Annotated in this window: 426 protein-coding genes, 5 tRNA genes, 6 rRNA genes, 2 pseudogenes and 2 riboswitches (2 of these 441 only partly in view); of the genes and pseudogenes, 285 read left to right on the top strand and 154 right to left on the bottom strand. The window is 73.0% G+C overall.

All coding sequences use genetic code 11. The annotated features are described in order from the left end of the window. Window positions 1-662 carry the 3' portion of a 3-hydroxyacyl-CoA dehydrogenase family protein gene (locus tag FB476_RS13440; RefSeq protein WP_141819601.1) on the top strand. It extends 211 nt beyond the left edge of the window, so 662 of the gene's 873 nt are visible here — the last part of the coding sequence; its start codon lies beyond the left edge, outside the window; the stop codon is at window positions 660-662. A gap of 100 nt (window positions 663-762) precedes the next feature. Continuing rightward, a complete protein-coding gene (locus FB476_RS13435) occupies window positions 763-1494 on the top strand; it encodes a FadR/GntR family transcriptional regulator (protein ID WP_141819599.1) in 732 nt (243 codons plus the stop codon). 75 nt (window positions 1495-1569) lie between these two features. On the opposite strand, the gene FB476_RS13430 is transcribed toward FB476_RS13435, so the two are convergent. After that, window positions 1570-3198, bottom strand: a complete 1629-nt coding sequence (locus tag FB476_RS13430; RefSeq protein ID WP_170233620.1) for a thiamine pyrophosphate-binding protein — start codon at window positions 3196-3198, stop codon at window positions 1570-1572. Between the two features lie 61 nt (window positions 3199-3259). On the opposite strand from FB476_RS13430, the gene FB476_RS13425 reads away from it, so the two are divergent. Together FB476_RS13425 and FB476_RS13420 are read left to right on the top strand one after the other, a co-directional pair. Further along, complete coding sequence (locus FB476_RS13425; RefSeq protein ID WP_170233619.1) at window positions 3260-4564, top strand: alpha-hydroxy acid oxidase; 1305 nt, start codon at window positions 3260-3262, stop codon at window positions 4562-4564. A 4-nt stretch (window positions 4565-4568) separates the two neighbouring features. Continuing rightward, the gene (locus FB476_RS13420) at window positions 4569-5267 is read left to right on the top strand and encodes a class II aldolase/adducin family protein (RefSeq protein WP_141819593.1); all 699 of its coding nucleotides are present in this window, start codon (window positions 4569-4571) and stop codon (window positions 5265-5267) included. An 80-nt stretch (window positions 5268-5347) separates the two neighbouring features. Here the strand turns inward: FB476_RS13420 and dctP are convergent, their stop codons facing one another. Beyond that, a complete protein-coding gene (dctP, locus tag FB476_RS13415; RefSeq protein WP_170233618.1) occupies window positions 5348-6460 on the bottom strand; it encodes a TRAP transporter substrate-binding protein DctP in 1113 nt (370 codons plus the stop codon). 127 nt (window positions 6461-6587) lie between these two features. On the opposite strand from dctP, the gene FB476_RS13410 reads away from it, so the two are divergent. The 4 genes from FB476_RS13410 to FB476_RS13395 are packed head-to-tail and all read left to right on the top strand — an operon-like array spanning window position 6588 to window position 10121. Beyond that, window positions 6588-7478, top strand: a complete 891-nt coding sequence (locus FB476_RS13410) for an alpha/beta fold hydrolase (RefSeq protein WP_141819589.1) — start codon at window positions 6588-6590, stop codon at window positions 7476-7478. Then, window positions 7475-8146, top strand: a complete 672-nt coding sequence (locus FB476_RS13405) for an EthD domain-containing protein (RefSeq protein ID WP_141819587.1) — start codon at window positions 7475-7477, stop codon at window positions 8144-8146. The genes FB476_RS13410 and FB476_RS13405 overlap by 4 nt, the downstream gene beginning before the upstream one ends. Continuing rightward, window positions 8143-8673 carry a TRAP transporter small permease gene (locus FB476_RS13400; protein ID WP_141819585.1) on the top strand — a complete coding sequence of 177 codons (531 nt, stop codon included), beginning with the start codon at window positions 8143-8145 and terminating at the stop codon, window positions 8671-8673. The genes FB476_RS13405 and FB476_RS13400 overlap by 4 nt, the downstream gene beginning before the upstream one ends. After that, a complete protein-coding gene (locus FB476_RS13395) occupies window positions 8670-10121 on the top strand; it encodes a TRAP transporter large permease (RefSeq protein ID WP_141819583.1) in 1452 nt (483 codons plus the stop codon). The genes FB476_RS13400 and FB476_RS13395 overlap by 4 nt, the downstream gene beginning before the upstream one ends. Before the next feature lie 75 nt (window positions 10122-10196). Here FB476_RS13395 and FB476_RS13390 read toward each other — a convergent pair whose 3' ends face one another. Continuing rightward, on the bottom strand, window positions 10197-11171 hold the full coding sequence (locus FB476_RS13390; RefSeq protein ID WP_141819581.1) for a PDR/VanB family oxidoreductase: 975 nt from the start codon (window positions 11169-11171) through the stop codon (window positions 10197-10199). 149 nt (window positions 11172-11320) lie between these two features. Here FB476_RS13390 and FB476_RS13385 point away from each other — a divergent pair, with 149 nt between their 5' ends. From FB476_RS13385 to FB476_RS13325, 13 genes are all read left to right on the top strand, one after another. Further along, entirely contained in the window at window positions 11321-12529 is a 1209-nt protein-coding gene (locus FB476_RS13385) for a TRAP transporter substrate-binding protein (protein WP_141819578.1), read from the top strand. 26 nt (window positions 12530-12555) lie between these two features. Next, a complete protein-coding gene (locus FB476_RS13380; protein ID WP_141819576.1) occupies window positions 12556-13932 on the top strand; it encodes an MFS transporter in 1377 nt (458 codons plus the stop codon). A gap of 24 nt (window positions 13933-13956) precedes the next feature. After that, on the top strand, window positions 13957-14397 hold the full coding sequence (locus FB476_RS13375; protein ID WP_141819574.1) for a pyridoxamine 5'-phosphate oxidase family protein: 441 nt from the start codon (window positions 13957-13959) through the stop codon (window positions 14395-14397). A gap of 121 nt (window positions 14398-14518) precedes the next feature. Next, a complete protein-coding gene (locus tag FB476_RS13370; RefSeq protein ID WP_141819572.1) occupies window positions 14519-15655 on the top strand; it encodes an amidohydrolase family protein in 1137 nt (378 codons plus the stop codon). A 10-nt stretch (window positions 15656-15665) separates the two neighbouring features. Next, complete coding sequence (locus tag FB476_RS13365; protein ID WP_141819570.1) at window positions 15666-16055, top strand: Rieske (2Fe-2S) protein; 390 nt, start codon at window positions 15666-15668, stop codon at window positions 16053-16055. A 16-nt stretch (window positions 16056-16071) separates the two neighbouring features. Beyond that, complete coding sequence (locus FB476_RS13360) at window positions 16072-16464, top strand: hypothetical protein (RefSeq protein ID WP_141819568.1); 393 nt, start codon at window positions 16072-16074, stop codon at window positions 16462-16464. Window positions 16465-16557: 93 nt separating this feature from the next. Further along, window positions 16558-18240, top strand: coding sequence for an FAD-dependent oxidoreductase (locus FB476_RS13355; RefSeq protein WP_141819565.1), 1683 nt, complete (start codon window positions 16558-16560; stop codon window positions 18238-18240). 5 nt (window positions 18241-18245) lie between these two features. Then, a complete protein-coding gene (locus tag FB476_RS13350; protein ID WP_141819563.1) occupies window positions 18246-18998 on the top strand; it encodes an SDR family NAD(P)-dependent oxidoreductase in 753 nt (250 codons plus the stop codon). A 76-nt stretch (window positions 18999-19074) separates the two neighbouring features. Then, complete coding sequence (locus FB476_RS13345; RefSeq protein ID WP_141819561.1) at window positions 19075-20238, top strand: acyl-CoA dehydrogenase family protein; 1164 nt, start codon at window positions 19075-19077, stop codon at window positions 20236-20238. A gap of 47 nt (window positions 20239-20285) precedes the next feature. Then, window positions 20286-21179 (top strand): hypothetical protein, encoded by an 894-nt coding sequence (locus FB476_RS13340; RefSeq protein ID WP_141819559.1) that lies wholly within the window; start codon window positions 20286-20288, stop codon window positions 21177-21179. Then, window positions 21176-21952, top strand: coding sequence for an enoyl-CoA hydratase-related protein (locus FB476_RS13335; RefSeq protein WP_141819557.1), 777 nt, complete (start codon window positions 21176-21178; stop codon window positions 21950-21952). The genes FB476_RS13340 and FB476_RS13335 overlap by 4 nt, the downstream gene beginning before the upstream one ends. A gap of 63 nt (window positions 21953-22015) precedes the next feature. Then, a complete protein-coding gene (locus FB476_RS13330) occupies window positions 22016-22789 on the top strand; it encodes an META domain-containing protein (RefSeq protein WP_141819555.1) in 774 nt (257 codons plus the stop codon). Window positions 22790-22833: 44 nt separating this feature from the next. Continuing rightward, entirely contained in the window at window positions 22834-23259 is a 426-nt protein-coding gene (locus FB476_RS13325; protein WP_141819553.1) for a hypothetical protein, read from the top strand. Between the two features lie 41 nt (window positions 23260-23300). On the opposite strand, the gene FB476_RS13320 is transcribed toward FB476_RS13325, so the two are convergent. From FB476_RS13320 to FB476_RS13280, 9 genes are all read right to left on the bottom strand, one after another. Beyond that, window positions 23301-24065, bottom strand: coding sequence for an SDR family NAD(P)-dependent oxidoreductase (locus FB476_RS13320; RefSeq protein WP_141819551.1), 765 nt, complete (start codon window positions 24063-24065; stop codon window positions 23301-23303). Between the two features lie 82 nt (window positions 24066-24147). Further along, complete coding sequence (locus FB476_RS13315; protein WP_141819549.1) at window positions 24148-25296, bottom strand: acyl-CoA dehydrogenase family protein; 1149 nt, start codon at window positions 25294-25296, stop codon at window positions 24148-24150. Between the two features lie 46 nt (window positions 25297-25342). Further along, on the bottom strand, window positions 25343-26419 hold the full coding sequence (locus tag FB476_RS13310; protein ID WP_141819547.1) for an ABC transporter ATP-binding protein: 1077 nt from the start codon (window positions 26417-26419) through the stop codon (window positions 25343-25345). Beyond that, window positions 26416-27261 carry an ABC transporter permease gene (locus FB476_RS13305; RefSeq protein ID WP_141819545.1) on the bottom strand — a complete coding sequence of 282 codons (846 nt, stop codon included), beginning with the start codon at window positions 27259-27261 and terminating at the stop codon, window positions 26416-26418. The genes FB476_RS13310 and FB476_RS13305 overlap by 4 nt, the downstream gene beginning before the upstream one ends. Beyond that, window positions 27258-28040, bottom strand: coding sequence for a molybdate ABC transporter substrate-binding protein (gene modA / locus FB476_RS13300; RefSeq protein WP_238329705.1), 783 nt, complete (start codon window positions 28038-28040; stop codon window positions 27258-27260). Before modA ends, FB476_RS13305 begins: the two co-directional genes overlap by 4 nt. After that, on the bottom strand, window positions 28037-28429 hold the full coding sequence (locus FB476_RS13295) for a TOBE domain-containing protein (RefSeq protein WP_141819543.1): 393 nt from the start codon (window positions 28427-28429) through the stop codon (window positions 28037-28039). Before FB476_RS13295 ends, modA begins: the two co-directional genes overlap by 4 nt. Window positions 28430-28511: 82 nt before the next feature. Beyond that, window positions 28512-29189 carry an HpcH/HpaI aldolase family protein gene (locus tag FB476_RS13290; RefSeq protein WP_141819541.1) on the bottom strand — a complete coding sequence of 226 codons (678 nt, stop codon included), beginning with the start codon at window positions 29187-29189 and terminating at the stop codon, window positions 28512-28514. Then, complete coding sequence (locus FB476_RS13285) at window positions 29186-29992, bottom strand: SGNH/GDSL hydrolase family protein (protein WP_272949403.1); 807 nt, start codon at window positions 29990-29992, stop codon at window positions 29186-29188. Before FB476_RS13285 ends, FB476_RS13290 begins: the two co-directional genes overlap by 4 nt. A gap of 41 nt (window positions 29993-30033) precedes the next feature. Further along, window positions 30034-30708: a uracil-DNA glycosylase gene (locus FB476_RS13280; RefSeq protein WP_141819537.1), complete on the bottom strand. Its 675-nt coding sequence runs from the start codon at window positions 30706-30708 to the stop codon at window positions 30034-30036. Window positions 30709-30824: 116 nt separating this feature from the next. On the opposite strand from FB476_RS13280, the gene FB476_RS13275 reads away from it, so the two are divergent. Together FB476_RS13275 and FB476_RS13270 are read left to right on the top strand one after the other, a co-directional pair. Beyond that, window positions 30825-31112 (top strand): DUF3263 domain-containing protein, encoded by a 288-nt coding sequence (locus tag FB476_RS13275; RefSeq protein WP_141819535.1) that lies wholly within the window; start codon window positions 30825-30827, stop codon window positions 31110-31112. Between the two features lie 176 nt (window positions 31113-31288). Beyond that, window positions 31289-32956, top strand: coding sequence for a formate--tetrahydrofolate ligase (locus FB476_RS13270; protein WP_141819533.1), 1668 nt, complete (start codon window positions 31289-31291; stop codon window positions 32954-32956). Between the two features lie 34 nt (window positions 32957-32990). Here FB476_RS13270 and FB476_RS13265 read toward each other — a convergent pair whose 3' ends face one another. Both FB476_RS13265 and FB476_RS13260 read right to left on the bottom strand, forming a co-directional pair. After that, on the bottom strand, window positions 32991-34661 hold the full coding sequence (locus tag FB476_RS13265) for a sodium:solute symporter family transporter (RefSeq protein ID WP_238329704.1): 1671 nt from the start codon (window positions 34659-34661) through the stop codon (window positions 32991-32993). Further along, window positions 34658-35104: a universal stress protein gene (locus tag FB476_RS13260; protein WP_141819531.1), complete on the bottom strand. Its 447-nt coding sequence runs from the start codon at window positions 35102-35104 to the stop codon at window positions 34658-34660. Before FB476_RS13260 ends, FB476_RS13265 begins: the two co-directional genes overlap by 4 nt. A gap of 131 nt (window positions 35105-35235) precedes the next feature. Here FB476_RS13260 and FB476_RS13255 point away from each other — a divergent pair, with 131 nt between their 5' ends. Together FB476_RS13255 and groL (FB476_RS13250) are read left to right on the top strand one after the other, a co-directional pair. Next, window positions 35236-36072: an MBL fold metallo-hydrolase gene (locus FB476_RS13255; protein ID WP_141819529.1), complete on the top strand. Its 837-nt coding sequence runs from the start codon at window positions 35236-35238 to the stop codon at window positions 36070-36072. Window positions 36073-36273: 201 nt separating this feature from the next. Next, on the top strand, window positions 36274-37896 hold the full coding sequence (groL, locus tag FB476_RS13250) for a chaperonin GroEL (protein ID WP_141819527.1): 1623 nt from the start codon (window positions 36274-36276) through the stop codon (window positions 37894-37896). A 96-nt stretch (window positions 37897-37992) separates the two neighbouring features. Here the strand turns inward: groL (FB476_RS13250) and FB476_RS13245 are convergent, their stop codons facing one another. Further along, a complete protein-coding gene (locus FB476_RS13245) occupies window positions 37993-38289 on the bottom strand; it encodes a WXG100 family type VII secretion target (RefSeq protein WP_141819525.1) in 297 nt (98 codons plus the stop codon). A 139-nt stretch (window positions 38290-38428) separates the two neighbouring features. Here FB476_RS13245 and FB476_RS13240 point away from each other — a divergent pair, with 139 nt between their 5' ends. Then, complete coding sequence (locus tag FB476_RS13240; RefSeq protein ID WP_141819523.1) at window positions 38429-38767, top strand: YnfA family protein; 339 nt, start codon at window positions 38429-38431, stop codon at window positions 38765-38767. After that, window positions 38764-39537, top strand: a complete 774-nt coding sequence (locus FB476_RS13235; RefSeq protein WP_141819521.1) for a DUF4031 domain-containing protein — start codon at window positions 38764-38766, stop codon at window positions 39535-39537. Before FB476_RS13240 ends, FB476_RS13235 begins: the two co-directional genes overlap by 4 nt. Window positions 39538-39542: 5 nt before the next feature. On the opposite strand, the gene FB476_RS13230 is transcribed toward FB476_RS13235, so the two are convergent. The 3 genes from FB476_RS13230 to mgrA are packed head-to-tail and all read right to left on the bottom strand — an operon-like array spanning window position 39543 to window position 41832. Continuing rightward, window positions 39543-40139, bottom strand: coding sequence for a DNA alkylation repair protein (locus tag FB476_RS13230; protein ID WP_238329703.1), 597 nt, complete (start codon window positions 40137-40139; stop codon window positions 39543-39545). After that, window positions 40136-40804 (bottom strand): HD domain-containing protein, encoded by a 669-nt coding sequence (locus tag FB476_RS13225; protein ID WP_141819519.1) that lies wholly within the window; start codon window positions 40802-40804, stop codon window positions 40136-40138. Before FB476_RS13225 ends, FB476_RS13230 begins: the two co-directional genes overlap by 4 nt. Continuing rightward, complete coding sequence (gene mgrA / locus FB476_RS13220) at window positions 40801-41832, bottom strand: L-glyceraldehyde 3-phosphate reductase (protein ID WP_141819517.1); 1032 nt, start codon at window positions 41830-41832, stop codon at window positions 40801-40803. The genes FB476_RS13225 and mgrA overlap by 4 nt, the downstream gene beginning before the upstream one ends. Before the next feature lie 90 nt (window positions 41833-41922). Here mgrA and FB476_RS13215 point away from each other — a divergent pair, with 90 nt between their 5' ends. After that, window positions 41923-43611 (top strand): NAD(P)/FAD-dependent oxidoreductase, encoded by a 1689-nt coding sequence (locus FB476_RS13215; protein WP_141819515.1) that lies wholly within the window; start codon window positions 41923-41925, stop codon window positions 43609-43611. A gap of 88 nt (window positions 43612-43699) precedes the next feature. Here the strand turns inward: FB476_RS13215 and FB476_RS16710 are convergent, their stop codons facing one another. The 5 genes from FB476_RS16710 to FB476_RS13190 form a co-directional block, all read right to left on the bottom strand. Continuing rightward, window positions 43700-44338, bottom strand: coding sequence for a hypothetical protein (locus FB476_RS16710; RefSeq protein WP_202876979.1), 639 nt, complete (start codon window positions 44336-44338; stop codon window positions 43700-43702). Between the two features lie 66 nt (window positions 44339-44404). Then, entirely contained in the window at window positions 44405-46450 is a 2046-nt protein-coding gene (locus tag FB476_RS13205) for a HelD family protein (RefSeq protein ID WP_238329702.1), read from the bottom strand. Window positions 46451-46549: 99 nt separating this feature from the next. Continuing rightward, window positions 46550-47725 (bottom strand): glycosyltransferase family 4 protein, encoded by a 1176-nt coding sequence (locus FB476_RS13200; protein WP_141819513.1) that lies wholly within the window; start codon window positions 47723-47725, stop codon window positions 46550-46552. Between the two features lie 18 nt (window positions 47726-47743). Further along, window positions 47744-48961 (bottom strand): NAD-dependent epimerase/dehydratase family protein, encoded by a 1218-nt coding sequence (locus tag FB476_RS13195; RefSeq protein WP_141819511.1) that lies wholly within the window; start codon window positions 48959-48961, stop codon window positions 47744-47746. Window positions 48962-49101: 140 nt separating this feature from the next. Beyond that, window positions 49102-50313, bottom strand: coding sequence for a S1C family serine protease (locus FB476_RS13190; RefSeq protein WP_238329701.1), 1212 nt, complete (start codon window positions 50311-50313; stop codon window positions 49102-49104). A gap of 104 nt (window positions 50314-50417) precedes the next feature. Here FB476_RS13190 and FB476_RS13185 point away from each other — a divergent pair. Then, window positions 50418-50810: pseudogene (locus FB476_RS13185) on the top strand (amino acid ABC transporter ATP-binding protein); the annotation flags it as partial. A 15-nt stretch (window positions 50811-50825) separates the two neighbouring features. Here FB476_RS13185 and FB476_RS13180 read toward each other — a convergent pair. Together FB476_RS13180 and FB476_RS13175 are read right to left on the bottom strand one after the other, a co-directional pair. Beyond that, on the bottom strand, window positions 50826-52379 hold the full coding sequence (locus FB476_RS13180) for a sensor histidine kinase (RefSeq protein ID WP_238329700.1): 1554 nt from the start codon (window positions 52377-52379) through the stop codon (window positions 50826-50828). 34 nt (window positions 52380-52413) lie between these two features. Next, window positions 52414-53127, bottom strand: coding sequence for a response regulator transcription factor (locus FB476_RS13175; protein WP_141819509.1), 714 nt, complete (start codon window positions 53125-53127; stop codon window positions 52414-52416). Between the two features lie 121 nt (window positions 53128-53248). Continuing rightward, window positions 53249-53375: riboswitch (FMN riboswitch) on the top strand. A gap of 124 nt (window positions 53376-53499) precedes the next feature. Here FB476_RS13175 and ribD point away from each other — a divergent pair. From ribD to ribH, 4 genes are read left to right on the top strand one after another with little or no spacing between them, the layout of a single operon-like run. Continuing rightward, window positions 53500-54567 (top strand): bifunctional diaminohydroxyphosphoribosylaminopyrimidine deaminase/5-amino-6-(5-phosphoribosylamino)uracil reductase RibD, encoded by a 1068-nt coding sequence (gene ribD, locus FB476_RS13170; protein ID WP_141819507.1) that lies wholly within the window; start codon window positions 53500-53502, stop codon window positions 54565-54567. A 4-nt stretch (window positions 54568-54571) separates the two neighbouring features. Then, window positions 54572-55207 carry a riboflavin synthase gene (locus FB476_RS13165; RefSeq protein WP_141819505.1) on the top strand — a complete coding sequence of 212 codons (636 nt, stop codon included), beginning with the start codon at window positions 54572-54574 and terminating at the stop codon, window positions 55205-55207. Further along, entirely contained in the window at window positions 55207-56436 is a 1230-nt protein-coding gene (gene ribB, locus FB476_RS13160) for a 3,4-dihydroxy-2-butanone-4-phosphate synthase (protein WP_141819502.1), read from the top strand. The genes FB476_RS13165 and ribB overlap by 1 nt, the downstream gene beginning before the upstream one ends. Then, entirely contained in the window at window positions 56433-56909 is a 477-nt protein-coding gene (ribH, locus tag FB476_RS13155) for a 6,7-dimethyl-8-ribityllumazine synthase (RefSeq protein WP_141819500.1), read from the top strand. The genes ribB and ribH overlap by 4 nt, the downstream gene beginning before the upstream one ends. A gap of 3 nt (window positions 56910-56912) precedes the next feature. On the opposite strand, the gene FB476_RS13150 is transcribed toward ribH, so the two are convergent. The 3 genes from FB476_RS13150 to FB476_RS13140 all read right to left on the bottom strand — a co-directional run bounded on the left by FB476_RS13150 (window position 56913) and on the right by FB476_RS13140 (window position 59950). Beyond that, window positions 56913-57458, bottom strand: a complete 546-nt coding sequence (locus FB476_RS13150; protein WP_141819498.1) for a DUF2500 domain-containing protein — start codon at window positions 57456-57458, stop codon at window positions 56913-56915. A gap of 113 nt (window positions 57459-57571) precedes the next feature. Then, on the bottom strand, window positions 57572-58267 hold the full coding sequence (locus FB476_RS13145; RefSeq protein WP_141819496.1) for an HAD family hydrolase: 696 nt from the start codon (window positions 58265-58267) through the stop codon (window positions 57572-57574). Between the two features lie 15 nt (window positions 58268-58282). Beyond that, entirely contained in the window at window positions 58283-59950 is a 1668-nt protein-coding gene (locus FB476_RS13140; RefSeq protein WP_141819494.1) for a DNA repair helicase XPB, read from the bottom strand. Between the two features lie 94 nt (window positions 59951-60044). Here FB476_RS13140 and FB476_RS13135 point away from each other — a divergent pair, with 94 nt between their 5' ends. From FB476_RS13135 to FB476_RS13125, 3 genes are read left to right on the top strand one after another with little or no spacing between them, the layout of a single operon-like run. Continuing rightward, window positions 60045-60368: a toprim domain-containing protein gene (locus FB476_RS13135; protein ID WP_141819492.1), complete on the top strand. Its 324-nt coding sequence runs from the start codon at window positions 60045-60047 to the stop codon at window positions 60366-60368. Beyond that, on the top strand, window positions 60308-60625 hold the full coding sequence (locus FB476_RS13130) for a hypothetical protein (RefSeq protein ID WP_141819490.1): 318 nt from the start codon (window positions 60308-60310) through the stop codon (window positions 60623-60625). The genes FB476_RS13135 and FB476_RS13130 overlap by 61 nt, the downstream gene beginning before the upstream one ends. 36 nt (window positions 60626-60661) lie before the next feature. Beyond that, window positions 60662-61603 (top strand): hydroxymethylglutaryl-CoA lyase, encoded by a 942-nt coding sequence (locus FB476_RS13125; protein WP_141819488.1) that lies wholly within the window; start codon window positions 60662-60664, stop codon window positions 61601-61603. A gap of 30 nt (window positions 61604-61633) precedes the next feature. On the opposite strand, the gene FB476_RS13120 is transcribed toward FB476_RS13125, so the two are convergent. Continuing rightward, complete coding sequence (locus tag FB476_RS13120) at window positions 61634-63376, bottom strand: hypothetical protein (RefSeq protein WP_141819486.1); 1743 nt, start codon at window positions 63374-63376, stop codon at window positions 61634-61636. A gap of 105 nt (window positions 63377-63481) precedes the next feature. On the opposite strand from FB476_RS13120, the gene FB476_RS13115 reads away from it, so the two are divergent. Then, on the top strand, window positions 63482-64417 hold the full coding sequence (locus FB476_RS13115) for a lysylphosphatidylglycerol synthase domain-containing protein (protein WP_170233617.1): 936 nt from the start codon (window positions 63482-63484) through the stop codon (window positions 64415-64417). Between the two features lie 97 nt (window positions 64418-64514). Then, window positions 64515-66491, top strand: a complete 1977-nt coding sequence (locus FB476_RS13110) for a M13 family metallopeptidase (RefSeq protein WP_141819482.1) — start codon at window positions 64515-64517, stop codon at window positions 66489-66491. 45 nt (window positions 66492-66536) lie between these two features. Here the strand turns inward: FB476_RS13110 and FB476_RS13105 are convergent, their stop codons facing one another. Together FB476_RS13105 and FB476_RS13100 are read right to left on the bottom strand one after the other, a co-directional pair. Beyond that, window positions 66537-68810, bottom strand: a complete 2274-nt coding sequence (locus FB476_RS13105) for a helicase-associated domain-containing protein (RefSeq protein WP_141819480.1) — start codon at window positions 68808-68810, stop codon at window positions 66537-66539. Beyond that, the gene (locus FB476_RS13100; RefSeq protein ID WP_141819467.1) at window positions 68807-70306 is read right to left on the bottom strand and encodes a gluconokinase; all 1500 of its coding nucleotides are present in this window, start codon (window positions 70304-70306) and stop codon (window positions 68807-68809) included. The genes FB476_RS13105 and FB476_RS13100 overlap by 4 nt, the downstream gene beginning before the upstream one ends. Before the next feature lie 127 nt (window positions 70307-70433). Here FB476_RS13100 and menD point away from each other — a divergent pair, with 127 nt between their 5' ends. Together menD and FB476_RS13090 are read left to right on the top strand one after the other, a co-directional pair. Then, on the top strand, window positions 70434-72155 hold the full coding sequence (menD, locus tag FB476_RS13095; RefSeq protein ID WP_141819465.1) for a 2-succinyl-5-enolpyruvyl-6-hydroxy-3-cyclohexene-1-carboxylic-acid synthase: 1722 nt from the start codon (window positions 70434-70436) through the stop codon (window positions 72153-72155). Window positions 72156-72244: 89 nt separating this feature from the next. Beyond that, window positions 72245-72652, top strand: a complete 408-nt coding sequence (locus FB476_RS13090; protein ID WP_141819463.1) for a RidA family protein — start codon at window positions 72245-72247, stop codon at window positions 72650-72652. On the opposite strand, the gene FB476_RS13085 is transcribed toward FB476_RS13090, so the two are convergent. Further along, complete coding sequence (locus FB476_RS13085; protein ID WP_170233616.1) at window positions 72649-73950, bottom strand: GNAT family N-acetyltransferase; 1302 nt, start codon at window positions 73948-73950, stop codon at window positions 72649-72651. The two genes, FB476_RS13090 and FB476_RS13085, sit on opposite strands and share 4 nt — an antisense overlap. 95 nt (window positions 73951-74045) lie before the next feature. Between FB476_RS13085 and FB476_RS13080 the strand changes: the two genes are divergently transcribed. Continuing rightward, window positions 74046-75236, top strand: a complete 1191-nt coding sequence (locus tag FB476_RS13080) for an MFS transporter (protein ID WP_141819459.1) — start codon at window positions 74046-74048, stop codon at window positions 75234-75236. On the opposite strand, the gene FB476_RS13075 is transcribed toward FB476_RS13080, so the two are convergent. Then, the gene (locus FB476_RS13075) at window positions 75212-75721 is read right to left on the bottom strand and encodes a GNAT family N-acetyltransferase (RefSeq protein ID WP_141819457.1); all 510 of its coding nucleotides are present in this window, start codon (window positions 75719-75721) and stop codon (window positions 75212-75214) included. The genes FB476_RS13080 and FB476_RS13075 overlap by 25 nt on opposite strands. 37 nt (window positions 75722-75758) lie before the next feature. Continuing rightward, window positions 75759-77081, bottom strand: a complete 1323-nt coding sequence (locus tag FB476_RS13070) for an isochorismate synthase (RefSeq protein WP_141819455.1) — start codon at window positions 77079-77081, stop codon at window positions 75759-75761. Between the two features lie 38 nt (window positions 77082-77119). Between FB476_RS13070 and FB476_RS13065 the strand changes: the two genes are divergently transcribed. The 23 genes from FB476_RS13065 (at window position 77120) to FB476_RS12955 (ending at window position 102257) form a co-directional block, all read left to right on the top strand. Then, window positions 77120-77839, top strand: a complete 720-nt coding sequence (locus FB476_RS13065) for a demethylmenaquinone methyltransferase (protein WP_141819453.1) — start codon at window positions 77120-77122, stop codon at window positions 77837-77839. 27 nt (window positions 77840-77866) lie between these two features. Beyond that, window positions 77867-79717: a DUF294 nucleotidyltransferase-like domain-containing protein gene (locus FB476_RS13060; RefSeq protein WP_141819452.1), complete on the top strand. Its 1851-nt coding sequence runs from the start codon at window positions 77867-77869 to the stop codon at window positions 79715-79717. A gap of 7 nt (window positions 79718-79724) precedes the next feature. Further along, complete coding sequence (locus FB476_RS13055; RefSeq protein ID WP_141820303.1) at window positions 79725-80393, top strand: exonuclease domain-containing protein; 669 nt, start codon at window positions 79725-79727, stop codon at window positions 80391-80393. A gap of 270 nt (window positions 80394-80663) precedes the next feature. Continuing rightward, window positions 80664-81956, top strand: coding sequence for a geranylgeranyl reductase family protein (locus FB476_RS13050; RefSeq protein WP_141819450.1), 1293 nt, complete (start codon window positions 80664-80666; stop codon window positions 81954-81956). Window positions 81957-82047: 91 nt separating this feature from the next. Beyond that, window positions 82048-82410, top strand: coding sequence for an NADH-quinone oxidoreductase subunit A (locus FB476_RS13045; RefSeq protein ID WP_141819448.1), 363 nt, complete (start codon window positions 82048-82050; stop codon window positions 82408-82410). Window positions 82411-82483: 73 nt separating this feature from the next. Next, window positions 82484-83038 carry a NuoB/complex I 20 kDa subunit family protein gene (locus tag FB476_RS13040; RefSeq protein WP_141819446.1) on the top strand — a complete coding sequence of 185 codons (555 nt, stop codon included), beginning with the start codon at window positions 82484-82486 and terminating at the stop codon, window positions 83036-83038. A gap of 31 nt (window positions 83039-83069) precedes the next feature. Then, entirely contained in the window at window positions 83070-83891 is an 822-nt protein-coding gene (locus FB476_RS13035; protein ID WP_141819443.1) for an NADH-quinone oxidoreductase subunit C, read from the top strand. After that, window positions 83888-85270, top strand: a complete 1383-nt coding sequence (locus FB476_RS13030) for an NADH-quinone oxidoreductase subunit D (protein ID WP_238329699.1) — start codon at window positions 83888-83890, stop codon at window positions 85268-85270. Before FB476_RS13035 ends, FB476_RS13030 begins: the two co-directional genes overlap by 4 nt. A 47-nt stretch (window positions 85271-85317) precedes the next feature. Continuing rightward, complete coding sequence (nuoE, locus tag FB476_RS13025; protein WP_141820301.1) at window positions 85318-86163, top strand: NADH-quinone oxidoreductase subunit NuoE; 846 nt, start codon at window positions 85318-85320, stop codon at window positions 86161-86163. Then, window positions 86160-87473 carry an NADH-quinone oxidoreductase subunit NuoF gene (gene nuoF / locus FB476_RS13020; protein WP_141819441.1) on the top strand — a complete coding sequence of 438 codons (1314 nt, stop codon included), beginning with the start codon at window positions 86160-86162 and terminating at the stop codon, window positions 87471-87473. Before nuoE ends, nuoF begins: the two co-directional genes overlap by 4 nt. Further along, window positions 87470-90010, top strand: a complete 2541-nt coding sequence (locus FB476_RS13015) for an NADH-quinone oxidoreductase subunit G (protein WP_141819439.1) — start codon at window positions 87470-87472, stop codon at window positions 90008-90010. The genes nuoF and FB476_RS13015 overlap by 4 nt, the downstream gene beginning before the upstream one ends. Beyond that, complete coding sequence (gene nuoH, locus FB476_RS13010) at window positions 90007-91425, top strand: NADH-quinone oxidoreductase subunit NuoH (protein WP_141819437.1); 1419 nt, start codon at window positions 90007-90009, stop codon at window positions 91423-91425. The genes FB476_RS13015 and nuoH (FB476_RS13010) overlap by 4 nt, the downstream gene beginning before the upstream one ends. Next, window positions 91418-92104 (top strand): NADH-quinone oxidoreductase subunit NuoI, encoded by a 687-nt coding sequence (gene nuoI, locus FB476_RS13005; protein ID WP_141819435.1) that lies wholly within the window; start codon window positions 91418-91420, stop codon window positions 92102-92104. The genes nuoH (FB476_RS13010) and nuoI overlap by 8 nt, the downstream gene beginning before the upstream one ends. Continuing rightward, window positions 92101-92946, top strand: coding sequence for an NADH-quinone oxidoreductase subunit J (locus tag FB476_RS13000; protein ID WP_141819433.1), 846 nt, complete (start codon window positions 92101-92103; stop codon window positions 92944-92946). The genes nuoI and FB476_RS13000 overlap by 4 nt, the downstream gene beginning before the upstream one ends. Further along, the gene (gene nuoK, locus FB476_RS12995; RefSeq protein WP_141819431.1) at window positions 92946-93245 is read left to right on the top strand and encodes an NADH-quinone oxidoreductase subunit NuoK; all 300 of its coding nucleotides are present in this window, start codon (window positions 92946-92948) and stop codon (window positions 93243-93245) included. Before FB476_RS13000 ends, nuoK (FB476_RS12995) begins: the two co-directional genes overlap by 1 nt. Window positions 93246-93363: 118 nt before the next feature. Beyond that, the gene (nuoL, locus tag FB476_RS12990) at window positions 93364-95223 is read left to right on the top strand and encodes an NADH-quinone oxidoreductase subunit L (RefSeq protein WP_141820295.1); all 1860 of its coding nucleotides are present in this window, start codon (window positions 93364-93366) and stop codon (window positions 95221-95223) included. After that, window positions 95223-96755: an NADH-quinone oxidoreductase subunit M gene (locus tag FB476_RS12985; RefSeq protein ID WP_141819430.1), complete on the top strand. Its 1533-nt coding sequence runs from the start codon at window positions 95223-95225 to the stop codon at window positions 96753-96755. Before nuoL ends, FB476_RS12985 begins: the two co-directional genes overlap by 1 nt. Then, window positions 96755-98299 (top strand): NADH-quinone oxidoreductase subunit NuoN, encoded by a 1545-nt coding sequence (gene nuoN, locus FB476_RS12980; protein ID WP_141819428.1) that lies wholly within the window; start codon window positions 96755-96757, stop codon window positions 98297-98299. Before FB476_RS12985 ends, nuoN begins: the two co-directional genes overlap by 1 nt. Beyond that, window positions 98296-99342, top strand: coding sequence for a polyprenyl synthetase family protein (locus tag FB476_RS12975; protein ID WP_420359363.1), 1047 nt, complete (start codon window positions 98296-98298; stop codon window positions 99340-99342). The genes nuoN and FB476_RS12975 overlap by 4 nt, the downstream gene beginning before the upstream one ends. Before the next feature lie 14 nt (window positions 99343-99356). Beyond that, on the top strand, window positions 99357-100010 hold the full coding sequence (locus tag FB476_RS12970; RefSeq protein WP_141819426.1) for a response regulator: 654 nt from the start codon (window positions 99357-99359) through the stop codon (window positions 100008-100010). Between the two features lie 11 nt (window positions 100011-100021). Beyond that, on the top strand, window positions 100022-100639 hold the full coding sequence (locus FB476_RS12965; RefSeq protein ID WP_141819425.1) for a phosphatase PAP2 family protein: 618 nt from the start codon (window positions 100022-100024) through the stop codon (window positions 100637-100639). A 77-nt stretch (window positions 100640-100716) separates the two neighbouring features. Then, window positions 100717-101601, top strand: a complete 885-nt coding sequence (locus tag FB476_RS12960; protein WP_141819423.1) for a 2-oxo acid dehydrogenase subunit E2 — start codon at window positions 100717-100719, stop codon at window positions 101599-101601. A 107-nt stretch (window positions 101602-101708) separates the two neighbouring features. Continuing rightward, the gene (locus tag FB476_RS12955; RefSeq protein ID WP_141819421.1) at window positions 101709-102257 is read left to right on the top strand and encodes a hypothetical protein; all 549 of its coding nucleotides are present in this window, start codon (window positions 101709-101711) and stop codon (window positions 102255-102257) included. A 19-nt stretch (window positions 102258-102276) separates the two neighbouring features. Here FB476_RS12955 and FB476_RS12950 read toward each other — a convergent pair whose 3' ends face one another. Then, window positions 102277-103791 carry a sensor histidine kinase gene (locus tag FB476_RS12950; RefSeq protein ID WP_141819419.1) on the bottom strand — a complete coding sequence of 505 codons (1515 nt, stop codon included), beginning with the start codon at window positions 103789-103791 and terminating at the stop codon, window positions 102277-102279. A gap of 150 nt (window positions 103792-103941) precedes the next feature. Here FB476_RS12950 and FB476_RS12945 point away from each other — a divergent pair, with 150 nt between their 5' ends. Beyond that, window positions 103942-104943, top strand: coding sequence for a hypothetical protein (locus tag FB476_RS12945; RefSeq protein ID WP_141819417.1), 1002 nt, complete (start codon window positions 103942-103944; stop codon window positions 104941-104943). Here the strand turns inward: FB476_RS12945 and FB476_RS12940 are convergent. From FB476_RS12940 to FB476_RS12930, 3 genes are all read right to left on the bottom strand, one after another. Next, complete coding sequence (locus FB476_RS12940) at window positions 104910-107732, bottom strand: MMPL family transporter (RefSeq protein WP_141819415.1); 2823 nt, start codon at window positions 107730-107732, stop codon at window positions 104910-104912. The genes FB476_RS12945 and FB476_RS12940 overlap by 34 nt on opposite strands. An 81-nt stretch (window positions 107733-107813) precedes the next feature. Continuing rightward, entirely contained in the window at window positions 107814-108446 is a 633-nt protein-coding gene (locus FB476_RS12935) for a TetR/AcrR family transcriptional regulator (RefSeq protein ID WP_141819413.1), read from the bottom strand. A 97-nt stretch (window positions 108447-108543) separates the two neighbouring features. After that, a complete protein-coding gene (locus FB476_RS12930) occupies window positions 108544-109017 on the bottom strand; it encodes an MFS transporter (protein WP_170233615.1) in 474 nt (157 codons plus the stop codon). A gap of 49 nt (window positions 109018-109066) precedes the next feature. Here FB476_RS12930 and FB476_RS12925 point away from each other — a divergent pair, with 49 nt between their 5' ends. Beyond that, entirely contained in the window at window positions 109067-109642 is a 576-nt protein-coding gene (locus FB476_RS12925) for a hypothetical protein (protein ID WP_141819409.1), read from the top strand. Window positions 109643-109691: 49 nt separating this feature from the next. Here the strand turns inward: FB476_RS12925 and rarD are convergent, their stop codons facing one another. Genes rarD through FB476_RS12905 form a run of 4 tightly spaced genes read right to left on the bottom strand, consistent with a single transcriptional unit; the run spans window position 109692 to window position 114402 of the window. Further along, the gene (gene rarD / locus FB476_RS12920) at window positions 109692-110735 is read right to left on the bottom strand and encodes an EamA family transporter RarD (RefSeq protein ID WP_141819407.1); all 1044 of its coding nucleotides are present in this window, start codon (window positions 110733-110735) and stop codon (window positions 109692-109694) included. Further along, complete coding sequence (locus FB476_RS12915; RefSeq protein ID WP_238329698.1) at window positions 110732-111922, bottom strand: thiamine pyrophosphate-dependent enzyme; 1191 nt, start codon at window positions 111920-111922, stop codon at window positions 110732-110734. The genes rarD and FB476_RS12915 overlap by 4 nt, the downstream gene beginning before the upstream one ends. Further along, window positions 111919-113817 carry a 2-oxoacid:acceptor oxidoreductase subunit alpha gene (locus FB476_RS12910; protein WP_141819405.1) on the bottom strand — a complete coding sequence of 633 codons (1899 nt, stop codon included), beginning with the start codon at window positions 113815-113817 and terminating at the stop codon, window positions 111919-111921. The genes FB476_RS12915 and FB476_RS12910 overlap by 4 nt, the downstream gene beginning before the upstream one ends. A gap of 57 nt (window positions 113818-113874) precedes the next feature. Then, entirely contained in the window at window positions 113875-114402 is a 528-nt protein-coding gene (locus FB476_RS12905) for a low molecular weight protein-tyrosine-phosphatase (protein ID WP_141819403.1), read from the bottom strand. A gap of 48 nt (window positions 114403-114450) precedes the next feature. On the opposite strand from FB476_RS12905, the gene FB476_RS12900 reads away from it, so the two are divergent. Beyond that, window positions 114451-115227 carry a fructosamine kinase family protein gene (locus FB476_RS12900; protein WP_141819401.1) on the top strand — a complete coding sequence of 259 codons (777 nt, stop codon included), beginning with the start codon at window positions 114451-114453 and terminating at the stop codon, window positions 115225-115227. Continuing rightward, window positions 115224-116138: an amidohydrolase family protein gene (locus tag FB476_RS12895; RefSeq protein ID WP_141819399.1), complete on the top strand. Its 915-nt coding sequence runs from the start codon at window positions 115224-115226 to the stop codon at window positions 116136-116138. Before FB476_RS12900 ends, FB476_RS12895 begins: the two co-directional genes overlap by 4 nt. A 14-nt stretch (window positions 116139-116152) precedes the next feature. Here the strand turns inward: FB476_RS12895 and FB476_RS12890 are convergent, their stop codons facing one another. The 6 genes from FB476_RS12890 to FB476_RS12865 all read right to left on the bottom strand — a co-directional run bounded on the left by FB476_RS12890 (window position 116153) and on the right by FB476_RS12865 (window position 121841). Next, window positions 116153-117022 (bottom strand): alpha/beta fold hydrolase, encoded by an 870-nt coding sequence (locus FB476_RS12890; protein WP_141819397.1) that lies wholly within the window; start codon window positions 117020-117022, stop codon window positions 116153-116155. 37 nt (window positions 117023-117059) lie between these two features. After that, window positions 117060-118262 carry a cytochrome P450 gene (locus FB476_RS12885; RefSeq protein ID WP_141819395.1) on the bottom strand — a complete coding sequence of 401 codons (1203 nt, stop codon included), beginning with the start codon at window positions 118260-118262 and terminating at the stop codon, window positions 117060-117062. Between the two features lie 150 nt (window positions 118263-118412). Next, window positions 118413-119240 (bottom strand): MetQ/NlpA family ABC transporter substrate-binding protein, encoded by an 828-nt coding sequence (locus FB476_RS12880; RefSeq protein ID WP_141819393.1) that lies wholly within the window; start codon window positions 119238-119240, stop codon window positions 118413-118415. Window positions 119241-119299: 59 nt separating this feature from the next. After that, a complete protein-coding gene (locus FB476_RS12875; protein WP_141819391.1) occupies window positions 119300-120124 on the bottom strand; it encodes a MetQ/NlpA family ABC transporter substrate-binding protein in 825 nt (274 codons plus the stop codon). 62 nt (window positions 120125-120186) lie between these two features. Continuing rightward, window positions 120187-120846 (bottom strand): methionine ABC transporter permease, encoded by a 660-nt coding sequence (locus FB476_RS12870; RefSeq protein ID WP_141820291.1) that lies wholly within the window; start codon window positions 120844-120846, stop codon window positions 120187-120189. Further along, the gene (locus FB476_RS12865) at window positions 120846-121841 is read right to left on the bottom strand and encodes a methionine ABC transporter ATP-binding protein (protein ID WP_141819389.1); all 996 of its coding nucleotides are present in this window, start codon (window positions 121839-121841) and stop codon (window positions 120846-120848) included. Before FB476_RS12865 ends, FB476_RS12870 begins: the two co-directional genes overlap by 1 nt. A gap of 520 nt (window positions 121842-122361) precedes the next feature. Here FB476_RS12865 and FB476_RS12860 point away from each other — a divergent pair. Genes FB476_RS12860 through FB476_RS12845 form a run of 4 tightly spaced genes read left to right on the top strand, consistent with a single transcriptional unit; the run spans window position 122362 to window position 126039 of the window. Beyond that, window positions 122362-123759 carry an FAD-binding oxidoreductase gene (locus tag FB476_RS12860; RefSeq protein ID WP_141819387.1) on the top strand — a complete coding sequence of 466 codons (1398 nt, stop codon included), beginning with the start codon at window positions 122362-122364 and terminating at the stop codon, window positions 123757-123759. Beyond that, on the top strand, window positions 123756-125030 hold the full coding sequence (locus tag FB476_RS12855; RefSeq protein WP_141819385.1) for a class I SAM-dependent methyltransferase: 1275 nt from the start codon (window positions 123756-123758) through the stop codon (window positions 125028-125030). Before FB476_RS12860 ends, FB476_RS12855 begins: the two co-directional genes overlap by 4 nt. A gap of 51 nt (window positions 125031-125081) precedes the next feature. Then, the gene (locus tag FB476_RS12850) at window positions 125082-125438 is read left to right on the top strand and encodes an NADH-quinone oxidoreductase subunit A (RefSeq protein ID WP_141819383.1); all 357 of its coding nucleotides are present in this window, start codon (window positions 125082-125084) and stop codon (window positions 125436-125438) included. 1 nt (window position 125439) lies between these two features. Beyond that, window positions 125440-126039, top strand: a complete 600-nt coding sequence (locus FB476_RS12845; protein ID WP_141819381.1) for an NADH-quinone oxidoreductase subunit B — start codon at window positions 125440-125442, stop codon at window positions 126037-126039. Here FB476_RS12845 and FB476_RS12840 read toward each other — a convergent pair. Beyond that, complete coding sequence (locus tag FB476_RS12840; RefSeq protein ID WP_141819379.1) at window positions 125987-127030, bottom strand: LacI family DNA-binding transcriptional regulator; 1044 nt, start codon at window positions 127028-127030, stop codon at window positions 125987-125989. The two genes, FB476_RS12845 and FB476_RS12840, sit on opposite strands and share 53 nt — an antisense overlap. A gap of 139 nt (window positions 127031-127169) precedes the next feature. On the opposite strand from FB476_RS12840, the gene FB476_RS12835 reads away from it, so the two are divergent. From FB476_RS12835 to htpX, 20 genes are all read left to right on the top strand, one after another. Then, window positions 127170-128138 (top strand): substrate-binding domain-containing protein, encoded by a 969-nt coding sequence (locus FB476_RS12835; protein WP_141819377.1) that lies wholly within the window; start codon window positions 127170-127172, stop codon window positions 128136-128138. Window positions 128139-128169: 31 nt separating this feature from the next. Continuing rightward, window positions 128170-128904 carry an ATP-binding cassette domain-containing protein gene (locus tag FB476_RS12830; RefSeq protein WP_202876976.1) on the top strand — a complete coding sequence of 245 codons (735 nt, stop codon included), beginning with the start codon at window positions 128170-128172 and terminating at the stop codon, window positions 128902-128904. Between the two features lie 7 nt (window positions 128905-128911). After that, complete coding sequence (locus tag FB476_RS12825; protein ID WP_141819375.1) at window positions 128912-129898, top strand: ABC transporter permease; 987 nt, start codon at window positions 128912-128914, stop codon at window positions 129896-129898. Further along, window positions 129895-130944, top strand: a complete 1050-nt coding sequence (locus tag FB476_RS12820) for a phosphotriesterase family protein (protein WP_202876975.1) — start codon at window positions 129895-129897, stop codon at window positions 130942-130944. Before FB476_RS12825 ends, FB476_RS12820 begins: the two co-directional genes overlap by 4 nt. 16 nt (window positions 130945-130960) lie before the next feature. Then, window positions 130961-131713 (top strand): glutamine amidotransferase, encoded by a 753-nt coding sequence (locus FB476_RS12815; RefSeq protein WP_141819373.1) that lies wholly within the window; start codon window positions 130961-130963, stop codon window positions 131711-131713. Next, window positions 131710-132654, top strand: a complete 945-nt coding sequence (locus FB476_RS12810) for a nucleoside hydrolase (RefSeq protein WP_141819371.1) — start codon at window positions 131710-131712, stop codon at window positions 132652-132654. The genes FB476_RS12815 and FB476_RS12810 overlap by 4 nt, the downstream gene beginning before the upstream one ends. After that, window positions 132651-133553 (top strand): ribokinase, encoded by a 903-nt coding sequence (locus FB476_RS12805; RefSeq protein ID WP_141819368.1) that lies wholly within the window; start codon window positions 132651-132653, stop codon window positions 133551-133553. The genes FB476_RS12810 and FB476_RS12805 overlap by 4 nt, the downstream gene beginning before the upstream one ends. 36 nt (window positions 133554-133589) lie before the next feature. Beyond that, window positions 133590-134135 carry an NADH-quinone oxidoreductase subunit C gene (locus FB476_RS12800; RefSeq protein WP_141819366.1) on the top strand — a complete coding sequence of 182 codons (546 nt, stop codon included), beginning with the start codon at window positions 133590-133592 and terminating at the stop codon, window positions 134133-134135. Continuing rightward, window positions 134132-134332, top strand: coding sequence for a VOC family protein (locus FB476_RS12795; RefSeq protein ID WP_141819364.1), 201 nt, complete (start codon window positions 134132-134134; stop codon window positions 134330-134332). The genes FB476_RS12800 and FB476_RS12795 overlap by 4 nt, the downstream gene beginning before the upstream one ends. 125 nt (window positions 134333-134457) lie before the next feature. Beyond that, complete coding sequence (locus FB476_RS12790; protein ID WP_141819362.1) at window positions 134458-134988, top strand: YlcI/YnfO family protein; 531 nt, start codon at window positions 134458-134460, stop codon at window positions 134986-134988. Between the two features lie 15 nt (window positions 134989-135003). Beyond that, a complete protein-coding gene (locus FB476_RS12785) occupies window positions 135004-135849 on the top strand; it encodes a DUF4097 family beta strand repeat-containing protein (RefSeq protein WP_141819360.1) in 846 nt (281 codons plus the stop codon). Window positions 135850-135908: 59 nt separating this feature from the next. Then, window positions 135909-136079: a hypothetical protein gene (locus tag FB476_RS16510; protein ID WP_170233614.1), complete on the top strand. Its 171-nt coding sequence runs from the start codon at window positions 135909-135911 to the stop codon at window positions 136077-136079. A 126-nt stretch (window positions 136080-136205) separates the two neighbouring features. After that, the gene (gene nuoH / locus FB476_RS12780; RefSeq protein WP_141819358.1) at window positions 136206-137180 is read left to right on the top strand and encodes an NADH-quinone oxidoreductase subunit NuoH; all 975 of its coding nucleotides are present in this window, start codon (window positions 136206-136208) and stop codon (window positions 137178-137180) included. Beyond that, window positions 137177-137728 carry a 4Fe-4S binding protein gene (locus FB476_RS12775; RefSeq protein ID WP_141819356.1) on the top strand — a complete coding sequence of 184 codons (552 nt, stop codon included), beginning with the start codon at window positions 137177-137179 and terminating at the stop codon, window positions 137726-137728. The genes nuoH (FB476_RS12780) and FB476_RS12775 overlap by 4 nt, the downstream gene beginning before the upstream one ends. Further along, window positions 137725-138279, top strand: coding sequence for an NADH-quinone oxidoreductase subunit J family protein (locus tag FB476_RS12770; RefSeq protein ID WP_141819354.1), 555 nt, complete (start codon window positions 137725-137727; stop codon window positions 138277-138279). Before FB476_RS12775 ends, FB476_RS12770 begins: the two co-directional genes overlap by 4 nt. After that, complete coding sequence (gene nuoK / locus FB476_RS12765; protein WP_141819352.1) at window positions 138276-138614, top strand: NADH-quinone oxidoreductase subunit NuoK; 339 nt, start codon at window positions 138276-138278, stop codon at window positions 138612-138614. The genes FB476_RS12770 and nuoK (FB476_RS12765) overlap by 4 nt, the downstream gene beginning before the upstream one ends. Then, window positions 138611-140647, top strand: coding sequence for an NADH-quinone oxidoreductase subunit 5 family protein (locus FB476_RS12760; protein ID WP_238329697.1), 2037 nt, complete (start codon window positions 138611-138613; stop codon window positions 140645-140647). Before nuoK (FB476_RS12765) ends, FB476_RS12760 begins: the two co-directional genes overlap by 4 nt. Then, on the top strand, window positions 140644-142251 hold the full coding sequence (locus FB476_RS12755; protein ID WP_238329696.1) for a complex I subunit 4 family protein: 1608 nt from the start codon (window positions 140644-140646) through the stop codon (window positions 142249-142251). Before FB476_RS12760 ends, FB476_RS12755 begins: the two co-directional genes overlap by 4 nt. Then, window positions 142248-143810, top strand: a complete 1563-nt coding sequence (locus FB476_RS12750; protein WP_141819350.1) for an NADH-quinone oxidoreductase subunit N — start codon at window positions 142248-142250, stop codon at window positions 143808-143810. Before FB476_RS12755 ends, FB476_RS12750 begins: the two co-directional genes overlap by 4 nt. 49 nt (window positions 143811-143859) lie before the next feature. Beyond that, window positions 143860-144735 (top strand): zinc metalloprotease HtpX, encoded by an 876-nt coding sequence (gene htpX / locus FB476_RS12745; protein ID WP_141819348.1) that lies wholly within the window; start codon window positions 143860-143862, stop codon window positions 144733-144735. A gap of 40 nt (window positions 144736-144775) precedes the next feature. Here the strand turns inward: htpX and folP are convergent, their stop codons facing one another. The 4 genes from folP to FB476_RS12725 form a co-directional block, all read right to left on the bottom strand. After that, the gene (folP, locus tag FB476_RS12740) at window positions 144776-145717 is read right to left on the bottom strand and encodes a dihydropteroate synthase (RefSeq protein WP_141819346.1); all 942 of its coding nucleotides are present in this window, start codon (window positions 145715-145717) and stop codon (window positions 144776-144778) included. A gap of 209 nt (window positions 145718-145926) precedes the next feature. After that, a complete protein-coding gene (locus tag FB476_RS12735) occupies window positions 145927-147366 on the bottom strand; it encodes a hypothetical protein (RefSeq protein WP_141819344.1) in 1440 nt (479 codons plus the stop codon). 59 nt (window positions 147367-147425) lie between these two features. Next, window positions 147426-147974 (bottom strand): RNA polymerase sigma factor, encoded by a 549-nt coding sequence (locus tag FB476_RS12730; RefSeq protein ID WP_141819343.1) that lies wholly within the window; start codon window positions 147972-147974, stop codon window positions 147426-147428. 176 nt (window positions 147975-148150) lie between these two features. Continuing rightward, window positions 148151-148236, bottom strand: a tRNA-Tyr gene (locus tag FB476_RS12725). 81 nt (window positions 148237-148317) lie between these two features. Here FB476_RS12725 and FB476_RS12720 point away from each other — a divergent pair. The 3 genes from FB476_RS12720 to rocD all read left to right on the top strand — a co-directional run bounded on the left by FB476_RS12720 (window position 148318) and on the right by rocD (window position 151511). Then, entirely contained in the window at window positions 148318-148815 is a 498-nt protein-coding gene (locus FB476_RS12720) for a YajQ family cyclic di-GMP-binding protein (protein ID WP_141819341.1), read from the top strand. 34 nt (window positions 148816-148849) lie between these two features. Next, window positions 148850-150187 (top strand): MFS transporter, encoded by a 1338-nt coding sequence (locus FB476_RS12715; RefSeq protein WP_141819339.1) that lies wholly within the window; start codon window positions 148850-148852, stop codon window positions 150185-150187. A gap of 100 nt (window positions 150188-150287) precedes the next feature. After that, entirely contained in the window at window positions 150288-151511 is a 1224-nt protein-coding gene (gene rocD / locus FB476_RS12710) for an ornithine--oxo-acid transaminase (RefSeq protein WP_141819337.1), read from the top strand. A 96-nt stretch (window positions 151512-151607) separates the two neighbouring features. Here the strand turns inward: rocD and FB476_RS12705 are convergent, their stop codons facing one another. Beyond that, window positions 151608-152561 (bottom strand): helix-turn-helix transcriptional regulator, encoded by a 954-nt coding sequence (locus tag FB476_RS12705; protein WP_141819335.1) that lies wholly within the window; start codon window positions 152559-152561, stop codon window positions 151608-151610. A gap of 62 nt (window positions 152562-152623) precedes the next feature. Here FB476_RS12705 and FB476_RS12700 point away from each other — a divergent pair, with 62 nt between their 5' ends. Continuing rightward, complete coding sequence (locus FB476_RS12700) at window positions 152624-153379, top strand: alpha/beta fold hydrolase (protein ID WP_141819333.1); 756 nt, start codon at window positions 152624-152626, stop codon at window positions 153377-153379. Between the two features lie 4 nt (window positions 153380-153383). On the opposite strand, the gene FB476_RS12695 is transcribed toward FB476_RS12700, so the two are convergent. Both FB476_RS12695 and FB476_RS12690 read right to left on the bottom strand, forming a co-directional pair. Beyond that, window positions 153384-155405, bottom strand: a complete 2022-nt coding sequence (locus FB476_RS12695; RefSeq protein ID WP_141819331.1) for an acyl-CoA dehydrogenase family protein — start codon at window positions 155403-155405, stop codon at window positions 153384-153386. Beyond that, window positions 155402-156097 carry a TetR/AcrR family transcriptional regulator gene (locus FB476_RS12690; RefSeq protein ID WP_141819329.1) on the bottom strand — a complete coding sequence of 232 codons (696 nt, stop codon included), beginning with the start codon at window positions 156095-156097 and terminating at the stop codon, window positions 155402-155404. Before FB476_RS12690 ends, FB476_RS12695 begins: the two co-directional genes overlap by 4 nt. Window positions 156098-156198: 101 nt before the next feature. Between FB476_RS12690 and FB476_RS12685 the strand changes: the two genes are divergently transcribed. The 9 genes from FB476_RS12685 to FB476_RS12645 all read left to right on the top strand — a co-directional run bounded on the left by FB476_RS12685 (window position 156199) and on the right by FB476_RS12645 (window position 162382). Continuing rightward, a complete protein-coding gene (locus FB476_RS12685; protein ID WP_141819327.1) occupies window positions 156199-157491 on the top strand; it encodes an acetyl-CoA C-acetyltransferase in 1293 nt (430 codons plus the stop codon). 1 nt (window position 157492) lies between these two features. Beyond that, entirely contained in the window at window positions 157493-158914 is a 1422-nt protein-coding gene (locus FB476_RS12680; protein WP_141819325.1) for a 3-oxoacyl-ACP reductase, read from the top strand. Between the two features lies 1 nt (window position 158915). Continuing rightward, window positions 158916-159842, top strand: coding sequence for a MaoC family dehydratase (locus FB476_RS12675; RefSeq protein WP_141819323.1), 927 nt, complete (start codon window positions 158916-158918; stop codon window positions 159840-159842). A 110-nt stretch (window positions 159843-159952) separates the two neighbouring features. Then, window positions 159953-160025: transfer RNA gene (locus FB476_RS12670), tRNA-Thr, on the top strand. A 32-nt stretch (window positions 160026-160057) separates the two neighbouring features. After that, window positions 160058-160134: transfer RNA gene (locus FB476_RS12665), tRNA-Met, on the top strand. A gap of 46 nt (window positions 160135-160180) precedes the next feature. After that, window positions 160181-160351: a 50S ribosomal protein L33 gene (gene rpmG, locus FB476_RS12660; RefSeq protein ID WP_022919863.1), complete on the top strand. Its 171-nt coding sequence runs from the start codon at window positions 160181-160183 to the stop codon at window positions 160349-160351. A 77-nt stretch (window positions 160352-160428) separates the two neighbouring features. Then, window positions 160429-160875, top strand: a complete 447-nt coding sequence (locus FB476_RS12655; RefSeq protein ID WP_141819321.1) for an FAS1-like dehydratase domain-containing protein — start codon at window positions 160429-160431, stop codon at window positions 160873-160875. Further along, window positions 160875-161282 (top strand): MaoC/PaaZ C-terminal domain-containing protein, encoded by a 408-nt coding sequence (locus tag FB476_RS12650; protein WP_141819319.1) that lies wholly within the window; start codon window positions 160875-160877, stop codon window positions 161280-161282. Before FB476_RS12655 ends, FB476_RS12650 begins: the two co-directional genes overlap by 1 nt. Further along, window positions 161279-162382 carry a UDP-N-acetylmuramate dehydrogenase gene (locus FB476_RS12645; RefSeq protein ID WP_141819317.1) on the top strand — a complete coding sequence of 368 codons (1104 nt, stop codon included), beginning with the start codon at window positions 161279-161281 and terminating at the stop codon, window positions 162380-162382. Before FB476_RS12650 ends, FB476_RS12645 begins: the two co-directional genes overlap by 4 nt. Before the next feature lie 33 nt (window positions 162383-162415). On the opposite strand, the gene FB476_RS12640 is transcribed toward FB476_RS12645, so the two are convergent. Both FB476_RS12640 and FB476_RS12635 read right to left on the bottom strand, forming a co-directional pair. Beyond that, complete coding sequence (locus FB476_RS12640; protein ID WP_141819315.1) at window positions 162416-162883, bottom strand: hypothetical protein; 468 nt, start codon at window positions 162881-162883, stop codon at window positions 162416-162418. 267 nt (window positions 162884-163150) lie between these two features. Further along, window positions 163151-164245, bottom strand: a complete 1095-nt coding sequence (locus FB476_RS12635) for an adenosine deaminase (RefSeq protein WP_141819313.1) — start codon at window positions 164243-164245, stop codon at window positions 163151-163153. 8 nt (window positions 164246-164253) lie between these two features. Between FB476_RS12635 and FB476_RS12630 the strand changes: the two genes are divergently transcribed. The 5 genes from FB476_RS12630 (at window position 164254) to argG (ending at window position 169362) form a co-directional block, all read left to right on the top strand. Then, window positions 164254-165309 carry an ABC transporter ATP-binding protein gene (locus tag FB476_RS12630; protein ID WP_420359362.1) on the top strand — a complete coding sequence of 352 codons (1056 nt, stop codon included), beginning with the start codon at window positions 164254-164256 and terminating at the stop codon, window positions 165307-165309. Continuing rightward, a complete protein-coding gene (locus FB476_RS12625) occupies window positions 165306-166193 on the top strand; it encodes a hypothetical protein (protein ID WP_141819309.1) in 888 nt (295 codons plus the stop codon). The genes FB476_RS12630 and FB476_RS12625 overlap by 4 nt, the downstream gene beginning before the upstream one ends. After that, window positions 166190-167113 carry an ABC transporter ATP-binding protein gene (locus tag FB476_RS12620; RefSeq protein WP_141819307.1) on the top strand — a complete coding sequence of 308 codons (924 nt, stop codon included), beginning with the start codon at window positions 166190-166192 and terminating at the stop codon, window positions 167111-167113. Before FB476_RS12625 ends, FB476_RS12620 begins: the two co-directional genes overlap by 4 nt. Continuing rightward, on the top strand, window positions 167110-167820 hold the full coding sequence (locus FB476_RS12615) for an ABC transporter permease (protein ID WP_141819305.1): 711 nt from the start codon (window positions 167110-167112) through the stop codon (window positions 167818-167820). The genes FB476_RS12620 and FB476_RS12615 overlap by 4 nt, the downstream gene beginning before the upstream one ends. An 87-nt stretch (window positions 167821-167907) precedes the next feature. After that, window positions 167908-169362, top strand: a complete 1455-nt coding sequence (argG, locus tag FB476_RS12610) for an argininosuccinate synthase (protein WP_141819303.1) — start codon at window positions 167908-167910, stop codon at window positions 169360-169362. A gap of 73 nt (window positions 169363-169435) precedes the next feature. On the opposite strand, the gene FB476_RS12605 is transcribed toward argG, so the two are convergent. Then, window positions 169436-170659 carry a pyridoxal phosphate-dependent aminotransferase gene (locus FB476_RS12605; RefSeq protein WP_141820281.1) on the bottom strand — a complete coding sequence of 408 codons (1224 nt, stop codon included), beginning with the start codon at window positions 170657-170659 and terminating at the stop codon, window positions 169436-169438. A gap of 100 nt (window positions 170660-170759) precedes the next feature. On the opposite strand from FB476_RS12605, the gene FB476_RS12600 reads away from it, so the two are divergent. The 56 genes from FB476_RS12600 to FB476_RS12325 all read left to right on the top strand — a co-directional run bounded on the left by FB476_RS12600 (window position 170760) and on the right by FB476_RS12325 (window position 224664). Then, window positions 170760-170832 (top strand) — tRNA-Trp (locus FB476_RS12600). Window positions 170833-170898: 66 nt separating this feature from the next. After that, window positions 170899-171144: a preprotein translocase subunit SecE gene (gene secE / locus FB476_RS12595; RefSeq protein ID WP_141819301.1), complete on the top strand. Its 246-nt coding sequence runs from the start codon at window positions 170899-170901 to the stop codon at window positions 171142-171144. A gap of 60 nt (window positions 171145-171204) precedes the next feature. After that, complete coding sequence (gene nusG, locus FB476_RS12590) at window positions 171205-171993, top strand: transcription termination/antitermination protein NusG (protein ID WP_141819299.1); 789 nt, start codon at window positions 171205-171207, stop codon at window positions 171991-171993. A gap of 117 nt (window positions 171994-172110) precedes the next feature. Further along, a complete protein-coding gene (gene rplK / locus FB476_RS12585; RefSeq protein WP_141819297.1) occupies window positions 172111-172539 on the top strand; it encodes a 50S ribosomal protein L11 in 429 nt (142 codons plus the stop codon). A gap of 151 nt (window positions 172540-172690) precedes the next feature. Continuing rightward, the gene (rplA, locus tag FB476_RS12580) at window positions 172691-173404 is read left to right on the top strand and encodes a 50S ribosomal protein L1 (protein ID WP_141819295.1); all 714 of its coding nucleotides are present in this window, start codon (window positions 172691-172693) and stop codon (window positions 173402-173404) included. 266 nt (window positions 173405-173670) lie between these two features. Then, complete coding sequence (locus FB476_RS12575) at window positions 173671-174678, top strand: type IV toxin-antitoxin system AbiEi family antitoxin domain-containing protein (RefSeq protein ID WP_141819293.1); 1008 nt, start codon at window positions 173671-173673, stop codon at window positions 174676-174678. 459 nt (window positions 174679-175137) lie between these two features. Further along, window positions 175138-175755: a 50S ribosomal protein L10 gene (gene rplJ, locus FB476_RS12570; RefSeq protein WP_141819291.1), complete on the top strand. Its 618-nt coding sequence runs from the start codon at window positions 175138-175140 to the stop codon at window positions 175753-175755. A gap of 84 nt (window positions 175756-175839) precedes the next feature. Next, on the top strand, window positions 175840-176235 hold the full coding sequence (rplL, locus tag FB476_RS12565; protein WP_141819289.1) for a 50S ribosomal protein L7/L12: 396 nt from the start codon (window positions 175840-175842) through the stop codon (window positions 176233-176235). Window positions 176236-176870: 635 nt separating this feature from the next. Then, complete coding sequence (rpoB, locus tag FB476_RS12560; RefSeq protein WP_141819287.1) at window positions 176871-180344, top strand: DNA-directed RNA polymerase subunit beta; 3474 nt, start codon at window positions 176871-176873, stop codon at window positions 180342-180344. A gap of 124 nt (window positions 180345-180468) precedes the next feature. Further along, window positions 180469-184395, top strand: coding sequence for a DNA-directed RNA polymerase subunit beta' (locus FB476_RS12555; protein ID WP_141819285.1), 3927 nt, complete (start codon window positions 180469-180471; stop codon window positions 184393-184395). A 463-nt stretch (window positions 184396-184858) separates the two neighbouring features. Further along, on the top strand, window positions 184859-185233 hold the full coding sequence (gene rpsL, locus FB476_RS12550) for a 30S ribosomal protein S12 (protein WP_010148679.1): 375 nt from the start codon (window positions 184859-184861) through the stop codon (window positions 185231-185233). Further along, window positions 185233-185703, top strand: coding sequence for a 30S ribosomal protein S7 (gene rpsG, locus FB476_RS12545; protein ID WP_141819283.1), 471 nt, complete (start codon window positions 185233-185235; stop codon window positions 185701-185703). Before rpsL ends, rpsG begins: the two co-directional genes overlap by 1 nt. 115 nt (window positions 185704-185818) lie before the next feature. Then, complete coding sequence (gene fusA / locus FB476_RS12540; protein WP_141819281.1) at window positions 185819-187921, top strand: elongation factor G; 2103 nt, start codon at window positions 185819-185821, stop codon at window positions 187919-187921. Between the two features lie 125 nt (window positions 187922-188046). Further along, window positions 188047-189240 (top strand): elongation factor Tu, encoded by a 1194-nt coding sequence (tuf, locus tag FB476_RS12535; RefSeq protein ID WP_141819279.1) that lies wholly within the window; start codon window positions 188047-188049, stop codon window positions 189238-189240. A gap of 231 nt (window positions 189241-189471) precedes the next feature. Further along, window positions 189472-190026 (top strand): YceI family protein, encoded by a 555-nt coding sequence (locus FB476_RS12530; RefSeq protein ID WP_141819277.1) that lies wholly within the window; start codon window positions 189472-189474, stop codon window positions 190024-190026. A gap of 381 nt (window positions 190027-190407) precedes the next feature. Continuing rightward, on the top strand, window positions 190408-190716 hold the full coding sequence (gene rpsJ / locus FB476_RS12525; RefSeq protein ID WP_006946210.1) for a 30S ribosomal protein S10: 309 nt from the start codon (window positions 190408-190410) through the stop codon (window positions 190714-190716). 16 nt (window positions 190717-190732) lie between these two features. Beyond that, a complete protein-coding gene (rplC, locus tag FB476_RS12520) occupies window positions 190733-191389 on the top strand; it encodes a 50S ribosomal protein L3 (protein WP_141819275.1) in 657 nt (218 codons plus the stop codon). A 5-nt stretch (window positions 191390-191394) separates the two neighbouring features. Next, the gene (rplD, locus tag FB476_RS12515) at window positions 191395-192054 is read left to right on the top strand and encodes a 50S ribosomal protein L4 (protein ID WP_141819273.1); all 660 of its coding nucleotides are present in this window, start codon (window positions 191395-191397) and stop codon (window positions 192052-192054) included. After that, window positions 192051-192350 (top strand): 50S ribosomal protein L23, encoded by a 300-nt coding sequence (gene rplW / locus FB476_RS12510; protein WP_141819271.1) that lies wholly within the window; start codon window positions 192051-192053, stop codon window positions 192348-192350. The genes rplD and rplW overlap by 4 nt, the downstream gene beginning before the upstream one ends. A 44-nt stretch (window positions 192351-192394) precedes the next feature. Further along, window positions 192395-193231 carry a 50S ribosomal protein L2 gene (gene rplB, locus FB476_RS12505; RefSeq protein WP_141819268.1) on the top strand — a complete coding sequence of 279 codons (837 nt, stop codon included), beginning with the start codon at window positions 192395-192397 and terminating at the stop codon, window positions 193229-193231. A 24-nt stretch (window positions 193232-193255) separates the two neighbouring features. After that, window positions 193256-193537: a 30S ribosomal protein S19 gene (gene rpsS / locus FB476_RS12500; RefSeq protein WP_141819266.1), complete on the top strand. Its 282-nt coding sequence runs from the start codon at window positions 193256-193258 to the stop codon at window positions 193535-193537. A 26-nt stretch (window positions 193538-193563) separates the two neighbouring features. Beyond that, window positions 193564-193932 carry a 50S ribosomal protein L22 gene (gene rplV / locus FB476_RS12495; RefSeq protein ID WP_141820278.1) on the top strand — a complete coding sequence of 123 codons (369 nt, stop codon included), beginning with the start codon at window positions 193564-193566 and terminating at the stop codon, window positions 193930-193932. Then, window positions 193932-194783: a 30S ribosomal protein S3 gene (gene rpsC, locus FB476_RS12490; protein ID WP_141819264.1), complete on the top strand. Its 852-nt coding sequence runs from the start codon at window positions 193932-193934 to the stop codon at window positions 194781-194783. The genes rplV and rpsC overlap by 1 nt, the downstream gene beginning before the upstream one ends. Continuing rightward, on the top strand, window positions 194783-195202 hold the full coding sequence (rplP, locus tag FB476_RS12485) for a 50S ribosomal protein L16 (protein WP_141819262.1): 420 nt from the start codon (window positions 194783-194785) through the stop codon (window positions 195200-195202). Before rpsC ends, rplP begins: the two co-directional genes overlap by 1 nt. Then, on the top strand, window positions 195202-195453 hold the full coding sequence (gene rpmC, locus FB476_RS12480) for a 50S ribosomal protein L29 (protein WP_141819260.1): 252 nt from the start codon (window positions 195202-195204) through the stop codon (window positions 195451-195453). The genes rplP and rpmC overlap by 1 nt, the downstream gene beginning before the upstream one ends. Next, window positions 195453-195776 (top strand): 30S ribosomal protein S17, encoded by a 324-nt coding sequence (gene rpsQ / locus FB476_RS12475; RefSeq protein WP_141819258.1) that lies wholly within the window; start codon window positions 195453-195455, stop codon window positions 195774-195776. Before rpmC ends, rpsQ begins: the two co-directional genes overlap by 1 nt. 118 nt (window positions 195777-195894) lie before the next feature. After that, on the top strand, window positions 195895-196263 hold the full coding sequence (gene rplN, locus FB476_RS12470) for a 50S ribosomal protein L14 (RefSeq protein WP_022919827.1): 369 nt from the start codon (window positions 195895-195897) through the stop codon (window positions 196261-196263). Window positions 196264-196265: 2 nt separating this feature from the next. After that, entirely contained in the window at window positions 196266-196610 is a 345-nt protein-coding gene (gene rplX / locus FB476_RS12465) for a 50S ribosomal protein L24 (protein WP_238329695.1), read from the top strand. Window positions 196611-196615: 5 nt separating this feature from the next. Further along, window positions 196616-197203: a 50S ribosomal protein L5 gene (rplE, locus tag FB476_RS12460; protein ID WP_141819256.1), complete on the top strand. Its 588-nt coding sequence runs from the start codon at window positions 196616-196618 to the stop codon at window positions 197201-197203. A gap of 3 nt (window positions 197204-197206) precedes the next feature. Further along, window positions 197207-197392 (top strand): type Z 30S ribosomal protein S14, encoded by a 186-nt coding sequence (locus FB476_RS12455; protein WP_141819254.1) that lies wholly within the window; start codon window positions 197207-197209, stop codon window positions 197390-197392. Window positions 197393-197507: 115 nt separating this feature from the next. Next, window positions 197508-197906, top strand: coding sequence for a 30S ribosomal protein S8 (gene rpsH, locus FB476_RS12450; RefSeq protein WP_141819252.1), 399 nt, complete (start codon window positions 197508-197510; stop codon window positions 197904-197906). A 22-nt stretch (window positions 197907-197928) separates the two neighbouring features. Next, complete coding sequence (gene rplF / locus FB476_RS12445; protein ID WP_141819250.1) at window positions 197929-198468, top strand: 50S ribosomal protein L6; 540 nt, start codon at window positions 197929-197931, stop codon at window positions 198466-198468. A gap of 3 nt (window positions 198469-198471) precedes the next feature. After that, the gene (rplR, locus tag FB476_RS12440) at window positions 198472-198846 is read left to right on the top strand and encodes a 50S ribosomal protein L18 (RefSeq protein WP_141819248.1); all 375 of its coding nucleotides are present in this window, start codon (window positions 198472-198474) and stop codon (window positions 198844-198846) included. A gap of 31 nt (window positions 198847-198877) precedes the next feature. Then, the gene (gene rpsE / locus FB476_RS12435; RefSeq protein WP_141819245.1) at window positions 198878-199525 is read left to right on the top strand and encodes a 30S ribosomal protein S5; all 648 of its coding nucleotides are present in this window, start codon (window positions 198878-198880) and stop codon (window positions 199523-199525) included. Next, window positions 199525-199707, top strand: a complete 183-nt coding sequence (rpmD, locus tag FB476_RS12430; protein ID WP_141819243.1) for a 50S ribosomal protein L30 — start codon at window positions 199525-199527, stop codon at window positions 199705-199707. The genes rpsE and rpmD overlap by 1 nt, the downstream gene beginning before the upstream one ends. Continuing rightward, window positions 199707-200159 carry a 50S ribosomal protein L15 gene (rplO, locus tag FB476_RS12425; protein ID WP_141819241.1) on the top strand — a complete coding sequence of 151 codons (453 nt, stop codon included), beginning with the start codon at window positions 199707-199709 and terminating at the stop codon, window positions 200157-200159. Before rpmD ends, rplO begins: the two co-directional genes overlap by 1 nt. A 177-nt stretch (window positions 200160-200336) precedes the next feature. Then, window positions 200337-201662 carry a preprotein translocase subunit SecY gene (gene secY, locus FB476_RS12420; RefSeq protein WP_141819239.1) on the top strand — a complete coding sequence of 442 codons (1326 nt, stop codon included), beginning with the start codon at window positions 200337-200339 and terminating at the stop codon, window positions 201660-201662. Then, the gene (locus tag FB476_RS12415; protein ID WP_141819237.1) at window positions 201662-202237 is read left to right on the top strand and encodes an adenylate kinase; all 576 of its coding nucleotides are present in this window, start codon (window positions 201662-201664) and stop codon (window positions 202235-202237) included. The genes secY and FB476_RS12415 overlap by 1 nt, the downstream gene beginning before the upstream one ends. Window positions 202238-202259: 22 nt before the next feature. Then, on the top strand, window positions 202260-203129 hold the full coding sequence (gene map / locus FB476_RS12410) for a type I methionyl aminopeptidase (RefSeq protein WP_141819235.1): 870 nt from the start codon (window positions 202260-202262) through the stop codon (window positions 203127-203129). Window positions 203130-203321: 192 nt separating this feature from the next. Then, window positions 203322-203543, top strand: a complete 222-nt coding sequence (gene infA / locus FB476_RS12405; RefSeq protein WP_022925313.1) for a translation initiation factor IF-1 — start codon at window positions 203322-203324, stop codon at window positions 203541-203543. A 73-nt stretch (window positions 203544-203616) separates the two neighbouring features. Beyond that, window positions 203617-203730 carry a 50S ribosomal protein L36 gene (rpmJ, locus tag FB476_RS12400; protein WP_006592630.1) on the top strand — a complete coding sequence of 38 codons (114 nt, stop codon included), beginning with the start codon at window positions 203617-203619 and terminating at the stop codon, window positions 203728-203730. Window positions 203731-203944: 214 nt separating this feature from the next. Further along, on the top strand, window positions 203945-204322 hold the full coding sequence (gene rpsM / locus FB476_RS12395; RefSeq protein ID WP_141819233.1) for a 30S ribosomal protein S13: 378 nt from the start codon (window positions 203945-203947) through the stop codon (window positions 204320-204322). 129 nt (window positions 204323-204451) lie between these two features. Continuing rightward, the gene (gene rpsK, locus FB476_RS12390) at window positions 204452-204859 is read left to right on the top strand and encodes a 30S ribosomal protein S11 (protein ID WP_141819231.1); all 408 of its coding nucleotides are present in this window, start codon (window positions 204452-204454) and stop codon (window positions 204857-204859) included. A 27-nt stretch (window positions 204860-204886) separates the two neighbouring features. Further along, the gene (rpsD, locus tag FB476_RS12385; RefSeq protein ID WP_141819229.1) at window positions 204887-205495 is read left to right on the top strand and encodes a 30S ribosomal protein S4; all 609 of its coding nucleotides are present in this window, start codon (window positions 204887-204889) and stop codon (window positions 205493-205495) included. A gap of 197 nt (window positions 205496-205692) precedes the next feature. Beyond that, complete coding sequence (locus tag FB476_RS12380) at window positions 205693-206715, top strand: DNA-directed RNA polymerase subunit alpha (RefSeq protein ID WP_141819227.1); 1023 nt, start codon at window positions 205693-205695, stop codon at window positions 206713-206715. A gap of 27 nt (window positions 206716-206742) precedes the next feature. Further along, window positions 206743-207399, top strand: coding sequence for a 50S ribosomal protein L17 (rplQ, locus tag FB476_RS12375; RefSeq protein ID WP_141819225.1), 657 nt, complete (start codon window positions 206743-206745; stop codon window positions 207397-207399). A gap of 146 nt (window positions 207400-207545) precedes the next feature. Beyond that, on the top strand, window positions 207546-208382 hold the full coding sequence (gene truA / locus FB476_RS12370; protein ID WP_420359361.1) for a tRNA pseudouridine(38-40) synthase TruA: 837 nt from the start codon (window positions 207546-207548) through the stop codon (window positions 208380-208382). Window positions 208383-208438: 56 nt separating this feature from the next. After that, the gene (locus FB476_RS12365) at window positions 208439-209428 is read left to right on the top strand and encodes a zinc-binding dehydrogenase (RefSeq protein WP_141819221.1); all 990 of its coding nucleotides are present in this window, start codon (window positions 208439-208441) and stop codon (window positions 209426-209428) included. Window positions 209429-209820: 392 nt separating this feature from the next. Further along, window positions 209821-211340 (top strand): 16S ribosomal RNA (locus tag FB476_RS12360). 414 nt (window positions 211341-211754) lie between these two features. Further along, window positions 211755-214876: ribosomal RNA gene (locus tag FB476_RS12355) — 23S ribosomal RNA — on the top strand. A gap of 96 nt (window positions 214877-214972) precedes the next feature. Continuing rightward, window positions 214973-215089, top strand: a 5S ribosomal RNA gene (gene rrf / locus FB476_RS12350). A gap of 721 nt (window positions 215090-215810) precedes the next feature. Further along, window positions 215811-217330, top strand: a 16S ribosomal RNA gene (locus tag FB476_RS12345). Between the two features lie 414 nt (window positions 217331-217744). After that, window positions 217745-220866, top strand: a 23S ribosomal RNA gene (locus FB476_RS12340). A 96-nt stretch (window positions 220867-220962) separates the two neighbouring features. Continuing rightward, window positions 220963-221079: ribosomal RNA gene (rrf, locus tag FB476_RS12335) — 5S ribosomal RNA — on the top strand. Together the 16S, 23S and 5S rRNA genes form the textbook arrangement of a ribosomal RNA operon. 103 nt (window positions 221080-221182) lie before the next feature. Further along, window positions 221183-222286 carry an NADH:flavin oxidoreductase/NADH oxidase gene (locus FB476_RS12330; protein ID WP_141819219.1) on the top strand — a complete coding sequence of 368 codons (1104 nt, stop codon included), beginning with the start codon at window positions 221183-221185 and terminating at the stop codon, window positions 222284-222286. Window positions 222287-222348: 62 nt separating this feature from the next. Continuing rightward, a complete protein-coding gene (locus FB476_RS12325; protein WP_141819217.1) occupies window positions 222349-224664 on the top strand; it encodes a 6-phosphofructokinase in 2316 nt (771 codons plus the stop codon). A 7-nt stretch (window positions 224665-224671) separates the two neighbouring features. On the opposite strand, the gene FB476_RS12320 is transcribed toward FB476_RS12325, so the two are convergent. Further along, entirely contained in the window at window positions 224672-225271 is a 600-nt protein-coding gene (locus FB476_RS12320) for a winged helix-turn-helix domain-containing protein (protein WP_141819215.1), read from the bottom strand. A 177-nt stretch (window positions 225272-225448) separates the two neighbouring features. On the opposite strand from FB476_RS12320, the gene rplM reads away from it, so the two are divergent. Beyond that, the gene (gene rplM / locus FB476_RS12315) at window positions 225449-225892 is read left to right on the top strand and encodes a 50S ribosomal protein L13 (protein WP_141819213.1); all 444 of its coding nucleotides are present in this window, start codon (window positions 225449-225451) and stop codon (window positions 225890-225892) included. Window positions 225893-225906: 14 nt separating this feature from the next. Then, on the top strand, window positions 225907-226404 hold the full coding sequence (gene rpsI, locus FB476_RS12310; protein ID WP_141819211.1) for a 30S ribosomal protein S9: 498 nt from the start codon (window positions 225907-225909) through the stop codon (window positions 226402-226404). An 87-nt stretch (window positions 226405-226491) separates the two neighbouring features. On the opposite strand, the gene FB476_RS12305 is transcribed toward rpsI, so the two are convergent. Beyond that, window positions 226492-228213, bottom strand: a complete 1722-nt coding sequence (locus FB476_RS12305; protein ID WP_141819209.1) for a S8 family serine peptidase — start codon at window positions 228211-228213, stop codon at window positions 226492-226494. Between the two features lie 240 nt (window positions 228214-228453). Between FB476_RS12305 and glmM the strand changes: the two genes are divergently transcribed. After that, window positions 228454-229806, top strand: coding sequence for a phosphoglucosamine mutase (glmM, locus tag FB476_RS12300; RefSeq protein ID WP_141819207.1), 1353 nt, complete (start codon window positions 228454-228456; stop codon window positions 229804-229806). 26 nt (window positions 229807-229832) lie between these two features. Here the strand turns inward: glmM and FB476_RS12295 are convergent, their stop codons facing one another. From FB476_RS12295 to glpX, 4 genes are read right to left on the bottom strand one after another with little or no spacing between them, the layout of a single operon-like run. Next, complete coding sequence (locus FB476_RS12295; protein ID WP_141819205.1) at window positions 229833-230888, bottom strand: MauE/DoxX family redox-associated membrane protein; 1056 nt, start codon at window positions 230886-230888, stop codon at window positions 229833-229835. Between the two features lie 30 nt (window positions 230889-230918). Continuing rightward, window positions 230919-231434, bottom strand: coding sequence for a beta-class carbonic anhydrase (locus FB476_RS12290; protein ID WP_141819203.1), 516 nt, complete (start codon window positions 231432-231434; stop codon window positions 230919-230921). Window positions 231435-231443: 9 nt separating this feature from the next. Beyond that, window positions 231444-232397 (bottom strand): carbohydrate kinase family protein, encoded by a 954-nt coding sequence (locus tag FB476_RS12285; protein WP_141819202.1) that lies wholly within the window; start codon window positions 232395-232397, stop codon window positions 231444-231446. Window positions 232398-232414: 17 nt separating this feature from the next. After that, window positions 232415-233449: a class II fructose-bisphosphatase gene (gene glpX, locus FB476_RS12280; protein ID WP_141819200.1), complete on the bottom strand. Its 1035-nt coding sequence runs from the start codon at window positions 233447-233449 to the stop codon at window positions 232415-232417. Between the two features lie 88 nt (window positions 233450-233537). Here glpX and FB476_RS12275 point away from each other — a divergent pair, with 88 nt between their 5' ends. Continuing rightward, window positions 233538-234176 carry a DUF4245 domain-containing protein gene (locus FB476_RS12275; RefSeq protein ID WP_170233613.1) on the top strand — a complete coding sequence of 213 codons (639 nt, stop codon included), beginning with the start codon at window positions 233538-233540 and terminating at the stop codon, window positions 234174-234176. 75 nt (window positions 234177-234251) lie between these two features. On the opposite strand, the gene FB476_RS12270 is transcribed toward FB476_RS12275, so the two are convergent. Next, window positions 234252-234512 carry an exodeoxyribonuclease VII small subunit gene (locus FB476_RS12270; protein ID WP_141819196.1) on the bottom strand — a complete coding sequence of 87 codons (261 nt, stop codon included), beginning with the start codon at window positions 234510-234512 and terminating at the stop codon, window positions 234252-234254. A 91-nt stretch (window positions 234513-234603) separates the two neighbouring features. Between FB476_RS12270 and FB476_RS12265 the strand changes: the two genes are divergently transcribed. Next, complete coding sequence (locus FB476_RS12265; RefSeq protein WP_141819193.1) at window positions 234604-234900, top strand: hypothetical protein; 297 nt, start codon at window positions 234604-234606, stop codon at window positions 234898-234900. Here the strand turns inward: FB476_RS12265 and xseA are convergent. Further along, the gene (xseA, locus tag FB476_RS12260; protein WP_141819192.1) at window positions 234897-236159 is read right to left on the bottom strand and encodes an exodeoxyribonuclease VII large subunit; all 1263 of its coding nucleotides are present in this window, start codon (window positions 236157-236159) and stop codon (window positions 234897-234899) included. The two genes, FB476_RS12265 and xseA, sit on opposite strands and share 4 nt — an antisense overlap. 19 nt (window positions 236160-236178) lie before the next feature. Here xseA and FB476_RS12255 point away from each other — a divergent pair, with 19 nt between their 5' ends. Both FB476_RS12255 and FB476_RS12250 read left to right on the top strand, forming a co-directional pair. Then, on the top strand, window positions 236179-236931 hold the full coding sequence (locus FB476_RS12255; protein ID WP_170233611.1) for an alpha/beta fold hydrolase: 753 nt from the start codon (window positions 236179-236181) through the stop codon (window positions 236929-236931). Between the two features lie 38 nt (window positions 236932-236969). Further along, the gene (locus FB476_RS12250) at window positions 236970-238007 is read left to right on the top strand and encodes a 4-hydroxy-3-methylbut-2-enyl diphosphate reductase (RefSeq protein WP_141820274.1); all 1038 of its coding nucleotides are present in this window, start codon (window positions 236970-236972) and stop codon (window positions 238005-238007) included. 51 nt (window positions 238008-238058) lie between these two features. Here FB476_RS12250 and FB476_RS12245 read toward each other — a convergent pair whose 3' ends face one another. Further along, a complete protein-coding gene (locus FB476_RS12245; protein WP_238329694.1) occupies window positions 238059-239285 on the bottom strand; it encodes a DNA recombination protein RmuC in 1227 nt (408 codons plus the stop codon). A 123-nt stretch (window positions 239286-239408) separates the two neighbouring features. Between FB476_RS12245 and ychF the strand changes: the two genes are divergently transcribed. From ychF to FB476_RS12230, 3 genes are read left to right on the top strand one after another with little or no spacing between them, the layout of a single operon-like run. Next, window positions 239409-240494 (top strand): redox-regulated ATPase YchF, encoded by a 1086-nt coding sequence (gene ychF, locus FB476_RS12240; RefSeq protein WP_141819188.1) that lies wholly within the window; start codon window positions 239409-239411, stop codon window positions 240492-240494. A 47-nt stretch (window positions 240495-240541) separates the two neighbouring features. Next, window positions 240542-241120, top strand: a complete 579-nt coding sequence (locus tag FB476_RS12235; protein ID WP_141819186.1) for a TetR/AcrR family transcriptional regulator — start codon at window positions 240542-240544, stop codon at window positions 241118-241120. A 30-nt stretch (window positions 241121-241150) separates the two neighbouring features. After that, entirely contained in the window at window positions 241151-241654 is a 504-nt protein-coding gene (locus tag FB476_RS12230; protein ID WP_141819184.1) for a YqeB family protein, read from the top strand. 99 nt (window positions 241655-241753) lie between these two features. Here the strand turns inward: FB476_RS12230 and FB476_RS12225 are convergent, their stop codons facing one another. The 3 genes from FB476_RS12225 to FB476_RS12215 form a co-directional block, all read right to left on the bottom strand. Further along, window positions 241754-242317 (bottom strand): hypothetical protein, encoded by a 564-nt coding sequence (locus FB476_RS12225; RefSeq protein ID WP_141819182.1) that lies wholly within the window; start codon window positions 242315-242317, stop codon window positions 241754-241756. Between the two features lie 91 nt (window positions 242318-242408). Next, window positions 242409-243635 carry an MFS transporter gene (locus tag FB476_RS12220; RefSeq protein WP_141819180.1) on the bottom strand — a complete coding sequence of 409 codons (1227 nt, stop codon included), beginning with the start codon at window positions 243633-243635 and terminating at the stop codon, window positions 242409-242411. Between the two features lie 168 nt (window positions 243636-243803). Continuing rightward, window positions 243804-246023, bottom strand: a complete 2220-nt coding sequence (locus FB476_RS12215) for an NADP-dependent isocitrate dehydrogenase (RefSeq protein WP_141819178.1) — start codon at window positions 246021-246023, stop codon at window positions 243804-243806. A 164-nt stretch (window positions 246024-246187) separates the two neighbouring features. Between FB476_RS12215 and FB476_RS12210 the strand changes: the two genes are divergently transcribed. Further along, window positions 246188-247084, top strand: coding sequence for a universal stress protein (locus FB476_RS12210; RefSeq protein ID WP_141819176.1), 897 nt, complete (start codon window positions 246188-246190; stop codon window positions 247082-247084). On the opposite strand, the gene FB476_RS12205 is transcribed toward FB476_RS12210, so the two are convergent. From FB476_RS12205 to FB476_RS12160, 10 genes are all read right to left on the bottom strand, one after another. After that, window positions 247065-247799, bottom strand: a complete 735-nt coding sequence (locus FB476_RS12205; protein WP_141819174.1) for a type 1 glutamine amidotransferase — start codon at window positions 247797-247799, stop codon at window positions 247065-247067. The two genes, FB476_RS12210 and FB476_RS12205, sit on opposite strands and share 20 nt — an antisense overlap. Before the next feature lie 63 nt (window positions 247800-247862). Beyond that, the gene (locus FB476_RS12200) at window positions 247863-249062 is read right to left on the bottom strand and encodes an ABC transporter ATP-binding protein (RefSeq protein WP_141819172.1); all 1200 of its coding nucleotides are present in this window, start codon (window positions 249060-249062) and stop codon (window positions 247863-247865) included. Then, entirely contained in the window at window positions 249059-250132 is a 1074-nt protein-coding gene (locus FB476_RS12195; RefSeq protein WP_141819170.1) for an ABC transporter ATP-binding protein, read from the bottom strand. Before FB476_RS12195 ends, FB476_RS12200 begins: the two co-directional genes overlap by 4 nt. A 10-nt stretch (window positions 250133-250142) precedes the next feature. Further along, window positions 250143-251075: an ABC transporter permease gene (locus FB476_RS12190; protein WP_141820270.1), complete on the bottom strand. Its 933-nt coding sequence runs from the start codon at window positions 251073-251075 to the stop codon at window positions 250143-250145. A gap of 86 nt (window positions 251076-251161) precedes the next feature. Further along, window positions 251162-252172: an ABC transporter permease gene (locus tag FB476_RS12185; protein ID WP_141819168.1), complete on the bottom strand. Its 1011-nt coding sequence runs from the start codon at window positions 252170-252172 to the stop codon at window positions 251162-251164. A 111-nt stretch (window positions 252173-252283) separates the two neighbouring features. Continuing rightward, window positions 252284-254011 (bottom strand): ABC transporter substrate-binding protein, encoded by a 1728-nt coding sequence (locus tag FB476_RS12180; protein WP_141819165.1) that lies wholly within the window; start codon window positions 254009-254011, stop codon window positions 252284-252286. Between the two features lie 139 nt (window positions 254012-254150). Further along, entirely contained in the window at window positions 254151-256223 is a 2073-nt protein-coding gene (locus tag FB476_RS12175) for a Xaa-Pro dipeptidyl-peptidase (protein ID WP_202876974.1), read from the bottom strand. A gap of 103 nt (window positions 256224-256326) precedes the next feature. After that, window positions 256327-258645 (bottom strand): M6 family metalloprotease domain-containing protein, encoded by a 2319-nt coding sequence (locus FB476_RS12170; protein WP_141819163.1) that lies wholly within the window; start codon window positions 258643-258645, stop codon window positions 256327-256329. 266 nt (window positions 258646-258911) lie between these two features. Further along, window positions 258912-260108, bottom strand: coding sequence for a PucR family transcriptional regulator (locus FB476_RS12165; RefSeq protein WP_141819161.1), 1197 nt, complete (start codon window positions 260106-260108; stop codon window positions 258912-258914). Further along, the gene (locus FB476_RS12160) at window positions 260105-260863 is read right to left on the bottom strand and encodes a hypothetical protein (RefSeq protein ID WP_141819159.1); all 759 of its coding nucleotides are present in this window, start codon (window positions 260861-260863) and stop codon (window positions 260105-260107) included. Before FB476_RS12160 ends, FB476_RS12165 begins: the two co-directional genes overlap by 4 nt. A gap of 83 nt (window positions 260864-260946) precedes the next feature. Between FB476_RS12160 and FB476_RS12155 the strand changes: the two genes are divergently transcribed. The 7 genes from FB476_RS12155 to FB476_RS12125 are packed head-to-tail and all read left to right on the top strand — an operon-like array spanning window position 260947 to window position 268278. Further along, the gene (locus tag FB476_RS12155; protein ID WP_141819157.1) at window positions 260947-261384 is read left to right on the top strand and encodes a (deoxy)nucleoside triphosphate pyrophosphohydrolase; all 438 of its coding nucleotides are present in this window, start codon (window positions 260947-260949) and stop codon (window positions 261382-261384) included. 38 nt (window positions 261385-261422) lie between these two features. Next, window positions 261423-263357, top strand: coding sequence for a translational GTPase TypA (typA, locus tag FB476_RS12150; protein ID WP_141819155.1), 1935 nt, complete (start codon window positions 261423-261425; stop codon window positions 263355-263357). Further along, window positions 263354-264217 carry an N-acetyl-1-D-myo-inositol-2-amino-2-deoxy-alpha-D-glucopyranoside deacetylase gene (gene mshB / locus FB476_RS12145; RefSeq protein WP_141819153.1) on the top strand — a complete coding sequence of 288 codons (864 nt, stop codon included), beginning with the start codon at window positions 263354-263356 and terminating at the stop codon, window positions 264215-264217. Before typA ends, mshB begins: the two co-directional genes overlap by 4 nt. 50 nt (window positions 264218-264267) lie before the next feature. Next, window positions 264268-264723, top strand: a complete 456-nt coding sequence (locus tag FB476_RS12140) for a flavin reductase family protein (RefSeq protein ID WP_141819151.1) — start codon at window positions 264268-264270, stop codon at window positions 264721-264723. Window positions 264724-264774: 51 nt separating this feature from the next. Then, the gene (locus tag FB476_RS12135) at window positions 264775-266553 is read left to right on the top strand and encodes a VanW family protein (protein ID WP_141819149.1); all 1779 of its coding nucleotides are present in this window, start codon (window positions 264775-264777) and stop codon (window positions 266551-266553) included. 59 nt (window positions 266554-266612) lie between these two features. Continuing rightward, complete coding sequence (gene fdxA, locus FB476_RS12130; RefSeq protein WP_141819147.1) at window positions 266613-266939, top strand: ferredoxin; 327 nt, start codon at window positions 266613-266615, stop codon at window positions 266937-266939. 43 nt (window positions 266940-266982) lie between these two features. Next, entirely contained in the window at window positions 266983-268278 is a 1296-nt protein-coding gene (locus tag FB476_RS12125) for a citrate synthase (protein WP_141819145.1), read from the top strand. Between the two features lie 109 nt (window positions 268279-268387). Here the strand turns inward: FB476_RS12125 and FB476_RS12120 are convergent, their stop codons facing one another. Next, window positions 268388-269224 (bottom strand): hypothetical protein, encoded by an 837-nt coding sequence (locus FB476_RS12120; RefSeq protein ID WP_141819143.1) that lies wholly within the window; start codon window positions 269222-269224, stop codon window positions 268388-268390. Between the two features lie 60 nt (window positions 269225-269284). Here FB476_RS12120 and FB476_RS12115 point away from each other — a divergent pair, with 60 nt between their 5' ends. The 4 genes from FB476_RS12115 to FB476_RS12100 are packed head-to-tail and all read left to right on the top strand — an operon-like array spanning window position 269285 to window position 272239. Continuing rightward, on the top strand, window positions 269285-270046 hold the full coding sequence (locus FB476_RS12115) for an LOG family protein (protein WP_141819141.1): 762 nt from the start codon (window positions 269285-269287) through the stop codon (window positions 270044-270046). Between the two features lie 17 nt (window positions 270047-270063). Then, window positions 270064-270369, top strand: a complete 306-nt coding sequence (locus FB476_RS12110) for a DivIVA domain-containing protein (protein ID WP_238329693.1) — start codon at window positions 270064-270066, stop codon at window positions 270367-270369. Beyond that, on the top strand, window positions 270366-271010 hold the full coding sequence (locus FB476_RS12105; RefSeq protein WP_141819139.1) for a DNA-3-methyladenine glycosylase I: 645 nt from the start codon (window positions 270366-270368) through the stop codon (window positions 271008-271010). Before FB476_RS12110 ends, FB476_RS12105 begins: the two co-directional genes overlap by 4 nt. Further along, the gene (locus FB476_RS12100) at window positions 271007-272239 is read left to right on the top strand and encodes a hypothetical protein (RefSeq protein WP_141819137.1); all 1233 of its coding nucleotides are present in this window, start codon (window positions 271007-271009) and stop codon (window positions 272237-272239) included. Before FB476_RS12105 ends, FB476_RS12100 begins: the two co-directional genes overlap by 4 nt. A 24-nt stretch (window positions 272240-272263) precedes the next feature. Here FB476_RS12100 and FB476_RS12095 read toward each other — a convergent pair whose 3' ends face one another. After that, complete coding sequence (locus FB476_RS12095) at window positions 272264-273061, bottom strand: enoyl-CoA hydratase/isomerase family protein (protein ID WP_141819135.1); 798 nt, start codon at window positions 273059-273061, stop codon at window positions 272264-272266. Window positions 273062-273070: 9 nt separating this feature from the next. Then, on the bottom strand, window positions 273071-273895 hold the full coding sequence (locus FB476_RS12090) for a PaaX family transcriptional regulator (protein ID WP_141819133.1): 825 nt from the start codon (window positions 273893-273895) through the stop codon (window positions 273071-273073). Window positions 273896-274052: 157 nt separating this feature from the next. On the opposite strand from FB476_RS12090, the gene FB476_RS12085 reads away from it, so the two are divergent. Next, the gene (locus FB476_RS12085; protein WP_141819131.1) at window positions 274053-274220 is read left to right on the top strand and encodes a DUF3117 domain-containing protein; all 168 of its coding nucleotides are present in this window, start codon (window positions 274053-274055) and stop codon (window positions 274218-274220) included. A gap of 130 nt (window positions 274221-274350) precedes the next feature. On the opposite strand, the gene FB476_RS12080 is transcribed toward FB476_RS12085, so the two are convergent. Then, on the bottom strand, window positions 274351-274983 hold the full coding sequence (locus FB476_RS12080; RefSeq protein WP_141819129.1) for an O-methyltransferase: 633 nt from the start codon (window positions 274981-274983) through the stop codon (window positions 274351-274353). Window positions 274984-275081: 98 nt separating this feature from the next. Between FB476_RS12080 and sigE the strand changes: the two genes are divergently transcribed. The 3 genes from sigE (at window position 275082) to FB476_RS12065 (ending at window position 277640) form a co-directional block, all read left to right on the top strand. Then, window positions 275082-275708: an RNA polymerase sigma factor SigE gene (gene sigE, locus FB476_RS12075; protein WP_141819127.1), complete on the top strand. Its 627-nt coding sequence runs from the start codon at window positions 275082-275084 to the stop codon at window positions 275706-275708. A 51-nt stretch (window positions 275709-275759) separates the two neighbouring features. After that, window positions 275760-277166 carry a S1C family serine protease gene (locus FB476_RS12070; protein ID WP_141819125.1) on the top strand — a complete coding sequence of 469 codons (1407 nt, stop codon included), beginning with the start codon at window positions 275760-275762 and terminating at the stop codon, window positions 277164-277166. Window positions 277167-277241: 75 nt separating this feature from the next. Continuing rightward, window positions 277242-277640 (top strand): twin-arginine translocase TatA/TatE family subunit, encoded by a 399-nt coding sequence (locus FB476_RS12065; protein WP_141819123.1) that lies wholly within the window; start codon window positions 277242-277244, stop codon window positions 277638-277640. Window positions 277641-277644: 4 nt separating this feature from the next. Here the strand turns inward: FB476_RS12065 and FB476_RS12060 are convergent, their stop codons facing one another. The 3 genes from FB476_RS12060 to FB476_RS12050 are packed head-to-tail and all read right to left on the bottom strand — an operon-like array spanning window position 277645 to window position 280705. Next, entirely contained in the window at window positions 277645-278787 is a 1143-nt protein-coding gene (locus FB476_RS12060) for an Mrp/NBP35 family ATP-binding protein (protein WP_141819121.1), read from the bottom strand. A 57-nt stretch (window positions 278788-278844) separates the two neighbouring features. Next, a complete protein-coding gene (locus FB476_RS12055; RefSeq protein WP_141819119.1) occupies window positions 278845-279420 on the bottom strand; it encodes a DUF1003 domain-containing protein in 576 nt (191 codons plus the stop codon). Further along, complete coding sequence (locus FB476_RS12050) at window positions 279413-280705, bottom strand: magnesium transporter MgtE N-terminal domain-containing protein (protein ID WP_141819117.1); 1293 nt, start codon at window positions 280703-280705, stop codon at window positions 279413-279415. Before FB476_RS12050 ends, FB476_RS12055 begins: the two co-directional genes overlap by 8 nt. 399 nt (window positions 280706-281104) lie before the next feature. Between FB476_RS12050 and FB476_RS12045 the strand changes: the two genes are divergently transcribed. Continuing rightward, window positions 281105-281608 carry a YflT domain-containing protein gene (locus FB476_RS12045; protein WP_141819115.1) on the top strand — a complete coding sequence of 168 codons (504 nt, stop codon included), beginning with the start codon at window positions 281105-281107 and terminating at the stop codon, window positions 281606-281608. A 74-nt stretch (window positions 281609-281682) separates the two neighbouring features. Here FB476_RS12045 and FB476_RS12040 read toward each other — a convergent pair whose 3' ends face one another. Continuing rightward, window positions 281683-283212, bottom strand: coding sequence for an aminopeptidase P family protein (locus tag FB476_RS12040; RefSeq protein WP_141819113.1), 1530 nt, complete (start codon window positions 283210-283212; stop codon window positions 281683-281685). A gap of 71 nt (window positions 283213-283283) precedes the next feature. On the opposite strand from FB476_RS12040, the gene FB476_RS12035 reads away from it, so the two are divergent. After that, complete coding sequence (locus tag FB476_RS12035) at window positions 283284-284804, top strand: threonine/serine exporter family protein (protein ID WP_238329692.1); 1521 nt, start codon at window positions 283284-283286, stop codon at window positions 284802-284804. A gap of 46 nt (window positions 284805-284850) precedes the next feature. On the opposite strand, the gene FB476_RS12030 is transcribed toward FB476_RS12035, so the two are convergent. Further along, on the bottom strand, window positions 284851-285531 hold the full coding sequence (locus FB476_RS12030; protein ID WP_141819111.1) for a DUF1795 domain-containing protein: 681 nt from the start codon (window positions 285529-285531) through the stop codon (window positions 284851-284853). Between the two features lie 89 nt (window positions 285532-285620). Between FB476_RS12030 and FB476_RS12025 the strand changes: the two genes are divergently transcribed. Beyond that, the gene (locus FB476_RS12025; RefSeq protein ID WP_141819109.1) at window positions 285621-286496 is read left to right on the top strand and encodes a PHP domain-containing protein; all 876 of its coding nucleotides are present in this window, start codon (window positions 285621-285623) and stop codon (window positions 286494-286496) included. A 23-nt stretch (window positions 286497-286519) separates the two neighbouring features. On the opposite strand, the gene FB476_RS12020 is transcribed toward FB476_RS12025, so the two are convergent. The 4 genes from FB476_RS12020 to FB476_RS12005 form a co-directional block, all read right to left on the bottom strand. Next, window positions 286520-288001 carry a DEAD/DEAH box helicase gene (locus FB476_RS12020; RefSeq protein WP_141819107.1) on the bottom strand — a complete coding sequence of 494 codons (1482 nt, stop codon included), beginning with the start codon at window positions 287999-288001 and terminating at the stop codon, window positions 286520-286522. Window positions 288002-288262: 261 nt separating this feature from the next. Beyond that, window positions 288263-288610 carry a GlsB/YeaQ/YmgE family stress response membrane protein gene (locus FB476_RS12015; RefSeq protein ID WP_238329691.1) on the bottom strand — a complete coding sequence of 116 codons (348 nt, stop codon included), beginning with the start codon at window positions 288608-288610 and terminating at the stop codon, window positions 288263-288265. A 102-nt stretch (window positions 288611-288712) separates the two neighbouring features. Next, complete coding sequence (locus FB476_RS12010) at window positions 288713-288943, bottom strand: DUF3107 domain-containing protein (protein ID WP_141819105.1); 231 nt, start codon at window positions 288941-288943, stop codon at window positions 288713-288715. 46 nt (window positions 288944-288989) lie between these two features. After that, the gene (locus FB476_RS12005; protein ID WP_202876973.1) at window positions 288990-289628 is read right to left on the bottom strand and encodes a TetR/AcrR family transcriptional regulator; all 639 of its coding nucleotides are present in this window, start codon (window positions 289626-289628) and stop codon (window positions 288990-288992) included. A 165-nt stretch (window positions 289629-289793) separates the two neighbouring features. On the opposite strand from FB476_RS12005, the gene FB476_RS12000 reads away from it, so the two are divergent. Further along, window positions 289794-293006: an ATP-dependent helicase gene (locus tag FB476_RS12000; protein ID WP_141819101.1), complete on the top strand. Its 3213-nt coding sequence runs from the start codon at window positions 289794-289796 to the stop codon at window positions 293004-293006. After that, entirely contained in the window at window positions 293003-296329 is a 3327-nt protein-coding gene (locus FB476_RS11995; RefSeq protein ID WP_141819099.1) for an ATP-dependent helicase, read from the top strand. The genes FB476_RS12000 and FB476_RS11995 overlap by 4 nt, the downstream gene beginning before the upstream one ends. A gap of 32 nt (window positions 296330-296361) precedes the next feature. Here FB476_RS11995 and FB476_RS11990 read toward each other — a convergent pair whose 3' ends face one another. Next, the gene (locus FB476_RS11990; protein WP_238329781.1) at window positions 296362-297906 is read right to left on the bottom strand and encodes a phosphotransferase; all 1545 of its coding nucleotides are present in this window, start codon (window positions 297904-297906) and stop codon (window positions 296362-296364) included. An 89-nt stretch (window positions 297907-297995) separates the two neighbouring features. Between FB476_RS11990 and nudC the strand changes: the two genes are divergently transcribed. From nudC to FB476_RS11970, 5 genes are all read left to right on the top strand, one after another. Then, complete coding sequence (gene nudC, locus FB476_RS16705) at window positions 297996-298946, top strand: NAD(+) diphosphatase (RefSeq protein WP_202876972.1); 951 nt, start codon at window positions 297996-297998, stop codon at window positions 298944-298946. After that, on the top strand, window positions 298943-301075 hold the full coding sequence (locus FB476_RS11985) for an ATP-dependent DNA helicase UvrD2 (protein WP_272949398.1): 2133 nt from the start codon (window positions 298943-298945) through the stop codon (window positions 301073-301075). The genes nudC and FB476_RS11985 overlap by 4 nt, the downstream gene beginning before the upstream one ends. Window positions 301076-301229: 154 nt before the next feature. Continuing rightward, window positions 301230-301439 carry a hypothetical protein gene (locus FB476_RS11980; RefSeq protein ID WP_141819094.1) on the top strand — a complete coding sequence of 70 codons (210 nt, stop codon included), beginning with the start codon at window positions 301230-301232 and terminating at the stop codon, window positions 301437-301439. A gap of 194 nt (window positions 301440-301633) precedes the next feature. Continuing rightward, on the top strand, window positions 301634-301969 hold the full coding sequence (locus tag FB476_RS11975) for a WhiB family transcriptional regulator (RefSeq protein WP_238329690.1): 336 nt from the start codon (window positions 301634-301636) through the stop codon (window positions 301967-301969). Window positions 301970-302055: 86 nt separating this feature from the next. Further along, complete coding sequence (locus FB476_RS11970) at window positions 302056-302247, top strand: hypothetical protein (protein WP_141819092.1); 192 nt, start codon at window positions 302056-302058, stop codon at window positions 302245-302247. A gap of 27 nt (window positions 302248-302274) precedes the next feature. On the opposite strand, the gene FB476_RS16505 is transcribed toward FB476_RS11970, so the two are convergent. Beyond that, window positions 302275-303015 carry a hypothetical protein gene (locus FB476_RS16505; protein WP_170233609.1) on the bottom strand — a complete coding sequence of 247 codons (741 nt, stop codon included), beginning with the start codon at window positions 303013-303015 and terminating at the stop codon, window positions 302275-302277. A 69-nt stretch (window positions 303016-303084) separates the two neighbouring features. Next, on the bottom strand, window positions 303085-304497 hold the full coding sequence (locus FB476_RS11955; protein ID WP_238329689.1) for a zinc-dependent metalloprotease: 1413 nt from the start codon (window positions 304495-304497) through the stop codon (window positions 303085-303087). Window positions 304498-304618: 121 nt separating this feature from the next. Here FB476_RS11955 and FB476_RS11950 point away from each other — a divergent pair, with 121 nt between their 5' ends. The 3 genes from FB476_RS11950 to FB476_RS11940 all read left to right on the top strand — a co-directional run bounded on the left by FB476_RS11950 (window position 304619) and on the right by FB476_RS11940 (window position 307377). Further along, complete coding sequence (locus tag FB476_RS11950) at window positions 304619-305725, top strand: NAD-dependent epimerase/dehydratase family protein (protein ID WP_141819086.1); 1107 nt, start codon at window positions 304619-304621, stop codon at window positions 305723-305725. 69 nt (window positions 305726-305794) lie between these two features. After that, the gene (locus tag FB476_RS11945; protein WP_238329688.1) at window positions 305795-306220 is read left to right on the top strand and encodes a molybdenum cofactor biosynthesis protein MoaE; all 426 of its coding nucleotides are present in this window, start codon (window positions 305795-305797) and stop codon (window positions 306218-306220) included. Then, the gene (locus FB476_RS11940) at window positions 306217-307377 is read left to right on the top strand and encodes a YlbL family protein (protein WP_141819082.1); all 1161 of its coding nucleotides are present in this window, start codon (window positions 306217-306219) and stop codon (window positions 307375-307377) included. Before FB476_RS11945 ends, FB476_RS11940 begins: the two co-directional genes overlap by 4 nt. A 3-nt stretch (window positions 307378-307380) precedes the next feature. Here the strand turns inward: FB476_RS11940 and FB476_RS11935 are convergent, their stop codons facing one another. Then, window positions 307381-307914, bottom strand: a complete 534-nt coding sequence (locus tag FB476_RS11935) for a PPA1309 family protein (RefSeq protein WP_141819081.1) — start codon at window positions 307912-307914, stop codon at window positions 307381-307383. 74 nt (window positions 307915-307988) lie between these two features. Between FB476_RS11935 and FB476_RS11930 the strand changes: the two genes are divergently transcribed. The 4 genes from FB476_RS11930 to FB476_RS11915 all read left to right on the top strand — a co-directional run bounded on the left by FB476_RS11930 (window position 307989) and on the right by FB476_RS11915 (window position 314075). Further along, window positions 307989-311093: a UPF0182 family membrane protein gene (locus tag FB476_RS11930; RefSeq protein ID WP_238329687.1), complete on the top strand. Its 3105-nt coding sequence runs from the start codon at window positions 307989-307991 to the stop codon at window positions 311091-311093. 71 nt (window positions 311094-311164) lie between these two features. Further along, window positions 311165-311241: transfer RNA gene (locus FB476_RS11925), tRNA-Met, on the top strand. 141 nt (window positions 311242-311382) lie between these two features. After that, window positions 311383-312729: a M16 family metallopeptidase gene (locus tag FB476_RS11920; protein ID WP_141819079.1), complete on the top strand. Its 1347-nt coding sequence runs from the start codon at window positions 311383-311385 to the stop codon at window positions 312727-312729. After that, window positions 312726-314075 (top strand): M16 family metallopeptidase, encoded by a 1350-nt coding sequence (locus FB476_RS11915; protein ID WP_141819077.1) that lies wholly within the window; start codon window positions 312726-312728, stop codon window positions 314073-314075. Before FB476_RS11920 ends, FB476_RS11915 begins: the two co-directional genes overlap by 4 nt. Window positions 314076-314082: 7 nt before the next feature. On the opposite strand, the gene FB476_RS11910 is transcribed toward FB476_RS11915, so the two are convergent. From FB476_RS11910 to FB476_RS11885, 6 genes are read right to left on the bottom strand one after another with little or no spacing between them, the layout of a single operon-like run. Further along, entirely contained in the window at window positions 314083-314901 is an 819-nt protein-coding gene (locus tag FB476_RS11910) for an inositol monophosphatase family protein (RefSeq protein ID WP_141819075.1), read from the bottom strand. A 60-nt stretch (window positions 314902-314961) separates the two neighbouring features. Continuing rightward, entirely contained in the window at window positions 314962-315993 is a 1032-nt protein-coding gene (gene rsgA, locus FB476_RS11905) for a ribosome small subunit-dependent GTPase A (RefSeq protein ID WP_141819073.1), read from the bottom strand. Then, on the bottom strand, window positions 315990-317303 hold the full coding sequence (gene aroA, locus FB476_RS11900) for a 3-phosphoshikimate 1-carboxyvinyltransferase (protein WP_141819071.1): 1314 nt from the start codon (window positions 317301-317303) through the stop codon (window positions 315990-315992). The genes rsgA and aroA overlap by 4 nt, the downstream gene beginning before the upstream one ends. 28 nt (window positions 317304-317331) lie before the next feature. After that, complete coding sequence (locus FB476_RS11895) at window positions 317332-318021, bottom strand: alpha/beta hydrolase family protein (protein WP_141819069.1); 690 nt, start codon at window positions 318019-318021, stop codon at window positions 317332-317334. Next, complete coding sequence (locus tag FB476_RS11890; protein ID WP_141819067.1) at window positions 318018-318854, bottom strand: SOS response-associated peptidase; 837 nt, start codon at window positions 318852-318854, stop codon at window positions 318018-318020. Before FB476_RS11890 ends, FB476_RS11895 begins: the two co-directional genes overlap by 4 nt. A gap of 10 nt (window positions 318855-318864) precedes the next feature. Then, entirely contained in the window at window positions 318865-320106 is a 1242-nt protein-coding gene (locus tag FB476_RS11885) for a pyridoxal phosphate-dependent aminotransferase (protein ID WP_141819065.1), read from the bottom strand. Between the two features lie 79 nt (window positions 320107-320185). On the opposite strand from FB476_RS11885, the gene FB476_RS11880 reads away from it, so the two are divergent. From FB476_RS11880 to rsrA, 3 genes are all read left to right on the top strand, one after another. Then, on the top strand, window positions 320186-321058 hold the full coding sequence (locus FB476_RS11880; protein WP_141819063.1) for an SGNH/GDSL hydrolase family protein: 873 nt from the start codon (window positions 320186-320188) through the stop codon (window positions 321056-321058). 133 nt (window positions 321059-321191) lie between these two features. Beyond that, window positions 321192-321848 (top strand): sigma-70 family RNA polymerase sigma factor, encoded by a 657-nt coding sequence (locus FB476_RS11875; RefSeq protein ID WP_238329686.1) that lies wholly within the window; start codon window positions 321192-321194, stop codon window positions 321846-321848. After that, window positions 321845-322141, top strand: a complete 297-nt coding sequence (gene rsrA / locus FB476_RS11870) for a mycothiol system anti-sigma-R factor (RefSeq protein WP_141819061.1) — start codon at window positions 321845-321847, stop codon at window positions 322139-322141. The genes FB476_RS11875 and rsrA overlap by 4 nt, the downstream gene beginning before the upstream one ends. Window positions 322142-322212: 71 nt before the next feature. Here rsrA and FB476_RS17240 read toward each other — a convergent pair whose 3' ends face one another. After that, window positions 322213-322287: a 50S ribosomal protein bL37 gene (locus FB476_RS17240; RefSeq protein WP_369299113.1), complete on the bottom strand. Its 75-nt coding sequence runs from the start codon at window positions 322285-322287 to the stop codon at window positions 322213-322215. A gap of 464 nt (window positions 322288-322751) precedes the next feature. Between FB476_RS17240 and FB476_RS17140 the strand changes: the two genes are divergently transcribed. Genes FB476_RS17140 through tsaD form a run of 5 tightly spaced genes read left to right on the top strand, consistent with a single transcriptional unit; the run spans window position 322752 to window position 327617 of the window. Further along, entirely contained in the window at window positions 322752-324122 is a 1371-nt protein-coding gene (locus FB476_RS17140; RefSeq protein ID WP_141819024.1) for an HD-GYP domain-containing protein, read from the top strand. Then, window positions 324119-325384, top strand: coding sequence for an HD-GYP domain-containing protein (locus tag FB476_RS11855; RefSeq protein WP_141819022.1), 1266 nt, complete (start codon window positions 324119-324121; stop codon window positions 325382-325384). The genes FB476_RS17140 and FB476_RS11855 overlap by 4 nt, the downstream gene beginning before the upstream one ends. Before the next feature lie 9 nt (window positions 325385-325393). Beyond that, entirely contained in the window at window positions 325394-326107 is a 714-nt protein-coding gene (gene tsaB, locus FB476_RS11850) for a tRNA (adenosine(37)-N6)-threonylcarbamoyltransferase complex dimerization subunit type 1 TsaB (protein WP_141819019.1), read from the top strand. Then, the gene (rimI, locus tag FB476_RS11845) at window positions 326104-326571 is read left to right on the top strand and encodes a ribosomal protein S18-alanine N-acetyltransferase (RefSeq protein ID WP_238329685.1); all 468 of its coding nucleotides are present in this window, start codon (window positions 326104-326106) and stop codon (window positions 326569-326571) included. The genes tsaB and rimI overlap by 4 nt, the downstream gene beginning before the upstream one ends. Continuing rightward, complete coding sequence (gene tsaD, locus FB476_RS11840; RefSeq protein ID WP_141819017.1) at window positions 326568-327617, top strand: tRNA (adenosine(37)-N6)-threonylcarbamoyltransferase complex transferase subunit TsaD; 1050 nt, start codon at window positions 326568-326570, stop codon at window positions 327615-327617. The genes rimI and tsaD overlap by 4 nt, the downstream gene beginning before the upstream one ends. Here tsaD and FB476_RS11835 read toward each other — a convergent pair. Beyond that, on the bottom strand, window positions 327614-328888 hold the full coding sequence (locus FB476_RS11835; protein WP_141819015.1) for a class I SAM-dependent methyltransferase: 1275 nt from the start codon (window positions 328886-328888) through the stop codon (window positions 327614-327616). The two genes, tsaD and FB476_RS11835, sit on opposite strands and share 4 nt — an antisense overlap. 68 nt (window positions 328889-328956) lie before the next feature. Between FB476_RS11835 and FB476_RS11830 the strand changes: the two genes are divergently transcribed. The 3 genes from FB476_RS11830 to groL (FB476_RS11820) all read left to right on the top strand — a co-directional run bounded on the left by FB476_RS11830 (window position 328957) and on the right by groL (FB476_RS11820) (window position 332427). Further along, window positions 328957-330228 carry a phospholipase D-like domain-containing protein gene (locus tag FB476_RS11830; RefSeq protein WP_238329684.1) on the top strand — a complete coding sequence of 424 codons (1272 nt, stop codon included), beginning with the start codon at window positions 328957-328959 and terminating at the stop codon, window positions 330226-330228. Window positions 330229-330418: 190 nt separating this feature from the next. After that, window positions 330419-330715 (top strand): co-chaperone GroES, encoded by a 297-nt coding sequence (groES, locus tag FB476_RS11825; RefSeq protein ID WP_022920324.1) that lies wholly within the window; start codon window positions 330419-330421, stop codon window positions 330713-330715. A 107-nt stretch (window positions 330716-330822) separates the two neighbouring features. After that, the gene (gene groL / locus FB476_RS11820; RefSeq protein ID WP_141819013.1) at window positions 330823-332427 is read left to right on the top strand and encodes a chaperonin GroEL; all 1605 of its coding nucleotides are present in this window, start codon (window positions 330823-330825) and stop codon (window positions 332425-332427) included. A gap of 93 nt (window positions 332428-332520) precedes the next feature. On the opposite strand, the pseudogene FB476_RS11815 reads toward groL (FB476_RS11820), so the two are convergent. Continuing rightward, window positions 332521-332816 (bottom strand): annotated as a pseudogene (locus tag FB476_RS11815) (WhiB family transcriptional regulator). Between the two features lie 230 nt (window positions 332817-333046). Between FB476_RS11815 and FB476_RS11810 the strand changes: the two are divergent. The 10 genes from FB476_RS11810 (at window position 333047) to FB476_RS11765 (ending at window position 343983) form a co-directional block, all read left to right on the top strand. Then, window positions 333047-333727, top strand: coding sequence for a sigma-70 family RNA polymerase sigma factor (locus FB476_RS11810; RefSeq protein ID WP_238329683.1), 681 nt, complete (start codon window positions 333047-333049; stop codon window positions 333725-333727). Continuing rightward, window positions 333727-334797: an anti-sigma-D factor RsdA gene (locus FB476_RS11805; RefSeq protein ID WP_238329776.1), complete on the top strand. Its 1071-nt coding sequence runs from the start codon at window positions 333727-333729 to the stop codon at window positions 334795-334797. The genes FB476_RS11810 and FB476_RS11805 overlap by 1 nt, the downstream gene beginning before the upstream one ends. A gap of 43 nt (window positions 334798-334840) precedes the next feature. Beyond that, a complete protein-coding gene (gene guaB / locus FB476_RS11800) occupies window positions 334841-336364 on the top strand; it encodes an IMP dehydrogenase (protein WP_141819009.1) in 1524 nt (507 codons plus the stop codon). A gap of 58 nt (window positions 336365-336422) precedes the next feature. Next, window positions 336423-337544 (top strand): GuaB3 family IMP dehydrogenase-related protein, encoded by a 1122-nt coding sequence (locus FB476_RS11795; protein ID WP_141819007.1) that lies wholly within the window; start codon window positions 336423-336425, stop codon window positions 337542-337544. Further along, a complete protein-coding gene (locus FB476_RS11790) occupies window positions 337531-338982 on the top strand; it encodes a YncE family protein (protein WP_141819005.1) in 1452 nt (483 codons plus the stop codon). Before FB476_RS11795 ends, FB476_RS11790 begins: the two co-directional genes overlap by 14 nt. A gap of 72 nt (window positions 338983-339054) precedes the next feature. After that, on the top strand, window positions 339055-339909 hold the full coding sequence (locus FB476_RS11785) for an SURF1 family protein (RefSeq protein ID WP_141819003.1): 855 nt from the start codon (window positions 339055-339057) through the stop codon (window positions 339907-339909). 60 nt (window positions 339910-339969) lie between these two features. Continuing rightward, on the top strand, window positions 339970-340302 hold the full coding sequence (locus tag FB476_RS11780) for a DUF3817 domain-containing protein (protein WP_141819001.1): 333 nt from the start codon (window positions 339970-339972) through the stop codon (window positions 340300-340302). Then, window positions 340299-341894, top strand: coding sequence for a glutamine-hydrolyzing GMP synthase (guaA, locus tag FB476_RS11775; protein WP_141818999.1), 1596 nt, complete (start codon window positions 340299-340301; stop codon window positions 341892-341894). The genes FB476_RS11780 and guaA overlap by 4 nt, the downstream gene beginning before the upstream one ends. Window positions 341895-341899: 5 nt before the next feature. Beyond that, window positions 341900-343210: a DUF1727 domain-containing protein gene (locus FB476_RS11770; protein ID WP_141818997.1), complete on the top strand. Its 1311-nt coding sequence runs from the start codon at window positions 341900-341902 to the stop codon at window positions 343208-343210. Then, window positions 343207-343983: a type 1 glutamine amidotransferase gene (locus FB476_RS11765; protein ID WP_141818995.1), complete on the top strand. Its 777-nt coding sequence runs from the start codon at window positions 343207-343209 to the stop codon at window positions 343981-343983. Before FB476_RS11770 ends, FB476_RS11765 begins: the two co-directional genes overlap by 4 nt. Window positions 343984-344009: 26 nt before the next feature. On the opposite strand, the gene FB476_RS11760 is transcribed toward FB476_RS11765, so the two are convergent. The 4 genes from FB476_RS11760 to FB476_RS11745 are packed head-to-tail and all read right to left on the bottom strand — an operon-like array spanning window position 344010 to window position 347042. Further along, window positions 344010-345104: a GNAT family N-acetyltransferase gene (locus FB476_RS11760; protein ID WP_141818993.1), complete on the bottom strand. Its 1095-nt coding sequence runs from the start codon at window positions 345102-345104 to the stop codon at window positions 344010-344012. Window positions 345105-345160: 56 nt separating this feature from the next. Further along, window positions 345161-346213, bottom strand: a complete 1053-nt coding sequence (locus FB476_RS11755; protein WP_170233607.1) for a lysylphosphatidylglycerol synthase transmembrane domain-containing protein — start codon at window positions 346211-346213, stop codon at window positions 345161-345163. Continuing rightward, entirely contained in the window at window positions 346210-346647 is a 438-nt protein-coding gene (locus tag FB476_RS11750; protein WP_141818989.1) for a hypothetical protein, read from the bottom strand. Before FB476_RS11750 ends, FB476_RS11755 begins: the two co-directional genes overlap by 4 nt. Continuing rightward, window positions 346644-347042 carry a hypothetical protein gene (locus tag FB476_RS11745; RefSeq protein WP_141818987.1) on the bottom strand — a complete coding sequence of 133 codons (399 nt, stop codon included), beginning with the start codon at window positions 347040-347042 and terminating at the stop codon, window positions 346644-346646. Before FB476_RS11745 ends, FB476_RS11750 begins: the two co-directional genes overlap by 4 nt. A 107-nt stretch (window positions 347043-347149) precedes the next feature. Here FB476_RS11745 and pcrA point away from each other — a divergent pair, with 107 nt between their 5' ends. The 9 genes from pcrA to FB476_RS11700 all read left to right on the top strand — a co-directional run bounded on the left by pcrA (window position 347150) and on the right by FB476_RS11700 (window position 357311). Further along, complete coding sequence (pcrA, locus tag FB476_RS11740) at window positions 347150-349660, top strand: DNA helicase PcrA (RefSeq protein WP_141818986.1); 2511 nt, start codon at window positions 347150-347152, stop codon at window positions 349658-349660. A gap of 65 nt (window positions 349661-349725) precedes the next feature. Further along, the gene (locus FB476_RS11735; protein ID WP_141818984.1) at window positions 349726-350133 is read left to right on the top strand and encodes a coenzyme B12-dependent isobutyryl CoA mutase small subunit; all 408 of its coding nucleotides are present in this window, start codon (window positions 349726-349728) and stop codon (window positions 350131-350133) included. Between the two features lie 96 nt (window positions 350134-350229). Then, window positions 350230-351411, top strand: a complete 1182-nt coding sequence (gene sucC, locus FB476_RS11730; RefSeq protein ID WP_141818982.1) for an ADP-forming succinate--CoA ligase subunit beta — start codon at window positions 350230-350232, stop codon at window positions 351409-351411. A gap of 38 nt (window positions 351412-351449) precedes the next feature. Then, window positions 351450-352340, top strand: a complete 891-nt coding sequence (gene sucD / locus FB476_RS11725) for a succinate--CoA ligase subunit alpha (RefSeq protein WP_141818980.1) — start codon at window positions 351450-351452, stop codon at window positions 352338-352340. A 208-nt stretch (window positions 352341-352548) separates the two neighbouring features. After that, entirely contained in the window at window positions 352549-353757 is a 1209-nt protein-coding gene (locus FB476_RS16500; protein ID WP_170233606.1) for a cell division protein PerM, read from the top strand. A gap of 37 nt (window positions 353758-353794) precedes the next feature. Continuing rightward, on the top strand, window positions 353795-354397 hold the full coding sequence (gene purN / locus FB476_RS11715) for a phosphoribosylglycinamide formyltransferase (protein WP_141818978.1): 603 nt from the start codon (window positions 353795-353797) through the stop codon (window positions 354395-354397). Between the two features lies 1 nt (window position 354398). Then, window positions 354399-354476: riboswitch (ZMP/ZTP riboswitch) on the top strand. Between the two features lie 28 nt (window positions 354477-354504). After that, window positions 354505-356088 (top strand): bifunctional phosphoribosylaminoimidazolecarboxamide formyltransferase/IMP cyclohydrolase, encoded by a 1584-nt coding sequence (gene purH, locus FB476_RS11710; protein ID WP_141818976.1) that lies wholly within the window; start codon window positions 354505-354507, stop codon window positions 356086-356088. A gap of 21 nt (window positions 356089-356109) precedes the next feature. Then, window positions 356110-356973, top strand: coding sequence for a bifunctional methylenetetrahydrofolate dehydrogenase/methenyltetrahydrofolate cyclohydrolase (locus FB476_RS11705; protein ID WP_141818974.1), 864 nt, complete (start codon window positions 356110-356112; stop codon window positions 356971-356973). Continuing rightward, on the top strand, window positions 356970-357311 hold the full coding sequence (locus FB476_RS11700) for a DUF3017 domain-containing protein (protein WP_170233605.1): 342 nt from the start codon (window positions 356970-356972) through the stop codon (window positions 357309-357311). The genes FB476_RS11705 and FB476_RS11700 overlap by 4 nt, the downstream gene beginning before the upstream one ends. A gap of 119 nt (window positions 357312-357430) precedes the next feature. On the opposite strand, the gene FB476_RS11695 is transcribed toward FB476_RS11700, so the two are convergent. Further along, the gene (locus FB476_RS11695; protein ID WP_141818970.1) at window positions 357431-358420 is read right to left on the bottom strand and encodes a malate dehydrogenase; all 990 of its coding nucleotides are present in this window, start codon (window positions 358418-358420) and stop codon (window positions 357431-357433) included. A gap of 235 nt (window positions 358421-358655) precedes the next feature. On the opposite strand from FB476_RS11695, the gene FB476_RS11690 reads away from it, so the two are divergent. Together FB476_RS11690 and FB476_RS11685 are read left to right on the top strand one after the other, a co-directional pair. Continuing rightward, window positions 358656-359048, top strand: a complete 393-nt coding sequence (locus FB476_RS11690) for a LysM peptidoglycan-binding domain-containing protein (protein WP_202876971.1) — start codon at window positions 358656-358658, stop codon at window positions 359046-359048. Between the two features lie 47 nt (window positions 359049-359095). After that, the gene (locus FB476_RS11685; protein WP_202876970.1) at window positions 359096-359650 is read left to right on the top strand and encodes a 2'-5' RNA ligase family protein; all 555 of its coding nucleotides are present in this window, start codon (window positions 359096-359098) and stop codon (window positions 359648-359650) included. Window positions 359651-359660: 10 nt separating this feature from the next. Here the strand turns inward: FB476_RS11685 and FB476_RS11680 are convergent, their stop codons facing one another. Together FB476_RS11680 and FB476_RS11675 are read right to left on the bottom strand one after the other, a co-directional pair. Beyond that, window positions 359661-360815 carry a glycosyltransferase family 4 protein gene (locus FB476_RS11680; RefSeq protein WP_141820245.1) on the bottom strand — a complete coding sequence of 385 codons (1155 nt, stop codon included), beginning with the start codon at window positions 360813-360815 and terminating at the stop codon, window positions 359661-359663. A gap of 149 nt (window positions 360816-360964) precedes the next feature. Further along, window positions 360965-362077 carry a mannose-1-phosphate guanylyltransferase gene (locus FB476_RS11675; protein WP_141818966.1) on the bottom strand — a complete coding sequence of 371 codons (1113 nt, stop codon included), beginning with the start codon at window positions 362075-362077 and terminating at the stop codon, window positions 360965-360967. A 24-nt stretch (window positions 362078-362101) separates the two neighbouring features. Here FB476_RS11675 and FB476_RS11670 point away from each other — a divergent pair, with 24 nt between their 5' ends. The 8 genes from FB476_RS11670 (at window position 362102) to FB476_RS16695 (ending at window position 372523) form a co-directional block, all read left to right on the top strand. Beyond that, window positions 362102-363256 carry a quinone-dependent dihydroorotate dehydrogenase gene (locus FB476_RS11670; protein ID WP_141818964.1) on the top strand — a complete coding sequence of 385 codons (1155 nt, stop codon included), beginning with the start codon at window positions 362102-362104 and terminating at the stop codon, window positions 363254-363256. A 9-nt stretch (window positions 363257-363265) separates the two neighbouring features. Beyond that, window positions 363266-364849 (top strand): acyl-CoA mutase large subunit family protein, encoded by a 1584-nt coding sequence (locus FB476_RS11665; protein ID WP_141818962.1) that lies wholly within the window; start codon window positions 363266-363268, stop codon window positions 364847-364849. 230 nt (window positions 364850-365079) lie between these two features. After that, window positions 365080-366342 (top strand): amidohydrolase, encoded by a 1263-nt coding sequence (locus tag FB476_RS11660; protein ID WP_420359360.1) that lies wholly within the window; start codon window positions 365080-365082, stop codon window positions 366340-366342. A 191-nt stretch (window positions 366343-366533) separates the two neighbouring features. Beyond that, window positions 366534-367685 (top strand): BMP family lipoprotein, encoded by a 1152-nt coding sequence (locus tag FB476_RS11655; protein WP_141818960.1) that lies wholly within the window; start codon window positions 366534-366536, stop codon window positions 367683-367685. Between the two features lie 149 nt (window positions 367686-367834). Continuing rightward, the gene (locus tag FB476_RS11650; protein ID WP_141818958.1) at window positions 367835-369421 is read left to right on the top strand and encodes an ABC transporter ATP-binding protein; all 1587 of its coding nucleotides are present in this window, start codon (window positions 367835-367837) and stop codon (window positions 369419-369421) included. 20 nt (window positions 369422-369441) lie between these two features. After that, entirely contained in the window at window positions 369442-370767 is a 1326-nt protein-coding gene (locus FB476_RS11645) for an ABC transporter permease (protein ID WP_141820241.1), read from the top strand. Beyond that, on the top strand, window positions 370764-372074 hold the full coding sequence (locus FB476_RS16700) for an ABC transporter permease (RefSeq protein ID WP_141818956.1): 1311 nt from the start codon (window positions 370764-370766) through the stop codon (window positions 372072-372074). Before FB476_RS11645 ends, FB476_RS16700 begins: the two co-directional genes overlap by 4 nt. An 8-nt stretch (window positions 372075-372082) precedes the next feature. Beyond that, entirely contained in the window at window positions 372083-372523 is a 441-nt protein-coding gene (locus FB476_RS16695) for a cytidine deaminase (protein ID WP_337678355.1), read from the top strand. A gap of 283 nt (window positions 372524-372806) precedes the next feature. Here the strand turns inward: FB476_RS16695 and FB476_RS11630 are convergent, their stop codons facing one another. Next, window positions 372807-373505 (bottom strand): hypothetical protein, encoded by a 699-nt coding sequence (locus FB476_RS11630; protein WP_141818952.1) that lies wholly within the window; start codon window positions 373503-373505, stop codon window positions 372807-372809. Between the two features lie 176 nt (window positions 373506-373681). Between FB476_RS11630 and FB476_RS11625 the strand changes: the two genes are divergently transcribed. Beyond that, a complete protein-coding gene (locus FB476_RS11625; RefSeq protein WP_141818950.1) occupies window positions 373682-374971 on the top strand; it encodes a thymidine phosphorylase in 1290 nt (429 codons plus the stop codon). Window positions 374972-375065: 94 nt separating this feature from the next. Here the strand turns inward: FB476_RS11625 and deoC are convergent, their stop codons facing one another. Next, window positions 375066-375830, bottom strand: a complete 765-nt coding sequence (gene deoC / locus FB476_RS11620) for a deoxyribose-phosphate aldolase (RefSeq protein ID WP_141818949.1) — start codon at window positions 375828-375830, stop codon at window positions 375066-375068. A gap of 95 nt (window positions 375831-375925) precedes the next feature. Between deoC and FB476_RS11615 the strand changes: the two genes are divergently transcribed. Together FB476_RS11615 and FB476_RS11610 are read left to right on the top strand one after the other, a co-directional pair. After that, window positions 375926-376279, top strand: coding sequence for a cupin domain-containing protein (locus FB476_RS11615; protein ID WP_141818947.1), 354 nt, complete (start codon window positions 375926-375928; stop codon window positions 376277-376279). Then, on the top strand, window positions 376266-377435 hold the full coding sequence (locus tag FB476_RS11610; RefSeq protein WP_420359359.1) for an adenosine deaminase: 1170 nt from the start codon (window positions 376266-376268) through the stop codon (window positions 377433-377435). The genes FB476_RS11615 and FB476_RS11610 overlap by 14 nt, the downstream gene beginning before the upstream one ends. On the opposite strand, the gene FB476_RS11605 is transcribed toward FB476_RS11610, so the two are convergent. After that, window positions 377432-378235: an RDD family protein gene (locus FB476_RS11605; RefSeq protein ID WP_141818945.1), complete on the bottom strand. Its 804-nt coding sequence runs from the start codon at window positions 378233-378235 to the stop codon at window positions 377432-377434. The genes FB476_RS11610 and FB476_RS11605 overlap by 4 nt on opposite strands. Before the next feature lie 51 nt (window positions 378236-378286). Between FB476_RS11605 and FB476_RS11600 the strand changes: the two genes are divergently transcribed. Next, window positions 378287-379282: a stage II sporulation protein M gene (locus FB476_RS11600; protein ID WP_141818943.1), complete on the top strand. Its 996-nt coding sequence runs from the start codon at window positions 378287-378289 to the stop codon at window positions 379280-379282. A 54-nt stretch (window positions 379283-379336) separates the two neighbouring features. Here FB476_RS11600 and FB476_RS11595 read toward each other — a convergent pair whose 3' ends face one another. The 7 genes from FB476_RS11595 to FB476_RS11565 all read right to left on the bottom strand — a co-directional run bounded on the left by FB476_RS11595 (window position 379337) and on the right by FB476_RS11565 (window position 386406). After that, window positions 379337-380287: a cation diffusion facilitator family transporter gene (locus FB476_RS11595; RefSeq protein ID WP_238329681.1), complete on the bottom strand. Its 951-nt coding sequence runs from the start codon at window positions 380285-380287 to the stop codon at window positions 379337-379339. A gap of 31 nt (window positions 380288-380318) precedes the next feature. Continuing rightward, window positions 380319-381632 carry a DUF58 domain-containing protein gene (locus FB476_RS11590; RefSeq protein WP_141818941.1) on the bottom strand — a complete coding sequence of 438 codons (1314 nt, stop codon included), beginning with the start codon at window positions 381630-381632 and terminating at the stop codon, window positions 380319-380321. Window positions 381633-381634: 2 nt separating this feature from the next. Next, complete coding sequence (locus tag FB476_RS11585; RefSeq protein ID WP_141818939.1) at window positions 381635-382720, bottom strand: AAA family ATPase; 1086 nt, start codon at window positions 382718-382720, stop codon at window positions 381635-381637. After that, a complete protein-coding gene (locus FB476_RS11580) occupies window positions 382717-383946 on the bottom strand; it encodes a DUF4350 domain-containing protein (protein ID WP_141818937.1) in 1230 nt (409 codons plus the stop codon). Before FB476_RS11580 ends, FB476_RS11585 begins: the two co-directional genes overlap by 4 nt. Next, entirely contained in the window at window positions 383943-384566 is a 624-nt protein-coding gene (locus FB476_RS11575) for a DUF4129 domain-containing protein (RefSeq protein WP_170233604.1), read from the bottom strand. Before FB476_RS11575 ends, FB476_RS11580 begins: the two co-directional genes overlap by 4 nt. A 23-nt stretch (window positions 384567-384589) precedes the next feature. After that, the gene (locus tag FB476_RS11570) at window positions 384590-385516 is read right to left on the bottom strand and encodes a DUF7847 domain-containing protein (RefSeq protein WP_141818933.1); all 927 of its coding nucleotides are present in this window, start codon (window positions 385514-385516) and stop codon (window positions 384590-384592) included. 227 nt (window positions 385517-385743) lie between these two features. Then, on the bottom strand, window positions 385744-386406 hold the full coding sequence (locus FB476_RS11565; protein ID WP_141818931.1) for a uridine kinase family protein: 663 nt from the start codon (window positions 386404-386406) through the stop codon (window positions 385744-385746). 44 nt (window positions 386407-386450) lie between these two features. Here FB476_RS11565 and FB476_RS11560 point away from each other — a divergent pair, with 44 nt between their 5' ends. Continuing rightward, window positions 386451-387062 (top strand): hypothetical protein, encoded by a 612-nt coding sequence (locus FB476_RS11560; RefSeq protein ID WP_141818929.1) that lies wholly within the window; start codon window positions 386451-386453, stop codon window positions 387060-387062. A gap of 39 nt (window positions 387063-387101) precedes the next feature. On the opposite strand, the gene FB476_RS11555 is transcribed toward FB476_RS11560, so the two are convergent. Further along, entirely contained in the window at window positions 387102-388790 is a 1689-nt protein-coding gene (locus FB476_RS11555) for a phospho-sugar mutase (RefSeq protein ID WP_141818927.1), read from the bottom strand. A 13-nt stretch (window positions 388791-388803) separates the two neighbouring features. Continuing rightward, the gene (locus FB476_RS11550; RefSeq protein WP_141818925.1) at window positions 388804-389676 is read right to left on the bottom strand and encodes a purine-nucleoside phosphorylase; all 873 of its coding nucleotides are present in this window, start codon (window positions 389674-389676) and stop codon (window positions 388804-388806) included. Between the two features lie 53 nt (window positions 389677-389729). Between FB476_RS11550 and FB476_RS11545 the strand changes: the two genes are divergently transcribed. Both FB476_RS11545 and FB476_RS11540 read left to right on the top strand, forming a co-directional pair. Then, window positions 389730-391196, top strand: coding sequence for an NAD(P)H-quinone dehydrogenase (locus FB476_RS11545; RefSeq protein ID WP_141818923.1), 1467 nt, complete (start codon window positions 389730-389732; stop codon window positions 391194-391196). 54 nt (window positions 391197-391250) lie between these two features. Continuing rightward, window positions 391251-391892, top strand: coding sequence for a dihydrofolate reductase family protein (locus tag FB476_RS11540; RefSeq protein WP_141818921.1), 642 nt, complete (start codon window positions 391251-391253; stop codon window positions 391890-391892). Between the two features lie 15 nt (window positions 391893-391907). Here the strand turns inward: FB476_RS11540 and FB476_RS11535 are convergent, their stop codons facing one another. From FB476_RS11535 to FB476_RS11525, 3 genes are read right to left on the bottom strand one after another with little or no spacing between them, the layout of a single operon-like run. Beyond that, window positions 391908-393956 (bottom strand): ElyC/SanA/YdcF family protein, encoded by a 2049-nt coding sequence (locus FB476_RS11535; protein ID WP_141818919.1) that lies wholly within the window; start codon window positions 393954-393956, stop codon window positions 391908-391910. A 55-nt stretch (window positions 393957-394011) separates the two neighbouring features. Further along, window positions 394012-395787, bottom strand: coding sequence for an acetyl/propionyl/methylcrotonyl-CoA carboxylase subunit alpha (locus FB476_RS11530; protein WP_141818917.1), 1776 nt, complete (start codon window positions 395785-395787; stop codon window positions 394012-394014). Window positions 395788-395839: 52 nt separating this feature from the next. After that, window positions 395840-396229, bottom strand: a complete 390-nt coding sequence (locus FB476_RS11525) for a MerR family transcriptional regulator (RefSeq protein WP_337678354.1) — start codon at window positions 396227-396229, stop codon at window positions 395840-395842. A gap of 118 nt (window positions 396230-396347) precedes the next feature. On the opposite strand from FB476_RS11525, the gene FB476_RS11520 reads away from it, so the two are divergent. Together FB476_RS11520 and FB476_RS11515 are read left to right on the top strand one after the other, a co-directional pair. Then, complete coding sequence (locus FB476_RS11520; RefSeq protein ID WP_141818915.1) at window positions 396348-397529, top strand: acyl-CoA dehydrogenase family protein; 1182 nt, start codon at window positions 396348-396350, stop codon at window positions 397527-397529. A gap of 23 nt (window positions 397530-397552) precedes the next feature. Beyond that, window positions 397553-399121 carry an acyl-CoA carboxylase subunit beta gene (locus FB476_RS11515; protein ID WP_238329680.1) on the top strand — a complete coding sequence of 523 codons (1569 nt, stop codon included), beginning with the start codon at window positions 397553-397555 and terminating at the stop codon, window positions 399119-399121. Between the two features lie 61 nt (window positions 399122-399182). On the opposite strand, the gene FB476_RS11510 is transcribed toward FB476_RS11515, so the two are convergent. Genes FB476_RS11510 through FB476_RS11490 form a run of 5 tightly spaced genes read right to left on the bottom strand, consistent with a single transcriptional unit; the run spans window position 399183 to window position 404686 of the window. Further along, window positions 399183-400466: a threonine/serine exporter family protein gene (locus FB476_RS11510; protein WP_141818913.1), complete on the bottom strand. Its 1284-nt coding sequence runs from the start codon at window positions 400464-400466 to the stop codon at window positions 399183-399185. A 22-nt stretch (window positions 400467-400488) separates the two neighbouring features. Further along, window positions 400489-402429, bottom strand: a complete 1941-nt coding sequence (locus tag FB476_RS11505; protein ID WP_141818911.1) for a S9 family peptidase — start codon at window positions 402427-402429, stop codon at window positions 400489-400491. 33 nt (window positions 402430-402462) lie between these two features. Continuing rightward, the gene (locus FB476_RS11500; protein ID WP_141818909.1) at window positions 402463-402909 is read right to left on the bottom strand and encodes a hypothetical protein; all 447 of its coding nucleotides are present in this window, start codon (window positions 402907-402909) and stop codon (window positions 402463-402465) included. After that, complete coding sequence (locus FB476_RS11495) at window positions 402906-403868, bottom strand: dihydrofolate reductase (protein WP_141818907.1); 963 nt, start codon at window positions 403866-403868, stop codon at window positions 402906-402908. Before FB476_RS11495 ends, FB476_RS11500 begins: the two co-directional genes overlap by 4 nt. Next, the gene (locus FB476_RS11490) at window positions 403865-404686 is read right to left on the bottom strand and encodes a thymidylate synthase (RefSeq protein WP_141818905.1); all 822 of its coding nucleotides are present in this window, start codon (window positions 404684-404686) and stop codon (window positions 403865-403867) included. The genes FB476_RS11495 and FB476_RS11490 overlap by 4 nt, the downstream gene beginning before the upstream one ends. A 259-nt stretch (window positions 404687-404945) precedes the next feature. Here FB476_RS11490 and FB476_RS11485 point away from each other — a divergent pair, with 259 nt between their 5' ends. Next, window positions 404946-406631, top strand: coding sequence for a ribonuclease J (locus FB476_RS11485; RefSeq protein ID WP_141818903.1), 1686 nt, complete (start codon window positions 404946-404948; stop codon window positions 406629-406631). A gap of 4 nt (window positions 406632-406635) precedes the next feature. On the opposite strand, the gene FB476_RS11480 is transcribed toward FB476_RS11485, so the two are convergent. Then, window positions 406636-407046 carry a 2TM domain-containing protein gene (locus FB476_RS11480; protein WP_141818901.1) on the bottom strand — a complete coding sequence of 137 codons (411 nt, stop codon included), beginning with the start codon at window positions 407044-407046 and terminating at the stop codon, window positions 406636-406638. Between the two features lie 314 nt (window positions 407047-407360). Between FB476_RS11480 and FB476_RS11475 the strand changes: the two genes are divergently transcribed. Next, the gene (locus FB476_RS11475) at window positions 407361-409958 is read left to right on the top strand and encodes an FtsK/SpoIIIE family DNA translocase (protein ID WP_141820231.1); all 2598 of its coding nucleotides are present in this window, start codon (window positions 407361-407363) and stop codon (window positions 409956-409958) included. A gap of 13 nt (window positions 409959-409971) precedes the next feature. Here FB476_RS11475 and FB476_RS11470 read toward each other — a convergent pair whose 3' ends face one another. From FB476_RS11470 to FB476_RS11460, 3 genes are read right to left on the bottom strand one after another with little or no spacing between them, the layout of a single operon-like run. After that, window positions 409972-410232 (bottom strand): hypothetical protein, encoded by a 261-nt coding sequence (locus FB476_RS11470; RefSeq protein WP_141818899.1) that lies wholly within the window; start codon window positions 410230-410232, stop codon window positions 409972-409974. 31 nt (window positions 410233-410263) lie between these two features. After that, window positions 410264-411460, bottom strand: a complete 1197-nt coding sequence (locus tag FB476_RS11465) for an SGNH/GDSL hydrolase family protein (RefSeq protein ID WP_141818897.1) — start codon at window positions 411458-411460, stop codon at window positions 410264-410266. A 4-nt stretch (window positions 411461-411464) separates the two neighbouring features. Next, window positions 411465-412226: a hypothetical protein gene (locus tag FB476_RS11460; protein ID WP_141818895.1), complete on the bottom strand. Its 762-nt coding sequence runs from the start codon at window positions 412224-412226 to the stop codon at window positions 411465-411467. Window positions 412227-412345: 119 nt separating this feature from the next. Here FB476_RS11460 and rimO point away from each other — a divergent pair, with 119 nt between their 5' ends. From rimO to FB476_RS11440, 4 genes are read left to right on the top strand one after another with little or no spacing between them, the layout of a single operon-like run. After that, window positions 412346-413839, top strand: a complete 1494-nt coding sequence (gene rimO / locus FB476_RS11455) for a 30S ribosomal protein S12 methylthiotransferase RimO (protein ID WP_141818893.1) — start codon at window positions 412346-412348, stop codon at window positions 413837-413839. Continuing rightward, entirely contained in the window at window positions 413836-414453 is a 618-nt protein-coding gene (gene pgsA / locus FB476_RS11450) for a CDP-diacylglycerol--glycerol-3-phosphate 3-phosphatidyltransferase (protein ID WP_202876968.1), read from the top strand. The genes rimO and pgsA overlap by 4 nt, the downstream gene beginning before the upstream one ends. After that, window positions 414450-415034 (top strand): CinA family protein, encoded by a 585-nt coding sequence (locus tag FB476_RS11445; protein ID WP_337678353.1) that lies wholly within the window; start codon window positions 414450-414452, stop codon window positions 415032-415034. Before pgsA ends, FB476_RS11445 begins: the two co-directional genes overlap by 4 nt. A 39-nt stretch (window positions 415035-415073) precedes the next feature. Next, window positions 415074-415418: a helix-turn-helix domain-containing protein gene (locus FB476_RS11440; protein WP_141818891.1), complete on the top strand. Its 345-nt coding sequence runs from the start codon at window positions 415074-415076 to the stop codon at window positions 415416-415418. Between the two features lie 42 nt (window positions 415419-415460). Here the strand turns inward: FB476_RS11440 and FB476_RS11435 are convergent, their stop codons facing one another. From FB476_RS11435 to aqpZ, 4 genes are read right to left on the bottom strand one after another with little or no spacing between them, the layout of a single operon-like run. Further along, window positions 415461-416318: an Fpg/Nei family DNA glycosylase gene (locus FB476_RS11435; protein WP_141818889.1), complete on the bottom strand. Its 858-nt coding sequence runs from the start codon at window positions 416316-416318 to the stop codon at window positions 415461-415463. After that, complete coding sequence (locus FB476_RS11430; protein WP_141818887.1) at window positions 416311-416901, bottom strand: peroxidase-related enzyme; 591 nt, start codon at window positions 416899-416901, stop codon at window positions 416311-416313. The genes FB476_RS11435 and FB476_RS11430 overlap by 8 nt, the downstream gene beginning before the upstream one ends. Before the next feature lie 4 nt (window positions 416902-416905). Continuing rightward, window positions 416906-417850, bottom strand: a complete 945-nt coding sequence (locus FB476_RS11425; protein ID WP_238329679.1) for a DMT family transporter — start codon at window positions 417848-417850, stop codon at window positions 416906-416908. Between the two features lie 22 nt (window positions 417851-417872). After that, entirely contained in the window at window positions 417873-418619 is a 747-nt protein-coding gene (aqpZ, locus tag FB476_RS11420; RefSeq protein WP_141818885.1) for an aquaporin Z, read from the bottom strand. Window positions 418620-418693: 74 nt separating this feature from the next. On the opposite strand from aqpZ, the gene arr reads away from it, so the two are divergent. After that, window positions 418694-419113, top strand: coding sequence for an NAD(+)--rifampin ADP-ribosyltransferase (gene arr / locus FB476_RS11415; protein WP_141818883.1), 420 nt, complete (start codon window positions 418694-418696; stop codon window positions 419111-419113). A 25-nt stretch (window positions 419114-419138) separates the two neighbouring features. Here the strand turns inward: arr and FB476_RS11410 are convergent, their stop codons facing one another. Together FB476_RS11410 and FB476_RS11405 are read right to left on the bottom strand one after the other, a co-directional pair. Beyond that, window positions 419139-424160 carry an Lhr family ATP-dependent helicase gene (locus tag FB476_RS11410; protein ID WP_141818881.1) on the bottom strand — a complete coding sequence of 1674 codons (5022 nt, stop codon included), beginning with the start codon at window positions 424158-424160 and terminating at the stop codon, window positions 419139-419141. Between the two features lie 51 nt (window positions 424161-424211). Beyond that, window positions 424212-424412, bottom strand: a complete 201-nt coding sequence (locus tag FB476_RS11405; RefSeq protein ID WP_141818879.1) for a hypothetical protein — start codon at window positions 424410-424412, stop codon at window positions 424212-424214. 129 nt (window positions 424413-424541) lie between these two features. Between FB476_RS11405 and FB476_RS11400 the strand changes: the two genes are divergently transcribed. Together FB476_RS11400 and FB476_RS11395 are read left to right on the top strand one after the other, a co-directional pair. Continuing rightward, the gene (locus FB476_RS11400) at window positions 424542-426503 is read left to right on the top strand and encodes an ABC transporter transmembrane domain-containing protein (RefSeq protein ID WP_141818877.1); all 1962 of its coding nucleotides are present in this window, start codon (window positions 424542-424544) and stop codon (window positions 426501-426503) included. A 230-nt stretch (window positions 426504-426733) separates the two neighbouring features. After that, window positions 426734-428440, top strand: coding sequence for an ABC transporter ATP-binding protein (locus FB476_RS11395; RefSeq protein ID WP_238329772.1), 1707 nt, complete (start codon window positions 426734-426736; stop codon window positions 428438-428440). 32 nt (window positions 428441-428472) lie between these two features. Here FB476_RS11395 and FB476_RS11390 read toward each other — a convergent pair whose 3' ends face one another. Next, window positions 428473-430323 carry a carboxyl transferase domain-containing protein gene (locus FB476_RS11390; RefSeq protein ID WP_141818873.1) on the bottom strand — a complete coding sequence of 617 codons (1851 nt, stop codon included), beginning with the start codon at window positions 430321-430323 and terminating at the stop codon, window positions 428473-428475. Window positions 430324-430390: 67 nt separating this feature from the next. Between FB476_RS11390 and FB476_RS11385 the strand changes: the two genes are divergently transcribed. Together FB476_RS11385 and FB476_RS11380 are read left to right on the top strand one after the other, a co-directional pair. Beyond that, window positions 430391-431317 carry an AEC family transporter gene (locus tag FB476_RS11385; RefSeq protein ID WP_141818871.1) on the top strand — a complete coding sequence of 309 codons (927 nt, stop codon included), beginning with the start codon at window positions 430391-430393 and terminating at the stop codon, window positions 431315-431317. A gap of 9 nt (window positions 431318-431326) precedes the next feature. Beyond that, entirely contained in the window at window positions 431327-431554 is a 228-nt protein-coding gene (locus FB476_RS11380) for a DUF3046 domain-containing protein (RefSeq protein ID WP_141818869.1), read from the top strand. Window positions 431555-431617: 63 nt separating this feature from the next. Here FB476_RS11380 and FB476_RS11375 read toward each other — a convergent pair whose 3' ends face one another. Together FB476_RS11375 and FB476_RS11370 are read right to left on the bottom strand one after the other, a co-directional pair. Then, window positions 431618-432715 carry an aspartate-semialdehyde dehydrogenase gene (locus FB476_RS11375; protein ID WP_141818867.1) on the bottom strand — a complete coding sequence of 366 codons (1098 nt, stop codon included), beginning with the start codon at window positions 432713-432715 and terminating at the stop codon, window positions 431618-431620. A gap of 5 nt (window positions 432716-432720) precedes the next feature. Continuing rightward, a complete protein-coding gene (locus FB476_RS11370; protein WP_141818865.1) occupies window positions 432721-433992 on the bottom strand; it encodes an aspartate kinase in 1272 nt (423 codons plus the stop codon). A 363-nt stretch (window positions 433993-434355) separates the two neighbouring features. Between FB476_RS11370 and recA the strand changes: the two genes are divergently transcribed. Both recA and FB476_RS11360 read left to right on the top strand, forming a co-directional pair. Further along, on the top strand, window positions 434356-435468 hold the full coding sequence (recA, locus tag FB476_RS11365; protein ID WP_141818863.1) for a recombinase RecA: 1113 nt from the start codon (window positions 434356-434358) through the stop codon (window positions 435466-435468). Next, the gene (locus FB476_RS11360) at window positions 435468-436163 is read left to right on the top strand and encodes a regulatory protein RecX (RefSeq protein ID WP_141818861.1); all 696 of its coding nucleotides are present in this window, start codon (window positions 435468-435470) and stop codon (window positions 436161-436163) included. The genes recA and FB476_RS11360 overlap by 1 nt, the downstream gene beginning before the upstream one ends. Before the next feature lie 9 nt (window positions 436164-436172). On the opposite strand, the gene FB476_RS11355 is transcribed toward FB476_RS11360, so the two are convergent. Then, entirely contained in the window at window positions 436173-436700 is a 528-nt protein-coding gene (locus tag FB476_RS11355; protein ID WP_141818859.1) for a DUF5709 domain-containing protein, read from the bottom strand. Between the two features lie 118 nt (window positions 436701-436818). Here FB476_RS11355 and miaB point away from each other — a divergent pair, with 118 nt between their 5' ends. Then, complete coding sequence (gene miaB, locus FB476_RS11350) at window positions 436819-438351, top strand: tRNA (N6-isopentenyl adenosine(37)-C2)-methylthiotransferase MiaB (RefSeq protein WP_141818857.1); 1533 nt, start codon at window positions 436819-436821, stop codon at window positions 438349-438351. 13 nt (window positions 438352-438364) lie between these two features. Beyond that, window positions 438365-439690, top strand: coding sequence for an MFS transporter (locus FB476_RS11345; protein ID WP_202876966.1), 1326 nt, complete (start codon window positions 438365-438367; stop codon window positions 439688-439690). Window positions 439691-439754: 64 nt separating this feature from the next. Here FB476_RS11345 and FB476_RS11340 read toward each other — a convergent pair whose 3' ends face one another. The 3 genes from FB476_RS11340 to FB476_RS11330 are packed head-to-tail and all read right to left on the bottom strand — an operon-like array spanning window position 439755 to window position 441624. Next, window positions 439755-440033, bottom strand: a complete 279-nt coding sequence (locus FB476_RS11340) for a hypothetical protein (protein ID WP_141818853.1) — start codon at window positions 440031-440033, stop codon at window positions 439755-439757. Further along, a complete protein-coding gene (locus tag FB476_RS11335) occupies window positions 440030-441031 on the bottom strand; it encodes a DNA polymerase III subunit beta family protein (protein WP_141818851.1) in 1002 nt (333 codons plus the stop codon). Before FB476_RS11335 ends, FB476_RS11340 begins: the two co-directional genes overlap by 4 nt. A 44-nt stretch (window positions 441032-441075) precedes the next feature. After that, complete coding sequence (locus FB476_RS11330) at window positions 441076-441624, bottom strand: PGPGW domain-containing protein (RefSeq protein WP_141818849.1); 549 nt, start codon at window positions 441622-441624, stop codon at window positions 441076-441078. A 118-nt stretch (window positions 441625-441742) separates the two neighbouring features. Between FB476_RS11330 and FB476_RS11325 the strand changes: the two genes are divergently transcribed. Next, window positions 441743-442516 carry a GNAT family N-acetyltransferase gene (locus FB476_RS11325; protein ID WP_141818848.1) on the top strand — a complete coding sequence of 258 codons (774 nt, stop codon included), beginning with the start codon at window positions 441743-441745 and terminating at the stop codon, window positions 442514-442516. After that, the gene (locus FB476_RS11320) at window positions 442513-442950 is read left to right on the top strand and encodes a hypothetical protein (protein WP_141818846.1); all 438 of its coding nucleotides are present in this window, start codon (window positions 442513-442515) and stop codon (window positions 442948-442950) included. Before FB476_RS11325 ends, FB476_RS11320 begins: the two co-directional genes overlap by 4 nt. Here the strand turns inward: FB476_RS11320 and FB476_RS11315 are convergent. After that, complete coding sequence (locus FB476_RS11315) at window positions 442901-446704, bottom strand: FtsK/SpoIIIE domain-containing protein (RefSeq protein ID WP_170233602.1); 3804 nt, start codon at window positions 446702-446704, stop codon at window positions 442901-442903. The two genes, FB476_RS11320 and FB476_RS11315, sit on opposite strands and share 50 nt — an antisense overlap. 192 nt (window positions 446705-446896) lie before the next feature. Here FB476_RS11315 and FB476_RS11310 point away from each other — a divergent pair, with 192 nt between their 5' ends. The 8 genes from FB476_RS11310 to FB476_RS11275 all read left to right on the top strand — a co-directional run bounded on the left by FB476_RS11310 (window position 446897) and on the right by FB476_RS11275 (window position 452273). Next, window positions 446897-448126: a TadA family conjugal transfer-associated ATPase gene (locus FB476_RS11310; protein ID WP_141818842.1), complete on the top strand. Its 1230-nt coding sequence runs from the start codon at window positions 446897-446899 to the stop codon at window positions 448124-448126. Beyond that, on the top strand, window positions 448126-448989 hold the full coding sequence (locus FB476_RS11305) for a type II secretion system F family protein (RefSeq protein WP_141818840.1): 864 nt from the start codon (window positions 448126-448128) through the stop codon (window positions 448987-448989). Before FB476_RS11310 ends, FB476_RS11305 begins: the two co-directional genes overlap by 1 nt. Beyond that, entirely contained in the window at window positions 448986-449918 is a 933-nt protein-coding gene (locus tag FB476_RS11300) for a type II secretion system F family protein (RefSeq protein WP_141818838.1), read from the top strand. The genes FB476_RS11305 and FB476_RS11300 overlap by 4 nt, the downstream gene beginning before the upstream one ends. A 90-nt stretch (window positions 449919-450008) precedes the next feature. Beyond that, on the top strand, window positions 450009-450230 hold the full coding sequence (locus FB476_RS11295) for a hypothetical protein (RefSeq protein WP_141818836.1): 222 nt from the start codon (window positions 450009-450011) through the stop codon (window positions 450228-450230). Continuing rightward, window positions 450227-450622 carry a TadE/TadG family type IV pilus assembly protein gene (locus FB476_RS11290; RefSeq protein ID WP_238329678.1) on the top strand — a complete coding sequence of 132 codons (396 nt, stop codon included), beginning with the start codon at window positions 450227-450229 and terminating at the stop codon, window positions 450620-450622. The genes FB476_RS11295 and FB476_RS11290 overlap by 4 nt, the downstream gene beginning before the upstream one ends. A gap of 35 nt (window positions 450623-450657) precedes the next feature. Next, window positions 450658-451062 carry a pilus assembly protein gene (locus FB476_RS11285; protein ID WP_238329677.1) on the top strand — a complete coding sequence of 135 codons (405 nt, stop codon included), beginning with the start codon at window positions 450658-450660 and terminating at the stop codon, window positions 451060-451062. Next, complete coding sequence (locus FB476_RS11280; protein WP_141818832.1) at window positions 451059-451559, top strand: hypothetical protein; 501 nt, start codon at window positions 451059-451061, stop codon at window positions 451557-451559. The genes FB476_RS11285 and FB476_RS11280 overlap by 4 nt, the downstream gene beginning before the upstream one ends. A gap of 45 nt (window positions 451560-451604) precedes the next feature. Next, entirely contained in the window at window positions 451605-452273 is a 669-nt protein-coding gene (locus FB476_RS11275; RefSeq protein WP_141818831.1) for an HAD-IA family hydrolase, read from the top strand. A 79-nt stretch (window positions 452274-452352) separates the two neighbouring features. Here the strand turns inward: FB476_RS11275 and FB476_RS11270 are convergent, their stop codons facing one another. Further along, the gene (locus FB476_RS11270; protein WP_141818830.1) at window positions 452353-453030 is read right to left on the bottom strand and encodes an arsenate-mycothiol transferase ArsC; all 678 of its coding nucleotides are present in this window, start codon (window positions 453028-453030) and stop codon (window positions 452353-452355) included. A gap of 199 nt (window positions 453031-453229) precedes the next feature. Here FB476_RS11270 and FB476_RS11265 point away from each other — a divergent pair, with 199 nt between their 5' ends. Beyond that, a complete protein-coding gene (locus FB476_RS11265; RefSeq protein WP_141818829.1) occupies window positions 453230-454726 on the top strand; it encodes a beta/alpha barrel domain-containing protein in 1497 nt (498 codons plus the stop codon). A 7-nt stretch (window positions 454727-454733) separates the two neighbouring features. On the opposite strand, the gene FB476_RS11260 is transcribed toward FB476_RS11265, so the two are convergent. Further along, a complete protein-coding gene (locus FB476_RS11260) occupies window positions 454734-455276 on the bottom strand; it encodes a DinB family protein (RefSeq protein WP_141818828.1) in 543 nt (180 codons plus the stop codon). Window positions 455277-455338: 62 nt separating this feature from the next. Here FB476_RS11260 and prfB point away from each other — a divergent pair, with 62 nt between their 5' ends. Further along, on the top strand, window positions 455339-455698 hold the 5' end (the start) of the coding sequence (gene prfB, locus FB476_RS11255; RefSeq protein ID WP_141818827.1) for a peptide chain release factor 2. 753 nt of this gene lie beyond the right edge of the window; only the first 360 of its 1113 coding nucleotides appear in the window; the start codon lies at window positions 455339-455341; its stop codon lies beyond the right edge, outside the window.

Genomic DNA, 455698 nt, shown 5'->3' with positions numbered 1-455698 from the left:
TCCTCGGCCGGATCACTCCCGCGACCCGGATCCCCGAGGCGGTCGAGGGGGTGGACGTCGTCGTCGAGGCCGTCCTGGAGCGCCTCGAGGTCAAGCACCAGGTGATGACGGAGGTCGCCGCGCACGCGCCGGCCGAGGCCATCCTGGGCACCAACACCTCGCAGCTGTCGATCACGGCGATCGGGTCGGTCCTGGGGGAGGGGGCCTCCCGCGTGGTCGGCATGCACTTCTTCAACCCTGCGGTCCTCATGCGGCTGGTGGAGCTGGTCAAGGGCCTGGAGACCTCGGAAGACACCCTGCGCCGGGCGGAGGACTTCGCCCGCTCGCTGGGCAAGGAGACCGTCGTCTGCCTCAAGGACAGCCCCGGCTTCCTGACCTCCCGCATCTCGGCGATCCTGCGGATGGAGGCCCTGCACATGCTCGAGGAGGGGCTGGCCAGCCCCGAGGACATCGACAAGGCCGTCCGGCTCGCGTTCAACCACCCCATGGGTCCGCTGGAGCTCGGGGACTTCAACGGCCTCGACACCTACCTCGACGCCCTGACGGGTCTGCACGCCGCGCACGGCGAGCGCTTCCGCCCGCCGGTGGTCCTGCGCAACATGGTCGCCGCGGGCCGGCTGGGCCGGAAGAGCGGCCGCGGCTTCTACGACCACGGGGGCTGAGCGGGTGGCATCATGGCGTCCCTCATCAGGGGGGACGATCCACCCGCTAACGGTGTGAATCATTGATAGGTTCGGTCTGCGTGACAGAGAGGTGACAGGGATGCCTACGACGGTCCGGCCGCAGAAGACGGCGTTGATCGTGGCCAAACGGGTGGTGGAGGAGATCCACCGGGGCGGATTTTCGGCCGGCGACCGGCTGCCCCCCGAACGGGTGATGCTCGAGGACTACGGGGTGGGCCGGGGCACGCTGCGGGAGGCGCTGCGCTTCCTCGAGCTGCAGGGGATCCTGACGCTCAAGCCGGGGCCGGGGGGCGGCCCGGTGATCGAGCAGCCCGACGCGACCCACCTGGCCAACGGGCTGATGCTGCTGCTGCAGTTCAGCGACGCGCGGTTCTCGATGATCGTCGAGGCCCGGCACGACCTGGAGCCGATCATGGCCCGGCACGCGGCGAGCCGCATGGACGAGGACGCGATGACGCGCCTGACGTCCTCGGTGGACCAGATGCGGGACAACCTCACCGACCGTGAGATCTTCCTGGCCACCAACCGCGAGTTCCACGAGGTCATCGCGTGGGGGTCGGGCAACGCGATGTACGGCTTCCTCATCGACGCCCTGATCGACATCGTCGACGGCACCCACATGGGCGTCGACTACCCCGAGCGCCGGCGCCAGGCCATCCTCGCCGCCCACGAGCGCATCCTGGGGGCCCTCCACGACCACGACGGCGACAGCTCGCACGCGGCGATGAGCGAGCACATGGGGGAGTTCGTCAAGTACATGGAGCGCCACTACGCCGACGTCCTGGACCGGACGGTCACCTGGGGCCGCTGAGCCCCCTCCCACCGACGACGGCCCGGCGTCCGCTCCTCGAGGAGCGGACGCCGGGCCGTTCGACGTCCTCGGGCCTCAGTGCGTCCCGCGCTGGAAGGCCTCCTCGAGCCACGCGGCCCGGACGGTGTCCGTGACGCGGAAGTCCAGGAGGACCGGCCCCGTGACGCCGCCGGAGAGCAGGTCGCGTGCCTGCTCGAGCCCGGCGTGGTCGGTGACGGCCATGGCGCGCAGGCCCAGGGCCTCGGCCACCGGGGCGAGCGGGGCAGTCCCGGGGAAGCGACTGGTCTCCTCGGGTATGCCGGACATCCGCAGGAAGTGCAGCTCGGCACCGTAGGCGCCGTCGTTGAAGACGGCGACCACGATTGGCAGGCCGCTGCGGGCCACGGTGTCGAGCTCCCCCAGGCTCATGAGCAGCCCGCCGTCGCCGACCGCGGCCAGCACCGGACGCGTCGGGTCGGCGACCGCCGCCCCGACCGCGGCGGCCAGCCCCAGGCCGATCGAGCCGAAGTCCAGCGTGAAGACGTAGCGACGGGGGTCGGTGACGGGGATGTCCATGGACGGGAAGCCCATGAAGTGCCCACCGTCCACGGCGACCACGCAGTCGTCGGGGAGGGCGTCGGCGAGGCTGCGGGCGACCAGCCGAGGGTCGAGCCCACGCTCGTCGCTCGCGTCGGCCGGAGGACGGGTGCCGAGGGCGATCCGCTCCCTCACCTCGCCGGTGCGCCACCGCCGGCCGGGGCTCACCCGGGCCGTGAGCTGGCGGGCGACGAGGCCGGCGTCGCCGACGACCGGCACGTCGAACCGGGTGTACCGGCCGTGAGCCGCAGACGTCTCGTCCACCTGGACGATGACCGCGTCGCGCCCGAACAGCGAGCTCCCGCGCGTGGTGAAGTGGTTGAGCGAGGCGCCGAGGGCCAGCACGCAGTCGGCCTCGTGCATGAGGTCGCGCATCTCCTCGTGCGCGAAGCCGCCGGCCACGCCGACGGCGTACGGGTGCCCGGCGAACCAGCCCTTGACCGGCAGCGAGGTGGCCAGGAGTGCTCCGACGTGGTCGGCCAGGCGGACGACGTCCTCCCGGTCGGCGCTCTCCAGGGCGCCGCGGCCGGCCACGACCAGCGGGCGGCGAGAGGCCTCGAGCGCCTCCACCGCGGCCGTCAGGTCACCCGGGACGACGCGCGGGCGGGTGGAGGGCGGCAGGGGGCGAAGGTTGTCGCCGGCCTCGAGCTCCTGCACGTCCGTCGGCAGGCTGAGCACCACAGGTCGCCGGGTGTCCAGCGCCGTGCGCCACGCGGCGGCCACGTCGGCGTGCGCGGTGGCCGGGTGGAACGGGGCCCGGGTGAGGCCGGCCGCCGCGATGAGCGGTGCCTGGTCGATGTCCTGGGGGAGCCCGCGGACGGACAGCGGGGTGTCGCCGACGAACGCCACGAGCGGCGTGCGCCCACGGTGCGCCGTCACCAGCGCGGTGATGGCGTTGGTCAGCCCGGGGCCCTGGGTGACGGTGCAGACCCCGACGCCCCCAGTCCGGCGGGCCCAGCCGTCCGCCATCGCGACGGCGGCGGCCTCGTGCCGGGCGGAATGCACCCGGACCGCGTGGTCGTGGACAAGGGTCGGGATCAGCTTGAGGTTGCCGTCGCCCATGAGGCCGAAGACATCGGTGACTCCGAGGTGGGCCAGCTGACGGGCTAGCGCGGCGTACACTTTCATGTGTACTGTTATAACAGTTTTCCTCAATGGTGTGGGTGCTCGAGGCCGAGGAGTTGGAGCAGTGCACGACCTGGTGAAGGTGGCCGTCGCGCAGGCACGCGACGCGCTGGCCGCACCGCTGCGCCCGAGCGGGCGCCGGGAGCGGTTGGCCGCCCTCGGCTCCGTGGAGGAGGTGCGGCAGGCGGCCCGCCGTGCCCTGCCCCGGGTCATCTTCGACTTCGTCGACGGCGGTGCCTGCGACGAGGTGACCCTCGCACGCAACGTCCGGGCCTTCGACGAGCTCAGTCTCGTCCCCCGCTTCCTCGTCGACGTCAGCCGGGTGGACACCTCGACCACCGTGCTCGGTCGGCCGGTCGACGTCCCGGTCCTGGGTGCGCCCACGGGCCTGTGCGGGCTGGTGCACCCCGACGCCGAGGAAGGTCTGGCCGCGGCGCTGGCCTCGCACGGGTCCGTCTACGTGCTCGCGGCCATGTCGTCCTCGACGATCGAGGAGGTCCGCGCTGCCGCGCCGACGGCCCGGCTGTGGTTCCAGACCTACCTCTGGCGGGACAGGGGCGTCGTCGACGGACTCCTGGAGCGTGCCGCGGCCAGCGGCTACGAGGCGCTCGTGGTCACCGTGGACGTGCCCCGGTCCTCCGACCGGCGGCGGGACCGGAAGCACCGGTTCACCGTGCCGCCGAGGCTGACGCCGCGCTCGGTCGTCGACGGGCTCACCCACCCCAGGTGGACCGCCGGACTCCTCGGCGGGGCTCGGGTGGTGGGCGGCAACGTCGCCGACCACGGTGGCGACGCGGTGAGCGTGGCGTCCTACGTCGACGCGCAGTTCGACGCCTCCGCCTCCTGGGAGGACCTGCAGGACCTGCGTGCGCGCTGGGACGGGCCGCTGGTCGTCAAGGGCCTGCTGCACGCCGAGGACGCCCGACGGGCGGTGGCGCTGGGCGCGGACGCGGTTGTGGTCTCCAACCACGGAGGTCGGCAGCTGGACCAGGCGCCCGCCAGCCTGTCCGCGCTCCCCGCGGTGGTCGAGGCGGTAGGGGGCCGGGCGGAGGTCTACCTCGACGGCGGTGTCCGCCGCGGGTCCGACCTCCTCAAGGCGCGGGCGCTGGGGGCGCGGGCCTGCCTGGTGGGGCGGCCCATCGTCTTCGGCCTGGGGGCCGGCGGTCGCGCCGGCGCCGACCGGGCCGTGCAGGTGCTGGCGCAGGAGCTGGAGGCGGCCATGGTGCTCGCCGGGGTGCGCTCCTTCGACGGCGTCGGCCGAGATCTTCTCGGGACGTTCCCGCCCGTGGTGGGGCAGGACGTCTCCGAGGTTGCCGCCGCCCGGGCAGACGGGCGACGCGTTCTGGAAAGCACACACAACGAGAGGTAAGTCGATGGCGTACGAAGAGGAGCGGGAGCTCGCGCTCACCGCGTGCCGCGCGATGGCGGCCCAGGGCCTGGGCACCGGCATCGGTGGCCACGTCAGCATCCGGATCCCCGGGAAGGAGCTCTACTGGACCAACCGGCTGAGCAAGACCTTCGAGGAGATGCAGCTCGACGACATCGTGCTGCTCGACTTCGAGGGCCGCTCCGCCGACCCCGAGGTCATCGTCAGCCCCGGGATCGACTTCCACCACGGCATCTACAAGCTGCGGCCGGACGTCAACGCGATCGTGCACACGCACGGCTTCTGGATCACCGCCCAGGCTGCGCTCGGCCGCGAGCCCCGGGTGCTGCACAACATGGCGACCTACTTCAAGGGTCGCACCGCGATCGCCCCGGACGACGAGATCGCCTCGATCGCGCCCTCGCTCAAGGACGGCGACGTGGCCATCATCATCCCCTGGCACGGGTCGATCACCCTCGGCAAGGACATCGCCGAGGCCGCCGCCCTGCACCACACCCTCGACTACGTCGCGCGCCTCGACGTCACGGCGCCGGCCGACGCGCCGGAGATGCCAGAGGAGCACGCGGAGGCGGTCCGGGTCCTGCTGGCCAAGGCCGACTACCTCAACCTCACCTGGGGCCTGCTCCAGCGCAAGGCCGCCCGCGCGTTCGACGGGACCTTCACGACCCCGCTCGTGGCCCCCTGATCACCCGCTCCTCACGGGACGACGAGAGAAGGGCCCCGGCCGTCCGGCCGGGGCCCTTCTCTCGTGCCTGGGGTGCGGCGTCAGCCCGCGTCGGCGCAGCGCGCCACGCCCGTCTGGTAGGTCGGGTGGTCCTTCTCCGCGGACTCGAGGGCGGTGCGGTAGGTCTGGTAGAAGGCCTCGGCGTCCACGCCGGCCTTGCTCACCTGGTCGCGCCACTCCGCGTCGACCTTCTCCTTGCCCGCCTCCCGGATCTTGTCCGACTCCGACTGCGGCAGCACGAAGACCGTGTCGCCGTCGGCCTGCACCTGCTCGCAGGAGGTCTCGTCCCAGCGCTGCTCGACCTCGGCGATCTTGGCGGGCACCTCCGCACTGAGCTCGGCGATGACCTCCCGCTGCTCGTCGGTCAGCGACTCCCAGGTCTCCTTGCTCATCGACAGCGCGTTGACCGTCGAGACGCCGATGCCCAGGTCGGTGAAGTAGTCGGCCACCTCCGGGTACTTCAGCGGGCCGGCGAAGCTGAACGGGATGCCGTAGATGCCGTCGATGAGGCCACGGTCCATGGAGCCGTAGATCTCGGCGAGCTCGATGTTGATGAGGTCGGCGCCGACGGAGGACAGCACCTTGCTGCCCCGGTCGTTGGCGCGGAGCCGCATCCCCTTGAGGTCGTCGACCGTCTCGATGGGCTCGTTGGTGGCCAGTGCGCTCGACGAGCCGATGGACCAGGCCAGGGGCACCAGGCCCTGGCCGCCCCACTCCTGGGCGAGTGCCGACGACTCGTCGCGGCCGAGCTCGCCGAGAGCCTGGGAGACGGCGGCGGCGTTGGAGCTCTCGAAGGGGAGCTCGCCCACGCTGCTGACCGGGAACCGGCCGGCGTAGACCGTCGGGAGGACCTGGCCCACGTCGGCGCGACCGTCGGTCAGGCCCTCGACCGTCTCGGTGGCGCCCAGCAGCGTGGCGTCCCAGTAGCGCTCGAAGGTCAGGGCGCCGTCTGTGCGGGTCTCGACCTCGTCGAGCCACCACGTCCACACCTCGCCGATCGGCGTGGCCTCGCCGGCCATGTAGGAGAAGAGGAGCGTGCGCTCCTCGGACTCGGCCTCGGCGGTCGTGCCGCCACCGCTGTCGCCGCACGCCGCAAGGGTGAGTGCTGCGACGGCGACGAGGGCCCCGGTGGCCGTCCTCGATGTCGTCTTCATACCGTTTCCTTTGGCCCGGGGCGCGTCGCTGCGCCCTTGCAGTGGATGTCTCGATTGCTCCTTGTGGGGGCAACCCGTGAAGACTATAGTCACCATTATCAGATTAAGTCTACGTCGGAGAGATGCCATGTTCGAGGGCTTCGCCCGCCACACCGTCGACGTCGGGCCGGTCCGGATCAATGCCGTGTCCGGGGGGAGCGGTCCGGCGATCCTGCTGCTCCACGGCTATCCGCAGACCCTCGAGCAGTGGGCCTACGTCGCGCCGCTGCTGACGGACGAGTTCACCGTCGTGTGCGCGGACCTCAGAGGCTACGGCCGGTCGTCCAAGCCCGAGGGGGAGGGGGAGGTCTACTCCTTCCGCGCCATGGCCGCCGACCAGCTGGCCGTCATGGACGAGCTGGGGCACGAGACCTTCGTCGTCGCCGGCCATGACCGGGGCGGACGGGTCGCCCACCGGATGGCCCTCGACGCGCCCGAGCGCGTCAGTGCCCTGGTCCCCTGCGACGTCGTCCCCACCTGGGCGATGTACCACGGCGTGGACCGCGAGCGGGCGGCCAGGTACTGGCAGTGGTACTTCCTGCCGCTGCCGCCGCCCTTCCCCGAGCGCCTCATCGGAGGCGACCCCGACTACTACTTCGAGAACTGCCTGGTGACCAACGGCGGCACCGGGCTCGAGGAGGGCTTCCGCCCCGAGCAGCTCGAGGCCTACCGGTCCGCCTGGCGCGATCCCGAGATGATCCGCGCCAGCTGCGCCGACTACCGCGCCGGCGCGACCGTGGACCTCGAGCACGACGCCGCCGACCTCGACGTCCTCCTCGAGGTGCCGACCTTCCCGGTCTGGGGGGCGGAGGGTCTCCTCAAGGACCTCTTCGACATCGAGGCCGAGTGGCGCCGCCGCTGCGCCCACGTCGTGGGGCGCACGGTCCCCGGCGGGCACTTCTTCCCGGACCAGCAGCCGGAGGCGACCGCCGAGGTCATCCGGTCCGCGGCGCACGACGCGGCGGCGGTGCGCGCATGATCGTCCGGCTCGGCATGGCGCCGCGCATCGACGCGTTCACCTGCGAGGAGTTCCAGGCGCACTGGCGCAGCAGCCACGCCGACGTCGTCTCCCTCCTGCCGGGGTTGCGGCGCTACCAGCAGTTCCACGCGGTCCTCGAGGGCGGTGCCCCGCTCCTCGACCACCCGGGCTTCGACGCCTGCTCCGCGCTGCGCTTCGACTCCCTCGAGGACATGGACGCGGCCTTCGCCGCCCCGCACTTCCTCGAGGCCGTCCGGGCCGACGAGGCCGAATTCGTCGACAAGTCCCGCTTCCGCGGCGTCGTCGGCAGCTGGCGGCCGGACCGGGACGCCGACCTCGGCGAGGGCGGAGAGATCCAGGTCCTCACCCTGCTGCGGGCGGAGCCCGGCACCGCCCCCACCGAGCTGGCCTCGCGGCTGGCCGATGCCGAGGAGGGCGACGCGGGCGGGGCGATCGTCGCCGACCGCGACGCCCACGAGGGGCGCTTCCCCGTGACGGCGGACGTCGTCCGCGTCACCGGCCACCAGGACGTCGGGTCGGCGCTGGCCGCAGCAGCCAGGGCCCGAGCGGCGGCGGGCGCCGCGACCGTCCTGGGCCAGCACGTCGCCCGCATCGTCGACGTCCCGCCCCGGGCCGTCGATCCCCGTCTCGAAGGGACTGGAGCATGATTCGGATCATCGAGCGGTTCACCGGTGCGGTGGCGGCACTGGGGGCGGTGGCCATCACGGCCATCATGCTGCTGACCGTCGCCGACGTGGCCCGCCGCACCCTCACGGGGCAGTCGATCACGGGTGTCGTCGAGGTCGCGCCCCTCCTGCTGCTCTCCGCCACCTGTCTGGGGCTCGGGTATGCCGAGCAGACGGGCGTGCACGTCCGCACCTCCATGGTCACCAGCCGGCTGCCGCGCACCCTGGCCCGGATCGTGCGGGCCGCGGGCTCCGCGGTCTGCCTGGTCGTGCTGGGCTGGGTCGCGTGGGAGGCCCTGGACCGCGCCATCAACGCGGTCCGCAACGCCGACGTCACCCCCGGCTTCGTCGCCATCCCGACCTGGCCGGCCCAGGTCCTGGTCCCGCTGGGCTTCACCGTGTTCGCCATCCACGTCGCGATCCACCTCGTGAGGGATCTCCGGGCCATCCGGTCCGGTGCCCCCGACGAGATCGAGCTCGACGAGAGCCTGGAGGTCACCGCGCTATGAGCGTCACCCTGATCATCCTCATCGCCCTCGGGGTCTTCATCCTGCTGCTGGCGGCCGAGGCGCCCGTCGCGATCGCCCTTCTCGCAGCCAGCATCACCGGTCTCCTGCTCAACGCCGGCGTCCCGCGGACCGCCGCCACCCTGGGCCACGCGGCCTACCAGGCGACGAGCAGCTACTCCCTCGTCGTCATACCGATGTTCATCCTCATGGGTGTCTTCGTCGCCAGGTCCGGCATCCTGACCAACCTCTTCGACTTCGCCGCCCGCATCACCCGGCGGCTGCCCGGTGGCATCGGCGTCGCGACCGTCCTCTCGGCGGCCGGCTTCTCGGCGGTCACCGGCTCCAGCGCCGCGACCGTCGTGACGCTCGGGCGCCTGTGCGTCAACGAGATGCGGCGCCACGGCTATCCCACCGCCTTCGCCGCGAGCATCGTCGCGGCGTCCGGGACGCTGGGCGTGCTCATCCCGCCCAGCATCGTGCTCGTCATCTACGGCATCCTCACCAACGAGTCGGTCGGCCAGCTCCTCATCGCCGCCGTGATCCCGGGCATCCTCACCGCGGTCGCCTACATCGTCACCGTCATGATCCTGGCCCGACGCCAGCTCGCGAAAGAGGCGGACAGGGTCGCGGCGGCACCGGCCCACCGCGAGCTCGTCCCCGCGGGGGCGGTCGCGGCCGAGACCGCCGCCGAGGCCGAGGTCCCGGGTGACGCAGCGGCGTCCCCGGCCGGGACCGGCACGACGGCCGAGCCCGGGGCGGCGACCCCCCGTGGCCGGTTCATCACCGGCCGGGAGGCCGAGGCGGTGCTCTACATCGGGATCATCGCGGGCGCGGTGCTGGGTGGCATCTACGGCGGCTTCTTCACCGAGACCGAGGCGGGGGCGGTCGGGGCGCTGCTGGCGCTCGTCGTCCTCTTCATCCGCAGCCGCCAGGTGGAGGGCGGGCTCCTGCGGGCCCTCGGGGACGCCCTTCGCGAGACCGCGGCCAACACCGCGATGCTCGTCGCCCTGCTCATCGCGGGGTCGGTCTTCACCCTCTTCCTGGTGACCACCCGCGTGCCGCAGAACCTCACCGCCTACATCGTCGAGCTCGACATGAACCGATACCTGGTGCTCGCGATCATCCTGCTCGTGCTGCTCATCCTGGGTGCTCTCATCGACGGCATGTCCATCCTGCTGCTCACCATGCCGCTGACCTACCCGATCATGATGGAGCTGGGCTTCGACGGGCTCTGGTACGGCGTCATCGCGGTGAAGATGGTCGAGATCGGGCTGCTGACGCCGCCCTTCGGGCTCAACGTCTTCATGATCTCGGGCGTCGTGCGCGCGGCGAAGGTCGAGTCCGTCTTCCGCGGGGTCCTGCCCTTCATCGCCGCGGAGATGGTCATCGTCCTGCTGATGATCCTCTTCCCCGGGATCGTCACCTGGCTGCCGTCCATGGCTGACTGAGGCACGACGACCGTCGCAGGTGCCCGTCCGCCGTTCCGGCGACGGGCACCTGCCGTTCCCGGCTCCGGCGACGCGTCAGAGGTCGAGGACCAGGCGCTCGCTGCAGGAACGTCCGACGCAGATCATCATGACCTCGTTGGACGCCTGCTCCGACGGGGTGAGCACCTCGTCGCGGTGCAGCGGGACGCCCGCCAGCACCCGGGTCTCGCAGGTGCCGCACCAGCCCTCCTCGCACGAGGAGATCACGTCGACCCCGGCCGACCGCACGGCCTCCAGGATCGAGCGGTCGGGGCCGACCTCGACCGAGCCGCCCGACGCGGCGAGCTCGACCACGAAGGAGGTGGGCGTCACCGCGTCGTCGGCCGGGGCGCCGCCCGGCTCGGGCATCGGTGCGGTGGGACCGGTGAACCGCTCGACCCGCAGCTCGCGCGCCGGCGAGGCGGCGACAGCCCCAGCGGCGGCGTCGAGAAGAGGTGCGGGGCCGCAGCAGTAGACCACGGTGCCCGGGCCGGCCTCGGCGAGGATCGCCCCGAGGTCGAGCAGGCCGTCGGTGTCCTGCGGGTACAGCCGCACCACGTCGCCACCGAGGTCCAGCAGCTCGTCGGCGTAGGCCATGCTGGCGCGGGACCGGCCGCCGTAGTGGAGCCGCCAGCGGGCGCCGGTGCGCGCCAGCCGGTCGGCCATCGCCCGGATGGGCGTGACCCCGATCCCGCCGGCGATGAGCAGGTAGTCCTCGGCGTCCTCGACCAGCGGGAAGTGGTTCCTCGGGCCCAGCACCTGGAGCTCGACGCCCGGAGCGGCGAGGTCGTGCAGGGCGCGGGACCCGCCCCGTCCGGTCTCCTCCCGCAGGACCGCGATCGTGTACGTGTTGTCCGCGGGATCCCCGCACAGGGAGTACTGGCGGACGCCGGCGGGCGTCTGCACGTCCAGGTGCGCCCCCGGCTCCCAGTCCGGGAGGGCCTGACCGTCCGGGCGTACGAGCCGCAGCTCGAGCACCCCGTCCGCCACCTCACGGGTGGCGACGACGCGCACCGCATACCAGTCGTTCATGGTCGGTCAGCCTCTCGGGTCCTGGGGCAGGTCTGGGTCGGGGGTCGTGGAGGAGTTGCTTGACACCACGTCCACTCTCGGCACTATCATATTCATCATTATCATGCCCTGCGCAGAGAGGCGCAGGCACCACGAAGGAGAGACAGACCATGGCCTCATTCGCACGGAGCTGGCGCCGATCGCGCCTGGCGGCCATCGCCGGCATCGTGTCCCTGTCCGTCTCGCTCGCGGCGTGCGGCAGCACGGACAGCGACGCGGAGGCCGGCGAGACCGGTTCGACCGACGGTGACAACGGGTCGACCGCGGACAACGGCAGCGACAACGGCGGGAACGGCGGCGGGGACGCGGCGGAGGAGCCCCGCACCCTGACCTTCGGCTACCACACCGGCGAGAAGACGCCCATCGGGCAGGTCTGGGCCTGGTGGATGGCGGAGATCGAGGAGCGCACCAACGGCTCCATCACCTTCGACGCCTACTGGGACGGCACCCTCGTGAAGGGGCCGGAGATCGTCGAGGCGCTCACCGACGGTCGTGTCGACGTCGCGCAGGTCATGCCGACGCTCTACACGACCACCTTCCCGGTCACCAGCGTGCACGAGCTGCCCTTCCAGAGCTCCAACTCGCCGGCGGTCTCCCAGGCCATGGCCGAGATGGCCAGCGACGAGAGCGGCCCGATCTTCGGCGAGTTCGAGGCCAAGGGCATCCGCCCGCTGGCCTGGGCCATCGGTGGCTCGTCCGCCCTCGGCACGGTCAAGCCGGTCGCCACCGTCGACGACCTCAAGGGCCTGCGGATCCGCGGCAACGACCGCAGCTCCCAGGTCATGGGCGCGGCCGGCGCCAACATCATCAACATGGAGCTCGCCGAGGTCTACGGCTCGCTCGACCGCGGCCTCATCGACGGCGTCTACGGCGTGCCCTTCGGCTTCGTCGGGCCGCTCAAGTACCCCGAGGTCGTCAACAGCTTCACCGACACCGGCATGGGCGTCGCGAGCGCCAACGCGCTGTCGATCGGCGAGGACCTGTGGGACGAGCTCAGCGACGAGCAGCGCCGCGTGATCATGGAGGTCAGCGCCGAGGTCCCGGCGAAGGTCGGCGAGTTCGACGCGCAGTTCGACGCGCTGTCCTGCGAGACGGTCAAGGAGTCCGGCTCCGAGCTGCACGTCTTCTCCGAGGCCGAGGTCGAGAAGCTCCGGGCTGCCGGCGCCGACAAGATCTACGAGGACTGGAAGAAGGCCGCGACCGACGCCGGTGCCGATGCCGAGGCGGTCATCGAGGCCTACACCGAGGCGCTCCGGGTGGCCGAGCCCGAGTACCCGGACTACAAGACCGGCGTGGCGTCCTGCCTCGCCAGCCAGTGACCCCTCCCGCACCCGGGAACTGACGCGTGGTCACCGTGCCCTCCCGGCACGGTGACCACGCGTCGCCGCGTCGGCTCGCCGCGATGGCCCTGTCGGTCCTGGTGCCATCCTCGTCCCAGACCGTGCTCATCCCGGCGCTCCCCGTCCTCGTGGACGAGCGGGGCTACTCCGCCGGCACGTCCGGATGGCTGCTCAGCGCCTTCCTCGTCGGGGCGTCGCTGGCCTCGCCCCTGGTCGGGCGCCTCGGCGACCTCCGGGGTCGGCGGTTGCTCGCCGTGCTCGTCAGCGCGGCCTACGTCCTCGGCTCGGGGATCTGCCTCGCCGCCGGGGACCACGGCGGCGCGATGAGCCTGGGGCGGGCCCTGCAGGGCTTCTCGGCCGGCGTCTTCGTCCTCCACATCGCCGGGCTGCAGCAGATCGTGCCGGACCGGGCGGCCAGGGCGGTGCAGATCGGCCTGCTCTCGGGCGTGGTGGCCACGGGCCCCGCGATCGGCTTCGTCGTGGGCGGAGTGCTCACCGCCCACGTGGGGGTGGACGCGATCTTCGTCCTGGGCATCGGGGTCGGGCTGCTCTCCACGCTGTCCCTGTGGCTCTGGCTCCCGGACAGCGGGGGAGAGGGGCGGGGGGCCCTCGACGTGCCGGGGGCGGTGGCCGTGGCCCTCGTGCTCGCCGGGCTGCTCGCCTTCCTGACCGAGCTCGGCGTCTCCGGACCGCTGGCCCGCTCCACCCTGGCCGCCCTCGGTCTCACGGTGCTCGCCGCGGTCGCCCTCGTCCGGGCGCTCCGCCGTGCCACCACCCCGCTGCTGGACCTCGCCGTCCTGCGCAACAGGGTCGGCGTCATCGGCAACCTCGCCAGCATCTGGAGCGCCGCCGCGATGTACGGGCTGTTCGTGGCGGTGCCGCAGCTGGTCCAGGACCGTTCGGAGGTCGGCCTCGGGCTCGGTCCCGTCGCCGCCGGCCTCGTCCTCGTGCCCGGTGCGCTGGGCATGGTGCTGGCGGGGCCGGTGGCCGGCCGGCTCGGCGCCCTGCACGGCTACGGTCCCGTCATCGTGGTCGGCAACCTGCTGTGCACGGCCGGGATGCTCGGGCTGGTGGTGGCGCCCTGGAGCCTGACGGCGGTGCTGCTGCTGGCGACCGTCGCCGGCGTCGGTGTCGGGGTGGCCTTCCCCGCCCTCCCCAGCGTCGTCATGGCTGCGGTGCCCCCCGCGGACGTGGGCACGGCGGCCGGGCTGAACTCGCTGGCCCGGGGGCTCGGGTCCGCGGTCGGCGCCCAGGTGGTGCTGATCGTCTCGGTGGCCTGGCCCGGCGGGCCGGCCGCCGGGCACCTGGCGGCCTTCGCCACCGCGACCTCCTGCGCCGCGGTGGCGGCCGTCCTGGGGCTGGTGGTCAGCCGTGTCCGGTAGAGCGCGAGCGCGAGGAGGAGAGCCGTGAGCAGGGTGGGCATGACGGAGGAGGAGCTCGACGCCTTCCTCGCCGGGGCGAGGACGCTGCGCCTGGCCACCGTCACCGAGCAGGGGTGGCCGGTCGCGACCCCGGTCTGGTTCGTCTGGCACGAGGGGGCGTTCTGGATCTGGAACCTCCGTCGGGCGCGGCGCACCGGGCGGCTCCTCGGCGGGGGCAAGGTCTCGGTCACGGTGGACGACGGGACCGCCTATGCGGAGCTGCGCGGGGTGCTCGCGCTGGTGCGCGCCGAGGCGTGGGCCTTCGAGGACGTGCCGCAGGCCGTGCTCACCGCCTTCGGGCGGCGCTACCTGCCCGGCGGTGCTCCGGTGGCGGACCGCGTCGACCACCAGTGGGTCCGCCTCCTGCCGGTGCGGGTCCGCTCCTGGGACTTCCGCAAGCTGCCGACCGGGGTGTCCGGGGGGTGACCCTTGACGAACTCTCTTTGCGCCCTATGATGATCATCATTAGGACGGCGGCGTCCATGTCGGGGCGCTCGCAGTCCTGCGGCACCGACGCCAGCGTCCCGCGGCAACGAAAGGCACGATCATGACTGCGACCCAGACAGAGCGCCAGACGGGCGCCGGCTCCATCACGGGGATCATCGACAGCGACGTCCACCCCAACTTCAAGGACGGTCTGCGCGACCTGCGTCCCTACATGACGGAGGCCTGGCAGCGGAAGCTCGGGATCGGCGGCGACGCCACCTGGGCGAGCCGGTTCGCGGCGGCCTCCTACGTGCTGCCACTGGACTACCTCTACATCAACTCCGCGGGCGCCTACCGCGAGGACGCCATCCACAACGGCGAGGCGCCGGCGACGGACCCCGTCTTCTCGGCCAAGCAGCTCTTCGACGGGCACGGGATCGACGTGGGCATCCTCATCGCGGGCCAGCTGTTCGGCATCGGCGCCTTCCCCGACGCCGACGTCGCCGCGACCGTCGCCTCGGCCTACAACGACTGGATGTGCGAGCAGTGGCTCGCCGTCGACCCGCGCTACCGCGGTGCCCTGGCGGTCGCCCCCCAGGACCCGGCCCAGGCCGTCAAGGAGATCGAACGGGTCCAGGGTCGTCCCGGCATCACCTCGATCTTCCTGCCGCTGCACGACATCCTGCACGGCAACCGGCACTACTACCCGATCTACGAGGCGGCGCAGAAGTACGGCCTGCCCATCATGGTCCACCCCAGCGGCACCGAGAACGTCTTCGCGCAGGCGCCGCGCATGGCCGGCACCCCGACGTACTACATCGAGTGGCACACGGCCCTGGCGCAGATCCATCAGTCCAACCTGCTCAGCCTGGTCTGCCACGGCGTCTTCGAGAAGTTCCCCGACCTGATGTACGTCATCTGCGAGGGCGGTTTCGCCTGGGCCGCGGAGATCATGTGGAAGCTGGACCGTGACTACAAGGGCCTGGGCGACGAGGTGCCGTGGCTCAAGCGCAAGCCGAGCGACTACATCCGGCGCAACGTGCGCTTCACGACGCAGCCGATGATCGAGCCGCACAAGCGCGAGCACCTCAACACCGTGCTCGAGATGGTCTACGCCGACGAGACGCTGCTCTTCAGCAGCGACTACCCGCACTGGGACTTCGACGACCCCAAGCTCGCGCTGGCCGGCATCGACCGCGACCTGCTGCAGAAGATCTGCCACGACAACCCGATGGCCGTCTACGGCCACCGGCTCTGAAAGGGGCCCCATGACGACGCAGCCCGCCCAGCGCCAGGCCACCCGTCACGTGCTCGCCGCCGCCGCGGACGTGCCCCCGGGCACGAACACCGAGGTGGTCGTCGAGGGTCGCTCCTTCGCCCTGATCAACGACCAGGGACGTCTGCACCTGCTCCGCAACGTCTGCCCGCACCACGGTGCCCCCCTGTGCCATGGCCGGGTCCAGGGCCACATGCTGCCCTCCGAGCCGCACACCTACGAGTGGAGCGGTGACGACGAGGACCACCGGGTCGTCGTGTGCCCGTGGCACGGCTACAAGTTCACGCTCAAGGACGGCCGCAGCCTGACCGAGCCCGACCGGATGCGGGTGCGCTCCTACGAGGTCGTCCGCGAGGGTGACGAGATCGTCACCTACCTCTGACGAAGGAGCGGCGCACGTGCACGTCCTGGGAGCCGGGTCCCCGCCCTCGCCGGGCCCCGCGGCGGGGACCGGGCTCCTCGAGGCGTGGGACATCGCCACCGTCGTCGTCGAGTTCGACGTCGTCGGGCACGAGCAGGCCGCCGAGGTGGCGCAGCTGCTCTTCGCCGTCGACGACGTCCTGACCGTCCGGGTCGGGGGCCCGGGCGACCGGTCCGTCTACCGGGTCGACGTCCCGCGCGGCGACCCGGGGGCGCGCGAGCGCGGTGCCGAGCCGGCGCTCCGGGCGGCGCGGGCCCTGGACATCGGGCTGCGCCTGGTCCGGATCGGCATCACCGCCGACGGGCTGGGCGACCCGGAGGGCGAGCCACCCCCCGCCGAGGCCCTGCCCTGGGCCCGACGCCTCCCCTGACCACCTGCGCCGGGGCCGGCGCTCCACCACCACCGCAACCCGTCGCGGGGGACCGATCCCCGGCGGCCCAGCACGTCATACCCGAGGAGAGCGATGACCAGCAGCGAGCCGGGCCCCGAGGTCGTCGACCTCGTCGTGGTCGGGGCGGGCATGGGCGGCCTCGCCACGGCGGTGACGGCCGCCGACGCCGGCCTGACCACCGTGCTGCTCGAGGCGGGCGAGAAGGTCGGGGGTGCCGCCGCGTACTCCGGCGTCCAGGTGTGGGTCGGCGCCAACCACGTCGGCCGCGAGCGCGGGATCGAGGACTCGCTCGAGGACGCGCTCGCCTACGTCCGCTGGGCCGCGCGCCAGGACCTGGCCAGCCTGGACGAGGACCGCACCCGGGAGTGGCTGTCCGGGGCCGCGGAGGCGGCGGAGTACTTCGAGCGGACCGGCGTGATCACCTGGGACCTGGTGCCCGACTACCCCGACTACTACTACCCGGACGCCCCTGGCGCGGCGGTCACCGGGCGCTACCTGACCTCCTCGCCCTACGACGGCCGCCTGCTCGGCGACGACCTGGACCTGCTCCTGGTCTCGCCGCACTTCCCCGTGGGCATCACCTACGGCGAGATGTTCGCGTGGGGCGGGATGTCGAGCCGGACCGAGTGGGACCTCGACCTCGTCGCGCGGAGACGTGCGCAGCACGTGCTGACCTTCGGCACCGGCATCGTCGCCCCGTTCTTCCGGGCCGTCCTCGAGCGGGGCGTGCCCGTCCTCCTCCAGCACCGGGTCGCCTCGGTCGCCCGGCAGGGCGACCTGCTCGCGGTGACGGCGACGACGCCCGCCGGCACCTGGACCGTGCTGGCGAGGGACGTCGTCGTGGCCACCGGTGCGCACGACTGGTCCGAGGAGCTCATGGTCGAGCTGACCGGGATCACCCCGGAGAACGGCGGCACCGTGGTGCCCCCCTCCGTCCGCGGCGACGCGCGCGACCTCCTCGCCGGGCTCGGCGCCACGATCGCCACGCTGCCCGCCTGGGCTGCACCGGTCCTGCCCGGCTACCGGCTCTCCGAACCGTCCTTCCCGGGCGACACCGGCTACCGCGCCTGCTTCGAGCACTGCCTGCCGCACACCGTCATCGTGGACGCCGAGGGGCGCCGGTTCGCCGACGACTCCTTCCACCCGGCGATCGTGCGCGGTGTGCTCGCCACCGACCCGCCCCGGTTCCCCGTCTTCCTGGTGTGGGACTCCCAGCACCACGCGAAGTACGGCCTTGGCGCCACCCCGCCCGGCGGCGACTATCCCGAGGGGCTGGTCTGCCGCGCCGACTCGCTCGAGGAACTCGGCCAGCTCCTCGGGATCGACGGCGGGACCCTGCGCGGCACCGTCGAGGGCTACAACGCCGGCGCCGCGGAGGGGGAGGACCCCGAGCTCGGCCGCGGGTCGAACCTCTCCGTCCGCCGCTTCCGCGGGGACGGCAACCAGCGCCCCAACCCGTGCGTGGGGCCCCTCGACCGCCCGCCCTTCTTCGGTATGCGGCTGCGGCTGCTGTCCACCGGCATCGCCGCCTCCGGTGTGGTGGCGGGCCGCGCCGGCCGGCTCCTCGACCGCGACGGTGCGGAGGTGCCCGGCGTGCACGTCGTCGGCGAGGCCTCAGCCCGGGCGGCCGCCGGCGTCGGCTACAACTCGGGATACTCCCTGAGCCGCGCGATGGCCTACGGCTATCTCGCCGTCCGCGACATCTGTTCCCGCCGGACCGAGTCCGGCATCCTGACGACCATGACCCCGAGGTGAGCGCCATGTCACTCTTCGACCTGCACGGACGGACCGCCGTCGTCACCGGAGGCAGCCGGGGCCTGGGGAGGTCCATGGTCCGGGCGCTCGCCGAGGCGGGTGCCGACGTCGTCGTCGCCAGTCGCGACGCGGCGGCCTGCGAGGCGGTGGCGGCCGAGGTCGCCGAGGCCACCGGGGTCCGGGCGCTCGGCCTGGGGCTGCACGTCGGGAGCTGGGACGACCTCGAGCCGTTCGTGGACCGGGTGGAGGCCGAGCTCGGGCCGATCGACGTGCTCGTCAACAACGCCGGCATGTCCCCGGTCTACGACAGACCGACGGACATCACCGAGGCGCTCTTCGACAAGGTCGTCGACGTCAACCTCAAGGGGCCTTTCCGCCTCTCGGCCGTCGTCGCCCAGCGGCTGGTCGACCGGGGTGCCGCGGGGTCCATCATCAACGTCACGAGCATGGGGGCCGTGCGCCCGCGGCCGCACATCCTCCCCTACGCCGCCGCCAAGGCGGGGCTGAACGCCCTGACGGTGGGGATGGCCCACGCCTACGGCCCCACCGTCCGCGTCAACGCGATCATGGCCGGCACCTTCCTCACCGACGTCAGCAAGGCCTGGGACCCCGAGGTCTTCGCCCGCCGGGCCGCGACCTTCGCGCTGCGCCGGGGCGGTGAGCCCGACGAGATCGTGGGCACCGCCCTCTACCTCGCCTCGGACGCCTCGAGCTACACGACCGGCGCCGTCATCGCGGTCGACGGCGGCCAGCCCTGACAGGCCGCGAAGAGTTGACACCCCCGATCCTACTATTCATAATCATCATTATGAACGTCGACACCGAGGAGCGTCCATGACCCTCACGCTGGAGGACCGCACCGCTTTCCTGTCCATGGTCGCCGAGTTCATGGAGCGCGAGGTCGCCCCCCACGTCGCGGAGTACGACCAGGCGGAGCGGATGCCGCGAGAGATCCTAGACAAGATGGCGGACCTCGGGTTCTTCGGCGGGGTGCTCCCGGCCGAGCTGGGCGGGCTGGAGCTCGACTACGTGACCTTCGCCGACCTGATCGAGGAGGTGTCCAAGACCTGCCACATCCTCGGCACCTTCGTCTCGATGCCCTCCGGCCTCGTCGGGTCGGCCATCGAGGCCTACGGGACGCCCGAGCAGAAGCAGACCTGGCTCAAGCCGCTGGCCGAGGGCCGGATGTTCGGCGGTGCCGGCGTCACGGAGCCCCGGTCCGGCAGCGACGTCGCCGGCATGACGACGACCTACCGGCGAGACGGCGACTCCTTCGTGATCAACGGCGCCAAGGCCTGGATCTCCAACCTCGACGTCGCCGACTTCATCGTCACCTTCGCCTCCTTCGACCGCACGCTGCGCCACCGGGGCATCTCGGCCTTCGTCATCCCCCGCGACACCCCGGGCATGACCTTCGCGCCCTACAAGAACAAGCTCGGGTTCCGACCCATCACGACCGGTGACATCTTCCTCGAGGACGTCCGCGTCGGCCCCGAGGCGCTGCTGGGGGCCGAGGGCGACGGCTTCCTGGCCGCCATGACCGCCGTCGAGCGGGGCCGGCTGGGGGTGGCCGCGCGGTCGGTCGGCGTCGCGCAGGCCTGCCTCGACGACACCGTGGCCTACGCCAAGGACCGGGAGGTCTTCGGGCGCAACATCGCCGAGTTCCAGATCGTGCAGTCCAAGATCACCGACATGGCCGTCGGGGTCGAGACCGCGCGGCTGCTCGTGCGCGAGACGGCCCGGGCGATGGACGAGGGGCGCCGTGCCCGCAAGCTGACGAGCATGGCCAAGATGTACGCCAGCGACGTCGCCCAGCGCAGCGCCACGGACGCGATGCAGATCCTCGGCGCCGCGGGGGTCTCCCCGGAGCACCGCATCGGCAGGTTCTACCGTGACGCCAAGGTGCTGCAGATCGTCGAGGGCAGCAACGACATCCACCGCGCCCTCATCGGCGAGATGACGCTCGGCCTGCGGTCCAACGGCGAGAAGACCCGCTGACCGCGCCCCGAGCGAGCACGGCATACCCGAGACAGACCGGAGGAGCGATGACGCCCGAGACCGAGCACGACCTCGACCGCACCCTGCTGCACCGGGAGCGGGAGTCGCACCAGGAGATCGCCGAGGAGAAGGACGGGCGCCGCATCGTCCTGCTGGACTCGGCGCGCTGGGTCAACGCCGAGAACACCGACCGCGACGTCGTGGTCGCGGCGTCCTACGTGGGCGTGCTGCCCGCGCGGATGATGGCCGTGCACCGCCCACGCGGGGTGATCGGGCACGACGCGTGCGTCGGCGCGGACGCGGCCGGCATCGCCGGGCTGTGGTACCTCGAGGCGCTGGGGATCCCGGCCGCCACCGCCGACGGGATGTCGGCCGAGCTGGGCAACGGCCCCGACCTCTACGCCGAGGGGGTCGTCTCCTACCTCAACTACCCGGCCGAGCGCGTGGGCGTGTCAGTCGGCATGCCGGTCGCGGAGGCGGCCCGCCTCATGCGGGACGTCGACCCGACCGGCACCGAGGTGGGCAACAAGATCCGCCGCGAGGTGGTCGAGGAGCACCCCTCGGGCCGGCGGGTCGTGGTGACCGACTCCATCGTCTGGGCCTATCCCGAGGACGAGCAGCGCAGCGTGCTGGTGACGGCGGGGCACACCGGCCGCTCGGGCGCCAAGTTCCTGATCGAGGCCAACCCGTGGGGCTTCATCTGCCACGACGGCGGGCGCGCCAAGAACGACTCCGGCACGACCGGGCTGCGCACCGCGCAGGAGCACGGGCTGCCCGGCGCCTGCATCGACGGCCGCACCGCGCCCATCGGCGACGCCTTCCGCGGGTATGCCGTGGGCCGCATCAGCGTGTGCAACGACCTGGCGCGTGCGCTGGGGGTCGAGGAGGGGCTGACGGTCCGCGAGGCCGCCACCAGGCTGCTGCAGGACCGGCCGGCGTGAGCGACGTCGGAGTCATCCACGTCGTGCCGCGCGACGGCTGGGTCGTCCTGCGCATCGACCACCCGGCGGCCCGCAACGCGCTGACCGACGACCTGCTGCAGGCCCTCGCCGACCACGCCGAGGCCGCCGACCGCGATCCGGAGGTGCGGGCGATCGTACTGGCCGGGTCCGAGCGGGTCTTCGCCTCCGGCGCCGACCTGCGGTCCCTGGCTCGCCGCACGGCGATGGCCGCCATGGACGGCGACCGCACCCGCAACTGGTCCCGGCTGCGCGGGCTGAGCACCCCGACGGTGGCCGCCGTCTCGGGCTACTGCCTCGGGGGCGGCGCGGAGCTGGCGATGATGTGCGACGTCGTCGTGGCCTCGCCCTCGCTCAAGCTCGGCCTGCCCGAGACCGCGCTGGGGCTGCTGCCCGGCGCCGGAGGCACCCAGATGCTGCCGCGTGCCGTGGGCAAGGCGGTCGCCATGGACATGGTGCTGACGGGGCGTGTCCTCTCGGCCGACGAGGCGCTCGCGATGGGCGTGGTGTCCCGGGTCTCCGAGGAGGGGGCCTGGCTGGAGCTCGCGGAGGAGGTGGCCGCCACGATCGCGTCGCGCTCCTCCGTCGCCCAGCGGCTCGCCAAGCAGGCCGTCCGGACCGCCTTCGAGACCGGGCTGGGTGCCGGCGTCGAGGCCGAGCGGGCGCTCTTCACGGCCGCCTTCTCCTCCGACGACGCGACCGAGGGGGTGGCAGCCTTCCTGGACAAGCGCCCTCCCACGTGGACGCACCGGTGAGGGACCTGGCCCGTCCCAGGACCCTCCAACCACTCGGGCCCGGCTGGCCCTAGCATTCGCCCCATGAGGCTCGCCCTGCTCGTCGCGCTCCCGCTGCTGCTCCTGACCGCCTGCGGCACCGTCACCTCCTCCGGGAGCGGCGAGGGCGAGACGCCCGACGTCGACGGCCGGACCTTCCTCGGCACCGGCGTGACCGGCGACCGCGCGTTCGTCGACGGCTCCCAGCTGCGCCTGTCCTTCGAGGAGGGCCGGGTCCGTGCGCAGGCCGGCTGCAACTCGATGTTCGGCGGCTACTCCTTCGAGGGTGACACCCTCGTCGCCGAGCAGCTGGCGATGACCGAGATGGGCTGCCCGCAGGAGCTCATGGACCAGGACACCTGGATCGCCGAGCTGCTGTCGTCGCGCCCCACCCTCGCCCTGGACGGCGACGAGCTGACCGTGACCTCGGGCGACACCGTGGTCACGCTGCTCGACCGGGTCGTGGCCGACCCCGACCGCCCGCTCGAGGGCACGGAGTGGAAGGTCACCTCGCTGCTCTCCGGCGACGCGGTCTCCTCCGTCCCCGCCGGCGTGGAGGCGAGCATGACCTTCGGCGAGGACGGCAGTCTCACCGTCTCCCCGGGCTGCAACCGCGGCAGCGGCACCTACGAGAAGGGCGAGGGCACCGTGACCGTCAGCGCCGTCGCGCTGACCCGGATGTTCTGCGACGGCCCGCGCGGCGAGCTCGAGACGGCCGTGCTGGAGATCCTCAACGCCGGCGAGCTGACCGTCGAGATCGAGGCCTCGCAGCTGACGCTGCGCGCCGGTGACAAGGGCCTCGTCCTCTCCGGCGGCTGAGTCCGGCAGCCACCGCCGGTGGTCGGCGTCCTACCCTGGCCGCTATGACCGGTTCGCCCGTTCCGCACCAGCAGCAGGAGTGGCTCATGCAGCCCGCGTGGCTGCCCCGGCTGCGCGCCGGCATCGGCCTGGCCATGCTGCTCGTCGCCGTCGTCGTGCTCGCCCTGAGCTGGCCCTGGCGGACCTGGGCGCTGCTCGTCATCCCCGCCTGGATGCTGCTCGGCGTCTTCCTCGTGTGGGCCAGCCGCTTCGAGCGCACCGGCACCCGCCTCGAGCCCGACGCCCTGACCGTCGTCCTGGGCCGGCGGCCCCGACGGCTGGGCCGTGCCGACATCCTCGACGTGCGGGCCGACCCGCCGGAGCAGCCGTGGCGGTTGACGGCCGTGCTCCGCGACGGTGAGGTGATCCCGCTGCTCGGCGTGCCGCCGACCGAGCTGGAGCGGCTGCGCCGCTGGCACGTCGGGGTCTGAGCGGGGCGCCCCTCGGCGGGACGCCCCTGGCGGGACTGCGCTCAGCGGGCGGGCATCCGCAGCGCGCCGTCGAGGCGGATGACCTCGCCGTTGAGCAGCGGGTTGTCGACGATGTGCGCCACGAGGCTCGCGTACTCCTCCGGGCGGCCCAGCCGCGGCGGGTGCGGCACGAGCGCCTCGAGGGAGGCGCGCACCTCGTCACCGAGGCCGACCATCATCGGGGTCTCGAAGACGCCCGGTGCGATCGTCATGACCCGGATGGCCTTGTCGGCGAGGTCGCGCGCCGCGGTCAGCGTCAGCCCGGCCACGCCGGCCTTGGAGGCGGAGTAGGCGGCCTGCCCGACCTGTCCGTCGAAGGCGGCGACGCTGGCGGTCATCACGACGACACCGCGGTCACCGTCCTGCGGCTCGTTCTGGGCCATCTGCTCGGCGGCCAGGCGCAGCACGTTGAAGGTGCCGACCAGGTTGATCTCGACCACGGTGCGGAAGGCGTCGAGGGGGAGCACGCCGCGCCGAGACAGGATGCGGCCCGGTGTGGCGACACCGGCGCAGCTGATGACGACGCGCAGCTCGCCGAGGCTCGCGGCGTGCGCGACCGCGGCCGCGACCTGCTCCTCGTCGCGGACGTCGGCGGGGGCGAAGGAGACCCGCTCGCCCAGTTCCGCGGCGAGCTCCTCGCCGCGGCCGTTCGGCAGGTCGACGAGCACCACGCGGGCCCCGGCGGCGAGCAGGGTGCGGGCGGTCTCCTCGCCCAGGCCCGAGGCGCCCCCGGTGACGAGCGCGACGGTGGAGTCGGTGATCTTCATGCGTTCCTCCGGTATGACGTGCGGCTGGGTCGGGCGGCTGCCCGCCGGCGGGTGCCCGGCGGCGACGCCGGGCGAGGCGTGCCTAGCGGTGGGCGGCCAGCACCTGGCGCGAGATGACCAGGCGCTGGATCTGGTTGGTGCCCTCGAAGATCTGGGTCACCTTGGCCTCGCGCATGTAGCGCTCGGCCGGGAAGTCGGTGGTGTAGCCGTAGCCGCCCAGCACCTGCACCGCGTCGGTGGTGACCCGCATCGCGGCGTCGGTGGCGACGAGCTTGGCGATCGAGGCCTCCTGCGTGTGCGGCAGGCCGGCGTCCTTGAGGCGGGCGGCGTGCAGGTAGGTGGCGCGGGCCGAGCCGACGGCCGCGGCCATGTCGGCGAGCAGGAACGCCAGGCCCTGGTTGTCGGCGATCGGGCGGCCGAACTGCTCGCGCTCCGTGGCGTAGGCCGAGGCCACCTCGAGGGCGCGCTGCGCCAGGCCGGTCGCGGCGGCGGCGATGCCCAGGCGGCCGGAGTCGAGGGCGGCGAGCGCGAGCGGCATACCCTGCCCCTCGTCGCCGACGCGGTGCTCCGCGCCGAGGCGCACCCCGTCGAAGATCACCTCGCCGACGGTGTCGCAGTGCAGGCCCATCTTGCGCTCGGGCTCGGCGAAGCCCAGCCCGAGGGAGTCCGCGGGGACGTGGAAGCAGGACAGGCCGCGGCCGCCGTCGTCGGAGGTGCGCGCGAAGAGCGTGTAGAAGTCGGCGTGCCCGGCGTGGCTGATCCACGCCTTGGTGCCGGTGATGACGTAGTCGTCGCCGTCGCGCACCGCGCGGGTGCGGATCGCGGCGACGTCGGAGCCGGCCTGCGGCTCGGAGAGGCAGTAGGCGCCGAGCTGGTCGCCCGAGAGCATCCCGGTCAGCCAGCGCTCCTGCTGCTCGGGCGTGCCGCGCGTGGCGAGCGGGAAGCAGGTGAGGGAGTGCACCGAGACCCCGACGGCCACGGACATCCAGGCGCGGGCGATCTCCTCGACGACCTGGAGGTAGACCTCGTAGGGCTGACCGCCGCCGCCGTGCTCCTCGGGGTAGGGCAGGGAGAGCAGCCCGGCCCGGCCGAGCGTGGCGAAGACCTCGCGCGGGAAGCGGGCCTGCGCCTCGGCCTCGTCGACCTGGGGGAGGAGCTGCTCGTCGGCGATCTCGCGCACGAGGGCGAGCAGGTCGGAGGCCTCCTCCGTGGGGAGCACGCGTTGCACCATGCGGCGACGATATCCCCGGACGTCGCGTCACCTCCTAACCGGCGGCTCAGTCGGGATAGGCCTCCACCTCGGTCGCCTTGACGCCCGCCCACAGCCGGGCCCCGGCGACCACCCCGAGCTGCGCCACCGCCGGCAGCGTCACCTCCGCGACCAGGTCGTTCCCGGGTATGCCGTGCAGCACCACGCGGGCGCGCTGCCCCGTGACGGTGACCGCCCCGACCTCGACCTGCCAGAGGTTGCGGGCGGAGGCGGTGGGCCGGTCGGTGTAGAGGGTGACGGCGGCCGGGTTGACGGTCGCGAGCACGTCGGCGCCGTCCGGCACGCCGGCCGGTGCGTCGGCGAGCACGAGCTCGGCGCCGCCGGCCAGCCGCAGCGTCGGGGCTCCGCCGAGCGCGAGCGTGCCCCGCAGCAGGTTGAGGCCGACCACGCCGGCGACGTAGGGGGAGCGCGGGCGGGCGACGATCTCGGCCGGCGTGCCCGACTGAACCAGCCGTCCCGCGTCGACGAAGAGCAGCTCGTCGGCCAGGGTGAGCGCGTCGAGCGGGTCGTGGCTGACGAGCACGGTGGTGCCGGGGTAGTCGCGGAGCCGGTGGGCCAGCTCGGCCCGGGTGGCGGTGCGGGTCTGCGGGTCCAGGGCCGAGAGCGGCTCGTCGAGGAGCAGCAGGGCGGGGTCGGTGGCCAGCGCCCGCGCCAGGGCGGCCCGCTGGGCCTGGCCCGAGGAGACCTGGGAGGGGCGGCGGTCCACCAGGTCCTCGAGGCCGACCCGGGTCAGCTCCTCGGCCGCGCGTTCGCGGGCGACGGCACGCCGGGCGCCCCGGGCCCGCGGGCCGTAGGCGACGTTGTCGAGCAGGCTGAGGTGCGGGAAGAGCATCGGCTCGGCGAGCACCAGCCCGACGCTGCGCTGCTCGGGCGGCAGGGCGGTCCGCTCGGCGGCCCAGGTCCCGCCCGCCACGCGGACGTGCCCCCGGTCCAGAGGCAGCAGGCCCGCCAGGGCCTTGAGCGCGGTGGTCTTGCCCGAGCCGTTGGGGCCGAGGATCCCCGTCACCCCGGCGGGGCGCCGCAGCTCGAGGTCGAGGTCGAAGGAGCCGAGAGCCACGACGAGGTGGGCGTCCAGCACGGTCATCGCAGCCACCTCGTGCGCAGCAGGCCGAGCACGAGCACGCTCACGAGGAGCATGACGAGCGCGAGGGCGATGGCGGCGTCGGGGTCCTGCTCGAGGGCGGAGTAGACGCCGAGCGGCGCCGTCTGCGTGCGCCCGGGGAAGCTGCCGGCGAAGGTGATCGTCGCGCCGAACTCGCCCAGCGCCCGGGCCCACGCGAGCGCCGATCCGGCGGCGATCCCGGGCAGGACCAAGGGGAGGGCGACGGTGCGGAAGACCCGCACGGGCCCGGCGCCGAGCGTGGCGGCGACCTCGTCGTAGCGCCGGTCCAGCGCCCGCATCGAGCCCTCGACCGAGATGACGTAGAAGGGCATCGCCACGAAGACCTCGGCGAGCACGACCGCGGTCGTGGTGAACGGGATCGTCACGCCCAGCGCCTCCTCGAGCCAGCCGCCGATCACGCCGCGCCGCCCCCAGGTGAGCAGGAGGGCCACGCCGCCGACCACGGGCGGCAGCACGAGCGGCACGGTGACCAGCGCGCGCGCCCAGGCGGTGAGCGGGTGGTCGGAGCGGGCCAGCAACCAGGCGAGCGGGGTGCCGAGCAGCCAGACGACGACCATCGTGACGGAGGTGGTCACCGCCGAGAGCCGCAGCGCCTGCCCCACGACGGGGGCCGCGAGGTGCTCCGGGAGGGAGGGCCAGTCGGCGCGCAGCAGCAGCGCCAGGAGCGGGAGCACCAGGAGCGCGACGCCGACGCCGGCGGGGACGAGGAGGGGGAGCCGGGTGCGGACGGCGCCACGCGGTCGGGGACCGCGGGACGCGGCGCCCGACCGTGCTGCGCGGGTCTCGCGCTGCGGCGCGGTCACGGCAGCCCGAACCCCGCGTCGGCCAGGTGCGCCCGACCGCGCTCCGACAGGAGCTCCTCGACGAAGGCGTCCGCGAGCGGGTGGTCGGACACCCTCAGCACCGGGTATGCCGTGCGCACCTCGGCCCCGGCGGGCAGCGGCACCACGCTGACCGCGTCGGACGCGGAGGCGGCGTCCGTGGCGTAGACGACCCCGGCGTCGGCCTCCCCGAGGACCACCTTGGTCAGGGTGGCGCGGACGTCCTGCTCGTGGGAGGCGACGGCTGGCTCGATCCCCAGCTGCTCGAGGAGCGTCGCCGTGGCCCGGCCGCACGGCACCTGGGCCGCGCACACGACCAGCCGCACGCCGTCGCGCTCCAGGTCGTCGGGGGAGCCGATGCCCGCCGGGTTGTCGGCCGGGACCACGATGCGGAGCGTGTTGGTGGCGAAGAGCACAGGGTCGCCGTGCTCGGGCCGCGGGTCGAGCGGGTCGAGCGCGGCCTCGTCGGCCAGCGCGACGACGTCGGCGGGCGCCCCCTCGTCGACCTGCTGCACGACGGTCGAGCTGGCGGCGAAGGAGAGCTCGACCCGCAGCCCCGGGTGGTCGGCCTCGAGGTCGTCGGCGACGGCCGGCAGGACGTCCGCCAGCGAGGCGGCGGCGAGCACGGTGAGGGTCTCGGCGTCGTCGGGGGAGCCGCACCCGGCGAGGGCGAGGGGGATGGCCGCCACGATGGCGGCCGCTCGCACCACGGCAGCGGTCCCGCCCCCGGCGGTCGCGCCGCTCCGGGAGCCGCCTCTCACGCGGGCGCCTCCAGCGTGACGTGGGTGGCCTTGACGGAGGCGACGACGACCGAGCCCGGCTCGAGGCCGAGCTCGTGCACCGCCTCGGTGGAGAGGAGCGAGACGAGCCGGAACGGGCCCGCCTGGACGTCGACCTGGGACATCACGGTGTCGCTGAGGACCCGGGTGACGATGCCGCGCAGCTGGTTGCGGGCCGAGCTGGAGCCGGTGCCGCCCGGTCCCGGGGTCGCGTGCTCCTGGGCCAGTGCGGCGACGTCCCGGCCCTCGACGACCGTCCGCCCCGCGGCGTCCTTCGTCGCGGGGAGGCGGCCGGCCTCGATGGCCCGGCGCACGGTGTCGGGGGAGACCCCGAGCAGCTCGGCGGCGTCACGGACACGCATCTGCGTCATGGAAGCGAGCATAGGGCCGCATCTGCGGCATTTCCAGGGCCCGCGCGCCAGAACGGGGCCCTCAGGGCCGACCGGCCCGGACTCAGGCGAGGAGCGCGGCCGCCCCGAGCCGGAGCGCGGCGACGTCGGAGTCGACGGCCACCAGGTCCAGCGGCGGCAGCAGGGGGTCGAGCTCCCGCGACCCGCTGAAGGTGCCGGCGAGCACGCCCGCCCCGGCCGCCACCCGGGCCACCCGTCGGATCCCCTCGACGACCTCGTCGTCGACCACCGAGGGTCGACCCAGCGACAGCGACAGGTCGTAGGGACCGACGAAGACGCCGTCCACGCCGGGGCAGCCGGCGATGTCCTCGGCCGCGGCCAGCCCCTCGGCGGTCTCGACCATCGCCAGCAGCAGGGGCCGGGCGGGTCCACCGACCAGGGCGGAGCGCGACATACCCGTGCTGCGCCGGCCCTCGGGCGGGATCCGGGCCGCCGCGACGAGGGCGGCCGCCTCCTGCCCCGAGCCGACCCCGGGCACGATCACGCCCGCGACCCCGGTGTCGAGCACCCGCGCCAGGTGCGCGGTGTCCTGCGACGCCGCCCTGGCGAGCACCGGGACCGGGCTGACGCGGAGGATGCCGGCGAGGTCCCGGACCTCGAGGCAGCCGTGCTGCAGGTCGACGCCGAGCCAGCCGGCGCCCTCGAGCGGCAGCGCCTCGAGCTGGTCGGCGCCCAGGACGGTCAGCCACAGCCCGCGCGGCGACCGGAAGGGGGCGCTCATCGGTCGACCGGGCCGAGGTCGGGGCGCTTGGCGACGCGCCCGTCGCCGGAGGATCGGCCCTGCAGGCGCCGCTGCACCCACGGGCCGGCGTGCTCGCGCACCCACTGCGCGTTGCCGCGCACGCTCTCGACGATCCCCGGGGCCGGCTGCGGGGGCAGCGGCAGGTGCCAGTCGGCGTCGTCCGGGTCGTGGCCGAGCGCCGCGTAGGCGGCGAGCGCCACCCTCCGGTGCCCCTCGGTCGTCATGTGGATCCGGTCGTCGGCCCACATCCGCCAGTCCTGGAGGAAGTCGCAGGCCCACTGGTTGAGCACGAAGCAGCCGTGCCGCTGGGCGATGGACCAGACGTGCGAGACGTAGACGCCGGCGCGTCCCCGGGTGCGGCCGATGATCGGCGCCCCGACCGGGTCCGTGGGCGTCGCCAGAAGCACGTCGGCCCCGGTCGCGCGGATCCGGGCGACCGCGGCGTCGAGGGTCGCGGCGAGGGCGTCGACGTCGGCGCGCGGGCGCAGGATGTCGTTGCCCCCGCCGACGATGCTCACGAGGTCGGGCTGCAGCGCCAGCGCGGCGTCGACCTGCGGACCGGCGACGTCGGCGAGCTTGCGCCCCCGCACCGCGAGGTTGGCGTAGGAGAACTCCTCGGCGTGGGGCGCCAGCAGCCCGGCCAGTCGGTCGGCCCACCCGACGAAGCCGTCGGGCCGCTCCGGATCGCGGTCGCTCATGCCCTCGGTGAAGGAGTCCCCGATCGCCACGTAGCGCGTCCATGTGCGCGGCTGCGGGCGGACGCTGCCCGCCGCGCCGTGCACCAGCGCGCCGCGCACGTCGTCCGGGCGGGGGTCCTGCTGCGTCACGTCAACCTCCAGTCGATCGGGTCCGCGCCCTGGCGGACCAGCAGCTCGTTGGCGCGGCTGAACGGCCGCGAGCCGAAGAAGCCGTTGCGCGCCGACAACGGCGAGGGGTGGGCGCTCTCGACCCGCGGCACGTCACCGAGCCGTGGTGCCAGGTTGCGGGCGTCTCGGCCCCAGAGGATCGCGACGAGCGGCCCGCCGCGGCGCACCAGCGCCTCGATCGCGAGCTCGGTCACCTGCTCCCAGCCCTTGCCCCGGTGGCTGGCGGGGGCACCCGGCCGCACGGTGAGCACGCGGTTGAGGAGCAGGACGCCGCGCTCGGTCCACGGCGTCAGGTCGCCGTGGGGCGGCGGCGGGCAGCCGAGGTCGGCCTCGAGCTCGGCGAAGATGTTCTGCAGGCTCCGTGGGACCGGGCGCACGTCGGGCGCCACCGAGAAGCTCAGGCCCACCGCGTGCCCGGGCGTCGGATAGGGGTCCTGCCCGACGATCAGCACCCGCACCTCGTCGAGGGGTCGCTCGAAGGCGCGCAGCACGTGCTCGCCCGCCGGGAGGTAGCCCCGCCCCGACGCCAGCTCCTCGCGCAGGAACTCGCCGAGCCGGGCGACGGTCTCCTCGGCCGGCGCGAGGGCGTCGGCCCAGGTCGGGTGGACCAGGGTGCGGAGCGGGGCGGGCACGGCACGAGGGTATGTCGTGCACGACGCGGCGACTCGCTCGACCGGAAATGACACGCCTGTAGTTCCCGTGCCGTAGACTTCCGGTCAGGTTGCAGGGACGAGCGAGAGGACGATCGATGGGTGCGGCGCCGCGGGTGCATGTCGACGAGTCGACCTCCCTGTCAGAGCGCGACCGTCAGATCCTCGACTTCGAGCACCAGTGGTGGAAGTACGCCGGGTCCAAGGAGCAGGCCGTCAAGGACCTCTTCGACCTGAGCCCGACCCGCTACTACCAGATCCTCAACCAGCTCATCGACAGCGAGGACGCGCTCGCCTACGACCCGATGCTCATCAAGCGTCTTCGCCGTCAGCGCGCCCGTCGCCAGCGCACGCGCTCCGCGCGGCGCCTCGGCATCGAGGTCTGACCTCCCAGGTTCCACCGACGCCCGGCGACCTCACGGCGCCGGGCGTTGCTGCGTCCGGGGTGCACGGCATACCCGGGGCGTGGTGGTCGTCCGTCGCCGGGCGCCGCGATGGGTAACGTTGCCCTGCGTGGGCCGGCGTCGGTCCCACGAGGCGCGCTCAAGGAGGCCGGTGCACGGTGAAGACGGATGTCGAGATCGCCCAGGAGGCCACGCTCCGCCCGATCGGCGAGATCGCCGAGGGCCTGGGGCTGACCACCGAGGACTACGAGCCCTACGGGCACACCAAGGCGAAGATCTCCCTGGACGTGCTGGACCGGCTGCGCGACCGCCCCGACGGCAAGCTCATCCTCTGCACCGCGATCAACCCCACGGCCGCGGGCGAGGGCAAGACCACCACCAACGTCGGCCTGTCCATGGCGCTCAACCGCATCGGCCACCGCGCGATGACGACCCTGCGCGAGCCCTCCCTCGGCCCGTCCTTCGGGATGAAGGGCGGCGCGGCCGGTGGCGGCTACGCCCAGGTGGTGCCGATGGACGACATCAACCTGCACTTCACCGGCGACTTCCACGCCATCACCTCGGCGCACAACCTGCTCGCCGCCCTGCTCGACAACAGCCTCCACCAGGGCAACCCGCTCGGCATCAACCCCAAGCGCATCACCTGGCCGCGCGTGATGGACATGAACGACCGTGCGCTGCGCAACATCGTCATCGGCCTGGGCAAGGTCGGCGACGGGGTGGTGCGCGAGTCCGGCTTCGAGATCACCGTGGCCAGCGAGATCATGGCCGCTCTGTGCCTGGCGACCAGCCTGGACGATCTCAAGGAGCGTTTCGGCCGGATGATCGTGGGCTACACCTACGACAAGCGTCCGGTGACCGCCGCCGACCTGCAGGCTCCCGGCGCGATGGCCCTCCTGATGAAGGACGCCATCCGGCCCAACCTGGTCCAGACCCTGGAGAACACGCCGGCGATCATCCACGGCGGGCCGTTCGCCAACATCGCCCACGGCAACAACTCGATCCTGGCCACGCAGACCGCGCTCAAGCTCGCCGACTACGTCGTGACCGAGGCCGGCTTCGGGGCCGACCTGGGCGCCGAGAAGTTCTTCGACATCGTCTGCCCGGCCGGCGGCATCGCACCTGACGCCGTCGTCGTGGTGGCCACCGTCCGCGCCCTCAAGCTCAACGGCGGCAAGGACAAGAAGGAGCTGGCGGGGGAGGACCTGGAGGCGCTCGGCACGGGCCTGGTCAACCTCGAGCAGCACCTGGAGAACGTCGCGAAGTTCGGCGTGCCCGCCGTCGTCGCCCTCAACCGCTTCCCCGACGACACCGACGCCGAGCTCGACCTGGTGCGCCGCCGGTGCGCCGAGCTGGGGGTCGAGGTCGCGCTCTCGGAGGTCTTCGCCCACGGCGGCGCCGGTGGCGAGGAGCTGGCCCGCACGGTCGTCGAGCTGTGCGACCGGGAGAGCACCTTCACCCCGCTCTACTCCGCCGAGGACGACCTGCTGACCAAGATCGAGACGATCGCCACCGAGATCTACCGCGCCGACGGCGTCGACCTCGCGCCGGCCGCCCGCACCCAGCTGGCCGACCTCGAGGCCAACGGGCACGGCTCGCTGCCGGTCTGCATGGCCAAGACGCAGTACTCCTTCTCCGACGACCCCACGCTGCTCGGCGCGCCCCGCGGCTTCCGCATCACCGTGCGCGAGCTCGTGGTCAACGCCGGGGCCGGCTTCGTGGTCGCGCTCACCGGCGACATCCTGCGCATGCCCGGGCTGCCCAAGGTGCCCGCCGCCGTCGGCATGGACATCGCCGGCGACGGGACGATCAGCGGGCTGTCCTGACGGACGTCGGGCCTGACCGGCCGGACCCGGCCGGTCAGGCGAAGAGCACGACGATGACGGCCGTGACGGCGAGCAACCCGATCGACAGGTAGCGGTAGTTGGCCCAGACCGGCGTGCTCTTGAGCTCCTTGCTCTCGGCGGTCCAGTAGGAGTTCTTCCAGGTGAACTCGTCGGTCTTCTCCTCGTCCGGGGACGGACCCACCAGGCTGACGACGACGATGAGGAGCACCGAGAGCGCCAGGCTGATGCCCGAGGCGTAGAGGAACTGGATCGTCGGCTCCTCGGGCAGCACCTGGGTGACGACGAAGCCCACCACGCCCAGCGGCTGCATGACCACCAGGGTGGTGAAGGCCGCGGTGGCGCTGATCCGCTTCCACGCGATGCCGGCGAGGAAGACCACGACCACCGGCGGGACCAGGAAGGACAGCACCGACTGCAGGTACTCGTAGAGCGTGTCGAACTGCCCGATGAAGGGGGCCCACACGATCGCCACGACGAGGGCGACGACGGTGGCGACCCGGCCGGTGAAGACGAGCTTGCGCTGGGAGGTGTCGGGTCGGAACGTCTTGACGAAGTCCATCGTCACGATCGTCGAGGCCGAGTTGAGGATCGAGTCCACCGTCGAGGTGATCGCGGCGATGACCGCGGCGAGGATCAGGCCGCGCAGCCCCACGGGCAGCAGGTCGAAGACCAGCGTGGGGAAGACGGTGTCCGACTCCTCGAGCTCGGGGTAGAGGCTCAGCGCCATGACGCCCGGCAGGATGAAGAGGAAGAGGAAGGTCAGCTTGATGAGGCCGGCGAAGAGCGAGCCCCACCGGCCGTGGTCGAGCGAGCGGGCGCCCAGCGTGCGCTGCACCACCAGCTGGTTGGTGGTCCAGTAGTAGAGGCCGATGACGAGGACGCCGGTGATCAGGCCGGGCCAGGGGAGGTCGGGGTGGTCCGGGGGCAGGATGAGGCTCATCTTCTCGTCGCCGGCCACCTTCGTCATGGCGTCCCACGACTCGATCGCGTTGAAGGTCGCGACGAGGACGATCACGCCGCCGATCAGGGTCACCGTGGCCTGGATCGAGTCTGAGATCATGACCGCCCCGAGGCCGCCGATCACCGTGTAGATCGCGGCGAGGAGGGCGAGCGCGGCCACCGAGACGATCATCGGGATGCCGGGGTAGAGCACCTTGACGATGACCGCGCCGGCGAAGAGCGCCGCGGCCATGTCGATGAACATGTTGGCGAAGAGGTTGAAGCCCGCGAACGCCATCCGGGAGCGGCGGTCGTAGCGCTTCTCGAGGTACTCCGGGAGCGTGAAGACCTTCGAGCGCAGGTAGAAGGGCAGGATGAAGAAGACGAAGATCACGAGGATGACGGCCGACATCCACTCGTAGGCGAAGATCGAGATGCCCTGCTCGTAGGCGCCGCCGGCCAGCCCGACGAAGGTCGCGCCGGACATGTTGGTCGCCACCAGCGAGAGCGCCACGAACGGCCAGATGAAGTTGCGACCGCCCAGGAAGTAGTCCTCGGACTCGTCGCTCTCGTGCCCGCCCGCCTTGGCCTTCTTCTTCATCCGGCTGCTGGCCACGAGCGGGATGATCCGGCTCAGCAGCAGGTAGGCGATGATCACCGTGAGGTCGAGGGCGGTGACGGTGAAGTTCGGCATCCCGCCCTCGCCGCCCGCCTGCGCCGGCAGCACGAGCGCCGCCGCGGTCACCGACCCGCCTCCTCGTCGGCGCGGACCACGAGGACGGCGCAGGGCGCGTGCCGCACGACGCTCTCGGCGTCGCTGCCGAGCAGGACCCGGGAGAAGGCGTTATGGCCGCGGTTGCCGAGGACGACGAGGTCGGCGTCCAGCTGGTCGCGCAGCCGCAGGATCTCGTCGGTGGCCCGCCCCGACCTCAGGTGGGGCGTCACCGGCATCCCCTCGGCCTCGAAGGAGGCGACGACGGAGTCGAGCACCGGTCGGGCCTCGTCCTCGACGCGCTCGCGCAGCGCGGGACTCAGGGGCACGGGGTGCGTCCAGGGGGAGATGAGCGCGACGTGGACGACGTGGACCTCGGCCCCCGTCGCGCGCGCCAGCTCGAGGGTGCGGTGGTGCGCCAGCCGGGCGGTCGGTGACCCGTCGCTGGCGAGCAGGATGCGGTGCGGGAACGGCATACGACGTCCTTCGACGGTGGAGGAGGTGCCTGGCAACGTAACGACGCCCCCCGGGCCGTTCCACCCGAACCGGCACGTCGCGGCCCCGCGGGTGGCCCGGCGGCCCGGCCGGGGCCCGTAGACTGGCCGGCATGGCGGAGGTGACCTGGCGCAGCGTCGCGCCCGGAGTGTTCGTGCGACGCCACGAGGAGCTCAAGCTCAACTGCGGCCTCGTCGTGGGGCAGGAGCGGGCGCTGGTCATCGACACCCGCAGCTATCACGAGCACGGCCTGGAGCTGCTCGCCGCGGTGCGCGAGATCACCGACCTCGAGATCGTGGTCGTCAACACCCACGCCCACTACGACCACTGCTTCGGCAACTCCGCCTTCCGCGACTCGCAGATCTACGCGCACGTCGGCCTGGTCGACGACCTGCTGCGGACGGGGGAGCACCAGCGCGAGCAGGTGGTCGAGCACCTCCGCGCCACCGACCGGGAGGAGATGGCCCGGATGATGGAGGAGACCGAGCTCGTCCCGCCCTTCTACCTCGTCGAGGAGGACACCGTCCTGGACCTCGGCGGACGCACCGTCGAGCTCCTCTGGTCGGGCCGGGGGCACACCGACCACGACCTGGCCGTGGCCGTGCCCGACGCGCACGTCGTCTTCGCCGGCGACCTCGTCGAGGAGGGCGCGGACCCGGCGATGGAGGACTCCTACCCCCTGGAGTGGGCCGCCACCTTGCGCACGCTGCTGGCCAGGCCCGCCGCCGAGCTGTGCGACCTCTGGGTCCCCGGGCACGGCAGGGTCGTCGACCGCGCCTTCGTCGAGGCCCAGTGCGCCCAGCTGACCCAGATGGCCGAGCGCTTCACCGAGGTGCTCGACGGGGGGCTCGCGGGGGTCGACGCTCTCGTCAGCGCCTGCCGTGGGCTGGGCCTGGAGGACCAGACGCTGCGCGACGCCAGCCTGCGGGCGCTCGAGCTCCGGCCCTGAGCCCGACGCGCGGCCGCGCCATTTGCACTCGGAGGGGTCGAGTGCTAATCATGGACCTAGCACTCTCGCCACGAGAGTGATAACACCTGACCGGCCCTGTCGAGGGCCGTGCGACGGGGCGACCTGAGCCTCCGAGCGCGGCTCGTCCGTCGCGGGCGACAGCCCGGTCGACCGCCCATCACGTGTGGAGGAAAAACCACGATGGCCAAGACCATTGCTTTCGACGAGGAGGCCCGCCGCGGCCTCGAGCGGGGTATGAACACCCTCGCCGACGCGGTCAAGGTGACCCTCGGCCCCAAGGGCCGCAACGTCGTGCTCGAGAAGAAGTGGGGCGCCCCCACCATCACCAACGATGGTGTGAGCATCGCCAAGGAGATCGAGCTCGAGGACCCCTACGAGAAGATCGGCGCCGAGCTGGTCAAGGAGGTCGCCAAGAAGACCGACGACGTCGCCGGTGACGGCACCACCACCGCGACCGTCATCGCCCAGGCGATGGTGCGCGAGGGTCTGCGCAACGTCGCGGCCGGCGCCAACCCGATGGCCCTCAAGCGCGGCATCGAGGTCGCCGTGAAGGCCGTCAACGACGAGCTGCTGAGCATGGCCAAGGAGGTCGAGACCAAGGAGCAGATCGCGCAGTCCGCGTCCATCTCCGCGGCCGACACCGAGATCGGCGAGATGATCGCCGAGGCCATGGACAAGGTCGGCAACGAGGGTGTCATCACCGTCGAGGAGTCCAACACCTTCGGCCTGGAGCTCGAGCTCACCGAGGGCATGCGCTTCGACAAGGGCTACATCAGCCCCTACTTCGTCACCGACACCGAGCGCATGGAGGCCGTGCTCGAGGACCCCTACGTCCTCGTCGTCAACTCCAAGATCTCCTCGGTCAAGGACCTGCTGCCGCTGCTCGAGAAGGTCATGCAGTCCGGCAAGCCGCTGGCGATCATCGCCGAGGACGTCGAGGGCGAGGCCCTGGCGACCCTGGTCGTGAACAAGATCCGCGGCAACTTCAAGTCCGTGGCCGTCAAGGCGCCGGGCTTCGGCGACCGCCGCAAGGCCATGCTCGGTGACATCGCCATCCTCACCGGTGGCCAGGTCATCTCCGAGGAGGTCGGCCTCAAGCTCGAGACCGCCGAGCTCGACCTGCTGGGCACCGCCCGCAAGGTCGTCGTCACCAAGGACGAGACCACCATCGTCGAGGGCGGCGGCGACGCCGACCAGATCGCCGGTCGCGTGGCCCAGATCCGTGCCGAGATCGACAACAGCGACTCCGACTACGACCGCGAGAAGCTGCAGGAGCGCCTGGCCAAGCTGGCCGGTGGCGTGGCGGTCATCAAGGCCGGCGCGGCGACCGAGGTCGAGCTCAAGGAGCGCAAGCACCGCATCGAGGACGCCGTCCGCAACGCCAAGGCCGCGGTCGAGGAGGGCATCGTCGCCGGTGGTGGCGTCGCGCTCATCCAGGCGTCCACCGCCTTCGAGAAGCTCTCGCTCTCCGGCGACGAGGCGACCGGCGCCAACATCGTCAAGGTGGCCATCGAGGCCCCGCTCAAGCAGATCGCGGTCAACGCCGGTCTCGAGGGCGGCGTCGTGGCGGAGAAGGTGCGCAACCTGACCCCGGGCCACGGCCTCAACGCGGCCACCGGCGAGTACGGCGACATGCTGGGCTTCGGCGTCGCCGACCCGGTGAAGGTGACCCGTTCCGCGCTGCAGAACGCCGCCTCCATCGCGGCCCTGTTCCTGACCACCGAGGCGGTCATCGCCGACAAGCCGGAGAAGACCCCGGCGATGCCGGCCGGTGACGGCGCCATGGGTGGCATGGACTTCTGATCCATCCGGATCCGAGCTCGCCCGCCACGCGCGGGTGGTCCACGGCACGACGGGGCGGTCCCTCCAGCTGGAGGGGCCGCCCCGTCGGCGTTCCCGTCAGCCGGCGGTGAACCGCATCCGGTTGGCCTGCTCCACCTGCTCGTAGTCCTGGCCGGACATCCGCAGCGTCGAGGAGATCTGCTGCAGCGACGCCGTCACCCGCTCCTCGGTCGCGCGCCAGTCCTGCACGACGGCCTGGAAGCGCGCCGACGCCGATCCCTGCCAGCAGTCCTGGAGGGCCACGAGCGAGGCCATCATCGCCCGCACCTCCGAGTCGATCGTGCCGGCGATGCGCTCGACGTCGCCCGACGCCGCGGCCAGGCGTGCGGTGTCGACCGCGAAGTGGTTGCTCATGGACCGTTCCTCCCGTGTGCGGTGGCGGGCGGCGGCACGGCGCCACCGCCCGTGCCCCGACGCTAGGCGGCCGGTCCCGGGCCGCGCAGGAGTTGTCCACAGGCCGCCCGCAGCCGGCGCACCGCATACGCTCGTGCCCATGACCGGCCGCTCGATCCTGCTCTTCGCCCTGGCCGCCGTGCTCGAGATCGGCGGCGCCTGGCTCGTCTGGCAGGGCATCAAGGAGCACCGCGGGTGGATCCTCGTCGGCCTCGGGGTGATCTGCCTCGGCCTCTACGGCGTGGTCGCGGCCTTCCAGCCCGACGCGCACTTCGGCCGCGTGCTGGCGGCCTACGGCGGCGTCTTCATCGTCGGGTCGCTGCTCTGGGGCATGGTCGTCGACGGCTTCCGGCCCGACCGCTGGGACGTGGCGGGCGCGCTCGTGTGCCTGGTCGGCGTCGCGCTCATCATGTACGCCCCCCGCTCGGTCGGCGCATGACGATCTGGGTCGACACCCCGATCTGGCCGGCGCACGGCCGGCTGTGGTGCCACGTCATCAGCGACGTCTCGCTGGAGGAGCTGCACGCCTTCGCCCGACGCGCGGGCATCCCGCCGCGGTCCTTCGAGGGCGACCACTACGACGTCCCCGAGGAACGCCGGGACGCGGTCCTCGCCGCGGGCGCCCGGCCCACCACCGGGGCGGACCTCGTCCGCCGGCTGGAGGGCTCGGGTCTGCGCTTCCGCAAGCGCCGCGGCGAGCATCCCCTCGCCCGGCACCGGGACGGGCTCGCCTGGCTCGGCCTGCCGCACCTGCTGGAGGTGGTTGCCTCGCCGCACGAGCCGCCGCCCGCAGCGTCCGCGGCCGTCGTGCTCGTGGCGGCCCGGGACACCGGGGAGATGGTGCTGGTCCGCAGCGCCTCGCGCGAGGGCTGGGCCCCGCCCGGCGGAAAGCGGGAACCGCACGAGACGGTGCGGCAGGCCGCGGTGCGCGAGCTCCAGGAGGAGACCGGGCTGCGGGTGGGGACGCACGGGCTGGCCCCCGTGGGCTACGAGCGGATCACGGTCGCGGCCGGACACGCCCGGGGCAGCTGGGCCGAGGGCGTCAACGTGCTCGCGGTGATGGCCGCCGAGCTGACGGGGCGGGCGGACGTCCGGCCGCTGCTGGACGACGTCGTCGAGGCGCGCTGGGCGGGGCGTCGGCTGGCCGAGCGGCTCTGCGGCGACGAGCCGTGGTGGCCGCTGGTCGACTGGTGGTGGGCGCGCCGCTGAGCGGCTCAGCCGCCCAGGTGCTTGAGGGCCTCGCGCCGGCTCAGCCCGCTGAGCCGGTCGCCCAGCTCGTCGACGAGCGCGAGCACCCACTCCGGGTCGGTGCGGGCGTGCTGCCGCAGCGCCCACCCGACCGCCTTCCGGACGAAGAACTCCGACCCGAAGCGGGAGCCCTCCAGGTTGGCGAGCACGCACCGCCGCAGCAGCGCGGTGTCGGTGTCCTCCTTGTGGCCGAGCTGGCTCAGGATCGCGGTGCGCCGCAGCCACAGGTCGTCGTCGACCGCCCAGGCGTCCATCACGGGGGTGACGGCCTCGCGGTGCCCCGCCAGCACGCCCCCGACGAGGTGGCTGGCGATCCGGTCGACGTGGTCCCACCAGGCGCCCGTGACGACCAGGTGGCGGTAGAGCCCGAGGACCTCGGGGTCCTGCCACTCCCGGGCGCACCGGTGCTCGGCGAGGGTGGTCGCGGCATAGCGCTCCTCGCGGTGGGTGGCGCCGTCCCAGAGCTCGCGCACCGTCGCCTCCCAGGTGGCGCGCTCCGGGTCGCCCGCGGCGGCCAGCGCCTCGCGGACCTGCGCGACGAGGACGGCGTCCGGAGCGCTCACGGCCGCCCCAGGTCGGCGAGCTCGGCGGCGAGGTTGCGACGGGCGCGCTCCGTCCAGGCGGCGTGCGCGTGGTCGGTCCGGTAGATGCGCTCGCGCCCGGCGAAGCCGGCGAGCACCTGCGCCCGGCCGACGCGGAAGGCGTCGTCGGGCACGTGGGCGTACTCGCGGCGCACCTGGGCGCGGTAGGCGGCATACCTCTCCTGGGGGGCGGAGAGGATCCACAGGTCGGCGTCGTGCACCGCCTCCAGCATCGGGGTATGCCGTGCGCCCGCCTCGACCCGGTGCGCCTCCGTCAGGAGCACGCCGGCCTCCACGGCGTCGACGAGCGCGTCGTCGACGCCGAGGGAGTGCAGGTGGTCGCGGGCCATGGTCGCGCTGCGGTGCTCGTTGCTGCCCGGGGCGGCCCGGGGGTCGTAGTGCAGGTCGTGGAACCACGCGACCGCCCGGGCCAGCAGCGCCTCACCCACGCCCAGCGCGCCCGCCGCCTCGAGCTCGTCGAGCGCGGCCAGCATCTCGGCGAGGTGCTCGACCGTGTGGTAGCCGCGGTGCGGTTCGCCCCAGCCGCGCAGCAGCAGCGAGCCCTCCCGCAGCCAGCGGTCGCGGCCGGCGCGCGGGGCGAGCAGCTCCGCGTCGGCCAGCCAGCGGTCGAGGAGCGCCTCGGTCATCCGAGCCGGGCGTCCTGCCAGAGGTCGACGCCGGCGTCGCGGGCGTGCTGGTCGACGAGCGCGAGCTCGTCGGCGGTGAACGAGACGCGGTCGAGCGCGCCGACGTTCTGCTCCAGCTGCTCGGGGCGGCTGGCGCCCACGAGCACGGAGGTCATCCGCTCGTCGCGCAGCGCCCAGGCGAGCGCGAGCTGGGCCAGCGTCTGCCCGCGGCTCGCGGCGATCTCGTTCAGCGCCCGCAGGTGGGTGAGCGTCTCCTCCGACAGCATCGTGGTCGACAGGCTCTTGCCCTGGGTGGCGCGCGAGCCCTCGGGGACGCCGTGGAGGTACTTGTCGGTCAGCAGGCCCTGGGCGAGCGGCGTGAAGGCGATGCAGCCGGCGCCCACCTCGTCGAGGGTGTCGAGCAGCTGGTCGTGCTCGATCCACCGGTTGAGCATCGAGTAGGACGGCTGGTGGATGAGCAGGGGGGTGCCCAGGTCGGCGAGGATCGCGGCGGCCCGTCGGGCGTCCTCGGCCGAGTAGGAGGAGATCCCGACGTAGAGCGCCTTGCCGGAGCGGACGATGGCGTCGAGGGCGCCCATCGTCTCCTCGAGCGGCGTCTCCGGGTCCGGACGGTGGTGGTAGAAGATGTCGACGTAGTCGAGGCCCATGCGGCGCAGCGACTGGTCGAGGCTGGCGACGAGATACTTGCGGGAGCCGCCGATCTGCCCGTAGGGGCCCGGCCACATGTCCCAGCCGGCCTTGCTGGAGATGACCAGCTCGTCGCGCAGCCCGGCGAAGGAGCGGCGCAGGTGACGGCCGAAGTTCTCCTCGGCCGAGCCGTAGGGCGGGCCGTAGTTGTTGGCCAGGTCGAAGTGCGTGATCCCGAGGTCGAAGGCACGGCGCAGCACCGCCTCCTGGCGCTCGAAGCTGACGTCGTCGCCGAAGTTGTGCCACAGGCCCAGGCTGATGGCCGGCAGCTTGAGGCCGGAACGACCGACCCTCCGGTAGTGCATGGACTCGTAGCGCTCGGGGCTGGGCGTGTACGTCATACCTGCCAGTCTGGCCCACCGCCGAAGCCTGCGGGCATCCGGGCGGTCGGGGTATGGCGCGCACGGGCCGCGCGCCCCTACGCTGCGAGCATGGCCGTGGACGAATGGGGCGTCCGCCCGCTGCTGCTCGCCGTCGAGACCGACGCGCGCCGCCTCGGTCGGACCGAGACCGAGCTCGCGCGCAGCTTCGCGGGCAGCTACCGGGTGCGTGGCGAGGCGTCGGTGGCCGACGCCCGTCGTCAGCTCGAAGGGGCCGCCGACCGCGGCGAGCGCGTGGCGCTGCTGCTGGTCGACGACCGGATCCCCGCGCAGGAGCGCGACGACCTGCTCGCGCTGGCCCGGACGGCCCATCCGGAGGCGCGTCGCGGCCTGCTGGTCGACTGGGGCGCCTGGGCCGACCCCGACGTCGCGCGGACCATCCTGCGCGGGACCGCGGTGGGCGACCTGCATTCCTACGTGCTGCGCCCGTGGTCGGAGGGGGACGAGCTCTTCCACCGCACGATCGCCGAGATCGTCCAGGACTGGTCCCGGGCGGACCCGCGCAACAAGCGCGAGGTCGTCGTCGTCGCGGACCCGCACTCCGGGCGCGCCTTCGAGGTGAGCAACCTGCTGCAGCGCAACCGGATCCCCTACGCCTTCCGCGACCGCAGCTCGCCGCAGGGGCAGGACGTCCTGGAGGCGGCCCAGCCGGACGGTGACTTCGAGGTCGTGGTGTGGATGCCCGCGATCGGCGCCCCCGTGCTGGTCGACCCCACCGACAAGGACGTGCTCAGCGCCTGGGGCATCCCGACCGAGCTCGACGGCGAGCGCGCCTTCGACCTGCTCGTCATCGGCGCCGGCCCGTCCGGGCTGGCGGCTGCGGTCTACGGCGCCTCCGAGGGTCTGTCCACGCTCGTCGTCGAGCGAGAGGCGATCGGCGGGCAGGCCGGCACCAGCGCGCTCATCCGCAACTACCTGGGCTTCTCCCGCGGCCTGAGCGGCTCGGAGCTGGCGCAGCGCGGCTACCAGCAGGCGTGGGTCTTCGGTGCGCAGTTCGTGCTCACCCGGGAGGTCGAGTCGCTGGAGAACGTCGAGGACCACTTCCGGGCCACGATCTCCGGCCAGGGCACCGTCACCGCCCGCGCCGTCGTGCTGGCCTGCGGGGTCGCCTACCGCCGGCTCGGGGTGCCCAGCGTCGAGGCCTTCACCGGCAAGGGGGTCTACTACGGCGCCAGCGTCTCGGCCGCCCACGCGCTCGCCGGGCTGTCGGCGGCGGTCACCGGTGGCGGCAACTCCGCCGGCCAGGCCGTGCTCCAGCTGGCGCGCTACTGCCGCGAGGTCCACCTGGTGGTCCGGGGAGCGTCGCTGGGGGAGACCATGTCGGCCTACCTCGTCGACGCGATCGCCGGCGAGCCCGTGATCATGGTCCACCTCGCCAGCGACGTCACCGGGGCCCGGGGCGACGGTCGGCTGGAGAGCCTGACGCTGACCTCGCGCGAGGACGGCAGCACCACCGACCTCGACGTCGACGGCCTCTTCGTCATGATCGGGGCCGAGCCGCACACCGACTGGCTGCCCGAGGACGTGCGCCGCGACGAGCGCGGCTTCGTGCTCACCGGCACCGACGTGGCGCAGGACCCGGCCGGTCCCGCCCTGCACCCGCACGAGACCTCGGTGCCGGGCCTCTTCGCGGTGGGCGACGTGCGGGCCGGCTCGGTCAAGCGGGTCGCCTCCGCCGTGGGCGAGGGCTCGGTCGTGGTCTCCGAGGTGCACGTCCACCTGAGCACGCCCCACGGGTGAGCCCCGTCCTCCACGACGGGAGCACGGCAACGGGGCCGCGTCCGTGGTGGACGCGGCCCCGGCGGGCGCGGTAGGGCGCGCTCCGCTGTCAGCGCTTGATGACGCTCTCGGCCAGGTCGGCCAGGGCGTCGGCCAGCTCCTCGCGGGCGTGGTGGGCGCCCTCGAGCAGACCGCGCACGCCGTCGCCGGCCGAGTGGGAGGCCGAGCCGACCTTGCCGGTCACGCCCGAGGCGACGGAGGTGGCGGCACCGGTGACCCCGCCCGCCACCGAGGCCGCCGCACCGGTGACCCCGCCGGCCACGGCCTTCGCGGCGTGCCTGGTGCCCGAGAGGAAGGACTGGCTCGCGAGCGTCAGGCCCGCGCCGACCAGCCACACGTCCTTGGCCAGGCCCGCGCCGTCGGAGGTCGGACGGATGCCGTCGGACTCCGTCATGCCCGGGGTGTTGAGGTACATGCCGGTGAGGCCGGCGCCGAAGGCGGTCAGCGCCGCGCCGGCGACGGCGGAGGGCACGGTCGGCAGGAGGAGGAGGGCGCCCACGCCGATCTCGCCGACGCCCAGGAGCTTCATGAAGTCCTTGGCCTTCATGTCCTTGAAGACCGGGTAGACGCTGGAGGCCCACCCGTGCGCCTGCTCGGCGGCCTCGTCGTCGGCCTTGAGCTTTTTGATCCCGGAGTTGACGATGTAGGCGCCGGTCGCGAGGCGCAGCGGGACGTGCGTGGGGTGCATGGTCGCTCCTGTTCGGTGGGGTCGGGCGGTCCGTGGTCCCACGGTATGCCGTGCCCTCCGGCCCTGCTACCCGGTCTTCCCCGCCCCGGCGAGCGGTCCGGGCAGGTCGTCGGCGTGGACGACGGTGAGGCCGCTGACCGCTCGCGTCAGGACGACGTAGAGGCGGCGCAGGCCCGTGCGACGATCCGGCTCGGCCGCGGCGATCGCGGCGGGCTCGGTCACGACGACCTGGTCGAACTCCAGGCCCTTGGCCACCGTGGCCGGCACGAGGTGGACGGGCAGGATGCGCTCCTCGGCGTGCGAGCCGTCGAGCACCTCGTGCTCGACGCCGGCCGCGGCCAGGGCCGCGCCGACCCGCCCGACCCAGGCGTCGGGCACGATCACCCCGAGCGAGCCCTCCAGGGCCGACAGCTCGCGGGCTGCGTCCACGGTGCCCGGGACCGGGTCCTGCACCCGGGTCACCTCGAGGCGGCCCGGGTGGGAGCGCACAGAGCGGGGGGCGCCGAGCCCGGGCGCCATCTCGGGGAGCAGGCGGGCGGCGTAGTCGATGACCGAGGCGGGCACGCGGAAGCCGCGGTCGAGCACCTCGAGGTGGACCTCCTCCCGGCCGAGCGGCTTGCCGAGATGCTGCAGCGACTCCTCCCAGGAGCCCGTCGACCACGGGGTGGTGCCCTGGGCGATGTCGCCGAGCACGGTGAGGGAGCCGGTCGCGGCCCGGCGCCCCACCGCGCGCAGCTGCATCGGGGAGAGGTCCTGGGCCTCGTCGAGCACGACGTGGCCCAGGCTCGGGGTGCGCTCGATCAGGTCGGCCGCCTCGTCCAGCAGCGCCAGATCGGCCGTCGTCCACCGGGCGGTCCGGGGGGTGCGGGGTCGGTCCCAGACCATCGCCCGCTGGTCCTCCTCCAACCCCTCCCCGGTCGAGAGCAGCGAGGCGACCATCGCCGCGGGCGTCAGCTCGGGCCAGACGCTCTTCACGTAGGCCCGCACCGGTGCCGAGCGCGCCACGGCGTCCTGGACCCGGTCGTCGGGGGAGTCGCCGGCGCTCTCCATAACGACGAGGACGGCGTGCGCGAGCCGCTGGGCGAGCATCGCCCGGGCTGCGGCATACCGGACCCCGCGGGAGCGCAGCTCGTCGAGGATGTCCTGCACGGCGTAGGCGGGCACCCGCCAGCGGTGGGCGCCGCGCGGGACGACCAGCGGCTCGGTGGCGGGGCGGACGTGCGACCAGACCACCCTCTCGAGCACCTCGGCCATCCGGGCCTCGCCCTTGAGCCGGGCGACGTGGGGGTCGTCCTGGGCGCGCACGGGCACGCTGCCGAGCAGCTCCTCGAGCGTCGCGTGCCGCACGCTGACCTCGCCCAGCGACGGCAGGACCGCGCCGACGTGCTCGAGGAAGGCGCGGTTGGGACCGACCACGAGGACACCGGTGCGGGAGAGGCGCTCGCGGAAGGCGTAGAGCAGCCAGGCCGCCCGGTGCAGGCCGACCGCGGTCTTGCCGGTGCCGGGCGCGCCCTGCACGCAGATGGTGGTGGCGACGTCGGCGCGGACGATCTCGTCCTGCTCGGGCTGGATCGTCGCGACGATGTCGCGCATGGGTCCGATGCGGGGGCGTTCGATCTCGCGGGCGAGAATCTCGCCGCCGCTCTCGCCGCTCGTGCCGGACCCGCCGGCCTCGAGCAGCTCGTCCTCGTAGGCGGTGAGCCGCCCGGCCTCGACCCCGAAGCGTCGTCGGCGCAGCACGCCCATCGGCTCGGCGGGGCCGGCCCGGTAGAAGGCGGTCGAGACTCCGGCGCGCCAGTCGATGACGACGGGGTCGCCCGCGTCGTCGCTGACGTGGCGGCGGCCGATGTAGAGCCGCTCGGGGGTGTCGGTGTCGAGGCGGCCGAAGAAGAGCGTGGTGCGCGGGTCGTCCTGGAGCGCCCGGGCGCGCAGCCACAGGGTGCGGGCCAGCGACTCGCCGGCGATGGCGTCGCCGCCGTCGGCCTGCAGCGAGAGGGTGTGCTCGCGCATCCGGGCCAGCTCGGCACGGGCACGGTCGAGGTGGGCCTGCTCGGCGGCGAGCTCGGCGTCTGGGGTGGTGGAGGCGGACTGTCGGGAGGGCTCGGCGGGCACGACGGAACTCCGGGTCCGGGGGTGGGGGAGGAGCGAGGCTACACCGGTATGCCGTGCCCTCGCAGCCCCCCCGGCCGGCCCGAGGGAGCGGGCCGGGGGTCAGGGGCGCCGGGCGCGCAGCGGCCGGGGGAGCGGGGAGCGGCCGGCGTGGCGCTCGACCGCCAGCTCGTAGAAGCCGACCAGGGCCTCGGTGGCCGCGCGCCAGGAGTGGCTCAGGGCGTCCTCACGAGCCGCCCGGCCCATCCGGCCGCGCAGCCCGGCGTCGTCGAGCAGTCGTCCGAGCCGCTCGGTGAGGACGTCGGCGTCGCCCGGCGGCACGAGGAAGCCGGTGCGGCCGTCGTCGACGACGAAGGGGATGCCGCCCGCGTCGGCCCCGACGACGGGGACGCCGCTGGCCATCGACTCCAGGGCCACGAGGCCCAGGGTCTCGGTGGTGGAGGGGAAGGCGAAGACGTCCGCGCTCGCGTAGGCGGCAGCCAGGTCGGCGCCGCCGAGGTAGCCGGCGAAGACCGTCGGCGTCCCGGCGAAGGCCCGCTCGAGCTCCTCGCGCCCGGGGCCCGAGCCGACCAGGGCCAGTCGCACGCCGCGCGGGGCGAGCCGACGGATCGGCTCGAGCAGCTGGTCGAGGTCCTTCTCCCGCGACAGGCGACCGACGTAGAGGACGAGGGGTGCCTCGGGATGACCGTCGGTGAGGCGGTCGCGCATCTCGGCCGTGCCGGCGCCGGGGTGGTAGGCGGTGGTGTCGACCGCCTTCGGCCACAGGTCGACCTCGCGGATGCCGACGGCGCGGGCCCGGTCGACCATCTGCCCGGACGTGCACAGGTTGACCTCGGCCAGGTTGTGCAGCCCGGTCGTCCACCCCTGGACCGGCCGCCGCAGCACCTGGAGCCCACCGCCGATGGCGGTCGTGTAGGACGGCACGTCGGTGTGGAAGCTGGCCAGCAGCGGCAGGTTGCGGCGCCGGGCCGACAGCACGCCGTAGGCGGCGAGCCACACCGGGTTGACGGCGTGGACCACGTCGGGGCGGAATGCCTGCATCTCCCGGGCGATCCGCGGGGTGGGCAGGCCCACCATGATCTCGGGGTACCACGGCCGGAAGGAGACCGACCGGACGCGCACCACGCGGTGCGGGCCGTAGCGCTCCGGAGGGTCCCCCGGTGCGAAGACGAGGGCCTCGTGCCCCAGCTCGGCCAGCTGGTCGAGGGTGCGGGTCACCCGGGTGACCACGCCGTCGACCTTGGGCAGGAAGACCTCGGTGAAGAGCGCGACGCGCACGGGCGGAGGCCGGCCGGCTCAGGCCGTGCGCGCCGCGGCGGCGGGCCGCGAGGTGGGCACGCCGGGCTGCTGCTCCCGGGTCCAGACCGAGGTGCACGGGATCTTGCCGAGGTCGGCCCGGTCGGCGTAGCGCCGGGCGACGTCCTCGACCTCCCGGAGGAGGCCCTCCTCGAGCAGCGTGGGCTGCAGGCCCAGGTCGAGGAAGGTGTCGTTGGAGACGTGCAGCTCGTTCTCCGCGGCCTCGTGCCGCGGGTTGGGCACCAGCTCGACCGTGGCGCCGCTGATCCGGGCGACCAGCTCGGCGAGGTCGCGGACCCGGTGGGTCTCGGTCATCTGGTTGAAGATCTTGACGCGGTCACCGCCGGCCGGCGGGTTCTCCAGCGCGATCTGGACGCAGCGCACCATGTCGCGGATGTGGATGAAGGCCCGCGTCTGCCCGCCGGTGCCGTGCACCGTGAGCGGGTAGCCCACCGCGGCCTGCATGAGGAAGCGGTTGAGCACGGTGCCGTAGTCGCCGTCGTAGTCGAAGCGGTTGATCAGCCGCTCGTCGCGCAGCGTCTGCTGCGTGTGGGTGCCCCAGATGATGCCCTGGTGCAGGTCGGTGATCCGCAGCCGGTCGTTCTTGGCGTAGTAGGCGAAGAGCTGCTGGTCGAGGCACTTGGTCATGTGGTAGATCGACCCGGGGTTGGACGGGTAGAGCATCTGCTGCGGGATCCGCTCCCCGGTCTGGGTCGTCACCTCGACGTCGAGGTAGCCCTCGGGGATCTTCATCCCGGCCGTGCCGTAGCCGTAGACGCCCATCGTGCCGAGGTGGACCAGGTGCGCGTCGAGCCCGGTCTCCACGAGCGCGCAGAGCACGTTGTGGGTGGCGTTGACGTTGTTGTCGACCGTGTAGCGCTTGTGGGCCGGGGACTTCATCGAGTAGGGGGCGGCACGCTGCTCGGCGAAGTGGACGAGGGCGTCCGGGCGCTCGCGGAGCAGGAGCTCGACGAGCCCCTCGTAGTCCTGCGCGACGTCGAGCAGCTCGAGCCCGATCCGCCGGCCGGAGACCTCCTGCCAGGCGGCCACCCGCTCCTGCGGGCTCGCGATCGGCGTCAGGGACGACGCCCCGAGCTCCTCGTCGATGCGACGGCGGGACAGGTTGTCGACGATGAGGACGTCGTGACCGAGGTCGGACAGGTGCAGGGCCGCGGGCCAGCCGCAGAACCCGTCACCGCCCAGGACAGCGATCTTCACGTGCCGGATCTCCTTGCGCGAGCGGATGACGCCGCGGGCCGCGGCGTCCGTCCGGCCAGCCTACGACGAGCCGGCCCCCCGGGGCGGTGGACGCCACCGGGCGGGCGAGGTGCCCTCCCGGCGGCGTCCGCCGCAGGTGGTCAGGGCTGCTCGTCCGGGCGCGTGTCGAGGGTGACCGAGACCGTGGCCAGCTCGCCGTCGCGGACGTACTCCAGCTCGGCCTCCTCCCCGGTGCCGCGCTCGCGGATCTGGCCGACCAGGGCCAGGCTGGAGGTCACGTGCTCGCCGTCGATCGCGGTGATGAGGTCGCCGTCCTGCAGCCCCGCCCCGGCGGCGGGGGAGCCGGGCTCGACCTGGCGGACCAGCGCGCCGGTGCGCACCGCGCCGTCGACCTCGGCCGAGCCGTCGGCGAGACCGACGCCGAGGAAGGCGTGCTCGGCCCGCCCGGTCTCGATGAGCTGGTCGGCGATGAGCCGCACCTTGCCGGCCGGGATCGCGAAGCCGATCCCGATCGAGCCGGCCTGGCTCTGGCCCGGGGAGGCGATGGAGGCGATCGAGGAGTTGATGCCCACGAGCTCGCCGGCGGCGTTGACCAGGGCCCCGCCGGAGTTGCCGGGGTTGATCGCGGCCGAGGTCTGGATGGCGTTGGTGACGACCGCCTCGGGGATGCCGGTCTGCGCGTTGACGGCCTCGGTGGTCACCGGGCGGTCCAGCGCGCTGACGATCCCGGTGGTGACGGTGCCCGACAGGCCCAGGGGGTTGCCCACGGCCATCACGGGGTCGCCCACCCGCAGGGCCGCGTCGTCGCCGACCGCGATGGGGGACAGGTCGTCCGGCGCGTCGGCCAGCGATAGGACGGCGAGGTCGCTGGAGGGGTCGCTGCCGGCCACGGTGGCCTCGTAGCGGCGGCCGTCGGCGAGCACCACCTGGACCTCCTGGGCGCCCTCCACGACGTGCGCGTTGGTGATCACGTGGCCCTCGGCGTCCCAGACCACGCCCGAGCCCGAGCCCGAGCCGCTGAAGCCCGCGACCTCGATCGAGACCACGCTGGGCCCGACGGCCTCGGCGACGGCGGCCCACTCGGCGTCGGTGGTGAAGCTGGCCGGCGTCCCGGTCGCGGCACCGTCTTCGACCGCGTCGCTCGTCTGCCCGCCGGCGTCGGTGGTCTGCGCGGCGGTGCTGCCGGTCTGGCCCGCGTCCCCGTCGGTCGCGGTCACCACGGCGTAGGTCCCGCCCGTGGCGAGCAGGGCCGACAGGATGCTGGCGATGCCGATGTCGGCCCAGCGCCGTCCTGCACGGGGCTGCGGCGTGGGCGCGGGGACGTTCTGCTGCTGGGACGGGTACGTGGTCATGACGCCATTCGAGCACCGCAGGGTGCGACGACCCTGTGAGACGCCTGGGGTTCTGCTGGAAACGCCGGTGCGGGTGACCTGGCGGCGCGCATCACGGGCCCGAGGAGGCGCACGAGAAGGCGCTGGCCCTGCTCGACCGCGTCGGGCTGCGCCACCGGGCGGACGCCCACCCGACGCAGCTCTCCGGCGGGCAGCAGCAGCGGGTCGCGATCGCCCGGGCGCTGGCCATGGACCCTGAGATCCTGCTCCTCGACGAGGTCACCTCGGCCCTGGACCCCGAGCTCGTCGGCGACGTGCTCGCGGTGCTCAAGGACGTCGCGGCGACCACGGACATCACGATGCTCATCGTCACCCACGAGATGCAGTTCGCGCGGGACGTCTCGGACCGCGTGATGATGTTCGACGGCGGTCGGGTGCTCGAGGAGGCCCCGCCGGAGGAGATCTTCACCCGGCCGCAGCACGAGCGGACCCAGAAGTTCCTCGAGGCCGTCGTCTAGCAGGGCGGGGCCCCGTCAGCGGCGGTCGGTGCCCTGCTCCTCGGCGTCCTCGGCGTCCTCGGCGTCGTCGACCTCTGGCTCGGTCTCGGTCCGAGGGGGCGCGGCCGGGAGCCGCACCTGGAAGGTGGCGCCGCCCCCGGGCGTCGGCACGTGCCGCACGGTGCCACCGTGGCGCGCGACGATCGCCGCGGCGATCGGCAGCCCGAGGCCGGTGCCGCCCGACTGGCGGCTGCGCGAACGGTCGGCCCGGTAGAAACGTTCGAAGACCCGCTCGGCGGCCTCGGGGTCGAGCCCGGGACCGTGGTCGCGCACCTCGACGACCACCTGGTCGTCGAGCGTGCCGACGGCCACCTCGACGGGCGTGCCCGCCGGGGTGTGGGTCAGGGCGTTGGCCACGAGGTTGGTCAGCACCTGCCGCAGGCCGCCGTCCTCGCCGACGACGACCGGCAACCGGTCGCCGCGCCCGCCCTCGACCGCCCGGAGCGACACCTGCCGGTCGGGGGCGCGCACCCGGGCGTCCTGCACCACGTCGCTGGCGAGCACGGTGAGGTCGACCCGGGTCGGTGACATGGCCGGCTCGGAGTCCAGCCGGGTGAGGGTCAGGAGGTCCTCGACGAGGCCCGTCATCCGGCTCGCCTCGTCCTCGATGCGCTTCATCGCCCCGCCCACGTCGTCCGGTGCCACCGCGCCCACCCGGTAGAGCTCGGCATACCCCCGCACCGTGGCCAGCGGGGTCCGCAGCTCGTGGGACGCGTCGGCGACGAAGTCGCGCATCCGCTGCTCGGAGGCCTCGCGGACGGCGAAGGAGTGCTCGATCTGGGCGAGCATCCGGTTGATCGACTCCGACAGGGAGCCGACCTCGTCGTGGGCGTCGCGGGGCGGGACGCGGCGGGACAGGTCGCCCGCCGCGATCGCCGCCGCGGTGTCCTCGATCCGGGTGAGCGGGCGGAAGGCGCGACGCACCGCGAACCAGCCGAGCACCCCGACCATGACCAGCGTCGCGACCCCGATGGCGGCCATGATGAGGCCGAGCTGCCGGACGGTCTCGTCCACCCCGCTGAGCGGGAGCCCGACGACGATCGTGCCCGCCTCCCGGCCCTGGCTGTCGTAGAAGCGCAGCGCCGCGACCCGCCACTGGCCGTCCCCCTGCTCGGCGTCGACCGTGAACGGCTCCCGCAGGGGCTGGGCGTCCACCGCCTCGCGGTCGACGTCGGGGCGGCTCTGGGTGATCTGCTGGTAGGGCAGCACGAGGTCGCGCGCGGGCAGCGTGTCGTAGGCGGGGAGGAAGACGATGTAGTAGTTGTTCGGCGGGATGAAGACCGGCTGCTCCTGGCCCGACCTGCCCAGCAGCTGGGTGACGGTGCTCGCCGCCAGCGGCTCGAGGTAGGCCTGGAGGTCGTCGTCGGCGCGGTCGACGAGATAGCTGCGCAGCATCGTCATCGTCACCGAGATGGTCAGCAGGTAGGCCGCCATCACCATGAGCACGACGACGGCGACGAGCCGCCGCGTCAGCGACATGTTGTGCAGCCGCTGGTAGGCCGTGCTGCGCAGGCGGCGGAGGAAGGTCACGTCGACGAGGGGTGCCGGCGGTGCCGGCGCGCGGTCAGTCGCGCGGGGCGCGCAGCACGTAGCCGACGCCCCGCTTGGTGTGGATGAGGGGCTCGCCGACGACGTCGATCTTGCGGCGCAGGTAGGAGATGTAGGACTCCACGATGTTCATCTCGCCGCGGAAGTCGTAGTCCCAGACGTGGTCGAGGATCTGCGCCTTGGACAGCACCCGGCCCGGGTTGAGCATGAGGTAGCGCAGGAGCTTGAACTCGGTCGGGGAGACCTCGATGACCTTGCCGGCCCGGCGCACCTCGTGGCTGTCCTCGTCGAGCTCGAGGTCGGCGACACGCAGCACGTGGTCGTCCTCCTCCGGCACCACGCGGGTGCGGCGCAGGACCGCGCGGATGCGGGCCACGACCTCCTCGAGGCTGAAGGGTTTGGTGACGTAGTCGTCGCCGCCGACCGTCAGACCCTTGACCTTGTCGTCGAGGGAGTCCTTGGCGGTGAGGAAGAGGATCGGCATGTCGCGGCCGGCGTCGCGCAGCGTCCGCGTGATCTGGAAGCCGTCGATGTCCGGGAGCATGATGTCGAGCACGGCGAGGTCGACGTCGTGCTTGGCCGCCAGCTCCAGGGCGGTGCGGCCGTCGGGCGCGGCGTGCACCTCGAACCCCGCGAACCGCAGGCTCGTGGTGAGCAGCTCGCGGATGTTGGTCTCGTCCTCGACCACCAGCAGGGTGGCCTCGGGCTCGGTGGGGGGAGTCGTGCTCATGCTCCCAGGGTCCGCCCCATTCCTGGGAATGTCCTGGGGAACTGCTGGATGCGGTGCGGGGTGGTCGGGCCTCGCGGACGACGGAACCCCCAGCAACGGCTGCTAGCCTCCCGGGCACGACACGCGCTCCGGGGTCGGTGAAACTCCGAGCCGGCGGTGACAGTCCGCGACCCGACCGCAGCCAGCGGCCGGTTGACCCGGTGAAACTCCGGGACCGACGGTGAAAGTCCGGATGGGAGGCAGCGCGAGCGTCGACGGATCGCCGTCGGCGTCGGGTCCTGGCGACCCGGCGTCCGGGCACGGCGGTCCCTCGTCGTCGCACCCGTCTCCCGTCGTCCCCCTCCGGGGTCGCACGACGAGACGGAGGAGACGGTGACGAGCACCGACCACTACCTGGACCGAGCGGTCGCCCGCGCCCGCCTGGGCCCGGCCCGCGACCGCAACCCTCGCGTCGGGTGCGTCCTGGTCGCCCCCGACGGCGAGATCGTCGGGGAGGGTCACCACCGCGGCGCGGGCACCCCGCACGCCGAGGTCGCCGCGATCGCCGCGGCCGGCGGGCGGGCCCGGGGCGCCACCGCCTACGTGACCCTCGAGCCGTGCGCGCACCACGGCCGGACGCCGCCCTGCACGCAGGCCCTCCTCGAGGCGGGCGTCGCCGCGGTCGTGTATGCCGTGCCCGAGCCGACCGCGTCCGCCACCGGGGGTGCCGCCCGGCTGACGAGAGCCGGGGTGGCCGTCGAGCAGCACCCGCACGCCGCCTCCTACGCCCTCGTCGCCGACTGGGCCCGGGCCGCCGCGCTGGGCCGCCCCCACGTGACCTGGAAGATCGCGGGCTCCCTCGACGGCAGGGTCGCCGCGGCCGACGGGACCAGCCGCTGGATCTCCTCGCCCGAGTCCCGCGCCGACGCCCACGCCCTGCGTGCCCGGGTCGACGCGATCGTCGTCGGCACCGGCACCGCCCTCGCGGACGATCCCGCCCTGACCGCCCGCACGCCGGAGGGGCACGAGCTGGCCACCCAGCCGCTGCGCGTGGTGGTCGGGCGTCGCGAGCTTCCCGCCGGCGCCCGCCTCCGTGGCGGCCCGTCCCCGGTGCTGCACCTGCGCACGCACGACCCCCGGGAGGTGCTGCGTGTGCTGGTGGAGCACGGTGCGCGCACCGTGCTCCTGGAGGGCGGGCCCACCCTGGCCGGCGCCTTCTGGGCCGCCGGCTGCGTCGACGAGGTCCTGTCCTACGTCGCGCCCGTGCTGCTCGGGAGCGGCGCCCCGGCCGTCCCCGACCTCGGCGTCGGCACCCTCGCCGACGCACCCCGGCTGCGCCTCGTCGACGTGGCGCGCGTCGGGCCCGACGTCCGGCTGCGCCTGGTCCCCGCCGGCGCCGCCTCGGAGCCCGGCCCGGCCTCCCTGCTTCCCACCACCACCCGCTCCCTCCAGGAGGACTGACCCCATGTTCACCGGCATCGTCGAAGAGCTCGGCACCCTGACCGCCCGCACCGACGGGTCGGACGGCGACTCCTGCGTGCTGGAGGTGCACGCCCCCACGGTCGCCGCCGACGCGCGGCACGGCGAATCGATCGCCGTAGACGGGGTCTGCCTGACCGTCACCGGCAGCAGTCCCCAGGGCTTCACGGCCGACGTCATGGCCGAGACGCTGGCCCGCACCACGCTCGGCCGGCTGCGGCCCGGCGACCCCGTCAACCTCGAGCGCGCCCTCCGCGCCGACGGCCGGCTGGGCGGCCACGTCGTCCAGGGTCACGTCGACGGGACGACGACCGTGCTCTCCCGCGAGCCGGGGGAGCGGTGGGAGGTCGTGACCTTCGCGCTGCCGCCCACGCTGCGCCGCTACGTCGTGCTCAAGGGCTCGGTCGCCCTCGACGGCGTCTCCCTCACCGTCTCCGGTCGGACCGACGAGACCTTCGCGGTCAGCCTCATCCCGACCACCCTGGCGCTGACGACGCTGGGGAGGCGGCGGCCGGGGGAGGAGGTCAACGTCGAGGTGGACGTGCTGGCGAAGTACGTCGAGTCGATGCTCGCCGACGGGCTCGTGCCGGAGACCGTCGCCATCGGGCGGAGGGAGGGGTGATGGCCCTCGCGACCGTCCCCGAGGCGCTCGAGGCACTGCGCGCCGGGCGGCCGGTGCTCGTCCTCGACGACGCCGACCGCGAGAACGAGGGCGACGTCGTGCTCGCCGCGGAGACGCTCACGCCGGCCTGGATGGGGTGGACGGTGCGCCACACCTCCGGCTACGTCTGCGCGCCGCTGACGGGCGAGCTGGCGGACCGCCTCGAGCTGCCGCTCATGGTGGAGCACAACGAGGACCTGCTGCGCACGGCATACACGGTGACGGTGGACGCCGCGGCCGGTGTGAGCACCGGCATCAGCGCCTCCGACCGGGCCACGACCCTGCGCGCACTGGCCGACCCGGTCACCACCGCGGCCGACCTGCGCCGCCCCGGTCACGTCGTCCCGCTGCGCGCCCGCGACGGCGGGGTGCTGGTCCGGCGCGGCCACACCGAGGCCGCCGTCGACCTCTGCCGGCTCGCCGGGCTGGCGCCCGTCGCGGCGATCGCCGAGCTGGTGGACGACGAGGGAGAGATGCTGCGCGGGCCGCAGGTGGTCGCCCTCGGCGCCGAGCACGACCTCCCGGTCATCACCATCGCCGACCTCGTCGCCCACCGGCTCGAGACCGGCACGGTGCGGCGGGAGGCCACGACGACGCTGCCCACCGACGCCGGCGAGCTGGTCGTGCACGCCTACCGCGACCTGGTCACCGGCGTAGAGCACCTGGCCCTGGTCGGGCGCCCCGACCCCGGGCCCCGCCCGCTCGTGCGTCTGCACTCGGAGTGCCTCACGGGCGAGGCCCTCGGGTCGCGCCGCTGCGACTGCGGGCCCCAGCTGGACGACGCCCTCCGCCGGGTCGCCACGGAGGGCGGCGTCGTCGTCTACCTGCGCGGGCACGAGGGCCGGGGGGTGGGGCTGGTGGACAAGCTGCGCGCCTACGCCGCCCAGGACACCGGCCTCGACACCGTCGAGGCGCAGGAGGCGCTGGGGCTGCCCGTCGACGCCCGCGACTACGCCGCCGGGGCCGCCGTGCTGCGCGACCTGGGGCTCGCCGACCGCCCGCTGCGCCTGCTGACCCACAACCCCGACAAGGTGGCCGCGCTCACCCGGCTCGGGCTGACCGTCGCCGCGCGCGAGCCGTCGGCCACCACGCCCCCGCCGGAGGCGTGGGCCTACCTGCGGACCAAGACCGAGCGGCTGGGGCACGCGCCCCACGCCGTCCCCACCACCCCGAGGAGGACCATCGCATGAGCAAGGCCGGAGCACCCACCCTGACCGTCGCCGGGTCGGGCCTGCACGTCGCCGTCGTCGCCGCGTCCTGGCACGAGCGGGTGATGGACGGGCTGCTCGACGGCGCCCGCCGGGCACTGGAGGAGGCGGGGGTGGCCGACGTCCCCGTGGTCCGGGTGCCCGGAAGCTTCGAGCTGCCGGTCGCGTGCGCCCGTCTGGCCCGCAGCAGCCGCTTCGACGCCCTCGTCGCCCTCGGTGTCGTGGTCCGGGGTGGCACGCCGCACTTCGACTACGTCTGCAGCGCGGCCACCGACGGTCTGACGAGGGTGTCCGTCGAGACCGGCGTCCCGGTGGGTTTCGGCGTGCTGACCTGCGACGACGAGCAGCAGGCGCTCGACAGGGCGGGCCTGCCCGGGTCCTCCGAGGACAAGGGCCACGAGGCGGCCACGGCCGCCCTCGCGACCGCCGTGGCGCTGCGGGCCGCCCGGGTCTGAGGGTCAGCCCGGCGGAGGCGTGAGCGACGGGCCGCCCGGGGCCTCCCAGGTGCCGTCGACCGGGATGACCCGGCGCCGCTCGAAGCCGCGGAACCACGTGCCCTGGTGCGTCAGCCGCCCCTCGTCGCCCTCGGCGACCTGGCCGTGCAGGCGGGCGGGGACCTTGAGCTCGACGCGCTCGCCGTCGGGCAGCTGGAAGGTCACGAAGTAGAGGCTCCGCACCGGGGTGTCGTTGCCGCCGCCCTCGACCTGCGTCCGCTTCCCGATGACCCTGGCGGAGACGGTGCGCTCGGGCTGGGCGGAGTTCTCGGCGATCGTCCGCGCCCCCTGGGCGAGCCTGACGACGACCATCACCACGACCACGAGGACGACGACGCCGAGGAAGAGCGGCGCGACCGCGAACAGCCCGTCGCCGGTGGATGCCGTCCCGGACCCGAAGGGCGAGCCCGGGTCGAGGACGCCGCCTGCGGGGAGGTCCTCGAGGAAGACGTCGTCGGGCAGGTCCGGCCCGTCCTGGGACCAGCGGCTGGTCGGTGCGGTGAGGGACATCTGCCCACCTCCTCGTCGAGGGCCGGGGGAAGGCCCTCGGCTGCCGCTCGGACGCTACCCGCCGCGCGACGGTTCCGGGCGGTGCCGCACGGGGAGCGAGGACGGCATACCCCTCAGGCGCCGGAGGAGGACCCCGGCTCCAGCGTGAGCAGCCGGTCCCAGTCGGCGTCGACCAGGTCGGCGGGGGTGTCGACGACGAGGACGGCGCCGGCGTCGAGGAGCTCCTGGTCGCCGAAGCCGCCGGTGCGCACGGCGACGCAGGGCGCGCCCACCCGGGCGGCCGCGGCCACGTCGTAGGTGGTGTCGCCGACCATGACCGCGGCGGTGCCGCCGGCCTGCTCGACCGCCCGGGCGACCACGTCGGGGGCGGGCTTGGACTCCTCGACCTCCTCGCTGCTCGCGCCGGCGGCGAGGGTGCCCTCGGGCAGGTCGAGCTGGCGCAGGACGTGCTCGGTGAAGCGGTCCTTGCCCGAGGTCGCGAGCGTCACCGTCAGGCCGCGGTCGGCGAGGGCGAGGACCAGGTCGCGGGCGCCGGGGAGCAGCCCGACCTCGGGCAGGAGGGCGTCGTACTCCTCCTCCCACGCCTCCCGCAGGGCGTCGCCGTGCTCGGCCTCGACCTCCTCGCCGGCCACCTCGGCGACGAGCTTGTCACCGCCCATCCCGATGGTCCGGTGGACCCGCCACAGCGGCGGGTGCAGGTCGACGCGGGCGAAGGCCCGCGCCCAGGCGAGCGCGTGGTGGTAGGTGGAGTCGGCGAGCGTGCCGTCGACGTCCAGGACGACCGTGTCGGCAGGGGTGGTGCGCGTCATGCGCACCATCCCACCTCAGCCGGCGCCCGACGTCGCGTCGAGCGAGCCGAGGTCCTCGGCGTCGACGATGCGGTAGGCGTAGCCCTGCTCGGCGAGGAAGCGCTGGCGGTGCGCCGCGAACTCCGCGTCGACCGTGTCGCGCGCGACCGTGGTGTAGAAGTGCGCGGTCCGGCCGTCACCCTTGGGGCGCAGCACGCGCCCCAGCCGCTGGGCCTCCTCCTGGCGCGATCCGAAGGTGCCCGACACCTGGATCGCGACCGAGGCCTCGGGCAGGTCGATGGAGAAGTTGGCGACCTTGCTCACGACGAGCAGGTCGATCTCGCCCTCGCGGAACTGCCGGAAGAGCTCCTGGCGCTGCTTGACCGAGGTCTCGCCGGTGATGAGCGGGGCGTCGAGCGCCTCGGCGAGCTGGCCGAGCTGGTCGAGGTACTGCCCGATGATCAGCGTCGGCTCGCCGCGGTGCCGTGCCACGAGGGCCCGCACCACGTCGTCCTTGGCGGGCGCGCAGGCGGCGAAGCGGTAGCGCTCCTCGGGCTCGGCGACGGCATACGCCATCCGCATCGACTCCGGCAGCGTCACCCGCACCTCGACGCAGTCGGCGGGGGCGATGTAGCCCTGCGCCTCGATGTCCTTCCACGGGGCGTCGTAGCGCTTGGGCCCGATGAGGGAGAAGACGTCGGACTCGCGGCCGTCCTCGCGCACCAGGGTCGCGGTCAGGCCGAGGCGGCGCCGTGCCTGGAGGTCGGCGGTCATCCGGAAGATCGGCGCCGGCAGCAGGTGCACCTCGTCGTAGACCACGAGGCCCCAGTCACGGGCGTCGAGCAGGTCCAGGTGCGGGAAGACGCCCTTCCGCTTGGTCGTCAGCACCTGGTAGGTCGCGATGGTGACCGGGCGGACCTCCTTGCGGGCGCCGGAGTACTCGCCGATCTCGTCCTCGGTCAGCGTCGTGCGCCGCAGCAGCTCGTCGCGCCACTGGCGGGCCGAGACCGTGTTGGTGACGAGGATGAGCGTCGTCGTCGAGCTGCGCGCCATGGCGCCCGCGCCGACCAGCGTCTTGCCCGCGCCGCAGGGGAGGACGACGACGCCCGAGCCGCCGTCCCAGAAGCCGTCGACGGCCTGCTGCTGGTAGGGCCGCAGCGACCAGTCGCCCTCGGAGGTGTCGAGCGCGATCGGGTGCGCCTCGCCGTCGACGTAGCCCGCGAGGTCCTCCGCCGGCCAGCCGACCTTGAGCAGCTCCTGCTTGAGGTGGCCCCGCTCGGAGGGGTGGACCGCGACGGTGTCGTCGTCGATCCGGTCACCGATGAGGGGCTTGATCTTCTTGTGCCGCAGCACCTCGGTGAGCACGGCCCGGTCGCTCGCGCGCAGGACCAGCCCGTGCTCCTCGTCCTTGTCGAGCGTGAGACGGCCGTAGCGCGCCATCGTGTCGGCGACGTCGACGAGCAGCGCCTGCGGCACCGGGTAGCGGCTGTGGGTGATCAGGGCGTGCACGACCTGCTCGGCGTCGTGGCCGGCGGCGCGGGCGTTCCACAGCCCGAGGGGCGTGACGCGGTAGGTGTGGATGTGCTCGGGGGCACGCTCCAGCTCGGCGAACGGCGCGATGTCGCGGCGCGCCACCTCGGCGTCGGGGTGGTCGACCTCGAGGAGCAGGGTCTTGTCGGACTGGACGATCAGGGGGCCGTTCATCGTGGGGTCAACGGTATGCCGCGCCCCCGGCATTCCGCCCTTCCGCCGGAACCGGGTGGCCGGCGCCGGCCGACGACGGCACGATGGGGAGGCCATGGACACCGGGACGCCCGTGCACGTGCTCCTCGAGGGGCCGAGCGACGTCGCCGCCCTCGAGGTGCTGCTGCCGCGCTGCGCACCCGCCGTGCCGGGCACGGCATACCGGCTGGTGGACCTGGGCGGGGTGACGAACACGGCGCGGGCGCTGCGCGAGCTCGCGGAGGCCGCGCCCGGGTCCCGGGTGGTGGGCCTGTGCGACGCGGGGGAGGCCCGGGTGGTGGTGCGGGCGCTGCGCGGTCGGGGGTGCCGGTGGTCGACGTGGACGACCTGCCGGAGCACGGCTTCTTCGTGTGCCGTCGCGACCTCGAGGACGAGCTGATCAGGGCCCTCGGCGTGCCCGGGTGCCTCGACCTGCTGGAGCGGATCGGTCTGGGGGAGGGCTTCCGGGCCTTCGGCGGGCAGCGTGCCTGGGCCGGGCGGCCGGTGGAGGAGCAGCTGCACCGCTTCGCCGGGGTCGCGAGCGGCCGCAAGATCCGGCTGGCGCGGGAGATGGCGCAGGCACTGCCGCCCGACCGGGTGCCGCCGCCGATCGCCGCCCTGGCGGCGGGGCTGGAGCGCCTCCTGGCACCGCGGTGACGGCCTCCCGCGCGCCGGTGCGGGAGGATGGTCCCCATGACGACTCCTGCGCTGCCGATGACGGAGCCGATGCCGGGGCTGCCCGAGCGCGTGACGATCTACGAGGTGGGTCCGCGCGACGGGCTGCAGAACGAGAAGACGGCCGTGCCGGTCGAGGTGAAGGCCGAGTTCGTCCGGCGCCTCCTGGCCGCCGGTCTCGAGACCGTCGAGCTCACGAGCTTCGTCCCGCGTGCCTGGGTGCCGCAGCTGGGTGACGCCGAGGAGCTGCTCGACCTGCTGGGCCCGGTGGGCACCGGCCAGCAGCGGCCGGTGCTCGTGCCCAACGAGCGGGGCCTGGACCGGGCGCTGGAGAAGGGCGTGACGTCCGTCGCGATCTTCGGCAGCGCCACCGAGACCTTCGCCCGCAAGAACCTCAACCGCTCGGTCGCCGGGTCGGTCGAGATGTTCGCCCCGGTGGTCAAGCGGGCGCTGGACGGCGGCGCGTGGGTGCGCGCCTACGTGTCCATGTGCTTCGGCGACCCGTGGGAGGGCCCGGTGCCGGTCGAGCAGGCGGTCGACGTCTGCTCCCGGCTCATGGACCTCGGCTGCGACCAGCTCTCGATCGGCGACACCATCGGGGTCGGGACGCCCGGTCACGTGCTGCGGCTGCTCGACGCGCTCGACGACGCGGGCATCGGGCCCGACCAGGTCGGCGTCCACTTCCACGACACCTACGGCCAGGCGCTCTCCAACACCGTCACCGCGCTGCAGCGCGGCGTGAGGGTCGTCGACGCCTCCACGGGTGGCCTGGGCGGCTGCCCCTACGCGAAGTCCGCCACCGGCAACCTGGCGACCGAGGACCTGGTGTGGGCCCTGGACGGCCTGGGGATCGAGCACGGGGTCGACCTGCGGGCGCTGGTGTCGGCGAGCGTGTGGATGGCCGAGCAGCTGGGCCGGCCCTCGCCCTCGCGGGTCGTGCGGGCGCTCGCGGGCGCCTGAGCAGGCGCCGGCCGGCCGGGTCGGCGCCGGTCAGGAGAGGCCGCAGGCGGCGAGGTCGGGCTCGCCGCCCGGCGGGGTCGTCGTCCCGTCGCGGCGCAGCACCCAGAACGGCCCGGCGGGCACCGGCTCCCCGTAGTCGCGCTCCAGCCGTCGGAGGAGGGGGTCGTCCGCCGCGTGCTCGTCCCACGCCCGGGCGACCGACGCCAGGACGGTGACGACGTCGGGCCAGGCGCCCTGCTCGTCGAGCCGCTCGACCGTGGTCCGGTTGGCCTTCCCGAAGCCCGCGAGCCAGACGATGTTGGTCGCGGCGGGCCCGTCCGTGTAGAGGTAGACGGCCGGTCCGGCGTAGGCCAGGACGCTCTCGCCCGGAGCGATCCAGGAGGCCGCGGCGGTGCGGAAGCCGCAGTCCTCCGCCGCGCGACCGGGCGTGGTCCGCAGCCCGGCGTTGGGGCCCTCCGGGATCCGGACGTGCGCCACCCACGGCGCCGGGTCCCGGAAGGCGTGCAGGCTCTGGACCCCGAGCAGCGGGAGCAGCAGGCAGGCGACGGCGATCCCGGGCGCCACCCCGCGTCGGGCGCACAGCAGCACCACGCCGACCCCCAGCACCCCGAGGAGGGGCACGACTGGCGGGACCACCGCCCCCCACCGGGCCGAGGACGAGGTGGTCGCGGCATAGGTGAGGAGCCCCACCACCGCGGTCGGCCCCGCCACGAGGAGCAGCAGGCGCAGCACGGGTTCCTGCCGGGCGGACAGCGCGACGGGGAGCAGCAGGAGAGCGCACAGCAGGATTGCGTAGGTGCCGCTCGTCGCGCCGACGACCGGCTGCCCCTCCGTCGGGAGCGAGAGCAGGGCGGGGAGCGCCATGGCGACCGGCACGAGGGCCAGCGCGGCGCCCCGAGCTCGGTCGGGGAGGGGCGGCAGGGCGGCGAGCGCGGCCAGGCAGATCGCCGGCCACGTCGCCGGTGCGACCAGGGCCCGGACGAGGCGGCCCGTGGTGTCCTGCACCCGGTCGAGCGGGTGCGGACGCCCCGCCTGGTAGTCGGCGGTGTAGGACAGCGTCTCCAGGAGCGCGCCGAGGCCCGGGCCTGCCACGACCCAGACGAGGACCAGGAGCGAGAGCCCGCCGCCCCCGAGGAGCAGCCCCCGGACGACGCCGGCCCGGTGCCGGGCCAGCACCAGGAGGACGAGACCCAGCACGGCCGCCGCGGGCAGGGAGGCGGGGTGGGAGAGCACGGCGAGCGCGAGCGCCAGACCGCCGACGGCCGCCCACCGGCCGCTCGGCCGGGTGAGGGCCGCCCACCCGGCGAAGGTGGCGACCGCGAGAGCCAGCCCCGGCACCGTGTTGTAGCTGGTGACCAGGAGGTTGTAGGCCGTGGGCGTGCACGCCAGCACCGCGCCGGCGAGGGCCGGCAGGGGTCGCAGGCCGGTCCTCAGCGCCCGGTAGCAGAGGGCTCCCGCGGAGAACGCCAGGGCGAGGTACCAGACCCGGGACGCCAGCACGATCCCCTCGAGGCCGACGACCTGCAGCCAGACCCAGGTGAACGGCACCGCGAGCAGGGCGCCCAGCGCCTGGGCGTTCATCTCGTCCACGAAGGGCGTCGCGCCGCGCGCCATCCGCACCGCCTGGGCCACGACGTGGGCACCGTCGCCGTGGTCGACCCCCTGCCGGACCCGCCAGAGGGCGAAGCAGGCCAGCGCCACGGCCAGGGCCGCCACGAGCCGCGACTGGGGATCACGCTCCCGGGGCCGGGGACCGCCCGATCCACCGTCCACGCCGGTCCTCCTCACGACGGCCCCCGTCGCCCGTCCGGTTAGCATCGCTGCACTATGTCCGACCTCGGGGCCGCAGCCGCCCGGCCTCCGTCCAGTATGACCCGCGTGCGCCGCGTCCTCGGGTCACCCTGGGTCCGGCGCGGCTTCGTCGTGGCCGCGGTCGCGGCGGCGGTGGTCGCGGTCGTCCTGGAGCGCGAGGCCGTGGGCGAGGCGCTGCGCACCGTCTCCTGGTCCTACGTCGCGCTCGCGCTGCTGCTCTCCGTCGTCAACGTCCTCCTGGCGGCGCTGTCGTGGCGCTCCGTCAGCGCGGGGCTCGGCGCCCCGCTCGGCAAGCGCGACGCGAGCGTGGTCTACCTCGTGGGCCAGGTCGGCAAGTACCTGCCCGGCGGGGTGTGGAACCTGCTGGCCTCCGCCGAGCTGGGCAGCGACCGCGGCATCGCGCGCCGCCGCACCGTCGGGACCATGCTGCTCGCCGCTCTGCTCTCGGCGGTCGTGGCCGGGGCGACGGCGCTGGCGACGCTGCCGGGGGTCCCGGGCACCCGCCTCGAGGCGTGGTGGTGGCCCGCGCTGCTCGCCCCCGTCGCGCTCCTGCTCGTCCACCCGGCCGTCCTCAACCGCATCCTCGTGACGGTGCTGCACCTCACCCGGCAGACGCCCCTGGAGGAACGGATCGGCGGGCGGGCCGTGGCGGCCGCGACCCTCTGGTCGATCGCGTCGTGGGTGGTCGTCGGCCTGCAGGTGCTCGTGCTCGCGCTCGCGGTGGGGGCCGAGCCAGGGGTGGACCTGCTGCGGCTCACGACGGGCGGCTACGCCCTCGCCTGGCTGGTGGGCACCGCCCTCGTCTTCCTGCCCGCCGGGGTGGGTGCGCGGGAGACCGTCCTCGCGCTGGCGCTCGCGCCCGTCCTCGACGCCGGAGGGATCCTCGTCGTCGTGCTGCTCTCGCGGGTCCTCGTGACGGCCGGCGACCTGCTGGCCGCGGGCGGCGCGCTGCTCGCCGTGCGGGTGGCCCCGCCGGGAGCTCCCGGGTCCGACGGCTCCTGACGACGCGGCCCCGGTGCCGCCGAACCGGCTGGGCACCGCATACCGTGTCGGTGACGCGTCATCCGCGCGACCCCCGTCCCCGACGACCAGGACTGACATGCACCACGGCATCGACCGCGCCCACCTGGACCCCTCGGTCCGACCCCAGGACGACCTCTTCGGCCACGTCAACGGTGGCTGGCTGGCGACGGCGACCATCCCCGAGGACCGCGCCCGCTACGGCGCCTTCGACATGCTGCGCGAGAACGCCGAGGCCGCCGTGCGCGAGCTCATCGAGCGGGCCGCCGAGCAGCAGCCCGCGCTCGACACCCCGGCCGGCAAGGTCGGGGCGCTCTACGCCAGCTTCATGGACACCGACCGCGTGGCGGAGGTCGGGCTCACGCCGCTCGTCGACCCGCTGCGCCGGGTGGCCGCAGTGACGTCCCCCTCAGACGTGGTGCGGGTCGCGGCCCAGCAGGAGCGGGAGGGGACCGACGGGCTCGTGCACGTCTGGGTCACCGCCGACGCCGGCAGCCCCGAGGACTACGTCGTCTACCTGCACCAGGGCGGCATCGGCCTGCCCGACGAGGCCTACTACACCGCGGAGGAGCACGCCGCGGTGCGCGACGCCTACCGCAGTTACCTGGCCGGCCTGCTCGAGCTCGCCGGACCGGCCCTGACCGAGGCCGGCCTCGACCTGGGCGCCGACGCCGTCGACCGCGTCTACGTGCTCGAGGAGCGGATCGCCGCCGCGCACTGGGACCGGGTCGCCGCCCGCGACGCCGTGCGCTCCTACACCCGTCTGACCCGCGAGGAGCTGGCCGCGCAGACGCCCGGTTGGGACTGGCAGGCCTGGGCCGACGGGCTCGGGGTGCCCGACGTGGCCTGGCGCCAGGTCGTCGCGCGCCAGCCCGACGTGCTGGCGGCCGTCGGCTCGGCGCTCGCCGAGGTGCCCGTCGCCGACTGGCGCGCCTGGCTCACCGTGCGCCTGCTCGACGGACTCGCCCCCTACCTCACCGACGAGCTGGTGGAGGCGAGCTTCGACTTCCACGGCCGCACCCTTTCCGGCACCCCGACCAACCGGGAGCGCTGGAAGCGCGGCGTGGGCCTGGTCGAGAGCCTGCTCGGCGAGGCCGCCGGGCAGATGTACGTCGAGGCGCACTTCCCGCCCGCCGCGCGGGAGCGGATGGGCGAGCTGGTCGACAACGTCCTGGAGGCCTTCCGCCGCCGCATCGGCGAGCTGGAGTGGATGGGCGAGGAGACGCGGGCGAAGGCCCTGGAGAAGCTGGCGGCCTTCCGCCCCAAGATCGGCCACCCGCCGACCTTCCGTGACTACTCCGCCTACGTCCTCGACCCGCAGGACCTGGTGGGCAACGTGCGGCGCGGCTCGGCCTTCGAGACCGACCGCCAGCTGGCCAAGGTGGGCGCCCCGATCGACCGCGACGAGTGGCTGATGACCCCGCAGACGGTCAACGCCTACTACCACCCGATGCTCAACGAGATCGTCTTCCCGGCCGCGATCCTGCAGCCGCCCTTCTTCGACGTTGACGCCGACGACGCCGTCAACTACGGCGGCATCGGCGCGGTCATCGCGCACGAGATCGGCCACGGCTTCGACGACCAGGGCAGCCGCTACGCCGGCGACGGCTCGCTCACCGACTGGTGGACCGAGGAGGACCGCGCCCGCTTCGACGAGCGCGCGCAGCGTCTGGTCGCGCAGTTCGACCGGCTCTCGCCGCGCGACGTCCCCGACGACGCGGTGACCGTCAACGGCGGGCTGACCGTCGGGGAGAACATCGGCGACCTGTGCGGCCTCGAGCTGGCCCACCTGGCCTACACGATCGCGGCCGGAGACGACGCCCCCGTCCTGGACGGCTGGACCGGCGAGCAGCGCTTCTTCCTCGGCTGGGCCTCGGTCTGGCGCGGAGTGGCCCGGGAGGAGGAGGCCCGCCGCCTCCTCTCGGTCGACCCGCACGCGCCGGCGGACCTGCGCGCCAACACGGTGCGCAACGTCGACGCCTTCCACGAGGCCTTCGGCACGACCGAGGGCGACGGCCTCTGGCTGGCCCCGGAGGACCGCGTCCGAGTCTTCTGACGCCAGGCCGTCTGACGCCCTGCTGACCGTGCGGTGCGGGTCGCCTCAGTCGGCGGCCCGCACCCGTGTCACGCGGTGCACGAGGAAGGTCCGCTGCACGTCCCCGTCACCGACGGTCGCGCGCACCCGGCCGGCCTCGACCGAGAGCGGGCGCACCAGGTGCGTGGACACGCCCCCGACGTCGTCGGCGTAGCCGATCCACACCGCGTCGCCGGAGACCGCCGCCTCGCGCAGCACGGCGCTCACGACGACCGGGTCGGTGTGCGTGCCCGGATCGTCGAGCCCGGAGGCGCGCGCCCCCTCGCCGCGGCGCAGGAGGGCCACGACCTGCCGGGCGACCTCGTCGTCGACCCCGCTGACGTGCACCGGCACGCTCGCGGGACCGGGCGTGCGGCGCACCGCCGCGATCGCGAGCTCCAGCCCGCCGTCGCCGCCCTCGGCCACCGGGCCGTACTGCTCCTCGCGGAGCACGTCGAGCACCGTCGGGGCCGGGACGGGGGAGACGAGGACGGTGGGGGCGATGCGCCGCCACTGCAGCATCGACAGCGCCCGGTCGCGCTCCACCCGGTCGAGCAGCGCCGGGTCCTCCGAGCGCAGGTAGGCGGCGCACGGGCCGACCCGGGCCTGACCGTGGCGCCGGGCGACGTCGCGCACCAGGTAGTCCAGGGGTTGGGGGACCCCGGTCCGCGAGGCCGTGGCCAGCTCGGCGAGCAGCCGGTCGGCGGTCCAGCCGACGTCGAGGGCCCGGCGCACGCTGGTCTCCGTGAAGCGGTGCACCGTCGCGCCGCCCCGGGACTCCACGTCGCTGACGAGGTGCAGCAGCGTGCGGACGGGCCCGTCCAGCCGGCCGGGGGCGACCGCGGTGAGGTCGGCCTGCAGGAGCACGTGGTCGACGGCCGGCGGCACCAGCGGCTCCATGAGGGTGGCGGCCTGCTCCACCGCGTCCTCGGCGTCGTCGCCGACCACGGCACGGCCGGGGGAGGACATCGCCCCCCGCCCCGTCACGCCGGCCCACTCGGCCTCACGGAGGGCGACCCCGAGACCGGCGGCCCCGTCGGTGCCACCGCGGGCCGAGCGCAGCGGATGGCGCCAGCGCAGCAGCGCCGCGAGCCCGTCCTCGGTGGGGGCGGCTCCGGCGGGGAGCGTGGCGAGCCCGCGCAGCGCGTCCTGGCGGCGCAGCCGCCCCAGCGGGTATGACGTCGCGGTCGACAGCGCGTTGACCCTCCCGCCCTCGCCGGTGCCGACGAGGCCGGGGGCGGCGGGCATCGTCCACCAGGCCCGGGCCAGCTCGGCCCAGCGGCGGCCGGCGTCCTCGGCCAGCCAGTCGTCGGCCCGGGTCGTCGGCACCCAGGCCGGCTCGTCGACGGCGCGCCGGGAGCCGTCGACGGCGACGAGCCCGGCCGCCGCGGCGGTCTCGAGCAGCCAGGCGGCCTCGTCGGTGCCGATCTCCAGGTGGGCCGCGAGGCGCGCGAGATCGCGCACGGCCAGGCCCCCGGTCCGCAGCACGCGGGGCGGGCGGGACCCCCACAGGTCGACGATCTCGGTGACGAGCACGACGAGGTCCGCGGCCCGGCCCCCGGCCGCCGCGTCGACGACGTCGGGGTCGAGGGCGGTGTGCTCGACGGCCGGGGGCTCGCTGGCCGGGGTGCGGTGGAGGCGCCCGGCACGGAGCGCCAGCGCGACCTGGCGGGGCAGCTGCACGTGGGACTCGTCGACCCGGGCGAGCAGGCCGGCGGCCACGAGGGCGGTCCCCGCCTCGGCGACCGACCCCGGGGCGGGCGTGCCCTCGGCGGGCAGGCTGAGCGTCCCGACCGGAGGGCCCCAGGCCAGGGCCTCGAGCACCTGGCGCTGTCGCGCGTCGAGACCGGCCAGCGCCGCCTCGAGCCGGTCACCCTCGGGCACCCCGGGCAGGGCCGGGCCCAGGCCGGCCGGGTCGCCCACGACGTCGGCGACCGGTCGGGCCGGGCGGACCCCCTCGGGTGCGCGCCAGCAGAGGGCGAGCTCGACGAGCCGGGACACCAGCTCGGTGGCTCGGCGCCGGGAGGTGCCGAGCAGGGCGGCCACCTGCTCCACCCGTGCGGGGGCGGCCACGACGACCGCCTCCAGCGCCTGCAGGTGGGCCAGGTCGAGCCCGTCGAGCACGCGCTGGACGCTGGTCCGTGTGGTGGCCCGGGCCGCCAGCGCGGTGACGTCCGCAGGGGCCGGCCGGGCGAGGTCGGGACGCGCCAGCAGCAGGCCGGCGAGCTCCTCGTCGGTGCGGGCGCGCAGGTCGTCGGCCAGCGACCGGGCCGTCACCCCTCGGGACCGGGCCGGGCTCACGCGAAGAGCGCCTCGTAGACGCGCTCGAAGCGCTGGAAGCGCTCGGTGTAGTAGGGCCTCCGGTTGTAGTCCGGGACCAGTGCCCGGCCGCGCTCGGGCCGGGCCCGGCGCACGTCGGGCGCCAGGTCCTCCAGCGCCAGCAGGGCAGTGCCGTGCAGCGTGGTCCGCTTGATCTGCACGGGGGTGACCGGGGTGCGCATGGCGTCGGCCATGACCTGGAGCAGCTCGGGGTGGTCGCTGGTCACGCTGCCGCCGGCGAAGAGCCGCTCCGGCTGCGGCGCGACCTGGCGCAGCTGGCTGGCGATACGGGCGTAGGCGAGCGCGATGCCCTCCACCACCCCGCGGTAGACCTCCACGGGGGCGGAGGCCGCCCCGACCCCGGTGATCACGGCGCGGGCGTCGGCCGCCCACCCGGTGCTGCGCTCGCCGGTGAAGAACGGCAGCACGAGCGGGGTGGTCTCGTGCGGCTCCGCAACGAGGGCGGCCGAGAGCTCCTCCGGCGGCACCTGGCCGACGGCGAGCGTGACGTCCGCCCAGGCCAGGGCTCGCCCCACGTCGTTGAGCGCGCCGCCGAGGAGGGCCCGGTCGTGCGAGACGCGGTAGCACCAGAGCCCGCCGGGCAGCTCCTCGGGCATCTCCCGGACGAGGACCCGCAGGGCGCCGGACGTGGCGCACGAGGCGCCGATGCTCGTCTCGTCGTGCGCCCCCAGCCCGACGTTGGCCGCCAGGCCGTCGGTGATCGGGGCGTACCACCGGGCGTCGGTCAGGACCGGCCAGCGCCGGGCGATCTTCGCCGCCCGCCGCGCGTCGACCTCGACGGGCTGGTCGAGGTGGTGCACCGGGGGCAGCTGGTCGAGGGAGATGCCGACGATCTCGACGAGCTCGGGATACCAGTCGGCCCGGTGCCGGTCGACCATCCCGGTCCACGACGCCGAGGAGGTCCCGGTCGCCACGGTGCCGGTCAGACGACGGAGCACGTAGTCGCCCAGGGAGAGGTAGGCGGCGGCCTGCCGGACCACGTCCGGGCGCTCCGCGGCGAGCCACCGCAGCCGGGGCGGCCAGTAGCTGGAGTGCACCCGGGTGCCGGTGCGCTGCTGGAGGGCCTCGTCGTCGATCTCCTCGCGGAGGGCGCGCACCTGCCTGGCGCAGCGCCCGTCGGCGTAGGTGAAGCACGGCGTGAGGGCGCGGCCCTCGGCGTCGACGACCACGAGGGAGGAGGCGAAGGTGTCGAGGGCCACGCCGGCGACGGGCTGGTCACCGAGCGTCGCGGTGAGCTGGTCGAGGACGCTGCGGACCTCGGCCACGACCTGCTCGGGGTCGATCTCGGAGGTGCCGTCCGGGGCGGTGGTGAAGGCGTGGGGCACCTTGGCGCGTCGCCCGACGGGCCGGCCGGCGGCGTCGTAGACCGCACCGCGGGTGGCGGTCGAGCCCACGTCCAGCGCGAGCACCAGCGGCGCGACGGCGTCCTTGAGCTCGATGTCGAAGGCGGGTGCCATAGGACGCACTCTACGTGCGCGTGCGGCCGCGCCGTCCCGCGCGAGCCCCGGGGGCAGAGCGGTCAGCGCCCGTCCAGCGGCCCGCCCGCGCTCCGTCCCGGCCGCCGGGCCGTGGCAGGATCGCCCCGTGCACCCCTCGACCGCCCTGGCCACCGTGCTCGTCGACGAGCTGGTGCGTGGCGGGGTCGAGGAGGCGGTGCTCTGCCCGGGCTCGCGCTCGGCGCCGCTGGCCTACGCCCTGGAGGAGGCCGACCGGGCCGGCCGGCTCCGCCTCCACGTGCGGATCGACGAGCGCTCGGCCGGCTTCCTGGCCCTCGGTATGGCGCGCGCCTCCGGGCGGCCCGTGCCCGTCGTCACCACCTCCGGCACCGCGGTCGCCAACCTGCACCCCGCGGTGCTCGAGGCGCACCACGGCGGAGTCCCCCTGCTCGTCGTCTCCGCCGACCGTCCCGCCGAGCTGCGAGGGACCGGGGCCAACCAGACGACGGTCCAGCCCGGCCTCCTCGGCCCGGCGGTGCGGTGGGAGGCCGACCTCCCCGCGCCCGAGTCCGTCTCCGACGCCGCCAACGGCTTCTGGCGGACCTCGGTCTGCCGTGCCCTGGCCGCTGCGGGGGGCCGACCGGACGAGCCCGCCGGGCCGGCCCACCTCAACGTCTCCTTCCGCGACCCGCTGGCCCCCGACCTGACGAGCGACCGGTCAGCACCTGCCGGGCGCGCCGACGGCGGGCCCTGGACGGACCTGGCCCCCGTCGCCCGGCCCGCGGCGGCGCCGCTCGCCGGGGGAGAGCGCACCGTCGTCCTGCTCGGCGACCTGCCCTCGGCGGGGCTGACCAGCCGGGCCCTGGACTGGGCGGCGGAGTGCGGCTGGCCGGTGCTCGCCGAGCCGTTCGGGGTGCTGCCGTCGGGAGCGACCGTGGTGCCGCACGGCGTCCTGGTGGCGGGGCGGGTGGCCACGGGCGCACCCGATCTCGCCCACCTCGTGCCGGACCGCGTCGTGGTCGTGGGACGGCTGACGCTCTTCCGCGAGCTCGGCGCGCTGTCGCGCCGGCCGGGCACGCGGGTCGAGCAGGTCTCGGCCCTGCCGCGGTGGACCGATCCCGGTCACGTGGTCCACCGCGTGCATCCCACCGACGTCCTGAGAGAGCCGACGCCGCGCGCCGACGGTGCCGACGCCTGGGTGGACGCCTGGCAGGAGGCGGGCCGGGCACTCACGCCTCGCGTGCGGGAGGCTGCCGCCCTCGACACGGGACCCGACGCGCCGCTGACCGGCCCCGGCGTCGCCTCCGTCGTCGCCCACGCGCTGTCCGCCGAGGACGCTCTGGTGCTCGGCTCGAGCAACGCCCCGCGCGACCTCGCCCTGGTCCTCGACCCGGGCGCCGTCGAGCGTGCCCGGGTGGTCGCCTCCCGCGGGCTGGCCGGCATCGACGGCACGGTGTCCACCGCCGTCGGTGTGGCCCTGTGCCACCCCGGCCGGACGGTCGCCCTCCTCGGCGACCTGACCTTCCTCCACGACGCCAACGGGCTGCTCGTCGGCCCCGCGGAGCCCCGCCCGGACCTGACCCTGGTCGTCGTCAACGACGACGGGGGCGGCATCTTCTCCACGCTCGAGTACGGCGAGCCCGACCGGTCGGCGGGCGAGGGCGCCGCCGCGGCCACCGAGCGGATCTTCGGCACGCCGCACGGCACCGAGCTGGCCGCCCTGTGCGCCGCCCACCACGTCGCGCACACCCGGGTCCGGTCGCTGGACCACCTGTCCGACCTGCTGGCGGAGCCGGCCCGCGGGCTGCGGGTGCTCGAGGTCCGGGTGGACCGCGCCGGCCACCGCGCCCTGCGCGACCGGCTCCGCTGACGGGCGCCACCCCCGGGTCCGGACGGGGTGCCCTGCGGCACGCGCCAACGCGGACCGGACCTGTCCGCCACGGGAGGCACCCTGGGGTCATGGACATCCAGCTGCTGCAGCCGGCCGGGCTGGTGACGAGCCCGGCCTTCAGCCACGTGGCCGTCGTGCCGCCCGGGTCGACCACGATCTACCTCGGCGGTCAGAACGGCGTCGACGAGACCGGTCAGGTCGTCCCCGGAGGCGTCGCGGCCCAGGCGGCCCACGCCCTCGACAACGCCGAGGTGGCCCTGGCCGCGGCCGGGGCCACCCTCGACGACGTCGTGCAGTGGACCGTGCTGCTCGACCCCCGTGCGGACGTGCGGGAGGCCTACGCGGTCGTCGGGCCGCGGCTGGCCCGCCCGGGCGCGCCGCCCCTGGTCACCGCCGCGCTGGTGGCGGGGCTCACGGTGCCGGGTGCGCTCCTCGAGCTGAGCGCGGTGGCCGCGCTGCCGCCCGGACGGGCCTAGAAGCCGATCGCCCCGTAGGGCGCGGTGTCGGCCAGCATCGTCCGCGACAGCCGGCGGACCGCGCCGGGCGTGTGCTCGGTGCCACCCAGCGCCGGGAGCAGCGCCGCGACGGGGCGCCCGCCGGCGTAGGCCGCGCCGAGCACGGCGACGGGCACCGTCAGGTCGGGCTCGTCCTGCGTGGCGGTGCAGCTCGCGGTGCCGTCCTCGCCGACCGTGAGGCGCCAGCGGCCGGCGTTCCACGGGCAGACCTCGTCCTCGACCTCGACGACGAGGTCGCAGGCCTGGGCGTAGCCGCGCTCGGTCAGCGCCCGGGGCAGGTCCACGAGCCGCAGCCACAGCGAGTCGTGGACCTTGACCCCCGACGGTCGCGGGCCGCCGGCCCACCACAGCAGCGGGTCGTCGACCGAGCGGTTCCACAGCACGACCTTGCCGGTGAGGTCGAAGTTCACGAGCCGGCGCGCCAGGGCCAGCAGCGTGGGGGAGTCGGACGCGCCCAGCTCGGCGACCTGGACCGTGCCCTGGGGCATCTCGTCCTGCCACTTGCTCTCGCGCCGGAAGGCGGCATAGCCCGTGAGGTGCCCGTCGCGGCGGGCGAGCAGGAGGCGTCGCGGCTCCTTCGAGCCACGGGCCTTCGGATAGTCGCGCCACCAGGAGGTGGCCATGGCGTCGGGCCGCGTGACCGCGCCCAGCGTCGAGGCGGCGCTCGCCAGGTGCGCCTCGTGCAGGGCGGTCGTCCCCTCCGGGGTCGGCAGCGTGACGAGGTGCACCTGCACGTCGTCGGCGGCCACGGCGACCGCCGCCGGGGCGCGCAGCTGCGTGCCACGGCCCAGCGTCAGCGCGACGTCGAGCGTCGCGCAGCCGTAGCCGAAGCGGCCGTAGATCCCGGCCTCGGAGGCGTGCAGGCCCGCGACCGCGCACTCGCCGCGGTCGTGCACCCGGTGCAGGTGGTCCTTCATCATCCGGGTGAGCAGGCCGCGGCGCCGGTGGTCGGGGTGGATGCCGACCCAGGTCAGGCCGTCCATCGGGACCCGCGTGAGGCTGCCCGACGGACCCGGGACGGTGACCGCCATGTCGTAGGCGCTGTAGATCCCGATCAGCGGGGGCCGGTCCCCGGCCGCCTCGCCCGGCAGCGGGTCGCCGGAGCGCTCGATCGCACGGGCGTGGCGCAGGTCGAGGTGGTCGCGCAGGTCGTCCGGCACCTGGCCGGGCACCGTCTCGAACCAGACCAGGTCCTCCAGCTCCTGGATGCGCGGGTAGTCCTGGGGTGTCAGGTCGGTCATCGTCGGGTCGTCGCTCACCGGGCCAGTCTGGCGGCCGCCCGACCTCGCGTGCCACCGGTTTGCGGCGCACGGCATACCCTGGCGGCCTGCCCCGACCCGTCCGAGGAGGACCCGTGCCCACCCGCCCCGTCCCGGTGCGCCCGGGCTCCGTCCCCGCTGTGCTCGTCGTCTTCGCCGCCGCCGGTCTGGCGATGGGCCAGGCGCTCGCGCGGGTGCCCGCCCTGCGTGACGCGATCGGTGCCGACAAGGCGCAGCTCGGCATCGCCCTCATGGGCATGGGACTGGGCTCCCTGCTGGCCATGCCGTTCACGGGACGCCTCGTCGACCGCTTCGGCAGCCGGCGCGTGGTCAGCGCCTGCGTCGTGCTCGCCTGCACCGGATATGCCGCGCTGTCCCTGGTGCCGTCCGTGCCGCTCCTGCTGCTCACGCTCACGCTCACGGGCACGGCGGTGGGGGTGTGGGACGTGGGGATGAACATCCAGGCCACGCACGTCGAACGGCAGCGGGGCCGGTCCTGGATGCCCTACTTCCACGCGGCGTTCTCCGCCGGCGCGGTCGTCGGGGCCGGGATCGGGGCCCTCGCGGCCTGGCGCGGGGTCGGTCTGATGCAGCTGCCGGTCGTGGCCGCCGCGGCAGCGGTCGTCGCCCTGCTCGGGGCGGCGCGCTTCGTGCCGGAGGAGCACGTCGAGGAGCGTGGGGACGAGGAGACCGGGCCGGTCGCCCGCCGCGGCCTGACCGGGGTCGAGGTGCTCATCGGTCTGGTCTGCCTGTCCGCGGCGCTGGGGGAGGGCGCGGCCAACGACTGGCTGGCCCTGGTGCTGGTCGACGTGCACGCCGCCCCCGAGGCCTGGGGCGCGCTGGTGCTGACGGCCTTCAACGTGACGATGACCGTGGGGCGGGTCGTCGGCGGGCCGGTCATCGACCGCTTCGGCCGGGCCGTGCTGGTGCGCGGCGGCGGCCTGCTGTCCGCGGCCGGCATCATCCTCGTCGCCAGCGCCCCCTCGCTGGTGCTCGCCCTCGTCGGTGCGCTGCTGTGGGGGTTGGGGATCTCGACGATCTTCCCCGCCGCGATGTCCGCGGCCGGCGAGGTGCCCGGACGGGGCAACCGCGCGATCACCACGGTCTCGACGGTGGCCTACGGCGCCTTCCTCTTCGGCGGGCCGAGCATCGGCGTGCTCGCCGAGGTCGTCGGCCTGGACCGGGCGCTGCTGCTCGTCGTCGGCTTCCTGCTGCTCATGTCGGCGCTGGCGCCCGTCATGCGCGAGCGCTCGCGCCGGCGTCAGCGCGAGGCGTCGATCCAGTAGCGGCGCTTCGCCGGGCGGCCGGGGCCCGTGGGGACGACGTCCTCGAGGACCCCGCCGTTGGCCTCGATCGTGCGCGCCGACGCCAGGTTGTCGTCGTCGCAGGTCACGAGCACCCGGTCCACGCCGAGCGCGGCGAGCCGGGCCACGGACTGCCGCAGCATCTCCGTGGCGTGGCCGCGGCGGCGGTGGGCCGGTGCCACGGCATACCCCACGTGGCCGCCCTCGGCGAGCAGGAAGGGGGTGAGGCGGTGGCGGATCGAGACCCGCCCCACGATCTCCCCGTCGACCTCGGCGACGAGGAAGTCGGCCGGCACCCGTCCCTCGGGCAGGTCGGTCCCCTCGGCCTCGCGACGCACCTGGGCCAGGATCTCGGACCAGGTGCCCTCGGCGAGCAGCACCTCGAACCCCTCGGGCAGCAGCTCGGCGTGCAGGGCGCGCAGGGGCTCCTCGTCGTCGACGGTCGGCGGACGCAGGACCAGGCTCATCGGCCCCATCCTGCCCCACGGGCGCGGGCGGGTCGGGTCAGCGCGTCGCGAGGCCCAGGGCGTGACGCATCGCGGTGAGCTTGACCTCGGTCTCGGCGAGCTCGGCGTGCGGGTTGGAGGCCGCGACGATGCCGCCGCCGGCGAAGATCCGCAGCGAGCGGCGGTCGGGAGCGAGCTCGCCGCAGCGCAGCGCGATGCCCCAGTCGCCGTCGCCGTCCCCGTCCACCCAGCCGACCGGGCCGGAGTAGCGACCCCGGTCCATGCCCTCCAGCTCGGCGATGACCGCTGCCGCGGCCGCGGTCGGGGTGCCGCAGATCGCGGCGGACGGGTGGAGGGCGGCGGCCAGCCGCAGCGAGGTGGCGCCGCTGCGCATCCGACCGGTGAGGTCGGTGGCCAGGTGGTAGACGTCCGGCAGCTCCAGGACGTAGGGCGCCGTCGGGACCTGCAGGTCGGAGCAGTGCGGGGCGAGGGCCTCCACGACGGAGCGCACGGCGTAGGCGTGCTCGTCCAGGTCCTTCTCGCTGCTCACCAGGCGCAGCCGCGGGTCCACGGGATGCTCGGGGTCGCCCTGCGGGGTCTCGTGCAGGGCGGCGGCGCCGCGGCGGATCGTGCCGGCCAGCACCCGGGACCGGGCGCGTCCGCCCTGCAGCCGCACGAGCATCTCCGGGGTGGCGCCGACGAGGCCGTCGACGGCGAAGGTCCAGGTGGCGGCATAGCGCCGCTGCAGCCGCTCCAGCACCGGGGCGACGCGGACGACGTCGCCGTCGCGGTGGCGCACCGTGACGTCGCGGGCGAGCACGACCTTCTCCACGGCGCCGGAGGTGATGCGCTCGACGGCGCGGCCGACGACCTCGGGCCAGCGCTCGGCCGGCACGGTGCCGGGGGTCTCGACGACCGGGTCGAGCTCGTCGATCCGCGGGTTGGAGCGGGCCAGCATCTCGGCGGGATGGGCCGGCGGCCACGGCTCGTCGTCGAGGACGACGTGGGTGACCCAGCCCTGGCCGTCCCGGCGCCCGACGACCACGCGCGGCACCGTGAGCACGCTCTCGTCGGCCGAGGCGGGGGAGTAGGCGAAGGAGCCGAAGGCGACCAGCCCGCTGCCGGCGTCGCGGACCTCGTCCTCGACCTCGGCGAGCTCGCGGACCCGGTCCCACCAGGACTCGGCGTCGGCGAAGCGGGCGGGACCGGAGGTCCGCACGGTCACCGCGCGACCCCAGCCGACCATGCCGTCGCCCTCGCGGAGCCAGGTGACGACCTCGCGCGGGTCGACCTCGTCCGGGATCCGGGTCAGCAGGTCGCCGGTGACGTCCACGGGGACGGTGCGGACGCGCAGGCGGGAGGGCAGCGGATTGGACGGCACGGGCCACCACTGTAGGTGGGTCTGGGAGGATGGTGGTCATGAGCCCGTCGCGCGCCAGTCTCGACAAGTTGCCGCACGAGGTCGCCGAGATGTTCGACGACGTCGCCCGCCGCTACGACCTGACCAACACCGTGCTGACCGGTGGCATCGACCACCTGTGGCGCCGCTCGGTGGCCAGGGCCGTCGCCGCGCGGCCGGGGGAGCGGGTCCTCGACATCGCCGCGGGCACCGGCACCTCGAGCGAGCCCTACGCCGACCGGGGCGTGCAGGTCGTGCCCGCCGACTTCTCCCTGGGCATGCTGCGCGAGGGCTACCGCCGCCGGCCCGACCTGCCCTTCACGGCCGCCGACGCCATGTCGCTGCCCTTCGCCGACGGGTCCTTCGACGTCGTGACGATCAGCTTCGGCCTGCGCAACGTCGCCGACGTGGACGCCGCGCTGCGCGACTTCCTGCGCGTGGTGCGCCCGGGCGGGCGGCTCGTCGTCTGCGAGTTCTCCCAGCCGGTGGTGCCGGTCCTCTCGACCGTCTACGACCAGGTCGTGCTGCGGGCGCTGCCCGCGGTGGCGCGCCGGGTGAGCTCCAACCCCGACTCCTACGTCTACCTGACCGAGACCATCCGCGAGTGGCCCGACCAGAAGGCGCTCGCCGAGCGCGTCCGCGACGCGGGCTGGCAGCAGGTGCGCTGGCGCAACCTCACCGGGGGCATCGCCGCGATCCACCACGCGGTGGCCCCGGACCGGCCGGGTCCGCTGAGCTGAGCCCGGGGCGGAAGGGCAGGGGACGACATGGAGGTCGAGCTCGCCGAGGTCCGTGACTTCCTCGCGGCCCACCCGCCCTTCGACAGCCTGCCCGGCACCGTCCTGGACGAGCTCCCGACGCGCTGCACGCTGCGCTACGCCCGGCGCGGCAGCCTCGTGCTGCGCGCCGGGCTGACCAACGACCGGCTCTTCGTCGTGCGCTCCGGCGCCGTCGACATCACCGACGGCACCCGCCTCGTCGACCGGGTCGGGGCCGGCGGGTGCTTCGGGATGTCCGCCCTCATCGAGAAGGCCCCGACGAGATATGACGTCACCGCCATCGAGGACACCCTCCTCATCACCATCCCCCAGCCCTACGTCGACGACCTGCTCGAGCAGCACGAGCCGGTCGCCGTCCACTTCGCCGCCACCCACCGCGAGCGGCTGCGCTCGGCCCTCGGCCAGCTGCAGCAGCCGCAACGGGGCTCGGCGGTCTTCCGAACGTCGGTCCGCGACCTGCTGCGGGTGACGCCCGTGACGGCCTCGCCCGACGTGTCGATCACCGAGGCCGCCAGGGCGATGGCCGAGGCCGGGGTGTCGTCGTTGCTGCTCATGGAGCACGGTCGCCTCGTCGGCATCCTCACCGACCGCGACCTGCGGAGGCGGGTGCTCGCCGCCGAGGTGTCGCCCGACCGCCCGGTGCGGGAGGTCATGACGCCCGACCCGGTCACGGTCCGCGCCGACGCGCTCGCGCTCGAGGTCCTGCTGGAGATGACCGGCCGCAACATCCACCACCTGCCCGTCCTCGACGAGCACGACGCGGTGGCGGGCCTGGTCACCACCACCGACCTGGTGCGGCTCGAGCGCTCCAACCCGGTCTACCTCGTCACCGACCTCGAGCGGCAGACCGACGTCGAGGGGGTGGTGAGGCTGGCCGGGCGTGTGCCGCGCATCGTCGACCAGCTGGTGCAGGAGGACGCCACCGCGGCCGACATCGGACGGGTGACCGCGGCGCTGACCGACGCCCTGACGGTGCGGCTGATCCAGATCGCCGAGGCCGAGCTCGGTCCCGCGCCCGCGTCCTGGTGCTGGGTGGCGCTGGGGTCGGCGGCGCGGGAGGAGCTCGCGCTCGCCGGCGACCAGGACAACGCGATGGTGCTCGCCGACGACGCCGACCCCTCCCACCCGTGGTGGGGGATGCTGGCCGAGCGCGTGGTCGCCGGGCTGGAGGCCTGCGGCCGCGAGCGCTGCCCCGGCGACGTCATGGCCACCAACCCGCGCTGGCGCACCACCGCCCGGGGATGGCGGCGGGAGTTCGGCCGCTGGTCCCACGAGCCGGAGCCCGACGCCGTGCTCGCCGCGGCGATCTTCTACGACATGCGGCCGGTCCACGGCGACACCGCGCTCGTCACCGCCCTGCGCGACGACGTCGTCGCCCTCGGGTCGCGGTCGGAGCTGCTGCTGGCCTACCTCACCGGCCAGGCGGCCAGGCAGCGCCCGCCGATCGGCTTCTTCCGCGGCTTCGTGCTGGAGGACGCCGGCGAGCACCGGGACACCCTCGACATCAAGCGCGGCATCTCCGCCGTGGTGCAGATCGCGCGCGTGCACGCGCTGCGCGCCGCCTCGCCGGTGCTGCCGACCTCCGAGCGGCTCGCCGTGGCGCGCGCCCGCGGCGTGCTCTCGGCGGAGGCGGCCACCGACCTCATCGACGCCTTCGAGCTCATGTCCTACCTGCGGCTGCGGCACCAGGCCGAGCAGGCCCGGCAGGGGCTGACGCCGGACAACCACCTCAACCCCTCCACCCTCGGCAGCCTCGACCGTCGTCACCTGCGCGACGCCTTCCAGGTCGTGCGGTCGGCCCAGCACTGGCTGACCACCCGGCTCCCGCAGGTGCCCTGAGGTGGGGATGCGCGACCTGCTGCGGCGTCCGGCGTCGCCGGGGCCGCTGGCGGACCTCGAGGCCGCGGCAGAGCCGGCACGGGACACCCCGGTGGCCGAGCTCGAGCTGGTCGCCCTCGACCTGGAGACCACCGGTCTCGACCCCCGGCGCCACGAGGTGCTCTCGGTGGGGTGGGTACCGGTCCGCGGCGGCGAGGTCGTGCTCGGCGGTGCGCGACACCTGCCCGTCCGTCCCCGCGGGAACGTCGGCGACTCGGCGGTCGTGCACGGTCTGACCGACGACGCGCTCGCCTCCGCCCCGACGCTGGAGGAGGTGCTGCCCGAGGTGGTCACCGCGCTGATTGGACCGGGACCGGTCCGCCGCGTCCTCGTCGCCCACTTCTCCCGCGTCGAGACCACCTTCCTCGGGGCCGCCTGCAGGGAGGCCTGGGGAGCGCCGCTGCGGGTGCCGGTCGTCGACACCCTGGAGGTGGAGCGTCGGCTGCTCCGCGGCACCCCGCACGCGGCGGGAGCCGTGCGCCTGGACGCCTGCCGCGTGCGGCACGGGCTGCCGCGCTACCGCGCCCACTCCGCCGTCGTCGACGCCATCGCCTGCGCCGAGCTGTTCCTGGCCCAGTGCGCGGTGCTCGAGGAGCGGCTGGGGCGACCTGTGGTGCTCGGCGACGTCCGGAGCTGACCCCCCGCCGGAGGGGTGGCAGCAGCCGGCCCGGCCCACGGCATACCCCGGGTGCGTCGTCCGGCCAGGGCACTTCCCACACGTCGTTGTCAGGATGGACCGATGCATCAGTCCAACCTGACAACGACGTGAGGTGAGTGGGAGACGGCCAGATTAGGAAAGTGAGCATGTCCTAATCCGGATCAGGAGGGCCTGACCTGGGGCGCCCCGACACGAGTCCTAGACTGGTCCGTTGTTCGTGAAAGTTGGCACAAGCGAGGCGCAGACAACGTGAGTGGACAGGTCGAGACGGCCGAGGTGATCGTCGTCGGGGCGGGCCCCGGCGGCTCCGCGACCGCCGCCTATCTCGCCTCCCACGGGGTCGACACCCTGCTGCTGGAGAAGAGCGCCTTCCCGCGCGACAAGGTCTGCGGGGACGGCCTGACCCCCCGCGCCGTCCGCGAGCTGATCCACCTCGGTGTGCCGACCCGCGAGGAGGACGGCTGGCACCGCACCAAGGGTCTGCGCATCCTCGGCGGCGGCGTCCGCATGGAGCTGGACTGGCCCGGCAGCGAGACCTTCCCGTCCTACGGCCTGGTCCGCAGCCGCATGGACCTCGACGAGATCCTCGCCCGCCACGCGGAGTCGCGCGGCGCCCGCCTGCACGAGCGGATGAACGTCCACGAGCCGATCCTCGACCACCGTGGCCACATCTGCGGCGTGACCGCCAAGGTCATGGGGGAGAACGGCCGGGCGACCGGCGAGACGCGCGAGTTCCGCGCCCCCATCGTCGTGGCCGCCGACGGCAACTCCAGCCGCCTCTCGCTGTCGATGGACCGGCCCAAGCGCGACGACCGCCCGATGGGGGTGGCCGTGCGCACCTACTACCAGACGCCCCGTCACGACGACGACTACCTCGAGTCCTGGCTGGAGCTGTGGACCAAGGGCGACGACGGCGAGGACGTGCTGATGCCCGGCTACGGCTGGCTCTTCCCCCTCGGGGACGGCACCGCCAACGTGGGCCTCGGCATCCTCGACACGGCCGAGGCCTTCGGCACGTTCGACTACCGCGACGTCATGCGCCGCTGGGTCGCGGCGATGCCGGAGGAGTGGGGGATCAGCGAGGAGACCCAGCTCGCCCCCATCCGCGGTGCGGCGCTGCCGATGTGCTTCAACCGCCAGCCCCTCTACGACCGTGGCCTGCTGCTCGCCGGCGACGCGGGCGGCATGGTCAACCCGTTCAACGGCGAGGGCATCGCCGAGGCGATGGAGTCCGGCCGGCACTCGGCCGAGATCATCGCCTCCGCGCTGCGCCGCACCACGCCGGGCGAGCGCGAGGCGGTCCTGCAGTCCTACCCCAAGGTGATGAAGGACGAGCTCGGGGGCTACTACACGCTGGGCCGCCACTTCGCCACGCTCATCGGCAAGCCCGAGATCATGCGACTGGCCGTGCGCTACGGTCTGCCGCGCAAGTCGCTCATGCGGCTGCTGCTCAAGATCATGGCCAACCTCCCGCAGGAGCGCGGGGGCGGCCTGGACGACCGCGTCATCAACGCGCTGACCAGGATGGTGCCTGCCGCATGACCTCGTCCGAGACCACTAGGCTGGGTCCCGGTCCGACCCCTGACACCGAGTGCACGACGCCGAGCACCTCCCGAAAGGAGTCCAGGCTCTGATGGACTACCACCCGTATCTCCCGGTCCTCTTCTTCCTGTTCTTCGGTGCGCTCTTCGCGTTCGGCTCCGTCTTCGGGGGCGGGCTGCTCGGCAAGGCGCAGTACAACCGCGCGAAGGCCGAGGCCTACGAGTGCGGCATCCAGCCCACGCCGCAGGCCGAGGGCGGCCGGGTGCCGATCAAGTTCTACCTGACGGCGATGCTCTTCATCGTCTTCGACGTCGAGGTGCTCTTCCTCTACCCGTTCGCGGTCGCCTTCGACCAGGTCGGGCTCTTCTCCGTGCTGGCCATGGTGCTCTTCCTCGTCGTGGTCTCCGTGCCGTTCGTCTACGAGTGGAGCCGGGGCGGTCTGGAGTGGGACTGACCAGCAGCGGGTATGACGTAGTGCCGGCTCTCCCGGGATCCTCCCGGGCCGGCGGAAGGATGGATTGAGACAGATGGGTCTTGAGGACAAGATTCCTGGCGGCATCCTGCTGACCACGGTCGAGGGTCTCGTCGGGCAGCTGCGCCAGAACTCCGTGTGGCCGGTGACCTTCGGTCTGGCCTGCTGCGCCATCGAGATGATGGCCGTGGGCACCCCCGACTACGACATCGCCCGCTTCGGCATGGAGCGCTTCGCCGCCACCCCGCGCCAGGCGGACCTGATGATCGTCGCCGGTCGCGTGTCGCAGAAGATGGCCCCGGTCGTGCGCCAGGTCTACGACCAGATGCCCAACACCAAGTGGGTCATCTCGATGGGTGTGTGCGCCAGCTCCGGCGGCATGTTCAACAACTACGCGATCGTGCAGGGCGTCGACCACATCGTCCCGGTCGACATCTACCTGCCCGGCTGCCCGCCGCGGCCCGAGATGCTGCTCAACTCGGTCCTGGAGCTGCAGCGCCAGATCCGCGAGTTCAAGTTCTCGGTCAACCGCGAGGAGGCGGCCCGGGCCGCCGAGGCCGCCGCGCTGGCCGCCGTGCCGACGCACCAGATGAAGGGCCTGCTCCCGTGACGACCACCGTGCAGCCAGGAAGGAACGCGGCGTGACCTCCACCGGACCCGAGACGCCCGACAAGACCCCGCCCGCGCAGGAGACCACGCGCGACGAGGCCGCCCAGCCCACGCAGACCGAGGACCAGAAGGTCGACACGACCCTGGCCCAGGAGACCGGCGCCGCGTCGGTGCCGGCCGAGCACGGCCGCCCCGGCCAGCCCGTGGTGGTCGCCCGCAAGAAGGGCATGTTCGGCTCGTCGCTGGGCAACGACACCTCCGGCTTCGGCGGCCTCGAGGTGCCGGTGCTCTACCCCGGCTCCGCCGAGCGGCCCTACGGCAGCTACTTCGACGAGGTCGTCGACGCCCTCCAGGACGCCGCCCCGGCGGCCTTCGAGGCCGGCGTCCAGCAGGTCGTGGTCGACCGCAACGAGCTGACGCTCGTCGTGCACCGCGACCACCTGCGCGACCTGCTCCGCCCGCTGCGCGACGACCCGCGCCTGCGCTTCGAGCTCACCTCCGGCGTCTCCGGGGTGCACTGGCCCGAGCAGACCGGCGCAGAGCTGCACGCCGTCTACCACTTCGTCTCGATCACCCACGGCACGCGCCGCGTCCGCTTCGAGGTCACCTGCCCCGACGCCGACCCGCGCATCCCGTCGATCGTCGACATCTACCCGGGCATCGACTGGCACGAGCGCGAGACGTTCGACATGTTCGGCATCGTCTTCGAGGGCCACCCGGGCCTGACCCGGATCCTCATGCCGGACGACTGGCCGGGACACCCGCAGCGCAAGGACTACCCGCTCGGCGGCATCCCGGTGGAGTACAAGGGCGCCACCATCCCCGCCCCCGACCAGCGCAGGAGCTACACGTGAGCACCCACGACACGACGCGCACCGGCGAGAGCGCGGAGACCTCCCAGGACTACTACGGCACGCCCGGCGGTCCGGAGGACGAAACCCCCACCTACACCGTCGGCGGCGGCGGCGACTGGGACGAGATGGCCAACGAGGTCGCGGCGCTGGGCGCCGAGCGCATCGTGGTCAACATGGGTCCCCAGCACCCGTCGACCCACGGCGTGCTCCGCCTCGTGCTGGAGCTGGACGGCGAGACCGTGCGCGAGGCGCGCGCGGGCATCGGCTTCCTGCACACCGGCATCGAGAAGAACATGGAGTACCGCACCTGGGTGCAGGGCACCACGTTCTGCACCCGTATGGACTACCTGACGCCGATCTTCAACGAGGCCGCCTACTGCCTCGCGGTCGAGAAGCTGCTCGGCATCACCGACCAGATCCCGCAGCGTGCCAGCGACATCCGCGTGCTGATGATGGAGCTCAACCGCATCGGCTCCCACCTCATCTGCCTGGCGACCGGCGGTATGGAGCTCGGCGCGACGACGATCATGACGATCGGCTTCCGCGAGCGCGAGCGCATCCTGCGGTTCTTCGAGGCCGTCACCGGCCTGCGCATGAACCACGCCTACGTCCGCCCCGGCGGCGTGGCCCAGGACGTGCTGCCCGAGCACCTCGACCTGCTCGAGAAGGAGCTGCCGGACCTGCGCCGCGGCATCCGCGAGATGGAGCTGCTCCTCCTGGAGAACCCCGTCTTCAAGGGTCGCACCGTCGACGTCGGCCACCTGTCGCTCTCGGGCTGCATGGCGCTGGGCGTCACCGGTCCGATCCTGCGCTCGACCGGCCTGCCGCACGACCTGCGCAAGTCCGACCCCTACTGCGGCTACGAGACCTACGAGTTCGACGTCATCACCCGGCGCGACGCCGACGCCTACGGCCGTGTGGTCATCCGCTTCGACGAGATGTGGCAGTCGCTGCGCATCGCCGAGCAGGCCATCGAGCGCCTGCGCGCGAGCCAGGGCCAGCCGGTCATGGTCGAGGACCGCAAGATCGCCTGGCCGGCGCAGCTGTCGGTCGGCGCGGACGGCCAGGGCAACTCCCTGGACCACATCCGCGAGATCATGGGCGAGTCCATGGAGGGCCTCATCCACCACTTCAAGCTGGTGACCGAGGGCTTCCGGGTGCCGCCGGGCCAGGCCTACCACGCCATCGAGTCGCCCAAGGGCGAGCTCGGCGTGCACGTGGTCTCCGACGGCGGGACCCGACCCTGGCGGGCCCACTTCCGCGACCCCAGCTTCCACAACCTGCAGGCGGCCTCGGCGCTGGCGGAGGGCGGCCTCGTCGCCGACGTCATCGTCGCCGTGGCCTCGATCGACCCCGTGATGGGAGGCGTGGACCGGTGAGCACGACTCACAACGCGCAGGGAGGTGCCGTGGAGCGCCACGAGACGATGTTCGCCGAGTCGCCGCTGCACCCGCAGACGCCGCTGCACGCCTCGGACGAGCCCTACTCCGACGAGGTCCTTGAGCAGCTGCGCACCGACGCGGCGGCGATCATCGCCCGCTACCCGCAGAAGCGCTCGGCCCTGCTGCCAATGCTGCACCTGGTCCAGTCGGTCGACGGCTACGTCACCGGCCGCGGCGTGAACTTCTGCGCCGAGCAGCTCGACCTGACGACCGCCGAGGTCAGCGGCGTGGCGACCTTCTACACGCAGTACAAGCGCCACCCCAACGGCGACTACACCGTCGGCGTCTGCACCAACACGCTCTGCGCCATCATGGGCGGCGACCAGATCTTCGACGAGCTCAGCGAGCACCTCGGGGTCGGGCACGACGAGACGACCGAGGACGGCAAGATCACCCTCGAGCGCCTCGAGTGCAACGCGGCCTGCGACTTCGCGCCCGTGATGATGGTCAACTGGGAGTTCTTCGACAACCAGACCCCGGAGTCGAGCAAGCAGGTCGTCGACCGCCTCCGCTCCGGCGAGCCGGTCGCCCCCACGCGCGGCCCCTCGCGCGTCTGCACCTTCAAGCAGGTCTCCCGGGTCCTCGCCGGCTTCCCGGACGGGCTCGCGGACGAGGGCGTCGGCGCCGGCGAGGCGTCGCTGCAGGGCACCCGCCTGGCCAAGGAGCAGGGCTGGGCTGCCCCCGGCGAGCAGCAGGACGGCACGACCACCGACACCGAGGCCACCCCGCAGGCGGAGGACGGCGACGTCGAGCGCGGCGGCTACGGCTCGGTCAACACCCCGGCCAACGAGGCCGACGAGCTGCCGGAGACGAAGGAGGACGGACAGTGAGCACCCAGCTGACCCCGATCCTGACGAAGTTCTGGGACCACCCGCAGTCCTGGACGCTGGCGACCTACGAGGACAACGAGGGCTACCAGGCGCTGCGCCAGGCCCTCGAGACCCCGGCGGCCGACCTCGTGCAGGCGGCAAAGGACTCCGGCCTCCGCGGCCGTGGCGGTGCGGGCTTCCCGACCGGCATGAAGTGGGGCTTCCTGCCCCCGCCGGACGGCGGCCCCCGCTACCTCGTCGTCAACGCCGACGAGTCCGAGCCGGGCACCTGCAAGGACATCCCGCTGCTGATGGCCGCCCCGCACTTCCTCGTCGAGGGCATGATCATCACCAGCTACGCGATCGGCTGCAACCACGCGTTCATCTACCTGCGCGGCGAGGTCGTCCACGTCTACCGCCGCCTGCTGCGCGCGGTGGAGGAGGCCTACGCGGCCGGGTACCTGGGCAAGAACATCCTGGGCACCGGCTTCGACCTCGACATCACCGTGCACGCCGGCGCGGGCGCCTACATCTGCGGCGAGGAGACCGCGCTCCTCGACTCGCTCGAGGGCCGCCGCGGCCAGCCGCGCCTCAAGCCGCCGTTCCCGGCGGTGGCGGGTCTCTACGCGCGCCCGACCGTCGTCAACAACGTCGAGTCCATCGCCTCGATCCCGCCGATCGTGCTGCACGGTCCCGAGTGGTTCGCCGACATGGGCACCGAGAAGTCGACCGGCTTCGGCATCTTCAGCCTCTCCGGCCACGTCAACCGCCCGGGCCAGTACGAAGCGCCGCTGGGCATCACGCTCCGCGAGCTCATCGACATGGCCGGCGGCATGCGCAACGGCCACGCGCTGAAGTTCTGGACGCCGGGCGGATCCTCGACGCCGCTGTTCACCGACGCCCACCTCGACGTGCCGCTCGACTTCGAGTCGGTCGCCAAGGAGGGTTCGATGCTCGGCACCCGCGCGCTGCAGATCTTCGACGAGACAACCTCGGTCGTCCACGCCGTGGCGCGCTGGACCGACTTCTACGCCCACGAGTCCTGCGGCAAGTGCACCCCCTGCCGCGAGGGCACCTACTGGCTGAAGCAGATCATGCACCGTCTCGAGGAGGGCAAGGGCCTTCCGGGCGACATCGAGAAGCTGGACGACATCTGCGACAACATCCTCGGCCGGGCCTTCTGCGCGCTCGGTGACGGCGCCACCAGCCCGATCACCTCCGCGATCAAGTACTTCCGCGAGGAGTTCGAGGCCGGCATGCACACCCCGTGGTACGAGCTGTTCCCGCCCGAGCGCTCGACGCTGTTCGCGAAGGAGACGCTGTCCGCATGACCGTCAACACCTCTCCCGCCGCGGGCGGGAACGCCGTCACCGAGGGTGGCGACGCGGCGACCCCCGACGAGCCGGACGTCCGCACGATCACGCTGACGATCGACGACGTGGACGTCACCGTGCCCGAGGGCACCCTGGTGATCCGCGCCGCCGAGACCGTCGGCATCCAGATCCCCCGGTTCTGCGACCACCCGCTCCTGGACCCGGTCGGCGCCTGCCGCCAGTGCCTGGTCGACGTCTCGCTCCCGGACCGCGAGGGCAACGTCAAGCCGATGCCCAAGCCGCAGGCATCCTGCACCATGGTGGCCTCCGAGGGCATGGTCGTGCGCACCCAGCACACCAGCGCCGTGGCCGACAAGGCCCAGCACGGCGTCATGGAGCTGCTGCTCATCAACCACCCGCTGGACTGCCCGGTCTGCGACAAGGGCGGCGAGTGCCCCCTGCAGAACCAGGCGCTGTCCAACGGCCGGCCGACCTCGCGCTTCGACGACGTCAAGCGCACCTTCCCCAAGCCGGTCAACATCTCCAGCCAGGTGCTGCTCGACCGCGAGCGCTGCATCCTGTGTGCCCGGTGCACCCGGTTCTCCGACCAGATCGCCGGCGACCCGTTCATCGCGCTGATCGAGCGCGGTGCGCTGCAGCAGGTCGGCATCTACGAGGAGAAGCCCTTCGAGAGCTACTTCTCCGGCAACACCGTGCAGATCTGCCCGGTCGGCGCGCTTACCGGTGCGGCCTACCGCTTCCGCGCGCGCCCGTTCGACCTGGTCTCCACGCCGAGCGTCTGCGAGCACTGCGCCTCCGGCTGCGCGATCCGCACCGACCACCGCCGCGGCGGCGTGCTGCGCCGCATGGCGCTGGAGGACCCGCAGGTCAACGAGGAGTGGAACTGCGACAAGGGTCGGTGGGCCTTCACCTACCCGACCCTGCCGGACCGCCTGCACGACCCGGTCGTCCGCGAGGCCGACGGCAGCTACGCCGTCGTCCCGTGGCGCCGCGCCTACCAGGAAGCCGCCCGCGGCCTGACCGCCGCGCGCACCGCCGGCGGTGTCGGCGTGCTGGTCGGGGGCCGAGCCACCGTCGAGGACGCCTACGCCTACGCCAAGCTCGCCCGCGTGGCCCTCGGCACCAACGACGTCGACATGCGCGCCCGCCCGCACAGCGCCGAGGAGGCCGACTTCCTGGCCGCCCACGTCGTCGGCTCGCGGGACGTCAGCTACGAGACGCTCGAGAAGGCCACCTCGGTCCTGCTCGTCGGCCTGGAGCCGGAGGAGGAGAGCCCGATGGTCTTCCTCCGCCTGCGCAAGGCGATGCGCCGCAACAAGACCAAGGTGTATGCCGTCGCCCCCTTCGCGACGCGCGGCCTGACCAAGATGGGCGGCACGCTGCTGGCGTCCGCCCCGGGCACCGAGGCGGAGGTGCTGCAGGCCCTGCGCGAGCGCACGGCCTCCGGCGACGCCCCGGCCACCGACGGCCCGGCCGCCCCGGTCGACGACGCCGCGGTGAACGACTACCACGCCGCGGCCGACACCCTCGGCGCCACGTCGGTCATCCTCGTCGGCGAGCGTCTGGCCACCGTGCCCGGCGCCCTGTCGGCCGCGGCCGCCCTGGCCGAGGCCACCGGGGCCGCGCTGGCCTGGGTGCCCCGCCGTGCCGGCGAGCGCGGTGCCGTCGAGGTCGGCGCCCTGCCGACCCTGCTCCCGGGCGGTCGCCCGGTCGCCGACGACACCGTCCGCGGCGAGGTCTCGACCGCCTGGACCGGCGCCGAGCTGCCGGCCGGCCCCGGTCGCGACACCACCGCGATGCTCGAGGCCGCGGCCCGCGGCGAGCTGGCCGCCCTCGTGGTCGGCGGCGTCGAGATCGACGACCTGCCCGACCCGGTCCTGGCCCGCCAGGCGCTGGAGCGTGCGTTCGTCGTCTCCCTGGAGCTGCGCGAGACCGACGTCCACGAGCACGCCGACGTGATCCTGCCGGTCGCCCCGCAGCAGGAGAAGGCCGGTGCCTACGCCGACTGGGAAGGGCGCCTGCGGCCCTTCGAGCAGGCGCTGGCCTCGGACGCCCTGCCCGACCACGTGGTGCTCGACCGCCTCGCCGACGCCATGGGCGTCCGGCTGGGGACCGCGACGCTGGACGCCGTCCGGCGCGAGATCACCGCGCTCGGCACCTCCGCCGTCCGCGCGGCCTCGCCGAGCGTGGCGCCGGCCGACCCGCCGGCCCTGGGCACCGGCCAGGCCGTCCTGGCGACCTGGCACCACCTGCTGGACGCCGGCTCGATGCAGGACGGGGAGCCCTTCCTCGCCGGCACCGCGCCGCGCCCGGTGGCCCGCCTGTCGGCCGCCACCGCGGCGTCCGTCGGCGTGGCCGACGGCGAGCCGGTCGCGGTCTCGACCGAGCGCGGCTCGATCGTCCTGCCCGTGGAGGTCACCGCCATGCACGACGGCGTCGTCTGGCTCCCGACCAACTCCGTCGGGTCCGCGGTCCGCGCGACCCTCGGCGTCGACGCCGGCGCCGTCGTCACGATCACGCGAGGTGAGGCATGAGCGGCATCCTGACCGCATACCCCGACCTGCTGGCGGCCGGTCCCGCCCTGGTGGCCTCCGACCTGCCGGTGGCCGACTTCAGCGACACCCCGGTGTGGCTGTCGTTCGTCAAGGCGCTGTTCCTCTTCGTCTACGTGATGATCTCGATGGTCATCGTCATCTGGTTCGAGCGCCGGGTGATCGGACGGATGCAGCAGCGCCCGGGCCCCAACCGGCTCGGCCCGCTCGGCCTCCTCCAGACCCTCGCGGACGGCATCAAGCTGTTCCTCAAGGAGGACATCACCCCCAAGGCCGTCGACAAGGTGATGTACATCGCCGCCCCGCTCATCGTGGCGTCGATGGCGTTCGTCTCCTTCGCGATCATCCCGCTCGGCGGCGACGTCCAGATGTTCGGGCACACCACGCCGCTGCAGCTGACCGACACCCCGGTCGCGGTCCTGCTGGTGCTCGCCGCCGCGGGCGTCGGGGCCTACGGCTTCGTGCTCGCCGGCTGGTCATCCGGGTCGACCTACCCGTTGCTCGGTGGTCTGCGCTCGACCGCCCAGGTCATCTCCTACGAGATCGCCATGGGTCTGTCGCTCGTCGCGGTCTTCCTCTACGCCGGGTCGATGTCGACCACCCAGATCGTCGCGGCCCAGTCGCAGGAGTGGATCCTCGGGATTCCGTCCTGGTACGTCGTGCCGCTGTTCTTCAGCTTCGTGGTCTACGTCATCACGATGGTCGGCGAGACCAACCGCCTGCCCTTCGACCTCGCCGAGGGCGAGGGCGAGCTCGGTGGTGGCTTCCACACCGAGTACTCCTCGATGAAGTTCGCGATGTTCTTCCTCGGCGAGTACATCAACATGTTCACCGTCTCGGCGCTGGCGACCACGCTCTTCCTCGGTGGCTACCACGCCCCGTGGCCGCTCAACCTCATCGGCGACGGCATGCTGAGCGAGGGCTGGTGGGGCCTGCTCTGGTTCACCCTCAAGATGTGGTTCTTCATCTGGGTGTTCGTCTGGCTCCGCGGCTCCCTGCCGCGCGTCCGCTACGACCAGTTCATGAAGCTGGGCTGGAAGCTGCTCATTCCGCTGTCCCTCGCCTGGGTGGTCGCGGTCATCGCGATCCGCGCGGCGCAGGAGGGCTACTTCGGCGAGGGCCGCTGGACCACCGTCGCGACCCTGGTCGTCATCGGCATCTTCGTCCTGCTCGGGATCTTCCTGTGGGACCGCCGGGCCCAGACGCGGCAGGCCGAGCGTGAGCAGCGGATGGCGGTGCCGCCGGAGGTCGACCCCTTCGCCGACGGCTACCCGGTGCCGCCGCTGCCCGGCCAGAAGCTCGTCGAGCCCCGACGCGCCGTGGAGGCCGCCCAGCCGGTCGCCGCCCGCACGGAGCCCGCCCACAACGACACCGACACGGAGGAGCGTCGTGGCTGACCAGAACGACCCGACCACCCCCAGCCGCCGGGAGCCGGCAGCGGCTCCGGCGCGCCCGGAGAGCGACCGCAGCGGCGGCCGCAAGGAGCCGGGGCTGCTCGCCCAGCTCTTCGCCCCCGTGGCCGGCTTCGGGATCACCTTCGCCACCCAGTTCCGCAAGGTGGCCACGACGGAGTACCCCGAGGTCAAGCGCCCCACGGCGCCGCGCTTCCACGGTCGGCACCAGCTCAACCGTCACCCCGACGGGCTCGAGAAGTGCGTCGGCTGCGAGCTGTGCGCCTGGGCCTGCCCGGCCGACGCCATCTACGTCGAGGGTGCGGACAACACCGACGAGGCCCGCTTCAGCCCCGGCGAGCGCTACGGCCGCGTCTACCAGATCAACTACCTGCGCTGCATCTTCTGCGGCCTGTGCATCGAGGCGTGCCCGACCCGCGCGCTGACGATGACCAACGAGTACGAGCTGACCGACAGCCGTCGCGCCCCGCTCATCTACGAGAAGCACCAGCTGCTCGCGCCGCTGGGCCAGGACATGCTCCAGCCGCCGTTCCCGATGGCCGCCGGTATGGAGGAGCGCGACTACTACCGCGGTCAGGTCACCGGCCCGACCCAGGAGCAGCGTGAGTACGTCGCCCGGCGGGACGCCGAGGGCGAGCGCACCACCGAGGAGGCCACCCGATGATCGAGACCACAGGACCCGAGCTGGTCTCGGGGGGTGAGCAGGTGATGTTCTGGGTGCTGGCCATCCTGACCGTCGCCGGGGCGCTGGGCCTGCTCTTCGCGCGCAAGGCCGTGCACGCCGCCATGGCGATGGCCGTGACGATGGTCAGCCTGGGTGTCGTCTACATCGTCCAGGACGCCGAGTTCGTCGGCATCATCCAGGTGTTCGTCTACTCCGGCGCCGTGATGATGCTCTTCCTCTTCGTCGTCATGCTCGTCGGGCGCGACGCCTCGGAGTCCATGGTCGAGACGCTCAGGGGCCAGCGCTTCTGGGCGTTCCTCCTGGGTGCCGGCTTCGCCGCCGCGGCCGTCTTCGGCCTGACCCGCGTGGAGTGGCCGGCCGCGGCGGGCCTGGCCCAGGCGCAGGAGGAGGGCCCGGTCACCGCGCTGGCGCGCGAGATCTTCGAGCGCCAGGTGCTCCCCTTCGAGGTCCTCGGTGCGCTCCTGGTCATCGCGGTCATGGGCGCGATGGCGCTGGCGCACCGCGAGCGGCTGCTGCCGCGCCGCACCCAGCGCGAGGCGGCCGAGGAGAAGATGCGCTCGGGCAAGTGGCTCGCCGGCAAGCCCAACCCTGGCGTCTACGCCCGCCACAACGCCGCCGACACCCCCGCCCTGGCGCCGGACGGTACCCCGGTGGAGGAGTCCGTGCCCCGCATCCTCGTGGCCCGCGGCCAGATGGCCGAGCCCGACGCCTACCGGCTGCAGGACCCGCGCGAGACGCTGCTCACGCGCGAGCCGGAGCAGACGGACACCCCGCCCACGACGACCACCGACCTTCCGCAGACCCAGGAGGTTGAGCGCTGATGGGGCTCGAGGCCTACATCTACCTGTCGGTGGTGCTCTTCACCATCGGCGCGATCACGGTGCTGGTGCGCCGCAACACGATCATCGTGTTCATGGGCATCGAGCTCATGCTCAACGCCTGCAACCTCTCGCTGGTGACCTTCTCGCGCATGCACGGCGGTCTGGACGGGCAGGTCTACGCCCTGTTCGTCATGGTCGTCGCTGCGGCCGAGGTCGTGGTCGGCCTGGCGATCATCATGTCCATCTTCCGTGCGCGCCGGTCGGCCTCCGTCGACGACGCCAACCTGCTGAAGCTGTAAGGAGCGAGCTGAAGTGTCTGTGTCCGAACTGACGCGCCTCGTCAGCGTCGCCCCGGCTGCGGCCGAACCCGCGGCCTACACCCCGGTCGACGGTGGTGTCGCGCAGGTGGGCTGGCTGATGATCGCGCTCCCGCTGCTGGGTGCCGCGGTCCTGCTCTTCGGCGGGCGCCGCACCGACCGTTGGGGGCCGCTGCTCGCCACCGCCCTGTCCTGGTCCTCCTTCGTGGTCGGCGTGCTGGTCATCCTCCAGCTGCGCGGCCAGGACGAGGCCGAGCGTGCCCTGCAGCTGAACCTGTGGGACTGGGTCTCCGCCGGCGACCTGCAGCTCTCCGCCGGTCTCCTCCTCGACCCGCTGTCGCTGACCTTCGTCATGCTCATCACGTTCGTGGGCTCGCTGATCCACGTCTACTCGCTGGGCTACATGGAGCACGACCCCGACAAGCGGCGGTTCTTCGGCTACCTCAACCTGTTCGTGGCCGCGATGCTGCTGCTGGTGCTGGCCGACTCCTACATGCTGCTCTTCGTCGGCTGGGAGGGCGTCGGTCTGGCGTCCTACCTGCTCATCGGCTTCTGGAACCACAACCCGGCCTACGCCACCGCGGCCAACAAGGCGTTCATCGTCAACCGCATCGGTGACGTCGGGATGATCCTGGCGATGGGTCTGATGTTCGCCACCTTCGGCGCCCTCGACTACGCCACCGTGCACGGGGCGGCCTCCGGCGCCTCCGACCTGACGCTGACGCTCATCGGCCTGGCCCTGCTGCTCGGTGCGTGCGCCAAGTCGGCGCAGTTCCCGCTGCAGAGCTGGCTGGGCGACGCGATGGCCGGTCCGACCCCCGTGTCGGCCCTCATCCACGCGGCGACCATGGTCACCGCCGGTGTCTACCTCGTGGCCCGCTCGCAGCACATCTACAACCTCACGCCGGACGCCCAGCTGGCCGTCACGATCGTGGGTGCGATCACCCTGGTCTACGGGGCGGTCGTGGGTTGCGCCAAGGACGACATCAAGAAGGCGCTGGCCGCCTCCACGATGTCGCAGATCGGCTACATGATGCTGGCGGTCGGCCTCGGCCCGGTCGGCTACACCTTCGCGATCTTCCACCTGGTCACGCACGGCTTCTTCAAGGCCGGCATGTTCCTCGGTGCCGGGTCCGTCATGCACGCCATGCGGGACCGGGTCGACATGCGCCGCTTCGGTGCCCTGTCGACGAAGGTCAAGATCACCTGGCTGACCTTCGCCGCCGGCTGGGCCGCCATCATCGGTGTGCCGCTGCTGTCCGGCTGGTGGAGCAAGGACCTCATCATCGAGGCCGCCTTCGTCGGCGAGGGCTGGCGCCCCTGGGTCTTCGGCCTGGCCACGCTGGTCACCGCCGGCGTCACCGCCTTCTACATGTCGCGCCTCTTCTTCATGACCTTCCACGGGAAGGCCCGCTGGGAGGACGACATCGACCCGCACGAGGCCCCGCTGGTCATGACCGTGCCGATGATGGTCCTCGCGGTCGGTTCGCTCTTCCTGGGCGCCGCGCTCTGGCCGACCGGCGTGCTCGACGGCTGGCTCGAGCCGGTCTTCGGCCACGCCGAGCACCACGAGCCGGTGATCCCGGTCATCGTCATCCAGGTGGCGGTCTTCGTGCTCATGCTCGCCGGCGTCGCCTACGCCTGGCTGCGCTACGGCCGCGCGGACGTGCCGGAGGTCGCCCCCGAGGGCAGCTTCGCGGTCCGCGCCGCCCGTCGCGATCTCTTCCAGGACGACGTCAACGAGGCCTTCTTCCGGGCCCCTGGCGCCGCGCTGGTCGACACCCTCGTCGAGAGCGATCGCGTGGTCGTGGAGGGCGGCCTCACCGGCGGCACCTCCGCCGGTCTGACCGGCCTCTCGGGCGTGCTCCGCCGCGCCCAGAACGGCTTCGTCCGTTCCTATGCCCTGACGATGCTGCTCGGTGTCGTCGCCATCCTCGGTGCTGTGTGGGTGATGCAGTGATGAACGTCCCCTGGTTGACCACGCTCCTGGTGCTGCCGCTCGTCGGCGCGCTGGTGGTGGCCCTGCTGCCGCGGGCCAGCACCGCGGTGCGGCCGGTCGCGCTCGGCTTCTCGCTGGCCACCCTGGCCGTCGGGATCGGCGCGCTGACGCAGTACGACACCGGCTCGGGCGAGCAGTTCCAGCTCACCGAGATCCACTCCTGGATCCCGCAGTTCGGGGTGTCCTACGCCCTCGGCGTCGACGGCATCTCGCTGACGATGATCCTGCTGGGCCTGATCCTGGTGCCGGTCTGCATGCTCGCGGCCTGGAACGACGTGCCCGCTGCCGACGACCGTCGCCAGCACACCTACTTCGCGCTCATGCTCACGCTGCTCGCGTCCATGGTGGGTGTCTTCGCGGCGATCGACGTGTTCCTCTTCTACGTCTTCTTCGAGGCCATGCTCATCCCGGTGTTCTTCCTCATCGGGATGTTCGGCGGGGCCCGCCGCTGGAAGGCCGCCACGACCTTCCTGCTGTACTCCCTCGTCGGCGGTCTGGTCATGCTCGTCGCGGTCATCGGCATCTACCTCGCCGGCCCGCGCGGCACCGACGGCTTCCTCGTCGAGAACCTCACCGGGCTGGACCTGTCGATCGCGACCGGACGCTGGCTCTTCATGGGCTTCTTCATCGCGTTCGCGATCAAGGCCCCGATGTGGCCGGTGCACACCTGGCTGCCGCTGGCCGCCGAGCAGGCGCGCCCGACGACCTCGGTGCTGCTCATCGGCGTCCTCGACAAGGTCGGCACCTACGGCATGATCCGCTTCTGCCTGGCGCTCTTCCCCGAGGCCAGCCAGTGGGCGACCCCGGTCATCCTGGGCCTGGCGCTGGTGTCGATGATCGTCGGCGCGCTGCTGGCCATCGGCCAGACCGACATGCTGCGCCTGATCTCCTACACCTCGGTGAGCCACTTCGGCTTCATCGTCATGGGCATCTTCGCCTTCACCACCGTCGGCGGCGTCGGCGCGACCCTCTACATGGTCAACCACGGCTTCACCACGGCCGGGCTGTTCCTCGTCGCCGGCATGCTCATCGCGCGCCACGGCTCGCGTGACATCCGCGACTACGGCGGCTGGCAGCGGGTCACCCCGGTCATCGCCGGCGTCCTGCTCTTCTCGGCGATGTCCGGTCTGGCCCTGCCGGGCCTGAACTCCTTCGTCAGCGAGTTCATGGTCGTCATCGGCGTCTTCCAGCGCTACCAGCTCTTCGCGGTGGTCGCCGCCGTCGGTGTGGTCCTGGCCGCGCTCTACATGTTGCTCATGTACCAGCGCATCGCGACCGGGCCCCGTCCGGTCATGGCCGACGTGCCCGACATGACGGGCCGGGAGAAGCTGGCCGTCGCGCCGGTCCTGGCCGCCTTCCTGCTCCTGGGGTTCTTCCCCAAGCCGGTGCTCGACGTCCTGGAGCCCGCGGTGCAGCAGTCGCTGCAGCACGTGGGCGCCACGGATCCCGCCCCGGCCGTCGACACCGCTACCGCTGAGGGGAGTGGCCGCTGATGACCGACCAGTTCGTCGCGCCCGCCATCGACTACGTCGGGCTGCTGCCGCTGATCATCGTGTTCGTGGGCGCCCTCGCCGGCGTCCTCGTGGAGGGCTTCGCGGGTCGCCGCACCCGGTATGCCGTGCAGCTGCCGCTGTCCCTCGCCACGCTCGTCCTGGCCTTCGTCGCCCTCGTCGTGCTGGGCCCGGACAACCAGGGCCTGACCGCCGCGAGCACCCTCGCCCTCGACGGGCCCGCGCTGGTGCTGCAGGGCCTGATCCTGCTGCTGGCGCTGCTCGGCCTGCTCGTCATGTCCGAGCGCCTCGGCGGCACCCAGCCGGACGCCTTCACCCAGTCCGGCGCAGCCAGCCCGGGCTCGGCCGAGGAGGACTTCGCGGTCCGCCACGGCGCGACGACGACCGAGGTCTTCCCGCTCGCGCTGCTGTCGGTCGGCGGCATGATGCTCTTCGTCTCGGCCAACGACCTGCTGCTGCTCTTCATCGCCCTCGAGGTGCTGTCGCTGCCGCTCTACGTCCTCACCGGTCTGGCACGCCGTCGCCGCCTGCTCTCGCAGGAGGCCTCGCTGAAGTACTTCCTGCTGGGGTCCTTCAGCTCGGCGTTCTTCCTCTTCGGCGCGACGATGCTCTACGGCTACGCCGGCTCGATGCGCTTCGGCGACATCGCGGCGGCCATCGGCTCCAGCTCCGGCATGGACGGGCTGCTCGTCCCGGGCATCCTGCTGCTCGCCGTCGGCCTGCTCTTCAAGGTCGGCGCCGTGCCCTTCCACATGTGGACCCCGGACGTCTACCAGGGCGCCCCGACCCCGGTCACCGGCTTCATGGCGGCGATCACCAAGGTCGCGGCCTTCGGCGCGATGCTCCGCGTGCTCTACGTGGCCGTCGAGGGCGCCCGTCTGGAGTGGCAGCCGGTCATCGCCGGCGTCGCCGCCCTGACGATGGTCGTCGGTGCGGTCCTGTCGATCGTCCAGACCGACGTCAAGCGGATCCTGGCCTACTCCTCGATCGCGCACGCCGGCTTCGTGCTGGTGGGCCTGATCGCCATGGACCAGGCCGGCATCTCCAGCACGATGTTCTACCTGGCGGCCTACGGCTTCATGACGATCCCGGCCTTCGCGATCGTCTTCCTCGTCCGCTCCTCCGGCAGCGAGGCCACCCAGGTCGGCCAGTGGGCCGGGCTGGGCCGGCGCAGCCCGTGGGTGGCCGCGGCCTTCAGCTTCCTCATGCTGGCCTTCGCGGGCATCCCGCTGACCTCCGGCTTCACCGGCAAGTTCGCGGTCTTCTCGGCCGCGATCAGCCAGGGCTGGGCGTGGCTGGCCGTCATCGGCGTGCTCGCCAGCGCCGTCACCGCCTACATCTACTTCCGCCTCGTGGTCGTGATGTGGCTCGGTGACGACGCGCGGACCGGCGACACCGCGGTGGTGAGCCCCTCGGTGCTCACGACCTTCGCGATCGTGGCCGGCGTCGTCGTGACCCTGGGCCTGGGCGTCATGCCCTCGCCGCTGCTCGACCTGGCGCAGAGCACCGCCGCCTTCCTGCGGTGACCGCCCCGGTCAGCCCCGCCGTGGCCGTCGGCTCCCTCCCGGGGGTCGACGAGGCCCTCACGGCTCGCGTCGCGGCGGGCATGGCCGCGGTCGACACCCGCCTGCGCGAGGTCGTCGACCACGACGACCCCTTCGTCGCCGAGGCCGCCGGCCACCTGGCCGCGGCCGGCGGCAAGCGGTTCCGGCCGCTGCTGACCCTGCTCGCGAGCGAGGTCGGCAACGGCTGGGACGAGCGCGTCGTCGACGCGGCCGTCGGGGTGGAGCTGACGCACCTGGCGTCGCTCTACCACGACGACGTCATGGACGAGGCCGACCTGCGCCGCGGCGTGCAGAGCGCCAATGCCCGCTACGGCAACGCCACCGCGATCCTCGTCGGCGACCTGCTCTTCGGCACCGCCTCCTCGGTGGTCGCGGGGCTGGGCGCCGAGGCGGTCCGCATCCAGGCCGAGACCTTCGTGCGGCTGTGCGCCGGTCAGATCCGCGACGACCGCCAGACGACCGACCCCGCCCCGGAGGGCGCCGCCCTCGCCGGTGACGCGCACGACCCGGCCGCGGTCACGGCATACCTGCAGATCCTCGCGGACAAGACCGGCGCGCTCATCGCGACCTCGGCGCGCTACGGCGCGATGTTCGGCGGCTGCGACCCGGCGACCGTGCGGACGCTCACCGAGTACGGCGAGCGCCTGGGCGTCGTCTTCCAGCTCGCGGACGACCTGCTCGACGTCGACTCCGACACCTCGGGCAAGACCCCCGGCACCGACCTGCGCGAGGGCAAGGCCACGCTGCCCGTCCTCTACGCCCGCACCTCGACCGACCCGGCCGACGTGCGGCTGCAGGAGCTCACCCGTGGCCCGATCGAGGACCCCGAGGAGCTCGCCGAGGCGCTGGAGCTGCTCCGGGCCCACCCGGCCATGGGGCAGGCACGTCAGCACCTGGCCCGCGTCGCCGACGAGGCCCGGGTGCTGCTGGACGCCCTCGACCCCGGCCCCGCGGTCGCCGCCCTGCGCGCGCTCGTGGACGGTGTCGCCGAGCGCTCCCGCTGAGGCACACTGGCACGATGGAGGCAGCGCCCGGGCGGAAGATCCGCGTCTACCTGCTCGACGACCACGAGCTGGTGCGTCGGGGTCTGCACGACCTGCTCTCCGCCGAGCCGGACCTCGAGATCGTGGGGGAGTCCGGCAGCGCCGTGACAGCCACCCGCGAGATCGTCGAGCTGGCCCCCGACGTCGCCGTGCTCGACGGGCGGCTGCCCGACGGCAGCGGGGTCGAGGTCTGCCGCGACGTGCGCGCCGCCAACCCGCAGGTGCGCGCGCTGATCCTCACCAGCTACGACGACGACGAGGCGCTCTTCGCCTCGATCATGGCCGGGGCCGACGGCTACGTGCTCAAGCAGATCGCCGGCACCGACCTCGTCGACGGCATCCGCAGCATCGCCTCCGGCCGCTCGCTGCTCGACCCCACCCTGGTCACCAAGGTCATGGAGCGGCTGCGCCGCGGCGACCCGCAGGCCGACAAGCTGGCGCTGCTCACCGAGCAGGAGCGTCGGATCCTCGAGCTCATCGCCGAGGGCATGACCAACCGGCAGATCGCGGAGACGCTCTTCCTCGCGGAGAAGACCGTGAAGAACTACGTCACGAGCCTGCTGTCCAAGCTCGGCCTCGAGCGGCGCACGCAGGCGGCCGTGCTGGGCGCCAAGCTCTTCGACAAGTAGGCCCGGACCGGATGGAGCAGGACACCGGGCCGCGCTCGCTCGCGGCCGCCTGGGGGCTCGCCCTCGGGCTCGGGGTGCTGGCGCTGTCGGCCACGATGCTCGGCAACGCCTACCTGGCCACGCGGGTCGAGGAGTTCCCCCGCCCCGGGGACCTGCTCTTCGAGACGCTGCCCTACGTCCGCCCCGCCCGGTGGCTGACGGTCGGAGCGCTGGTCGTGGGCTTCGGTGCCTTCCTGGTCGACGCCGTCCGGCACCGGCCCCGGTCGATCCCGGCGGCGGGCTGCGTCTTCGCCCTCATGTACCTCTGCCGCGCCGTGACCATGGTGCTCACCCCGCTCGCCCCGGCCCAGGGCGACGGCCCCTTCGTCTTCTCCGAGCAGCAGTACGGCATGTTCCCCTCGGGCCACGTCGGCGCCGTCACCCTGCTGGTGCTGCTGACGCCGACGGAGAGGGTCGGGCAGCGTCGGCTGCAGGTCGCCACGGCGGTGCTCATGGTCGCCGGCCTGCTCCTGGCCCGCGGCCACTACTCCATCGACGTGGTGGGCGGCTTCCTGCTCGCCTACGCCGTGGCCACCACGTGGCGGTCCGGACGCCTGTTCCGGCGACTCTCGGCCGTGACGGGCCGCTGAGCACGCCCCTGGCCCTAGATTGACCCCCGAGCCCGCGGCGCCGTGCCGCGGGGCGGAGAGCGTGCGAGGGAGCAGGTATGGCGTTGCTGGGCCGGGGCAGGGACCGCCGGGACGGGGTCGTGGTGCGCGACCTTGCCGCCGAGCGGGTGGTGCTGCCCCACCTCATGCCGACCCGCGTCGAGTCGACCGTCTACTACCGCCAGCACCTCGACGTCGAACGGCTGATGGACTGGCTCGAGGAGGTCAACGCCGGTCGCGCACCGGAGGAGCGGCTCCGCTTCTTCCACGTCTTCCTCACGGCCTACGCCCGGCTGTTCCGGCTGCGGCCCGAGCTCAACCGCTTCGTCCACCGGCGGCAGACCTACCAGCACCGCGACATCTCGTTCTCGTTCACGGTCAAGCGGGCCATGGCCGACGAGGCCGAGGACACCCAGGTGCAGATGGTCTTCACGGGCACCGAGACGGTCGACGAGGTCCGCCGGATGGTCGACCGGTCGCTGTCGTCCGCCCGGGCGGGGGAGGCCGAGGAGAGCGACAAGCTGGTCGACGCGCTCGTGCGGCTGCCGCGGCCGGTGCTCGCCGGCGTGGGCAGGCTGGTCTGGGCCCTGGACGCGGTCGACCTGCTCCCGCAGCAGCTCAAGGGGGCGATCCCGGTCTACACCAGCTCCTACCTGGTCAACCTGGGCTCGCTGGGCGCCGAGGCGCCCTTCCACCACCTCTACCAGCGGGGGACCGCGAGCATCTTCGCGTCCATCGGGACCATCCGCCCCGAGCCCGTCGTCGACGAGAACGGCGCCGTCGTCGCCCGGCGTCGGGTCGACATGGTCTACACCATCGACGAGCGGGCGGCTGACGGCTTCTACCTGGTGCGCAGCGCCGAGGTGCTGCAGGGCCTGCTGGACGACCCGGCGGCCCTCCTGGTGCCTCCCACCGACGGCTTCCCGCCCTACGACAGGACGTAGGACCAAGGTCCCCCCAGACTGCGGACCTCGGCCTCTACTACTGACGGTAGGAAATTGAGAACCTGAAGTCAGCCACACAAACACCACGTCTCAAGGAGCTGGCTGACATGACCACCGCGACCCGCAAGAGCACCCACGTCGACAGCACGTTCGACGTCGCCCACCCCGAGCAGCACAACCTGCCCTCCGCGGCCGGCTACGCGCTCGGTGCCATGCGCATCGCCTTCGGGTTCTACTTCCTGTGGGCGTTCGTCGACAAGATGTTCGGCTTCGGCTTCGCCACCCCCGCAGAGCGTGCGGTCGTCAACGGCGGCTCCCCGACCACCGGCTATCTGTCCGGCGTCGAGGGCCCGTTCGCCGGGATGTTCAACGCGATGGCCGGCAACGGCGTCGTCGACGTTCTCTTCATGGCCGGCCTGTTCGGCATCGGCATCACCCTCGTCCTGGGCATGGGCGCCCGCGTCGGTGCCCTCTGCGGAGCCGCGATGTACGCCTTCATGTACCTCGCCTCGCTGCCCACCACGACCAACCCGGTCCTGGACGACCACTTCACCGGTGCGATCGTCATGCTGGTCATCGCCGCCATCCCGGCGTCCTGGAGCTACCTGGGCCTCGGCTCCTGGTGGGCCAAGGTCGCCCCGGCCTGGCTGCGCTGACACCCCCGGGCCCGGTGGTCTACACGGGCACGGACCACCGGAGGACGGTGCCGTGGGGCTCTCCCCGAGAGAGCTCCACGGCACCGCCGTGCTCGGAGGCGCGAGCCCGGACGTTGCCCAGCCCGCTCTCGACGGCGTCGGCCGAGATGCCGACGCCGTCGTCGCGCACGGTGACCGACAGGCGCTCGGCGGTCGCCTCCACCTGGACCGTCACGGAGCCGGCGTGCGCGTGCCGCACCACGTTGGACAGGGCCTCGCGCACCACCATGAGCACCTGGGTCTGCACCTCGTCGTCGGCGACCGAGTCGAGCGGGCCCACGAGGTGCAGGACGGGCGCGAAGCCCAGGGTCGAGGTGTAGGACTCGACCAGCTGGCGCAGGTCGGCCCGGAAGGTGCCCGCCCCCGGACGGTGCCTCAGCTCGAAGATCGTCGCCCGGATGTCGCGGATGGTCTGGTCGAGCTCGGCGACGGCACCCTCGAGGCGCTCCATCACCTCGGGCACCACGGCCCGTCTGCTGGCCCCCTGCAGGGTCAGACCGACGGCGAAGAGGCGCTGGATGACCAGGTCGTGCAGGTCGCGCGCGATGCGGTCGCGGTCCTGGAGCACCGTGAGCTGGTCGTGCTCGCGCTCGGCCTGCTCGCGGTCGAGGATGACCGAGGCGTGCAGCGCGAGGGCGCTGAGCACGTCCCGGACCTGCTGCTGGGAGACGCCGCGGGACGGTTTCCAGCCGTGCACGGCCAGCACCACGGGGTGGCCGGCGCGCGTCTCCAGCGGGACCACGCTGGTGCACACGCGGCTGTCGCTGCTGAGCTGGTCGCCCGCCGGGGTCGCCGACCAGTGCTGCGGCAGGCCCTCGCGCAGCACCTCGCCGAGGTCGGGCGCGAGCTCGGCCAGCGCCGCACCGGCCCCCTCGCCGCTCGCGGCCAGCACTCGCTGCTCCCCGTCGGGACGTGTGCCGACGATCGCGACCGCGTCGGCCGATGTCAGATCACGCACGCGCCGGGCGAGCAGCGGCAAGGTCACCTCGAGGTCGACGTGGTCGACGAGGGTCCGGTTGAGCTCCCACACCGTCTGCGTGACGTGCTCGTGCAGCTCGCTGACCCGCCGGTGCCGCAACGCCTCGACCCGCAGCCCCAGCACGGTGGCCACGGCGGCGGCGACCGCCTGCTCCCGGTGGGCGGGCAGGACGTCCCACCGCGCCAGCACCAGGGTCGCGAAGTCCTGGCCGGCGACCCGCACGGGTGCCCGCACCAGCGGGCTGTCGGCCTCGTCCCCGGGGCGGCCCTCGAGCACGGCGACGGCCAGCGGGTCGTCGTCGGGGATCCCGTCCGTGGCGACCTGGGCGTACCACCCCGGGTGGGTCTCGTCGTCGATCGCCAGCAGGGCGGCCCCGGCGCCGCTGAGCGACCGCGCGAGCCGCAGGCCGCGGCGCATCAGGTCACCGGCCTCCTCGGCGTCGCCCAGCTGCTCGACCGCGCGCAGGATCCGCAGGGCCTCGTCGGCCGTCGCGGCGGCCGGGTTCGTCGCGTCCATCGGAGGACACGCTAGTCCAGGGCCGGGACGGGCAGGCCCGGGCAGGGCGTGGGCGGGAGAGCGACGGTGGACGGCGGACGCGCCCCGCCGGGGCGCGGGGCACGGCATACCCTGGTCCGCGAACCGCGTCCCCTGCGCCGGAAGGCCCCGATGAACCCCCGCCGCGCCCTCTCCGGGCTCCTCGCCATCGCACCGCTCGCGGTGCTCCTGGTCGTCGTCGTCCTGCTGCCCCCGCCCGCGCGGGTGCCGACCCACTGGTCCGGCGGCGGTCCGGACGCCTGGGCCGCGGGGCCGTCCTTCCTCTCCGGAGTGCTGACGGTGACCGTCCTGAGCGCCATCGCGGCGGCCGCCACGGCGGTGCTGCAGCGTGCCGTGCCGCAGGCCTGGTCGCGCTGGATCGTCACCGCGGGTGCGGCCGTGGGCTGGGGCGCCGTGGTCGTCTACGTCGTCACGGTCTGGCGGGCGCGGCTCGACGGGCCGGACGCCGTCGACGAGGCGTGGGTGCTGCTGGCCCTCCTCGCCGCCGTCATCGGCGGGGCGGGGGCGTATGCCGTGCACGGGCGCCGGGTGCCCTCCGCCGCCGAGCTGCGGGAGCGGATCCCGGACCGGGCCCGCACGCAGCCGGTGCGCGGGCGGGCGGTGGGGCCGGTCGAGCCATGGAGCACCGAGGTCTCCTCGACCACGCTGCGGGTGATCGGCTGGGGCATGCTCGTCGTCTTCCTGGCGGTCGTGACGCTCATGGTCACGATGGGGGAGAGCCTGGCCTTCGTCGCGCTCGTGGTGGTCGCCGTCGGTGGCGCAGCCGTGCTGGCGCTCTCCTGGTCCGCGGTGCGGCTGTCGGTCGACGCCGACGGCCTCCAGGTGCGCTCGCGCGTGGCGCCGGTGCGCCTCACCCGGATCGCCGCCGAGGACGTGGCGGGTGTCGAGGTGCTCGACCTCGACCCGATGGCCTGGGGCGGGATCGGGTTGCGCGTGCTGCCGGAGCGGACCGCCTACATCGCCAACGGCGGCCCCGGCATCGTGGTGTGGAAGCGCGACGGGCGCCGGCTCGCGCTGCAGGTCACCGAGGGTGACGCCGCGGCGCGAGCCGGCGCCCGCACGCTGCTCCAGGCCGCCGGTCAGCGGCTGGGGGAGACCTCCGGCTCGGTCTGAGCCTCCGGCGCCTCGGGGGCCTCGGGGTCGACGTCGACGGTGCCGGTGGCCGGGGCCACCGCGACGGTGCGCTCCAGCTTGGCGCCCTCCACGTCGACGTCAGGCAGGATCTTGTCGAGCCAGCGCGGCAGCCACCAGGCCTTCTCGCCGAGCAGCGTCATCACGGCCGGGGTCAGGGTCATCCGGACCAGGAAGGCGTCGACGAGCACGCCGATCGCCAGGCCCATGCCGATCGGGCGGACCATCGCCAGGTGTGCCCAGACGAATCCGGCGAACACCGAGATCATGATGATCGCGGCCGCGGTGACGACCCGCGCGCTGTGGTTGAAGCCGGTGACGACCGCGGTCCGGGCGTCCGTGCCGTGCACGTGCTCCTCGCGCATCGCCGAGACCAGGAAGACCTGGTAGTCCATCGCCAGCCCGAAGAGGATGCCGATGAGCAGGATGGGCAGGAACGACAGGATCGGCCCGGGCTCGTGCACGTCGAAGATCGGCGACAGGTGGCCCAGCTGGTAGACCGCGACGACGGCGCCGAAGGCCGCGACCACGCTGAGGAGGAAGCCACCGGTGGCCAGCAGCGGGATCACGATCGAGCGGAAGACCAGCAGCAGCAGGATGAGCGAGAGGCCCACGACCACGAGGAGGTAGATCGGCAGCGCGTCGGCCAGCTGGCCCGAGATGTCGATGTTGGCGACCGTCTGGCCGGTGATGCCGATCGTCGCGCCGTGGTCGGCACCGATCTGCTCGACGGTGTCCGAGAGCCGGTGCACGAGGTCCTCGGTCGAGGCCTCCGCAGGGCCGCCCTCGGGCTGCACCTGGAAGGCGAGCACGTCGCGGTCGTCGTTGACGCCGGCGGGCAGCACTCGGACGACGCCGTCGACGGCCGCCAGGTCCTCGGCGATGTCGGCCTGCGCCTCGAGCAGCGCGGTCTCGCCGTCGGCCACCGGGGCGTCGAGCTCGGCCACGGCGATGATCGGGCCGTTGGCGCCGGCGCCGAACTCCTCGCGGACGGTGTCGTAGGTGAGGTAGGCCGAGGAGCCGTCGGGCTCGGAGCTGCCGTCGGGCAGGCCGAGGCGCAGCTGCCCGGTCGGGTAGCCCAGGCCGGCGACCAGCGCCAGCACGGCGAGGATGGCCAGCCAGGGACGGCGCTGCACGATCGCGGCCCAACCCTTGGTGGTGTCCTCGGGCTCGTGGTGGGGCTCGTCGGCGGCGGCCCGCTCGGCGAGGCGCGTGCGCGTCTCGGCCAGCGTGGCGCGGGCCTTGCGCGGCAGCACCTTGTCACCCATGAGGGAGAGGGCGGCCGGGGTCAGGGTGATGGCGACGAGCACCGCGATCGCCACGGTCGCGGCCGCGACCAGGCCCATGACGCCGAGGAAAGGGATGCCGGTGAGCGTGAGCGCGGCGAGCGCGATGATCACCGTCAGGCCGGCGAAGGTCACCGCATTGCCGGAGGTGCCGACCGCGAGCGCGATCGACTCGCGCACCGGCATGCCCCGGCGCAGCTGCTGGCGGTGGCGGTTGATGAGGAAGAGCGAGTAGTCGATGCCGACCGCCAGACCGAGCATCAGCGCCAGCACCGGGGTGATCGACATCATGTCCACCCACGTCGAGAGCGCCAGGGCGCCGGTGAGGCCGACCCCCACGCCGACGAGCGCCATGAGGAGCGGAAGGCCCGCGGCCACGAGGGTGCCGAGCATGACCATGAGCACGACGCCGGCGAAGACCAGGCCGAGCACCTCGCCGGGGCCGAGCAGGCTGTTGAGGTCGTCGGTGATCTCCTTGGAGAAGGTGACGGTGATGCCGTCGTCGACCAGCTCGCCACCGATCTGCTGGATCGCCTCGGTGGTCTCCGGCGGGATGAGGCCGCCGGCGTCCTGCACGGACAGCTGGGTCATCGCGACCGTGGCGTCCTCGTTGACGAGGCGGAAGCCCTCGGTGAGGTCGGCCATCCGGCGGCCGACGGCGACGGCGGCCTCGCCCTCCTCGAGCTCGGTGCGACCGTCGGCGAGCTCCTGCTCGCCGTCGGCGATCTGCGCCTCGGCCTCCTCGAGCTGGGTGCGGCTCTCCTCCAGCTGCGCCTCGCCGGCGGCCAGCTCGGCCTCACCGGCCTCGAGCTGCTGGCGCTGCGCGTCGATCTGCGCCTGGCCGGCGTCGAGCTGGGCACGGGCGGCGGCGGCCTGCTCCGGCGGGACCATCCCGGCGGCGGCCCCGGCCTCGAGCTGCTGGCGCTGCGCGTCCAGGTCGGCCTGGGCGGCCTCCAGCTGCGTCCGGCCGGCCTCGAGCTGGGCCCGGCTCTCCTCGAGCTGGGCCTCGCCCGCCTCGAGCTGCTCCCGACCGTCGGCGACCTGCTGGCGGGCCTCCTCGAGGTCGGCCTCGCCCTGCTCCAGCTGGGCGCGCCCGTCGTCGAGCTCGGCCTGGCCGTCGGCGAGGTCGTCCTCGGTCGAGTCGATCTCGGCCTGCGCGACGAAGGGGTCGGTGGCGGTGACGTCGGGCAGCTCGTTCCAGCGCTCGACGGCCCCGGCGACGGCCTCCTCCTGCTCCGCGGTGAACGGCGCGTCGGTGGAGAAGACGATCGTGCCGGTCGTGCCGGCCGCCTCGGGGATCTCCTCCTGGAGGGTCTCCAGCACGGCCTCGAACCGGCTGCCGGGGATGGAGAACTCGTTGGACAGCGGCTTGGCGAGCGTGAGCATGCCCGTCAGCGTCAGGGCGAGCAGCGCGGCCCAGGCGACGACGACGCGCCACGGGTGCCGGGCGCACCAGCGGCCCAGGCGGTGCAGGAGGGTGGCCACGGGGGGTCCTTTCAGATGGTGGTGCAGGAAGGTGCGGGCCCGGCAGGACGTCGCTGGCTCACCGGGAGGGGGAAGAGGGGGTCAGGGGGCGGCCCAGCCGGCCGAGGCATGGGCGAGCGCGCGGTCGAGCTCGCCGTGGAAGGCGGCCACGGCCGTCGCGTCGACGGGAGCGCCGGGGGCGCGGCCCGCCAGCCACGACTGCTCCGCGGCGGCGAAGCAGCCCATGATCGTGGTCGCCAGGGTGGCGACGTAGAGGTCGTCGGTGCCGGCCGGGAGACGGCTGGTCAGCTCGTGCTGCAGCCATGCCCCCTTGTCGGCCCAGATCGAGCGTTCCAGCGCCAGGAGCGACTCGCTGGCGTGGCGGTCGGTGGCGTGCAGGTTGAGCACGGCCAGCCAGTCGAGCAACTCCCCGGGCAGGCTCACCCGACGCAGCAGGGCGCGCACCTGCTCGACGGGGGAGGTGCCCTCGTCGAGCGGGCCGAGCGCCTCGACGAGCCGCTCGGTGCCCGCGCCGATGACCTCGGAGATCACGGCGGGGACGCCCGAGAAGTAGTTGAAGAAGGTCCGGCGGGAGACGCCCGCGGTGGCGGCGATCTGGTCCACCGTCACCTGGTCGACCGGGCGCTCACCGACGAGCTCGCGCAGCGCGGTGATGATGGACTCCCTCGTGCGGACCTTGTTGAGCTCACGGCGGCTCACGGTCGTCTGGGTCACCCGTCCAGTCTAGGAAGAGTTTGCACACCGTGCAAATCTGCACCGGGTGCAAGGATGCTGCGCCGGGGTAGGGCGTCGACGGCGCGCCGGCGCTGCCTCAGGCGATCTCGTGGGCGCGGACGAGGGTGGTGCTGGCGGCGGTGGCGACATATCCCACGGTGGCCAGGCTGACGGCCGCGGCGCCGACGAAGGCCACCGGCAGGCCCCAGATCTCGCCGACGACCCTGCCCGTGAGAGCGCCGAGCGGCATGAGCCCGTAGCCGATCATCCCCGAGGCTCCGCCCACCCGGCCCAGCCGGTCGGTGGGCACGAGGCGCTGACGGAGGGTCCGCCCCACCACGTTGCCCACCATGTTGGTCAGCCCGACGACGAGGAAGGCCGCCCCGATGGCCGGGGCGGTCGGCAGCAGCACCGGCACGAGGAGCAGCCCGGAGTTGACGGCCCAGCAGCCGACGAGCAGCGGCACCTCGGGGATGCGGCGGACCAGCGGCTCGGCGACGACCGCCCCCGTGACGGCGCCGACCGCCAGCACGGCGAGCAGGAGGGGGAACTGCTGAGGCTCGAGGCCCACCCCCGAGCCCGGCCCCACCATCCAGAGCACGAAGACCGCGAAGTAGGCGGTGCTGGCGAAGTTGAGGGTCGAGGAGGCCGCCGACCGGTGCCCCGAGGAAGCTGTTCATGACCTGCTCGGTCCCCATCACCCGGCTGTTGGCCGCCGAGAGGCGGGAGCGGGGCGCCAGCTGGGGGATGATCGAGGACCCGGCCAGGTCGACGAAGACCTGGGTGACGCCGTAGAGCGCGACGCCCGCGACGAGCAGCGGCAGCGTGAGGTGGTCGGCCGCGACCGTCCAGGTCAGGCCCGCGAGCAGCAGGACCCGGAGGCCCGCCCCGGCGAGCTGCACGTGACGGCGGTCGAGCCGGTCCACGACCACGCCGCCGAGGTGGACCCCGAAGGCCCGTCCGAGCGGCTCGACCGCGGCGGCGTCGGCGGGTCGGAGACGCGCAGCACCTCCGAGATGACCCAGGAGGAGGCGGCGGACCTGGCCCGGGCGCTCGCCAAGGTGCTGGCCCGTCACACCGACGCCGCCAAGGAGCGGCGCGAGGCCGAGCGGTCCGGCGAGGCGCCGGCCGAGGCCGGGCCCACGCGACGGCTGCGCGTCTACCTCGACGTCTTCCCGCTCGTCGACGACGACTGAGCGGCGGCTCCGCCGGGGCGCGCCGTGTCAGGTCGCGGTCGGCGGGCCGTCAGGGGCAGCGGGGCTGCTGGCCGAGCGACTCGTCGAGCTCGTCGGGGTCGCGGGGCGCGTCCTCGGCCGGCGTCTGCGCCGCGGTCTCCGCCTGCGCCGCCTCCTCAGCCGCGGCCGCGGCCGCGGCGCGCCTGCCGTCGCGCCGGCTGCGGCCGGCCGCGCCGAGCATGTCGACGGTGAGGATCACGAGGGCGAGCCACACGAGGGCGAAACCGATCCAGCGCGAGCCGGGCACGTGCTCGCCCATCACCACGACGCCGATGAGCAGCTGGAGGACGGGCGTGAGGAACTGCAGCAGCCCGACGGTCGAGAGGGGGACGCGCGAGGCGGCGGCCGCGAAGAGCAGCAGGGGGACGGCGGTGGCGACGCCCGTGCTGACCATCAGCAGGGTATGGCCGGTGCCCTCGCCCAGGAAGGTCGTCTCGCCGCGGCTGCCGAGCCAGACGAGGATGACGACCGCGATCGGCAGGATCGCCAGCGACTCGCCCGCGAGGGAGCGGAGCGCGGAGAGCGTGATGCCCAGACGGTTCTTCAGCAGGCTGTAGCTGGCGAAGGTGAAGGCCAGCGCGAGGGAGACCCACGGCGGCCGGCCGTAGTCGATCGTCAGGTAGACGGCCGCGGCCGCGCCCAGGCCGACGGCCACCCACTGCGGGCGGCGCAGCCGCTCGCGCAGCACGAGGACGCCGAGGGCGACCGTGACCAGCGGGTTGAGGAAGTAGCCGAGCGCGGCCTCGGTCACGTGACCGGACAGCACGGCATAGGTGTAGATGCCCCAGTTGGTGGCGATGAGCAGCCCGGCCCCCGCGACGCCGAGCGCGCGGCGGGGCGTGCGGGCCAGGTCGACGACCCAGCGCACGTCGCGCAGGACCACGAGCACGATCGCGCAGAGCAGGAGGGTCCACACGATGCGGTGGGCCACGATCTCCCACGGCCCGGCGGGGCGCAGGATCGCGAAGTAGAGGGGGAAGACGCCCCACAGCAGGTAGGCGAGGAAGCCGTAGGCAGTGCCCTGCTGGTGCCGCTGCTGCTGCGCCTCGCTCACTCCACCAGGGTCCGCTCGCCCTCGGCCCGCAGCGCGTCGCCCGCGGCGGGCGTCGGACCGTCGGTCCGCTCGCCGTCCAGGGTCTGCTCGGCCTCGCCCGCGCGGGTGCCGTCGACGGTCCAGGTGTCGGGGCCGTGCAGCAGGCGGGCCAGGCGCTCCTCGCCCGAGACCCCGGCGTCGGCCGAGACCGCGGCCTCGACCTGCTCGCGGACGAGGTCGTCGTAGGTGGGCCGCTCCACCTGGCGGAAGATGCCCATCGGCACGTGCTGCATCGTCGGGTCGTCCAGGCGCGAGAGCGCGAAGGCGGTCGACGGGTCGTCGGCGGCCGGGTCGTGCACGACGACGCGCGCGGGGTCGGTGCCGGCCTCGGTCACGACGACCATCCGGCCCTGCTCGTCGCGGACCACGACGTTGTCGGGACCGACGCGGACGGGCTCGCCGGCGCGCAGGTGCGCGATGCGGGCGGTGGCCTCGTCGCGGTCCTTGAGCAGCTGGAAGGCGCCGTCGTTGAAGATCGGGCAGTTCTGGTAGATCTCGACCAGGGCGGTGCCGCGGTGGGCCGCGGCCGCGCGCAGGACCTCGGTGAGGTGGGCGCGGTCGGAGTCCATGGTGCGGGCCACGAAGGTCGCCTCGGCGCCCAGCGCCAGGGAGACCGGGTTGAAGGGCCGGTCCACCGACCCGGCGGGCGTCGACTTGGTGATCGCGCCGACCTCGGAGGTGGGGGAGTACTGGCCCTTGGTCAGCCCGTAGATCTTGTTGTTGAACAGCAGGATCGTGAGGTTGACGTTGCGCCGCATCGCGTGGATGAGGTGGTTGCCGCCGATGGAGAGGGCGTCGCCGTCACCGGTGACGACCCAGACGGAGAGGTCCTCGCGGGCGGTGGCCAGCCCGGTGGCGATCGCCGGGGCGCGGCCGTGGATCGAGTGCATCCCGTAGGTGTCGAGGTAGTACGGGAAGCGGGAGGAGCAGCCGATGCCGGAGACGAAGACGATGTTCTCCCGGCGCAGGCCCAGCTCGGGCAGGAAGCCCTGGACCGCCGCGAGCACGGCGTAGTCGCCGCAGCCGGGGCACCAGCGCACCTCCTGGTCGGAGGTGAAGTCCCTCTTGGTGAGCCGCTCGCCCTCGGGCAGCCGGGGGACGGCCCCGGTGCCGCTGCGGGGGATCGGCATACCGATGTCGATGGTCACGCGCGTGCCTCCGTCGTCGCGTCCGCCACCTCGAGCAGGTGGGCGTGGATGACCTCCGCGAGCTCGGCCGCGGTGAAGGGCAGCCCGCGCACCGCGGTGTGGCTCTGCACGTCCACGAGGTAGCGGGCGCGCAGCAGCAGGGCGAGCTGGCCGAGGTTCATCTCGGGGAGCAGCACCCGGTCGTAGCGCCGCAGCACGTCGCCGAGGTTGCTCGGGAAGGGGTTCAGGTGGCGCAGGTGGGCACGGGCCACCCGGGCGCCGGTGGTGCGGGCGAGCCGGGTGGCCGCCGCGATCGGGCCGTAGGTCGAGCCCCACCCGAGCACGAGCAGGCGCGCGTCGCCGGTGGGGTCGTCGACCACCAGGTCGGGTATGGAGTCGGCGATGCGGTCGATCTTCGCCTGCCGCAGCCGCACCATCCGGTCGTGGTTGGCCGGGTCGTAGGAGATGTGGCCGGTGACGTCCGCCTTCTCGATGCCGCCGATGCGGTGCTCCAGGCCCGGGGTGCCCGGGACCGCCCACGGGCGGGCGAGCGTGAGCTCGTCGCGCAGGAACGGGTGGAAGACGGGCTCGCCGGACTCGTCGGTCGCGTTGGGGACCGTGGCCTTCTCGACCGTCAGGTCGAGCAGGCTGTCGACGGAGGGGATCGCCCACGGCTCGGAGCCGTTGCCCAGGTAGCCGTCGGACAGCAGGATCACCGGGGTCCGGTAGGTGGTCGCGATGCGCACCGCCTCCAGGGCCGAGGTGAAGCAGTCGCTCGGGGACTGGGCGGCCACGACCGCGACCGGCGACTCGCCGTTGCGGCCGTACATCGCCTGCAGCAGGTCGGCCTGCTCGGTCTTGGTAGGCAGACCGGTGGAGGGGCCGCCGCGCTGGATGTCGATGACGACGAGCGGGAGCTCGGTCGAGACGGCCAGGCCGATGGTCTCGCTCTTGAGGGCCAGGCCCGGGCCGGAGGTCGTCGTGACGCCCAGCGCCCCGCCGAAGGAGGCGCCCAGCGCCATGCCGACGGCGGCGATCTCGTCCTCGGCCTGCAGCGTCGTCACGGCGTGCTGCTTGAGCGCGGACAGCTGGTGGAGGATGTCGGAGGCCGGGGTGATGGGGTAGGACCCCAGCACCAGCGGCAGGCCGGAGCGCTCGGCGGCCGCGACGAGGCCGAGGGCCATCGCCTGGTTGCCGGTGATCGTCCGGTAGGTGCCCGGGGCCATCGGCGCCGGCGCCACCTCGTAGCGGACCGCGAACGCCTCGGTGGTCTCGCCGTAGGCGTGGCCGGCGCGCAGCGCGACGAGGTTGGCCTCGAGGATCTGCGGGGCACGGGCGAACTTGGCGCGCAGGAAGGCCTCGGTGCCGGCGGTGTCGCGGGAGTAGAGCCAGGACAGCAGGCCCAGGGCCAGCATGTTCTTGGCGCGTTCCTTCTCCTTGCGCGTCAGCTCGAAGTCGGCCAGCGCGTCCACGGTCATGCTCGTCAGCGGCAGCGCGTGCACGGAGAAGCCGGCGGTGGTCAGCGAGCCGTCCTCGAGGGGGTTGACCGCGTAGCCCACCTTGGCGAGGTTGCGCTTGGTGAACTCGTCGGCGTTGGCGATGATCGTCGCCCCCGGGCGAAGGTCGCCGAGGTTGGCCCTGAGCGCCGCGGGGTTCATCGCGACGAGCACGTCGGGCGCGTCGCCCGGCGTGGCGATCTCGTGGTTGGCGAAGTGCAGCTGGAAGCTCGAGACGCCCGGGAGGGTCCCCTGGGGCGCGCGGATCTCGGCCGGGAAGTTGGGCAGGGTCGACAGGTCGTTTCCGAGCGAGGCGGTGTCCGAGGTGAACCGGTCACCGGTCAGCTGCATACCGTCGCCGGAGTCGCCGGCGAAGCGGATCACCACCCGGTCGAGCTGGGTCAGGGGAGTGGAGGACATATCACGCATTAGCCTACGCCTCCGTAGCGAAAAGGATCGAATCCGCCCCGTGGCACGTCAGGGCCGCTCCGCGTGCCCGGGGCGCGGGCCTCGGGCGGCCTCGAGAACGTCCTGCAGCGTGCCGTCGGCGAGCGCCCGGACGAGGCCGTCGACGGCGTCCTCGACCTGGTCGTACATCGCGGCGTAGGCCTCCCGCGGGTGGCCCCACGGGTCCGGCACGTCGCGGACGCCCTCGGGGGCGTCGCTCGCGAAGGCGCCCAGGCGCACCACCTTGGCGGCGTCCTCGGGCGTGCGGGCGAGAGCCAGCACGTCGGCCTCGTTGTCGGAGTCCATGACGAGCACCAGGTCGGCCCGGTCGAAGTGGTCGGGGGCGAACTGCTCGGCGACCGAGCCGAAGGAGTAGCCCCGGTGCTCGCCCTCGGCCCGGGAGAGCTCGTGCGGGCGGGTGCCCACGTGGTAGTCGGCGGTGCCGGCGGAGGAGACCGTGACGTCGTCCAGGCCGGCCTCGGCGAGCCGGTGCAGGAGGACGGCCTCCGCGGCGGGCGAGCGGCAGATGTTGCCGAGGCAGACGGTCAGCAGGTGCATGGGCCCAGTCTCCCAGGCGGGCGCCCGCCGGCCTGACAGGATGGCCGCATGTCGACCGGTACCCCCTCGCGCACCACGCACGACCGCCGGCCCGGCTTCCGCAAGGAGCTGGCCGGTGCACCGCCGCTGTTCTTCGAGCGCGAGGCCGCGGGCCTGCGGGCGCTCGCCGCGGCCGGGGCCCGGGTGCCGGAGGTCCTCGCGGTGGACAGCACGAGCATCACGCTGGCGTGGGTCGGCCAGGGCCACGAGCGCACGCCCGCCACCGAGGCCCGCTTCGGGCGCGAGCTCGCCGCGCTGCACCGGACCACTGGGGAGCGGTGGGGCGCGGTGGACGGCGAGCCCACGGCATACCTGGGCGCCTGTCCGGTCGACCTGGCGCCGAGCGACAGCTGGCACGAGTCCTGGGTGGAGCGGCGGGTCGTGCCGCTCGCCCGGCGGGCGGCCGACGAGGGGCGTCTCGACCCTGCGACCGCGGTGCTCGCGGAGCGGATCACGCCCGAGCAGCTCGGGCCGGCCGAGCCTCCGACCCTCGTGCACGGGGACCTGTGGGGCGGCAACCGGCTCCTCGACCCGCACGGCGACAGCTGGCTGATCGACCCGTGCGCACACCTGGGGCACCGCGAGGTGGACCTGGCGATGATGCAGCTCTTCGGCGGCTTCAGCGGGCGGGTCTACGCCGCCTACGTCGAGGCCTTCCCCCTGGCGGAGGGCTATGCCGAGCGCCTGCCGGTCTACCAGGCGGTGCCGTTGCTGGTCCACGCGCTGCTCTTCGGGGGCGGCTACGGCGTGCAGGCCGGCGACGCGCTGCAGGCGGCGGCGGCATGAGCGCCGTGGCGCCGCGGTCCGACGCGGAGGTTCCGGCCTACCTCGACGCGCTCGGGCTGCCCGGTCTGGCCGACGTCCACGTGCACTTCCACCCCGAGCGGCTCCTCCGGCGCATCTGGGCCTACTTCGACGACGCCGAGCAGCACTACGGCACGCCCTGGCCGATCCACTACCAGACGTCCGAGGAGGAGCGCCTGCGCACGCTCGAGCGGCTCGGCGTGCGGGCCGTGCCGGCGCTGACCTACGCCCACCGCCCCGATATGGCCGCCGACCTCAACGTGTGGTGCCGGTCCTTCGCCGACGCCCACCCGCAGGTGCTGCGGTGCGCCACCCTCTACCCGGAGGAGGGCGTGACGGACTACGTCGAGGAGGCGGTCCGCGACGGGCTGCAGCTGGTCAAGGTGCACGTCACCGTCAGCGAGCTCGCCCCCGACGACGAGGTGCTCGACGGCGCGTGGTCGGTGCTGGAGCGGGCCGGGGTGCCGGTGGTGCTGCACGCCGGGCACGGGCCGCGGGCCGGTCGCTTCAGCGGACCGGAGCGGGTGGCGCGCCTGCTCGCGGACCACCCGGACCTGACCCTCGTCGTCGCGCACATGGGGATGCCCGACTACGACGAGTTCGCCGACCTCGTCGAGGCCTACGACCGGGTGCACCTGGACACCACGATGGTCGGCACCGACTTCATGGAGCGGCTCGCGCCGGTGCCGCCGCGCTTCCTCGGGCGGCTGGCCGAGCTGCGGCCCCGCGTCGTGCTCGGCACCGACTTCCCGAACATCCCCTACCCCTACGCCCACCAGCTCGAGGCCCTGCACCGGTGGAGGCTGGGCGAGGACTGGCTGCGCGACGTGCTGTGGACGAACGGACGGCGGCTGCTCGGGCTGGACGAGGAGCCGGTGACCCAGGGCTGGTGACGTCCGGTGGGCCGTCACGCCCCGGCGAGCACCTCGCGCAGTCGCTCCGCGAACTCCCGGGGCCTTCCCGGCCAGGGGCCGTCCTCGGCGCCGAAGCCGCCGTGGTGGCTGGGGAAGACGACGGCCTCCTGGCCGAGCAGGGCGGCCGTCGCCCGGGCCGTCCGCGCGGTGAGGGTGTCGCCGGTCTCCTCCCCGACGGCCAGCACGATCCTGGTGGGGGCCGCGCGGAGCGCCTCGACGTCCGGCACGAAGTCGGTCACCTCGGTCGAGCGGTCGCCGAGCAGCGGGTCGTCGCGGGAGCCGTCGTCCTCGGTCGGCAGCCCGAACTGCGCGGGGTCCGGGGCCGGCGCGCGCAGGTAGTCCTCGGTGAACTCGCCCTGCCACATGGTCATGGCGAGGAAGGACGCCATGCCCGCGCCCCAGCCGCGAGCCTCGTAGACGTCCGTCGTGGCCGCGCTGGCACGCCGCGCCAGGTCCGCGTCGGGGAGCACCCCGAGGATCGGGGGCTCGTGCGCGACGAGGGTGGCGACGTCCTGCGGGTGCGCGGCGACGAGCGCGAGCGCCGTCACCGCCCCGCCGCTGCTGGCGAAGACGTCGACCGGTCCGGTGCCTAGCTCCTGGACGAGGGCGTGGAGGTCCTCGGCCTGCGCGGTCGGCGAGTTGGTCACCTCACCGTCGCTGCGCGTGCTCCGCCCCAGGCCCCGGGGGTCGTAGGTGACCACGGTCCGGTCCGGGAACCGGTCCGCGAGCGCCCGGAAGCCGCTGGCGTCCATGGGCTGCCCGACCATGAGCAGCACGGGCTGCCCGTCGGCGGGCGGCAGCGGACCGTCGACGTCGTAGACCAGGGTCGCGCCGGGGATGGAGAGGGAGTGCTCGTCAGCCATGTCGGGTCCGACCCGCGCCGGACCCCGGACTCATCGGTCAGCCGAGGCGGGGCGTCGGCGTGAACGCGATGGGGTAGCGGATCGCGCCGGTGTTGCCCGACATCGGCAGCCACTCGCCGAGGCCGTCGGGGCGGGCGTCGGGCATCCGCGCGGCGAGCACGGGCAGGGCGACGGCCATGTCCATGCGGGCGACCCAGTGGCCGAGGCAGTGGTGGACGCCGCCGCCGAAGCCCATGTGCATCGGGTGCTCGACGGTGATGTCGAAGGACGGGTCGGGGTGCGAGCGGGGGTCGGTGCCGGCGCTGTGCGAGAGCACCTGGACGACGTCGCCCTCCTTGAGCACCAGGCCGTCGCCGAGGTCGACGTCCGCGAGCGCCTCCCGCGTGATCCAGGTGACCGTCGGGTTGACCCGCATGACTTCCTCGACGGCATTACGGCCCAGCTCGGGTCGCTCGGCGAGCAACCTCCACTGGTCGGGGTGGGCCAGCAGGGTGCGCAGCGCGAGCGTGATCTGGTTGCGCGTCGTCTCCATCCCCGCGAAGACGAGGAAGACCAGGGCGACCGAGAGCTCCTCGCGGGAGAGGCGTCCCTCCTGCTGGTTGCGGACGAGATCGGAGACCAGGTCGTCGCGCGGGTGGGCGGTGCGGTCGCGCACCACCTCGTCGCAGTAGCCGTAGAGCCCCTCCAGGGCGGCCTCGATCCGGGGCAGGTCCTCCTTGATGCGCACGCCGAAGCACTTGCCCAGGTCGTCGGCCCAGTGCGCGACCTGGACCCACTCGCTCTCGGGCAGGCCGACGAGACGGCACAGGATGCGGGAGGAGTAGGGCTCGGCGAACTCCTTGACCAGCTCGACCGACCCGCGCTCGCTGAAGCCGTCGACCAGCTCGTGCGCCAGCGCGGTGAAGCCCGGCACCATCGGCGTGATCGCGCTCTGCTTGAAGGCCGGGTTGAGCAGCCGGCGCAGCCGCAGGTGGTCCTGGCCCTCGAGGCTGAGCAGCACCTTGTGCCACCAGTCGCTGAACAGGCCGGAGGTGATGCCGTTCTGCGCGGGCCACTGCGCGTTGCCCTGCCGGAAGCGGCGGTCCTTGAGCAGGGCGGTGACCTCCGCGTGCCGCAGCACGGCATATCCGTAGCTGGTGCGGGCCCACCACGACTCCTCACGGGCGTCGATCACGTCCGGGCCGGTCACGTCGAAGGCCGGGTCGGCGAGGTCGAGGAACCGGGGGCTGCGCGTCTCCATGGCCAGATGCTAGGGACCGGGGTATGCCGTGTCCCCGGCGGGTGGGGAACTGGCGACGTGGGGCGGTGGGTGCCTCGCGGGGAACAGGTCCGCGGACGCCGAAGGGTCCGGACCACCCCCCCGGTGGTCCGGACCCTTCGGCGACAGAGATCAGGAACGGGCGGAGATGACCGTGCCCGAGTAGGTCTCCTCGATGAACTGCGCGACCTCGTCGGAGGCGAGCAGCTCGGCCAGCTTGACGATGCGCGGGTCGTCCTCGTCGCCGGCGCGGACGACGAGCAGGTTGGCGTAGGGGTTGCCCTCCGGTGACTCCGCGGCGATGGCGTCCTCGGCCGGGGACAGGTCGGCCTCGATCGCGTAGTTGCCGTTGATGACGGCGGCGTCGACGTCGGGCAGGCTGCGGGGCAGCTGCGCGGCCTCGATCTCGACGAACTTCAGGTTCTTCGGGTTGGTCTCGACGTCGAGCACGGTGGCCGAGGCCTCGCCGGTGTCGGCCAGGGTGATCAGGCCCTGGTCGGCCAGCAACTGGAGGGCGCGGGCACCGTTGGTCGGGTCGTTGGGGATGGCGACCTGGGCGCCCTCGGCCAGCTCGTCGACGGAGCCGACCGTGTCGGAGTAGAGGCCGAGCGGCTCGAGGTGCACCGGGGTGACGGCGACGAAGTCGTAGCCGGCGGCGGCCTTCTGCTCCTCCAGGTAGGGCTCGTGCTGGAAGTAGTTGGCGTCGAGCGAGCCGTCGTCGAGGGCGACGTTGGGCTGCACGTAGTCGGTGAACTCGACGAGCTCGAGGTCGATGCCGGCCCCCTCGGCGAGCTCGTCGTCGACGAACTGGAGGATCTCGGCGTGCGGGACGGGGGAGACGCCGACCTTGAGCGGGGCGTCGGCGGAGGCCTCCGCGCCGGCGTCGGCGTCGGAGCCGCAGGCGGTCAGCGCGAGGGCGCCGACGAGGAGGACGGGGACGAGGGAGCGGGCGGTGCGCACGGGCTTTTCCTTCTGTTCTTCTGCGTGGGTATGGAGTGGAGCGGGGTCGGGCGGTGCGGTCAGAAGGCCGCGACGACGGCGCCGTCGTAGGTGGCGTCGATGTACTGGCGGACCTCGTCGGAGGTCAGCAGCTCCAGGAGCTTGACGATCCGCGGGTCCTGCTCGTCGCCGGTGCGGACGACGAGCTGGTTGGCGTAGGTGCGGTCGGAGGTGTCCTCGGCCACGAGCGCGTCGCGCTGGGGCGAGAGGTCGGCGTCGAGGGCGTAGTTCCCGGGGACGGCCGCGACGTCCACGTCACCGAGGCTGCGGGGCAGCTGGGCTGCCTCGACCTCCTCGAACCGCAGGTCCTTGGGGTTGTCGGTGACGTCGAGCAGCGTCGGCACGGCGGCGTCGGGGTCGGCGAGGGTGATGAGGCCCTCCTGCGCCAGCAGCTTCAGACCGCGCGAGCCGTTCACCGGGTCGTTGGGGATCGCCACGGTGGCGCCCTCCGGCAGCGCGTCGAGCGAGTCGGCGGTGCGGGAGTAGAGGCCCATCGGCTGGAAGCTGATCGTGCCCAGACCGGTGAAGTCGTAGCCGGCCTGCTCGATCTGGTCGGCCAGGAAGACGCCGTGCTGGTAGTAGTTGGCGTCCACGTCGCCGGTGTCGAGGGCGGCATTGGGCTGGACGTAGTCGGTGAACTCGACGATCTCGAGGTCGAGGCCCGCCTCGGGGGCCAGCTCCTCGTCGACGAACTGGAGGATGTCGGCGTGCGGCACGGGGGTGACCGCCACGCGCAGCGGGCCGGAGGCGTCGGTCTGCTCGGTCTCGTCGCCGCCGCAGGCGGTGAGGGCGAGGGAGGCGGTCAGGGCGGTGGCGGCCAGGGCGAGGGCGCGGGTGGAGAGCATGGGGGATCCCTTTCGGGCGGGAGGGGCGGAGGACGGCGGGAGAGGTCGGGCGGGGACGAGCGTCAGCGGTGCGCGAGGCGCCGGGCGAGCCGGTCGCCGGCGGACTGCAGCACCTGGACGACGACGAGGAGCACGACGACGCAGGCGACGGTCACGGCAGTGTCGAAGCGCTGGTAGCCGTAGCGGATGGCGAAGTCGCCGAGCCCGCCGCCACCGATGGCACCGGCCATCGCGGAGTAGGAGATGAGGGCGACGACGGTCACGGTCGCTGCCGCGACCAGGCCGGGCCGGGCCTCGGGCAGCAGCACCGTCCGCACGATCTGGCGGGTGCTGGCGCCCATGGCGCGGGCGGCCTCGATCTTGCCGGGGTGCACCTCGCGCAGGGAGGCCTCGACGAGCCGGGCGAAGAACGGCACCGCGGCGATGGTCAGCGGCACGATGGTGGCGGTCGAGCCGATCGTCGTGCCGGTGACCAGCCGGGTGACCGGCGCGACGAGCACGAGCAGCACGATGAACGGCACCGAGCGGCCGACGTTGACGACGGCCCCGAGCACCGCGTTGAGCAGGCGCTGCGGGCGCAGGCCGTCGGGGGCCGTGAGCAGGAGCAGCACGCCGAGCGGGATGCCGAGCACGACGGCGAGCACCATCGACACCGAGACCATGTAGCCGGTCTCGACGGTGGCCTGCCACAGGGCGGGTCCGATGCGGTCCCAGTCGATCATCACGCCACCGCCCTCGTCAGCTCGAGCTCGCGTTCGGGGGTCGCCTGGGCCAGGTAGTCCAGGGCCTCGCGCACCGTCTCCGGCGCACCGTCGACGCGCAGCTGGAGCCGGCCGAAGCGCTGGTCGCCCAGGGTCTCGACCGACCCGGCCAGGACCGCGACCCGCACGTCGAAGCGTCGGATGAGCTCGGTGAGGACGAGGTCGTGGTCGGCGCCGCCGACGGTGACCTCGACGACCGGCTCGCCGACCGGGGCCTGCGGGTGCGGCAGCAGGCGGGTGGCCAGCGGCGACTGCGGACGGCGGACGACGTCGCCCAGCGCGCCGGAGTCGACGACGCGGCCGCCCTCGAGGAGCGTCACGTGGTCGCAGACCCGCTTGACGACGTCCATCTCGTGGGTGATGAGCACGGTGGTCAGGTCGAGCTCGTCGGTGAGCTCCCGCAGCAGCGCCAGCACCGAGGTGGTGGACGCGGGGTCGAGGGCCGAGGTGGCCTCGTCGCAGAGCAGGACCGAGGGGCGCGGCGCCAGCGCCCGGGCGATCGCCACGCGCTGCCGCTGGCCGCCGGAGAGCTGCGCCGGGTGCGAGCCGAGCTTGTCGGCCAGGCCGACGCGCTCGAGGAGCTCGGTGGCGCGGGCCCGGCGCTCGGCGCGGCCCACGCCGGCCAGCTCCAGCGGCAGCTCGACGTTGGCCAGGGCGGTGCGCGAGTCGAGCAGGTTGAACTGCTGGAAGATCATGCCGATCGTGCGGCGCGCCTCGTTGAGGCGGCCGGCGGAGAGCGCGGTGAGCTCGACGCCGTCGACCGTGACGGTGCCGGACGTCGGGCGCTCGAGGAGGTTGACGATCCGGGCGAGGGTGGACTTGCCGGAGCCGGAGGGCCCGACGACGCCCATCACCTGGCCGCGCTCGACGGTCAGGCTCACGTCGTCCAGGGCGATGACGGGCTGTCGCCGGCGGGTGCCGGGAAAGGTCTTGCTGATGTGGCTGAGGGTGATCAACGCAGGTTCCTTCACGAGGGCAGGCCGAGCCGGGGCGCGGCGCAGGGCGCAGCGCGACAGGCCGGTCGGCTCAGGAGGGGTGCGGCCCGCGGGGCGGGGACGGCACGGGGACGGGGGAGGTGGACGCTCCGGGCGGCGACGTCAGCGGCGCATGCCCGCGGGACGGCTTCGCAGCTCGGTCCCAGGCGTCACGCGCATTCGTCGGCCGGTCATCTCGTCCTCTCCTCGTGCTCCGGGCGGAGGTCGCCCGCTTCCTCCACCATAGGCAGGGGTGCTGAGGGGTTCAAATCACGGATCCGAACGATCCTCCGGCCTGCGCGCCGTGATCTGGGTATGCCGTGAACACCCTTCGGTGGGACGTGGGTATCGACGAGACTTCCTTCGACGTGCCTGGGCGTTGTCCGGCACCTTCCCCCGACCCGGCGTCGCCGCGGACGTGACGCACGTCATACCCGCGGGGTCGTGCCCACCTCCTCGAAGGTGGATGCGGGACGACCGTCCCATCAGCCATGATGCGGATATGGGTCCGGCCCGTACGCCCGACTACGAGGCCGCGGTGCGCTCCGCGAGGGAGTCGTTCACCGCGTTGCCCCCCGGTGCGCCGGTGCGGCTGGCCAAGCGGACCTCCAACCTCTTCCGCACCCGTCCCGACACGGATGCGCCCCGCCTCGACCTGTCCGCCTGCCAGGGCGTCTTCGCCGTGGACGCCGAGGCCGGGCTGGCGCGCGTCGGCGGGCTCACCACCTACGAGCGGCTCGTCGACGAGCTGCTGCCGCACGGTCTCATGCCGCTGGTGGTGCCGCAGCTGCGCACCATCACCATCGGCGGGGCCGTCGTGGGCCTCGGCATCGAGTCCACCTCCTTCCGCAACGGGCTGCCCCACGAGTCGGTCGTCGAGATGGACGTGCTCACCGGGGACGGGGAGGTGGTGACGGCCACCGCGACCAACGAGCACGCGGACCTCTTCCGGGCGATGGCCAACTCCTACGGCTCCCTCGGCTACACCCTGGGCCTGGTGATCGAGCTGGAGCGCACCAGCCCATGGGTCGTGCTCGAGCACCACCGCTTCGAAGAGCTGGACGCCCTGACCACCGTGGTCGGGGAGGTGATGGCCACCCGCGAGCACGCCGGCACCCGGGTCGACTTCGTCGACGGGGTGGTCTTCTCCGAGGGCGAGTCCTACCTGACGCTCGCGCGCTGGTCGGACTCCGCGGAGGGGATGGTGCCCGGCGACTACACCGGCACGGAACCGTTCTACCGGTCCCTGCAGCACCGGCGGCGCGACCTGCTCACCGCGAAGGACTACCTGTGGCGGTGGGACACCGACTGGTTCTGGTGCTCACGGGCCTTCGGCGCCCAGCGCCCGCTGGTGCGTCGGCTCTGGCCGCGCCGGCTGCTGCGCAGCGACGTCTACTGGCGGATCATGGCGTTCGAGCAGCGGCACGGCTGGTATGCCGCGCTGCAGCGGCGCCGGGGCCGCCCGCCGCAGGAGCGGGTCATCCAGGACGTGGAGATCCCGCTCGACCGGACGGCCGACTTCCTGCGGTGGTTCCTGCGCGAGGTGCCGATCGAGCCGGTCTGGCTGTGCCCGGTGCGGCTGCGCGCGACGGAGCCCGCGCCCGGCGCGGCGACGCCGTGGCCGCTCTACCCGATGGGCGTCGGCGAGGACTACGTCAACGTCGGCTTCTGGTCGGCCGTCGACATCCCGCCCGGCGGGCGCTACGGCGACACCAACCGGGCGATCGAGGAGCAGGTGACCGCGCTCGGCGGTCACAAGGGCCTCTACTCCGAGGCGTTCTACGACGAGGCGACCTTCCGCAGGCTCTACGGGGGCGAGCACCTCGACCCCGTCAAGGCGCGCTACGACCCCGGGGGGCGCCTCCCCACCCTCTACGACAAGGCGGTGCGAGCACGATGACGGTCCAGAGCGTGGCCGAGGCCATCCACGTCGTCCTGGGGAGGCCGGCCGCGGTCGGCGTCGTCGCCCACGACGGGTCGACGGCCGGCAGCCTCGACGGCACGGTGCTGCGGCTGCACTCGCCGCGCGCGATCAGCTACATCGTCAGCCACCCGGGCCAGGTCGGCTTCGCCCGCGCCTACCTCCAGGGCGACCTCACGGTGGACGGGATGAACGAGGCCTATCCCTACGAGGAGCTCAAGCTGCTGCAGGGCTTCAACGTCCGGATCCCCCCGCCGCGCGAGCTGCCCGACCTCGTGCGCGTCGTCCGGGCCGCCGGGATCTCGCTGGAGGTGCCCGAGCTGCCCGAGCTCGAGACCCCGAGCGAGCTGCGCAAGCTGGCGCACGGCATACGTCACGGCCGGAGGCGCGACGCCGAGGCGATCCGCCACCACTACGACGTCTCCAACCGCTTCTACGAGATGCTGCTCGGGCCGTCGATGACCTACACCTGCGCGGTCTTCCCGACGGAGGACTCCACGCTGGAGGAGGCGCAGGAGGAGAAGTACGACCTGGTCTGCCGCAAGCTGGGGCTGCGGCCGGGGATGCGGCTGCTCGACGTCGGCTGCGGCTGGGGCGGCATGGTGCGCCACGCGGTCCGCCACTACGGCGTCACCGCGCTCGGCGTCACCCTCTCGGAGGCGCAGGCGGGCTGGGCCCGCGAGCGGATCGAGCAGGAGGGGCTCACCGGGGCGGAGGTGCGGCACTGCGACTACCGCGACGTGGCCGAGCGCGGCTTCGACGCCGTCTCCTCGATCGGGCTGACCGAGCACATCGGGGTGCGCAACTACCGCGCCTACTTCAGCTTCCTGCGCGACCGGCTCCGCGACGGCGGGCGCCTGCTCAACCACTGCATCACCTGGCGCAGCCCCGACCACGTGCCGATGCGACGCGGCGACTTCGTGGCCCGCTACGTCTTCCCGGACGGCGAGCTGGCCTCCTCCGGCCGCATCGTCACCGAGATGGAGCGCGTCGGCCTGGAGGTCCACCACCACGAGAACCTGCGGCAGCACTACGCCCGCACCTGCGGGGCCTGGTGCGAGAACCTCTCGGAGCACTGGGACGAGTGCGTGGCCGAGGTGGGGCTGGACACGGCGCGGGTGTGGGGGCTCTACCTCGCCGGCTCCCGCTACAACTTCGAGCGCAACACCATCCAGCTGCACCAGGTGCTGGCGACGCGCACCAGCGCGGAGGGGGAGGCCGGCTATCCGCTGCGCCCCGACTTCGCCTGACCGTCCGCGCCTCCGGCCGGACCCGGTGCCCGGGCACTAGGGTGGGCCGCGATGCGTGAGTACCTCGTCGTCGCCGCCGTCGTCCTGGCCGGTGCAGCCCTCGTGGCCGCCGCCATGGGCGCGCGACGCCTGCTCGCGCCCGCCGACCCCACGCCGGGCAAGCTCACGACCTACGAGTCGGGCGTCGACCCCGTGGGCCAGGGCTGGCAGCAGAGCAGCGTGCGCTACCTCGTCTTCACGCTGCTCTACGTGATCTTCGCGGTCGACGCCGTCTACCTCTTCCCGTGGGCCCTCGTGGTGCGCACCGAGCTCGGCCTCGCCTCGCTGGTCGAGATGGCGATCTTTATCGGTGTCCTCGTCGTCGCCCTCCTCCACGTGTGGCGCCGCGGCCTGCTGAGGTGGTGGTGACATGAGCACGGCCCCGCTGCCCGCCCCGCGCGTCGGTGCCCCCGTCGAGCGCGCGCCCCGGGCCGTGCAGGTCGTCCTCAACTGGGGACGCAAGTACTCCCTGTGGGTCTTCAACTTCGGCCTCGCCTGCTGCGCGATCGAGTTCATCAGCGCGTCGATGGCCCGTCACGACTTCATCCGGCTGGGCGTCATCCCGTTCGCCCCGGGCCCCCGCCAGTCCGACCTCATGGTCGTCTCCGGCACCGTCACCGACAAGATGGCGCCCTCCATCCGGCGCCTCTACGAGCAGATGCCCGAGCCGAAGTACGTCATCTCCTTCGGCGCCTGCTCCAACACCGGCGGCCCCTACTGGGACTCCTACTCGGTGACCAAGGGCGTCGACCAGCTCATCCCCGTCGACGTCTACGTCCCCGGCTGCCCGCCGCGGCCGGAGGCCCTCCTCGCCGGGATCGTCGCGCTGCAGGAGCAGATCGCCGCCGAGACGCCCGGGCGCGCCCGGGCCCGCCACGGGGCGAGGTATGCCGATCGCCCGGTCTCCGCCGGCGAGGTCACCCGGGGGCTGGTCGCGCCTCCGTCGGCCGGGGACCGCCCGTCGCGCTAGGTCCGCCCACCAGCGTCGGCCAGAACAACCGCGAGCTACCCGGTCCGTCGGTGCTCCCACTCGCGTCCCCGCCGGTGCTCACCAGCTGCAGGATCTCGGTGCACATCTGCTCGACCGGCTGACGCACGGTCGTGAGCGGGGGGTGGGCGAAGGCCGCCGGGCCGATCCCGTCGAAGCCCACGACCCGCACGTCGCCGGGCACCTCGTAGCCCTGACCGCGCAGGCCCGAGATCAGTCCCAGCGCGATGATGTCGGCGGCCGCCACGAGCGTGCTCCCGGCGACACGGCCCTCCTCGACGAGCTGCTCAGCGGCCCGGATGCCCCAGTCGAGCGAGAAGCTGCCCAGCATGGTCCGCGAGCCGGGGAAGTGGGCCAGGAATCCCTGCAGCCGTTCGCGGGCGGAGGAGGACTCGGCCCCTGCCCCCACGAAGACCACCTTGCTGTCCGCGACGGCCTGGCGCCGCAGGTGATCGGCGACCAGGTCCATGCCGTGCCGGTTGTCGCAGCCGACGTAGGCGGCGTCGACGCCGTCCACCCGGCGGTCCAGCTGGACGGTCAGGGTGGCCGAGGACGCGTCCTGCACCGTGCGCGCGCTGGCGGACTCGTCGCAGGCGATGATCACGACCGCGTGCACCTGGCGGCCCAGGAAGGCCTGGACACCTTCCGCCTCGGCCTCGACGGACCCTCCTGCGCTGCTGACCAGCAGCTCGAAGCCGGCCCCCCTGAGGGTGCGGCTGAGGTGCTCCGCCAGTGCGGCGAAGAACGGGTTCTCCAGGTCGGGCACGCTGAGCCCGACCACCGGGTGCCGCTGCTGACGCAACGCCCGACCGAGCAGGTTGACGCGGTAGTTCAGCTCCTGCGCGCTCGCCAGGACCCGGGCGCGCAGCTCCTCCGACATCGGCCGGTTGCCGCTGAGGGCGCGAGAGGCGGTGGCCAGCGACACCCCCGCGTGGGCCGCGACGTCCTTGATCGTGGTTCGTCGGTCCGGCACGGCGAGCTCCTTCCGGGGAGTCGTGATCGAAACGTGACCCAGCCATTCGGGCGCAACCTCTTGCCAGAGCGGGTGGGGATCAGGCTAACGTGTCCTCCACCACTCGGTAAACGTTTTCCGAGACCTGCTTGGAGGCATCATGACAACGACCCGTCCCCGTCTCAGCACCCTCACCGCCGCCGCGCTCGCCACGACGCTCCTCGCCGCGTGCAGCACCGGGAACGAGGACCCCGCCCCGTCCGAGGCAGCCGGGGGTGACACCGGCTCCTCCGAGTCGTGCACCATCGGCATGACGCAGATCAACCAGACCGCGATCTTCTTCACCCAGATGAACGAGGGTGCCCAGGAGGCCGCCGACGAGCTCGGCTGCGAGCTCACCATCGCCAACGCCAACAACGACTCGGCCCGGCAGGCGAGCGACATCGAGAACTTCGTCAGCCAGGGCGTCGACGGCATCATCGTCGTCGCGATCGACGTCAACGGTGTCAAGCCGGCCGTGGACGCTGCCCGCGCCCAGGGCATCCCGGTCGTCGCCATCGACGCCGAGCTCGAGAACGTCGACACCTTCGTCGGGGTCGACAACCTCGCGGCCGGCGCGCAGGCGGCCGAGTGGGTCATCGAGCAGGGCCTGGCCGACGGCAAGAGCTATGGCGTCGTCGACGCCAAGAACTCCTTCATCCAGAACCAGCGCGAGGACAGCTTCCGGGAGGCCATCGACGCCGCCGGGGCGAAGTACACCCAGAGCGTCAACGGCGACAACGTCCAGGAGAAGGCCGCCACCGCCGCGCAGAACCTGGTGACCGCCCAGCCGAACCTCGACTTCGTCTACACCACGGGCGAGCCGGCGACCGTGGGCGCCGTGGCCGCGCTGACGGGCACCACCGACACCGTGATCATCGGCTGGGACCTCACCAAGGAGGTCATCGCCGGCATCGACAGCGGCCTGGTCCACGCCGTCGTCCAGCAGAACCCCAAGCAGGAGGGCGTCGAGGCCGTCCGTGAGATCAAGGCGATCCTCGACGGTGCCGAGCCCAAGGGCTTCATCGACGTGCCGATCGACATCGTCACCCAGGACAACGTCGACGAGTACCGCGCGATCTTCGACTGACCGCGCCCGAGCTGACCCGGAGGTTGAACTCGTGACCGCTACCCCTCGTGTCGAGATGGTGGACATCCGCAAGCGCTTCGGCGCCCTGTCCGTGCTCAAGGGGGTCAACCTCCGGGTCGCGCCCGGCGAGGTCATCGGCCTCGTGGGCGACAACGGCGCCGGCAAGTCGACGCTGATGAAGATGCTGGCCGGTGCCGTGACCCCGGACTCCGGCCGCATCCTCGTCGACGGCGAGGAGATGACCGGGTCGGGCCCGCGCGCCGCCCGGGCCGCCGGCATCGAGATGGTCTACCAGGACCTGGCCCTGTGCAACGACCTCGACGTCGCCGCCAACCTCTTCCTCGGCCGGGAGCTGTACCACCCCCTCACCCGGCGCCTGGACCACGCGCGCATGCACGCCGAGGCCGCCCAGGACCTGTCGACGCTGCACATCCGCATCTCGGACACCACCCAGGAGGTGGGGAACATGTCCGGGGGGCAGCGCCAGGCCATCGCCATCGCCCGCGCCGTGACCTTCGAGCCCAAGGTCCTGGTCCTCGACGAGCCGACGGCCGCCCTGGCGGCCAAGGAGGTCGAGATGGTGCTCCAGCTCATCCGTGACGTGTCGGCCCGCGGGGTGAGCGTGGTCCTCATCACCCACCGGCTCCAGGACCTCTTCGAGGTCTGCGACCGCTTCGTCGTCCTCTACGAGGGCGTCATCCACCGTGAGCTGGACCCTGCCGGGACCGACCTGACCGCCCTCGTGACCGCCATGATGGGAAAGTGAGCCACCCGTGACGACCACCGCCACCACCACCTCGTCGCGCCAGCTGTCGAGCTTCGTGAGCCGCCACTTCGGGGTCCTGTCGATCTCCGTCGTCTTCGTGGTGCTCTTCGCCGTCTTCTCCGTGCAGGCCGACGCCTTCCTCACCGTCGAGAACCAGGTCAACGTCCTGCGGCAGATCGCCCCCACGGTCATCGTCGCCATGGCCATGACCTTCGTCATCACCACCGGCCAGATCGACCTGTCCGTCGGCTCCGTCCTCGGTCTCTCGGCCGCCCTGCTCGGCATGTGGGCCGCGACCGGCAGCCCCGTCCTGGCCCTCGTGGGCACCTTGGTCGTCGGTCTCGTCGTGGGCCTCGTCAACGGCGCGCTCGCGGCCTACGGCCGGATGCAGTCGTTCATCGTGACCCTCGCCGCGCTGACCGCCTTCCGAGGGCTGGCACTCTTCCTCACCGAGGGCTACAGCACCCCGATCGAATCCACCTTCCTGCTGCCGCTGGGGCAGGGCAAGCTGCTGGGCCTCTACACCCCGACCTGGATCGCCATCGCCTGCGTCGCGCTCGCCTGGTACGTCTTCAACCACACCCGCTTCGGCCGCTACGTCATCGCGGTCGGCTCCAACGCCGAGTCGCTGCGCCGGTCCGGTGTCGACATCCGCAAGATCCAGATGGGCGTGCTCGCGATGGCCGGCCTGGCCGCCGCCCTGGCAGGCGTGATCACGGCGGCCCGGCTGGCCAGCGGCTCGCCGAACTCCGGCACCGCCTTCGAGCTCGAGGTCATCACCGCCGTCGTCCTCGGCGGGACCAGTCTCATGGGCGGCCGGGGCTCGGTCATCGGTTCGGCCATCGGTGCCCTCACCCTGGGCATCATCAGCAACGGCCTGGTCCTGCTCCGCGTCGACGTCTACTGGGTACCGATCGTCCAGGGCCTCATCCTCGTCCTGGCGATCCTCATGAACACCCGTCTCTTCGGACGCTTCTCGGGGGCCAAGAAGTGACGCCCGGCCAGCGCATGGTCACCACGGTCACCGGGCCGGTCGCGGTCGAGGAGCTGGGGGTCACGCTGTCGCACGAGCACGTCCTCAACGACGTCACCTCGTGGGCGCACACCACCGCGTCGGTCGGCTGGGACCCCCAGGAGTATGCCGAGCACCCGGTCCGGGAGGACATCCTGTGGGACCTGCGTCAGGACCCGTTCGGCAACCTCGACAACTGCCGGCTCGACGACCTCGAGCTGGCGATCACCGAGATCGAGCGCTACCGGCGTCTGGGCGGACGCACCGTGATCGACACCACGAGCATGAACTCGGGGCGTCAGCTGTCGGGCCTGGCGCAGGTCAGCCGGGCCACCGGCGTGCAGATCATCGCCGGCACCGGCTTCTACCTCGCGCCCAGCCACCCGCCCGAGATGGACAGCCTCGGCCCGGTCGAGATCGCCGAGGTCATCCTGCGCGACCTCGCCGAGGGAGAGGACGGCGTCCGCCCGGGCATCATCGGTGAGATCGGCGTCGGTGCCGACTTCCCCGAGGCCGAGCGGCGCAGCCTGACGGGCGCGCTGTTGGCCCAGCGTGAGGTCGGTCTCCCCGTGCAGGTGCACCTGCCGGCCTGGTTCCGCCGTGGCCACGAGGTGCTCGACCTCGCCGAGGAGCAGGGGGTCTCCCCGGAGCGCATCGTGCTCTGCCACATGGGGCCCTCCGGCGACGACCTCACCTACCAGGAGGAGCTGCTCCGCCGCGGCGCCTGGGTGCAGTACGACATGATCGGCATGGAGGTCTTCTACGCCGACCAGGGCGTCCAGTGCCCCTCCGACGAGGAGAACGCGCGCTGGATCGCCCGCCTCGTCGACCGCGGCTGGGAGCGCCAGCTGCTGCTCTCCCAGGACATCTTCCTCAAGTCGCTGCTGCGCGCGCACGGCGGGCCCGGATACGGGCACCTGCTGCAGTACTTCGTGCCACGCCTGCACCGGCACGGTCTCACCCCCGAGCTCACCGACCAGCTGCTGGTCGCCAACCCCCGCGCCCTGTTCGAGGGCCGCACCGACTGAACGAGAAGGAGAACTCATGCCACGCGTGCTTCTGGCCGGAGAGAGCTGGGTCGTCCACGAGACGCACCAGAAGGGCTTCGACATCTTCACCAGCACCCGCTTCGACACCGGTGCCGACACCTTCATCGCGGCCGCGGCCCAGCAGGGGGTCGAGGTCGAGCAGATCTACGGTCACGACGTGCCGGCCCGCTTCCCCCGCACGGTCGAGGAGCTCTCCGCCTACGACGCGGTCGTCATCTCCGACATCGGCTACAACTCCTTCGTCCTAACCCCGGAGACGTGGAGCAGGGGCGAGCGCAGCGCCAACTCGCTCAAGGCCCTCGTGGAGTGGACCCGGGCGGGTGGCGGTCTGATGATGGCCGGCGGCTACCTGAGCTTCCAGGGCATCAACGCGGCCGCGAACTTCGCCCGCAGCCCGCTGGCCGAGGTGCTGCCCGTGACGATGCTCCCCGGCGACGACCGCGTCGAGGCGCCCGAAGGGGCCGAGGTCAGCGAGACCGGGGTCGCCCACCCGCTCACCGGCCTCCTCTCGGGTGCGCCGGCGCTCCTCGGCTACAACGAGGTGCACGCCAAGGAGGGGGCCGAGGTGGTCGCCCGGGTCGGTGAGCACGTGCTGCTGGCCACCCAGCAGGTCGGCTCGGGGCGCACGCTGGCCTGGTCCACCGACATCGGCCCGCACTGGTGCCCCCAGCCTTTCCTCGACTGGGACGGCTTCGCCCCGCTCGTCGGGGGGATGCTGCGGTGGCTCGCGGGCGAGGGGGGCCGATGAGCCGGCCGCTGGTCATCGACTGCGACCCGGGGCACGACGACGCGCTGGCGCTGCTGCTCGCGGTCGCCTCGCCGACGCTCGACCTCCGCGCCGTGACGACCTGCTTCGGCAACTGCTCGGTCGAGGACGCCACCCGGAACGCGCTGCGCGTCCTCACCCTGGCCGGGGCGACCCACGTGCCGGTGGGTCGGGGCGCCGAGGGTCCGCTGTCCGGCGACCTCGCCCTGGGCAACTACGTCCACGGGGTCTCGGGACTGGACGGGCCGGACCTGCCCGAGCCGGCCATGGCGCCGGATCCCCGCGACGCCGTCGAGCTGCTGGCTGACGTGCTGCGGGAGTCTTCCACCGGTGTGGTGCTGGCCGTGACCGGTCCGATGACCAACGTGGCCAGGCTCGTCCAGAAGCACCCCGATCTGGTGCCGGCGATCGCCGAGGTGATCTTCATGGGCGGCTCTACCGAACGCGGCAACCACACGCCGACGGCGGAGTTCAACACCTACGCCGACCCCGAGGCCCTGGACGTCGTGCTGCAGACCGGGCTGCCGGTCCGGATGGTGGGCCTCAACCTGACCCACCAGGCGCTCGCCACGGCCGACGTGGTCCGGCAGATGGCGGAGATGGATCACGTCGTCGGCCAGACCTGCGCGGGATGGATGGGCTTCTTCGGCGACTCCTACCGTCGGGTCTGGGAGTTCGACGCGCCTCCCGTCCACGACCCGTGCACGATCGTGGCGCTCATCGACCCGGACGTCGTCACCTGGCGCGAGGCCTTCCTCGCCGTCGAGCTCGAGGGACGCTGGACACGCGGCACCACAGTGGTGGACCTGCACGGCCGCTATCCCGACCAGGCCCCCAACGCCCAGGTCGCGACCCGACTGGACCGCGACCGCTACTGGGAGATCGTCCTCGACGCGGTGCGACGGCTCGGGAGCAGCACGTGAGGTCCACGCCCGACGTCGTCGTCGTCGGTTCGGCGAACCTGGACACCACCCTCCGGGTTCCCCGGGTCCCGGTGGCCGGAGAGACGCTGCTGGCGACCGGCAGCAGCTCCACGCCGGGCGGCAAGGGGGCCAACCAGGCGGTCGCCGCAGCGGTGGCGGGCGCGCGGGTGCGGTTCGTGGGAGCCGTGGGCCAGGACCGGGCGGGCGAGGTCATCAAGAGCATCCTGCAGCAGCACGGCGTGGACCTGTCGTCGCTGCAGCTGCTCGGCACGGCACCCACGGGGACCGCGACGGTGGTGGTGGACGACGACGGTGAGAACCTCATCGTCGTCGACCCGGGTGCCAACGCCGGGCTCGCTCCCCAGCACGTGCACGCGGCGCTCGACGGCCTCGAGGTCCCGGTGCTCCTGTGCCAGCTGGAGGTGCCGCTGGACACCGTGCGGGCTGCCGCGACGCACCAGGCGGCGCGGTGCGTGGTGCTCAATCCCGCACCCATGGGCTCGGCGGAGGCCCTGGCGGAGGTGCTGCCCCTGGTCGACGTCCTGGTCCCCAACCAGTCGGAGCTGGCGCAGCTGACCGGCGGAGGTCCCGCGCCGATCACCCTGGAGGAGGTGGGGGACCGGGTCTCGCGCCTGACCTACGCGGGCGCCGTCGTGGTCACCCTCGGGGCCCAGGGGGCGGCCGTCTTCCCGGCCGCCGGCGCCCCGCCGACGCACGTCCCCGCCCCGACGGTGGACGCGATCGACACCAGCGGTGCCGGTGACGTCTTCTGCGGTGTCCTGGCGCACGGGCTGAGCCAGGGCGAGGAGCTCGAGGAGGCGACCCGCCGGGCGGTGGTCCTCGCAGCCCGCAGCACCACGTTCAGGGGTGCGCAGATGCCCCTCGCCGGGCGGTCCTGACCCGGGGCGCTGCGGGTGCCGTCGTAGGGTGACCGCATGAGCGCAACCACCGTCGAGGAGCGCCGGGTCGAGCCCGACGCCTGGGCGCCTGCCGCGCGGTCCGCCCGCGACGAGGGCTTCACCTTCTTCGACTGGCTCTCCGCCGTCGACGAGACCGACAGCGCCGACGAGCACGGCCCGGGGCTCGAGGTCGTCTGCCACCTGATCGCCGTGCCGGGGGAGGGCGCCCCGATGCGGCGACTGCTGCTGCGCACCCGCGTGCCCGACGGGACCGCGCTGGCCTCCCTGACGCCGGTCTTCGCCGGTGCGGGCTGGCACGAGCGCGAGACCGCCGAGATGTTCGGCCTGGCGTTCTCCGGCTTCGACGACGGCACCGGCCTGGGGATCCGGCCGCTGCTGCTGCCCGACGGCTTCGAGGGGACGCCGCTGCGCAAGTCCTTCCAGCTCGCCGCCCGGGCGTCCAAGCCCTGGCCGGGTGCCAAGGAGCCCGGCGAGGGCGAGGGCTCGGAGACGAGGCGGGCTCCCTCCCGGCGCCGCCTGCTGCCGCCCGGGGTCCCGGACCCGTCCTGGGGCCCGCGGTGACCCGGGCCCCGCGGCCACGGATCGAGGCGACGTCCGTCTCGATCAGCACCGACCGGCCGCGGGAGCTCGCCGCCTTCTACGCCGCCGAGGCCTGGGCGGTCGAGCTGGGTGCCCGCCGCTCCGCCGTCCAGCCGCAGGAGGGCGTGCGGGTCATGCTCGACCCCCACGGCCATCCGTTCTGCTTCTTCACCGCCTGACGCCGCGCGGACGCGCACGGGCGACCCCGCCCGGCGGCGTGCCCTGGCGCGCCTGACGCCATGATGATGCGGCATGACGTCACTATTGTTTGACAGTGACGTCACTGTGACGTCACTATGACGTCATGAACCTCGATCCGTACCTCTCCTCGGTCCTCGCCGACCTCGACCGCGCCACCGCGCTGGCCGACGAGCAGACCCGTGACGTGGCCGCCCGCGTGGCGACCGCGGTCGAGCCGGCCCTGCGGCTGGCCCTCGTCCACGCCCTGTCCGACGCCGCGGCGAGCATCACCAGCGAGCTCGGCGACGCGGCCGTCGTGGTCCGGATGGAGGGCCGCGAGCCGGTCCTGTCCGTCCACCGCACCGAGGCCGCCCCACCGATGCCGCCGGCCCCGCCCGCGCCCCCCGCCCCGGAGCCCCCGGAGGTCCTCGCCGAGGACGACGGCGAGACGGCGCGTGTCACGGTCCGGCTCCCGCAGTCCCTCAAGGCGGCGGTCGAGCGCCGGGCCCTCGAGGCCGACGTCTCGCTCAACACCTGGATCGTCCAGGCGCTGCGTCGCGCGACCACGGGGGCATCGTCCTCTTCCTCGTCCTCGGCCGAGACCCCCACCGCCTCACCCACCCGCACCCCCCGCCGCGTCACCGGCTGGGCCTGACCGTCAGGACCTCCCATGGACCAGATCACCGCCACCACGCTGAGCCGCTCCTTCGCCGACGACGCCCCGATCTCGCTGCAGCTGACGAACCACCGTGGCGACGTCGAGATCCTCACCGACGCCGCCCCCGGCACCGCGACGGTCGAGCTGCAGGCCGACCGCGAGGTCGACCTCTCCGCGGTCGACCTGCGGTGCCGCGGCGGGGTGCTCACCGTCGACGTCCCCGCGCTGGAGGACCCGGCCGGGTCGCGCGGCTTCAGCTTCAGCCTCGGCCCGCTGCACTTCTCCGCCGGCGACGACGGCGTGACCGTCGACGTCGTGGTCCACGTGCCCGAGGGTGCCGACGTCGAGGCCCGCACGAAGTCCGGCGACATCACCGTCGCCGGCCCGTCCGGGGCGACGCGGCTGAGCACCGGGAGCGGGGACCTGCGCGCCGAGGACTGCGGGGAGGTGCGGCTGAGCACCGGCTCCGGCGACGTCTCCCTCGGCGCCTGCCCGGCCGGCAGCGTGACCACCGGCTCCGGCGACGTCCGCATCGACCACTGCTCGGGCCCCGGCACGCTGCAGGTGCGCACCGGCAGCGGCGACGTCGAGGTCCGGTCCGCCGCGGAGGAGACCATCGCCGCGACCGGCTCGGGCGACATCGAGCTGGACCTGCGCTCCGGCCGGGCCACGCTGCGCACCGGCACCGGTGACGTCGAGGTGCGGGTGCCCCGCGGCATACCCGTCTGGCTCGACCTCAACACCGGTCTCGGCGACGTCGAGACCCACCTCGACCCGGTCGGGGCCCCCGAGCCCGGCCAGGACCACCTGTCGGTCTCGGTCCGCAGCGGCACCGGTGACGTCCGCGTCACCCACTGACCCGGGCCCCGACCCCCACCCTCCGATCCGAACCCTCCACCTGACGACAAGGACGTGTCATGGACCTGCTGATGAACGAGCTCGTCGGCCGCAGCCTCGCGCAGGAGCGTGAGCGCGAGCTGGCCGTCACCCACCGCCAGCGCGAGGAGCTGGCCCGTCGCCCGCGCATCCGCCGCCGCCCCCAGCCGCCCCGCCGGCGCCCGGGCGACGTGGTGGTCGCGCCCGCCTGAGCGCCCTCTCCTCCCGCCGCCGGGGCCGGGTCGTCCGTCGACGACCCGGCCCCGCTGCGTGCCGGGCCGCGCCCGACCGGTGCGCCACCCCCCGCGGGGCGTCCGGACTCGTTAGGGTGGCCGACGATGCTGACCGAGCTCCCCCTCCTCGTCGAGGTCCTGCTGAAGGCCGCGGTGGTCCTCGCGGCCTTCCTCGTGATGCCCCTGGCCCTCGGCCAGCTGGAGCACAAGGTCATGGGGCACATGCAGGGCCGGCTCGGGCCGATGGAGGCCGGGCCGCACGGGATCCTCCAGCTCGTCGCCGACGGCATCAAGTTCGTCCAGAAGGAGGACGTCACCCCTGCGGCCGCCGACCGGCACGTCTTCCGGCTCGCCCCGGCGGTGGCGCTGGTGCCCTATCTCGTCGCGCTCGCCGCGATCCCGTTCAGCGCCGCCTGGGTGGCGGCCGACGTGCCGGCCTCGCTGCTCTTCGTGCTCGCGGCCACCAGCGTCGGGGTCATCGGCACCCTCATGGCCGGCTGGGGCAGCGGCAACAAGTACTCCCTCCTCGGCGGCATGCGCGCCGGCGCCCAGCTGGTCTCCTACGAGCTGCCGATGGTGCTCGCCGCGGCCTCGGTCGCCATGGCCGCCGGCACCCTGAGCCTGACGGGGATCGTCGAGGCCTGGTCGTGGTGGTGGCTGCTGTGGCAGGCCCCCGCGGCCGTCGTCTTCCTCGCGGCCAGCGTCGCCGAGCTGCAGCGCACGCCCTTCGACGCCCCGATCGCCGACGCGGAGATCGTCTTCGGCCCGCTCACCGAGTACACCGGCCTGCGCTTCGCCTTCTTCCTGCTCGCCGAGTACGCCGGCATGGTGGTCATGGCGCTGCTGTTCACGGTGCTCTTCCTCGGCGGCTGGCGCGGTCCCTGGGGCGACGTGGGCGCCGTCGGCGCGCTCTGGACGCTCCTCAAGGCGACCGTGGTGGGCACCCTCTTCCTGTGGTTCCGCGTCGCGTGGCCGCGCGTGCGCGAGGACCAGCTGCAGCGCTTCGCCTGGCTGGTGCTCCTGCCGGTGGCGCTGCTGCAGCTGGCGATCACCGGCGTGGGAGTGGTGGTGCTGGCATGAAGGGCCTGTTCAAGGGACTCGCGACGACCGCGAAGGTGCTCGCCCGCGGCGCACACACCCGGCAGTACCCCCACGAGCAGCCCGAGCTGCCCGACCGCTCCCGCGGCGTGATCGCGCTGCTCGAGGAGAACTGCACCTCCTGCATGCTGTGCGCGCGGGAGTGCCCCGACTGGTGCATCTACATCGACTCCCACAAGGAGGAGGTCCCGCCGCAGACGGAGGGCGGCCGGGCCCGGCAGAAGAACGTCCTGGACCGCTTCGAGATCGACTTCTCGCTGTGCATGTACTGCGGGATCTGCATCGAGGTCTGCCCGTTCGACGCGTTGTTCTGGGCCCCCGACTTCGCCTACGCCGAGGGCGACATCCGCAACCTCCTGCACGGCAAGGAGCGGCTCGGCACCTGGATGGAGCGGGTGCCGGACTCCGCCCTGCCCGAGGGCGTGGAGCGCCCCGGCACCCGGGGCGCCGCGGCACCCGCCCCCACCACCGAGCGCGAGCCCGCCGACGTCGGCCCGGAGGCCCCCCGACCGCAGGACGGTGAGGTGTGAGCGGGCTCGACGTGCTGTTCCTGGCCGTCGGCCTGCTCACCGCGGGATCGGCGCTGCTCTCCGTGCTGGCCTCCCAGGTGCTGCACGCCGCCCTCTGGCTCGTCGTGACGCTGGCCGGGCTGGCCGGCTGCTACCTCGTGCTCGGGGCCGAGCTGGTCGGCCTCGTCCAGCTGCTCGTCTACGTCGGCGCCGTCGTGGTGCTCATCCTCTTCGCCCTGATGCTCACCCGCAGCGGGGGCGTCCCGGTCGTCACCGGCCGGGGCCAGCGCGGGGGAGCGGCCCTGGTCGCCGCGGGCACCACGATCCTGCTCGGCGGCACGCTCGTGGCCTCCGCCGGCTGGGGCGCGGTCGAGGTCGCCGGGCCCACGAGCACCGAGGTGGCCGAGGGCGTCCTCGGCGTCTTCGTCTGGCCCTTCGAGCTGCTCTCGGCGCTGCTGCTGCTCGCCCTCGTCGCCGCCGTCGCGATCGCCCGGGCCCCCGTCGGCGGGCTCGACAGGGCCTCCGACCGGGTGGGCGCCGGCGCGACGCCGGCGGGGGAGGACGCCTCGTGATCCGTCCCGCGCTGCCCTACCTCCTCGTCGCCGTCCTCGCCGGGCTCGGCGTCTACGGCATCCTTGCCCGGCGCCACGCCGTGCTCGTGCTCGTCGGCGTCGAGCTGCTGCTCGGCGCGGCCGGCCTGCTGCTCGTCACGGTCGGGCAGACCGGCGGCACCGACGGGCACGCGAGCGCCCAGGTGCTCACGCTCTTCGTCATCACCATCGCCGCGGCCGAGGTGGTCCTCGCGCTGGCGGTGCTGCTCGCCCTCTTCCGGGCCCGCGGCCACGTCGACCTGGCCGCCGACCTCGACCCGCGGGCGGCCGCGGCCGACGGGGAGGCAGTGCGATGAGCGCCCTCGACGTGCCCGACCTCGAGTGGTCCGACCTGCAGCTGCCGGGCCTGCCCGACCTGCCGAGCATCTCCATACCCGGCCTGTCCATGCCCGACTTCTGGGGCACGCCCATGCAGTGGATCGTGCTCGTCCCCGCGCTCACCGCGCTGGCCGGCATCACGCTCAGCCTGCGGTCCAACCGCCTCGCCGCCTGGATCGCCGTGGGGGGCGGCCTGCTCACCTTCGCCGCCGCGGCGTGGCAGCTGCGGGTGCTCGCGGCCACCGGGGGCGAGCGCACCTCCGGGTCGATCGGCGCCCTGCCGCTGGGTGAGCTCGACGTCCCGCTCCGCCTCGCGGTCAGCTGGCCGCTCGGCCTCATCGCGGTCACCGTCGCGGCGATCGCCGTGATCGTGCAGGTCTACGCCCGGTGGTACCTCTGGTACGACCCGCGCTATCCCGTCTTCGCCGCCACCGTCTCGGTCTTCACCGCGGCGATGCTGCTGACGGTGCACGCCGACGACGTGCTGCTGATCATCGTCGGCTGGGAGGTCATGGGGTGGTGCTCCTACCTGCTCATCGGCCACCACTCGGCCAAGGCCGCGGCCCGTCGCGCCGCCACCAAGGCGCTGGTCGTCACCCGCACCGCCGACATCGGCTTCGTCCTCGGGCTGGTCCTGCTGGCCGCCGGTGCCCGCAGCACCTCCGTGAGCGCCATCGTCGAGCACTGGTGGGTCCAGGGCCCCGGGCCCGCGCTGACCACCGCCCTCGTCCTCGTCATCATCGGCGTCGCCGGCAAGTCGGCGCTCTTCCCCTTCCAGGACTGGCTGCCCGACGCCATGGAGGGCCCGACCCCGGCCTCCGCCCTCATCCACGCGGCCACGATGGTCGCCGCGGGCACCGTGGTGCTCCTCCACCTCTTCGAGCTGCTCGCGATCTCCGACACCGCCCGGCTGCTGCTGGCCGTGCTCGCCTCGGTCACCATGCTCGGGGCGGCCGCCCTCGCCTTCGCCCAGGCCGACCTCAAGCGCCTGCTCGCCTGGTCGACGGTGAGCCAGGTCGCGCTCATGCTGGCCGCGCTCGCGGCCGCGACCCCGCAGACCGGGCCGGACGCGGCCGCCCAGCACCTGCTCGCCCACGCCTGGTTCAAGGCGCTGCTCTTCCTCTCGGCCGGCTGGCTCGCGGTCCTGGTCGGCGGCACCGCGATGGCCGTCGTGGCCTCCGGCACCCGTCGCTACCGCGTGCTGCGCCGCCGCTTCCTGTGGGGCCTGCTGGCGCTCGCCGGCGTCCCGCCCTTCGTCGGCTTCTTCTCCAAGGAGCTCATCCTGGGCACCGCCGAGACCGCGTCCACCGGCAGCGGGGGCCTGGCCTCGGTGATCGTGCTGTCCGCGGTCGGCGCCTCCGCGCCGCTCACGGCCGCCTACTGCATGCGCGCCTGGCTCGTGCTCGACCGTCCGACCGACCGGGAGCAGCAGCTGGCCGCCTACCACCAGGGCCCCGTCGAGCGGATCGACGACTTCTTCGACGAGCCCCAGGTCGTGGTCGAGGCCGAGGGGCTGGAGCGCGCCGAGGCCGCCATCAGCAGCTCGGCGCGGCTCGGCACCACCCTGCTCATGCTCATGACGCTCCTCGGCAGCCTCGTCGCCCTGCTGCCGGTGTGGCGCAGCGACCTGCACCTCGACCTGCAGCTGCTCCTGGCGACCCTGCTCCTCATGGTGGTCGCCGCCCTGGCCGTCCGGCTGGCCGCCCGCGGCGTGCGCACCCGCGACGCCGCCGCCCGCGTGCCGGCCCGGGTCAGCCTGGCCGCCGAGCGCGGGCTGGGCTTCGACTACGCCTACCGGCTGCTCGTCGCGGCCCCGGTCCTCGCGCTCGCCCGCGCGGTGACGTGGTTCGACCGCGAGGTGCTCGACGCCTGGGTGCGGGGCATCGGCGCGGGCGCCCGCCTCGTCGGGCGCGCCGGTGACCTGGTCACGCCGCGCCGCGCCACCCCCGCCCTGGCCCTCGTGCTCGGCGGTGTCCTCCTCCTGGCCGCCGTGGGGGTGATCTCGCTGTGATCGACTCGCTGCGCGACGCCGGCGCCCAGGCCCTCGACCTCGTCCCCGAGCTCGGGGCCGGCTGGCTGCTGCTCGCCCTGCTCCCGCTCCTGCTGGGGGCCGTCGTCCTCCTCACCGCCGGCCGCTGGCCCTCCGCGCCAGGCCACCGCGCCATCCGGGTGCTCTCGGTGGGGGCCGCGACCGTCTCGGCGGTCGGCGTCGCCGGCACGGCGCTGCACCGGCCCACGGTGGCCGAGCCGTGGATCCCCGGCCTGGGTGTCTGGCTGCGCCTCGGCGCCGACGGGCTGAGCGTCCCGCTGCTCCTGCTCACGGCGGTCGTCGGCGTCGTCGCCGTCTCGCTCCACCTGCACGTGCCCGAGCGGCACCGGGTCCCCACCCCGCAGGAGGAGGCCCTGGAGTCGACCTCGCCGATCCCGCTCGTGCGCGGCACCGACGTGCCCGGGCTGGCCACCTACCACGCGTGCCTGCTGCTCGTGCTGCTCGGCGCCCTGGTCGCCTTCCTCGCCGGCGACGCCATCCTCTTCTTCGTCGGCTTCGAGCTGGTCCTCGTGCCGATGTGGGTCCTGGTCGCCCGCTACGGCGACCCCGGCAGCGACCGCGACGGCGCCGCGCTGCGCTTCCTCATGGTGACGGTGGTCGGCTCCACGCTCCTGCTGGTCGGCCTGCTGGCCGTGGCGACCGCCCTCGGCACGACCGACCTGTCGGTGTGGGCCGCGCAGCGGGGGGAGGGCATCGACCGCGGCACGCAGCTCGCGGCGGCCGCCGTCCTGCTCACCGGGCTGGCGCTGAAGATCCCCGTCTTCCCGCTGCACACCTGGCTGCCCTGGGTGCACGCCACCGCCCCGACCGCCGGCTCGGTGCTGCTCGCCGCCGTCCTGCTCAAGCTCGGCACCTACGGCGTCGTCCGGCTCGTGATGCCGGTCGTGCCCGAGGGCTTCGCCTTCTGGGCGCCGCTGCTCGGCGGGCTGGGCGTGGTCGGCATCCTGTGGGCGTCGTTGGCCTGCCTCGTCGAGCGCGACCTCAAGCGCCTCATCGCGTGGTCCTCGGTGGCCCACCTCGGTTTCGTCGTCCTCGGCCTGGCCAGCGGCACGCAGACCGGGCTGCAGGCGGCGCTCTTCGGCAACGTCGCCCACGGTCTGATCTCGGCCCTGCTCTTCGTCGTCGTCGGCGGGCTCAAGCACCGCTGGGGCAGCGCCGACCTCACCGTCGCGCGGGCCGCGCTGCGCGAGGCCACCCCGCACCTGGGCGCCTACCTCGTGCTCGGGATGGCGGCGTCGATGGGCCTGCCCGGGCTCGCCGGCTTCTGGGGCGAGATCGGCGCGATCTACGCCGCGTGGGACCCCGCGCCCGGCCGCCCGGGCGGCTGGTTCGGGCTGTATGCCGTGCTGGCGGCCGTGGGCGGCGCGCTCACCGTGGCCTACAGCGCGCGTGTGCTCCAGCGCGTCTGGTCCGGCGACCGGCTCGAGCCGCGCATCCCCGACGCCGTCCGCACCGAGCGTTACGCGATGCGCACGCTGGGCGTGCTCGTCCTCGCCCTCGGCGTGCTGCCCGTCCTCCTGCTCACCGTCACCGAGAGCGTGACCGCGGCGGTGATCGGCCGATGACCCTCGACCTGCACCTGTCCGCGACGCTCCCCGTGCTGGCGCCGCTCCTGGCCGCCGTGGTCGTGCTCCTCGTCGACGCCGCGCTCCCGGGCCGCCGCACGCCGCACCTCGTCCTCACCGGGCTCGGCCTCGTCGCGGGAGCCGTCGCCACGGTGCCTGGCCTGCGGCAGCCCGCCGGCGACGCGCGCTCGGCCTTCTGCCTCGGGTCGGGTGAGTGCCTCTACACCGCCGACCGGCTGACCTCGGTGCTCCAGCTGGCCGGGCTGCTCGCGGCGGTCGTCGTGCTCGTGCTCGCCTGGCGCGACTGGCGCGCGCCGTCCGGCACCGGGCGCACCGCCGTGGTGGCCGCGCTCGTCCTGGGAGCCACCGGTGGGGTCGTCGCCGTGCCCGCCGCGGGCGACCTGGGCAGCCTCCTGGTTGCGCTCGAGCTCGCGACCCTGCCCACCGTGGCCCTCGTCGTGCTGACCGACGAGGCGTGGTCGGGCGAGCGTCGGGCCCGTGCCGTCGAGGGTGCCACCGCGCTGCTCATGACCTCCCTGGTCTCCTTCGGCCTGGTGGCCCTGGGAGCCGCGCTGTGGGTCGCGGCGACCGGCACCGCGCTGCTCGAGCTGCCGACGTCGCGCGACCCGTCCCTGCTCCTGCTGGCGTCGGTCTTCGTGCTGGCCGGTCTGGCGTTCAAGCTCTCCGCGGTGCCCTTCCACGCCTGGACGCCGATCACCTACTCGACCGCCTCTCTGCCCGTCACGGCCTACCTCTCGACGGTCTCCAAGGTCGCCGCCCTCGGCGCCGTCGTCGTGCTCGTCCGCGCCCTCGGCGCCGTCGACGGCACCACCCTGCTGGCCCTCGCCCTGCTCGCGGCCCTGTCGATGACGGTCGGCAACCTCGTCGCGCTGGTGCAGACCGACGCCGTCCGCCTGCTCGCCTGGTCCACGGTCGCCCAGGCCGGATGGGTGCTGCTGCCGCTGGCGTCGCTGTCCTCCCGGGCGGTCCACGCCGCCGGGTCCTACCTCGTCGTCTACGTCCTCGGCACGCTGCTGGCGTTCGCCGTCGTGGTCGCCGTCGCGGGCCTGGTGTCCGTCGAGGGCGGGACCGAGGCCGACGGGACGTCGCTGCGCGCCCACGACGGCCTGCTGCGCCGGCGCCCGCTGCTGGCCATACCCCTGGTCCTGGCGCTGCTGACCCTGGCGGGCCTGCCGCCGGCCGTCGTCGGCCTCGTGGCCAAGGTCGTCGCGCTGCGACCCGTCGCCGGGGACGGCACCTGGTGGCTCGCGGTCGTGGCCGCCGTCAACGTCGCCCTCGGCATCGCCGTCTACCTGCGGTGGATCGTCCGTCTCGTGGCCCCGCTCCCGGCGGGGACGGTCGCGCCGGCCCCGGCCGGAGCGGTCGCGAGCACGGGCATGGCCACCGGCGGCGTGGACGAGGCGCTCGAGGCCGAGTCGGCCGACGGCGACGTCCTCGTCGCCGCCCGGCCCCGCGTCCCCGTGCCGGTGCTCGCGGTCATCGGCGTGCTCACCCTGCTGGTCGTGCTCTGGAGCATCACGCCCGTCGGCGTCGTCTGACCGCGCGACCTGCGGGAACACGGCGTTTCGCGCCACCGTTGGACCAGACATGCACAGGCACTACAACGGGGTGAAGACGACCCTCCTCCTGGGCGCCATCTGGGCGCTCTTCCTCGCGCTCGGCGCGGTGGTCGGCGGCGGCCGCTACATCTGGCTGTTCGCCCTGCTCGGCCTGGGCACGACGTTCTACAGCTACTGGAACTCCGACAAGCTCGCCCTCCGGGCGATGCGGGCCGTGCCGGTCACGCGCGAGCAGCAGCCGGCGATGTACCGCATCGTCGAGGAGCTGGCCGCCCAGGCCGGCAAGCCGATGCCGCGGCTCTACGTCAGCCCCACCGCCGCCCCCAACGCCTTCGCAACCGGCCGCAACCCGCAGAACGCCGCGGTCTGCTGCACCGAGGGCATCCTCCACCTGCTCGACGAGCGGGAGCTGCGCGGCGTCCTGGGCCACGAGCTCATGCACGTCTACAACCGCGACATCCTCACCGGCTCGGTGGCCGCGGGCATCGCCGGCGTCATCACCTCGGTGGCCCAGATGATGCTCTTCTTCGGCGGCGGCAACCGCCAGAACGGCGGCAACCCGATCGCGATGATCGCCATGGCGCTGCTCGCGCCCTTCGCCGCCAGCGTCATCCAGCTGGCCATCAGCCGCACCCGTGAGTACGACGCGGACGAGGACGGCGCGGCGCTGACCGGCGACCCGCTGGCCCTCGCCTCGGCCCTGCGCAAGCTCGAGGCCGGCACGGCGCGCGCGCCGCTCGCCCCGGAGCCGCAGGTCGTCAACGCCAGCCACATGATGATCGCCAACCCCTTCCGGGCCGGCGACGTGGGACGCCTCTTCGCCACCCACCCGCCGATGACGCAGCGGATCGCGCGCCTCGAGGGCATGGCCCAGAGCCGGCAGCCGGGCATCGAGCGCTTCTGAGCACACCGAAGCGGCGGCGCCCACCGGCGACCGGCAGGCGTCAGCCGCGACCCGGCTCGCCCCGTTCGCTGAGCAGCGGAGGGCGGTCGCCCCGGATGCTGGCGACCATGTCGACGACCAGCCGGGTCGCGCGCACGTCGTGCGCCCGGAAGACCGTGGTCCCCAGCCAGGCGGCCACCGCCGTGGCGGCCAGCGTGCCCTCGAGCCGCTCGTCGGCCTCCAGGTCGAGCGTCTCCCCGATGAAGTCCTTGCGCGAGAGCGCCTGGAGCACGGGGAAGCCCAGGGCTGCCACGTCGGCGGTGTGGCGCAGCGTGACCAGCGAGTGCCGCGTCGTCTTGCCGAAGTCGAGGGTGGGGTCGACGAGGATCCGCTCCGCCGGGACGCCCGCCTCGAGCGCCGTCCGGGCGCCCGCGGCGAGCACCCGCAGCACGTCGCGGACGACCGCGAGCTCGTCGTCGCCGTGCTCGTCGGCGTAGCGCACGTCCACCGGGTCGGTGCGCGGCGGCAGCCCGCCGGTGTGCGAGCAGACCACGCCGGCGCCGATCCGCGCGGCGACGTGCACCAGCTCGGGGTCGTGCCCGGCCCAGGTGTCGTTGACGAGGTCGACCACGCCGGCGGCGGCCTCCGCCACCTCGCTGCGCCAGGTGTCGAGGGACAGCACCAGGTCGGGGTATGCCGTGCGCGCCGCTTCCAGGAAGGGCACCACCCGGTCGATCTCCTGGGCGGCGGTGACGTGCGCGCCCTCCTGCCCGGCGCGGACCCCGCCCACGTCGACGAGGTCGGCACCGGCCGCCACGGCGGCGTGCAGGGCGGCCATCGCGTCCTCGAGCGCCGCGTGCCGGTTGCCGGCCCAGAACGAGTCGCTCGTCCGGTTGATGATCGCCATGACCGCCGGCCGGCCGGGGTCGAAGGCCCGCCCGCGCAGGACCAGGGCGGGCGGGCGCGGCAGCTGCGGCGGCCGGGGGAGGGGAACCGTCGTCATGGGCGGCCATGCTGCCACGGGGTGGCGGCGAGGCGGCGCCCGGACCGGGGCGGCACGCCCCTGCCCGCGGCAGACCTCCGGCATACCCGCAGCGCACCGACCCGCACCCGTCACGCGCGACGACGCCCCGGGGGATGCGGCCCGGGGCGTCGTGGGGGCGAGGAGCTCAGCGCCTCGCTCGCCCCCTGGGGGTCGAGGGGATCAGCGCCTCACTCGCCCCAGCTCTGCCACTCGATGGCCTCGTCGGCCACCGCCAGCACCGCGTAGTGCATGCCGTCGGCGGTGACCAGCTTCCAGGCCGGGACCTCGAGCGGGCCGTTGGTCTGCGCCCACAGCGAGCCGGTGGTGAGCTCCGCGCTGACGACGACCTTGTCCTTGAGGAGCATCGGGATCTTCATCCCCGGCTCGATCTGGGCGGTCTCGGGCATCTCGACCTCCATGCCGGGGTCGATCGGCCGCGAGATGGCCACGGAGTCGTCGAGCTCCTCGGTGAGGGTGACGCCGTAGTCGGTCGAGAACTCCCGCTGGCCGTAGCGCTCGACCGCCTCGACGGCCGAGATGACCGGGTAGTCGCCGAGGGACATCATCTCGCCCCACGACCCGTAGAGGCTGATGACGCCCTCGGGCCCGACCTGGGCGCTCATCGTCACCGGCCCGTTGCGCTGGCCGTCCATCCACCCCTCGACCATGACCTGGTTGGTGGACTCGTCCTGGTACTCGGAGACCTCGAGGGTGAAGACCGACAGGTCGATGCCGGTCGTCGCGAAGAAGTCGCGGGCGGCGGCGAGCGCCTGCTCGTCGTTGGGCCTCGGGGCGTCGCTGGTGCGGCACCGCGACGCGTCGGGGAAGGGCACGTCCTCGCCGAAGGCCTTCGCCCACTCCTCGCGCACCTGCTGCATGTCGGCCTCGGGCATCTCGCTGTACATCTCGGTGCACCACGGGCTGCCGAACATGTCGTCGTAGGAGAAGCTCAGCACCCCTCCGCCGTCGGCGGAGACGCTCAGCATCCGCCCCTGGTCGAGGTCGTAGAGGGCGTTGCTGCCGAACCAGCCGTACTCGCTGCTCTCCGCCGGTGCCACGCCGTCGAAGTCGAGCCGCTCGGCCCACTGCTGGAGGAACTCCTCGGGGTCCTCGTCGGAGACCATCGCGCGGACCTCGGCGGTGCCGCGCTCGGTCGGCAGGCCGGGGCCGGCGGTCAGCCGCACGGGGCCCGGGTCCCACAGGCCGCCGGAGTCGTCGCCGCCGTAGCCCATCTCGGAGTCCTCGGTGATCTTCAGCTCGCTGCCGGCGGCCTCGGCGGGGGAGGCGGGCTCGATCATGTCCTGGACCAGGTCGGCCGCGGCGGAGTCGTCCGTCCCTTCGCCCGCGGCGACCTGGCGGCCGCCGGTGTCGGGGGCCTGCTGGGCACCGATGGCGTAGCCACCGGCTCCGAAGCCGAAGGCAGCGACCGCGGCCGCCGCGATCCACGGGGCGCGCAGCCCCTGGCCGCGGAAGACGTCGTCGTCGACGCGGGTCGCGTGCTCGACGCCCTGGCTGGCAGGGGCCTTCTGCGCGATGCGCGCCCGGAGGGAGTGGAGGTCGGGGTGCGATCCGGTGGCCGGGTCGCTGGCCCGCAGGCGGGCCAGGGCCTCGTCGTCGTGGTCGACCATGGTGTCTTCTCCTCGAACGGAAGTGGTGTCAGGAAGTGGGTGGGGGAGGCGGGAGGGACCTAGTGGTCCTCGTCCCAGGCCTCTCGGAGGCGGGCGCGGGCCCGGGAGAGGGCGGCGGCCGCACCGCCACGGGTCAGGCCGAGCGCGCGGGCCAGGCCCTCGCCGTCGAGGCCCTCCCACGCGTGGAGCATGAGCACCATCCGGTCGCGGGCGCTGAGGCGGGCGAGCGCGCGGCGCACCTCGTCGTCCTCCATGACCAGCTCCGCCGGGTCGACGCTGCGCGCGGTGTGCTGGTCCTCGTCGCCGGAGTAGTCGGAGATGAGGGTGAGGGTCGGCTTGCGCCGGTGGTTGGCGAGCACGAAGGACGCCGTCTTGTAGAGCCACGGCAGCTCGAAGCCCTCGGGGATCTTGTCCCGGCGGCGCCACGCCGTCGCGAAGACCTCGGCGGTGAGGTCCTCGACGTCGACGTGGCTGGCGCGCCGGACGAAGTAGCGGTGGACGGAGGTCGCGTGCTGGGCGAAGAAGCCGTCGAACCACGGCGCGTCCCGCACGTTCTCGGGCACCATGCCGGGGCTCGCACCTCCCTCGCCCGCGAGGCGTAGTGCCATCTCGTTCTCCTGCCGGTCGTTGGCGGCGGCGCCCCCATCCGGGGCGCCGACAACCTCACTATGTCGCTCGCGCACCACGTGTTGCACCGGCCGCGCCGACGGCGTGCGCGGGACGAACGGCCCGGGAACGACGAACGGCTGGTCGCTCCCCGTGGGGACCGACCAGCCGTTCGCGCTGGTGGCAGGTGCAGGATTCGAACCTGCGTAGGCGTACGCCGACGGATTTACAGTCCGCTTCCATTGGCCACTCGGACAACCTGCCAGTGCGCACTTCGCAGCGCGCGGATGAAAGGATAACAGCCTCACGGAGCAGGTCCGAACCCAGCACAGGAGGTATGCCGTCATGGCCGACTCGTCCTTCGACATCGTCAGCAAGGTCGACCGTCAGGAGGTGGCCAACGCCGTCAACCAGGCGGCCAAGGAGATCTCGCAGCGCTACGACTTCCGCAACATCGGCGCGAGCGTCGAGCTCGCCGGCGACGTCATCAAGATGACCGCCAACAGCGCCGAGCGGTGCGAGGCGGTGCTCGACGTGCTGCAGACCAAGCTCGTCAAGCGCGGCGTCTCGCTCAAGCACCTGGACTACAGCGACGACGGCGAGCCGCGGCTCTCCGGCAAGGAGTACCGGCTGGAGGCGACGCTGCAGTCCGGCATCTCCAGCGAGAACGCCAAGAAGATCTCCAAGATCATCCGCGAGGAGGGCCCGAAGTCGGTCAAGCCGGTCATCCAGGGCGACGAGCTGCGCGTGACCTCCAAGTCCCGCGACGACCTCCAGGAGGTGCAGCGCCTCCTCAAGAGCAAGGACCTCGACGTGGCGCTGCAGTTCACCAACTACCGGTGAGGAGCACCCCGGGCCGTCGGCTAGCCTAGTGCTCATGTCGAGCACATCTACCGCGACGACGCGGCCCACCCGACCGGAGCGGATGGGGCGGCTGCCCTTCACCCGGCTGCACCTCCGGACGCTCGTCGGCGCGGGCACCGGCTGGGCGCTGGACGCCATGGACGTCGGGCTGATCTCCTTCGTCGGCCTGGCGATCGCGACGTCCTGGGACCTGACGACGACCCAGCAGTCCTGGCTGCTCTCGATCGGCTTCGTGGGCATGGCGCTGGGGGCAACCTTCGGCGGCCTGCTGGCCGACCGCTACGGCCGGCGGACGGTCTTCGCCGCGACGCTCCTCGTCTACGGCCTGGCGACCGGCGCCTCGGCGCTCGCGACCTCGCTCGCCGCCCTGCTCCTGCTGCGCTTCCTCGTCGGCCTCGGCCTGGGCGCGGAGCTGCCGGTCGCCTCGACCCTCGTCAGCGAGCTGTCGCCGACCCGTATCCGGGGCCGGGTGGTCGTGGCGCTCGAGTCCTTCTGGGCGGTCGGCTGGCTGCTGGCGGCGCTCATCGGCTTCTTCGTCGTCCCGCGCTTCGACGACGGCTGGCGGTGGGCCTTCGCCATCGGCCTGGTGCCCGCCCTGTGGGCCGTGGTCGTGCGGTGGGGGCTGCCCGAGTCGCCGCTCTTCCTCGAGCGCCGCGGCCGGGCCGCCGAGGCGGAGGCCGTCGTCCGGCGGTTCGAGGACTCTGCCGGCGTCGAGCACGTCGAGTCGCGCGAGCTGCCGCCCGTCGAGCCGCACGTCCCGGGCCAGCTGTGGTCGGCCGCCTACCGGGTCCGCACCGCCGGCATCTGGCTGGTGTGGTTCTGCGTCAACTTCTCCTACTACGGCGCCTTCATCTGGATGCCGAGCCTGCTCCACGCCCAGGGCTACGACCTCGTCCGCTCCTTCGGCTACACGCTGATCATCACGCTCGCCCAGCTGCCCGGCTACGCGGTGGCGGCGGTGCTCGTCGAGGTCTGGGGCCGGCGACTGACGCTGGCCACCTTCCTCGTCGGCTCGGCGGTCTCGGCGACCTTCTTCGGCCTGGCCGACGGCACGGCGCAGATCCTCGTCGCCGGCATGGCGCTGTCCTTCTTCAACCTGGGCGCCTGGGGTGCCCTGTATGCCGTCACACCGGAGATCTACCCGACCACCATCCGCGGGGTCGGGGCGGGCGCGGCCGCCGGCTTCGGCCGGCTCGCCTCCATCCTGGCGCCGTTGTCGGTGCCGGTGGTCCTCGGCTGGTGGGGCAACGGCGGCCTGTTCGCGCTCTTCGGCGGGGCCTTCGCCGTCGGCGCGGTCGCGGCCTACCTGCTGCTGCCCGAGCAGGCCGGCGACGCGCTGGACGCGAGTTGACCGAGGGGGTCGGGCATGGTGCATACTTTTGCGCAATGCTGTATGACTACGCATCGATGGCCCTGCTCCATCGCCCCGACGCACCCCTAGGATGACCCGCATGACGCAGCTCACCACGAACCAGGACTACATCGCCCTCGAGGACAAGGTCGCCGCCCACAACTACAGCCCGCTGCCGGTCGTGGTCGAGCACGCCGAGGGGATCTGGGTCACCGACGTGGAGGGCAACCGCTACCTCGACGCGCTGTCCGGCTACTCGGCGCTGAACTTCGGCCACCGCCACCCCGCGCTCGTGGAGGCCGCCAAGAAGCAGCTCGACAAGTCGACGCTGACCAGCCGCGCGTTCCACAACGACCAGCTCGGCCCGTTCTGCGCCGCGCTCTCCGAGCTCGTGGGCAAGGACATGATCCTGCCGATGAACACCGGCGCCGAGGCGGTCGAGACCGCGCTGAAGATCGCCCGCAAGTGGGGCTACCTCGTCAAGGGCGTCGCCGCCGAGCAGGCCGAGATCATCGTCATGGACGGCAACTTCCACGGCCGCACCACGACGATCATCTCCTTCTCCGACGACCCGGAGGCCCGCGACCACTACGGCCCCTACACCCCGGGCTTCGTCTCGGTGCCCTACGGCGACCTCGCCGCGATCGAGGCCGCGATCAACGACAACACCGTCGCGGTGCTCGTCGAGCCGATCCAGGGCGAGCAGGGCGTGAAGATCCCGGGCGAGGGCTTCCTGCCCGGGCTGCGCCGGCTGACCAAGGACACGAACGTCCTGATGATCGCCGACGAGATCCAGGCCGGCCTGGGCCGTGTCGGCACCACCCTGGCCTGCCAGTACGAAGGCGTCGAGGCCGACATGTACACCCTGGGCAAGGCGCTGGGCGGCGGCATCGTGCCGGTCTCGGCCGTCGCGGCCGACGCCGACGTGATGAACGTCATCACCCCGGGCACCCACGGCTCGACCTTCGGCGGCAACCCGCTCGCCGCGGCCGTCGGCCTGGCCGTCTGCGAGCTGCTCGCCACCGGCGAGCACCAGCAGAACGCCGCCAGCCTCGAGGGTCAGTTCCGCGAGGCCCTGGAGGCGCTGCTCGGCAACGGTGTCGTCGAGGTGCGCGTGCGCGGCCTGTGGGCGGGCATCGACATCGACCCCGAGCTCATGACCGGCAAGGACGCCTGCAAGCGCCTCGCCAAGAAGGGCGTTCTGGCCAAGGACACCCACGGCTCCACCATCCGCCTCGCCCCGCCGCTGACGATCACCTCCGAGGAGCTGAAGATCGTCACCGACGCGCTCGCCGAGGTCGTCACCGAGGCCGCCTCGGCCTGACCCGACCCGGGCGCACCGCGCCCCTTCGTCGTGCGACCGCAGCCCGACCGCCCCTCCGGCGGTCGGGCTGCGGCCGTCTCCGGGGTCGTCGTCACCTCAGCCCGCCGCGGCCGCCAGCCGGGCGCCCAGCTCGCGCACCTTCTCCTTCAGCTCGGGCGGGTCCAGCACCTCGAAGGGCACCCCGAGCCAGAGCGTCTCGATCGCCAGGTAGTCGAGGGTCTCGGCCCCCGTCTCGAGCTCGCAGGTGCCGTCGCCGAGGTCCGTGAGCGCGCCGGCGTTCTGGGGCACCCGGGCCGCGATGTCGTCGAGCGGGGCGTGGAGCCGCAGGCGCGCGACATACCGGTAGGGGGAGCGGAGCACCGACTGCCGTACGTACTCCACGGGGTCCGGCGCCGGGCGGGGCGTGAAGCGGAAGGTGGTCGCGTGCACGGTCGCGGGGTCCACCCGGTCGAGCCGGAACGAGCGCCAGTCGTCCTTGCCGCTGTCGTGGGCGAGGAAGTACCACCGGCGGCCCATCGTCACGACCCGGTAGGGCTCGACCCGACGGCTCGACTCCTCGCCGGAGCGGTCGCGATAGGTGAAGTCGAGCAGCACGCGGTCGCGGCAGGCGCGCGCCACCGTGCTGAGCAGCGCCGCCGGGACCGGCACCGAGACCCCCTCGACCGCGACGACCGCCTCACTGATGGCCTCCACCTCCCCGCGCAGCGACGAGGGCAGGACCTGGTCGAGCTTGGCGAGCGCGCGCAGGGCCGACTCCTCGACGCCCGTGACCGAGCCGCCCGCGGCCACCCGCAGGCTCACGGTGACCGCGACCGCCTCGTCCGGGTCGAGCAGCAGGGGAGGAAGCTTGCCGCCGGCGCCGAGCTGGTAGCCGCCGCCCAGCCCGGTGCTCGCCCGCACCGGATAGCCCAGGCGCCGCAGCCGGTCGACGTCGCGGCGCACGCTGCGCGTGGTGACGCCCAGCCGCTCGGCGAGCTCCTCGCCGGTCCACATGGCCCGGCTCTGCAGGAGCCCGAGCAGCTGGAGCACGCGGGCGGTCGGGTCGCTCATGGGTCCCAGACTGCACCAGATCACGGACAGAGGTTGTCCGCATGGCCCGTCAGAGTGGGGGTATGGCGTTTCCGACACCTGACCAGACCGTTCCCGCCGGCGGCTCGACCCGCCCCTACCTCGTGCTCGTGCCCGGATTCTGGCTCGGAGCCTGGGCCTGGGACGACGTGCTCCCGCTCCTGCGCGACCGCGGCGTGGACGCGGTGGCTCTCACGCTGCCCGGGCTCGAGCCCGACCACCCCGACCGCGGCTCCGTGACCCTCGAGGACCACGTGCGCGCGATCGAGGAGGCGCTCGCCGCGGCGCCGGAGGGGGCACGGGTCGTCCTCGTCGCCCACAGCGGCGCGGCGGTGCCGGCCACGGCGGCCCTCGACCGGCACGTCGACGAGATCGACCGCGTCGTGTGGGTCGACACCGCCCCGGCCCGCGACGGCTTCGCGATGAACCCCGACCTCGACGGGGACGGCTACCCGTTGTCGGCGCAGTGGGACGAGGAGATGGAGGGCGGCTCCATGCGGGGCCTGACCGAGGAGCAGCTCCGCACCTTCCAGGAGCGGGCGGTGCCCCAGCCGGGCGCGGCGCTGCGCGACGCCGTGCGGCTCACGGACGACCGCCGCCACGACGTGCCCGCCACGCTCGTGGCGACCGCCTTCTCGGCGGAGGACTACCGCTCCTACGCCGAGCAGGGCGCCGGCTTCCTCGCGGCGCTGCCCGACTACCGACGGCTGGAGATGGTCGACCTGCCGACCGGCCACTGGCCGATGTGGAGCGAGCCCGAGCGCCTCGCGCAGCTCCTCGCCGACGTGGCGCGGGGCTGACGCGTCAGGCGCCCGGGGTCCAGCGCTCCGGGTCGGTGAGCATCGCCGAGCCCAGCCAGGCCTCCGGCACGCCCATGCCCTCGACCAGCTCGAGGGCGACCGGCCGCAGCTCGCCGCACAGCTTGTTGATCTGGGCGGTGACCGCCTTGGCCCGCGCCGGCGACATCCGGTTGTGGCTGAGGAACCAGCCGGAGTCGGCCTCGATCGAGCTCAGCGCGTAGAGGGTGCACAGCCGCTCCAGCACGTCGCGGACGGTGCCCTCCTCGAGCGCGTCGATCCCGGCGGCGAAGGCCTCCAGCACGACCCGGTCCATGTGGGTCCGGGCCGCCAGCAGCACGTGGTCCTGGGCGTTGTTGAAGGTCTCGAAGGCGTCGCCGGAGGACTTGCGCAGACGGGTGGCGAGGGTCTCGAGCACGTGGCGCTCGCGGTCGGCGAACATCGACAGGTGCCAGCCGCGCTCGAGCAGCGTCTCGTCCTCGGAGCGGCGGGCGGCCGCGGCCACGAGCCGGTCGACGAGCGGGCGCACGGACGTCGCCTCGACGAACTGCCCGCCGATGGAGCGGGCGGCGAACTGCACCATGCCCCTGACGTCGAGGTCGCCCCACATCTCCTTGTAGCCGGTGAGCAGCCCCTTGGCGACGAGCTGGAGCAGCACGGTGTTGTCGCCCTCGAAGGTGGCGAAGACGTCGGCGTCGGCCCGCAGGGTGGTCAGGCCGTTCTCGGAGAGGTAGCCCGCCCCGCCGCACGCCTCACGGCATACCTGGTTGGTGTCGTTGGCGAAGCGGGTGATGACGGCCTTGAGGCCCGCGGCCCGGGTCTCCAGCTCGCGCTGGGCGACCAGGTCCTTCTCGGGCATCTCGTGCAGCTCCTGCAGCCGCTCGACGCACTCGTTGAGGGCGAACATGTAGGCGTAGGAGGTCGCGATGGCCGGCAGCAGCTTGCGCTGGTGGGCCAGGTAGTCGAGGAGCACGACCTCGCCCTCGCGGTCGGGAGCGCCGAACTGGCGTCGGCGCAGGGCGTAGCGGGTGGCGATCGACAGCGCCTTGCGCGCCGAGACGGCGGCGCCCTCGGCGACGCAGATGCGCCCGCGCACGAGGGTGCCCAGCATCGTGAAGAAGCGTTTGCTGTCGCCCTCGATGTCGGAGACGTAGACCCCGGTGTCGTCGATGCCGCCGTAGCGGTTCAGCAGCATCCGGCGCGGCACGCGCACCTGGTCGAAGCGGATCGTGCCGTTGTCGACGCCGAGGAGCCCGCCCTTGTGACCGTTGTCGCCGAGCGTGATGCCGGGCAGGGGCTCGCCGGCCTCGTCGCGGAGGGGCACGAGCACGACGTGGACGCCGTGGGAGGTCCCGCCCACGACCAGCTGGCCGTAGACCGCGGCGATCGAGGCGTCCTCGGCGGCGGCGCCGATGTAGCTCTTCACCGACGACGGGGTGGGGGAGTGCACGACGATCTCGTCGGTCTCCTCGTCGTAGGTGAGGGTGGTCTCGAGCGAGGCGACGTCGGAGCCGTGGCCGAACTCGGTCATGGCGTAGCAGCCGACCTGCTCCAGCGAGATCGCCGGGGGGATGAAGGTCTCGTGGTGCCAGGCCGTGCCGAGGCTGGTGACGGCGCCGCCGTAGAGGCCGAAGTGGACGCCGGACTTCACGGTGAGCGAAAGGTCGCCGTGGGCCGTCATCTCGAAGTCGACGCACGAGCGGCCCAGGTCGTCCAGGCCCCCCTGGGCGACGGGAAAGCCGCTGCCCGCCATGCCGAGGCCGACGAGACGGCGCAGCGCCTGGCGGGTCCACTCGCGGGCCTCGGGCAGGGTCAGGCCGGGGTCGCGGACCATGAGGTCGGCGGGGACGCTGGCGCGGGCCAGGTCGCGGGCCGGGCCGTAGCGGCCGCCGGTGGCGCGCCGCAGGGCCTCGCCGAGCTCGGTGATCCGCTCCTCGGTCGAGACCTCCGTGGCCTGGTCGGTGGCCCCGGCGGGCAGGGTCACGTCGGTGTCGACGGCGGGCGTGCGGGTGGGGCTCGAAGCGGTCATCGTCGTCCTCCGGGAGTGGTGTCGGTCGGGGTCAGGGCGGGGCGGAGCAGGGCCACGACGGCGGCGGCGACCTCGTCGGCGCCCGGGTGGTCCTCGCCGGTGCTGCGGCTGGCGAGCCAGTGGTCGGAGACGTTGCGGACCATGCCGACGATCCCGTGCGCCCAGACCTGGGCGTGCAGGGCGGCGGCGGGGTCCGCGGTCGTGTCGAGGTGCTCGCGCAGGGTCTCGGCGAGCTGCTCGGCGATGCGGTCGGTGATGTGGTCGACGGGGTCGCCGTCGGCGCCCTCCTGCGTCTCCAGGGGCCGGGTCACCACGAAGCGGTAGATCTCGGGGTCGCGCTCGACGAGCTCGAGGTAGGAACGGACCATCTGGCCGATGCGCTCCACGACGTCGCGCCCGCCGGCAGCGGCCTCGGCGAGGTCGCCCAGGATCGTCTCGTCGACGGCGGCGACGACCGCCCGGTAGAGACCGGCGCGGTCACCGAGGTGGCGGTAGAGCACGGTCTTGCTCGTCGACCCCTCGGCCGCGATCTCGTCCATGCCCACGCCGGCGCCGTGCTTGCGGATGGCCCGCAGCGCGGCCTCGACGAGCTGGCGGCGCCGCCGGGTGCGGTGCGCCTCCCAGCGCACGTCCCGGCCGTCGCGGACGGGCCCGGGGGCGACGCCGGGAGCAGGGGGGAGCACAGGTGCCATGCCGCACACAGTACCGCGTACCGTCCGTATCGGCTACAGTCGGTATCGGATACCTCCCTCGTCCCGCCGCGCCCCGGCGGGCACACCACTAGGAGCCTCGATTGTCCGACTCGACCATCGCCCGAGACGCCGTCATCGTCGGCGGCAACCGGATCCCGTTCGGCAAGGCCGGGGGTGCGTATGCCGCGGCCTCCAACCAGTCCATGCTCACCGCCGCGATCGACGGGCTGGTCGCCCGCTTCGGCCTGGCCGGCCAGCAGGTCGGCGAGGTGGCGGCCGGTGCCGTGCTCAAGCACGCCCGTGACTTCAACCTCACCCGCGAGTCCGTGCTCGGCTCCGCGCTCGCGCCGACCACGCCGGCCTACGACCTGCAGCAGGCGTGCGGCACCGGCCTGGAGACCGTGATCCAGGCCGCCAACAAGATCCGCCTCGGCCAGGTCGACTCCGCCATCGCCGGTGGTGTCGACTCCGCCAGCGACGCCCCGATCGCCGTCGGCGAGGGCCTGCGCAAGGCCCTCCTCAAGGCCAACGCCGCCCGCACCCCGATGCAGCGCGTCAAGGCGCTCGCGGGCATCCGCCCCGGTGACCTGGCCCCCGAGACGCCGCGCAACTCCGAGCCGCGCACCGGCCTGTCGATGGGCGAGCACCAGGCCCGCACCGCCAAGGAGTGGGGCATCACCCGCGAGGCCCAGGACGAGCTGGCCGTCGCAAGCCACCACAACCTGGCCCGCGCGTGGGAGTCCGGCTTCTTCGACGACCTCGCCACCGGCTTCCTGCGCCTCTCCCGTGACGAGGGCCTGCGCCCCGACACCTCCGTGGAGAAGCTCGCCGGCCTCAAGCCGGTCTTCGGCAAGGGCGAGGGCGCCACGATGACGGCCGGCAACTCCACGCCGCTCTCCGACGGTGCCGCCGTCGTGCTGCTCTCCAGCCGTGAGTGGGCCGAGGAGCGCAACCTGCCCGTGCTGGCCCGCTTCGTCGACGCCGAGGTGGCCGCGGTCGACTACGTCTCCGGCGAGGAGGGGCTGCTCATGGCGCCCGCCTACGCGGTGCCGCGCCTGCTGGCCCGTCAGGGGCTGACGCTGCAGGACTTCGACTACTACGAGATCCACGAGGCCTTCGCCTCCACGGTGCTCGCCACGATGGCGGCCTGGGAGTCGGAGGAGTTCTGCCGCGACCGCCTGGGCCTCGACGCCCCGCTCGGCTCCGTCGACCGGAGCAAGCTCAACGTCAACGGGTCCTCGCTGGCGGCCGGTCACCCGTTCGCCGCCACCGGTGGCCGCATCGTGGCCACCCTGTCCAAGCTCCTGGCCGAGAAGGGCCCGGGCTCCCGGGGCCTGGTCTCGATCTGCGCCGCCGGCGGCCAGGGCGTCGTCGCGATCCTGGAGGGCTGCTGACATGGCCGATATCGTGCAGGTGCTGACCACCAACCCGCTCGCCAAGCAGCTGGGCGTGCCCCAGCCGACCCGGCTGCGCCGCGGTCGTGAGCTGCCCTCCGGGCCGGTCGTCCTCGGCGCCGCCGGCGGCTCGCCGTCCATCGTGCGCCGCACCCTGGACCTCCTGGGCGTGCCCGTGCAGGACGCGCTCCGCGACGTCCCCGAGGCCCGCGTCACCGAGACCGACGACAAGGGCCGCGAGCGCCAGGTGCCCCCGTCCTACCCGGCCCGCATCGGGGCCGTGCTCGTCGACGCCACCGCGGTGACCTCGATCGCCGATCTCGAGGAGGTCCGGCAGGTCCTGCGTCCCGCCCTGAGGTCGCTGGAGCCCTCGGCCCGCGTCGTCGTCGTGGGCGTCGAGCCCGAGACCGCCGGCGGGCCGGTGGCCGTCGCCGCCCAGCAGGCGCTCGAGGGCGTCGTCCGCAGCGTCGGCAAGGAGCTGCGCCGTGGCGCCACCGCCAACCTGGTGCGCGTCGACCTGCTCACCGGCACCCCCACCACCCCGGAGGACCTGGGCTCGACGATGTCCTTCCTCCTCGAGGGCCGCTCGGCCTACGTGTCCGGCCAGGTGTTCCACGTCGGTCACGCCGACGAGGGCCGCGTGGGCGACCTCACGACCCCGCGCCCGTTCGAGGGCCGGATCGTCGTCGTGACCGGTGCCGGCCGCGGCATCGGCGCGTCCATCGCCGAGGTCTTCGCCCGGGACGGCGCGGCCGTCGTGGCCGTGGACGTCCCGGCCGGTGGCCAGGGTCTGGCCTCCGTCGCCAACAAGATCGGTGGCACGGCGCTGCAGCTCGACATCACCGTGCCGGACGCCGGCAGCAGGATCGCCGCCCACGTGGCCCAGCGTTTCGGCGAGGGTGCGCGCATCCACACGATCGTGCACAACGCCGGCATCACCCGCGACAAGCTGCTCGTCAACACCGACGAGGACCGCTGGGGCAGCGTGCTCGAGGTCAACCTCGCGGCGCAGACGCGCATCAACGAGATCCTCCTCGACCCCGAGCTGCCCGGCGGCCTGGACGACGAGGGGCGCATCATCGGCGTGGCCTCGACGTCCGGCATCGCGGGCAACCGCGGCCAGGCCAACTACGCCGCCTCCAAGGCAGGCGTCGTCGGGCTGGTCCGGGCCATGGGCGCCGACCAGGGGCTCGCGGCCCGCGGCATCACGGTCAACGCGGTGGCTCCCGGCTTCATCGAGACCGAGATGACGGCCAAGATCCCGCTCGCCACCCGCGAGATCGGCCGACGCATCAACTCGCTGCAGCAGGGCGGCCGTCCGGTGGACGTCGCCGAGGCCATCGCCTGGTTCGCCCAGCCCGCCAGTGCCGCGGTGACCGGCCAGGTGCTGCGGGTCTGCGGCCAGTCGCAGCTGGGGGCGTGAGATGACCGATCTGCCTCCCACCTCCGGCGCGGCCGCCGGCGACCTCGACGTCCGCCTGCTCGACGGGGCGCCCTCGATCCCGGCCTCCCTCGTCCGTGGTCTCGCCACGGCTCCGGGGCGTCCGGGAGCCCGCGGCAGCCTCCCCGGGCACCGTCTCGTCCAGACCGGGGTGGAGCAGGACCTGCGCCGGCTCGCGGACTACTGCGAGCTGACCGGCTCGGTCCTCGGCGACCGCGTCCCGGCCACCTGGCTGCACGTCCTCACGTTCCCTCTCCAGGTCGCCCTCATGGCCGGGCGCGACTTCCCGTTCCCGATGCTCGGGATGGTGCACGTCGCCAACACCATGACGCAGCACCGCCCCGTCACGGTGGCCGAGACGCTGGCCCTCAGCTCCTGGGCCGAGCGGATGGCGCCCCACCGCAAGGGCACCACCGTCGACCTGGTCGGTGAGGCCCGCGTCGGCGACCAGGTCGTCTGGGAGGGCCGCAGCACCTACCTCGTGCGCGGCGCGGGGTCCCAGGCCCCAGCCGAGCAGTCGCGTCCTGCGGAGGAGGCGCCGCCCGTGGAGGAGCCGCCCGCACGTTCCACCACCGAGCTCGCGCAGTGGCGCCTGCCGGCCGACCTCGGGCGGCGCTACGCCCGGGTCGCGGGCGACGCCAACCCGATCCACCTGACCGCGCTCACCGCGAAGGCCCTGGGCTTCCCCCGGGCCATCGCCCACGGAATGTGGACGCACGCCCGGGCGTTGTCGGCCCTGGGCCCCCGCGTGCCGGAGAGCTACGTCGTCGACGTGCAGTTCGCCAAGCCGGTGCTGCTGCCCTCCACTGTGGTCCTGCGGGGCGACCTGGGAGAGGGTTCGGCGCGCCTCGCCGTGACCTCCCGCGACGGGTCCCGAACGCACCTGTCCATGCAGGTCAACGGCCTGTGAGCCCCCTTCGCGGCGGTGCCGGCCGGGCCGTTTTGGAACTGTCCGGCACCGTCGTGTAAGGTTGCTTCTCGCTGCCGCGGGTCCGACAAGGATCCGAGGAACAACAGCCCGCCCCTATAGCTCAGTCGGTAGAGCGTCTCCATGGTAAGGAGAAGGTCAACGGTTCGATTCCGTTTGGGGGCTCTGGCAGGTCGGCCGTCTGGCCGCCCGCCCGAGGCGGGATAGCTCAGCTGGTTAGAGCGCACGACTCATAATCGTGAGGTCGCGGGATCGAGCCCCGCTCCCGCTACCAAGAATTTCCGCACCAAGACACCACCTTTTCGAGAGCAGGTTGCACCATGGCCGGCAAGTCCCAGGACGTTCGCCCGAAGATCACCCTGGCATGCACGGAGTGCAAGGAGCGCAACTACATCACCAAGAAGAACCGTCGGAACAACCCCGACCGGCTCGAGATGGCGAAGTTCTGCCCGCGCTGCGGCAAGCACACCGCGCACCGCGAGACCCGCTGACCCAGTCAGCACGCGAGGCCGTCACCCCCACGGGTGGCGGCCTTTCGTCATGTCCGGGGGCCGTTAGGCTGGCGCCCATGGCCCTCAACCCCGACTACGCCGGTCGTGTCTACCCGCCGGCGGGCCCGTTCCCCGTCACCCGCGAGGAGATCGCCGCCTTCGCCGACGCGGTCGGCTCCACCGTCGCGGCCCACCGCGACCCGGAGGCCGCCCGCGCGCTCGGCTACGCCGACGTCGTGGCCCCGCCGACCTTCGCGGTCCGGATCGCGCAGCAGTGCGAGGCCCAGCTGGTCACCGACCCCGGGGCCGGCATCGACTTCGCCCGCGTCGTGCACGGCGACGAATCGTTCGTCCACCACCGCCCCGTCGTCGCCGGGGACGTGCTCACCGGCGTGCTGCACGTGGACCGCATGCGCGAGGCCGGCGGTCACGGCATGGTCACCACCCGTGTCGAGCTGTCGGACGCCGACGGGGCCCCCGTCACCACCGTGACGTCCACGATCGTCGTGCGAGGAGAGAGCTGATGAGCGCCACCACCGACCCGGCCGCCCTGACGCGGACGGTGACCGTCGACCGCGCCCGCCTCGTGGCCTACGCCGACGCCTCGGGCGACCAGAACCCCATCCACCAGGACGCCGAGGTCGCGCGCTCCGTCGGGCTCGAGGACGTCATCGCCCACGGCATGTGGACGATGGGTGCGGCGCTGGACGCGGTCACGGCCTACGCCGGCGGGGATCCCGGGCGCGTCCTGTCCTGCGCCACGCGCTTCACCGGGATGGTCGTCGTGCCCGAGGGCGAGACCGTCGAGGTCCAGGTCGAGGGCGCCGTGAAGAAGGTCGACGAGGAGGCCGGCACCGAGACCGTGGAGCTGACCGTCACCTGCGGCGGGCAGAAGGTCCTCGGGCGGTGCCAGGCCGTGGTCCGGGTATGACGTCGCTCTCCGAGCTGACCACCATGCGCGTCGGCGGGCCGCCCCGGCGGCTCGTGACCGTCACCACCGAGGCCGAGCTCGTCGAGGCCGTGCGCGGGGTCGACGCCGCGGGCGAGCCGCTGCTCGTCGTCGGCGGCGGGTCCAACCTGCTGGTCTCCGACGAGGGCTTCGAGGGCACGGTGGTGCTGGTCCGCACCCGTGGCCTCGAGGTGCCGCACGACAGCGCCTGCGGCGGGGTCAGCGTGACCGTGGCCGCCGGCGAGGTGTGGGACGACGTCGTGGCCGAGGCCGTCGAGCGCGGCTGGTCGGGCATCGAGGCGCTCTCCGGCATCCCGGGAGCCACCGGCGCGACCCCGGTGCAGAACGTCGGCGCCTACGGCCAGGAGGTCGGTCAGACGATCGCGCAGGTGCGGGTCTGGGACCGCTCCGAGGCGCGCATCCGGACGCTCTTCGCCACCGACCTGCGCTTCTCCTACCGGCACTCGGTCCTCAAGGAGTCGATGCTCGGGCCGGACGCGCCCGCAGGGGCGGTGACGCCGCGCCACGTCGTGCTCTCGGTGACCTTCTCGCTGCGCCCGACCGAGCTCTCCCAGCCGATCGGCTACGCCGCGCTGGCCGACGGCCTCGGGGTCGAGCTGGGGTCCCGGGTCCCGCTGGCCCGGGCCCGCGAGGCCGTGCTCGCCCAGCGCCGTCAGCGCGGGATGGTCCTCGACGCCCCCGACCACGACACCTGGAGCTGCGGCTCGTTCTTCACCAACCCGATCCTCACGCAGGAGCAGATGGCCGCCGTCCGCGAGCGCGCCGCGGCCAGGCTCGGAGCAGACGGACCGAGGCCCCCCGAGTTCCCCGACCCGGACGGCGCGTTCGTCAAGACCTCGGCCGCCTGGCTCATCGACAAGGCGGGCTTCGGCAAGGGCTACGGCACGCGCGACGGCCGGCCGGCGGGTTTGTCGACGAAGCACACGCTGGCCCTGACCAACCGCGGCTCGGCCCGCGCCGAGGACGTCCTCGCGCTCGCGCGGGAGATCCGCGACGGTGTCGAGGAGGCCTTCGGTGTGCGGCTCGTCAACGAGCCGGTGCTCGTCGGTCTCGAGCTCTAGGACCGGCGTCGCCCCGCCCGGCGGGGCGACCGGTCAGTAGGGCCACCGCGGCCCCTCTCCCTCGACGTAGGGCCGGGGCTTCTTGCCGTAGACCGTCCCGGGCGGGATCTCGAAGCCCTCGGCCGTCCAGCCCGGCTGCGGCCCGTACCCGCGGTTGCCGAGCTGCTCGTGGTAGATCCACCACATCGGCCCACCTCGGCTCCGCCGCACCCGCCGGTGCGCCGGGAAGCGGCTGCCCACCCGGGTGGTGGCCCGCAGGTCCGTCTCGTCCCACGCGACGTCGGGTCGTTCCGACCCGACCGGGAGCACCACCAGCTCGTACCCCGTCCCCTCGAGGAGCACGAGCACGTCAGCCAGCCGCAGGCTCCCCGCGTCCACCTCCGCCTGCGCAACCCTGTCGCGGCTGATGCCCCGAGTGGCCGCATACGCCCGCTGGCTCAGGCCCCGCCGGCGGCGGTCGGCGCGCAGCGCCAGCCCGACGTCTCGCCGCGGGCCCTCCATGGCTCTCCTTCTGCCAGACATGCCTTGACCGTGCGACATCGACCTACCCCAGTCCAGGGAGCGCGGGCGGCCTGTGGACGGCCTGGCGAGCGTGCCCGGGAGTGTGCATCCGAAGACACGTGACATTGGTTGCCTCACCCAACCAGCCACGACGGCGGTTGCACTGGGCCGCCAACCGAACCGGTGGTGCGTAGGGCGCCCCAACCACGACTGTGGTGCGAGAGAGGCACCAATGTCACGTCCCCCGAGAAGGGGGTGGCGGGTCGGTCAGGAAGGCGACTCGGCGGGGTCCGCGTCGGTCGGGGGAGAGGCGAGCCAACGGTCGATCTGGGCCAGCAGCTCGCGCTTGGTCTCCTCCGGGGCGCGGGAGCCCTCGATCGAGCCTCGGGCCAGTCGCGCCAGCGCGGCGTCGTCGAGGCCGTGGGCCTCGCGGGCGAGGGTGTACTGCTCGGCCAGGCGGCTCCCGAAGAGCAGCGGGTCGTCCGCGCCCAGGGCCACGCGGGCACCGGAGTCCAGGAGGCGCCGTAGCGGCACCTCGGCCGGGGAGCCGTAGACCCCGAGGGCGACGTTGCTCGACGGGCAGACCTCCAGGGTGACCTGCTGCTCCACCACGCGGCGCAGCACGCGCTCGTCCTCGGCGGAGCGGACGCCGTGCCCGAGGCGGTCCGGGCCCAGGTGCTCCAGCGCGACGTCCACGTGGTCGGGCCCGAGGAGCTCCCCGGCGTGGGGGACGCTCGCCAGCCCGGCGCGGCGGGCGATGCGGAAGGCGGCGGCGAAGTCCTCGGTCATCCCGCGCCGCTCGTCGTTGCTCAGCCCGAAGCCGACCACCGACCCGGCGCCCTCGCCCGCGTGACGGGCGGCCAACCGGGCCAGGGTGCGGGCCTCGAGGGGGTGCCGCATCCGGCTCGCCGCGACCACGACCGCGACCTGGGTCCCCGTGCGCTCCCCGGCCGCACGGGCCTCGTCGAGCACGAGCTCGATCGCCGGCGTGATGCCGCCGACGAAGGGGGCGTAGGACGTCGGGTCGACCTGGATCTCCAGCCAGCGTGAGCCCTCGGCCGCGTCGTCCTCGGCGGCCTCGCGGACGATCCGCCGCATGTCCTCCTCGTTGCGCACGCACGCGCGTGCCGCGTCGTAGAGCCGCTGGAAGCGGAACCACCCCCGCTCGTCCCGGGCGCTGAGCTGCGGCGGCCAGCTGGTGGTGAGCGCCGGCGGCAGGCGCAGCCCGTGCTTGTCCGCGAGCTCGCGCAGCGTCGAGATCCGCATCGACCCGGTGAAGTGCAGGTGCAGGTGCGCCTTGGGCAGCGCGGCCACCGAGCGGACGGAGGCGTCGGCCGGACGGTCGGGGGAGGGTGCGGTCATGGTCGTCCATGTATATCCCGACCCTCCGGCGAGCCTCCTCCCGACACGGGGGCCAGCACCCCAGACGACACCCAGCGACCGTGGCTAGGGTCCTGCCCATGGGCGTTCTCGAGACCCGCTCCCTCACGAAGCGGTACGGCACCGGAGCGGTCGCGGCCCTCGACGACCTCACGGTGGACGTCGGCACCGGTGTCACCGGGCTGGTCGGCGCCAACGGCGCCGGCAAGTCGACGCTCATCAAGATCCTCCTCGGGCTGCTGCCCCCGACGTCGGGGGAGGCCCGCGTGCTCGACCACGACATCCGCACCGAGGGCGAGGCCATCCGGACCGTGGTCGGCTACATGCCCGAGCACGACTGCCTGCCGCCCGACATGCGGGCCATCGACTTCGTCGTGCACATGGGTCAGGTCTCCGGCCTGCCCGCCGCGGCCGCCCGGGAGCGCGCGGCGGACGTGCTGCGCCACGTGGGGCTGGCCGAGGAGCGCTACCGGCTCATGGGCGGCTACTCCACGGGTATGAAGCAGCGCGCCAAGCTCGCCCAGGCCCTCGTCCACGACCCGCGGCTGGTGATGCTCGACGAGCCCACCAACGGCCTCGACCCGGCGGCCCGCGACGACATGCTGGCCCTGGTGCGACGCATCGGGCACGACTTCGGCATCCCGGTGCTCGTCACGAGCCACCTGCTCGGCGAGCTGGAGCGCATCAGCGACCACGTCGTCGTCCTCGACTCCGGCCGGCTGCTCCGGTCCGAGGCCACCTCGGCCTTCCTCGGTGACACGGGGGTCGTCCTGGTCGAGGTCCTCGGCGACCCAGACGCCGACGGCACCGACGCCCAGACCCGGATGGGACAGGCGCTCGCCGCCCGCGGTGTCACCTGCCGCCCCCGGGGCGGTCTGATCGAGGTCGACCCGCCCGACGTCCGACCCGAGGGGGCCGCCGCGGCGCGTGACGCCCTGCGCGACCTCGTCCGCGACACCGCGGCCGACCTCGGGGTGGGCCTGGTGCGCGTCCAGCCGCAGACCGGCCGGCTCGAGGACGTCTTCCGCGACGGAGGTGCCCGATGACCGCCGACCAGGGCGCCGGCGTGATCCACGACCTCGGCTACCGCCCCTACCGCGGCCCCCGGGTCGGCAGGCGGGGGATCATCCTCTCCCTGCTGCGCCACGGCGCCCTGTCCACCTTCGGCTTCGGCCGGTCGGGCCGGGCCAAGGTGCTGCCGTTCGCCCTGCTCGTCATGGCCCTCGTGCCGGCGATCGTGCTCGTGGGCATCATCAGCTTCCTGGGGCTCGACTCCGAGCTGCTCAACTACGCCGGCTACCAGCAGATGACCTCGCTCTTCGTCATCCTCTTCGTCGCCGCCCAGTCGCCGGTGCTCTTCACCCGCGACCTGCGCTCCGGCGTGATCAGCCTCTACCTGGCCCGACCGCTCGGGCCGACGGCGTTCGCGCTGGTCAGGTGGGCCTCGCTGGTGCTCGCCATCCTGGCGTTCGTCGTCACCCCGCTGGTCATCATGTACGTCGGCGGTCTCGCGGCCGGGGCCAAGGCCTCCGAGGAGACGCCCCGCTGGCTGGTCGGCATGGCCGGCGCCGTGCTCCTGGCCGTCCTGCTGGCCACCGTGGGGGCGGTCGTCTCCTGCCTGACCAACCGGCGCGGCCTCGCCATCGGCGGCTCGATCGTCGTGCTGCTCTTCGGCCTCGGCGTGACCGCAGTGCTCCAGGAGGTGGGCCGCGAGCAGGGGGCCGACACCGCCGCGACCTGGCTCGGGCTGCTCTCGCCCTTCGTCCTCGTCGACGCCGTCCAGACCGGCCTCGGCGGTGCGACCAGCTCCTTCGAGGCCCCGCCGGACGACCGGCTCACCGCCGCACTGATGGTCCTCGTCGCGCTCGCGGCCGTGGCCCTCGGGCTGACCTTCCTCGTCCGTCGCTACCGCGGGAAGGGGGCGCGATGACCGACCTCGTGCTCGACGACGTGAGCCGCTGGTACGGCAACGTCGTGGCCGTCAACGACGTCTCGATGACCATCGGCCCCGGCGTCACCGGCCTGCTCGGCCCCAACGGCGCCGGCAAGTCCACGCTCATCGCGCTGATGTCGGGCTTCCTGGCCCCGTCCGCGGGCGCCGTCACCCTCGACGGCCAGCCGGTCTGGCGCAACCCCTCGGTCTACTCCCGGCTCGGCCTCGTGCCGGAGCGGGAGGTGAGCTTCTCCTACCTCACTGGGCGGCAACTGGTGCAGGCCAGCGCCGAGCTGCACCGCCTCCGGGACCCGCGCACCGCGACCCGGCGCGCGCTGGAGGAGGTCGACCTCGTCGACGCCGCCGACCGGGCGATCAGCACCTACTCCAAGGGGATGCGGCAGCGCGCCAAGCTGGCCAGCGCCCTCGTCCACGAGCCCGAGGTGCTCCTGCTCGACGAGCCGTTCAACGGCGTCGACCCGCGGCAGCGGATGCACCTCATGGAGCTGCTGACCCGCATGGGGGAGGCCGGGCGGACCGTCCTCTTCTCCAGCCACATCCTCGAGGAGGTCGAGCACATCGCCCGCCACGTCGAGGTGGTCGTCTCCGGCCGGCACGCCGCCAGCGGCGACTTCGGCGCCATCCGCCGGCTCATGACCGACCGGCCCACCCGCTACACCGTGCGCAGCAGCGACGACCGACGGCTCGCGGCCGCGCTCATGGCCCACCCCGGCGTCCGGGGCGTCGGCCTCGAGGCGCCGACCGGCGCGACCGAGCTGCACGTCGAGGTCACCGACATGGGGGCCTTCGCCCGCGCGCTCCCCGCGCTCGCCCGCAGCGAGGGCATCACCGTCCGCGAGCTCACCCCCACCGACGAGTCGCTCGAGTCGGTCTTCACCTACCTGGTGCAGTCATGAACCTCACCGTCAGCCGCCTCGCCCTCCAGGCCCTCGTCGGACAGCGTCGCGGGCTCGTACTCGTCGCCCTGCCCGTCCTCCTGGTGCTGCTCGCCACGCTCGTGCGGATGCTCACGCAGGAGCCGATCAGCGCCCGGCTCGTCCTCGTCGAGGTCGGGCTCGCGGTCGTCGTGCCCCTCGTGTCGCTGCTGGCCGCCAACGGTGTCCTCGGGCCCGAGATCGACGACGGCTCGGTCGTCTACCTGCTGGCCACCCCGGTCCGGCGCACGACCATGGCCGCCTCGAAGTGGGCCACCGCGGCCGGGGTCTCCGTCGTCCTCAGCGCCGGCGGGCTCGCCGGTGCGGCGCTGGCCGGGGGCGTGAGCAACCGGTGGGTGCTCGGCTCCGCCGTGGGCGGGGCCGTCGGGGCGCTGCTCTACACCGCGCTGTTCACCGCGATGTCCGCGGCGACCCGCCACGGGATGATCGCGGGCCTGATCTACGCCCTCGTCCTGGAGCGGGCGCTGGGGTCGCTGCTCACCGGTCTGCGCCACGTCTCGGTGCAGTCGTTCACCCAGCGCATCACCGAGGCGGTCGCGGACATCGACCTGCCGGTGTCGGACCTCGGCCTGACCTACGCCCTCGTCGCGGCGGTCGTGGTCCTCGTCGGCGGGATCGGCATGGCCGGCTGGCGCCTCGCCCGGTTCCAGCTCAAGGGCGACGAGTGAGCGGACGCCGCCCGTCACGAGGCACGGCATACCTGCGCTGACCTGCGGATTGCATATCTATGCGCGAGAGCGCATACACTGGGAGACATGTCCAAGGTCTTGACGAGCATCCCTGTCGGCGAACGCGTCGGGATCGCCTTCTCCGGCGGTCTCGACACCTCCGTGGCGGTCGCCTGGATGCGAGAGAAGGGCGCCGTGCCCTGCACCTACACGGCACACATCGGCCAGTACGACGAGCCCGACATCGACGGCGTCCCGGGCCGCGCGCAGGAGTACGGCGCCGAGCTGGCCCGCCTGGTCGACTGCCGCCCCGCGCTGGTGGAGGAGGGCCTGGTCGCTCTCGCCTGCGGCGCCTTCCACATCCGCTCCGGCGGCCGCACCTACTTCAACACCACGCCGCTGGGCCGCGCCGTCACCGGCACGATGCTCATCCAGGCGATGAAGGCCGACGACGTCCACATCTGGGGCGACGGCTCGACCTACAAGGGCAACGACATCGAGCGGTTCTACCGCTACGGCCTGCTCGCCAACCCCCAGCTGCGCATCTACAAGCCGTGGCTGGACGAGGCCTTCGTCGACGAGCTCGGCGGCCGTGACGAGATGAGCCAGTGGCTCACCGAGCGCGACCTGCCCTACCGCGCCAGCAAGGAGAAGGCCTACTCCACCGACGCGAACATCTGGGGTGCCACCCACGAGGCCAAGCGCCTCGAGCACCTCGACACCGGCATCGAGATCGTCGAGCCGATCATGGGCGTGCGCTTCTGGGACCCCGAGGTGGAGATCCCCACCGAGGACGTCACGATCACCTTCCGCGACGGCCGGCCGGTCGCCATCGACGGCGACGACTTCGCCGGCGACCCGGTCGCGCTGGTCATGAAGGCCAACGAGATCGGCGGCCGGCACGGCCTCGGCATGGCCGACCAGATCGAGAACCGCATCATCGAGGCCAAGTCGCGCGGCATCTACGAGGCGCCGGGCATGGCGCTGCTGCACATCGTCTACGAGCGGCTCGTCAACGCGATCCACAACGAGGACACCATCGCGGCCTACCACCAGCAGGGCCGCCGCCTGGGCCGGCTCATGTACGAGGGCCGCTGGCTCGACCCGCAGGCGCTGATGATCCGCGAGTCGCTGCAGCGCTGGGTGGCCTCGGCCGTCACCGGCTCGGTGACCCTGCGGCTGCGCCGCGGCGAGGACTACTCGATCGTCGACACCACGGGTGATCACTTCTCCTACCACCCGGACAAGTTGTCGATGGAGCGCGTCGCCAACGCCGCCTTCGGCCCGACCGACCGCATCGGCCAGCTGACCATGCGCAACCTCGACATCGCCGACTCGCGCGCCCGCCTGGAGCAGTACGTCTCCATGGGCCTGCTGGGCAACGGCGACTCCGGGGCGGTCTCCGCCCTGGGCATGGCCACCACCAAGCTGGTGGGCCACCTGGAGGCCGGCGGCGCCGACTCGATCGCCGGGGGCGTGGGCCCGACCGACGAGGAGCAGGAGGCGCTGGACCGTGCCGCCATGGAGTTCGGCACCGACTGAGCGTCCTGCACCGTGCACGAAGCCCCCGGCGGTTTCCCGCCGGGGGCTTCGTCGTGTGCCGGGGTAGGCCGGGTCAGCGAGCCTCGCCGAGGAGGGCCTGGATGCGGCCCACGCCCTCCTTCAGGTCCTCGTCGCCGAGGGCGTAGGACAGGCGCAGGTAGCCGCTGGGACCGAAGGCCTCGCCCGGGACCACGGCGACCTCGACCTCGTCGAGGATGAGCGCCGCGAGCTCGGCGGAGGTCTGCGGGCGGCGGCCCCGGATCTCCTTGCCCAGCAGGCCCTCGACCGAGGGGTAGGCGTAGAAGGCGCCCTGCGGCACCGGGCAGGTCACGCCCTCGATCGCGTCCAGCATCTCGACCATGGTGCGGCGGCGACGGTCGAAGGCGGCGCGCATCTCGTCGACGGCGTCCAGGGAGCCCTGCAGCGCCGCGACGGCAGCCCGCTGGGAGACGTTGGCGACGTTGGACGTGGCGTGGCTCTGCAGGTTGGTGGCGGCCTTGACGACGTCCTTGGGGCCGATCATCCAGCCCACGCGCCAGCCGGTCATCGCGTAGGTCTTGGCGACGCCGTTGAGCACGACGCAGGTGTCGGCCAGCTCGGGCACGAGGACCGGCATGGAGGGCGCCTGCGCGCCGTCGTAGAGGAGGTGCTCGTAGATCTCGTCGGTGACGACCCAGATGCCGTGCTCGACGGCCCAGCGGCCGATCGCCTCGACCTGCTCGGGCGGGTAGACCGCACCGGTCGGGTTGGACGGGGAGCAGAAGAGGAGCACCTTGGTGCGGTCCGTGCGGGCGGCCTCGAGCTGCTCCACGGTCACGAGGTAGCCGGCGTCCGCCCCGGCGAAGACCTCGACCGGCTCGCCGCCGGCCAGGCGGATCGCCTCGGGGTAGGTCGTCCAGTAGGGCGTCGGGAGGATGACCTCGTCGCCCGGGTCGAGCAGCGTCGCGAAGGTGTTGTAGACCGCCTGCTTGCCGCCGTTGGTGACGAGCACCTGGGCCGGCTCCACGGCATACCCGGAGTCGCGGAGCGTCTTGGCGGCGATGGCGGCCTTGAGGTCGGGCAGGCCGCCGGCGGGGGAGTAGCGGTGGTTGGCGGGCTGGCGCGCCGCCTCGACCGCGGCCTCGACGATGTAGTCGGGGGTGGGGAAGTCGGGCTCGCCGGCGCCGAAGCCGATGACCGGCCGTCCCTCGGCCTTGAGCGCCTTGGCCTTGGCGTCCACGGCGAGGGTGGCGGACTCGGCGATCGAGCCGATGCGACGGGAGATGCGGGAGCGGGTCTGGTCGGTCACGCGGCCCATCTTTGCACCTGGGTCCGGGCTCACGTAGACTCCCTCCTCGGGTGTTCGCACCGTGCGCCAGCCTGCCCCCAACGCAGTCCGGCGCGTGACCACCTGGTGAAGGGCATTAGCTCAATTGGTAGAGCACCGGTCTCCAAAACCGGCGGTTGGGGGTTCGAGTCCCTCATGCCCTGCGCGATACGACCACGACGCCATCCGGCACGGTCGTGACCATTTCAACCCGCTCGAGGAGGCCAACCGTGGCGAATCCGGCCCACGACACCGAGGGTGTCGCCCGCAGCCAGCCCGGTTCCGGGCTGCCGCCCCGTCCGGCGAACTTCGTCGAGCAGGTCCTGGCCGAGCTCCGCAAGGTTGTCCAGCCCACGCGCCAGGAGCTGATCACCTACACGGTGGTCGTCTTCGTCTTCGTGTGCGCCATCATGGGCTTCATCTTCGGTCTCGACCAGATCTTCAAGTGGTTGATGGGTCTCGTCTTCGGGAACTGATCACCCACCGACACACCACGGTGCGCGAGGCACCGACGCAGACCATCAGGGAAGTAGGGCATGTCCGACCAGACCCATGAGTTCGACGAGCGCCAGGACGCCGCCGACACCTCCGTCGACGAGTCGGCCCAGCACCAGGACGACGTCGAGCAGACGGACGACACCGCGGTCGACGCCGCGGTGACCGAGCCCGACACCGACGAGGAGACCGCCGACGAGGCCGACGCGCCCGCGACCGACCCCCTGGAGGAGTTCAAGGAGGTCCTGCGCGGGAAGTACGGCGACTGGTACGTCATCCACTCCTACGCGGGCTACGAGAACCGGGTCAAGCACAACCTGGAGACCCGTATCCAGAGCCTGAACATGGAGGACTACATCTTCGAGGTGGAGGTCCCCATGGAGGAGGTCACCGAGATCAAGAACGGCCAGCGCAAGCTGGTCCGTCGGGTCCGGATGCCTGGATACGTGCTCGTCCGCATGGAGCTCACCGACGAGTCGTGGGGCGCCGTGCGCCACACGCCCGGCGTGACCGGCTTCGTCGGCAACGCCCACCAGCCCGTGCCGCTGTCGATCGACGAGGTCGTCAGCATGCTCGCCCCGAGCTTCGACACCCCTGCCGCCACCACGGCCGCCCGCGCCGCCGGCGGCGAGGGCCAGGCCGCTGCTGCGCAGCCCGAGGTCGAGTTCGAGGTCGGCGAGTCGGTCACCGTCATGGAGGGTCCGTTCGAGACCCTGCCCGCCACGATCTCCGAGATCATCCCCGAGAGCCACAAGCTCAAGGTCCTGGTCTCCATCTTCGGCCGCGAGACCCCCGTCGAGCTGTCGTTCAACCAGGTCGCCAAGATCTGAGCCGCCGCGGGGCCCCGCACCCCGCCGGCACTCCATACCCCCCGAGGACGGTCGTCCCCGGGACTGCAACCGGGTCATCGCCCACGGCGTCGGCCCACGACAACAGGAAGAGGCATCATGCCCCCCAAGAAGAAGGTCTCCGGCTTCATCAAGCTGCAGATCCAGGCCGGTGCGGCCACGCCCGCCCCGCCCGTCGGCCCCGCGCTGGGTCAGCACGGCGTCAACATCATGGAGTTCGTCAAGGCGTACAACGCCGCGACGGAGTCCCAGCGTGGCAACGTCATCCCGGTCGAGATCACGGTCTACGAGGACCGCTCGTTCACCTTCATCACCAAGACCCCGCCGGCCGCCGAGCTCATCAAGAAGGCTGCCGGCGTCGCCAAGGGTTCCGGCGAGCCGCACAAGACGAAGGTCGCCAAGCTGACCGACGCGCAGCTCACCGAGATCGCCGAGATGAAGATGCAGGACCTGAACGCCAACGACGTCGAGATGGCCAAGCGCATCATCGCCGGCACCGCGCGTTCCATGGGCATCACCGTCGAGTGACGTCCTAGCACGATCACCGGGTATGCCGCCCGCCTCCGGGCGGGCGGCATCCTCCGGTCCGGGACCGGCCCCTCCCCGGGGCGGACCCACCTGTGGCAGGGCCTGCGCTGGCCCGTCCGACCACAGCTCCACCACCTACCAAGGAGTGCACATGAAGCGCAGCAAGGCCTACCGCGCCGCCGCCGAGAAGATCGAGGACGGCAAGCTCTACACCCCGGTCGAGGCCATCCGCCTCGCCAAGGAGACGGCCACCACCAAGTTCGACGCCACCATCGAAGTGGCCCTGCGCCTGGGCGTCGACCCGCGCAAGGCCGACCAGCTGGTCCGCGGCACCGTCAACCTGCCCAACGGCACCGGCAAGACGGCCCGGGTAGTCGTGCTGGCCAACGGTGACAAGGCCGAGGCCGCCCGCGAGGCCGGCGCCGACTGGGTCGGCTCCGACGACCTGATCGAGAAGATCGGTGGCGGCTGGACCGACTTCGACGCCGTCGTCGCCACCCCGGACCTCATGGGCAAGGTCGGCCGCCTCGGCAAGGTCCTGGGCCCCCGTGGTCTCATGCCGAACCCGAAGACCGGCACCGTCACGATGGACACCGCCAAGGCCGTGTCCGACATCAAGGGCGGCAAGATCGAGTTCCGCGTCGACAAGCACAGCAACCTGCACTTCATCATCGGCAAGGCCTCCTTCGACGAGGCCGCGCTGGTGCAGAACTACGGTGCTGCCATCGACGAGGTCCTGCGTCTGAAGCCGTCGGCCTCCAAGGGTCGCTACGTCACCAAGGCCACCATGGCCACCTCGATGGGCCCCGGCATCCCGCTGGACCCGTCCCGCGTGAGCAGCCTCACCGAGGCCGCCGCGGAGTGATCTCCGCCTGACCCCGCCGAACGCCCCCGACGACCTGGTCGTCGGGGGCGTTCGGCTGTTGGGGGGTGCTCCCGCAACGCCCCGGCCTCGCGCCCTCAACCGAGACAAGGTTGTGCCGGTCGGGCGACGTCGACGAACTCGGATGACCGGCACAACCTTGTCCGGCCGGGAGATCACGTCGCCCGGGCGGCGCAATCCTGTCCGAGAGCGCCCGGCCTGTGGACAACTCGGCCCGCGCGACGAGTCACGGCGGCACACTGCTGCGGGTGGACCATGGCATCGCGCGACTGCTGGAGGCGCAGGGCGGCGTCTCGAGCACCCGGGAGCTGGAGCGGGCCGGTATGTCGCGTCACGCCGTGGCCGACGCCGTGCGCCGCGGCGAGCTGGTGCGGGTGCGCCGCGACGCCGTCGTGCTCGCGGCCTCCCTCTCCCGGGTCGCGCCGTGGGAGCGGCGGGCCCTGATCACCCGGGCGGTCGGGCACAGCCTGGCGAGAGGCGGTGCCCCGGGTGACGAGGACGAGGGCGGGAGCGTCCATGCCCTCAGCCATGCCAGCGCCCTGACCGTGCACGGGCTGCCCACCTACGGAGAGGCCGACGTCGTCCACCTGTGCCGCACGGACGGGGCCCGCGGCAGGCGTGACGGCACCGTGTGGGTCCACCGCCCGGTCGATCCGGAGTGGACCACGGTCGTGGACGGGCTCCGGGTTGTCACGCCGGTGCTCGCCGCGCTGCAGGTCGCGGCCACCGACGGGCCGGAGCCCGGCCTCGTCGCGCTCGACGGCGTGCTCCACGACGCGCGTGAACGCGACCGGCAGACCGGCGGCACGACCGAGCACGACGCAGCGCTGGCCGAGGTGGCGCGGGTCCTGGAGGCCCGGCTCGTGGGGCGGTCGCGGGCGACGCGCCAGGTCGTCGAGCTCGCCGACGGCCGCAGCGAGTCGGTGGGCGAGAGCCGCAGCCGCTGGCTCCTGCACCTGCTCGGCCTCGGCCCGTGGGAGCTGCAGCACGAGGTCCGTGACGAGAGCGGTCAGCTCGTCGGCGTCGCCGACCTCAAGCTGGTCGGGCACGCGGTGCTCCTGGAGTTCGACGGCCAGCTGAAGTACGACGACCGGCGCGACCTCGTCGCCGAGAAGCAGCGCGAGGACCGGATCCGGGCGCTGGGCTACGAGTTCGTCCGGCTCGTCTGGGCCGATCTCGAGCGACCGCAGCACGTGCGCCAGCGGGTGCTCGAGGCGCTCGATCGGGCCGTGAGCCGGCGCCGTCGCCCGGCCTGAGCCCGCCTGCCTGCGCAGGACAAGGTTGTGCCGCTCGTGCATGGTCCGCGATGTTGCTCGTGCAGCAGGACGTTGCCTGAGGGAGAGGTGACCATGCGCGGACGGCATAACCTTGTCTGGTCCGGGCGGCCAGATGGTGCATATCGCGTGTCGTGTCCTGGGCGCCCGGCAGAGGGGCGGCCCCTCGCCGCCGACGATTTGGCCGGTGCGGGGGTATGCCGTAGCCTTGCTGCATACCCATGACCGCCGGTTGTCGGCGTGCCCTGGTGCGAGAGCAGCAGGAAGCGTCGGCCGAAGGTTCCCACGACGGGGCGACCAGCGCAGGTGAGATGCGAGCTGCTGCATGCATCCGGAGCGATCCGGAGGCGTCCAGACCTACGAGCCCCGCGCGCCTGCGCCGGGGCTCTTGTCGTGTCGGGGCCCGGGGGTAGCCGGCACCACGTGACGAAGGAGGCCACTATGGCGACGCCCGAGAAGGCTGCAGCCATTGCCGAGCTGACGGAGAAGTTCCGTAGCTCCGGCGCGGCCGTGCTGACGGAGTACCGCGGCCTGACGGTGAGCCAGCTCACCCAGCTGCGCGGCTCCATGCGCGAGCACGCCACCTACGCCGTGGTGAAGAACACGCTGACCAAGCGGGCAGCTGCCGAGGCCGGTATCGAGGGCCTCGACGAGCACCTGACGGGTCCCACGGCCATCGCCTTCGTCACCGGTGACCCGGTCGAGGCGGCCAAGGGCCTGCGTGACTTCGCCAAGGCCAACCCGGCCCTGGTCATCAAGGCGGGTGTTCTCGACGGCAAGCCGTTGAGCCCCGAGGAGATCACCAAGCTCGCGGACCTCGAGTCCCGCGAGGTCCTGCTGGCCAAGCTCGCCGGCGCCATGAAGGCGAACCTGAGCAAGGCCGTCTACCTCTTCGCCGCGCCGCTGTCGCAGACCGCCCGTGTGGTGGATGCGCTGCGCGCCAAGGTGGAGGAGCAGGGCGGTTCCGCCCCCGTGGCCGAGGCTTCCGCCGACGCCGCACCGGCCGAGGCTGCAGCCGACGCCACCACTGACGCCGCCGAGGGTGGCGACGACAGCTGACCGACCGGGTGCCACCCGGCGCCCATCGGCCAGCAGCACAACCCCGACCCGCCACTCACGGCACGAAGTAGAAAGGACGCCATCATGGCGAAGCTGAGCACCGAGGAGCTCCTTGACCAGTTCAAGGAGATGACCCTGATCGAGCTGTCCGAGTTCGTCAAGGCCTTCGAGGAGACCTTCGAGGTCACCGCCGCCGCCCCGGTCGCCGTCGCGGCCGCCGCCCCCGGCGCTGCCGGCGGCGACGCCGGTGCCGACGCGGCCGAGGAGCAGGACGAGTTCGACGTCGTCCTCGAGTCCGCTGGTGACAAGAAGATCCAGGTCATCAAGGAGGTCCGCGCGCTGACCTCCCTCGGCCTCAAGGAGGCCAAGGACCTCGTCGACGGCGCCCCCAAGCCCGTCCTCGAGAAGGTCGACAAGGACACGGCCAACAAGGCCAAGGAGCAGCTCGAGGGCGCCGGCGCGACCGTCACCCTCAAGTGAGCCCGTCCCGGGCCGTGCTCGCACGGCCCGGGCGCTCCACCCCGCCGCGGGCGGGGTCGCACCAGCATTCGCTGGTCGCGGCCCCGCCCGCTGCTGTTTCCCCGGGCACGCCGCGCCTGCCCTCCCGGCACGTCTGCCCGGCCCCGTCCGCGCCGCGCCGGGCGCGGGGAAGCGGACCCCCGACACGGCGGCGAGGAGCGACGAGCACGCCCGCCCAGCAGGTATCGTGTGCGCCGTGCCGGGCCCTCCGGACGACCGCCGGCAGGGTGCAGCAGGCAGCCGCGATGCGGGTCGGTCGCCGCAGGTCCGCTTGACGCGGACGCCGGAAAGGCGCACAGTACATGCGGACGGAATGGTCCGTCCGCCGGTCGGACGCTGCACCCCGGGCCTGAGGCCCGGGAGGAGCCGGTCGGGCACGATGTGAGCCCTGGTCCAGGACTGGACTTGGGAAGACGAGATGTGTATGCTGTCGCTTTGCGCTGCCCTGCACCTGCTCCCGCTCATCGCTGAACGTTGACGCGCACGTCACCCTCGCCGGACCGACGTGACCCCCCGTCAACTCTTCCGCGCCCCCGAGGCAGGCGCTGGTGGCCGCCCGAACTAGCCGCCCAACAGGCCCGTGGAAGGACCAATCCTTGGCTGCCTCGCGCACTGCGAAGAAGACTGTGTCCACCGCTCGAACGGCTTCCGGCCGTCTGAGCTTTGCAAAGATCAGGGAGCCTCTCGAGGTGCCCGACCTCCTGGCCCTCCAGACCGAGAGCTTCGACTGGCTCCTCGGCAACGAGGCCTGGCAGGCGCGCGTCGCCGCGGCCAAGGCCGAGGGTCGCAACGACATCCCCACCACCTCCGGTCTGGAGGAGATCTTCGAGGAGATCTCCCCGATCGAGGACTTCTCCGGCTCCATGTCGCTGAGCTTCCGCGACCACCGGTTCGAGGAGCAGAAGTACTCCATCGAGGAGTGCCAGGAGAAGGACATGACCTACTCCGCGCCCCTCTTCGTGACCGCGGAGTTCATCAACAACTCCACCGGTGAGATCAAGAGCCAGACCGTCTTCATGGGCGACTTCCCGCTCATGACGCCGCGCGGCACCTTCATCGTCAACGGCACCGAGCGTGTCGTCGTCTCCCAGCTGGTCCGCTCCCCGGGCGTCTACTTCGAGCGCTCGCTCGACAAGACCTCGGACAAGGACATCTTCTCCGCCAAGATCATCCCCAGCCGCGGCGCGTGGCTGGAGTTCGAGATCGACAAGCGCGACCAGGTCGGCGTCCGCGTGGACCGCAAGCGCAAGCAGAGCGTCACCGTGCTGCTCAAGGCGCTGGGCTGGACCGAGGCGCAGATCCTCGAGGAGTTCGGCGACTACGAGTCCATCCGGGCGACCCTGGAGAAGGACCACACCGCCGGCCAGGACGAGGCCCTGCTGGACATCTACCGCAAGCTGCGCCCGGGCGAGCCGCCGACCAAGGAGGCCGCGCAGAACCTGCTCGACAACCTCTACTTCAACCCCAAGCGCTACGACCTGGCCAAGGTCGGTCGCTACAAGATCAACAAGAAGCTGGGGCTGCAGGCGCCGCTCGAGGACTCCGTCCTCGGCATCGACGACGTCGTCGCGACCATCAAGTACCTCGTCGCGCTGCACGCCGGCCAGGACACCCTCGCGATGCCCGCCGGCGACACCCTCGTCGAGGTCGACGACATCGACCACTTCGGCAACCGTCGTCTGCGCAGCGTCGGCGAGCTCATCCAGAACCAGGTCCGCACCGGCCTGTCCCGGATGGAGCGCGTCGTCCGCGAGCGCATGACCACGCAGGACGTCGAGGCCATCACGCCGCAGACGCTGATCAACATCCGGCCGGTCGTCGCCTCCATCAAGGAGTTCTTCGGCACCAGCCAGCTGTCGCAGTTCATGGACCAGAACAACCCGCTCTCCGGGCTGACGCACAAGCGTCGTCTGTCCGCGCTGGGCCCGGGTGGTCTGTCCCGTGACCGCGCCGGCATGGAGGTCCGTGACGTCCACCCGTCGCACTACGGCCGCATGTGCCCGATCGAGACCCCCGAGGGCCCGAACATCGGTCTGATCGGCTCGCTGGCCTCCTACGGCCGCATCAACCCGTTCGGCTTCGTCGAGACCCCCTACCGCCGGGTCGTCGACGGCAAGGTGACCGACGAGGTCGACTACCTGTCCGCCGACGAGGAGGACCGCTTCGTCATCGCCCAGGCCAACGCGAACCTCGCCGAGGACGGCACCTTCCTCGACGAGCGCATCCTGGTGCGTGCGCGTGACGGCGAGGCCGTCGACGTGCCCGCCGAGGAGGTCGACTACATGGACGTCTCCGCGCGCCAGATGGTGTCCGCGGCGACCGCCATGATCCCCTTCCTCGAGCACGACGACGCCAACCGTGCCCTCATGGGCGCCAACATGCAGCGTCAGGCCGTGCCGCTGGTGCGCGCCGAGGCCCCGCTGGTCGGCACCGGTATGGAGTACCGCGCCGCCCTGGACTCCGGTGACGTCGTGCGTGCCGCCAAGGCGGGCGTCGTCCAGGAGGTGTCGGCCGACCTGGTCACCGTCGCCAACGACGACGGCACCTACATCTCCTACAAGATCAACAAGTTCACCCGCTCCAACCAGGGCAACTGCTACAACCAGCAGGTCCGGGTCGACGCCGGTCAGCGCGTCGAGGAGGGTCAGCTCATCGCCGACGGTCCTGCGACCGACGGTGGCGAGATGGCGCTGGGTCGCAACCTGCTCGTGGCGTTCATGCCGTGGGAGGGCTACAACTACGAGGACGCGATCATCCTCTCCCAGCGGATCGTGCAGGACGACGTCCTGTCCTCGATCCACATCGAGGAGCACGAGATCGACGCCCGCGACACCAAGCTGGGCCCCGAGGAGATCACGCGGGACATCCCGAACGTCTCCGAGGAGGTGCTGGCCGACCTCGACGAGCGCGGCATCATCCGCATCGGTGCCGAGGTCCGCGACGGCGACCTGCTCGTCGGCAAGGTCACGCCCAAGGGCGAGACCGAGCTGACCCCGGAGGAGCGCCTGCTGCGCGCCATCTTCGGCGAGAAGGCCCGTGAGGTCCGCGACACCTCGATGAAGGTCCCGCACGGCGAGACCGGCACGGTCATCGGCGTCAAGGTCTTCGACCGCGAGGACGGCGACGAGCTGCCCCCGGGCGTCAACCAGCTGGTCCGCGTCTACGTGGCCAACAAGCGCAAGATCACCGACGGTGACAAGCTCGCGGGCCGTCACGGAAACAAGGGCGTCATCTCCCGGATCCTGCCCGTCGAGGACATGCCGTTCCTCGAGGACGGCACCCCGGTGGACGTCATCCTCAACCCGCTGGGTGTCCCCGGTCGTATGAACATCGGCCAGATCCTCGAGCTGCACCTCGGCTGGGCCGCCTCCCGCGGCTGGAAGATCGACGGCGACCCGGAGTGGGCCGAGCTCATCCCGGCCGACGCCCGCGAGGCGACTCCCGGCACCCGCGTCGCCAGCCCGGTGTTCGACGGTGCGCGCGAGCAGGAGATCTCGGGTCTGCTCGACTCGACCCTCCCGACCCGCGACGGCCAGCGCCTGATCGACCACTCCGGCAAGGCCAAGCTGTTCGACGGTCGCTCCGGCGAGCCGTTCCCGGACGAGATCTCGGTCGGCTACATGTACATCCTCAAGCTGCACCACCTCGTGGACGACAAGATCCACGCCCGCAGCACCGGCCCCTACTCGATGATCACCCAGCAGCCGCTCGGTGGTAAGGCGCAGTTCGGTGGCCAGCGCTTCGGCGAGATGGAGGTCTGGGCGCTCGAGGCCTACGGCGCCGCCTACGCGCTGCAGGAGCTGCTGACGATCAAGTCCGACGACGTGACCGGTCGCGTCAAGGTCTACGAGTCCATCGTCAAGGGCGACAACGTGCCCGAGCCGGGCATTCCCGAGTCGTTCAAGGTGCTCATCAAGGAGATGCAGTCGCTCTGCCTGAACGTCGAGGTCCTCTCCTCCGACGGCACTCAGATCGACCTGCGAGAGTCCGACACCGAGGTGTTCCGGGCCGCGGAGGAGCTGGGCATCGACCTGTCCCGCCGCGAGCCCAGCTCTGTCGAAGAGGTGTAGTTCGGTATGACGTGGGGCCGGCCCGTCCAGGGCGTTCCCGCCCGGCCGCCGGCCGGCCCCACGACCCAGCCCACGTCATACCAAGACTCCTTAACTGCTTAACGATCACGAGAGAAGGATCCACGTGCTCGACGTCAACTTCTTTGACGAGCTGCGTATCGGCCTGGCCACGGCGGAGGACATCCGCGCCTGGAGCCACGGCGAGGTCAAGAAGCCCGAGACCATCAACTACCGCACCCTGAAGCCGGAGAAGGACGGGCTCTTCTGCGAGAAGATCTTCGGCCCCACCCGTGACTGGGAGTGCTACTGCGGCAAGTACAAGCGCGTCCGCTTCAAGGGCATCATCTGCGAGCGCTGCGGCGTCGAGGTGACCCGTGCGGGCGTGCGCCGCGAGCGCATGGGCCACATCGAGCTCGCCGCGCCCGTCACCCACATCTGGTACTTCAAGGGCGTCCCGTCGCGCCTGGGCTACCTGCTCGACCTGGCCCCGAAGGACCTCGAGAAGGTCATCTACTTCGCGGCCTACATGATCACGCACGTCGACGAGGAGCAGCGTCACGCCGACCTGCCCACGCTCGAGGCGCAGATCCAGACCGAGAAGAAGCACCTCGAGAACCGGCGCGACGCCGACATCGAGGAGCGCGCCAAGAAGCTCGAGGCCGACCTGGCCGAGCTCGAGGCCGAGGGTGCCAAGGCCGACGCCAAGCGCAAGGTCAAGGACGGCGCCGAGCGGGAGATGAACCAGATCCGCCGTCGCGCCGACCAGCAGATCGAGCGCCTCGAGCAGGTCTGGGACCGCTTCAAGAACCTCAAGGTCCAGGACCTCGAGGGCGACGAGGTGCTCTACCGCGAGATGCGGGACCGCTTCGGCATGTACTTCGAGGGCGGCATGGGTGCGGCGGCGCTGCAGAAGCGCCTCCAGACCTTCGACCTCGAGGCCGAGGCCGAGTCGCTGCGCGAGATCATCGCCACCGGCAAGGGCCAGCGCAAGACCCGCGCCATCAAGCGTCTCAAGGTCGTCACCAGCTTCCTGACGACCAAGAACGAGCCCGCCGGCATGGTGCTGGACGCGGTCCCGGTCATCCCGCCGGACCTGCGTCCGATGGTCCAGCTGGACGGTGGTCGTTTCGCGACCTCCGACCTCAACGACCTCTACCGCCGCGTCATCAACCGCAACAACCGCCTCAAGCGACTGCTCGACCTCGGCGCGCCCGAGATCATCGTCAACAACGAGAAGCGGATGCTGCAGGAGGCCGTCGACTCGCTGTTCGACAACGGCCGCCGCGGTCGCGCCGTCACCGGCCCGGGCAACCGCCCGCTGAAGTCGCTGTCCGACATGCTCAAGGGCAAGCAGGGCCGCTTCCGCCAGAACCTGCTGGGCAAGCGCGTCGACTACTCCGGCCGTTCGGTCATCGTCGTCGGCCCGCAGCTCAAGCTGCACCAGTGCGGCCTGCCCAAGCAGATGGCGCTGGAGCTCTTCAAGCCGTTCGTGATGAAGCGCCTGGTCGACCTCGACCACGCCCAGAACATCAAGTCGGCCAAGCGCATGGTCGAGCGCGGCCGTTCGGTCGTGTGGGACGTGCTCGAGGAGGTCATCACCGACCACCCCGTGCTGCTCAACCGCGCGCCCACGCTGCACCGTCTGGGCATCCAGGCGTTCGAGCCGCAGCTGGTCGAGGGCAAGGCGATCCAGATCCACCCGCTGGTCTGCACCGCCTTCAACGCCGACTTCGACGGTGACCAGATGGCGGTCCACCTGCCGCTGTCCGCCGAGGCCCAGGCCGAGGCCCGGATCCTCATGCTCTCGAGCAACAACATCCTGAAGCCGGCCGACGGTCGCCCCGTCACCATGCCGACCCAGGACATGGTCATCGGCCTGTTCCACCTGACCTCCGAGTCGCCCTTCGGCAAGGGCACCGCGGACGTGCTCGTGGACGAGGACGGCAACCAGCACCTGCGCTCGTTCAGCACCGTCGCCGAGGCCCGCATGGCCTTCGACGCCGGCCAGATCGCGCTCGGCACCCCGATCCGCCTCCGCCTGACCAACACCGCCCCGCCGCTCGGCCACGAGCTGCCGGAGGAGGTCGTGGTGGACGAGCAGGGCGTCGCCGACCGCTTCGAGCTGGACACCACGCTGGGCCGCGCGATCTTCAACGACGCGCTGCCGGTGAACTACCCCTACGTCAACGACGTGGTGGAGAAGAAGCGCCTCTCGGGCATCGTCAACGACCTGGCCGAGCGCTACACTAAGGTGCAGGTCGCCGCGAGCCTCGACGCGCTCAAGGACATCGGCTACCACTGGGCGACCCGCTCGGGCACCACGGTGGCGGTCTCGGACGTGCAGACCCCGGCCCGCAAGACGGAGATCCTCGCCGGCTACGAGTCCAAGGCGAGCAAGGTCCAGCTGCAGTACGAGCGTGGTCTGATCACCGACGACGAGCGCCGCCAGGAGCTCGTCGAGATCTGGACCCAGGCGACCAACGAGGTCGCCAAGGAGCTCGAGACCACGATGCCCAAGGACAACACCATCTACCGGATGGTCACCTCGGGTGCGCGTGGTAACTGGTTCCAGCTGCGTCAGATCGCCGGTATGCGTGGCCTGATGGCCAACCCGAAGGGCGAGATCATCCCGCGTCCGATCAAGTCGAACTTCCGCGAGGGCCTGTCGGTCCTGGAGTTCTTCATCTCGACGCACGGTGCTCGCAAGGGTCTGGCGGACACCGCGCTGCGGACCGCCGACTCGGGCTACCTGACCCGTCGTCTGGTCGACGTCTCCCAGGACGTCATCATCCGCGAGGACGACTGCGGCACCGACCGTGGCTTCGTCATGCCGATCGCGGTGCGCCTCGAGAGCGGTGCGCTGCGCCAGCACGACGACGTCGAGACCTCCGTCTACGCCCGCACCCTCGTCGAGGACGTCGTGTCCGCCGACGGCGAGGTGCTGGCGGAGGCCGGCATCGACCTCGGCGACGTGGTCATCGCCCGTCTCGTCGAGGCCGGCGTGGAGAACGTCAAGGTCCGCTCGGTCCTGACCTGCGAGTCGCTGGTCGGCACGTGCGCCAAGTGCTACGGCCGCTCGCTGGCCACCGGTAAGCTCGTCGACATCGGCGAGGCCGTCGGCATCATCGCGGCCCAGTCGATCGGTGAGCCCGGCACCCAGCTGACGATGCGGACCTTCCACACCGGTGGTGTGGCCGGTGACGACATCACGCAGGGTCTGCCGCGTGTCGTCGAGCTCTTCGAGGCCCGCACCCCGAAGGCGGTCGCCCCGATCGCCGAGGCCAGCGGCCGCATCGAGATCGAGGACACCGACAAGGCCCGTCGCATCCTGCTCACGCCGGACGACGGCTCCGACGAGCACGCCTACCCGGTCAGCAAGCGTTCGCGCCTGCTGGTCCAGGACGGCCAGCACGTCGAGGTCGGCACCCAGCTGGTCTCCGGTGCGATCGACCCCAAGCAGGTCCTCCGCATCCTGGGCCCCCGCGCCACGCAGCAGCACCTCGTGGACGAGGTCCAGGCGGTCTACCGCCAGCAGGGTGTGTCGATCCACGACAAGCACATCGAGGTCATCGTGCGGCAGATGCTGCGCCGGATCACGATCATCGAGGCCGGCGACGCCGACCTGCTCCCGGGCACGCTCGTGGAGCGGGGCCGTTTCGAGACCGAGAACCGTCGCGTGGTGTCCGAGGGCGGGCGTCCGGCCTCCGGCCGTCCCGAGCTCATGGGCATCACCAAGGCCTCGCTCGCGACCGACTCGTGGCTCTCCGCGGCCTCCTTCCAGGAGACCACCCGCGTCCTCACCGAGGCCGCGATGGAGGCCAAGAGCGACCCGCTGCTGGGCCTGAAGGAGAACGTCATCCTGGGCAAGCTGATCCCGGCCGGTACGGGCCTGCCCCGTTACCGCAACCTCACGGTCGAGCCGACCGAGGAGGCCAAGGCCGAGGCCTACGCCGTGCCCGTCTACGACGACTTCGACTACGCGGGTGCGTTCGGCCAGGGTTCCGGCGAGGCGGTCCGCCTCGACGACCTCCCGATGGACGAGCGCTACTGACACCGTCGGGCTGCCGGGTCCTGACCCGGCCGTCCGACGCACCGCCAGGGGCGGGTATGCCGTGCGCACGGCATACCCGCCCCTCGGCGTCGGCGGGGGACGAGGCAGGAGAAGCGCCTGCCCGAGGAGGCCGGGGTGCGACCGCGGACGGGCCGCGGGGGAGGGGCGAGCGCCCTCCCCGGGCGGATTTGGCCGGATGCGCCGCCTGCCGGTAGTCTGGAGAGCCGTGTGTGGGCTAGGTCCCGCATGCTCGCGGACGGCTCGCCGTGCGCGACCCCACCTCTCGCCGGGCAGTCCGCCCGGTCCCCCCGACGTCGCCATCATGCACCACGGAGGACCGGCGGGAAGTGCAGGGGAGAGCAGCGTGTCCGACCGCCCTGCGGGAGGGCGCGCGTAAGCCAAGGAGCGGAAGACCGGCGAGAGCCGGGGGACCGCCTGACCACATCGACTGAGAAGAGCATCAGTGCCCACGATCAACCAGCTCGTCCGTAAGGGCCGGCAGGACAAGGTCAAGAAGACCAACTCCCCGGCCCTCAAGGGCAACCCGCAGCGCCGCGGCGTCTGCACCCGCGTCTACACGACGACCCCGAAGAAGCCGAACTCCGCCCTCCGCAAGGTCGCCCGTGTGCGCCTCACCAGCGGCGTCGAGGTCACGGCCTACATCCCGGGCGTCGGCCACAACCTGCAGGAGCACTCGATCGTGCTCGTGCGCGGCGGCCGTGTGAAGGACCTTCCCGGTGTCCGCTACAAGATCATCCGCGGGTCCCTGGACACCCAGGGCGTCAAGGGTCGCAACCAGTCCCGCTCCCGCTACGGCGCCAAGAAGGAGAAGAAGTAATGCCTCGTAAGGGCCCCGCTCCCAAGCGCCCGCTGATCCAGGACCCGGTCTACGGCTCCACCCTGGTCACCCAGCTCGTCAACAAGATCCTGATGGACGGCAAGAAGTCCACCGCCGAGCGCATCGTCTACGGCGCGCTCGAGGGCGTCCGCGCCAAGACCGGCACCGACCCCGTGCAGACCCTCAAGCGTGCGCTCGACAACGTCAAGCCCGCCCTCGAGGTGAAGTCCCGCCGCGTCGGTGGTGCGACCTACCAGGTCCCGGTCGAGGTCAAGCCCAACCGGTCCACCACGCTGGCCCTGCGCTGGCTGGTCGGCTACTCCCGTCAGCGTCGCGAGAAGACGATGACCGAGCGCCTCATGAACGAGATCCTCGACGCCAGCAACGGCCTGGGCGCCGCGGTGAAGCGTCGCGAGGACACCCACAAGATGGCCGACGCCAACAAGGCGTTCGCCCACTACCGCTGGTGAGACCGGGGCTGCCCGGGACGCCCACGGTGCGCGAGCACCGCAGGAGCGGCCCGGGCGGCCCCCGCCGGCGCATGTCAGACCTGACAGCGACAACGACGAAGCAGAGAGAGAGACCGTGGCACAGGACGTCCTGACGGACCTGAGGAAGGTCCGCAACATCGGCATCATGGCGCACATCGATGCCGGCAAGACGACGACCACCGAGCGCATCCTGTTCTACACGGGTGTCAACCACAAGATGGGTGAGACGCACGACGGTGCGTCGACCACCGACTGGATGGAGCAGGAGAAGGAGCGCGGCATCACGATCACGTCCGCGGCCGTCACCAGCTTCTGGAAGGGCACCCAGATCAACCTGATCGACACGCCCGGCCACGTGGACTTCACCGTCGAGGTGGAGCGCAACCTGCGCGTCCTCGACGGCGCTGTCGCGGTGTTCGACGGCAAGGAGGGTGTCGAGCCCCAGTCCGAGACCGTCTGGCGCCAGGCCGACAAGTACGGCGTGCCCCGCATGTGCTTCATCAACAAGATGGACAAGATGGGCGCCGACTTCTACTTCTCGGTGCAGACCATGGTCGACCGCCTCGGCGCGACGCCGCTGGTCATGCAGCTGCCCATCGGTGCCGAGTCCGACTTCGTCGGTGTGATCGACCTGGTCACCATGAAGGCGCTGACCTGGTCCAAGGAGACCCCGCTGGGCGAGGCCTACGAGATCGAGGAGATCCCGGCCGACCTCCAGGACAAGGCGGAGGAGTACCGCAACGCCCTCGTGGAGAAGGTCGCCGAGGCCGACGAGGAGCTGCTCGAGAAGTACCTGGGCGGCGAGGAGCTGACCGAGGACGAGATCCGCGCCGGCGTGCGTGCGCTCACCCTGGCCGGCGAGGTCAACCCGGTGTTCTGCGGCACGGCGTTCAAGAACAAGGGCGTCCAGCCCCTGCTCGACGCGGTCGTCGACTACCTGCCCTCCCCGCTCGACCTGCCCCCGACCGAGGGTCACAAGCCGGGCGACGAGGAGACGGTGATCACCCGCAAGCCGTCCGCGGACGAGCCGTTCGCGGCGCTGGCTTTCAAGATCGCCACGCACCCGTTCTTCGGCACCCTGACCTACATCCGGGTCTACTCGGGCGAGATCGCCGCGGGCCAGCCCGTGATGAACGCCACCAAGGGTCGTCGCGAGCGCCTGGGCAAGCTGTTCCAGATGCACGCCAACAAGGAGAACCCGGTCGAGAAGGTCACGGCGGGCCACATCTACGCCGTGATCGGTCTGAAGGACACCACCACCGGTGACACCCTCTGCGACATGAACGACCAGATCATCCTGGAGTCGATGACCTTCCCGGAGCCGGTCATCCACGTGGCGATCGAGCCGAAGACCAAGGGCGACCAGGAGAAGCTGGGCACCGCGATCCAGAAGCTGGCGCAGGAGGACCCGACCTTCACCGTCCGCCTGGACGAGGAGACCGGCCAGACCGTCATCGGCGGCATGGGCGAGCTCCACCTCGACATCCTGGTGGACCGCATGAAGCGCGAGTTCAAGGTCGAGGCCAACGTGGGCGCCCCGCAGGTCGCCTACCGCGAGACCATCCGCCGCAAGGTGGAGAAGTTCGACTACACCCACAAGAAGCAGACGGGTGGGTCGGGCCAGTTCGCGAAGATCCAGATCGCGATCGAGCCGATGGACACCGCTGAGGGCGAGCTCTACACCTTCGAGAACGTCGTCACCGGTGGTCGCGTGCCGAAGGAGTACATCCCCTCGGTCGACCAGGGCATCCAGGACGCCATGCAGCTGGGCATCCTGGCCGGCTACCCGGTCGTCGGCGTCAAGGCCACCCTCCTCGACGGTGCCTACCACGACGTCGACTCCTCGGAGATGGCGTTCAAGATCGCCGGCTCGATGGCCTTCAAGGAGGCCGCCCGCAAGGCCGACCCGGCCCTGCTCGAGCCGATGATGGCCGTCGAGGTCCGTACCCCCGAGGACTACATGGGCGACGTGATCGGCGACCTCAACAGCCGCCGTGGCCAGATCCAGGCCATGGAGGACATCGCCGGCGCCAAGATCGTCCGGGCCGTGGTCCCGCTGTCCGAGATGTTCGGGTACGTTGGCGACCTGAGGTCCAAGACGCAGGGTCGTGCCAACTACACCATGCAGTTCGACTCCTACGCCGAGGTTCCCCGGAACGTGGCCGAGGAGATCATCAAGAAGGTCCGCGGCGAGTGAGCTGAACTCACTCCGCCCCGCGGAGTGATGGACCCGAGCACCACCTTCCATCAGAAAACCCCGTAGGTTCGTCCCGGCACCCAGCCGGTCACGATCGCACAACACAGTCCAACAGGAGGACACCAGTGGCTAAGGCCAAGTTCGAGCGGAGCAAGCCGCACGTCAACATCGGGACGATCGGTCACATCGACCACGGCAAGACGACCCTGACGGCAGCCATCTCCAAGGTCCTGCACGACAAGTACCCGGACCTCAACGAGGCGTCGCCGTTCGACACGATCGACAAGGCTCCCGAGGAGCGTCAGCGCGGCATCACGATCTCGATCGCGCACATCGAGTACCAGACCGACAAGCGTCACTACGCGCACGTCGACTGCCCGGGTCACGCCGACTACGTCAAGAACATGATCACCGGTGCGGCCCAGATGGACGGTGCGATCCTCGTCGTCGCCGCCACCGACGGCCCGATGCCGCAGACCAAGGAGCACGTCCTCCTGGCCCGCCAGGTCGGCGTCCCCTACATCGTGGTCGCCCTCAACAAGTCCGACATGGTCGACGACGAGGAGATCATGGAGCTCGTCGAGATGGAGGTCCGCGAGCTGCTGTCCTCCTACGAGTTCCCGGGCGACGACCTGCCGGTCGTGCGCGTCTCCGCCCTCAAGGCTCTCGAGGGCGAGGAGAAGTGGGTCAACAGCGTCCTCGAGCTCATGGACACCGTGGACGAGTACATCCCGGAGCCGGAGCGCGACCTGGACAAGCCGTTCATGATGCCCGTCGAGGACGTCTTCACGATCACCGGTCGTGGCACCGTCGTCACCGGTCGTATCGAGCGCGGCATCCTCAAGGTCAACGAGGAGGTCGAGATCGTCGGTATCCGCGAGCAGTCCTCCAAGACCACCGTCACCGGCATCGAGATGTTCCGCAAGCTCCTCGACGAGGGCCGTGCGGGTGAGAACGTCGGTCTGCTCCTCCGCGGCACCAAGCGCGAGGACGTCGAGCGCGGCATGGTCATCGTCAAGCCGGGCTCGATCACCCCGCACACCGAGTTCGAGGCCCAGGCCTACATCCTGTCCAAGGACGAGGGTGGCCGTCACACCCCGTTCTACGACAACTACCGCCCGCAGTTCTACTTCCGTACCACGGACGTGACCGGCGTCGTGCACCTCCCCGAGGGCACCGAGATGGTCATGCCGGGCGACAACACCGACATGCGCGTCGAGCTGATCCAGCCGATCGCCATGGAGGAGGGCCTCATGTTCAACATCCGCGAGGGTGGCCGCACCGTGGGTGCGGGCCGCGTCACCAAGATCCTCAAGTGATCTAGACGCCCTCCGGCCGACCGGGCCCCCGGCACCCCCTCGTGGGGAGCCGGGGGCCCGTTCGCGTCCCCGGGTGCGCCGTGCGGCACCCTGAGCGGCCGCGGGCGGCACGAGGGTCTCCTCGACCCGCCGGAGCCCCTCCGGCCTCGGGGCCCGCGTCGCCGGTACGCTGCTGTCCGCGCAGGGACCGAGCAGGGGTCGGCCCCGCCCGGACCCGGACCTGGAGGGAACATGCCCGAGATCGACCCGTCGCTGAGCGGCACCTGGGTCTTCGACCCCGGACACACGCGGGTGGGCTTCTCGGCCCGGCACGCCATGGTCACCACGGTCCGGGGCACCTTCACCGAGGTCTCCGGCATCATCGTCGTCGACGCCGACGACCTGTCCGCCTCCTCGGTCCGGGTCACGCTGCAGGCGGCGAGCATCAACACCAACAACGCCCAGCGGGACGAGCACCTGCGCAGCATCGACTTCTTCCACGTCGAGCAGTACCCCGAGATCACCTTCGTCTCCTCGACGATCGACGAGATCGAGCAGGACAACTTCATGGTGGTCGGGGACCTGACCATCCGCGACGTGACCAAGCAGGTCGCGATCCCGATCGCGCTGCTCGGGGTGCAGCGCGACCCGATGGGCCACCTGCGCGCCGGCTTCGAGGCGACCCGTCGCCTGGACCGCCGCGACTTCGGCCTGCACTGGAACATGCCGCTCGACGCCGGCGGCCTGCTGGTCTCGGAGAAGGTGACGCTGGAGTTCGAGATCTCCGCCATCAAGCAGGAGTCCTGACCGACCGGGGGAGGGGCCGTCGGCCCGCCCCCGAGCTGCCCGCGGTCCCTCGGCCCGGGCTCGATTTGGGTGTGCTCCCGCATCCGTGGCACACTAGACAGGTTGCTTGACGCGCGGCGTGCACCCATGTGCCCTCCGCCAGCCGTCCGGCACGCATCGGCGAAGTCGACCGCAAGGTCGTCGTCGCAGGTCGGGTGCGGGCGACGGCAGCGCAAGCCCCGGTTGACACCGGGCATCGAACACGCCCCTCCGTGGTGAGAATCCCGAGGGCCGCCCACGCGGGCAGGGCGACACGCCCGACCGCGGGGGTCGGAGAGTGAGATGCCGAGGCCGACCGGCCATGAATGTTCAGTAGGACGACGAGAGAGAGTCAGACAAGCGATGGCGGGACAGAAGATCCGCATCCGGCTTAAGTCGTACGACCACGAGGTCATCGACAGCTCGGCGCGCAAGATCGTTGACACGGTGACCCGTGCCGGCGCCACCGTGGTCGGCCCGGTGCCGCTCCCGACGGAGAAGAACGTCTTCTGCGTCATCCGGTCGCCTCACAAGTACAAGGACAGCCGCGAGCACTTCGAGATGCGCACGCACAAGCGCCTCATCGACATCGTCGACCCGACGCCCAAGGCGGTCGACTCGTTGATGCGTCTCGACCTGCCGGCGGACGTCAACATCGAGATCAAGCTGTAAGGACCGGTAACGACCAATGACTGCTACCAGCACGCGCAGCGTCAAGGGTGTCCTCGGCGAGAAGCTCGGCATGACCCAGGTCTGGGACGCTGACAACCGCCTGGTCCCCGTGACCGTGATCAAGGCCGACCCCAACGTGGTCACCCAGGTCCGCAACGCGGAGACGGACGGCTACGACGCGGTGCAGATCGCCTTCGGTGCGATCGACCCGCGCAAGGTCACCAAGCCGCTCAAGGGCCACTTCGAGAAGGCCGGCGTCACGCCGCGCCGCCACCTCGTCGAGCTCCGCACGGCCGACGCCGCCGACTACGCGCTCGGCCAGGAGGTCACCGTCGAGACGTTCGAGGGCGGCCAGAAGGTCGACGTGACCGGCACGACCAAGGGCAAGGGCTTCGCCGGCGTCATGAAGCGTCACAACTTCGCCGGCGTCTCCGCCTCCCACGGTGCGCACCGCAACCACCGCAAGCCCGGCTCGATCGGTGGCTGCGCCACCCCGGGTCGCGTCTTCAAGGGCCTGCGCATGGCCGGCCGCATGGGCGGCGTGCGCCAGACCACCTCCAACCTGACCATCCACGCCGTGGACGCCGACAAGGGTCTGCTGCTGATCAAGGGTGCCGTTCCCGGTCCCCGCGGCGGCGTCGTCCTGGTCCGCACGGCCGCTAAGGGGGCCTGATCGCGATGACGACTGTCACCATCACCAAGCCGACCGGCGGTGAGGCCGGCACCGTGGAGCTGCCCGCCGAGCTGTTCGACGTGCAGACCAACGTGCCGCTGATCCACCAGGTCGTCGTGGCCCAGCTGGCCGCGGCCCGCCAGGGCACGCACGCCACCAAGACCCGCGGCGACGTCCGCGGCGGTGGCCGCAAGCCCTACCGCCAGAAGGGCACCGGCCGCGCCCGTCAGGGCTCGACCCGTGCGCCGCAGTTCGCCGGCGGTGGCACCGTGCACGGCCCGCAGCCGCGCGACTACGCCCAGCGCACCCCCAAGAAGATGAAGGCCGCCGCCCTGCGCGGTGCCCTCTCCGACCGGGCGCGTCACGGCCGCATCCACGTCCTGAGCGCGGTCGTCGAGGGCGAGGCCCCGTCGACCAAGACCGCCTGGGCCGCGCTGTCGGGCCTGACCGAGCGCAAGAACCTGCTCGTCGTCCTCGACCGGGCGGACGACCTCGGCCTGCGCAGCCTGCGCAACCTGGCCGACGTCCACGTCCTGTTCGCCGACCAGCTCAACACCTACGACGTGCTCTGCGCCGACGACGTGGTCTTCACCCAGGCCGCCCTCGAGGCGTACGTCGCCGGGGCGACCCGCGGCACGGGCACCACCGAGGAGGTCAGCAAGTGAGCACCGCTGTCAACAAGGACCCGCGCGACATCCTGCTGTCGCCGGTCGTCTCCGAGAAGTCCTACGCGCTGCTGGACCAGGGCAAGTACACCTTCCTGGTCGACCCGCGGTCGAACAAGTCCGAGATCAAGAAGGCCGTGGAGAGCATCTTCGGCGTCAAGGTCGCGTCGGTCCACACCCTGAACCGCCAGGGCAAGGCCCGTCGCACGCGGTTCGGCATGGGCCGTCGCAAGGACACCAAGCGCGCGATCGTGACGCTTCGGGAAGGCACCATCGACATCTTCGGCACGCTCTGAGCTGCTGAAGGTCGAGGACGAGAACTTTAAGGACTGCAACCAACATGGCTATCCGTAAGTACAAGCCGACGACGCCGGGCCGCCGCGGCTCGAGCGTGGCGGACTTCGTCGAGGTGACCCGCACCACGCCCGAGAAGTCGCTGGTCCGGCCGCTGACCAAGACCGGTGGGCGCAACGCCTCCGGTCGCATCACCACCCGCCACATCGGTGGTGGCCACAAGCGTGCCTACCGTGTGATCGACTTCCGTCGTGCCGACAAGGACGGCGTGAACGCGAAGGTCGCGCACATCGAGTACGACCCCAACCGCACCGCGCGCATCGCGCTGCTGCACTACACCGACGGCGAGAAGCGCTACATCATCGCGCCGAACAAGCTGCGCCAGGGCGACGTGATCGAGAACGGTCCGTCGGCCGACATCAAGTCGGGCAACAACCTCCCGCTGCGCAACATCCCGGTCGGTACCGTCGTGCACTGCATCGAGCTCAAGCCCGGTGGCGGCGCCAAGATCGCCCGCTCCGCCGGCACCCGCGTCCAGCTGGTGGCCAAGGAGGGCAAGATGGCGCAGCTGCGCATGCCCTCCGGCGAGATCCGCAACGTCGACGCGCGCTGCCGCGCGACGATCGGCGAGGTCGGCAACGCCGAGCAGAGCAACATCAACTGGGGCAAGGCCGGCCGTATGCGGTGGAAGGGCAAGCGCCCGACCGTCCGTGGTGTGGTCATGAACCCGGTCGACCACCCGCACGGTGGTGGTGAGGGCAAGACCTCCGGTGGTCGTCACCCCGTCAGCCCGTGGGGCAAGCCCGAGGGCCGTACCCGCAAGCCCAACAAGCCCAGCGACAAGCTCATCGTGCGCCGTCGCCGGACCGGCAAGAAGCGCTGAGCAAGAGCAGGGAGCTAACGACACATGCCTCGCAGCCTGAAGAAGGGCCCGTTCGTCGACGACCACCTCGCCAAGAAGGTGGACGCGCAGAACGAGGCCGGAACCAAGAACGTCATCAAGACCTGGTCCCGCCGGTCGATGATCACCCCCGACATGCTCGGCCACACGCTGGCCGTGCACGACGGCCGTAAGCACGTCCCGGTCTTCGTGACCGAGTCGATGGTCGGCCACAAGCTCGGTGAGTTCGCTCCGACCCGCACGTTCAAGGGTCACGAGAAGGACGACAAGAAGGGTCGGCGTCGATGAGCACGACCACCAACGAAGGAAGCATCATGGAAGCCAAGGCGCAGGCCCGGTTCGTCCGGGTGACGCCCATGAAGGCGCGCCGTGTCGTGGACCTGATCCGGGGCAAGAGCGTCCCCGAGGCCGTCGCGCTCATGCGGTTCGCCCCGCAGAGCGCGAGCGAGCCGGTGCTCAAGGTCCTCAACAGCGCCGTCGCCAACGCCCGGTTCTCCGCCGACCAGCACGGCCAGGCGTTCGACGAGACCACGCTCGTGGTCTCCGCCGCCTACGTCGACGAGGGTCCGACGATGAAGCGGTTCCGGCCGCGTGCCCAGGGCCGCGCCAGCCGCATCAACAAGCGCACGTCGCACATCACCGTGCACGTCGCTCCTCGTCCGACCAAGGGAGGTGCCCGCTGATGGGGCAGAAGATCAACCCGAACGGCTACCGCCTGGGCATCACCACCGAGCACCGCAGCCGCTGGTTCGCCGACTCGACCAAGCCGGGTCAGCGCTACCGCGACTACGTGAAGGAGGACGTCGCGATCCGCAACCTCCTCTCGGAGGGCATGGACCGCGCCGGCATCTCCCGCGTGGAGATCGAGCGCACCCGTGACCGTGTCCGCGTCGACATCCACACCGCCCGCCCGGGCATCGTGATCGGTCGCCGTGGCGCCGAGGCCGACCGCATCCGCGGCGAGCTCGAGAAGCTCACCGGCAAGCAGGTCCAGCTCAACATCCTCGAGGTCAAGAACCCCGAGGTCGACGCGCAGCTGGTCGCCCAGGGCATCGCCGAGCAGCTCGCCGCCCGTGTGACCTTCCGTCGCGCGATGCGCAAGGGCATGCAGTCCGCGCTCCGCGCCGGCGCCAAGGGCATCCGGATCCAGTGCTCCGGTCGTCTCGGCGGCGCCGAGATGTCCCGCTCGGAGTTCTACCGCGAGGGCCGCGTGCCCCTGCACACGCTCCGCGCGAACATCGACTACGGCTTCTACGAGGCCCGGACCACCTTCGGCCGCATCGGCGTGAAGGTCTGGATCTACAAGGGTGACCTCACCGCCAAGGAGCTGGCCCGCGAGGAGGCCGCCGCCGGCGACCGTGGCCCGCGTGGTGGCGACCGCCGTGGTGGTGGCCGTGGCCCGCGTGGCGGCGCCGAGCGCCGAGGCGGCCGTGGCCCCCGTCGTGACGAGGCCGCCGCTCCCGCCGAGGCCGAGTCCCCGGTGACGGCTCCGGCCGACGCCGCCCCTGCTACCACCGAGGGAGAGCAGTCCTGATGTTGATTCCCCGTCGAGTCAAGCACCGCAAGCAGCACCACCCGGGGCGCAGCGGTATGGCGAAGGGTGGCACCACCATCGCGTTCGGTGACTACGGCATCCAGGCCCTGGAGCCCGCCTACGTCACCAACCGGCAGATCGAGTCCGCTCGTATCGCCATGACCCGCTACATCAAGCGTGGTGGAAAGGTCTGGATCAACATCTACCCGGACCGCCCGCTGACCAAGAAGCCCGCCGAGACCCGCATGGGTTCCGGCAAGGGCTCGCCCGAGTGGTGGATCGCCAACGTCAAGCCGGGTCGCGTGCTCTTCGAGCTCTCCGGCGTGTCCGAGGAGGTCGCCCGCGAGGCGATGCGCCTGGCGATGCACAAGCTCCCCATGAAGACCCGCTTCGTCACGCGTGAGGGTGGTGACATCTGATGGCAGTCGGTTCCAAGAACCTGACCCCCGAGCAGCTGCGCGGGCTGGAGGACGGCCCGCTGGCCGACGCGCTGGCCGAGGCCAAGAAGGAGCTGTTCAACCTGCGGTTCCAGTCCGCGACCGGGCAGCTGGAGAACCACGGCCGCCTGCGTGCCGTCCGCAAGGACATCGCACGCATCTACACCGAGATGCGCGAGCGCGAGCTCGGCATCGGCCGCGAGGCCGCCACGAGCGAGGAGAAGGTGGGCTGATGAGCGAGAACACCGAGAACAGCACCATCGAGACCCACGAGCCCAGCGAGTCGGCCCTCGGCCACGGCGGTGACCGCAACTACCGCAAGACCCGCCAGGGCTACGTGGTCAGCGACAAGATGGACAAGACCGTCGTCGTCGTCGTGGAGGACCGCGTCAAGCACGCCCTCTACGGCAAGGTCCTGCGCAAGAGCAGCAAGGTCAAGGCGCACGACGAGGACAACTCCGCCGGCGTCGGTGACCGCGTCCTCATCATGGAGACCCGGCCGCTGAGCGCGAGCAAGCGCTGGCGCGTCGTCGAGATCCTCGAGAAGGCGAAGTAAGAACCCCGGGGGGCTCCGGCCCCCCGGGCATCTCCCGCAACAACATTACGACGTTCGGCCAGGCTCGGCCCCGCACGAGGCGGGGAAGAGAACCAGCTGACACCTAGGAGATCGAACAGTGATCCAGCAGGAGTCGCGACTTCGCGTCGCCGACAACACCGGTGCCAAGGAGATCCTGTGCATCCGCGTGCTCGGTGGCTCCGGTCGCCGCTACGCGGGCATCGGTGACACCATCGTGGCCACCGTCAAGGACGCCATCCCCGGCGGCAACGTCAAGAAGGGTGACGTCGTCAAGGCGGTCATCGTGCGCACCCGCAAGGAGCGCCGCCGCCCGGACGGCAGCTACATCCGCTTCGACGAGAACGCCGCGGTCATCCTCAAGAACGACGGTGACCCCCGTGGCACCCGCATCTTCGGCCCGGTGGGCCGCGAGCTGCGTGACAAGAAGTTCATGAAGATCGTCTCGCTCGCGCCGGAGGTGATCTGAGCATGGCGAAGATCAAGATCAAGAAGAACGACCTCGTGCAGGTCATCGCGGGTAAGGACAAGGGCCTCCAGGGCCGCGTCATCGCCGTCTACACCGAGACCGACCGGGTCCTGGTCGAGGGCGTCAACCGCATCACCAAGCACACCCGCGCCGGCGGCGACCGCGGCGTCAACACCGGTGGCATCCAGGTGCAGGAGGCGCCGATCCACGTGTCCAACGTGATGATCGTCGACCCCGAGACCAAGAAGCCCACCCGGACGAAGACGCGCGTCGAGACCGAGGAGCGCGACGGTCGGACCACGACGGTGCGCACCCGTGTCGCGGTGCGCTCGGGTAAGGACCTGTGAGCCCCATGACTGACACCATCAACGAGACCGTGGAGGCGGGCGAGCGCCCGGCCCCGCGTCTGAAGCAGCGCTACCACGACGAGATCAAGTCCGCCCTGCAGGACGAGTTCGGCTACGCCAACGTCATGCAGGTCCCCGGCCTGGTCAAGATCACCGTGAACATGGGTGTGGGCGAGGCCGCGCGCGACAGCAAGCTGATCGAGGGCGCCATCCGCGACCTGGCCACGATCACCGGCCAGAAGCCGGCCGTCACCAAGGCCCGCAAGTCCATCGCGCAGTTCAAGCTGCGCGAGGGCATGCCGATCGGTGCGCACGTCACCCTCCGTGGCGACCGCATGTGGGAGTTCCTGGACCGTCTGCTGTCGCTCGCGCTCCCGCGCATCCGCGACTTCCGTGGTCTGTCGCCCAAGCAGTTCGACGGTCGCGGCAACTACACCTTCGGTCTCAACGAGCAGTCGATGTTCCACGAGATCGACCAGGACAGGATCGACCGCGTCCGCGGCATGGACATCACGGTCGTCACCACCGCCACCAACGACGACGAGGGCCGCGCGCTGCTGAAGCGCCTGGGCTTCCCGTTCAAGGAGAACTGACGCATGGCGAAGACCGCGCTGATCAACAAGGCCAACCGCAAGCCGAAGTTCAAGGTGCGCGCCTACACCCGCTGCCAGCGGTGCGGCCGCCCGCACTCGGTCTACCGCAAGTTCGGCCTGTGCCGGATCTGCCTGCGCGAGCTGGCGCACCGGGGCGAGCTGCCCGGCGTGACCAAGTCCAGCTGGTGACGCGGGCCACGCACGGCCGCAGCACCGACAAGAACAGACCACTTTCCACCTGGAACATCGAAGGTCGGCCCCTCACCGGGGGACGAAACCGCGATGAGAAAGGGCACGAAGCCCCATGACCATGACCGACCCGATCGCGGACATGCTGACCCGGATCCGGAACGCCAACTCGGCGCACAAGGACCAGGTCTCCATGCCGTACTCCAAGCTCAAGGCCAACATCGCCGAGATCCTCAAGACCGAGGGCTACATCGCCTCCTGGTCCTCCGAGGACGCCGAGGTTGGCAAGACGCTGCGGATCGACCTGAAGTACGGCCCCAACCGCGAGCGTTCCATCGCTGGCGTGCGCCGTGTCTCCAAGCCGGGCCTGCGCGTCTACGCGAAGTCCACCAACCTGCCCCGCGTGCTGGGCGGCCTGGGCGTGGCGATCATCTCCACGTCCTCCGGTCTGCTCACCGACCGTCAGGCAGCCGAGAAGGGTGTGGGTGGGGAAGTCCTCGCCTACGTCTGGTGAGCAGGGAAGGAACCACGTAGACATGTCTCGAATCGGACGACTCCCCATCACCATCCCCTCCGGTGTCGACATCACGATCGACGGCTCGACCGTCACCGTGAAGGGCCCCAAGGGTCAGCTCCAGCACTCGGTCGCAGAGCCGATCTCGGTCGAGAAGACCGAGGACAACACCGTGCAGGTCGCGCGCCCGGACGACGAGCGCACCTCGCGCTCGCTCCACGGCCTGACCCGCAGCCTCATCGCCAACATGGTCGAGGGTGTGACCAACGGCTACACCAAGAAGCTGGAGATCCACGGCACGGGTTACCGCGTCGTCGCCAAGGGCTCGGACCTCGAGTTCGCCCTGGGCTACTCGCACCCGATCACCGTGAAGGCCCCCGAGGGCATCACCTTCCAGGTCGAGACCCCCACGCGGTTCTCGATCTCGGGCATCGACAAGCAGCAGGTCGGCGAGATCGCTGCCAACATCCGCAAGCTGCGCAAGCCCGACCCGTACAAGGGCAAGGGCGTGCGCTACGAGGGTGAGCACATCCGCCGCAAGGTCGGAAAGGCTGGTAAGTAAGCCATGGCACAGATCGTCAAGCGCGCCAAGAGCAAGACGGCGGCCAAGAACCGCCGTCACCTGCGCCTGCGCAAGAAGGTCACCGGCACCGCCGAGCGGCCCCGGATCGTGGTCAACCGGTCCTCCCGCCACGTCTTCGTCCAGCTGGTCGACGACACCCAGAGCAAGACCCTGGTGTCGGCGTCCACCATGGAGGCCGACCTGCGTGAGCTCGACGGCGACAAGACCGCCAAGGCGCGTCGCGTCGGCGAGCTGATCGCCGAGCGCGCGAAGGCGCTCGGGGTCGACGCCGCCGTCTTCGACCGGGGCGGCAACCGTTACGCCGGCCGGGTCGCGGCCATCGCCGAGGGCGCCCGCGAGGGCGGACTGGCCCTGTGACCACCCCGACCAACGGAAAGAGGAACTGACCATGGCTGGTGATTTCCAGCGCCGCGGCTCCGGCACCGCCGGGGACGCCCGCGACAACCGTCGGGGCGGCCGCGACAACCGTGACCGCGACAACCGTCGCGGTGCGCGGGACGAGGACCGCAACCAGTACCTGGAGCGCGTCGTCACCATCAACCGCGTGGCGAAGGTCGTCAAGGGCGGCCGCCGCTTCAGCTTCACCGCGCTCGTCGTGGTGGGCGACGGCGACGGCACCGTCGGTGTCGGCTACGGCAAGGCGAAGGAGGTGCCTGCCGCGATCTCCAAGGGGGTCGAGGAGGCCAAGAAGAACTTCTTCCGCGTGCCCCGCATCGCCGGCACCATCCCGCACCCCGTCCAGGGAGAGGCTGCCGCGGGCGTCGTCCTGCTCAAGCCGGCCAGCGCCGGTACCGGTGTCATCGCCGGTGGCCCGGTCCGCGCCGTGCTCGAGTGCGCCGGTGTCCACGACGTGCTGAGCAAGTCGCTCGGCTCCGACAACGCGATCAACATCGTGCACGCCACCGTGGCCGCGCTGAAGGGCCTCGAGCAGCCGGAGGCCGTCGCGGCCCGCCGCGGCAAGTCCGTCGAGGACGTCGCCCCGGCCGCCATGCTCCGTGCCCGCGCCGCGGCGCGTGCCGAGAAGGCAGGTGCGTGATGGCTCGTCTCAAGGTGACCCAGGTCAAGTCGACCGTCGGGACCAAGCACATGCACCGCGAGACGGTGCGCAGCCTGGGCCTGAAGCGGATCGGCGACACCGTCATCAAGGAGGACCGCCCGGAGTTCCGCGGCATGGTCCGCACGGTCGCCCACCTGGTGACCGTCGAGGAGGTTGACTGATGAGTGATGGCAAGGCGCTGAAGGTCCACCACCTGCGTCCCGCCCCCGGTGCCAAGACCGCCAAGACCCGCGTGGGTCGCGGTGAGGGCTCCAAGGGCAAGACCGCGGGCCGCGGCACCAAGGGCACCAAGGCCCGCTACCAGGTGCCCGCGACCTTCGAGGGTGGCCAGACCCCGATGCACATGCGGCTCCCGAAGCTGCGTGGCTTCAAGAACCCGTTCAAGACCACCTACCAGGTCGTCAACCTGGACACCCTCACCTCCCTGTTCCCGCAGGGCGGCACCGTGTCCGTGGAGGACCTCGTGGCCAAGGGCGCGGTCCGCAAGGGCCAGCCGGTCAAGGTGCTCGGCAACGGCGAGATCACGGTGAAGGTCGACGTCACCGCCACGAAGTTCTCCGGCTCTGCCAAGGAGAAGATCGAGGCGGCGGGCGGCACCGTCACCGAGGCCTGAGACCAGGCCTAGAACCACACGGGGGAGGGCCCCGGGTCGCGCTCGGCGACCCGGGGCCCTCCGCCCGTTCCGAACCCAGCAGGGCGAGTGTTATCGTCGTCTGCGAATCAAGCCCGCTCCCCGGCGCTGACGCCTGTTCTCCGAGCGGGCGACGGGGGACCACAGGAGGACCACCGCATGCTCTCCGCCTTCGTGCGTGCGTTCAAGACGCCCGATCTTCGTAGGAAGATCCTCTTCACGCTCGGCATCATGGCGATCTACCGGCTGGGGACGCACATCCCCAGCCCCGGGATCGACTACGGCCTGGTCCAGCAGTGCCAGCAGGTCGCCACCCAGGCCGGCAGCGTCCTGGGCATGGCCAACCTCTTCTCCGGCGGCGCGATGATGCAGCTGTCGGTGTTCGCGCTGGGGATCATGCCCTACATCACGGCCGCCATCATCGTGCAGCTCCTGACGGTGGTGATCCCTCGCTTCGAGCAGCTGAAGAAGGAGGGGCAGGCCGGCCAGACCAAGATGACGCAGTACACCCGCTACCTGACGATCGGGCTGGCGGTGCTGCAGGCCTCGACCCTGGTCGTCATCGCCCGTGAGCCTGCCCGCCTCTTCGGCGGCACCTGCTCCACGATCATGCCCGACGACGGCGTCGGCACCCTCGTGCTCATGGTGCTCACGATGACGGCCGGCACCGGCCTCATCATGTGGCTGGGCGAGCTCATCACGGAGAAGGGCATCGGCAACGGCATGTCGCTGCTGATCTTCGTCTCGATCGCCGCGACCTTCCCGGCCTCGCTGTCGGTCATCTACCAGCAGTCGGTCGTCACCTTCGTGCTCGTCATGGCCCTCGGCCTGGCGATCATGACCGCCGTCGTCTACGTCGAGCAGTCCAGCCGCCGGATCCCGGTCCAGTACGCCAAGCGCATGGTCGGACGCCGCCAGTACGGCGGCACCTCGACCTACATCCCGCTGAAGCTCAACATGGCCAACGTGATCCCGCTGATCTTCGCCAGCTCGATCCTGATGCTTCCCCAGCTCGTGGCCAACTTCAACCGTCCGGTCGACGCCACGCAGTCGGCCCCGGAGTGGGTCACCTTCATCGACAAGTACCTGTCGATGGGCATGACCGGCCAGGGCACGCACTGGGTCTACATGCTGCTCTACACGGCGATGATCCTGTTCTTCACGTTCTTCTACGTCTCGGTGACCTTCAACCCGACCGAGGTCGCGGACAACATGAAGCGCTACGGCGGCTTCATCCCCGGCATCCGGGCCGGCCGCCCCACGGCCGAGTACCTCCAGTACGTCATCACCCGGATCACCACGCCCGGCGCGCTCTACCTGGCGATCCTGGCGCTCATCCCGCTCATCGCGTTCAACATGCTGCAGGTGACGGACTTCCCGCTGGGCGGCGCCTCGATCCTCATCATCGTCGGCGTCGGTCTGCAGACGGTGAAGCAGATCGAGTCCCAGCTCCAGCAGCACGACTACGAAGGGTTCCTCCGCTGATGCGTCTGATCATGCTCGGCCCTCCCGGAGCCGGTAAGGGCACCCAGGCCGCCGTCGTCTCGCAGACCCACGGGATCCCCGCGATCTCCACGGGCGACATCTTCCGCGCCAACATCAAGAACGAGACCCCCCTGGGCCTGCAGGTCAAGGAGATCACCGCGTCGGGCGGCTACGTCCCCGACGAGATCACAAACGCCATCGTGCGCGACCGGCTCTCCGAGCCCGACGCGGCGGGCGGCTTCCTGCTCGACGGCTACCCCCGCACCGCGGGGCAGGTCGACGCGCTGGACGGCATGCTCGCCGAGTCCGGGCACGCCCTCGACGCCGTCGTGGAGCTGACCGTGGACACCGAGGAGGTCGTCCAGCGGCTCCTCGCCCGCGCGGTGGACCAGGGCCGGGCCGACGACACCGAGGAGGTCATCCGCGAGCGGATGCGCCTCTACGCCGAGGAGACCGCCCCGCTGGCGGCGCTCTACCGCGAGCGCGGCCTGCTGACGCAGGTCGACGGCATGGGCACCGTCGAGGAGGTCACGGCGCGCATCGAGGCGGCCCTGGCCGACGCGGCGCGCTCCTGAGGTCCCCGGTCCTGCCCGCCTGATGTCCTTCTTCCGTCGCCGCGAGCGCATCGAGGCCAAGACGCCCGAGCAGCTGCGCGCCATGCGCCGGGCCGGGCTGGTCGTCGCCGACACCCTGGCGCTGGCCAGCCGGTCAGCCGTGGCCGGCATCACGACCCGTGAGCTCGACGCCCTGGCCGAGGACGCCATCCGCTCCGCGGGTGCGATCCCCAGCTTCCTGGGCTACCACGGCTTCAGGGGCAGCCTGTGTATCTCGGTGAACGACGAGGTCGTGCACGGGGTGCCGGGCCCGAGGGTGCTGCGCGACGGCGACCTCGTCTCCATCGACTGCGGCGCGATCGTCGACGGCTGGCACGGTGACGCGGCCGTGACGATCGTGATCGGCGGCCGGGAGCACGGCTCCCCGGCCGACCTCGCGCTCATGGACGACACCGAGACCGCCCTGTGGGCGGGGCTGGCCGCGCTGCGCGCCGGCGGGCGGCTCTTCGCCGTCGGCGACGCGGTCGAGGGCTCCATCGACGCCGCCCTGGAGCGCCGCCGTGCCGAGGGCACCGTCCAGGACTACGGCATCCTCGAGGACTACGTCGGGCACGGCATCGGGCGAGAGATGCACATGGACCCCCAGGTCCCCAACTACGCCGTCACCTCGACCGGCCCCACCGTGCCGTCCGGCGCGACCTTCGCGGTCGAGCCGATGGTCACCCTCGGCACGATCGACACGCGCACGCTGGACGACGACTGGACGGTCGTCACCACCGACGGCAGCCGTGCCGCCCACTGGGAGCACACCGTCGCCGTCACCGACGCCGGCCTGTGGGTGCTCACCGCGGTCGACGGGGGAGAGGCCGAGCTGACGGCCCGCGGCGTGCCCGTCGCCCCGCTGGCCGACTGACCCCGCCCTCGCGCCGGCGGCACGACCGATGCCGTCGGCGAGCCCGTCGAGCTCCGCCGGGTCTGCGGAGCCTACCGGTGTCGCGGAGCCACCGCCCCCGGGCGCGATTGGCCTTCCGGTGCACCCGTCGCGTACGATGGTGTGTCGGTCCTGTGCGGCCGATGCAGTGAAGTCACGCGAAAAGTGGAGGACATGGCCAAGAAGGACGGCGTCATTGAGATCGAGGGCACGGTTGTCGAAGCCCTTCCGAACGCAAATTTCCGGGTCGAGCTGACCAACGGTCACGTTGTGCTCGCCCACATCTCCGGGAAGATGCGTCAGCACTACATCCGGATCCTCCCCGAGGACCGCGTCGTGGTGGAGCTCAGCCCGTACGACCTGACCCGCGGACGCATCGTCTTCCGCTACCGCTGACGACCGACCCCCGGGTCCCCGGGGGTCTCGCTGCGCCCAGAAGTTCACAGATCTACTCGAAAGCAGGCAGGCCATGAAGGTTCAGCCGAGCGTGAAGAAGATCTGCGACAAGTGCAAGGTGATCCGCCGCAACGGGCGGGTCATGGTGATCTGCGAGAACCTGCGCCACAAGCAGCGCCAGGGCTGAGCAGAGAGCGACCGCGCACGCGTCGCAGGCTTCGACATGAAGCACGCGCGCACAACTCCATACAGCACGACACGAAGAAGCAGCACCCGACCCCCGTCGACACGGGACGTCACCCCTGGCAGCGAGAGCCGGGGACCGCGGGCGATGGGCCCCTCCAGAAGATGCGGACCGGTGCTGCACCAGACTCTCGCAAGACATACAGGAGCACTGCCACATGGCACGACTCATCGGTGTGGACCTGCCGCGCGACAAGCGCGTCGAGGTCGCTCTCACCTACATCTTCGGCGTGGGTCGTACCCGCGCCACCCAGACGCTGGCGGCCACGGGTGTCGACCCGTCCACCCGCGTCAAGGACCTGACGGAGGAGCAGCTGGTCGCCCTGCGCGACTACCTCGAGGGCAACTACCGCCTCGAGGGTGACCTGCGCCGTGAGGTGGCCGCCGACATCCGCCGCAAGGTGGAGATCGGCAGCTACCAGGGTCTGCGGCACCGCCGCGGCCTGCCGGTGCACGGTCAGCGCACGAAGACCAACGCGCGTACCCGCAAGGGCCCCAAGCGCACCGTCGCCGGCAAGAAGAAGGCCGGCAAGTAAGCACCCGGGGCTCCGGCCCCGGCACCCCGCGCCGGCGAGGTCCCTTCCTCGGCACCGGTCTGCTGACCGTCCGAGGGCACCGGGCCGGCGCGGACGCCACACACTTGCTCTTCCGCTAGGAGAAACCACATGCCCCCCAAGAGCCGTCAGGCTGCCGGCGCCCGCAAGGTGCGCCGCAAGGAGAAGAAGAACGTCGCCTTCGGGCAGGCTCACATCAAGAGCACGTTCAGCAACACCATCATCTCGATCACCGACCCGACCGGTGCGGTCATCGCCTGGTCCTCCTCGGGCCAGGTCGGGTTCAAGGGCTCGCGCAAGTCCACCCCGTACGCCGCGCAGATGGCCGCCGAGGCCGCCGCGCGTCGCGCCATGGAGCACGGCATGCGCAAGGTCGACGTCTTCGTCAAGGGTCCGGGCTCGGGCCGTGAGACGGCGATCCGTTCGCTGACCGCCGCCGGCCTGGAGGTCGGCGCGATCTCCGACGTGACGCCCCAGGCGCACAACGGTGTCCGTCCGCCCAAGAAGCGCCGCAACTAAGAGCCCGGAAGGTAGGGAAAGAGAATCATGGCCCGTTACACCGGACCCATCACCAAGAAGTCCCGCCGGCTCAAGGTCGACCTCGTCGGCGGCGACAAGAACTTCGACCTGCGTCCGTTCCCCCCGGGGCAGCACGGCCGTCGCCGTTCGCAGGAGAAGGAGTACCTGACCCAGCTGCAGGAGAAGCAGAAGGCCCGCTTCACCTACGGCGTCATGGAGAAGCAGTTCCGCCGCTACTACGCCGAGGCCGCCCGTCGTCCCGGCAAGACCGGTGAGAACCTGCTCATCATCCTCGAGTCGCGCCTCGACAACGTCGTGTACCGCGCCGGCCTGGCCCGCACCCGCCGTGCGGCCCGCCAGCTCGTGACCCACGGCCACTTCCTGGTCAACGGTCAGCGCGTCGACGTCCCGTCGTACCGCGTGCAGCAGTACGACATCATCGAGATCCGCCCGCAGTCGCTGGAGAAGTTCCCGATCCAGCTGGCGCGCGAGACCTTCGGCGACCGCCCGGTCCCGGCCTGGATGAAGGTCGTCCCCGGCTCGCTGAAGATCCTGATCCACCAGCTGCCGACGCGTGAGCAGATCGACACGATCCTCACCGAGCAGCTGATCGTCGAGCTCTACTCCAAGAACTGATCGTCGGGGCTCCGGCCCCGACCACCACCCGGACCACCGGAGCCGCCCCGCCCCCGCGCAGCGCGTGCGGGCGCGGGGCGGCTCCCGGTCCGGGCCGCACCGCATACGGACAGAGGTATGCCGTGCGCGCCGGCCACCGTGCCGGTACCGCTCACGAGGCGTCATATAGCGGTCGCCCGTGGAAAGGAAAGAACACAGTGCTCATCGCACAGCGCCCCGTCCTCTCCGAAGAGGTCGTCGCCGAGAACCGCTCCCGGTTCGTCATCGAGCCGCTGGAGCCGGGCTTCGGCTACACCCTCGGCAACTCCCTGCGCCGGACCCTGCTCTCGAGCATCCCCGGCGCCTCGCTGACCAGCATCCGCATCGACGGCGTGCTGCACGAGTTCTCCACCATCCCGGGGGTGAAGGAGGACGTCACCGAGATCATCCTCAACCTCAAGGGTCTGGTCGTCTCGAGCGAGCACGACGAGCCGGTCGTCATGTACCTGCGCAAGCAGGGCGCCGGCGCGGTCACCGCGGCGGACATCGCGCCGCCGGCCGGGGTCGAGATCCACAACCCCGACCTGCACCTGGCCACGCTGAACGACTCGGGCAAGATCGAGATGGAGATGACCGTCGAGCGCGGTCGTGGCTACGTCTCGGCCGCCCAGAACAAGTCCGGCGACCAGGAGATCGGCCGCATCCCGGTCGACTCCATCTACTCCCCGGTGCTCAACGTGACCTACAAGGTCGAGGCGACCCGTGTCGAGCAGCGCACCGACTTCGACCGTCTCGTGGTCGACGTCGAGACCAAGAACTCGATCACGCCGCGTGACGCCATGGCGTCGGCGGGCAAGACCCTGGTCGAGCTGTTCGGTCTCGCGCGCGAGCTGAACGTCGAGGCCGAGGGCATCGAGATCGGCCCGTCGAACGGTGACGGCGCCCTGGCGTCCGACCTGGCGCTGCCGATCGAGGAGCTCGACCTGACCGTCCGTTCCTACAACTGCCTCAAGCGCGAGGGCATCCACACCGTGGGTGAGCTCGTCGGTCGGAGCGAGGCGGACCTGCTGGACATCCGCAACTTCGGTGCGAAGTCCATCGACGAGGTCAAGGACAAGCTGGCCGAGATGAACCTCGCGCTCAAGGACAGCCCGCCCGGGTTCGAGGGTGCGGCGAGCTACGAGGACGGGTCCTACGACGACGAGGGCGATGCCGCTTTCGTCGAGGACGAGCAGTACTGATATCTACTTCACGCGAGGAGTCTGACCATGCCTGCACCCAAGAAGGGCCCGCGCCTCGGCGGCGGTCCGGCGCACGAGCGCCTGATGCTGTCGAACCTGGCCACCGCCCTGTTCGAGCACGACCGCATCACCACCACCGAGGCCAAGGCCAAGCGCCTGCGCCCGCTGGCCGAGCGCCTCATCACGTTCGCCAAGCGAGGTGACCTGCACAACCGCCGCCGCGTCCTGACCACCGTCCGGGACAAGGGCGTCGTGCACCGCCTGTTCACCGAGATCGCGCCCGACATGGCCGAGCGCGAGGGTGGCTACACCCGCATCACCAAGATCGCGCCGCGCAAGGGCGACAACGCCCCCATGGCCGTGATCGAGCTGGTGCGCGAGCCCGTCGCCAAGAAGGCCGTCGTCACGCAGGCGGAGGGCGCCACCAAGCGCGCCGCCAAGGACGCCGCCGTCAGCGACGCCGAGGTCGAGGCCGCCGAGCCCACCACGAGCGACGAGGCCGCCGTCGACCAGGCCCAGGCCGAGGTCGAGGCTGCCGACGCCGCCGCGGAGCAGGGCGCCGAGGTGGCGTCCGAGGGCGAGACCACCGAGGTGGCCGACAACGAGACCGCCGACGACACGACCGAGGCCGCCGTGGTCTCGGCCGGTGCCGACGACGCCGAGGAGTCCGCCGACAAGGCCTGAGCCTCCAGCACGTCCGTCGAGGCCGTCTCCCCGTCCGCGGGGAGACGGCCTTGTGGCGTTCCGGGGTCCTCCTGCGCGCGGACGTGGTGAGGCGCACGGGGCGGTCGCGTCCCGGGCCGGCGCGGGGGCAGGGCAGGATGGGACCCGTGCGCATCCGCCTCGACCTCGCCTACGACGGGACCGGCTTCTCCGGCTGGGCCCGCCAGCCCGGCCTGCGCACCGTGGAGGAGACCCTCGCGGGCGCCCTCGCCACCGTGCTGCGCACCGACCCGCCGCAGCTGACGGTCGGCGGCCGCACCGACGCGGGTGTGCACGCCCGCGGCTCGGTCTGCCACCTCGACGTCGACCCCGACCGGTGGGCCGCCGTCCCCGGGAGGTCCGACCGGTCTCCGGAGAAGGCGCTCGTCAGCCGGCTGCGCGGGGTGCTGCCCCCGGACGTCGTCGTCCGACGTGCCACCGTCGTCCCGGACGTCTTCGACGCGCGCTTCTCCGCCCTCCGCCGGCGCTACACCTACCGACTGGCCGACCGTCCCGAGCTGCTCGACCCGTTGCGCCGCTCGGACACGGTCGTCTGGCGCCGGCCCCTCGACGTGACCGCCATGGACGCGGCCGCCTCCTCGCTGGTGGGGCTGCACGACTTCGCGGCCTTCTGCAAGCCGCGCGAGGGCGCGACGACCGTCCGGACCCTGCTGCACTACGGGTGGGAACGCGGCGCCGACGGGGTCCTCGTCGGCACCGTCGAGGCCGACGCCTTCTGCCACAGCATGGTGCGGGCCCTCGTCGGCGTGGTCGTCCCCGTGGGGGAGGGGCGGCGCGAGGTGGGGTGGCCCGCCGAGATCCTCGCGGCGCGTCGACGCGACCCGGCCGTCCAGGTGATGCCGGCCCACGGCCTGGTGCTCGAGGAGATCAGCTATCCCGACGGTGCCGAGGCCCTCCTCGCCCGGGACCGCGAGAGCAGGGCCGTCCGCTCCCTCGAGGGGTGACGGCCGCCCGGTCGATCCCTCCTGCCGGGACAGGACCGAGCCGCTAGGTTGGCACCATGCTCGCCGCCTACGCCGCCGCCATCTCTCCCGAGGACCCGCTGTCCGGCCTGGTCGTGGACCAGCGCCCCGAGCCGGAGGAGCGGAACGGGTGGCGGGTCCTGCCGGTCGTGGCTGCGGGCCTGAACCATCACGACCTGTGGTCCCTCCGGGGGGTGGGCCTGCCGCCCGAGCGCCTCCCGATGATCCTGGGCTGCGACGCCGTGGTACGGCACCCGGAGCTCGGTGAGGTGGTGGTGCTCCCCGTCGTGGCCGGCACCCCCGGCTGGGCGGACGACATCACGCTCGACCCGCGCCGTTCGCTGCTTTCCGAGCTGCACCAGGGGACGCTCGCCGAGCAGCTCGCGGTGCCGGAGGGTCACTGGGTCGTCAAGCCCGAGCACCTCAGCGCCGTCGAGGCGGCCGCGCTCTCCACGGCCTGGCTCACCGCCTACCGGATGCTCTTCCGCAACGCGGGGGTCCGTCCTGGTGACACGGTCCTCGTGCAGGGGGCCGGCGGGGGAGTGGCGACGGCCCTCGTGCAGCTCGGCGCGGCGGCGGGTCTGACCGTCTGGGTGACCAGCCGCAGCGAGGAGAAGCGTCGGCGCGCGCTCGAGCTGGGTGCGCAGCAGGCCTTCGAGACGGGGGCGCGGCTGCCGGCCCGCGTGGACGCGGTGCTGGAGAGTGTCGGTGCCGCGACGTGGTCGCACTCGGTCAACGCGCTGCGCCCCGGAGGGACGATCGTCATCTGTGGGGCGACCTCCGGCGACGCCCCGCCGCGGGCGGAGCTGACCAAGATCTTCTTCAAGCAGCTGCGGGTGGTCGGCTCGACCATGGGCACCCTCGCCGAGCTGCAGCAGCTATGCCGCTTCGTGGAGACCGCCGGGCTGCGGCCCGTCGTGGACTCCACCTTTCCGTTGTCGGCCACCCGCGAGGCCCTGCAGCGTATGGAGTCGGGGGAGCTGGTCGGGAAGATCGGCATCACGGTCGAGGACGACGGGACGACCTGACGCGCCCCGCCTGCCGGATCCCGCCTGGCCAGGTCCTTGACCTGCGGCTTTACCTCGATTTGGTGTTGGGGTGGGGGCGTGGGTAAAGTTCTTCCTCGCGCCCCGCTGCTGCGGGAGTTGCCCCGGCTCAACTCTCTGTTGATGCTTCTCTCCCTTCTCCGGAACACGGATTTGGGGTGGGGGCGGAGGATGAGGTAGGCTGGAGAGGTTGCCCCGGAGGGGAAGCCGCGAGTAGCGGTGGGTCCACGGTGTGCGTCCGATCCTTGAGAACTCAACAGCGTGTCAGATTATTGATGCCATAGTTTGTATTTTGGCCACCATGCTTTGCCGCCCCCGGTGGGGTGTGGTGGTGTTTGTCAGGTACCAATTCTCTTGGATAAGAGTTTAGGTTTTTATCGGAGAGTTTGATCCTGGCTCAGGACGAACGCTGGCGGCGTGCTTAACACATGCAAGTCGAACGATGAAGCCCAGCTTGCTGGGTGGATTAGTGGCGAACGGGTGAGTAACACGTGAGTAACCTGCCCTCCACTCTGGGATAACTCCGGGAAACCGGTGCTAATACTGGATATGACCTTGTTCTGCATGGGACGGGGTGGAAAGATTTATCGGTGGTGGATGGACTCGCGGCCTATCAGCTTGTTGGTGGGGTAATGGCCTACCAAGGCGACGACGGGTAGCCGGCCTGAGAGGGTGACCGGCCACACTGGGACTGAGACACGGCCCAGACTCCTACGGGAGGCAGCAGTGGGGAATATTGCACAATGGGCGAAAGCCTGATGCAGCGACGCCGCGTGCGGGATGACGGCCTTCGGGTTGTAAACCGCTTTCAGCTCTGACGAAGCTTTTGTGACGGTAGGAGCAGAAGAAGCACCGGCTAACTACGTGCCAGCAGCCGCGGTAATACGTAGGGTGCGAGCGTTGTCCGGAATTATTGGGCGTAAAGAGCTTGTAGGCGGCTTGTCGCGTCTGCTGTGAAAACCCGGGGCTTAACCCCGGGCTTGCAGTGGGTACGGGCAGGCTAGAGTGTGGTAGGGGAGACTGGAATTCCTGGTGTAGCGGTGGAATGCGCAGATATCAGGAGGAACACCGATGGCGAAGGCAGGTCTCTGGGCCATTACTGACGCTGAGAAGCGAAAGCGTGGGGAGCGAACAGGATTAGATACCCTGGTAGTCCACGCCGTAAACGTTGGGCGCTAGGTGTGGGTCCCATTCCACGGGGTCCGTGCCGCAGCTAACGCATTAAGCGCCCCGCCTGGGGAGTACGGCCGCAAGGCTAAAACTCAAAGGAATTGACGGGGGCCCGCACAAGCGGCGGAGCATGCGGATTAATTCGATGCAACGCGAAGAACCTTACCAAGGCTTGACATATACCGGAAACCCTCAGAGATGGGGGCCCCGCAAGGTCGGTATACAGGTGGTGCATGGTTGTCGTCAGCTCGTGTCGTGAGATGTTGGGTTAAGTCCCGCAACGAGCGCAACCCTCGTTCTATGTTGCCAGCACGTGATGGTGGGGACTCATAGGAGACTGCCGGGGTCAACTCGGAGGAAGGTGGGGATGACGTCAAATCATCATGCCCCTTACGTCTTGGGCTTCACGCATGCTACAATGGCCGGTACAGAGGGCTGCGAAACCGCGAGGTGGAGCGAATCCCTTAAAGCCGGTCTCAGTTCGGATTGGGGTCTGCAACTCGACCCCATGAAGTCGGAGTCGCTAGTAATCGCAGATCAGCAACGCTGCGGTGAATACGTTCCCGGGCCTTGTACACACCGCCCGTCAAGTCACGAAAGTCGGTAACACCCGAAGCCGGTGGCCCAACCCTTGTGGAGGGAGCCGTCGAAGGTGGGACTGGTGATTGGGACTAAGTCGTAACAAGGTAGCCGTACCGGAAGGTGCGGCTGGATCACCTCCTTTCTAAGGAGCATCACTGACCGAACCCGTGCCGGCGTTGCTGGTGGGGGTTGGTCGTATGTGGCCTGCTTCGTGGACGAGTGTTCCACGGTGGGTTGCTCTGGGTGGAACGTCGATGATCTGTCGCCGCGCGCATGCTGTGCGCCTGGTTCGTGAGTACGGCCCTTTCGGGGGTGGGGAAAGCGTCGGGTGCGTGGGTGGGTGTGGTGCTGACACGTTGTTGGGTCCTGAGGGATCGGGCCCGACCGCTCCGTGATGGGGTGGTGGGGTACGAGTGCCTCTGGTTTCCGGGGCCCCGGGTTCTTCCAGACCCGCGCCTGGCTCGCATGAGCTGGGTGTGCGTGGTGGAAGGAACTGCCTGGGGTGGGCCTGGTCGTATGTTGAGAACTGTACAGTGGACGCGAGCATCTTTGTAGCTTTTAAGTTTTTAAGGGCGCACGGTGGATGCCTTGGCACCAAGAACCGAAGAAGGACGTAGGAATCTGCGATAAGCCTCGGGGAGTCGATAACCAGACATTGATCCGAGGATTTCCGAATGGGGAAACCCGGCAGGCTTCATCGCCTGTCACCCTCACCTGAATATATAGGGTGAGTGGAGGGAACGTGGGGAAGTGAAACATCTCAGTACCCACAGGAAGAGAAAACAACCGTGATTCCGTGAGTAGTGGCGAGCGAAAGCGGAAGAGGCTAAACCAGTTCTGTGTGATACCTGGTAGGGGTTGCAGTTCTGGGGTTGTGGGAATGTGTGTACCAGTGCTACCACGCTGGTGCGGAGTAAGAAATCAGAGTCATAGACGAAGGGTCTGGAAAGGCCTGGCACAGACGGTGACACCCCGGTAGTCGAAATGTCTCTGACTCCGTATCGCATCTCCCAAGTAGTACGGGGCCCGAGAAATCCCGTACGAATCTGGCAGGACCACCTGCTAAGCCTAAATATTCCTTGGTGACCGATAGCGGACAAGTACCGTGAGGGAAAGGTGAAAAGTACCCCGGGAGGGGAGTGAAATAGTTCCTGAAACCGTGTGCCTACAATCCGTCGGAGCCTCCTTGTGGGGTGACGGCGTGCCTTTTGAAGAATGAGCCTGCGAGTTAGTGCTCAGTGGCGAGGTTAACCCGTGTGGGGAAGCCGTAGCGAAAGCGAGTCCGAACAGGGCGCCCATAGTCGCTGGGTCTAGACCCGAAGCGGAGTGATCTACCCATGGCCAGGGTGAAGCGCGGGTAAGACCGCGTGGAGGCCCGAACCCACTTAGGTTGAAAACTGAGGGGATGAGCTGTGGGTAGGGGTGAAAGGCCAATCAAACTCCGTGATAGCTGGTTCTCCCCGAAATGCATTTAGGTGCAGCGTCATGTGTTTCTTGCCGGAGGTAGAGCTACTGGATGGCTGATGGGCCCCACCGGGTTACTGACGTCAGCCAAACTCCGAATGCCGGTAAGTGAGAGCATGGCAGTGAGACTGCGGGGGATAAGCTTCGTAGTCGAGAGGGAAACAGCCCAGATCACCAGCTAAGGTCCCAAAGCGTGTGCTAAGTGGGAAAGGATGTGGAGTTGCTGAGACAACCAGGAGGTTGGCTTAGAAGCAGCCACCCTTTAAAGAGTGCGTAATAGCTCACTGGTCAAGTGATTCCGCGCCGACAATGTAGCGGGGCTCAAGCACACCACCGAAGCTGTGGCAGTGACACAGTGCTCGGCCCACACTTGTGTGGGTCCAGGCGTGTTGCTGGGTAGGGGAGCGTCGTGTCGCGAGTGAAGCATCCGAGTGATCGAGGTGTGGACGCGACACGAGTGAGAATGCAGGCATGAGTAGCGAAAGAGGAGTGAGAAACTCCTCCGCCGAATAACCAAGGGTTCCAGGGTCAAGCTAATCTGCCCTGGGTAAGTCGGGACCTAAGGCGAGGCCGACAGGCGTAGTCGATGGACATCCGGTTGATATTCCGGAACCGGCGAAGAACCGCCCAGTACCGAATCACGTGATGCTAAGCGCCTGAAGCTTCCCGTCGCTGTTCACCTTCGGGTGGATGGCTGGGGAGTGGAACGCGTGACCCGAGCGTGTAGTAGGTAAGCGATGGAAGGACGCAGGAAGGTAGCCTCCGCGTGGCGATGGTAGTCCACGTCCAAGAGCGCAGGACCGGGGAGTGGCAAATCCGCCCCATCAGTGTCCGAGGCTTGATGGTGACCGTGTATGCGGGAAGTAGGGTGATCCTATGCTGCCTAGAAAAGTTCCTAGCGAGGTTCGAGCCGCCCGTACCCCAAACCGACTCAGGTGGTTAGGTAGAGAATACCAAGGCGATCGAGTGAATCGTGGTTAAGGAATTCGGCAAAATGCCCCCGTAACTTCGGGAGAAGGGGGGCCGAAGACGTGAAACCCCTCGCGGGTTAGCGTCGACGGCCGCAGAGACCAGGGAGAAGCGACTGTTTACTAAAAACACAGGTCCGTGCGAAGTCGCAAGACGATGTATACGGACTGACGCCTGCCCGGTGCTGGAACGTTAAGGGGACGGGTTAGCCGTAAGGCGAAGCTCTGAACTTAAGCGCCAGTAAACGGCGGTGGTAACTATAACCATCCTAAGGTAGCGAAATTCCTTGTCGGGTAAGTTCCGACCTGCACGAATGGCGTAACGACTTCTCCACTGTCTCAACCGCGAACTCGGCGAAATTGCACTACGAGTAAAGATGCTCGTTACGCGCAGCAGGACGGAAAGACCCCGGGACCTTTACTATAGCTTGGTATTGGTGTTCGGTACGGCTTGTGTAGGATAGGTGGGAGACTGTGAAGCGGGCACGCCAGTGTTCGTGGAGTCATCGTTGAAATACCACTCTGGTCGTTCTGGATATCTAACCTCGGTCCGTGATCCGGATCAGGGACAGTGCCTGGTGGGTAGTTTAACTGGGGCGGTTGCCTCCCAAAGGGTAACGGAGGCGCCCAAAGGTTCCCTCAGCCTGGTTGGCAATCAGGTGTCGAGTGTAAGTGCACAAGGGAGCTTGACTGTGAGACAGACATGTCGAGCAGAGACGAAAGTCGGGACTAGTGACCCGACGGTGGCTTGTGGAAGCGCCGTCGCTCAACGGATAAAAGGTACCCCGGGGATAACAGGCTGATCCTGCCCAAGAGCTCATATCGACGGCATGGTTTGGCACCTCGATGTCGGCTCGTCGCATCCTGGGGCTGGAGTCGGTCCCAAGGGTTGGGCTGTTCGCCCATTAAAGCGGTACGCGAGCTGGGTTTAGAACGTCGTGAGACAGTTCGGTCCCTATCCGCTGCGCGCGTAGGAAACTTGAGGAGAGCTGTCCCTAGTACGAGAGGACCGGGATGGACGAACCACTGGTGTGTCAGTTGTTCTGCCAAGAGCACCGCTGATTAGCTACGTTCGGACGTGATAACCGCTGAAAGCATCTAAGCGGGAAGCACACTTCAAGATGAGGTTTCCATGCCCCTTAAGGGGTGAGAGGCTCCCAGCTAGACTACTGGGTTGATAGGCCGGATGTGGAAGCACAGTAATGTGTGGAGCTGACCGGTACTAATAAGCCGACAACTTAAAACAACAAAGATGTTACGCGTCCACTGTACGGTCTCTCGAGATACGAACACCCCCCACATCCGTGTGGGCCCGGTAGATGTTCGAACAACTCGATATTGTTACGGCGGTCATAGCGTCAGGGAAACGCCCGGTCACATTCCGAACCCGGAAGCTAAGCCTGACAGCGCCGATGGTACTGCACTGGAGACGGTGTGGGAGAGTAGGACACCGCCGGACCATCATTCCAGGAGCCCCTGGTCAACCCATGGTTGACCAGGGGCTTCCTGCGTTTCCAGCACGCGCCCACTGTGCGGGGGGCGGGATTGCGTTGGTCACAGTGCCGCCGGCGGCCGCGGTCCCAGAGGGGGGCGCCGGGCCCCGGGGTGCGACGATGTCTGTGCCCGCTCCGCGTCGACCCGCGTCGAGCTGGGCCTGCCCTTCCCCCGAGGACGGACGGGTAGGTCGTCCGTCGTGTGGGCGCGGACGTGGGGCCACACGGATGTCACCGCCGCTGGTGGGCACCGCCGCTGTGGGCACCGCCGTGGCCCACTGGGCCGGCGGCGACGCGTCGCCGGGTCCGGCTGAGCGGTCAGGCCAGGTCCTTGACCTGCGGCTTTACCTCGATTTGGTGTTGGGGTGGGGGCGTGGGTAAAGTTCTTCCTCGCGCCCCGCTGCTGCGGGAGTTGCCCCGGCTCAACTCTCTGTTGATGCTTCTCTCCCTTCTCCGGAACACGGATTTGGGGTGGGGGCGGAGGATGAGGTAGGCTGGAGAGGTTGCCCCGGAGGGGAAGCCGCGAGTAGCGGTGGGTCCACGGTGTGCGTCCGATCCTTGAGAACTCAACAGCGTGTCAGATTATTGATGCCATAGTTTGTATTTTGGCCACCATGCTTTGCCGCCCCCGGTGGGGTGTGGTGGTGTTTGTCAGGTACCAATTCTCTTGGATAAGAGTTTAGGTTTTTATCGGAGAGTTTGATCCTGGCTCAGGACGAACGCTGGCGGCGTGCTTAACACATGCAAGTCGAACGATGAAGCCCAGCTTGCTGGGTGGATTAGTGGCGAACGGGTGAGTAACACGTGAGTAACCTGCCCTCCACTCTGGGATAACTCCGGGAAACCGGTGCTAATACTGGATATGACCTTGTTCTGCATGGGACGGGGTGGAAAGATTTATCGGTGGTGGATGGACTCGCGGCCTATCAGCTTGTTGGTGGGGTAATGGCCTACCAAGGCGACGACGGGTAGCCGGCCTGAGAGGGTGACCGGCCACACTGGGACTGAGACACGGCCCAGACTCCTACGGGAGGCAGCAGTGGGGAATATTGCACAATGGGCGAAAGCCTGATGCAGCGACGCCGCGTGCGGGATGACGGCCTTCGGGTTGTAAACCGCTTTCAGCTCTGACGAAGCTTTTGTGACGGTAGGAGCAGAAGAAGCACCGGCTAACTACGTGCCAGCAGCCGCGGTAATACGTAGGGTGCGAGCGTTGTCCGGAATTATTGGGCGTAAAGAGCTTGTAGGCGGCTTGTCGCGTCTGCTGTGAAAACCCGGGGCTTAACCCCGGGCTTGCAGTGGGTACGGGCAGGCTAGAGTGTGGTAGGGGAGACTGGAATTCCTGGTGTAGCGGTGGAATGCGCAGATATCAGGAGGAACACCGATGGCGAAGGCAGGTCTCTGGGCCATTACTGACGCTGAGAAGCGAAAGCGTGGGGAGCGAACAGGATTAGATACCCTGGTAGTCCACGCCGTAAACGTTGGGCGCTAGGTGTGGGTCCCATTCCACGGGGTCCGTGCCGCAGCTAACGCATTAAGCGCCCCGCCTGGGGAGTACGGCCGCAAGGCTAAAACTCAAAGGAATTGACGGGGGCCCGCACAAGCGGCGGAGCATGCGGATTAATTCGATGCAACGCGAAGAACCTTACCAAGGCTTGACATATACCGGAAACCCTCAGAGATGGGGGCCCCGCAAGGTCGGTATACAGGTGGTGCATGGTTGTCGTCAGCTCGTGTCGTGAGATGTTGGGTTAAGTCCCGCAACGAGCGCAACCCTCGTTCTATGTTGCCAGCACGTGATGGTGGGGACTCATAGGAGACTGCCGGGGTCAACTCGGAGGAAGGTGGGGATGACGTCAAATCATCATGCCCCTTACGTCTTGGGCTTCACGCATGCTACAATGGCCGGTACAGAGGGCTGCGAAACCGCGAGGTGGAGCGAATCCCTTAAAGCCGGTCTCAGTTCGGATTGGGGTCTGCAACTCGACCCCATGAAGTCGGAGTCGCTAGTAATCGCAGATCAGCAACGCTGCGGTGAATACGTTCCCGGGCCTTGTACACACCGCCCGTCAAGTCACGAAAGTCGGTAACACCCGAAGCCGGTGGCCCAACCCTTGTGGAGGGAGCCGTCGAAGGTGGGACTGGTGATTGGGACTAAGTCGTAACAAGGTAGCCGTACCGGAAGGTGCGGCTGGATCACCTCCTTTCTAAGGAGCATCACTGACCGAACCCGTGCCGGCGTTGCTGGTGGGGGTTGGTCGTATGTGGCCTGCTTCGTGGACGAGTGTTCCACGGTGGGTTGCTCTGGGTGGAACGTCGATGATCTGTCGCCGCGCGCATGCTGTGCGCCTGGTTCGTGAGTACGGCCCTTTCGGGGGTGGGGAAAGCGTCGGGTGCGTGGGTGGGTGTGGTGCTGACACGTTGTTGGGTCCTGAGGGATCGGGCCCGACCGCTCCGTGATGGGGTGGTGGGGTACGAGTGCCTCTGGTTTCCGGGGCCCCGGGTTCTTCCAGACCCGCGCCTGGCTCGCATGAGCTGGGTGTGCGTGGTGGAAGGAACTGCCTGGGGTGGGCCTGGTCGTATGTTGAGAACTGTACAGTGGACGCGAGCATCTTTGTAGCTTTTAAGTTTTTAAGGGCGCACGGTGGATGCCTTGGCACCAAGAACCGAAGAAGGACGTAGGAATCTGCGATAAGCCTCGGGGAGTCGATAACCAGACATTGATCCGAGGATTTCCGAATGGGGAAACCCGGCAGGCTTCATCGCCTGTCACCCTCACCTGAATATATAGGGTGAGTGGAGGGAACGTGGGGAAGTGAAACATCTCAGTACCCACAGGAAGAGAAAACAACCGTGATTCCGTGAGTAGTGGCGAGCGAAAGCGGAAGAGGCTAAACCAGTTCTGTGTGATACCTGGTAGGGGTTGCAGTTCTGGGGTTGTGGGAATGTGTGTACCAGTGCTACCACGCTGGTGCGGAGTAAGAAATCAGAGTCATAGACGAAGGGTCTGGAAAGGCCTGGCACAGACGGTGACACCCCGGTAGTCGAAATGTCTCTGACTCCGTATCGCATCTCCCAAGTAGTACGGGGCCCGAGAAATCCCGTACGAATCTGGCAGGACCACCTGCTAAGCCTAAATATTCCTTGGTGACCGATAGCGGACAAGTACCGTGAGGGAAAGGTGAAAAGTACCCCGGGAGGGGAGTGAAATAGTTCCTGAAACCGTGTGCCTACAATCCGTCGGAGCCTCCTTGTGGGGTGACGGCGTGCCTTTTGAAGAATGAGCCTGCGAGTTAGTGCTCAGTGGCGAGGTTAACCCGTGTGGGGAAGCCGTAGCGAAAGCGAGTCCGAACAGGGCGCCCATAGTCGCTGGGTCTAGACCCGAAGCGGAGTGATCTACCCATGGCCAGGGTGAAGCGCGGGTAAGACCGCGTGGAGGCCCGAACCCACTTAGGTTGAAAACTGAGGGGATGAGCTGTGGGTAGGGGTGAAAGGCCAATCAAACTCCGTGATAGCTGGTTCTCCCCGAAATGCATTTAGGTGCAGCGTCATGTGTTTCTTGCCGGAGGTAGAGCTACTGGATGGCTGATGGGCCCCACCGGGTTACTGACGTCAGCCAAACTCCGAATGCCGGTAAGTGAGAGCATGGCAGTGAGACTGCGGGGGATAAGCTTCGTAGTCGAGAGGGAAACAGCCCAGATCACCAGCTAAGGTCCCAAAGCGTGTGCTAAGTGGGAAAGGATGTGGAGTTGCTGAGACAACCAGGAGGTTGGCTTAGAAGCAGCCACCCTTTAAAGAGTGCGTAATAGCTCACTGGTCAAGTGATTCCGCGCCGACAATGTAGCGGGGCTCAAGCACACCACCGAAGCTGTGGCAGTGACACAGTGCTCGGCCCACACTTGTGTGGGTCCAGGCGTGTTGCTGGGTAGGGGAGCGTCGTGTCGCGAGTGAAGCATCCGAGTGATCGAGGTGTGGACGCGACACGAGTGAGAATGCAGGCATGAGTAGCGAAAGAGGAGTGAGAAACTCCTCCGCCGAATAACCAAGGGTTCCAGGGTCAAGCTAATCTGCCCTGGGTAAGTCGGGACCTAAGGCGAGGCCGACAGGCGTAGTCGATGGACATCCGGTTGATATTCCGGAACCGGCGAAGAACCGCCCAGTACCGAATCACGTGATGCTAAGCGCCTGAAGCTTCCCGTCGCTGTTCACCTTCGGGTGGATGGCTGGGGAGTGGAACGCGTGACCCGAGCGTGTAGTAGGTAAGCGATGGAAGGACGCAGGAAGGTAGCCTCCGCGTGGCGATGGTAGTCCACGTCCAAGAGCGCAGGACCGGGGAGTGGCAAATCCGCCCCATCAGTGTCCGAGGCTTGATGGTGACCGTGTATGCGGGAAGTAGGGTGATCCTATGCTGCCTAGAAAAGTTCCTAGCGAGGTTCGAGCCGCCCGTACCCCAAACCGACTCAGGTGGTTAGGTAGAGAATACCAAGGCGATCGAGTGAATCGTGGTTAAGGAATTCGGCAAAATGCCCCCGTAACTTCGGGAGAAGGGGGGCCGAAGACGTGAAACCCCTCGCGGGTTAGCGTCGACGGCCGCAGAGACCAGGGAGAAGCGACTGTTTACTAAAAACACAGGTCCGTGCGAAGTCGCAAGACGATGTATACGGACTGACGCCTGCCCGGTGCTGGAACGTTAAGGGGACGGGTTAGCCGTAAGGCGAAGCTCTGAACTTAAGCGCCAGTAAACGGCGGTGGTAACTATAACCATCCTAAGGTAGCGAAATTCCTTGTCGGGTAAGTTCCGACCTGCACGAATGGCGTAACGACTTCTCCACTGTCTCAACCGCGAACTCGGCGAAATTGCACTACGAGTAAAGATGCTCGTTACGCGCAGCAGGACGGAAAGACCCCGGGACCTTTACTATAGCTTGGTATTGGTGTTCGGTACGGCTTGTGTAGGATAGGTGGGAGACTGTGAAGCGGGCACGCCAGTGTTCGTGGAGTCATCGTTGAAATACCACTCTGGTCGTTCTGGATATCTAACCTCGGTCCGTGATCCGGATCAGGGACAGTGCCTGGTGGGTAGTTTAACTGGGGCGGTTGCCTCCCAAAGGGTAACGGAGGCGCCCAAAGGTTCCCTCAGCCTGGTTGGCAATCAGGTGTCGAGTGTAAGTGCACAAGGGAGCTTGACTGTGAGACAGACATGTCGAGCAGAGACGAAAGTCGGGACTAGTGACCCGACGGTGGCTTGTGGAAGCGCCGTCGCTCAACGGATAAAAGGTACCCCGGGGATAACAGGCTGATCCTGCCCAAGAGCTCATATCGACGGCATGGTTTGGCACCTCGATGTCGGCTCGTCGCATCCTGGGGCTGGAGTCGGTCCCAAGGGTTGGGCTGTTCGCCCATTAAAGCGGTACGCGAGCTGGGTTTAGAACGTCGTGAGACAGTTCGGTCCCTATCCGCTGCGCGCGTAGGAAACTTGAGGAGAGCTGTCCCTAGTACGAGAGGACCGGGATGGACGAACCACTGGTGTGTCAGTTGTTCTGCCAAGAGCACCGCTGATTAGCTACGTTCGGACGTGATAACCGCTGAAAGCATCTAAGCGGGAAGCACACTTCAAGATGAGGTTTCCATGCCCCTTAAGGGGTGAGAGGCTCCCAGCTAGACTACTGGGTTGATAGGCCGGATGTGGAAGCACAGTAATGTGTGGAGCTGACCGGTACTAATAAGCCGACAACTTAAAACAACAAAGATGTTACGCGTCCACTGTACGGTCTCTCGAGATACGAACACCCCCCACATCCGTGTGGGCCCGGTAGATGTTCGAACAACTCGATATTGTTACGGCGGTCATAGCGTCAGGGAAACGCCCGGTCACATTCCGAACCCGGAAGCTAAGCCTGACAGCGCCGATGGTACTGCACTGGAGACGGTGTGGGAGAGTAGGACACCGCCGGACCATCATTCCAGGAGCCCCTGGTCAACCCATGGTTGACCAGGGGCTTCCTGCATCCCGGTAGGCCCGTCGCGCCGCCGCCACAAACGTTTGCGAGACTGGCGTTGTGACCCCCAAGATCTTCGAGCCCCTGACCCTGCGCGGCCTCACGGTGGAGGGCCGTGCCTGGGTGGCCCCCATGTGCCAGTACTCCTGCCGGCCGACCGAGCCCGGATTCGTCACCGACTGGCACCTGGCCCACCTCATGAGCTTCGCCACCGGAGGTGCCCCCATGGTGCTCACCGAGGCCACGGCGGTCACCAACGACGGTCGGATCTCGCCCTGGGACGCCGGGCTGTGGGAGGACCAGCACGTCCCTGGCTGGCACCGCATCGTCGAGCTGCTGCACTCGGTGGGCACCCCGGTCGCGGTGCAGCTCTCTCACGCTGGCCGGAAGTCCTCCACCTATCCGCCGTTCGCCGAGGGGCGGGGGAGCGTTCCCGTCGAGGAGGGCGGCTGGGAGACCGTGGGTCCCTCGGCGGTCCCCTTCGGCCGCTACGCGACGCCGCGGGAGCTGAGCGTCGCCGAGATCGAGGGCATCGTGGCCGCCTTCGCCCAGGCGGCCCGCCGGGCCGTCACGTGCGGCTTCGACGCGGTGGAGATCCACGGCGCCCACGGCTACCTGCTCGCGCAGTTCCTCAGCCCCCTCGCCAACCAGCGCACCGACGCCTACGGCGGCTCGGACGAGGGGCGCATGCGTCTGGTCGTCGAGGTCGTGGAGGCCGTGCGCGCCGTCCTGCCCGAGCGCGTGCCGCTGCTCGTCCGACTCTCGGCCACCGACTGGAGCGAGGAGGTGCCCGGTGGTGTCGAGGGAGACCTGGAGCGCACCGTGGCCCTGGCCCGCCGGCTCGAGGAGGCGGGGGCCGACTTCCTCGACATCTCCAGCGGCGGCAACGTGCCGGCTCCCGCCATCCCGGTGGGGCCGGGCTACCAGACCCGCTTCGCCCAGGCGGTCAAGCAGGCCGTGTCCATCCCGGTCGGCACGGTCGGCATGATCACCGAGCCGCGGCAGGCCGAGCACGTGCTCGCGACCGGTCAGGCGGACGTCGTCTCCCTGGCCCGTGCGGCCATGGCCGACCCGCGCTGGTGGCACCGCGCGGCGCGCCACCTGGGGCACGACCTTCCCTGGGTGCCGCAGTACGCACGGGTCGTCGACGCGCAGGTCTACTGAGGCGGGTGCCTCGGGTCAGGGGTGTCGCCGGGTGGTGACCGAGGGCGGGCAGGATAGGTCCCATGAACGCGCAGGTGGACCCGCTCCCGCTCGCCCCGGTCGTCGCCCCCGCCCCGGGGGTGCGGGTGGGGGTGCTCACCTCAGGCGGTGACTCGCCCGGCATGAACGCGGCCGTGCGCGCTGTGGTGCGGACCACCATCGCCGCCGGCGGAGAGGCGTATGCCGTGCACGAGGGCTGGGCTGGCGCCGTCGCCGGGGCGGGCCTGCTGCGGCCCCTGGACTGGGACGACGTCTCGGGCGTGCTCCACCGCGGCGGCACCGTCCTGGGGACGGCCCGCTGCCCGGAGTTCCAGACGCGGGACGGCCTGCGTGCGGCCGCCCGCCACCTGGTCGGCGCGGGCATCGACCGCCTCGTCGTCGTCGGAGGCGACGGGTCGCTGCGCGGTGCCGAGGAGCTGCGGCAGGAGTGGCCCGGTCTGCTCCAGGAGCTGGTCGCGGCCGGCGAGCTGAGCGCCCCGACGGCGGCGGCCCACCCGCGCCTGCTCGTGGCCGGGCTCGTGGGGTCGATCGACAACGACATGGCGGGCACCGAGATGACCATCGGTGCCGACACGGCGCTGCACCGCATCTGCGACGCGCTCGACGCCCTGCGGTCCACCGCTGCCAGCCACCAGCGGACCTTCGTCGTCGAGGTGATGGGCCGTCACTGCGGCTATCTCGCCCTCATGGCCGCCGTGGCCGGCGGAGCGGATGCCGTGCTGGTGCCGGAGGTGCCGCCGGCCGAGGGCTGGCAGGACCTGCTGGTGCGCCGTCTCACCGCCTCGCGCGCGGCCGGGCTGCGTGACCTCATCGTCATCGTGGCCGAGGGGGCCGTCGACCGCCAGGGCCGACGGATCACCAGCGCCGAGGTCGGGGCACTGCTCACCGAGCGCCTCGGCGGGGAGGGATCGCGGGTCACCATCCTGGGTCACGTCCAGCGCGGCGGGCGGCCCTCCGCCTACGACCGGTGGATGCCGACCCTCCTGGGCCACGCGGCCGCCTGCGAGGTGCTGCGCGACGAGGATCGTCCCTCCGTCGTGGTCGGCGTCCGGGGCAACCGTGTCGCCGTGACCCCGCTGCCCGAGGCGGTGGCGGACGTCAACGCCGTCCGCGACGCCACGCGCCGGGGCGACTTCGCGGTCGCCCGCGTCGCACGGGGCCGTTCGTTCGGCAGTCTCAGCACGGCCGTCGACGAGCTCTGCGCACCCCCGGAGTCGCAGGGCACGCTCGGCGACGGCGAGACGTCCTCGGGGTCCGCGGTCGTGGGCGGGCCGACGGCAGCCGCGCCCGACCGTCGCCCTCGCCGGATCGCCGTCCTGCACGCGGGAGGCCCGGCCCCCGGCATGAACGCCGCGGTCCGGGCGCTGGTGCGCACGGCCGCCGTGGCCGGCGACACCGTCCTCGGCGTCTCCGGTGCCGTGCCGGGCCTGGTCGAGGGCCGGCTCCGGCCCCTCGGCTGGGCGGAGGTCGACGACTGGGTCGAGGCGCCCGGTGCCGAGCTGGGCAGCCGGCGCGACGTGCTCGAGGAGGTGCAGGCCGCACGCGTGGCCGACGTCCTCCGCGAGCACCGTGTGGACGCGGTCGTCCTCGTCGGCGGGATGGAGGCCTACCGCACCGGGGCCGTCCTGCAGGCGGCCGCGGGTCGTCACCCCGCCCTGGAGATCCCGGTCGTGTGCGTCCCGGCGGCGATCGACAACCACCTGCCCGGGGCCGACCTCTCGATCGGTGCCGACACGGCGCTCAACGTCGTCGTCGAGGCGCTCGACCGGCTGCGCGTCTCGGGCTCGGCCACCCGCCGCTGCTTCGTCGTCGAGACCCTGGGCGGACCCAGCGGCTACCTGCCGATGATGGCGGGGATGGCAGCGGGAGCTGAGCGCGCCTACCTGCCCGAGGACCCGGTCACCGTGCACCGGCTGGCCGAGGACGCCGCAGCCATGACGCGGGCGTTCGCCGACGGTCGTCGGCAGTGGCTGGTCGTGCGCGGCGAGCACGCCTCGGCCGACTACACCACCGAGGTCATCACGCGGATCTTCGAGGCGGAGGGCGGGGACCTCTTCGACGTCCGCGCGACGGTGCTGGGGCACGTGCAGCAGGGCGGGACGCCCACGCCCTTCGACAGGCTGCTCGCGACCCGGCTGGCCCGGGCCGCGCTCGCCGAGGTCGACCGCCAGCTCGGCGAGGGGGCGGTGTCGTCCTGCGCCGTCGGCGAGGTCGCGGGCTCGCTCCGGCTGACCCCGCTGGCGCGGCTCGAGGCAGAGCTGGCACCCGGGGCCGACCGGCCGCGCGAGCAGTGGTGGCGCCAGCTCGAGAAGGTGGCCGCGCGGGTGGCGACGCCCTAGTGCGTCCTCAGGACGTCTGGCCGCGTCGCTCCACCGGGAGCGCGCAGGTGTAGACGACGACCCGCTTCGCCTGCGGGTTGCCCTGCCCCACGCGCCGGTAGCGCTCCAGCACCTCGAGCAGCTCGGCCCGCATCGCGGTCGCCTGCTCGGCCGTCACCTGCACCGTGTGGTCCTCCAGGCCGCAGACCTGCTGCCAGGTCGCCTCCCACTCCCCGCGCGTGGCCAGCCAGGCCTGGGCCCGGTCGCCGAAGTGCGCCAGGTAGTCCTGGGCCAGCCAGTCGACCGCCTGCGCGTCGTCCTCGTCGAGGGGCTCGTCGCCCGCCCAGCCGAGCGCGACGGCCGCCTCGGGGACCGGGGCGGCGCGCCATACCCTCCGGCGGCCCGTGCCGCTCCCGGCGTCCTCGACCAGCCCCACCTCGGCCAGCCGGCGCAGGTGGTAGGACGTGGCGCCGGTGTGGGTGCCGAGCGCGCGCGCGAGGTCGCTCGCCGTGGCCTGGCCGTGCACCCGCAGCTCGGCGAGCAGCCGGCTGCGGAGGGGGTGCGCGAGGGCCCGCAACGCGCCGCGCTCGACCGCCCCACCGGTCTCCGGGAGGTCGGGTCCGCTCATGCCGCCACCCTAGCGAGGGGACCACGTGTGCACAATATCTGTGCACACTTCGGCTGCGCAGCGTCTATGCGAACCCTTGTATGCCGTCTGACCTGCGGTTTCGCCGGTTTGGGCGCGTCGCCTGGTCCCGTTAGACTTGAACAGTTGACCACCCATCCGACTACGAAGGTTTGCACCGTGCGTACCTACACCCCCAAGGCCGGCGACATCACGCGCGCCTGGCACGTCATCGACGCCACGGACGTCGTCCTGGGGCGCCTCGCGTCCCAGACCGCGATCCTGCTCCGCGGCAAGCACAAGACCATCTTCGCCCCGCACGTCGACACCGGTGACTTCGTCATCATCATCAACGCCGACAAGGTCGCGCTGACCGGTGCCAAGCTGGAGCAGAAGAAGGCCTACCGCCACTCGGGCTACCCGGGTGGTCTGAAGGCCGAGACCTACCAGCAGATGCTGGAGAAGCACCCGACCCGCGCCGTGGAGAAGGCTGTCCGCGGCATGCTCCCGAAGAACTCCCTGGGTCGGCAGATGCTGACGAAGCTGAAGGTCTACGCGGGTGACACCCACCCGCACGCGGCCCAGAAGCCGGTCCCGTTCGAGATCTCCCAGGTCGCGCAGTAAGGAACTGACGATAGATGACTGACAACGACTTCGCGGTCGAGGGCGAGTTCGACGAGAACGCCCTCTCCGAGTACACGACCGAGTCGGCCGCCTCCTCCGAGGCCGCCGCCCGCCCCTCCGCCTCCGCCCCTGGCGCCGCCACCGGTCGTCGCAAGCAGGCGATCGCCCGCGTGCGCATCGTGCCCGGCTCCGGCGAGTGGAAGATCAACGGCCGCACCCTCGAGGAGTACTTCCCGAACAAGGTGCACCAGCAGATCGTCAACGAGCCGCTGGCGGCCCTCGACCTCGTCGGCGCCTACGACGTGCTCGTGCGCGTCCACGGCGGCGGCCCCTCCGGCCAGGCCGGTGCGGTCCGCCTCGGCGTGGCCCGTTCGCTCAACGGGGTCGACCCGGAGCTGAACCGCCCGGTCCTCAAGAAGGCCGGTCTGCTCACCCGTGACGCCCGCGTCCCGGAGCGCAAGAAGGCCGGTCTCAAGAAGGCCCGCAAGGCGCCGCAGTACAGCAAGCGCTGATCGTCGCCGTCCACGGACGGCCACGGCACGAAGCGAGGGCCGGAGGGAGCGGATGCTCCCTCCGGCCCTCGCCGTCGTGCTGACGTGTCAGCGGAAGGACACGTCGTCGATGAGGAAGGACGTCGCGAGCGAGCCGTCCTCGGCGCCGACGAACCGCAGGGTGACGGTCTGCCCGGCGAACTGCGACAGGCTCACGCTGCGCTGCACGTATCCGCTGGAGGCGTGCAGGTTGGACCAGGTGCCGAGCACCGTGGTGGTGCCGTTGCGCACGACCTGGACCTGCATCTTGTCGTAGGCCGTGGTGCGGGTCGTCTCGGCCGTCACCACGCGCAGGTAGAAGTCCAGGGTGTTCCCCGACGAGGGGACGGTCACCTGCTGGGTGATGGCCTCGGTGCGGGTGGAGCCGTAGCCGACCAGCCACGCCTTGTTGGTGCCGGTCCGGGCGGCGTAGCCGCTCGAGCCGATGGTGCCGGTGTCACCGCTCCAGCCGGTGGCGCCGCTCTCGAAGCCGCCGTTGGTGATGCCCGAGGAGGGCGGCGGCGGGTCCGTCGGCGTGGAGCCGCCGCCACCGGTCAGCGCCGGGGTGTAGAGCAGCCGGTTGGGGGAGCCGCTGCCGGGGCTGGTGACCACGCCGGTCGTCGCCGCCGCGTTCACGGCCGAGGACACCTGCGAGGGCGACGCCGTGGGGTTGTCCTGGAGGTAGAGCGCCACGGCGCCGGCGACGTGCGGCGACGCCATCGAGGTGCCGCTGATGGTGTTGGTCGCGGTGTTGGACGTGTGCCACGCCGAGAGGATGTTCGAGCCGGGCGCGAAGAGGTCCACGCAGGTGCCGTAGTTGGAGAAGCTCGAGCGGGCGTCGGTGTTGGTCGTCGAGCCCACCGTGATGGCCGCGGCGGCGCGGGCGGGGGAGACGTTGCAGGCGTTCTGGTTCTCGTTGCCCGCCGCGACGACCACCGAGACGCCCCTGGCGACCAGGCGGTCGACGGCCGCGTCCAGCGTCGTGGACGCGCCGCCACCCAGGCTCATGTTGACCACGGCCGGCTTGGGCGCGTTGTTGGCGACCCAGTCCATGCCGGCGATGATCCCGGACGTGGAGCCGCTGCCCTGGCAGTTGAGGACACGCACCGGCACGATCGTGACGCCCTTGGCGACGCCGTAGGTCGAGCCGCCGACGGTGCCGGCGACGTGGGTGCCGTGACCGTTGCAGTCGTCGGTGCCCCGGCCGTCGCTGATGGCTGTGTAGCCGGAGGCCGTGCGGCCGCTGAACTGGCCGTGGGTGGTGCGGACACCGGTGTCGACGATGTAGGCACGGACCCCCTGGCCGGTGGCGTCGTAGGTGTAGGTGCCGTCGAGCGGCAGCGAGCGCTGGTCGATGCGGTCGAGGCCCCACGGCGCGTTGGACTGCGTGGCGTCGATCGTGATGACGGCGTCCTCCTCGACGTGCGCCACGGCCGGGTCGGCACGCAGCTGCTCGAGCTGGGCCGGGGTGAGGCGGGCGGAGTAGCCGCCCAGGGCCGGGTAGGCGTGGTCGACCTTGACGCCCTGGGAGCGGGCCCTGGAGACCTGGCGCTCGGTCGCGGCCCGTACGGCCTCGGCGGCCCGTGCGGACGCGTTGGCGGAGGGGCCGGTCTTGGCCTCCGCCGGCGTCTCGAGGACGACGATGTAGGACCCTTCGACGGCCTGCTCGGCCTCGATGAGGGGCGCCTTCGCGTCGGCCCGGTCAGGGGCCGCGACGGCGGGGCCGGTCAGGCCGGCTGCGAGCACCAGGCCGGTAAGCGCGGCCAGGGTCCTTCGACGGGTGGAGTGCATCCGTTGCTCCTTCTCAGGTGGCAGAGGCACCGCATCGGCGCGGCACCTGCGCCCAGCCTGGGGGGCAGGCCGGCCCGGCGGGAGAGGTGCTGTGGAACCTGTACCCATTCCTGACCAGATGCTTACCGATGCTTGGGTCGCTCTTGACGGTCAGGCGCCCTCGGGCCCGTCGGTACGTCATACTCGTGTGCGGCCCGACGGGTCCCGGGCCACCCGACCATGTGAAAGACGAGGCACCAGATGGCACGACTGTTCGGCACCGACGGGGTGCGGGGACTGGCCAACAAGGACATCACCGCCGAGCTCGCCCTCGACCTCTCGGTCGCGGTGGCGCACGAGCTGGGCGGCCACGGGGCGTTCGGCGGCCACCGCTCCACGGCGGTCGTCGGCCGTGACCCCCGGGCCTCGGGGGAGTTCCTCTCCTCCGCCGTCATGGCCGGCTTCGCCTCGGCGGGCGTCGACGTCCTGGACGCCGGCGTCCTGCCGACACCCGCCATCGCCTACCTGACCCAGCGGATGAACGCCGAGATGGGCGCCATGCTCTCGGCCTCGCACAACGCGATGCCCGACAACGGCCTGAAGTTCTTCGCCAAGGGCGGGCACAAGCTGCCCGACGACATCGAGGACCGGATCACCGAGCGCCTCGGCACCGCGTGGGAGCGGCCCACGGGCGCCGGCGTCGGCCGCATCCGACCGTTCGCGCGGGGTGCGGAGTTCTACATCGAGCACCTGCTGGGCGCGGTCCCCGGCCGCCTGGACGGCCTGCGGGTCGTCATCGACGCGGCTCACGGCGCGGCCTCGGTCGTCGGCCCGGAGGTCTTCCGCCGCGCGGGGGCCACCGTCGACGTCATCGGCGGCGAGCCCGACGGGCTCAACATCAACGACGGCTACGGCTCCACCCACGTCGAGCACCTGCAGGAGGCCGTCCGCCTCCGTGGCGCCGACATGGGCGTCGCCTTCGACGGGGACGCGGACCGCTGCCTCGCCGTCGACGCGAGCGGCGAGCAGGTCGACGGCGACCAGATCATGGCGATCCTGGCGCTGTCGCTGAAGGAGCAGGGCCAGCTGGCGCAGGACACCCTCGTCGCGACCGTCATGAGCAACCTCGGTCTGCTGCGCGCGATGGAGCAGCACGGCGTCCACGTCGTGCAGACCTCCGTGGGCGACCGCTACGTGCTCGAGGAGATGCGGGCGCACGGCTACTCCCTCGGCGGGGAGCAGTCCGGTCACGTGATCATGCTCGACCACGGCACCACCGGTGACGGGGTCCTGACCGCCCTCGCCCTCGCGCGTCGCGTCGTGTCCTCCGGTACGCCGCTGGGCGAGCTCGCCGCCGTGATGACCCGCATGCCCCAGGTGCTCGTCAACGTCAAGGGCGTGGACAAGAACCGCGTCGAGTCCGACGAGGCCCTCCAGGCCGAGGTCGCCGCCGTCGAGGCCGAGCTCGGCGACACCGGTCGCGTGCTGCTCCGCAAGTCCGGCACCGAGCCGGTCGTGCGCGTCATGGTCGAGGCCGACACCGAGAACCGCGCCCAGGAGTATGCCGACCGCCTCTCCGCGGTCGTGCGCGAGCGGCTCTCGCTCTCGGCCTGACGCTGCCCGCCCGGCGACCGGCCTCGCTAGGAGACCGGCTGGTCGTCGGCGGCGGGCTCGGGCAGCTGCGCCTCGGACAGCTGCTCGGCGATCTGCGCCACGAGCTCCTCGATCTCCTCGACACCGTTCACCGGGCCGCCGGCCAGCAGGCCGTCGGCCCCCAGCACGACGGCGGCGGGGCTGGCCCCGGCGCGGAAGGCGTCGTAGACGTGCGAGCCCGGGTCCCACCACACGCCGGGCACGTCCGCCAGCGCCTCCTCGACCCAGGGGCGGCGGGTGTGCACCAGCTGCACCCCGAGCTGGGGCAGGGTCTCGCGCCAGCGCGGGAGCCGCTCGATCACCTCGAAGGTGGGGCCGCACCAGCAGTTGACGAGCAGGAGCAGCTGCGCGCGCTCGCGGGCCAGCAGGGCGACGTCGACGACCTCGAGGTCGGCGGAGAGCAGGACGCCCTGGGGAATGGGGCTGCGGACGTAGTCGAGCTCCGGGTCGGGGGGCGGGGTGGCGCTCGCGGCCTCCTCGGCCCGCCGCCGTCGTCGGGGCCGGGGCGGCAGGGTCGTTCCGGCCGGGCCGCCCCCGAGGACGAGCACGGCGACGGCCGCCAGGGCGGCGGCGAGCGCCAGCCAGAGCCACTCGCCGGCGCCGTAGCCGGCCACGAGCCGGCCGGCCGCGGAGCCGCCGACCGCGATCCACGCGGTCAGGAGCGCCAGCACCTCCAGCAGGATGTTGCGCCACAGGGTCTTCGCCGAGATCCGGTGGTCGCCCACCCTCCCGAAGCAGCCGCAGGTGGGCCGCGGGTCCCAGGTCAGGGCTCGGGCGATGACCACGAGGAAGGTGGTGAAGAGACCCAGGGCGAGCGCCGCGCCCACGGCATACGTCCACCGCCAGGGGGTGACCAGCAGCGCGGCCGTGACGAGCTCGACCACGGGCAGGCTCCGCGCGACGATCCCGCGCTGGAGCAGGCGAGGCAGGCGCAGCAGCCGGATCATGCTGGCCGTGGCGTCGGTGTCGCGCAGCTTGGCGAGACCGCTGAGGACGAGGACGGCGGCCAGCGTCAGCGGCGCCAGCGACAGGGCCGGGAGCATGTGCTCAGGGTACGGAACCCGTCAAGGCGCTCAGACGAGCTGGGTGAGCAGGCCCGTGTCGACGTCGTAGAGGAAGCCGCCGACCTCGGCGCGCCCCTGGATGAGCGGGTGGCTGGCCACGCGCCGGACGTCCTCGACGAGGGCGGCGTGCTGGTCGGGCACCACGTGGAAGTGCTGCCACCAGGCGTCCTGGCCGGAGAGCTCGGTGATCTTGTCGCGCAGCTCGTTCTCGCTGTAGACCGTCATCGCGCAGCGGGTATGGGGCACGACCAGGACACGCTCGACGTTGAGCAGGTGCACCGCGAGCACCAGGGCCTCCAGCGCGGCCTCGGTGATGCGGCCACCAGGATTCCGGAAAATCTTGGCGTCACCGTGCGTCAGGCCCACCATCTGCAGCGGCTCGATGCGCGAGTCCATGCAGGTGACGATGGCCACGCCCGCCCGGGCGATGCCGTCGAAGCCGGTGAGGTCGTGGGTCTCGGCGTAGCGGCCGTTGGCCTCCAGCAGGTCGGCGAAGGCGTCGGGACGGGACTGCGGGGCGGCCATGGCCCAAGCCTAGTCCCGCAGGTCCGCCCGGGTCGGCGCGGCCGCCCCGGGACGGGCGACCGTCCAGGCGGCGCAGGCCACGGCCCGCCGGACGGCAGGCGCGACGTCCTCGAGGTCGGCGCTGCGGAGCCGGGCCCGGGCCTCGGGCGAGCCGAGGAGGTCGGCGTCGAGCAGGCCGCTGAGCAGGCCGGCCATGAACGAGTCGCCGGCGCCCACCGTGTCGGTCACGGTCACCGTCGGGGCCGCGACCTCGACGGTCACGCCGCGGCGGGGCAGGTGGACCAGTGCCCCCTCGCCACCTCGGGTGAGGACGACCAGCTCCGGGCTCAACCGGCCCCAGAGCTCGAGCACCTCCGCCGCGTCGACGTCGGTGCCGTAGAGCCAGGCGACGTCCTCGTCCGAGGCCTTGACGACGTCGCTGCGCCCGATGCACTCCTCGATGCGGGAACGGACCGCGTGCGGGTCGCCCATGGCGGTGGGTCGGCAGTTGGGGTCGTAGGAGACCGTGGCGGTCTCCCTCGCCCGTGACATGACCGTGAGCACGGCGGAGGCACCGGGCTCGAGCGTGGCGGCGATCGATCCGGTGTGCACGTGGGCGGCGGTGGACGTGTCCTGCGGGCCGACCTCCCACAGCAGGTCGAACTCGTAGCGGGCCGCGCCCGTCGCGTCCAGGCGCGCGGTCGCCGTCGAGGTGCGCGGTGCGTCGGTGGAGCCGGGGGTGAGGACGACGTCGGCGTCGAGCAGGTGCTCCTGCACCTGGCGGCCGGGGACGTCCTGCCCGATCCACGTCGTCAGCCGGCTGTCGTGGTCGAGCGCGGCCAGCCCGACCGCGACGTTGGCCGGCGAGCCGCCGACGCTGCTGCGGTGCTCGCCCCCGTCGGCCGGGACGACGACGTCGACGAGCGCCTCGCCCACGGTCAGCACCGCCCGCTGCCGCGAGACGGGCTGCCCGGTGGGAGCCATGTCGTCGACCTCCCGGCTCAGAGCTGGTGCTCGGGGGAGAGGGAGTCGGCGATCCGGGCCACCTTGTCGAGGCGGTGGTGGGAGATGATCTCCCGGATCGTGCCGGACTTGGAGCGCATGACGAGGGAGTTGGTCACGGCCGAGCCGGAGCCGTAGCGCACGCCCTTGAGCAGCTCGCCCGTGGTGATCCCGGTCGCGACGAAGAAGCAGTTGTCGCCCTGGACGAGGTCGTCGGTCGAGAGCACGCGGTCGAGGTCGTGGCCGGCGTCGATCGCCTTCTGGCGCTCCTCGTCGTCCTTGGGCCACAGCTTGCCCTGGATGACACCGCCCATGGCCTTCATGGCGCAGGCGGTGATGATGCCCTCGGGGGTGCCCCCGATGCCGATGAGCATGTCGACGGAGGAGTCCTCGCGCGCCGCCGCGATCGCGCCGGCGACGTCGCCGTCGGTGATGAACCGCAGCCGGGCGCCCGCCTCGCGCACCTCGCGGGTGTACTGCTCGTGCCGGGGACGGTCGAGCATGATGACCGTGAGGTCCTCGATGTAGCGCTTCTTCGCCTTGGCGATCCGGCGCAGGTTCTCGCGGATGGGCAGCCGGATGTCGACGCGGTCGGCCACGTCGGCGCCGACGACGAGCTTGTCCATGTAGAAGACCGCCGACGGGTCGTACATGGTGCCGCGCTCGGAGACGGCCATGACCGCGATGGAGTTGTCCATGCCCTTGGCCGTCGGCGTCGTGCCGTCGATCGGGTCGACCGCGACGTCCACCCGGGGGCCGGTGCCGTCGCCGACCCGCTCGCCGTTGAAGAGCATCGGCGCCTCGTCCTTCTCGCCCTCGCCGATGACGACGACGCCGTCCATGGCGACGGAGGAGATGACCTTGCGCATCGCCTCGACGGCGGCGTTGTCGGCGAGGTTCTTGTCACCGCGGCCCACCCAACGGCCGGCCGCGAGGGCCGCTGCCTCGGTGACCCGCACGAGCTCCAGCGCCAGGTTGCGGTCGGGGAGGACCTGCTCGGTGCTGGGGCGGGGGGAGGTGGGGGCCGTGGTCATGCGGACTCCTTCGTCGGGCGGCGTGGTGCCGTTCCACCCTAGCCGCCCGGCGGTCCGGCCGGGGTCGCCGGGATGCGACCATGGAGGGGTGAGCGAGACCACCCCTGCGCAGACCGACGAGGCACCGGCGACGACCGCGGCGCCCGGACCGGGCGAGTCCCCGGAGGTCCGCAGGCAGCGCCGGATGGCCTCCTGGACGGTGCGCAACATGGTCTACTCCATGCTCCTCGTCACGCTCATCGTGCTGGCGTGGTGGTCCATGACCTCCAGCCCGTCCACCCAGCAGCAGCGCGCCCCGGAGCTCGAGCAGACCACGAACTACGTGGTCGAGCAGGCGCAGTGGCCGGTCTGGGTGCCGGACCCCGGCGAGGGCTGGACGCCCACCGTGCTCTGGTACGACGCCCGGGTGGCCGACGTGCCGACCTGGCACATCTCCTACGTCTCTCCGAAGGGCGAGTACGTCGCCCTGCACCAGGCCGCCGACGTGACCCCGGAGTGGTTCGAGGAGGCGCTGCCCGACGCCAGCGCCACCGACGCGCAGGTGCGGCTGCCCGGACCCGTGGGCGAGCAGACCTGGCAGGTGTGGTCCGGCCCGTCCCGCGGCAACGCCGAGACGGCCTACGTCCTCGGCCCGGACGTGACCGGCGGCTCGACGGTCGCCGTGCACGGCACGGCCGGCCAGGAGGAGTTCGAGGTCTTCCTCGCCTCGGTCGAGGCCGGGGACTAGGCGCGAACCCCGGGCGGGAGGCGCGACGCCGATCGGGGCGACCGGCAGGTCGACGTGGCAGGTCGGCGTCCGGGGTCAGCCCTCGACGTCCGCCTCGCCCTCGGGCTGCGGCGCCGTCGGGGCGGCCTGCTCGGAGGCGCGGTCGAGGCTGGCCTGGGCGGCGTCCAGCTTGGCCTGGCAGTGCGCGGCGAGCTGCTCGCCGCGCTCCCACAGCACCATGGCCTCCTCGAGGGGCACCTGTCCGCCCTCGATCCGGGACACGAGAGCGACCAGCTCGTCGCGGGCCTCCTCGTAGCTGAGCTCCGTCACGGGGGCGAGGTCGGGGGTGTCGCTCATCCGGCCAGCCTAGCCTCCCCGGGGCCGTCCGCCCTGCCGTCGCCGGGACCTGTGCCTACGGTGGAGGTGCCCTCGACGAAGGAGGCCCGCCATGGGTGAGCAGCCCGTCCCTCCCGGGACGCCGTCCGACCCGAGCACGCCCGTCGACCCGACCGGGCCCGGCCCGACGCCCGCGCCCGACCCCGCCCCGCACGAGCCGGGCGTCCCCGGCGAACCGGGGCCCGGCCCCGCCCAGCCCTCCCGCCCCAGCGACCCGGGGACGCAGCCGGACCCGCTGCCGGCGCCCGGACCGGAGCAGCCCGAGCCCTCCCCCTCGCCGCCGGACGAGCCCGGCACCCCGGGGCTTCCCGGCTCCCCGCCGGACCTTCCCGGCGGTCCGACCTCCTAGGTCGTCGGCAGCGCGGCGTCGGCGGGATCGGCGACCGGCCGGACCGCGAAGTCCCCGTGGGCGACGGTGACGCGCAGCAGCTCGCCGGCCTCGACCTCCGCCCGGTCGCGGACGATGGTGCCGTCGCGGTGCCGCACCACGGCATACCCCCGCTCCAGGGTGCGCTGCGGCGAGACGGCCCGCAGGTGCGCCAGCAGCGACCCGGTGCGGTCGTGCTCGCGGGCCAGGCGGTCCTCGACCCGCCGCAGCGCGCGACTCCTCAGCGCGTCGATGTCGGCGCGGTGCTGGGCCACGATGGCGTGCCGGTCGGCCATGACCGGGCGGCTCATCAACCCCCGGATGCGTTCGCGCTCGGTGGTGACCCGTCGCTGCAGCGCCTGCCGGCCGCGACGGCGCACGGTGGCGAGCCCGCGCAGCTCGTCGGCGACGTCGGGCACGATCGCGGCCGCGGCGTGGGTGGGGGTGGAGGCCCGCAGGTCGGCGACGTGGTCGAGCAGCGGGGTGTCGGTCTCGTGACCGATGGCCGAGACCACGGGGGTGCGCGCGGCGGCGACGGCTCGCAGCAGGCCCTCGTTGCTGAACGGGAGCAGGTCCTCGAAGGAGCCCCCGCCGCGGGCGATGACGATCACCTCCACCTCGGGCAGCTCGTCGAGCTCGCGCAGCGCCGCGGTCACCCCGGGGACCGTGCCGGTGCCCTGCACCGCGACCTGACGGATCTCGAAGCGGGCGGCCGGCCAGCGCCGGCGAACCCCGGCGAGGACGTCGCGCTCCGCCGCGGTGCCGCGGCCGACGACGAGGCCGATGGTGTGGGGGAGGAAGGGCAGGGGGCGCTTGCGGGAAGCGTCGAAGAGACCCTCCGAGCGCAGCAGCTGCTTGAGGTGCTCCAGCCGCGCCAGCAGCTCGCCGACCCCGACGTGGCGCATCTGGCGCGCCTCGAGCTGGAGGGTGCCGCGCTTGGTCCAGAAGGTCGGCTTGGCGTGCACGACCACGCGTGCGCCCTGCTGCGGCGGGGAGGGCATGGCGTCGAGGGCGCCCACGGGGATCGCCACCGACAGCGACATGTCGACGTCGGTGTCGCGCAGCGTGAGGAAGGCCGTCGACATGCCGGGCCGCCGGTTGAGCTGGACGATCTGCCCCTCGACCCACAGCGGGGACATCTTGTCGACGTAGTCGCTGATCTTCATGGACAGCGTGCGCACGGGCCACGGGGTCGCCGCGGTGGTGTCGCGGGCGGTGGGTGGCAGGGAGGCGCTCGTCACGGGCCCTAGCCTAAGGAGCATGCCCGACCGCAGCGCGCGACCGCGCCTCGTCCTCGTCCACGGGACGCGGATCGACGCGCGGCAGTGGGAGCCCTACCGGGCGCTGCTGCCCCAGGCCGAGATCGTGGCGCCCGACCTGCCGGGGCACGGGAGCAGGGTCGGGGAGGAGTTCACGCTGGAGGCGGCCGTGGCCACGATCGCGGCCGCGGTGGAAGGGGCCGCCCCCGGTCAGCGGGTGGTGCTCGCGGGTCACAGCCTGGGCGGCTACATGGCCATGGTCCACGCCGCGCAGCACTCCGACCGGCTGGCCGCGCTGGTCCTCGTGGGGGCGACGGCGGACCCGTCCGGCCCGCTCACGGCGGTCTACCGCGGCTTCGCCGCCCTCGTCGGCCGGTCCGACCCCGAGCGGCTCGCGCGGCGCACCAACCGGATGGTGCGCTGGCTGGGTGCGGGGGACCAGGTCGCCGAGGTGCTGCCCGGCGGAGAGGCCTATGCCGCGCTGCCCGCGGCGTGGCAGGCGGTGATGGACGCCTGCGGTCCCGACCTGCTGCGCGACGTCACCTGCCCGGTGGTCCTGGTCAACGGCCAGTACGACCAGATGCGGCTGCACGTGCGCCAGTTCGCCGCGGCGGCGCCGCGGGCGACGGTCGTGACGGTGCCGCGGGCGACCCACCTGCTGCCGCTGACCCACCCCGAGGAGCTGGCACGGATCCTGGCCGGGGTGCTCGTGCCCAGGGGGGATCCAGGGCCGTTGCCTACCATGGGGGCGTGACCACCACGACTCCCTCGTCCCAGCCGACCGACGTCTCCGTGCCCGCGCCGGGCGAGCCCGGGGCCAGGCGGGTCCTCCTGGCGGCGCCGCGCGGCTACTGCGCCGGTGTGGACCGCGCGGTCGTGACGGTCGAGAAGGCCCTGGAGCTGTACGGCCCGCCCGTCTACGTCCGCAAGGAGATCGTGCACAACAAGCACGTCGTGAAGACCCTGGAGCGGCGCGGCGCGATCTTCGTGGACGAGACCTCCGAGGTGCCCAAGGGCGCCCGGGTGATCTTCTCCGCCCACGGCGTCAGCCCGGCGGTCCACGCCGAGGCCCGGGTCCGCAGCCTGCAGACCATCGACGCCACCTGCCCGCTGGTCACCAAGGTGCACCGCGAGGCCGTGCGCTTCGCGGACGAGGACTACGACATCCTCCTCGTCGGCCACGAGGGCCACGAGGAGGTCGAGGGCACCGCCGGTGAGGCGCCCGACCACATCACGCTCGTGGAGAGCCCCGACGACGTGGAGCACGTCGAGGTGCGCGACCCCGAGAAGGTGGTGTGGCTCTCCCAGACCACGCTGTCGGTCGACGAGACCATGGAGACGGTGCGCAGGCTGCGCGAGAAGTTCCCGCTGTTGCAGGACCCGCCCAGCGACGACATCTGCTACGCCACCCAGAACCGGCAGGTCGCCGTCAAGCAGATGGCGGCCGACTGCGACCTCATGATCGTGGTGGGCTCGCAGAACTCCTCCAACTCCAAGCGGCTGGTCGAGGTCGCGCTGGAGTACGGCTCCCGCGACGGCCACCTGGTCGACTACGCCGAGGAGATCGACGAGGCGTGGCTCGACGGCGTGACCACGGTCGGGGTGACCAGCGGTGCGAGCGTGCCCGAGATCCTGGTCCGCGACGTGCTGGACTGGCTGGCCGAGCGCGGCTACGCCGACGTGCAGGCCGTGACGGCGGCCGAGGAGTCGCTGCTCTTCGCCCTGCCGACCGAGCTGCGCCGCGACCTCAAGGCCGCCGGCCAGCAGGCCGCCAAGGTCCGGCACGACCCGAGCGCCATCCCGACCGGCCGCGACGAGCACCTGCGCTGAGACGGGGTCCCGCCCCGGCGCCTGCCGGGCCGCGGGATGGCGCTCCGGCGTCTAGGAGACCGCCTCGTCGGTCTCGTCCCCGTGCACGTCGCGACGGCGGGGCGGCGCGACGTCGCCCAGCTCGCGGCGCGGCGGAGCGACGGACTCGAGCTCACCGCTCAGCAGCTCGGTGCTGGTGAGCGGGCGCGGCGCGACCTCCAGGGATGGAGGTGCGGGCACGGGCGTCTCGACCAGGCCGAGGTCGTGCATTCGCCGCGAGGTCACCAGGACCCGCGACTCGAGCGTGCCGACGAGCTGGTTGTAGGCCTCCACCGAGCGCCGCAGCGCGGTGCCCATGCCCGTGACGTGGCGGCCGAGCGTGGCCAGCCGCTGGTGCAGGTCGGTGCCCAGGCGCAGCAGCTCACGGGCGTTGTCGGTGAGGGTGTCCTGCTGCCACGCCAGGGCGGTGGCCCGCAGCAGGGCCAGCAGGACCGCGGGGGAGGCCAGCACGACCCTCCGCGACTGCGCATGGTCGTAGAGGTCGGGCGCGGCCCGCAGCGCGGCGGCGAGCACGGCATCGCCCGGCACGAAGCAGACCACGAGCTCGGGCGAGGTGGGGAAGGCCGACCAGTACTCCTTGCCCGCGAGGGCGTCCACGTGGCCGCGCAGGCTGTCGGCGTGCTGCCGGAGCAGCCGCGCGACCTCCTCCGGGGCCAGCCCGTCGGCCTGCGCGCGCAGGAAGGCCGTCAGGGGCGCCTTGCTGTCGAGCACGAGGAACTTCTCGCCGGGCAGGCGCACGACGACGTCGGGGCGGACCCGGATGTCATGCCGGCTGACCGCACCCACCTGCTCGTCGAAGTCGCAGCGCTCGAGCATCCCGGCGTGCTCCAGGACGCGGCGCAGCTGCACCTCGCCCCAGGTGCCGCGGGTGGTCGAGGAGTTGAGCGCCCCCGCGAGGCCAGCGGTCTGCTCCTGGAGGGTGCGCGTCGTCGCGGCGACCTGGGCCAGGTGCTCGCCGACCTGCCCGAACTGCTCCACGCGGTCGCGCTCCAACGTGCGCACCTGGGTCTCGACCCGTTCCAGCGCGGCCCGCAGCGGGGCGAGCTGGGCGGCGGCCTCGCGGTCCTCGCGCGCGTCCTCCCGCACCGCCGCGAGCTCGCGGGCCAGCCCGTCGCGCTCGGCCTCCGCCCCGGCGAGCCGGACGGCCGCGCGGCCGCGAACGACGGCCGCGCCCAGGAGCATGCCCAGCAGGAGCACGGCCACCCCGGCCAGCGTCAGGTGCCACCACTGCATCGTCATGGCCCCGACCCTGCCAGCCGGCACCGACAGACCGCGACGCCCACGCCGGGCGGGCCGGACCACGTGCTCGCCGCCGTCCGCGCGGCGTCGGTGGTCCCGCGGCACCGGTAGACTCCTGACCCCGTGGCACTCACCATCGGAATCGTCGGCCTGCCCAACGTCGGCAAGTCGACCCTCTTCAACGCCCTGACCAAGAACTCCGTCCTCGCGGCGAACTACCCGTTCGCGACGATCGAGCCCAACATCGGCGTGGTCCCGCTCAAGGACCGGCGCCTCGCGCGGCTCGCGGAGATCTTCGGCAGCGCCCGGATCCTGCCCGCGACCGTGAGCTTCGTGGACATCGCCGGCATCGTGCGCGGCGCCAGCGAGGGTGAGGGCCTGGGCAACAAGTTCCTCGCCAACATCCGCGAGGCCGACGCCATCTGCCAGGTGGTCCGCGCCTTCCGCGACGACGACGTGGTCCACGTCGACGGCAAGGTGTCCCCGCGCGACGACATCGAGACCATCAACACCGAGCTGATCCTGGCCGACCTCCAGACGCTGGAGAACGCCATCCCGCGGCTGGAGAAGGAGGTCAAGGGCAAGAAGACCGACAAGGAGGTCCTCGACACCGCCCTGGCCGCCCGCACCGTCCTGGAGCGCGGCGAGACCCTCTACGCCTCCGGCGAGGCGGCCGGTGTCGACGTCGCGGCCGCGCGCCAGCTCGGCCTGCTGACGACCAAGCCCTTCCTCTACGTCTTCAACCTCGACGAGGACGGCCTGACCGACGAGGCGCTCCACGACGAGCTCGCCGCCCTCGTGGCCCCGGCCGAGGCCATCTACCTCAACGCCAAGCTCGAGGCCGACCTGGCCGAGCTCGACGAGGAGGAGACCCGCGAGCTGCTCGAGTCGGTCGGCGTCGACGAGCCGGGTCTGGACCAGCTGGCCCGCATCGGTTTCGACACCCTCGGCCTGCAGACCTACCTGACCGCCGGGCCCAAGGAGACGCGCGCCTGGACCATCCGCAAGGGCTGGACCGCCCCGCAGGCCGCGGGCGTCATCCACACCGACTTCGAGCGCGGCTTCATCAAGGCCGAGGTCGTCTCCTTCGCCGATCTCGACGCCGCCGGGTCCATGGCCAGGGCCAAGGAGGCCGGCCGGGTCCGGATCGAGGGCAAGGACTACGTCATGCAGGACGGCGACGTCGTGGAGTTCCGCTTCAACGTCTGACGCCGCACGACGGATCGCCCGGTCCTCACGTCGCCCGAAGGAGAGCCGTGCGCGCAGACGCCCTCAGACGGCGCGCGACGCTGGTCAGCCAGGCCCGTCGTCTGTTCGCCGCGCGCGGCGGAGACATCGGTCTGGAGGCCGTGGCGGCCGCGAGCGGGGTCGGGATCGCCACGCTCTACCGCAACTTCCCCTCACGGGAGAGCCTCCTCGTGGCGGTCGTGCTGGACATCCTGGCCGACATCCGCGCGGCCGTGGGCCGTGCCGGTGAGCGTGGCGCGCAGGACCCGTGGGAGGCCTGGTCCGGGCTGGTCCGCGACCTCGTCGCCATGGACGTCGGTGCGCTCACCGACGCCCTGGGGCGGGCGTCCCGGGAGGGCTACCTCGCCCAGGCGGTCGAGCCTCAGCAGCAGGCCCTGGAAGAGGTCGAGCAGCTGCTGTGCCGGCTCCAGGACGCCGGGACCGTGCGCGAGGACCTGTCCGCGCTGGAGGTCGTCGTGGCGGTCGCGACCATCACGCGGCCCCAGCCGCAGGCGATCCGGGCGGCGGCGCCGGACGCCGTGGGCCACCTGGTCGAGGCGTTCCTCGCCTGGAGCCGGGCCGCCGGCGGTGCCGGTCGGTGCCGGTAGCCCGAGCCGGTCCGCGCTAGCATCCCTGGCATGGCCACCGACCCCTCCGTGCCCGCACCGCGCCGGGTCGGGGGCTTCGACCGGGGCGGCCAGGCCTGGGTCCTCGCGCTCTTCATGACCGGCGGAGTCGGCCTCGGCGCTCTCCTGCCCCTGCTGGCTCGCTGGGCGAGCGGCCTGCCCTGGGTGCCCTTCCAAGGGCCGCTGGAGCTGCTGAGCTCCTTCGACAGCGCCTGGTTGGTCTGGGGCAGGCCCCTGCTCGGGCTGCTGGCGGGCCTCGGCCTGGCGGCCTGGGTGCTGGCAGACTCACCGGTGCTCGAGATCGGCCCCGACGCCGTCGAGGTGCGGCGGCGGGGTGAGGTGGAACGGGTGATCCCGCGCGCCAAGATCGACGCCGTCTACCGGCGCCGCGGCGCCGTCGTCATCGAGGGCGTCCACGGGCAGACGCTCTTCGACGCTGACGTGGAGGGTGCCCGCGAGGCCGTGCGCGACGCCTTCGTCGCCGCGGGCTATCCCTGGGAGGGCGCCCGCGGGTAGGCCCGCCGAGGTGCGCCGTGGGCGATCCGGGTCGGTCCCCACCGGCAGGGGGGCGACCACCCGCCGCCCGACGCACCGAGCCGGCCGCGGCCGGAACGGCTAGCCGGCGCACTCCTCGCTCTGCTCGGTGAGGATCCAGCCGGTCGCGGTCGCGCCGAGGTGGATCGTCCCGCACTTGCCCGTCTCGAGGTAGGTGGCGAAGAGGGTCGCCTCCGTGGAGGTCTCCGTCACCACCTCGACGTCGACCTCGGCGCTCGAACCGGCAGCGGCGTACATGGCCGCCGTGTCCGTGATCATCGCCTCGCAGTCGGTGAGCTCCGTGCCGAGGGCCGCGGACAGCTCAGCCAGCATGCGGGTCTGGAGCTCCTCGCTCATCAGTGCGCACGCCCGCGGCGCGTCCGGCTCGCGGGAGGCGGCGAGCCAGTCCAGGTAGGCCTCGACCGGACCGCCCGCGTCAGCGGCGTCGTCCGCGCTGGCGTCGTCGGCGTCGTTCGGGTCGGGATCGGCATCGGCGTCGTCGGCGGTGGTGGCGGGCGCCGCGGTGGGGGCGGCAGCCGTGCTCGGGGCGGCATCGTCGCTCGGCGCGTCGTCGGTGCTCCCGCAGCCGGTCACCGCCAGCGTCGCGGCGGCACAGAGGATCGGGAGGGAGTGACGAAGGCGCATGGTGCTCCAGACGGTAGGGGGATGGATCGCGGTTGCGGAGTATAGGCGTGAGCCCGTGACGAGCCCGACGAAGGGTCGGCGCGACGACCGGTCAGGCCGGCGTGAGCTCGTCGTCGACGTAGGAGGGGCGCGAGCAGCGCAGCCCGGCGAGCGTGAGCAGGACGCCGCTGCCCATGAGGAGCAGCAGCACGGCCGTCCAGGTGCCGGTGGCGCCGTGGACGAGGCCGACCACGAACGGGCCGAGCGCGGCCAGGAGGTAGCCGACCGGCTGGACGAAGCCCGAGAGCCGGGCCGTCACCCGCGGGTCGCGGGTCCGGATCGTGATGAGCGCGATCGCGGTCGGGAACGCCCACCCCGCGACGCCCAGCAGCACGGCCCAGAGCCAGGGGAGCGTTGCGGGGGCGGCGTAGATCCCGGCGTAGCCGGCGACCAGCAGCGCGCCGAAGCCCACCATCCAGGGCGCGAGCGTGCGGGAGCGGGCGATCACCGTCGGCATGAGGAGCGCGCCCACGATGCCGACGGCCGTCAGGAGCGAGACGAGCAGCCCCGCGGACGTGGCGTCGAGCCCCGCGTCGCGGAAGATCTGCGGCAGCCAGCCGAACTGCACGTAGGCGTTCATCGACTGCAGCCCGAAGAGCGCCGTCAGAGCGATCGCGGTGGGGGAGCGGCGCACCCGTCCGCCCGGGGCCGGCGTGGGCGCGGCCGGCACGCCCGTGCCGTGGCGCTCCCGGAGGGTGGCCAGCGACCACGGGACCAGGGCGCCGAGGGCCAGCAGGCCCCAGACGCCCAGCCCGCCGCGCCAGCCGAGGCCGCTGACCTCGCCGATCGGGGCCGCGAGCGCCGGGCCGAGGGCACCGCCGAGGGTCAGACCGGTGCTGTAGAGGGTCAGCAGGCGTACACCGCCGTCCGGGGAGTGCCGCTTGACCCAGGCGGGCACCAGGACGTTGCCGACCGCCATGCCCGCCAGCGCCAGGACGCTGAGGGCCAGGAAGACCGGCACGTGCTCGGTGAGGACCCTTCCCACCAGCCCCAGCACGACGGCCGTCAGCCCGAGGGTGATCGTCGCGGTCATCCCGAGCCTGCGGGCCGTCCCGACGGCCAGGGCGCCGGCCAGGCCGAAGAGCAGGCCCGGCAGCGCCGTGAGCGCGCCCGCCGTGCCGGCGGTCATCCCCAGCGAGGAGGACACCTCGGCCAGCACCGGACCGACGCTGCTGGCGCCGGGCCGCAGGTTGACCGAGGCGAGCACGACGGCGGCCAGGACGAGCCCGAAGCCCACGGACCCGCCGGCGGAGGGGCGGGGCGGGACGGGTGTGCTCACCGAAGAGTCCTATCACCTGCTCTGCGGGCCATCCTCCGGCGGGGTGCTCCCAGGACGGCTCGACGGTGCGCGCGTCGCAGCGACGGCGACCCCACGGCATACCCCCGGACGCAGGACCGCCCCCGGTCCCTGGGGGGAACGGGGGCGGTCCTGGCGAGCGCGAGGACGTCAGCCGCGCAGCGCGTCGATCACCGCGTTGAAGGTGGCCGAGGGACGCATCGCGGCGGCGGCCTTGGCGTCGTCCGGGTGGTAGTAGCCGCCCAGGTCGACCGGGGAGCCCTGCACGTCAAGCAGCTCCTGGGCGATCTGCTGCTCCTTCTCGGACAGCTCGGCCGCCACCGGGGCGAAGCGCTCCGCGAGCTCGGCGTCCTCGGTCTGCTCGGCGAGCGCCTGCGCCCAGTAGAGCGCGAGGTAGAAGTGGCTGCCGCGGTTGTCGATCTGGCCCAGGCGGCGGGCCGGGGACCTGTCCTCGGTCAGGACGCGCTCGGTGGCGCGGTCCAGGGCGTCGCCCAGCACGCGGGCCTTGGCGTTGCCGTCACGGTCCGCGAGGTGGCGCAGCGACTCGGCCAGCGCGAGGAACTCGCCGAGGCTGTCCCAGCGCAGGTAGTTCTCCTGCTGCAGCTGCTGGACGTGCTTGGGGGCCGAGCCGCCCGCACCGGTCTCGAAGAGACCGCCGCCGCTCATCAGCGGGACGACCGAGAGCATCTTGGCGCTGGTGCCGACCTCGAGGATGGGGAAGAGGTCGGTGTTGTAGTCGCGCAGCACGTTGCCCGTGACCGAGATGGTGTTCTTGCCCTCGCGGATGCGCTGCACCGACAGCCTGGTGGCCTCGACCGGGGACATGATGCGGACGTCGAGCCCGTCGGTGTCGTGGTCGCCGAGGTACTGCTGCACCTTGGCGATGAGGTTGGCGTCGTGGGCGCGGTTCTCGTCGAGCCAGAAGACGGCCGGGTCCCCGGTGGCGCGGGCGCGGGTGACGGCGAGCTTGACCCAGTCGCGGATCGGCTCGTCCTTGGTCTGGCAGGCGCGCCAGATGTCACCGGCGGAGACGGCGTGCTCGAGCAGGACCGCACCGGAGGAGTCGACGACCTGGACGGTGCCGTCGGCCGCGATCTCGAAGGTCTTGTCGTGGGAGCCGTACTCCTCGGCCTTCTTGGCCATGAGGCCGACGTTGGGGACCGAGCCCATGGTGGTCGGGTCGTAGGCGCCGTGGGCCTTGCAGTCCTCGATCACGGCCTGGTAGACGCCGGCGTAGGAGGAGTCGGGGATGACCGCGAGGGTGTCGTCCTCCTCGCCCTGGGGGCCCCACAGCTTGCCGCCGTTGCGGATCATCGCCGGCATGGACGCGTCGACGATGACGTCGCTGGGGACGTGCAGGTTGGTGATGCCCTTGTCGGAGTTGACCATCGACAGGCGGGGCAGCTTCTGCAGGCGCTCCTGGATCGCGGCGCGCACCTCGTCGGCCTTGTCGCCCAGGGCGTCGAGCCCGGCGAGGATGCCGCCCAGACCGTCGTTGGCGGACAGGCCGGCGGCCTCCAGGTCGGCGCCGTAGCGCTCGAAGACGTCGGCGAAGAAGACCTCCACGGCGTGGCCGAAGATGATCGGGTCGGAGACCTTCATCATCGTGGCCTTGAGGTGGAGGCTGAGGAGGATGTCCTCGTCAGCGGCCTCGGCGACCTGCTCGGCGAGGAAGGTGCGCAGCGCGGCGGCGTCCATGAAGGTGCCGTCCACGACCTCGCCGGCCTCGACCGGGACGGACCCCTTGAGGACCGTCTCGGTGCCGTCGGCGGCGACGTGCTTGATGGTGAGGGTGTCCGCGGCCTCGAGGACCACCGACTTCTCGTTGCTGGCGAAGTCGTGCTCGCCCATGGTGGCGACGCGGGTGCGGCTGTCGGGCGACCAGGCGCCCATCGAGTGCGGGCGGGTGCGGGCGTAGTTCTTGACCGCCTCGGGGGCGCGGCGGTCGGAGTTGCCCTCGCGCAGGACCGGGTTGACCGCGGAGCCCTTGACCTTGTCGTAGCGGGCCCGGACGTCGCGCTCCTCGTCGGTGGAGGGGGACTCGGGGTAGTCCGGGATGTCGTAGCCCTGCGCCTGCAGCTCGGCGATCGCGGCGCGCAGCTGCGGCACGGACGCGGAGATGTTCGGGAGCTTGATGATGTTGGCCTCGGGCCGGGTGGCCAGCTCGCCCAGCTCGGCGAGGGCGTCGGGCTGGCGCTGCTCCTCGGTGAGCCGCTCGGGGAACTGGGCCAGGATGCGCCCGGCCAGCGAGATGTCCCGGGTCTCGACGTCGATCCCGGCGGCCCCCGCGAAGGCCTCGATGATCGGCTTGAGCGAGTACGTCGCCAGCAGGGGAGCCTCGTCGGTACGCGTGTAGATGATCGTGGACATGCGAAGGTCTCCTGCGGTCTTGGACGGGGGACGGGTTTCGGTCCGAGGCTACTAAACGTGGCGGCGCCCCTCCCGCGCGGTCTCCGGCTCCCTCCCGGGGGCCCGCCCCGGTTCGCTAGGATGGCTGCGACAACCCGTAGTAATGGCGCGAGAGGTGGTCGTCGATGAGCGAGGATGCACGGTCGATCGTGGTAGGGGCCGACGGCGGCGCCTCGGACGGTCCGGCGCTGCGCTGGGCGGCGAAGCTGGCCCACCGCACGGGACTGCCGCTGGTGGCGGTGCACTCCAGCGAGCCCGAGGCGCTGGCGGCCCGGGCCGCGGGTGCCGGGGCGCCCGACATCACCGCGCTGCTCGAGGCCGAGGACGCGCGCGCGGAGGCCGTGCGCGAGACCGTGACCGCGCTGGCCGAGGAGCTCGGCATCACCGCGACCACGGTGGTCGAGCGCGGCTCGCCGGTCCGGTCCCTGCTCGAGCACCAGGGCCAGGCCGCCCTGATCGTGGTCGGCACCGGCCGCAAGGGCGCCCTGGAGGAGTTCGTCCTCGGGACCACGTCCATCGGGGTCGCGGCCCACGCGACCGTGCCGGTCGTCGTGATCAACCCCGAGGTGGACGTCGAGGCCCTCGACACCGGACGCATCGCGGTGGCGATCGACGGCAGCGACGACAGCGAGGCCGCGGCGCGCGCCGCCGTGAGGTATGCCGCGCTCAGCGGCTCCAGCATCACCGCGGTCACCGCGTGGTACCTCGAGGTCGTCAACGGCTACGTCGTCACCGAGCCCGACAGCCCGGAGTGGAAGCAGATCGAGCGCGACCGCGAGGAGATGCTCCGCGACGTGCTGCGCCCCGCGCTGCAGGACCACCCGGACGTGCAGGTCGACTACCAGGTGCGCCGGGGACCCATCGTCCCGACGCTGACGGAGGCCTCGCGCGACGTCGACCTCGTCGTCGTCGGCAGCCGCGGCCGGGGCGCCTTCACCGGGCGCCTCCTCGGGTCGGTCAGCCAGCGCGTCATGCGCTCGGCCGTCTGCCCCGTGATGGTCGTCACCGCACCGCGGCGCTGACCTCCAGCCCGGCCGCGGAGACGATCTCGCCGAAGCGCCGCACGAGGGCCGCCCACGGCTGCTGCAGCTCGCTCAGCCGGGCCTCCAGCTGGCCGAGCGCGGCCTGCTCCTCGACCGGGTGGCTGCCGTCGGCCCACCCGCGGACCACGGCCAGGTCGACCTCCGGGTGGAACTGCACGCCCCACGCGCGCTCGCCGAACCGGGCGGCCTGCACGGTGCCGTCCGGCGCGGTGGCCAGCGCGACGGCCGACGGCGGGAGCTCGACGACCACGTCGTCGTTCCAGTGCACGACGGGGGAGCCGGCGGGCAGCGCGGAGGTGAGCGCGTCGGTCAGCCCCTCGTCGGTCGCGCCGAAGGGCAGCAGCGCACGCGTGCCGCCGTGGGGGTTGCGCGTCACCCGGCCACCGAGGGCGACGGCGGAGAGCTGGTGCCCCAGGCACACGCCGAGCACGGGGCGTCCGGCCCGGGCGCTCGCCGCGACCAGCGACCGCGTCGGCGCGAGCCAGGGGTTGTCGGCGTCGTCGTCGGCGCCCATGTGCCCGCCCAGCACGACGAGCCCGTCGTGGTCGACCAGCTCCGCAGGGACCGGCAGGCCCTGGTAGGCGGGCAGGACGTCGCAGCCGACGCCGACGTCGGCCAGCCAGGACTCGATGCCCGCCACGGGGCACTCGTCCTCGTGGCGCACGACGAGGACACGGGGGCGGGAGCTGCTCATGGGCGAAGGGTAGCGACGGCCTGTCGGCCCGCTGCGCCGGGTCCGGTGCGCACCGGACGCGGCTCAGGCGCCGTCGACGACGCCGGGGAAGGCCGTGCCCTTGGCGCCCAGCGCGGTGTCCACGTCGTGCTCCGTCAGCGTCGGATCGGTGACGTCCTGGGGCTTGACCGCGTGGCGCCGCAGCTCGCCGCTGGCGATCTGCTCGGCCCAGTGGCAGGCCACCCGGTGGCTGGCCGGGACCCCGTTGATCTCCACGGTCCGCAGCTGCGGACGCTCGGTGTCGCAGCGCGTCTCCTGGCGCCACGGGCAGCGGGTGTGGAAGCGGCACCCGGCGGGCGGGTTGGCGGGGGACGGGAGGTCACCGACCAGGAGGATCTGCTCGCGGGTGTCCTCGACCGTCGGGTCGGGCACGGGGACGGCCGAGAGCAGCGCCCGCGTGTAGGGGTGCAGCGGCTCCTGGTAGAGGTCGTCCGCGTCCGCCTCCTCCACGAGGGCGCCGAGGTACATCACGCCCACGCGGTCGCTGATGTGGCGGACCACGGCGAGGTCGTGGGCGATGATCAGGTAGGTCAGCCCCAGCTCCTCCTGCAGGTCGGCGAGCAGGTTGATGACCTGAGCCTGCACCGAGACGTCGAGGGCGCTCACGGGCTCGTCCGCGACGATGAGCGAGGGGTTGACCGACAGCGCCCGGGCGATGCCGACGCGCTGGCGCTGGCCGCCGGAGAACTCGTGCGGGTACTTGGACAGCGCGGTGCGGGGCAGGCCCACCTCCTGGAGCAGCTGCCCGAGGCGCTCACGGGCGTCGCCGTCCTTGGTCAGCCCGTGGGCACGCATCCCCTCGAGCAGCAGCTGCTCGACGGTCTGGCGCGGGTCGAGGCTGCCCAGCGGGTCCTGGAAGACCATCTGCATGTGCCGTCGCTGGCGGCGCAGCTCCTCGCCCTTGAGCGAGGCGAGGTCGGTGCCCTCGAAGAGCACGGAGCCCTCGGTGAGCTCCTCCAGGCGCAGGATCGCCCGCCCCAGCGTGGACTTGCCGCAGCCCGACTCGCCGACGAGGCCGTAGGTCTCGCCGCGGCGGATCTGCAGGTCCACGCCGTCGACGGCGTAGACGTGGCCGACCGTGCGGTCGACGATCACGCCCTTCTTGATCGGGAAGTGGACCTTGAGGCCGCGGACGTCCAGGAGGACGTCCGGCTCGGCGGTCGCGGTGGCGCTGCCGCGCGGACCGGTGCTCGGGGCGGGCTGGGTGGCGTCGGGCGTGCTCATCGGGCCTCCTCCTCGACGGTGGGGGTGTCGTCCACCGGGTTGGCCGTCAACGGGTTGTGGCAGCGCAGCAGCCGGTCCTCGCCGACCGCCTCGGTGTCGCTGACGAGCTGGGGGGTGAGCTCACGGCATACCTCGATCGCGCTGGCGCAGCGCGGGGCGAAGGCGCAGCCGGAGGTCCACGGGATGTTGTCGGAGACCGACCCGGGGACCGGGGTGAGCCGGCGGCCGCGCTCCTCGTGGAGCCGGGGGATGGAGGCCAGCAGGCCGCCGGTGTAGGGGTGGCGCGGCGCCGCGAAGAGGTCGTGCCGCTGGGCGCGCTCGACGATCCGCCCCGCGTAGAGGACGTTGACCTCGTCGCACAGCCCGGCGACGACGCCCAGGTCGTGGGTGATCATGATCAGCGCGGTCCCGGACTCCTGCACCAGCTCCTTGAGCAGCGCGAGGATCTGCGCCTGGATGGTGACGTCGAGCGCCGTGGTCGGCTCGTCGGCGATGAGCAGCCGGGGCTCGCAGGCCAGCGCCATGGCGATGAGCGCGCGCTGGCGCATGCCGCCCGAGAGCTGGTGGGGGTACTCCTTGAGCCGGCGCGTGGGGTCGGGGATGCCGACCCTGCGCAGCATCTCGGCTGCCTCCCGCTGCGCGTCGGAGCGGTTCCTGCCCTTGTGCCGCTGGATGACCTCGGCGACCTGGACGCCGAGCGGGACGACCGGGTTCAGCGAGGAGAGCGGGTCCTGGAAGATCATCGCCAGGTCGCGCCCGCGGCGGTCACGCAGCTGGTCGGGCCGCATCGCGAGCAGGTCGTCGCCGGCGAAGCGGACCGACCCCTCGACGGTGTTGCCGCGGGCGGGCAGCAGGCCCATGATGGCCAGCGAGGTGACGGACTTGCCGCACCCCGACTCGCCGACGAGGCCGACGGTCTGGCCGGGGTAGACGTCGAAGTCGACGCCGTCGACGGCACGGAAGGCCTTGGCTCCCTTGCCGAAGGTGACGCGGAGGTCCCGCACCGAGAGGAGCGGCTCGTCGCCGCGGTGGTGGGGCGTGGTGGGAACGGTGGTGGGCTGGGCGGTCACGGGTGCCTCCTCAGCGGCGGGACTTGGGGTCGAGGGCCTCGCGGAGCGACTCGCCCACGAGGGTGAAGCCGAGGGCGACGACGATGATGCACAGCGCCGGGTAGACCGCGACCTCGGGGTGGGTGTTGAAGTACTGCTGCGCGCGGCCGAGCATCTGGCCCCACTCGGGCTGGGTGTCGTCGGCGTTGCCGAGGCCGAGGAAGGACAGGGCGGCGGCGTCGATGATCGCCACCGCGAGCACCAGCGTGCCCTGCACGATGACCGGACCGACGGAGTTGGGCAGCATGTGCCGGAAGACGATCGCCGGGGGTCGCACGCCCAGGGCGCGGGCGGCCAGCACGTGGTCGCTGTGCCGCTGGGCCATCATCGACCCGCGCAGCAGACGGGCGAAGATCGGGATCTGGATGATGGCGATCGCCAGGATCACCGTCCACTGGCTGGGCCGGGCGAACATCGCCGCGAGCGAGAAGGCCATGAGCAGCGACGGGATGGAGAGCATCACGTCGACGACGCGCATCACGAGCGCGTCGACCCAGCCGCCGATGCCGCCGGCCAGGGTGCCCAGGATCATGCCGCCGAGCAGTCCGCCCAGGGTCGCCATGACGCCCACGATGAGGGTCTGGCGAGATCCGACGAGCAGCCGGGAGAGCATGTCGCGACCGGCGTCGTCCGCGCCGAGCGGGAAGCCGGGCTGGGGGCCGGGGATGGGGTTGGAGGTGCTGCGCTGGTCGATGAGCAACCGGGCCGCGGGGTCGTGCGGGGCGATCCACGGGGCGATGATCGCGAGGATCACGAAGGCCGCGCAGATGACGGCGCCGACGAGGAAGACGGGATCGCGACGCAGGCGGCGCCAGGCGCTCTGCCAGAGGCTCACGCCCTCCCCGGCGGAGAGGCTGCCGGCCTCGGCCAGGCGGTCGATGCGCTCCTTCTTGCGGCTGCCCAGGCCGGCGCGCGAGGAGCGCCCGTCGGCGGGGGAGCCGGCCTGGTTGTCGGTGCCGGGGTCGTGGAGGTCGGTCACGGGCTCGTTCCTCACTTGGTCCGGACGCGCGGGTCGATGACCGCGTAGGCGATGTCGACCAGCAGGTTGACGATGATGTAGATGAGGGCGGCCATCATGATGACCACCTGCAGCACCGGGTAGTCACGGCGCTCGAAGCCGATGGCCAGCGCCTGGCCGATGCCCTGGAAGGCGAAGACCTTCTCCGTCAGGACCGCTCCGGCGAGCAGCGCGCCGATCTGCAGGCCGACGACGGTGACGACCGGGATCAGGGCGTTGCGCATGATGTGCCGCACGCGGATGGTGCGGGGGGTCAGGCCCTTGGCGCGGGCCGTGCGGACGTAGTCCTCCTCCATGACGTCGATCACGGCGGCGCGGGTGATGCGGAAGATGATCGCGAAGGGGATGGAGGCCAGGGCCAGCGCCGGCAGCAGCAGGTGCTTGAAGGCGTCCCAGGCGGCGTCCCACTCACGCGTCATGAGCCCGTCGAGGATGTACATGTTGGTGATGTGGGTGGCGTTGATGCCCACGCTCTGGCGTCCGGACGGGGGGAGCCAGCCGAGCTGCACGGCGAAGATGTACTTCAGCACGTAGGCCAGGAAGAAGACCGGCACGGCCACGCCGACGAGTGAGAAGATCACGCTGCCGGTGTCCAGGGGGCCGCCGCGGCGCCGGGCCGCGACGTATCCCAGGGGGATGGCCAAGCAGAGGGCGAAGATCAGGGCGACCGCGGCGAGCTCGATGGTCGCCGGGAAGCGCTGGAGGAAGACGTCGAGGGCGGGCTCGCCCCTGTAGACGCCGTTGGAGATCCCGAAGTCTCCGCGGACGGCCCGGCGCAGGAAGCGCCAGTACTGGACGAAGATCGGGTCGTCGAGCCCGAGCTGGGCCCGCAGCGCCGCGCTGCTCTCGGGGGTGGCGCGCTCGCCGAGCAGGGCGCTGACCACGCCGCCGGGCAGCGAGCGGAGCCAGGCGAAGAGCAGCACGCTCAGGACGAAGAGCGCCAGCACGGCCTGCAGCGAGCGGCGCACGATGAACCTCAGCACGGGGTTCCTCCAGGTCGGTGTGCGGGGGATGGTGCGGTGACCCCGCGACGGCGGGCCGGAGCGCTGCCCCGGCCCGCCGTGCGGTGACGGGCGAGCCCGTCGTGCGTCAGGTCACTCGGTGATGGTGATGGTGGAGAAGTCCTCCGCGGTGAGCGGGCTCGGGATCAGACCCTCGACGTTCGCACCCACGACGATGGCGGGCGGGCTGTGCGAGATCGGCAGACCGATGAGCCACTCGGGGCTCATGATCTTGCTGTTGAGGTCCTTGTAGAGCTGCTCGCGGGTGGCCTCGTCGGCCTCCGCGTCGGCCGCGGCGATGGCGTCCTGCAGCTCGTCGTGGAAGTCGTACTCCACGGTGCCGAACTGGTTGTCGTCGCCGCAGAAGAACGCGCAGAGGAAGTTGTCCGCGGAGTTCAGGTCACCGGTCCATCCCAGGAAGAAGGAGGCGGCCCGACCGGCCTGCGCGTCGTCGAGGTAGCCACCGGCCCACGGCTTGGTGACGGGCTCGACGGTGATGCCCGCGGCCTCCCAGTCGGTCTTCACCGCGTCGAAGACGCGCTGGGGGTCCGGCATGTAGGGACGGCTCACCTCGGACGGGTACCAGAGCTCGATGGTCAGGTCGGACTTGCCGGCCTGCTCCAGGAGCGACTTGGCCTTCTCGACGTCGTACTCGTAGGCCTCGATGCTCTCGTCGTAGCCGGACACGGTGTTCGGCATGAACTGCGTCGCGACCTCCGCACCCTCGGGCAGCTGGGTCGAGACGAACTGCTCACGGTTGAGCGCGTGGTAGAGCGCCTGCCGGACCAGCGGGTCCTTCAGCTGCGGGTCCGCGACCGGGTTGAGGGCCAGGTAGAGGATGTTGAAGGGGTCACGGATGAGGACCTGGTTGCCCGCGTCCTCGAGCGCCTGCCAGTCGACGGGGTTCGGGAGGTCGTAGCCGTGGATGGTGCCGGCCTCGAGCTCCTGACGACGGGCGTTCTCGTCGGGGATGATCTTGAAGACGATCTCCTTGACGCCCGCCGGGTCGCCCCAGTAGTCGTCGTTGCGGGTGATCGTCACCGTGCCGCCGGCGTTGTCGTAGGACGCGAACTTGAACGGGCCGGTGCCCGTCGGGTGCTCCTGGGCGTACTCCGGGAAGACGAAGGCGTCACCCTCGAGCTTGATGTCGTTGGCGTTGTACTCCTCCATCGCCGTGGGCGACTGGATGGCGTAGGACGACTGCGACAGGACCATCGGGAACTTGCCGGTCACCCGGGTCACGGTGACGCGGGCGTTGTACTCCTCGGTGGCCTCGCAGGACTCGTAGAGGGAGTCCTCGCCGAAGCCGAAGTCGTTGCCGTAGTAGTAGGCACCGGACGGGGCCATGCCGGCCTCGTTCTGGTCGGCCCAGCGCTCGAAGTTGTAGCAGACCGCCTCGGCGTTCAGGTCGGTGCCGTCGTGGAACTTCACACCCTCCTGGATCTTGAAGTCCCAGACCAGGCCGTCCTCGCTGCTCCACTCGGTGGCGAGCTCGGGCACGGCGTCGCTGCCGCCGGGCTCGATGCCGATGAGGTTCTGGAAGATCTGGCGGGTGATGCGGAACGTCTCGCCGTCGCTGGCGTAGAACGGGTCGAACGTGGTGGGTGCACCGGCGGCGCCGAAGATGAAGGTGGCGTCGCTGTTGCCGGCGGCGTCACCGTCACCGTCGCCGGTGCTGTCACCGCCGTCCTCGGTGCTGGTGCCACCGGTGTTGTCGTCACCGGATTCGCTGCCCGTGTCACGGTCGGACTGAGCGCAGGACGTGAGCACAAGGGCGAGCGCCGCCATCGTGGCCAGCGCCCTGACCTTGGGATTCTTCATTGGATCTCCTCGAGGGTTGCACGGACCTCGCGGTCCTGGCCGGGGTCAACCGGCCGATGCGGGGATTGAACCAGCAGTGGGGTCGTGGCTGCACGGATCGGACCAGATCGTGACCGAACCGAGACACTTGCGGAGGGGCTCACAGACGCCCCTCCTCCAGCATCCGGAGCAGCTCGGCGACGACGTCGAGCAGGTCCTGGCGGAGCTCCTCGTCGGCGACCCGCTCGGCGGCCTGCCGGGCGTGGTCGAGGTGCTGCCGGGCCTGGTGCGTCTTGCCCGCCGCCGCGAAGGACAGGGCCTTGTCGACGAACTGGGCGAGCTGCTGGGCGTTCTGGGTGCTGAGGCGGCCGTGCTCGTCGGACCAGGCCACCAGGGACCGGGCGTAGGCGGGCACGTCGCGGGTCGCGCGGGCCAGGGCCAGCGGACCGCCGACCACGGGCAGCGTGGCGCTGGTCGACCCGAGGTCGACGGAGAGCCGGCTGCCCGCCGCGGGACGGATCGTGTACTCGTTGTCGCTGGAGTAGACCATCACCGACAGCGTGGAACCGGCGGCGACGACGGTGTCGATCGGCTCGTAGGTGAAGTCGACCGTGACCTCCTGCCCGGGCACCAGCGGGGTGCCGACGCCGTCGAGGTCGGCAGCGTTCTGCGGGTCGGCGAAGCCGCGGGTCAGGATGCGGCTCGTGCCGTTCGGCGCCGTGGCGACGACGGCCGTGGACAGGTTGACCGCGGGGCGGTCGGCGCTGAGCGTGATGCTCACCTGCGGCTCGCCGCTGAGGTGCACCGGCTCCAGGAGCGGCCGGGAGCGGTAGAGCAGCCGGTGGTCGCTGGAGGCCGCCGACGCCAGGTTGAGGGCGCGGACCGCCGCGTTGTCGGTCAGGTCCTGGGTGCTGTCCTCGCGGGCCATGATCCGCAGGTCGCCCGCCTCGGAGCCGTCGCCGGCCATGCCCACCGGAACCGGACGGCTGCCGGGGACCGGCCAGCTGGCGTAGGGCGTGGGGTTGAGCCGGTTGGCGCCCTCCCGGGCGACCCAGGCGCGGGGCTGCTCCTCGACGCCGTTGGGCACGTCGTAGAGGAAGCGGCTGAACCAGAGGTTCATCATGAGGTCCGGCGGGGCGCCGCCGTGGCCGCCCTGGTGCAGGTAGATCTGGGACGGCACGCCCCGCTCCTGCAGCTCGGACCACAGGTTAGTCGCCTGGCTGGCCTTGACGTTCCAGTCGCCGAGACCGTGCGCGATGAGGGTCGCGGCCGAGATGCCGTCGACGTCGTCGAGGTAGTTGCGCTCGTCCCAGAACGCGTTGCGGTCACCGGTGGCCCGGTCCTGGGTCTGCTGCATCTCGACGATCTGCGGGGCGCACACCGTGCGGTCCGGACGGGTGTGCACGTAGGCGGCCAGGATGTCGGCGTCCTCGCCCTGGTAGCCGCCGGGGGCGACGACGAGGCCGTTGGAGCGGTAGTAGTCGTACCAGTCGGAGATCGCCGACACCGGGACGATCGCCTCCAGGCCCTCGACGCCCGTGGTGGCGACACCGATCGGGAGGGTGCCGTTGTAGGACGTGCCCGTCATGCCGACCTTGCCGGTCGACCAGTCGGCGGTGACCTCCTGGGTGCCCGTGAGGCTGGTGAAGCCGCGGGCGCGCCCGTTGAGCCAGTCGATGACGGCCTTCGGGGCCAGCGACTCGTTGGTGCCGCCCGTCGTGGGGCAGCCGGTCGACAGGCCGGTGCCCGGGCTCTCGGAGTGCACGACGGCGAAGCCGCGGGGCACCCAGGTGCTGACGAGCGCGGTGCTGATGATCGGGCTGGTGCTCGACGCGGGGTTGTTGGGGTAGGGCGGGGGACCGGCGGGCGGGAAGCCCAGCTCGTGGTTGACCGACCAGTTCTGGACGTTGTTGCCGCCGGCGTAGTAGGGCGAGGTCTGGTAGACGACCGGCACCTTCAGGTCGGACGTCTCGGTCTCACCCGGGCGCGTGATGGTCACGTGCATCCGGTCGAGGAGGCCGTCCCCGTCGGAGTCGAACTCGGTCTCGACCCACAGCTCGTCGCGGACCCAGGTCCGGCTGTCGGTGAAGACGGGCTGCATGACGCCGTCGGCGACGACGGGGCGCAGCGGCTCGTCGTCGGCGGAGGCGGTGCCGACGGTGGCGGGGGCCAGGCACAGGGCCAGAGCCGTCCCGACGGCGGTGGCGGTGGGCAGGGGGCGCAGAACCTTCATGGCGGGAGGCCTTTCGCAGAAGGAGAGAGGAGGGACCCGGCCGGGGGCCGGACCGGCCGACGGGGCCCGCCGCGGGTGTGCGACGGGCCCCGTCGGGACCGGGTCAGCCCTGTCGCAGGATCGCGACGAGCTCGGTGATGGTCTGGCGGGCCGCCTCGTCGCGGACGCGCGAGAGGTTGCTCACCATGCGGTCGAGCGCCTGCTCGGCCTGCTTCGTCTTGCCCTTGGCGATGGCGTCCTCGACCTGGTCGAGGAAGGCCTGCATGGACTGCGCCACGCCGCGGTCGAGCGCGCCGTCGGCGACCAGGCCGGCCAGGACCGACTGGGCCTCGGCCAGGACCAGGGTCTGGACGTCGAGGACGACGGTCTCGGACTTCGAGGGGTCGCTCTCGCTGGTGACGGTGACCGTCAGGGTGCCCTTGCCGCCGGTGGTGCGCGCCAGGTGCAGCGGGACCGAGACGGTCTCCCCGGCGGCCGCCGCGACGACCTCGTAGGGCTGGGTCATCGTCCAGCCGGCCCCGTCCAGGGTGGCCTCGACGCGGTAGACGTCCGAGTCGTGGACACCGGCGCCGGCGGCGCCGGTGTTGCTGACCGGGACGCTGATCGAGGCGGTGGTCCCGCCCTCGGTCACGGCTGCGGTGGACCCGCCGACGGAGACCCCGCGCGCCTGGGGGCCGGAGCCGTCCAGGGAGCGGACCGCCACGTCGTAGGTCAGCACGCCCTCGTCGTCGACGATCCGCTCGAGCACGTAGAAGTGCAGGCGGTTGGCCTCGTCCACGTACTCGTAGAGCGAGCCGGAGCCGGTGCCGGCCCGGAACATGGCGTCCTGGAGCTGGCGCGGGTCACCGAGCGTGACCATCGCCCTGTCGCCGTTCGGGCGCACGAAGTCGACCCAGTTGATGTCCTCGGGGTTGGCGTCGATCGTCCAGATGAAGGGAGCACGGTCCTGGTTCTTCGTCTTGGCCAGGTGCACGCCGGAGCTCGGGACGAAGGAGTCCATGCCCACCCGGTCGACGACCTCGATCGTGTAGTTGTTGTAGCCGCCGCGGTCGCAGAGCCACGCGCGGTCGCCGACGAGGCCCTCTGCCGTGCAGTTCGACAGGTCGCCGCCGCTGAGCGCGACGTTGAAGCCGGCCAGGCGGTCCGGGCGGTTGACCGAACGGGCGCTCACCGTCGCCCGGGCCACGCCCTGCGCCGTGAGCTGGTCACGGGTGAGGTTGACGACCTGGGTGGCGGCGTCGAGCATGTTGAGCCGCATCTTGTTGCGCAGCGAGAACTGCGAGCCCATGCCGGAAGCACCCTCGTTGGGGATCTTCCACCGCTGGTGGGTGCCGCCCGGGCCGTTGAAGGTGCCGCGGCTGAGCATGTCCCAGTGGCCGCTGTAGGTGCGCACGGTCGGGACGGCGAAGGGGTTGTTGTAGTTGTCGGCGATGCCCAGCAGGTGCGACATCTCGTGCTGGAAGATCGACTGCCCGCTGGACTCGGCCTGCGTGCTGTTGGGGATCACGCCGCCGCTCTGGGCGTTGGGCCAGTGGTTGGCCGCGGCCGCCCAGCTGGTCCACTCCACGTAGCGGGTGGGCGACCAGTTCGGGATCTCGTTGCCGAAGGCGTTGTAGACCGGGCCCTCGGTGGCACCGGGCGGGCCGTACTCGGCCGGCACGTCCTCCTTGGTCTGGAACTTCATCTCGCCGAACTCCTGCCAGGTGCCCGACTCGTCGTGCCCGGCGGTGACCCAGAAGAGGACGTCGTAGTCCTGGTAGATCGTCGGGCCCTGGTCGGCGTACCAGGCGGCGAAGCCGTCGGTGCGGATGTTCTTGTTGCAGGTGTCGCCGGCGGGGCACACCGAGTTGGGGCCGGTCACCGGCGCGTAGCCGGACAGGCCGTACTCGTGCAGCTTGCCGGGCAGCTGGTAGGGCCCGAAGGCGTCGATCTCGACGGAGTACCGGCCGTTGGAGTTCTCCATCCAGTACTCGTTGATCGTGTGGTTGTTGTTGTACTCGTTGGGCGTGCCGAGGTAGTCCTCCCACCAGTCCGCGACCTCGTCGCGCTCGATGGGCTCCCAGCCCGCCTGCGGGTTGCCGAAGACGTGCGCCCCGGCCTGCTGGGTGAGCAGCATGGGCTGGTCGGTGAAGTCGACCAGCACCACCGCGGCCTTGAAGTGCCGCTCCGTGCCGGTGACCGTGCCGTCGACCCACTCGCTCGGACGGCCGGGGACGGCCCGGTAGTCGTCCCAGGTCGTGTCGTCGGGGTTGACCCAGTCACCCGGGTCGACCGGGTCGTGGACCGAGGGGGCGTCGTCGGTCGTGTCGACGGCCATGCTCGTCGGGGCGACGAGCGAGAGGCCGAGCGCACCCGTCACCAGGACGGCCGGGCGCAGGGCGCGTCCGAGCCGTCGCAGGCGGGCGCCGCCGTGCGTTCGCATCACAGGGCTCCTTGATTCGTGTCGTCCGGTGCGGAGGACACGACCCGGCGCCCCCCGCGTCGTCGCGGGGCGGCAGGGAACGGGCCCGGCGCACCGTTGTGCCTAGGCAGGTCCGCCCCAGAGGGGGCGGGTGAGGCCGACCGTACAACCGGGTTCCGACCCGTTCCGGGCCACGGCCGGGCCGTCGGCGCGTCGTCCCTACGGAAGGTCGTCACCTGTCGCCCGGTCCGCCCGAGGACGCGACATCTGTCGACGGACCCTCCGGCTCAGGCGTGCGGCAGGCGTGCGGCCTTGAGGGCCACGTGCACGAGGGTCCGGGCCTCCCCGTCGCGCAGGTCCACCCCGGTCAGCTCGGTGAAGCGCTGCAGCCGTTGGTAGAGCGTGGTCCGGTGCAGGACGAGCGCCGCGGCGGTGGCCTGGGCGTGGCCGGCCAGGTCGAGGTAGACCTCGACGGTCCGGACCAGGTGCTCCTGGTCGGGGCTGGCCGCCATCGTGCGCAGCTGCTCCACGAGCGCCCGGGCCGGGCCGTCGGCGTCGTCGAGGAGGTGGGGGACCAGGCGGTGCATCCCGGCCTCGGGCCAGCTGAGCACGGGGCCCCGGGCCGGCCACTCGACGCAGCAGGCCAGCGCCGCGAGGGCGGTGTCGAGCGCGCGGGGGAGCCGGGGGACGTCGGCCACGGGGTCGCCGATGCCGACCGCGAGGTCGGACCCGCCGGGCAGCGTCTCGCGGACGAGGCCGGTCAGGTCGAGAGTGCCGCAAGGTTCGAGGCAGACGACGGTGCCGAGGTCGTCGACGACGGCGGCGACGGCCGCCTGGCCGGCCAGCCGGGACACGAGGGCGCTCAACGCCGGTCGCAGGCGCAGCGACGCCGGGTCGTGCTCGCGGGTCCCGACCGCGAGCACGACCAGCCCGGCGCCCGTCCGGGCCCGGGCCTCCTCCAGGCGCTCGACCCGGGGGTCGGTCGGCAGGTCGCCGGCGAGCAGGGTGCGCAGGGTGCGGCTGCTCCCCAGGTCGCCCGGCGGCAGGTCGTGCCAGAGCACCTCGGCGAGGGCCGCCCCGGCCTGCTCGGCCCGCTCCAGGTCGAAGGGCGACATCTCCTGGTCCGGGTCGATGAACCACAGGTAGCCGACGAGGTCCGCGCCCCGGCGCAGGGGCACGCAGACGCGGGGCTTCATCCCCAGGTGCGGGTTGCCCGGCACCCGGGTCGCCCCGGTGGCGCGGGCGATGCCGAGACCGGCGAGCCAGGCGCTGACGTCGTCGGTGGCGCGGCGGCCCAGGATCGTGGTCGCGCGCACGGCGTCGCCCGGGTCGTCGTGACGGCTGTAGGCGACGACGACGTGCTCGGTGTCCTCGACGAGGGCGGGTGCGCCGACCAGTGCCGCGATGTCGTCGAGGAGCTCGTGGACCCAGTCCGGACGCGTGCCGTGCCAGCCGTCGGCGGTGGGGACCCGGGGCGGGGTCATCGGGAGGTGGAACCCACCACGACCCCTCGGCCCGGGTCCACGTCGACGGTCGCCCGCCCGCCGGCGGACTCGACCTCGACGCGCCACACCCACGTGCCTCCGGAGTCGACGAGCCGCACGCCCGCGAGATCACCGGGCACCTTCGCGAGCCCGACCTCGGCCGCCTCGGGCAGCGGCACGACGGCCGAGTCCAGGGCGAGCGCCTCTTCCTCGGGCACGGCGGTCGTGGTCACGGACTCCACCGTGGTGCCCGCCTCGTCGACCCGGACCTCCCGGGCGCCGTCCCAGACCCGGACGGAGGCCAGCCAGCCCGACCCGTCACGCGCCAGGCGGAAGACCGGTCCACCGACCTCGCCCTCCGCGGACAGCACCGCGGTGAGCGCTTGCACGGTCGTGTCCGAGAGCGGCTCGGCGCCGGGGACGCCGCCGGGGATGCCGACCGGCGGTGCCGAGGGGGTGTCGGTGCGCTCGAGGGCGGCCTCGCCCGCGGTCGCGTCCTCCTCGCCGCTGCCGTCCGTGGTCGCCGGGGCGGTCGTGGAGGCGCTCCCGGCCGGGGTCCCCGACCCCTCCTCGGAGGTCGACCCGGCGCCGTCGGGACCTGAGGGCGGAGGGCCCTCGGCCGTGCTCGTCGGGACGGGACCGCTGGTCGCGCCGGTCCCGGTCTGCCCGTCGGAGCCCGAGCAGGAGGTCAGGAGCAGCACCCCCGAGAGGGAGAGGGCGATCGGCAGGATCGGGAGCGAGGATCGAGTGCGCACCCGCCTACTGTGCACCACTGGTGCACGTACGTCACGCGGCGTGTGCGACGGACGCGCGGGGTCCGGCACCGCACCATGGGGGTATGACGCATCCTCCCCGGGTCGTGGTCGCCGCCGTGGCGCTCGTCGACGACCTCGCCGTCCCCACCCGCCTGCTCGCCGCCCGCCGGAACGCCCCCGCGGCGCTCGCGGGAGGGTGGGAGTTCCCCGGCGGGAAGGTCGAGCCGGGGGAGTCGCCGGAGGAGGCCGCGGTCCGCGAGGCCCGCGAGGAGCTCGGCGTCGAGGTGGAGCTCGGTGCCCTCATCGGCACCCGCCCGTGGCCGCTCGGCGGGCTGCACGAGATGTGGCTCTGGTGGGCGGTCGTGCGCCCCGGCGAGCCGGAGCCGCAGCCCCTCGTCGGCCACGACGAGGTGCGCTGGCTGACCCGGGCCACGCTGCACGACGTGCCGTGGCTGGAGAACGACCACGCCGTGGTCCGTCACCTGGAGGACCTGCTGGTGAGGGGCACCGACCCCGCGTGAGGCGCGGGCATACCCGCAAACCTGCGAGAATGGTGGTCATGCCCCAGACCGAGACCGGCCCCGCTGTGCCCGCCGGCAGCACCGCACTCCTCCGCGACGACATCCGCAACGTCGCCATCGTCGCCCACGTCGACCACGGCAAGACGACCCTGGTCGACGCCATGCTCACGCAGGGCGGCGCCTTCGCCGCGATGCGCGGCGAGCACGACGACCGCGTCATGGACAGCGGTGACCTGGAGCGTGAGAAGGGGATCACGATCCTCGCCAAGAACACCGCGATCCGCTACACCGGAGCGCACGCCCCCGCCGGCGGCATGACGATCAACATCATCGACACCCCCGGCCACGCCGACTTCGGCGGCGAGGTCGAGCGCGGCCTGTCCATGGTCGACGGCGTCGTCCTCCTCGTGGACGCCTCCGAGGGCCCGCTCCCGCAGACCCGTTTCGTGCTGCGCAAGGCGCTCGCCGCCCAGATGCCCGTGGTGCTCTGCATCAACAAGGTGGACCGTCCCGACAGCCGCATCGCGGAGGTCGTCGACGAGGTCTACGCCCTGTTCATGGACCTGCTCGACGACCACGCCCCCGACCAGGTGGAGAAGGCCCTCGACTTCCCGGTCGTCTACGCCTCCGCCAAGGCCGGCCGCGCCTCCCTCGAGGTGCCCGACAACGGTGGCCTGCCGGACAGCCCCGACCTGGAGCCGCTGTTCCAGACGATCCTCGAGACGGTGCCCGCGCCCACCTACACCGAGGGTGCGCCGCTGCAGGCCCACGTCACCAACCTCGACTCCAGCCCGTTCCTGGGCCGCCTCGCGCTGTGCCGCGTCCACGAGGGCACGATCTCCAAGAACCAGCAGGTGGCCTGGTGCCGCCGCGACGGCTCGATCCAGCGCGTGAAGATCACCGAGCTGCTGCTCACCGACGGCCTCGAGCGCAAGCCCGCCGAGCAGGCCGGCCCCGGCGACATCATCGCGATCGCCGGCATCCCCGAGATCACGATCGGCGAGACGCTGGCCGACGCCGAGAACCCCGTGCCGCTGCCGCTCATCACGGTCGACGAGCCGGCGATCTCGATGACGATCGGCACCAACACCTCCCCGCTCGCCGGCCGGGTCAAGGGCGCCAAGGTCACCGCCCGCCTCGTCAAGGACCGCCTCGACAAGGAGCTCGTCGGCAACGTCTCGCTCCGCGTGCTCCCCACCGAGCGCCCGGACGCCTGGGAGGTCCAGGGCCGTGGCGAGCTCGCCCTGGCGATCCTCGTCGAACAGATGCGCCGCGAGGGCTACGAGCTGACCGTCGGCAAGCCGCAGGTGGTCACCAAGGAGATCGACGGCAAGGTGCACGAGCCGGTCGAGCGCCTGACCATCGACAGCCCCGAGGAGCACCTCGGCACCATCACCCAGCTGATGGCCGCCCGCAAGGGCCGCATGGAGCAGATGACCAACCACGGCACCGGCTGGGTGCGCATGGAGTACGTCGTCCCCTCCCGCGGCCTCATCGGCTTCCGCACCGAGTTCCTCACCGAGACCCGCGGCACCGGCATCGCCCACCACGTCTTCGACGGCTACGCCCCGTGGTTCGGCGAGATCCGCACCCGCCAGTCGGGCTCGCTGGTCTCCGACCGTGCGGGTGTCGCGACGTCCTACGCGATGTTCAACCTCCAGGAGCGCGGGACGATGTTCCTCGAGCCCACCACCGAGGTCTACGAGGGCATGATCGTCGGCGAGAACTCCCGCGCCGACGACATGGACGTCAACATCACCAAGGAGCGCAAGCTCACCAACGTGCGCTCCGCCGGCGCCGACGTGCTCGAGCGCCTCGTGCCGCCGCGCCTGCTCTCGCTGGAGCAGTCGCTGGAGTTCTGCCGCGAGGACGAGTGCGTCGAGGTGACCCCGGAGGCCATCCGGGTCCGCAAGGTGGTGCTGGACGCCAACCTGCGCGCCCGCGCCGCGGCCCGGGCCCGCAACCAGTCGTGACGACGCGGCCCGACCTGCGCGACGGCCTGCCCCTCGGGCGGCGGTTGCGGGTCGTCGCCGTGCACGCCCACCCCGACGACGAGACCCTCGCCACCGGGGTGGCGCTCGCCTCCCACGCCGCCGCGGGCGACGAGGTGCACGTCATCACGTGCACGCTCGGGGAGGAGGGCGAGGTCATCCCCCCGGAGCTGGTGCACCTGGAGGGCACCGGGGACCTCGGCCCGCACCGCGTGGGCGAGGTCCGGGCGGCCACGGCCGTGCTCGGGGCCCGGCACCACTGGCTCGGTGGCGACCCGCCCCGCTGGCGCGACAGCGGTATGGCCGGTTCGCCCGCCGCCGCGCACCCGCGCGCCTTCGCGTCCGCGGACGTGGGGGAGGCGGCCGGCGTGCTGGCCGACCTCCTCGAGGAGCTGCGCCCCGACCTGGTCCTGACCTACGACCCGCACGGCGGCTACGGCCACCCCGACCACGTGCAGACGCACCGGGTCACGGTGGCAGCGGTGGCCCGTCTCCCGCGCGAGCAGCGCCCCCGCCTCTACATGGTCCTCACGCCGCGCTCCTGGGCGGAGGAGGACCGGGAGTGGCTGCGTGCCCACGTGCCCGAGGGGGTGCGCAGTCCCGCCGGGGGCGTGGCGCGCGTCCCGGCGCCCGACGACCCCTTCCCTCCGTCGGTGGTCGACGACGGGATCGTGACGCACGCGGTCGTCGACCTCGCGGCCCGCGACCGGCAGGCGGCCGCCCTGCGGGAGCACCCGACCCAGGTGACCGTCCACGACGGCTGGTACACCCTGAGCAACGACATCGCCGCCCGGCTGCCCGGCCGGGAGGGCTACGCCCTGCTGGAGGTGCAGGAAAGCTGAGCACACCGACCCCGCCCGAGCCCCTGGACGTCGACCGCTACCGGCAGGCCATGGGCCGCTTCGCCACCGGCGTCACGGTCGTCACCTCCCGTCATCGCGGCCACGACGTCGCCCTCACGGTCGGCTCGGTCGCCAGCGTCTCGCTGGACCCGGTGCTGCTGCTCGTGAGCCTGCACAACGAGGCCCGGGTGCTGGAGGGGATCGAGGCGGGGGAGGGCTGGGGCGTGAGCGTCCTCCCGGCCCACCACCGCGGGCTCGCGGCCTGGCTGGGGGAGCCCGGTCGCCCGCTGCACAACCAGCTGGCCCGGGTCAGCCACCGCCGAGGGGACGTCCTCGACGTGGCCCTGGTCGACGACGCCCTGGCGGCCTTCGAGTGCCGCACCTGGGCCGCCCACCCCGCCGGTGACCACACGGTCGTCATCGGCGAGGTCGTCGCCGTCCACGTGCCGCGCACCGACGAGCCCGCTCTCGTCCACTACCGTGGGGCGCTGGGAGAGCTGAGGTGACGTTGGACGCCCGGCGACGAGACCGAGACGACGTCGGAAGGACACCATCAGATGGGCGAGGGGGACGCGATGCGTGACGGCCTGCGCGAGGAGCGCACGAGCGGTCCTGGCCGCGAGTGGCTGTCAATCGTGCTGCGGCTCCTCGCCGCCGTCCTCGTCCTGGGCGGCCTCTACGTCGGAGCCGCCTTCTACTTCAAGGACCGGCCGCCCGCCGGCGTCACCGTCGACGGCATCGAGATCGGCTCGCTGACCCGTGACCAGGCCCGGGCCCACCTGGAGGACGAGCTGGCGCCGCGGCTCCAGGAGCCGGTCACCGTCGCCGTCCCCTCCGGCGAGGGCGACCCCGAGCAGCTCTCGCTCGTCCCGGCCGACTCCGGCCTGGGCTTCGACCTCGACGCGACCCTCAAGGACGCCGTCGGGCTGAGCTTCGACCCGCGCACCCTGTGGGCGCACGTCTCCGGTGCCGACCGCGAGCTGGAGCTCGTCGGCACGGTCGACCGCGAGGCGCTGACCTCCGCCGTCCAGGCCCTGGCCGAGGACTTCGACGCCGACGCCGTCGAGGGCGAGGTCACCCTGACCGACACCGGTGTGGAGGTCGTCGACTCCGGCGACGGCCGCACCCTCGACGTGCCCGCGACCGTCGAGGCGGTCGCCGAGGGCTGGCCCGACCGGACCAGCGTCGAGGGAGCCTCGAGCAGCGTCTCGCCGGTCCTGGCGCAGGCCGAGCTCGACCGCTTCCGCACCGAGGAGGTGGAGCCCGCCCTCTCCGCACCCGTCCGCGTCACCGCCAAGCGCGGCGACAGCAGGCTGACCGCCGAGATCGCGCCCCGTGAGATCGCCGACATGCTGACGGTGGAGCGCTCCGAGGACCAGGCCTCGCTCTCCCTCGTGCTCGACGAGGAGGCCATGCTGGCGCGCGTCCGGCAGGACCTGGGCCAGCTCGAGCGCGGCCCCCGCGACGCCACGGTCGCCCTGGAGGGCTCCCAGGTCGTCGTCGTGCCGGCCCGCACCGGGTTCTCCCTCGACGTGGAGGACCTTCCCGACGCCTTCCGGACCGCGATGAGGGCCAGCGGGGCCGAGCGCACCATCAGCGTCGCCCTGGAGGAGATCCAGCCCGAGATCCCCACGTCGGCCTCCGACGCGTGGCGTTTCACCGTCATGTCGCACTTCGAGTCCGAGTTCCCGACCGGGCCGGCCAACGAGGCGCGCACGGCCAACCTGGCCGCCGGCGTGCGGCACGTCAACGGCACCGTGGTCATGCCCGGCGAGCAGTTCAGCCTGTCCCGCGCCCTGGGTGACATCAGCCCGGCCGGGGGCTACGTCGAGGCGCCGATCATCCAGGACGGCCGGCTCGTGATGGGCCTGGGTGGTGGCCTGTCCCAGGTCTCCACGGTGGTCTTCAACGCGTCGTGGCTGGCCGGCGTGCAGCTGGACGCCCACACCCCGCACTCGTTCTACATCGCCCGCTATCCCGCCGGTCGCGAGGCCACCCTCGCGGTCCCCGTGATCGACAACACCTGGACCAACGACACGTCCAACCCGATCGTGGTCCGGTCCTGGATCTCCGGCAACCGGATCGTCATGGAGTTCCTCGGCCAGCGGCAGTACGACGTGCAGACGGTCGACGGGCCGTGGCGGGATCGCAAGACCGGGGAGAAGCGCACGGACGACAGCCCGAACTGCGTGCCGCAGAGCCCGGCCGAGGGCTTCTCGATCACCACGACGCGCATCCTGTCGCGCGGGGGCAGCGAGGTGAAGCGCGACACCTTCAACACCACCTACGTGCCGGCGGACGAGATCGTCTGCACCAACCCGCAGGCAGGCCGCTGAGCGGGGCTGCGTGCCACCCGGTGCGAAGACACCCCCTCCTGACGGCATACTCTTGGCCCATGACGTATGTGATCGCCCAGCCGTGCGTGGACCTGAAGGACAAGGCCTGCATCGAGGAATGCCCGGTCGACTGCATCTACGAGGGCGAGCGCTCGCTCTACATCCACCCTGACGAGTGCGTCGACTGCGGTGCGTGCGAGCCCGTCTGCCCCGTCGAGGCGATCTACTACGAGGACGACGTCCCGGAGGAGTGGGCCGACTACTACAAGGCCAACGTCGAGTTCTTCGACGACCTCGGCAGCCCCGGTGGCGCGGCCAAGATGGGTGTGATCCCCAAGGACCACCCGATCATCGCCGCCCTGCCGCCGCAGTCGCACGACGAGTGACCCAGACCTTCCGACCGGCCCAGCCATCCCAGGAGGACCCCTGATGACCGACCAGAACACCACCACCCCCGTGCTCCGTCACGGTGACAACGAGCTGCCGCTGAAGGTGGTGCCCGCGGTCGAGGGCAACAACGGCCTCGACATCAGCGCGCTGCTCAAGACCACGGGGGACACCACCCTGGACGTGGGCTTCGTCAACACCGCTTCCTGCACGTCGGAGATCACCTACATCGACGGTGACGCGGGCATCCTGCGCTACCGCGGCTACCCGATCGAGCAGCTGGCCGAGAAGTCGACCTTCCTCGAGACCACCTACCTGCTCATCTACGGCGAGCTGCCCTCGCCCTCCGAGCTGGAGGCCTTCGACCAGCGCCTGCGCCGCCACACCCTGCTCGTCGAGGACATGAAGAACTTCTTCGACGGCTTCCCGCGCGACGCGCACCCGATGTCGGTGCTCTCCTCCGCCGTCTCGGCGCTGGGCACCTTCTACCAGGACAGCCACGACCCGCACGACCCCGAGGCCGTCGAGATCTCCACGATCCGCCTGCTGGCCAAGGTGCCGACCATCGCGTCCTACGCCTTCCGCAAGAGCCAGGGCCAGTCCCTGCTCTACCCGGACAACAACTACGACCTCGTCGAGAACTTCCTCTGGATGACCTTCGGTCAGCCCACCGAGAACTACGAGATGGACCCCGAGCTCGCCAAGGCTCTCGACCTGCTCTTCATCCTCCACGCCGACCACGAGCAGAACTGCTCCACCTCCACGGTGCGCCTGGTGGGCTCCTCCGAGGCCAACCTGTTCAACGCGATCTCCGCGGGCATCCACGCGCTCTCCGGCCCGCTGCACGGTGGCGCCAACTCCGCGGTGCTGACCATGCTGTCGCAGATCCAGCGCGACGGCGGCGACGTCAAGGAGTTCGTCCGCCGGGTCAAGAACAAGGAGGACGGCGTCAAGCTCATGGGCTTCGGCCACCGGGTCTACAAGAACTACGACCCGCGTGCGGCCATCGTCAAGAAGACGGCCCACCAGCTCTTCGAGAAGGCCGGCCCCAACCCGCTGCTGGACCTGGCCATGGAGCTCGAGCAGACCGCCCTCGAGGACGACTACTTCGTGGAGCGCAAGCTCTACCCGAACGTCGACTTCTACACCGGCCTGATCTACGAGTCGATGGGCTTCCCGAGCAACATGTTCACGGTGCTCTTCGCCATCGGCCGTCTCCCGGGCTGGATCGCCCAGTACCGCGAGATGATCACCGACCCGGCCACCAAGATCGGCCGCCCGCGGCAGGTCTACACCGGTTCGCCGGCGCGCGACTACGTGCCCTCCTCGGAGCGCTGAGCCGCTCTCCGACCGCCTCCGACGGCCCCCGCTCGCGCAGCAGCGCGGCGGGGGCCGTCGGCGTCTCCCCCGGGTATGCCGTGCCGCGGGGGCGGGGGAGGACGGCGGCTCAGCCGGTCGCGACGACCACGGTCGTGGCACCGACCGGCTCGGGGCTCTCGACGAGGCGCAGCGGGTCGTGGTCGCGTCGCCACTCCCGACCGTCCACGCGGACCAGCGTGACGTCCTCGGACGCCGCGTGGCTGACGGCCCAGGTGGCCACCGTCCAGGCCGTGGCGGCGTCGCCGAGCTCGAAGGTGACGGTGCCCTCGCCGGGCGTCCCCGTCACGCCCAGCTGCCGGGCGGCCTTGTCGGCGATCGCGGCGGGGTCGCCGTCGCCGCGGGCGGGGTCCAGCCGGCAGCCGAGAGCGGTGCCGGTGCCCTCCTGCCCGGTGAGCACCGAGGCGAGCACCCGGCCCTCGGTCTCGTGGTCGGCGTAGGCGTCCGGGAAGGCGCTGCGCTGCACCTCCTGGGCGACCTCGGTCACCACGCCGTCCTCCCAGCCCTCCACCTCGACGAGCACGTCGTAGAAGGCGTGGCTGGCGTAGACGGGGTCGCGGATCTCCTCGACGCTGCCCCAGCCCTGGCTGGGGCGCTGCTGGAAGAGGCCCTGGCTGTCGGCGTCGCCGTAGGGCAGGTTGCGCAGCTTGCTCTCCTGGATCGCGGTCGCCAGCGCGATGGTGGCGGCGCGCGACGGCAGCCCGCGCTGCACGGCCACGCCGGCGATCGTGGCGGCGTTGGCGGCCTGCTCGGGGGTGAGCGTGACCTCCTCGCCCGCTGCGGAGAAGACGCACGTCGGAGAGGCCAGCCGGTCGGCCACCCACCGGGCCCCGAGCACGCCCGCCACCGCCGTGGCACCCACGAGGGCCAGGGCGGTCAGGGTCCGTCCGGCCCGGCTCCGTCTCACCCCAGCGAGTCTAGGCGTGGTCGCCCGGGGGAGCCCGCGGGCCTGTCATAGGGTCGGCACGTGACTCGACGACGGGACTACCAGCGAGGACCGGTCACCCTGCGCGGTGCGCGGGTGCCGGCCAGCACCACCGACCAGCGCCTGCTCGACACCCGGGGCTCGGCCGACTGGGTGCACACCGACCCGTGGCGGGTGATGCGCATCCAGGCGGAGTTCGTCGAGGGCTTCGGCACGCTCTCCGAGCTCGGCCGCAGCGTGGCGGTCTTCGGGTCCGCGCGCACGCCCGCCGACCACCCCTCCGCCGCGCTCGCCGAGCAGATCGGCGGCGAGCTGGTGCGCGCCGGCTACACGGTGATCACCGGGGGTGGGCCGGGCATCATGGAGGCCGCCAACAAGGGCGCCGCGGCCGCCGGCGGCACCTCGGTCGGGCTGGGCATCGAGCTGCCCTTCGAGACCGGCCTCAACGAGCACGTCAACGTCGGCATCAACTTCCGCTACTTCTTCGTGCGCAAGCTGATGTTCGTCAAGTACAGCGAGGGCTTCGTCGTGCTCCCCGGCGGCGTGGGCACCCTCGACGAGCTCTTCGAGGCCCTCACGCTGCTGCAGACGGGCAAGGTCACGAGCTTTCCGGTGGTGCTCGTGGGCAGCTCGTTCTGGGGGCCCCTGCTGGACTGGCTGCGCGAGACGCTGCTGGCCGAGGGCATGATCACGCCGGAGGACCTCGACCTCGTCCGGGTCACCGACGACCCGGAGGAGTGCGTGCGCTGGATCGTGGAGGCTCGGCGGGAGCGTGACGCTCGGTCTTCCGACACGGCCCTCTGACGTGCGAGGATCGGGCCGTGATCATCGTCGTGGCCGTCGTCGCCGTGCTCCTCGTGGGCGCGGTGGTGGCGCTGTGCGTGAGCCGGCTCGACGTGCCGGGCGTGCCCGCGGCGGTGACGACGGAGTCGGCGCGTGCGCTGCCGGCCGGGCCCGTCTCGGCGGAGGACGTCCACGACCTCCGCCTCGACCTGGCGTTCCGGGGCTACCGGATGTCGCAGGTCGACGAGGCGCTGCGGCGCCTCGGGCAGGAGCTGGCCGAGCGCGACGCCGAGATCGCCAGGCTGCGCGACGTGGCCGAGCACACGGGAGGGCACCCTCGATGACCACGACCACCACCCCGCACCCGGACCTGATCGTCGGACCCGACGGCGTGGTGCGCTGCAGCTGGCCGGGCCTGCACCACGCCGACTACCGCGACTACCACGACCGCGAGTGGGGCAAGCCCGTGCACGGCGAGACCGCCCTGCTGGAGCGCCTCTGCCTCGAGGGTTTCCAGACCGGCCTGTCCTGGCTGGTCATCCTCCGCAAACGGGCCGCCCTGCGGGCGGCCTTCGCCAACTTCGACGCCGACACGGTCGCCGGCTACGACGAGAGCGACGTCGAACGGCTGCTGACGGACGAGTCCATCGTGCGCAACCGGCGCAAGATCGAGGCCACGATCCAGAACGCCAGGGCGACGGTGGCGCTGCGCGAGACCGGTGGGCTGGAGGAGCTGCTCTGGACGCACGCGCCCGAGCCCACGCCGCGCCCCATGCGGTTCGCCGACGTGCCCACCCAGACCCCGGAGTCCGAGCTGCTCGCCAAGCGCCTCCGCAAGGCCGGCTTCGTGCAGCTGGGGCCCACGACCATCTACGCCGCCATGCAGGCGTGCGGGCTGGTCGACGACCACCTGGTCGGGTGCTTCCGGGCAGGGGCCTCCCGCTCCGGCTCGCGGGTCACCGGGGCGCGGCACCTCACCTCATGACGGCGGGCCCCCTGCCCGTCCGCCGCCTCCTCGACCTCCGGTTCGTCCTCGCCGTCGTCCTGGTCTGGACGCTGCTGCGGGCGCTGAGCACCGTGCTGCTGCTCGTGCTGGCGCACGACCACCAGGACCCCGTCGTCTACGACCAGCCGGGCGTCCCGCGCTACTTCCAGTTCGCCACGCTCTGGGACGGCGCGTGGTACGAACGCATCGCCACCCAGGGATATCCGGCCACGCTCCCGGTGGACTCCACCGGGCACGTCCGCCAGAACGCCTGGGCGTTCTACCCGATCTTCCCCTACCTCGCCCGGGGCCTCACCCTGCTCACCGGGCTGCCGTTCGCGGTCACCGGCACCGTCGTCGCCACGCTCCTGGGGTATGCCGCGGCGGTGGTCGTCGCGGGCCTGCTGCGCGAGCGCGTGGGCACGGCCGCCGCGCTGGGCGGCGTGGCCCTCCTGGGGGCCTATCCCTCCTCGCCGACCTTCCAGGTCGCCTACACCGAGTCGCTCGCGCTGCTGCTCCTGGCCGCGGCCCTGTGGCTGCTCGTGCGACGCCGCTGGCTCGCCGCGGGGGCCGTGGCGCTGCTCACCGGGCTGGCCCGCCCCATCGGCCTGCCGCTGGGACTGGTCGCCCTGGTCGCGGTCTGGCTGCGCTGGCGACGGCGCACGGAAGAGCCGATCGCGCGGGGGGAGTACGTCCGGATGGCCAGCGCTCTCGTCGGCTGCGGCCTCGCCGGGCTGATCTGGCCCACGGTGGTCTGGCTGCGCACCGGGGTGCCGGACGGCTACACGCAGACGATGTCCGGCTGGCGGGGCGGGGAGCCCGTGAGGCCCTTCCTGCCGACGCTGGAGCGCGTCCAGTGGCTCTTCGGCGACACCCTCGGTCTCGTCCTGCTCGCCGCCGGGCTGCTGCTGCTCGTGGTGGCCGTCGCCGGGCCCTGGGCCCGTGGGCTGGGGCCGGAGCTGCGCACGTGGTGCCTGGCCTACGTGCTCTACCTCTTCGCCGCGCTCGACCCGTGGACGAGCATCTACCGCTACCTCGTGCTGCTCTTCCCGCTCTTCGTCCTGCTCGTCGGCGGGGGCTGGGACCCGGCCGACCCGCGGGCCGAGCGCTCGCCGCGCTGGCTGCTCGTGGTGAGGACCGTCGTGATCGCCGGGGTCTTCCTCGGGTGGCAGGTGTGGTGGTCCTGGGAGCTGTTCATGTTCGTGCCGCCGCGCGACAACCCGCCGTGAGGAGCCGTCGCGCGGCTGGCGCGGTCAGCGTCCGGTGAAGGTGGGCCTCTCCTTGGCCAGGAAGGCGTCCACGGCCGCGCGGTGGTCCTCGCTGGTGCCGGTGCGGGTCATCATGTCGGCCTCGAAGTCCAGGCTGTCGGCCAGCGCGTGCGAGGAGGAGAAGGCGACGGCGCGGCGCACGGCGCCGTAGGCGCGGGTCGGGCCGGCGGCGAGGGTGCGGGCGACCTCGGCCACGCGGTCCGCGAGCTCGGCGTCGGGGACGACCTCGGTCGCCAGCCCCAGCTCCAGGGCCTCCTGGGCACGGACGGTGCGGGGGAAGTAGAGCAGCTCCTTGGCCCTGCCGGGCCCCACCAGGCGCGGGAGCGACCAGGAGGTGCCGGAGTCGCAGGAGAGCCCGATGCCGGTGAACGCGAGGTTGAAGCCCGCCGACTCGGCGACGTAGCGCAGGTCGGCGGCGAAGGCGAAGGAGGCGCCCGCGCCGGCGGCCACGCCGTTGACCGCCGCGATCACCGGCTTGTCCATGGTCGCGATCAGCTCGACCACCGGGTTGTAGTGGTCGCGGACCGTGGTCCACAGCTGCTCGGCGTTCTCGGCGAGCAGGTGCACGTGCTCCTTGAGGTCCTGGCCGACGCAGAACGCCCGGCCGGTGCCGGTGAGGACCACGCAGCGCACCTCGGGGTCGGCGGCGACGTCGCGCAGCGCGGCCAGCAGGGCTTCCTTGGTGCGCACGTCGAGGGAGTTCATCGCGTCGGGGCGGGAGAGGGTGACGGTGGCGACGCCGTCGGCGCGCTCGGTCACGACGGGGGAGGACTCGGTGCTCATGGGGCTAATCTACGCAGGCCGGGCGGCCTCGCCCCGGGCCGCCGTGGGCCGGGCCCGGGCGGCGCCCAGCGTGGCCGCCACGAAGGCGTCCGCCGCCGGCCGCAGCCGCCCCGCGACGTCGAGGAAGGTCTCGCGCACGGTCTGCCCCGGCCAGTCCGGCGGCAGCACCTCGACGGGCAGCCCCGGGTCGCGGAAGAGGAACTTGCGCCACTCGTGCACGAGCTCGGCGCGCAGCGCGTAGGCCGCCGCGGGCTCGAGGTCCGCCAGGCGGTCGGGATCGGGCAGGGTGGCGCCGAAGTCGAGATAGGCCCGACCCAGCGCGTCGAGGTCCCACAGCCGGGCGGTCAGCGCGGCCGCGTCGACCTCCTCGGGCTGCGCCGTCCAGCCGGTCCACGAGGCGCCGTGGTCGGCCAGGGCGTCGGCGAGCTCGGGGCTGCGCCAGGGGCTCGCCCAGGTGCCCGGCGCCAGCCGGCCGTAGCCGAGGTAGCCCAGCGAGGCGGCGACCCGGTCGCGGCGACGGCGGTCGCCGTCGCCGTCGACGACCACGAGGTGCCAGGAGCCGGACCAGCGCGGCGGCCGGTCGGCGTAGATGCGCTCGCCGGCGCGGACGAGACGTTCGCGCGCGAGGGGGGTGGCGGCATACCCCCGGACGCCCTCGTGGCGCTCCGCCACGAGCCAGCCCTCGCGCACGAGCCGGGAGACGGCGGTGCGCGCGGCCGCCGGCTGGACGTTGCAGGTCGAGGTGAGCGTGACGATGCCGGCCACGGGCGCCCACCACCCGTGCTCGCGCAGGTGGTCGCCGTAGAGGTCGACGACGGCGGATCGGGCGTGCACGGCTCCAGTATCGCTGGTCAGGGCCAGAATCCGGAGCGGAACGCGTGGGCTGGATTAGGATGGGACGACGAGTCGGGAGATACTAGGGGCGACTGTCGACCCACTGCAGGGAGCGGTGGGAGCAGCGTTCCTCGGCCGCCACAAGGAAGGGCAACCCATGGCAGCAATGAAGCCTCGCACCGGAGACGGTCCTCTGGAGGTCACCAAGGAAGGGCGCGGCATCGTCCTGCGCATGCCCCTCGAGGGCGGCGGCCGGCTGGTCGTCGAGATGAACGCCGAGGAGGCCGCAGCCCTGGGCGAGGCCATCAAGGACTGCGTCGGCTGACGACCCGGACGAGACTCACGACGCCCCCCGACCGCACCGGTCGGGGGGCGTCGTGCTGCGCGGGGGTATGCGGTGCGGCGCCCGGGTATCCGTCAGGGTCGGTGCCGTGCGCGGGGCGGCCGTCGTCGACTCAGCGGCGGACGGCCACCAGGAGCCCGCCGCCGACGGGCAGGAGCAGGGGGACGAGCCGGTCGTCGTCGCGCAGCTTCTTGCCCAGGTCGCGCAGCAGGGTCGTGACCTCGTCGCGGGCCGCGGGGTCGGCCACGCGGTCCTCGCCCAGCATGTCGTTGACGACGAGCACGCCCCCGGCGCGCAGCAGCCGGACGGCCTGCTCGGCGTAGACCGGGCTGGACTCCACGTCGGCGTCGACGAGCACGAGGTCGTAGGCGCCGTCGGTGAGGCGGCCCAGGACCTGCTCGGCCTCGCCGGTGATGACCCGGGTGCGCTGGGAGGGGATGCCGGCCGCGGCGTAGGCCTCTTTGGCGGCGCGCTGCACCTCGGGGTCGTCGTCGATGGAGGTGAGAACCCCGTCGCGGGGCATGCCCTGGAGCAGCCAGAGGCCCGAGCTGCCCGCGCCGGTGCCCACCTCGACGACGTGCCGGGCGGCGACGGTGGCGGCGAGCAGGCGCAGGGTCGCGCCGGCGCCGTTGCTCACCGGTGCCGCGCCGAGCTGCTCACCGCGCCGCTGGGCCCGCTCGATGACGGGGTGGGGGGTGATGAAGTCCTCGGAGTAGGCCAGGGACGAGACCTTCGCAGCTGCCATGGCGTCCACCCTAACGTCCGGCGGGGCGCCGGCCCGACCGCTCGGCTACCCCGGCCGCACCCAGCAGGTTCCCAGCAGCCGTTGGGAGCATGGAGCGCATGAACGGGCAGCTGCCGGACGTCGTCGGACCCAACGCGGGGACGGACGACACCGCGGCTTGGGTGCCGCCGTCGTGGGACGAGGTCGTGCGCGAGCACTCGGCCCGCGTCTACCGCCTGGCCTACCGGCTGACCGGTGACCCGCACGAGGCCGAGGACCTGACCCAGGACGTCTTCGTCCGGGTCTTCCGTTCGCTCGACAGCTACCGTCCCGGCACGTTCGAGGGCTGGCTGCACCGCATCACGACCAACCTCTTCCTCGACCGGGTCCGCCGCCGGCAGCGGCTGCGCTTCGACGCGCTCACCGAGGAGCTCGCCGCCCGCCTGCCCCTGCGCGCCGCCGGGACCGACCCCGAGACGGCCTTCGAGATGACCCACCTCGACTCCGAGATCCAGGCCGCGCTGGCCGCGCTGCCGCCGCAGTTCCGCGCCGCGGTGGTGCTCTCCGACATCGAGGGGCTGTCCTACGAGGAGGTCGCGCAGACGCTCGGCATCAAGATGGGCACCGTGCGCTCGCGGATCCACCGCGGCCGGGCGCTGCTGCGCCAGTCGCTGGCCCACCGCGCGCCGGTCTCCCGGGGTCGCACGACCACGCCCGTCCGGCGTCCCGCCACCGTCCTGGGCTGAGAACGGGGATCCCGTCGTGACCATGCGCACCCCTTGGCACAATCGGGTCCCATGAGCGACCCCACCCAGGGCATCCACGTCGACCGCACCGGCGCGCTGCCCCCTCCCACCGGCCGTCCGGTGGTCCCCGAGCCCCAGACCTATCCCGGGTGGGTCGCCCCCGGCACGTCGGCGGCACCTCCCGACGCCACGACCCCGCTGGCCGCGCCCTCGCAGCAGGCTGCCTCCCAGCTGGCCCCCTCGCAGCTCGGCTGGCCGGCCCAGGCCGGGCAGACGGCATACCCGACCGCGCCGCAGGCCGTCCCCTCCACCAGCGGATCGAACGGCAGCGGCTCGTCCCACCGGGCCCCGCGCCAGCGCCGCAGCGGCGTGCCGCTCGTCGCGGCCCTCGTGGCGGGCCTGATCGGTGGACTGGCCGGCGGCGTCCTCGCCCAGACGCTCGACGCCGACCGCGGGGCCGAGAACCGCACCTCCGCACCGGTCTCCGGGGACCTGCCCGACCCCGTGCCGGTCGCCGCCGCCCCCGACGGCAGCATCCCCGCGCTGTCGCGCGCCGTGCTGCCCAGCGTGGCCCTCATCTCGATCGGCCCCGGCGGCTCGACGGGCCAGGGCTCCGGCTTCGTCATCCGCGAGGACGGCTACCTGCTGACCAACCACCACGTCGTCGAGGCCTCCTCCACCGGCGAGGACATCACGGTGACGCTGCCGGGGCAGGACCCGCTCCCCGCCGAGGTGGTCGGCTCCGACGCCGCCTACGACATCGCGGTGCTCAAGGTGGAGCGCACCGACCTCGTCCCGCTGCCCTTCGCCGACCCCGGCGCGGTGGAGGTGGGCCAGACGGTCGTCGCGGTCGGTGCCCCGCTCGGCCTCGACAGCACGGTCACCGCCGGCATCGTCTCGGCCATCGACCGGCCCGTGGTGGCCGGCGACGCCCAGGACCGCAGCTACATCAACGCGATCCAGACCGACGCGGCGATCAACCCCGGCAACTCCGGTGGCCCGCTGCTCGACCTCGCCGGCAACGTGGTGGGCGTCAACTCGGCGATCGCCCAGCTGCCCAGCAGCTCGTTGAGCCCGTCGGGCAGCATCGGCCTGGGCTTCGCCATCCCGGCCGAGCAGGCCGAGCGGACCGCCACCCAGCTCATCGAGTCGGGCACCAGCCAGCACCCCGTCATGGGCGTGCACATCGACCTCACCTACACGGGGGAGGGCGCCCGGGTGCTGCCCGAGGGCACGCCCGACGTCGACCCGGTCATCCCGGGCGGGCCCGCCGAGGCCGCGGGCGTCCGGCCGGGCGACCTCATCGTGTCGGTCGACGGCACCCGCATCCGCGACTCCCAGCACCTGCTCGTCGTGCTGCGCTCCTACGCGATCGGCGAGACGGTCGAGATGGTGCTGCGCGACGAGGACGGCCGGGAACGCACGGTCAGCATCACGCTCGCGGGTTCCGGCGAGTAGCACCCGGGACGGTCGGTAGGCTGTGCCGGTGACAGGGGCCCGGAGCCCCGCCGGACCTGGAGCGCGAGGAGAGGTGTGACGTTCTTCAACCTCACGAGCACGGAGATCCTCCTGCTCGTGGTGCTCGCGGTCCTCGTCCTCGGCCCCCGGCGCCTGCCCCACTACGCTGCGCGTCTGGCCCAGCTCGTGCGCCAGGTGCGCGACCTCGCCGAGGGCGCCAAGGGCCAGATCCGCGAGGAGATGGGCCCGGCCTTCGACGAGATCGACTGGCGCCAGCTCGACCCCCGGCAGTACGACCCACGCCGCATCGTGCGCGAGGCGCTGCGCGAGCCCCGGCCCGCACCCGCCTCGACGTGCGACGCCCGGGGCGGGACGACCCCGGCCCCGGGCGCGGTCGCGTCGCCGGGGCTGCCGGGCCGGACCCTGAGCTACGACCCGTCGCGGCCGACGCCCTTCGACACCGAGGCCACCTGAGCGCTCAGACGCGGGCGGTGGGGGTGATGCCCAGCTTGCGGCCGGCCAGGCCGCGTCCGCGGCGCGCCAACTGACGGGCGATGCCGCGCAGCGCCGTGCCGGCGGGGGAGTCGGGGGCCGAGAGGACCACGGGACGGCCCTGGTCGCCGCCCTCGCGCAGCCGCATGTCGAGGGGCACCTGGCCCAGCAGCGGCACCGAGGCGCCGATGGAGCGGCTCAGCGACGCGGCGACAGCCTGGCCGCCACCGCTGCCGAAGATCTCCTGGCGGGTGCCGTCGGGCTGCTCGAGCCAGGACATGTTCTCGATCACGCCGACGAGGCGCTGGTGCGTCTGCAGGGCGATGGCGCCCGCGCGCTCGGCCACCTCGGCCGCGGCCTGCTGCGGCGTGGTGACGACGATGAGCTCGCTCGAGGGCAGCAGCTGGGCCACCGAGATGGCGATGTCGCCGGTGCCCGGGGGCAGGTCGAGGAGGAGGACGTCGAGGTCGCCCCAGTAGACGTCGGCGAGGAACTGCTGGACCGCGCGGTGCAGCATCGGGCCGCGCCAGACCACGGGCTGGTTGCCGGGCACGAACATGCCGATCGAGATGACCTTGACCCCGCTGGGCTCGGCCACCGGCGGCAGGATCATGTCGTCGACCTGCGTCGGCGCCTGGGACACGCCCAGCATCCGGGGCACGGAGAAGCCGTAGATGTCGGCGTCCACGACCCCGACGCGCAGGCCCTCCTCGGCGAGGGCCGCCGCCAGGTTGACGGTGACCGAGGACTTGCCGACACCACCCTTGCCGGAGGCGACGGCATACACGGTGGTGAGGGAGTCGGGGCGCGCGAACGGGATCTCCCGCTCCGCGGCCCCGCCGCGCAGCTGGTCGCGCAGACCGGCGCGCTGCTCGTCGCTCATGACGCCGAGCTGGACGTCCACACCGGTGACGCCCTCCACGCCCGAGAGCGCTGCGGTGGTGTCGCGGGTGATGGTGTCCTTCATGGGGCAGCCGGCGACGGTGAGCAGGACCGTGACCCGCACCCGGCCGTCCTCGGACACGTCGAGGGCCTCGACCATGCCGAGCTCGGTGATGGGCTTGCGGATCTCGGGGTCGTTGACGGTCGCGAGGGCGGCCTGGAGGGCGTCGGTGCTGGGGGCGGGCATGCTCTCCATGCTAAGCGCCCCCGGCGGGGGCTCCCGTGCGCGGGGGGCCGGGCTCGCTCAGCGGCGGCCGGGACCTCCGGCGGAGGGGTCGCGCTCCCCGTCGCCGTCCTGCTGCTCCCGCTCCGCGGCGCGGGCGTCCATCTCCTCGAGCAGGTTGCGCAGCTCGGAGCGGACGAAGTCGCGGGTCGCCACCTCGCGCATCGCCAGCCGCAGCGCCGCCACCTCCCGCGTGAGGAACTCGGTGTCGGCGAGGTTCTGCTCGTCGCGGGCCCGGTCCTGCTCCATCTGGACCTTGTCGCGGTCGTCCTGCCGGTTCTGCGCGAGCAGGATCAGCGGGGCCGCGTAGGAGGCCTGGAGGCTCAGCATGAGCGTGAGGAAGATGAAGGCGTAGGGGTCGAAGGTCAACGCGTCCGGCGCGAAGACGTTCCAGGCGATCCACACCAGCACGAAGACCGTCATCCACACCAGGAAGCGCGCGGTCCCCATGAAGCGGGCGAACCGTTCGGCGAACTCGCCGAAGGACTCGGGGTCCATCCTCGACCGGGTCAGGGTCAGGCGGCGGCGCTTGGCGAGGGGCTGGTCCAGGCGGTCGGCGGGCGGGCCGCCGGGGCGGCGGCGGACGGGCTCAGACATCGCTCACCTCCGTCAGCTCGCCGCGGTCCTCGCGCCAGTCGTCGGGAAGGATGTGGTCGAGCACGTCGTCGACCGTGACCGCCCCGAGCAGGCGGCCCTCGCCGTCGGTGACGGGCAGCGCCACGAGGTTGTAGGTCGCGAGGGCGCGGGTGACCTCGCCGAGCGAGGCGTCGGGGGAGACGGGGTCGATCTCGGGGTCGAGGATCGAGCCCACCGGCTGGTGCGGGGGCTCGCGCAGCAGCCGCTGGATGTGCACGCTGCCGAGCAGGCGGCCGGTCGGGGTCTCGTGCGGCGGGCGGGTGACGTAGACCAGCGAGGCGACGGCCGGGTGCACCTCCTCGCGGCGCACCAGCGCCAGGGCCTCCGCGATGCTGGCCTCGGGGCCGAGGATCACCGGCTCGGTCGTCATCAGACCACCCGCGGTGTCCTCGTCGTAGGTGAGCAGACGCCGCAGGTCGGCGGCCTCGTCCGGCTCCATGAGCTGGAGCAGCTGCTCCTGGGTGTCGACCGGCAGGTCGGCCAGCAGGTCGGTCGCGTCGTCGGGCTGCATCACCTCGAGGATGTCCGCGGCCCGCTCGCTCGGCAGGTGGGTGAGAATCTCCAGCCGGTCGTCGTCGGGCAGCTCCTCCATGACGTCCGCGAGCGTCTCGTCGTCGAGGGCGTCGGCCACCTCGGCCCGGCGCTTGGGGCTGAGGTCGTGGATGGCCTCGGCCAGGTCCTGGGGCTTGAGGTCCTCGTAGGCCTCGAGCAGCGCGGTGGCCGCCTGGGCGGGACCGGCGTCGTGCAGGCCCTCGACCTCCTCGAGGTCGAGCAGGACGGTCTCGCCGCGCCGCCGCCGCAGCCGCAGCCCGCGCGCCGGACCGGTGTCGACGCCCTTGCGGACGAAGAGCTTGGTGAGGCGCCAGTCGCCCCCGCGCTGCAGGTCCATCGCGATGTCCTCGACCACCGCCGGCACCGGCTCGCCGTCCTCGTGCACGGTCACGCGGCGGTCGAAGAGCTCGCCGACGACCAGCGTCTCGCCGGGTCGCTGCTGGAAGCGCCGCATGTTGACGAGCCCGGTCGTGATGACCTGCCCCGCGTCGATCGAGGTGACGCGGGTGATGGGCACGAAGACCCGGCGCCGGCCCGGCACCTCGACGACCAGGCCGATGACGCGGGGGCCGTGGTGGGCGGCGCGGCCGGTCAGCGTGACCACCACGTCGCGGACGCGCCCGACCTCGTCGCCCAGGGGGTCGAAGACACTCATCCCGTTGAGGCGGGCGACGAACACGCGGGAGGAGCTCACCCGGGCAGGATACCCAGGTCAGGCCCTCCGACCCGGGCCGAGGAGCCGCGTGGGCGGGGGCGTGCGGACGGGAATATCCGAGCCCCCGATGGCGTAGAATAGGTGACAGTTCAACAATCTGGACCGGGCGAGCTCCGCCCGGCCGCCGACCGAGGAGCAGCACGCCGTGATCCCGACGATCGTCTACCGACCGTCCGCCGCCCGAGCTTTCCGCCACACCCCGGCCGAGGACGTCGCCAAGCGTCCCGTCCGACCGCGCCGCCGCTCGCCGCGCCGCTGACGTACCGCAGCACCGCACCGACAGCCTCGACCCCCGCGACCGCACCCGGTCCGGGGGTCTTCGCGTCCCTGGGCGGGGCAGGGTCGCCGGGGGGAGCCCCGGCGCGGCACAATGTGCTCGTGACCTCACCTGCGAGCACCCCAGGGCGCCCCGGACCCGTCCTCGCGCTGGACTACCCGATGAGCCTCGGCGTCTTCGACACCTACGAGGAGGCCCAGGCGGTCGTCGACTACCTGTCCGACGAGGAGTTCCCCGTCGACCAGTGCATGATCGTCGGCACCGACCTCAAGCAGGTCGAGCGGGTCACCGGGCGTCTCACGACCGGACGGGTCGCCGTCGGCGGCCTGCTCTCCGGAGTCTGGCTGGGCCTCTTCGTGGGCCTGATCTTCGCCCTCTTCGCCCCGTCGGGCGACGCGCTCATGACCGTCGTCGGCTCGCTCTTCTTCGGCGCCTTCTTCGGTCTGGTGTGGGCGCTCCTGGGCTACTCCATGACACGGGGTCGCCGCGACTTCGTCTCCGTGAGCCAGGTCGTCGCCACCCGCTACGAGGTGCTCACCGAGCACAAGCTGGTGGAGCAAGCCCGCGACCTGCTCGACCGCCGCCCCGGTCGCCCGCTGAGCTGAGCCGCTCCGCGGTCGACCCCGAGGGGGCGGCAGGGCCGTGCGCGCCGACCTCGAGGCCGGCGCGCCCCGCCCCGTCAGGAGCGGACGCCCCCGGAGCGCACCCAGGCCTCGACCTCGTCGGCCGTGCGCGGCAGCATCGCCGACAGGTTGCGGTGGCCGTCGGCGGTGATGACGATGTCGTCCTCGATGCGCACGCCGATGCCCCGCAGCTCCTCCGGGACCAGCAGGTCGTCGGACTTGAAGTAGAGGCCCGGCTCCACGGTGAGCACCATGCCCTCGCGCAGCTCGCCCTCGACGTAGTCCTCCCGCAGCGCCAGCGCGCAGTCGTGCACGTCGATGCCCAGGTGGTGGCTGGTGCCGTGGACCATCCAGCGCCGGTGGAACTGGCCCTCCTCGGCGTCCAGCGTCTGCTCCAGGGTCACGCCCTCGGGCAGCAGGCCCCACTCGAGCAGGTGGCGCGCGATGACCTCGATCGCGGCGGCGTGCACGTCCTTGAAGCGGTTGCCCGGTCGCGCGGCGGCCAGGCCCGCCTCCTGGGCCTCCAGCACAGCCTCGTAGACCTTGCGCTGGGCGGGCGTGAAGGTGCCGTTGACCGGGACGGTCCGGGTCACGTCGGCGGTGAAGAGGGAGTCGGTCTCGACACCGGCGTCCAGCAGGAGCAGGTCGCCGTCGCGCACCTCACCGGTGTTACGGATCCAGTGCAGGGTGGTGGCGTGCTCGCCGGCGGCCGCGATCGAGTCGTAGCCCACGCCGTTGCCCTGGTGCCGGGCGTGCAGCCCGAAGACCCCCTCGACCCAGCGCTCACCGCGGCCCCGGCGCACCGCCTCGGGCAGCTGCCCGACGACGGCGTCGAAGGCCGTCGCGGTCGCCTCGACGGCCTCCTCCATCTGCCGCACCTCCCAGTCGTCCTTGACCAGACGCAGCGTGGACAGCGCACGGGCCAGCGCGGCGTCGGCCTCCTGCGCGGCGGCGGCGGCCGCCTCGTCGGTGGTCAGCCCCACCTGGGCGCGCACCGCGTCGACCATCTCGGCGACCTCGCGGTCGGCGTCGCGGACGACGGCGAGCGCCAGCCCGCCGGGGCCGGCGTCCTTGGCCAGGGCGTCCTGCAGCTCGTCCAGGTGGCGGGTGGTGACGCCGAGCTCGGCGGCGGCCGAGGCCAGCGTCGGGCGCTCGCCGACCCAGAACTCGCCCACCCGGGAGTCGGCGAAGAACTCCTCGCTGTCGCGGTCGGCGAGCGGCAGGAAGTAGAGGACGGCCTCGTGGCCGTCGGGGGAGCCGTCCTCGGCGGTGCGCGGCTCGAGGACGAGCACGGCGTCCGGCTCGCGGTCGGCACCCAGCCCGGTCAGGTGCGCGAAGGCGCTGTGGGGGCGGAAGACGTAGTCGGTGTCGTTGCTGCGGATCTTGAACCCGCCGGCGGGGACCACCACCCGGGTGCCGGGATAGGCGGCGGAGACCTGCTCCCGCCGGCTCGCGGCATACCTCGCCGCCTCGGTCAGGGTCGGCAGCTCGCCGCTGCGCGGCGCCCAGCTGCTGCCCATGAACTCTCGGAAGGCCGCCCCCGTGGGGCGGCTGCGGTGGTCGGCCTTGTGCTGCTTCTCGCTCACCCGGTCATCGTAGGCGGTGCATCGACGGCTCCGGCAGCGGCGACCGGGGGACCGCACCTAGGCTGGTCGGCGTGAGCGAGCCGACCACCGACCCCCTGCCCGCCGGCGAGGTCACCGGGCCGCAACGCGTCCCCGCGCCCGTGGTCCGACCGGCCCGGCGGGTGGGCCGCGTGTGGCGCGACCGGGCCGTGCACGTGGTCCGGGGCGTCTCGCCCCCGACGATGGCCCTGGGCACCCGCCTGGGCGGCGACGAGGACATCTCCCAGCGCCACGCCCGTGCCGTCATCGACCTCGCGCTGCGGGTCGGCGAGGCGATGCTCTCCACCGGCGCCTCGGCCGCAGACTGCGTGGCGACCGTGCTGCGCCTCACCTCCGCCTACGGCGTGCGCTCGGCGCACGTCGACGTGACCTTCACCTCGATCACCGTGTCCATCCACCGCGGCCTGCACGAGGACCCGCTGTCGGTGATGCGCGTCATCCCCGGCAGGGCCCCGGACTACACGCGGCTGGAGGCCGTCCAGCGGATGGTCGACCGGGCGGTGCGCGACTCGGCGGCCGGGCGCGAGCCCCTGGACGTCGACGAGGCGCGGCGCCGGCTCACCGAGATCCTGACCGCCCCGCACCCCTACCGGCGGTGGGTCGTCACGCTCGGGGCGGCGCTGCTGACCGTGGGCGTGGTCATGCTCTTCGGCGCGTCCCCGGGCATGTGGTTCGTCGCCGCGGTCTCCGCCGTGATCGTCGACCGGGTGCAGCGGGTGATGTACGGCATCGGCCTCGCCGCATTCTTCGCCCAGGTGCTCAGCGCCATGGTGCCGGCGACGATCGCGCTGGCGCTCTTCGCGGCCGTCGAGAACGGCATCGACGTGCCGGGGGTGCGCTCGCCCTCGCTGGTGGTCATCTCCGGCATCGTCATGCTCCTCGCCGGTCTGGGCGTCGTCGGTGCCGCCCAGGACGCCCTGGACGGCTACTACGTCACCGCCGGTGCGCGGGTCATGGAGGTGGTGATGATGACGCTCGGCATCGCCGTCGGCGTCGCCATCGTCATCGGCACGGCCAACCGGCTCGGCGTCTCGATGGAGGTCTCGCCGTTCGTGGTGCTCGGCGGGACGCCCCTGCTGAGCACGCTCGGCGCCGCCCTCATCGCCGTCGGCTTCTGCCTCGGCACCTACACCGGCTTCCGGGCCACCCTCGTCGCGACGCTGGTGGCCTCCCTGGCGTGGCTGGTCCTCGAGCTCGCGCTCGGGCTGGGGCTGGGTCCGGTGGCGAGCACCGCCGTCGCGGCGTCCCCCGTCGGGGCGCTCGCGGTCCTGGCCAACCGGCGGCTGCGCCTGCCCGAGCTGGCGATCGGCACCGCGGGCATCGTGCCGCTGCTGCCCGGGCTCGCGGTCTACCGGGCGATCTACCTCATGCAGGAGGGCACGCCGGCCGTCGTGCCCAACGCGCTGACGCACCTCCTCACGGCGGTCGCCACCGGCATCGCCCTGGCGGGCGGGCTGTCGATCGGTGGCTACCTGGCCCGCCGGCGTCTCGGTCTGGACGTCGCCGCCCAGCGGGCGCGGAAGCGCTCCCGGGGGCGCGTCGTCGAGCCCTGAGGTCGAGGGTCGGTCGCCCGCTGCCGCGGTCGTCCGGCTCCGCCCGTCAGTCGTTCCAGGTCCAGGAGGCGAGGATGTCGTCGAGGACGGGCGCGCTCTCCTCGGCCTGGCTCTCGACCGCCGAGAACGTCACGACGTAGAGCGTGCCGTCGTGGCTGACCCAGCGCTGCGTCTGGTGGACGGAGACCCCGTCGACCTCGCGCACCAGCGTGTAGCCGGGGGCGCGGTTGCCGTCGACCGGAGCGGGCTCGAGCAGCTCGTACTCGCCGTCCTCGCCGGCCAGCTCCTGGGCGGTGCGCTCCACCGCGGAGGTGAGGTTCTGGACGTACTCCTCCTGCGTCACCACGACGTTGGTGAAGAAGTCGTCGATCCGCTCGGTGTCCTTGGCCGCGACGAGGATGCTCTCGTCGTCCACCAGGTCGATCGCGTCCTCCCAGCGCCCGGGGATCTCGATCTCGAAGCTGCCGTCGGTCGCCGCCAGGGTGATCGGGCCGCGCTCGACCGGCGCGGAGGAGGTGGCGGCCGAGTCGTCCGGGGCCTCGGAGGTGACCACGGACTCGTCCGGCGCGCTCGACGTCGCGACGTCGTCGTCGACCGTCGGGGTGCTGGACGTCACCTCGTCGTCGGTGGGGTCCTCCTGCGCGCACCCGGTCAGCACGGCGAGGGCCAGCAGCCCGGCGAGGCCGGTCGCGGCCGCCGGACGGGGACGACGGGGCGTCAGGGTCATGGAACTCCTCGGGTCGGGGCACCCGGGCCCGGGCACCGACGGTCAGGTTCACCAGTATGCCGCCTCGGGCACCGCATACCGTGTCCGTCATGCACCCCCTCCCGGCCGACGCGGTGATCGACCTGCACACCCACTCGCTCCACAGCGACGGCACCGAGCCTCCCGCGACCCTCGTGCGGCAGGCTGCGGACGCCGGGGTGGACGTGCTCGCGCTGACCGACCACGACGTCGTGACCGGCTGGGCCGAAGCCGACGTGGCGGGCCGGGAGGCAGGGGTCCTGGTCGTGCCCGGGATCGAGGTGTCCTGCAGCTGGCGCGGGGTCTCGGTGCACCTGCTCGCCTACCTGCCCGACCCCGACGACGAGGCCCTCGCGCGCGAGCTGGCCGCGAGCCGGCACAGCAGGGACAGCAGGCTGCAGGTCATGGTGGAGCGGCTGGCCGCCGACGGCTATCCCGTCTCCTACGCGGAGGTGCTGGCCGGTGCCGGGGACGACGCCTCGCTCGGCCGCCCGCACATCGCCGACGTGCTGGTGCGCAACGGGGTCTACTCGACCCGGGACCAGGCCTTCGCCGACGTGCTGTCGTCCCGCAGTCCCTACTACGTGACGCACGCGGCCCCCGACCCGGTGCGCGCCACCGAGCTCGTCGTCGCGGCCGGGGGAGCGGCGGTGCTCGCCCACCCGTTCGCGGCCAAGCGCGGCCGCACCGTCACCGACGACGTCGTCGCGACCATGGCCGAGGCCGGGCTGGCCGGCCTCGAGGTGGACCACCGCGACCACGGGCCCCGGGAGCGGGAGCACGCGGCGACCCTGGCTGCGCGGCTGGGGCTGCTGCGCACGGGGTCCAGCGACTACCACGGCACCGGCAAGGAGAACCGGCTGGCGGAGAACACGACGTCCCCGGAGGTGCTCGAGGCGATCCTCGGGCGGGCCTCCGGGACGCCGCTGCTGGGGGCGGTGGGCTGACCCGACCGCCCCGGCAGGGGTCGTCAGCTGGCGTCGGTGGCGGTGCCGGTCACCTTGGTGGTGCGGCGGCGACGGCGACGCGGACGCTCGGCGGAGCCGGACTGCTCGGCCGTGCCCGCGGCGCCCTCGCGACGGCGCGAGCCACCCTCACGGCGACCCTCGGACCCGGTGCGCCCGCCCCGGCTCCGACCCGCGCCACGGCCCTTGCCGCCGCGCTGCTCGGGACCGCCCAGGTCCTCCAGGCGCTCGCCCGAGAGGCCCTCGTGGGTGCGCGCGGACTTCGGCAGCGTGCCGCGCGTGCCCTCGGGGATGTCGAGCTGCTCGTAGAGGTGCGGGCTGGAGGAGTAGGTCTCCTCCGGCTCCGGGTAGCCGAGGTCGAGGGCCTTGTTGATCAGGCCCCAGCGGGGCAGGTCGTCCCAGTCGACGAAGGTGATGGCCACGCCCGTGGCGCCGGCCCGCCCGGTGCGGCCGATGCGGTGCAGGTAGGTCTTCTCGTCCTCGGGGCACTGGAAGTTGATGACGTGGGTGACGGCCTCGACGTCGATGCCGCGGGCCGCGACGTCGGTCGCGACGAGGACGTCCACCTTGTCGTTGCGGAAGGCGCGCAGCGCCTGCTCGCGGGCGCCCTGGCCGAGGTCGCCGTGCAGCGGGGCGGCGGCGAAGCCGCGCTCGACGAGCTCGTCGGCGACCTTGGCGGCGGTGCGCTTGGTGCGCGTGAAGATGATGGACCGGCCCCGGCCCTCCGCCTGCAGGATGCGCGCGACCATCTCGACCTTGTCCATGGCGTGGGCCCGGTAGACGAACTGCTCCACGGCGGCCACGGTCTGACGGTCGTCGCCGTCGTCGCTCATCGCGCGGATGTGCGTGGGCTGGGTCATGTACTGGCGGGCCAGGGAGACGACGGCGCCGGGCATCGTGGCGCTGAAGAGCATGGTGTGGCGGCCCGCCGGGGTGAGCGCCAGCAGCTTCTCGACGTCGGGCAGGAAGCCCAGGTCGAGCATCTCGTCGGCCTCGTCGAGCACGACCGTGCGGGCGTGCGCGAGGTTCAGGTGTCCCTTGGCGGCCAGGTCGAGCAGGCGGCCGGGGGTGCCCACGACGACCTCGACACCCTGCTGCAGCGTCTCGATCTGCGGCTCGTAGGCGCGGCCGCCGTAGATGGTCAGGACACGGATGCCGCGGTGGGTGCCCGCCTTAGCCAGGTCGCCGGAGACCTGCACGGCGAGCTCGCGGGTGGGGGCCACGACCAGGGCCTGCGGGGCGCCGGGCGCCTCCAGGTCGGCGAAACCGTCGTCACCGGGGGCGACGACGTGCTGCAGCAGCGGGAGGCCGAAGCCGAGGGTCTTGCCGGTGCCGGTCTTGGCCTGGCCGATGATGTCGTGCCTCGACAGCGCGACCGGCAGGGTCATCGCCTGGATGGGGAAGGGCGCGGTGATGCCGTTGTCCGCGAGGCCGCGGACCAGGTCGGGGTGAAGGCCGAAGTCGGCGAAGGTAGGGGTCTGCTCCATGAAGGTCTTCCGATCGGGTCGTCCGGGGGTTCCGGGCGCAGGCCTGGTCGCCGTGCGCCGGGTCTCACGGGCCGATCGGGAACGTCCTTGTGGAGGTGTCGGGCGACGCGCCCGACGTGATGCAACCGCAGCGAAAGCGGCCGACCGGTCACCGGTGAACCCTTCCAGGGTAGCGGAGCCTGCGCCGGGTCCCCTATCCCACGCGCGCCGACGGCGCGCCCCCGGGACCGGGCACGCGCCGTCGGGGACGTGCGGGAGGTGTCAGCCGATCCGGCCGGCCGTGTCGCGGCGACCGGTGATGGCGCCGTAGATGAGCACGGCGACGATGGCGACGACGGTGCCGAGGATGAAGCCAGACCAGCTCCACGGGTCACCGCTCTCACCACCGAAGAGGGTCGCACCGAGCCACGAGCCGACAAGGGCGCCGACCGCACCCAGAACCACGGTCATGGGGACCGAGATGTTCTGCTTGCCCGGAAGGATGAGCCGGGCCAACGGCCCAACGATGCAACCGACGATCAGGGCGACGATGATGGTCCAGACCATTCTGTACTGCCTTTCCACTCGACGCTCCGGGAGTACCGGGGATGACCACGTGATCGTGGTCACACGCGTCACGCTAGTGTCATTTGCCTCACCGCGCCACAAGAACGACGGCGTGGCGCGACGCCGCGGCGGGACCGGGGTCCCGCCGCGGCGTCGGGAGCGTGGTCAGTGGGTGGTGCCGAAGCCCACCCGGCCCCGCTCGGGGTGGCCGATCTCCACGTAGCCCAGCGAGGCGGTCGGGACCAGGACGGTGGCGCCCTTCTCGTCCTCCAGCTCGACCAGGGGGGCGCCGGAGGAGATGGCCTCCGACACCACGGCGCGGACCTCGGCGGGGGTCTGCTTGGACTCGAGGGTCACCTCGCGGGCGACGTTGCGGACTCCGATGCGGATCTCCACGGTCGTCCTCCTTGCTGCTCGTAGGGGGCGGTGCTCTGCGTCGAGGTTAACCCGCCGGCGGCTCACCGTCCGGTCCGGCCTCGCGCCCCGTGCCGTCGTGCCCCTCCGGCAGGTGCGGGACGTTGCCCATGCCGCGCCAGGCGAGCTTGGCGACGAGGTCGGCGGCCTCGCGGCGCGGGATCGTCGAGCCGCTCTCCACCCAGTGCCGGGCCGCCGACTGCGCCATGCCGACGAGGGTGCTGCCGAGCAGCACGCACTCGTCCCAGGTCAGCGGGGACTGCTCCTGGAGCACCCGCCCGATCGCCTCGGCGCACCGACGCCGGGCCTCGTCGAGGAGCGCCGCGACCTCGCGCTGCCCGCCCATGTCGGAGTCGAACACGAGCTGGTAGCCCGAGCCGGGCCGGTCGACGAGCTCGAAGAAGCCGTGCAGGCACGCCTCGATCCGCTCGCCGTTGTCCGTCGTGGAGGCCAGCGCACCCTCGATCTTCGCCACCACCTCGTCGCAGACCCGGCCGGCGAGGCCGAGGTAGAGGTCGAGCTTGCTGTCGAAGTGCTGGTAGAGCACGGGCTTGGAGACACCCGCCCGCTCGGCGATGTCGTCCATGGACGTGGCGTGGTAGCCCTGCTCGGAGAAGGCGCCCAGGGCTGCCTCGAGGAGAAGCGCACGGCGCTCGTCCCGGGGCATGCGGACACGCGTCGGAGCAGCACCTCTCGACCCGACCTTCGTCACCCGTCCCACCTCGACTCTCGCGCCCTCCATCCTAGAACGCGACGTCCTCCGTGCGAGGTCCCGGCACGCCAGGGAGCACCGGAGGGCGGGGCTGTCCGCGCTCGATGATGTGATGGGCACATGGCAGCCCTACCCGAGGACCGACCCGGCGCGACCGCGCCGGTGCTGGACGAGACGCAGGAGCGCGTCGCCCGGCACCGCGGCGGCGTGCTCCTCGTCCTCGGGGCACCCGGCACGGGCAAGACCACCACCGTCGTGGAGCACGTGCGCCGCCGCATCCTCGACGACGGCCTCGACCCCGACTCCTGCCTCGTCCTGGCCCCGACGCGGCACGCCGCGGCCAGGTTGCGCACCCGTATCGGACGAGGTCTGGGCCGGACCTTCGCCGAGCCGCTGGCCCGCACGCCCTCCTCGCTCGCCTTCGCCGTGCTGCGGCTGGCCGCCGCCGGCTCGGAGGAGCCGCTCCCGCGCCTGCTCTCGGGGGCGGAGCAGGACGTCGTGCTGCGCGAGCTGCTGGCGGGGCACGAGGCCGGCCCGCCGCCGCCCGGGGCCCGCCGGCCCCGCTGGCCCGACCACCTCGCCGCGGCGCTGCCCACCGCGGGCTTCCGGGGCCAGCTGCGCGACCTGCTCATGCGCGCGGTCGAGCACGGTCTCGAGCCGGACGACCTGCGCCGGCTGGCCGACGAGCACGAAAGGCCCGAGTGGGACGCGGCGGCCGACGTCCTCCAGGAGTACGACGAGGTGACCGCCCTGTCGGAGCCCGGCGCCTACGACCCCGCCTGGATCGGCACGGCCGCGGCGGACGTGCTGGAGGACGACCCCGAGCTGCTCGCCCGGGTGCAGCAGCGCCTCCGCGTGCTGGTGGTGGACGACGCCCAGGAGCTCACCGCCTCGACCGCCCGGCTCCTCGCCGTGCTCCGGCCGCCGGGGACCGACGTGCTCCTCGTCGGTGATCCCGACACCAGCGTCCTCGGGTTCCGGGGGGCGGTGCCGGACCGGTTCGTGGGCCTGGCCGCCGACCTGCACCGCACCGACCCCGGGGCCGTGACCCGGACAGGAGGGGCCGTGCCGACCGTCCTCCTCGACCGCCGGCACCGGGGCGGCCCGGCCCTCGCCACGGCCTGGACGCGGGTGGCCGGTCGCATCGGGACCGCGGCCGGTGCTGCGCACCGGCATCCCGTCAGCGTGTCCGGGGACTCCGGCCCCGGAGCGGTCGAGGTCGCGGTCGCCCGCAGCCGTGCGCAGGAGGTCGCCTACGTCGCCGGTGTCCTGCGCGCCGCCCACCTGCGCGACGGCGTGCCCTGGGAGCAGATGGCCGTGATCGCCCGCTCCGGCGGGCAGCAGGAGTCGGTGCGCCGCGCCCTCGCCTCCGGCGGCGTCCCGGTCCGGGTCGACCGGGCGGGGCTGCCGCTCGGCCAGGACCCGGCGGTCGCTCCGTTGCTCGTCGCCTACGACGTCGTCACCCGCGAGCACGACGTCCGCTGGCGGGCCACGCCCGAGGAGGCGGTCTCGCTCGTGACCAGCCCGCTGGGCGGCGTCGACCCCGTCCACCTGCGCCGGCTGCGCCGCCGGTTGCGGACCGCCGAGCTGGCCGACGGCGGGGAGCGCTCCGCCGACGAGGTCCTGGCCGACCGGCTCTGCGACCCCGACCTGCTGACCACGCCGCCGGCCGAGCTGCATCCCGACCTCGCCCCGCTCGTCCGGGTGGCCCGGATCCTGGAGGCGGGCCGCGCCGCCCTGCTCCGGGAGCCCTCGGGGTCGGCGGAGGACGTGCTGTGGGCGCTGTGGGACACCAGCGGCCTGGCGGCCGCCTGGACCCGTCAGGCGCTCGGCGGTGGCGCCCTGGGTGCGCGCGCCGACCGCGACCTCGACGCGGTCCTGGTGCTCTTCGGGGCGGCGGAGGCCTACGTCGACCGGTTGCCCGGCGCCCGGGCGCGCAGCTTCCTCGACTCGGTGCGCAGCGCGGAGGTGGCGGCCGACACCCTGGTCGTCGGCGCCCGCACCGGGGGAGCCGTCGAGGTGCTCACGCCCCAGGCGGCTGCGGGCCGGGAGTGGCGGCGGGTGGCGGTGGTCGGCGTGCAGGACGGCGTGTGGCCGGACCTGCGCCTGCGCGGCACCCTCCTGGGCTCCGAGGCCCTCGTCGCCGCCCTGCGCGGTCTTCCGGTCGACGGCCCGGAGGCGGTGCGTGCCGCCCAGGCCCAGGTCCGCGCCGACGAGCTGCGGCAGTTCCACGTCGCCGTGACCCGAGCCTCCGAGGCGCTCCTGGTGACCGCCGTGGCGAGCACCGAGGACCAGCCCTCCGGCTTCCTGGGGCTCGTCGACCCCGAGGCCGCCGCCCGCCCGCCCGTCGAGGTGCCCTCCGCCCTCACGCTGCGGGGTCTCGTCGGGCACCTCCGCCGGGAGGCCGTCACCGCCCAGCGGGAGGGGGACCACGTCCGGCGCGACGCCGCGCTCGACACCCTGCTGCTGCTGGCCGAGGCCGACGTCGCCGGGGCCCGGCCCGAGTCCTGGTGGGACACCCGCGACGTCTCGAGCGACCGCCCTGTCGCACCGGAGGGCCCGGTGCGGGTGTCGCCGTCCCGGGTGCAGACCTTCCTCGAGTGCCCCTTGCGCTGGTTCCTGACCTCCCGCGGCGCCGAGAGCGGCGAGGCCGTGCGCGCCGAGATCGGAACGCTGGTCCACGACGTCGTCGCCTCCCTGCCCGACGCAGGACGCGAGGCGCTGACGGCCGAGCTCGAGCGGCGCTGGTCCGAGCTGGGGCTGCGGCCGGGCTGGGTGGCCGAGAAGCAGCTGCGCGAGGCGCGGGACATGATCGGCCGCTACAGCCGCTACGTGGAGGAGGCCCGCGCGGCCGGCCGCACGCTCGTGGCCACCGAGCTCGAGCTGTCCGTCACGGTCCGCCCCGAGGAGGGGGAGCCCCTCAGGGAGGTGCACCTGCGCGGCCAGGTCGACCGGTTGGAGCGCGACGGCGGCGGCGACCTCGTGGTCCTCGACCTCAAGACGAGCCGCACCAAGCCCACCACCGCGGAGATCCAGCGCCACGCCCAGCTCGGCGCCTACCAGGTGGCCGTCGAGGAGGGCGCCTTCGCCGAGGTCGCCCCCGGTGCCCGCAGCGGCGGCGCCCAGCTCGTGCAGCTCGGCAGCGGAGGCCCCACCACGCAGGAGCAACGCCCCGTGACCCTGGACGACGATCCCCGCTGGGCACGCACGATGCTGCTCGAGGCCGGCACCGGCATGGCCGGGGACACCTTCCCGGCCAGGGTCGGCCCCGCCTGCCGCACCTGCTCGGCACGCTTCAGCTGCCCCGTCCAGCCCGAGGGGCAGGGCCGGTGACCGCCGGAGCACCGGGCGGCCTCGCCGCCCCGACCGCCCCGCCCTCCCGCTACTCCGCGGCCGAGCTGGCGCAGGCCCTGGGCACCCCGCCGCCGACCCCCGAGCAGACCGCCGTCATCGAGGCGCCACTGTCCCCGACCGTGGTGGTCGCCGGCGCCGGCTCCGGCAAGACCGAGACGATGGCGGCACGGGTGGTCTGGCTCGTGGCGAACGGGCACGTCCACCCGTCCGAGGTGCTGGGCCTGACCTTCACCCGCAAGGCCGCGCTCGAGCTCGGCACCCGGCTGGCGGCCAAGCTCGACCGGCTGCGCGAGACGGGGCTGTGGGCGCCGGGCGGTGCGGAGGACCCGGCCCGCGACGACCAGGACGCCTTCGACCTGCCGACGGTCTCGACCTACCACGCCTACGCCGGACGCATCGTCAGCGAGCACGGCCTGCGCGTGGGCGTCGAGCCCGACTCGCAGCTGCTCTCCGAGGCCGCCTGCTGGCAGCTCGCCCACGAGGTCGTCGCGGCCTACGAGGCCGACATGACCGACATGACCTATGCCGAGTCCACGGTGGTGCGCTCGGTGCTCAACCTGGCCGGCGAGCTCGGCGAGCACCTCGTCGATCCGGAGACCGCGCTCGCCTGGGTGACCGAGCTCGCCGAGCGCGTGGCCGCGCTCCCCGGGCGTGACGGCGCCCGGCCCAAGGCCGTCGGGCGCAACCTGGCCGCCACCCTGCGCGCCCAGGCCCTGGTCTACCCGCTCGTCGAGCGCTACCGCGCGGCCAAGGCCGCCCGTGGTGCCCTCGACTTCGGCGACCAGATGGCCCTGGCCGCCCGGCTCGCCCGTGACGTGCCCGCCGTGGCGCTGGCCGAGCGCGCCCGCTACCGCGCGGTGCTGCTCGACGAGTTCCAGGACACCTCCGAGGCCCAGATGGTGCTGATGAGCTCCCTCTTCGCGGGGCACGACCTGCCCGTCACCGCGGTTGGCGACCCCCACCAGTCGATCTACGGCTGGCGCGGGGCGAGCGCCGGCACGCTGACACGCTTCCCCCGGGAGTTCACGGTCGACGGCCGACCGGCCGACGTCCTCAGCCTGAGCATCTCCTGGCGCAACGACCGGGCGGTGCTGGCGGCCGCCAACGCCGTGGCGGCCGACCTCAACGCGGTCACGCGCATCCCGGTCCGCACGCTCTCCGCCGGCCCGGCGGCCGACGACGGCCTGGTGGAGGTCGCGCGGCTGGTCGACCACGTGGCGGAGGCCGAGCACGTGGCCGACTGGGTGTCGGAGCACTGGGGGCGGCCGGGCTGCCGGTCCGCCGCGGTCCTGTGCCGCGCCCGGGCGCAGTTCCCGGCGGTCGTGGACGCCCTCCGCCGCCGTGGGCTGCCGGTCGAGGTCGTCGGGCTGGGCGGACTGCTCGACAGCCCCGAGGTGCTCGACCTCGTCGCCCTGCTCTGGGCGGTCCAGGAGCCCACCCGGGGTGACCAGGTGATGCGCCTGCTGACCGGGCCGGTGTGCCGGCTGGGTGCCGCGGACGTCGACGCCCTCTGGGCCTGGGCCCGGCACCAGGCGCGTCCTCCGGAGGGCGCCGGACCCGTGGGGCGCGAGCACGCGCCCGTGCTCGCCGAGGCGCTCGACGTCCCACCCCCCGACACCTGGGTGGGTCCCGGCGGGGAGCACCTGGGCCCCGAGGCCGCGGCCCGCGTCGGCTGGCTGTCAGGGGTGCTGCGGCGGCTGCGGTCGCTGGTCGGGCTCCCGCTGCCCGACCTCGTGGGCGAGGCCGAACGCCTCCTCGGGCTCGACCTGGAGGTCGCGGCCGATCCCGACCTGCACCCGAGCTGGGGGCGCGCCCAGCTCGACGCCCTCGCCGACGTCGCCGCCGGCTTCGCGTCCGCTGCCGACAGGGTCACCCTCGGTGGCTTCCTGGACTGGCTCGACGCCGCCCGCGAGCACGAGCGCGGGCTCGAGGAGGCCGAGGTGCCCGAGCTCGCCGAGGTCAGCGTCGACGCGTCCGCGGTGCAGGTGCTCACGGTGCACGCGGCGAAGGGGCTGGAGTGGGACCTCGTCGCGGTGCCCGGCCTGGTCGAAGGGACCTTCCCCGCCGGGGGGTCGTCGGCGCGGCCGCAGGACGGCGGCTGGGTCGTGCCCGAGCGCAACGACAAGGGCTGGCTGACAGGGATCGGCCGCCTCCCCACGCCGTTGCGCGGAGACCGGGAGGACCGGCCCGACCTCGGGTGGCACTCCGTGCGCGACACCCACGAGCTCGACGACGAGCTGGCGCGCGTCTATCGCGACGGCGGCGCCTACGCCGTGCGCGAGGAGCGCCGCCTCGCCTACGTCGCCCTCACCCGGGCCCGTCACCGCATGCTGCTCACCGCACCGGTCTGGTCGACCGGCAAACGACCCCGCGTGACCTCCCGGTTCCTCGACGAGGTGCGGTCCGACCCCGGCGTGGCCGCCCTGGTGCGGGTCTGGGAGCCGATGCCCGACCCCGACGACCCCCGGGAGAACTCCAACCCCCGGCTCGCCGAGGAGGAGACGGCCCCGTGGCCGGTGGACCCTCCGGCCCGCCGCCGGCACGTGCAGGACGTCGCCACCGCACTCCTGTCGGCCCGCGCCGCCCGACCCGCGGACCGCCCGGCCGCCCCCGGTGCCATGGCCGATCTCGCGGTGCAGCTCCTGGCCGAGCGCGAGGAGGCGCGACGGACCGCTCCCGCGCCGGTCCTTCCCGAGCACCTGTCGACCTCGGCCGTCGTCGAGCTCGCGGGCGATCCGGAGCGCTTCCGCTCCCGCCTCCGGCGCCCGTTGCCCACCCCGCCGGCCGGTCACGCCCGGCTCGGCACGGCGTTCCACGCCTGGGTCGAGCAGCACTACGCCGCCGCGGCCCTCGTCGACCTCCACGACCTGACCGGGACGGAGGACGAGCACGGCCCGGAGGAGGACCTCGAGGTGCTGCAGCGCCATTTCCTCGCCAGCGAGTGGGCAGGCCGTGATCCGCTGGCGGTGGAGGTGGCGGTCGAGACCACCCTGGGCGGACGGAGCGTGCGCGGGCGCCTCGACGCGGTCTTCCCCGACCCGGACGGGGGCGTGACGATCGTGGACTGGAAGACGGGTCGTCCCGGTTCCCCCGAGCAGCAGCGCACGCGCGCGGTCCAGCTCTCGGTCTACCGTCTCGCCTACGCCCGGCTCACCGGTCGCGACCCCGACCTCGTGCGGGCGGCGTTCTTCTACGCCGCGACCGGGGAGACGGTGCGCCCGGAGCTGCGGGGCGAGGACGAGCTGGAGAGCCTGCTGGTCGAGCTCGGGGAGGCACCCGGGGACACCCCCGATCCGGCCTGACCGCGACGGCGCGGCGGAGCGGGTCTCCCGGGTCAGCGGGAGGTGTCGGGGTCGACCGGCATGCCGTAGAGCTCGTGCAGCCGGTCCTCGTCCTCCAGGTCCTCGGCCTCGGGCGGCACGCCCTGGCCGGCCTCGGGGGAGGAGGGGTCCGCCGGCTCCGCGGCGGCGGCGCCGGCAGGGTCCTCCTCGTGGTCGACCGCCTCGTCGTCGTCCGGAGGCGCGGCGGCGGCCTGCGGCTCGGCGCCGGCCTCCTCGAGCTGCGCGCCGGCGTCGGGCCCGTGCCCGCCGGTGGCACCCTCCGGCACCTCGACCAGGTCCGTCGGGTCGCCGTCGGCGCCGGGGACCGGGTCCGCGTCGGCATCGTCGTCGGACGCAGCCCCGGGGGAGGTGTCCTCGTCGGACGCCGTCCCGGGGTAGGGGTCACCGTCGGACGGCGGCTCCTGGTCGAACCCGTCGCCGGTCGGCGTGGGCGGTGGGGGGACCTCCATGGTCCGGTCCCCGTCCGTCTCGGGGCCGGCACCGGGCGCCACGACGCGCCCGTCCGCCCGGTCGTCGTCGGACGCCGTCGGCCGGGGGGACGGGGTCGGGCCCGCTGACGGGCTCGGGGGACGGCTGCCGGAGGGGCGCGCGGTCACCGGCACGAGCGAGTCGTCCGCCTCCGTCAGCCGGTCCATCCGGCGCAGCGCCTCCACGATGCGGCGGGCGGCGTCCTCGTCGCCCTCGGCGACGGCTCGCGCCAGCCCGCGCAGCGAGCGCAGCTCGGCGACGAGCCGGGCCCGGGCGGAGAGGTAGGGGTCGGGGCGGTGCGCCCTGGCGAGGGCATAGCTCTCGAGGACCGCGTCCCACGCCGGGCGGGGTGCCTGGGCCCACAGCTCGGCCAGGTCGGTCGCCGGATCGCCCACCATCGCCTCGTCCCAGTCGGTGACCGCGACCACCCGCCCGCTGGCGGCGTCCTCCTCGTCGGTGAAGGCCACCACCACGCTGGCGCCGGTGAAGGAGCCGTGGACGGGTGTGGTCGCGAACTGCCACAGGGGAGCGGCCTCGAAGGCCTCCTCCCACCGGGCCAGCAGCCCGGTCGGCACGCGACCGGTCTCGGCCGCGCGGTCGACCTCGGCGATGGCGCGCTGCCGGGTGCCCGCCGCGTCGAAGACCGGCACGTCCTGCTCCTCGAAGACCGCGCGGGGGATGTTGTGGACGGCCGCGAGGGCGCGCCCCACCGCGCTCCCCAGGCCGGGCCCGGCCGGCAGTCGGCGCAGGTCGAGGGGACTGCCCTCGACGTAGGGGTAGACCGCGGCGCTGCCGTCCTTGCCCACCGGGGCGTAGCCGGCCGCGGCGGGCACCTTGAAGGGCACGTGCCGGGAGAGCTGGCGCACCAGCTCGTCGTTGCGCTGGAGCCGGGCACCCGCCACCGGTGTGAGCGGCGAGCGCACGATCCAGCGGCGCCCGGTCGCGTCCTCGACGAGGGCGGACTGCAGCTCCTCGGAGCGCCCGTCGTCGCTGATCCCGGCCACCGCCACCGGCTTCATCCCGGGGACGGCGGCGCTGGCGAGGGCGGCCAGGGCCAGATCCGTGCGCATCACGGTCCCCACCGTATGCGCTCCTGCGCCCCGTGCCGCGGAGGTGGACCGGCACGTCCCACGTCGGTGGGGCCACCTACAGTGGCCGGGTGAGCCGTGCCGACGAGACCCTGCTGGACCTGGCGCTCTCCCGGGCCACCGTCGACCGCTCCGCCCGGGAGCGCGCCGACGACGCCACCGTGGCCAGGGCGCTGGCCGACCCCACCACCCGGGTCCTCGTGGTGCGCGACGGACGCACCCGGCTGCTCGGGGGCGACCGCGCGGCCCTGGACCTCCGACCGCCATGCCCCGGCGACGCCGATCGGACCCCGTGGTTCCTCGGACGGCACGACGACGTCGCCTACCTGGCGGTCGACGAGACCGAGGCCTCCGACGGGTCCTCCACGGGAGGCCCCCGCGACGGGTCGGTGGGCTGGGTGTCGTTGCGCGAGGTGGGCGCCGACCTCGACGACACCGAGGCCGGCCTGCTGACGACGGCGACCGCCCTCCACGGCTGGCACCGCACCCACCGGCACTGCCCGCGGTGCGGCACGGTGACCGAGGTGGTGCAGGGCGGTTGGGTCCGCCGCTGCCCGGCCGACGGGTCCGAGCACCACCCGCGCACGGACCCGGCGATCATCGTCGCCGTGGTCGACGACGACGACCGGCTGCTGCTGGCCACCGGTGCCAGTTGGCCCGAGGGCCGGATCTCGGTGCTCGCGGGCTTCGTCGAGGCGGGGGAGTCCATGGAGGCGGCCGTCGTGCGCGAGGTGCACGAGGAGGTGGGTCTGGACGTGGCGGACCTGGTCTTCCGGGGCGACCAGCCCTGGCCCTTCCCCGCGTCCCTGATGCTCGCCTTCCGGGCTCGGGCCCTGACGACCGACCTGGTTCCCGACCCCACCGAGATCCGCTCGGCCGCCTGGTACGCCCGCGGGGAGCTCGCCGACCTGGTGCGCGCCGGTGCCCGGACCCTGCCGAGCCGGGTGTCCATCGCCAGGGTCCTTATCGAGGAGTGGTTCGGCGGGCCGTTGCCCGAGCCGTCCCCGCAGGGGATCCGGTGAGCGCGGTCCCCGGCCCCGCCGACCCCGACGCGGTCCTCGAGGGCCTGGACCCCGAGCAGCGCGAGGTCGCCGCGCACCCGAGCGGCCCGATGGTCGTGCTCGCCGGCGCGGGCACCGGCAAGACCAGGGCGATCACCCACCGCATCGCCTACGGCGTGGCGAGCGGCGCCTACCACCCGTCCCGGGTGCTGGCCGTGACCTTCACCGCCCGGGCCGCCGGCGAGATGCGCACCCGGCTGCGCGGCCTCGGGGTCCCCATGGTGCAGGCCCGCACCTTCCACGCTGCGGCGCTGCGGCAGCTGCAGTTCTTCTGGCCCCAGGCCGTCGGCGGCCCTCCCCCGGAGGTGCTCTCCCAGAAGATCCCCGCGGTGGTCGAGGCGGCCGGACGCCTCCGGCTGCGGCTCGACCGGGCGGGGCTGCGCGACGTCGCCGCCGAGATCGAGTGGTCCAAGGTGAGCCTGCTGACGGCCGAGACCTATCCGGCGGCCGCGCGCCGCCAGGGCCGGCAGGTCGCCGGTCTCGACGCGACGGCCATGGCCAGGCTGCTGGAGGTCTACGGCGAGGTGTGCTCCGAGCGCCACGTCATCGACTTCGAGGACGTGCTGCTCCTCACGGTGGGGCTGCTGGACGAGCACCCCCGCATCGCGGCCCAGATCCACGAGCAGTACCGCCACTTCGTCGTCGACGAGTACCAGGACGTCAACCCGCTCCAGCAGCACCTGCTGGACCTGTGGGTCGGGGAGCGTTCGGACGTCTGCGTCGTGGGCGACCCCGCCCAGTCGATCTACTCCTTCACCGGCGCCTCCGCCGACCACCTGCTCTCCTTCTCGGCGCGGCACCCGGCCGCCCGCACGGTGCGGCTCGTCCGCAACTACCGCAGCACGCCCCAGGTCATCCACCTCGCCAACCTCGTGCTCGCCGGCGGCCGGCGCCCCGACGGCCCGACGGCCCGCGCGATGGCGCCGACCGTGCAGCTCGTCGCCCAGCGGGAGGACGGACCCGCGCCGACCCTCACCTCCTACCCCGACGACGAGGCCGAGGCCCAGGGCGTGGCGGCCACCGTCCGACGCCTGCTCGACACCGGGGTCCCGGCGAGCGAGATCGCCGTCCTGTTCCGCACCAACGGGCAGTCGGAGGCCGTCGAGACCGCGCTCGCCCGGGCCGACGTCCCCTACCTGGTCCGCGGGGGAGAGCGCTTCTTCTCCCGCGCCGAGGTCCGGGCCGGCGTGCTGCTGCTGCGGGGCGCGGTCCGGTCCGACGACGGCAGCAGCCCGCTGGGCGAGGTCGTGCGGGCCGTCCTCACCGGGGCCGGGTGGTCCCCGACGCCACCCGAGGGAGCCGGGGCGACCCGGGAGCGCTGGGAGAGCCTGCAGGCGCTCGTCCGCCTCGCCGACGACCTCGCGGGGACGGCGCCCGGGGCGCGGGTCGGTGACCTCGTCGCCGAGCTCGACCGCCGCGCGGCCGAGCAGCACGCCCCGACGGTCGAGGGCATCACGCTCGCCAGCCTCCACGCCGCCAAGGGCCTGGAGTGGGACGTCGTCCTCCTCGTGGGGTGCAGCGAGGGCCTGCTCCCCATCACCCTGGCCGACACTCCGGAACGCGTCGAGGAGGAGCGCCGACTTCTCTACGTCGGCATCACCCGGGCCCGCAAGGAGCTCCACCTGAGCTGGGCGGCGGCACGCGCCCCGGGCGGCCGCTCCTCCAGGTCCGTCTCGCGCTTCCTCGCCCCGGCCGCGACCGTGCTGGGCGAGGCGGCGGCCGCCCCGGGGCGGCCGCGGCGCAGCCGGTCCGGGCGCAGGGGCACCCCTGCCCCACGGACCTGCCGCTCCTGCGGGACCCTGCTCGACACCGCGGCCGAGCGCAAGGTGGGGCGCTGCTCCGCCTGCCCGCCCACCTACGACGAGGCGGTCTTCGAGGCGCTGAGGGCGTGGCGCAAGCAGGTCGCGGCCGAGGCGGGGGTGCCCGCCTTCGTGGTCTTCACCGACGCCACCCTGACCGCCATCGCGGAGTCGGTCCCCGCCGACCGGTCGGCCCTCCAGCAGATCTCCGGCGTCGGCGCGCGCAAGCTCGAGCTCTACGGCGACGGCGTGCTCGAGGTGCTCCGCCGGGAGTCCGCGCAGGGTTCCTGACCTGCGGGGACAGGGGCCGCCGGGCGGCTCTGGAAGACTTTCCGATAAATACGTTGTGCGCCGGGCGACCGGTCGCCTACAGTGTTTCCTGTCCAGCCCACGGCCGATCTGTGCCGTCGGGGTCGCGCAGCGCACGAGAGGAGGGTGGAAAGCCATGGAGATGACGATCGTCAACCTCGTCGGACCGTCCGTCGACGGTGCCCGCGGCCTGCCCACCACCTCTGATGGTGCGCGGCGTACGCGTGTGTTCCGCGACGTCGCGGGCGGCGTGCCGGTCTTCGGCGGCTTCGGCCGGCCCACCGGCACCGACGCCTCGCCGACCCCCGACCCCATCCTGGACGTGACCTTCGCGCCGACCAGCTAGGCCTCCCGCCTTCCTGCGTCCACCGGCCGCGAGTCCTCGTCCGAGGATCCGCGGCCGTTCTGCTGTCCGCACCGGGAACGACCCCGGTCGCAGTCCGGACCGTCGCGGATCCCCTCACCGCCGAGGAGACCGACATGACGACCACCGCAGTCCGAGCCCGACAGCAGCACAGATCCGAGCAGGAAGGAACTGACGTGCCTAGCGCCATGCTCACGCACGCCGAGAACACCCAGACGCACGCCCTCCGCAGCGTGGCGGCCGTCGTGGACCTCGTCGAGGAGGAGGCCCTGACCAACGCCCTGCCGTGCCGGCAGAACCCTGCCGACCTGTGGTTCGCCGAGCTGCCGGACGAGGTCGAGGTGGCCAAGTCGCTCTGCGGGCCCTGCCCCGTGCGCGAGGCCTGCCTCGCCAGCGCTCTCGAGCGCGGTGAGCCGTGGGGCGTCTGGGGAGGCCAGCTCCTCGTCCAGGGGACCGTCGTCCCCCGCAAGCGGCCGCGCGGCCGCCCTCGCAAGCAGGAGGTCGCCGCATGACCCGGCCCGGGCCGTCCCGCGGCGCCATGGTCCGCGCGGCCCTCACCACCCATCCATGAACGCACCGAACCAGAAGGACACCACTCATGAGCACGCAGATGACCGTTCTCGAGGCGCGGGCCGTCGCCCGCGACCGCGAGCGCTGGCTGCGTCCAGCCCCTCGGCACGCGCGGCTCCGGCCGCGACGCCCGACCCTGCTCGCGCGGGGCCGGCACCGGTCGAGCGCCCCGTCCGCGGCACCGCGCCGCGCAGGTCGCCTGGCCACCGCCCGGGGCTGATCGCAGCCGTCGGCCGACCGGCCGGCATCACGGGGGCCGTCCCGCACCGGGGCGGCCCCCGTCGTCGTCCCCGGCGTGCCACCGGCACGCCGGGTGCACGACCCACCGGCGCGTGACCACGTGCGGCGCGGCCGGGCCGAGCTCGTGGACGAGCCCCGCGTCGACGGGTCCGAGGGCGGGGGAGCCCACGGAACCCACGAGCAGCAGGACCACACCCTCCGTCGCCCGCGCCACGGCTTCGGGCACCTCCACCGGTCCGCCCTGCTCGGCCGGGTGGCCCAGGACCGTGGCTACGTGGGGCCAGGCCGGGTCACGATCACGGCGGTGCAGGTCGAGGCAGTGCAGGCAGGGGCCCGCGCCCGTCCCCACGACCGGCCCCACGAGGACCCGCCTCGGCTGCACGACCACCGGGAGAGCCAGCCGGCCGTCCCGAGCCACCTCCAGCCCGACGTCCGGAGGCACGACGTGGTGGTGCACCAGGACGTCCACGACATCGGTGCCCCGGGAGGGTGGGCTCTCGACCGTCCGGCGCAACCGTGCCGCGAGCGGGCCGGTGCCCACCACGCGGCAGCCCGCTGAGCGCCGCGGGACGGGCGGCCCGGAGACCACGGCCCCGGCGACGGCCTCCTGCAGGAGACCGTCGCCGGAGGAGTCGTCGGGGTCGGTCTGCAGCACCACGGCTCCCGGCCCGACGCCGACCTGACGTCGCCCGTCCGGACGTGCGGCCGAGGGGAGCGCGGGGCGGTGGGCCGGAGGTCCGAAGGTCATCCCGTCACGGTGCCACCGCGCCGGGCTCGACCCCTCGGGTTGTCCACAGCGCGCAGGCCGCCGGCCGGATCAGCCCTCCCGGTCCGGCGCCCCTGCGTCCGGGTCGTCGCCGGACGACAGCAGCCGCTCGATGTCCTCGTCCGAGATCGTGAGGGCGTCCTCGCCCGAGCCGCGACGGTCGGCATACCCGAGCGGGTCGTCCAGGTCGGCCGCGGTCGGGGCGACGTCGGGGTGTCCCCAGGCCTCGTCCCGGCCGGACGGGCCGCCGGCGGCCTCGAGGGAGCTCCAGAGGTTGGCGGCGTCGCGCAGCCGTCGCGGGCGCAGCTCGAGGCCCACCAGCGAGGCGAAGGTCTTCTCCGCCGGGCCACCGGTAGCCCTCCGACGGCGCACCGCCTCGGCCAGGGCCTCGACGTGGGGCAGGTGGGGCTCGGTCGCGCGTGCGCTGACCACGTCCACCCAGCCCTCGACCAGGGCGAGCAGGGTCTCCAGCCGGGTGAGCGCCGCCTGCTGGGCGGGGCTGGGCTCGACCGCGAAGAGGCCCTCGCCCAGGGCCGCCTGCATGGCCTCGGGGTCCTGGGGGTCGACCGACCGGACGGCCTCCTCGATCCCCTCGGTGTTGATGCGCATGTCCCGGGCGTACTCCTCGACCGCGGTGAGCAGCTGCGGACCGAGCCAGGACACCGCGGCGAACAGCCGGACCCGTGCCGCCTCGCGCACGGCGAGGTAGAGGTGCACCTCGCCGCCGTCGATCTCCAGGCCCTCGGCGAAGGTCGCCACGTTGGCCGGGAGCATCGCCACGGACTCGTCGCCGAGGAGCGGGATGCCGACCTCGGTGCCGGAGAGGGTCTCGCCCGCGAGCGCCCCGACGGCCTGGCCCACCTGGCCACCGAACATGCTCGCGCTCATGCGCCGGATCATCGGCTCCATCTGGCCCATGAGGGCCGCGGGGTTCATCCCGGGCGGGATGCCGGGGATGGCACCCATGCCCTCGGTGCCCAGCTGGCCGAGCTGCTGCTGCATGGCGTCGTTCATCGCACTCTGGAGCCCCTGCGCCACCGGGGTGGTGAGCCGGATCCAGACGGGCAGCGTCGCCTCGACCCACTCCGCCCGGCTGAGGGCGCGCGCCGGGCCGTCCGGGCGCGGGAAGTCGGTGACCTGGTCCAGCCACAGCGAGGCGACCTGGACCACCTGCTCGACGTCGCGGCGCGTGGCGTCGCCGATGGAGGTGTCGCCGGCCTGCGCCACGACCTGACGCGCGACGTCGTGGGCCAGCGTGCTGTTGACCGGGCCGTCGTCCCCGCCGCCGCCCCCGAGCAGCATCTCCATCTGGGCGCGCATCTGCTGCAGCTGGGAGGGGTCGAGCGAGCCCAGCCCCATCGACTCCAGGGCCTCCCGCATCTGCGGGGGCACCTGACCGCCGAAGAGCGCCTCCAGCGGGTCGGGCTCGTCGTCGGGTCGCTCTGCGGGCGGGTGGTCTGACACGGTGGTCGATCCTTCCTGGCAGGGTCTGGGTGCACCCAGCCTGCCACTCCTGAGACGATGACGTCCTGCTCAGGACGGCGCAGGCGCCGTCCTCTCTTCCTGACAACACCTGGAGGCCCCGGTGAGTTCCACGACCGCCGCAGCCCAGCGGTCCCGCCGCCACCTCGGGACGCCGCGGGTCGCTCTCACGCGGGCCGCGTCGCGGCTGGGGACGACGCTGGCCGAGCAGCTGGCCCTCTCCGGGGACCGGGTCGTCGGGATCGACGCGAGCGCCGGGACCGCCGTCGACGTCGACTGGCGGGCGGGCGACCTCGCGTCCCCGACCGTGGTCGGGGCGCTCGGCGATGTGGACGTCCTGGTCCACCTGGTCTGGGACCACGACCTGGAACAGGCTCTCCGGGAGCAGCCGGCCGCCCGGCGGGTGCGGCTGCTGGGGGAGGCCAGGGCGCTGACGACCGCCGCGGCCGCGGCCGGGGTGGGTCACCTCGTGCTCGTGACCAGCGCGATGGTCTTCGGCGCCCGCCCCGACAACCCCGTGCCCCTGCCCGACGACAGCCCGCTGCGCACCTCCGACGCCGAGGGCCTGGTGGCCGACATGGTCGCGGTGGAGGAGGAGGTCGCCGCCCTCGCACGCCCGCATCCCGGCCTGCGGGTGACGGTGGTGCGCCCGGCCGCCCTCGTCGGCCCCGGCGTCGACACCATGATCACCCGGCACTTCGAGGCTCCGCGCCTGCTCACCCTGCGCGGCACCCGCCCGCTGTGGACCTTCTGCCACGCCGAGGACCTCGGCAGCGCACTCACCACCGTCGTCCACGAACCCGTCCCCGACCAGGTGACCGTCTCGTCCTGGGGCACCCTGGAGCAGTCCGAGGTCGAGGAGATCTCCGGGATGCGCCGCATCGAGCTCTCGGTCGCTGCGGCCGAGTCGGCCGCGGACCGGCTGCACCGCCTGGGCGTCGTGCCCGTCCCGGCCAGCGACCTGGCCTACGTCGCCTATCCCTGGGTGACGGAGCCGACCGCGCTGGGGCAGCACGGCTGGGTGCCCGCCTACAGCAACGCCGACTGCCTGTCCGTGCTGCTCGAGGGTGTCCGTGGGCACCACGCGGTGATGGCGCGGCGGGTGCGCTCGCGCGACGCGGTGGGGGCGGCCGCGGCGGGCGCGGCGAGCGCCGCGGTCGCCGTCCTCGCCACCGCAGCACTCATGCGCCGTCGCCGCACACGGGACTAGCCGCGGCACGGCCCCGGCAGGGGACCTGCCCGCAGCGACCTCCCAGGGGGCATGGGGCATGATGACGCGGTGAGCCGTCCGACCGTCGTCACCGATATCCGTGACACCGCCCTGTCCGTCGACGAGGCCCTCGCCGCCGTCTCGCACCCGCGTGCGGGTGCCGTCGCCCTCTTCGTGGGCACGGTGCGCGAGCACGACGAGGGCCGCGAAGGCGTCACGCAGCTCGACTACAGCGCGCACCCCGACGCCCTGGAGCAGCTCACCGCGATCGCCCGGTCGGTCGCCGAGGGCGACCAGGTCCACGGGGTCTACGCGGTGCACCGGGTCGGGAGCCTGACCGTCGGCGACCTGGCCGTGGTCTGCGCCGTCTCGGCCGAGCACCGCGCGGAGGCCTTCGACGGCGGGCGGCGCCTCATCGAGGAGCTCAAGGCCACCGTGCCGATCTGGAAGCGGCAGGCCTGGGCCGAGGGCGACCACAGCTGGGTGGGTCTGTGAGCTCGCCCTACCACGAGGGGTATGACGCACCCGCCGAGCGCCCGCCGCACACCGGGATCGGAAAGCGCTCGGGCGGGGTCCTCGGCCTCGTCGTCGGCGCGGTCCTGGTCGGTGCCGGCCTCAACCTCGTCACCGTCGACAAGGTGGTCTACCTTCCCGGTCCGGTCTACGACACGCTCCAGGAGATCGACGGCAAGCCGGTGGTGAGCGTGCCCGACGATCTGGAGACCTATCCCACCGGGGGGTCCCTCTACTTCACGACCGTGCGCCTCGACGGCGGGCCGGGCCAGAAGGTCACGGCCTGGGAGTGGCTGCGCGCGAGCGTCGACCCCTCGCGCTCGGTCTACCCCCGCGCACAGGTCTTCCCGCCGGACGTCACCGCCGAGCAGGTGCGCGAGCAGAACAGCGAGCTCATGGCGCACTCGCAGCACGACGCCGCCGTCGTCGGCCTGCGCGCTGCTGGCGTCGAGGTGCCCGAGGACATCGTGGTCGCGCAGGTGATCGTGGACGCGCCGGCGGACGGCGTGCTCCACGTGGACGACCAGATCCTCCAGGTCGAGGGCGAGCCGGTCACCGACACCGAGTCGGTGCGCAGCCGGATCCAGGCGGTCGAGCCCGGCGAGTCGGTCTCCATCCTCGTCCTGCGCGACGAGGAGGAGGTCGAGATCGACGTCCCGACCAAGCGCGACGCCGAGACCGGCCGCACGATCGTCGGCGTCTACCTCGCCCCCCGCTACGAGATGCCCTACGAGGTGGAGATCCAGGCGGGCGCGGTCGGTGGCCCGAGCGCGGGACTGATGTTCTCCCTCGCGGTCTACGACACCCTCACCGAGGGCGCGCTCACCGGCGGCGCCGCCGTGGCCGGCACCGGCACGATCTCGGGCCAGGGTCTCGTGGGCCCCATCAGCGGGATCCCCCAGAAGATGTACGCCTCGGCGGAGGCCGGCGTGGACCTCTTCCTCGCGCCCGCCGCCAACTGCGACGAGGTGGTGGAGGCCACCCCGCGCGGGCTGACAGTGGTGCCGGTGTCGACCTTCGACGAGGCCCTGGAGCACGTCGAGGCGCTCGCCGAGGCGGGCGGCGACGCCACGAGCCTCGACCTGCCGACGTGCGAGCAGGTGCTGGAGGGCGACGGCGCCACCGAGACGGGCGGCTGAGCCTCAGTCCGTCAGGGTGGCGGCCAGGGCGTGGGTGAGGCCGGGCGCGATGTCGGTGCCCACCGCGACCGCGTCGTCGCTGTCGTGGTCGCGCTGGCGCAGCAGGCAGATCTGCGAGCCGTCGCGCAGGCAGGCGGCGAGGAGCCGGACGTCCTTGCGCCCGGGGTGGGCGACCAGCACGTCGGTCGCCGCCGCCGGGTCCTCGGGCAGCTCGCGCTCCGCCTCCGGCGGCACCACGATGCGCTCCACGGCGATGGCCGCGCCCTCGACCTCCTCGGGCCAGGCGATGCGGCCCAGCAGCGACTCGAGGTCGGACGTCGGGGGCAGGCCCTCCTGCTCGACCGCGGTGTAGCCGGTGGGGTCGGCGTCGGCGAGCTGTCCCTGCAGCGTCGGCTCGCGCTCCTGCAGCAGGGCGGTGCGCACGAGCGCGAAGAGACGCGGCGGCTGGTCCCACCCGAGGCGCGCGACGTGACGCTCGGTGTCGACGGCAGCGGTGAGCAGCGGGGTGGGCTGGACGGGGGACTGGTCGCTCGGCACGCCCCCATGGTCGCACCTCCGGGACGGGGGCGACTGGCCGAGGGCCGCCGTCCCCCGCCGGATAGGCTGGCGGGGTGAGCTCCCAGGACAACGACCCAGACCGCGACGACGCGACGGGCCCGCCGCCCGGAGGCCCCTTCCGAGGATCCTTCGCCGGTGCCGGGGGCCCGGTGCCGCCCGGGCGGGGCCCGGTCCGGGCCGGCCGCGGCCGGCTGCTGCCCACCGTCCTCATCCTCGTCGCCGTCCTGGCCGTCATCGGCTGGGGCGCGACGCTGTGGACCGAGTTCCTCTGGTACGAGTCCGTCGGCTTCCGCAACGTCCTCACCACGCGGCTGCTGAGCCAGATCGGGCTCTTCCTCCTCGCCGGGGCCCTGACCGGGCTCGCGGTGTGGTCCGGCCTGTGGCTGGCGTGGCGGCACCGCCCGGTCTACGCACCCAGCACCCCGGAGCAGGCGGCCCTCGACCGCTACCGCAGCGCCCTGGACCCGATGCGTCGCCTGGTCTTCGTCGCCGTGCCCCTCCTGCTCGGCGCCTTCACCGGCACCGCCGCGGCGTCGCAGTGGCAGACCGTGCTCCTGTTCGTCAACCGCGAGCCCTTCGGCGTCGTCGACCCCCACCACGGCATCGACGTCGGCTTCTTCGTCTTCAGCCTGCCGTTCTGGCAGATGGTCGTCTCGTTCGCGACCCTCGTGCTGGGGCTGACCCTGGTCGGCGCCCTGCTCACGCACTACATCTACGGCGGCCTGCAGCTGCAGGGCGGCCCCGGCTCCTCCCGCACCACGACCGCCGCACGCGTCCACCTGGCGACCGTGCTGGCCCTGCTGCTGCTCGTCCGGGCCGGCGGCTACTGGATCGAGCGCTACTCGCTCTCCATGACCGAGCACGCCCGCATCACGGGTATGCAGTACACCGACGTCCACGCGGTGCTGCCGACGCGGGGAATCCTCGCCGTCGCGGCGCTGCTGTGCGCCCTGTTCTTCCTGTCGACCATCTGGACCCGGACCTGGCGCCTGCCCCTCATCAGCCTCGCCGGCCTCCTGGTGGTCGCCCTGCTGCTCGGAGGCGCCTACCCCGCGCTGGTGCAGCAGCTGAGGGTCGTGCCCTCGGAGGCCCAGCTCGAGGCGCCCTACATCGAGGACGCCATCCAGAGCACCCTGGCGGCCTACGACCTCGAGGGCATCGAGAAGATCGACTACAACGCCGAGACCGAGGCGGAGCCCGGCCAGCTGCGCAGCGACGCCGACACCGTGCCCGGCATCCGCATCGTCGACCCCTCCGTGGTCTCGCCGACGTTCCGTCAGCTCCAGGGCGTGAGGAACTACTACCAGTTCGCCGACGCCCTCGACGTCGACCGCTACGAGGTCGACGGGGAGCGGGTCGACACCGTGATCGCCGTCCGCGAGCTCAACCTCGCCGGCATCTCCGCCGGGCAGCGAAACTGGGTGAACGACCACACGGTCTACACCCACGGCTTCGGCGTCGTCGCCGCCTACGGCAACCGCCGCTCGGCCGAGGGCGAGCCGGTCTTCTACGAGCGCAACATCCCGCCGGTCGGCGGGCTGGGGGAGTACGAGCCCCGGATCTACTTCGGCGAGGCGTCGCCGACCTACTCGATCGTCGGTTCCCCCGCCGACGTGGCGCCCCGCGAGCTCGACTACCCCGCCAGCGGCCAGGACAGCGGAGCCGGCGAGGTCCGCAACACCTACGACGGGGTGGGCGGCGTCGCGATCGGCAACCTGGCCAGGAGGGCCGCCTACGCCATCAAGTACCGCCACCTGGAGATCCTGCTGTCCGACTCGGTCAACAGCGAGTCGGTCATGCTCGACCACCGCAACCCCCGCGAACGCGTCGAGCGCGTCGCGCCCTGGCTGCGCCTCGACGGCAACCCCTATCCGGCGATCGTCGACGGCCGGGTGCTCTGGATCATCGACGGCTACACCGTCAGCAGCCGCTACCCCTACAGCCAGCTCGAGGAGCTGGGCGAGGCCACCGCGGACTCGCTCCAGCAGGCGGAGAACATCCGTTCGATCGGGCAGGGCAAGGTCAACTACATCCGCAACTCGGTCAAGGCCACCGTGGACGCCTACGACGGCACCGTGAGCCTCTACACCTGGGACGAGGAGGACCCCCTCCTCAAGGCGTGGAGCAAGGTGTTCGACGGCAGCGTCCTGCCCATGGACGAGATCAGCGGTGACCTCATGAGCCACTTCCGCTATCCCGAGGACCTCTTCAAGGTCCAGCGCGAGGTGCTCTCCCGCTACCACGTCCAGGACGCGGGCTCGTTCTTCACCGGCCAGGACTTCTGGACCGTCTCCGAGGACCCGAGCGTCGAGGGCGAGGCCAAGCCCGACATCCCGCCCTACTACCTGTCCATCGCCATGCCCGGCCAGGACGAGCCCACGTTCAGCCTGACGACGACCTACATCCCGGCCGGTTCCGAGCGCCAGAACCTCACGGGCTACCTGGCCGTCGACGCCGACGCGGGCAGCGAGGCGGGGGAGCGCCGGGAGGACTACGGCACGATGCGGATGCTCGTGCTGCCGCGCGAGACCACGGTGCGCGGCCCCGGCCAGTTCCAGAACGAGGTCAACTCCTCCAACGAGGGGTCCGAGGCCTTCGACGTGACGCTGTCGCAGTTCCTCAACCTCAACCGCCAGCAGGGCTCGCAGGTGACGATCGGCAACCTGCTCACACTGCCCGTCGGCGGCGGCCTGCTCTACGTCGAGCCCGTCTACGTCCAGTCGGCCGGTGGGTCGTCCTACCCGCTCCAGCGGGTCGTCGTGGCGGCCTTCGGCAACGAGCTCGGCTGGTCCGACACCCTCGACGGTGCCCTGGACGAGCTCTTCGGAGGCGACTCGGGTGCCACCGCCGGTGACGCCGGCGACGAGGGTCCGACGACGAGCCCGCCCACCGACGGCGAGGACGGCGGCGAGGACGCGGGCGACCCGGGGGCCGAGCCGACGGGCGACCTCGCGGAGGCGATCGCCGAGATCCAGCAGGCCTACGAGGACGGCCAGGCCGCCCTCGAGGAGGGCGACTGGCAGGCCTACGGCGAGGCGCAGGAGCGTCTGCAGGAGGCCATCCGCAAGGCCGTCGAGGCCAGTCCGGAGGGCGGTTCCCTGACCCTGCCCGGCGGCGACGCCGGGGCGGACGACGCGACGCAGACCGACGCTCCCTGACGACGTCCGCACCGGGTGGCCGGACCCGATTTGGTCCGGCCGCCCGGTGTGGCGTAAGGTAGTGACCGCATCGCGGGGTGGAGCAGTTCGGTAGCTCGCCGGGCTCATAACCCGGAGGTCGCAGGTTCAAATCCTGCCCCCGCTACCACCCAGGACAGGCCCGGAGGATCTCCTCCGGGCCTGTTCTCGTGTCCGGGGCCGTCCGGGTGTGCGACACCTCCCGCGGGGCTCCAGCCACGAGCTCTCCCCGGCGGGCGCCGTCGGACGCCCGACGTAGAGTGGAGGACCTATGCCGCTGGACTTCCCGATCGCGACCACGACCCTGCCCAACGGGCTGCGCGTCGTCGTCAGCGAGGACCGTTCCGTGCCCAGCGTGTCGATCAACCTCTGGGTCGAGGTGGGCTCCCGTGACGAGGACCCGGGTCGCACCGGGCTGGCGCACCTCTTCGAGCACCTGATGTTCCAGGGGTCCGAGCTCGTCGAGGAGGGCGAGCACATGGCCCTCCTCATGTCCGAGGGCGGCCGCGCCAACGCGACCACGTCCTTCGACCGCACCACCTACGTCGAGTCGGTGCCGACGGGCGCGCTCGAGCTGGCGCTGTGGCTGGAGGCCGACCGGCACGGGCACCTGCTGCCCGCCGTGACGCAGGCCAACCTCGACAACCAGCGCGACGTCGTCGTCGAGGAGAAGCGCCAGCGCTACGACACCGTCCCCTACGGCCAGGCCCTCGCCCACGCGTGCCGGCTGCTCTTCCCCGAGGGCCACCCCTACCGGCACACCACGATCGGGGACATGGCCGACCTGCAGGCCGCGACGCTCGACGACGTCCACGCCTTCTACACCACCCACTACGGGCCCCGGCGGAGCATCCTCACCCTCGTCGGTGACGTCTCCGCCGACGAGGCGTTCGCACTGGCCGAGCGCTACCTCGGGCACCTGGAGGACGGGTCGGCACCTCGCCGCGCCCCGGCGGCGCCGCTGGGGCCGCTCGCCGCCCCGGTCGAGCTCGACGTCGTGGAGGAGGTGCCCAGCGAGCGGCTCTACCTCGCCTTCCGGCTGCCGGCGGTGACCGACCCGGAGTTTCTGCCCTGCGCCCTGGCGCTCGACGCGCTGGCCGGGCTCGGCGTCTCGCGGCTCCACCTGCGCCTGCTGCGGCGCGAGGAGACGGCCAGCGGCGTGCACGCCACCGCCCTCGGGCTCGCGGGCGGCACCTCGCTGGGGCTGGTCGTCCTCGACGTCTCGGACGGGGTCGACCCGGCGATCGTGGAGGCGGCCGTGCACGAGGAGCTCGAGGCCCTTGCCGCCGGCGGCCCCCTGGAGGCGGAGCTCGAGGCCTCCCGTGCCGACACCGAACGCTCGTGGCTCGAGGCGATGGCCAGCTTCGACGAGCGAGCCGACCTCCTCAGCCGGGCGACGTCCGTCCACGGCGACCCCGGCCAGGTCAACCGCTACCTCGACGACGTCCTGGAGGTGACCGGCGAGCAGGTGCGGGCTGCCGCCGCCCGCTGGCTGGCCCCGACCGCCGCCGCGACCCTGCGCTACCGCCGCCCGGCGGAGAGCCTGGACGCGCAGGACGAGATGGCCGGTGACGTCGAGGCCGTCGTGGCCCACGCCCCGGACGGGGTCGAGCGATGAGCCGCGTCCTGGAGCGCCCGGTCGTCCGACCGCCCCGCGCCTGGACCTTCCCGGTGCCCGCGGAGTCGCAGCTGCCCAACGGCCTGCGCCTCCTGCTCGTCGACCTGCCCGGCCAGCACGTGCTCTCGCTCCGCCTGAGCCTGCCCCTCCCCGTCTCCTCGGAGGCGCGGGGGACCGAGGGCTCGACCCTGCTCATGGCGCGCGCCCTGGACGAGGGGACGTCCGCCCGCACCAGCGAGGAGATCGCCGAGCTGGCCGAGCGGCACGGCATCGCCTGGGGCGCCGGCGCGGGCGAGCGGGGGGTCCACCTCGGCCTGGAGGTCACCTCCCGCCACCTGGCCACGGCGGCGGAGCTGATGGCCGAGTGCCTCGCCGAGGCGAGCTTCCCGCAGGCCGAGGTGGCCCGCCTGGTGCGGCACCGGCTGGTGGACATCGCCCACGACGAGGCCGACCCGGGCTCGCGCGCCGCCCTCGAGTTCGCGCGCACCTACTACGACGACCGTGACCGGCCGCACCTGCCCGTCGGCGGCACCAGGGGCACGGTCGCCCCCGTGACCCGCGAGCTGCTGCTCGAGCGTCACCGGCTCCTCGGCCCGGCCGGCGGTGCCGTGGTGCTGGCGGGCGACCTCTCCACGGTCCCCGACCCCGAGGGCCTCCTGGCCGCCACGCTCGGGGCCTGGGCGGGGTCCGGTCGAGCGGGCGAGCGCCCCGGACAGGCCCGACGGGCTCCGGACGCCGGCCGCGTCGTGCTCGTCCCGCGTCCGGGTCTGGCCCAGACGGAGGTCTACCTCGGCCGGCCCGGCCCCGACCGGCGCACGGCGCACGGGTGGGGCACCTTCCAGGCTCTCGGCATGCTGCTGGGCGGATCGCCCCACGCGCGCATCGACCGCGTCCTGCGCGAGGAGCGCGGCTACACCTACGGCATGCGCGCGGGCTTCCGGCCGCGTGCCTCGGGCGGTCTCACCGTGGTCGGGGGGTCGGTGCGCGCCGACGCCACGCTCGACGCGCTGCGCGAGCTGCTCCTGATCCTGGACACCCCGGGCTCGGAGCTGACCGGGCGCGAGGTGCGCGAGGCGGCCGACTTCCTGGCCCGCACGGCGCCCGGTCGCTACGGCACCGCCGACGCCGTGGCGGAGGAGGTCGTCGCCCTCGTCAGCGACGGCCTCGAGCCGGACCAGGTGACGCGGACCATCGACCAGCTGCGCGAGCTCACCGTCGAGCAGGTCGCCGCGGCCTGGGACGAGGTGCGCTCCGGCCCGGCGTGGACCCTCGTCCTGGTGGGCGACCCGGAGCACGCCGAGGGCGTCGCCGACCTGGGCATGGGGCCGGTCGTCGTCGTGGACTGACGGACGGTCAGCCCTGAGCGCCCGTCGACGGCGCCAGCGCGCCCAGCACGGCGTCGTGGAGCACGCCGTTGGTGACGACCACCGGGGTCGAGGTGGTGCCCGTGCCGGGTCCGACCACCTCGGCGCCCCACGGGTCGGTCATCCGCCCGCCCGCCTCGCGCACGAGCGCGTTGAGCGTGGAGAGCTGGTAGCGGTCCATGCTCGCCGCCAGTGCGACGTCGGTGGCCCCCTCGGCCGTGAGGGCGTGGCTCCAGAAGTCGCCGTAGGCCCGCGTGCGCCATACCCGGTCGGAGAGCTGGGCGAAGCCCTGCCCGTGGGGGCCGAACAGCCAGGAGGCGACCTCGTCGACCGAGACCGAGGCGTGCTCGAGGACCGAGGTGTCGGAGACCGCGACCTGCCGCGCCCGGCTGAGCTGACGACCGGTCCAGGCGCCCGATCCCGTGCCCGCCCACCAGCGCCGGGCCAGCGACGGCGCCGCGACCAGGCCGAGCACCGGCTGGTCCTCGACGACCAGGGAGATGAGGGTGGCCCAGACCGGGACGCCGCGCACGTAGTTGGCCGTGCCGTCGAGGGCGTCCAGGACCCAGCGCCGGTCGCCCTGGCCGGTGGGCTCGAGCACCCGGCCCTCGACCCGGTCGCGGGGGCGCGTGCGCTGCAGCTGGTGGCGCAGCAGCTCCTCGAGCCGCTCGGTGGCCTGCGTCGTCAGGGCCCCGTCGTCGGTGACGGAGACCTTGAGGTCGAGCGAGCCGAAGAGGTCCAGCGCCGTGCGCTCGACGGCGTCGGCGAGGACGTGCGCGAGGCGGAGGTCGTCGTCGAAGGTGGCCACCGGCCCACCGTAGCCGCAGGTCGCGGCCCCGCCCGGGATCCTCGCCGGGGACGGCCCCACTCAGCCGCGCTCGTCGCCGGAACGGCTGCGCAGCAGGCGACGCAGGGACTCCAGCCGCCCCGGTCCCGACGGCCCGGCATGGCCCTGCGCGACCCACTCGTCCAGGGCGCAGTCGGGCTCGTCGTGGCTGCACCCGCGCGGGCAGCCGGCCGTGCCGGGCGCGAGGTCGTCGAAGTGCTCGACGAAGGTCGCGGGGTCGACGTGCCCGAGACCGAAGGACCGCACGCCGGGGGTGTCCACGACCCAGCCACCCTCCGGCAGGGGCAGGGCCACGGCCGAGGTCGAGGTATGGCGTCCCCGCCCGGTGACCTCGTTCACCGATCCCGTCGCACGCCCGGCCTCCGGCACGAGCGCGTTGACGAGGGTGGACTTGCCCACCCCGGAGTGCCCGACCAGCACGCTGACGCGGTCCACCAGGTGGGCGCGGACCTCCTCGACGGACGCGGGGTCCAGGCTCTCGCGCCCGTCGGACGCAGGGCCGGCGGCCCGGGTGATGACGTGGGGGACGTCGAGCGAGCGGTAGTGCTCCAGGAACGGGCCGGGATCGGCCAGGTCGGCCTTCGTCAGGACCAGCAGGGGGTCGAGGCCCGCGTCGTAGGCGGCGACGAGGCACCGGTCCACCATCCGGGGCCGGGGCTCGGGGTTGGCCAGCGCGGTGACGACGACGAGCTGGTCGGCGTTGGCGACGATGATGCGCTCGACGGTGTCGGAGTCGTCCGCGCTCCGCCGCAGCACCGTCTCCCGCTCCTCGATGCGGACGATGCGGGCCAGCGTGTCGGGCTGCCCCGAGGTGTCGCCGACCATGGCGACGCGGTCGCCGACCACGATGCGGGTCCTGCCCAGCTCGCGCGCCCGCATGGCCACGACGGTGCGCTCGCCGACCCGGGTCGTGTAACGGCCGCGGTCCACCCCGACGACCATGCCGACGACGGCGTCCTCGTGGGCGGGCCGCTCCTTGGTGCGGGGACGGCTTCCGCGCCGCGAGGGGCGCGTGCGGACGACCGACTCGTCCAGGTGGTCGTAGCGGCTCACGGGCGGTCGTCCCCCGCGTCCCGGCCGGTGGCGACGGCCCCGGCCCAGGCCAGGTGGAAGTCGGGGAAGGTCTTGTCGGCCGTGGTCACGTCCTCGATCTCGACCCCGGGGACCACGGCCCCCACCACGGCGGCGAACATCGCCATCCGGTGGTCGTGGTAGGTGCGCAGCAGGGCTCCCGAGAGCCCGGTCGGCTCCACGACCAGGCCGTCGTCGGTCTCCCGGGCCCGGCCCCCCAAGCGGCCGATCTCGGTGACGAGCGCCGCCAGCCGGTCGGTCTCGTGACCTCGCAGGTGGGCGATGCCGCGGAGCCGGCTCGGCCCGTCGGCGAGGGTGGCCAGGGCCGCCACGACGGGGGTCAGCTCCCCGACGGCGGAGAGGTCGAGGTCGACGCCCGTGAGCCGGCCGTCGCCGGCCCCCTGCACGAGCAGGCCCTCCGGCGACAAGGAGGTGGTGGCGCCCATCCCTTGGAGGATCCGGCGCAGGCCGTCGCCGGGCTGCGTCGTCGTGGTCGGCCAGTCCCTGACGGTCACCGTGCCACCGGTCACCGCCGCCAGCGCGAGGAAGGGTGCCGCCGAGGACAGATCGGGCTCGACGACGACGTCGAAGGCCGCGACCGGCCCGGGCTCGACGCGCCAGGAGTGCTGGTCGGGCCGGTGGACCCGCACCCCGACCTGCTCGAGCACCTGGAGGGTCATCTCCACGTGGGGGAGGCTGGGCAGCGAGGCGCCGGTGTGGCGCAGCAGGAGCCCCTGCTCGAAGCGGGCGCCCGCGAGCAGCAGGGCCGAGACGAACTGCGAGCTCGCCGAGGCGTCGATCTCCACGGTGCCGCCGCGCAGGCCGCCCCGACCGTCCACGGTGTAGGGGAGGGTGCCACGACCGCCGTCCTCCACGTCGGCGCCCAGCCCGCGCAGCGCCTCGAGGACCGGTCCGACGGGCCGCAGCCGGGCGGTGGGGTGGCCGTCGAAGCGGACGGGCCCCGCGGCCAGGGCCGCGACCGGAGGCACGAAGCGCATCACCGTGCCGGCCTGGCCGCAGTCGACGTCCACGTCCCCGTGCAGGGCGACGGGCGGGGTGACGAACCACGCCTGGTCGTCGCGGTCGTCGACCTCGACCCCCAGGGCGCGCAGCGCGTCGACCATGCGCTCGCTGTCGCGGGACCGCAGCGGTCGGCGCAGGGTGCTCGTGCCCTCGGCGAGGGCGGCGAGCACGAGCCAGCGATTGGTCAGCGACTTGCTCCCGGGGACCGTCACGACGGCGTCGACCGGTCCGGAGGCGGACGGTGCGGGCCAGGGCAACGGGTCGGTCATCGAGCAGATCCTTCGCGGGAGGGGGCTCTCACGGTAGCGCGGAGAGGAGGTCGGAGACCGCGGCCCGGACGGTGGCCAGGTCGCGGCTGGGTGAGTGGGCGCCGGGGACGGGGACCAGGGTCAGCCGCTCGCGCTCGCTCCCGACCGCGGCGGCGATCTCCTCAGGTCCCCCGAAGGGGTCGCGGGTGCCCTGGACCACGAGGGTGGGCAACCCCGCCGCCAGGGGCAGGAGGAGCTCCTCGGCCCTGCTGCGCTCCGGCTTGCCCGGTGGGTGCAGGGGAAAGGCCAGGCAGACCACGGCGGCCACCGCGGGCCCCGCCCCCGCGACGCTGGTCCGGCAGGCCACCCGTGCTCCTGCGCTGCGCCCGCCGACGACCCACGGGCGGGGCAGCGGGGCGTAGGTCTCCTGCCAGCCGGGGTCTGCCAGCGCGACCATGACGTCCTGCCAGGCCAGGTCCAGGCTGGCCGGGCGCGACGCCACCCGGCGACCGGCCACGCGCCAGGGCTGGTCGACGAGCACGACCGTCCAGCCCTCCTCGACCAGCCCACCCAGGGCGAGCACGTCGGCGGCGTCGCGCGAGCCGCCCGCGCCGTGCCCGAGCAGGAGGGTGCCCCTGGGTGCGGTCGCGCCGGCGGCGGGGATCACGCGCACCTGGGCGGTGCCCTCGCCCGTGGTCACGTCCGTGCGCGGTGCGTCCCGTGCCTCGTCCGGGATCATCCGCCGAGGACCTCGCCCGTCGCCGGGTCGACCGCGCCGACCAGCTGGTCGCGCGGGAGCGGGTCCAGGAGCGCGGGGCCGTTGCTGCGCGAGGAGTTGACGGCCGTGCTGACGGCCCAGGCGCGGAACCGACCGGGCACGTGCGAGGCGTCCAGCAGCGAGCGGACCTCGTCGGGCGACGTGAGCGCCGGGTCGAGCCAGTCGTCCCACAGGGCGGGGTCGAGCGCGACCGGCTGACGGTCGTGGATGCGGTCGAGGCCGGGCTCGGCCGAGGTCGTCAGGATCGTGTAGGAGACGATCCACGACAGCGGGTCCTCGGCGGGGGCGTCGGGCTCCTTCCAGAACTCGTAGAGCCCGGCGAGCGCCAGCGGGGCGTCGTCGGCCCGGGTGATGAAGAACGGCTGCTTGCGCGGCCGCCCCTTGGCGTCGGTCGCGACCGGGCTCGCCTGCCACTCGTACCAGCCGGTGACCGGGACGAGACAGCGCCGCCCGGCCGCGGCGCGGGCGAAGGCGGGCTTGTCCAGCACGCTCTCGACCCGGGCGTTGGTCATCCGCGCGCCGACGGAGGGGTCCTTGGCCCAGGACGGCACCAGGCCCCAGGTGAGCAGCCGCAGCTGCCGCAGCGGTGCGGCGTCCTCGGCGCCCCTGGGCGCCCTCGTCAGGACGACCGGCGCCTGCTTGCTCGGGGCGACGTTGTGGTCGGGGGCGCCCGGCGGCGGCTGCTGGGGATTCTTCAGGACGCTGCGCGAGGGCTCGGCGGTGGCGTCCAGGTCGACCTCGTAGTCCTCGACCAGCTCGTCGGGGTGGGCCGTGGCTGCATACCTGCCGCACATCAGGGCACCGTCACTGCACGTAGCTCGCCAGGAAGTTGCCCATCCGCTCCAGCGCCGCCTGCAGGTCGGTGCCCCAGGGCAGCGTGACGATCCGCAGGTGGTCCGGGGTCGGCCAGTTGAAGCCGGTGCCGTGCACGACCAGGATCTTCTCCTGCTCCAGCAGGTCGAGGACGAGCCTCTCGTCGTCGCGGATCTCGTGCACCTCGGGGTCGAGCCGCGGGAAGACGTAGAGCGCTCCCTGCGGCCGGGCCACCGACACGCCGTCCATGGCGGAGAGCATCCGCACGGCGATGTCCCGCTGCTCGGTCAGCCGGCCGCCCGGGGCCACCAGTTCCTCGATGCTCTGGTGTCCCGAGACCGCCACCTGGATGGCGTGCTGGGCGGGCACGTTGGGGCACAGGCGGGTGGAGGCCAGCAGCTCGATGCCCTGGAGGAAGCCCGCCGCGTGGGCGGTCGGCCCGGTGATCGCGACCCATCCGGCCCGGTAGCCGGCGACCCGGTAGGTCTTCGACAGGCCGTTGTAGGTCAGGCAGAGCAGGTCGGGCGCGAGCGTGGCCAGCGAGGTGTGCTTCGCCCCGTCGTAGAGGATCCGGTCGTAGATCTCGTCGGCCAGCAGCAGCAGCGAGTGCTCCCGGGCCACCTCGACGAGCTGCTCGAGGACCGCCTTCGAGTAGACGGCCCCCGTGGGGTTGTTGGGGTTGATGACGACGATGGCCTTGGTGCGCGGCGTCACCTTGGCGCGGATGTCCTCCACCGAGGGGTTCCAGCCGTCCTCCTCGTCGCAGAGGTAGTGGACGGGGGTCCCGCCCGCGAGGCTCGTCGCGGCGGTCCACAGCGGGTAGTCGGGGGAGGGGATCAGCACCTCGTCGCCGTCGTCGAGGAGCGCCTGGAGCGTCATCATGATCAGCTCGGACACGCCGTTGCCCAGGTAGACACGGTCGACGTCGAGCGCCGGGAAGCCGGGGACCTCCTGGTAGCGGGAGACGATCGCGCGCCGCGCGGGAAGGATGCCCTTGGAGTCGGAGTAGCCCTGCGCCGTGGGCAGGGCGGCGATCATGTCCTGGAGGATCGTGTCCGGCGCCTCGAAGCCGAAGGGTGCCGGGTTGCCGATGTTGAGCTTGAGGATCCGGTGCCCCTCGGCCTCGAGCTGGGCGGCCCTGGCCGCGACCGGCCCCCGGATCTCGTAGAGCACGTTCTGCAGCTTGAGCGGCTGGTTCAGCGGCTTGAGGTGGTGCCGGGGTACGGGGTTCACCCTCTTATGGTCCCACTTCCGTGGCGGTACGCTGGGACCCGGCCAACCGCACGGGGGTGAGGGACGAAGGGACACCGCTGTGCGTCGGAAGGACCTGGGGCTGATCGGGCTCGCGGTCCTGACCGTGGGGCTGGTCGCCCTGACGCTGCTCCGCACCGCGCTGCCCGGGACCGGGGTGGACCTCCGGGACCTGCCCTCGGGCGTGGAGACCACCCCCGCCACGGCCGATCCTGCGCGGTCGACGGGGGAGCCCGTCCCCACCGAGGATCCCGACGCGCCCCGCCCCGCGGGCGACCCCCTGGGTGCCGCCCGCGCCGTGCTGGCCTCGGGGGCCCCGGTCGTGGTGGCCGCACTGGGGGACTCCACGGGCAACGAGACGTGGGAGTGGACCTACACGTGGGCCCGGGACCTCGGCACGGACCGGCCGGTCACCGTCGTGTCGTGGAACGAGTGGACCGAGGCGGGCTACATCGAGCCCCGGCTCGTCTCCGACGGGGGAGCGGGCCCGGCAGCGGGGGCGGTGACCATCTACAGCGGCCACCACACCGGCGCGCGTGCCGGCTACGTCGCCGAGCACGCCGGTGCGCTCCTTCCCGAGCGGCCGGACCTCGTCCTGCTCAACTACGGGCACAACTCGCCCGCGTCCGAGATCGCCGCCGAGCTCGCCGAGGCGCTGGACGCGGTGCGGGGGAGCGCGGGCAGGGACGTCCCCGTCGTCGTGATCCTCCAGCAGCCCCGTCTGGACGGCGAGGGGGCGGACGTGCGGGAGGCGGTGGCCGACTGGGCGACGCAGGAGGGGCTGGGGATCGTCGACGTGGCGCGGGCCTTCTCGGAGAGCGGCCGGCCCCTCGCGGACCTGCTGGCCGACCCCGTGCACCCCAACGAGGCGGGCACCCGCATCTGGGCTGACGCGGTGGCCCGGGCCCTCGGGCCACCCGCCGACGGGGAATGAAGCCGCACCCGGTGCCGTTCTCACCTGCGTCCCCACCGTGCAGGAGGCACCCTTGCTCATCACCGCAGTCACCCCCGGCGAACGCGTCGGCGCCAGCGCCCTCGTCCAGGGTTCCGGGCTAGGCTGGTCGACAATGACTACCGACCAGCCGACCATCGAGGAGCTCGAGGCCCAGGCCGTGGCGGAGGCCGACGCCACCGTGGACGTGGCGACGGAGACTCCCGAGGAGCGGGCCGCCCGGTTCGAGCGCGAGGCGATGCCGCTGCTCGACCAGATGTACAGCGCCGCCTTGCGCACGACCCGCAACCCCACGGACGCCGAGGACCTGGTCCAGGAGACCTACGCCAAGGCGTTCGCGGCCTTCCACCAGTACCGGCCGGGGACCAACCTGAAGGCGTGGATGTACCGCATCCTCACCAACTCCTACATCAACAGCTACCGCAAGAAGCAGCGCCAGCCGCTGGAGTCCGACGCGGCCGAGGTCGAGGACTACCAGCTGGCGCGCGCCGCGTCGCACACGTCCTCCGGGCTGCGGTCGGCCGAGGCCGAGGCGCTCGACCACCTGCCGGACAGCGACGTGACGCGCGCGCTCGCCTCCATCGGCGAGGACTTCCGCCTCGCGGTCTACCTCGCCGACGTGGAGGGCTTCTCCTACAAGGAGATCGCCGAGATCATGGACACCCCCATCGGCACCGTGATGTCCCGGCTGCACCGCGGCCGCAAGCAGCTGCGCGAGCTGCTCACCGACTACGCCCGCGAGCGCGGGTTCGTCAAGGAGGGCACCCGATGAGCCGGCACGAGGAGAAGGGCGCGGCCGACTGCGCCGACGTGGTCCTGCGCCTGTTCGAGTACGTCGACAACGAGGCCGGACCGGTCGACCGGGCACGGATCGAGGCGCATCTCGACCAGTGCGGTCGCTGCCTCGCCGAGTACGAGCGCGACCTGCTGGTGAAGGCGCTCGTGCGCCGGGCCTGCGCCTGCGAGCAGGCGCCGGACACCCTCCGGAGCCAGATCCTGACCCGCATCACGGCCACCGCCACCTCCGTCACGGTGGTGGAGCAGCGCCGGCCCGAGCAGGGCTGACACCAGGCACGACAGAAGGGCCGGTCCGCACCAGGTGCGGACCGGCCCTTCTCGTCTGCTGTCGCGAACGCTCAGGCGTTGGGCTTGCGCCCGTGGTTGGCGCCCTTCTTCTTGCGGTCGCGACGCTTGCGTGCACGCTTGCTCATACTTGCCTCCCGGGGGTCGTGGTGTCTGCGGAGTCCAGCTCCGGCTCGGCACCACAGGGCCCGCCGGAGACGATCCGACCCATCATCGCACACGCGTCGGCGCCCATCCGAACCCGCTGTGATACAGATCACACGTAACGTAAAGACTTGTCCAAATTTCCACGTCAGACGCCTCTTCGTCTCGACCCCTGTGCGCGCGCTGTGGGACAGTTGGGACACGGCCGACACGCGCCGGCAACCCCGACCGAAGTGCCTATCCCGTGGCACGCACGAAAGGAAGTCATCGTGCTGCAGCTCCTGAACCTGCTCTCCGGCTTCTCGTTCTCCGCTCCGTTCACCGCCATCTCCGACGGCATCCTCAACTGGGAGGACTGACGAGCGACCAGCGACAGAGGGGCGAAGGGCGGACCGCCCTTCGCCCCTCTTCCGTTCGAGTAGGCCTCGTCATCACGCTCCTGGCCACGGTGGCCGGGGGTTTCTGCTGGTGGGGCTGGCACCTCCTGGGGGAAGGGGCCCGGCTCGAGCCGGGCGTGGTGCTCCCGCTCGCGGTGCTCGGCCTGGGCGGCGTCCTCCTGCGGGAGCGCAACCTCGGGCCGCACCTCGGCGTCTCGGTCAGTTCCGTCGTGCTCGCGGCCGCGGTCGCGCTCGTCGGCCCGGTCGGGGCGGCGCTGGTCGGCATGTTCGCCTACCTCTGCGACGTGCGTCAGCAGCGGCTGCGGACCCGGCTGTTCAACGCCGCGATGGCGGCCGCCATCGGGGCGGTGGGAGGCGTGGTCTACCTGCTGCTCGCCGACGGGCTCGCGACCGACGTCGAGCTCGACCGTCCGCTCCTGGACGCCGGGCTGCCCCTGGCCGTGGCCCACGGCGCGATGACGCTCCTCAACGCGGTCTCGATCGGGCTGATGGCCAACGCGGTCCGCGGCAGCCACGTGCTCACCGTGGCGGGCGAGGCGCTCCGCACCCTCGGCTGGGGCACCCTCACGCATCTCGTCGTGGGGTTCCTCTTCGTGGTCCTGTGGGTGGGCCCCGACCTCGGTGCCCTCAGCGCGCTCTTCGTGCTGGGGCCGCTCGTCGTCGCGCACTGGTCCATCGGGCGCGAGGCCCTGGCGCGCCGCGAGCACCAGGAGACGGTCACGACGTTCGTCGCCGCCCTGGAGGAGGCGGACCCCGTGTCGGTGGGCCACAGCGCCCGGGTGGCGGACCTGGCCGACCGGATGGCCGGCATCCTGGACCTCGGGGGGCAGCAGGCCGAGGACCTGCGCTACGCCGCCCTCCTCCACGACATCGGCCTCGTGGCGGTGCGGCCCGAGCTGCCCACCGACGTCGAGCCCGACGACATCGCCTACCTCAGCGCCATCAGCGGTCACCCGGAGGCGGGGGTCGCGGTGCTGAAGGGCATGGACTTCCTCACCGGCGCGCTGCCCGCCATCGCCCACCACCACGAGCGCTTCGACGGCCGCGGCTATCCCGCCGGCCTCGAGGGGGAGACCATCCCGCTCGCGGCCCGCATCATCGCCGTCGCCGACGCCTACGACGCGCTCACGACGGACGGCGCCGGCACCCCGGTCCCGCGCGAGGAGGCGCTCGCCGAGATCCGGAGCCGGGCCGGCACGCAGTTCGACCCGCAGGTCGTCGACGCCCTCGCGGAGGTCCTCTCGCGCGCGGGGGCGCAGCCCGTGGTCGAGGAGGCGGCAGCCGACCCCCACGCACCCGAGCAGGTCCGTGCCGCCGGTCCCGACGCCCGCGCGGCACGCCCGCGGTGGGACCACGACCATCCGTCGGTGAGCGACACCTTCGCCGAGTGGCAGCCCGACCCGGGGGTGAGGGTGCCGTGACGCTGCAGATCGCGGTCGTCGCCCTCCTGGCGATGGTCGTCGGCGAGGCCTGGCGCATCGCGGTGCCGGGGGTGGTCCGCGACGCACCGCTGGCCCAGGCCACCGCCGTGGCGCTCGTGGTCTCCACGGGGTGGCCGTCCGGCGAGGGGGACCCCAACTCCCTGCTCGGGCTCCTCGGCCCGCTCGCGCTCGCCTGCCTGGCCACCGTGGGCGTCGGGGTCGCGCGCCGGCGCTGGGGCTCGCTGCGTCACGACCTGGCCCGAACGGTGTCCACGGTCGTCGTCGCCGGGGTCCTGGCCCGGATCGGCCCGGGAGGCGCCCGCAGCCTGCTGGAGCGGGCCACCACCCAGGAGGGGGACCCGGCGCCCCTGATGGCGCTCCTGCTGCTCGTGGTCGCCGTCGTGGCAGTCGGCGTGCCCGTCGTGGCCCGGGCGGCCTACGAGGCGCTGCGCGAGCGCGGATCGCTGCGCGCCACCGTCGGCGGGCACCTGGTGCGTCACGGTCCGCTGGCCCTCGCGACCGCCTCGACCGCGGCCGTGATGGCGCTCTCCCTGAGCGACCTCGGCTGGCCCACCTTCGTGCTCTTCCTCGTGCCGATGGCCCTGCTCCAGCCCGCGGTGGCGAGGCAGCGCCGGATCCGCGAGGCTCAGCGCCAGACCCTCTTCGCCCTGTCGCGGCTCACCGACCAGGCAGGCCTCACGGCACCGGGGCACGCCGTGCGGGTCGCCCGACTGGCGGTGCCCGTCGCACGCGAGGCCGGGGTGGACGACGCGGACCTGCCGGACGTGGAGGCGACCGCCCTCCTGCACGACGTCGGCCAGGTCGGCCTGTGGCGCCCGATCCCGGGCGGTGCGACGGTGGAGATCTCGCTGCGCGACCAGCGACGCATCGCCGCCACCGGTGCGGCGGTCCTGGCCCGCACCGCCGAGCTCTCCCGGCTCGCTCCCCTGGTCGCGGACGTCGGGGTGCCCCACCACTGGGCGGTCGAGCGGGGAGACGTGGCGATGGCGTCCCGCGTGGTCCGGGTGATCTCCGCCTACGACGACCTGACCGGGACCGGCACCCGGCTGAGCGGCGCGCACAGCCCGGCCGAGGCCGTGGAGCGGATCCTGCGTGCGACGCCCTACGAGTACGACCCCGACGTCGTGGACGCGCTCATCCGGCACCTGGTGCGCACCGGGGTGCTCGGCAGCACCGACCTGGGGCGTCTGCGCCAGCTGCTCCCGGGCTCACGGGCGGCGGCCTCCGAGCGGGCGTCGTAGCCTGAGCCCGTGCTTCTCGCGATCGACACCTCGACCACGGCCATCGGTGCCGCCCTGCACGACGGCACCGGGGTGGTGGCCACGGTCGTGCACGAGGACGCCCGCCGGCACGGGGAGCTGCTCGCCCCCGGCGTCGCCGAGGTGCTCGAGCGTGCCGGGGTGGACCGCGAGGAGCTGACGGGCATCGTCTGCGGCGTCGGCCCCGGCCCCTTCACCGGTCTGCGCGTGGGCGTGGTCACCGGTCTCGTGCTCGCGCACGCCCTCCGCCTGGCCCCGCCGGCCGGCGTCTGCTCCCTCGACGCGCTCGCCCACGAGGTGGCCACCTCGGGCGCCCACCTCGGGCGTCTGCTCGTGGCGACCGACGCCCGCCGCAAGGAGGTCTACTGGGCGGTCTACGACGTCACGCCGGAGGGGGCGAGGAGGCTGGACGGTCCCGGCGTCGCCCGCGCCGCCGACCTTCCCGACGACGTCCGGGCCCTGCCGGTCGTCGGGCGGGGCGCCGAGCTCTACGCCGAGCACCTGCCGCACCGGCTCCCCGACGGGCCGCGAGACGTCGACCCGGGCGTGCTCGCCGACCTCGCCGTGCGCCTGCTCAACGGCTCCCACCCGGACGCCGCGACCGGTCTGCTCGACCCTGAGCCCCTCTACCTGCGCCGGCCCGACGCCGTGGCCGCCCCCGGCACCGCGATGGCGACGGCTGCGCGGCCGGGAACGCCGTCGTGAGGGTGCGCGAGGCGGGCTGGCGCGACCTGGCGGGCATGGCCCGTCTCGAGGCCGAGTGCTTCCCCGTCGACGCCTGGTCCGAGGGGCTCTTCTGGTCCGAGTTCGCGCAGCGTCCGCAGCGGGCCTACTGGGTCGCGACGGCCGACGACGCGGACGGCACGATCGCCGGCTACGCCGGGCTCAGCACCGCGGGCGAGGACGCCGAGGTGATGACGATCGCCGTCGGCCCGGAGCACCGCGGGACGGGCCTGGGTGCGCGCCTGCTGGACCTCCTCCACGAGACCGCCGCCGCGGCGGGGGCGTCGGGCGTCCTGCTCGAGGTCCGCGCCGACAACGAGCCGGCCCGCGGCCTCTACGCCACGCGGGGCTACCAGCTCGTGCACACCCGGCGTGGCTACTACCGATCCGCCCAGGGCGCTCCCGCCGTGGACGCCCTCGTCCTGCGCAAGGAGCTGACCCGATGACGACCGACGGACCCCTGGTGCTGGGCATCGAGACCAGCTGCGACGAGACGGGCGTCGGCATCGTGCGCGGGCAGACGCTGCTCGTCGACACGGTCGCGAGCAGCGTGGACGAGCACGCGCGCTTCGGCGGTGTCGTGCCCGAGGTGGCCAGCCGCGCTCACCTCGAGGCGATGGTCCCGACGATCGAACGTGCCTGCGCCGACGCCGGTGTACGGCTCGAGGACCTCGACGCCGTCTCGGTGACCGCGGGGCCCGGTCTCGCGGGCGCGCTCCTCGTGGGTGTCGCCGCCGCCAAGGCGCTCGCGCTGGGCCTCGGCAAGCCGATCTACGGCGTCAACCACCTGGCCGCCCACGTGGCGGTCGACGTGGTGGAGCACGGTCCGCTGCCCGAGCCCACCATGGGCCTGCTCGTCAGCGGCGGTCACTCCAACCTGCTGCTCGTGCCCGACGTCACCCACGACATCCGGTCGCTGGGGTCGACGATCGACGACGCCGCGGGGGAGGCCTTCGACAAGGTCGCCCGGCTGCTGGGCCTGCCCTTCCCGGGCGGTCCGCACATCGACCGGGCGGCCCGGGAGGGCAACCAGCTCGCGATCGACTTCCCGCGCGGGCTGACAGCGGGCAGGGACATGCAGCGCCACCGCTTCGACTACTCCTTCTCCGGCCTGAAGACCGCCGTGGCCCGGTGGGTCCAGGCGCGCCAGGAGAGCGGGGAGCCGGTGCCCGTGGCCGACGTCGCGGCGAGCTTCCAGGAGGCGGTCGTGGACGTGCTCACCCGCAAGGCGGTGCTGGCCTGCCAGGAGCACGGGGTCGACGACCTGCTCATCGGCGGCGGCGTGGCGGCCAACTCCAGGCTGCGGGCGATGGCCCAGGAGCGCTGCGACGCCGCGGGGATCCGGCTGCGCGTCCCGCGGCCGGGCCTGTGCACCGACAACGGGGCGATGGTGGCCGCGCTCGGCGCCGAGATGGTGACGAAGGGGCGCGAGGCCTCCCGCCTCGACCTGCCCGCCGACTCGTCCCAGCCGGTGGAGCAGGTCCGCTCCTAGGCCGGGGGTCCGGGGGCGCGCCCCTGGGGGCGCACCACCACGGCCGACGGCGCGCCGGCGATCCGGGTGAGCACGAGGGTGGCCTCCGGGGCACCGCGACCACCGCGCAGCCGCAGCTCGGTGCGGAAGCGCTCGACGTCCGTGGGGACCCCGCGCTTCTTCAGGGTCACCCGGCCGACGCCGCGCTCGCGCAGCCAGGCGCGCACGGGGCGTGCGTGCAGCGGCAGGACCTCCTCCACCGCGAACCAACGCGCCCAGGACAGCTCGACCGGTGCGGGGGCCGTGACATAACCCACCCCGCCGTCGAGCTCACGCCCGTCGACCGTGGCGGCCAGCGCTCCCGCCAGGCCGGCGGCCAGGACCGCGCCGTCGGGCTCGGCCAGCCAGGCATCCGGCTGCTCCCCGGGCGTCAGCGGGGGCGGGGCGTCCTCGGCGGGCCGCACCACCTCCCAGGAGGCGTCCTCGGGGCCCGACGTGCCGACGACCGCGCTCCCGCCTGGGAGGCGCACCGCGGCGCCCCACCAGACGACGCACTCGACGACGTCCCCGTCGAGGGAGACCCACTCCGCCTCCGTACCCGCCGGAAGGTCGCCCACGGAGAAGCCGGGCGAGAGCTTGGCCCCGGTCGCCGTGGCCCGGGCGGCCACCCCGAGGACGTGCTCCCAGGACGGCGAGAGGTCGGAGAGCCGGAAGAGCCGGCGGGTGCGGCCCTGCGCGTCGGCGACGCCGGCCGTGCGGCGGGCCGGGTCGAGCCAGGCGCCGTCCCCGTCGGCCACCGGAATGTCGTGCACGTCGGCCCGCAGCACCCGGGCCCGCGGGTAGGGGGCGAGGTTGGCCGTCGCGGCCGCGGCGACCTCCTCGTCACGCTCGACCGCCGTCACGGCCAGGCCGGCCCCGGCCAGCGCGAGGGAGTCGAGACCCAGTCCCGACCCGAGGTCCCAGACGTGGTCGACCCCGGCGTCGGCGAAGCGCGCCGCGTGCCGGCGGGCGACCGCGGGCCGGGTGGCCTGCTCGAGGCCGTCGGCGGTCAGGAGCAGCCGGTCGGCCAGCGGGCCGAGGCGGACCCGCGCGCGGGCCCGCAGGCGGGCCTGCGTCAGGGCGGCGGAGACCAGAGCCGCGTCCAGACCCCTGGCCCGGAGCCGGGCGGTCAGCGCCAGGACCTCGTCGTCGCGGTAGGGCGGCAGCGAGGCGAGGAGCTCGCGCCCCTCGTCACCCGCCAGCCGGCGGAGCAGGTCGGCGGGGGAGGGGGCGTCCTCGTCCGGTCCTGTCACCGTCCCATTGTCGATCACGCGGGCCGACCGGGGGAGCGGGGGAGGCGACCACCAGTAGATTGGCTCCCGTGCCCACCGACCTGCTCACCACCGACGCCCGTGACCTGCTGCGCAGCGTGCGTCGGGTCACCCTGAGGACGGCCGGCTGGGCCGTCCTCGGCCAGCTCTCGCTCGCCGCCGGCGTGGTCGCCGCCGACGCCATCCGCAAGCGCCGGGACGAGGGCGACGACCCGTCCGCCCCCGCCGACCCTCCGCTGCACGTGGACGTCGAGGACGACCGCATCACGACCTACACCTACGGCCGGGCGCTCTACGACGACATGATCGCCGCGATCGACGCCGCGCAGGACTACGTCTACCTCGCCTCCTACATCTGGAAGGGCGACTCCGTCGGTCAGGAGTTCAAGGACGCCGTCATCCGGGCGGCGGAGCGCGGCGTGACGGTCTGCGTCGTCTTCGACGGCTTCGCCAACCTCGTCGTCCCGCGCTCCTTCATCCGGTTCCCGGGCTCGGTGCACGTCATGCAGTTCCCGGTGCTCAGGCCCGGTCTGCCGCTCCTGGACCTGCGGCGCACGGGTCGCGACCACCGCAAGATCCTCGTCGTCGACGGCCTGGTCGGCTTCGTCGGCGGCTACAACATCGGTGAGCTCTACGCCACGAAGTGGCGCGACACCCACGTGCGGGTCGAGGGGCCGGGGGTCTGGGAGCTGCAGAACGCCTTCGTCGACTTCTGGAACCGGCACCGCCGGCCCGCCCAGCCCGAGCTGGTCGACTCCGGCACCGAGCGGTGGGGTTCGCCGCTGCACGCGGCCCGCAACGAGCCGAGCCGGCTCGTCTACCCCGTCCGCGCCCTCTACCTGGAGGCGATCGACCGGGCGATGCACCGGATCTGGATCACCCAGGGCTACTTCATCCCCGACCCGGAGGTGCTCGAGGGCCTGCTCCGCGCGGCGAAGCGGGGCGTCGACGTGCGCGTGATCATGCCCGAGCACTCCAACCACGTGCTGGCCGACATCGTGGCCCGCTACTACTGGAGCGAGCTGCTCGAGGGCGGGGTGCACCTGCACCTCTACAAGGACGTCATGGTGCACGCCAAGACGGCGACCGTGGACGGACGCTGGGCGACGGTCGGGACGGCCAACATCGACCGGCTGTCGCTGCGGGGCAACTACGAGATCAACCTCGAGATCATCAGCCGCGACCAGGCCGAGCGGATGGAGACCGTCTTCCGTCGTGACCTGGAGCGTTGCGAGGAGATGACGCTCGACCGGTGGCGGGGCCGGCCCTGGTACTACCGGGTCCTGGAGCGCAGCCTGCGGCCGCTCGAGGCGATGCTCTGACACGCCCCCTGGCACTCGGCTTGACCGAGTGCTAACTCCCTGCCTAGATTCGTCTTAGCACTCGGGGCACGCAAGTGCCAGCGGCGAGCCCGGTCGACCCCCGCGACGGCGACCGGCACCCGCGACCGGGTGACCGCACAACGACCACGCCGACCGGCCAGCCCGGTCGGCCCACGAAGGGAAGGTAACCGTGTCGGTTTCCATCAAGCCGCTCGAGGACCGCATCGTCGTCCAGGCCGTCGAGGCCGAGCAGACCACCGCCTCCGGTCTCGTCATCCCGGACACCGCCAAGGAGAAGCCCCAGGAGGGCGAGGTCCTGGCCGTGGGCCCGGGCCGCTGGAACGAGGACGGCGACGAGCGCGTCCCCATGGACGTCAAGGTCGGTGACCGCGTCATCTACAGCAAGTACGGCGGCACCGAGGTCAAGTACGGCGGCACCGAGTACCTGATCCTCTCGGCGCGCGACGTCCTGGCGATCGTGGGCTGAACAGCCTGACGTTCTTCGAGCCGCCCCGTCGCACCCGCCCGTACGGCGCGGTGAGGCGGGGCGCTCACGTGCACCACCCATACCTCCCCGAAAGGAGCTGTCCGCCGATGGCGAAGCAGCTTGAGTTCAACGACAACGCCCGCAAGGCCCTCGAGCGCGGCGTCGACGCGCTGGCCAACGCGGTCAAGGTGACGCTCGGCCCGAAGGGTCGCAACGTCGTGCTCGACAAGAAGTGGGGCGCGCCCACCATCACCAACGACGGTGTGACGATCGCCCGCGAGGTCGAGCTCGACGACCCCTACGAGAACCTCGGCGCCCAGCTCGCCAAGGAGGTCGCCACCAAGACCAACGACATCGCCGGTGACGGCACCACCACCGCGACCGTCCTGGCCCAGGCCATGGTCAAGGAGGGCCTGCGCAACGTGGCCGCCGGTGCGGCCCCGTCCGGCCTGAAGCGCGGCATCGACCAGGCCGTCAACGCGATCAGCGAGCGCCTGCTCGCCACCGCCCGCGAGCTCGAGGGCCGCGACGAGATCGCCCAGGTCGCCGGCCTGTCCGCGCAGGACCCGGAGATCGGCGAGCTGCTCGCCGACGCCTTCGACAAGGTCGGCAAGGACGGCGTCATCACCGTCGAGGAGTCCTCCACCACCGCGCTGGAGCTCGACTTCACCGAGGGTATGCAGTTCGACAAGGGCTACCTCTCGCCCTACTTCGTCACCGACGCCGAGCGCATGGAGGCCGTCCTCGAGGACGCTTACGTGCTGCTGCACCAGGGCAAGATCTCGGCCGTCGCCGACCTGCTGCCGCTGCTCGAGAAGGTCGTCCAGGCCAACAAGCCGCTGCTGATCATCGCCGAGGACGTCGAGGGCGAGGCCCTGTCGACGCTCGTCGTCAACAAGATTCGTGGCACCTTCAACGCCGTGGCCGTCAAGGCCCCGGGCTTCGGCGACCGCCGCAAGGCGATGCTGCAGGACATGGCCATCCTCACCGGCGGCCAGGTCGTCGCCGAGGAGGTCGGTCTCAAGCTCGACCAGGTCGGCCTCGAGGTGCTGGGCACCGCCCGCCGCATCGTCTCGACCAAGGACTCCACCACGATCGTGGACGGTGGCGGCGACGAGCAGACCGTCAGCGACCGCGTCGCCCAGCTGCAGGCCGAGGCCGCCTCGACCGACAGCGACTGGGACCGCGAGAAGCTGCAGGAGCGCATCGCCAAGCTCGCCGGCGGCGTCTGCGTCATCAAGGTCGGCGCGCACACCGAGGTGGAGCTCAAGGAGAAGAAGCACCGCATCGAGGACGCCGTCTCGGCGACCCGTGCGGCCATCGAGGAGGGCATCGTCGCCGGTGGCGGCTCGGCCCTGCTCCACGCCTCCGCGGCCGTCGACGAGCTGGAGCTGAGCGGTGACGAGGCGACGGGTGCGCAGGTCGTGCGGCGCGCCGCCGCGGAGCCGCTGCGCTGGATCGCCGAGAACGCCGGTCTGCAGGGCTACGTCGCCACGACCCGTGTTGCCGAGCTGCCGGCGGGTCAGGGCCTCAACGCCGCCACGGGCGAGTACGGCGACCTCATGGCGCAGGGGGTCATCGACCCGGTCAAGGTGACGCGCTCCGCGCTGCGCAACGCCGCGTCGATCGCCTCCATGGTGCTGACCACCGACACCCTGGTGGTCGAGAAGCCCGAGGAGGACGAGGACAACGGCCACGGCCACAGCCACTGACCTCTCGCGGGTCGGTGATCCCGACCCGCACCTCGAGCGAGGCCCCTGCCGGATCCCGGCGGGGGCCTCGCCCGCGTCCGGGCGAGGTCGGGCTCAGTCCCGGCCCCGCGCGTCCTCCTCGGCGTACCAGGCCATCCGCTCCTCCTCCGTCATGCCGCCCCACACGCCGTAGGGCTCGCGCGCCGCGAGGGCGTGGGCGCGGCAGCGCTCCAGCACGGGGCAGGTGGCGCAGACCACCTTGGCGCGCTCGTCACGGCTGCGCGGGCCGGTCCGCGCTCGCCCTCGGGGTGGAAGAAGACCTCAGGGCTGGCCGTGCGGCACGCGCCCCGGAACTGCCACTCCCACAGGTCCGCTACGGGCCCGGGCTGCGGGGCTACCGTCTCCGCCACGGCGCGCACCTCTCTCTCCGGCCGGTGGATATCACCCTAGTGACAGGTGCCCCGCCCGGGGGAGGCCTCGGCCGGCGGGACGGGAAGTCCGTCCCGACCCCTTCCCAGGGGGCCGTCCGTGTGTCATTCTCTAGTTCAGCCTGCGCCGTGACGAGCAGGCCGGTCCCGTGCGGCTCGGAGGAATAGGGGTGGGGCACGTGGTGGCGTGGCGCACGTCCGCCGTTCGGTTGATGAGATCTGAACCCGTGCCCGTGGGTCCCACCTTCCCGATGGTGGCGTCCGCCCCGTCGCGCCCGGTCCTCGCCCGCGACGTGCACGAGTCCGGGCCCCACGCCGTCCCGGCCGCGCCGACGAAGGACCTCCGCGACCTCGTGCACAAGGCCCGCACCGGTGACCGCCAGGCCCGGGAGGACCTGCTGGCCACGGTGCTTCAGATCGCGCTCCGCTACGCCCGCGCCCGCCTCGGGACCTATCCGGCCGCGGCCGAGATCGCCAAGGACGTGGCCCAGGAGGTGGGGATGGGTGTCCTCACCGCCCTCCCGACCTACGACGACCGCGGGGTGCCCTTCGAGGCCTTCGTCTACCGTCTCGCCGCCCGCAAGGTCGCCGACGCCCAGCGGGCCCACGCCCGCGGTCCCGTCCCGGCCGACCACTCCGCGTCCCCGGTCTTCGACAGCCACGTCGCCTCCGCCGAGTCCGACGTCGTGCACCGTGACGAGGCTTCCCGCGCCTGGGCCCTCCTGGAAACCCTGTCCGAGCGGCACCGTGAGATCTTGGTGCTCCGCGTCGGCGTCGGTCTCAGCGCCGCCGAGACCGCGGACGCCCTCGGGATGACTCCCGGGAGCGTGAGGGTCGCCCAGCACCGGGCGCTCACCGAGCTGCGAGCGCGATGGGAGGGTATGGCCTCGTGATGGACCTCCGCCGGACCGACCGGCTCCTCGACGCGCTCGGCTCGCGCAGCCCCGGGGCGGTCCCCCCGGGCGACGACGTGGCCGCGATGCTGGCCGCCTGGACCGCCGAGATCGACGCCGCCGTGCCTGCCGCGCCGCCCGTGCTGGGCCCCGCGGCCCGTCGCCGTCGCCGGGTGCGTCGCACCCTGGGCGGGGGCGCGCTCACGGTCGCGATGCTGACCGGGTCCTCGGTCGCCGCCGCCCTCAGCGGCGCCGACATCCCCGCGCTGACCGACGTCGGTCGGGTCGTCGTGGCCCTGGTGCCGGGCGCCGACGGCGACGGCCCCGCCGGCACGCCGGGCGAGCCGCTCGTGGAGGCCGAGGGGGACACCGGCGGTGACGGTGACCAGGCGACGTCCGAGGACGGCCGGACCCCGGCCCACATGCGTGCCGGCGTCGACCAGCCGGCGGCCGACCCGACCCGGTCCGCCGACCCCACCTCCGAGGCGGCAACGGCCGACAGTCCGTCGGGCCAGACCCCGTCGGCGACCGACACCGGATCCGACCTGGCCCAGCCGGGCACCGGCGAGGGCGCGGGTTCCTCCGGCAGCGACGCCAACGCGGGCTCCGGCAAGGGCCAGGTGCAGCCGCCCGGTCAGGCCACGACCCCGCCCGGTCACGGCGGCACGCCTCCGGGCCAGGGTGGCACCCCGCCCGGCCAGGCCACCACGCCTCCCGGCCAGGGCGCCACCCCGCCCGGGCACGGCGGCACGCCTCCCGGGCACGGCGGCACGCCTCCGGGCCAGGGTGGCACCCCGCCCGGCCAGGCCACCACGCCTCCCGGCCAGGGCGCCACCCCGCCCGGTCGCGGCGGCACGCCTCCCGGGCACGGCGGCACGCCTCCGGGCCAGGGTGGCACCCCGCCCGGCCAGGCCACCACGCCTCCCGGCCAGGGCGGCACCCCGCCCGGCCAGGCGAAGAAGACGCCGCCCGGCGAGGGCGGCGAGCCCGGGACGGACACCGCCGTCTTCGACGGTCAGGCCGTCGAGGACGAGACCGGCGGGGTCGAGGACGCTCCGGTCTCTCCCTGACCGCGCTCAGGAGCCTCTCACCCCCTGCGACTACGATCGCCTCATGCTCCCGGCTGACCACAGTGCCCACCCGTCCGTGCCCGCCGCGTTCGCCCCGCTGGGGCTCACCTACGACGACGTCCTGCTGCTGCCGGGCGAGACGGACATGGCGCCGGACGAGATCGACACCACCAGTCGGCTGACCCGCGAGATCTCCCTCCGCCTGCCCCTGGTCTCGGCAGCCATGGACACCGTCACCGAGGCCCGGATGGCGATCGCGATGGCCCGCCAGGGCGGCATCGGCATCCTGCACCGCAACCTCTCGATCGAGGACCAGGCGATGCAGGTCGACCTCGTCAAGCGCACGCAGACGGGGCGCATCACCAACCCCGTGACCATCGGGCCGGACGCCACCCTCGAGGACCTCGACCGCGTCTGCGGGCAGTACCGCGTCTCGGGCCTGCCGGTCGTCGCCGAGGACGGCACGCTGCTGGGCATCTGCACCAACCGCGACCTGCGCTTCACCCCCGTCGCCGAGTGGGAGCACACGCTGGTGCGCGACATCATGACCCCGACGCCGCTGGTGACCGCGCCGGCCGACGTCTCCCGCGAGGAGGCCACCGCGATCCTGCGCGCCCACAAGCGGGAGCGGCTGCCCCTCGTCGACGAGGCCGGCCGGCTCGCGGGTCTCATCACCGTCAAGGACTTCGTGAAGTCCGAGCAGTTCCCCCACGCCAGCAACGACGCCGAGGGTCGGCTGCTCGTCGGCGCCGCCATCGGCTACTTCGGCGACGCCTGGGAGCGCGCCACCACGCTCGTCGACGCCGGTGTCGACGTCCTGGTGGCCGACACCGCGCACGGGCACGTGCGGCTGCTCATCGACATGGTCAGGCGCCTCAAGAGCGACCCTGCCACCCGCCACGTCCAGGTCGTCGGCGGCAACGTCGCGACCGCGGCCGGGGCGCTCGCGTTCGTCGAGGCCGGTGCGGACGCCGTCAAGGTGGGCGTGGGCCCGGGCGCCATCTGCACCACCCGCGTCGTGACCGGCGTGGGCGCCCCCCAGCTCACCGCCGTCCACGCCGCCGCGGCGGCGACCCGCGAGCACGGTGTCCCGGTCATCGCCGACGGTGGGCTGAAGTGGTCCGGCGACATCCCCAAGGCCCTCGCCGCCGGTGCCGAGTCGGTGATGATGGGCTCGATGCTGGCCGGCTCCGAGGAGAGCCCCGGCGAGCTGATCTTCGTCAACGGCAAGCAGTACAAGAGCTATCGCGGCATGGGGTCGCTCGGCGCCATGAGCTCGCGCGGCAAGAAGTCCTTCTCCAAGGACCGCTACTTCCAGGCCGAGGTCTCCAGCGACGACCAGCTGGTGCCCGAGGGCGTCGAGGGTCGGGTGCCCTACCGCGGCACGGTCAGCGCGGTGCTGCACCAGATGACCGGCGGTCTGCGCCAGGCGATGTTCTACGTCGGCGCGCGGACCGTGCCCGAGCTGCAGGAGAAGGCGCAGTTCGTGCGGGTCACCCAGGCCAGCCTGCAGGAGTCGCACCCGCACGACATCGAGATGACGGCGGAGGCCCCGAACTACCGCTGATCGCGGCCCGCCGGTGCTGGTGTGCCGGAGCACCAGGAAGGCTCGGTAGCCTGTCCGGGTGACTGAGATCGAGATCGGCCGGGGCAAGCGGGGACGCCGCGCCTTCACCTTCGACGACATCGCGGTGGTCCCGTCGCGCCGGACGAGGGACCCGCAGGACGTCTCCATCTCCTGGCAGATCGACGCCTACCACTTCGAGCTGCCCGTGATGGCGGCGCCGATGGACTCCGTCGTCTCGCCCGAGACGGCGATCCAGATGGGCCGCCTCGGCGGCCTCGGCGTCCTCGACCTCGAGGGCCTGTGGACGCGCTACGAGGACCCCCTGCCCGCCCTGCAGGAGCTCGCCGAGCTCCCGGACGAGCGCACGACCGCCCGGATGCGCGAGCTCTACTCCGCGCCGGTGCGTCCCGAGCTCATCACCGAGCGGCTGCGGCAGGTCCGCGAGGCCGGCGTGACCGTGGCCGGCGCCCTGTCGCCGCAGCGCACCCAGCAGTTCTGGCGCGACGTCGTCGAGGCCGGCGTCGACCTCTTCGTCATCCGCGGAACGACGGTCTCGGCCGAGCACGTCTCGAGCCAGGCCGAGCCGCTCAACCTCAAGCGCTTCATCTACGAGCTCGACGTGCCGGTCATCGTCGGCGGCGCGGGCACCTACACCGCGGCCCTGCACCTCATGCGCACCGGCGCGGCGGGCGTGCTCGTGGGCTTCGGCGGCGGCTCCGCGCACCGCACCCGCACCACGTTGGGCATCCACACGCCCGCCGCCACCGCCATCGCCGACGTCGCCGCGGCCCGTCGCGACTACCTCGACGAGTCGGGCGGCCGCTACGTGCACGTCATCGCCGACGGCGGCACGAGCACCTCCGGCGAGATCGTCAAGGCCATCGCCTGCGGCGCCGACTCGGTCATGCTCGGCGCGGCGCTGGCCCGCGCGACGGAGGCCCCGGGCCGCGGCTACCACTGGGGGAGCGAGGCGCACCACCCCGAGCTGCCGCGCGGCGAGCGGGTCGACGTCGGCACCGTGGGCTCGCTGGAGCAGATCCTCCTCGGCCCGGCGGCGGGCGCCGACGGCTCCACCAACCTCATGGGCGCCCTGCGCCGCGCGATGGCGACGACGGGCTACACCGACCTCAAGGAGTTCCAGCGCGTGGAAGTGGTGGTGGCACCGTATGGCGCCCGGTGACGCCGACGGGCGGCGTCGCGGTCCGGTGGACCGCTGGGAGGACGACGACGCCGAGCTCGACGTCCGCGCGATGCGCGGACGGCACCGGGAGGGCCGCCGCGGCGGCCTGCGGGTGAGCCAGGACCCCGTGCACGTGCGTCGTCGGCGTGCCGTGCTGGGCGGCCTCCTGGCCTTCGTTCTCGCCGTCGTCGCCGGCGTGGGAGTCTGGATCGGCAGCTGGGGCCCCGGTGACGGCGACCGCGCCGCCGCCGCGGGCACCGAGGGTGGGCAGGCCTCTCCGCCGGCCGCCGGCACCGGGGAGAGCTCCGGCGACGACGCCGCGTCCCGGACGGAGGAGGCGTCGCAGACCGCCGAGCCCGAGCCGGAGCCGGAGAAGGACCCCGTCTGGCAGAAGGACCCGGTCCCCAACGCGCTGCCCAGCGACACCACCGCCCTGGAGCCGGTCGACTACCTCACCGGCGGCATGACGCCGAAGTCGATCATGGCCTCCGGGCACGGCCTGATGATCGCCAACAACATGATGTACTCCCACTCCTCGACGGTCTTCGACTCGACGACGCGGGAGCAGGTCGCGGTGCTGGACGACGCCGTCGACCTGGCGGAGTTCGGCGTCGAGGGCCACCCGGGGATCTCGCAGGGCTCGCCGGTCGAGGCCGTGTGGACCAAGGACGGGCGTTACGCCTACGTCTCGCAGTACACGATGTACGGCCAGAACTTCGGCGTCGAGGGCTTCGACGCCTGCACCCGCGACAGCGGGGTCGGCCCCTCCTTCCTCTACCGCTTCGACGCCGAGGAGATGGCCTGGGACCAGGTCATCAAGGTCGGTGCCGTGCCCAAGTACCTCGAGATCACGCCCGACCAGAGCACCATCCTGGTGAGCAACTGGTGCGACGCGAGCATCTCGGTCGTCGACGTCGAGAAGGCCGAGGAGGTCAAGGTCATCGACGTCAACGAGTCGCCCCGCGGCATCGCGATCCTGCCCGACAACAACACCGCCTACGTCGTGGCGATGTACGCCCAGTCGCTGTTCAAGATCGACATCGCGGCCGGCACCAGCGAGCTCGTCATGAACACCACCCTGCGGCCCCGGCACCTCAACGTGACCGCGGACGGGAAGACCCTCTACATGACGGTCAGCTCGGCCAACACGATCTACAAGATCGACACCGCGACCGACACGATCGTCGACGAGGTCTCCCCGGGCCTGGAGCCCCGCTCGGTGACGATGTCCCCGGACGAGACGGCCCTCTACGTCGTCAACTACGACGAGGCCACCGTATCCAAGATCCGCACCTCCGACATGACGGTGATCGACAAGGTCGACGTGGACGCGGACCCGATCGGCATCGACTACGACCCGGTCACCAACACCGTGTGGGTCGCCTGCTACAACGGCGCGGTCTACGTCTTCGACGACCAGAGCCGCCTGCTGGAGTAGGCACGCCGGTCCTGGCCCCCGGCCCGTCCGCCCGGGCCAGGAGCACCCCGGGTGATCACCTACCCTGGAGGGGTGATCCGCACCGCCCTCAAGCCCGGCTGGCTGGCCCTGCTGGCGCTGCTGGTCGTGGTCGTGGTGTCGTTCTACCAGCTCGGCATGTGGCAGATCGGCGTGAGCTCCAACGAGGCCTCGCGCGAGCACGCGCAGGCCCAGGCCGCCCGCCCCACCGAGCCGCTCGCCGAGGTCACCGGCCCCCAGCAGCCCTTCCCCTCCGACGGTGCCGGGCTGTCGGTCACCACCGAGGGGGAGTATGCCGCCGAGCTCCAGTTCCTCGTGCCCGGCCGGCTGCTCGAAGGGGAGTCCGGCTACTGGGTCGTGACCCCCGTGCGGACGCAGGACCCGGGCGAGGCGGCGCTGCTGCCGGTCGTGCGCGGCTTCGTGACCGACCCCGCGGACGCCGACGAGCCGCCCGCGGGCTCCGTCCGGGTGACGGGCGCCCTGGCTCCCAGCGAGTCGCCCGGGGAGGCCGGCGACCTCGGCCGGCTGCCCGAGGGGCAACGCGCGGCCATCGACACCGCCGATCTCGTCAACGCCTGGGACGACCCGGTCTACAACGCCTTCGTCTTCCTCGTCGACGAGGAGCCGGCCGTCACCTCCGCCGACGTGCGACGCGTCCCGCCGCCGGTCTTCGGCGACAGCGGGATCGTCTGGCGCAACTTCGGCTACGGCCTGCAGTGGTTCACCTTCGCCGGCTTCGCCGTCTACATGTACGTCCGCTTCTTGCGGCAGGCGGCCCGTGGCGAGCGTCCGGGCGCGACCCCCGAGGGCCCGCAGGCCGGACCGCCCGGGAATGGTGGCCCGCCCGCGGGCGCTGCACCTCATACCCCTGCCGGCACCGCGGACGACCGCGCCCCGGTGCCCTCGTAGCACGCGAACCCCGTCGCCGCCCCACGTCCCCCTGCTCCCAGCCCCGAGGAGAACCCCCACATGTCCGCCCGTGCCAAGCTCACGTTCTTCCGCGTGATGGCCTTCGCCGTCGGAGTCGGCCTGCTGCTGCTGGTCGCGCACATGGTGCTGCGCTACGGCTTCGACAACCGCCTGCTGGCCTGGTGGCCGGCGCCCCACGGGTGGTTCTACATGCTCTACCTCGTCGCGGTGGCGCTGCTCGGCTTCGAGCTGCGCTGGGGGATGGGCAGGATGGTCGGCGTCATGCTCGCCGGCTGCGTGCCCTTCCTGTCGTTCTGGGTCGAGCACCGGGTGCAGCAGCAGGCGCGGGCGCAGATCGCCGCCGGGGCCGACGCGGATAGGGTTGTCGCGTGACCCAGCCGCTCGACTCCCGTCCCGTCCTCGTCGTCGACTTCGGCGCGCAGTACGCCCAGCTCATCGCGCGCCGCGTCCGCGAGGCCAACGTCTACAGCGAGATCGTCCCCCACACCACCCCGCCCGAGGAGATCCTCGCCAAGGACCCCGCCGCGATCATCCTCTCCGGAGGGCCTTCCTCGGTCTACGCCGAGGACGCGCCCGGCCTGGACGCCGCGGTCGTCACCTCCGGCGTGCCGGTCTTCGGGATCTGCTACGGCTTCCAGGCCATGTCGCAGGTGCTGGGCGGGCAGGTCGCCCGCACCGGTCAGCGCGAGTACGGCGAGACCCGGGCCAACATCTCCAGCGAGAGCAGCACCCTCTTCGCCGACCAGCCGGGCGAGCAGGTGGTCTGGATGTCGCACGGCGACGCCGTGCACGCCGCCCCCGCCGGCACGAAGGTGACCGCCTCCACCCCGGGCGCCCCGGTCGCCGCCTTCGAGGACGACGAGCGTCGCCTCTACGGCGTGCAGTGGCACCCCGAGGTGCTGCACACGACCCACGGCCAGCAGGTCCTGACCAACTTCCTGCGCCGCGGCGCCGGCATCGACCCGACGTGGACCAGCGGCAACGTCGTCGACCAGCTCGTCGAGGAGATCCGCGAGACCGTCGGCGAGGACCGGGTCATCTGCGGGCTCTCCGGCGGCGTCGACTCCTCGGTCGCGGCGGCCCTGGTGCAGCGCGCCGTCGGTGACCAGCTCACCTGCGTGTTCGTCGACCACGGGCTGCTCCGCGAGGGCGAGGCCGAGCAGGTCGAGAAGGACTTCGTCGCCGCCACCGGGGTCGACCTCGTCGTCGTCGACGCGCGCGAGCGCTTCCTCTCGGCGCTCGCCGGGGTCACCGACCCCGAGCAGAAGCGCAAGATCATCGGCCGGGAGTTCATCCGCGTCTTCGAGCAGGCCGCCCGCGACGTGGTCCGCGCCCACGGGGGAGCGGACGCCGAGGCCTCCGGCGACCACCCGGTCAAGTGGCTCGTCCAGGGCACCCTCTACCCCGACGTGGTGGAGTCCGGCGGCGGTGCCGGCACGGCCAACATCAAGAGCCACCACAACGTCGGCGGCCTGCCCGACGACCTGCAGTTCAAGCTCATCGAGCCGCTGCGCACCCTTTTCAAGGACGAGGTGCGCCAGGTCGGCATCGAGCTCGGCGTGCCCGAGGCGATCGTCTGGCGCCAGCCCTTCCCGGGCCCGGGCCTGGGCATCCGGATCGTCGGCGAGGTGACCGCCGATCGACTGGCGATCCTGCGCCGCGCCGACGCGATCGCCCGCGAGGAGCTGACCCGCGCCGGCCTCGACCGCGACATCTGGCAGTGCCCGGTGGTGCTGCTCGCGGACGTCCGCTCGGTGGGCGTGCAGGGCGACGGCCGCACCTACGGCCACCCCATCGTGCTGCGCCCGGTCTCCAGCGAGGACGCCATGACGGCCGACTGGACCCGCGTGCCCTACGAGATCCTGGCGCGCATCTCCTCGCGCATCACCAACGAGGTCGAGGACGTCAACCGCGTCGTGCTCGACGTGACGAGCAAGCCGCCGGGCACGATCGAGTGGGAGTGAGCGGTATGCCGCTGCGCACCACCGCCGCGCTCGCCGCGGGCCGGCTCGCCCGGCTCGCCACGCGTCTGCGCGGCGGTGGCTCGGCGCTGCCCGGCCTGGTGACCGAGAAGGTCGACCCGGCCGTGCTGCGCCATACCCTCGGGTCGTTGCCGGAGGGCGTGGTCGTGGTGTCCGGCACCAACGGCAAGACGACGACCACCAAGATGCTCGTGGCCGTGCTGCGGGCGCACGGGCTGCGGGTCTTCACCAACCCGACGGGCTCCAACTTCACCCGCGGGGTGATCTCCTCGATGCTCGGCGAGATCTCGCTGCGCGGGCGGCTGGACGCCGACATCGCGGTGGTGGAGCTGGACGAGGCGCACGCGATCCACTTCGCCGACCAGGTGCTGCCCACCCACGCGCTGCTGCTCAACGTGGCCCGCGACCAGCTCGACCGGTTCGCCGAGATCGACCACACGGCGCGGCTGCTCACGACGCTGGGGGAGCGCACCACCGCCGGCGTCGTGCTCAACGTCGACGACTCCTTCATCTCGCGCGTCCGGGACGTGCTGGGCGAGGGCGTGCGGGTCGGCTGGTTCGGGGTCGACCCGAGCATCGCCGATCGCCTGCCCGAGCTGCAGGAGGCCGACGTCCGCTTCGAGGACCCCGCCGACCGGCCCCAGCTGGGCGCCACCGACGGCCTGCTCCTGCCGTCGGAGGACGGCCGCAGCCTGACGGTCCGCTTCGGCGACGGCCGCGACGTCGGGCCGCTGACGCTGCGCCAGCGCGGCCTGGCCGCGATGATCAACGCCACCGCCGCGACGACCACCGCCCGCCAGCTGCTGGACGACCGGTTCGACCCGCGGGTGGCGGCCGAGGCCCTGGAGTCGGTCAACCCGCCCTTCGGGCGCGGCGAGGTCATCGACGTCGACGGCGCCCCGCTCGAGCTCGTCCTCGTCAAGAACCCCGCAGGGTTCACCGTGGCGCTGGGCACCTACGGCGGCGAGCCCGCGGCGACCATGATCGCGATCAACGACAACTACGCCGACGGCCGCGACGTCTCCTGGCTCTACGACGTCTCCTTCGAGCCGCTGCGCGAGCGCGGGGTGGCGCTGACCTCCGGGGTCCGGGCGTGGGACATGGCCCTCCGGCTGCGCTACGACGGCGTCGACGTCGGGGCCGTCGAGACCGACCTCGACGCCGCGCTCGACCGCTTCCTGCGCGAGCACGAGGGGGAGCCCACCAGGATCTTCTGCACCTACACCGCGATGATGCACCTGCGCCGGCGCCTGGCCGACCGCTTCGGGCTGGCCCGTTTCGGGGAGGACCCCGCATGAGCTCCGACCAGCAGCTGCCCGGCGACGTCGCCGCCCTGGCCGAGGTCCCGGCCGACAAGGGCGAGGTGCACCTCGTCCACCTCTACCCGCGCGAGATGAGCATCTACGGCGATCTCGGCAACACCCGCTGCCTGGCCGCCCGGCTGCGCTGGCACGGCTACTCGCCCGTCGTCCACGACCACCACCCCGGCTCGCCCTGGCCCGACCAGGTGCACCTCGTGCTCGGCGGTGGCGGGCAGGACAGCGGCCAGGCCCGGGTCCAGGAGGACCTGGCCCGGATCGCCGACCGGCTCCGCGAGCTGGCGGCCGACGGTGTCCCGATGCTCATGATCTGCGGCATGTACCAGCTCTTCGGCGAGGCCTTCGTCACGGTCGAGGGCGCCAGGCTGCCCGGCCTGGGCATCCTCGACGTCACCACCCGCGGCAACGAGAAGCGGATGATCGGCCCGGTCGTCCTCGACACCGACTTCGGCCCGGTCGTGGGCTACGAGAACCACTCGGGCTCCACCGTGCTCGGCGAGGGCCAGCAGCCCTTCGGCCGCGTCCGGCAGGGCCACGGCAACAACGGCTCCGACGGCACCGAGGGCGCCCGCACGCACAACGTGGTCGGGTCCTACCTCCACGGTCCGGTCCTGCCCGCCAACCCGTGGCTGGCCGACGGGCTGCTCGAGATCGCCGCCCGCCGGGCCACCGGCACGTGGGCGCCTGCGGACGTCGACGACACCGTCGCCCGCGAGGCGCACGAGCGTCAGGTCCGGCGCCTGCTGGGCTGAGAGCCCGGCCCCCGACCGCGCCGCGTTCAGTGCAGCCCGGTGAGCTGCCAGGCAGCCTCGGCCGAGGCCTCCCGGAAGCCCAGGGCCTCGTTGATCCGCAGCATCCAGGCGTTCTCGCCGGCGTTCCAGGTGTGGACGCGCAGGACGCCGGCCGCGTGCTCGCGCAGCGCCCGGAGGTTGGCGATCTTCACCAGGGTCCCGAGCCGGTGGCCGCGGTGCTCGGCCAGCACGAGGGTGTCCTCCTGCCAGGCGACCTCCGGCAGCCCCGGGTGGTGGTCGAGGCAGGAGTATGCGGCGACCTCACCGGTCCGCCCCTCCAGGGCCACCGTGGTCACGCGCAGCATGCCGCGGGCCGCCAGCGTGCTCTCGACGTAGCGGAGCCGGTCGACGTCCCAGGCCTCCTCGTCGACCTCCAGGGCTCCCATGGGGACGTCGGTCGACATCCGCGAGCAGGCGGCCGCGAGCCCGGCGGCGAGGGAGTCCGGCGCCGGCCCGGCCCAGCTGACCACGTCGTACCCGTCGGCGTGGCGCAGCACCTCGTGCTCGAGCCCCGCCGCGCGCTCGAGACCCTCGTCGACCTCGAGCTGGCTGTGGCGCTCGACCTGCTCCAGCACGAAGCCGAGGTCGAGGAGGGTGGCGGCGTAGCCGTCGTGCTCGACCGCCCCCACGCCGGTGCCCGGCACCAGGACGTCGGGGGCGTGGGGGCGCACGGCCCGGCTCATCGACCACAGCTGCACGGTGGTGCGCCCGTCGGCCACGAGGGCCGGTCGTGCCGCCTCCCACAGTGCGCGCAGGACCACCGAGGGGTCGGCGCCGGGCAGCACGCTCATGCCGCCGCGGGCCACCTCGGTGCTCTCCCGTCGTGGGCGTCGCAGCAGGCAGCTGCCGACGACCCGGTCGCCCTCGCGGGCGAGCAGCAGCTGCTTGGCCTCGTACTCCTGCTGCGCGAGGCCCGCCGCGAGCGTGCCGGGGGACTCGGTGAGGTCGAGGTGCCCCAGGAGGTCGAGGTGGGCGGCGCGCCACATCTCGACGCAGGCGACGATGTCGGGGGAGGGGTCGGTGCCCGTCGGGACCGGGGGGACGTCGGTCACGGAGAGCGGGGCCACCGCCGGGGTCGTCATGGCGGACAGTCTCCGTCGCCGTCCACCGCCGGGCCAACCGGTTCTCGAGAGCCCCCTCAGGTCAGGCGGCCCTCCGCGACGGCGCGCCGGCCGGTGCCCGTCCACCAGGCGGTGAGGGCGGCCAGCCCGAAGGGCACCACGACGAGGTGGGCGTAGATCGCGTAGAGCAGGGCGGTCGCGGACGCGGCACCGCCGTCGGCCCCGAAGAGCACCAGCAGGCCGGCGGTGCCGACCTCGGTCACGCCCAGCCCGCCCGGGGTGACGGCGAGGACGGTGAGGAACTGGCGGAAGGTGTAGGCGCAGATGAGCTCGGCCACCGGCAGGTCGAGGCCGACGACCCGAGCGGCCACCCAGTAGAGGCCGAAGAGGAGGACGAACTGCCCGAGCATGCCCAGCGTCATCGGCAGCCAGCCGGTGCGCACGACCGACTCCGCCCGGGCGCGCTGGTCGGCCACGAGCGCCTCCAGGCGACGTCCTTCGCGGATCCTGCGGCTGAACGGCGAGAGCACCGCGTGGAGCACCCGCGCGACCACCGCGGCCACCCGGTCGGAGGCGATCATGACCACGCAGACGACCACCACCGCGGTGCCGATCGCCCCGGCCAGCGCGGCGCCCGTGATGACCACGCGGGGGGCGTCGATCGGTCCGGCGACGAGCACCAGACAGCCGACGACCGGGAGGAGGACGCGCGCCAGGACGTTCCAGACCGCGGTGACGAGGAAGGAGCTGGAGATCGCGGACTTGGAGAAGCCCCAGGTACGCAGCATCATCCACGAGACCGCCACCCCCACGGCGGCACCCAGCGGGATCAGGTTGGCGATCGTCGCCGACACCGCGTTGATCTTGAGGGCCTGCACGTGCCCCACCCCGGGCAGCGAGCCGAGGACGACCCAGGTGTAGCAGAACAGGCCGGCGACGAGCAGGGCCGCCATGAGCAGCGCGGTGCCGGGGCGCACGCGCCCCAGCTGCGCCCCGATCGCCGCCCAGGAGGTGTCGAGCAGGTAGGGGAGGCCGTAGGCGATGAGCAGCGCGACGAGGACCAGCCCCACCACCGACTGCAGCACCTCCCGGAGGCCGATCCGGGGGAGGGCGGGTGCGGTCTCGCTCACCCGGCCGCGGCCTCGGTCCCGGCCCGCGCGCCCCGGGGCGAGACCAGCCACCACAGGCCGGCGAGGGGGAGGACGAGCGGGAGGAAGAGGTAGCCCTTGCCGTAGACCGACCACACCGTGGCGTCCGGGAACATCTCCGGGGCGACGACGCTCCAGGTGCCGACGACGACCACCCCGACGAGCTCGACGAGCAGCGCGACGACGCTGACCCACCAGGCCGTGCGTCCGCGCATCGACAGCGAGACGAGGATGACGACGTAGACCGCGGCGGCGAAGGCGGACAGCCCGTAGGCCAGCGGGGCCTCGTGCCAGCGGCTGGAGATCTGGGCGACGGACCGCGTGACGGTGCCGATGACGAAGACGAGGTAGAGGGCCAGGATCACGCGGCCGGGGCCGTGCTTGCGGTCGCCCTCGTGGGCGGCGGGGGCCTTCACGTCGTCATCAGCCCCACGCCGTACCAGATCTGGGCGCTGCGGGCGCCCATGACCCCCACGATGAAGGCGGTCGTGGCCAGCACGAAGGTGCTCCAGCGGGTCGGCTCCTGACGGGCCCAGACCAGCGCCAGGACGGGCAGCAGCAGGATGGTCAGGAGGTAGGACCACAGCTCCCAGGCCGGGCCCACCGGGGACTCGCCCGACAGCTGCCGCACGAGGTACCAGGCGCAGTAGGCCACCACGCCGGCCTCCAGCACGACCGTCAGCGCCAGCGTCAGCCGCGTCGGCGGGCGGCCGTTGAGTCCGCTCACCAGGCACAGGAGGGCGAGCGCGAGACCGCCCACCAGGATGGCGACGGTGGGCGGGTCGAGGTAGGCCGAGGAGCCACCGGTCACGGGCGCTCACCCCGGGCGGGAGGACGAGAGGTCACGGCCCCAGCGTAGGCGGCGCTCGCGTCGGCGCGCACCAGGGGCGTCGGCGCGCCCGCCTAGGATGGGAGGTGATGAGCAGCCTCTTCGACCACCTCTCCTTCGACCTCCCGATGCCCTCGATGACGGCTGCCCAGGCCAGCGGTCACCCCGACGAGGCGGTCGACGAGCGGGGCGTGCCCGCCTGGGCGCTGGCCGAGGGGCAGGAGCCGCCGGCGCGGGGGAGCGGGCGCGCCGCCGGGTCCCGCGGCCCCGACGTGGCCGAGCTGCTCGCCGGGCTCAACGGGCCCCAGCGCGAGGCGGTCGTCCACGAGGGCAGCCCGCTGCTCATCGTCGCGGGAGCCGGCTCGGGCAAGACGCGGGTGCTCACGCACCGCATCGCCTACCTGCTGGCCGAGCGCCACGTGCACCCCGGGCAGATCCTGGCGATCACCTTCACCAACAAGGCCGCGGCCGAGATGCGCGAGCGCGTCGCGGCGCTCGTCGGGCCGCGCGCCGCGGCGATGTGGGTGTCCACCTTCCACTCCGCCTGCGTGCGGATCCTGCGCCGCGAGGCGCAGACGGCCGGGCTGCGCTCGTCGTTCTCCATCTACGACGCCGCCGACAGCCAGCGCCTCATGGGCATGGTGATCCGGGACCTCGACCTGGACCCGAAGCGCTATCCGGCGCGGGCCTTCCTGGCCAAGGTGTCGGCGGCCAAGAACGAGCTCGTCGACGAGGAGACCTTCGCCGCCCGCGTCGGCAGCAACGCCTACGAGCAGAAGGTCGCCGAGGCCTACACGCTCTACCAGCGCCGGCTGCGCGCCGCCAACGCCCTCGACTTCGACGACATCATCTCCACGACCGTCCACCTGCTCCAGGCGTTCCCGGACGTGCGCGAGCACTACCGCCGACGGTTCCGGCACGTCATGGTCGACGAGTACCAGGACACCAACCACGCCCAGTACGTCCTCGTCCGCGAGCTCGTCGGGCACGAGGGCGACATCGTCGACGGCGGCGACCGCGCGCTCCCGCCGGCCGAGCTCTGCGTCGTCGGCGACGCCGACCAGTCGATCTACGCCTTCCGGGGCGCGACGATCCGCAACATCGTGGAGTTCGAGGAGGACTACCCCGACGCGCGGACCATCCTGCTGGAGCAGAACTACCGCAGCACCGCCACGATCCTGCGCGCCGCCAACGCCGTCATCGCCCGCAACCCCCGGCGCCGCGACAAGAACCTGTGGACCGACGCGGGGGAGGGGCCCGCGATCATCGGCTACGTGGCCGACAGCGAGCACGACGAGGCCTCCTTCGTCGCCCGGCGCATCGACCAGCTCGCCGACGAGCGCGGCGTGCGCCCCGGCGACGTGGCGGTCTTCTACCGCACCAACGCCCAGTCCCGGGCGCTGGAGGAGGTGCTGGTCCGCACCGGGCTGCCCTACAAGGTGGTCGGCGGCACCCGCTTCTACGAGCGCCGCGAGGTCAAGGACGCCCTGGCCTACCTGCGCGTGCTGGCCAACCCGGCCGACGACGTCAACCTGCGGCGCATCCTCAACACCCCCAAGCGCGGCATCGGCGACCGGGCGGTGGGTGCGGTGACCGCGCTCGCCGAGCGCGAGCGCATCCCGTTCGTCGCGGCGCTCGGCCGGGCCGCGGACGCCCCCGCCATCGCCAGCCGGTCGGTGGCCGCGATCTCGGGCTTCACCGCTCTGCTGGAGGAGCTGGGGGCCCTGGCCGCCGACGACGAGACCGGCGTCGGAGACCTGCTCGAGGCCATCCTCGACCGCACCGGCTACCTCGCCGAGCTGCGGGCCAGCTCCGACCCCCAGGACGAGACCCGGGTGGAGAACCTCGCCGAGCTCGTGGCCGTGGCGCGCGAGTTCGACGAGAACTACCCCGAGGGCGGCCTCGTCGACTTCCTCGAGCAGGTCTCGCTGGTCGCCGACGCCGACGAGATCCCGGAGGGCGACGACGCCAGCGGGGTGGTCACCCTCATGACCCTCCACACCGCCAAGGGCCTGGAGTTCCCGGTCGTCTTCCTCACCGGGCTGGAGGACGGCACCTTTCCGCACCAGCGCAGCCTCGACGACCCCGAGGAGCTGGAGGAGGAGCGCCGGCTGGCCTACGTCGGCATCACCCGTGCCCGGGAGCAGCTCCACCTCTCTCGCGCGGCCAGCCGCGCCGCCTTCGGCGCCCCGCAGTACTACCCGCCCTCGCGCTTCCTCGACGAGATCCCCGACGAGCTGGTCACCTGGGAGCGCACCGATGCCGACCGGTCCAGCTTCGGCGGGCGCCGCTCGGCGGCGGAGGGCCTGGGCTGGGGCGGCGGCTACGGCGGCCGGGGTCGTGGCGGAGCCACCGGCGGGCGCCCCGAGGTGGTGCGCCTCGACCCGCGGGGCAGCGCGCCCCGGCGGCAGCGCTCGGAGGCCGAGGACGCCGAGCTCGAGGCCCTGTCGGCCGGCGACCGCGTCAGCCACGACTCCTTCGGTCTGGGCACCGTCGTGCGCGTGGAGGGCACGGGCAAGCACACGATGGCGCACGTCGACTTCGGCGAGGCCGGGGTCAAGCGGCTGCTCGTCCGTGTCGCCCCCCTGGTCAAGCTGTAGCCGGCCGGGAGGGAGCCGGGGACCGCGGGCAGGACGGGTCCGCGGGCTGCGATATTCTCGGAGCCATGTCCTCTTCACCGCTGCGGGTCGTCGTGGCCAAGCCCGGCCTGGACGGCCACGACCGGGGAGCGAAGGTGGTGGCGCGCGCCCTGCGCGACGCCGGCGTCGAGGTGATCTACACCGGCCTCCACCAGACCCCCGAGCAGATCGTGGCCGCCGCCATCGCCGAGGATGCCGACGCCGTCGGCCTCTCGGTCCTCTCGGGGGCGCACCTGACGCTCTTCAAGCGGGTCGTGGACCTGCTCGCCGAGAACGACGCGAGCGACGTGGTCGTCTTCGGCGGGGGGATCATCCCGGCCGACGACATCCCGCTCCTCAAGGAGATGGGCGTCGCCGAGGTGTTCACCCCCGGGACGAGCACGAGCGACATCACCGCCTGGGTGCACGAGCACCTCGGGCGCGACACAGACTGACCCTCCGTCCGGTCCGGCCCCAGGCCGGGCCGGACGTCGGCGTCCGGGCCACCTTTCGCCACCTCACCTCACCACAACACGATGGGAAACTGACACGTGGACCTGTTCGAGTACCAAGCGCGTGACATGTTCGAGAAGCACGGCGTCCCCGTGCTGGCCGGCGCCACCGCCGACACCCCGGAGGAGGCGCGTGCGGCCGCCGAGCGGATCGGCGAGCTCTCGGGCGGCGTCACCGTCGTCAAGGCGCAGGTGAAGACGGGTGGCCGTGGCAAGGCCGGCGGCGTCAAGGTCGCCAAGAGCCCCGAGGAGGCCGAGCAGCACGCCGCCGCCATCCTCGGCATGGACATCAAGGGCCACACCGTGGGCCGCGTGATGATCGCCCAGGGTGCCAGGATCGCCGAGGAGTACTACTTCTCCGTGCTGCTCGACCGCGCCAACCGCTCGCTGCTGGCCATGTGCTCCAAGGAGGGCGGCATGGAGATCGAGCAGCTCGCCGTGGAGCGCCCCGAGGCCCTCGCCCGCGTCGAGGTCGACGCCAACACCGGCATCGACGAGGCCAAGGCCCGGCAGATCGTGGAGCAGGCCGGCTTCGACACCGAGACCGCCGCCAAGATCGTCCCGGTCCTGCAGAAGCTGTGGCAGGTCTACCGCGACGAGGACGCCACGCTGGTCGAGGTCAACCCCCTCGTCAAGACCGAGGACGGCGAGATCGTCGCGCTCGACGGCAAGGTCACCCTCGACGGCAACGCCGACTTCCGCCACCCGGACCACGCCGAGCTCGAGGATAAGGCCGCCACCGACCCGCTCGAGGCGCAGGCCAAGGAGCTCGGTCTCAACTACGTCAAGCTCGACGGCAACGTCGGCATCATCGGCAACGGCGCGGGTCTGGTCATGTCCACCCTCGACGTCGTCGCCTACGCCGGCGAGGACTACACCGGCGGCGTCGCCAAGCCGGCCAACTTCCTCGACATCGGTGGTGGCGCCTCGGCCGAGGTCATGGCCAACGGCCTGCACGTCATCCTCGGCGACAGCCAGGTGAAGTCGGTCTTCGTCAACGTCTTCGGCGGCATCACCGCCTGCGACGCGGTCGCCAACGGCATCGTCGCGGCGCTGGACATCCTGGGCGACGACGCCACCAAGCCGCTGGTCGTCCGCCTGGACGGCAACAACGTGGAGGAGGGCCGACGGATCCTCGCCGAGGCCAACCACCCCCTCGTCACCATCGAGGAGACCATGGACGGCGCCGCCCGCAAGGCCGCCGAGCTGGCCGCCAAGTAAGCCCCCCGACGAGACCGAACGAAGGACTAGAGACTCCTATGGCAATCTTCCTCGACGACAGCTCCAAGGTCATCGTCCAGGGCATGACCGGCTCCGAGGGTATGAAGCACACCCAGCGGATGCTCACCTCCGGCACCCAGGTGGTCGGCGGTGTCAACCCCCGCAAGGCGGGCCAGCAGGTCGAGTTCGAGGGCGGCGCGTCCGTCCCCGTCTTCGGCTCCGTGGCCGAGGCGATGGAGGCCACCGGCGCGAACGTGTCGGTCGTCTTCGTCCCGCCGAAGTTCGCCAAGGACGCGGTGATCGAGGCGGTCGACGCCCAGATCCCGCTCCTCGTGGTGATCACCGAGGGCATCGCGGTGCGCGACACCGCCGAGTTCTGGGCCTACGCCCGCGACAAGGGCACGACCCGCATCGTCGGCCCGAACTGCCCCGGCCTCATCAGCCCCGGCAAGTCCAACGCCGGCATCATCCCGGCCGACATCGCCGGCCCCGGCCGCATCGGCCTGGTGTCCAAGTCCGGCACGCTGACCTACCAGATGATGTACGAGCTGCGCGAGATCGGCTTCTCCACCGCCGTCGGCATCGGTGGTGACCCGATCATCGGCACCACGCACATCGACTGCCTCCAGGCGTTCCAGGACGACCCCGAGACCGACGCGATCGTCATGATCGGCGAGATCGGCGGCGACGCCGAGGAGCGGGCCGCGGCCTACATCAAGGAGCACGTGACCAAGCCGGTCGTCGGTTACGTCGCGGGCTTCACCGCCCCCGAGGGCAAGACCATGGGCCACGCCGGCGCCATCGTCTCCGGCTCCTCGGGCACCGCGGCCGCCAAGAAGGAGGCCCTCGAGGCCGCCGGCGTCAAGGTCGGCAAGACCCCGTCCGAGACCGCCGAGCTCATGCGTCAGGTCATCGCCTCGCTCGGCTGAGCGCGCACGACGCACGTCGCCGACGGGCGGCACCCGCGACCGCGGGTGCCGCCCGTCGGCGCGTCCGGCGCGCCTCCCGGGACGCCGGGCGAGGCCGGGTGACCATGGGACGGTCATGACCTTGCTGCAGCGAACCGAGCCGGCTCCCGGGGGGAGCGCCGCCCCGCAGCCCGGGCGGTCCTCCCTGTCGTCCCTGACCCTCGCCCGCGTGGCGGAGCTCGCGGTCGCCGCGCTCGCCGGCGTGGTCTGCGTCCTCCTGGGCGTGGTGGCCGTGGCCCTGCCCACGGTGGTGGCCTGGATCGCCGACGAGCGCAGCACGGCGGGCTTCTGGCAGACGCTGGGTGCGGCGGTCGACGTCTGGGCGCTGGCGCACCGCGCCGAGATCCGCACCCCTGACGCCGACGTCGTGCTGGCCCCGCTCCTGCTCACGGCGCTGCCGCTGCTCATCTGCTGGTGGGCCGCGCGGCAGGTGGTCCTCAACCGGGACGAGATGTTCGCCCGGGTGCCCGTCATCGGCGGCTGGCGTGCCGCGTGGCACGCCCTGGGCGGGTCCGACGCCTCGGCCTTCGTGCTCGGCTACCTCGTCGCGGGGCTGGTCGTCGGCCACGCCACCAGCTTCGGCCTCGCGCCGGTCTTCCTCCCCAGCCTGGTGACGGGGGCGGTGCTCGTGCCGCTGGTCGCCGTCGTCCTGGTGTGGTGGGCCGAGCACCGGCGCGAGCAGCACCCCGCCGTCTCCGGCGGGCTGCGCTGGGTGGAGGCGCGCACCCCCGTGCTGCTGCGCCGGGCGCTGCCCGCCGCGGGCGAGGCCCTGGTCGGGCTGACGGCCGCCACCCTGCTCCTCGTCCTCGGGCTGCTGCTCGTCCGCTGGGAGCGCGTCCTCACCCTCTACGGCGCCCTCGACGCCGGGGTGGTGGGCACCTCCGTGCTCACCCTCGGCCAGCTGCTCGCGCTGCCCAACCTCATGGTGTGGGCCCTCGGGTGGCTGACGGGGGCCGGCGTCACGGTCGGGACCGTCCACGTGGGCTGGTCCTCCTCCAGCGCCGGCGACCTCCCCCTCCTACCCGTGCTCGGAGCCCTGCCGGAGCCCGGCACGCTGCCGCCCCTCCTGTGGGGCGGCGTGCTCGTGCCCGTCCTCGCGGGATGCTGGCTGGGCCACCGGGCCGCCCGTGCGGCCTCGCGGCTGTCCACCTGGTGGACCAAGACGCAGATCGCCCTCCTGGGCTCGCTCCTGGTCGCCGCGACCGGTCTGCTGCTGGGCTGGCTGGCCACGGGCGGACTGACGCCCGGCCTGCTGGGCACCGTCGGCGTCGCCCCGCTGCTCATGGCCGGCCTCCTCCTGCTCGAGGTCGGGGGCGGGGCGGTGCTGGCCGCCAGCGCCAGCCACCTGCTGGCCCGCCGCCGGGTCCGGGTCCGCTGACGTCTCCCGGTGCCCCTGCACGCCTAGACTTCCGGGCGTGAACCTCGCCGCCCGCGCGCCCGTCGTCGTGCTCGTCTCCGGATCGGGAACCCTGCTGCAGGCCCTGCTCGACGCGACCGACGACCCCGCCTATCCCGTCGAGGTCGTCGCCGTCGGTGCGGACCGCGACGGCATCGCGGGCCTGGAGCGTGCCCGCTCCCGCGGCATCGCGACCTTCGTCGTGCCCCTGCGCGCCCACCCCGACCGGGCGGCCTGGGACGCGGCACTGGCCGACGCGATCGCCGCCCACGGGCCCGCCCTCGTCGTCTCGGCGGGCTTTCTGAAGATCCTCGGCCCGGAGGTCCTGGGCCGCTTTCCGGTCGTCAACACCCACCCGGCGCTGCTGCCCAGCTTTCCGGGCGCCCACGCGGTGCGTGACGCCCTCGCCTACGGGGTCACGGTCACCGGCTGCACCCTGCACGAGGTGGACGCGGGCGTGGACACCGGCCCGATCATCGCCCAGCGGGCGGTCGAGGTGCTGCCGGAGGACACCGAGGAGAGCCTCCACGAACGCATCAAGACCGTCGAGCGGGCCCTGCTCGTCGAGGAGCTGCCGCGGCTGCTGGGCCGGCGGGACGTCGGGGCCCCGACGGGCGACTAGACTGGCCCCACACGACTGGCGCGGGTGGGACACCACCGGGGAGTGACGATCGTGGGCATCGCCCGCCTGGGTGCCCATCCCGAGCTGCCGACCTCCGAGGAGCCCCCGTGTCCGTTCCCGACCGCCGCCCCGTCCGCCGCGCCCTGGTGTCCGTCTACGACAAGACCGGGCTGGAGGAGCTCGTCACGGCCCTGCACGCCGCCGGCGTCGCCGTCGTCTCCACCGGGTCCACCGCCTCGCGGGTCGAGGCCGCCGGCGTGCCCGTCACCCGCGTCGAGGAGCTGACCGGCTTCCCCGAGTGCCTCGACGGCCGCGTCAAGACCCTGCACCCCCGGGTGCACGCGGGCATCCTGGCCGACACCACCAACGCCGACCACGTCGCGCAGCTCGAGGAGCTCGGCGTCGAGCCCTTCGACCTCGTGGTCTGCAACCTCTACCCCTTCACCGACACCGTGATGTCGGGCGCGGGCCAGGACGAGTGCGTCGAGCAGATCGACATCGGCGGTCCCTCGATGGTGCGCGCCGCCGCCAAGAACCACCGCAGCGTCGCCGTGGTCACCAGCCCCACGGCCTACCCGCAGGTGGTGGAGGCCGTGACGGCCGGGGGCTTCACGCTCGACGCGCGCCGCCGGCTCGCGGCCGAGGCCTTCGTGCACACGGCCACCTACGACGTCGCCGTCGCCTCCTGGATGGGCAACGTGGTCAGCGACACGAGCGAGGGCACGGGCTTCCCGGCCTGGGTCGGCGCGACCTGGGACAAGAAGGCCGTGCTGCGCTACGGCGAGAACCCGCACCAGGCGGCCGCCCTCTACGTCGACGGCTTCGCGCCGGTCCCGGGCCTGGCCCAGGCGGAGCAGCTGAACGGCAAGGAGATGTCCTACAACAACTACATCGACGCCGACGCCGCCCGGCGCGCCGCGCACGACCACGGCGACCAGCCGACCGTCGCGATCATCAAGCACGCCAACCCCTGCGGCATCGCGGTCGGCGCGGACGTCGCCGAGGCCCACCGCAGGGCCCACGCCTGCGACCCCGTGTCCGCCTTCGGCGGCATCGTCGCGACCAACCGCCCCGTGACGCTGGCGATGGCCGAGCAGCTCAAGGACATCTTCACCGAGGTCGTCGTCGCCCCCGACTACGACGCCGACGCGCTCGAGCTGCTCCGGACCAAGAAGAACCTGCGCCTGCTGCGCGCCGCGTCCCCGGCCCGCGCCGGCACCGAGATCCGCCCGATCTCCGGCGGCCTGCTCATGCAGGTCCTCGACACCGTCGAGGCCGAGGTCGTGGACGGCGGCGACGACGCCTCCCGCTGGCGACTCGTGACCGGCGAGCCCGCCGACGAGGCCACCCTGGCCGACCTGCAGTTCGCCTGGCGGGCCGTGCGCGCCACCAAGTCCAACGCGATCCTGCTGGCCTCCGAGGGCGCCAGCGTCGGCATCGGTATGGGGCAGGTCAACCGGGTCGACTCCTGCCACCTCGCGGTCGACCGGGCGGGGGAGCGGGCCGCGGGCTCGGTCGCCGCCTCCGACGCCTTCTTCCCCTTCGCCGACGGCCTGCAGGTGCTGCTGGACGCCGGGGTGCGCGCGGTCGTGGCCCCGGGCGGTTCGATCCGGGACGAGGAGGTCGTCGCCGCCGCGGCTGCCGCGGGCGTGACGATGTACTTCACCGGCACCCGCCACTTCGCGCACTGACCGGTCGATAGAGTCGACGACATGAGCGCGACGATCCTGGACGGCAAGGCCGTCCTGGCCACGATCAAGGACGAGCTGCGGGCCCGTCTGCAGGTGCTGGCGGAGCGGGGCGTCGTCCCCGGCCTCGGCACGGTGCTGGTCGGCGACGACCCGGCGAGCAGCTGGTACGTCGGGGCCAAGCACCGCGACTGCGCCGAGATCGGCATCGCCAGCCTGCGCGAGGACCTGCCGGCCGGCAGCACCCTCGAGGACGTGCTGGCCGTGGTCGACCGGCTCAACGCCGACCCGGCGTGCACCGCCTTCCTCGTGCAGCAGCCGACCGGCCTGGACGAGTTCGCGATCCTCTCGCGGGTCGACCCGCTCAAGGACGTGGACGGCCTGCACCCGGTCAACCTGGGCTCGCTGGTGATGAACACGCCGGCGCCGCTGCCCTGCACCCCGGTCGGCGTCGTGGAGCTGCTCCGCCGCTACGACGTGCCGCTCGACGGCGCCGAGGTGGTCGTCGTGGGCCGCGGCCTGACGGTGGGGCGCCCGCTCGGGCTGATCCTGACCCGTCGCTCCGAGAACGCCACGGTGACGCTGTGCCACACCGGCACCCGCGACCTGGCCGCCCACACGCGGCGGGCCGACGTCGTCGTCGCGGCTGCCGGCGTCCCCGACCTCATCACCCCGGACATGGTCCGGCCCGGTGCGGCGGTCGTCGACGTGGGGGTCGCGCGGCGCGACGGCAAGATCGCCGGTGACGTCCACCCCGACGTCGCCGAGGTCGCCGGCTGGCTCTCGCCCAACCCGGGCGGCGCCGGACCGATGACGCGGGCGATGCTGCTCACCAACGTCGTGGAGGCCGCCGAGCGGGCCGCCGGGGTGACGGTCGCACCGGCGTGACCGACGACGGCGACGTGCTCCCGGGGTCCGAGCACGGCCCCCTCGACGACGACCCGGAGGCCGAGCGCCGGGCCGCCGCGCCGCGGCAGCCGCTCGGCGTCTGGTGGGTCGGCGTGATCGGCCTGGCGGTCGCCGGCGTGCTGCTGGTCACCGAGAACCTCCGCCTCTACGGCTATGCCGTCGGCGCGACCATGGGCGTGCTGGCGCTGCTGCGGGCGGTGCTGCCGGACGCGCGGGCCGGCGGCCTCGCCGTCCGCGGGCGCTGGGTCGACGTGACCGCGATGGCGCTGCTGGGCGCGGCCGTGGCCGTGCTCGCCTCGACGCTGCGTCTGGGCTGACCGCCCCCACCGAGCGGCGCCCGGCACGTCGCCGCTCCCTGCGGCACGGCATACGCCTGGACGCAGGACGGGCCCCCTCCCGAGCGGGAGGGGGCCCGTCCGACCAGCGGGTGCCGGTGTCAGCCGATGAGGCCGAGCGAGGTGACGGCCTCGCGCTCCTCGGCGAGCTCGGCCACCGAGGCGTCGATCTTGCCGCGGGAGAAGTCGTCGATCTCCAGGCCCTGGACGATCTCGTAGCTGCCGCCGGAGGTGGTCACCGGGAAGGAGCTGATGAGGCCCTCGGCGACGCCGTAGGAGCCGTCCGAGCGGACCGCCATCGACACCCAGTCGCCCTCGGCGGAGCCGAGCAGCCAGTCGCGGGTGTGGTCGATGGTGGCGGAGGCCGCGGAGGCGGCGGAGGAGGACCCGCGGGCCTCGATGATCGCGGCGCCGCGCTTGGCGACGGTCGGGATGAAGGTGTTCTCCAACCAGTCCTGGTCGCCCACGACCTCGGCGGCGTTGCGGCCGCCGACCTCGGCGTGGAAGAGGTCGGGGTACTGGGTGGCGGAGTGGTTGCCCCAGATGGTCATGTGACGGATGTCGGTGACGGGCGCGCCGACCTTGGCCGCGAGCTGGGCAATGGCCCGGTTGTGGTCCAGGCGGGTCAGCGCGGAGAAGCGCTCCGTCGGGATGTCGGGGGCGTTGCTCATCGCGATGAGCGCGTTGGTGTTGGCCGGGTTGCCGGTCACCGTGATGCGGATGTCGTCGGCCGCGTGGTCGTTGAGGGCCCGGCCCTGGGCGGTGAAGATCGCACCGTTGGCCTCGAGCAGGTCGCCCCGCTCCATGCCCTTGGTGCGCGGGCGGGCGCCCACGAGCAGCGCGACGTTGGCACCGTCGAAGATGACGTTGGGGTCGTCGCCGATCTCGACGCCGGCCAGCGCGGGGAAGGCGCAGTCGTCCAGCTCCATGACGACGCCCTCGAGCGCCTTGAGCGCCGGCGTGATCTCCAGCAGCCGCAGCTCGACCGGGGTGTCCTTGCCCAGCAGCTCGCCGGAGGCGATCCGGAAGAGGAGGCTGTAGCCGATCTGACCGGCGGCGCCGGTGACGGCCACCTTGACGGGAGTGCTCATGTGCGGTGCCCTTCGTTCGGGGACGGGTGGATCGGGTGCGTCCCGGAGCACGCGACAGCCCCGGTTCTGCTAGCCGACGCTAGCACCGCCGGGACCGTGCTCCCGAGCCGGTCCGCCCTCCGGGGCCGGGGGAGTGGCACGTCACCCCGGCGCCGACTAACGTGACCGGCGACCGGCCGGGCGTGCGCCCGCGCGGGCGCGAGCGCGCCGGGTCGTGGAGGAAGGGAGCATCGGCGTGGGGTTCTTCGACAGGGTCAAGGACGCGCTGACCGGGGCCGACCGCGCGCGCCGGGAGCGCGAGCAGGAGAGCGGCGCCGAGCAGGCCCCGAGGGCGTCGGTCGAGCGGGCCCCCGCAGAGGCCGCCGCGGGGGGCCCGACTCCCGCGGGGACCACGGGCCCCGTCGCGGGAGACGTCGCGCAGGCCGCCGTCGAGGAGTCGGCCGGCCGCGAGGCGGGCCCCGGCCCCGCGAGCGACGACGCCGGCACCCACACGGTGGTCCGCGGCGACACCCTCGCCGCCGTCGCCGAGCGCCACGGCGTCGACCGCGACCGGCTGGCCGAGGCCAACGGCATCGACAACCCCGACCTGATCTACCCCGGCCAGGTCCTGCGGCTGCCCCGCGACTGACCGGCGGGATCCGCCGGCCTCTCCGGACGGCAGGTAGGGTGACGAGCGTGACCAGCCCTGGCCAGGCCGACCAGCCCGACCCGACGACCTCGCCCGTGGTCGGGGTGGCCCTGCCGGTCCCCGAGCCGTGGGGGAGCTATCTCCAGCAGCTGCGGGTGGCCTACGGCGAGGACCGGGCCCAGCACATCCCCACCCACATCACCCTCATGCCGCCGACGCCGGTGGCCCCCGAGCAGGTGGACCCGCTGCGCCAGCACCTGGCCCGGGTGGCGGCCGGCCATGCCGCCTTCGAGGTGCTGCTGCGCGGCACCGGCACCTTCCGCCCGGTCTCGGACGTGGTCTACGTCCAGGTCGCGCAGGGCGTGTCCAGCTGCGAGCGGCTCGAGCGCGCCGTCCGCAGTGGTCCGGTCGACCGGGCCCTGGAGTTCCCCTACCACCCGCACGTGACGATCGCCCACGACCGGCCGGAGCCGGTCCTGGAGCGCGCCTTCTCCGACCTCGAGGCGTTCAGCTGCGCCTTCACGGCCGACGCCTTCCGCCTCTACCTGCACTCCGGCGACGGGGTCTGGCGCGTGGAGGCGGAGTTCGCGCTGGAGGGCTGAGCGGAGGCCGTCAGGCCACCGAGACCGTGGCGCCGCCCATCGCCGTGACGTAGTGGTCGAGCAGCTGGTCCACGAGCGCGGGCCAGGACCGCTCCACGACCCGGCGCCGCGCCTCCTGGCCCATCGCCCTGCGGCGGTCGCCCGCCTCCCGGGCCGCGAGCGGGGCGACCGTGGCGGCCAGGTCGCCCGGGCGGTCCGGGTCGAAGAGGTCGCCGGTCACCCCGACGTCGACGAGGTCGAGGGGGCCGCCACGGGCCGGGGCCACCACCGGCAGGCCCGCCGCCGCGGCCTCCTGCAGGGTCTGCCCGAAGGTCTCGCGGGTGCCGGTGTGCACGAAGAGGTCGAAGGCGCCGTAGGCCCGGGCCAGGTCGAGCCCCTCGCGCCGGCCGAGGAAGGCGGCGCCCGGGAGCGATGCCTCCAGCTGCTCGCGGCTGGGGCCCTCGCCGACCAGCACGAGCCGGGCGCCCGGCAGGCGGGCGATCTCGGCGAGGCGGTGCAGCTCCTTCTCCGGGGCCAGCCGTCCGACGTAGCCGAGCAGCACCTCGCCGTTCGGTGCCAGGCTCCGGCGCAGCGCCTCGGTCTCCGGGTCGGTGCGGTGGTCGGGGTGGAAGAGGTCGGCGTCCACCCCGCGGCCCCACAGCGCGACCCGCGCCACGTCGTGGGCGCGCAGGTCCTCCAGGGCCGAGGTGCTCGGCGCCAGCGTGAGGTCGGCCTGCTGGTGGATGCGGCGGATCCAGCGCCAGGCCGCCCGGGCGGTGAGGTTGCCCGCCGGCCCCGAGTGCTGCCGGATGTAGGAGGGCATGTCGGTCTGGTAGATGGCCACCGACGGGATGTCGAGGGCCCGGGCGGCGGTCAGCCCGCGCACCCCCAGCACGAAGGGCGACGCCACGTGCATCACGTCGGGACGGAAGCGGTGCAGGACCGTCTCGAGCTCGTAGGACGGCAGGCCCACCCGGAACTGGCGCACGGGGACGCTGGTCACGGTGTGGACGGGGAAGCCGGCGTAGCGCTCGGGGGTGGCGGTCGGGCTCCACGGGCTGGTGCCGGGAGCGACGACCAGGGCGTCGTGACCACGGGCCCGCAGGTTCTCCAGCACCTTGCAGACGCTGGTCGTCACGCCGTTGAGCGCCGGCAGGAACGACTCGGTGACGATGGCCACGCGCACCCGCTCGGGACGACCGCCCGCGCTCGTCGCCGTCGTGCCGGTCCCGGGGGCGCGCCGCCCGGCCAACGGGTGACCGAGACCGTCGCGCAGACGGCGGCCCACCTCCCGGGCCGACCGCGCGGGGGAGGTGCTGGACGGCTGGCGGGCCGTCAGGTCAGGTCCTCCCGTCCCAGCCTCTGGAGCGTGGCCACGACGCCCTTGACGTCCTGGCAGTGCTCACGGGTGGTGACCAGGAGCGCGTCCGGGGTGTCGACCACGACCACGTCGGGCACGCCCAGGGTGACGACGGTCCGGCCTCCGTGCGCGGCCACGATCCCGGTGGACCCCTCGTTGACGACGAGGTGCCGGTCACCCAGGACCGTCAGCGCACCCGGGTCGCCGGTCTCGGCGAGGATCGTGGCGAGCGCCGCGAAGTCGCCCACGTCGTCCCAGGCGAAGGGCGCCGGCACGACGGCGACCCGGCCGGCCCGGGCCGCCGGCTCGGCGACGGCGTGGTCGATCGAGATGCGGCGCAGCGCGGGCCAGCGCTCGGCCAGCGAGGTGGGATGCGCCGCGATCTGGCGCAGCTCATCGACCATCCGGGGGTCGGAGGCCTCGAGCAGCTCGAGCAGAACCGAGGCGCGGACCACGAAGATGCCGGCGTTCCACAGGTGGCTGCCCCCCTCGAGATAGCCGCGGGCGGTCGCCTCGTCGGGCTTCTCGACGAAGGCCTCGACGTGGTGGGCGTCGGGGGCGCCGGGGACCGTGCGCGCGTCGCCGACGCGGATGTAGCCGAAGCCGGTCGCGGGATAGGTCGGGGTGATCCCGAGCGTCACGAGCGAACCGGTGCGGGCGACCGCGACCGCCTGCCGCACGCGGTCGGCGAAGACGTCGAGGTCGCCGACGACGTGGTCGGCCGCGAAGGAGCCGAGCACCGCGTCGGGGTCGCGCCGCTCCAGCACCGCGGCGGCCAGACCGATGGCCGGCATGGAGTCGCGGGGCGCGGGCTCGAGGAGCAGGTTCTCCGGGAGCAGGTCGGGCAGCTGCTCGCGCACGGCGGTGGCGTGGCGCACCCCGGTGACGACCATCACCCGCTCACCGGCCAGGGGGCGCAGCCGGTCGACCGTCGCCTGCAGCATCGAGCGGCCGGTGCCGGCGAGGTCGTGCAGGAACTTGGGGGAGGACGCGCGGGAGAGCGGCCACAACCGTGTCCCGGCACCACCGGCCGGGACCACGGCGGTGAAGCCGTCCAGGTCGCTCGGGTCCGGTCCGGTCAGTGCCACGCGGCCCAGTCTAGGGTTGGCGGCATGGCCCCGTCGTCCGACCCGCTGACCTCGACGAACCCCGCCGCCCGGGTGCGGCGGGCCGCCCGTGCCGCTGCGAGCACGGCCTACTCCGGCGCGGTCCGGCCCCTGCTCGGGCGCACCGACGCCGAGACCGCCCACCACGGCACCGTCGTCGCCGCCCAGCTGCTCGGCGCCGCCTGGCCGGGTCGCGTGCTCGCCGCCGCGGGCGGGTATGCCGTGGGACCGGTCGTGGGGGAGGACGCCGGGGTCGAGCTGCTCGGGCTGCGCTTCCCGCACCGCATCGGTCTGGCGGCCGGCATGGACAAGGACGGTCGCGGGGTGGCGACGTGGGGCGCGCTCGGCTTCGGGCACGTCGAGCTCGGCACCGTCACCGCGCTGGCCCAGCCCGGCAACCCGCGGCCCCGGCTCTTCCGGCTGCCCCACACCCGCGCCGTCGTCAACCGGATGGGCTTCAACAACCAGGGCGTGCACGCCCTGGCCCGCCGCCTCCGCGCCGCGCGCGAGGCCGGCCTGGTGTCGATCCCGGTCGGCGTGAGCATCGGCAAGAGCAAGGTCACGCCCGTCGAGGAGGCGGTCGGCGACTACCTGACGTCGGTGGCGGCGCTGGAGGGCCTGGCGGACTACCTCGCGGTCAACGTCTCCAGCCCCAACACCCCCGGCCTGCGCTCGCTGCAGGACGCCGGGCCGCTGTCCGAGCTGCTCACCGCCGTGATCGGGGCTGCGGGCGGCACCCCGGTCCTGGTCAAGCTCGCGCCCGACCTCACCGACAGCGCCCTCGACGAGGCCCTGGAGGTGGCGATCGCCGCCGGCGCGAGCGGGGTCATCGCGACCAACACCACGCTGTCGCGCGAGGGCGTCGACCCCCGCGAGCGCACGAGGGCCGAGGCGGAGGCCGGGGGCCTGTCGGGCGCACCGCTGACGCTGCGCGCCCGCGAGGTCGTGTCCCACGTGGCCTCCCGCACCTCGCTGCCCGTCATCGGCGTGGGCGGGGTCATGACGGGTGACGACGCCCGCGCGCTGATCGACGCCGGTGCCAGCCTCGTGCAGCTCTACACCGGACTCGTCTACGCCGGGCCCACCCTCGTGGCCGACGCCGTGGAGGCGACGGCCGCGGCGGGCCGGAGCGGTCGAGGGGGCTCGCCGGCGCCGCAGTAGGCTGCCCCCATGGCTGAGTCGACGACGGAGTCCGGGCTGCCCATCAAGGCCGTCTACGGACCGGAGGACCTCGAGGGCTTCGACCCCCGGACCGCGCTCGGGGCACCGGGCGACTACCCGTTCACGCGCGGGGTCTACCCGACGATGTACACCGGGCGGCCCTGGACGATGCGCCAGTACGCCGGGTTCGGCACCGCCGCGGAGTCCAACGCCCGCTACAAGGAGCTGGTGGCCAACGGCACCGGCGGCCTCTCGGTGGCCTTCGACCTGCCCACCCAGATGGGCTACGACTCCGACCACCCGCTCGCCTCCGGCGAGGTCGGCAAGGTCGGCGTGGCCATCGACTCCGTCGAGGACATGCAGGTGCTCTTCGACGGGCTGCCGCTCGACGAGGTCTCCACCTCGATGACGATCAACGCGCCGGCGGCCTCGCTGCTGCTCATGTACCAGCTGGTCGCCGAGAGCAACGGCATCCCCGCCAGCAAGCTCACCGGCACGATCCAGAACGACGTGCTCAAGGAGTACATCGCCCGGGGGACCTACATCTACCCGCCGGCCGAGTCGCTGCGCCTGATCAGCAACATCTTCGCCTACTGCCGCGAGGAGATCCCGCGGTGGAACACCATCTCGATCTCCGGCTACCACATGGCCGAGGCCGGGGCGACGCCCGCGCAGGAGATCGCCTTCACGCTGGCCAACGCCAAGGCCTACGTCCAGGCCGCGGTCGACGCCGGCCTGGCGGTCGACGACTTCGCCCCCCGCCTGTCCTTCTTCTTCGTCGCGCGCACCACGCTGCTGGAGGAGGTCGCGAAGTTCCGCGCGGCCCGCCGCATCTGGGCGCGGATCATGAAGGAGGAGTTCGGGGCGCAGAACCCCAAGTCGATGATGCTGCGCTTCCACACCCAGACCGCCGGTGTGCAGCTCACCGCCCAGCAGCCCGAGGTCAACCTGGTCCGCGTCGCCCTGCAGGGCCTGGCGGCCGTGCTCGGCGGCACCCAGTCGCTGCACACCAACAGCTTCGACGAGGCGATCGCGCTGCCCACGGCCAAGGCCGCCCGTCTGGCGCTGCGCACCCAGCAGGTGCTCGCCTACGAGACCGACGTCACCCGCACCGTCGACCCGTTCGCCGGCTCCTACGTCGTGGAGTCGCTCACCGACGACCTCGAGGAGGCGGCGATGGAGCTCATCCGCGCCGTCGACGACCGCGGCGGCGCCGTCCACGCCATCGAGCAGGGCTTCCAGAAGAGCGAGATCGAGCGCTCCGCCTACGAGACCGCCCTGCAGATCGACGACGGCAAGCGCGTCGTCGTCGGCCAGAACCGCTACACGATCGACGAGGAGGAGCACTACGAGCCGCTCCGCGTCGACCCGGCCATCGAGGCCCAGCAGGCCGAGCGCCTCGAGCGGCTGCGCGCCGAGCGCGACAACGACGCGGTCGCCCGCCACCTCGAGGAGCTCCGCACCGCCGCGAAGGGCACCGACAACGTCCTCCCGCCGATGCGCGAGGCCCTCCGCGCCCGCGCCACCGGTGGCGAGGTCGCCGACGCGCTGCGCGAGGTCTGGGGCCAGCACACCCCGCGCGAGACCTTCTGACGCCGGAGGGTATGACGTGCCCGGCGGCACGTCATACCATCCGCCGCCGTCGTCCGGCCGGGGGAGGCGGGCACGCCGATGTACCCTGGAAGACGCCGCACGCCGACGTCGCGGGGCCGCGCGCCGCACCGACAGGTCGGCGCCGACGCTCGACCGGGCCCCGTGGCAGCGTCCGCGGCGCCGCCCGACCCCCAGCCCGACGCCCGACGACCCTGCCGTGAAGTGAGCCCGTGACCGCCGAGACCACCCGCCTGCCGAGCCGCCCCGCCCCCGGGACCGCGTCGTCCGGGCGCGCCGGTGACCTCCTGCAGCGGCTCAGCGCCGAGGTGGACGCCCGGTCCGAGGAGCTCCTGGAGCTGCGGCGCGACCTGCACCGGCACCCCGAGCTGTCCTGGCACGAGCTGCGCACCACCTCGCTGCTGACCGACCGGCTCACCGACGCCGGCATCGCGGTCACCCCGCTGCCCGGCACCGGTGTGCTCGCCGACCTCGGCGCCCCGGAGCCGAAGGTGCGTATCGCGCTGCGCGCCGACCTGGACGCGCTCCCTCTCGACGAGGTCACCGGGCTGCCCTTCGCCTCGGCCACCCCGGGCGTGTGCCACGCCTGCGGCCACGACGTGCACACCGCCGGCGTCCTGGGCGCGGGCCTGGCGCTCAAGGCGGTCGAGGACGAGCTCGTCCAGCGCGGGATCGCGGTGCGGCTGATCTTCCAGCCGGCCGAGGAGAGCATGCCCGGAGGGGCGCTCGCCGTCATGAAGCACGGCGGACTGCAGGGCGTCGACCGGCTGCTGGCCGTGCACTGCGACCCCACCGTGGACGTCGGCACCGTCGGGCTGCGCGTCGGCCCGATCACCGCGGCCTCCGACTCGGTCCACGTCGTCCTCACCGGGTCGGGCGGCCACACCTCCCGCCCGCACCTGACCCAGGACCTCACCTACGCCCTGGGCAAGGTCGTCACCGACGTGCCCGCCGTGCTCTCGCGCCGACTCGACCCCCGCTCGGCCGCGACCCTGGTCTGGGGCATCGTGCGCAGCGGCTCGGCGCCCAACATCATCCCGACGCAGGCCGAGGCCATCGGCACCCTGCGCATCCTCGACTCCGAGACCTGGGACGCCACCGGCGACCTCGTCGAGGAGGTCGTCCGTGCGGTCGTGGCCCCCTACGGCGTGAAGGCCACCGTCCGCCACACCAAGGGTGTCCCGCCGGTGGACAACGACAACGGCGCGGTCGTGGCCCTCTCGCGTGCCGCGATGAGCCTGCTCGGTCCCCAGTCGGTCGTCCCGACCAAGCAGTCCATGGGCGGGGAGGACCTCGGCTGGTACCTCACCGAGGTGCCCGGCGCGATGGCCCGCCTCGGCACCCGCACCCCGGGCGGGCGCACCCACGAGCTGCACCAGGCCGACCTCGTCGTGGACGAGCGCAGCCCGCTCGTCGCGGCGCGGCTGCTCGCCGGGGCCGTGCTCACCTCCGTGGGCCCCGACGGCCTCGTCTGACCGGACGTCGAGCACCCCTGCCGGCGGGGTCCCCGAGCCTGCCCGGAGGGTCCCTCGCGGGGTCCCCCGGCGGCCGAAGTACGACGCCGTGTCACAGATTGGTCACATAGCCCGGAGACGGTCCCTACCAGCAGGTACGGGGCGGTAGCATCGAATCGCACGCCTTATCACAGCTCACGAAGGAGTTCCACGTGCGTTCGGTTCTGAAGCTTGCGGCCCTGGGTGCGGCCGCCTCTCTTGCGCTGGCCGCATGCGGCGACGCCCCCGACGACACCTCGGGCGACACCCCCACCACCGCCGACTCCGGCCCTGACAGCACCGCGGAGGAGACCGACGACACCGAAGGCACCGCCGGCGGCGACGTCAGCGACTTCCAGGCCTGCATGGTCTCCGACTCCGGCGGTTTCGACGACCAGTCCTTCAACCAGTCCGGCAAGGAGGGTCTCGACGCGATCGCCGAGGAGCTGGGCATCGAGACCACCGAGGTCGAGTCCCAGTCCGACGCCGACTACGCCACCAACGTCGGCAACCTGGTCACCCAGGGTTGCGACCTGACGATCGGCGTCGGCTTCCTGCTCGAGGACGCCATCCAGCAGGCGGCCGAGCAGAACCCCGACAGCAACTTCGCGCTGATCGACTCCGGCTTCTCGGACGAGAACTTCGCGCCCGTCGAGATCGACAACGCCAAGCCGCTGCTGTTCAACACCGCCGAGGCATCCTTCCTCGCCGGCTACCTGGCCGCGGGCGTGAGCGAGTCCGGCACCGTCGCCACCTTCGGTGGCCTGCAGATCCCCTCCGTCGCGATCTTCATGGACGGCTTCGCCGACGGCGTCGCGAAGTACAACGAGGACAACGGCACCGACGTCAAGGTCCTCGGCTGGGACAAGGAGGCCCAGACGGGCTCCTTCTCCGGTGACTTCGAGAACCAGTCGCAGGGCCAGACCCTGACCGAGCAGTTCCTCGCCCAGGGCGCGGACGTCATCATGCCGGTCGCCGGCCCGGTCGGCCTGGGTGCCGCCGCCGCCGTCTCCGAGGCCGACGGCGCCAAGCTGATCTGGGTCGATTCCGACGGCTACCTCACCGCTTCCGAGTACGGCGAGTACATGCTCACCTCCGTGATGAAGGGCATCGGCGCCGCCGTCCAGGACACCGTCCGCGAGGCCGCCAACGGCAACTTCACCAACGAGCCCTACGTCGGCACGCTGGAGAACGAGGGCGTCGGCCTGGCCCCGTTCCACGACTTCGAGAGCGAGGTCCCGCAGGAGCTCGTCGACAAGATCGAGGAGTACAAGCAGCAGATCATCTCCGGCGAGCTCGTGATCGAGACGCCGAACGCCCCCTGACCAGGGCTGACGGACTGACCCACGGTCTGTCCTGACACACCGTGCAGCGGCCCGGCCCCTCGGGGCCGGGCCGCTACGCTGTCCTCCCAACAGGCGGGTCCTCGCCCGTCGTCCACCGCCCGTGAGGTGTGTATGAAGCAGGTACTGCCATGAAGCTCGAGCTGCGGGGCATCACCAAGGTGTTCGGCCCCCTGGTGGCCAACGACCACATCGACCTGGTCGTCGAACCGGGCGAGATCCACGCCCTCCTCGGCGAGAACGGCGCGGGCAAGAGCACGTTGATGAACGTCCTCTACGGGCTCTACGACCCGGACGACGGACAGATCCTGCTCGACGACCGGCCGGTCACCTTCAAGGGCCCGGGCGACGCGGTCGCCGCCGGCATCGGCATGGTCCACCAGCACTTCATGCTCGTCCCGGTGTTCACCGTCGCGGAGTCGGTGGCCCTGGGCTACGAGCCCACCGGCACGCTGGGGGCGCTGCGCCTCGACGAGGCCCGCAAGCGGGTCCGCGAGATCTCCGAGCGCTTCGGCTTCGACGTCGACCCCGACGCGCTCGTCGAGGACCTCCCGGTCGGCGTCCAGCAGCGCGTGGAGATCATCAAGGCGCTCTCCCGTGACGCGCAGGTGCTCATCCTCGACGAGCCCACCGCGGTGCTGACGCCGCAGGAGACCGACGAGCTCATCGGCATCATGCGCGAGCTCAAGGAGGCCGGCACCTCCATCGTCTTCATCACCCACAAGCTGCGCGAGGTGCGCGCGATCGCCGACCGGATCACCGTCATCCGGCGCGGCAAGGTCGTCGGCGAGGCCAGCCCGACCTCGACCGAGACCGATCTCGCCTCGCTCATGGTCGGCCGCTCCGTCAGCCTGACCGTCGACAAGGCCCCGGCCAACCCCGGCGAGGCCGCCTTCCAGGTGGAGAACCTCACGGTCGTCGGGCCCACCGGCTCGGTGCTCGTCGACGACGTCTCCTTCGAGGTCCGCTCCGGCGAGATCCTCTGCATCGCCGGTGTCCAGGGCAACGGCCAGACCGAGCTCGCCGAGACGATCCTCGGGCTGGAGCAGGCGCACTCGGGCCGCATCACGCTCGACGGCAAGGACCTGCTCCCGCTGTCGGTCCGCGAGCGGCTGCGCGCCGGCCTGGGCTTCGTCCCCGAGGACCGCTCCACCGACGGTGTCATCTCGAGCTTCTCCATCGCCGAGAACCTCATCCTCGACATCTACGACACCGAGCCCTTCGCGCGCGGCATCACGATGAGCCCGGCCAAGGTGGCCGCCAACGCCGTGCACCGCACCGAGGAGTTCGACGTCCGCTACACCGACGTGCAGGACCCGATCTCCACCCTCTCCGGCGGCAACGCCCAGAAGGTCGTGCTGGCCCGCGAGATGTCGCGGCCGCTGCGGCTCTTCGTGGCCTCCCAGCCGACCCGTGGTCTGGACGTCGGCTCGATCGAGTTCGTCCACAAGCGGGTCGTGCGCGAGCGCGACGAGGGCACGCCGTGCATCATCGTCTCGACCGAGCTCGACGAGGTCCTCAACCTCGCCGACCGGATCGCGGTGATGTACCGCGGCCGGATCGTCGGCATCGTCGACGTGGCCGCCGAGGAGGGCGGCGTCAACCGCGACATGCTCGGCCTGATGATGGCCGGCGTGCCCATGGACGAGGCGCGTGCCCAGGCCGCGGAGCACCACTCCGTGCTCGGCCAGGCCGACCTGGAGGAGGAGACCCCGTGACCGACCACCACCAGCACAGCATGTCCGAGGGGTCGGACGCGGGGGAGGAGCAGGCCACCGCGGCGGCGCCGCCGGCCCTCACCGGCACCGAGGGCGCCACCCAGAGCCCGGGCGGTCCGACCCACCGGGAGACCGAGCGGCCCTCGGTCCTGCAGCAGATCCTCTCCGGCAGCGCGCTCATGTCGGTGCTGGCCTTCGTGCTCGCGCTCGTCATCGGCGGGCTGCTCATCGCCTTCGCCGACCAGGACACCCGCGAGGCGGCCGGCTACTTCTTCAGCCGGCCCACCGACACCCTCGGCGCCGCGTGGTCGGCCGTCTGGGACGCCTACGTGGCGATGTTCCGCGGCTCGGTCTTCGACTGGAAGGCCGCCACCTTCGCCGGGATGATCAAGCCGCTCACCGAGTCGCTGGTCTTCTCCGTGCCTCTGATCCTCGCCGGTCTGGGCATCGCCGTCGGCTTCCGCGCCGGTCTGTTCAACATCGGTGCGCAGGGCCAGATCATCGTCGGCGCCATCGTGGCCGCCTGGCTCGGCTTCGCCTTCGACCTGCCGGTCGGCATCCACCTGCTGGTGGCGATGCTCGGTGGCGCGATCGGTGGTGCCGTCTACGCCGGCATCCCGGGCCTCCTCAAGGCCCGCTTCGGGGCCAACGAGGTGATCGTCACGATCATGCTCAACTACATCGCGGTCTACCTCATCAGCTACGTGCTCAAGCAGCCGACCTTCAACCCCGGCCGCACCGGGCAGCGCAGCCCCGCGGTGTCCGCGGACGCGACCTACCCCCTGCTCGTCCCGGACTGGCTGGTCCCCGGCAACACCTTCCGCCTGCACTGGGGCTTCGTGGTCGCGATCCTCGCCACCGTCTTCGTGTGGTGGCTGCTGGAGCGCTCGACGATCGGCTTCGAGCTGCGCGCCGCCGGCGCCAACCCCGCCGCCGCCCGCACCGCCGGTATGTCGGTCGGCCGGGTCACGGTCATCACCATGCTCATCGCCGGTGCGCTCGCGGGTCTCGCGGCGACCGGGCAGGTGCTGGGCACCGAGCGCTCGCTGACGGCGGGTGTCGCGGCGTCCTACGGCTTCGACGCGATCACCGTGGCGCTGCTCGGACGTTCCCGACCGCTCGGCACCTTCTTCGCCGGGCTGCTCTTCGGCGCCCTCAAGGCCGGGGGCTTCCTCATGCAGTCGCAGACGGCGACGCCGATCGACATCGTGCTCGTCGTCCAGTCGCTCATCGTGCTGCTCATCGCGGCGCCGCCGCTGGTGCGCGCGGTCTTCCGCCTGCCGGCCCCCGGTCCGCGGGTGCGCCGACCCAGTCGTTCCACCACGACCAAGGAGGTGACCGCGTGAGCACGCCCGTGACCCCGGCGCCCGCGGAGCCGAAGCCCGAGGCACCCGCCGCCGACGCCGCCCCGCTGCTCAAGGTCAGCTGGAAGACGCCGATCGTCTACGCCCTCGCCGCGCTCGCCGCGCTGCTGGGCTTCCTGCCGGGCGTCGACGCCGGTGCCCGCACCACCTTCCAGTTCACCGGTGGGCGCGAGTTCTTCGCCATCCCCAACGCGCCGGTCCCCTCGCTGCTGACGATCGTGGTCCTCACCGTAGTCATGGCGGCCGCCGCGGTCTGGGCCTTCCTGCTGGTGCGCTCGCACCGGCCGGCCCCGGCCTGGCTGCACGTCGTGGTCGGCCTGTCCTTCGTGCTGGCCTTCCTCACCTACGCCGGATCCGGCCGCACCTCGGTCATCCCGATGGTCTCGCTCCTCGCGGGCGCCCTGGCGCTGTCCGTGCCGCTCGTCTTCGGCGCCCTCTCCGGCGTCATCTGCGAGCGCTCCGGCATCATCAACATCGCGATCGAGGGGCAGCTGCTCTTCGGTGCCTTCGCCGCGGCCGTCGTGGCCTCCGCGACCGGCACCGGCTACGCCGGCCTGGTCGCCGCCCCGGTCGCGGGCGCCCTCGTCGGTGCGGTCCTGGCCTGGTTCGCGGTGAGCTACCGGGTCAACCAGATCATCGTCGGCGTCGTGCTCAACACGCTGATCATCGGTCTGACCGGCTTCCTCTTCGCCACCGTCCTGTCGGACAACAAGGCGCTGTGGAACACCCGCATGCCCCTGCCGCGCATCCGCATCCCGCTGCTGTCGGAGATCCCGGTCCTCGGCCCGGTGCTCTTCAACCAGACGATCCTCGTCTACCTCATGTACGCCCTGATCTTCGGGCTGCAGTTCATGCTCTTCCGCAGTCGCTGGGGCCTGCGCACCCGCGCGGTGGGCGAGCACCCCAAGGCCGCCGACACGGTCGGCATCAAGGTCAACACCCGCCGGGTCTGGAACACCATCCTCGGCGGCGCGATCGCCGGCCTGGGCGGCGCGTTCTTCACCGTCGGCTCGGGTCTGGCGTTCGGTCGGGAGATGTCGGCCGGCAACGGCTTCATCGCGCTGGCCGCGATGATCCTGGGCAAGTGGAACCCCTACGGCGCGGTCATGGCCGCGCTCCTGTTCGGCTTCTCCAAGAACCTCGGCAACGTCCTGTCGACCATCGGCAGCGGCGTCCCGTCGGAGATCCTGCTGATGCTGCCCTACGTCATCACGATCTTCGCGGTGGCGGGCTTCGTCGGCCGGGTTCGCCCGCCGGCGGCCGAGGGCATCCCCTACACCAAGAGCTGAGGTATGCCGTGACGCACGACGACGCGCACGTGGCCGCCGGTTCGGCCGCCGGGTCCGAGGGCCCGGAGGTCGACTGGGAGGCCCTCCAGGCGCAGGCCGCGGACATCATGACGCGGGCCTACGTCCCCTACTCGCACTTCCCCGTCGGGGTCGCGGGCCTGGTCGACGACGGGCGCGTCGTGCGCGGCTGCAACGTCGAGAACGCCAGCTACGGCCTGACGCTGTGCGCCGAGTGCGGCATGGTCTCCGAGCTCGCGGCCACCGGCGGAGGTCGGCTCGTCGCCGTCTCCTGCGTCGGCGGCGACGGCCAGCCGCTCATGCCGTGCGGTCGCTGCCGCCAGCTGCTGTGGGAGCACGGGGGAGCGGAGTGCCTCCTGCTCACGCCGGAGGGCGTGCTGCCGATGGACCAGGTGCTCCCGCAGGCGTTCGGCGCGGGCCACCTGACCTGAGGGCCGTCCGGGCACTGCGCCCGGCACGCGATCTGCGACATCCGCCCGTGCTCGAGCTCGGGCGGGCAGGTCGCGTCCGCGGTGTCATGCGCGGCGGGCTGCCGTTCGGCGCGGGAACGCCATACCAGGTTGTGCCGCTGGTGCGACGTCGCGGACGTCGTCCGACCGGCACAGTCCTGCATGACGTGAAGGTCAAGTCGTCCGACCGGCACAACCTTGTCCGGCGCGGCCGGAGGACAGGACGGGCAGGGGGCAGCGGGCGGAGAGAGCGGTGCGGAGCCGCTCAGTCCTGGGCGTCGTCCCCGGGCTCGGCGACGCGCACGGCGGACCAGGCGCCGGCCTCGACGAGACAGGTGCGGGGGAGGCCGGCCTCGATCGCGAGGCGCCCGGCCTCCGGGCTGCGCGGCACGTAGAGGGCCAGGCCGGCGATCTCCTTGACGCGCTTCTGCAGGCTGCGGACGGTGCCGGCGTCGACCACGACGCGGCCCTTCTCCGGCGGCAGGAAGAGGTCCTCGCCGAAGGTGCCGCCCCGGTCCTTGCGTGCGACGCGGTCGACGGACATCGGCTCCTGCGCCATCGCCTCGGCCAGGACGCGCAGGACGGTCGCGTCCTGGGGGTCGCCGCCGTCGACCGGCTCGGCGACGAGCGTGCGGCCCTCGTCCAGCTGGAGGCGCTGCACGGCGAACTTGGCGCGGCGGTCACGGGTCATCACCGAGTAGGTCAGCGCAGGGGCGCCGTCGACCTCGGCCTGGGCGGCCAGAACGAGGGCGTCGGCCCCGACCCCGACGGAGAGCGTGGAGGCGCACGACAGCGTCGCGGCCATGCGGGGCGTCGACACAGCGGCGACGACGCGGCCGTTGCGCACGGCCACGACCGTCGGGAACATCGGCTGCTCCCCGGCGGCACCCTCGCGGGCGCGGCTGCGGCGGAGCAGGTCCGTCACGGGGGGCACGACGAGGGCCATGATGTCTGCGATCTGCACGCGGCTCAGGATGCCACACGGGCGCGCCGGGACCGCCATGAACGAAGGCCGGGTCAGGAGGAGGTCGGTCCGTCGAGCGGCTCGTCGCGGGGCAGGACGTGGCCGGTCGGGCGCCGGTCACGCGCAGGGGCACCGCCGGCTGCGCTCCGAGCTGCCGATGGGCCAGACTGGTCGCCATGAGTGAGTCCTTCGACGCCGTCGACATCATCCGCACCAAGCGCGACAAGGGGGAGCTGAGCCCCGAGGAGATCGCCTGGGTGGTGGACGCCTACACCCGTGAGGTGGTGGCCGACGAGCAGATGTCCGCCCTGGCCATGGCCATCCTGCTCAACGGCATGACCCGCCGGGAGATCTCCGACTGGACCGCGGCGATGATCGCCAGCGGCGAGCGGATGGACTTCTCCTCGCTGTCCCGCCCCACCGCCGACAAGCACTCGACCGGCGGCGTCGGCGACAAGATCACGCTTCCGCTGGCGCCCCTCGTGGCGGCCTGCGGCGTCGCCGTGCCCCAGCTCTCCGGTCGCGGCCTCGGCCACACCGGCGGCACCCTCGACAAGCTCGAGGCGATCCCCGGCTGGCGCGCCGACCTGACCAACGAGGAGATGCTCGCCCAGCTCGACGACGTGGGCGCCGTCATCTGCGCGGCCGGCTCCGGCCTGGCCCCGGCGGACAAGCGCCTCTACGCGCTGCGCGACGTCACGGGCACGGTCGAGGCCATCCCGCTGATCGCCTCCTCGATCATGAGCAAGAAGATCGCCGAGGGCACCGGCGCGCTCGTCCTCGACGTCAAGGTCGGCTCGGGCGCCTTCATGAAGACCCTCGACGACGCCCGCGAGCTCGCCGAGACGATGGTCGCCCTGGGCAAGGACGCGGGCGTGCACACCGTCGCCCTGCTGACCGACATGTCGACCCCGCTCGGCCTCACCGCGGGCAACGGCCTGGAGGTGCGCGAGTCGGTCGAGGTGCTGGCCGGCGGCGGGCCCCAGGACGTCGTCGACCTCACGCTGGCGCTGGCCCGCGAGATGGTGGAGGGCGCCGGCGTCACCGACGTCGACCCCGCCGACGCGCTGGCCGACGGCCGGGCGATGGACGTCTGGCGCCGGATGATCTCGGCCCAGGGCGGTGACCCCGACGCGCCGCTGCCGACCGCCAGGGAGACGCACGTCGTCACGGCGGAGTCCGACGGCGTGCTCACCCGCCTCGACGCGCTCGCCGTCGGCATCGCGGCCTGGCGCCTCGGCGCCGGCCGGGCGCGCAAGGAGGACCCGGTGCAGGCCGCCGCAGGCGTGGAGATGCACGCCAAGCCGGGCGACGAGGTGCGCGCCGGCCAGCCGCTGCTCACCCTGCACACGGACACCCCCGAGCGCTTCGACCGGGCGGTCAGCGCGCTCGAGGGCGCGGTGTCGATCGGCGCGGCCGACGAGGTCGCCGGGCCGTCCGACATCGTGATCGACCGGATCAGCTGACCGTCGGGATCGGCTCACACGACGAGCCCGGCGCCTCGAGAGGCGCCGGGCTCGTCCGGTCCCGGGGGTGCTGGCCCGGTAGGTCGATCGCGGGTCAGTAGCCCTGACCGTCGGCGGAGGCCACGTCCGCGCCGGGCTCGGGCACGACCAGCGTCCCGGCCTCTGCGCGCTCGCGGGCACCCTCCAGCAGGGCCTCGGTCGAGGAGGTGCCGATGCGGGTGACGCCCTCGGCGCACATGGCCAGCAGGGTGTCGATGTCGCGGACCCCGCCGGAGGCCTTGACCTGCACGTCGGGGTCGGCGTTGGCGCGCATGATCCGCACGTCCGGCAGCGTCGCGCCGCCGCCGGCGAAGCCGGTGGAGGTCTTGACGAAGTCGGCGCCGGCCTCGGTGCTCAGGCGCGCCGCGGTGGCGATCTGCTCGTCGTCCAGCAGGGCGGTCTCGAAGATCACCTTGACCAGCGCGCCGGCCGCGTGGCCGACCTCGACGACCGCCGCGATGTCGTCGCGGACCGCGTCGAGGTCGCCGCCGCGCAGGCGGCCGATGTTGAGCACCATGTCGAGCTCGGTGGCGCCGTCCTCGAGGGCCTGTCGGGCCTCGGCGACCTTGGCGGTGGTCGTGGTCGTGCCGTGCGGGAAGCCGATGACGGTGCACACCCGGGTCGAGTGGCCCTCGACCGCCTGCCTGGCGAGGGCGACGTCGCTGGGCCGGACGCAGACCGACCAGATCTCCTGCTCGGCGAGCGCGCGACAGGATGCCTCGACCTCCTGGGGAGTGAGCTCGGGCTTGAGGAGGGCGTGGTCGATGAGGTCGGCGACGTCCTGGACGGTCAGGGTGCTGCCGGGGGTGTAGGTGGCCATGGGTCCATGCTAGTTCTCGCCGCGCCCACGACGGGCCCGTCGGCATCGGTGCGGCTGTCAGGGGCCGACCAGCATCGGATCCTAGAATCGGCCCCATGGCGACGAAGCTGCGGCCCGTGCGGGTGACCGGTGTCGGTGACAAGCTCATCCAGGAGTTCGCGGGTGCCGCGAGCACCGGGCACGAAGGGGTCTCGGTCGCGCGGATGACTGCCCCGCCGGGGTGGGACGAGCCGGGCCAGCGGCCCGACTTCGACGAGATCACCTACGTGCTGGCCGGCGAGATCATCGTCGAGACCGAGGACGGCGCCATGAGCGTCACCGCCGGCGAGGCCGTGCTCACCCGGGCTGGGGAGTGGGTGCGCTACTCGGTCGGGGCCTCCGGCGCCGACTACATCGCGGTCTGCTCGCCCGCCTTCACCGCCGAGGGGGCCCACCGTGACCACGCCTGAGACCACGCCGCAGACCACGACGTCCAGCCCCGAGCTGCCCGTCGCCGTGCTGCCCAAGGTGCTGCTGCACGACCACCTCGACGGCGGCGTGCGCCCCGCGACCGTGCTCGAGCTCGCGCGCGAGCAGGGCTATGACGCTCTCCCGGCCGACGAGGTCCTGGCCCTGGAGCACTGGTTCTCCGAGTCCGCCGACTCCGGCTCGCTGGTGCGCTACCTCGAGACCTTCGCCCACACCGTCGGCGTGATGCAGACCGCCGACGCGCTGCACCGGGTGGCGCGCGAGTGCGCCGTCGACCTCGCCGCGGACGGGGTGGTCTACGCCGAGGTGCGCTACGCCCCCGAGCAGCACCTGGAGGGCGGGCTCACGCTCGACCAGGTCGTCGACGCCGTCACCGCGGGCTTCCGCGAGGGCCAGGAGGAGGCTGCCGCCGCCGGCCACCGCATCCGCGTGCGCTCGCTGCTCACCGCGATGCGCCACGCCGCCCGCTCGCGCGAGATCGCCGAGCTGGCCGTGCGCCACCGCGACCGCGAGGTCGCCGGCTTCGACATCGCCGGGGCCGAGGACGGCTTTCCCCCGACCCGCCACCTGGCGGCCTTCGAGTACCTCCGCCAGGAGAACTTCCACTTCACCATCCACGCCGGTGAGGCCTTCGGGCTGCCGAGCATCTGGGAGGCGATCCAGTGGTGCGGGGCCGAGCGGCTCGGGCACGGCGTGCGCATCGTCGACGACATCCGCCTCGACGGTGCGCCGATCACCGACGACCCCGCCGGGGCCCTCGAGCGCGCCCGCACCGACCCGGCCGCCTTCGAGCTGGGCCCGCTGGCGGCCTACGTGCGTGACCGGCGCATCCCGCTGGAGATGTGCCCGAGCAGCAACGTGCAGACGGGCGCCGCCGAGTCCATCGAGACGCATCCGGTCACGCTGCTCAAGGACCTGCAGTTCCGCGTCACGCTCAACACCGACAACCGCCTGATGAGCGCCACCTCGATGACCCGCGAGGCCACCCTGCTGGTGGAGCGGGCCGGCTGGACCCACCGCGACCTGCGCCGGGTGGCGGTCAACGCGATGAAGTCGGCCTTCCTGCCGTTCGACGAACGGCTGGAGATCATCGAGGGCGTGCTCAAGCCCGCCTACGACGAGGGCCGCCTGGTCTAGGAACGGGGCAACAGCCGCTCGCGCAGCGCGTCGGCGCGCGCCAGCCGCTCCTCGTCGCGGCGTCGGCGCTCGCCGAGCACGGCGGCCAGCACGTCCTCCGGGGCGGCACCGGCCGGCGGTGGGGGAGCGACGTGGGCCAGGACGGCGTCCGCCAGCGAGGCGGACGTCGCGGCCCGCGCCTGCGGCACGAGCGAGGGAGCGCGCAGCAGGAACTGGCGCACCGCCACGACCAGCGCGTCCGGCAGCACCCCGATGTCGGCGGCCGTGGCCCACGACTGCAGGGACGGGCTGCCCGACGGCGGCTCCACGAGGCGCAGCCGGACCCGGTCGCGCACCACGTAGGTGCCCGCGAGCAGGTCGCCCAGGCGGCGCGCCTTCTCGTTGGTGGTGGCGACGATCAGCGCGAGCGAGCCCAGCGTGAGCCAGAGCTCGACGGTGCCGACGAGCGCGCGGATGGTGGCGTGCCGCAGCCCGATCGGTCCGGTGTCGTCGCGCACCGTGCGCAGCCCGGTGACGAGCTTGCCGACGGTGCGGCCGTGCAGGAGCGTCTCGAGGGTGATCGGCAGCCCCGCCATGACCACGGCGAGCAGGAAGACCAGGAAGGCCTGGGCGAGGGCCTGGTCGCCACGGAACAGGCCGTCGGGCAGGACGAGGATCAGCAGGAAGAGGCCGAGGGCGACGACGAGCAGGTCGATCAGGCCGGAGACCATCCGCAACGGCAGCGAGGCCGCGGGCAGGTCGATCTCGACGGCCTCGCCGGTGACGAAGCGGTCGGTGTCGAAGATGCCCCGCCTCGCCATGCCCGCAGCCTAGCGGCCGGTGCCGGGGAGGCCACCGCATACAGTGTCCGGATGGACCTGGACGCGCTGGTGGGACGGCGTCGGGGCGCGTGGGAGCGTCTCGACCAGCTCGCCCGCCGCCGGCGGCTGACCGGTGCCGAGGCCGACGAGCTGCTCGACGGCTACCAGCGCACGGCGACCGACCTGTCGGCCGTCCGGTCGGCGGCCCCGGACGCCACGGTCGTGTCCTACCTGTCCACCCTGCTGGCCCGGGCACGCGGTCGCGCCTCCCGGGTCCCGACCCTGTCGTGGTCGGCGGTCGGGCGGTTCCTGGCCGAGGACTTCCCGGCGGCGCTCTACCGGCTGCGCTGGTGGTGGGGGATCACCGCCCTCGCCAACGTCGTCGTCGGCCTGCTGCTCGGCTGGTGGCTCACGCAGAACCCCGTCGTCGAGAACTCCCTGCTCAGCCCCGAGCAGGTGCAGCTGCTCGTCGACGTGCAGTTCGAGTCCTACTACTCCGAGCACGCCGCCAGCAGCTTCTCCACCCTGGTCTGGGTCAACAACGCCTGGGTCGCGGCCCGCTGCATCGGGATGGGCGTGCTCGGGGTGCCGGTCGTCTGGCTGCTGTGGCAGAACATCGCCAACGTCGCGGTCATCGGCTCCCTCATGCACCGCCACGGCCGCGCGGAGGTCTTCTGGGGCCTGCTCACCCCCCACGGGCTGCTCGAGCTCATGGCGATCTTCGTCGCCGCAGGGGTCGGACTGCGGCTGTTCTGGGCCTGGGTCGCGCCGGGGCCGCGGACGCGGCTGGCCAACCTCGCCGCCGAGGGCCGCACCGCCGCCGGCGTCTCGCTCGGTCTGGTCCTCGTGCTGCTCGTCTCCGGCGTCATCGAGGGCTTCGTCACCCCCTCGCCGCTGCCCACCTGGGCGCGCGTCGGCATCGGCGTGCTCGCCCTGCTGTTCTTCTTCGTCTACGTCTTCACCCTCGGCCGCCGGGCCGTGCGCGCCGGGGCGACCGGTGACGTGGGCGAGGAGCTGCAGGCCGCGAGCGCCCCGTCCCGGGCCTGACGGCATACCTGATCCGGCGGAGCCGAGGTATGGGGCACCGCTGCGCCAGGGGCGTCAGACGCCCATGTCCTCGTAGGACCGAGGGTCCTCGATGGGCTCCAGGTGGCAGCTGACCCGGAGGTCGGGATAGGCCTCCATGAGCGACTCGATGATGTCCTCGCTGAGGTCGTGGCCGCGCTTGACCGTCCACTCACCGGGAACCAGCAGGTGCATCTCCATGAAGCGGCGGTGGCCGGACTCGCGGGTGCGGACGGCGTGGAACTGCACCTCCTCGGAGGTCCAGCCCTCGAGGATCTCGCGGATCCTGTCGTTGTCCTCCTTGGGCAGGCTCACGTCCATGAGACCGGCGGTGGAGGAGCGGATGAGGTTCCATCCCGTTACGAGGATGTTGAGGCCGACGGCGAAGGCGACGATCGGGTCCAGGCGGTCCCAGCCGGTGAGCCAGACCAGGCCGACGCCCGCCACGACACCGACGGAGGTCCACACGTCGGTGAGCAGGTGGCGGCCGTCGGCGGTGAGCACGATGGAGCGGTGCTTGCGACCGGCGCGGATGAGGATCCAGGCGACGGTGCCGTTGACCACCGAGGCCAGGACCGAGACGGCGAGGCCGATCCCGAGGTTCTCCAGCGGCTGGGGGTCGAGGAAGCGCTGGACCGAGGTCATGAGGATGAGCGCCGCGGCGATGAAGATCATCAGACCCTCGACGGCGGCGGAGAAGTACTCGGCCTTGCTGTGCCCGAAGTGGTGGTTGGCGTCCGGCGGGCGGAGCGCGACGCGCAGCGCGACGAGGGCCACGACGGCGGCGACGAGGTTGACCAGCGACTCGGCCGCGTCGGAGAGGAGACCGACCGATCCGGTCATCAGCCAGGCGCTCGACTTCAGCCCGATCGTGACCAGCGCGGCGGCGATCGACAGCCACGCGAAACGGGTCAGGTCCTCCGGCTGCGGGTGCCTGGTGCTGGCGGTCGAGCTGGGAGGGGGACCACCGGCCGAGGACGCGAACACCGCTCGATGGTAGTCCGGCGGCCTGGGAGCCTCAGAGCAGACCCTGGGCCTTGAGCGCGAGGTAGTGGTCGGTCAGCGCCACCGGCAGGCGCTCCGGGGGCTCGTCGACGACGGTGACGCCGAGCGTGCGGAGCCCCTGGGCGGTGCGGCGCCGCAGCTCGGCGGTGCGCTCGGCCGCGGCCGCGTCGTAGACCGCCTCGATCGAGGACAGGTCGGTGCCCAGCGCCTCGAGCGCGGGGTCGGCGACCGAGGCCACGACCACGCGGTGGTGGGCCGTCAGGGTGGGGAGCACCGGCAGCAGGCCCTCCTCGACGGCGGCCGGCTCGAGCGGGGTGAGCAGCACGACCAGCGCGCGCCGGTCCGCAACGGTGGCGACGGCCGAGGCCAGGGCGGTCCAGTCGGCCTCGACGAGCCGCGGCTCGAGGGGGGCCATCGCGGTCACCATGTCGTGCAGCAGGCCACCCGGTCCACCGGCGCGCCCGGTCGCCGAGCCCGAGCGGGCGCGCACGACGCGGTCGCCGGCGAGCAGGTCGACGCGGTCGCCCGCCCGCTCGGCCAGCGCGGCGAGGAGCAGCGCGGCGTCCATGGCGGCGTCGAGGCGTGGCTCGTCGCCGACCCGTGCCGCGCTGGTCCGCGAGGTGTCGAGCACGAGGACCACGCGGCGGTCGCGCTCGGGCTGCCAGGTGCGGACGACGACGTGCTGGCGCCGGGCCGTCGCGCGCCAGTCGATGGAGCGGACGTCGTCGCCCTCGACGTAGTCGCGCAGGGAGTCGAACTCGGTCCCCTGGCCGCGGGTGCGGACGGCCGAGCGGCCGTCGAGCTGGCGCAGCCGGGCCAGCCGGCTGGGCAGGTGGCGTCGGGACCGGAAGGGCGGCAGCGAGCGCACCACGCCGGGGACCTCGATCGTGCGCTGTCGGCCGGCGAGGCCGAGCGGACCGTGCAGGCGGACGGTCACGCCCGCCGCCGGGCGGTCGCCGCGCCGGGACGGCACGAGCACCGTGCTCAGCCGGCGCCGCTCGCCCGGCGGCAGGTCGAGGGTATGCCGTTCCTCGACGGCCCCGGCCGACGGCACCCACGCGTCGCGCAGCTCGCCGCGCACCGGGCGCCGGGCCCCGGAGGTGACGGTGAGCGTGGTCGTCACCGGCTCGTGCAGCCGCGTCCGCGGGTCGGGGGAGCGTGCGATCCGGACCGACCGCGGAGAGGGCGTGAGCAGCACGTCGACGGCCACCAGCAGCACGACCCCGAGGAGCCACAGCGCGACCGCCGACCCGGCGGCGGCGGGCCACAGCAGGGCCGGCACCACGCCCAGCAGGACGAGCGCGACGACCGGACGACGCAGGACCACGGTCAGCGGGGGACGGGGACGGCGCCGAGGACGGACTCCAGGACCGACTCGGCGGTGACACCCTCGAGCTCGGCCTCGGGACGCAGCGCGACGCGGTGCGTGAGGGTGGCGCGGGCCAGGGCCTTGACGTCGTCGGGGGTGACGAAGTCGCGGCCCGAGAGCCACGCCCACGCGCGGGCGGTGCCCAGCAGCGCGGTGGCCCCGCGGGGGCTGACGCCCAGCTGCAGCGAGGGAGAGGTGCGGGTCGCGCGCGCCAGGTCCACGACATACCCCAGCACCTCGGGGGAGACCTGCACGCGGGCCACGGCCGCGGCGCCGTCGGCGATGTCCTGCGGCGAGGCGACGGGGCGCACGCCGGCGGCCTGCAGGTCGCGCGGGTCGAAGCCGTCGGCGTGCCGCCGCAGCACCTGCACCTCGTCCTCGCGGGGCGGGAGGGGCACGTTCACCTTGAGCAGGAAACGGTCGAGCTGGGCCTCGGGCAGCGGGTAGGTGCCCTCGTACTCGACGGGGTTCTGGGTGGCCGCCACCAGGAAGGGCGTCGGCAGCCGGTGCGTCGTGCCGTCGACGGTCACCTGCCGCTCCTCCATCGCCTCCAGCAGCGCCGACTGGGTCTTGGGCGGGGTGCGGTTGATCTCGTCGGCGAGGAGCAGGTTGGTGAAGACCGGGCCCGGGCGGAAGGTGAAGTCGCTGCGCGAGGCGTCGTAGACCAGCGAACCGGTCACGTCACCCGGCATGAGGTCGGGGGTGAACTGCACCCGGGTGGTGCGCACGTCGAGCGCCGCGGCGAGGGTGCGCACCAGCAGCGTCTTGGCGGTGCCGGGGACGCCCTCGAGCAGCACGTGACCGCCGGCCAGGAGGGCGACCACGAGCCCGGAGACGGCCTGCTCCTGCCCGACGACCGCCTTGGCGACCTCGTCGCGCAGCGCGTGCAGCGCGGCGCGGGCGCGCTCGCCGGCTGCGTCGGTCACGGGAGCCGGGGGCCGGGGCACGGGTGCCTGCGGCACCGGCGGCCCGGACGGCGAGGGCAGGTCAGGGGCCTCGGGCCGCGGGTCGTCGGCGGGCGGGGGCGGAGTGCCGGAGTCCGTCATACGTGCAGTCCTTCCTCGAGGGAGCGCAGCTCCCGGGCGGTGGTCACGAAGGTGGGGTCGTCGGGGGCGGTCGGGTCGGTGAGGAGCCGTCGCACGTCGCGGGCGGGGCGACCGGAGGCGGTGGTCACGGCAGCGACCAGCTCGTCGACGGAGGCACCGGCGGGCAGACCGAGCCGCGGCGCGAGCCGGCTGCGCGCGCCATCCTGCAGCGCGGCGAGCGCGTGGCTCCGGTCGCGGGCCTGGCGGTAGAGCCGACCCCGGCTGCGGGTGGCCTCGGCGGCCGAGACGACGGCGGGCAGCGGCTCGACGACGACGGCGCCGAGGCGACGGCCCTGCACCAGGGCCAGGGCGAGGACGGCGGCGCCCAGCACCACGACGACCGCGGTGAGGTTGCGCGGCAGGACGTCCCACAGCCCCGCCGGAGCGGCCTCGAGGCCCGCGTCGGCGGGCTGCGGCACGACCCACAGGAGGGTGGGGCTGCCGCCGAGGAGCCGCAGGCCGAGGGCCGCGTGCGCCTCGTCGGCGACGGCGTCGTTGGTCAGGGCGGAGGAGAAACCGACCAGCGTGGTCGTCGGGCGCTCGGCGGTGGCCGGGAAGGTCAGCAGCGCACCCTCGCGGGCACCGCCTGCGCCGTGGCCCACGGCCGGCGGGTAGCAGGCGGTGACGCTGGATCGGTCCGACCCGCTGGCGCGCAGCTGCACGTCCCAGGTCACCACCCGGTCGCCCGGGCGGACCAGCGGGTCGGTGCAGTCGGCCTCGAGCGTCCGGCCGTCGCCCGGCGAGGTCACCACGTCGAGCCCGAGCGTGGGTCCCGGAGCCGTCGACACGTCGGGGACGAGCACGACCAGCCGGTCGGCGTCGCGGACGTGGCGCATCAGCGTCTCGCCCGCCTCCGGCCCGAGGTATGCCGTGTGCGGCAGCAGCACCGTGGTGCCGGGACCGACGGGCTCGTCGAGGAGGGCGGTGGTGCCGTCGACGACGCGCACGTCGACCCCGTGGTCGTCGAGGACGCGGGCGAGCGCCTGGGCGCCGGACGGGCCGGGGTTGTCGGGGCCGAGCAGCTCGCCCGACGTGCTGCCGGACAGCAGGGAGGCGAGCACCGTCGCGGCCAGCAGGAGCGCCACCCAGGGGCCCCAGCGGCGCAGCCGGGTGCGCAGGACCGTCGCCCGACGGTGCGGCGGCGACGGGGCGGGCGCGGCCTGCGGTGCGGCAGCAGGCGCGCTCATCGCGCCACCGCCGCGTCGTCGAGGACGGGCCGGGCCCGGGCGATCCGCGACTCCAGCTGCCGCACCCGGGCGGCCCGGTCGGCGGTGGCCCCGAGCCCGCCGTAGCGGACCGCGTCGAAGGCGTCGGCGGCCTCGGCCAGGGCGGCCGCCTCCGCGGGGAAGACGGGGGCGAGCTCGAGCGCGACCTCGTGGGCGGTGCGGCCGGGGCGGTCCTCGGTGAGCGCCCGCTCGACGGCCCCCGCGGCGATGGCGCGGTAGGCCTCCAGCAGCGCGGTGCCGTGGTCGCCGGCGGCGGTCGCTGCGTCGGCCCGGCGGCGGTACTCCGCCGCGGGGACGCCGACCTCGTCCAGCACCGAGCTGCGCCCGGCGGTCGACATTGACCCCTGACGCCGGCGGTCGCGCGAGGAGGCGATGACGACGAGCGTCGCGGCCAGCAGGACGACGCCGAGCAGCGCCCAGGCCGCCCACGGCGGCAGCGCGCCCGGCAGGGAGAGGCTGGGCAGGTGATCGGTGATCCAGGCCCACGCGCGCAGGAGCAGGGACTCGCGCACGGCATACTCCGGCCGGCTCAGCTCGTCCTCGAGCCAGCGTCGCGCCTCGTCTCGGTCGGGGTCGACCACCCAGCCCGCGCCCACCGCTGCCGTCAGGACCGCCGGGCGGCCGCCCGGGCCTGGGCCGCCTGCAGCAGCGACGTCTCCAGACCCTCGCGCCGGATCCGCTGGTCGAGGTAGAGCAGGGCCGTGACGCCCGCGGTGAAGGGCACGACGAAGGCACCGACGACCAGCTGGACCAGGTGGTCGAAGCCGACGAGGAGCGGGTCGACGAGCGACTCGTCCGCCATCACGTCGATGTCGCCGAGGAGGAAGATGCCGAGGGTCGCGGGCACCTGGACGGCCGTCGTGAAGATGTTGGTGATGATGCTCGCCAGCAGGGTGATGCCGATGACGCGCCAGCCCTGCCTGCCGGTCGTCAGCGACCAGGCCCGACGGATGCCGCGCCACGGCCCGACCCGCTCCAGCACGACGGCCGCGGGGGCGAGGGTGAGGCGCACCCCGGCCCACACGAAGAGCAGCAGGACGGCGATCACGCCGACGACCACGACGAGGACGACGGCCAGGTCACCGGCGGTGGAGGCCAGCCAGCCCAGCAGGACGAAGGCGAGCACGGCCACGACCGCGACGGCGGCCAGCAGCAGCGAGATGAGCACCAGGGTGCCGATCAGGGCCGGGATCCTGCCGCGCACGGCCCGCCAGGTGTCGCCGAGGCCGGCCCGGTCGCCGAGGACGGCCTCGCCGACGACGTGCACGATCATGCCGGTCAGGGCGACGCTGGCCAGGACCGAGAAGAGCATCGCCACCAGGCTGACCAGCACGCCGCGGTCCTCCGCCGCCAGCGAGCCGACCTGCAGCACCGCGAGCGAGGCGAGGTAGGAGGGCACGAGCAGCACGGTCAGCACGAGGAAGCCGGTGCCGATGGTGGCGGCCGGGTTGCGGCGCATCGTCTGCAGGGCGCCGCCGAAGATGTCGCCCACGAAGAGCGGGCGCAGCGGGATGATGCCGGGCTGGTGCATGCGGGCGAGGTCGTCCGGCGGCAGCTGGTGCCACGAGGGTGGCGGACCGGCCGGTCCCGGTGGGGGAGCGGGCTGCTGCCAGGAGGCGCCCGTCGCCGCCCGCTGCGGGTCCGTGGACGGCGGGGGAGAACCCCATGCGGGGGTCGTCGGCGCTCCGGGAGGAGGGGCGGACCAGCCCGGCGGTGGTGCCGGCGTCCCCTCGCCGGACGGCTGGCCGGGCCTGTCGGTCATCCCCTGGTTCCTCCTGTCGGTCGGGACCGGCCCGCGTCGGCGGCCTGGCTCCCCAGCTCCTCGGCCAGGCGCTCGGCGATCTTGGCCCGCACCGGCTCGGCCCCCAGGGCCTGGTGCGCCGCCACGATACCCGGCTCGGCGCGGCGCAGGACGTGGCCGCGCCGCCAGAGGGTCAGCGGCGGCTTGCGGTGCTCGGCCAGGTCGCGCGCCAGTCGCCGGGCGAAGGTCACCCACGGGTGGTGGTGCACGCTCCAGGCCCGCTCGAGGAGACCCCGCTCGCGGAGGGGGGCGACGACGTCGGCGGCGAAGATGCCCTCGGCGACCACGAAGGGTGCGCCGCCGAGCTCCACGACGTGCTGCCCGGTGCGGCTCGAGGTCGAGATGTCGTAGCGCGGGACGTCGGTCCGGCCCGTGCGGCACAGCCGCTCGATCGCCGTGACCGCCGCCTCGAGGTCCCAGGAGCCCACGTCGTCCCAGTCCACCAGGCCGAGCGGGCTCATCGGCAGCCCGGGGGCGTCGCCCTCGTGGTAGAAGTCGTCCAGCTGCAGCAGCGGCCAGCCGTGCTGCTCGTGCAGCCGGCGGGCGAGCCGCGACTTGCCGGAGCCGCTGGGGCCGGCGACGAGGAGAACCCGGGCGAGCGGCGGGGCGGCTGGATCCATGGCAGACCAGTCTAGGAGGTGGCCCGACCGTAGACTCGGGCAGCGTGAGAGCCTCCAGCAGCCCCCTGACCGGTGACCGTCTCCAGGTCTACCGGACGGTGCCGGCCCGGGTCATCGGCTGGACGATGGTGGGCGGGGCCGTCGTGCTGTCGGGGCTCACGGTGCTCGACATGGTGAGGGGCTCGCACGCCGGCCTGGCCTGGCCGGCGGCCCTCGTCGTCGCGGTGGCCGCCGTCGCCTGGGCCCTCTTCCTGCGTCCGCACGTCGAGCTGCGGACCGACGGCGTGGTGCTCGCCAACATCGTCACCGACACCGCCGTGCCGTTCGCGGTCGTCAGCGAGGTCACCGACCGCTGGTCCCTGGAGCTGCACGACACCGCGGGTCGCCGCTTCAGCTCCTGGGCGGTGCCGGTGCGCCGCGAGTGGGTGCGCCGCAGCTCGATCGACGACTTCGCCGAGACCACCCGCCGACGCGGCTCGGCCGGTGTCACGGCCCAGGGCGTCGCCGACGAGGTGCAGCGCACGCTGCAGCGCTGGCGCCTCGACGGGGGGGAGCTCGGGGAGGCTGCCCCCCGGGTGGTGCAGCGCGTGTCCTGGTCCTCGGCGACCGTCCTCGTGCTCGCGGTCGGCCTGCTCGTCCTCGCGCTGCTGGGCTGAGCGAGGGGCGACCCGGTCGGCACCGGGCCGCCCGCCTGCTCAGACCCGGGTCAGCTCCTCCATGGCCGCCCGCACGGCCGCGAGCCGGCGGGTGGCCTCGGTGCGGGCGTCCGCCAGGCCGTCCGCACCGTCGACCGGCACGACCGCCTCGAGGTAGACCTTGAGCTTGGGCTCGGTGCCGCTGGGACGCACGATGACGCGGGTCGAGTCCTCCAGCAGGAAGCGCACGCCGTCGGTGGGCGGCAGCCCCTCCGAGCCGGCGGCCAGGTCGACGGTGCTCGTGACGGTGGTGCCGCCGAGGTCGGCCGGCGGCTCCTCACGCAAGCGGGCCATCACCGGCGCCAGCTGCGACAGGTCCGAGACCCGCACCGAGAAGGCGTCGGTCTGGTGCACCCCGTGCCGGACGGCGAGCTCGTCGAGCACGTCCAGCAGCGTGCGGCCCTCGGCCTTCAGCGTCGCGGCCAGCTCGGCGGCCAGCAGGGCGGCGGTCACGCCGTCCTTGTCGGGCACCCGGGCGGGGTCGACGCAGTAGCCCAGCGCCTCCTCGTAGCCGTAGGCCAGGCCCTCGACCCGACCGATCCACTTGAAGCCGGTCAGCGTCTCCTGGGCGCGCAGCCCTGCGGCCTCGGCCATCGCACCGAGCAGCCGGGAGGAGACGATCGAGCGGGCGAGCACGTCGCGGTCCCCACCGGCGCGGCCCCGCTGGATGACGTGGTGCCCGAGCAGGGCGCCGACCTCGTCGCCGCGCAGCATCCGCCACGTGCCGTGGTCGTCGACGGCCAGGGCGCAGCGGTCGGCGTCCGGGTCGTTGGCGATGACCAGGTCGGGACGCAGCTCGCCGGCCAGCTCGAGGGCGGCGTCGATCGCGCCCGCCTCCTCGGGGTTGGGGAAGGCGACGGTGGGGAAGTCGGGGTCGGGCTGCTGCTGGCTGACCACCGGCGCCGGCGTGGCGAAGCCGGCCCGGCGGAAGGCCTCGAGCACGACGTCCGAGCCGACGCCGTGCAGCGCGGTGTGCACGACGGACAGGTCCCGCGGGCTGGCGGGGTCGAGCACGGCCACGGCGGCGTCGAGATAGGCCTCGAGCACCTCGTCGCCCAGCGTGACCCAGCCGTCGTCGGCCCGCGGCACCTCCGCCACCGACCGCACGGCGGCGATCTCCGCCGAGATGTCGGTGTCGGCCGGCGGCACGATCTGCGAGCCGTCGCCGAGGTAGACCTTGTAGCCGTTGTCCTGCGGCGGGTTGTGGCTCGCGGTGACCATCACGCCCGCGTCGGCGCCGAGGTGGCGGATGGCGAAGGCCAGCACCGGCGTCGGCAGCGGCCGTGGCAGCACCATCGCCCGGCCACCGGCCGCCTCGACGACCGCGGCGGTGTCGCGGGCGAAGACGTCGGAGTTGTGGCGGGCGTCGAAGCCGATGACGACGGCCGGCCCCGGGGTGCGATCGCCCTCGGCCGTCAGCCGCTTCGTCAGGTATGCCGTGAGGCCGGCGGCCGTGCGGATCACCACGGCGCGGTTCATCCGGTTGGGACCGGCGCCCAGCGCGCCGCGCAGCCCGGCGGTGCCGAACTCCAGGAAGCCGGCGAAGCGGTCGCCCAGCTCGGCCTGCGCGTCGTGGTCGCCGCCCTCGACCCGCTCCAGCAGCGTCGCGAGCTCGGCGCGCGTGGTCTCGTCGGGGTCGTCGTCCAGCCAGGCGCGGGCCTGGGCCAGCAGGTCGGTGGTGCTCTCCATGGCCGGTCCTTCCTCAGATGCGCTCGACGATGCGGGCCAGCAGGGCGCCGCACCGCTCGGCGGCGGCGCGTCCGGCCTCGATGACCTCCTGGTGGTCCAGCGGCGTCGGGCTGATGCCCGCGGCCGGGTTGGTCACCAGGGAGATGCCGAGGACGTCCATGCCCGCCTCGCGGGCGGCGATCGCCTCGAGCGTGGTCGACATGCCGACCAGGTCGCCCCCGAGCACCCGGGCCATCCGGACCTCGGCGGGGGTCTCGTAGTGCGGGCCGCGGAACTGCACGTAGACGCCCTCGTCCAGGCTCGGGTCGATCTCGCGGGCGAGCTCGCGCAGCCGCGGCGTGTAGACGTCGGTGAGGTCGACGAAGGTCGCCCCCTCGAGCGGGGAGGTGGCGGTGAGGTTGATGTGGTCGCTGATGAGCACCGGGGTGCCGGGTGCCCACTCCGGGCGCAGCCCGCCGCAGCCGTTGGTCAGCACGATCGTCGAGCAGCCGGCGGCGGCCGCGGTGCGCACGGCGTGGACCACGGCGCGCACGCCGCGGCCCTCGTAGTAGTGCGTCCGGGTGCCGTAGACCAGCACCCGGCGGCCGTTGGCGAGGGGGATCGAGCGCATGGTGCCGGAGTGGCCCTCGACCGCGGCCGCGGCGAAGCCGGGCACGTCGGTGTTGTCGATCTCGGTGTCGGGCTCGCCCAGCATGTCGGCGGCGGGCTTCCAGCCGCTGCCGAGCACGAGGGCGATGTCGTGGCGCTCGGCGCCGGTGCGCTCGGCGAGGACGGCGGCGGCGGCCGCGGCCACCTGCCTGGGATCGGTGCGGGGGTCGTCGAGGTCGTGGTCGCTCACGCGCGCCAGCCTAGTGCTCGCGGGGCCCCCACGACGTCGTCGGAGCATCCCGGGACGGCCCGGGGGCACGAGTTCGGCACCCGCGATGGTTGGATAGGGCCGTGAATGCCGTGAACAAGTCAGTGGTCGTCATCGGCGGGGGCCCCGGTGGGTACGAGGCTGCGCTGGGGGCCGCGCAGCTCGGCGCCGAGGTGACGGTGATCGAGCGGTCGGGCCTGGGTGGCGCGGCCGTGCTCACCGACTGCGTCCCGAGCAAGGCGCTCATCGCCACCGCTGACTTCATGGACCGCTTCAGCGCCGCCAAGCGCATCGGCGTGCACTTCGACGGCGCGCAGGTGCCCGGCGACCAGGGGGTCACCGCGCACGTCGCCGACGTCAACGCCCGCATCATGGAGCTGGCGCAGGCCCAGAGCCGCGACATCGGCGAGCGCCTGGAGAGCGTCGGCGTGGAGGTGATCCAGGGCGCCGGGCGGCTGCTGCCGGACCGCCGCGTGGAGGTGGTCGAGGGCGTCCACGAGGTCAACTCCGGCGAGGAGCCGGCCCCGCACGGGCGCGACCACGACGAGGCCGCCGCGACCCGCGTGCTCGAGGCCGACCTCGTGCTCGTCGCCACCGGCGCCCGCCCCCGCGTCATGGACACCGCCGTCCCCGACGGCGAGCGGATCCTGACCTGGCAGCAGATCTGGAACCTCACCGAGCTCCCCGAGCACCTCGTGGTCATCGGCTCCGGCGTCACCGGCGCCGAGCTCGCCCACGCCTACCTCGGCCTCGGCTGCGCCGTCACCCTCATCTCCTCCCGTGACCGCGTGCTGCCGGGCGAGGACGCCGACGCCGCGAACGTCGTGGAGGAGGTCTTCCGCCGCCGCGGCATGACCGTCCTCAACCGGTCCCGCGCGGCCGGGGTGCGTCGCGAGGGCGACACCGTCGTCGTCACGCTCGAGGACGGCCGCCAGGTCGAGGGCTCGCACGCGCTGCTGGCCGTCGGCTCGATCCCCAACACCACCGACATGGGCCTGGAGGAGGCCGGCGTCCGGCTGAGCCGCTCGGGCCACATCGAGGTCGACCGCGTCTCGCGCACCAGCGCGCCGGGCGTCTACGCCGCGGGCGACTGCACCGGTGTCCTGCCGCTGGCCTCGGTGGCCGCGATGCAGGGCCGGATCGCCGTGGCCCACGCCCTCGGTGACGCGGTGGCCCCGCTCTCGCTGGGCAAGGTCAGCTCCAACATCTTCACCGACCCCGAGATCGCCACCGTCGGGGTGAGCCAGGCCGACATCGACGAGGGCCGGGTCGACGCCCGCGCCGTGATGCTGCCCCTGACGAAGAACCCGCGCGCCAAGATGCAGAACGTGCAGGACGGCTTCGTCAAGATCTTCGCCCGCAAGGGCAGCCAGACGATCGTCGGCGGCGTCGTCGTGAGCCCGCGGGCCAGCGAGCTGATCTTCCCGATCGCGCTGGCGGTGGCCAACCGGCTCAACGTCGACCAGTTCTCCTCGACGTTCACCGTCTACCCCTCCATGTCGGGCTCGCTCTCCGAGGCGGCTCGCCAGCTGCACGAGATCGCCGACTGACCCCGGGCCGCCGTCCGCCGATGAGTTCGTGGCGGGCGGCGGGTCGGACCGGACATGGGCATCGTGCGAGCAGCCATCTCGGTCTCCCTCGACGGCTACGTGGCCGGACCTCGGCAGAGCATCGAGGTGCCGCTGGGCGAGGGCGGCGAGGCGCTCCATACCTGGGTCGTGCAGACCCGGGTATGGCGTGAGGCGCACGGTCTCGAGGGCGGCCTCGAGGGGGTGAGCGGCGAGGTCCTGGCGGAGGAGATGCGCGCGGTCGGGGCCGAGATCATGGGCCGGGGCAAGTTCGGACCGCCCGGGGGAGGCGCCTGGCAGGAGCCCCTGTGGAACGGCTGGTGGGGCGAGGAGCCGCCCTTCCGCAAGCCGGTCTTCGTGCTGACCCACCACCCGCGCGAGCCGCTGGTCCTCTCCGGCACGACGTTCACCTTCGTGACGGGCGGCGTGGAGGAGGCGTTGGCGCTCGCCCGCGAGGCGGCCGCGGACCTGGACGTCTTCGTCGGCGGTGGTGCGGACGTGATCGACCAGTTCCTCGCCGCCGGGCTGCTGGACCAGCTGGACCTCCACGTCGCGCCGGTGCTGCTCGGGGGCGGGTCCCGGCTCTTCGCCGGGGCGGGGACGGACGTCCGTCTGGAGCAGGTGAGGGCCGTCGGCGCGCCGGGGGTGGCGCACCTGCGCTACCGGGTCGTGCGCTGAGGCGGGCTCACCCGGTCAGCCGGCGACGACCACCAGCGCGGCGAGCGCGGCGACGGCCAGCACGACGAGCGCGTGCGGCCATGGCCGGCGCGCCAGCACCGCGACGAACTCGCGCAGCATCGCGCTGGGCAGGAAGTAGGAGGCGGTCGGCGCACCGACGACCTGCGCGACCAGGCCCTGCTCGGCCGTGATGATCGCGGCGCGGAAGGCGTGGTAGTCGTTGGTGACCACGACCACGCGCTCGCCGCGCCCCTCGGCCCGCAGCAGCTCCAGGCTGAGGCGGAGGTTCTCCTCGGTGGTGCGGGAGGCGCTCTCACGACGGACCAGGGCGGGGTCCAGACCCCGCTCGACGAGGTGGTCGGCCATCGCGACGGCCTCGGGGACGTCCTCGCCGGGTCCCTGCCCGCCGGAGCAGACGAGCACGGCGTCGCCGCCGCGGGCCAGCTCGGCCTCGAGCACCTCACGGCCGCGGGCCAGCCGTCCCGCCAGCAGCGGTGGCACCCGGGTGCCGAAGATGCCCGAGCCCAGGACCACGACCGCGTCGGCCCCGGGAGTCGGGTCCCGGCGGGCGTAGAGCAGCCCGTAGAGCGCGAAGGCCCAGAAGACGAAGCCCAGGTAGCCGAGCACCACCCACCCGGCGCCCACGGCGACGAGCAGCACGGCGGGCGCGCCCAGCAGGACGAGGGTGGCCGTCAGGGCGGTGTACGCCACGAGGCCGACCCCCAGCAGCAGCGCGAGCAGGTTGCCCAGGCTGCGCCCCTCGCGCCGGGTCATGGCCAGGCCGTTGAGGACGAGGAGAACCACCTGCGCGACGGCCCCCGCCGTCAGACCCGCGAGCACCAGCCAGAGGACCAGCTGCCCGCCGAGGGCCGCCTGGTCGACCAGGGCGAGGAAGAACAGGTGCACCACCCCGGCGCCGGCCGCGACCGCCAGCCAGAGCTTGCGCAGCTCCGGCATCGCCGCCCACCGCTCGGCGGGCGTGCTCGCGGCGGGAGGGACCCGGGTGTCGACCACGCGCAGGCGGGCGACCAGGTGCGACAGCCCGCGGTGGTCGCCGCGGAGCGCCAGGACGAGGCTGGCGACGAGGAGCACCACGGCGGCGCCCCCGAGGAAGGCCGATCCGGTCATCGTGCCGAGCGTGTCGAGCAGGACGTAGCCCCCCGAGCCGGTCGCCGCGCGGGCCAGCCGCTGGGGGACCGAGGGGTCGGTGCCGGACTCGGTGCGGGGGCGCAGCATCACCGCCCGCTGCCCGAGGGTGGCGCCGTGGCCGAGCAGCGGCACGCCGACGAGCAGGACGGCCGCCACCAGCAGCTGCAGCGACCCCTGGAGCACGGTCGCGTCGGCCAGCTCGACCGGCGACATCGCCCCCGTGGACCGCAGCACCGAACCGACCCCGACCCACAGCAGCAGTCCGCCGAGGTCGACGAGGAGCACGTCGGTCACCATGCCCAGCACGCGCCGGCGGCCGGTCACCGGCTGCGGCCGGCGGACGTCGGCCGCCGCCTGGTCGGGCACCAGCCGCAGCACCGGGGCGGCCAGGAACCCCAGCGCCGCCCCCAGGGTGTTGGCGGCCAGGTCGTCGACGTCGAAGACCCGGTAGGCGCAGTCGTAGAGGCCCCACACCCCGGTGAGCTGGGTCAGCTCGATCAGCCCCGAGACGGTCAGGCCCGCCAGAACCGTCACGACGGGGCCGCGCCGGAAGAGATGGCGGACCAGCATGCCGAGGGGCACGAAGAGCAGCACGTTGAACGCCACCTGCAGGACCACGCCGCGCCCGCTGCCGCCCGCTGCACGCGCGTCGGCGAGGGCGCGCAGGAACTGCCCCGGTCGCAGCTGCACGCCGGCGGGGTCCGAGCAGACCAGCGCCGGGTCCGGCAGAGGCAGGAGCGTGTAGGTCCACAGCGCCAGGGCGTAGACCGCGGCGCCCGCCACGAGCGCCGCGTGACCCAGCCCGAAGCGGCCCCGTCGTCGGTAGCTCCAGGCGACGTAGGGCACGAACCCGAGCAGGACGACCACGGTGCCCCCGAACAGGGCGAGCACCGCCGAGACGGAGAAGCCGGTCATGACGCGCGGCCGCGCCGGGGCGCCGGCTCCCGGGCCCCGGCCCCACCGGCCAGGGTCAGTCCTTGAGCTCGCAGAGGACGGCGCCGTTGGCCACCGTCTCGCCGACGGTGGCGCTCAGCCCGGTCACCGTGCCGGCCTTGTGCGCCTTGATCGGCTGCTCCATCTTCATGGCCTCGAGGACCACCACGACGTCGCCGGCCTCGACCTGCTGGCCCTCCTCGACGGCGATCTTGACGATCGTGCCCTGCATGGGCGCGGTCACCGAGTCGCCCGTGGCGGCCGCACCGCCACCGCCGCCGCGGGAGCGCTTGGGCGCCTTGCGCCGGCCGCCCGCCGCGGCCCCGCCGCCACCGCCGAGCGACAGCCCCGCCGGCAGCGAGACCTCCAGACGCTGGCCGCCGACCTCGACGACGACACGCTGGCGCTCGCCCTCGTCCTCCGGGGCGTCGGCGGTCGGGCCGGAGTAGGGCTCGATGGTGTTGTCGAACTCGGTCTCGATCCACCGGGTGTGGACGGTGAACGGGGCGTCGCCCTCCGGCGCGAAGGCCGGGTCGGACACGACGGCGCGGTGGAAGGGCAGCACGGTGGGCATGCCCTCGACCTCGAGCTCGGCCAGCGCCCGGCGGGACCGCTCGAGGGCCTGCTCGCGGGTGCGGCCGGTGACGACGAGCTTGGCGATCATCGAGTCGAAGGCACCGGCGACGGTGTCGCCCTCGACGATGCCCGCGTCCCAGCGCACGCCCGGGCCGTGGGGGACCACCATGCGCGAGACGGTGCCGGGAGCCGGCATGAAGTCGCGACCGGCGTCCTCGCCGTTGATGCGGAACTCGATCGAGTGCCCGTGCGGGGTCGGGTCCTCGTAGCCCAGCTCCTCGCCGTCGGCGATGCGGAACTGCTCGCGGACGAGGTCGATGCCGGTGACCTCCTCGGTCACGGGGTGCTCGACCTGCAGGCGGGTGTTGACCTCGAGGAAGGAGATCGTGCCGTCGCTGGCCACGAGGAACTCGCAGGTGCCGGCGCCGACGTAGCCCGCCTCCTTGAGGATCGCCTTCGAGGCGCGGACGAGCTCGGCCCGCTGCTCGTCGGTCAGGTAGGGGGCCGGGGCCTCCTCGACGAGCTTCTGGTTGCGGCGCTGGAGCGAGCAGTCACGGGTGGAGACCACGACCACGTTGCCGTGCTGGTCGGCCAGGCACTGGGTCTCGACGTGACGGGGCTTGTCGAGGAACTTCTCGACGAGGCACTCGCCGCGCCCGAAGGCGGTGACGGCCTCGCGGACCGCCGACTCGAAGAGCTCGGGGATCTCCTCCATGGTGCGGGCGACCTTGAGGCCGCGACCGCCGCCGCCGTAGACGGCCTTGATGGCCACGGGCAGGCCGAACTCCTCGGCGAGCGCGACGACCTCGTCGGCGTCCTTGACCGGGTCCTTGGTGCCGGGTGCCAGCGGGGCGCCGGCGCGGACCGCGATGTGCTTGGCCTTGGCCTTGTCGCCGAGGGCGTCGATCGCCTCCGGGCCGGGGCCGATCCACGTCAGGCCGGCGTCGATCACCGCCTGGGCGAAGTCGGCGTTCTCCGCCAGGAAGCCGTAGCCCGGGTGCACGGCGTCGGCACCGGACTGCCGGGCCACGTCGAGGAGCTTCTCCTGCACGAGGTAGGAGTCGCCCGGCGTGCTCCCGCCCAGGGCGTAGGCCTCGTCGGCCACCTTGACGTGCAGCGCGTCGCGGTCGGGCTCGGCGTAGACGGCGACCGAGCCCAGACCTGCGTCCTTGCAGGCGCGAGCGATGCGGACGGCGATCTCGCCGCGGTTGGCGATGAGGACCTTGCTGATCGGCATGGGGCCACACTAGTGCCCCCGCGCGCTCGTCAGCGATCAGGTCCGGCGCACGTCACGGCAGCCGGGCGAGGTCCTCGTGGCACCGGGCCTGCAGCTCGTCGAGCTCGCGCAGCGAGTCCTCGATGTCGCGCCGACGACGCTCCAGGTCGGCCCGGCGGTCGTCGATCTGGCTGAGCAGGTAGCGGAGCTGGCCGACCTCGCCGGGCTGGTCGTCGTACATGCCCAGGATCGTCGAGATCTCCTCGAGCGAGAAGCCCAGGCGGCGTCCGCGCAGCACGAGGGCCAGGCGGGTGCGGTCGCGCCGGTGGTAGATGCGGCGCTGCCCCTCCCGCTCGGGGGAGATGAGGCCGAGGTGCTCGTAGTGGCGCAGGGCGCGGTGGGTGACGTTGAAGTCGTCGGCCATCTGGGCGATCGTCCAGGTGGTGTCGGTGTCCTCGATCACGGGGTTTCTTGTCCTTACGTCAACTGCGGTGGGCGCCCCATAGTGCTTGACCTTCGCGTCAACGTCAAGCACCATGGTCCGGACCATCCCCCCTGCCGAGAAGGATTGACGGACGCCGATGTTCGAGCTGAGCCAGGACCACGAGGACTTCCGCCGTCTGGTGCGCGAGTTCGCCGAGGCGGAGATCGCCCCTCACGTGGAGGAGTGGGACGCCCGGGGCCACTTCCCCGCGCACCTGGTGCCGAAGATGGGCGAGCTCGGGCTCTTCGGTCTCGACGCGCCCGAGGAGTTCGGCGGCGCCGGCCTCGAGGAGGGCGGCTTCACCTACCTCTGCCTGGCCATCGAGGAGCTCGGCCGCGTCGACCAGTCCATGGGCATCACCCTGGAGGCGGGCGTCGGGCTGGGCATCAACCCGATCCTCACCTACGGGTCCCAGGAGCAGAAGGAGCAGTGGCTCCCCGACCTGCTCGCGGGCCGGGCGCTCGCGGGCTTCGGCCTGACCGAGCCGGAGGCCGGCTCGGACGCCGGGGCGACGCGCACCCGCGCGCGGCTCGAGGACGGCCAGTGGGTGATCGACGGCGCCAAGGCCTTCATCACCAACTCCGGCACCGAGATCACCTCGGTCGTCACCGTCACGGCGCGCACCGGCCAGACGCCGGACGGCAAGGCCGAGATCAGCGCCATCATCGTGCCCAACGGCACCCCCGGCTTCACCGTCGAGCCCGCCTACCGCAAGCTCGGCTGGCACATCTCCGACACCCACGGCCTGACCTTCGAGAACTGCCGCGTGCCCGCGGGCAACCTGCTCGGCCAGCGCGGGCACGGCTTCAAGCAGTTCCTCAAGACCCTCGACGACGGGCGCATCGCGATCGCCGCCCTGGCCGTCGGCCTGCTGCAGCGGATGCTCGAGGAGACCACGCGCTACAGCCAGGAGCGGCTGGCCTTCGGCCGCCCGATCGCGACCAACCAGGGCGTCTCCTTCCAGGTCGCCGACCTCGCGGTCATGACCGAGGCCGCCCGCGCCCTCACCTACAAGGCGGCGTGGCTCAAGGAGGAGCAGCAGGCGGGGCGTCGCAGCGTCGCCGAGGTCAAGCAGGCCGCCGCCATCGCCAAGCTCTACGCCACCGAGTCGGCCGTCTCGGCCACCCGCATCGCCACGCAGGTCTTCGGCGGCAACGGCTTCATGGAGGAGTACCCCGTGGCGCGCTTCTACCGCGACGCCAAGATCCTCGAGATCGGCGAGGGCACCTCCGAGGTGCAGCGCATGCTCATCGCCCGCGGCCTCGGCCTGCCGGCCTGAGCGTGGCTGGCACCATGCCGGGTATGCCGCAGCACCCCTCGACCAACGCCCATCCCGACCCGCGCGTCGCCGACCTGCGGGCACGGCTCGAGGCCGCCCACGAGGCCTCCGAGCGCCCGACGGAGCGGGCGAAGGCCAAGCTGGACCAGCAGGGCAAGCTCTACGTGCGCGACCGCATCGCGCTCCTCTTCGACGAGGGCACCTTCGTCGAGGACGGTCGCTACGCCAACGCCACGGCCGAGGGCCTGCCCGCCGACGGTGTGGTCACCGGGCGCGGCGAGGTCGACGGCCGCCCAGCGATCGTCGTGGCGAACGACCCCACCGTGAAAGCGGGCTCGTGGGGCGCCCGGACGGTCGAGAAGATCATCCGCGCCACCGAGGCGGCGCTCCGGGAGGAGCTGCCGGTCTTCTGGTTCGTCGACTCGGCCGGCGCCCGCATCACCGACCAGGTCGACCTCTTCCCCGGGCGCCGCGGCGCCGGGCGCATCTTCCACAACCAGGTCGCGCTCTCGGGCAAGGTCCCGCAGATCTGCTGCCTCTTCGGCCCGTCGGCCGCCGGTGGTGCCTACATCCCGAGCTTCACCGACGTCATCATCATGGTCGAGGGCAACGCCTCGATGTATCTCGGCAGCCCCCGGATGGCCGAGATGGTGGTCGGGGAGAAGGTCAGCCTGGAGGAGATGGGCGGCGCCCGCATGCACTGCACGGTCTCCGGCGTCGGCGACCTGCTCGCCGCCGACGACGAGGAGGCCATCGAGCTGGCCCGCCACCTCTTCTCCTACCTGCCGGAGACCTGGCACGACCCGGTGCCCAGCTACGAGCCCGAGGCACCGGCCCGGCCGCTCGAGCGCGACACCGTGCCCGAGGCCGAGTCGGTGCCCTTCGACGTGCACGACGTCATCGAGGGCCTCGTCGACGCCGACAGCTTCTTCGAGATCAAGCCGCTCTTCGCCGCCGAGCTGGTCGTCGGGCTCGGCCGGGTCGAGGGGCAGACGGTCGGCATCCTGGCCAACAACTCGGCCGTCAAGGGCGGGGTGCTCTTCACCGACTCCGCCGACAAGGCGGCCCGGTTCATCTGGATGTGCGACGCCTACGGCATACCGCTGCTCTACCTGGCCGACGTGCCGGGCTTCATGATCGGCTCGGAGGTCGAGCGCGGCGGCATCATCCGCCACGGCGCCAAGATGGTCTCGGCCGTCTCCGAGGCCACCGTCCCGCAGCTGTGCGTGGTCGTGCGCAAGGCCTACGGCGCCGGCCTCTACGCCATGGGCGGCCCGGGCTTCGGCCCCGAGGCGACCATCGCGCTGCCGACGGCGCGGATCGCGGTCATGGGACCGGAGGCGGCCGTCAACGCCGTCTACGCCAACAAGATCGCCGAGATCACCGACCCCGCGGAGCAGGAGGCCTTCGTCCAGGCCCGCCGGGCGGAGTACGTCGAGGACGTCGACCTCGAGCGGCTGGCCGCCGACCTCGTCATCGACGCCGTCGTGGAGCCCGAGGACCTGCGCGAGGAGGTCGTGCGTCGGCTCCGCTACGCCGCCCGCCGCGACCGGCACTTCTCGACCCGGCACCGCGCGATCCCGCCGGTCTGAAAGCGACCCGCCGGTCCGGCGCCCCGGGGTTCCGCCCGGGACGTGGGTGCGGCCCGACGGGCTAGGCCGTCGGCTGCCCGCCGTCGCGGCGGCGGCGGAGCAGGCCCAGCAGGTGCACCAGGCCGACCCGCCGCGCGATCCCGCGCAGCGGGGAGGCGAGGGCCGCACCGACGACGACTCCCGTGGCGACCGCGATGATCACGAGCGTCACGGCCACGACCGCCGGGAAGGCGGCGCCCGGCCCGGACTCGAGCTGGGTGACCGAGACCAGGCCGAAGGACCCCGGCACCAGCAGCCAGAAGCTGGGCAGGAAGGCCACCGACCGCGGCAGCTGGGGCCGCACGAACTCCACGACCGTGGCGACCAGGATCGCGACCATCGCCCCGAGGAAGGCGCCGGCCCACCGCTGCTCCGCCAGGCCCTGGCCGAGCAGCTGCGCGAGGTAGGTGGCGAGCGCCGTGAGCATGAGCCAGGGCACGAGCGAGAGCCGCACCGACTCCATGAGCGAGATCGCGACGATGACCAGCACCACGCCCAGCAGGGGCCCCCACCAGCCGAGCTCGTCGGGCCGCTCCGGCGCGAGCAGCTCGGCCGGGACGTCCAGCAGCGCCGCGGCGGCGGCCACGCCGAGCGCGAAGAGCAGCAGCTGCACCGTGCCGTGGGCCAGCCGGGCGGTGCCGGCCACCACCGACCCGGCCGCCACCTCGACCAGTCCGGTGACGATCGTGGCGCCCGGCAGCAGCACGGCGATCGGGGCGATGAGCGTCCACAGCGGCGCGGTGACGAGGTCGGCGCCGGCCGTCGCGAAGGCCGCCAGGGCCGCGACGAAGGCGGCGAGGAAGGGCAGCAGCGTCGAGATCGTGCGGCTGCGGCCGCCGAGGGTCATGAGCGCCACGGTGACCGGTGCGAGCGCGGCGGAGAAGGCGACCGAGGGCCAGGCCGGGGCCAGGACCATCGCGATGCCGGCACCGGAGAGCACCCCGCCCCCGACCAGGCCGGGCAGGGCGTACCGGTGGGGCTGCGCGCGCAGCCGGCCCAGCCGCTCCAGCGCGTCGTCCGCGGCGAGCCGACCCGAGCGGATCCCGGCGAGGACCGTGGAGACGTCGGCGAGCTGGTCGAGCCGGACCGGGCCCTCGACCGCCTCGACCGTGGCCGGCCCGCCCGGCGTCAGCGCGACGTGCAGCCCGCGGGGCAGGCAAGCCACCTGCGGGCGGTCGTGACCCAGGGAGCGCGCCGCGGAGGCGACGTCCTCCTCGACCTCGTGCGTCGGCATACCCCCGGCGAGCAGGCCGGCACCCAGCCAGGCGAGCAGGCGGCGGTCACGGTCGTCGGTCGGGATCGGCACGACCCCATTGTCGGGGCAGCCGTCAGCGGAGGTGCTCCTCCCACCACGCCAGGATGTGCTCGAAGCGCTGCACCCGGTGCCGCGGCTGGCCGCTGCGGGACAGCTCGTGACCCTCGCCGGGGAAGACGAGGAGGCGGCTGGGCACGCCGTTGCGGCGCAGCCGGGCGAAGAGCCGTTGTCCCTGCTCGAGCGGGCAGCGGAAGTCGCGCTCGGAGTGGATGACCATCGTGGGCGTGCGGATCGAGTCGGCCCAGGTCAGCGGCGACTGCTCCACGACGTGGTCGCCGACGTACTCGTCGCCGAAGAACCAGCCGATGTCCGAGGTGCCCGCGAAGGAGTCCCAGGCGTTGACCGCGCGCTCGCTGATCGCGGCGGTGAAGCGGTCGGTGTGCCCGACGAGCCAGGTGGTCATCAGCCCGCCGTAGCTGCCGCCCTGGACACCGACGCGCGAGGCGTCGAGGTCCTTGGCGGTGAGCGCGGCGTCGAGCAGGGCGGTGAGGTCGGCGACGTCGACGGTCCCGATGGCCTCCTTGACCGCTCTGCCGTGGGCGGCGCCGTAGCCGGACCCGCCGCGCGGGTTGCCCATCACCACGGCGTAGCCCGCGCCCGCGAGGACCTGCGCCTCGTCGAAGAGGTTGCCGGAGTACTGGGTGTAGGGACCGCCGTGGATCATGAGGACGACCGGGTGACCGGCCTTGCGGCGCGGCTTCGTGGTCGGCCGGAAGATCCAGCCGTGGACCGGGTAGCCGTCCTCGGCGGTCGTCTCGATCTCCTCGGGCTCGATCGGGGCGGCGCTGCCGGTGAGGTGGCGGGCGAAGTCGGTGGCCTGCTGCAGGCGCTCGCCCACGCGGCCCACGAAGAGCTCGCCGTAGGAGGTGCGGGTCCCGGCCACCGCGGCGACGACACCGCCGCCGACCGCGAGGTCGGTGACGCTCACGTGGCCGTCGAGGAGGACCGCGCCGGTGTCGACGTCGCGCACCACGGTGTCGCCGCGGTGCTCGACGGCCGCGACGAGGGTGCCGCCGACCCCGAGCGCCGGGGCGCAGGCCAGGTGGTCGCGCTCGGGGTCGGTCAGCGCGGTGGCGGGGTCGTCCAGGCGACGGAGCACGGCGCTGCGGGCGACGAAGTCCTGGCGGCTGGGACCGAGGTCGCCCACCCGGTAGACGACGGTGCCGTCGCCGGCCACGGCGAGCCCGCCGACCGAGCCGGTGCCGTCGGTATGACGTGTGAACGCCTTGCCGCGCAGGTCCACCGAGCAGATGTCGGAGACGAGGGTGTCGGGCCGCCAGGTGCCCCGTCCGTCACGGGAGGCGACGAAGGCGACGCGGCCCGCGTCGAGCCAGGCCGGGGAGCGGTCGTCGCCGTTGCCGGCGGTCAGCTGCGTGCTCGTCGGGAGACGCTCGGCGTCCTCGTCGTCGCCGGCGGGCAGCTCGTCGAGGTCGACGACGAAGATCTTGGCCGGCCGGTCCAGCAGGTAGCCCAACCCGTCGGCGAGGTACTGGCTGTGCTCGACGAGGCGGGGGGCCTCCTGGTCGGGGCGGATCTTCTCGTCGGTGCCGTAGCGACCGGCCTCGGGCACCCGGGCCACGTAGGCGAGGCGGCGCGAGTCGGGCGACCACGCCGGCTCGGCCACGCCGAGGGGTGCGTCGGTCAGGCGCCGCGCGTCGCCGCCGCCGGGGTCCAGGACGTGCACCTGGGGCGGGCCGTCCTCGCCCGCGCGCAGGAAGGCCAGGCGGGAGCCGTCGGGGGAGTAGACCGGCGAGGAGTCGCGGGTGCCGTGGGTGAGGCGCACGGCCGGCCCGGTGGGCGTACCGTCGGCATCGAGCGGGAGGCGCCACAGGCTGGTGCGGTAGCGGTTCTCCTCCACGTCGGGCCGCACCACGGTCACGACGACGTCGGTGCCGTCCGGGCGGACGGTGGGGGAGGAGAGGGTCCGGATCTTCGTCAGGTCGGAGGGCTGCACCCGCGCGAGCCTAGCCTCCGGTCGGAGGCACGGTCAGAGGGTGGGGACCTCGCGGGCGGCGCGTCCGGCCACGAGGGCGGCCAGCACCGTCGGCACGAGGATGCCGGTCCAGGCGAGGGGCGACGGCAGGCCCCAGCCGCCGTCGGCCGTCAGTCCGGCGACGACGACGAGCGCGACGAGGTAGGTCGCGGCGACGACGACGGTGACCCGGCGGGCCACGTCGACGGGCTCGCTGCGGCCCCGGGTCACGAGCGTGGCGGCCACGCCGGAGAGCGCCCCGAGCAGGCAGCCGAGGGCGGCCCCGACGAGCAGGCCCCCGAGCGCCGAGGCGACCAGGGTGCCGAGCAGGGCGAGAGCGCCGCCGTCGGTGCCGCCGTCGGCGGTGAGCGCCCGCACCACCCCCGCGCCGGCGCCCACCACGGAGCAGACCCCCACGCCCACGAGCAGGCACACGGGGAGGTAGCGCCAGTCGGCCTTCATCGTCGGTCCTTCTTTCGTGCGTATCCGACCCAGGCCGTGACGGGCGGCGGTCCCGGCACGCGGGACTCCTCCTGCCACTCGTCCCGGTCGATCTCGGGGAAGCGGGTGGCCCCCTCCGGGGCCAGGTCGACCTCGGTGAGGACGAGGCGGTCGGCGTGGGGGAGGGTCTGGGCGTAGATGTCGCCGCCCCCGACGACGAAGACCTCCCCGTCGCCGGCGAGCGCGAGCGCCTCGGCCAGCGAGTGGGCGACCTCCGCGCCGGGGAAGGTCAGGTCGGCACGGCGGGTCAGCACGATGGTGCGGCGACCGGGCAGCGCCCGGCCGATCGAGTCCCACGTGCCGCGGCCCATGAGCAGGGTGCCGCCCATGGTCGTCTCCCGGAAGAAGCGCAGGTCCTCCGGCAGGTGCCAGGGCATGGCGGAGCCGTCGCCGATGACGCCGTTGCGGCCGACGGCGGCCACGAGCGTCAGCGTCTGGTCGAAGCCGCGCGCCAGCAGGGTCGGGGCGGTGGTGCCACCGGCGAGCCGGGCGGCGAGCACCTCGAGCGCCTGCCGCTCGTGCGGCACGGTGTCCTCGGGCAGTGACGACAGCGGGAACCACCGCAGCCCGGCCGTCCGCCCTGCCTCCATCGCCGTGGGCTCGCCCGACCAGGCGCGGGTGGCCGTGAAGAGGTCGAGCCGCTCCTCGAGCGGGGTGTGGAGCGCGACCGTGCGGTGCAGGGTGGCGACGTGGAGCAGGTCGGCCTGGTCCACCCTGACCCCGAGCTCCTCGGCGGACTCCCGGACCGCGGCCTGCAGGGCGCTCTCGCCCCGCTCGACGTGCCCGGCGGCCCCGTGGGCCCACCGGCCGTCCAGGAAGCCGGTGCCGCGGCGCAGCTGGAGCAGCACCTCGGGTCCGTCCGTGCCGTCGCGCAGCAGCGCCACGTAGACGGCCGGGACCACCTGGAAGCGCGGCGTCATACCGCGATCGGGGCCTTGATGGAGGGCGCCGCGACGTAGTCGCGGATCTCCACGTCCTCGAGCTCGAAGGCATCGATCTCGCGGACCTCGGGGTTGAGCCAGAGCGTGGGCAGCGGGCCCGGGGTGCGGGTCAGCTGCTCGTCGGCCTGCTCGAGGTGGTTGAGGTAGAGGTGCGCGTCGCCCAGCGTGTGCACGAAGTCCTTGGCCCGCAGGTCGGTCACCTGGGCCACCATGTGCGTGAGCAGGGCGTAGCTGGCGATGTTGAAGGGCACGCCGAGGAAGGTGTCGGCGCTGCGCTGGTAGAGCTGGCAGGAGAGCCAGCCGCGCTGGTCCTCGTCGTCGGGCGCGGCCGGTGCGACGTAGAACTGGAACATCGTGTGGCACGGCGGCAGCGCCATGTCGTCGACGTCGGCGACGTTCCACGCCGAGACGATGTGTCGTCGGGAGTCGGGGGTGGACCGCAGCGACCCGATCACCTTGGCGATCTGGTCGACGTGCCCGCCGGAGGGCGTCGGCCAGGAGCGCCACTGGTAGCCGTAGACCGGCCCCAGGTCGCCCTGCTCGTCGGCCCACTCGTCCCAGATGCTGATGCCGCGCTCCTGCAGCCAGCGCACGTTGGTGTCGCCGCGCAGGAACCACAGCAGCTCGCCGATGACCGAGCGCAGGTGCAGCCGCTTGGTCGTGAGCACCGGGAAGCCCTCGGTGAGGTCGAAGCGCATCTGGTGGCCGAAGACCGACAGCGTGCCGGTGCCGGTGCGGTCGGTCTTCTCCACCCCCTCGGTCCGGATGCGCCGGAGGAGGTCGAGGTAGTGCTGCATACGGGCCAGCGTAGTGCGGGCCCGCCCGCCCCGGCCGGGCGCCACCGGAGGGTGGGGAACGACCCCGTGGTATGCCGTGTGACGCGGATCACACTACCGTGGCGTAACGTCGCGTCGACGGCACCCGATCTAACCTCCGACCGCACCGTTGCCTGGACCCCCCGAGCGGGCAGCGGTGCGGTCCTTCGCCGCCGCACGGGACCCGCAACCGCCCCGTGCGGCGGCACACCCCTCCTCGGCCCGGCGATATCCTGCCGCCATGAGTCACCCCCACCCCGAGCTCACCGCCCCCGGTCCGCTGCAGGACGGGGGCGTTCGTGTGATCCCTCTCGGCGGCCTGGGCGAGGTCGGCCGCAACATGGCGGTCGTCGAGCACCGGGGCAAGCTGCTGATCATCGACTGCGGCGTGCTCTTCCCCGAGGAGAACCACCCGGGCGTCGACCTGATCCTGCCGGACTTCGGCCCGATCGAGGACCGCCTGGACGACGTCGTCGGCGTGGTGCTGACCCACGGCCACGAGGACCACATCGGCGCGGTGCCCTACCTGCTGCGCCTCAAGCCCGACATCCCGCTGCTCGGCTCCCAGCTGACGCTCGCGCTGGTCGAGGCCAAGCTCAAGGAGCACCGCATCACCCCGCTCACCCTCGCGGTCAGGGAGGGCCAGCGCGAGGTCCTCGGCCCCTTCGACCTCGAGTTCATCGCGGTCAACCACTCCATCCCCGACGCGCTCGCCGTCTTCGTCCGCACCTCCGGCGGCACGATCCTGCACACCGGCGACTTCAAGATGGACCAGCTGCCGCTCGACGGCCGCATCACCGACCTGCGGGCGTTCGCGCGCCTGGGGGAGGAGGGCGTCGACCTGTTCATGACCGACTCGACGAACGCGCACATCCCCGGCTTCACCACCCCCGAGCGGCAGATCACCCCGGCCATCGAGCGGGTCTTCCACGAGGCGAGGCGGCGCATCATCGTCGCCTGCTTCGCCTCGCACGTGCACCGCGTCCAGCAGGTGCTCGACGCCGCGGCCGAGTCCGGTCGCAAGGTCGCCATGGTCGGGCGCTCGATGGTGCGCAACATGGGCATCGCCGTCGACCTGGGCTACCTCAAGGTGCCCGACGGCATCCTCGTCGACCTCGGCCGGCTCACCCAGCTGCCCGACGACCAGCAGGTGCTCATCTCCACCGGCTCGCAGGGCGAGCCGATGGCGGCGCTCTCGCGGATGGCCAACGGCGACCACAAGATCGACGTGGGCGAGGGCGACACGGTCCTGATGGCGTCCTCGCTCATCCCCGGCAACGAGAACGCCGTCTACCGCGTCATCAACGGCCTCACCCGCCTCGGCGCGCGCGTCGTGCACAAGGAGAACGCCCTCGTGCACGTCTCCGGCCACGCCAGCGCCGGCGAGCTGCTCTACTGCTACAACATCGTCCGCCCGCGCAACGTGCTGCCGGTCCACGGCGAGTGGCGCCACCTCGTGGCCAACGCCGAGCTGGCGGTCGCCACCGGCGTCCCGCGCGACAACGTCGTGCTCGCCGAGGACGGCGTCGTGGTCGACCTGGTCGACGGTCGGGCGCGGATCGCCGGGGCCGTGGACGTCGGCTACGTCTACGTCGACGGCTCGCTCGTGGGCGCCGCCGACGAGACGATGCTCAAGGACCGCCGCATCCTGCGCGACGAGGGCTTCGTGACGGTCATCGTCGTCCGCGACGCCTCGACAGGCACGATCGCCGCCGGACCCGAGATCCAGACCCGCGGCTTCGCCGAGGGCGAGCAGGCCTTCGAGCGGGTCCTGCCGCGCCTGGTCACCGCGCTCGAGGAGGCCCGGCAGAACGGCGTGCAGGACACCTACCAGCTGCAGCAGGTCATCCGCCGCACCGTCGGCTCGTTCGTCGGCAGCAAGCTGCGGCGCCGGCCGATGATCATCCCGATCGTCATCGACGCCTGACGGCTCAGACGGTGTCCTGCGGTCCCTCCAGGCCGCGGGGGTCGGTCGTCGGCCGGTCGCCCCGGCGACCGGAGATGCGGCGTGCCTGCTCGGCGATCTCCTCCTCGCTGGGCTCGTCGTCCCAGCGCAGCGAGGCGCCGTGGATGACGATGCCCAGGCCCCACGCGGCGGCCGGCCACACCGGCCAGAAGTCCCCTCCGCCGGAGAGCAGCCAGATGACGACGAGGAAGCCGATGACCGCGGCGTAGACGGTCAGGTGGATCTGGAACCCCTTGCGGTCCTCGAGCTGCTTCAGCGCCCGGGCCCGGATCTCGGGGTCGGCCGCGGGGTCGGGCGGGGCGGCCGGCGGCTGCCACGACGGCAGCGGCGGGTGCGGGACGTCCTCGTCGCCCGGACGGGCGGGTGGTTCGGTCATGAGTCCAAGCCCCCTCTGCTCGGGTATGCCGTCAGGCTAGCGCGGTGCTCGCGCGCGGCGACGGATCCGTCCGGGTCCCGCGTGTGACGCGTGATGCAGGAGGGGAAGTGGCGTACCGTGCCACCGTGGCCAAGTCTGCGACCCCGTCCAAGCGCGCCCCCGCCCGTGGCAGCGGCTCGCGCGGCACGTCCGCGCGTCCGGCCGGTCGGTCCGGCGGCACCAAGGCCGCACCCCGGTCGGGGTCGGACGGGCCCTCGCTGCCCGGTCGCGCGGTCCGCGGCATCGCCGGGGTGACCGGCGGCACCGTCCGCGCCATGACCGACACCGCCCGCGACCTCGAGCCGGAGCACCGCCGCGACGGCGCCGGCTTCCTGCTCCTGGCGCTCGCCTTCGTCGTCGCCCTGCGCGAGTGGTGGGGCCTCGACGGCGTCGTCGGGGCAGCGATCCACACGGTGGTCGCCGGCACCTTCGGCCGGGTGGCCCTCGTGCTGCCGATCGTGCTGCTCTTCTTCGCCGTGCGCCTGTTCCGCCGGCCCGACGACACCGCGGCCACGCACCGCATGACCATCGGCATGACGGCGCTCCTGCTGTCCGCCTCCGGCATCACGCACCTGGCCACCGGCGCCCCCGACTACGGCCTGGGCCAGGCAGCGATGCAGTCCTCCGGCGGGGTGCTCGGCTTCATCGTCTCCTCGATCCCGGCCTCGGCCATCACGGCCGTCGGCGCCTACATCGTGCTGGCGCTGCTGGGGGTCTTCGGCTTCCTCGTGCTCACCCGCACGCCGGTCCACCGCATCCCCGACCGGCTGCGCGAGGTCGAGCAGCAGCTCTTCGACTCCGCCCGTTTCGACGAGGTCGACCCCGTCACCGGCGAGGTGCGGCCGCGGCGCCGTCGTCGCGGCGCCGACCTCGACGAGCGTGCCGGCGACGTCGCCTTCGAGCAGGCCGCCGAGGTCGAGCGTGCCCGCGAGGCCCGTTCGCTGCGCGCGGCCGCCCGCGCCCGCAAGAACGCCGCCGTCGACCCCGACGCCACCGGCGAGGTCCCGGCGCCGGGCCGCCGCGAGCCCGCCAAGGACGCCGCGCCAGCCGCCGGGGAGGCGACCGAGGAGATCCCGGCGCTGCGACCCGGCCAGAAGCGCCCCCAGCCGCAGAGCGCCGTCGACAAGGTCAGGGCCAAGGCCCAGCTCGAGCCGCCGCCCACCACCCAGCTGCCGCAGCGGGTGGAGCAGCTGCAGCTGGCCGGCGACGTGACCTACACGCTGCCCGACTCCTCGCTGCTCAAGCCCGGCGCCCCGCACAAGGAGCGCTCGGCCGCCAACGACCGCGTCGTCGACGCCCTCACCGGGGTCCTCGAGGACTTCAACATCGACGCCCAGGTCACCGGCTTCATGCGCGGTCCGACGGTCACCCGCTACGAGGTCGAGCTCGGCCCGGGCGTCAAGGTCGAGCGCATCACGGCGCTGTCCAAGAACATCGCCTACGCCGTCGCGTCGGCGGACGTGCGCATCCTCTCGCCCATCCCCGGCAAGTCGGCCGTCGGCGTGGAGATCCCCAACACCGACCGCGAGAACGTCAACCTCGGCGACGTGCTGCGCAGCCAGGCGGCGCGCAACAACACCCACCCCCTGGTCATGGGCGTCGGCAAGGACGTCGAGGGCGGCTACGTCATCGCCAACCTGGCCAAGATGCCGCACCTGCTCGTCGCCGGCGCCACCGGCTCGGGCAAGTCGAGCTTCGTCAACTCGATGATCACCTCGATCCTCATGCGGTCCACGCCCGACGAGGTCCGGATGATCCTCGTCGACCCCAAGCGGGTGGAGCTGACGGCCTACGAGGGCATCCCGCACCTCATCACGCCGATCATCACCAACCCCAAGAAGGCCGCCGAAGCCCTCGCCTGGGTCGTCAAGGAGATGGACCAGCGCTACGACGACCTCTCCGCCTTCGGCTACAAGCACGTCGACGACTTCAACAAGGCGATCCGCGCCGGCAAGGTCAAGCCGCTGCCCGGCTCGGAGCGGGTGCTCCAGCCCTATCCCTACCTGCTCGTCGTCGTCGACGAGCTCGCCGACCTCATGATGGTGGCCCCGCGCGACGTCGAGGAGTCGGTCGTGCGCATCACCCAGCTCGCCCGGGCCGCGGGCATCCACCTGGTGCTGGCGACCCAGCGCCCGTCGGTGGACGTGGTCACCGGCCTCATCAAGGCCAACGTACCCTCCCGTATGGCGTTCGCCACCTCCTCGCTCGCCGACAGCCGGGTGGTCCTGGACCAGCCCGGTGCGGAGAAGCTCATCGGGCAGGGCGACGCGCTCTTCCTGCCCATGGGCGCCTCCAAGCCGATGCGCGTGCAGGGCGCGTGGGTCTCCGAGTCGGAGATCCACGACGTCGTCGCGCACGTCACCGGCCAGCTCAAGCCGACCTACGTCGAGGAGGTCACCGCCGCCCCGGCCAAGAAGCAGATCGACGAGGACATCGGCGACGACCTCGACCTGCTGCTGCAGGCGGCCGAGCAGGTCATCACGACTCAGTTCGGCTCGACCTCGATGCTCCAGCGCAAGCTGCGCGTCGGCTTCGCCAAGGCTGGCCGTCTCATGGACCTCATGGAGTCGCGCGGCATCGTCGGGCCCTCCGAGGGCTCCAAGGCGCGTGACGTGCTGGTCAAGCCCGACGACCTCGAGGAGACGCTCGCGCTGCTCCAGGGTCACGAGCCGCCCGCCCATCCCGAGCCGGAGACGGTCTCCGAGCCCTTCGACCCCGGCCCGGCCGTCGTCGTCCCGGGGGAGGAGGACGACGAGGAGGTGTCCTTCGGGCGCAACACGCGCTACGACGGCGACCCGGTCTCGGGCACCTACGTCGAGGACGAGGACGACGAGGAGTCCGAGGACGCCTGGGCGCTGACCGGGCGCGACTGAGGGGCCTGGTGCGCTACAGCCAGCCGAGCCGGTAGGCGAGGGCCGCCACCACCGCCACCACGGCCAGGGCCAGCAGCACGGTGCGCAGCACCGGCCCGAGGGGCAGCAGCGAGGCAACCGCCAGGCCCGTGCCGATGCTCCCCAACGAGACGACGTTGCGCATCCGCCCCGCCACCGCGTGGGGGTCGCCGGGCAGGTAGCCCCGTGCCCAGGACTCCACCACGAGGGCGAGCGCGAGCAGCGCGACGACGGCCGACAGGGCGGGTCTCAGCACGTCGGGCACCTCAGGACGGCGGGCATGGGCCTCAGGGTAGCGAGCGGAGGTGCTCGTCGATGAGGTCCGCGATCGCCTGCTGCCCGCGCGCGGTCGGGTGGTAGGACTCCGGCGGCCGGGCCCGGTGGTCGCCCCAGAACCCGAAGGTGAGGATCCAGGGGTCGTCACTGCCGACCCCGTGACCGGCGAACGCCTCGGTCGGGTCCACGAACGTGAAGCCGTGGTGCTCCGCCGCCTCGCGCAACCGGGCGTTGAGCTCGACGCCGCGCTCGTTCATCCAGTCGGCCTCCTCGCCCGAGAAGACGATGCCGTCGTAGTCGGGGTCGAAGACGAGCGGGTAGCCGACGACGACCACGTGCGCGTTGTCGCCGGTGCGGGCCCGGATGTCGGCGTAGACCTCGCCGAGGTTGCCGCCCCCGGGCTCGGTGCCGAACACCCGCAGCAGGTTCTGCTCCCAGCGGCTGCTCGTCGGGTCGTCGGGGTCCTGCGGGTCCATCCAGTGACCGACGCAGTCGTCCACGGAGCCCCCGCCGACAGGGGCGCACGACATGAGGACGTCGGCGAACTGCATGTCGTTGCCACCCATCGAGACGACCACCAGCGAGGTGTTCTCGTCGAGGGCGTCGCGCTGGGCCGACTCGTCGTTGCCCTGGGTCTCCTCCCAGTAGTCGCGGGTGCGGGCGCCGGAGCAGGAGGCGAAGGTCGAGCTCGAGCCTCCGAACCAGTCGCCGCTGACCTGGTGGAAGGCCGCGTTGCCGGACCGGTGGCACATGTTCTTGGGCGGGGGAGTCCGTCCCCACAGGTCGTCCCACCAGGAGTTCTCGCCCGTCTGGTCGGTGGTGGGGTCGTAGTCCTTGGCGCCCTCGCCGGACCCGTAGCTGTCGCCGAGGAAGACCAGACCGCCGCTCGTGACCTCGGCCCGGGTCCACCGGCGGTCCACGTAGGGGTCGCCGGTGGCGCCGACGTCGTCGGCGAGGTCGGCGGGTGACTGCAGCAGGTCCGGGCAGGAGCCTCCCGGGAGCTTGGTCGTGACGGCGCAGACGGCCTGCTGCCCGGCGGCGACGACCGAGGAGGCCGTCCCCGGGGCCAGCAGGGTCAGACCGGTGACGACGAGCGCGCCCACGACCGTGATGCCGAGGTAGTCCAGGGCCGCCGCCCCGCGTTCCCGCGCCCGGGCCCAGCCCGACCCCACGGTCCTGACCGTGTCCTCGCCCCCCGGCGCCGTCATCGGCCTAGTCCTCCGAGCCCGTCCCCGGCAGGGACGCGAGGATCACCTCGGGCCCCGCCCGGCCGAGCAGGTCGACGTGCGACATCCAGTGCCAGCCACCGTCGACGGGGGAGAGCGCGACGTGCCGCACCATCCCGGTCTCCTCGGTCGTCTCGGACCACACCGCCCACCCGTCGGGGGCGCCGGGGACCTGCGTGACCGTGACGTCGAGCTCGCCCGCCCCGAGCGCGGTCTCGCTGCCGTCCTCGGCGACGCCGTAGCCCGGGCACGAGGCGACGGCCTCGAGCGCCGCGGCGGCGGCCTGCCGCCCGCGGTCGTCGGCGAAGAGGTGCACCTCGGACTCGAGGTACTCCGCGTCGAGGTAGGCCCAGCGGCGCTGCACGGCGTCGACCGGCTGCTGCGGGTCGAGCTGCACGCCGCAGACCTCGGTCCGGTAGTGGGGCCCGTCGGGCGGGGCCGCGGACCAGTCCGGCGGCAGCTCCAGCACCTCGGGCACCAGGCCCAGGGCCGTCCCGTCACCGCCGGGCATCTGCCCGGGCTCGCCGGCGTCCACCGGCGAGGTCGTGGTCGGATCCGCCGCGGAGGGGGACCTCCCGCCCGACGCCGCCGTCCCCTCGGCGGCGTCGGGCAGGGCCCCGGGGACCGGTGTCCCGTCCGGACCCGGGGCTGGGGGCGACGTCGTCCCGCACGCACCCACGACCACCGCGACGCCGACCAGGCCGAACCACCGAAGGGCCGTGCTCGCCACCGTCGCCGCGATCTCCATGCGGCAACCCTTCCCCAGCGGGGCGCCGAAGTCGTGGGCCCCCGGCACCCTTTGCCGGGCCCCTCCCTGGGCCCGCGGGTGGGTCCGGGGGCCTCCGGTCGGGCCCTAGACTCGACCCCATGTCCACCCGCTCCGTCGCCGTCGTCACCCTCGGGTGCACCCGTAACGAGGTCGACTCGGAGGAGCTCGCCGGGCGGCTCGCCGCCGAGGGGTGGACGCTCGTCGACGACGCCTCCGAGGCGGACGTCGCGGTGGTCAACACCTGCGGCTTCGTCGAGCAGGCCAAGAAGGACTCCATCGACGCGCTGCTCGAGGCCTCCGACCTCAAGCGCTCCGGCCGCACCCAGAAGGTCGTGGCCGTCGGCTGCCTCGCCGAGCGTTACGGCGAGCAGCTCGCCGCCGAGCTCCCGGAGGCCGACGCGGTCCTGGGCTTCGACTCCTACGCCGACATGTCGACCCACCTGCGCGGCATCCTGGCGGGCGAGCGTCCGGCCTCCCACGCCCCGCGCGACCGCCGGCGCCTGCTCCCGCTCGCCCCCGCCGCACGGCATACCGCGGCCGTGACGGTGGCCCTGCCCGGCCACCAGCAGGGCGCCCCCGAGCCGGGCGTCGCCCTCGCCGACGTCGCGCCCGCCAGCGGCCCACGGGTCGTGCGCGCGCGCCTCGACGGCCGACCGTGGGCGCCCCTGAAGATCGCCTCCGGCTGCGACCGTCGCTGCGCCTTCTGCGCGATCCCGATGTTCCGCGGCGCGTTCGTCTCGCGCCGGCCGGAGGAGATCCTGGCCGAGGCGACCTGGTTGGGGGAGCGCGGCGTGCGCGAGGTCTTCCTCGTCAGCGAGAACACCACCTCCTACGGCAAGGACCTCGGCGACCTGCGGCTCGTGGACCGGCTGCTGCCCGAGCTCGTCGCCGTGCCGGGCGTCGATCGGGTGCGCGTGTCCTACCTGCAGCCGGCCGAGGTGCGTCCCGACCTGCTCGACGCGATGGCCTCGACCCCCGGCGTCGCGCCCTACTTCGACATCTCCTTCCAGCACGCCAGCGGCCCGCTGCTGCGCCGGATGCGCCGCTTCGGCGACCGCACCGCCTTCCTCGACCTGCTCGACCAGGTGCGCTCGCGGGTGCCCGAGGCGGGCATCCGGACCAACGTCATCGTCGGCTTCCCCGGCGAGACCGAGGAGGACCTCGCCGAGCTGACCGCCTTCCTGGAGGAGGCGCGCCTGGACGTCGTGGGCGTCTTCGGCTACTCCGACGAGGACGGCACCGAGGCCGAGGGCTACGAGGGCAAGCTGGACCCGGCGGTCGTCGCCGAGCGGGTCGCCGAGGTGACCGCCCTCGTCGAGGAGCTGACCGCCCAGCGCGCCGAGGAACGCATCGGCAGCGTGGTCGAGGTGCTCGTCGAGGGCACCGACGACGACCTCGACGGCCCGCGCCTGCTCGGCCGCGCCGGGCAGCAGGGGCCGGACGTCGACGGGGTCACCTACCTCGAGGACGAGGACGGGGGTATGCCGTCGTGCCGGGTCGGGGAGATCGTCCGGGCCCGCGTCGTGGCGACCGAGGGCGTCGACCTCGTGGCCGTGCCGCTGACCGGGGCTGCGGATAGGGTCCAGCTGTGATCGGACCTCACGACCCCGACGGACCCGACATCGCCACCGCCCCTGTCGCGCCCCAGGCCTCGCCCTGGAACGTCCCCAACGCCCTCACCGTCCTGCGCATCCTGCTGGTGCCGCTCTTCGGCTGGCTGCTCCTCTCGCACGGCGGCGAGGAGACGGCCTGGCGCTGGTGGGCGACCGTCGTCTTCGTGGTGGCGACCGCGACGGACTGGGTGGACGGCTACCTGGCGCGCCGCGACGGGCTGATCACCGACTTCGGCAAGCTCATGGACCCGATCGCCGACAAGGCGCTCATGGGCATGGCGCTCATCGGCCTCTCCCTGCTCGACGCGCTGCCGTGGTGGGTGACCGTCGTCATCCTCGTGCGCGAGATCGGCATCACGCTGATGCGCTTCGTGGTGATCCGCCGCGGGGTCATCCCCGCCAGCCGGGGCGGCAAGCTCAAGACCGTGCTGCAGGCCGTCGGCCTCACCCTGATGATCGCGCCGCTCGGCGGCGTGCTGGGCACGCTCGGCCTGTGGATCATGTACGCCGCCCTCGTCGTGACGGTGCTCACCGGCATCGACTACGTCGTCTCGGCCGTGCGGGGCGGCACGGCCCGCGGCACGAGGTCGTGACCGCGGCCGTGCCCGGCACCGGCTCGCAGGACGTCCTGGTCCTGGCCGAGCAGGTCGTCGCGGCGCTCGTCGCCGGCGGCCGCAGCGTGGCCACGGCCGAGTCGCTCACCGGCGGGCTCGTGGCGGCCGCGCTGACCGAGGTGCCCGGTGCCAGCGCCGTGGTGCGCGGGGGCGTCGTCTCCTACGCGACCGAGGTCAAGCGCGACGTGCTGGGCGTGCCGCAGGAGCTGCTCGAGCGGCACGGCACGGTCTCCGACGAGTGCGCCGCGGCGATGGCCGAGGGCGTGCGGCGGGTGCTGGGCGCCGACTGGGGGGTCGCGACGACCGGCGTCGCCGGGCCGTCCGCCGTGGAGGGTCGCCCCGTCGGCACCGTGCACGTGGCGGTGGCCGGGGAACACGGGACCACCTGCGCGGCGTTGCACCTCCACGGGACCCGGACCGAGGTCCGCCGGGGGAGCGTCGCGGGAGCGCTGTCCCTCCTGCGGGACTCCGTCCTCACCGCTGACGGTGGGGGACGGTACGGTAGAGATGACGGATCGGACCGGGAGACCGGCCGAGACACCGGCCACGACGGCGGTTAGCCTGTCGTCATCACGACGAGAGACGAAGGAGGGACAAGGATGGTGCTGCTGCGACGAGAGCTCGGCGACGTGCTCCGCGAGAAGCGTCAGGGCCAGGGCCGCACGCTGCGCGAGGTCAGCGCCCAGGCCTCCTGCTCCCTCGGCTACCTCTCCGAGGTGGAGCGCGGCGAGAAGGAAGCCTCCTCCGAGCTCCTCGCCTCCATCTGCAAGGCGCTCGACGTCCCGCTGTCGGAGATGCTCTCCGACGTGGCCGACCGCGTCAGCCTCGCCGAGGCCGCCTCGGCCCAGATGACCACGGTCCTCACCGAGGGCCTGGCCACCCCGATCAGCCGCGGCGAGGTGCCGCGGCGCACCGGGCGCCGCACGGTCGTCTCCGCCGCCTGACCCGGCCTGCCGGCTCCGACCCGACGGTCGGCGCCCCGCAGCTCAGGCGTAGCGCGCCCGCCCGTGCCCGAGCGGCGTCTGCCGCGACCCGTCGTCGGTCGGTGCCCGGCCGCCCTGGCAGGTGGGGCAGTAGAACATCACCCGCTCCTGCGGCTGCCGTCCGATGGTCGCCAGCCGCACCGTCGTGCCGCACCGCTTGCACGGCAGCCCGACCCGACCGTGCACCCAGGCGTCGTCGGCGTTGACGTCGGCCCGTCCGGTCACGGTCGTCCGCCCCGTGCGGCAGCTGAGCACCAGCACCCGCCGCGCCGTGTCGAGCACCTCGGCGACCCGGTCCGCGCCGACCTCGCCGACCGGCGTCCACGGGTTGATCCGGTGCACGAAGAGCGGCTCGGCCGTGAAGATCGTGCCCATCCCCGCGACGTTGCGCTGGTCCAGCAGCGCCTCGGTGACGGTGCGGGCGGGATCGGCCAGCACGTTGGACAGCGCCAGGGCCCCGTCGTAGCCCGGGTCGAGCAGGTCCGGGCCCAGGTGCCCCACGACGCGGTGCTCCTCGGCGGTCCGCACCAGGTCGAGCATCCCGAGGCTGTCACCGACCGCGACGCGCTCGGACGTCCAGACCATCGCCCGCACCGTGTGCCGGGCCGCGAAGGTGTGCCGCCGGGCCACCGGGTGCACCCGCCACGATCCCTCCATCCGCAGGTGGCTGTGCAGCGTCAGGTCGCCCTCCATCCGGTGCAGCAGGTGCTTGCCGCGGGGGACGACCTCCAGGGTGCGGCGACCCGCCAGGTCGGCCGTCGCCAGGGACGGCACCCGCAGGTCGCTGCCCTCGAGCACCTGCCCCGCGAGCGCCCGGTGCAGCCGGCGCGCGGTGCGCCATACCGCGTCGCCCTCAGGCACCGGGCTCCCGCCCCAGGGAGTGGTACTCGGCGTTGGGGAGCATCGCGATCGCCGTCGACACCCGGTTGGTCATGTTGAACATCCCGACGACCTGGACCGCCTCGAGGATCTGGTGGTCGTCCAGCCCCACGGCGCGCAGCGCGTCGAGGTCCTCCGGCGTCACCTCGGCGGGGGTGAGCGTGAGCTTCTCGGCGTAGGCGGCCAGGGCCGCCTCGCGCTCCGGCAGCCCGGCCTGCCGCCAGTTGACGGCGACCAGGTCGGCGGTGACCGGGTCGCCGGTGGCGACGCGCAGCGCGGCGCCGTGGGAGACGGCGCAGTAGGTGCAGCGGTTGAGCCCGCTGACCACGACGGCGAGCAACTCGCGCTCGGCGTTGGTCAGGTGGCCCTCCTTGTTGACCAGCAGGTTGAAGTAGGCCCACCACGCCTGGAACTGCTCGCCGTTGTAGGCCTGGGCGACGAAGACGTTCGGGACGAAGCCGAGCACCTCGCGCGACTTGTCCCACAACCGCCGCACGCCCTCGGGCACCTCGTCCCGGGTGGGGAGGGGCAGGGCGGAGATGCGGGGGTCGGCCTCGTCGCTCATGCGCTCAGGGTAGGTCAGCGGGCGCCGCCGTGACGGGGGCCGCGTCGGGCGCGGGGGAGCGGCGCGGCAGCCCGGTGAGGAGCAGGCCGACCACCACGACCACGACCCCGAGGGCGGTGAGGGTGGAGAGCCGCTCGGAGAGCACGACGACGCCCAGCACGGTCGCGGTCACCGGCTCGCCCAGGGTCAGGGTGCTCACGGTGCGGGCGGACAGCCCCGAGAGGGCGTGCTGGAAGAGGAGGTAGGCCACGGCGGTGGTCATCACGCCCAGCCAGAGCACCATGGCGGCGCCGCGCACGGTGAGGGCCCAGGCCGGCGGGTGGAGGAGCAGCACGGGCAGGAGCACCAGCGCCCCGGTGGCGAAGAAGCCCGCCATGACCCGGACGCCGTCGGCACCGCGGAGCAGGAGGGACCGGGCCGCGACGGTGTAGCCGGCGTAGGAGACCCCGGCGCCGACCGCCGCCGCGACCCCGAGGAGGTCGACCGAGGTCGTGGACGACCCGGATCCCATGACGAGGAGCACGACGCCGACCACGGCCACCGCGGTGGCCCCGGTCCACACCGGGTCGGGGCGCTCGCCGAGGAGCATCGCGAGCAGCCCCGTGGCCAGCGGGGCCACGCCGAGCGCCACGACGGTGCCCACGGCCACGCCGGTGCGGGAGACGCCGAGGAAGAAGCAGGCCTGGTAGGAGGCGACGCACAGGCCGCCGACGAGCACGAGCGTCCAGGTGGGCAGGCGCCCTGCGCGGATCGGACGAACCGCACGGCGGGACCGGCCGACCACCGCCAGGGCGAGCACCGAGGCCCCGACCGCGATGCGCAGGGCGCCCACCGAGGCGGGGTCGGTGCCGTCGGGACCGAGGGCCTGGGCGGTCCCGGTGGTGCCGAAGAGGGCGGCCGCGAGCAGGGCCGCGAGCAGGGCGCTGAGGGCCCCGGGACGCACGTTCACGGGGTCATTCGACCACGGGGGCTCACGGCTCCTCGAGCAGGGTCTCCTCGGTGTTGGGGAAGAGGGCCCGGTAGGTCGCGCCGGCGATCGCGGCGCCGGCGAGCGGGGCCACGACGAACAGCCAGACCTGCCCGAGCGCCTCACCGCCGGCGAACCAGGCCACGCCCAGGGAGCGCGCCGGGTTGACCGAGGTGTTGGTGACCGGGATCGAGACCAGGTGGATGAGCGTCAGGCTCAGACCGATCGCCAGCGGGGCGAAGCCGGCCGGGGCGCGGGTGTCGGTCGAGCCGAGGATCACGTAGAGGAAGACCGCGGTGAGCACGACCTCGATCACGAGGGCGGCGAGCAGCCCGTAGCCGTCGGGCGAACGGTCGCCGTAGCCGTTGGTGGCGAAGCCCGAGGCGACCGGGTCGAAGCCGTCCTTGCCGGAGGCCACCACGAAGAGCACGAGGCCGGCGACCGAGGCCCCGACGACCTGGGTCACCATGTAGGGCAGCACCGACCGGGTGTCGATGCGCCCGGCCAGCAGGGCGCCGAGGGTGACGGCGGGGTTGAAGTGGCCGCCGGAGATGTGCCCGACGGCATAGGCCATGACGGTGACCGTCAGGCCGAAGGCGAGAGCGACCCCGAGGAAGCCGATGCCCATGTTGACGGTGCCCTCGCTGATCACCTTGGCGGCGAAGATGGCGCTGCCGGCGCCGCCGAGGACGAGGACGAAGGTGCCGAGGAACTCGGCGGCGAGGCGGGAACGCAGTGGTGAGGTGGGCATGGCGGTCTCCTTCGGGAGGTCGGTCGGGCCGACGATGCGCTCAAGATAGCGCCCGGTTGCCCTACGGTGGGCGCATGGGCGCAGGACGCGCGGAACCGGAGGACCACGGCCCGTTCTTCCATGGCACGAGGGCCGAGCTGTCGGTGGGCGACCTGCTCGTGCCCGGCCACGCCTCGAACTTCGGCGATCGGACGGCCAACCACGTCTACCTCACCGCGACCCTCGACGCCGCCGTGTGGGGCGCCGAGCTCGCCCACGGGGACGGTCCCGGCCGCGTCTACGAGGTGGAGCCCACCGGTCCGGTCGAGGACGACCCCAACCTGACGGACACGCGCTTCGAGGGCAACCCCACGCGCTCCTACCGGACCCAGGACCCGGTGCGCGTCGTCCGCGAGGTGGCCGACTGGGAGCCGCACCCGCCGGAGGTCCTGCAGAACATGCTCGACCACCTCGCAGAGCTGCGGCGCAAGGGCCTGGACGCCGTCGACGACTGAGCCGGGCGCAGCGGTCCTCCTCGTCTCAGCGCCGCAGCCGCAGCCCCGCGGGAGCGGTGTGGAAGCCGGCGGCCACCATCGCGGTGGCGAGCGGGTGCTCGGAGGAGAGCGCACCGGCGCCGTCGATCTTGGCCACGGTCAGCCCGGCCAGGGCCCCGGAGCGCACCGCGCCGACGAGCGTGGCCGCCACCGTCTCCCAGACCGGACCGGGCTCGACGTGGTCGGGCAGCGAGAAGGTCAGCGCCGAGCGTCCGCCGCGCTCGAGGTAGAGCGCGAGGTCGCCGTCGACGAGCACGACCATCGCCCCGGCCTTGCGTCCGGGACGGTGCGCGGTGGCGGTCTCCTCGCCCTCGCCCCGCTCCGGCCACGGCACCGCGGCGCCGTAGGGGTTGGCCGGGTCGGTCGCGGCGAGGAGCACGACGTCGGGCTGGCGGCCCGGGTCGTCGCGCTCGCCGTCGAGGGCGCGGAGCCGGTCGATGGCTCCGGCGGAACCGAACTGCGCGGCGCCCAGGCCCTCGACCACGTAGCCGCGGCGCACCCGGCCGGCCTCCTCGGCCCCGGCGAGCACGCGGTAGACGCCGGCATAGCCGCCGGGGATGCCCTCCGCGACCACCGAGCCGCGTGTCAGCACGCCGTAGCGGTCCAGCAGCTGCTCGGCGGTGGCGAGCGCCCGGACCGTGCCCGCCGGCTCCGGGGAGGGCAGCAGCGACCAGCGTCCGACGCCCGACGGCGGGCCCGAGCGGGTGGGCATCGAGGGGCGGGAGGAGCGGGCGGACAGCGCGACCGAGGAGCGTGACCACCGCCCGGAGGCGCGGGGCGCCCGGCGGGAGCGGTGGGCGGTGCGCCCGGAGCCCAGCAGGGCACGGACGGGGGCGAAGGTGTCTGCGCTGACGTGGCCGGCCCAGACGAGATCCCACAGCGTGGTGATCAGGGCCTGGTCGTCGGTCGAGCCGACGGCGTCCGCCAGCGCCCGGAAGAAGTAGGCACCGCCGGGCACCCGCTCCAGCAGCTCCAGGACGGCCCGGGCGGTCTCCGACCCCACGGGCTCGGGCTCCAGGAGCGTCAGCGGGGCCGTCTCGGCCAGGTGCAGCGACACCCAGCCGTCGTCGCCGGGCAGGCTGCCGTGCCCCTGCCAGAGCACCTCCCCGGTGGTCATCAGCTCGTCGAGGAGGGCGGGGGAGTAGTCGCGCACCCGGGCCGGCAGGACGAGCGACTCCACCGCCGAGGCGGGCAGGCGGGCACCCGCCAGCTGCTCGACGGCACGGAGCACGCCGTCGACGCCCGACCCCGTGCCGGCACGGCCACCGACGGAGGCCAGCCCGGTGGCGGACTGCCAACGCGGCAGGAAGCGGGCGTAGGTCGCCCGGGTGACCGGCTCGACCTCCTGGCGCAGGGCCGCCAGAGAACGGCGGCGCAGCAGCCGCAGCACCTCGGCGTCGCAGAGGTCCTCGGTGCCGGTGCCGTGCGGGACGAGGGCGCCCTCGACCAGCCGTCCCGAGGACACCAGGCGACGGGCCGCGTCGCGCACGACGGCGCTGCCCAGCCCGAGGCGCGCGGAGAGGTCCTCGAGAGGGAAGGGCGTGTGGGTGCGGGCGTAGCGCAGGACCAGGTCGCCCAGCGGGTCCTCGACCGCCTCGAGGTAGGCGGCGGGCACCCCGACGGGGATGGCGGTGCCGAGCGCGTCCCGCAGCCGGGCGGCGTCCTGGGCGTCCGCCCACCGCTGCTGACCGGCGATCCGGACCTCGAGGACGCGGCGGGCCCCCGCGAGCTCGGCGAGCCAGCCGGGCACCTCCTCGCGGACCTCCTCGCGGGTGCGCTCGCGGATCTCGTCGGTGGTCAGCGGTCCGAGCACCCGCAGCAGGTCGACGACGTCCTGGCTGTCGCGGGCGGCCCGCTCGGGGACCAGTCGCTGCAGCTCGGCGTGCGTGCGGGCGACCACCTCCGGGTCGAGGAGGTCGCGCAGCGAGGTGCCCTCGCCCCGGCCGAGCAGCTCGGCCAGGAGGGCGGGGTCCAGGGACAGGGCCGCCGCCCGGCGCTCGGCCAGCGGGGAGTCCCCCTCGTAGAGGAACTGGGCGATGTAGCCCATGAGCAGCGACCGGGCGAAGGGCGACGGGGTCGCGCTGGCCACCGAGATGACGCGGATCTCGCGGCTGGCGATGCCGCGCATGAGCTCGACGAGCGCGGAGACGTCGAAGACGTCCTGGACGCACTCGCGCACCGCCTCGAGGACGATCGGGAAGGTCGGGTAGCGGGCCGCCACCTCGAGCAGCTGGGCGGAGCGCTGCCGCTGCTGCCAGAGAGGCTGGCGGCGGCCGGGGTTGCGGCGGGGCAGCAGGAGGGCCCGGGCCGCGCACTCGCGGAAGCGGGAGGCGAAGAGGGCCGACCCACCGATCTCGGCGGTGACGAGGTCGGCGACCTCGTCGGGGTCGAGGGTGAGCAGGTCGGCGATCTCGGCGTCGAGCCGGGCCGCCTCGCCGGCGTCGTCGACCCGGCGACCTGCCTCGTCCCAGCCGCCCAGGTCGGGCAGCCGGAGCACGATGCCGTCGTCGGCGGCCATCGCCTGCACGTCGGTGCCGTAGCGCTCGCGCATCCGGGCGGCCAGGCACAACGCCCACGGCCCGTGGACCGGACGGCCCCAGGGGGAGTGGACGACGACGCGCCAGTCGCCGACCTCGTCGCGGAAGCGCTCGACGACCACCGTGCGGTCGTCGGGCAGCACCGAGGTCGCCTCGCGCTGCTCGGCGACGTAGGTGACGAGGTTGTCGGCCGCCCACGGGTCCAGACCGCGCTCCGCGAGCGAGGCCAGGGCCGCCTCGCGCGGCAGGCCGGCGAGCTCGCGGACGAAGGCGCCGACCGCCGCGCCGAGCTCGGCCGGTCGTCCCTGGGACTCGCCCTTCCAGAAGGGCAGTCGCCCGATCTGGCCGGGGGCGGGCGTGACGAGCACCTGGTCGTGGGTGATGTCCTCGATCCGCCAGCTGGTGGTGCCCAGCGTGAAGACGTCGCCCACCCGGGACTCGTAGACCATCTCCTCGTCAAGCTCGCCCACCCGCCGGCCGGGCCCGTCGCCGGTGGCGAGCATCACGGCATACAGGCCGCGGTCGGGGATGGTGCCGCCGGAGGTGACCGCCAGCAGCTGCGCCCCGCGGCGGGCGGTGAGCCGGTCGGTGACGCGGTCCCACTCGATGCGCGGGCGCAGGTCGGCGAAGTCCTCGCCGGGATAGCGCCCGGCGAGCATGTCGAGCACGGCCTCGAGGAGGGGCCGGGGCAGCGAGGCGAAGGAGGCCGAGCGCCGGACCAGCTCGAAGAGCTCGGGCACCGCCCACTCGTCCATCGCGACCATCGCGACGATCTGCTGGGCGAGCACGTCGAGCGGGTTGGCGGGCACCCGCAGCTGCTCGATGAGGCCGGCCCGCATGCGGTCCACCACGACCGCGGTCTGGACGAGATCGGCCCGGTGCGTGGGGAAGAAGACGCCCTCGCTCACGGCGCCGACCTGATGACCGGCCCGGCCGACGCGCTGCAGGCCGGAGGCGACGCTGGGCGGGCTGGCGACCTGCACGACGAGGTCGACCGCGCCCATGTCGATGCCGAGCTCGAGGCTGCTGGTCGCGACGACGGCGGGCAGCCGGCCGGTCTTGAGGGCGTCCTCGATGACCGCCCGCTGCTCCTTGCTCACGGACCCGTGGTGGGCGCGGGCGAGGACGGGAGGAGCGGCGCCCCCGGCGCCGGCCTGGCCCATGACCTGGGCGGGCGGCCGGGCGGGGCGCGCCGGGCGGGCGTCCTCCTCGGTGCCGGCCCCGGCGGACCCCTCCGTGCCGGCGGCCTCGGCGAGGCGCTCGGCCCGCTCCTCCCAGGCGTCGTTGAGCCGCGTGGTGAAGCGCTCGGCGACCCGGCGGGAGTTGGTGAAGACGAGGGTCGAGGTGTGATGCTCGATGAGCTCGCCCACCCGACGCTCGACGTGCGGCCAGATGGAGGCCCGCTCCTCGGGGTCGTCGGCCGGCTGCCAGACGTCGCCGGCGTCCCCGTCGAGGTCGGGCAGCACCGGGCCCGCGCCGACCGGGCCGGTCCCGTCGGCCGGGTGGTCGTCGTCGAGGGCGCCGTCCGGCCCTGTCTGGTCCGGCTCGTCCAGGTCGCCGGCCCCGCCCGTGCTCCCGCCGCGGGCCCACTCGTCGACGCGCTCGGCGAGGTCGTCCGCCGTCGCTCGGGAGGCGGGCGGCCCGCCGGGGCGTGCGGGCTCCGTCGCGCCCGGATCGCTCATGTCGGGGACGGGCACGACGACCTGCAGGTCCCAGCGCTTCGTCGACGGCGGCTGCACCGTCGTCACCGGGCGCCCGCCGGCGAGGTAGCGCGCGACCTCCTCGACGGGGCGCACCGTCGCGGACAGCCCGATCCGCTGCGCGGGGCGCTCGAGCAGGGCGTCGAGCCGGTCCAGGGTGACCGCGAGGTGCGCACCGCGCTTGGTGCCGGCGACGGCGTGCACCTCGTCGACGATGACCGACTCCACACCGGTGAGCGCGCTGCGGGCCTGCGAGGTGAGCAGCAGGAAGAGCGACTCCGGCGTGGTGATGAGGATCTCCGCGCCCTCCTTGGCGAAGGCCCGCCGCTCCGCGGCCGGGGTGTCGCCCGAGCGGACCGCCACGGACACGCTCGGGGAGGGCAGGCCGAGCCGCGTCGCGGCGTGCCCGATGCCCACGAGGGGGGAGCGCAGGTTGCGCTCGACGTCGACGGCGAGCGCCTTGAGCGGGGAGACGTAGAGGACGCGGCAGCGTCCGCGGGGTCCGCCGTCGACGTTCGTGGGGGCCGCGGCCGCGCCGGAGGTGACGTCGCCCGTCCCGGCGACGATCCGGTCGATCGCCCAGAGGAAGGCCGAGAGGGTCTTGCCGGAGCCGGTCGGGGCGACGACGAGGGTGTGCTCGCCCCGGCTGATGGCGCTCCAGGCCCCCGCCTGGGCGGCGGTGGGCCCGGGGAAGGACGCCTCGAACCACGCCCGGGTCGCGGGCGAGAAGCGGTCGAGGACCGTGGAGGGCTCTGCTGTCGGGCCGGTCACGCGTTCACTGTGCCAGCCCGCACCGACGGACGTCGGCCGATCCGGCCCGCGTCAGTCGCGGTCGCCGGACTGGGGGACCAGCCGGCGGCGGTGCGTGAGGTCGACGCGGTTGCCGTAGGCACCGGTCACCGGGGGCACGGGCGGGCGCTCCATGTCCCGCAGCTCGTGGTGCAGGGTGCGGTAGGTGGGGCGCCACAGCTTCAGCGCCATGAGCAGCTTCTGCCACCAGGCGAGGTTCTGGCGAGTGGTCACGCGTCCTCCAGTGCGGCCGGTCAGATGTCTGCCCCATCCTCTCACCTGCGCGAGCCGGGTGGCACCACCGGGTGACCGGCATAAACCGTTGGTGGCCCGTCGGTGCCGCGACCTACCCTGGGGGACGCCATGCGCGACTTTCCCCCCACCATCACCGCCTGGGCCGGGCCCGGCACCTCCGGCGTGCCCGACACCCGCGGCCCCGGCCGGTTCCTCTGGTGGCTGGTCCGCCAGCAGCCCGACCTCGTGGTCGCGGCCTGCCTGTGCAGCCTGCTCTGGATGCTGCCCACCGCCCTCACCCCGTGGGTGTTCGGGCGCGCCATCGACGAGGGGATCGTCGCCCAGGACGGCAGCCGCATCGCGCTGTGGTGCCTGGTCCTGCTGGCCATCACCCTGGTCGGCGGCGGCAGCGGCGTCTTCTACCACACGGTCGTCGTCCGCTCCTGGCTCGTGGCGTCCTACGGCCAGACCGGTCTGGTCACCAACAAGACCGCCCGCCTGGGCCACGTGCTCACCCGTCGCGCCCCCACCGGCGAGGTCCTCTCGGTCAGCGGCAGCGACGGCGAGCAGTTCGGCCACTTCGTCGAGATCCTCTCCCGGCTCGTCGGCAACGTCGTCGCCTACCTCCTCGTCGCGGTCATCGTGCTGCAGATCTCGGTGCCGCTCGGTCTCGTCGTGCTGCTGGTCGCCCCGCTCCTGGTGGTCGTCTCCAGCGTGCTGCTGCGGCCGCTGTCCGCGGCGCAGACGCGCGAGCGCTCGCGCGACTCGGAGCTGACGTCGATGGCCACCGACATCGTGGCCGGCCTGCGCATCCTGCGCGGCATCGGCGGCGAGCGGATCTTCGGCACCAACTACGCACGGCAGTCCCAGCGGGTCCGCGCCGCCGGCGTCCAGGCCGGCGCCTGGGCCGCGCTGGTCGAGGCGGTCGGCGTCCTGCTCTCCGGCCTCTTCGTCGTCGCGCTCCTCGTGCTGGGCGTGCGCGCGGTGGGCCGCGGCGAGCTGGCCATCGGCCAGCTGGTGACCTTCCTGGGCTACGCGCTCTTCCTCGTGCAGCCGATCCGCGTCGTCTTCGAGGCGGCGCAGCAGATCACCCGGTCCTTCGTCTCGGCCCGCAAGACCATCGGCGTGCTGGGCACCCCCGACCCCTGGCCGGAGCGCGAGCGGGTCGCGGTCGACGTGACGGCCGAGCTGGTCGACGAGGCCTCCGGCCTGCGGGTGCGGCCCGGCCGGCTGACCATGGTCGTCAGCGCGCTCCCGGACGACAGCGCCGCGCTGGCCGACCGGCTGGGCCGCTACCTGCCCGCTGACGACGCGCTCTCGGGCGATGACGACGACGAGGCCTCGGGGGGCGCCGCACGCCGGGCCCGGCGCGAGCGGGAGGCCGCCCGCGCCGCGCTCGCCGAGCGGGACACCGAGCGGGCCAGGCGGCCGTGGGGCGTGCGGATCGGTGACGTCGACCTGTCCGCCCTGCCGCTCGACCAGGTGCGCGAGACGGTGCTGGTCAGCGACACCCGCGCCCACGTCTTCGCCGGCACCCTCCAGGACTCCGTCGACCCGCACGGCACGCTCACCCGCGAGCAGGCCGAGGCGGCGCTGCACGCCGCGGCTGCCGAGGACGTCTACGACATCCTCCCCGGTGGCTGGCAGGGCGTGCTCGACGAGCGCGGCCGCGGGCTGTCCGGCGGGCAGCGCCAGCGGCTGGTGCTCGCCCGGGCGCTGGCTGCCGACCCGCCCGTGCTCGTGCTGGTCGAGCCCACCTCCGCGGTCGACGCCCACACCGAGGCCCGGATCGCCGCTCGGCTGCCCGAGCACCGCCGGGGCCGGACCACCGTGGTCATGACCGCCTCGCCGCTGCTCCTGCACCACGCCGACGAGGTCGCCCTCCTCGAGCACGGCGTCGTCGTGGCCACCGGCACCCACGACGAGCTCGTCAGCACCTGCGAGGCCTACCGGCGCACCGTCCTGCGGGGCGAGCGCGCCGAGGCCCTCGACCCCGCCCCGTCCGGCGAGGTTCCGGACCAGCCGACCCCGACCGACCCCGCGCAGCACGAGCTGCCCACCCACCTGCCCGAGGAGGTGACCTCGCCGTGACCCTCGACACCAGGCTCGCCGAGGACTCCGCGCGCACCTGGCGCGAGCCCGGGCACCGCCCGTCGGCCGTGCCGGAGGAGCTGCGGCCCCCGGCCCCGGGCACGCCGACGCGCGAGCGCTTCCGCCTCCTGTGGGAGCGCCACCGGTTGCGTCGGCAGCGCGCCGAGGAGCACCTGCAGAAGAGCCAGGACCCCGAGCGCGGCCTGCCCGTCGCCTCCAGCGGCACCGTCATGACCTACCTGCGGGGGCTGCTGCGCAGCCGGGGCGGGCTCGTCGTGGTCGTCACCCTGGCCAACGCGTTCGCCGCGGGCGCCGGGCTGGCGGTGCCGATGCTGCTGGGCCGCCTCGTCGACGCGGTGGTCGAGGCCGGCGGCAGGCCCGCCGACGGCCTGCTCACCCGCTTCGGGCTGCTCGTCGTGGGCGTCCTCGTCGCGCAGGCCGTGCTGACCTTCCTCGCCAAGTGGCTCGCCGCCGTGCTCGGGCAGGCCGTGCTCGCCGAGGCCCGCGAGCACGTGATCCGGGCCGTGCTGCGCCTGCCCCTGGGGCGGGTCGAGTCGGCCAGCACCGGCGACCTCGTCACCCGCGTCACCCGCGACGTCGGCTCGATGAGCGGTGCCGTCCGCTGGGCGCTGCCCGAGTTCATCATCGGCGCCGTCACCGTGCTGCTCACGGTGGGGGCGATGATCCTCAACTCGTGGGCGCTGGCCGTCCCCACGCTCGTCACCGCCTCGCTGTCGCTGTGGCAGGTGCGTCGCTACCTGCAGCGGGCGCCCGCGGCCTACCTGCTCGAGGGCGCCACCTACTCGCAGATCAACACCTCCCTCACCGAGACCGTCGAGGGTGCGCGGACCGTCGAGACCTTCGGGATGCAGCCCGAGCGCCGTCGGGCGGCCGTCGACGACATCGACGTGAGCTCGCAGGCGGAGCGCTACGGCCTGGTCCTGCGCAACCTGCTCTTCGCGATCATGGACATGGCGTTCTCGCTGCCGCGGGTCATCACCCTGGTGGTCGGTGCCCTGCTCTACTCGCGCGGGGCGGTCACGCTGGGCCAGCTCACCACCGCGATGCTCTACATCGAGACCTTCTACGGTCCCTTCGACCGCCTCGTGGGCACCGTCGACCGGCTGCAGGTCGGCATCGCCTCGACCACCCGCCTGCTCGGGATCGCCGAGGTGCCGCCCGACCGCACGCCCGGCACGGCGTCGCCGGAGGGCAGCGACCTGGCCGGACGTGGCCTGCGCTACGCCTACCGCGACGGCCAGGACGTGCTGCACGGCATCGACCTCAGCCTGCGTCACGGGGAGCGGCTGGCGATCGTCGGGCCGTCGGGGTCGGGCAAGTCCACCCTGGGCCGGCTGCTGTCGGGCATCCACGGCCCGCGTGAGGGCTCGGTCACCGTCGGCGGCGTCGAGCTCGTCGAGCTGCCGCTCGAGGCCCTGCGGCGGGAGGTCGCGCTGGTCACCCAGGAGCACCACGTCTTCCGGGGCACGGTCCGGGACAACGTCGTGCTGGCGCGCGAGGGCGCCGACGACGCCGAGGTCTGGCGTGCGCTCTCCACCGTGGACGCCGACACCTGGGTGGCGGCGCTGCCCGAGGGGCTGGACACCGTCCTGGGGTCGGGCAACCAGACGCTCACCCCGGCGCAGGCCCAGCAGGTCGCCCTGGCACGGCTGATCCTCGCCGACCCGCACACGCTGGTCCTCGACGAGGCGACCTCGCTCATCGACCCGCGCACGGCCCGGCACCTCGAGGGCTCGATGAACGCCCTGCTGACCAACCGGACCGTCGTGGCGATCGCGCACCGGCTGCACACCGCGCACGACGCCGACCGCATCGCGGTCGTCCAGGACGGTCGGGTCGTCGAGCTCGGCAGCCACGACGAGCTCATGGCCGCGGACGGGGAGTACGCCGCGCTCTGGCGCGCCTGGACGAGCTGACCGGCCCGCCGAGGCGGGTCGCCGACGCCGGGTCAGTCCTGGTCGGCGAGCTTGCCCAGGGTGCGGGGACGCAGCCGCTCGTCGGACTTCTGCCGCAGCCGGCGCGGGGTCAGGCCGTACTGGCGGTTGTAGCCGTCGATGATCGCCTCGCGCAGCTCCTGCGCCGTCTCGTAGGGGTCGGGATGATCGCGCACGATCGTGTCGACCAGGCCCTGCGAGCGCAGGTCCTCGGCCGAGGCGCGCATGGTCTCCAGGGTCATCCCGACCTGGTCGACCGAGGGGTTGGCCTCGTTGTAGAGGATCGTCGCGGTCGACCGCGGCTCGGAGACGAAGCCCAGGGCGCTGTCGAGCATGACCGTGTGACGGCCGAAGGGCGTGGTGGCCAGGCCGCCGCCGCTGCCCATCGCCCCCGCGATCACCGAGACGGTGGGGTAGGGGTGGGAGGCGGAGGTCTTGATGCTCTGGGCGATGGCGCGCGACTGCCCGCGGCGCTCGGCCGCCATCGTGGGCAGCGCCCCCAGGGTGTCGGTGAAGAAGACGATCGGCAGGCCCCAGCGGGCGGCCGCCTGCATCATCCGCACGCCGTACTCGAAGTCTTCCGGGCCGGGGTTGGCCGGGCGCTTGCCGACGTAGCCGCTCGTGACCGTGTAGGACGGCTGGTCGCCGATGACCATGAAGGTCTGCTCGCCCAGCACCCCGAGGCCCGCGATGATGTTGGGGTAGGTCTTCTGCTCCTGGAACTGCACGTGGTTGTAGAAGGGCACGGCGGCGTCGAAGACCGTCCTCAGGAGGAACTCGGTGTCCACGCGGCCCGCTCCGGCGGCGATCTCGTTGTAGCGGGCCATGAGCGCCTCCCGCAGCCCCATGCCGGGGCGGTCGCGGCGGTCACGGGGGAGCTGCACCGTCAGCTCGGGCACCTGGCGGTCCCACAGGGCGGGGGAGAAGCCCTCCGCGCCGGCGGTCATCGCGCGGCCCTCGGCGGCGACGTCGGCGGGGCGGGAGACGCGGGCCGCGCGGCCGGGGCGGATCTTGGTGGTCGAGCGGCCGGCGGCGAAGATCCGGGTGAGGAACTCGATCAGCTCGTCGACGTCCTTGACCAGCACGTCGACGTTGCGGTCGAGGTAGTTGGCCTCGGCCGACTGCATACCCTGGGGCACCTGCTTGCCCTCGAAGGTCTCGATGACGCGGCGCCCGGCGAAGCCGTAGTCGGTGCCCTCGAGCGCGACGACGAGGTCGGCGGCCGGGACCGCGCTCGCCGACATGCCGCCCCAGACCTGGCCGGCGAGCACGGAGACGTAGGGGCGGTTGGTGGTGTGCTGGAACTTGTTGGCCGCCGCAGCCATGCGCTGCATCTGGACCAGCCCGAGGACGTTCTCGTGCTGCCGGACCCCGGAGGAGGCGCCCATGCTCACCAGGGGCAGCTTCTCCTTCTCGGCCAGCTCGGCGGCCTGCACGAACTTCTCGCCCGCGACCTCGCCGAGCGAGCCGGCGAAGAAGGCCCAGTCCACGACGTAGACGACCGCGCGCTGACCGTTGAAGGAGCCGATGCCGAACTTGGCCGACTCGGTCGCCCCGCTGCGGGCCTCGGCGTTGAGCAGCTTGTCCTTGTAGTGCTCGATGGTGTCGCCGACGCGGCGCTGCAGGCCGATGAGGTCGTCGACGACCCGCATGTGGCCGTGCCGCTCCTGCAGCTTCACCGCGTCGAGGAAGGCGCGGATCGCCTGGGTCGGGTTGAGCCCGGGGCGGCCCTCGTAGAGCGTGGCGACCGTGCGCTCCTTGACCGGTCGGCGGTCCAGGAGGTCGGGGGTGACGCCGCCGTCGCCGGTGAGGTAGTCCTCCTCGGCGTCGAGGTTGCGGGCGGGGCGATCCTGCGCAGCGCTCATTGCGGCAGGTTAACGCGCGCGGCCCCGCACCCCAACGCGTGCGGGCGCCCGACGGATAATCGGTGCCGTGGTCGCCGTGCTCCAGGGATTCTGGCTGATCGCGGCGGTCGTCGCGGTCGGCTGGCTGCTGGCGCACACCGGCACCCTCGGGCGCACCGAGCAGCAGGTGCTCGCCCGGCTGACCTTCTGGGTGGGCTCGCCCGCCCTGCTCTTCCTGGTGGTCGCCGACGCCGACGTGCGGGTGATCTTCTCCGGCTTCCTCGTGGCGACGCTCGCGGGCGTGGCCGTGGCCAGCGCCGCCTACGTGCTGGTGGCCCGCCTCCTGCTGCGCCGGCCCCTGACGCACGTGCTCATGGGCGGGATGAGCGTCAGCTACGTCAACTCCAACAACCTCGGGCTGCCGATCGCGATCTACGTCCTGGGGGACGGGTCGTGGTCGGCGCCGGTCATCCTGCTGCAGCTGCTCCTGCTCCAGCCGGCGTGGCTGGCCGCGCTCGACGCCAGCCAGACGGGGCGGGTCTCGGTCCGCCGGGTCCTGCGCTCGCCGGTGACCAACCCGCTGACGATCGGCAGCCTCCTCGGCCTCGCGGTGGCGCTCCTCGGGATCGAGCTGCCCTCCCTCGTCCGGGCCCCGGTCGAGCTCGTGGGCGGGCTGGCCATCCCGGGCATGCTGCTCGCCTTCGGCATCTCGCTGCGGCTCTCGCCGGTGCCCCGCGGTCGGGACAACCTCGCCGAGCTGGGCCTGGTCGTGGCGCTCAAGCTCGCGGTGATGCCCGCCGTGGCGGCGCTCGTGGCCGGGCCGGTGCTCGGGCTCGGGCACGCCGAGGTGCTCGCCGCGGTCGTCATGGCGACCCTGCCGACCGCGCAGAACGTCTTCGTGCTGGCGGTCGCCTACGGGCGGGGCGAGGACATCGCCCGGGACAGCGTGCTGGTCACCACGCTCCTCGCGATGCCCGCGATGCTCGTGGTCGTCGCCCTGCTGGGCGGCGGGTAGGGTGCCCGGGTGCGTCTGAGCGAGTTCTGGGCCCTGATGGAGCAGGAGTTCGGTGCGGGCTACGCCCGCGTCGTCGCCGACACGCACTCGCTGGGGGTCCTCGACGGGCGCACCCCGTCGCAGGCGCTGGAGGAGGGGCTGCCGCCCCGCACGGTATGGCGTGCGGTGTGCGCGGACCTGGACGTCCCGCCCGAGCACCACCACCTCCCCGAGCCCAAGGCCAAGGACAAGGGCTAGCGGGCCTTCCGACGACGACGGCCCCGGCGGGATCCGCCGGGGCCGTGCGCGTCGGAGGGGCGCTCAGACCAGGCCGCGCTCCAGGAGCACCTCGGCGATCTGGACCGCGTTGAGGGCGGCGCCCTTGCGCAGGTTGTCGTTCGAGACGAACATGACCAGGCCGCGGCCGTCCGGCACGGACTGGTCGACGCGGATGCGTCCCACGTAGGACGGGTCGGCACCGGCCGCCGCGAGCGGGGTCGGGACGTCGGCCAGCGCGACGCCCGGGGCGTCGGCGAGCAGCTCGGTGGCCCGCTCCGGGGTGATCGGCCGGGCGAACTCGGCGTGGATGGCGAGGCTGTGCCCGGTGAAGACCGGCACGCGCACGCACGTGCCCGAGACCGCCAGCTCCGGGATGCCCAGGATCTTGCGCGACTCGTTGCGGAGCTTGACCTCCTCGGAGGTCTCGCCGTCCTCGACGAGGTCGCCGGCGAGCGGGACGACGTTGAAGGCGATCGGCGCGACGTAGACACCCGGCTCGGGCAGGTCGACGGCGGCGCCGTCGTGGGTCAGGCCCTCGACGTCGCCCGAGACCGCGCTGCGCACCTGTCCGGCGAGCTCGCTGACGCCGGCCAGGCCGGAGCCGGAGACCGCCTGGTAGGTCGCGACGCGCAGCCGCTCGAGGCCGGCCTCGGCGTGCAGCGGGCGCAGCACCGGCATCGCGGCCATCGTCGTGCAGTTGGGGTTGGCGACGATCCGCCGGCCCCCGTCGCCGACGGCCAGCGCGAGGTCGTCGGGGTTGACCTCGCTGACGACGAGCGGCACCTCGTCGTCCATGCGCCAGGCGGAGGAGTTGTCGACGACGACCGCACCCGCCTCGGCGAAGCGGCCGGCGTGGGCGCGGCTGGCGCCGCCGCCGGCGGAGAAGAGGGCCACGTCGATGCCGGAGAGGTCGGCGGTCTCGACGTCCTCGACGACCACGGACCGGGGCTCGTCCCAGCCGGGCGCCCCGTCGGCCGAGCCGTCCCAGGGCAGCTCGGAGCCGGCCGACCGCGCCGAGGCGAGGTAGCGCACCGAGGCCACGGGGAAGCCGCGCTCGGAGAGCAGCCGGCGCATCACGCCGCCGACCTGACCCGTCGCGCCGACCAGGGCGACGTGCAGCCGCCGACCGTCCTGCGTCATACCGCTCACCGGCCCGTCCCGCCGTAGACCACGGCCTGCTCCTCGGCGTCCAGGTCGAACGCCGTGTGGACCGCACGCACCGCGCGCTCGAGGTCGGCCTGGTCGCAGATGACCGAGATCCGGATCTCGGAGGTGCTGATCATCTCGATGTTGACCCCGGCGTCGGCCAGCGCCGCGAAGAGCTCGGAGGCGACCGAGGGGTTGGAGCGCATGCCGGCGCCGACGAGCGAGAGCTTGCCGACGTGGCTGGTGTAGAGCACGTCGGCGAAGCCCATCTCGTCCTGCAGCGCCCGGATCGCGGCGACGGCGGTCTGGCCGTCGGCCTCGGGGATGGTGAAGGAGATGTCGGAGGTCTCGGCGTCGGAGGTCGAGACGTTCTGGACGATCATGTCGATGGACACGCCGGCCTTCGCGACCGCGCCGACGACGGTCGCGGCGGCCCCCGGGCGGTCGGGGATGCCGACGGCGGTCACCTTGCCCAGGGACTTGTCGTGGGCGATGCCCGAGATGATCGGTTCTTCCATGGTGTCCTCCGTGAGGGGTCGTCCGACCAGGATCCACGTGCCCTCCTGGTCGGAGAAGCTGCTGCGGACGTGGAGCGGGACGGTGAACCGGCGCGCGTACTCCACGGCGCGCAGGTGCAGGATCTTGGCGCCGTGCGCCGCCATCTCGAGGGTCTCCTCGATGGTGAGCCGGGTGACCCGGCGGGCGGTGGGCACGATGCGCGGGTCGGCGGTGTAGAGACCGTCGACGTCGGTGTAGATCTCGCAGACGTCGGCGTCGAGCGCGGCGGCGAGGGCGACCGCGGTGGTGTCGGACCCGCCGCGGCCCAGGGTGGTGATGTCGTCGTCGGTGCTGATGCCCTGGAAGCCGGCGACGATCGCGACGCCGCCCGCGTCGAGGGTGGCGCGCACGCGCTCGGGCTGGACTTCGAGGAGCCGGGCGTGCCCGTGCGAGGTGTCGGTGACCATGCCGGCCTGGGCGCCGGTGAAGCTCTTGGCCGGCACGCCGAGGCGCTCGATCGCCATCGCCAGCAGCGCCATCGAGATGCGCTCGCCGGCGGAGAGCAGCATGTCCAGCTCGCGCTCCGGCGGGGGACCGGGGGTGATCTGCGCGGCCAGGTCGAGGAGATCGTCGGTGGTGTCGCCCATGGCGGAGACGACCACCGCGACCTGGTTGCCCTCGCGGTGGGTGGACACGACGCGCTGGGCGACGCGCAGCATCGCCTCTGCGTCGGCGACCGAGGAGCCGCCGAACTTCATCACGATCAGGGCCATGGGACTTCCTGGTCAGTCGGTATGACGTGGCTCGGGAGACGGCGGCGTCGGTCCCGGGGGGATGGGAACCCAGTGTAGGGCCGTGGGGAGGGTGGCTTGACGTGGGGGAATGTCTGTCCGGCGCGCGACACGCGGGGACCCTGCGGACGTTTCGTACAGGTTTTCGATTACGGTGGTCCACATGGTGCCCTCCGGGGTGGCCGTCCTCCCCAGCGGGACACGTGGGGGAGGGGGTCTGTCGGTGGCGGCACCTAGCGTCTGATCGGACACGGGATCGACGTCCTTCGCACCCAGGAGGGCGGGACGGCCGGACCGGCCGGTCGAAGGTAGACGCGCTCGCCACGAGAGACGAAGGAGCAGGACATGGCCCAGACCAGGACCCCCGCCAAGGCTGCCGCAGGAGCGGCCACCCGAGGCGCCGGCAACGACAAGCTGCGCGCGCTCGACACGGTGATGGCCCAGATCGAGAAGCAGCACGGCAAGGGCTCCGTGATGCGCCTGGGCGACGAGGACCGCCCGCCGATCCAGGTGATCCCCACCGGCTCCATCGCCCTCGACGTGGCGCTCGGCGTCGGCGGCCTGCCCCGCGGCCGCGTGGTCGAGATCTACGGCCCGGAGTCGAGCGGCAAGACCACGGTGGCGCTGCACGCCGTCGCCAACGCCCAGCGGGCCGGCGGCATCGCGGCCTTCATCGACGCGGAGCATGCGCTCGACCCGGAGTACGCCAAGAAGCTCGGCGTCGACACCGACGCCCTCCTCGTCAGCCAGCCCGACACGGGTGAGCAGGCGCTGGAGATCGCCGACATGCTGATCCGCTCCGGGGCGCTCGACATCATCGTCATCGACTCCGTGGCGGCCCTAGTGCCCCGCGCCGAGATCGAGGGCGAGATGGGTGACAGCCACGTCGGTCTGCAGGCCCGCCTCATGTCGCAGGCGCTGCGCAAGATCACCGGGGCGCTCAACAGCACCGGCACGACCGCGATCTTCATCAACCAGCTGCGCGAGAAGATCGGCGTGATGTTCGGCTCGCCCGAGACCACCACCGGTGGCAAGGCGTTGAAGTTCTACGCCTCGGTCCGCATCGACGTCCGCCGCATCGAGACCCTCAAGGACGGCACCGACGCGGTCGGCAACCGCACCCGCGCCAAGATCGTCAAGAACAAGGTCTCTCCGCCGTTCAAGCAGGCCGAGTTCGACATCCTCTACGGCCAGGGCATCTCCCGCGAGGGCAGCCTCATCGACATGGGCGTGGAGCACGGCTTCGTGCGCAAGTCGGGCGCCTGGTACACCTACGAGGGCGACCAGATGGGGCAGGGCAAGGAGAACGCCCGCCAGTTCCTCAAGGACAACCCGGACCTGGCCGACGAGATCGACCGCAAGATCAAGGCCAAGCTCGGCATCGGCGCCCAGCCGGTCACCGACGACCTCCCGGCCGGGGTCGACCCGGTCACCGGTGAGGTCTCGGTCGACTTCTGATGTCCGGCGGCACGGACGAGGCCCGGCTCGCCGCCGCTCGACAGGCCCTGGCGGCGGCCGAGTCCGCCGCCAGGGCCTCCGGCCTGCCGCGTCGCGGTGGGCCGGGCCCGGCCGGTGAGGTCCAGGGCGGGGACGCCACCCACGCGGGCACGCGACCGGCACGGCGCTCCGGCGTCGCGGGCGGTGGGTCGTCGGAGTCCGCGGGCGGCGAGCCCGACCCCCACGCCGTCGCCCGCAGCATCGTGCTGCGGCAGCTGGCCATGGGGCCGCGCACCCGACGTCAGCTCGAGGACAAGCTGCGCGACCGCGGGTGCGAGCCGCAGGTGGCCCGCGCCGTCCTCGACCGCATGACCGAGGTCGGGCTCGTCGACGACGAGTCCTACGCCGAGATGTTCGTGCGCTCCCGGCAGGAGACCAAGGGCCTCGCCGCGTCGGCGCTGCGCCACGAGCTGCGCCAGAAGGGCGTGGCCGACGACGTGGTCGAGGCGGCGCTGGAGGAGGTCGACCCCGAGCGCGAGAAGGAGCAGGCCCGGGCGCTGGTCGCCCGCCGGCTGCGCACGATGCGGGGCCTGGACCGGGAGGTGCAGACCCGGCGGCTGGCGGGCTTCCTGGCCCGCAAGGGCTACGGCTCGTCGGTCTCCCACCAGGTCATCCGCGAGGCGCTGGACGAGCTGCCCGAGCACCTGCGCGACTGACCGTCCCGCTCACTCGTCGTCGTCGCCGACCGGCTCGTCGGCCGGGTCCCACTCGACCTCGGTGAGTTCGTCCTCGTCGCCGTCGGTGTAGTGCATCGCCGACTCCTCGGGGGAGTCCCAGCTGGTGGGCCTGCCCTCGCGGGCGACCAGGCGCTCCTCGCGGTCCTCGGTGAGGCCCTCGTCGGGGGCGACGATCCGCCCGACCCGGCCGTACTCCTCGTCGCGCAGCCGCGCGCGCACCGCGTCGGCGTCCTCGCCGGTGGTGAAGCCGTCGTCCTCGGCGTCATCGTCGTCGGGGGCGGACCACGGGTCGGGATCCTCCTGACGCACCCGCTGGTCGATCGTCTCTCCGGTGGACTGCTCGGACGGGGTCAACCCGTGCGAGGTCACGCCCTGGAGCCGCTCCGGGACGCGGTACCCGCGGTCCAGCGGGTCCCCGTCGCCGTCGAGGGTGTCCTCGGACGAGAGCTGGTCCTCGTCGTCGATGCTGTAGACGCCGAACTCGTCGCCGATGCTCTCTCGATCGCCGGTGATCATGGTTCGCCCCTCCTTCAGAAGGTGCTTTCCTGGGGTGACCTCATCCTACGACCGGTAGGGGATCCGCGCTGTGAGGAGGACGACGACACGTCCGGGCGGCATTACCCTTGAGGGTGCGATGAACACCACCAAGACCTACGACGTGCGCACGCACGGCTGCCAGATGAACGTGCACGACTCCGAGCGGCTCGCCGGCCTGCTCGAGACGGCGGGCTACGTCGAACTGTCCAGCCTGCCCGAGGGGGAGCGTCCCGAGGTCGCCGACGTCGTGGTGTTCAACACCTGCGCCGTCCGCGAGAACGCCTCCAACAAGCTCTACGGCAACCTCGGCCAGCTGCGCCCCGCCAAGCTGAAGAACCCCGACATGCAGATCGCCGTCGGCGGCTGCCTCGCGCAGAAGGACCGCTCGACGATCGTCGCGCGCGCGCCGTGGGTCGACGTCGTCTTCGGCACGCACAACGTCGGCTCGCTGCCGGCGCTGCTCGACCGCGCCCGCCACAACAAGGCGGCCGAGGTCGAGATCCTCGAGTCCCTGGAGGTATTCCCCTCCACGCTGCCGACCCGGCGCGACTCGGCCTACGCCGCCTGGGTGTCGATCTCCGTCGGCTGCAACAACACCTGCACGTTCTGCATCGTGCCGAGCCTGCGCGGCAAGGAGAAGGACCGCCGACCGGGCGAGATCCTCGCCGAGATCGAGGCGCTCGTCGCCCAGGGCGTCGTCGAGGTGACCCTGCTGGGCCAGAACGTCAACACCTACGGCGTGGAGTTCGGCGACCGGCTCGCCTTCGGCAAGCTGCTGCGCGCCTGCGGCGAGATCGAGGGCCTGGAGCGGGTGCGCTTCACCAGCCCGCACCCGGCGGCCTTCACCGACGACGTCATCGCCGCGATGGCCGAGACCCCCAACGTCATGCCGAGCCTGCACATGCCGCTGCAGTCCGGCTCCGACCGTGTGCTGCGGGCGATGCGCCGCTCCTACCGCAGCGAGAAGTTCCTCGGGATCCTCGACCGTGTCCGTGCGCAGATCCCCGACGCCGCGATCACCACCGACCTCATCGTCGGTTTCCCGGGCGAGACCGAGGAGGACTTCCAGGACACCCTCGACGTCGTCCGAGCCTCCCGCTTCTCCAGCGCCTTCACCTTCCAGTACTCCATCCGCCCCGGCACCCCTGCGGCCGAGATGGAGGGCCAGGTGCCCAAGGAGGTCGTGCAGGAGCGCTTCGACCGGCTCATCGCCGTCCAGGAGGAGGTCTCCTGGGCCGGCAACCGCGAGCTCGAGGGCCGCGAGGTCGAGGTGCTCGTCGCGCCCGGCGAGGGCCGCAAGGACGCCGAGACCGAGCGCCTGTCCGGCCGCGCCCGCGACAACAGGCTCGTCCACTTCGCCGTGCCGCCGGGTGCGGAGCGTCCGCGCCCCGGCGACGTCGTCACCGTGGCCGTCACCTACGGCGCCCCGCACCACCTGATCGCCGACTCCGGCGTCCAGGGCGGGGTGTATGCCGTGCGCCGCACCCGCGGCGGCGACGCCTGGGAGGCGCTCCAGGAGGGCGCGACGCCGGGCGTGAAGCGCAAGCCGGCCGTGAGCCTCGGCATCCCGAGCATCGGCGCGCCGCCGCAGCGCGAGGTGGCCGCGGTCGCCTGCTGCCCGACCGACTGACCACGGCCTGGCTGTGGGCCTCCGCGCACGCGCGCGTGCCACCTTCGCCGACACCCGGCCGCTGCAGAATCCGCACTTCCGGCGGCTCTGGCTGGCCAACATCGTCACGGTCATCGGCGCGCAGCTGACGGTCGTCGCGGTCCCCGCGCAGATCTACGCCATCACGCGGAGCTCGGCGATGGTCGGGGTCGCCGGTCTGTTCGCCCTCGTCCCGCTCGTCGTCGGCGGGCTCTACGGCGGAGCGCTGGCCGACCACATGGACCGGCGGCGGTTGCTGGTGGTCACGACGACAGGCATCATCGCCGCCAGCGCGCTCTTCTGCCTGCAGGCGGTCCTCGACCTCCGCAACGTGTGGCTCCTGCTGGGGATCCTCGCGCTCCAGCAGGCCTTCTTCGCCCTCAACCAGCCGGCCCGCGCGGCGATCCTGCCGCGACTCATCCCACCCGAGCAGCTGCCCGCCGGCAACGCCCTGAACATGACGGTGATGCAGTTCGGCGCGATCGCCGGCCCGTTGGCCGGCGGCGCGCTCATCCCGGTCCTGGGCTACGCGGCCCTCTACGCCGCCGACACCGTGCTCCTCCTCGCCACCCTGTGGGCCGTGGTGCGGCTGCCGGCCATGCCCCCGACCACGGTCGCGACGGGGCGGGTGGGCCTGGGGCACGTGCTCGACGGGCTGCGCTACCTGCGCCTGCACACCGTGCTGCTGATGAGCTTCGTGGTCGACCTCATCGCGATGGTCTTCGGCATGCCGCGGGCCCTCTTCCCGCAGGTGGGGCATGAGGTCTTCGGTGGTCCGCTCGAGGGTGGCATCGCCTTCGCGCTCCTCATGGCCGCCATCCCGCTCGGGGCCGCGCTCGGCGGCGTCTTCTCCGGCTGGGTCTCGCGGGTGCGTCGCCAGGGGCTGGCCGTGATCGTCTCGGTCGTCGTCTGGGGGCTGGGGATCGGGGGCGCGGGGCTGGTCTTCCTGGCGGCCGGGCGCGTCGACGGCTCGGTGCAGCTGGGCCAGCGCGGCCTCGAGGGCACGCCGGCCCTGCAGGTGCTGCTCGTCCTGGCGGTCGCCGCGCTCGCGGTCGCCGGCGCGGCCGACATGGCCTCGGCCGCCTTCCGCTCGACGATGCTGCAGGAGGCTGCCGAGGACGACGTCCGCGGGCGGCTGCAGGGAGTCTTCTTCGTCGTGGTGGTCGGGGGTCCGCGGATCGCCGACGTGGTCCACGGCGGTGCCGGCTCGGCGCTCGGCCCCGGCGTCGCCACCGCGGGCGGCGGCCTCCTGGTCGTGGTCCTCGTGATCGTCGCAGCCCTCGCGGTGCCGGCCTTCGTGCGCTACCAGGTCGCACGCTGAGCCGACGGGACGCGGCGGCATACCCCGCGTTCCTCCCCCGAAGGACGGGCCTGCCCGCCCCGCCTCAGCCCGCCCGCTGCGCCAGCCGGGCGTGCTCCTCGTGGCACGCCACGCAGGCGCACAGCGTCAGCCGGTGCATGGTGCCGGCGTTCCAGAGCGTGCCCGGCGGGTAGAGCGGCTCGGGGCGCCCGCCCGGGCTGGTGAAGGTCGCCACGAGGACGGGTCGTGGGTCGATGTCGCCGGCGCCCAGGCAGCAGCGGCACCCGCTGTAGCCGCGGTCACCACCGTCGTGGGAGGTGGCGCGGTGCCGGCAGGTGCGGCACAGGTGCATCAGGACGCTCACGGCTGCTCCTGCCGCAGCACCGGCATGACGAGCGCGAGCACGTCGTCCTCGTCGGGGGAGCGCACCACGAGCGGGGCCAGGACGCCCTCGGCGGGCAGCATGACGCGGCCGTCGGGGACGGCGCCCACCGCCTGCCACAGGTAGTCCCGGTCGACCGTCAGCCCGTCGAGGTCGACGAGCCGGTCGGTCCCGGCCAGGGCGGCCTGCAGCGCGGCGCCGTCGACCGGGCGGTCCGCCCCGCCGTGGTCGAGCACCGCGCGGTAGTCGGGATAGGGCTCGTCCATGCCCGTCAGCCGCAGCTCGTCGTCGTCGGCGCTCACGACGAGGTGGTCGTCCTCGACCGAGACCTCCAGCGAGCAGTCCCGGCCGCGGAGCCAGGACGCGAGCCGGTCGGCCTCCTCGGCAGGCAGGAGCACCGACCCCGGGGTGGTGTTGATCGAGCTCCGGCGCCACGGGCCGGCGACGACCATGCGGTAGCGGTCGGTCGCCACCAGCGTCAGCCCGTCACCGACCTCGACCAGCACCCCCTGGAGGGCGGGCAGGTCGGGGTCGGTGCTGACCGCGTGCCGGACCGCGGCCAGGTTGGCGAGCAGGGTCGCGGCCGGGACGCCGGCGACGGGAGCGTCCTCCGGCAGGGGCGGGGTGCCGTCGGCCACCGCGGCCCGCAGCTGCGCGACCTGGGCGCGCGCCTGCTGCAGGCCGGTCTCGAGGCGGTCGAGGTGGGCGGTGAGCAGGTCGTCGGCCGTCCCGACGTCGCCGGTCCGCACCGCCTCGAGCGCGGCGGCCATCTCGGCGACCGGCATCTGGACCCGCCGCATACCGGCGAGCAGCCGTGCCTGCGCCACCTGCGAGGGCAGGTAGCGCCGGTAGCCCGTGGCCGGCTCGACGTCGGCGGGGGCGAGCACTCCGGTGCGATCGTAGAAGCGGAGCGCGCTCACGCTGATGCCGCTGGCGCGGGAGAGCTCGCCGATGGAGAGCAGGCGGGGGACGTCGGTCATGACCTCAGCCTGGGGTCTGCACCAGGGTGAGGGTCAAGCACCGGTTAGAGGTGCCCGTGCCAGAAGCGGTCGCGGCGGCCGGTGCGCCGGTTGAGCCGGCGGTGGGCCACCTTGCGGCGCGCGACGCGCACCTTGTAGTCGGTCTGCATGCGCATGACGTGCGCGACGGCCGCGGGACGTCCGCGGAAGCGCACGACCGAGAAGATCAGCAGGCCCAGGCCCAGGACGCTGGAGCCGATGAGGGTGCCCCCGACGACCGCGCCGCCGAAGAGCCACCAGGCGTCGTCGAGGACCCACCAGGCGGGGGCGGGCGGTGACCAGATCCACAAGACGCCGATGGCCGCCAGGCTCAGGGCGCCCAGGGCGGACAGCACGATGCGGCGCTTGGTCTCCACGCTCTCGACCGCGGCCAGCCAGGCCTTGACCTTGACCGGCTCGGTGAGCCGCCGCGCCCAGTGGTACTGCGTGGACAGCACGACGAGCCCGGACAGGATGAGGAGCATCCCGGGGCCGGGGAGGAAGAGGGCCAGCACACCGGCCGCCAGAAGCACCCACCCGAGGGTCTCGAGCACGAGGCGCTTCGCCGAGGTCACGGGAAAACCCTAACCTCGGACCCTGGCCCCTCCCTGTGCCACCCCGCCCGTCCGGTGCGGCCTCCGACGGCGGATCCGGCTGCCCGACGGGGGTGCCCCGTGTGGCACAGTGTTCGGCGTGACGTGGGCCCAGGTCGACCGGACGCAGCTGCTCGAGCTGAGCGCCCAGGACCCGTGGGTCCGGTGGGCGACGTCCTCCGAGCTGCTCGCCGTCGCGGGGGAGGACGGCTGGGCCTGCGTGGGTCCGTGGCGCCCCTCCGGCCACTGGGGCGGGACCGCCGTCGTGGCCCCCGGGAGCCCGGAGCGTGCCGAGTCCGAGGCGCTCGCGGTGCTCGCCGCCCTCGCCGACGAGCAGGGCGTGTCCGTCGAGTGGTTCTCGACCCTGCCGGGGCGGTCGCTGGAGGTGCCGGGCGGGCTGGCCCCCTCCGGCTCGGGGCACTGGGACTTCCTCTGGACGCGTGAGACGCCGGTCCTCGACCGTGTGGTGGAGGGCGTGGAGCTCGTGGAGCTGGACGACGTCGAGGACGCCGAGCGGATCGCTGACTTCGGGCTCCGGCACAACCTCTCGTTCGAGGGCTACCCGGGTCGCGGCTACGCGACGCTCTGGCTGGGGGTCGTCGACGACGGCGACCTCGTCGGGGTCGGGGCGGTGCACGAGCTGGCCTCGGGCATCCCGCACCTGGCCGGGATCGTCGTGGCGCAGGAGCAGCGCGGCCGGGGGATCGGTGCCCTCCTCACCGCGCGCCTGACGACGGCCGCGATCGAGGAGGCCGGGGTGAGCACGTTGGGCGTCTACAGCGACAACACCGCGGCGCTGCGGCTCTACGACGCCCTCGGCTACCGCACGGCCCACCGCCTGCACACGCGCTCGTTGAGAAGATCACGGTCATGACCGTTACGGGGGCGGGGGGATCGACCGCGCCCAGCGCGCCGACGCCGCGCGAGCTGCTCGCCACCCGCGTCGCGACGGCCCTGGTCGGGCTCGAGGCGCTGGTGCTGGTCGGCATCGCGCTCTTCTACGTCTACGAGCTGGTGCTCGGCCACGGCACCGACCTCATGGTCGTGATCATGTCGGTGGTGACGATCCTCGTCTTCGTTCTCGGCCTCTTCTACACGGCCAAAGGCCTGGGTATGCGGCATCCGCGCGCGCAGGCGCCCGCGATCGCCTTCAACTTCCTGCTCGTGCCGCTCGGTATCGCGATGTTCCAGTTCGCCCCGTGGTGGCTGGCGAGCCTCGTCGTGCTGATCAGCGCGTCGACGGTCGTCTCGGTCTTCCTCATGGGCCGCCTGGGGACGGGGCTGTCGACTCCGACGCCGGAGGGCTGAGCGGGAGCACCTGGACACGGGTGCACCGACCGGCCTCGACGAGCACCCCGCGACCGGGGACCGGACGGTCGCCGACGGGCAGCCTGACGCCGAGCACCCCGCCGTGGGTGGGTGTCGAGGGGGAGAGCACGAGCCCTCGTCGGTGCCGGCCCACCAGTGGGACGAGCCCGCGGAAGGCGGAGCCTGCGGCCTCGAGCTCGACGCCCACCAGGAGCGGACCGGAGGCCCGCGCGGCCCACGCCAGGACCGCGTCCTCGACCGGGCTGCCGGCAAGCAGGTGCGCGTCGTCGACGACGACCGGCCCGTCGTGGTCCTCGAGCCGGCGGGCCAGGTCGTCGGGGGCGCCCAGCGACGTCGCGTCGATGCGGAGCCCGGGGCCGGGGAGGAGTCGCGCGAGCGACGCCAGGGCCGTGCTGACTCCTGACCCCGGTGGGCCCGCGACCAGCAGGGGAGGTCTGGGGGCAGGGAGGGGCTCGGCCTCGTCACCACCCAACGCCCAGGTGCCGGGAGGGACGTCCGAAGGCCGGGATGCCGGCAGGCTCACGACCCGGGGTGGCGCGGTCCCGGGAGGCGGGCCCGGCTGGGGCCCGTCGCCCGCCGGCAGCACGACCTGGGCGAGGAGCCCGTCGCGGAGCCGGACCGCCCGGCCGGGCGGCTGGTGCCGGGGGATCTGGGAGGAGCGCAGCCCGGCCAGCGCGAGGTCGTCGGGCTGGTGGAGGGCCAGCGCCCAGGTCTCGGGGAGGCCTGCGGCCACGGCGCCGAGGAGCAGGGACCGGTCACCCGTGAGGAGGACCACGACCCCGGCGGCGGCCCCGTCCCTCAGCACCCGCAGGGCGAGCTCGCGAGCCCGCCCGTGACGGAGCTCGCCGTAGGCGTCCAGGAAGCGGTCCCAGCCGTCGACCACGAGCACCACCGGTGCGCGGTCCGGGTCCGGGCCGGCGGTCAGGCGCGCGCTGACCAGGTCGTCGACGACCTCGAGCACCCGCACGGCGTGCGCCGGGTCGGACGGCCCCACCCAGCCCCGCAGCCCCGGGTGGCGCGCGACCTCGGTCCCTTCCAGGCCGCGGGCGGGGTCGAGGACGAAGAGCCACACCGGTCCGGCCGCGGACAGCAGGGCGCGCACGGCGGTCGTCCGGCCGCTGCGGGCGGCCCCGACCACCCCGAGGTGCGAGCGGGCGTCCCAGCGGAGCTCTTCACGCCCCTGCTGGTCGGGCCGGTCGGCGACCGCCCAGACGCCCGGGGTGTCCAACGGGATCACATCCGGCAGCGGTGCCTGCCAGACGGGCCGGGCGGCGAGCCCCTCGCCCGCGGCGGCGTCGGCCAGAAGTCGAGGCAGCTCGCCCAGACCGTCCTCGGCCACGTCCGCCGCCGGGGGACGGTGCAGCGCCCGCCAGCCGCTCCATACCCCGTCGACCTCGTCGACCTCCCACTCCGCCCGGGTGGGTGGCGCACCCGGCCCGACCCGGGCGACACGGACCTGCCGTGGCGCCCCGGAGCCGGTGCGCAGCAGCGCCAGGCCGGGGCTGTGCTCGGGGAGGGCGGCGGCGTCGGGCACCTCCACGACGTCGAGGCTGTCCGCCGTGTCCCGCACCCGCAGCGCGATCCGCAGGTTGACGTTGGCCCGCAGGTCGGCCGAGACGACGCCGGCCGGGCGCTGGGTGGCGAGCACGAGGTGGACGCCGAGGCTGCGTCCGACGGCCGCCAGCCTGACCAGCCCGCCGAGGAAGTCCGGCAGCTCCTCGGCGAGCACCCGGAACTCGTCGATGACGACGAGCAGGCGGGGCAGGTCCGGCCCGGCGTGGTCGCGCACGTCCCGTGCGCCGACCCGCGCGAGCACGGCCTCGCGGCGGTGGAGCTCCGCACGCAGGGACACGAGCACGCGTTCGGCCAGGTGGGGGTCGAGGTCGGTGACGAGCCCGGTGGTGTGCGGCAGCGCGGCGCACTCGCCGAGCGAGGAACCACCCTTGTAGTCGAGGAGGAGCAGGGAGAGTTCCGAGGGCGGTAGCCGCAGGGCCAGGCCCGTGACCAGGGTGCGCAGCAGCTCGGACTTGCCGGAGCCCGTCGTCCCGGCGACCAGGGCGTGCGGGCCGTCGCGGGCGAGATCGACGAGGAAGGGCGTGCCGTGCTCGTCCGTCCCGAGCGGGACCGCGAGCGAGCGGGACGGGGACGCCCAGGCGCGTCGGACGTCCTCCGGTGTCGTGGGCCAGGGGAGGAGGTCACCGAGACGGGACGCGCCGGAGGGCGCTGCTGCCGGTCCTTGGGCACGGTCGGTCAGACCCGCGAGCGTGCGGGCCAGGCGGCGCGCGAGAGGGAGTCCCAGCAGGGTGGGGCGGAACCGGACGTCGTCCCGACCGGGGCGGCGCAGGACGGCCGTCCGGGCATCCCCCAGGAGGACCTGGGTGGTCCCGGCCGGGGCCTCGGTCACGTCGTCGAGCAGGAGCAGCCCGTCCGGTCGCTGCCAGGCGATGGTCGTCCCCGTGACGTCGGCGGTCGACGGCCGGGTGTGCGGCAGCCAGGCCAGCAGGTCCCAGCTGTCGGTGGGGGTCGCGTCGGGGTCGACCGTGATGGACAGCTCGGAGGGTGGGAGGCGGCAGGCGACCTGCAGCAGCAGGCTGCGGGCGAGGGCGTCCCGCAGCGGGCGGGGGCCGACGACCGCGAGGGGCGTGGACAGGTCGAGCGGGAGCGGTGCCGTGGGGTGCCGCAGGGGCGTCGCGTCGAGGCTCACCTGCGACAGGGCGGTCGCCTCGCCCAGCACCGTCACCGGAGGTCCGCCGGCGTCCGACCACAACCCCGCGGTCGGGCGGGGGAGCAGGGCGCTGACGGGGCCGAGCAGTCCGGGGTGGGCGCTCCGCAGACGGACGAGCTCGTCGCGGCGGGCCTGCTCGGCCGCCGCCCGGACGTCGGCGAGCGCCCGCCGGTGCCGGTCCGTCGCCGTCCGGTGGTCGAGGCGCGCCGAGCGCCGCTCGCCCAGGTGGTGCCCCAGGAGCATGGCCGGGGCCATCAGGCCGAACAGCAGCATCGTCGGGGTCCGCAGCACCGCCGCGAGCAGGCCGGCGGCCACCAGCGGCAGCGTCCACGCCCAGACCGACGGGCGAGGCACCTCGCGGGGGACCGGTGGTGCGGGTGAGGCCAGACGACGCTCCTCGACCGGCACCCTCGGCCGCGGCCAGGGAGTGACGACGAGCCGCCCCTCCTCCTCGTGGCCGGAGACGGGTGGAAGCGGCTCCAGCACGAGCACGAGCCGGCTCGACCCGACCTCCAGGGTGGCACCGGGTGGCCAGGGGGCCGTCGAGACCGCCGGTCCGACCTCGTCCTGCTGGTCCTTGCTGTCGTGGTCCTCCGGCGGGTGAGCGTCCGGACACTCCCACCGCAGCCCGTTGGTCGACCCGAGGTCCTCCACGACCACGCCGGACCGCTCGTGCCGGACCTGCACGTGGGCCCGGGAGAGGGCCTCGTCGTGCACGACGAGGTCGCACGAGGGAGCGCGGCCGACGGTCACGGCCCGGCCGGCCGGCAGGCTGACCGAGGCGCCGGCGTCCGGGCCCGCGGAGACGACGAGGCGCACCGCGCTCGCGGGCTCCCCGGCCATCGGCCCGGGCACGGCATACCCGTGGCGCAGCGGTGCCGACGGGTCGGCCGGCGCCTCCTCGGCTCCGAGCACGGCGTGCAGCTCGCCGGTCGTGGCGTGCGCGGGCGCGGTGACGACCAGGTGCCGTGGGCGCCCCCTCCCGGGGGCCGTGACGTGGACCCTCATGGACGCCATCGTGGTCCGGACGGGCACCCCGCCCGGGCTCGTCGTCCACAGGTGGACCGGTCGTCCACAGGTTCGGTTCGGGTTCGGTAAGGACTTGGCAAAGTCCCTTTACTCTGCAGATCCCGGTTGGTCACATGGTGCGGACCCGGGGCCGTCGGGGCGGTCCGGTCGCACGAGGGGAGGGACGCCGCGATGCAGGGACCGGCCTTGCAGCTGCTCGAGGACGACGTGCGCGAGCTCATCCGCCGCCGACGCCTGGACCCCGCCCGCGACGAGGTGGAGGTCCGCTCCCTCATCGGCGAGGTGCTCGACGACTACGACGACCGGGCGCTGATCGGTGGCCTGGTGCCGCTGACCGACCGCGGCGAGGCGCAGCGGCTGCTCGTCGAGGCGGTCGCCGGCTTCGGCCCCCTGCAGGCCTATCTCGACGACCCCACGGTCGAGGAGATCTGGATCAACGAGCCCAGCAAGGTGTTCGTCGCCCGGCACGGCCGGTCCGAGCTGACACCGACCTTCCTCACCGAGCAGCAGGTCCACGACCTGGTCGAGCGCATGCTGCGCAGCTCCGGTCGCCGGGTGGACCTCAGCAGCCCCTTCGTCGACGCGGCGCTGCCGGACGGCAGCCGTCTGCACGTGACCATCCCTGACATCACGCGGCGCCACTGGGCCGTCAACATCCGCAAGTTCGTCGTGGCGGCCGACGACCTCTCCGACCTGGTGCGCCTGGGCAGCCTGACCGAGCACGCCGCCCGCTTCCTGGAGGCGGCCGTGGTCGCGGGGCTCAACGTCCTCGTCGCGGGCGGCACGCAGGCGGGCAAGACGACGCTGCTGAACTGCCTGGCGGCCGCGATCCCGCCGCACGAGCGCGTCGTGACCTGCGAGGAGGTCTTCGAGCTGAAGGTCAACCTGCGCGACGTCGCGTCGATGCAGTGCCGTCAGCCCTCCCTCGAGGGGACGGGCGAGATCCCGCTGCGCCGGTTGGTCAAGGAGGCGTTGCGGATGCGACCGGGGCGCATCATCGTCGGCGAGGTGCGGCAGGAGGAGAGCCTCGACCTGCTCATCGCCCTCAACAGCGGGCTGCCCGGCATGGCGACGGTCCACGCCAACAGCGCTCGCGAGGCCGTCACCAAGATGTGCACCCTGCCGCTGCTGGCGGGGCCCAACGTCTCCTCCAGCTTCGTCGTGCCGACGGTCGCCGCGTCCGTCGACCTGGTCGTCCACCTCGGTCTCGAGCCCGACGGCCAGCGCCGGGTGCGGGAGATCGTGGCACTGCCCGGGCGCGTGGAGGGCGAGGTGGTGGAGATCGCGGACCTGTTCGTGCGGCGCGACGGCCGGCTCGTGCGGGCCGAGGGCTACCCGCCCCACGAGGAACGCTTCGTCCGTGCGGGCTACGACCTGCGTGCCCTCCTCGGGTCGGCGTGATGGCCGGAGCGGCCTGGGGCTTGCTGCTGGGTCTCGGCCTGGCCTGCATCTGGTGGTCCTGGTGGCCACGGGAGGCGGCTCCGCCCCGGCCGGGGCGGAGCCGGGTCGAGCGGCTGGGCGACGAGATCGTGCTGGCCGGGATCCGCGGGCTCGGCCCGTGGACGTTCGTCGCCTTCGCGCTCGTGCTCGGCGCCGTCGCCCTCCTGCTGCTCCAGGTGCTGACCGGGGTGGTCACCGTCGCGCTGTGCTTCGCCGGCATCGCCGTGTGGACGCCCTTCGCGGTGGTCCGGGCGAGGGCCAGGTCCCGCCGGACCCGCCTGCGGGACGTGTGGCCCGATGCCGTCGACCACGTCCACTCCGCGGTGCGTGCCGGGCTGGCGCTGCCCGAGGCGCTCGTCCAGCTGGGCGAGCGCGGCCCGGAGGAGCTGCGACCGCAGTTCGTCGAGTTCACCCACGACTACCGGGCGACGGGGAGGTTCTCGGAGTCCCTCGACCTGCTCAAGGAGCGCCTCGCCGATCCCGTCGCGGACCGCCTCGTGGAGGCCCTGCGTCTCGCGCGCGACGTCGGCGGCACCGACCTCGGCTCGGTGCTGAGGGCGCTGTCGTCCTTCCTGCGAGAAGACGCCCGCGCCCGGGCCGAGCTCGAGGCGCGGCAGTCGTGGACCGTCAACGCCGCCCGTCTCGCCATGGCCGCGCCCTGGGCGGTGCTCCTGCTGCTGGCATCTCGGGGGTCCACCCTGGAGGCCTACGGCACGCCGGGCGGTGCCATGGTCCTGGCTGCCGGTGCGGGGGCGAGCGTCCTCGCCTACCGGCTGATGATCACCATCGGCCGGCTGCCCGCCGAGCAGCGGGTGCTGCGATGACCCTCGCGCAGTGGTGGGGAGCCGCGCTCGGGCTGGTGCTCGGCGTCGGTCTTCTCCTGGTCCATGCCGGGCTCCCGCTGACCCGGCGCATCGACCTCGTGGCCCGGATCGAGCCCTACCTCGACCGGCCGCCGACCCGGTCCCGCCTGCTGCGGCTGGACGACCGACGGACCTGGGGCCTCGCCGACCTGCTCTCCCCGCTCGCCCGACGAGGTGCCACAGCCCTGGACGGCGTGCTGGGCGGGCGGGAGTCGGTCCGCTCGCGCCTGCAGCGAGCCGGACTGGCGCCCGACGTCGAGGGCTTCCGGGTGCAGCAGGTCGTCTGGGGCCTGGCCGCGGCCGCCGCTGCCGCCGGGCTGGGCTCGATCCTGTGGTGGACCCGCGGCGCCAGCGTCGTTGCGCTCGCCGTCCTCGTCGGCTGCGCCTTCCTCGGGGGCGCGGTGCTGCGCGACCACCTGCTGAGCCGGGCGGCCGCCCGGCGGGAGCGGTTGATCCTGGCGGAGTTCCCCGCGATCGCCGAGCTGCTGGCGCTGTCGGTGACGGCGGGCGAGGGGACCGTCCAGGCCCTGGAGCGGGTGGCCCGGCTCTCCTCGGGAGAGCTGGCCGGCGAGCTCCAGCTGTGCCTGGCCGAGGCCCGCACCGGCGCCAGCCTGCCCGAGGCGCTGCAGGCCCTGCGGCAACGCACGGGGCTGGGCCCGATCGTCCGCTTCGTCGACGGCCTGGTCGTCGCCATCCAGCGCGGGACCCCGTTGGGCGAGGTGCTGCGCGCGCAGGCGGCCGACGCCCGTGAGGCGGCCCGCCAGGCGCTCATCGAGGAGGGCGGGAAGCGCGAGATCACGATGATGGTCCCGGTCGTCTTCCTCGTCCTCCCCGTCACCGTCCTCTTCGCCGTCTACCCGGGGGTGACCATGCTGCGGATCGCCCTCTGACGTCCCTGGCCCGCCCCGGACGCGGCGGGCCAGGAGGCACCCGGACAACCCGAAGCAGGCGGCCCCGTCGCCCCGGACGAAGGAAGACCCATGCGTCGCTCCACCACCACCCCGACCATCAGATCCACCGCCCCCCTGCGCGAGCTGCCCCAGCGGCTGCGCCAGTGGGCCTCCGAGCCCGAGCGCGGCGACGTGCCCGGGTGGGTCCTGATCACGATCATGACTGCCGGCCTCGTCGCCGCGCTGTGGCTCGTCGCCGAGCCGCTGCTGACGGGGCTGTTCACCACCGCCGTCTCCAGCGTCGGCGGGTGACCCGGGACCGGTGGCTCGGCGAGCGGGACCGCGGGGCGGCGGTCTCGGAGTTCGCCATGCTCGCCGGTCTCGTCAGCCTGGTGCTGCTGGCCGCCGCCCAGCTCGCGCTCGCGCTGCACCTGCACAACACCGCCACGGCCCATGTCGTCGAGGGCGCTCGCCACGGGGCCCGGGCCGACTCCTCGCCCGCCGAGGGTGCCGCCCGGGCGCGGGAGCTGCTGGGACGCAGCATCCCCGCCGCCTCGGGGGTGGACGTCACCGCGACCCGCACCACGGTCGCCGGAGTCGAGGTCGTCGAGGTCACGGCCACCTTGCCCATGCCGGTGTTCGGGCCGTTCGGCCCGGCCGACGCGATGGTCGTCACCGGCCACGCCTACGCGGAGGGCCAGTGAACGGACGCCGGGCAGGGTGGGCGGAACGCGGCTCCATGACGGTCGAGACCGCCTTCCTCCTCGTGCTCCTCGTCGTCCCGCTCTTCTACCTGGTGGCGACGCTCGGCCGGGCCCAGGCCGGGGCGTATGCCGTGTCCGCGGCGGCGCGCGAGGCGGGACGGACGTTCGTCACCTCGCCGGACGTGGAGTCTGCTGCCGGGCGGGCCGTCGCGGCGGCCGACCTGGTCTTCACCGCGCACGGCTTCGAGAAGGGGGAGGGCACCGTGTCGGTCGCCTGCGACGGCGGCTGCCTCGAGTCCGGCAGCCGGGTCGTCGTCTCGTCCGAGATCGTCGTGCCGTTGCCGCTGATCCCCGACTTCATGCAGGGCTCGGTGCCGACGTCCGTCGCGCTGACCTCGCGGCACGTCGAGGCGGTCGACGCCTTCCGGGAGGGTCGGTGAGCGCGCAACGCCCCTCGGTCCCGGTTGCTGCCGGCAGCGGTCACCTTCGCCATGAGGCGGACGACTCCGGCCAGATCAGCATCCTCATGGCCGGGATGGTCGCGGTGTGCGTGGCGCTCGTGCTCGGAGTCGCCGCGGTGACGTCGGTCCAGCTCAGCCGGATCCACGTCCTCGACGCCGCCGACGCCGCCGCCCTCGATGCCAGTGACGCCCTTGCGCTCGAGCGCGCCTACGGAGAGGGCGTGGGCAGCGGGGTGCCCCTGACCGACGCCACCGTGGTCGAGGCGGCCGGTGCGCACCTGGCCGGGCGCGAGCTGCCGTCGCGGCTCGACGGCTGGGCGATCGCACCTGGCACGGGCACCCCGGACGGCCGCACCGCCGTGGTGGTGGTGAGCGGCGAGGCACGCATCCCGGTGGTGTCCTCGGTGCTGGGTGCCTTCGGCGGCGGGGTGACGGTGACGATGACGTCCACCGCCCGCAGCGACCTCGTGCCGTGACCCCCGGGTGCCAGCGCCGCATCCCGTCTGTCCGAGACTGGACGAATGCGTGACATCACCGCCGAGACCTTCGAGGCCGTCCTCTTCGACAACGACGGCACGCTCACCGACTCGACCGCGGTGGTGGAGCGGGCCTGGCGGGCGTGGGCCCTCGACCGCGGCATCCCGGTGGAGCGCCTGAAGGGCTTCCACGGGGTTCCGAGCCGCAGCATCGTCACCGCCCTCCTCGAGCCGGGGGACGACATCGACCTGGCGACCGCCGACATCGACGCGCGGGAGCTGCAGGACCTGGAGGGGGTCGTCGCCCTGCCCGGAGCGGCGCAGGCGCTGGAGGCCGTGGGGGAGCGGGCCGCCATGGTCACGTCCGCCACCCGCGAGCTCGCCCGCCTGCGCCTCACGGCCGCGGGGCTGCGTCCGCCCGCCGTGCTGCTGACCGCCGAGGACTTCACCCGCGGCAAGCCCGACCCGCAGCCCTACCTGCTCGGCGCCGAGCGGCTCGGCGTCGACCCTGTGCGCTGCCTCGTCGTCGAGGACGCTCCGGCGGGCCTGCGTTCCGGCCGGGCGGCCGGCGCCGCGACGCTCGCGGTCACGACGACCAGTTCGGCCGACGAGCTGGCACCGCTGGCCGACCACGTCGTCACCGACCTCTCGGCCGTCCAGTTCTCCCTCACGGCCGACGGCGTCCGGGTCTCGCTGGCCCCGGTCACCGCCTGAGGCAAGGTTGCGCCGACCAGGCGTCGTCCAGAACGGCGCCTGACCGGCAGGACCTTGCCCAGGCGATGAGGTGCGCCGCTCAGCGGGCGACGTCGGCCTCCGCCAGCTCGCGCTCGGCCTGCTCACCCTCCACGACCGGCACGCCCAGCTCGTCCAGCAGCGCTCGCACCCGGACCTCGACCTCGTCGGCGATGCGCCGCGCCTCCGGCAGCTCCGCGGCGTAGGGGTCGTCGACGTCCCACCGCACCGTGCGCCGGCCCTCCAGGTCGCACGACGAGCAGCCGATGAGCACGAGCACGTCGGCGGCGTCGAGGGCGTCGGCCTGGACCTCCGAGGGCAGGGGGTTGCGCAGCTCGATGCCGCGCTCGGCCAGGACGGTGCTGGCGTGCGGGTTGAGACGGCCGGTGGGGTGGATGCCGGCGGAGCGGGCGAGCACGCGGCCGCCCGAGAGGTGCTCGGCCAGCGCGGCCGCGACCTGGGAGCGTCCCTCGTTGCGCTCGCAGACGAAGAGGATCTTGGGCAGCGGCGACAGCGGGCGCCCCTCGCGGCGGGCCGTCGAGAGCAGCTCGTCGCGGGCCCAGCGGTCGAGCAGGGCCGGGACGAAGGGCGCGTGCCGGCCAGACTTCTCGAGCATCTCGCGACCCCGGGCGATCACTGCAGCCACCTCGGCGGGGGAGAAGCCGTCCCGGAAGCGCTCGGTCAGCTCGTCCTGCACCCGCGCCACCGCTCGGTCGTACATCGCGCTCCGCAGCTCCATCGCCGGCCTCCCTAGGTGAACTCCGGGTGAACAACCAGTGTACGCCGGGGGATGCGTCGCTGCTCAGCGGACGGCTTCGATCCGAGCTTCGCGAGGGCGGATCCGGAGAGGAGGACGGGGCAGCGAACTTACGCTACCGTAAGTTACGCGACCGAAACCTACGGTTACGTAGGTTCCCCGATCCGGAAGTTTCTCAAGCATGGCCGTTGCGCACACCGAGCTCCACCCCGTTCCCACCCCGCGCCGAGAGCGCCCCCGCCCCGTCGTCATCCAGGGCGGCATGGGGGTGGCCGTCTCCGGATGGAGGCTCGCCCGCGAGGTGGCCAAGGCCGGCCACCTCGGCGTGGTCTCGGGCACCGCCATGGACGCCGTCCTCTCGCGGGTCCTCCAGAACGGCGACCCGGGCGGGCACTACCGCCGGGCGCTGGCCGCCTTCCCGAGCCGGGCGATGGCCGAGCGGGTGCTGGAGAAGTACTTCATCGAGGGTGGCAAGGCCCCCGCGATGCCCTACAAGCCGATCCCCAAGCTGACCCTGCAGACCGCCCGTGCGGGGCAGGAGCTGGCGGTCGTCGCCAACTTCGCCGAGGTCTGGCTCGCCAAGGAGGGCCTCGGCCCGGACGCCGTCGTCGGCATCAACTGCCTCGAGAAGGTCCAGATGGCGACCCCGACCGCGCTCTTCGGCGCGATGCTCGCGGGCGTCGACTACGTCCTCATGGGCGCGGGCATCCCGCGCGAGATCCCCCAGCTGCTGCGCTCGCTCGCAGCGGGTGAGACCGGCAGCATCTCCGCCGACGTCCTGGGCGGTCGCATCAAGCGGACCATCTCCGTCGACCCGGTCGACCTGCTCGGCCAGGACCTGCCCGCGGTGGAGCGCCCCGACTTCCTGGCGATCGTCTCGGTCGACCAGCTCGCGTCCTACCTGCACCGTGACCCGCAGATCCGCCCCGACGGCTTCGTCGTCGAGCGCCCGCCGGCCGGTGGCCACTCCGCGCCCCCGCGCGGCAAGCTCCAGCTCGACGAGCACGGCGAGCCGGTCTACAGCAGCCGTGACGAGGCCGACCTGGCCAAGATGGCGGCCCTCGGCCTGCCGTTCTGGATGGCGGGCGCCTACGGCACTCCCGAGCTGGTCGCCGAGGCGCTGGGCGCCGGCGCCGTCGGCGTGCAGGTCGGCACGCTCTTCGCGCTCTCCCTCGACTCCGGCCTGGCCGACGAGACCCGCGCCCAGCTGCTCGACCAGCTGCGCAGCGACGAGCTCACCGTGCGCAACGACCCCCGCGCCAGCCCGACGGGCTTCCCCTTCAAGGTGGCGACGCTCGAGGGCAGCGCCAGCCAGACCGAGGTCTACGAGGCCCGCCCGCGGCTGTGCGACCTGTCCTACCTGCGCCAGCCCTTCGAGCGCGAGGACGGCGAGATCGGCTACCGCTGCGCCGCCGAGCCCGTGCACATGTACGTCAAGAAGGGCGGCGACGTCGAGGACACCGTCGGCCGCAAGTGCCTGTGCAACGGCCTGATGGCCAACATCGGCCTGGGCCAGCACCGCAAGGACGGCTACGTCGAGGACATCCTCGTCACCCTCGGCCAGGACCTCGCCGGCGCCAAGGAGCTCATCAAGCGCTACACCTCCGGGTGGCGCGCGGTGCACGCCCTGCAGTACCTCCAGGAGGCCCTGCCGGCCGTGCGGCTCGCCGCCGTCTGAGGCTCGCTCACTCCCCGGTCACGCCGTCCACCGCCTCGCGCAGGAGGTCGGCGTGACCGTTGTGGCGTGCGTACTCCTCGACCATGTGGACGAGGATCCACCGCAGCGTCACCTCGGCCCGCCCGCCCCACGCGGTGTGCGTGCCGTCCAGCCCGCTCGTCACCAGCAGCCGGTCGACCAGCGCGCGGGAGCGCGCCACCGAGGCCTCCCACGTCGCGCGCAGCGCCGGGGCGTCGTCCTCCAGGGCCGAGTGCCACTCCCAGTCGTGATCGGCGTCCCAGTCCACGCCGGCCCACGGCTCGGGCATGGGTGACCCGCCGGCGGTGTGGACGAACCAGAAGTCCTCCACCCAGGCGAGGTGCTTGAGCAGCCCGGCGAGCGTCATACCGCTCGGGGGCAGGGTGGTGCGCAGCCCCGCCTCGTCCAGGCCCCGGGTCTTCCACTCCAGCGTGGCCCGCTGGAAGTCGAGGAAGCCCAGCAGCGTCGCGGCCTCACCGGCCACCATCGGGGGCTCCGGACGGCCCTGCTCGTCGACCTGCGGATGCGTCATCCCGGCAGGCTAGAGCGGCTCGTATGCGGTGCACCACCGGATAACGCGTAGGCTTGACCCTCGTGGCCGTGGACTTCGACAACGAGATCAAGCACCTGCGCACGACCATGTCGTCCGTGCGCGAGGTGACCGACCTGGAGAGCCTGCAGGCCCAGATCGCCGACCTGGAGGCCAAGGCCTCCGCCCCCGACCTGTGGGACGACGTCGAGCGCGCGCAGCAGGTGACCTCCGCCCTGTCCCGCGCCAAGGCCGAGCACGACCGCGTCACCGGCATGGACGCCCGCATCGACGACCTCGAGGCGCTCGTCGAGCTGGGCCGTGAGGAGAACGACGCCGAGTCCCTCGATGAGGCCGAGCGCGACCTCGCCAAGCTCAAGAAGGACGTCGACCTGCTCGAGGTGCGCACGCTCCTCAACGGCGAG

It is taken from the genome of Ornithinimicrobium humiphilum (assembly GCF_006716885.1).
Lineage (GTDB): Bacteria > Actinomycetota > Actinomycetes > Actinomycetales > Dermatophilaceae > Ornithinicoccus > Ornithinicoccus humiphilus.
The sequence above is the reverse complement of the archived record's forward strand: the minus strand, read 5'-3'. Positions and strand labels throughout refer to the sequence as shown.

Coding starts and splice junctions, on each gene's coding strand:
- FB476_RS13435 (WP_141819599.1), top strand. CDS start 763: ATGCCTACGACGGTCCGGCCGCAGAAGACGGCGTTGATCGTGGCCAAA.
- FB476_RS13430 (WP_170233620.1), bottom strand. CDS start 3,198: ATGAAAGTGTACGCCGCGCTAGCCCGTCAGCTGGCCCACCTCGGAGTC.
- FB476_RS13420 (WP_141819593.1), top strand. CDS start 4,569: ATGGCGTACGAAGAGGAGCGGGAGCTCGCGCTCACCGCGTGCCGCGCG.
- dctP (WP_170233618.1), bottom strand. CDS start 6,460: ATGAAGACGACATCGAGGACGGCCACCGGGGCCCTCGTCGCCGTCGCA.
- FB476_RS13410 (WP_141819589.1), top strand. CDS start 6,588: ATGTTCGAGGGCTTCGCCCGCCACACCGTCGACGTCGGGCCGGTCCGG.
- FB476_RS13405 (WP_141819587.1), top strand. CDS start 7,475: ATGATCGTCCGGCTCGGCATGGCGCCGCGCATCGACGCGTTCACCTGC.
- FB476_RS13400 (WP_141819585.1), top strand. CDS start 8,143: ATGATTCGGATCATCGAGCGGTTCACCGGTGCGGTGGCGGCACTGGGG.
- FB476_RS13395 (WP_141819583.1), top strand. CDS start 8,670: ATGAGCGTCACCCTGATCATCCTCATCGCCCTCGGGGTCTTCATCCTG.
- FB476_RS13390 (WP_141819581.1), bottom strand. CDS start 11,171: ATGAACGACTGGTATGCGGTGCGCGTCGTCGCCACCCGTGAGGTGGCG.
- FB476_RS13385 (WP_141819578.1), top strand. CDS start 11,321: ATGGCCTCATTCGCACGGAGCTGGCGCCGATCGCGCCTGGCGGCCATC.
- FB476_RS13370 (WP_141819572.1), top strand. CDS start 14,519: ATGACTGCGACCCAGACAGAGCGCCAGACGGGCGCCGGCTCCATCACG.
- FB476_RS13365 (WP_141819570.1), top strand. CDS start 15,666: ATGACGACGCAGCCCGCCCAGCGCCAGGCCACCCGTCACGTGCTCGCC.
- FB476_RS13355 (WP_141819565.1), top strand. CDS start 16,558: ATGACCAGCAGCGAGCCGGGCCCCGAGGTCGTCGACCTCGTCGTGGTC.
- FB476_RS13350 (WP_141819563.1), top strand. CDS start 18,246: ATGTCACTCTTCGACCTGCACGGACGGACCGCCGTCGTCACCGGAGGC.
- FB476_RS13345 (WP_141819561.1), top strand. CDS start 19,075: ATGACCCTCACGCTGGAGGACCGCACCGCTTTCCTGTCCATGGTCGCC.
- FB476_RS13340 (WP_141819559.1), top strand. CDS start 20,286: ATGACGCCCGAGACCGAGCACGACCTCGACCGCACCCTGCTGCACCGG.
- FB476_RS13330 (WP_141819555.1), top strand. CDS start 22,016: ATGAGGCTCGCCCTGCTCGTCGCGCTCCCGCTGCTGCTCCTGACCGCC.
- FB476_RS13325 (WP_141819553.1), top strand. CDS start 22,834: ATGACCGGTTCGCCCGTTCCGCACCAGCAGCAGGAGTGGCTCATGCAG.
- FB476_RS13320 (WP_141819551.1), bottom strand. CDS start 24,065: ATGAAGATCACCGACTCCACCGTCGCGCTCGTCACCGGGGGCGCCTCG.
- FB476_RS13315 (WP_141819549.1), bottom strand. CDS start 25,296: ATGGTGCAACGCGTGCTCCCCACGGAGGAGGCCTCCGACCTGCTCGCC.
- FB476_RS13310 (WP_141819547.1), bottom strand. CDS start 26,419: ATGACCGTGCTGGACGCCCACCTCGTCGTGGCTCTCGGCTCCTTCGAC.
- FB476_RS13295 (WP_141819543.1), bottom strand. CDS start 28,429: ATGACGCAGATGCGTGTCCGTGACGCCGCCGAGCTGCTCGGGGTCTCC.
- FB476_RS13290 (WP_141819541.1), bottom strand. CDS start 29,189: ATGAGCGCCCCCTTCCGGTCGCCGCGCGGGCTGTGGCTGACCGTCCTG.
- FB476_RS13275 (WP_141819535.1), top strand. CDS start 30,825: ATGGGTGCGGCGCCGCGGGTGCATGTCGACGAGTCGACCTCCCTGTCA.
- FB476_RS13260 (WP_141819531.1), bottom strand. CDS start 35,104: ATGCCGTTCCCGCACCGCATCCTGCTCGCCAGCGACGGGTCACCGACC.
- FB476_RS13255 (WP_141819529.1), top strand. CDS start 35,236: ATGGCGGAGGTGACCTGGCGCAGCGTCGCGCCCGGAGTGTTCGTGCGA.
- groL (WP_141819527.1), top strand. CDS start 36,274: ATGGCCAAGACCATTGCTTTCGACGAGGAGGCCCGCCGCGGCCTCGAG.
- FB476_RS13245 (WP_141819525.1), bottom strand. CDS start 38,289: ATGAGCAACCACTTCGCGGTCGACACCGCACGCCTGGCCGCGGCGTCG.
- FB476_RS13240 (WP_141819523.1), top strand. CDS start 38,429: ATGACCGGCCGCTCGATCCTGCTCTTCGCCCTGGCCGCCGTGCTCGAG.
- FB476_RS13235 (WP_141819521.1), top strand. CDS start 38,764: ATGACGATCTGGGTCGACACCCCGATCTGGCCGGCGCACGGCCGGCTG.
- FB476_RS13225 (WP_141819519.1), bottom strand. CDS start 40,804: ATGACCGAGGCGCTCCTCGACCGCTGGCTGGCCGACGCGGAGCTGCTC.
- mgrA (WP_141819517.1), bottom strand. CDS start 41,832: ATGACGTACACGCCCAGCCCCGAGCGCTACGAGTCCATGCACTACCGG.
- FB476_RS13215 (WP_141819515.1), top strand. CDS start 41,923: ATGGCCGTGGACGAATGGGGCGTCCGCCCGCTGCTGCTCGCCGTCGAG.
- FB476_RS16710 (WP_202876979.1), bottom strand. CDS start 44,338: ATGCACCCCACGCACGTCCCGCTGCGCCTCGCGACCGGCGCCTACATC.
- FB476_RS13190 (WP_238329701.1), bottom strand. CDS start 50,313: ATGACCACGTACCCGTCCCAGCAGCAGAACGTCCCCGCGCCCACGCCG.
- FB476_RS13175 (WP_141819509.1), bottom strand. CDS start 53,127: ATGAGCACGACTCCCCCCACCGAGCCCGAGGCCACCCTGCTGGTGGTC.
- FB476_RS13165 (WP_141819505.1), top strand. CDS start 54,572: ATGTTCACCGGCATCGTCGAAGAGCTCGGCACCCTGACCGCCCGCACC.
- ribB (WP_141819502.1), top strand. CDS start 55,207: ATGGCCCTCGCGACCGTCCCCGAGGCGCTCGAGGCACTGCGCGCCGGG.
- ribH (WP_141819500.1), top strand. CDS start 56,433: ATGAGCAAGGCCGGAGCACCCACCCTGACCGTCGCCGGGTCGGGCCTG.
- FB476_RS13150 (WP_141819498.1), bottom strand. CDS start 57,458: ATGTCCCTCACCGCACCGACCAGCCGCTGGTCCCAGGACGGGCCGGAC.
- FB476_RS13145 (WP_141819496.1), bottom strand. CDS start 58,267: ATGACGCGCACCACCCCTGCCGACACGGTCGTCCTGGACGTCGACGGC.
- FB476_RS13140 (WP_141819494.1), bottom strand. CDS start 59,950: ATGAACGGCCCCCTGATCGTCCAGTCCGACAAGACCCTGCTCCTCGAG.
- FB476_RS13135 (WP_141819492.1), top strand. CDS start 60,045: ATGGACACCGGGACGCCCGTGCACGTGCTCCTCGAGGGGCCGAGCGAC.
- FB476_RS13125 (WP_141819488.1), top strand. CDS start 60,662: ATGACGACTCCTGCGCTGCCGATGACGGAGCCGATGCCGGGGCTGCCC.
- FB476_RS13110 (WP_141819482.1), top strand. CDS start 64,515: ATGCACCACGGCATCGACCGCGCCCACCTGGACCCCTCGGTCCGACCC.
- FB476_RS13100 (WP_141819467.1), bottom strand. CDS start 70,306: ATGGCACCCGCCTTCGACATCGAGCTCAAGGACGCCGTCGCGCCGCTG.
- FB476_RS13090 (WP_141819463.1), top strand. CDS start 72,245: ATGGACATCCAGCTGCTGCAGCCGGCCGGGCTGGTGACGAGCCCGGCC.
- FB476_RS13075 (WP_141819457.1), bottom strand. CDS start 75,721: ATGAGCCTGGTCCTGCGTCCGCCGACCGTCGACGACGAGGAGCCCCTG.
- FB476_RS13065 (WP_141819453.1), top strand. CDS start 77,120: ATGAGCCCGTCGCGCGCCAGTCTCGACAAGTTGCCGCACGAGGTCGCC.
- FB476_RS13060 (WP_141819452.1), top strand. CDS start 77,867: ATGGAGGTCGAGCTCGCCGAGGTCCGTGACTTCCTCGCGGCCCACCCG.
- FB476_RS13055 (WP_141820303.1), top strand. CDS start 79,725: ATGCGCGACCTGCTGCGGCGTCCGGCGTCGCCGGGGCCGCTGGCGGAC.
- FB476_RS13045 (WP_141819448.1), top strand. CDS start 82,048: ATGGACTACCACCCGTATCTCCCGGTCCTCTTCTTCCTGTTCTTCGGT.
- FB476_RS13040 (WP_141819446.1), top strand. CDS start 82,484: ATGGGTCTTGAGGACAAGATTCCTGGCGGCATCCTGCTGACCACGGTC.
- nuoE (WP_141820301.1), top strand. CDS start 85,318: ATGTTCGCCGAGTCGCCGCTGCACCCGCAGACGCCGCTGCACGCCTCG.
- FB476_RS13015 (WP_141819439.1), top strand. CDS start 87,470: ATGACCGTCAACACCTCTCCCGCCGCGGGCGGGAACGCCGTCACCGAG.
- nuoH (WP_141819437.1), top strand. CDS start 90,007: ATGAGCGGCATCCTGACCGCATACCCCGACCTGCTGGCGGCCGGTCCC.
- FB476_RS13000 (WP_141819433.1), top strand. CDS start 92,101: ATGATCGAGACCACAGGACCCGAGCTGGTCTCGGGGGGTGAGCAGGTG.
- nuoK (WP_141819431.1), top strand. CDS start 92,946: ATGGGGCTCGAGGCCTACATCTACCTGTCGGTGGTGCTCTTCACCATC.
- nuoL (WP_141820295.1), top strand. CDS start 93,364: ATGATCGCGCTCCCGCTGCTGGGTGCCGCGGTCCTGCTCTTCGGCGGG.
- FB476_RS12985 (WP_141819430.1), top strand. CDS start 95,223: ATGAACGTCCCCTGGTTGACCACGCTCCTGGTGCTGCCGCTCGTCGGC.
- nuoN (WP_141819428.1), top strand. CDS start 96,755: ATGACCGACCAGTTCGTCGCGCCCGCCATCGACTACGTCGGGCTGCTG.
- FB476_RS12970 (WP_141819426.1), top strand. CDS start 99,357: ATGGAGGCAGCGCCCGGGCGGAAGATCCGCGTCTACCTGCTCGACGAC.
- FB476_RS12965 (WP_141819425.1), top strand. CDS start 100,022: ATGGAGCAGGACACCGGGCCGCGCTCGCTCGCGGCCGCCTGGGGGCTC.
- FB476_RS12960 (WP_141819423.1), top strand. CDS start 100,717: ATGGCGTTGCTGGGCCGGGGCAGGGACCGCCGGGACGGGGTCGTGGTG.
- FB476_RS12955 (WP_141819421.1), top strand. CDS start 101,709: ATGACCACCGCGACCCGCAAGAGCACCCACGTCGACAGCACGTTCGAC.
- FB476_RS12950 (WP_141819419.1), bottom strand. CDS start 103,791: ATGGACGCGACGAACCCGGCCGCCGCGACGGCCGACGAGGCCCTGCGG.
- FB476_RS12945 (WP_141819417.1), top strand. CDS start 103,942: ATGAACCCCCGCCGCGCCCTCTCCGGGCTCCTCGCCATCGCACCGCTC.
- FB476_RS12910 (WP_141819405.1), bottom strand. CDS start 113,817: ATGTCCTCCACTCCCCTGACCCAGCTCGACCGGGTGGTGATCCGCTTC.
- FB476_RS12905 (WP_141819403.1), bottom strand. CDS start 114,402: ATGCACCTGCTGACCGTCTGCCTCGGCAACATCTGCCGCTCGCCCGCC.
- FB476_RS12900 (WP_141819401.1), top strand. CDS start 114,451: ATGTCGACCGGTACCCCCTCGCGCACCACGCACGACCGCCGGCCCGGC.
- FB476_RS12895 (WP_141819399.1), top strand. CDS start 115,224: ATGAGCGCCGTGGCGCCGCGGTCCGACGCGGAGGTTCCGGCCTACCTC.
- FB476_RS12890 (WP_141819397.1), bottom strand. CDS start 117,022: ATGGCTGACGAGCACTCCCTCTCCATCCCCGGCGCGACCCTGGTCTAC.
- FB476_RS12885 (WP_141819395.1), bottom strand. CDS start 118,262: ATGGAGACGCGCAGCCCCCGGTTCCTCGACCTCGCCGACCCGGCCTTC.
- FB476_RS12875 (WP_141819391.1), bottom strand. CDS start 120,124: ATGCTCTCCACCCGCGCCCTCGCCCTGGCCGCCACCGCCCTGACCGCC.
- FB476_RS12870 (WP_141820291.1), bottom strand. CDS start 120,846: ATGATCGACTGGGACCGCATCGGACCCGCCCTGTGGCAGGCCACCGTC.
- FB476_RS12860 (WP_141819387.1), top strand. CDS start 122,362: ATGGGTCCGGCCCGTACGCCCGACTACGAGGCCGCGGTGCGCTCCGCG.
- FB476_RS12855 (WP_141819385.1), top strand. CDS start 123,756: ATGACGGTCCAGAGCGTGGCCGAGGCCATCCACGTCGTCCTGGGGAGG.
- FB476_RS12850 (WP_141819383.1), top strand. CDS start 125,082: ATGCGTGAGTACCTCGTCGTCGCCGCCGTCGTCCTGGCCGGTGCAGCC.
- FB476_RS12845 (WP_141819381.1), top strand. CDS start 125,440: ATGAGCACGGCCCCGCTGCCCGCCCCGCGCGTCGGTGCCCCCGTCGAG.
- FB476_RS12835 (WP_141819377.1), top strand. CDS start 127,170: ATGACAACGACCCGTCCCCGTCTCAGCACCCTCACCGCCGCCGCGCTC.
- FB476_RS12815 (WP_141819373.1), top strand. CDS start 130,961: ATGCCACGCGTGCTTCTGGCCGGAGAGAGCTGGGTCGTCCACGAGACG.
- FB476_RS12810 (WP_141819371.1), top strand. CDS start 131,710: ATGAGCCGGCCGCTGGTCATCGACTGCGACCCGGGGCACGACGACGCG.
- FB476_RS12800 (WP_141819366.1), top strand. CDS start 133,590: ATGAGCGCAACCACCGTCGAGGAGCGCCGGGTCGAGCCCGACGCCTGG.
- FB476_RS12790 (WP_141819362.1), top strand. CDS start 134,458: ATGAACCTCGATCCGTACCTCTCCTCGGTCCTCGCCGACCTCGACCGC.
- FB476_RS12785 (WP_141819360.1), top strand. CDS start 135,004: ATGGACCAGATCACCGCCACCACGCTGAGCCGCTCCTTCGCCGACGAC.
- FB476_RS16510 (WP_170233614.1), top strand. CDS start 135,909: ATGGACCTGCTGATGAACGAGCTCGTCGGCCGCAGCCTCGCGCAGGAG.
- nuoH (WP_141819358.1), top strand. CDS start 136,206: ATGCTGACCGAGCTCCCCCTCCTCGTCGAGGTCCTGCTGAAGGCCGCG.
- FB476_RS12775 (WP_141819356.1), top strand. CDS start 137,177: ATGAAGGGCCTGTTCAAGGGACTCGCGACGACCGCGAAGGTGCTCGCC.
- FB476_RS12760 (WP_238329697.1), top strand. CDS start 138,611: ATGAGCGCCCTCGACGTGCCCGACCTCGAGTGGTCCGACCTGCAGCTG.
- FB476_RS12750 (WP_141819350.1), top strand. CDS start 142,248: ATGACCCTCGACCTGCACCTGTCCGCGACGCTCCCCGTGCTGGCGCCG.
- htpX (WP_141819348.1), top strand. CDS start 143,860: ATGCACAGGCACTACAACGGGGTGAAGACGACCCTCCTCCTGGGCGCC.
- folP (WP_141819346.1), bottom strand. CDS start 145,717: ATGACGACGGTTCCCCTCCCCCGGCCGCCGCAGCTGCCGCGCCCGCCC.
- FB476_RS12735 (WP_141819344.1), bottom strand. CDS start 147,366: ATGGTCGACCACGACGACGAGGCCCTGGCCCGCCTGCGGGCCAGCGAC.
- FB476_RS12730 (WP_141819343.1), bottom strand. CDS start 147,974: ATGGCACTACGCCTCGCGGGCGAGGGAGGTGCGAGCCCCGGCATGGTG.
- FB476_RS12720 (WP_141819341.1), top strand. CDS start 148,318: ATGGCCGACTCGTCCTTCGACATCGTCAGCAAGGTCGACCGTCAGGAG.
- FB476_RS12715 (WP_141819339.1), top strand. CDS start 148,850: ATGTCGAGCACATCTACCGCGACGACGCGGCCCACCCGACCGGAGCGG.
- rocD (WP_141819337.1), top strand. CDS start 150,288: ATGACGCAGCTCACCACGAACCAGGACTACATCGCCCTCGAGGACAAG.
- FB476_RS12705 (WP_141819335.1), bottom strand. CDS start 152,561: ATGAGCGACCCGACCGCCCGCGTGCTCCAGCTGCTCGGGCTCCTGCAG.
- FB476_RS12700 (WP_141819333.1), top strand. CDS start 152,624: ATGGCGTTTCCGACACCTGACCAGACCGTTCCCGCCGGCGGCTCGACC.
- FB476_RS12695 (WP_141819331.1), bottom strand. CDS start 155,405: ATGACCGCTTCGAGCCCCACCCGCACGCCCGCCGTCGACACCGACGTG.
- FB476_RS12690 (WP_141819329.1), bottom strand. CDS start 156,097: ATGGCACCTGTGCTCCCCCCTGCTCCCGGCGTCGCCCCCGGGCCCGTC.
- FB476_RS12680 (WP_141819325.1), top strand. CDS start 157,493: ATGGCCGATATCGTGCAGGTGCTGACCACCAACCCGCTCGCCAAGCAG.
- FB476_RS12675 (WP_141819323.1), top strand. CDS start 158,916: ATGACCGATCTGCCTCCCACCTCCGGCGCGGCCGCCGGCGACCTCGAC.
- rpmG (WP_022919863.1), top strand. CDS start 160,181: ATGGCCGGCAAGTCCCAGGACGTTCGCCCGAAGATCACCCTGGCATGC.
- FB476_RS12655 (WP_141819321.1), top strand. CDS start 160,429: ATGGCCCTCAACCCCGACTACGCCGGTCGTGTCTACCCGCCGGCGGGC.
- FB476_RS12650 (WP_141819319.1), top strand. CDS start 160,875: ATGAGCGCCACCACCGACCCGGCCGCCCTGACGCGGACGGTGACCGTC.
- FB476_RS12645 (WP_141819317.1), top strand. CDS start 161,279: ATGACGTCGCTCTCCGAGCTGACCACCATGCGCGTCGGCGGGCCGCCC.
- FB476_RS12640 (WP_141819315.1), bottom strand. CDS start 162,883: ATGGAGGGCCCGCGGCGAGACGTCGGGCTGGCGCTGCGCGCCGACCGC.
- FB476_RS12635 (WP_141819313.1), bottom strand. CDS start 164,245: ATGACCGCACCCTCCCCCGACCGTCCGGCCGACGCCTCCGTCCGCTCG.
- FB476_RS12630 (WP_420359362.1), top strand. CDS start 164,254: ATGTATATCCCGACCCTCCGGCGAGCCTCCTCCCGACACGGGGGCCAG.
- FB476_RS12625 (WP_141819309.1), top strand. CDS start 165,306: ATGACCGCCGACCAGGGCGCCGGCGTGATCCACGACCTCGGCTACCGC.
- FB476_RS12620 (WP_141819307.1), top strand. CDS start 166,190: ATGACCGACCTCGTGCTCGACGACGTGAGCCGCTGGTACGGCAACGTC.
- FB476_RS12615 (WP_141819305.1), top strand. CDS start 167,110: ATGAACCTCACCGTCAGCCGCCTCGCCCTCCAGGCCCTCGTCGGACAG.
- argG (WP_141819303.1), top strand. CDS start 167,908: ATGTCCAAGGTCTTGACGAGCATCCCTGTCGGCGAACGCGTCGGGATC.
- FB476_RS12605 (WP_141820281.1), bottom strand. CDS start 170,659: ATGGGCCGCGTGACCGACCAGACCCGCTCCCGCATCTCCCGTCGCATC.
- nusG (WP_141819299.1), top strand. CDS start 171,205: ATGTCCGACCAGACCCATGAGTTCGACGAGCGCCAGGACGCCGCCGAC.
- rplK (WP_141819297.1), top strand. CDS start 172,111: ATGCCCCCCAAGAAGAAGGTCTCCGGCTTCATCAAGCTGCAGATCCAG.
- rplA (WP_141819295.1), top strand. CDS start 172,691: ATGAAGCGCAGCAAGGCCTACCGCGCCGCCGCCGAGAAGATCGAGGAC.
- rplJ (WP_141819291.1), top strand. CDS start 175,138: ATGGCGACGCCCGAGAAGGCTGCAGCCATTGCCGAGCTGACGGAGAAG.
- rplL (WP_141819289.1), top strand. CDS start 175,840: ATGGCGAAGCTGAGCACCGAGGAGCTCCTTGACCAGTTCAAGGAGATG.
- rpsG (WP_141819283.1), top strand. CDS start 185,233: ATGCCTCGTAAGGGCCCCGCTCCCAAGCGCCCGCTGATCCAGGACCCG.
- FB476_RS12530 (WP_141819277.1), top strand. CDS start 189,472: ATGCCCGAGATCGACCCGTCGCTGAGCGGCACCTGGGTCTTCGACCCC.
- rpsJ (WP_006946210.1), top strand. CDS start 190,408: ATGGCGGGACAGAAGATCCGCATCCGGCTTAAGTCGTACGACCACGAG.
- rplC (WP_141819275.1), top strand. CDS start 190,733: ATGACTGCTACCAGCACGCGCAGCGTCAAGGGTGTCCTCGGCGAGAAG.
- rplD (WP_141819273.1), top strand. CDS start 191,395: ATGACGACTGTCACCATCACCAAGCCGACCGGCGGTGAGGCCGGCACC.
- rplB (WP_141819268.1), top strand. CDS start 192,395: ATGGCTATCCGTAAGTACAAGCCGACGACGCCGGGCCGCCGCGGCTCG.
- rpsS (WP_141819266.1), top strand. CDS start 193,256: ATGCCTCGCAGCCTGAAGAAGGGCCCGTTCGTCGACGACCACCTCGCC.
- rplV (WP_141820278.1), top strand. CDS start 193,564: ATGGAAGCCAAGGCGCAGGCCCGGTTCGTCCGGGTGACGCCCATGAAG.
- rpsC (WP_141819264.1), top strand. CDS start 193,932: ATGGGGCAGAAGATCAACCCGAACGGCTACCGCCTGGGCATCACCACC.
- rplP (WP_141819262.1), top strand. CDS start 194,783: ATGTTGATTCCCCGTCGAGTCAAGCACCGCAAGCAGCACCACCCGGGG.
- rpmC (WP_141819260.1), top strand. CDS start 195,202: ATGGCAGTCGGTTCCAAGAACCTGACCCCCGAGCAGCTGCGCGGGCTG.
- rpsQ (WP_141819258.1), top strand. CDS start 195,453: ATGAGCGAGAACACCGAGAACAGCACCATCGAGACCCACGAGCCCAGC.
- rplX (WP_238329695.1), top strand. CDS start 196,266: ATGGCGAAGATCAAGATCAAGAAGAACGACCTCGTGCAGGTCATCGCG.
- rplE (WP_141819256.1), top strand. CDS start 196,616: ATGACTGACACCATCAACGAGACCGTGGAGGCGGGCGAGCGCCCGGCC.
- FB476_RS12455 (WP_141819254.1), top strand. CDS start 197,207: ATGGCGAAGACCGCGCTGATCAACAAGGCCAACCGCAAGCCGAAGTTC.
- rpsH (WP_141819252.1), top strand. CDS start 197,508: ATGACCATGACCGACCCGATCGCGGACATGCTGACCCGGATCCGGAAC.
- rplF (WP_141819250.1), top strand. CDS start 197,929: ATGTCTCGAATCGGACGACTCCCCATCACCATCCCCTCCGGTGTCGAC.
- rplR (WP_141819248.1), top strand. CDS start 198,472: ATGGCACAGATCGTCAAGCGCGCCAAGAGCAAGACGGCGGCCAAGAAC.
- rpsE (WP_141819245.1), top strand. CDS start 198,878: ATGGCTGGTGATTTCCAGCGCCGCGGCTCCGGCACCGCCGGGGACGCC.
- rpmD (WP_141819243.1), top strand. CDS start 199,525: ATGGCTCGTCTCAAGGTGACCCAGGTCAAGTCGACCGTCGGGACCAAG.
- rplO (WP_141819241.1), top strand. CDS start 199,707: ATGAGTGATGGCAAGGCGCTGAAGGTCCACCACCTGCGTCCCGCCCCC.
- secY (WP_141819239.1), top strand. CDS start 200,337: ATGCTCTCCGCCTTCGTGCGTGCGTTCAAGACGCCCGATCTTCGTAGG.
- FB476_RS12415 (WP_141819237.1), top strand. CDS start 201,662: ATGCGTCTGATCATGCTCGGCCCTCCCGGAGCCGGTAAGGGCACCCAG.
- map (WP_141819235.1), top strand. CDS start 202,260: ATGTCCTTCTTCCGTCGCCGCGAGCGCATCGAGGCCAAGACGCCCGAG.
- infA (WP_022925313.1), top strand. CDS start 203,322: ATGGCCAAGAAGGACGGCGTCATTGAGATCGAGGGCACGGTTGTCGAA.
- rpmJ (WP_006592630.1), top strand. CDS start 203,617: ATGAAGGTTCAGCCGAGCGTGAAGAAGATCTGCGACAAGTGCAAGGTG.
- rpsM (WP_141819233.1), top strand. CDS start 203,945: ATGGCACGACTCATCGGTGTGGACCTGCCGCGCGACAAGCGCGTCGAG.
- rpsK (WP_141819231.1), top strand. CDS start 204,452: ATGCCCCCCAAGAGCCGTCAGGCTGCCGGCGCCCGCAAGGTGCGCCGC.
- rpsD (WP_141819229.1), top strand. CDS start 204,887: ATGGCCCGTTACACCGGACCCATCACCAAGAAGTCCCGCCGGCTCAAG.
- rplQ (WP_141819225.1), top strand. CDS start 206,743: ATGCCTGCACCCAAGAAGGGCCCGCGCCTCGGCGGCGGTCCGGCGCAC.
- FB476_RS12365 (WP_141819221.1), top strand. CDS start 208,439: ATGCTCGCCGCCTACGCCGCCGCCATCTCTCCCGAGGACCCGCTGTCC.
- FB476_RS12325 (WP_141819217.1), top strand. CDS start 222,349: ATGAACGCGCAGGTGGACCCGCTCCCGCTCGCCCCGGTCGTCGCCCCC.
- FB476_RS12320 (WP_141819215.1), bottom strand. CDS start 225,271: ATGAGCGGACCCGACCTCCCGGAGACCGGTGGGGCGGTCGAGCGCGGC.
- rpsI (WP_141819211.1), top strand. CDS start 225,907: ATGACTGACAACGACTTCGCGGTCGAGGGCGAGTTCGACGAGAACGCC.
- FB476_RS12305 (WP_141819209.1), bottom strand. CDS start 228,213: ATGCACTCCACCCGTCGAAGGACCCTGGCCGCGCTTACCGGCCTGGTG.
- glmM (WP_141819207.1), top strand. CDS start 228,454: ATGGCACGACTGTTCGGCACCGACGGGGTGCGGGGACTGGCCAACAAG.
- FB476_RS12295 (WP_141819205.1), bottom strand. CDS start 230,888: ATGCTCCCGGCCCTGTCGCTGGCGCCGCTGACGCTGGCCGCCGTCCTC.
- FB476_RS12290 (WP_141819203.1), bottom strand. CDS start 231,434: ATGGCCGCCCCGCAGTCCCGTCCCGACGCCTTCGCCGACCTGCTGGAG.
- FB476_RS12285 (WP_141819202.1), bottom strand. CDS start 232,397: ATGGCTCCCACCGGGCAGCCCGTCTCGCGGCAGCGGGCGGTGCTGACC.
- glpX (WP_141819200.1), bottom strand. CDS start 233,449: ATGACCACGGCCCCCACCTCCCCCCGCCCCAGCACCGAGCAGGTCCTC.
- FB476_RS12270 (WP_141819196.1), bottom strand. CDS start 234,512: ATGAGCGACACCCCCGACCTCGCCCCCGTGACGGAGCTCAGCTACGAG.
- FB476_RS12265 (WP_141819193.1), top strand. CDS start 234,604: ATGGGTGAGCAGCCCGTCCCTCCCGGGACGCCGTCCGACCCGAGCACG.
- FB476_RS12255 (WP_170233611.1), top strand. CDS start 236,179: ATGCCCGACCGCAGCGCGCGACCGCGCCTCGTCCTCGTCCACGGGACG.
- FB476_RS12245 (WP_238329694.1), bottom strand. CDS start 239,285: ATGACGATGCAGTGGTGGCACCTGACGCTGGCCGGGGTGGCCGTGCTC.
- FB476_RS12230 (WP_141819184.1), top strand. CDS start 241,151: ATGGCCACCGACCCCTCCGTGCCCGCACCGCGCCGGGTCGGGGGCTTC.
- FB476_RS12225 (WP_141819182.1), bottom strand. CDS start 242,317: ATGCGCCTTCGTCACTCCCTCCCGATCCTCTGTGCCGCCGCGACGCTG.
- FB476_RS12215 (WP_141819178.1), bottom strand. CDS start 246,023: ATGTCCACGATCATCTACACGCGTACCGACGAGGCTCCCCTGCTGGCG.
- FB476_RS12210 (WP_141819176.1), top strand. CDS start 246,188: ATGAGCGAGGATGCACGGTCGATCGTGGTAGGGGCCGACGGCGGCGCC.
- FB476_RS12205 (WP_141819174.1), bottom strand. CDS start 247,799: ATGAGCAGCTCCCGCCCCCGTGTCCTCGTCGTGCGCCACGAGGACGAG.
- FB476_RS12200 (WP_141819172.1), bottom strand. CDS start 249,062: ATGAGCACGCCCGACGCCACCCAGCCCGCCCCGAGCACCGGTCCGCGC.
- FB476_RS12180 (WP_141819165.1), bottom strand. CDS start 254,011: ATGAAGAATCCCAAGGTCAGGGCGCTGGCCACGATGGCGGCGCTCGCC.
- FB476_RS12175 (WP_202876974.1), bottom strand. CDS start 256,223: ATGAAGGTTCTGCGCCCCCTGCCCACCGCCACCGCCGTCGGGACGGCT.
- FB476_RS12170 (WP_141819163.1), bottom strand. CDS start 258,645: ATGCGAACGCACGGCGGCGCCCGCCTGCGACGGCTCGGACGCGCCCTG.
- FB476_RS12165 (WP_141819161.1), bottom strand. CDS start 260,108: ATGACCCCGCCCCGGGTCCCCACCGCCGACGGCTGGCACGGCACGCGT.
- FB476_RS12155 (WP_141819157.1), top strand. CDS start 260,947: ATGACGCATCCTCCCCGGGTCGTGGTCGCCGCCGTGGCGCTCGTCGAC.
- typA (WP_141819155.1), top strand. CDS start 261,423: ATGCCCCAGACCGAGACCGGCCCCGCTGTGCCCGCCGGCAGCACCGCA.
- FB476_RS12140 (WP_141819151.1), top strand. CDS start 264,268: ATGGGCCGCTTCGCCACCGGCGTCACGGTCGTCACCTCCCGTCATCGC.
- FB476_RS12135 (WP_141819149.1), top strand. CDS start 264,775: ATGGGCGAGGGGGACGCGATGCGTGACGGCCTGCGCGAGGAGCGCACG.
- fdxA (WP_141819147.1), top strand. CDS start 266,613: ATGACGTATGTGATCGCCCAGCCGTGCGTGGACCTGAAGGACAAGGCC.
- FB476_RS12125 (WP_141819145.1), top strand. CDS start 266,983: ATGACCGACCAGAACACCACCACCCCCGTGCTCCGTCACGGTGACAAC.
- FB476_RS12105 (WP_141819139.1), top strand. CDS start 270,366: ATGACCACGACCACCACCCCGCACCCGGACCTGATCGTCGGACCCGAC.
- FB476_RS12100 (WP_141819137.1), top strand. CDS start 271,007: ATGACGGCGGGCCCCCTGCCCGTCCGCCGCCTCCTCGACCTCCGGTTC.
- FB476_RS12095 (WP_141819135.1), bottom strand. CDS start 273,061: ATGAGCACCGAGTCCTCCCCCGTCGTGACCGAGCGCGCCGACGGCGTC.
- FB476_RS12085 (WP_141819131.1), top strand. CDS start 274,053: ATGGCAGCAATGAAGCCTCGCACCGGAGACGGTCCTCTGGAGGTCACC.
- FB476_RS12080 (WP_141819129.1), bottom strand. CDS start 274,983: ATGGCAGCTGCGAAGGTCTCGTCCCTGGCCTACTCCGAGGACTTCATC.
- sigE (WP_141819127.1), top strand. CDS start 275,082: ATGAACGGGCAGCTGCCGGACGTCGTCGGACCCAACGCGGGGACGGAC.
- FB476_RS12070 (WP_141819125.1), top strand. CDS start 275,760: ATGAGCGACCCCACCCAGGGCATCCACGTCGACCGCACCGGCGCGCTG.
- FB476_RS12060 (WP_141819121.1), bottom strand. CDS start 278,787: ATGCCCGCCCCCAGCACCGACGCCCTCCAGGCCGCCCTCGCGACCGTC.
- FB476_RS12055 (WP_141819119.1), bottom strand. CDS start 279,420: ATGTCTGAGCCCGTCCGCCGCCGCCCCGGCGGCCCGCCCGCCGACCGC.
- FB476_RS12030 (WP_141819111.1), bottom strand. CDS start 285,531: ATGACCCTGACGCCCCGTCGTCCCCGTCCGGCGGCCGCGACCGGCCTC.
- FB476_RS12025 (WP_141819109.1), top strand. CDS start 285,621: ATGCACCCCCTCCCGGCCGACGCGGTGATCGACCTGCACACCCACTCG.
- FB476_RS12020 (WP_141819107.1), bottom strand. CDS start 288,001: ATGGAGCAGACCCCTACCTTCGCCGACTTCGGCCTTCACCCCGACCTG.
- FB476_RS12005 (WP_202876973.1), bottom strand. CDS start 289,628: ATGCCCCGGGACGAGCGCCGTGCGCTTCTCCTCGAGGCAGCCCTGGGC.
- FB476_RS12000 (WP_141819101.1), top strand. CDS start 289,794: ATGGCAGCCCTACCCGAGGACCGACCCGGCGCGACCGCGCCGGTGCTG.
- FB476_RS11990 (WP_238329781.1), bottom strand. CDS start 297,906: ATGCGCACGGATCTGGCCCTGGCCGCCCTCGCCAGCGCCGCCGTCCCC.
- FB476_RS11980 (WP_141819094.1), top strand. CDS start 301,230: ATGGAGATGACGATCGTCAACCTCGTCGGACCGTCCGTCGACGGTGCC.
- FB476_RS11970 (WP_141819092.1), top strand. CDS start 302,056: ATGAGCACGCAGATGACCGTTCTCGAGGCGCGGGCCGTCGCCCGCGAC.
- FB476_RS16505 (WP_170233609.1), bottom strand. CDS start 303,015: ATGACCTTCGGACCTCCGGCCCACCGCCCCGCGCTCCCCTCGGCCGCA.
- FB476_RS11920 (WP_141819079.1), top strand. CDS start 311,383: ATGCCGCTGGACTTCCCGATCGCGACCACGACCCTGCCCAACGGGCTG.
- FB476_RS11915 (WP_141819077.1), top strand. CDS start 312,726: ATGAGCCGCGTCCTGGAGCGCCCGGTCGTCCGACCGCCCCGCGCCTGG.
- aroA (WP_141819071.1), bottom strand. CDS start 317,303: ATGACCGACCCGTTGCCCTGGCCCGCACCGTCCGCCTCCGGACCGGTC.
- FB476_RS11895 (WP_141819069.1), bottom strand. CDS start 318,021: ATGATCCCGGACGAGGCACGGGACGCACCGCGCACGGACGTGACCACG.
- FB476_RS11890 (WP_141819067.1), bottom strand. CDS start 318,854: ATGTGCGGCAGGTATGCAGCCACGGCCCACCCCGACGAGCTGGTCGAG.
- FB476_RS11875 (WP_238329686.1), top strand. CDS start 321,192: ATGACTACCGACCAGCCGACCATCGAGGAGCTCGAGGCCCAGGCCGTG.
- rsrA (WP_141819061.1), top strand. CDS start 321,845: ATGAGCCGGCACGAGGAGAAGGGCGCGGCCGACTGCGCCGACGTGGTC.
- tsaD (WP_141819017.1), top strand. CDS start 326,568: ATGACGACCGACGGACCCCTGGTGCTGGGCATCGAGACCAGCTGCGAC.
- groL (WP_141819013.1), top strand. CDS start 330,823: ATGGCGAAGCAGCTTGAGTTCAACGACAACGCCCGCAAGGCCCTCGAG.
- FB476_RS11810 (WP_238329683.1), top strand. CDS start 333,047: ATGAGATCTGAACCCGTGCCCGTGGGTCCCACCTTCCCGATGGTGGCG.
- FB476_RS11805 (WP_238329776.1), top strand. CDS start 333,727: ATGGACCTCCGCCGGACCGACCGGCTCCTCGACGCGCTCGGCTCGCGC.
- guaB (WP_141819009.1), top strand. CDS start 334,841: ATGCTCCCGGCTGACCACAGTGCCCACCCGTCCGTGCCCGCCGCGTTC.
- FB476_RS11790 (WP_141819005.1), top strand. CDS start 337,531: ATGGCGCCCGGTGACGCCGACGGGCGGCGTCGCGGTCCGGTGGACCGC.
- FB476_RS11780 (WP_141819001.1), top strand. CDS start 339,970: ATGTCCGCCCGTGCCAAGCTCACGTTCTTCCGCGTGATGGCCTTCGCC.
- FB476_RS11770 (WP_141818997.1), top strand. CDS start 341,900: ATGCCGCTGCGCACCACCGCCGCGCTCGCCGCGGGCCGGCTCGCCCGG.
- FB476_RS11765 (WP_141818995.1), top strand. CDS start 343,207: ATGAGCTCCGACCAGCAGCTGCCCGGCGACGTCGCCGCCCTGGCCGAG.
- FB476_RS11760 (WP_141818993.1), bottom strand. CDS start 345,104: ATGACGACCCCGGCGGTGGCCCCGCTCTCCGTGACCGACGTCCCCCCG.
- pcrA (WP_141818986.1), top strand. CDS start 347,150: ATGAGCAGCCTCTTCGACCACCTCTCCTTCGACCTCCCGATGCCCTCG.
- FB476_RS11735 (WP_141818984.1), top strand. CDS start 349,726: ATGTCCTCTTCACCGCTGCGGGTCGTCGTGGCCAAGCCCGGCCTGGAC.
- sucD (WP_141818980.1), top strand. CDS start 351,450: ATGGCAATCTTCCTCGACGACAGCTCCAAGGTCATCGTCCAGGGCATG.
- FB476_RS11705 (WP_141818974.1), top strand. CDS start 356,110: ATGAGCGCGACGATCCTGGACGGCAAGGCCGTCCTGGCCACGATCAAG.
- FB476_RS11695 (WP_141818970.1), bottom strand. CDS start 358,420: ATGAGCACTCCCGTCAAGGTGGCCGTCACCGGCGCCGCCGGTCAGATC.
- FB476_RS11670 (WP_141818964.1), top strand. CDS start 362,102: ATGGCCCCGTCGTCCGACCCGCTGACCTCGACGAACCCCGCCGCCCGG.
- FB476_RS11665 (WP_141818962.1), top strand. CDS start 363,266: ATGGCTGAGTCGACGACGGAGTCCGGGCTGCCCATCAAGGCCGTCTAC.
- FB476_RS11650 (WP_141818958.1), top strand. CDS start 367,835: ATGAAGCTCGAGCTGCGGGGCATCACCAAGGTGTTCGGCCCCCTGGTG.
- FB476_RS11645 (WP_141820241.1), top strand. CDS start 369,442: ATGTCCGAGGGGTCGGACGCGGGGGAGGAGCAGGCCACCGCGGCGGCG.
- FB476_RS11625 (WP_141818950.1), top strand. CDS start 373,682: ATGAGTGAGTCCTTCGACGCCGTCGACATCATCCGCACCAAGCGCGAC.
- deoC (WP_141818949.1), bottom strand. CDS start 375,830: ATGGCCACCTACACCCCCGGCAGCACCCTGACCGTCCAGGACGTCGCC.
- FB476_RS11615 (WP_141818947.1), top strand. CDS start 375,926: ATGGCGACGAAGCTGCGGCCCGTGCGGGTGACCGGTGTCGGTGACAAG.
- FB476_RS11605 (WP_141818945.1), bottom strand. CDS start 378,235: ATGGCGAGGCGGGGCATCTTCGACACCGACCGCTTCGTCACCGGCGAG.
- FB476_RS11600 (WP_141818943.1), top strand. CDS start 378,287: ATGGACCTGGACGCGCTGGTGGGACGGCGTCGGGGCGCGTGGGAGCGT.
- FB476_RS11585 (WP_141818939.1), bottom strand. CDS start 382,720: ATGACGGACTCCGGCACTCCGCCCCCGCCCGCCGACGACCCGCGGCCC.
- FB476_RS11580 (WP_141818937.1), bottom strand. CDS start 383,946: ATGAGCGCGCCTGCTGCCGCACCGCAGGCCGCGCCCGCCCCGTCGCCG.
- FB476_RS11570 (WP_141818933.1), bottom strand. CDS start 385,516: ATGCACCAGCCCGGCATCATCCCGCTGCGCCCGCTCTTCGTGGGCGAC.
- FB476_RS11565 (WP_141818931.1), bottom strand. CDS start 386,406: ATGGATCCAGCCGCCCCGCCGCTCGCCCGGGTTCTCCTCGTCGCCGGC.
- FB476_RS11555 (WP_141818927.1), bottom strand. CDS start 388,790: ATGGAGAGCACCACCGACCTGCTGGCCCAGGCCCGCGCCTGGCTGGAC.
- FB476_RS11550 (WP_141818925.1), bottom strand. CDS start 389,676: ATGCTCCGACGACGTCGTGGGGGCCCCGCGAGCACTAGGCTGGCGCGC.
- FB476_RS11540 (WP_141818921.1), top strand. CDS start 391,251: ATGGGCATCGTGCGAGCAGCCATCTCGGTCTCCCTCGACGGCTACGTG.
- FB476_RS11535 (WP_141818919.1), bottom strand. CDS start 393,956: ATGACCGGCTTCTCCGTCTCGGCGGTGCTCGCCCTGTTCGGGGGCACC.
- FB476_RS11530 (WP_141818917.1), bottom strand. CDS start 395,787: ATGCCGATCAGCAAGGTCCTCATCGCCAACCGCGGCGAGATCGCCGTC.
- FB476_RS11520 (WP_141818915.1), top strand. CDS start 396,348: ATGTTCGAGCTGAGCCAGGACCACGAGGACTTCCGCCGTCTGGTGCGC.
- FB476_RS11515 (WP_238329680.1), top strand. CDS start 397,553: ATGCCGCAGCACCCCTCGACCAACGCCCATCCCGACCCGCGCGTCGCC.
- FB476_RS11500 (WP_141818909.1), bottom strand. CDS start 402,909: ATGAAGGCCGACTGGCGCTACCTCCCCGTGTGCCTGCTCGTGGGCGTG.
- FB476_RS11495 (WP_141818907.1), bottom strand. CDS start 403,868: ATGACGCCGCGCTTCCAGGTGGTCCCGGCCGTCTACGTGGCGCTGCTG.
- FB476_RS11490 (WP_141818905.1), bottom strand. CDS start 404,686: ATGCAGCACTACCTCGACCTCCTCCGGCGCATCCGGACCGAGGGGGTG.
- FB476_RS11485 (WP_141818903.1), top strand. CDS start 404,946: ATGAGTCACCCCCACCCCGAGCTCACCGCCCCCGGTCCGCTGCAGGAC.
- FB476_RS11480 (WP_141818901.1), bottom strand. CDS start 407,046: ATGACCGAACCACCCGCCCGTCCGGGCGACGAGGACGTCCCGCACCCG.
- FB476_RS11475 (WP_141820231.1), top strand. CDS start 407,361: ATGACCGACACCGCCCGCGACCTCGAGCCGGAGCACCGCCGCGACGGC.
- FB476_RS11465 (WP_141818897.1), bottom strand. CDS start 411,460: ATGACGGCGCCGGGGGGCGAGGACACGGTCAGGACCGTGGGGTCGGGC.
- FB476_RS11460 (WP_141818895.1), bottom strand. CDS start 412,226: ATGGAGATCGCGGCGACGGTGGCGAGCACGGCCCTTCGGTGGTTCGGC.
- rimO (WP_141818893.1), top strand. CDS start 412,346: ATGTCCACCCGCTCCGTCGCCGTCGTCACCCTCGGGTGCACCCGTAAC.
- FB476_RS11440 (WP_141818891.1), top strand. CDS start 415,074: ATGGTGCTGCTGCGACGAGAGCTCGGCGACGTGCTCCGCGAGAAGCGT.
- FB476_RS11430 (WP_141818887.1), bottom strand. CDS start 416,901: ATGAGCGACGAGGCCGACCCCCGCATCTCCGCCCTGCCCCTCCCCACC.
- aqpZ (WP_141818885.1), bottom strand. CDS start 418,619: ATGCCCACCTCACCACTGCGTTCCCGCCTCGCCGCCGAGTTCCTCGGC.
- arr (WP_141818883.1), top strand. CDS start 418,694: ATGGGCGCAGGACGCGCGGAACCGGAGGACCACGGCCCGTTCTTCCAT.
- FB476_RS11400 (WP_141818877.1), top strand. CDS start 424,542: ATGCGCGACTTTCCCCCCACCATCACCGCCTGGGCCGGGCCCGGCACC.
- FB476_RS11395 (WP_238329772.1), top strand. CDS start 426,734: ATGACCTACCTGCGGGGGCTGCTGCGCAGCCGGGGCGGGCTCGTCGTG.
- FB476_RS11390 (WP_141818873.1), bottom strand. CDS start 430,323: ATGAGCGCTGCGCAGGATCGCCCCGCCCGCAACCTCGACGCCGAGGAG.
- FB476_RS11375 (WP_141818867.1), bottom strand. CDS start 432,715: ATGACGCAGGACGGTCGGCGGCTGCACGTCGCCCTGGTCGGCGCGACG.
- FB476_RS11370 (WP_141818865.1), bottom strand. CDS start 433,992: ATGGCCCTGATCGTGATGAAGTTCGGCGGCTCCTCGGTCGCCGACGCA.
- recA (WP_141818863.1), top strand. CDS start 434,356: ATGGCCCAGACCAGGACCCCCGCCAAGGCTGCCGCAGGAGCGGCCACC.
- FB476_RS11360 (WP_141818861.1), top strand. CDS start 435,468: ATGTCCGGCGGCACGGACGAGGCCCGGCTCGCCGCCGCTCGACAGGCC.
- FB476_RS11355 (WP_141818859.1), bottom strand. CDS start 436,700: ATGATCACCGGCGATCGAGAGAGCATCGGCGACGAGTTCGGCGTCTAC.
- miaB (WP_141818857.1), top strand. CDS start 436,819: ATGAACACCACCAAGACCTACGACGTGCGCACGCACGGCTGCCAGATG.
- FB476_RS11335 (WP_141818851.1), bottom strand. CDS start 441,031: ATGACCGACGTCCCCCGCCTGCTCTCCATCGGCGAGCTCTCCCGCGCC.
- FB476_RS11320 (WP_141818846.1), top strand. CDS start 442,513: ATGACCGTTACGGGGGCGGGGGGATCGACCGCGCCCAGCGCGCCGACG.
- FB476_RS11315 (WP_170233602.1), bottom strand. CDS start 446,704: ATGAGGGTCCACGTCACGGCCCCCGGGAGGGGGCGCCCACGGCACCTG.
- FB476_RS11310 (WP_141818842.1), top strand. CDS start 446,897: ATGCAGGGACCGGCCTTGCAGCTGCTCGAGGACGACGTGCGCGAGCTC.
- FB476_RS11305 (WP_141818840.1), top strand. CDS start 448,126: ATGGCCGGAGCGGCCTGGGGCTTGCTGCTGGGTCTCGGCCTGGCCTGC.
- FB476_RS11300 (WP_141818838.1), top strand. CDS start 448,986: ATGACCCTCGCGCAGTGGTGGGGAGCCGCGCTCGGGCTGGTGCTCGGC.
- FB476_RS11295 (WP_141818836.1), top strand. CDS start 450,009: ATGCGTCGCTCCACCACCACCCCGACCATCAGATCCACCGCCCCCCTG.
- FB476_RS11285 (WP_238329677.1), top strand. CDS start 450,658: ATGACGGTCGAGACCGCCTTCCTCCTCGTGCTCCTCGTCGTCCCGCTC.
- FB476_RS11275 (WP_141818831.1), top strand. CDS start 451,605: ATGCGTGACATCACCGCCGAGACCTTCGAGGCCGTCCTCTTCGACAAC.
- FB476_RS11270 (WP_141818830.1), bottom strand. CDS start 453,030: ATGGAGCTGCGGAGCGCGATGTACGACCGAGCGGTGGCGCGGGTGCAG.
- FB476_RS11265 (WP_141818829.1), top strand. CDS start 453,230: ATGGCCGTTGCGCACACCGAGCTCCACCCCGTTCCCACCCCGCGCCGA.
- FB476_RS11260 (WP_141818828.1), bottom strand. CDS start 455,276: ATGACGCATCCGCAGGTCGACGAGCAGGGCCGTCCGGAGCCCCCGATG.